General features: G+C 62.1%; 322 protein-coding genes, 9 tRNA genes, 5 pseudogenes and 1 riboswitch. Of the genes and pseudogenes, 150 read left to right on the top strand and 186 right to left on the bottom strand.

Annotated features, from left to right (window positions below; all coding sequences use genetic code 11):
- Window positions 1–132: 132 nt before the first annotated feature.
- On the bottom strand, window positions 133–459 hold the full coding sequence (locus tag LHU53_RS01700; protein ID WP_227330335.1) for a DUF3579 domain-containing protein: 327 nt from the start codon (window positions 457–459) through the stop codon (window positions 133–135).
- 236 nt (window positions 460–695) lie between these two features.
- Between LHU53_RS01700 and LHU53_RS01695 the strand changes: the two genes are divergently transcribed.
- The 3 genes from LHU53_RS01695 to LHU53_RS01685 are packed head-to-tail and all read left to right on the top strand — an operon-like array spanning window position 696 to window position 3,096.
- Window positions 696–1,916, top strand: coding sequence for an aspartate aminotransferase family protein (locus LHU53_RS01695; RefSeq protein WP_227330334.1), 1,221 nt, complete (start codon window positions 696–698; stop codon window positions 1,914–1,916).
- Window positions 1,913–2,887: an ornithine carbamoyltransferase gene (argF, locus tag LHU53_RS01690; protein WP_227330333.1), complete on the top strand. Its 975-nt coding sequence runs from the start codon at window positions 1,913–1,915 to the stop codon at window positions 2,885–2,887. The genes LHU53_RS01695 and argF overlap by 4 nt, the downstream gene beginning before the upstream one ends.
- A 17-nt stretch (window positions 2,888–2,904) precedes the next feature.
- Complete coding sequence (locus tag LHU53_RS01685) at window positions 2,905–3,096, top strand: hypothetical protein (protein ID WP_227330332.1); 192 nt, start codon at window positions 2,905–2,907, stop codon at window positions 3,094–3,096.
- 33 nt (window positions 3,097–3,129) lie between these two features.
- Here LHU53_RS01685 and LHU53_RS01680 read toward each other — a convergent pair whose 3' ends face one another.
- From LHU53_RS01680 to LHU53_RS01665, 4 genes are all read right to left on the bottom strand, one after another.
- On the bottom strand, window positions 3,130–3,369 hold the full coding sequence (locus tag LHU53_RS01680; protein ID WP_227330331.1) for a hypothetical protein: 240 nt from the start codon (window positions 3,367–3,369) through the stop codon (window positions 3,130–3,132).
- 1 nt (window position 3,370) lies between these two features.
- Window positions 3,371–5,260 (bottom strand): ferrous iron transporter B, encoded by a 1,890-nt coding sequence (locus LHU53_RS01675; RefSeq protein WP_227330330.1) that lies wholly within the window; start codon window positions 5,258–5,260, stop codon window positions 3,371–3,373.
- 15 nt (window positions 5,261–5,275) lie between these two features.
- Window positions 5,276–5,572: a FeoA domain-containing protein gene (locus tag LHU53_RS01670; RefSeq protein WP_227330329.1), complete on the bottom strand. Its 297-nt coding sequence runs from the start codon at window positions 5,570–5,572 to the stop codon at window positions 5,276–5,278.
- A 166-nt stretch (window positions 5,573–5,738) separates the two neighbouring features.
- Window positions 5,739–6,959 carry an FAD-dependent monooxygenase gene (locus LHU53_RS01665; RefSeq protein WP_227330328.1) on the bottom strand — a complete coding sequence of 407 codons (1,221 nt, stop codon included), beginning with the start codon at window positions 6,957–6,959 and terminating at the stop codon, window positions 5,739–5,741.
- Window positions 6,960–7,068: 109 nt separating this feature from the next.
- Between LHU53_RS01665 and LHU53_RS01660 the strand changes: the two genes are divergently transcribed.
- Window positions 7,069–7,521: a BLUF domain-containing protein gene (locus LHU53_RS01660; RefSeq protein WP_227330327.1), complete on the top strand. Its 453-nt coding sequence runs from the start codon at window positions 7,069–7,071 to the stop codon at window positions 7,519–7,521.
- A 130-nt stretch (window positions 7,522–7,651) separates the two neighbouring features.
- Here the strand turns inward: LHU53_RS01660 and LHU53_RS01655 are convergent, their stop codons facing one another.
- Window positions 7,652–8,290: a DVUA0089 family protein gene (locus tag LHU53_RS01655; protein ID WP_227330326.1), complete on the bottom strand. Its 639-nt coding sequence runs from the start codon at window positions 8,288–8,290 to the stop codon at window positions 7,652–7,654.
- Between the two features lie 231 nt (window positions 8,291–8,521).
- Window positions 8,522–12,571 carry an ATP-dependent RNA helicase HrpA gene (gene hrpA, locus LHU53_RS01650; protein WP_227330325.1) on the bottom strand — a complete coding sequence of 1,350 codons (4,050 nt, stop codon included), beginning with the start codon at window positions 12,569–12,571 and terminating at the stop codon, window positions 8,522–8,524.
- A gap of 303 nt (window positions 12,572–12,874) precedes the next feature.
- Between hrpA and LHU53_RS01645 the strand changes: the two genes are divergently transcribed.
- Entirely contained in the window at window positions 12,875–14,821 is a 1,947-nt protein-coding gene (locus LHU53_RS01645) for an ATP-binding protein (protein ID WP_227330324.1), read from the top strand.
- A 47-nt stretch (window positions 14,822–14,868) separates the two neighbouring features.
- Here LHU53_RS01645 and LHU53_RS01640 read toward each other — a convergent pair whose 3' ends face one another.
- Window positions 14,869–15,552: a dienelactone hydrolase family protein gene (locus LHU53_RS01640; protein ID WP_227330350.1), complete on the bottom strand. Its 684-nt coding sequence runs from the start codon at window positions 15,550–15,552 to the stop codon at window positions 14,869–14,871.
- A gap of 235 nt (window positions 15,553–15,787) precedes the next feature.
- Between LHU53_RS01640 and argA the strand changes: the two genes are divergently transcribed.
- Both argA and LHU53_RS01630 read left to right on the top strand, forming a co-directional pair.
- Window positions 15,788–17,137, top strand: coding sequence for an amino-acid N-acetyltransferase (gene argA / locus LHU53_RS01635; protein WP_227330323.1), 1,350 nt, complete (start codon window positions 15,788–15,790; stop codon window positions 17,135–17,137).
- Between the two features lie 100 nt (window positions 17,138–17,237).
- On the top strand, window positions 17,238–17,942 hold the full coding sequence (locus tag LHU53_RS01630) for a mobilization protein (RefSeq protein ID WP_227330322.1): 705 nt from the start codon (window positions 17,238–17,240) through the stop codon (window positions 17,940–17,942).
- A gap of 509 nt (window positions 17,943–18,451) precedes the next feature.
- On the opposite strand, the gene LHU53_RS01625 is transcribed toward LHU53_RS01630, so the two are convergent.
- Window positions 18,452–18,709 carry a hypothetical protein gene (locus LHU53_RS01625; RefSeq protein ID WP_227330349.1) on the bottom strand — a complete coding sequence of 86 codons (258 nt, stop codon included), beginning with the start codon at window positions 18,707–18,709 and terminating at the stop codon, window positions 18,452–18,454.
- Between the two features lie 85 nt (window positions 18,710–18,794).
- Here LHU53_RS01625 and LHU53_RS01620 point away from each other — a divergent pair, with 85 nt between their 5' ends.
- Together LHU53_RS01620 and mnmC are read left to right on the top strand one after the other, a co-directional pair.
- Window positions 18,795–19,067 carry an oxidative damage protection protein gene (locus tag LHU53_RS01620; RefSeq protein WP_227330321.1) on the top strand — a complete coding sequence of 91 codons (273 nt, stop codon included), beginning with the start codon at window positions 18,795–18,797 and terminating at the stop codon, window positions 19,065–19,067.
- On the top strand, window positions 19,064–20,911 hold the full coding sequence (mnmC, locus tag LHU53_RS01615) for an FAD-dependent 5-carboxymethylaminomethyl-2-thiouridine(34) oxidoreductase MnmC (protein WP_227330320.1): 1,848 nt from the start codon (window positions 19,064–19,066) through the stop codon (window positions 20,909–20,911). The genes LHU53_RS01620 and mnmC overlap by 4 nt, the downstream gene beginning before the upstream one ends.
- Before the next feature lie 34 nt (window positions 20,912–20,945).
- Here mnmC and LHU53_RS01610 read toward each other — a convergent pair whose 3' ends face one another.
- From LHU53_RS01610 to LHU53_RS01595, 4 genes are read right to left on the bottom strand one after another with little or no spacing between them, the layout of a single operon-like run.
- A complete protein-coding gene (locus LHU53_RS01610) occupies window positions 20,946–21,914 on the bottom strand; it encodes an ABC transporter permease (protein WP_227330319.1) in 969 nt (322 codons plus the stop codon).
- Window positions 21,907–23,034 (bottom strand): ABC transporter permease, encoded by a 1,128-nt coding sequence (locus LHU53_RS01605; RefSeq protein WP_227330318.1) that lies wholly within the window; start codon window positions 23,032–23,034, stop codon window positions 21,907–21,909. The genes LHU53_RS01610 and LHU53_RS01605 overlap by 8 nt, the downstream gene beginning before the upstream one ends.
- Complete coding sequence (locus LHU53_RS01600) at window positions 23,031–24,563, bottom strand: ABC transporter ATP-binding protein (protein ID WP_227330317.1); 1,533 nt, start codon at window positions 24,561–24,563, stop codon at window positions 23,031–23,033. The genes LHU53_RS01605 and LHU53_RS01600 overlap by 4 nt, the downstream gene beginning before the upstream one ends.
- A gap of 30 nt (window positions 24,564–24,593) precedes the next feature.
- Window positions 24,594–25,574 carry a BMP family protein gene (locus LHU53_RS01595; protein ID WP_370632195.1) on the bottom strand — a complete coding sequence of 327 codons (981 nt, stop codon included), beginning with the start codon at window positions 25,572–25,574 and terminating at the stop codon, window positions 24,594–24,596.
- A 137-nt stretch (window positions 25,575–25,711) separates the two neighbouring features.
- Here LHU53_RS01595 and LHU53_RS01590 point away from each other — a divergent pair, with 137 nt between their 5' ends.
- Window positions 25,712–26,644 carry a ribokinase gene (locus LHU53_RS01590; protein WP_227330315.1) on the top strand — a complete coding sequence of 311 codons (933 nt, stop codon included), beginning with the start codon at window positions 25,712–25,714 and terminating at the stop codon, window positions 26,642–26,644.
- Between the two features lie 63 nt (window positions 26,645–26,707).
- Entirely contained in the window at window positions 26,708–27,712 is a 1,005-nt protein-coding gene (locus LHU53_RS01585; protein WP_227330314.1) for a nucleoside hydrolase, read from the top strand.
- 18 nt (window positions 27,713–27,730) lie between these two features.
- Here the strand turns inward: LHU53_RS01585 and rpiA are convergent, their stop codons facing one another.
- A complete protein-coding gene (rpiA, locus tag LHU53_RS01580; RefSeq protein WP_227330313.1) occupies window positions 27,731–28,435 on the bottom strand; it encodes a ribose-5-phosphate isomerase RpiA in 705 nt (234 codons plus the stop codon).
- Between the two features lie 155 nt (window positions 28,436–28,590).
- On the opposite strand from rpiA, the gene LHU53_RS01575 reads away from it, so the two are divergent.
- Window positions 28,591–29,685, top strand: a complete 1,095-nt coding sequence (locus LHU53_RS01575) for a quinone-dependent dihydroorotate dehydrogenase (protein ID WP_227330312.1) — start codon at window positions 28,591–28,593, stop codon at window positions 29,683–29,685.
- A gap of 175 nt (window positions 29,686–29,860) precedes the next feature.
- Here LHU53_RS01575 and LHU53_RS01570 read toward each other — a convergent pair.
- A tRNA-Val gene (locus LHU53_RS01570) sits at window positions 29,861–29,935 on the bottom strand.
- A gap of 136 nt (window positions 29,936–30,071) precedes the next feature.
- Between LHU53_RS01570 and LHU53_RS01565 the strand changes: the two genes are divergently transcribed.
- The 3 genes from LHU53_RS01565 to LHU53_RS01555 all read left to right on the top strand — a co-directional run bounded on the left by LHU53_RS01565 (window position 30,072) and on the right by LHU53_RS01555 (window position 30,831).
- Window positions 30,072–30,147: transfer RNA gene (locus tag LHU53_RS01565), tRNA-Asn, on the top strand.
- A 125-nt stretch (window positions 30,148–30,272) separates the two neighbouring features.
- Entirely contained in the window at window positions 30,273–30,488 is a 216-nt protein-coding gene (locus LHU53_RS01560) for an NF038104 family lipoprotein (protein WP_227330311.1), read from the top strand.
- On the top strand, window positions 30,478–30,831 hold the full coding sequence (locus tag LHU53_RS01555) for a VanZ family protein (protein WP_227330310.1): 354 nt from the start codon (window positions 30,478–30,480) through the stop codon (window positions 30,829–30,831). Before LHU53_RS01560 ends, LHU53_RS01555 begins: the two co-directional genes overlap by 11 nt.
- Window positions 30,832–31,252: 421 nt before the next feature.
- Here the strand turns inward: LHU53_RS01555 and LHU53_RS01550 are convergent, their stop codons facing one another.
- The 6 genes from LHU53_RS01550 to LHU53_RS01525 all read right to left on the bottom strand — a co-directional run bounded on the left by LHU53_RS01550 (window position 31,253) and on the right by LHU53_RS01525 (window position 38,448).
- Complete coding sequence (locus LHU53_RS01550) at window positions 31,253–32,203, bottom strand: nitronate monooxygenase family protein (RefSeq protein ID WP_227330309.1); 951 nt, start codon at window positions 32,201–32,203, stop codon at window positions 31,253–31,255.
- Between the two features lie 84 nt (window positions 32,204–32,287).
- Window positions 32,288–34,078 (bottom strand): acyl-CoA dehydrogenase, encoded by a 1,791-nt coding sequence (locus LHU53_RS01545; protein ID WP_227330308.1) that lies wholly within the window; start codon window positions 34,076–34,078, stop codon window positions 32,288–32,290.
- A 97-nt stretch (window positions 34,079–34,175) separates the two neighbouring features.
- Window positions 34,176–35,111 carry an electron transfer flavoprotein subunit alpha/FixB family protein gene (locus LHU53_RS01540; RefSeq protein WP_227330307.1) on the bottom strand — a complete coding sequence of 312 codons (936 nt, stop codon included), beginning with the start codon at window positions 35,109–35,111 and terminating at the stop codon, window positions 34,176–34,178.
- Window positions 35,112–35,287: 176 nt separating this feature from the next.
- Window positions 35,288–36,037 carry an electron transfer flavoprotein subunit beta/FixA family protein gene (locus LHU53_RS01535; RefSeq protein WP_227330306.1) on the bottom strand — a complete coding sequence of 250 codons (750 nt, stop codon included), beginning with the start codon at window positions 36,035–36,037 and terminating at the stop codon, window positions 35,288–35,290.
- Window positions 36,038–36,212: 175 nt separating this feature from the next.
- A complete protein-coding gene (locus LHU53_RS01530; RefSeq protein WP_227330305.1) occupies window positions 36,213–37,502 on the bottom strand; it encodes a mechanosensitive ion channel family protein in 1,290 nt (429 codons plus the stop codon).
- Complete coding sequence (locus LHU53_RS01525) at window positions 37,495–38,448, bottom strand: histone deacetylase family protein (protein WP_227330304.1); 954 nt, start codon at window positions 38,446–38,448, stop codon at window positions 37,495–37,497. The genes LHU53_RS01530 and LHU53_RS01525 overlap by 8 nt, the downstream gene beginning before the upstream one ends.
- 42 nt (window positions 38,449–38,490) lie before the next feature.
- Between LHU53_RS01525 and LHU53_RS01520 the strand changes: the two genes are divergently transcribed.
- The 4 genes from LHU53_RS01520 to mltB all read left to right on the top strand — a co-directional run bounded on the left by LHU53_RS01520 (window position 38,491) and on the right by mltB (window position 43,671).
- Entirely contained in the window at window positions 38,491–39,411 is a 921-nt protein-coding gene (locus LHU53_RS01520) for a MoxR family ATPase (protein ID WP_227330303.1), read from the top strand.
- 86 nt (window positions 39,412–39,497) lie between these two features.
- Window positions 39,498–40,457: a DUF58 domain-containing protein gene (locus tag LHU53_RS01515; RefSeq protein ID WP_227330302.1), complete on the top strand. Its 960-nt coding sequence runs from the start codon at window positions 39,498–39,500 to the stop codon at window positions 40,455–40,457.
- Entirely contained in the window at window positions 40,454–42,487 is a 2,034-nt protein-coding gene (locus tag LHU53_RS01510; protein ID WP_227330301.1) for a DUF3488 and transglutaminase-like domain-containing protein, read from the top strand. Before LHU53_RS01515 ends, LHU53_RS01510 begins: the two co-directional genes overlap by 4 nt.
- A 17-nt stretch (window positions 42,488–42,504) precedes the next feature.
- Window positions 42,505–43,671: a lytic murein transglycosylase B gene (gene mltB / locus LHU53_RS01505; RefSeq protein WP_227330300.1), complete on the top strand. Its 1,167-nt coding sequence runs from the start codon at window positions 42,505–42,507 to the stop codon at window positions 43,669–43,671.
- 67 nt (window positions 43,672–43,738) lie between these two features.
- Here the strand turns inward: mltB and LHU53_RS01500 are convergent, their stop codons facing one another.
- The 10 genes from LHU53_RS01500 to LHU53_RS01455 all read right to left on the bottom strand — a co-directional run bounded on the left by LHU53_RS01500 (window position 43,739) and on the right by LHU53_RS01455 (window position 59,459).
- Window positions 43,739–44,992: an MgtC/SapB family protein gene (locus LHU53_RS01500; RefSeq protein WP_227330299.1), complete on the bottom strand. Its 1,254-nt coding sequence runs from the start codon at window positions 44,990–44,992 to the stop codon at window positions 43,739–43,741.
- A gap of 28 nt (window positions 44,993–45,020) precedes the next feature.
- Window positions 45,021–45,890 carry an HDOD domain-containing protein gene (locus LHU53_RS01495; protein WP_227330298.1) on the bottom strand — a complete coding sequence of 290 codons (870 nt, stop codon included), beginning with the start codon at window positions 45,888–45,890 and terminating at the stop codon, window positions 45,021–45,023.
- Window positions 45,891–45,948: 58 nt separating this feature from the next.
- Window positions 45,949–49,182: an EAL domain-containing protein gene (locus LHU53_RS01490; protein ID WP_227330297.1), complete on the bottom strand. Its 3,234-nt coding sequence runs from the start codon at window positions 49,180–49,182 to the stop codon at window positions 45,949–45,951.
- Between the two features lie 28 nt (window positions 49,183–49,210).
- The gene (locus LHU53_RS01485) at window positions 49,211–50,170 is read right to left on the bottom strand and encodes an alpha-E domain-containing protein (RefSeq protein WP_227330296.1); all 960 of its coding nucleotides are present in this window, start codon (window positions 50,168–50,170) and stop codon (window positions 49,211–49,213) included.
- A 36-nt stretch (window positions 50,171–50,206) separates the two neighbouring features.
- Window positions 50,207–51,751 (bottom strand): circularly permuted type 2 ATP-grasp protein, encoded by a 1,545-nt coding sequence (locus LHU53_RS01480; protein WP_227330295.1) that lies wholly within the window; start codon window positions 51,749–51,751, stop codon window positions 50,207–50,209.
- 131 nt (window positions 51,752–51,882) lie between these two features.
- Complete coding sequence (locus LHU53_RS01475; protein WP_227330294.1) at window positions 51,883–54,360, bottom strand: DNA internalization-related competence protein ComEC/Rec2; 2,478 nt, start codon at window positions 54,358–54,360, stop codon at window positions 51,883–51,885.
- A gap of 103 nt (window positions 54,361–54,463) precedes the next feature.
- Entirely contained in the window at window positions 54,464–55,591 is a 1,128-nt protein-coding gene (locus LHU53_RS01470; protein WP_227330348.1) for a patatin-like phospholipase family protein, read from the bottom strand.
- Between the two features lie 77 nt (window positions 55,592–55,668).
- A complete protein-coding gene (locus LHU53_RS01465) occupies window positions 55,669–56,490 on the bottom strand; it encodes an HDOD domain-containing protein (protein WP_227330293.1) in 822 nt (273 codons plus the stop codon).
- A 5-nt stretch (window positions 56,491–56,495) separates the two neighbouring features.
- Window positions 56,496–58,952, bottom strand: coding sequence for a Tex family protein (locus tag LHU53_RS01460; protein ID WP_227330292.1), 2,457 nt, complete (start codon window positions 58,950–58,952; stop codon window positions 56,496–56,498).
- A gap of 90 nt (window positions 58,953–59,042) precedes the next feature.
- Window positions 59,043–59,459, bottom strand: coding sequence for a bacteriohemerythrin (locus LHU53_RS01455; protein ID WP_227330291.1), 417 nt, complete (start codon window positions 59,457–59,459; stop codon window positions 59,043–59,045).
- A 318-nt stretch (window positions 59,460–59,777) separates the two neighbouring features.
- On the opposite strand from LHU53_RS01455, the gene LHU53_RS01450 reads away from it, so the two are divergent.
- The 3 genes from LHU53_RS01450 to LHU53_RS01440 all read left to right on the top strand — a co-directional run bounded on the left by LHU53_RS01450 (window position 59,778) and on the right by LHU53_RS01440 (window position 66,275).
- Complete coding sequence (locus LHU53_RS01450) at window positions 59,778–61,901, top strand: HDOD domain-containing protein (RefSeq protein WP_227330290.1); 2,124 nt, start codon at window positions 59,778–59,780, stop codon at window positions 61,899–61,901.
- Window positions 61,898–64,093, top strand: coding sequence for an EAL domain-containing protein (locus tag LHU53_RS01445; RefSeq protein ID WP_227330289.1), 2,196 nt, complete (start codon window positions 61,898–61,900; stop codon window positions 64,091–64,093). The genes LHU53_RS01450 and LHU53_RS01445 overlap by 4 nt, the downstream gene beginning before the upstream one ends.
- Window positions 64,094–64,268: 175 nt before the next feature.
- Window positions 64,269–66,275, top strand: coding sequence for an HDOD domain-containing protein (locus tag LHU53_RS01440; RefSeq protein ID WP_227330288.1), 2,007 nt, complete (start codon window positions 64,269–64,271; stop codon window positions 66,273–66,275).
- A 5-nt stretch (window positions 66,276–66,280) separates the two neighbouring features.
- Here the strand turns inward: LHU53_RS01440 and LHU53_RS01435 are convergent, their stop codons facing one another.
- Genes LHU53_RS01435 through LHU53_RS01415 form a run of 5 tightly spaced genes read right to left on the bottom strand, consistent with a single transcriptional unit; the run spans window position 66,281 to window position 69,906 of the window.
- Complete coding sequence (locus LHU53_RS01435; protein WP_370632194.1) at window positions 66,281–66,784, bottom strand: GNAT family N-acetyltransferase; 504 nt, start codon at window positions 66,782–66,784, stop codon at window positions 66,281–66,283.
- Window positions 66,781–67,719 carry a glutathione S-transferase family protein gene (locus tag LHU53_RS01430; protein ID WP_227330287.1) on the bottom strand — a complete coding sequence of 313 codons (939 nt, stop codon included), beginning with the start codon at window positions 67,717–67,719 and terminating at the stop codon, window positions 66,781–66,783. The genes LHU53_RS01435 and LHU53_RS01430 overlap by 4 nt, the downstream gene beginning before the upstream one ends.
- Window positions 67,713–68,729, bottom strand: a complete 1,017-nt coding sequence (locus LHU53_RS01425) for an NADP-dependent oxidoreductase (RefSeq protein WP_227330286.1) — start codon at window positions 68,727–68,729, stop codon at window positions 67,713–67,715. Before LHU53_RS01425 ends, LHU53_RS01430 begins: the two co-directional genes overlap by 7 nt.
- A gap of 14 nt (window positions 68,730–68,743) precedes the next feature.
- Entirely contained in the window at window positions 68,744–69,193 is a 450-nt protein-coding gene (locus LHU53_RS01420; RefSeq protein ID WP_227330285.1) for a PaaI family thioesterase, read from the bottom strand.
- Window positions 69,190–69,906 carry an SDR family NAD(P)-dependent oxidoreductase gene (locus tag LHU53_RS01415; RefSeq protein WP_227330284.1) on the bottom strand — a complete coding sequence of 239 codons (717 nt, stop codon included), beginning with the start codon at window positions 69,904–69,906 and terminating at the stop codon, window positions 69,190–69,192. The genes LHU53_RS01420 and LHU53_RS01415 overlap by 4 nt, the downstream gene beginning before the upstream one ends.
- 225 nt (window positions 69,907–70,131) lie before the next feature.
- Between LHU53_RS01415 and LHU53_RS01410 the strand changes: the two genes are divergently transcribed.
- The 3 genes from LHU53_RS01410 to LHU53_RS01400 are packed head-to-tail and all read left to right on the top strand — an operon-like array spanning window position 70,132 to window position 71,630.
- Window positions 70,132–70,950: a beta/gamma crystallin-related protein gene (locus LHU53_RS01410; protein WP_227330283.1), complete on the top strand. Its 819-nt coding sequence runs from the start codon at window positions 70,132–70,134 to the stop codon at window positions 70,948–70,950.
- 40 nt (window positions 70,951–70,990) lie between these two features.
- Entirely contained in the window at window positions 70,991–71,476 is a 486-nt protein-coding gene (locus LHU53_RS01405; protein WP_227330282.1) for an RcnB family protein, read from the top strand.
- A gap of 4 nt (window positions 71,477–71,480) precedes the next feature.
- Window positions 71,481–71,630, top strand: a complete 150-nt coding sequence (locus LHU53_RS01400) for a DUF3096 domain-containing protein (protein WP_227330281.1) — start codon at window positions 71,481–71,483, stop codon at window positions 71,628–71,630.
- Window positions 71,631–71,640: 10 nt separating this feature from the next.
- On the opposite strand, the gene LHU53_RS01395 is transcribed toward LHU53_RS01400, so the two are convergent.
- The 14 genes from LHU53_RS01395 to LHU53_RS01330 form a co-directional block, all read right to left on the bottom strand.
- Complete coding sequence (locus LHU53_RS01395) at window positions 71,641–72,309, bottom strand: DUF1345 domain-containing protein (protein ID WP_227330280.1); 669 nt, start codon at window positions 72,307–72,309, stop codon at window positions 71,641–71,643.
- The gene (locus LHU53_RS01390) at window positions 72,310–73,002 is read right to left on the bottom strand and encodes a DUF1345 domain-containing protein (protein WP_227330279.1); all 693 of its coding nucleotides are present in this window, start codon (window positions 73,000–73,002) and stop codon (window positions 72,310–72,312) included. It abuts the gene before it with no gap.
- On the bottom strand, window positions 72,999–73,310 hold the full coding sequence (locus tag LHU53_RS01385) for a Dabb family protein (protein WP_227330278.1): 312 nt from the start codon (window positions 73,308–73,310) through the stop codon (window positions 72,999–73,001). Before LHU53_RS01385 ends, LHU53_RS01390 begins: the two co-directional genes overlap by 4 nt.
- A 192-nt stretch (window positions 73,311–73,502) precedes the next feature.
- Entirely contained in the window at window positions 73,503–73,769 is a 267-nt protein-coding gene (locus tag LHU53_RS01380; RefSeq protein WP_227330277.1) for a BrnA antitoxin family protein, read from the bottom strand.
- Window positions 73,753–74,052, bottom strand: a complete 300-nt coding sequence (locus tag LHU53_RS01375; protein ID WP_227330276.1) for a BrnT family toxin — start codon at window positions 74,050–74,052, stop codon at window positions 73,753–73,755. The genes LHU53_RS01380 and LHU53_RS01375 overlap by 17 nt, the downstream gene beginning before the upstream one ends.
- 202 nt (window positions 74,053–74,254) lie before the next feature.
- Window positions 74,255–75,430 carry an acetyl-CoA C-acyltransferase gene (locus LHU53_RS01370; protein ID WP_227330275.1) on the bottom strand — a complete coding sequence of 392 codons (1,176 nt, stop codon included), beginning with the start codon at window positions 75,428–75,430 and terminating at the stop codon, window positions 74,255–74,257.
- 45 nt (window positions 75,431–75,475) lie between these two features.
- Entirely contained in the window at window positions 75,476–77,572 is a 2,097-nt protein-coding gene (locus LHU53_RS01365; protein WP_227330274.1) for a 3-hydroxyacyl-CoA dehydrogenase NAD-binding domain-containing protein, read from the bottom strand.
- Window positions 77,573–77,678: 106 nt separating this feature from the next.
- Window positions 77,679–78,170: a heme-degrading domain-containing protein gene (locus LHU53_RS01360; protein ID WP_227330273.1), complete on the bottom strand. Its 492-nt coding sequence runs from the start codon at window positions 78,168–78,170 to the stop codon at window positions 77,679–77,681.
- A gap of 90 nt (window positions 78,171–78,260) precedes the next feature.
- Entirely contained in the window at window positions 78,261–78,968 is a 708-nt protein-coding gene (locus LHU53_RS01355; protein WP_227330272.1) for an ABC transporter ATP-binding protein, read from the bottom strand.
- A gap of 6 nt (window positions 78,969–78,974) precedes the next feature.
- Window positions 78,975–79,793 (bottom strand): ABC transporter ATP-binding protein, encoded by an 819-nt coding sequence (locus tag LHU53_RS01350; protein ID WP_227330271.1) that lies wholly within the window; start codon window positions 79,791–79,793, stop codon window positions 78,975–78,977.
- Window positions 79,790–81,055: a branched-chain amino acid ABC transporter permease gene (locus LHU53_RS01345; RefSeq protein WP_227330270.1), complete on the bottom strand. Its 1,266-nt coding sequence runs from the start codon at window positions 81,053–81,055 to the stop codon at window positions 79,790–79,792. The genes LHU53_RS01350 and LHU53_RS01345 overlap by 4 nt, the downstream gene beginning before the upstream one ends.
- Entirely contained in the window at window positions 81,052–81,924 is an 873-nt protein-coding gene (locus tag LHU53_RS01340; protein WP_227330269.1) for a branched-chain amino acid ABC transporter permease, read from the bottom strand. The genes LHU53_RS01345 and LHU53_RS01340 overlap by 4 nt, the downstream gene beginning before the upstream one ends.
- A gap of 56 nt (window positions 81,925–81,980) precedes the next feature.
- A complete protein-coding gene (locus LHU53_RS01335) occupies window positions 81,981–83,624 on the bottom strand; it encodes a 3-(methylthio)propionyl-CoA ligase (protein ID WP_227330268.1) in 1,644 nt (547 codons plus the stop codon).
- Between the two features lie 111 nt (window positions 83,625–83,735).
- The gene (locus LHU53_RS01330) at window positions 83,736–86,243 is read right to left on the bottom strand and encodes a diguanylate cyclase domain-containing protein (protein WP_227330267.1); all 2,508 of its coding nucleotides are present in this window, start codon (window positions 86,241–86,243) and stop codon (window positions 83,736–83,738) included.
- A 100-nt stretch (window positions 86,244–86,343) separates the two neighbouring features.
- Between LHU53_RS01330 and LHU53_RS01325 the strand changes: the two genes are divergently transcribed.
- The 5 genes from LHU53_RS01325 (at window position 86,344) to LHU53_RS01305 (ending at window position 89,997) form a co-directional block, all read left to right on the top strand.
- Window positions 86,344–87,888 carry a YdiU family protein gene (locus LHU53_RS01325; protein ID WP_227330266.1) on the top strand — a complete coding sequence of 515 codons (1,545 nt, stop codon included), beginning with the start codon at window positions 86,344–86,346 and terminating at the stop codon, window positions 87,886–87,888.
- 19 nt (window positions 87,889–87,907) lie between these two features.
- Window positions 87,908–88,315, top strand: coding sequence for a peptide-methionine (R)-S-oxide reductase MsrB (gene msrB, locus LHU53_RS01320; RefSeq protein WP_227330265.1), 408 nt, complete (start codon window positions 87,908–87,910; stop codon window positions 88,313–88,315).
- Entirely contained in the window at window positions 88,312–88,860 is a 549-nt protein-coding gene (locus LHU53_RS01315; protein ID WP_227330264.1) for a septation protein A, read from the top strand. Before msrB ends, LHU53_RS01315 begins: the two co-directional genes overlap by 4 nt.
- Before the next feature lie 9 nt (window positions 88,861–88,869).
- Entirely contained in the window at window positions 88,870–89,157 is a 288-nt protein-coding gene (locus LHU53_RS01310) for a BolA family transcriptional regulator (protein WP_227330263.1), read from the top strand.
- A 105-nt stretch (window positions 89,158–89,262) separates the two neighbouring features.
- Window positions 89,263–89,997, top strand: a complete 735-nt coding sequence (locus LHU53_RS01305; protein WP_370632196.1) for a peptidylprolyl isomerase — start codon at window positions 89,263–89,265, stop codon at window positions 89,995–89,997.
- A 48-nt stretch (window positions 89,998–90,045) separates the two neighbouring features.
- On the opposite strand, the gene LHU53_RS01300 is transcribed toward LHU53_RS01305, so the two are convergent.
- Entirely contained in the window at window positions 90,046–90,393 is a 348-nt protein-coding gene (locus LHU53_RS01300) for a heparan-alpha-glucosaminide N-acetyltransferase domain-containing protein (protein WP_227330261.1), read from the bottom strand.
- 78 nt (window positions 90,394–90,471) lie between these two features.
- Window positions 90,472–91,020, bottom strand: coding sequence for a DUF2062 domain-containing protein (locus tag LHU53_RS01295; protein WP_227330260.1), 549 nt, complete (start codon window positions 91,018–91,020; stop codon window positions 90,472–90,474).
- 352 nt (window positions 91,021–91,372) lie between these two features.
- On the opposite strand from LHU53_RS01295, the gene LHU53_RS01290 reads away from it, so the two are divergent.
- Window positions 91,373–93,412: a U32 family peptidase gene (locus tag LHU53_RS01290; protein WP_227330259.1), complete on the top strand. Its 2,040-nt coding sequence runs from the start codon at window positions 91,373–91,375 to the stop codon at window positions 93,410–93,412.
- Window positions 93,413–93,417: 5 nt separating this feature from the next.
- On the opposite strand, the gene LHU53_RS01285 is transcribed toward LHU53_RS01290, so the two are convergent.
- Window positions 93,418–94,302, bottom strand: a complete 885-nt coding sequence (locus LHU53_RS01285) for a LysR family transcriptional regulator (RefSeq protein WP_227330258.1) — start codon at window positions 94,300–94,302, stop codon at window positions 93,418–93,420.
- A gap of 123 nt (window positions 94,303–94,425) precedes the next feature.
- On the opposite strand from LHU53_RS01285, the gene LHU53_RS01280 reads away from it, so the two are divergent.
- Window positions 94,426–94,851: a TerB family tellurite resistance protein gene (locus LHU53_RS01280; RefSeq protein WP_227330257.1), complete on the top strand. Its 426-nt coding sequence runs from the start codon at window positions 94,426–94,428 to the stop codon at window positions 94,849–94,851.
- 19 nt (window positions 94,852–94,870) lie between these two features.
- Here LHU53_RS01280 and LHU53_RS01275 read toward each other — a convergent pair whose 3' ends face one another.
- The 7 genes from LHU53_RS01275 to purL form a co-directional block, all read right to left on the bottom strand.
- Entirely contained in the window at window positions 94,871–95,950 is a 1,080-nt protein-coding gene (locus LHU53_RS01275) for a calcium/sodium antiporter (protein ID WP_227330256.1), read from the bottom strand.
- Between the two features lie 33 nt (window positions 95,951–95,983).
- The gene (locus LHU53_RS01270) at window positions 95,984–96,355 is read right to left on the bottom strand and encodes a hypothetical protein (protein WP_227330255.1); all 372 of its coding nucleotides are present in this window, start codon (window positions 96,353–96,355) and stop codon (window positions 95,984–95,986) included.
- A 153-nt stretch (window positions 96,356–96,508) separates the two neighbouring features.
- Window positions 96,509–97,351, bottom strand: a complete 843-nt coding sequence (locus tag LHU53_RS01265; RefSeq protein WP_227330254.1) for a metallophosphoesterase — start codon at window positions 97,349–97,351, stop codon at window positions 96,509–96,511.
- Complete coding sequence (locus LHU53_RS01260) at window positions 97,348–98,358, bottom strand: diacylglycerol kinase family protein (RefSeq protein ID WP_227330253.1); 1,011 nt, start codon at window positions 98,356–98,358, stop codon at window positions 97,348–97,350. Before LHU53_RS01260 ends, LHU53_RS01265 begins: the two co-directional genes overlap by 4 nt.
- Before the next feature lie 80 nt (window positions 98,359–98,438).
- Complete coding sequence (locus tag LHU53_RS01255) at window positions 98,439–101,531, bottom strand: bifunctional diguanylate cyclase/phosphodiesterase (RefSeq protein WP_227330252.1); 3,093 nt, start codon at window positions 101,529–101,531, stop codon at window positions 98,439–98,441.
- Between the two features lie 308 nt (window positions 101,532–101,839).
- A complete protein-coding gene (locus LHU53_RS01250; RefSeq protein ID WP_227330251.1) occupies window positions 101,840–102,175 on the bottom strand; it encodes a hypothetical protein in 336 nt (111 codons plus the stop codon).
- Between the two features lie 54 nt (window positions 102,176–102,229).
- Window positions 102,230–106,399 (bottom strand): phosphoribosylformylglycinamidine synthase, encoded by a 4,170-nt coding sequence (gene purL / locus LHU53_RS01245; protein ID WP_227330250.1) that lies wholly within the window; start codon window positions 106,397–106,399, stop codon window positions 102,230–102,232.
- 182 nt (window positions 106,400–106,581) lie between these two features.
- Here purL and map point away from each other — a divergent pair, with 182 nt between their 5' ends.
- Window positions 106,582–107,391 carry a type I methionyl aminopeptidase gene (gene map / locus LHU53_RS01240; protein ID WP_227330249.1) on the top strand — a complete coding sequence of 270 codons (810 nt, stop codon included), beginning with the start codon at window positions 106,582–106,584 and terminating at the stop codon, window positions 107,389–107,391.
- 31 nt (window positions 107,392–107,422) lie between these two features.
- Window positions 107,423–110,023: a [protein-PII] uridylyltransferase gene (locus tag LHU53_RS01235; protein WP_227330248.1), complete on the top strand. Its 2,601-nt coding sequence runs from the start codon at window positions 107,423–107,425 to the stop codon at window positions 110,021–110,023.
- 9 nt (window positions 110,024–110,032) lie between these two features.
- Here the strand turns inward: LHU53_RS01235 and LHU53_RS01230 are convergent, their stop codons facing one another.
- The 10 genes from LHU53_RS01230 to hemN all read right to left on the bottom strand — a co-directional run bounded on the left by LHU53_RS01230 (window position 110,033) and on the right by hemN (window position 122,795).
- Window positions 110,033–110,635 (bottom strand): peptide deformylase, encoded by a 603-nt coding sequence (locus tag LHU53_RS01230; RefSeq protein WP_227330247.1) that lies wholly within the window; start codon window positions 110,633–110,635, stop codon window positions 110,033–110,035.
- A gap of 19 nt (window positions 110,636–110,654) precedes the next feature.
- The gene (locus LHU53_RS01225; protein WP_227330246.1) at window positions 110,655–111,071 is read right to left on the bottom strand and encodes a type II toxin-antitoxin system VapC family toxin; all 417 of its coding nucleotides are present in this window, start codon (window positions 111,069–111,071) and stop codon (window positions 110,655–110,657) included.
- Window positions 111,071–111,325, bottom strand: coding sequence for a type II toxin-antitoxin system Phd/YefM family antitoxin (locus LHU53_RS01220; RefSeq protein ID WP_227330245.1), 255 nt, complete (start codon window positions 111,323–111,325; stop codon window positions 111,071–111,073). Before LHU53_RS01220 ends, LHU53_RS01225 begins: the two co-directional genes overlap by 1 nt.
- A gap of 150 nt (window positions 111,326–111,475) precedes the next feature.
- Window positions 111,476–112,087, bottom strand: coding sequence for a BRCT domain-containing protein (locus LHU53_RS01215; RefSeq protein ID WP_227330244.1), 612 nt, complete (start codon window positions 112,085–112,087; stop codon window positions 111,476–111,478).
- Window positions 112,080–114,518, bottom strand: a complete 2,439-nt coding sequence (ligA, locus tag LHU53_RS01210; protein ID WP_227330243.1) for an NAD-dependent DNA ligase LigA — start codon at window positions 114,516–114,518, stop codon at window positions 112,080–112,082. Before ligA ends, LHU53_RS01215 begins: the two co-directional genes overlap by 8 nt.
- A gap of 12 nt (window positions 114,519–114,530) precedes the next feature.
- The gene (locus tag LHU53_RS01205) at window positions 114,531–115,568 is read right to left on the bottom strand and encodes a cell division protein ZipA C-terminal FtsZ-binding domain-containing protein (protein WP_227330242.1); all 1,038 of its coding nucleotides are present in this window, start codon (window positions 115,566–115,568) and stop codon (window positions 114,531–114,533) included.
- Complete coding sequence (gene smc, locus LHU53_RS01200; protein ID WP_227330241.1) at window positions 115,568–119,089, bottom strand: chromosome segregation protein SMC; 3,522 nt, start codon at window positions 119,087–119,089, stop codon at window positions 115,568–115,570. Before smc ends, LHU53_RS01205 begins: the two co-directional genes overlap by 1 nt.
- Before the next feature lie 219 nt (window positions 119,090–119,308).
- Window positions 119,309–120,337 carry a tRNA dihydrouridine(20/20a) synthase DusA gene (dusA, locus tag LHU53_RS01195; RefSeq protein WP_370632193.1) on the bottom strand — a complete coding sequence of 343 codons (1,029 nt, stop codon included), beginning with the start codon at window positions 120,335–120,337 and terminating at the stop codon, window positions 119,309–119,311.
- A 373-nt stretch (window positions 120,338–120,710) separates the two neighbouring features.
- Entirely contained in the window at window positions 120,711–121,388 is a 678-nt protein-coding gene (locus tag LHU53_RS01190) for a sulfite exporter TauE/SafE family protein (RefSeq protein WP_227330239.1), read from the bottom strand.
- A 9-nt stretch (window positions 121,389–121,397) separates the two neighbouring features.
- Window positions 121,398–122,795 carry an oxygen-independent coproporphyrinogen III oxidase gene (gene hemN / locus LHU53_RS01185; protein WP_227330238.1) on the bottom strand — a complete coding sequence of 466 codons (1,398 nt, stop codon included), beginning with the start codon at window positions 122,793–122,795 and terminating at the stop codon, window positions 121,398–121,400.
- Between the two features lie 139 nt (window positions 122,796–122,934).
- Here hemN and fnr point away from each other — a divergent pair.
- Window positions 122,935–123,648, top strand: a pseudogene (gene fnr, locus LHU53_RS01180) (fumarate/nitrate reduction transcriptional regulator Fnr); the annotation flags it as partial.
- Window positions 123,649–123,652: 4 nt separating this feature from the next.
- Here the strand turns inward: fnr and LHU53_RS01175 are convergent.
- The 7 genes from LHU53_RS01175 to LHU53_RS01145 form a co-directional block, all read right to left on the bottom strand.
- Window positions 123,653–123,931: a nitrogen fixation protein FixH gene (locus LHU53_RS01175; RefSeq protein WP_227330236.1), complete on the bottom strand. Its 279-nt coding sequence runs from the start codon at window positions 123,929–123,931 to the stop codon at window positions 123,653–123,655.
- Between the two features lie 108 nt (window positions 123,932–124,039).
- Complete coding sequence (ccoP, locus tag LHU53_RS01170) at window positions 124,040–124,942, bottom strand: cytochrome-c oxidase, cbb3-type subunit III (protein ID WP_227330235.1); 903 nt, start codon at window positions 124,940–124,942, stop codon at window positions 124,040–124,042.
- Window positions 124,943–124,967: 25 nt separating this feature from the next.
- On the bottom strand, window positions 124,968–125,111 hold the full coding sequence (locus tag LHU53_RS01165; protein WP_227330234.1) for a cbb3-type cytochrome c oxidase subunit 3: 144 nt from the start codon (window positions 125,109–125,111) through the stop codon (window positions 124,968–124,970).
- A gap of 14 nt (window positions 125,112–125,125) precedes the next feature.
- On the bottom strand, window positions 125,126–125,752 hold the full coding sequence (gene ccoO, locus LHU53_RS01160) for a cytochrome-c oxidase, cbb3-type subunit II (RefSeq protein WP_227330233.1): 627 nt from the start codon (window positions 125,750–125,752) through the stop codon (window positions 125,126–125,128).
- A gap of 11 nt (window positions 125,753–125,763) precedes the next feature.
- A complete protein-coding gene (gene ccoN / locus LHU53_RS01155; protein WP_227330232.1) occupies window positions 125,764–127,200 on the bottom strand; it encodes a cytochrome-c oxidase, cbb3-type subunit I in 1,437 nt (478 codons plus the stop codon).
- Window positions 127,201–127,289: 89 nt separating this feature from the next.
- Window positions 127,290–127,424, bottom strand: a complete 135-nt coding sequence (gene ccoS / locus LHU53_RS01150) for a cbb3-type cytochrome oxidase assembly protein CcoS (protein ID WP_227330231.1) — start codon at window positions 127,422–127,424, stop codon at window positions 127,290–127,292.
- Complete coding sequence (locus LHU53_RS01145; protein ID WP_227330230.1) at window positions 127,424–129,796, bottom strand: cation-translocating P-type ATPase; 2,373 nt, start codon at window positions 129,794–129,796, stop codon at window positions 127,424–127,426. Before LHU53_RS01145 ends, ccoS begins: the two co-directional genes overlap by 1 nt.
- Window positions 129,797–129,873: 77 nt before the next feature.
- On the opposite strand from LHU53_RS01145, the gene LHU53_RS01140 reads away from it, so the two are divergent.
- Window positions 129,874–130,317 (top strand): universal stress protein, encoded by a 444-nt coding sequence (locus LHU53_RS01140; RefSeq protein ID WP_227330229.1) that lies wholly within the window; start codon window positions 129,874–129,876, stop codon window positions 130,315–130,317.
- Between the two features lie 46 nt (window positions 130,318–130,363).
- Here LHU53_RS01140 and LHU53_RS01135 read toward each other — a convergent pair whose 3' ends face one another.
- The 7 genes from LHU53_RS01135 to LHU53_RS01105 all read right to left on the bottom strand — a co-directional run bounded on the left by LHU53_RS01135 (window position 130,364) and on the right by LHU53_RS01105 (window position 140,541).
- Complete coding sequence (locus tag LHU53_RS01135) at window positions 130,364–131,422, bottom strand: HD domain-containing phosphohydrolase (protein ID WP_227330228.1); 1,059 nt, start codon at window positions 131,420–131,422, stop codon at window positions 130,364–130,366.
- Window positions 131,423–131,491: 69 nt separating this feature from the next.
- A complete protein-coding gene (locus tag LHU53_RS01130; RefSeq protein ID WP_227330227.1) occupies window positions 131,492–134,686 on the bottom strand; it encodes a PAS domain-containing protein in 3,195 nt (1,064 codons plus the stop codon).
- Between the two features lie 15 nt (window positions 134,687–134,701).
- Window positions 134,702–136,231 (bottom strand): malonyl-CoA synthase, encoded by a 1,530-nt coding sequence (locus LHU53_RS01125; RefSeq protein WP_227330226.1) that lies wholly within the window; start codon window positions 136,229–136,231, stop codon window positions 134,702–134,704.
- A gap of 35 nt (window positions 136,232–136,266) precedes the next feature.
- A complete protein-coding gene (locus LHU53_RS01120; RefSeq protein WP_227330225.1) occupies window positions 136,267–137,085 on the bottom strand; it encodes an enoyl-CoA hydratase/isomerase family protein in 819 nt (272 codons plus the stop codon).
- Window positions 137,086–137,172: 87 nt separating this feature from the next.
- Window positions 137,173–137,985, bottom strand: a complete 813-nt coding sequence (lgt, locus tag LHU53_RS01115; protein WP_227330224.1) for a prolipoprotein diacylglyceryl transferase — start codon at window positions 137,983–137,985, stop codon at window positions 137,173–137,175.
- 300 nt (window positions 137,986–138,285) lie between these two features.
- Complete coding sequence (gene ilvD / locus LHU53_RS01110) at window positions 138,286–140,145, bottom strand: dihydroxy-acid dehydratase (RefSeq protein ID WP_227330223.1); 1,860 nt, start codon at window positions 140,143–140,145, stop codon at window positions 138,286–138,288.
- Window positions 140,146–140,295: 150 nt separating this feature from the next.
- On the bottom strand, window positions 140,296–140,541 hold the full coding sequence (locus LHU53_RS01105; protein WP_227330222.1) for a TIGR04438 family Trp-rich protein: 246 nt from the start codon (window positions 140,539–140,541) through the stop codon (window positions 140,296–140,298).
- Between the two features lie 131 nt (window positions 140,542–140,672).
- Between LHU53_RS01105 and LHU53_RS01100 the strand changes: the two genes are divergently transcribed.
- From LHU53_RS01100 to LHU53_RS01080, 5 genes are all read left to right on the top strand, one after another.
- Window positions 140,673–141,008: a c-type cytochrome gene (locus LHU53_RS01100; RefSeq protein ID WP_227330221.1), complete on the top strand. Its 336-nt coding sequence runs from the start codon at window positions 140,673–140,675 to the stop codon at window positions 141,006–141,008.
- Window positions 141,005–141,934, top strand: a complete 930-nt coding sequence (locus LHU53_RS01095) for a toll/interleukin-1 receptor domain-containing protein (RefSeq protein ID WP_227330220.1) — start codon at window positions 141,005–141,007, stop codon at window positions 141,932–141,934. The genes LHU53_RS01100 and LHU53_RS01095 overlap by 4 nt, the downstream gene beginning before the upstream one ends.
- A gap of 120 nt (window positions 141,935–142,054) precedes the next feature.
- Window positions 142,055–142,432: a hypothetical protein gene (locus tag LHU53_RS01090; protein ID WP_227330219.1), complete on the top strand. Its 378-nt coding sequence runs from the start codon at window positions 142,055–142,057 to the stop codon at window positions 142,430–142,432.
- Between the two features lie 33 nt (window positions 142,433–142,465).
- On the top strand, window positions 142,466–142,645 hold the full coding sequence (locus tag LHU53_RS01085; RefSeq protein WP_227330218.1) for a hypothetical protein: 180 nt from the start codon (window positions 142,466–142,468) through the stop codon (window positions 142,643–142,645).
- Window positions 142,646–142,694: 49 nt separating this feature from the next.
- Entirely contained in the window at window positions 142,695–143,951 is a 1,257-nt protein-coding gene (locus tag LHU53_RS01080) for a phosphatidylserine/phosphatidylglycerophosphate/cardiolipin synthase family protein (RefSeq protein ID WP_227330346.1), read from the top strand.
- A gap of 52 nt (window positions 143,952–144,003) precedes the next feature.
- Here LHU53_RS01080 and LHU53_RS01075 read toward each other — a convergent pair whose 3' ends face one another.
- The gene (locus LHU53_RS01075) at window positions 144,004–145,200 is read right to left on the bottom strand and encodes a PHB depolymerase family esterase (protein ID WP_227330217.1); all 1,197 of its coding nucleotides are present in this window, start codon (window positions 145,198–145,200) and stop codon (window positions 144,004–144,006) included.
- A gap of 29 nt (window positions 145,201–145,229) precedes the next feature.
- On the bottom strand, window positions 145,230–145,655 hold the full coding sequence (locus LHU53_RS01070) for a CopG family transcriptional regulator (protein WP_227330216.1): 426 nt from the start codon (window positions 145,653–145,655) through the stop codon (window positions 145,230–145,232).
- A 232-nt stretch (window positions 145,656–145,887) separates the two neighbouring features.
- On the opposite strand from LHU53_RS01070, the gene LHU53_RS01065 reads away from it, so the two are divergent.
- Together LHU53_RS01065 and LHU53_RS01060 are read left to right on the top strand one after the other, a co-directional pair.
- Entirely contained in the window at window positions 145,888–146,223 is a 336-nt protein-coding gene (locus LHU53_RS01065) for a hypothetical protein (RefSeq protein ID WP_227330215.1), read from the top strand.
- A gap of 87 nt (window positions 146,224–146,310) precedes the next feature.
- Window positions 146,311–148,647, top strand: a complete 2,337-nt coding sequence (locus LHU53_RS01060; RefSeq protein ID WP_227330214.1) for a catalase — start codon at window positions 146,311–146,313, stop codon at window positions 148,645–148,647.
- Between the two features lie 34 nt (window positions 148,648–148,681).
- Here LHU53_RS01060 and LHU53_RS01055 read toward each other — a convergent pair whose 3' ends face one another.
- Complete coding sequence (locus LHU53_RS01055) at window positions 148,682–148,840, bottom strand: hypothetical protein (RefSeq protein WP_227330213.1); 159 nt, start codon at window positions 148,838–148,840, stop codon at window positions 148,682–148,684.
- 243 nt (window positions 148,841–149,083) lie between these two features.
- Window positions 149,084–149,521, bottom strand: a complete 438-nt coding sequence (locus LHU53_RS01050) for a universal stress protein (RefSeq protein ID WP_227330212.1) — start codon at window positions 149,519–149,521, stop codon at window positions 149,084–149,086.
- 154 nt (window positions 149,522–149,675) lie between these two features.
- On the opposite strand from LHU53_RS01050, the gene LHU53_RS01045 reads away from it, so the two are divergent.
- From LHU53_RS01045 to LHU53_RS01020, 6 genes are all read left to right on the top strand, one after another.
- Window positions 149,676–150,449 (top strand): ABC transporter ATP-binding protein, encoded by a 774-nt coding sequence (locus LHU53_RS01045; protein WP_227330211.1) that lies wholly within the window; start codon window positions 149,676–149,678, stop codon window positions 150,447–150,449.
- A complete protein-coding gene (locus LHU53_RS01040; protein ID WP_227330210.1) occupies window positions 150,449–151,153 on the top strand; it encodes an ABC transporter ATP-binding protein in 705 nt (234 codons plus the stop codon). The genes LHU53_RS01045 and LHU53_RS01040 overlap by 1 nt, the downstream gene beginning before the upstream one ends.
- A 69-nt stretch (window positions 151,154–151,222) precedes the next feature.
- Window positions 151,223–152,416, top strand: coding sequence for an ABC transporter substrate-binding protein (locus LHU53_RS01035; protein WP_227330209.1), 1,194 nt, complete (start codon window positions 151,223–151,225; stop codon window positions 152,414–152,416).
- A gap of 78 nt (window positions 152,417–152,494) precedes the next feature.
- Window positions 152,495–153,379, top strand: coding sequence for a branched-chain amino acid ABC transporter permease (locus LHU53_RS01030; RefSeq protein ID WP_227330208.1), 885 nt, complete (start codon window positions 152,495–152,497; stop codon window positions 153,377–153,379).
- Window positions 153,380–153,419: 40 nt separating this feature from the next.
- The gene (locus LHU53_RS01025; RefSeq protein ID WP_227330345.1) at window positions 153,420–154,373 is read left to right on the top strand and encodes a branched-chain amino acid ABC transporter permease; all 954 of its coding nucleotides are present in this window, start codon (window positions 153,420–153,422) and stop codon (window positions 154,371–154,373) included.
- Window positions 154,374–154,460: 87 nt separating this feature from the next.
- Window positions 154,461–154,850, top strand: coding sequence for a universal stress protein (locus LHU53_RS01020; RefSeq protein WP_227330207.1), 390 nt, complete (start codon window positions 154,461–154,463; stop codon window positions 154,848–154,850).
- A 399-nt stretch (window positions 154,851–155,249) separates the two neighbouring features.
- Here the strand turns inward: LHU53_RS01020 and LHU53_RS01015 are convergent.
- Window positions 155,250–155,402: pseudogene (locus tag LHU53_RS01015) on the bottom strand (AraC family transcriptional regulator); the annotation flags it as partial.
- 241 nt (window positions 155,403–155,643) lie between these two features.
- On the opposite strand from LHU53_RS01015, the gene LHU53_RS19785 reads away from it, so the two are divergent.
- The 25 genes from LHU53_RS19785 (at window position 155,644) to LHU53_RS00880 (ending at window position 195,312) form a co-directional block, all read left to right on the top strand.
- Complete coding sequence (locus LHU53_RS19785; RefSeq protein ID WP_304621919.1) at window positions 155,644–158,559, top strand: S8 family serine peptidase; 2,916 nt, start codon at window positions 155,644–155,646, stop codon at window positions 158,557–158,559.
- Window positions 158,560–159,161: 602 nt separating this feature from the next.
- Complete coding sequence (locus LHU53_RS00995; RefSeq protein WP_227330206.1) at window positions 159,162–159,512, top strand: hypothetical protein; 351 nt, start codon at window positions 159,162–159,164, stop codon at window positions 159,510–159,512.
- A complete protein-coding gene (locus LHU53_RS00990; protein ID WP_227330205.1) occupies window positions 159,512–160,111 on the top strand; it encodes a DUF4255 domain-containing protein in 600 nt (199 codons plus the stop codon). Before LHU53_RS00995 ends, LHU53_RS00990 begins: the two co-directional genes overlap by 1 nt.
- Window positions 160,108–160,899, top strand: a complete 792-nt coding sequence (locus LHU53_RS00985) for a hypothetical protein (RefSeq protein WP_227330204.1) — start codon at window positions 160,108–160,110, stop codon at window positions 160,897–160,899. The genes LHU53_RS00990 and LHU53_RS00985 overlap by 4 nt, the downstream gene beginning before the upstream one ends.
- A gap of 52 nt (window positions 160,900–160,951) precedes the next feature.
- Window positions 160,952–162,754, top strand: coding sequence for a phage tail sheath subtilisin-like domain-containing protein (locus LHU53_RS19850; RefSeq protein ID WP_227330203.1), 1,803 nt, complete (start codon window positions 160,952–160,954; stop codon window positions 162,752–162,754).
- 33 nt (window positions 162,755–162,787) lie between these two features.
- Window positions 162,788–163,228 (top strand): phage tail protein, encoded by a 441-nt coding sequence (locus tag LHU53_RS00975; protein ID WP_227330202.1) that lies wholly within the window; start codon window positions 162,788–162,790, stop codon window positions 163,226–163,228.
- Window positions 163,229–163,258: 30 nt separating this feature from the next.
- Window positions 163,259–165,208: a phage tail sheath C-terminal domain-containing protein gene (locus LHU53_RS00970; protein ID WP_227330201.1), complete on the top strand. Its 1,950-nt coding sequence runs from the start codon at window positions 163,259–163,261 to the stop codon at window positions 165,206–165,208.
- Window positions 165,209–165,229: 21 nt separating this feature from the next.
- Window positions 165,230–165,769: a phage tail protein gene (locus LHU53_RS00965; protein WP_227330200.1), complete on the top strand. Its 540-nt coding sequence runs from the start codon at window positions 165,230–165,232 to the stop codon at window positions 165,767–165,769.
- 1 nt (window position 165,770) lies between these two features.
- Window positions 165,771–166,793: a hypothetical protein gene (locus LHU53_RS00960; protein WP_227330199.1), complete on the top strand. Its 1,023-nt coding sequence runs from the start codon at window positions 165,771–165,773 to the stop codon at window positions 166,791–166,793.
- A 10-nt stretch (window positions 166,794–166,803) separates the two neighbouring features.
- The gene (locus LHU53_RS00955; RefSeq protein ID WP_227330198.1) at window positions 166,804–166,971 is read left to right on the top strand and encodes a hypothetical protein; all 168 of its coding nucleotides are present in this window, start codon (window positions 166,804–166,806) and stop codon (window positions 166,969–166,971) included.
- Window positions 166,972–166,980: 9 nt separating this feature from the next.
- Window positions 166,981–168,069, top strand: a complete 1,089-nt coding sequence (locus tag LHU53_RS00950) for a phage late control D family protein (protein ID WP_227330197.1) — start codon at window positions 166,981–166,983, stop codon at window positions 168,067–168,069.
- Between the two features lie 17 nt (window positions 168,070–168,086).
- A complete protein-coding gene (locus LHU53_RS00945) occupies window positions 168,087–168,779 on the top strand; it encodes a phage baseplate assembly protein V (RefSeq protein ID WP_227330196.1) in 693 nt (230 codons plus the stop codon).
- 7 nt (window positions 168,780–168,786) lie between these two features.
- Complete coding sequence (locus LHU53_RS00940) at window positions 168,787–170,487, top strand: hypothetical protein (protein WP_227330195.1); 1,701 nt, start codon at window positions 168,787–168,789, stop codon at window positions 170,485–170,487.
- Between the two features lie 3 nt (window positions 170,488–170,490).
- Window positions 170,491–170,925 carry a GPW/gp25 family protein gene (locus tag LHU53_RS00935; protein ID WP_227330194.1) on the top strand — a complete coding sequence of 145 codons (435 nt, stop codon included), beginning with the start codon at window positions 170,491–170,493 and terminating at the stop codon, window positions 170,923–170,925.
- Window positions 170,915–173,215 (top strand): baseplate J/gp47 family protein, encoded by a 2,301-nt coding sequence (locus tag LHU53_RS00930; RefSeq protein WP_227330193.1) that lies wholly within the window; start codon window positions 170,915–170,917, stop codon window positions 173,213–173,215. The genes LHU53_RS00935 and LHU53_RS00930 overlap by 11 nt, the downstream gene beginning before the upstream one ends.
- A 9-nt stretch (window positions 173,216–173,224) precedes the next feature.
- Entirely contained in the window at window positions 173,225–176,005 is a 2,781-nt protein-coding gene (locus LHU53_RS00925; protein ID WP_227330192.1) for a phage tail protein, read from the top strand.
- Between the two features lie 25 nt (window positions 176,006–176,030).
- A complete protein-coding gene (locus tag LHU53_RS00920; RefSeq protein WP_227330191.1) occupies window positions 176,031–176,375 on the top strand; it encodes a hypothetical protein in 345 nt (114 codons plus the stop codon).
- Between the two features lie 10 nt (window positions 176,376–176,385).
- Window positions 176,386–176,547: a hypothetical protein gene (locus tag LHU53_RS00915; protein WP_227330190.1), complete on the top strand. Its 162-nt coding sequence runs from the start codon at window positions 176,386–176,388 to the stop codon at window positions 176,545–176,547.
- A 2-nt stretch (window positions 176,548–176,549) separates the two neighbouring features.
- The gene (locus LHU53_RS00910) at window positions 176,550–177,563 is read left to right on the top strand and encodes a hypothetical protein (RefSeq protein WP_227330189.1); all 1,014 of its coding nucleotides are present in this window, start codon (window positions 176,550–176,552) and stop codon (window positions 177,561–177,563) included.
- A gap of 894 nt (window positions 177,564–178,457) precedes the next feature.
- Entirely contained in the window at window positions 178,458–180,434 is a 1,977-nt protein-coding gene (locus tag LHU53_RS00905) for a hypothetical protein (RefSeq protein ID WP_227330188.1), read from the top strand.
- Window positions 180,431–185,179 carry a hypothetical protein gene (locus LHU53_RS00900; RefSeq protein ID WP_227330187.1) on the top strand — a complete coding sequence of 1,583 codons (4,749 nt, stop codon included), beginning with the start codon at window positions 180,431–180,433 and terminating at the stop codon, window positions 185,177–185,179. Before LHU53_RS00905 ends, LHU53_RS00900 begins: the two co-directional genes overlap by 4 nt.
- A gap of 6 nt (window positions 185,180–185,185) precedes the next feature.
- Window positions 185,186–186,841, top strand: a complete 1,656-nt coding sequence (locus LHU53_RS00895) for a hypothetical protein (RefSeq protein ID WP_227330186.1) — start codon at window positions 185,186–185,188, stop codon at window positions 186,839–186,841.
- Complete coding sequence (locus LHU53_RS00890) at window positions 186,834–188,861, top strand: ATP-binding protein (RefSeq protein ID WP_227330185.1); 2,028 nt, start codon at window positions 186,834–186,836, stop codon at window positions 188,859–188,861. The genes LHU53_RS00895 and LHU53_RS00890 overlap by 8 nt, the downstream gene beginning before the upstream one ends.
- A gap of 756 nt (window positions 188,862–189,617) precedes the next feature.
- Window positions 189,618–193,706: a hypothetical protein gene (locus LHU53_RS00885; protein ID WP_227330184.1), complete on the top strand. Its 4,089-nt coding sequence runs from the start codon at window positions 189,618–189,620 to the stop codon at window positions 193,704–193,706.
- A 178-nt stretch (window positions 193,707–193,884) separates the two neighbouring features.
- The gene (locus tag LHU53_RS00880) at window positions 193,885–195,312 is read left to right on the top strand and encodes a sigma-54-dependent Fis family transcriptional regulator (protein ID WP_227330183.1); all 1,428 of its coding nucleotides are present in this window, start codon (window positions 193,885–193,887) and stop codon (window positions 195,310–195,312) included.
- 17 nt (window positions 195,313–195,329) lie between these two features.
- Here the strand turns inward: LHU53_RS00880 and LHU53_RS00875 are convergent, their stop codons facing one another.
- The 8 genes from LHU53_RS00875 to cysS form a co-directional block, all read right to left on the bottom strand.
- Window positions 195,330–196,067 carry a hypothetical protein gene (locus tag LHU53_RS00875; protein ID WP_227330182.1) on the bottom strand — a complete coding sequence of 246 codons (738 nt, stop codon included), beginning with the start codon at window positions 196,065–196,067 and terminating at the stop codon, window positions 195,330–195,332.
- Window positions 196,068–196,369: 302 nt separating this feature from the next.
- On the bottom strand, window positions 196,370–196,840 hold the full coding sequence (locus LHU53_RS00870; RefSeq protein WP_227330181.1) for a peptidylprolyl isomerase: 471 nt from the start codon (window positions 196,838–196,840) through the stop codon (window positions 196,370–196,372).
- Between the two features lie 66 nt (window positions 196,841–196,906).
- A tRNA-Ser gene (locus tag LHU53_RS00865) sits at window positions 196,907–196,999 on the bottom strand.
- A 42-nt stretch (window positions 197,000–197,041) separates the two neighbouring features.
- Window positions 197,042–198,310 (bottom strand): aspartate kinase, encoded by a 1,269-nt coding sequence (locus LHU53_RS00860; RefSeq protein WP_227330180.1) that lies wholly within the window; start codon window positions 198,308–198,310, stop codon window positions 197,042–197,044.
- Window positions 198,311–198,336: 26 nt separating this feature from the next.
- A complete protein-coding gene (gene tilS, locus LHU53_RS00855; RefSeq protein WP_227330179.1) occupies window positions 198,337–199,287 on the bottom strand; it encodes a tRNA lysidine(34) synthetase TilS in 951 nt (316 codons plus the stop codon).
- A 50-nt stretch (window positions 199,288–199,337) separates the two neighbouring features.
- Window positions 199,338–200,312: an acetyl-CoA carboxylase carboxyltransferase subunit alpha gene (locus LHU53_RS00850; protein ID WP_227330178.1), complete on the bottom strand. Its 975-nt coding sequence runs from the start codon at window positions 200,310–200,312 to the stop codon at window positions 199,338–199,340.
- Between the two features lie 224 nt (window positions 200,313–200,536).
- Window positions 200,537–201,187 carry a DNA-3-methyladenine glycosylase gene (locus LHU53_RS00845; RefSeq protein ID WP_227330177.1) on the bottom strand — a complete coding sequence of 217 codons (651 nt, stop codon included), beginning with the start codon at window positions 201,185–201,187 and terminating at the stop codon, window positions 200,537–200,539.
- A gap of 6 nt (window positions 201,188–201,193) precedes the next feature.
- Complete coding sequence (gene cysS / locus LHU53_RS00840; RefSeq protein WP_227330176.1) at window positions 201,194–202,588, bottom strand: cysteine--tRNA ligase; 1,395 nt, start codon at window positions 202,586–202,588, stop codon at window positions 201,194–201,196.
- A 206-nt stretch (window positions 202,589–202,794) separates the two neighbouring features.
- On the opposite strand from cysS, the gene LHU53_RS00835 reads away from it, so the two are divergent.
- The 4 genes from LHU53_RS00835 to LHU53_RS00820 all read left to right on the top strand — a co-directional run bounded on the left by LHU53_RS00835 (window position 202,795) and on the right by LHU53_RS00820 (window position 205,770).
- Window positions 202,795–203,625, top strand: coding sequence for a M48 family metallopeptidase (locus LHU53_RS00835; protein WP_227330175.1), 831 nt, complete (start codon window positions 202,795–202,797; stop codon window positions 203,623–203,625).
- 99 nt (window positions 203,626–203,724) lie between these two features.
- On the top strand, window positions 203,725–204,324 hold the full coding sequence (locus tag LHU53_RS00830) for a peptidylprolyl isomerase (RefSeq protein WP_227330174.1): 600 nt from the start codon (window positions 203,725–203,727) through the stop codon (window positions 204,322–204,324).
- Window positions 204,325–204,327: 3 nt separating this feature from the next.
- On the top strand, window positions 204,328–204,834 hold the full coding sequence (locus LHU53_RS00825) for a peptidylprolyl isomerase (protein ID WP_227330173.1): 507 nt from the start codon (window positions 204,328–204,330) through the stop codon (window positions 204,832–204,834).
- Window positions 204,835–204,978: 144 nt separating this feature from the next.
- Window positions 204,979–205,770, top strand: coding sequence for a UDP-2,3-diacylglucosamine diphosphatase (locus tag LHU53_RS00820; RefSeq protein WP_227330172.1), 792 nt, complete (start codon window positions 204,979–204,981; stop codon window positions 205,768–205,770).
- 58 nt (window positions 205,771–205,828) lie between these two features.
- Here LHU53_RS00820 and LHU53_RS00815 read toward each other — a convergent pair whose 3' ends face one another.
- Window positions 205,829–208,579 (bottom strand): DUF349 domain-containing protein, encoded by a 2,751-nt coding sequence (locus tag LHU53_RS00815; protein WP_227330343.1) that lies wholly within the window; start codon window positions 208,577–208,579, stop codon window positions 205,829–205,831.
- A gap of 116 nt (window positions 208,580–208,695) precedes the next feature.
- Window positions 208,696–212,496 carry a DUF748 domain-containing protein gene (locus tag LHU53_RS00810; protein ID WP_227330171.1) on the bottom strand — a complete coding sequence of 1,267 codons (3,801 nt, stop codon included), beginning with the start codon at window positions 212,494–212,496 and terminating at the stop codon, window positions 208,696–208,698.
- Between the two features lie 302 nt (window positions 212,497–212,798).
- Here LHU53_RS00810 and LHU53_RS00805 point away from each other — a divergent pair, with 302 nt between their 5' ends.
- From LHU53_RS00805 to LHU53_RS00730, 15 genes are all read left to right on the top strand, one after another.
- On the top strand, window positions 212,799–213,641 hold the full coding sequence (locus LHU53_RS00805; RefSeq protein WP_227330170.1) for a lytic transglycosylase domain-containing protein: 843 nt from the start codon (window positions 212,799–212,801) through the stop codon (window positions 213,639–213,641).
- Window positions 213,642–213,657: 16 nt separating this feature from the next.
- Window positions 213,658–213,793: riboswitch (ZMP/ZTP riboswitch) on the top strand.
- A gap of 48 nt (window positions 213,794–213,841) precedes the next feature.
- Window positions 213,842–215,086, top strand: a complete 1,245-nt coding sequence (gene glyA / locus LHU53_RS00800; RefSeq protein ID WP_227330169.1) for a serine hydroxymethyltransferase — start codon at window positions 213,842–213,844, stop codon at window positions 215,084–215,086.
- Window positions 215,087–215,151: 65 nt separating this feature from the next.
- Window positions 215,152–215,601, top strand: a complete 450-nt coding sequence (gene nrdR, locus LHU53_RS00795) for a transcriptional regulator NrdR (protein ID WP_227330168.1) — start codon at window positions 215,152–215,154, stop codon at window positions 215,599–215,601.
- A 317-nt stretch (window positions 215,602–215,918) separates the two neighbouring features.
- Complete coding sequence (locus LHU53_RS00785; protein ID WP_227330167.1) at window positions 215,919–216,482, top strand: GspH/FimT family pseudopilin; 564 nt, start codon at window positions 215,919–215,921, stop codon at window positions 216,480–216,482.
- A gap of 93 nt (window positions 216,483–216,575) precedes the next feature.
- A complete protein-coding gene (locus LHU53_RS00780) occupies window positions 216,576–217,022 on the top strand; it encodes a type IV pilin protein (protein ID WP_227330166.1) in 447 nt (148 codons plus the stop codon).
- Window positions 217,022–217,480 (top strand): GspH/FimT family pseudopilin, encoded by a 459-nt coding sequence (locus LHU53_RS00775; RefSeq protein ID WP_227330165.1) that lies wholly within the window; start codon window positions 217,022–217,024, stop codon window positions 217,478–217,480. Before LHU53_RS00780 ends, LHU53_RS00775 begins: the two co-directional genes overlap by 1 nt.
- Window positions 217,474–218,193 carry a PilW family protein gene (locus LHU53_RS00770; RefSeq protein ID WP_227330164.1) on the top strand — a complete coding sequence of 240 codons (720 nt, stop codon included), beginning with the start codon at window positions 217,474–217,476 and terminating at the stop codon, window positions 218,191–218,193. The genes LHU53_RS00775 and LHU53_RS00770 overlap by 7 nt, the downstream gene beginning before the upstream one ends.
- A gap of 19 nt (window positions 218,194–218,212) precedes the next feature.
- Complete coding sequence (locus LHU53_RS00765) at window positions 218,213–219,592, top strand: PilX N-terminal domain-containing pilus assembly protein (protein ID WP_227330163.1); 1,380 nt, start codon at window positions 218,213–218,215, stop codon at window positions 219,590–219,592.
- 7 nt (window positions 219,593–219,599) lie between these two features.
- Window positions 219,600–221,651, top strand: coding sequence for an InlB B-repeat-containing protein (locus LHU53_RS00760; protein ID WP_227330162.1), 2,052 nt, complete (start codon window positions 219,600–219,602; stop codon window positions 221,649–221,651).
- A 20-nt stretch (window positions 221,652–221,671) separates the two neighbouring features.
- Window positions 221,672–222,124, top strand: coding sequence for a helix-turn-helix transcriptional regulator (locus tag LHU53_RS00755; protein ID WP_227330161.1), 453 nt, complete (start codon window positions 221,672–221,674; stop codon window positions 222,122–222,124).
- Window positions 222,121–222,495 (top strand): helix-turn-helix domain-containing protein, encoded by a 375-nt coding sequence (locus LHU53_RS00750; RefSeq protein ID WP_227330160.1) that lies wholly within the window; start codon window positions 222,121–222,123, stop codon window positions 222,493–222,495. The genes LHU53_RS00755 and LHU53_RS00750 overlap by 4 nt, the downstream gene beginning before the upstream one ends.
- A 177-nt stretch (window positions 222,496–222,672) precedes the next feature.
- The gene (locus tag LHU53_RS00745) at window positions 222,673–224,379 is read left to right on the top strand and encodes a sensor histidine kinase (RefSeq protein ID WP_227330159.1); all 1,707 of its coding nucleotides are present in this window, start codon (window positions 222,673–222,675) and stop codon (window positions 224,377–224,379) included.
- Window positions 224,373–225,089 carry a two-component system response regulator BtsR gene (gene btsR / locus LHU53_RS00740; protein WP_227330158.1) on the top strand — a complete coding sequence of 239 codons (717 nt, stop codon included), beginning with the start codon at window positions 224,373–224,375 and terminating at the stop codon, window positions 225,087–225,089. The genes LHU53_RS00745 and btsR overlap by 7 nt, the downstream gene beginning before the upstream one ends.
- A gap of 201 nt (window positions 225,090–225,290) precedes the next feature.
- Window positions 225,291–227,351, top strand: coding sequence for a carbon starvation CstA family protein (locus LHU53_RS00735; RefSeq protein WP_227330157.1), 2,061 nt, complete (start codon window positions 225,291–225,293; stop codon window positions 227,349–227,351).
- Window positions 227,344–227,556: a YbdD/YjiX family protein gene (locus tag LHU53_RS00730; protein WP_227330156.1), complete on the top strand. Its 213-nt coding sequence runs from the start codon at window positions 227,344–227,346 to the stop codon at window positions 227,554–227,556. Before LHU53_RS00735 ends, LHU53_RS00730 begins: the two co-directional genes overlap by 8 nt.
- Window positions 227,557–227,788: 232 nt before the next feature.
- Here LHU53_RS00730 and LHU53_RS00725 read toward each other — a convergent pair whose 3' ends face one another.
- On the bottom strand, window positions 227,789–228,493 hold the full coding sequence (locus tag LHU53_RS00725) for a response regulator (RefSeq protein WP_227330155.1): 705 nt from the start codon (window positions 228,491–228,493) through the stop codon (window positions 227,789–227,791).
- Window positions 228,494–228,666: 173 nt separating this feature from the next.
- Between LHU53_RS00725 and LHU53_RS00720 the strand changes: the two genes are divergently transcribed.
- The 8 genes from LHU53_RS00720 to LHU53_RS00685 all read left to right on the top strand — a co-directional run bounded on the left by LHU53_RS00720 (window position 228,667) and on the right by LHU53_RS00685 (window position 237,608).
- Window positions 228,667–229,851 carry a NapC/NirT family cytochrome c gene (locus LHU53_RS00720; protein ID WP_227330154.1) on the top strand — a complete coding sequence of 395 codons (1,185 nt, stop codon included), beginning with the start codon at window positions 228,667–228,669 and terminating at the stop codon, window positions 229,849–229,851.
- Window positions 229,844–230,503: a molecular chaperone gene (locus LHU53_RS00715; RefSeq protein ID WP_227330153.1), complete on the top strand. Its 660-nt coding sequence runs from the start codon at window positions 229,844–229,846 to the stop codon at window positions 230,501–230,503. The genes LHU53_RS00720 and LHU53_RS00715 overlap by 8 nt, the downstream gene beginning before the upstream one ends.
- 184 nt (window positions 230,504–230,687) lie before the next feature.
- A complete protein-coding gene (torA, locus tag LHU53_RS00710) occupies window positions 230,688–233,165 on the top strand; it encodes a trimethylamine-N-oxide reductase TorA (protein WP_227330152.1) in 2,478 nt (825 codons plus the stop codon).
- Window positions 233,166–233,226: 61 nt separating this feature from the next.
- On the top strand, window positions 233,227–235,602 hold the full coding sequence (locus tag LHU53_RS00705; protein WP_227330151.1) for a PAS domain-containing hybrid sensor histidine kinase/response regulator: 2,376 nt from the start codon (window positions 233,227–233,229) through the stop codon (window positions 235,600–235,602).
- 16 nt (window positions 235,603–235,618) lie between these two features.
- Complete coding sequence (gene mobB / locus LHU53_RS00700) at window positions 235,619–236,140, top strand: molybdopterin-guanine dinucleotide biosynthesis protein B (protein ID WP_227330150.1); 522 nt, start codon at window positions 235,619–235,621, stop codon at window positions 236,138–236,140.
- Window positions 236,067–236,549, top strand: a complete 483-nt coding sequence (locus LHU53_RS00695; protein ID WP_227330351.1) for a hypothetical protein — start codon at window positions 236,067–236,069, stop codon at window positions 236,547–236,549. Before mobB ends, LHU53_RS00695 begins: the two co-directional genes overlap by 74 nt.
- A gap of 40 nt (window positions 236,550–236,589) precedes the next feature.
- Complete coding sequence (locus LHU53_RS00690) at window positions 236,590–237,180, top strand: DUF488 family protein (RefSeq protein ID WP_255631618.1); 591 nt, start codon at window positions 236,590–236,592, stop codon at window positions 237,178–237,180.
- Window positions 237,177–237,608, top strand: coding sequence for a DUF488 domain-containing protein (locus LHU53_RS00685; RefSeq protein ID WP_227330149.1), 432 nt, complete (start codon window positions 237,177–237,179; stop codon window positions 237,606–237,608). Before LHU53_RS00690 ends, LHU53_RS00685 begins: the two co-directional genes overlap by 4 nt.
- Window positions 237,609–238,177: 569 nt before the next feature.
- Here the strand turns inward: LHU53_RS00685 and sstT are convergent.
- The 8 genes and pseudogenes from sstT to LHU53_RS00640 all read right to left on the bottom strand — a co-directional run bounded on the left by sstT (window position 238,178) and on the right by LHU53_RS00640 (window position 246,110).
- Window positions 238,178–239,431 (bottom strand): serine/threonine transporter SstT, encoded by a 1,254-nt coding sequence (gene sstT, locus LHU53_RS00675; RefSeq protein WP_227330148.1) that lies wholly within the window; start codon window positions 239,429–239,431, stop codon window positions 238,178–238,180.
- 80 nt (window positions 239,432–239,511) lie between these two features.
- Window positions 239,512–239,868, bottom strand: a pseudogene (locus LHU53_RS00670) (L-serine ammonia-lyase, iron-sulfur-dependent, subunit beta); the annotation flags it as partial.
- A gap of 155 nt (window positions 239,869–240,023) precedes the next feature.
- A complete protein-coding gene (gene rbsD, locus LHU53_RS00665; protein WP_227330147.1) occupies window positions 240,024–240,422 on the bottom strand; it encodes a D-ribose pyranase in 399 nt (132 codons plus the stop codon).
- On the bottom strand, window positions 240,419–241,363 hold the full coding sequence (gene rbsK / locus LHU53_RS00660; protein WP_227330146.1) for a ribokinase: 945 nt from the start codon (window positions 241,361–241,363) through the stop codon (window positions 240,419–240,421). The genes rbsD and rbsK overlap by 4 nt, the downstream gene beginning before the upstream one ends.
- A gap of 29 nt (window positions 241,364–241,392) precedes the next feature.
- Window positions 241,393–242,406 carry a LacI family DNA-binding transcriptional regulator gene (locus LHU53_RS00655; protein ID WP_227330145.1) on the bottom strand — a complete coding sequence of 338 codons (1,014 nt, stop codon included), beginning with the start codon at window positions 242,404–242,406 and terminating at the stop codon, window positions 241,393–241,395.
- A gap of 19 nt (window positions 242,407–242,425) precedes the next feature.
- Window positions 242,426–243,400, bottom strand: a complete 975-nt coding sequence (locus LHU53_RS00650) for an ABC transporter permease (protein WP_227330144.1) — start codon at window positions 243,398–243,400, stop codon at window positions 242,426–242,428.
- Window positions 243,401–243,442: 42 nt separating this feature from the next.
- Window positions 243,443–245,014, bottom strand: a complete 1,572-nt coding sequence (locus LHU53_RS00645; RefSeq protein ID WP_227330143.1) for a sugar ABC transporter ATP-binding protein — start codon at window positions 245,012–245,014, stop codon at window positions 243,443–243,445.
- 142 nt (window positions 245,015–245,156) lie between these two features.
- A complete protein-coding gene (locus LHU53_RS00640; RefSeq protein WP_227330142.1) occupies window positions 245,157–246,110 on the bottom strand; it encodes a sugar ABC transporter substrate-binding protein in 954 nt (317 codons plus the stop codon).
- Window positions 246,111–246,756: 646 nt separating this feature from the next.
- Here LHU53_RS00640 and LHU53_RS00635 point away from each other — a divergent pair.
- Genes LHU53_RS00635 through kdpE form a run of 7 tightly spaced genes read left to right on the top strand, consistent with a single transcriptional unit; the run spans window position 246,757 to window position 254,927 of the window.
- Window positions 246,757–246,849: a potassium-transporting ATPase subunit F gene (locus tag LHU53_RS00635; RefSeq protein WP_227330141.1), complete on the top strand. Its 93-nt coding sequence runs from the start codon at window positions 246,757–246,759 to the stop codon at window positions 246,847–246,849.
- Window positions 246,846–248,621, top strand: coding sequence for a potassium-transporting ATPase subunit KdpA (gene kdpA / locus LHU53_RS00630; RefSeq protein ID WP_227330140.1), 1,776 nt, complete (start codon window positions 246,846–246,848; stop codon window positions 248,619–248,621). Before LHU53_RS00635 ends, kdpA begins: the two co-directional genes overlap by 4 nt.
- Window positions 248,622–248,623: 2 nt before the next feature.
- Entirely contained in the window at window positions 248,624–250,702 is a 2,079-nt protein-coding gene (gene kdpB, locus LHU53_RS00625) for a potassium-transporting ATPase subunit KdpB (protein ID WP_227330139.1), read from the top strand.
- Window positions 250,703–250,723: 21 nt separating this feature from the next.
- The gene (kdpC, locus tag LHU53_RS00620; RefSeq protein ID WP_227330138.1) at window positions 250,724–251,344 is read left to right on the top strand and encodes a potassium-transporting ATPase subunit KdpC; all 621 of its coding nucleotides are present in this window, start codon (window positions 250,724–250,726) and stop codon (window positions 251,342–251,344) included.
- A gap of 17 nt (window positions 251,345–251,361) precedes the next feature.
- Entirely contained in the window at window positions 251,362–251,514 is a 153-nt protein-coding gene (locus tag LHU53_RS00615; protein WP_227330137.1) for a hypothetical protein, read from the top strand.
- A gap of 15 nt (window positions 251,515–251,529) precedes the next feature.
- Window positions 251,530–254,238 (top strand): DUF4118 domain-containing protein, encoded by a 2,709-nt coding sequence (locus tag LHU53_RS00610; protein WP_227330136.1) that lies wholly within the window; start codon window positions 251,530–251,532, stop codon window positions 254,236–254,238.
- Window positions 254,235–254,927 (top strand): two-component system response regulator KdpE, encoded by a 693-nt coding sequence (gene kdpE / locus LHU53_RS00605; RefSeq protein ID WP_227330135.1) that lies wholly within the window; start codon window positions 254,235–254,237, stop codon window positions 254,925–254,927. Before LHU53_RS00610 ends, kdpE begins: the two co-directional genes overlap by 4 nt.
- A gap of 337 nt (window positions 254,928–255,264) precedes the next feature.
- Here kdpE and LHU53_RS00600 read toward each other — a convergent pair whose 3' ends face one another.
- Both LHU53_RS00600 and LHU53_RS00595 read right to left on the bottom strand, forming a co-directional pair.
- A complete protein-coding gene (locus LHU53_RS00600; protein ID WP_227330134.1) occupies window positions 255,265–255,951 on the bottom strand; it encodes a glutathione S-transferase in 687 nt (228 codons plus the stop codon).
- Entirely contained in the window at window positions 255,951–256,955 is a 1,005-nt protein-coding gene (locus LHU53_RS00595) for a rhodanese-related sulfurtransferase (protein WP_227330133.1), read from the bottom strand. The genes LHU53_RS00600 and LHU53_RS00595 overlap by 1 nt, the downstream gene beginning before the upstream one ends.
- Window positions 256,956–257,298: 343 nt before the next feature.
- On the opposite strand from LHU53_RS00595, the gene LHU53_RS00590 reads away from it, so the two are divergent.
- Window positions 257,299–260,052 carry a DEAD/DEAH box helicase gene (locus LHU53_RS00590; protein ID WP_227330132.1) on the top strand — a complete coding sequence of 918 codons (2,754 nt, stop codon included), beginning with the start codon at window positions 257,299–257,301 and terminating at the stop codon, window positions 260,050–260,052.
- A gap of 49 nt (window positions 260,053–260,101) precedes the next feature.
- Window positions 260,102–260,890, top strand: coding sequence for a 5'-3' exonuclease H3TH domain-containing protein (locus tag LHU53_RS00585; protein ID WP_227330131.1), 789 nt, complete (start codon window positions 260,102–260,104; stop codon window positions 260,888–260,890).
- Between the two features lie 180 nt (window positions 260,891–261,070).
- Here the strand turns inward: LHU53_RS00585 and LHU53_RS00580 are convergent, their stop codons facing one another.
- The 4 genes from LHU53_RS00580 to LHU53_RS00565 form a co-directional block, all read right to left on the bottom strand.
- The gene (locus LHU53_RS00580; RefSeq protein ID WP_227330130.1) at window positions 261,071–264,154 is read right to left on the bottom strand and encodes a DEAD/DEAH box helicase; all 3,084 of its coding nucleotides are present in this window, start codon (window positions 264,152–264,154) and stop codon (window positions 261,071–261,073) included.
- A 364-nt stretch (window positions 264,155–264,518) separates the two neighbouring features.
- Window positions 264,519–265,067 carry a YqiA/YcfP family alpha/beta fold hydrolase gene (locus tag LHU53_RS00575; protein ID WP_227330129.1) on the bottom strand — a complete coding sequence of 183 codons (549 nt, stop codon included), beginning with the start codon at window positions 265,065–265,067 and terminating at the stop codon, window positions 264,519–264,521.
- A 52-nt stretch (window positions 265,068–265,119) separates the two neighbouring features.
- On the bottom strand, window positions 265,120–265,887 hold the full coding sequence (locus LHU53_RS00570) for a hypothetical protein (protein ID WP_227330128.1): 768 nt from the start codon (window positions 265,885–265,887) through the stop codon (window positions 265,120–265,122).
- A 13-nt stretch (window positions 265,888–265,900) separates the two neighbouring features.
- A complete protein-coding gene (locus tag LHU53_RS00565; protein WP_227330127.1) occupies window positions 265,901–266,131 on the bottom strand; it encodes a hypothetical protein in 231 nt (76 codons plus the stop codon).
- Window positions 266,132–266,344: 213 nt separating this feature from the next.
- Between LHU53_RS00565 and LHU53_RS00560 the strand changes: the two genes are divergently transcribed.
- Together LHU53_RS00560 and LHU53_RS00555 are read left to right on the top strand one after the other, a co-directional pair.
- Window positions 266,345–266,920 (top strand): flavin reductase family protein, encoded by a 576-nt coding sequence (locus tag LHU53_RS00560; RefSeq protein WP_227330126.1) that lies wholly within the window; start codon window positions 266,345–266,347, stop codon window positions 266,918–266,920.
- A 9-nt stretch (window positions 266,921–266,929) separates the two neighbouring features.
- Complete coding sequence (locus tag LHU53_RS00555) at window positions 266,930–267,601, top strand: SOS response-associated peptidase (RefSeq protein ID WP_227330125.1); 672 nt, start codon at window positions 266,930–266,932, stop codon at window positions 267,599–267,601.
- On the opposite strand, the gene LHU53_RS00550 is transcribed toward LHU53_RS00555, so the two are convergent.
- The 13 genes from LHU53_RS00550 to LHU53_RS00490 all read right to left on the bottom strand — a co-directional run bounded on the left by LHU53_RS00550 (window position 267,580) and on the right by LHU53_RS00490 (window position 278,149).
- Window positions 267,580–267,825, bottom strand: a complete 246-nt coding sequence (locus tag LHU53_RS00550; RefSeq protein ID WP_227330124.1) for a hypothetical protein — start codon at window positions 267,823–267,825, stop codon at window positions 267,580–267,582. The two genes, LHU53_RS00555 and LHU53_RS00550, sit on opposite strands and share 22 nt — an antisense overlap.
- Before the next feature lie 240 nt (window positions 267,826–268,065).
- Window positions 268,066–268,142 (bottom strand) — tRNA-Pro (locus LHU53_RS00545).
- A 34-nt stretch (window positions 268,143–268,176) separates the two neighbouring features.
- On the bottom strand, window positions 268,177–268,626 hold the full coding sequence (locus LHU53_RS00540) for a MerR family transcriptional regulator (protein WP_227330123.1): 450 nt from the start codon (window positions 268,624–268,626) through the stop codon (window positions 268,177–268,179).
- A gap of 94 nt (window positions 268,627–268,720) precedes the next feature.
- On the bottom strand, window positions 268,721–269,062 hold the full coding sequence (locus LHU53_RS00535) for an integration host factor subunit alpha (RefSeq protein ID WP_227330122.1): 342 nt from the start codon (window positions 269,060–269,062) through the stop codon (window positions 268,721–268,723).
- A gap of 37 nt (window positions 269,063–269,099) precedes the next feature.
- Window positions 269,100–271,532 carry a phenylalanine--tRNA ligase subunit beta gene (gene pheT, locus LHU53_RS00530; protein ID WP_227330121.1) on the bottom strand — a complete coding sequence of 811 codons (2,433 nt, stop codon included), beginning with the start codon at window positions 271,530–271,532 and terminating at the stop codon, window positions 269,100–269,102.
- 40 nt (window positions 271,533–271,572) lie between these two features.
- A complete protein-coding gene (pheS, locus tag LHU53_RS00525; RefSeq protein WP_227330120.1) occupies window positions 271,573–272,649 on the bottom strand; it encodes a phenylalanine--tRNA ligase subunit alpha in 1,077 nt (358 codons plus the stop codon).
- A 131-nt stretch (window positions 272,650–272,780) separates the two neighbouring features.
- Window positions 272,781–273,140 (bottom strand): 50S ribosomal protein L20, encoded by a 360-nt coding sequence (rplT, locus tag LHU53_RS00520; protein WP_227330119.1) that lies wholly within the window; start codon window positions 273,138–273,140, stop codon window positions 272,781–272,783.
- Window positions 273,141–273,165: 25 nt separating this feature from the next.
- Window positions 273,166–273,369: a 50S ribosomal protein L35 gene (gene rpmI, locus LHU53_RS00515; protein WP_182727227.1), complete on the bottom strand. Its 204-nt coding sequence runs from the start codon at window positions 273,367–273,369 to the stop codon at window positions 273,166–273,168.
- A 217-nt stretch (window positions 273,370–273,586) separates the two neighbouring features.
- Window positions 273,587–274,180: a translation initiation factor IF-3 gene (gene infC, locus LHU53_RS00510; protein WP_227330341.1), complete on the bottom strand. Its 594-nt coding sequence runs from the start codon at window positions 274,178–274,180 to the stop codon at window positions 273,587–273,589.
- Between the two features lie 85 nt (window positions 274,181–274,265).
- Window positions 274,266–276,179, bottom strand: coding sequence for a threonine--tRNA ligase (gene thrS / locus LHU53_RS00505; protein ID WP_227330118.1), 1,914 nt, complete (start codon window positions 276,177–276,179; stop codon window positions 274,266–274,268).
- Window positions 276,180–276,319: 140 nt separating this feature from the next.
- Window positions 276,320–276,580, bottom strand: a complete 261-nt coding sequence (locus LHU53_RS00500) for a hypothetical protein (protein WP_227330117.1) — start codon at window positions 276,578–276,580, stop codon at window positions 276,320–276,322.
- A gap of 9 nt (window positions 276,581–276,589) precedes the next feature.
- On the bottom strand, window positions 276,590–276,844 hold the full coding sequence (locus tag LHU53_RS00495; protein ID WP_227330116.1) for a hypothetical protein: 255 nt from the start codon (window positions 276,842–276,844) through the stop codon (window positions 276,590–276,592).
- A gap of 162 nt (window positions 276,845–277,006) precedes the next feature.
- Entirely contained in the window at window positions 277,007–278,149 is a 1,143-nt protein-coding gene (locus LHU53_RS00490) for a cupin domain-containing protein (RefSeq protein ID WP_227330115.1), read from the bottom strand.
- A gap of 31 nt (window positions 278,150–278,180) precedes the next feature.
- Here LHU53_RS00490 and LHU53_RS00485 point away from each other — a divergent pair, with 31 nt between their 5' ends.
- Window positions 278,181–278,711, top strand: a complete 531-nt coding sequence (locus LHU53_RS00485; protein WP_227330114.1) for a peptidylprolyl isomerase — start codon at window positions 278,181–278,183, stop codon at window positions 278,709–278,711.
- A 32-nt stretch (window positions 278,712–278,743) separates the two neighbouring features.
- Here the strand turns inward: LHU53_RS00485 and dut are convergent, their stop codons facing one another.
- Window positions 278,744–279,193, bottom strand: coding sequence for a dUTP diphosphatase (gene dut / locus LHU53_RS00480; RefSeq protein WP_227330113.1), 450 nt, complete (start codon window positions 279,191–279,193; stop codon window positions 278,744–278,746).
- Between the two features lie 2 nt (window positions 279,194–279,195).
- A complete protein-coding gene (gene coaBC / locus LHU53_RS00475) occupies window positions 279,196–280,416 on the bottom strand; it encodes a bifunctional phosphopantothenoylcysteine decarboxylase/phosphopantothenate--cysteine ligase CoaBC (RefSeq protein ID WP_227330112.1) in 1,221 nt (406 codons plus the stop codon).
- A 112-nt stretch (window positions 280,417–280,528) separates the two neighbouring features.
- Here coaBC and LHU53_RS00470 point away from each other — a divergent pair, with 112 nt between their 5' ends.
- The 9 genes from LHU53_RS00470 to mdoH all read left to right on the top strand — a co-directional run bounded on the left by LHU53_RS00470 (window position 280,529) and on the right by mdoH (window position 292,451).
- Entirely contained in the window at window positions 280,529–282,196 is a 1,668-nt protein-coding gene (locus LHU53_RS00470) for a CTP synthase (RefSeq protein WP_227330111.1), read from the top strand.
- On the top strand, window positions 282,196–283,053 hold the full coding sequence (kdsA, locus tag LHU53_RS00465; protein WP_227330110.1) for a 3-deoxy-8-phosphooctulonate synthase: 858 nt from the start codon (window positions 282,196–282,198) through the stop codon (window positions 283,051–283,053). The genes LHU53_RS00470 and kdsA overlap by 1 nt, the downstream gene beginning before the upstream one ends.
- Window positions 283,054–283,111: 58 nt before the next feature.
- Complete coding sequence (gene eno / locus LHU53_RS00460; protein WP_227330109.1) at window positions 283,112–284,398, top strand: phosphopyruvate hydratase; 1,287 nt, start codon at window positions 283,112–283,114, stop codon at window positions 284,396–284,398.
- 8 nt (window positions 284,399–284,406) lie between these two features.
- The gene (locus LHU53_RS00455; RefSeq protein WP_227330108.1) at window positions 284,407–284,682 is read left to right on the top strand and encodes a septum formation initiator family protein; all 276 of its coding nucleotides are present in this window, start codon (window positions 284,407–284,409) and stop codon (window positions 284,680–284,682) included.
- A 553-nt stretch (window positions 284,683–285,235) separates the two neighbouring features.
- Window positions 285,236–286,657, top strand: a complete 1,422-nt coding sequence (locus LHU53_RS00450) for a sensor histidine kinase KdpD (RefSeq protein ID WP_227330107.1) — start codon at window positions 285,236–285,238, stop codon at window positions 286,655–286,657.
- 40 nt (window positions 286,658–286,697) lie between these two features.
- Complete coding sequence (locus LHU53_RS00445; RefSeq protein WP_227330106.1) at window positions 286,698–287,297, top strand: hypothetical protein; 600 nt, start codon at window positions 286,698–286,700, stop codon at window positions 287,295–287,297.
- A complete protein-coding gene (locus tag LHU53_RS00440; protein ID WP_078364101.1) occupies window positions 287,294–288,679 on the top strand; it encodes a sigma 54-interacting transcriptional regulator in 1,386 nt (461 codons plus the stop codon). The genes LHU53_RS00445 and LHU53_RS00440 overlap by 4 nt, the downstream gene beginning before the upstream one ends.
- A gap of 308 nt (window positions 288,680–288,987) precedes the next feature.
- A complete protein-coding gene (locus tag LHU53_RS00435; RefSeq protein WP_227330105.1) occupies window positions 288,988–290,472 on the top strand; it encodes a glucan biosynthesis protein G in 1,485 nt (494 codons plus the stop codon).
- Window positions 290,448–292,451: a glucans biosynthesis glucosyltransferase MdoH gene (gene mdoH, locus LHU53_RS00430; protein ID WP_227330104.1), complete on the top strand. Its 2,004-nt coding sequence runs from the start codon at window positions 290,448–290,450 to the stop codon at window positions 292,449–292,451. Before LHU53_RS00435 ends, mdoH begins: the two co-directional genes overlap by 25 nt.
- A gap of 28 nt (window positions 292,452–292,479) precedes the next feature.
- On the opposite strand, the gene LHU53_RS00425 is transcribed toward mdoH, so the two are convergent.
- The 5 genes from LHU53_RS00425 to LHU53_RS00405 form a co-directional block, all read right to left on the bottom strand.
- Entirely contained in the window at window positions 292,480–293,229 is a 750-nt protein-coding gene (locus LHU53_RS00425) for a DUF2894 domain-containing protein (protein WP_227330103.1), read from the bottom strand.
- Window positions 293,226–293,861 (bottom strand): OmpA family protein, encoded by a 636-nt coding sequence (locus tag LHU53_RS00420; RefSeq protein WP_370632190.1) that lies wholly within the window; start codon window positions 293,859–293,861, stop codon window positions 293,226–293,228. The genes LHU53_RS00425 and LHU53_RS00420 overlap by 4 nt, the downstream gene beginning before the upstream one ends.
- Window positions 293,861–296,020: a DUF802 domain-containing protein gene (locus tag LHU53_RS00415; RefSeq protein WP_227330102.1), complete on the bottom strand. Its 2,160-nt coding sequence runs from the start codon at window positions 296,018–296,020 to the stop codon at window positions 293,861–293,863. Before LHU53_RS00415 ends, LHU53_RS00420 begins: the two co-directional genes overlap by 1 nt.
- Window positions 296,017–296,715, bottom strand: coding sequence for a DUF3348 family protein (locus LHU53_RS00410; RefSeq protein WP_227330101.1), 699 nt, complete (start codon window positions 296,713–296,715; stop codon window positions 296,017–296,019). Before LHU53_RS00410 ends, LHU53_RS00415 begins: the two co-directional genes overlap by 4 nt.
- Before the next feature lie 288 nt (window positions 296,716–297,003).
- The gene (locus tag LHU53_RS00405) at window positions 297,004–297,870 is read right to left on the bottom strand and encodes a plasmid replication/partition related protein (protein ID WP_227330100.1); all 867 of its coding nucleotides are present in this window, start codon (window positions 297,868–297,870) and stop codon (window positions 297,004–297,006) included.
- 91 nt (window positions 297,871–297,961) lie between these two features.
- On the opposite strand from LHU53_RS00405, the gene LHU53_RS00400 reads away from it, so the two are divergent.
- Window positions 297,962–298,297, top strand: a complete 336-nt coding sequence (locus LHU53_RS00400) for a hypothetical protein (RefSeq protein ID WP_227330099.1) — start codon at window positions 297,962–297,964, stop codon at window positions 298,295–298,297.
- 83 nt (window positions 298,298–298,380) lie between these two features.
- Here LHU53_RS00400 and LHU53_RS00395 read toward each other — a convergent pair whose 3' ends face one another.
- The 9 genes from LHU53_RS00395 to LHU53_RS00355 form a co-directional block, all read right to left on the bottom strand.
- Entirely contained in the window at window positions 298,381–299,265 is an 885-nt protein-coding gene (locus LHU53_RS00395; protein WP_227330098.1) for a universal stress protein, read from the bottom strand.
- Between the two features lie 65 nt (window positions 299,266–299,330).
- Window positions 299,331–299,726: a monovalent cation/H(+) antiporter subunit G gene (mnhG, locus tag LHU53_RS00390; protein WP_227330097.1), complete on the bottom strand. Its 396-nt coding sequence runs from the start codon at window positions 299,724–299,726 to the stop codon at window positions 299,331–299,333.
- A complete protein-coding gene (locus LHU53_RS00385) occupies window positions 299,723–300,007 on the bottom strand; it encodes a K+/H+ antiporter subunit F (RefSeq protein ID WP_227330096.1) in 285 nt (94 codons plus the stop codon). The genes mnhG and LHU53_RS00385 overlap by 4 nt, the downstream gene beginning before the upstream one ends.
- Window positions 300,004–300,522 (bottom strand): Na+/H+ antiporter subunit E, encoded by a 519-nt coding sequence (locus LHU53_RS00380; protein ID WP_227330095.1) that lies wholly within the window; start codon window positions 300,520–300,522, stop codon window positions 300,004–300,006. The genes LHU53_RS00385 and LHU53_RS00380 overlap by 4 nt, the downstream gene beginning before the upstream one ends.
- Window positions 300,519–302,144: a monovalent cation/H+ antiporter subunit D gene (locus LHU53_RS00375; RefSeq protein ID WP_227330094.1), complete on the bottom strand. Its 1,626-nt coding sequence runs from the start codon at window positions 302,142–302,144 to the stop codon at window positions 300,519–300,521. The genes LHU53_RS00380 and LHU53_RS00375 overlap by 4 nt, the downstream gene beginning before the upstream one ends.
- Window positions 302,141–302,482: a Na+/H+ antiporter subunit C gene (locus tag LHU53_RS00370; RefSeq protein ID WP_227330093.1), complete on the bottom strand. Its 342-nt coding sequence runs from the start codon at window positions 302,480–302,482 to the stop codon at window positions 302,141–302,143. Before LHU53_RS00370 ends, LHU53_RS00375 begins: the two co-directional genes overlap by 4 nt.
- The gene (locus LHU53_RS00365; RefSeq protein ID WP_227330092.1) at window positions 302,482–305,388 is read right to left on the bottom strand and encodes a monovalent cation/H+ antiporter subunit A; all 2,907 of its coding nucleotides are present in this window, start codon (window positions 305,386–305,388) and stop codon (window positions 302,482–302,484) included. Before LHU53_RS00365 ends, LHU53_RS00370 begins: the two co-directional genes overlap by 1 nt.
- A 116-nt stretch (window positions 305,389–305,504) precedes the next feature.
- Entirely contained in the window at window positions 305,505–305,906 is a 402-nt protein-coding gene (locus tag LHU53_RS00360; RefSeq protein ID WP_227330091.1) for a GreA/GreB family elongation factor, read from the bottom strand.
- A gap of 322 nt (window positions 305,907–306,228) precedes the next feature.
- Window positions 306,229–309,291, bottom strand: a complete 3,063-nt coding sequence (locus tag LHU53_RS00355) for an EAL domain-containing protein (RefSeq protein WP_227330090.1) — start codon at window positions 309,289–309,291, stop codon at window positions 306,229–306,231.
- 221 nt (window positions 309,292–309,512) lie between these two features.
- On the opposite strand from LHU53_RS00355, the gene LHU53_RS00350 reads away from it, so the two are divergent.
- Window positions 309,513–310,331: a sulfite exporter TauE/SafE family protein gene (locus tag LHU53_RS00350; RefSeq protein ID WP_227330089.1), complete on the top strand. Its 819-nt coding sequence runs from the start codon at window positions 309,513–309,515 to the stop codon at window positions 310,329–310,331.
- 27 nt (window positions 310,332–310,358) lie between these two features.
- Here the strand turns inward: LHU53_RS00350 and LHU53_RS00345 are convergent, their stop codons facing one another.
- Entirely contained in the window at window positions 310,359–311,348 is a 990-nt protein-coding gene (locus LHU53_RS00345; protein ID WP_227330088.1) for an asparaginase, read from the bottom strand.
- A 102-nt stretch (window positions 311,349–311,450) separates the two neighbouring features.
- On the opposite strand from LHU53_RS00345, the gene lexA reads away from it, so the two are divergent.
- The 3 genes from lexA (at window position 311,451) to LHU53_RS00330 (ending at window position 313,642) form a co-directional block, all read left to right on the top strand.
- A complete protein-coding gene (gene lexA, locus LHU53_RS00340) occupies window positions 311,451–312,125 on the top strand; it encodes a transcriptional repressor LexA (RefSeq protein ID WP_227330087.1) in 675 nt (224 codons plus the stop codon).
- Window positions 312,126–312,188: 63 nt separating this feature from the next.
- Window positions 312,189–312,533 (top strand): hypothetical protein, encoded by a 345-nt coding sequence (locus LHU53_RS00335; protein ID WP_227330086.1) that lies wholly within the window; start codon window positions 312,189–312,191, stop codon window positions 312,531–312,533.
- A gap of 101 nt (window positions 312,534–312,634) precedes the next feature.
- Complete coding sequence (locus LHU53_RS00330; RefSeq protein WP_227330085.1) at window positions 312,635–313,642, top strand: D-2-hydroxyacid dehydrogenase family protein; 1,008 nt, start codon at window positions 312,635–312,637, stop codon at window positions 313,640–313,642.
- Window positions 313,643–313,699: 57 nt separating this feature from the next.
- Here LHU53_RS00330 and LHU53_RS00325 read toward each other — a convergent pair whose 3' ends face one another.
- The 14 genes from LHU53_RS00325 to LHU53_RS00260 form a co-directional block, all read right to left on the bottom strand.
- On the bottom strand, window positions 313,700–314,947 hold the full coding sequence (locus LHU53_RS00325; RefSeq protein WP_227330084.1) for an HD-GYP domain-containing protein: 1,248 nt from the start codon (window positions 314,945–314,947) through the stop codon (window positions 313,700–313,702).
- A gap of 42 nt (window positions 314,948–314,989) precedes the next feature.
- Window positions 314,990–315,265: a hypothetical protein gene (locus LHU53_RS00320; protein WP_227330083.1), complete on the bottom strand. Its 276-nt coding sequence runs from the start codon at window positions 315,263–315,265 to the stop codon at window positions 314,990–314,992.
- Window positions 315,262–315,903, bottom strand: a complete 642-nt coding sequence (locus LHU53_RS00315; protein WP_227330082.1) for a DUF6806 family protein — start codon at window positions 315,901–315,903, stop codon at window positions 315,262–315,264. The genes LHU53_RS00320 and LHU53_RS00315 overlap by 4 nt, the downstream gene beginning before the upstream one ends.
- A 16-nt stretch (window positions 315,904–315,919) precedes the next feature.
- A tRNA-Leu gene (locus tag LHU53_RS00310) sits at window positions 315,920–316,012 on the bottom strand.
- Between the two features lie 75 nt (window positions 316,013–316,087).
- Window positions 316,088–316,161 (bottom strand) — tRNA-Cys (locus LHU53_RS00305).
- A gap of 44 nt (window positions 316,162–316,205) precedes the next feature.
- Window positions 316,206–316,281: transfer RNA gene (locus LHU53_RS00300), tRNA-Gly, on the bottom strand.
- A 38-nt stretch (window positions 316,282–316,319) separates the two neighbouring features.
- A tRNA-Gly gene (locus LHU53_RS00295) sits at window positions 316,320–316,395 on the bottom strand.
- 63 nt (window positions 316,396–316,458) lie between these two features.
- Entirely contained in the window at window positions 316,459–318,900 is a 2,442-nt protein-coding gene (gene lon, locus LHU53_RS00290) for an endopeptidase La (RefSeq protein ID WP_227330081.1), read from the bottom strand.
- A gap of 122 nt (window positions 318,901–319,022) precedes the next feature.
- A complete protein-coding gene (clpX, locus tag LHU53_RS00285) occupies window positions 319,023–320,285 on the bottom strand; it encodes an ATP-dependent Clp protease ATP-binding subunit ClpX (protein WP_227330080.1) in 1,263 nt (420 codons plus the stop codon).
- A 5-nt stretch (window positions 320,286–320,290) separates the two neighbouring features.
- Window positions 320,291–320,890, bottom strand: a complete 600-nt coding sequence (gene clpP / locus LHU53_RS00280) for an ATP-dependent Clp endopeptidase proteolytic subunit ClpP (RefSeq protein WP_304621918.1) — start codon at window positions 320,888–320,890, stop codon at window positions 320,291–320,293.
- A gap of 138 nt (window positions 320,891–321,028) precedes the next feature.
- Window positions 321,029–322,345, bottom strand: coding sequence for a trigger factor (gene tig, locus LHU53_RS00275; RefSeq protein ID WP_227330079.1), 1,317 nt, complete (start codon window positions 322,343–322,345; stop codon window positions 321,029–321,031).
- A gap of 22 nt (window positions 322,346–322,367) precedes the next feature.
- Window positions 322,368–322,454: transfer RNA gene (locus tag LHU53_RS00270), tRNA-Leu, on the bottom strand.
- A 120-nt stretch (window positions 322,455–322,574) separates the two neighbouring features.
- A complete protein-coding gene (locus LHU53_RS00265) occupies window positions 322,575–325,748 on the bottom strand; it encodes an efflux RND transporter permease subunit (RefSeq protein WP_227330078.1) in 3,174 nt (1,057 codons plus the stop codon).
- Window positions 325,749–325,755: 7 nt separating this feature from the next.
- A complete protein-coding gene (locus LHU53_RS00260) occupies window positions 325,756–326,946 on the bottom strand; it encodes an efflux RND transporter periplasmic adaptor subunit (protein ID WP_227330077.1) in 1,191 nt (396 codons plus the stop codon).
- A 107-nt stretch (window positions 326,947–327,053) separates the two neighbouring features.
- On the opposite strand from LHU53_RS00260, the gene hpnC reads away from it, so the two are divergent.
- The 5 genes from hpnC to hemH all read left to right on the top strand — a co-directional run bounded on the left by hpnC (window position 327,054) and on the right by hemH (window position 333,941).
- A complete protein-coding gene (gene hpnC, locus LHU53_RS00255; RefSeq protein ID WP_227330076.1) occupies window positions 327,054–327,932 on the top strand; it encodes a squalene synthase HpnC in 879 nt (292 codons plus the stop codon).
- Between the two features lie 149 nt (window positions 327,933–328,081).
- Entirely contained in the window at window positions 328,082–328,921 is an 840-nt protein-coding gene (hpnD, locus tag LHU53_RS00250; RefSeq protein WP_227330075.1) for a presqualene diphosphate synthase HpnD, read from the top strand.
- A gap of 23 nt (window positions 328,922–328,944) precedes the next feature.
- Window positions 328,945–330,276 carry a hydroxysqualene dehydroxylase HpnE gene (gene hpnE, locus LHU53_RS00245; protein WP_227330074.1) on the top strand — a complete coding sequence of 444 codons (1,332 nt, stop codon included), beginning with the start codon at window positions 328,945–328,947 and terminating at the stop codon, window positions 330,274–330,276.
- A gap of 92 nt (window positions 330,277–330,368) precedes the next feature.
- On the top strand, window positions 330,369–332,774 hold the full coding sequence (locus LHU53_RS00240; protein WP_227330073.1) for a penicillin acylase family protein: 2,406 nt from the start codon (window positions 330,369–330,371) through the stop codon (window positions 332,772–332,774).
- A 60-nt stretch (window positions 332,775–332,834) separates the two neighbouring features.
- On the top strand, window positions 332,835–333,941 hold the full coding sequence (hemH, locus tag LHU53_RS00235) for a ferrochelatase (protein ID WP_227330072.1): 1,107 nt from the start codon (window positions 332,835–332,837) through the stop codon (window positions 333,939–333,941).
- A 104-nt stretch (window positions 333,942–334,045) separates the two neighbouring features.
- Here hemH and LHU53_RS00230 read toward each other — a convergent pair whose 3' ends face one another.
- The 22 genes and pseudogenes from LHU53_RS00230 to LHU53_RS00125 all read right to left on the bottom strand — a co-directional run bounded on the left by LHU53_RS00230 (window position 334,046) and on the right by LHU53_RS00125 (window position 359,687).
- Window positions 334,046–334,429 carry a bacteriohemerythrin gene (locus LHU53_RS00230; RefSeq protein WP_227330071.1) on the bottom strand — a complete coding sequence of 128 codons (384 nt, stop codon included), beginning with the start codon at window positions 334,427–334,429 and terminating at the stop codon, window positions 334,046–334,048.
- A gap of 51 nt (window positions 334,430–334,480) precedes the next feature.
- The gene (locus LHU53_RS00225) at window positions 334,481–335,548 is read right to left on the bottom strand and encodes a chemotaxis response regulator protein-glutamate methylesterase (protein WP_227330070.1); all 1,068 of its coding nucleotides are present in this window, start codon (window positions 335,546–335,548) and stop codon (window positions 334,481–334,483) included.
- Window positions 335,545–336,078, bottom strand: a complete 534-nt coding sequence (locus LHU53_RS00220) for a chemotaxis protein CheD (RefSeq protein ID WP_227330069.1) — start codon at window positions 336,076–336,078, stop codon at window positions 335,545–335,547. The genes LHU53_RS00225 and LHU53_RS00220 overlap by 4 nt, the downstream gene beginning before the upstream one ends.
- A 1-nt stretch (window position 336,079) precedes the next feature.
- Entirely contained in the window at window positions 336,080–336,889 is an 810-nt protein-coding gene (locus tag LHU53_RS00215) for a protein-glutamate O-methyltransferase CheR (RefSeq protein WP_227330068.1), read from the bottom strand.
- Window positions 336,890–336,980: 91 nt separating this feature from the next.
- On the bottom strand, window positions 336,981–337,532 hold the full coding sequence (locus tag LHU53_RS00210) for a chemotaxis protein CheW (protein WP_227330067.1): 552 nt from the start codon (window positions 337,530–337,532) through the stop codon (window positions 336,981–336,983).
- Between the two features lie 12 nt (window positions 337,533–337,544).
- Window positions 337,545–339,200, bottom strand: coding sequence for a methyl-accepting chemotaxis protein (locus LHU53_RS00205; protein WP_227330066.1), 1,656 nt, complete (start codon window positions 339,198–339,200; stop codon window positions 337,545–337,547).
- Between the two features lie 45 nt (window positions 339,201–339,245).
- Window positions 339,246–339,809, bottom strand: a complete 564-nt coding sequence (locus tag LHU53_RS00200) for a chemotaxis protein CheW (RefSeq protein WP_227330065.1) — start codon at window positions 339,807–339,809, stop codon at window positions 339,246–339,248.
- A 12-nt stretch (window positions 339,810–339,821) separates the two neighbouring features.
- Window positions 339,822–340,838 (bottom strand): annotated as a pseudogene (locus LHU53_RS19845) (methyl-accepting chemotaxis protein); the annotation flags it as partial.
- A gap of 303 nt (window positions 340,839–341,141) precedes the next feature.
- A pseudogene (locus LHU53_RS19840) lies at window positions 341,142–342,395 on the bottom strand (MCP four helix bundle domain-containing protein); the annotation flags it as partial.
- A gap of 58 nt (window positions 342,396–342,453) precedes the next feature.
- Entirely contained in the window at window positions 342,454–344,643 is a 2,190-nt protein-coding gene (locus tag LHU53_RS00190) for a chemotaxis protein CheW (protein WP_370632189.1), read from the bottom strand.
- A gap of 1 nt (window position 344,644) precedes the next feature.
- On the bottom strand, window positions 344,645–344,956 hold the full coding sequence (locus LHU53_RS00185; RefSeq protein WP_227330063.1) for a lipid asymmetry maintenance protein MlaB: 312 nt from the start codon (window positions 344,954–344,956) through the stop codon (window positions 344,645–344,647).
- A complete protein-coding gene (locus LHU53_RS00180) occupies window positions 344,953–345,321 on the bottom strand; it encodes a response regulator (protein ID WP_227330062.1) in 369 nt (122 codons plus the stop codon). The genes LHU53_RS00185 and LHU53_RS00180 overlap by 4 nt, the downstream gene beginning before the upstream one ends.
- A 10-nt stretch (window positions 345,322–345,331) precedes the next feature.
- Entirely contained in the window at window positions 345,332–346,483 is a 1,152-nt protein-coding gene (locus LHU53_RS00175; RefSeq protein ID WP_227330061.1) for a methyl-accepting chemotaxis protein, read from the bottom strand.
- The gene (locus LHU53_RS00170; protein WP_227330060.1) at window positions 346,480–346,866 is read right to left on the bottom strand and encodes a response regulator transcription factor; all 387 of its coding nucleotides are present in this window, start codon (window positions 346,864–346,866) and stop codon (window positions 346,480–346,482) included. Before LHU53_RS00170 ends, LHU53_RS00175 begins: the two co-directional genes overlap by 4 nt.
- A 135-nt stretch (window positions 346,867–347,001) precedes the next feature.
- Window positions 347,002–349,026 (bottom strand): PAS domain S-box protein, encoded by a 2,025-nt coding sequence (locus tag LHU53_RS00165; RefSeq protein WP_227330059.1) that lies wholly within the window; start codon window positions 349,024–349,026, stop codon window positions 347,002–347,004.
- 52 nt (window positions 349,027–349,078) lie between these two features.
- Window positions 349,079–351,202 carry a bifunctional diguanylate cyclase/phosphodiesterase gene (locus LHU53_RS00160; protein WP_227330058.1) on the bottom strand — a complete coding sequence of 708 codons (2,124 nt, stop codon included), beginning with the start codon at window positions 351,200–351,202 and terminating at the stop codon, window positions 349,079–349,081.
- Between the two features lie 102 nt (window positions 351,203–351,304).
- A complete protein-coding gene (locus LHU53_RS00155; protein WP_227330057.1) occupies window positions 351,305–351,952 on the bottom strand; it encodes a response regulator transcription factor in 648 nt (215 codons plus the stop codon).
- Complete coding sequence (locus LHU53_RS00150; RefSeq protein ID WP_227330056.1) at window positions 351,949–353,034, bottom strand: response regulator; 1,086 nt, start codon at window positions 353,032–353,034, stop codon at window positions 351,949–351,951. Before LHU53_RS00150 ends, LHU53_RS00155 begins: the two co-directional genes overlap by 4 nt.
- 25 nt (window positions 353,035–353,059) lie before the next feature.
- On the bottom strand, window positions 353,060–354,637 hold the full coding sequence (gene pap / locus LHU53_RS00145) for a polyphosphate:AMP phosphotransferase (protein ID WP_227330055.1): 1,578 nt from the start codon (window positions 354,635–354,637) through the stop codon (window positions 353,060–353,062).
- An 89-nt stretch (window positions 354,638–354,726) separates the two neighbouring features.
- A complete protein-coding gene (locus tag LHU53_RS19640) occupies window positions 354,727–357,447 on the bottom strand; it encodes a GAF domain-containing protein (protein ID WP_304621917.1) in 2,721 nt (906 codons plus the stop codon).
- Window positions 357,444–358,796 (bottom strand): HD domain-containing phosphohydrolase, encoded by a 1,353-nt coding sequence (locus tag LHU53_RS00130; RefSeq protein WP_227330054.1) that lies wholly within the window; start codon window positions 358,794–358,796, stop codon window positions 357,444–357,446. Before LHU53_RS00130 ends, LHU53_RS19640 begins: the two co-directional genes overlap by 4 nt.
- 39 nt (window positions 358,797–358,835) lie before the next feature.
- Window positions 358,836–359,687 carry an HDOD domain-containing protein gene (locus tag LHU53_RS00125; RefSeq protein WP_227330053.1) on the bottom strand — a complete coding sequence of 284 codons (852 nt, stop codon included), beginning with the start codon at window positions 359,685–359,687 and terminating at the stop codon, window positions 358,836–358,838.
- Between the two features lie 272 nt (window positions 359,688–359,959).
- Between LHU53_RS00125 and LHU53_RS00120 the strand changes: the two genes are divergently transcribed.
- Window positions 359,960–361,525 carry a methyl-accepting chemotaxis protein gene (locus LHU53_RS00120; RefSeq protein WP_227330052.1) on the top strand — a complete coding sequence of 522 codons (1,566 nt, stop codon included), beginning with the start codon at window positions 359,960–359,962 and terminating at the stop codon, window positions 361,523–361,525.
- Between the two features lie 30 nt (window positions 361,526–361,555).
- On the opposite strand, the gene LHU53_RS00115 is transcribed toward LHU53_RS00120, so the two are convergent.
- Genes LHU53_RS00115 through LHU53_RS00105 form a run of 3 tightly spaced genes read right to left on the bottom strand, consistent with a single transcriptional unit; the run spans window position 361,556 to window position 364,549 of the window.
- A complete protein-coding gene (locus LHU53_RS00115; RefSeq protein WP_227330051.1) occupies window positions 361,556–363,052 on the bottom strand; it encodes a tripartite tricarboxylate transporter permease in 1,497 nt (498 codons plus the stop codon).
- On the bottom strand, window positions 363,052–363,570 hold the full coding sequence (locus LHU53_RS00110) for a tripartite tricarboxylate transporter TctB family protein (RefSeq protein ID WP_227330050.1): 519 nt from the start codon (window positions 363,568–363,570) through the stop codon (window positions 363,052–363,054). Before LHU53_RS00110 ends, LHU53_RS00115 begins: the two co-directional genes overlap by 1 nt.
- Before the next feature lie 19 nt (window positions 363,571–363,589).
- A complete protein-coding gene (locus LHU53_RS00105) occupies window positions 363,590–364,549 on the bottom strand; it encodes a tripartite tricarboxylate transporter substrate binding protein (RefSeq protein ID WP_227330049.1) in 960 nt (319 codons plus the stop codon).
- Between the two features lie 178 nt (window positions 364,550–364,727).
- Here LHU53_RS00105 and LHU53_RS00100 point away from each other — a divergent pair, with 178 nt between their 5' ends.
- From LHU53_RS00100 to LHU53_RS00080, 5 genes are all read left to right on the top strand, one after another.
- Complete coding sequence (locus tag LHU53_RS00100; protein ID WP_227330048.1) at window positions 364,728–365,951, top strand: class I SAM-dependent methyltransferase; 1,224 nt, start codon at window positions 364,728–364,730, stop codon at window positions 365,949–365,951.
- 27 nt (window positions 365,952–365,978) lie between these two features.
- Window positions 365,979–366,659 (top strand): response regulator transcription factor, encoded by a 681-nt coding sequence (locus LHU53_RS00095; RefSeq protein ID WP_227330047.1) that lies wholly within the window; start codon window positions 365,979–365,981, stop codon window positions 366,657–366,659.
- Window positions 366,660–366,709: 50 nt separating this feature from the next.
- Window positions 366,710–368,104 (top strand): sensor histidine kinase, encoded by a 1,395-nt coding sequence (locus tag LHU53_RS00090; RefSeq protein WP_227330337.1) that lies wholly within the window; start codon window positions 366,710–366,712, stop codon window positions 368,102–368,104.
- A gap of 114 nt (window positions 368,105–368,218) precedes the next feature.
- Complete coding sequence (locus LHU53_RS00085; protein ID WP_255631688.1) at window positions 368,219–368,770, top strand: glutathione peroxidase; 552 nt, start codon at window positions 368,219–368,221, stop codon at window positions 368,768–368,770.
- A 6-nt stretch (window positions 368,771–368,776) separates the two neighbouring features.
- On the top strand, window positions 368,777–369,193 hold the full coding sequence (locus tag LHU53_RS00080; protein WP_227330045.1) for a S4 domain-containing protein: 417 nt from the start codon (window positions 368,777–368,779) through the stop codon (window positions 369,191–369,193).
- Window positions 369,194–369,348: 155 nt separating this feature from the next.
- Here LHU53_RS00080 and acs read toward each other — a convergent pair whose 3' ends face one another.
- Window positions 369,349–371,343 (bottom strand): acetate--CoA ligase, encoded by a 1,995-nt coding sequence (gene acs / locus LHU53_RS00075; protein WP_227330044.1) that lies wholly within the window; start codon window positions 371,341–371,343, stop codon window positions 369,349–369,351.
- Window positions 371,344–371,473: 130 nt separating this feature from the next.
- On the opposite strand from acs, the gene LHU53_RS00070 reads away from it, so the two are divergent.
- A complete protein-coding gene (locus LHU53_RS00070; protein WP_227330043.1) occupies window positions 371,474–372,076 on the top strand; it encodes a TIGR00645 family protein in 603 nt (200 codons plus the stop codon).
- 21 nt (window positions 372,077–372,097) lie between these two features.
- Here LHU53_RS00070 and nhaA read toward each other — a convergent pair whose 3' ends face one another.
- Window positions 372,098–373,288 carry a Na+/H+ antiporter NhaA gene (gene nhaA / locus LHU53_RS00065; RefSeq protein WP_227330042.1) on the bottom strand — a complete coding sequence of 397 codons (1,191 nt, stop codon included), beginning with the start codon at window positions 373,286–373,288 and terminating at the stop codon, window positions 372,098–372,100.
- 101 nt (window positions 373,289–373,389) lie between these two features.
- Between nhaA and LHU53_RS00060 the strand changes: the two genes are divergently transcribed.
- A complete protein-coding gene (locus LHU53_RS00060) occupies window positions 373,390–374,943 on the top strand; it encodes a fumarate hydratase (protein WP_227330041.1) in 1,554 nt (517 codons plus the stop codon).
- A gap of 45 nt (window positions 374,944–374,988) precedes the next feature.
- Window positions 374,989–375,792: a glutamate racemase gene (gene murI, locus LHU53_RS00055; protein WP_227330040.1), complete on the top strand. Its 804-nt coding sequence runs from the start codon at window positions 374,989–374,991 to the stop codon at window positions 375,790–375,792.
- A 26-nt stretch (window positions 375,793–375,818) separates the two neighbouring features.
- On the opposite strand, the gene LHU53_RS00050 is transcribed toward murI, so the two are convergent.
- Window positions 375,819–377,042, bottom strand: coding sequence for an HD-GYP domain-containing protein (locus tag LHU53_RS00050; RefSeq protein ID WP_227330039.1), 1,224 nt, complete (start codon window positions 377,040–377,042; stop codon window positions 375,819–375,821).
- 50 nt (window positions 377,043–377,092) lie between these two features.
- Between LHU53_RS00050 and dapC the strand changes: the two genes are divergently transcribed.
- The 9 genes from dapC to rfbC all read left to right on the top strand — a co-directional run bounded on the left by dapC (window position 377,093) and on the right by rfbC (window position 387,208).
- Window positions 377,093–378,313 carry a succinyldiaminopimelate transaminase gene (gene dapC, locus LHU53_RS00045; protein ID WP_227330038.1) on the top strand — a complete coding sequence of 407 codons (1,221 nt, stop codon included), beginning with the start codon at window positions 377,093–377,095 and terminating at the stop codon, window positions 378,311–378,313.
- A gap of 60 nt (window positions 378,314–378,373) precedes the next feature.
- The gene (gene dapD / locus LHU53_RS00040) at window positions 378,374–379,198 is read left to right on the top strand and encodes a 2,3,4,5-tetrahydropyridine-2,6-dicarboxylate N-succinyltransferase (protein WP_227330037.1); all 825 of its coding nucleotides are present in this window, start codon (window positions 378,374–378,376) and stop codon (window positions 379,196–379,198) included.
- A gap of 233 nt (window positions 379,199–379,431) precedes the next feature.
- Window positions 379,432–380,619, top strand: a complete 1,188-nt coding sequence (locus tag LHU53_RS00035; RefSeq protein WP_227330036.1) for a PilT/PilU family type 4a pilus ATPase — start codon at window positions 379,432–379,434, stop codon at window positions 380,617–380,619.
- A gap of 57 nt (window positions 380,620–380,676) precedes the next feature.
- Window positions 380,677–381,624 (top strand): 50S ribosomal protein L3 N(5)-glutamine methyltransferase, encoded by a 948-nt coding sequence (prmB, locus tag LHU53_RS00030; RefSeq protein WP_227330035.1) that lies wholly within the window; start codon window positions 380,677–380,679, stop codon window positions 381,622–381,624.
- 94 nt (window positions 381,625–381,718) lie between these two features.
- On the top strand, window positions 381,719–383,680 hold the full coding sequence (locus LHU53_RS00025) for an ABC-F family ATP-binding cassette domain-containing protein (protein ID WP_227330034.1): 1,962 nt from the start codon (window positions 381,719–381,721) through the stop codon (window positions 383,678–383,680).
- A gap of 30 nt (window positions 383,681–383,710) precedes the next feature.
- Window positions 383,711–384,766 (top strand): dTDP-glucose 4,6-dehydratase, encoded by a 1,056-nt coding sequence (rfbB, locus tag LHU53_RS00020; protein WP_227330033.1) that lies wholly within the window; start codon window positions 383,711–383,713, stop codon window positions 384,764–384,766.
- A 16-nt stretch (window positions 384,767–384,782) separates the two neighbouring features.
- Entirely contained in the window at window positions 384,783–385,685 is a 903-nt protein-coding gene (gene rfbD, locus LHU53_RS00015) for a dTDP-4-dehydrorhamnose reductase (RefSeq protein ID WP_227330032.1), read from the top strand.
- A 31-nt stretch (window positions 385,686–385,716) separates the two neighbouring features.
- Entirely contained in the window at window positions 385,717–386,586 is an 870-nt protein-coding gene (rfbA, locus tag LHU53_RS00010; protein WP_227330336.1) for a glucose-1-phosphate thymidylyltransferase RfbA, read from the top strand.
- 70 nt (window positions 386,587–386,656) lie between these two features.
- Entirely contained in the window at window positions 386,657–387,208 is a 552-nt protein-coding gene (rfbC, locus tag LHU53_RS00005) for a dTDP-4-dehydrorhamnose 3,5-epimerase (RefSeq protein ID WP_227330031.1), read from the top strand.
- The last annotated feature ends 172 nt before the right edge of the window (window positions 387,209–387,380 follow it).

Raw genomic sequence — 387,380 nt, 5'->3', positions numbered from 1 at the left:
CAACACGGAACGACCGCATTTATCGCTGAAAATGCAAACGCCCGATGTGGTGCATCGGGCGTCTATCGCCGGTTAACCCCGGCACTTTTCAACCGTTCTGAGTGTCAACGCAATTCAGGACGGGTCATGGACTCAGGCCAATGACTTGGCGGGCGGCTTGGACGGCGGCAAACCCTGAAAGGTTTGCAATTCGTTGTCCTTGGCGAAATTCATGCAAAAGTCCCAGGCCATGACGTCATGTTGGTGCAGCGCTTCGTCCACGATCACACAGCGCACGCCGTTCACACTGGTGGGAACACACCACGGTGAATAGGTGAAGTGGCGGCCCGGCAAGGCCATGCCCGGGCGAAACTGGCTCATCACCCCGGCCAGCCGTTCAGCCCAGTCACTGGGTCGAAAGGCGCGGCCCGCATGGGTCACGCCCAGGATGTAGACTTTTTTTGACGTGTGTGAAACCATCTGGTAGCGGCCAATCTAGGGGTGATAACGAGATGTTGCGAGGCTGAAAGATTGTAGTGCCTATCTTATGTCTTATACAAGACTTGACGCTGGCTAAGTAACAGCCATGTTACGCGTCAAACACCATTCAGTCGCTGACTGCCAACGGCCGAAACCAAGCATTTGATCGGTCTAAAATCATGCTTCAACGGCCCAACCTGCGTTGGGCCGCTTTGTTTTTTCACGGAGATGACCGCATGAACGCATCCGAACCCGGCCTTCAAGCCGCCTCGCCCCACGTGATGAACACCTACGGGCGATTGCCTATTGCACTGTCACATGGCCAGGGCTGCAGAGTCTGGGATGTCAACGGCAAGGTCTACCTGGATGCGCTGGGTGGTATTGCGGTCAACACCCTGGGCCACAACCACCCCAAGCTGGTACCCGCGCTGCAGGACCAGATCAGCAAGATCATCCACAGCTGCAATTACTACCATGTGCCCAACCAGGAGGCGCTGGCCAAAAAACTGGTGGAACTCTCGGGCATGAGCAATGTGTTTTTCTGCTCGACCGGCTTGGAGGCCAACGAAGCCGCGCTGAAGCTGGCGCGCAAGTTTGGCCATGACAAGGGCATTGAACGGCCGGAAATCGTGGTGTACGAAAAAGCCTTCCACGGCCGCTCCATCGCCACCCTGAGCGCCACCGGCAACCCCAAGGTCCAAGCCGGATTTGGCCCACTGGTAGAAGGTTTTATCCGCGTGCCGATCAACAACATCGAGGCCCTCAAGGCCGCCACCGAAGGCAATCCCAATGTGGTGGCAGTGTTTTTTGAAGCCATCCAGGGTGAAGGTGGCATCAACCCGATGCACCTGGATTACCTGCGTGATTTGCGCAAGCTCTGTGATGAACGTGACTGGCTGATGATGATCGATGAGGTGCAATGTGGCATGGGCCGCACTGGCAAATGGTTTGCCCACCAGTGGGCCGGCATCGTGCCCGACGTGATGCCACTGGCCAAGGGCCTGGGTTCCGGCGTGCCGGTGGGTGCGGTGGTGGCTGGCCCGAAAGCCGCCCAGATTTTCCAGCCCGGCAACCACGGCACCACCTTTGGTGGCAACCCGCTGGCCATGCGGGCCGGGGTCGAGACCATCCGCATCATGGAAGAAGACGGCCTGCTGGCCCATGCCGCGGCGGTCGGCGCCCATTTAAAAGCCGGTCTGGAGACCGCGCTGGCGGCCGAACTGGCAGCTGGCACGGTGAAAGAGATTCGTGGCCAAGGCCTGATGCTGGGCATTGACCTGGCCAAACCCTGCGGTGTCCTCACCCAGCGCGCCGCCGATGCGGGTTTGCTGATCAGCGTGACCGCCGACAGTGTGGTGCGTCTGGTGCCGCCACTGATCCTGAGCCAAGCCGAGGCCGACGAGATCGTTGCCCGGTTGTGCCCCCTGATTTCTGCTTTGTTGAAGGAAACGCCATGAACCCAGTCGAATTCGGTATCCCCAGCACCATCCCCAAAGGCGCGCCACCGGTGCGTCACTACTTGCAGTTCTCCGACCTGCGGGCCGACGAATACGCCTACCTGCTCGAGCGTGCGGCCTTCATCAAGGCCAAGTTCAAGACCTTCACCCGGCACCAGCCGCTGGTGGACCGCACGCTGGCGATGATTTTCGAAAAAGCCTCGACCCGCACCCGCGTCAGTTTTGAGGCCGGCATGTACCAGCTCGGTGGCAGCGTGGTGCACCTGACCACCGGCGACAGCCAACTGGGCCGCGCCGAGCCGATTGAAGACAGCGCGCGTGTCATCAGTCGTATGGCCGACCTGGTGATGATCCGCACCTTTGAACAGGCCAAGCTGGAGCGTTTCGCCGAGTATTCCCGCGTGCCGGTCATCAACGGTCTGACCAACGAGTTTCACCCGTGCCAGATTCTGGCCGACATCTTCACTTTCATCGAACACCGTGGCCCGATCCAGGGCAAAACGGTGGCCTGGGTCGGTGACGGCAACAACATGGCCAACACCTGGTTGCAGGCCGCCACACTGCTGGGCTTCAAAGTGAATGTGAGCACACCCAGCGGATATGAGGTGAATGAAAAAATAGCCTCTGGCCCTGATGGCATAAGGGCTGGCAGCTATGAAAATTTCAGCAATCCACTGGACGCCTGCCGCGGCGCCGACCTGGTCACCACCGACGTCTGGACCAGCATGGGTTATGAGGCCGAGAACGAGGTACGCAAGCAGGCCTTTGCCACCTGGCGGGTCAGCAGCGAGATGATGGCCGTGGCCAAACCCGAGGCTTTGTTCATGCACTGCCTGCCCGCGCACCGGGGCGAAGAGGTGGATGCCGAGGTGATCGACGGGCCCCAAAGTGTGGTCTGGGACGAGGCCGAAAACCGCATGCATGTGCAAAAAGCGCTGATGGAATACCTGCTGCTCGGTCGCCAGGCCTGACGGCCCAAGGACAGCCTGTGCCCGACAACAAAGACAAGACCTTCTGGGTAACCGTCCTCAAACTGGCGCTGGGCGCCCTGGCGGTGATTGTCTTCTTTGGCGTCGGGCTGTATTACACCGCCAAGTACAACACCTATGCCCCGCCGGATGTGCCACCTGCGCCGGACTGGGGCATTTCCAAGGATTCACCGATCCCGAGCAAACGCTAACTGGCCCGTGGTGCTGGCCGGACACCCGCCCAATCAGGGTTGGCGGTCAAAGGTGACGGGGTGTTCTTCACCAGCAGCTGGGCGCACACTGCCAGGCGCAGCAGCACCAGGGCATTTGGCACAGCTGCTGCAGGAGGTGCTGCAGCCGGGTGAGCTGCCCAAGGCGCGGTGATAGCGCCCCAAACGCTCCCGTGCGGCGGCAGGCAACAGGTACCAGACGCTGTACAGCGCCGCCAAGCCCACCAGCACAGCCACGATCCAGTCTTGTGCCATCTCAGCCACCTGTCCACGCCAGCGTCAGCCGGTAGGTGACCCAGCTCGCGCCATAGGCCAGCGCAAACAGATAAGCCGTCATCAGCAGCGGATAACGCCACGAATTGGTTTCACGGCGCACCGCCACCAACGTCGACACACACTGCGGCGCAAAAACAAACCACACCAGCAGTGACAAGGCAGTGGCCAGTGACCAGCTTTGGGCAATCAAAGGGACCAGCTGATGGGCCACGTCGTCACCACCGCCCGACAGCGCGTAGACCGTGCCCAGCGCCCCCACCGCCACCTCGCGTGCGGCCATACCGGGAACCAGCGCCACGGCAATCTGCCAGTTGAAACCAATCGGCGCCACCACCGCCTCTAGCCAATGCCCCAACAAGCCAGCGTAGCTGTGGTTGATGGCGGCGTCGGTGGCACCCGCAGGCGGTGCTGGATAAGTGGCCAGAAACCACAACAGGATGGTGAGCGCCAGGATGATGCCGCCTACTCGCTTGATGAAAATCGACGCCCGCTCGTACAGCCCATGCGCCAGGCTGCGTATATTGGGCATGCGGTAAGACGGCAACTCCATCACCAGCGGCGTGGGCCGGGCCCGGGTGCGCCACAGCATGGCCACCGCGGCCACTGCCATGGCTGACAAAATGCCGCCGACATACAGCGCAAACATCACCAGCCCTTGCAGGTTAAACACGCCCCACACCGTCTGGCTGGGGATGAACGCACCAATCAGCAAGGCATACACCGGCAGCCGGGCCGAACAGGTCATCAGCGGCGCGATCATGATCGTCACCAGCCGGTCGCGCCAATGGGTGATGGTGCGGGTGGCCATGATGCCGGGCACGGCGCAGGCAAAGCTCGACAGCAGCGGGATGAACGAGCGCCCTGACAGGCCCACCGTACCCATCACCCGGTCCAGCAAAAAGGCGGCACGCGGCAGGTAGCCGGAGTCTTCCAGCACCAGAATGAAGAAAAACAGAATCAGAATCTGCGGCAAAAACACCAGCACGCCGCCCGCGCCCGCCAGCACACCGTCCACCAGCAAGCTGCTCAGCGGCCCGGGTGACAAATGCGACTGCACCTGGGCACCGAGCGCCCCCATGGCCGACTCAATCAGCTCCATCGGCCACACCGCCCAGCTGAACACCGCCTGGAACATCAAAAACAGCGTGGCCGCCAATACCAACATGCCCCACAGCGGATGCAACACCACGGCGTCAATCGCGTCGTCCCGGTGCAGGCTCTCGGCAGGCTCCTGCACCGCGAGTTTGACCACCCGGCGCACCTCTTGTTGGGTGGCCATCACCTCGTCCACCTGCGGGGCGTGCCAGGTGGTGGTGGTTTTGAGGCGTTTTCTGGACTTGCTCACGTCCACCTTGGCCAGGTAAGTGAGCAGTTCCTGGGCGCCATCGTGGCGGATGCCCACGGTTTCGATCACCGGCATGCCGAGTTCGTGCGCCAGGATCGCCCGGTCCACCGTGATGCCGCTGTGGCGCGCGGCATCGCACATGTTCAGCGCCAGCGCCAGCGGCAGGTTCAGCGCACGCGCTTCCAGCACCAGGCGCAAGTTGAGGCGCAAATTTGTGGCGTCCACCACACACACCACCAGGTCAGGCAGCGGCTCGTTGGGGCGGTGCCCGGTGACGATGTCGCAGGTGATCTGCTCGTCCGCGCTCAGGGCGTTCAGGCTGTACGCACCGGGCAAGTCCAGCACCACCACCTGGCGCCCGGACGCGGTTTCCAGCGTGCCCTCTTTGCGCTCCACCGTCACACCGGCGTAGTTGGCCACTTTCTGGCGGCTGCCGGTCAGCAGGTTGAACAGCGCGGTCTTGCCACAATTGGGGTTGCCCAGCAGCGCAACACGCAGGGGTTTGTCGTTGAGGTGATCAGACATGCGAAGCAGTCGAACTCAGAGCGGTTGCACCTGCACCAGCGCCGCCTCATGGCTGCGCAGGGCGAAGGTGGTGTGGCCTACCCGCACCGCCAGCGGATCGTGGCCGGGATAGCCTCGGGCAATCACACGGACCTGCTCACCGGGCAAAAAACCAATTTCCAGCAGGCGCAAGGCAATGCCGCGCTCTTCATCATCCAAGGGGGTGCTCATGCCGATGACCACCGCCCGAACCTGGCGCGCGAGTTGGTGCAAGCCAATGGGCTGGCCAATAGGCTGGCCAACGGCAGGAGGCGTCTGGGAGGGTGCGGTCATGGCGGCGACAAATGAGAACGGTTTTGATTTTAGTTGGGTTCTGCTGCCCACAGGCACCGCAGCACCCTGAACGCCAGTCTTCTGGGCGCTGTTGACACGGTGCGGCTCGCCAAGTAGTCAACACATCGCCATCAGCGTTGGTACCGGGAAGATGGGCCTCTGTCTTTTAGGTTGCTATTTTCGGGCCACCGTAAAGCCAGGGCTGATCCAGCAGACGCTTGCCGAGCAAGCGCATGGCCATGTCACGCCCCAGCCGCAGCGGGCCGGTCAGGTGGTAAATCTCACCATTGCGGATAGCGCGCTCTTGCACCCTGGCGTTGCGCTGCCAGCGCTGCTCGGCGTAGTCCTTGATCAGGGCAGGCACCCGTGCCAATGCCGCATCATCCGGCCTTGTGGCGGCCAACGCGCCGCCCGCTGCCAGCAGCCGTGCCAGCGTGGCGGCGTCCTCAATGGCCATGGCCGCACCTTGCGCCAGGTAGGGCACCATGGGGTGCGCCGCGTCGCCCAGCAAGGCCACCCGACCCAAATAATGTTCGTGTGCGCCGTGCATCGGCGGGCGAATGCTCAGCGGCCACAGGCGCCAGCGGTCAATGGCGTGGATCAGGTCATGCAGCGGCGCGCAGCTGCCCTGCATGACACGCTGCAAATCCGCCGCGTTGGCGCTGTGGTCCCAGCTGGACATATCGCCCTGCACCTGCCCGTGCACGATGGCCACCACATTCATCCACGCGCCGCCCCGTACCGGGTACTGCACCACATGCATCTTCGGGCCAAACCAGGCGGTGACCTGTTTGGTTTGCAGCGATTTGGGCAGCGTGCTTTGATCCACCATGGCGCGGTACGCCAGATGCCCGGTGGGCAGCGGTTTGCCATCGTGCATCAGTTGCTGGCGCAGATGGCTCCAGGCACCGTCAGCGGCCACCAGCACATCGGCTGGCACCGACTGCGTGTCTGCCAGTTGGGCCGTGACTTTGTCATCGGTCTGCGCTGCCCCCATCACCGCGTTGTTGAGGTTCAACGCCACGTCACCACGCTGGCGCAGCACCTTGACCAGCAAACCATGTAAATCCGCGCGATGAATGGTGGCGTAAGGCGCCCCGTAGGTCCGCACCATCTCGGCACCCAAAGGCAACTCGCCCAGTATGGCAGCCGTTACGGTGCTGCGAAATTGCAAGCGACTCGGAAACGCCACCAAGTGCTGGAGATCGTCTTTGAGGTCCCAGCCATACAACACGCGCATGGCATTGGGGCCCAGTTGAATACCAGCGCCCACCTCAGAAAACTCGGCCGCACGCTCGTACAGGCGCACCTTGCCACCGGCGCGAGCACATGCCAGCGCTGCCGACAAACCACCAATTCCACCCCCCGCAATGACAACATCAGCCATGGGAAACTTTCAACGACTTCAAATATAGGGCGCGATTGTCCGCACAAGAGTCTGCTGCAAACTGACAAGCCCGCAATAAATTTTGACTTGGCTGGCTTACACTGCGGCCATGGATGAAACAAGACAACGCATGACGCTGGTCCGGCTTCTCTATGTGAGCCGGGCTGTAGGACCGCAAACCACCGCGGTGACGGATTCGATCCTGTCTGTGGCTCAGGGCGCCAACCGCCAACGCGGCATCACCGGTGTTTTATGCCAAGGCCAGGGACTGTACCTGCAAGTGCTGGAAGGTGAGCGCAGCGTGATCAACCGTCTGTACAACCGCATCACCCAGGACCGGCGCCACCAGGATGTGGAACTGCTGGTGCTGGAGGAAATCAGTCAGCGTCGCTACGCCGATTGGTCCATGGCACATGTGATCCTGTCCGAAGACGATCCGATGATCCAGCTCAGGCACCCCGAGTTTGACCCGTACTCAGCCGCAGGACAGACGGTGATGAAGATGGTGGGCGAACTGTTTGCCACCGGCAACCGCATCCGCAACACCTCAGCCAAGCGTTAAGCGACTGGCACAGTTGTCTTGGCGCAATGCGCCTTCGAGCTTGTGCCTCAGATCAGCACGTGTAAGCGGACGAATGTGCCATCTGCCAAAAAGCAAACCCCGACAAAGCGGGGTTGAAAAACAGAGCAGCTTAGTTCTGTCGACGTCGGCGCAGCGCCACCATTGCAAAGAGTCCCAAGCCAACCAGCGCAAGTGACTCTGGCTCCGCAACGGCGCTGACGACCTGAACAGCCGAATCGACGTTCAAGATATCAAAGGCCCAATGGGCATCTCGAACGCTATCGTCGCCATCAATAAATCCATGACGGAAATCTTGATTGGCCACGCCGTCATAGTAAAACCCGTCTGCCAAGTTGTAACTGGTACTGAAGTTGTCGTATTGCTGAATTGACGCTGTGTAGGTGCCCGCAGCAAGCGGCGTGGTGTAGAAAACGTCCCAACAAAACCCGGTCACTGAGTCAGCAGCTACCAATTCACATTTAGCGTCATCTTGCTCACGCAACAGTTTGCCAGTGGCGTCAAACAAGCTCAAGATGGGGTCAAAACCTCCGCTGGCAATCACCGTGCCCGCTGCGTTGGTCCCGCCAGCATAGGACCAACTTCTCAGCGATACAGACGTCGGCACGCTCACGGTAAAGCTAAACAACTGCACATCATTGTCGTGCTCAAAGTTCCCTGAAAAAGAGAAATTGGCCGCACTGGCTGCCGTCGCTGCGAGGCCAAGCGTCAGTGCCGCCGCGATGGTTTTAAGTTGTTGCGTGAAAAACATAAGCACTCTTTAAATTGACAAGGTTTACGAAAATATAAAGCACTATTGATGCCAAGTATCCAAGCAGTTGAGTTGTAAGCGTTTTTTTACATTTAGCCTACATGACCGTCTTTGACTGTTAAGTTATCCGACACCTACTAACGGACGGCATCGAACGTACCGACGCACCGACTCCTACCAGCTTGACACTCAAAACGCATCCGTGATTTTCAAGGCCAAACACCTGCAGCATCATCCTAACTGTCCCCAAGCCTTCTCCAGCCGTTTGACACTGACCGGCTGCGGTGTGCGCAGCTCCTGGGCGAAGAAGCTCACGCGCAGTTCTTCCAGCAACCAGCGGAATTCCTGCAGGCGATCATCGACCACGCCTTTGCGCTCGGCCACCAGGCGCCAGTAGCGCTGCTCCAGCGGTTGCAACTCTTTCAGGCGGGCGCTGTCACGGGCCGGGTCGGCGCGGTACTTTTCCAGCCGGGCGGTAATGGCTTTCAGATAACGGGCAAAGTGCTGCAGGCTACCCCAGGGCGTGACACTCAAGAACTTCTTGGGCATCAATTTTGATAGCTGCTGGGCCGCATCCGTCGAGGCCTCGGGTGCATTTTTGCTGTCCTTGATCTTGCGCGCTGCCACGGCGTATTCAGCCAGGATGCTGGCGCTCAGGCGGGCGACTTCGGTGCAGATCAGGGTCAGGCGCCCTCGCCCCTCGTCCACGCGTTTTTTGAAGGCAAATTCGTCGGTGGGCAACGGGTCGAGCAAAAAGGCGCGGTCCAGCGCGACCTGGATGATCTGTTCACGCAGTTCTTCCAGCGTGCCGCCAGTGCCGCTACCGTCGGCGTTTTTGCCAACCTGCATGTAGGTGACCGCCATTTTTTGCAGGTCGGGCACGTTCTTCTCCAAGTACTTGAGCGCGTCTTTGATCTGTAGCGCAAACAAGCGGCGCAGGCCGGCGCGGTGTTTGGCGGTAGCCACCTCGGGTTCGTCAAACACCTCAATGGTGACCGCATCACCGCCGTCCAACAGCGCCGGGTAACCAATCAGGGTCTGGCCACCCTTTTGGATTTCCAACAGCTCAGGCAGCTCACCAAAGGTCCAGGCCGTGTGTTTGACACCGGCTGGTGTGGCTTTGGCGGTCGACTCATTCAATACTTTTTTTATAGCTTCTTGCCCGTGATTCATAAGGGCTTTAGGCTGATTTGGCTTGGAGACTTCTGGCGAAGCCGTTTTGGCCATCTTGAGCCCAGCCAAGGCCTGGAAGGCGCCACGGGCTTGCGCACCCAGTTCGGCTTTGAGCGCACCCAGGTTACGACCTTGCCCCAGTTGGCGGCCATGTTCGTCCACCACGCGGAAGTTCATGAAAAAGTGCGGCGGCAACATGTCGACCTTGATGTCGGCGCGCACCACGTCCACCGTGGTGGCCAGGCGCACCAGCTTGAGCACCGCCTCGATCAGCGAGCCGTGGCCAAACAAGGCGGGTTCGTTGAGCTGCGCCGCCATCTTGCTGGCCGACTCGGGCAGCGGCACCAGGCGCGAACGAGGGCGCTGGCGCAGGGTTTTGATCAGTGCCTGGATCTTGTCCTTGAGCATGCCGGGCACCAGCCATTCGCAGCGTTCTTCGTTGACCTGGTTCAACACAAAAATCGGCACGGTCACCGTCAGCCCATCTTTGGGGTCACCCGGCTCATGCAAGTAAGTGGCTGCGCAATCCACACCGCCCAGACGCACGGTTTTCGGGAAGGCCTGGGTGGTGATGCCCGCGGCCTCGTGGCGCATCAGCTCCTCGCGGGTCAGCAGCAGGAGCTTGGGGTTGATCTTCACCGCGTCGCGGTACCAGGCCTCAAAGGTGAAGCCACTGCACACTTCGGCAGGTAACTGCTGGTCGTAAAAAGCGTAGATCAGCTCGTCGTCCACCAGCACGTCCTGGCGGCGCGCCTTGTGTTCCAGGTCTTCCACCTGTTTGATCAGCTTCTGGTTGGCCGCCAGGAACGGCAGCTTGGTCTCCCACTGGCCACCGACCAGCGCCTCGCGGATAAAAATCTCACGCGCACCGGGCAAATCGACACGGCTGTAGTTCACCCGCCTGCCGCTGTAAATGACGATGCCGTAGAGCGTGGCGCGTTCCAGCGCATTGACCTCGGCCACCTTCTTTTCCCAATGCGGGTCCAGCAGCTGTTTCTTGAGCAAATGCGCGCCGACCTGCTCCAGCCACTGTGGTTCTATCGCGGCAATGCCGCGGCCAAACAGGCGCGTGGTTTCCACCAACTCAGCCGCCACAATCCAGCGGCCCGGTTTTTTGACCAGATGGGCACCCGGATGCGGGTAAAACTTGATGGAGCGGGCACCCAGGTATTCACCACTGGCGCCGTCGGTCTCCAGCTTGCAGCCGATGTTGCCCAGCAAGCCTGACAGCATCGACAAATGCAACTGCTCGTAGCTGGCAGGCGCGGTGTTGATGCGCCATTTGTGCTCGGCCACCACGGTGTGCAGCTGGCTGTAGATGTCGCGCCACTCACGCACCCGGCGCATGCTGACAAAGTTCTGCCGCAGCAGTTGTTCGTATTGGCGGTTGCTGAGTTTGTGGGCTGGTGCGCCCTCACCCCGGCTCTCTCCCACAGGGCGAGGGAGTGAACTTCCGCCCCGGGCCTTGGAAAGCGCCAAAGCAGTGGCCGTTTCGCTCCCTCTCCCACCGGGGGAGGGCTGAGGTGAGGGTTGGCCCCCGCGCGCGGTCTCCAGCCACTTCCACAGCTTCAGGTAACCGGAGAACTCGCTCTTCTCGTCGTCAAATTTAGCGTGCGCCTGGTCGGCCTGCTGCTGCGCCTCCATCGGGCGGTCGCGCACATCTTGCACGCTCAATGCTGAGGCAATCACCAGCACCTCGTCGAGCGCCTGGCGACTGCGGGCCTCCAGAATCATGCGGCCCACACGCGGGTCCAGCGGCAGCTTTGCCAGCTCCTGACCCATGGGTGTGAGTTCATTGGCGTCGTCCACCGCGCCGAGTTCGTTGAGCAACTGGTAACCGTCGGCAATCGCGCGGCCAGACGGCTTTTCGATGAACGGGAAGTCTTCCACGATGCCCAGGTGCAAGGACTTCATGCGCAAAATCACCCCGGCCAGGGACGAACGCAAGATTTCGGGGTCGGTGAACTTGGGTCGACCAATGAAATCTTTCTCGTCATACAGCCGGATGCAGATGCCGTTGGCCACGCGCCCGCAGCGGCCGGCACGCTGGTTGGCCGAACTCTGGCTGATCGGCTCCACCAGCAACTGCTCGACCTTGCTTCTGAAACTGTAGCGCTTCATGCGTGCGGTGCCTGCGTCAATCACGTAACGGATACCCGGCACGGTGAGCGAGGTCTCAGCCACATTGGTGGCCAGCACAATGCGCCGCCCGGTGTGGCTGTCAAAAATGCGGTCCTGCTCGGCCTGGCTCAGCCGGGCAAACAGCGGCAGCACCGCGGCCCCGCGAAAGAGTGGCTGGTGGCTCAAGTGACCACGCAGGTGGTCGGCTGCCTCGCGGATCTCGCGCTCACCGGGTAAAAACACCAGGATGTCGCCACTGTTGTGCACATCGCGCCAGAGCTCGTCCACCGCGTCGGCAATCGCGTGGTTCAGGTCATAGTCACGCGCTTCCTCAAACGGGCGGTAACGCTGCTCCACCGGGAACATGCGCCCGGAGACCATGATGATCGGCGCAGGTCCTTGCCTAGACGCGAAGTGGTCCGCAAACCGCTGCGCGTCAATCGTGGCCGAGGTCACCACCACCTTCAGATCCGGGCGGCGCGGCAGGATCTGCTTTAAATAACCTAGCAAAAAGTCGATGTTCAGACTGCGCTCGTGGGCTTCGTCGATGATGATCGTGTCGTAGGCTTTGAGTAACGGGTCGGTCTGAGTCTCGGCCAACAAAATGCCGTCGGTCATCAACTTGACCGAGGCATCGCGCCCCAGCCGGTCCTGAAAACGCACTTTAAAACCCACCACCTCACCGGGCGGGGTATTGAGCTCTTCGGCAATGCGTTTGGCCACGCTGCTGGCCGCAATCCGGCGCGGCTGTGTGTGACCAATCAGCTTGCCACGCGGCGCTGGGCGGCCATCGGCCAGGGTTTTGGGGTAATTGCACAAGCCACGCCCCATCGCCAGGGCGATCTTGGGCAGCTGGGTGGTTTTGCCCGAGCCGGTTTCACCACAAACGATGATGACCTGGTGCGCGGCCATCGCGGCCATGATTTCTTCGCGACGGGCGCTGACGGGCAGGGATTCGGGGAAGTCGATGTTCAGAGGTACAGACATTGGGCGGCAATTATCGAGGCAGCGCCGGGGCGTGGCCGGGAAGCGGCTTGGTTTTCAAGCCAATTCGGCCTCTAGCCCCTTTTGGGTTATTATTTTCGAGCTATTTATTTTATAGCTTCCGACAGGTACAACAGCGTGTGCTGTGTTCTGCTGCGGCTGTGTGTCCGCCGTCCTTGGCACGCGACACGGTGGCCGCACTTTCCTTTGAGGTGACAACCAATCTGACATCTCTGGGGTGAAGCAGGCATCGCTTCTGATGCCGAATTTGGCTGCCCCATCTGAATTAGACTGTGTTACGTGACCGTGAACCACCCGCCTTTCGACATTCTCAACTCGTTGCAAACGGGTGTCGTCATCCATGCGCCAGACTCGCGCATCCTGTTCAGCAATCCCCGTGCTTGTGAATTGCTCGGTTTGTCTCAGACGCAACTGGATCGCCAATCAGCGATGGACCCGGGTTGGCATTTTGTCGATAACGCGGGGCAACCCATGCCGGTGTGCGACTACCCGGTCAACCGGGTCATCGCAATGGGCCAAGCTATCAAGTCCCAGGTGCTTGGCATCGCCAGCGGCCAACGGCCAACTGTCTGGGTGTTGGTCAGCGCAGTTCCCGAGTGCGACGCCAGCGGAAAACTCAAGCAGGTGGTGGTTGATTTTTATGACATCACCGCCCAGCGTCAGTCTGAACTGGAAGCCCAGCGCAGCCAGCAGTTGCTGCATGAATCCATTGAAGCCATTGATGAGGCCTTTGTCATTTTTGGCCCGGATGAGCGCCTGGTGTATTGCAATGAAAAATACCGGGCGCATTACCCCCAGTTCAGCCAATTTATTGTGCCGGGCGTCAGTTTCGAAGAGGTGATTCGTCACGGCGCAGCGGTAGGCTTTTACCAGGAGTCGGTGGGCCGGGTGGAGGCCTGGGTGGCCGAGCGTCTGGCGGCGTTCAGATCGGGTAGCCAGACTCGGGTGCAAGAAACGACCACCGGACGGGTGGTGCGCGCCATTGACCGCAAGTTGGCAGATGGCCACACGGTGGGCTATCGCATCGACATCACCGAACTGGTACGCGCCACGGAAAAGGCAGAAGCCGCCAACCTGACCAAGAGTCGGTTTCTGGCCACAATGTCACACGAGATACGCACGCCGATGAATGGCATTCTTGGCCTGACGCAACTGCTGATGACGCCCGATCTGCCTGGAAGCGTTCGTCAGGACTACATCCGAACGGTGATGAATTCAGGTCAGTCCTTGTTGAAATTGCTGGACGATATTCTGGATTTGTCAAAAATTGAGGCGGATAGTTGTCAGCTCGAAAGCATCGTGGTGGACCCCGCGCAGTTGCTGCAGGAAACGCGGACGCTGTTTTCGGGCGCGGCTGCCAACAAAGGCCTGCAGCTCAGTGCACGGTGGGGCGGTGAACCTGGCCAGCGTTACCAAACCGACGCTTACCGCCTGCGCCAGATGATTGGCAACCTGGTGGTGAACGCCCTCAAGTTCACCGCCAATGGCCAGATCGACATGGAAGCCACAGAGCTTGAACGCCATGACAACACTGCCCTGCTGGAATTCGCCGTGACGGATACCGGCATGGGCATCGCCCAAGACAAACTGCATTTGTTATTCAAGCCGTTTTCACAGACCGACAGTTCCACCACCCGCGAATTTGGTGGCTCCGGGCTCGGTTTGTCCATCGTCAGCCGACTGGCCAAATTGCTGGGCGGTGAGGTGGGGGTGCAAAGTGAAGTCGGTCGGGGGTCGCGATTCTGGTTCAGGGTCAAGGCGCAAGTCCTGCCAACGGGTGCAGACAGTCGCAGTGGCGAGCGCTTGATGCACGATGCGGACCCAACGCCTTCGCCCTTGGGCGAGGTGGCCTTGGCGGGCCGCATCCTGGTGGCAGAAGACAACGCCGTCAACCGCATGGTGATCGAAGGCCTGCTCGCACAACTGGGCTTGGCAGTGACGTTTGCCCACGATGGGCAACAGGCTGTGGACATTCTTTGTGGCGGTGCTGAACACGATGCCGTTTTGATGGATTTGCACATGCCGGTGCTGGACGGCTATGGCGCCACGCAGCAAATTCGGCAATGGGAGCTGGCCACATCGCGTCGGCGCATCCCGATCATTGCCCTGACCGCCGATGCCTTTGCGCAAGACAAGGCGCATTGCATGGCGACGGGTATGGACGACTTTCTGTCCAAACCCGTGGCCAAAGCCACACTGGAAAAAACCCTGGTTCGGTGGCTCGGCGGGTAACGCCAGCGCACGCTGGCGCCTCGCCTTAACCCGTTACAGCGCGCCGATTAACCAAGGTGTCGGCCAAAGAATCGCAGGGTACGGTCCCAGGCTTGCTGAGCCCAGAACGGATCGTATTGCGTCGCAGGCAGTCGGCCTGGACCGACCGCAGTTTCATTGGCAAATGCGTGTTGTGCCAGATAACGGTGAAACTCGACATGGGTGCCTGCAGCGTTGAGCTTGTCTTCGAGCGCGTCGACGGTGCTGATCTGGAAAAACTGGTCTTGCGTGGCCCAATGTCCCTGCAACGGTGCGTGGATCTTGCTGGCGTCGATGTACTCCAGCGGAGGACAGCCATACCAGACCACCCCGGCATCGATCTCGGGCGACTGCGTCAGAGCCAGCAGGGTCAGTGCACCGCCCATGCAAAAACCCGTCACACCGACCTTGGGTGCTCGGGTTTTCAGAAATTGCACGGCACCCCGAATATCCTGCGAAGCCGCATCACCGAAATTGAGGCCTTCCATCAGGTGATGCGCCTCTTCGGCCTCCAGGGTCAACTGTCCACGGTATAGATCCGGCACCAAGGCTTGGTACCCCGCCGCCGCCAGACGATCAGCCACACCACGTATCTGCGCGTTCAGCCCCCACCACTCCTGAATCACCACCACCGCCGGCGCGAGCGCTGATTGCGCAGGCTCGACCAGGTAGCCATTGAGGGTTTGCCCATCCGGACGCTGAAAACTCACCATGTTGCCCATGTCATTTGTCCTTTTAAGTTGATGTCATTGTCAATAATTATGAATCCGCCAATTTGCGTGGCGCATCAGGCATCGGTGGGTAGCGACGAAGCGCTCAGCTTATGGCAGCTCTGTACGGCGCCTTCCAAACCGACCCACGGCATGCCAAAGCAGAACCTTCATCGACGTGCTGCAAAATAGCATGCTGTTGCCACCCACTGACTACCGCCTTTCGCGTCCCTACCCCATGAGTCTTCCGTTCAACTTCACCTTCGTCCCCTGGTTCAGGTCGGTGGCGCCGTATATCCACAAATTCCGCAACCAGACTTTTGTATTGGGCGTGTCCGGCGAAGCCATCGCGGCTGGCAAACTGCCCAACTTGGCGCAAGACCTGGCATTGATCCAAAGCATGGGGGTGAAGATCGTGCTGGTGCACGGCTTTCGCCCGCAGGTGAACGAGCAACTCAAAGCCAAGAACCACACACCCAAATATTTCAAGGGCATCCGCATCACCGACGAAGTGGCCCTGGATTGCGCCCAAGAGGCTGCTGGCCAGTTGCGTTACGAAATTGAAGCGGCGTTCAGCCAAGGCTTACCCAACACGCCCATGGCGGGCGCGACGGTGCGTGTCATTTCCGGCAACTTTTTGACGGCGCGGCCGGTGGGCATTGTGGATGGGGTGGACTTCCAGCACTCGGGCGTGGTGCGCAAGATCGACACCGCAGGCATCACCCGCTCGCTCGACATGGGTGCGCTGGTGCTGATGTCGCCGTTTGGCTTCTCCCCCACCGGCGAGGCATTCAATCTGACCATGGAAGAAGTCGCCACCTCGGTGGCCACCGCGTTGCAGGCCGACAAGCTGATTTTTGTCACCGAAGTGCCCGGCATTGCCACCGACGTGCGCCAGCCGGTGAGCGAAGACAACCCGGTTCACACCGAACTGCCCTTGGATGCCGCAGAAAAATTGCTGCGCGATCTGCCAGAGGCCAACCGGCCCAGCGACACCGCGTTTTACCTGCAGCACTGTGTCAAGGCCTGCAAGGGCGGCGTGGAACGCAGTCACATCATTCCCTACGCGGTGGACGGTTCCATCCTTTTAGAGGTGTATGTGCACGACGGCATCGGCACCATGGTGGTGGATGAAAAGCTGGAGAGCCTGCGTGAGGCCACGGTGGACGATGTCGGCGGCATTCTGCAGCTGATCGAGCCGTTCGAGAAAGACGGCACCCTGGTCAAACGCAGCCGCACCGAAATCGAGCGTGATGTGGGCCTGTACACGGTGATCGAACACGACGGCGTGATCTTTGCCTGCGCCGCGCTGTACGCCTACCCCGAAGCGCGCACCGCCGAAATGGCCGCACTCACCGTGTCACCCGATGTGCAGGGCCAGGGCGATGGTGACCGGGTGCTCAAACGCATCGAACAACGCGCCAAGCTGGCCGGGCTGGACAGCATTTTTGTGCTCACCACCCGCACCATGCACTGGTTCATCAAACGTGGTTTTGTCCAGGTCGACCCCGACTGGCTGCCTGAAGCGCGCAAACGCAAGTACAACTGGGATCGCAAGAGCCAGGTGCTGGTCAAAAAAGTAACCTGAGGCCCTGGCTGTGCGCACGGCGTGTGCATGAGTCTTGCTTGTGCCCCCCGGTGGCTTTCAGATGGAAAGCCCTCTCTTTTCAACACAACAGAAAGTTTTCATGAGTTCTCTCAATTTCATTGGCGGCGAAAAAGGTGGCGTGGGCAAATCGGTGGTGTCGCGCCTGCTGGCGCAGTATTTCATCGACAAAGAGCGGCCCTTTGTCGGTTTTGACACCGACCGCTCGCACACCTCGTTCACCCGCTTTTATACCGACTACGCCAGCCCGGTGGTGGTGGACAGCTACGAAGGTCTGGATGCGATTGCCAGCGCGTTTGAGACTTCTGACCCCACCGCCCCGCCGCCGCGCGTGATCGTTGACCTGGCCGCGCAAACCGCAGCGCCGCTGGCACGCTGGATCAAGGACTCGGATGTGTTTGCGGTGCTGGCCGACATGGGCATCGCCGTCAACTTCTGGCACGTGGCCGATCCAGGCAAGGATTCAGTCGAACTGCTGGGCCGCTTGCTCAACACCTTTGAAGACGGCCCCAATTACTTCGTGGTGAAAAACCATGGGCGCGGCGTCGATTTTTCCCAACTCGACGCCTCACCCGCGCTGGAAAAAGCCGTGGCACTGGGTGCCAAGGTCATCAACCTGCCCTCGCTGCACGAAGCCAGCATGCGCAAAATTGATCGGCAAAACGCCAGTTTCTGGGCCGCCATCCATAGCCGACCTGACGACGATTGCCTGGGTCTGCTGGAGCGCCAGCGCGTCAAAACCTGGCTGAAAAAAACCTACGAAGGCTTTGACAGTTTGCCTTTGTGAACGTGGTTCCCGGGCGCGGATGTGGGAGGTCACGGACACCTAAATCCGCGTGGTGGCGCTGGAGAAGCCATCGGATGCCGAGCGCGTCATGGTTTTTTGCTCAAAAAAAGCGAGTACCAGCAGATCATCCACCAGGCAGCGCCGAGGCACCCTGGACCGTGATCAAGTCAGACTGCAAGAAGCGTGCGCGCCTGAACGCCATGCCTTACGTGTTGCACAAATGACCGTACGACAAAAAAGGAAGTGGCCCACATCGGCACGCCAGACACCTTGCAGGTGGGGGGCGCCCATGTCGTCTACGAACGCGGTGAACACCCGAGCAACTTTGTGCTGTAAGACGGGTGGGCCAGTGAGCCACCCCAACACAGCCAACTCACCGCAGCACCACCGCCGCTGTTCTGGAAGGTCATCGGATGGTGGGCGACAGCGGAAGGCTTTCAATCATGCCGCAGAAGTCATGACCACTAATGATCACCTCGGGTGAATCACAGCCAGCACGCTGAACGCCATCAATCGATGGCAGGCTTCTTGTTGGCCTCTTCCAGAGCCAGGTCAAGCGCCTTGCAGGACGGAGAACACACCGCTTGCGATTTGCCCAAAATTTTCTTGGAGATCATCTGGGAGCGGGCGCGGTGCTTGCCACATAAAAAGCAAGACATGGTGGCTGCGCCGAACGAAGTCGCCGCCGTGAAGGGTGAACCCGACACTTTGGATTTGTAACGCAGGCCATCGGCCACGATTTTGGTTTTGGTATCTGCTTTTGCCATAGGGTTGGATTTTACTTCAGTGAGCGCTTCATGCCAAAACCTTGCTAAAGTTACCGCTTTTGGCAGCACACACAGAAGGTTAATCATGGCGCGTACGGTGAAATGCATCAAATTGGGCATCGAGGCTGAAGGACTTGACTTTGCACCCTACCCCGGAGAATTGGGCAAACGGCTCTGGGAAAACGTCAGCAAACAAGCGTGGGCGGAGTGGCTCAAGCATCAAACCATGCTGGTCAACGAAAACCGCCTCAATCTGGCCGACGCCCGGGCCCGCCAGTACTTGGCGCGGCAGATGGAAAACCACTTCTTTGGTGACGGCGCTGATGCCGCACAAGGGTACGTACCACCCAAAGCGTGACAGTTCCCCCCGCACAGCCGCCAGAGCCCGGCGCTGTGCGCTCCGTGTCCCCGGCGCGTGCCTGGCAGGGCTTGCCGCGTTGGCAAGTGTTGGACACCAGCTTCAACGCTGGAGAAAATTTTCTTAAGACTTGGCAGGTCTGGCTGGGCGATGTGCAGCGGCCCCGCCTGTTGCATTACGTGGCGCTTTGTCCGCGGGCGCCACAAGGCAACGACCTGCTGTGCGCAGACCATCACCCCAACCTTCATCGGCCGCTGGCGCAGGCATTGGGTGACCACTGGTTTGGCCTGCTGCCCGGGTTTCACCGCTTTTTGCTCGCTGACGGGCAAGTCATCCTGACCTTATGTGTGGGTGATGCGTTGCAGTCACTGCGACAGCACCAGTTTCAAGCGGATGACATCATCTTGTCTCCCGCAGATTTGACTGTGCCGGGGGCTTTTGATGTGCAGAACACTTGGGCCGTCAAAGCGCTGACCCGCCTTTGCCGACGTGGCACCACACTGCGTGGCCCTTGGCCTGCCGGCGCTGACCGGCCAGCGCTATCGGGTACCTTGCGCGCATGCGGCCTCATGACGCGTGACGACAACGCCCACATGGCGGCGGCGACAACAGCTGATCTGCTTCACGCGCGTTTTGATCCGCCCTGGACTTTAAAAACGTCACGCCAGACGGGTACCACAGCCTTGCCCATTCAGCGCTGCGCCGTGATTGGCGCCGGTCTGGCCGGTGCCAGCGTGGCGGCTTCTCTGGCGCGACGTGGCTGGCAGGTGCAGGTGCTGGACAGGGCCGCAGCCCCCGCCGCCGGGGCGTCCGGCCTGCCGGTGGGGCTGGTGGTGCCGCATACCTCCAGCGACGACTGCACGCTGTCGCGCCTGTCGCGTGCTGGCGTGCGTTTGATGCTGCAGCAAGCGCAACCGTTTTTGCAGCCTGGTGTGCACTGGTCGGCCCCGGGTGTGCTGGAACGCCAGGTGGGCGGCACGCCGCAACTGCCTGCGCCTTGGCCGCCCGAAGGCAAGGATTGGTCGGTGCCAGCCAGCAACGTCCTGACTGACGCGGACACGTTGGCCGTCGGCCCGGCACTGTGGCACCCACGCGCCGCCTGGATCAAGCCAGCCGAACTGGTGCAAGCGTGGCTGCGTCAGCCTGGTGTGACATTTCAAGGCGATGCCGAGGTCAGCCATTTACAACGCCAGGGTGAGGTATGGCATCTGCACAGCAGCAACGGTCAGCTGCTGTGCCGCGCCGAACGCCTCGTGTTCGCCAACGCCTGTGCGGCGCGCCCGCTGCTGGATGCGCTGGCCAGGCACGACGAGGCATTGGCCCTACAGCTTCAGAAGTTGCCCGCCACCCGGGGCATGCGTGGTCTGCTGAGCTGGGCACTGCATGACGATTCCACGGCGGCCGCCGCCTTTCCGACCTGCCCGGTGAATGGTTCGGGCAGCTTGGTGCCACACATTCCCACGGCTCAGGGCCCCGCCTGGTTCATGGGCTCCAGCTATCAGCCAGCCCACCATTTTGAGCGCGCCGACAGCGACAACCATGACCGCAATTTTGAGCACTTGCAGCAACTGTTGCCCGAACTGGCCGGCGATTTGGCAACGCGCTTTGCATCTTATGCACTCAACACCTGGAAAGGCACGCGGTGCGTCACGGCAGACCGTTTGCCGCTGGTGGGCGCGCTCGATGAAGCTGACTTCCCCAGCTTGTGGATTTGCGCCGGGCTGGGGTCCAGAGGCTTGAGTTTTTCGGTGCTGTGCGCCGAGCTGCTGGCGGCACGCATGGGGGCCGAGCCGCTGCCGGTAGAAGCCAGTCTGGCCAAGGCATTGCATGCGCTGCGCGGCTGACGACCTGCGCAACAAGTTCCACAGACCCGGCAACTCAGCGCTCTTTGCTGTAAGGAATACCCAACGATTTTGGGGCCACAGACTTGCCGATAAAGCCCGCCAACAACACCACCGTCAGCACATACGGCAGCGCCTGAATCGCCTGCACCGGCACCTCGCCCACACCGGGCAAGTGCACACCTTGCAAACGGATGGCGGCGGCGTCCAGAAAACCGAACAGCAGGCACGCCCAGAGTGCTTTCACCGGGTGCCATCTGCCAAAAATGAGAGCAGCCAGCGCCATGAATCCCCGGCCAGCGGTCATATTCTGTGAAAAACTCGCACTTTGCGCCAGCACCAGATAACTGCCCGCCAAACCGCACAAGATACCGTTGAGGGTGAGTGCTGTGTAGCGCAGCCGCATGACGGACACCCCCGCTGCATCCACCATCTGCGGGTTCTCACCCACGGCGCGCAGGCGCAAGCCAAAACGGGTTCTGAACAAGGTCCACCACACCAGCGGCACCAGCCCCAGCGCCAGGTACACCAGCGCGTTGTGGCCCAGGATACCGTCGCCCAGCACGGTGCCCAACACCGGCAGACCGCGCGTGGTCTCGGCCAGACCCGGCATCAGCGCTGAAATGCGCACGGCATCACTCACCGGCGGTGTTTGCCCACCTTGATGAAACCAGGCGGCGCCCAGGACCGCCGTGAGGCCAACCGCAATGATGTTGATCGCCACGCCAGACACCACCTGGTCGCCCTTGTGGCTGACACACGCCAGGCCGTGCACCCACGACATACTCACCGCCACACCAACGGCCGCCAACAGCGCCAGCCAGGTCGAATCCCAAGTGGCGCCCGCTGCACCCGCCGCAAAAGCGGCCAGCAGCATCTTGCCCTCCAGCCCGATGTCCACCACGCCGGACCGCTCGGACAACAGCCCGGCCAAGGCGCAAAAGATCAACGGTGTAGAGACCCGCAGCGTGGAAGCCAGCATCGAGCCCAGCAGCGCCTCATCCATGGGTGGCTCCCGCTTTGCCTTGGCTGGCCACCGGCTTGCTGAACCAGCCCAGCACCCGCGCCAACTGTGGCGCAATCACATAAGTCATGGCCCCGGAAAACAGCACGATGAAGCCCTGCAGCATCACCACCATGTCGCGGCTGAAGCCCTGCACCTCAAACGCCACCTCGGCGCCGCCCTGAAACAAGGCGCCAAACAGCAGGCTGGCCAGCACAATGCCCAGCGGGTGGTTGCGCCCCATCAGCGCCACGGCAATGCCGGTGAATCCAGCGCCGCTGACAAACTCCAGCATCAGCTTGCCGCTGACCCCGGCAACCTCGTTCATGCCCACCAGCCCGGCCAGCGCGCCCGAGATGGCCATCGCGATCAGCACCTGATGAGGTGCCCTGATGCCAGCGTATTCAGCGGCGCTGGGGCTGGAGCCCACCGCACGCAGCCGGTAGCCCGCGCGAGTGCGCCACAGAAAGACATACACCGCTACCGCTGCCATCAGGGCAATCAGCACACTCAAATTGAGCGGCGAGGACGGCCACCCGATACCGATGGCCCCCAGCGCCTCATGCACGCCCGGCAGTTTGGCCGACTCGGCAAACATCTCACTTTCCACCGACATCGAACCCTTGGGCCGCAGGTGGTTGACCAGCACATACACCAGCACCGTGCTGGCAATGAAGTTGAACATGATGGTGGTGATCACCACATGGCTGCCGCGGAACGCCTGCAAGTAGCCCGGCACCGCTGCCCAGACCATCCCGAACAAAACGCCAGACAGCATCATGAGCGGCAACATCAGCCAGGCGGGCAAAAACGCTGACCACCACAACGCCACCAGCCCGGTGCCCAAACCACCCATCACCGCCTGCCCTTCGCCGCCGATGTTGAATAACCCGCCATGAAAGGCCACGGCCACCGCCAAGCCGGTGAACACAAAGGTGGTGGCGTAATACAGCGTGTAACTGATGCCACGCGCCGTGCCGAACGCACCGTGCACCAGCACCTGAATCACCTCCCACGGGTCCTGCCCCACCAGCGCCACCACACCACCGGCGGCCAGCAAGGCCACCAGCAGGCTGACTGCGGGCAGCAACACCAAATCCGCCCAGCGCGGCAGGGTGTTCATGCGTTGCCCCCGGTCATCAGCAGGCCCAAAGCCGCCTCGGTGCACTGGGCAATCGGCAATTCACCGGCAATGCGACCCTGGTTCATGACCAGCACCCGGTCGGACAGGGCCAGAATTTCATCGAGTTCACTCGACACCAACAGCACAGCACAACCCGCCTGGCGCAAGGCGCGCAGCTGGGTGTAAATGAATTCGATGGCGCCAATGTCCACGCCGCGCGTCGGTTGGCCCACCAGCAGCACCTTGGGCGCCCGGCCCAGTTCACGCGCCAGCACCAGTTTTTGCTGGTTACCGCCTGAGAACTTGCTGCTGGGCAGCTCGGTGTCGCGCGGGCGCACGTCAAATCGCTCCATCATGTCGGTGGTGGCCTGGCGCATGTGGGTGTGGTTCATCCAGCCGCTGCGGGAATACTCGGGCAGGTCGTCGTACCCCAGCACGGCCGATTCCCAGGCGGCAAAGGCCATCACCAAGGCACGGGCGTGGCGGTCTTCGGGTACATGGGCCAAGCCCAGGGCGCGGGCCTGGCTTGGGTCGAGCCAGTTGGGGGGCGTGAAGTCACGCCCCTCCAGCTGGAGTTGCCCTTGGTTGGGCGTGAGCAAACCGGTCAGCACATCCATCAGTTCACTCTGGCCGTTGCCGGAAACCCCCGCCACACCCACGATCTCACCCGCGCGCAGGCTCAAACTCACGTCTTTCAGGCGCTGCACACCCAGGCTGTCGGTGACGGACAAATGCTCTGCCTTCAGCAGCACGGTGCCAGTCTGGCCCGCGGCCTCGGTCAAGCGGCCCATGTGAACCTTGCGCCCGACCATGGCCTGTGCCAGACCCTCAATCGACGCCTCGGCAATCGGCACCTCGGCCACCACCTGGCCGGCGCGCATCACCGTGACCACGTCGCACAGCGCCATCACTTCCTTGAGTTTGTGGGTGATCAGGATCAGCGTGGTGCCCTGCTCGCGCAGGCGCTTGAGCACACCAAACAGCTGGGTGGTTTCCTGCGGCGTGAGCACGGCGGTGGGCTCGTCCAGGATCAAAATCTTCGCCCCGCGATACAGGGTTTTGAGAATTTCCAGCCGCTGGCGGTCACCCACCGGCAAATCCGCCACCAGGCTGTCCAGCGGGATTTGCAGCCCGGTGGACTGCATGAGCGCGTTGAGTTTGCTGCGCACCTGCGCGTCGGCACGCTGCAGCAGCCAATGCGGCTCGGCGCCCAGCATCACGTTTTCTAGCGCGGTCAAGGTGTCGACCAGCATGAAGTGCTGGTGCACCATGCCAATGCCCAGCGCAATCGCATCGTCGGCGTTACGAATGGTGGCGCTCTGGCCAAACACCTCGATCTGGCCGCTGTCGGCCGTGTAAAAGCCGTACAGGATGGACATCAGCGTGCTTTTGCCTGCGCCGTTTTCACCGACGATGCCGTGCACCGTGCCGCTGGCCACGCTCAAAGCAACATCGGCATTGGCAGCCACCGCACCAAAGTGCTTGTGGATGCCGGTCATGCGCACCGCGGGCGCGGCAGGCTCAGCCATGGGCTGGGGTCAGTCGTCGGAATCAGTGGATCAGTATTTGCAAGCGTTGTCGGCCATGTAGTCGGCCACCTTGATCTTGCCGCTGATGATGTCGGCCTTGGCGGCTTCCACCCTTTTCTTCATGTCAGGCGTGACCAGTTTGGCGTTGTGCTGGTCCAGTGAATAACCCACGCCACCTTCGTTGAGGCCCAGCACGGTCAGACCGGGTTTGAACGATTTGGCTACGTTGAACACCGCCACATCCACGCCCTTGACCATCGAGGTCAGCATGGTGCCGGGTTGCAGGTGGTTTTGGTTGCTGTCCACACCAATGGCCAGTTTGCCGCTGTCTTTGGCGGCCTGGTACACCCCCATGCCGGTACCGCCCGCTGCCGCAAACACCACGTCGGCGCCTTTGGCGAACTGGGCTTTGGCCAGTTCGCCACCACGCGCCGGGTCAGCCCAGGCCGCGCCGGTGGTGCCGGTCATGTTGGCAAACACCTCGGCCTTGGGGTTGATGTATTTGGCGCCCTGCTCGTAGCCGCACTGGAACTTGCGGATCAGCGGGATGTCCATGCCGCCAACAAACCCCACCTTGCCGGTCTTGCTGGCAATCGCTGCCATGGCACCCACCAAAAAGCTGCCTTCATGCTCCTTGAACACCACCGATTGCACGTTGGGCAGGTCGACCACCATGTCGATGATGGCGAATTGCAGCTTGGGAAACTCCTTGGCGAGTTTTTCAATGGCCGAGGCCTGGCTGAAACCCACGCCAATGATCGGCGTGGCGCCGCGCTCGGCCATGCGGCGCAGGGCTTGTTCGCGCTGGGATTCGTTGGAGATTTCAAACTCTAGGTACTTCTTGCCAGACTCCTTCTTCCACATCTCCATGCCGTTGTAGGCGGCCTCGTTGAACGACTTGTCAAACTTGCCCCCCATGTCGTACACCACCGAAGGTTCGGCCAGCGCGGCCGTCGCAGTCAAGGCAGCGGCTGCCAGAACACCCAGACAAAAAGCAGATTTCATACGCATGACCAAATCACTTTCAAAAAGATGAAAACGTCCCCGGTTTAACCAGGGTGTAAGCGTCGCAGCGATGACTATGCCACGATTTTTGGCACAACCCAGCGCGCGACATAATGAGACGACCCTCCCCACTGCATTACCCCATGATTCTGGTTGCCGGCTCTGCCAATCTGGACTTTGTTGTCCGCGCTGCACACATCCCTGCAGCTGGTGAAACGGTGCTCGGACATGCCTTCAACACCTACCCCGGCGGCAAGGGCGCGAACCAGGCCGTCGCCTGCGCCCGTACGGGGGGTGCGATCACACACATGCTGCTGGCGGTGGGACAGGACGACCATGCGCAGCCCCTGCTGGACTCGCTGAATGCCGCCAACGTCACACTGAACACGGTGCTGACCCCAGACGTGGCAACCGGATGCGCTTTTATTTGCGTGGCAGATAACGCTGAAAACGCCATCACAGTCGCCCCCGGCGCCAACCTGACGCTGGCACCCGAGCACTTGCCAGACCTGAACGGTTTCAGCCACCTGCTGATGCAGTTGGAAACCCCCATGCACACGGTCACCGCCTATGCGCTGGCGGCACGGGCGCAAGGTGTCAAAGTGGCGCTCAATGCCGCACCTGCCCAGGCCTTGCCGCCAGAATTTCTGGCCGCGGTGGACATGCTGATCGTCAACGAAGGTGAACTTGCCGCCGTGGTGCCCCACCCCGGCAGCCTGATGGGCAATCTGGCGCAGATCGCCGTGCCCTGCGTGGTGGTCACGCTGGGGCCGCGTGGCTGCGCCGCACGTCTGGACAAGCACTTTTTCACCCTACCCGCATTTGCGGTCGAGGCTGTGGACACCACCGGCGCGGGCGACACCTTTTGCGGTGTGCTGGTGGCGGCACTGGATCAAGGCGCCGACATCACCCAGGCCATGCAGCGCGCCAGCGCCGCCGCCGCGCTGGCCTGCACGCAGCCTGGGGCGCAGTCCAGCATTCCCACAGCGCAGGCACTGAGCAAGTTTCTGGCAACTCAGCCCGGACCCTCTGATGACAACATCACGGCCCTGCGAGCCTATTGCGGGCTGGATTAGAAAAATCCCCATCATGGGAACTCTGTCGGCCAGCAGCACCATCCACGCCACCGTCACACACCGATGTCCATACCTCCCAAAAAAGTCATTTTTGACACCGACCCCGGCGTGGACGATGCCATGGCGTTGTATTACGCGCTGGCCCACCCGGGCATCGAGGTGGTGGGCATCACCACCACCTTTGGCAACGTCGATGTGGCGCAAGCTGCCACCAATGCGCTGTACCTGTGCGCGCTGGCGGGCCGCCAGATTCCCGTCACGGTGGGCGTGTCGCAACCACTGGTCAAGAGGGCCGAGCCGCCGCCGGACTTCATCCACGGAGCCGACGGCCTGGGCAACCTGCCGCATCGCCTGGCCACCGCAGGCACACTGGATCCGCGCTCGTCGGCCCAGTTCATCGTCGACATGGCGCGGCAGTTTCCCGGCGACATCACGCTGGTGGCAGTCGGCCCGCTGGGCAACTTGGCCACCGCGCTGCAACTGGCGCCCGACTTGCCCACGCTGGTGCGCGAGGTGGTGTTGATGGGCGGCACGGTGCTCGAATCCGGCAACGTGTCCCCGGTGGCCGAGGCCAACATCTGGAATGACCCGCACGCCGCTGATGCGGTCTTCACTGCTGGCTGGCCGCTGACCATGGTGGGGCTGGACGTGACGCACCAAGTCATCCTGCCGCTGAGCCTGTTCCGACAGATTGCCCAACATCAGCAGCACATCGCCACCGACACACTGCGCCACGCGGTCGCTTTTTACAGCGGCTTCTACAGCGCGCACGACCCCGCCGTGGGCCAGATCACCGGCTGCTACGGGCATGATGTCCTGGCCTTTGTGGTGCTGACCGACCCCGCGTTGTTCACCCTGCAAAGCGGTCGTGTGCGGGTGGCGGTGGACGGCCTGGCGCAAGGCCAGACCATGATGCAGCGCAAGGCGGTGAGTTACCCGCAGCACGGCTGGCATGACGATATTCCGCACACCCAGGTGTGCCTGCGCGTTCAGGCGCAGGCGTGCCAGGCCGTGATTGAAGCCGTTCTCATGCAAGATTGGCTGCAAAACCCGCTGCTGAACTGCTAAAAATGCGGGCTTGCCAGCTTAGAAAGTGAGGGTTTTCACCCCACTGGCCGTACCCAGCAGGCACACCTGGGCTTTCTGGAAAGCAAACACCCCCACCGTGACCACGCCGGGCCACTGGTTCACTTGCGCCTCAAATCCCAGCGGGTCGGCAATGTGCAGCCCCCTCACATCCAGAATGTACTGACCGTTGTCGGTGACCAGCGGCACACCATCCTTCTGGCGCAGCACCACCGTGGCGCCCATGGCCTCAAATTGGCGGGTGATGCGATTGACCGCCATCGGAATCACCTCCACCGGCAGCGGGTAGGTGCCCAGCGTTTGCACCAGCTTGGATTCATCGGCAATACAGACAAACTGGTGCGACTGCGCAGCCACAATTTTCTCGCGCGTGAGCGCCGCGCCACCGCCCTTGATCATGTAACCCTGGTGGTCAATCTCGTCGGCCCCGTCGATGTACACCGACAACTCGGCCACGTCGTTGCAGTCAAACACCGTGATGCCCAGCGCCTGCAGCCGCTCGGTGCTGGCCACTGAACTGGATACCGCACCTTTGATCTGGTCCTTCATGGCCGCCAGCGCGTCGATGAACTTGTTGACCGTGGAGCCCGTGCCGACGCCCACAATGTCCCCCGCCACCACATAGCGCAGCGCCGCCTGGCCCACCAGGGTTTTCAGGTCATCTTGCGACAAAACGGTTGGGGTGAGGTTTGGAGCATGCGTCATCGGGGAAAATCCTTGAAGTTAATCGGTTCGTCTCAGGACTGGCTCCAAAGTGTGCCCGCACAGCGTGACGACGCTGGCAATACCCACATACGGCCAGTCGGAACAACAACGCTGGGGCGGTTTCGTAGCCGTCCAACAACTTCAGGAATTATCCAATGGCTCTTTTACCCTATGCCCTGACGCGCCCGCTTTTATTTGGCATGGACCCCGAAACCGCGCACGAGCTGACCATCGCGTCACTGGCACGCACCCAGGGTTCGGCGCTGCGCTGGGCCTACAGCAACGCGCGCGTGGACGACCCCGTCGAACTGGCGGGCCTGACCTTCCCCAACCGCGTGGGCTTGGCCGCCGGGCTGGACAAAAACGCCCGCTGCATCGACGGACTGGGCGCCATGGGCTTCGGGTTTGTCGAAGTCGGCACCGTCACGCCCCTGGCCCAGCCCGGCAACCCCAAGCCGCGCCTGTTCCGCCTGCCGCAAGCCAACGCGCTGATCAACCGCCTGGGCTTCAACAACGACGGGCTGCAAACCTTCATCACCAATGTCAAGCATTCCAGCCTGTACCAACGTCGACTGGCCGGTCGCGCTGGCATTCACCCGATGCTGCTGGGACTGAACATTGGCAAAAACGCTGCCACCCCGATCGAGCGCGCCACAGACGACTACCTAACCTGCCTGGACGGCGTGTATCCCTACGCCGACTACGTCACGGTCAACATCTCCAGCCCCAACACCAAAAACCTGCGCAGTCTGCAAAGTGACGAGGCATTGGACGCGTTGCTAGGCGCAATCTCCGAGCGGCGCGAGTTGCTGGCACAAAAACATGGCAAACGCAGACCCATTTTCCTGAAAATCGCGCCGGATCTGGACGCGGATCAAGTCACCGTCATCGCCCAGACACTCCAACGCTACGGCACCGACAGCACAGGCCAGGTGAACAACGCCTGGGGCGTCATCGCCACCAACACCACCCTGAGCCGCGACGCCGTCAAGGGGATGGCGCATGCTGAAGAGGCTGGCGGCCTGTCGGGCGCACCCGTGCTGGCCATGAGCAACCAGATGGTGACCCAACTGCGCGCTGCCTTGGGCAAAAGCTTCCCCATCATCGGCGCGGGCGGCATCATGAGCGCCGTGGATGCGGTGAGCAAGATCAAGGCTGGTGCCGATGTGGTGCAGATCTACACCGGGCTGATCTACGGCGGACCAGAATTGGTCAAAAACGCTGCTTTATTGATCAAAAAAACCTTCTAGCGACGGCCCCTGTGAGATCAGGCAGCTGCAGCGAGTTCACCCGGGCATTCATGACAATGCGGTCTGTGTGGCAACTGCGGATGCTTGTGGCTTGCAATGCGTCAGCGCATAAGTCAAACGTTCAATGCAAATAAAAAAAGACTTGGCATCTCTGCCAAGTCCTTTGTTTTATTCATGGTGGGCGGTGGAGGCTTCGAACCTCCGACCCCAGCAGTGTGAATGCTGTGCTCTACCCCTGAGCTAACCGCCCTTGTCGTTGTGACAAGCCCTAAATTATGCCACAGCTTTTTCGGAAATTCGGCGTGCATGCCTCACATAAATTCATGACTTTTTATGACGCTCACAGCCAGAAAAACGAAAAACCCAGGCTATAATTTTGAGCTTGTTCCTCGATAGCTCAGTTGGTAGAGCGCCGGACTGTTAATCCGTAGGTCCCTGGTTCGAGCCCAGGTCGAGGAGCCAAAAATTTGAACGAAATCAAGCCCTTGTGAGAAATCACTGGGGCTTTTTTGTTGCCCGAAATTTCTTTTCGTAGCAGCATGACCTCGGCATTGGGTTGGCCGTGTTGCTTCCCAATATGGATTCGCATGAAAACACGCCTCATCCGTCCTTCTTTACCGTCGCTGAAGACCACATTGAGATGGGTCGCTGTGACCAGTTTGATCCTTGCGCTACAGGCTTGCGCCGTGGTGGCTGTGGCCGATGCAGCCGTGACAGTCGTTGCCACCGGGGTCAAAGTCACTGCGAAAGCCGTCGGTGCCGTCGCTGATGCCGTGATACCGGATTCAGACGATGACGAGTAGTCTGCTCTGGAAGGCGTCGTTCTGGACGCTGGTGCTGGCCACCCTATGGCTATCGTTGGTGCCAGTAGACCAAATTCCTTCAGCTTTCAGTTTTTGGGACAAGGCGCAACACGCTCTGGGTTTTGCTGGACTGGGTTTCCTGGGCCTGATGGCTTATCCCCATCGTCTGCCGAGGGTGATGTTTGGTTTGTTGCTTCTGGGTGCCGGTATTGAGGTCGCACAGTGGCTCACTGGCTGGCGGCAAGGTGACTGGCAGGACTGGATCGCAGACTGCGTGGGGTTGTTGCTGGGGTTCCCGGCGTGGCGTTTGGGCCGCTCACTCTTGGTCAGGATATCGACATGATTCAACAGGGTTGACATCCATCGGCAAAGCGTTCACGCAGGCAATCACGGCAGCGTTGAATGGACAACCCAATAAGAAAGGGCCGGGCTCATGAAGAACCCTGACCCTTTCAGATGCTTCCTCACGTATGGGAAGCGGCATGACGGCAAACCGTCAATCAGGTGTGAGCGTCAGTGGGGTCGTTTGTCATCTACGGGACTCCTTCACCGAGGTGAAAACTCGGGTTAGAAAAATTTTGCTCCCGATTGTTCCTGCAGTCAATGGCTCCATGTCATCCATGTGAGCGTCATGGTTACCTACATGGAGGTCGCACCATGGTGCTCTGACTGGCGGTAAGTTGGATCGCAGACGGGTTGTGCTGATCAGCGCTGGCCTCTTTGGGCATCTGGTGGCGATGTTTGACGCCCTCTTGACCTGCACCTCAAAGTAGCCGCTGCCGCGCCGCGGCATACTCCCGCTTGAGCTGCGAGATGAACTCAGCCGCACTCTGCACCCGAGTCACGGCGCCAATGCCTTGACCACAGCCCCAGATATCTTTCCAGGCTTTGGCGTTGTCGCCACCAAAGTTCATGGCGCTGGGGTCACTGTGCGGCAATTGCGCCGGGTCCAAGCCGGCGGCGCGTATGCTGGGCGCCAGGTAGTTACCATGGACGCCAGTGAACAGGTTGCTGTAGACGATGTCGTCCGAGTTGCCGTCCACGATCGCCTGCTTGTATGCCTCAGCCGCCCGCGCCTCAACGGTTGCGATAAAGGCCGAGCCGATGTAGGCAAAGTCTGCCCCCATGGCTTGGGCGGCGAGCACCGCGCCACCCGTGGCGATCGAGCCGCTGAGCGCCAACGGGCCGTCAAACCACTGACGGATTTCCTGCACCAAGGCAAACGGACTCTTCACCCCGGCGTGCCCACCTGCGCCCGCGGCCACGGCAATCAGACCGTCGGCGCCCTTCTCAATCGCTTTACGGGCATGCTTGTTGTTGATGACATCGTGCAGCACCACACCGCCGTAACTGTGCGCGGCAGCGTTGATGTCTTCACGCGCACCCAGGCTGGTGATGATGATCGGCACCTTGTATTTCACGCACAGCGCCATGTCGTGGGCCAGCCGGTCGTTGCTTTTGTGCACGATCTGGTTGATGGCAAAGGGGGCCGCAGGCTGCTCCGGGTGCGTGCGGTTGTAGCTGGCCAGTGCCTCGGTGATCTCGATGAGCCAGTCTTCCAGTTGCGCTGCAGGGCGCGCATTGAGCGCCGGCATGGCCCCCACCACCCCGCTGGTGCATTGGGCAATCACCAGCTTGGGGTTGCTGATGATGAACAGCGGCGAGGCAATCACCGGGAAAGGCAAAGCGTTCAAGGGTGCCGGCAGACGCGTCATCGAATCAATTGCCTCCAACACGCGCAGAGGGTTGGTAGCGGTCTGGCGTGCACTGCACGGGCCTGCAACAGTTGCTGCTTAACCTCAAAACGCGTCCAGCGCCAAAGCTGTCACGCAGGCGGCACCGTCCACAATGCTGTCGCGCATGCCGGGGGCTTTGGTCAGGATGTGGTCGGCATAAAACCGTGCGGTGATGATTTTGGCTTGCATGAAGGCCATATCTTCCCCGCGCGCCAGGGCATCCTGCGCCACCAGCAGCGCGCGGCCCATTTGCCAGCCCGCCATCAGGTTACCCGCCAGCATCAGGTAGGGCACGCTACCGGCAAACACGTCGTTGGGATGCGCCTTGGTGTTGCCAGCGACAAAGTCCACCACGTCGTTGAACGCCAGGCGAGCCGCAGCCAGGCGCCTGGCCATGACCAACGCGTCCGGGGTGCCACTGGCTTTCAACGCCGCCTCAGTGGTCTCGATCTGCACCGCCAGCGCTTTGGCGGTCTGGCCACCGTCACGCGCGGTTTTGCGACCCACCAAATCATTGGCCTGGATGGCGGTGGTGCCTTCGTAGATGGTCAAAATTTTCGCGTCGCGGTAATACTGGGCGCAGCCGGTTTCTTCAATGAAACCCATGCCACCGTGCACCTGCACACCCAGCGAGGTGACTTCCTGGCTCATCTCGGTGCTGTAGCCTTTGACCAGCGGCACCATGAATTCGTAAAAGGTTTCGTTTTGCGCACGGGTTGAGGCATCCGGGTGGTGGTGCGCAGCGTCATATGCCGCCGCGGCCACACTCGACAAGGCCCGGCACCCTTCGGTGTAGGCCCGCATGGTCATCAGCATGCGTTTGACATCAGGGTGATGGATGATGGGCCCAGCCGCGGGCAGGGAGCCATCCACCGGGCGGCTTTGGATGCGGTCTTTGGCAAACGCCGCGGCCTTTTGGTACGCCATTTGGGCAATCGCCACGCCCTGCACGCCCACACCGTAACGCGCAGCGTTCATCATGATGAACATGTATTCCAGACCACGGTTTTCCTGCCCCACCAGGTAACCGACGGCGCCGCCTTCGTCACCAAACTGCAAGACACAGGTGGGGCTGGCCTTGATGCCCATCTTGTGTTCGATGGACACACAGTGCACGTCGTTGCGCGCGCCGACGCTGCCGTCTGCATTCACCAAAAATTTGGGCACCACAAACAAGCTGATGCCTTTGACCCCGGCAGGTGCGCCGTTGACCCGCGCCAGCACCAGGTGCACGATGTTTTCCGCCAGGTCGTGTTCGCCCCAGGTGATGAAAATTTTGGTACCGGCAATTTTGTAGCTGCCATCGGGCTGGGGCTCGGCGCGGGTACGCACCGCCGCCAGGTCGCTGCCGGCTTGTGGCTCGGTCAGGTTCATGGTGCCGGTCCACTGGCCGTTGACGAGTTTTTCCAGGTAGACGGCGTTGAGTTCGGGTGAGCCGGCGGTCAGCAACGCTTCGATGGCCCCATCGGTCAGCAGCGGCAACAGGGCAAAACTCATGTTGGCCGAGTTCTGCATTTCACCCACCGCCGAGCCGATGGTTTTGGGCAGGCCCTGGCCACCAAAAGCCACCGGGTGCTGCAGGCCTTGCCAACCGGCCTCGGTGTACTGCTTGAACGCCTCCCTGAAACCCGGCGTGGCGGTCACCGCGCCGTCTTTCCAGCTGGTGGGGTTCTGGTCGCCGGTCCAGTTCAGCGGGCTGAGCACGCCTTCACAAAACTTGGCCGCCTCCTCCAGCACCGCCTGGGCGGTCTCGAATCCGGCGTCTTCCATGCCGGGCAGCTGTTCAATCTGGTCAATACCGGCCAGGTACTTGATGTTGAACAACATGTCTTTCAGGGGGGCGGCGTAGCTCATGGTCTGTTTCCTCTTGCTTTTGATGGTCCACCACGCCAGCACATCCGTACCGGCGAAAAAAAGGGCATCACCCGGATGCCCTGCAGAAATGTCAGCCTTACAGCGCGGCCACTAACTCCGGCACGGCGGTGAACAAGTCAGCCTCCAGCCCGTAGTCAGCCACGCTGAAGATCGGTGCCTCGGGGTCCTTGTTGATGGCCACGATCACCTTGGAGTCTTTCATGCCCGCCAAGTGCTGGATGGCACCGCTGATGCCTGCGGCAATGTAGAGCTGCGGCGCCACGATCTTGCCGGTCTGCCCGACCTGCCAGTCGTTCGGGGCATAACCGGCGTCCACCGCCGCGCGGCTGGCACCGACGGCGGCACCGAGCTTGTCGGCCAGCGGAATCATGACCTCGTTGAACTTTTCCTGCGAACCCAAAGCGCGGCCACCGCTGACGATGATTTTGGCGGCCGTGAGTTCGGGGCGGTCGTTTTTGGCAATCTCGCTGCCCACATAAGTGCTGCCAGCTGACACCGCCACCGGCGCTGCCGTCTGAATGGCTGCCGGTGCTTGTGCGGATGGGGCCGCCGCATCAAACGCCGTGCTGCGCACAGTGATGACCTTGATGGCATCTAGGCTTTGCACGGTGGCAATCGCGTTACCGGCGTAGATGGGGCGTTCAAAGGTATCGGGGCTGATGACTTTGGTCATGTCGGAAATCTGGCCGACATCGAGTTTGGCGGCCACCCGTGGGGCGATGTTTTTGCCAGAAGCGGTAGCGGCAAACAGGATGTGACTGTAGGCGCTGGCCAGGGCCACCACTTGCGCGGTGACGTTTTCAGCCACGGCGTGGGCCAGGGTGTCGGCGTCGACATGGATGACTTTGGCGACACCTGCCACTTGGGCTGCAGCGGTGCCCACCGCAGCGGCGTTGAAACCGGTCACCAGCACATGCACCTCGCCACCGAGTTGGCTGGCAGCGGTGATGGTGTTCAAGGTGGCGGGCTTGAGATGGGTGTTGTCGTGTTCGGCGATAACGAGAGTGGACATGAAGGTGCTCCTGAGAATGGGGTGGGTGGCCCTGTGTTGTCACTGCTCCCCCCGGTTGTCATGGCGGACCTGATCCGCCATCCATGGATCCCGAATCAAGTCCGGGATGACAAGCTTGGAAACTGATGACAGTCTGGGGAAATGATGTCAGCTTGGGCCAATGGCGGCCAAGTGGCTTAAATCACCTTGGCTTCGTTTTTGAGTTTGGCCACCAGCGTGGCGACATCGGGCACCTTGATGCCGGCGCTGCGTTTGGGCGGCTCGGTGACTTTCAGGGTTTGGATGCGCGGGCTCACATTGACGCCCAAGTCCTCGGCCTTGATGACTTCGAGCGTCTTTTTCTTGGCTTTCATGATGTTGGGCAACGTGACGTAGCGTGGCTCATTGAGGCGCAGGTCAGCGGTCATGACCGCTGGCAGCGTGACTGAGAGGGTTTCCAGGCCGCCGTCAATTTCACGGGCGATGGTGGCTTTGCCGTCGGCGACCTCAATTTTGCTGGCACATGTGACCTGTGGCAAATCCGCCAGGGCGGCGAGCATCTGGCCGGTCTGGTTGCAGTCGTCGTCAATGGCCTGTTTGCCCAGGATGATGAGGCCGGGCTGTTCTTTGTCCACCAGCGCCTTGAGCAGCTTGGCCACCGCCAGCGGCTGCAGCTCTTCGGCAGTTTCGACCAGGATGGCACGGTCAGCGCCGATGGCCATGGCGGTGCGCAGGGTTTCCTGGCACTGGGTCACGCCGCAGGACACCGCGATGATCTCGGTGGCGATGCCTTTTTCTTTCAGGCGCACCGCTTCTTCCACGGCGATCTCGTCAAACGGGTTCATGCTCATTTTGACGTTGGCAATGTCTACACCGGTGTTGTCCGACTTGACCCGGACCTTCACGTTGTAGTCCACCACGCGTTTGACTGCGACCAGGACTTTCATAAAAACGTCTCTCCAAAGTAGTAATTAAAAGCTCACAAACCACCAAATGCACCTCAAACCAATTGACGTGCACGTCAACTTCAGCATTCTATGCGGACCCACCCACCGGTTGATTCTCAAGGCCTGCAATTCGGACATCCGGCATTAATAGAACGACCGTGCTTTTTTATTATAGTCAGGGAGGCGCGCTTGGCAAGGCCGGGGCCACACGCGCATGGATAACACGCTGCGGGAACGGAATCTCGATGTGGTGTTCGCGCAGCAGGCGCAAGATCTCCACATTGATCTCGGAGCGCAGGTTGTCGCCGCCATTCTCGGGGTCGCCAATCCAGTAGCCCAACCTGAACTCCAGCCCGTCGGCGCCAAATGCCATCAGCGCGACGGCCGGGCCGGGCTCTTTGAGCACCCGCGCACGCGACGCCGCTGCCTGCAGCAACAACTGCGTCACCAGAGCCACATCGCTGTCGTACCCCACCGACACCGTCGTCGAATGCCAGACTTTCGGGTCAGCCAGTGAGAGGTTTTCCACCCGGCTGGTGATCAGCATCTCGTTGGGGACGATGGATTCGCGGCCACTGAGCGAACGGATCACGGTGTAGCGCGCGTTGATCTCGGTGATGACGCCGCTGAAGTTGTCCACCTGCACCGTGTCCCCGATCCGCATGCTGCGCTCGGCCAGGATGACAAAGCCTGACACGTAATTGGCGGCCAGTTTCTGCAAACCCAACCCGATACCCACACCGACCGCACCGCCCAGCACCGACAGGGCGGAAAGGTCAATACCCACCGCCGACATGGCCACCAGCAACCCGACAAAGATCAGCAGCGCCCGCGCGGCGTTGCTGAAGGCCTTGCGCAAGCTCAATTCGCCGCCCCGGGCGTGGCGCAGCAGCTTGGCCTCGACGGCGGAGGAGATCCACAGCGTGATGATCAGCACCAGACCTGCGGTGAGCGAGCCTTCGATCATCTTGCGCACCGACAACTCGCTGGCCCCCACTTTCCAACGGATCTGGTCAAGCTCATCCATCAAGATGGGCAGCAGGCCGCTGACCCACAACACCATCGCCAGCCACGCCAACCAGGAGATGGTGCGCTCCAGGAAGCGGACAAAGGGTGTCGTCTGAAATGTCGCCTGCAGCACCTTGACACCGGTGCGAATCACCAGCAGCGACAGCAGTACCGGAATGGCGATCCTGAACGCGGCCAACGGCAACACGCTGGCCAGCAACATGCGCGCCGCATAGGCCAGCACCAGCCAAAGTGCCGGGAACAACACACCGTCCACAATCCGCCGGCCAAAGGTGATGGTGTTGGCGTCCCGGCCAACAAACGCCCTGCCTGTCAAGGTGGCCAGCAGCCAGGCCAGCAGCGCGCAAGCGGCCAACACCGCCAATTCAATCAAGGTGCTGGTTTGTGCCAGCGCCGCCAGCCAAGTGTCAAATTCGTCCGGTTGGACCTCAGACATCCGCCATGACCCGAATGTGCGCCTCCACGCTGCGTGACAAGGAACTCATCACATAGCCGCCTTCCAGGCAACTGATCACACGGCCCTGCGCATGGCGACGCGCCACGTCCATGATGCGCCCGGTCATCCAGGCGTAGTCACTCTCCACCAGCCCGAGCTGGCCCATGTCGTCCTCGCGGTGGGCATCAAAACCGGCGCTGATCAGAATCAGCTCGGGCTCGAACGCATCGAGGCGCGGCATCCAGGCGGCTTCAATCATCTCGCGGATGTCCATGCCCTTGGTGTAGGCGGGCACCGGCAGGTTGACCAGGTTGGGCGCATCCGAGTGCTCCCAGTCCAGCGGGTAAAACGGGTGCTGGTAAAAACTCACCATCAAAATGCGCTCGTCGCCCTTGACGATGTCTTCGGTGCCGTTGCCGTGGTGCACGTCAAAGTCAACGATGGCCACACGCTGCAGGTTGTGTCGCTCCAGCGCGTATTTGGCGGCAATGGCCACATTGTTGAAGAAACAAAACCCCCCCGCCTTGTCGCGGCAGGCATGGTGGCCCGGCGGGCGCACCGCGCAGAAAGCGGTTTTCATCTCGCCCGCCATCACCGCGTCCACCGCGTCGGTGGCGGCACCGGCCGCATGCAGCGCCGCCGTCCAGGTGTGGATGTTGATGCTGGTGTCGGGGTCGATCTGAAGGTGCTCGGCGCCGCCGGCAGCAATTTCTTCCTTCAGTTCGGCGTTCAGACCGCGAATGGCTGCGACGTACATGCGGCCGTGCGCCAGTTCGATGTCGGAGGTGGAGGCCGGTGTGGCCTCGCGGCGGTCCAGCGCCACGTCCAGGCCGGAGATCAGCAAGCGGTCATCAATGGCATCCAGCCGCTCCGGGCATTCCGGGTGGCCGGGGCCCATTTCATGTTTGCGAAAGCTGGGGTGTGTAAAGTAGCCGGTCATTGTCATGATGCATGGTCTCCTGGGATCATTTTTTGGTAAGAATACCTGATGGATACACAAGCAAAACTTACAGCCCTGGTCGATCAGCTTAACACGGTGATTGTGGGCAAGATTGAGCAAACGCAAGATTGTGTGGCTTGTCTTTTGGCAGGTGGGCACCTGCTGATCGAGGACGTGCCCGGGGTCGGCAAAACCACGCTGGCCCATGCGCTGGCCCGCACCTTTGGGCTGGCTTTCTCACGCGTGCAATTCACGGCCGACCTGATGCCCAGCGATTTATTGGGGGTGTCGGTATTTGAGCGCGGCAAGGATGCGTTTGTGTTCCACCCCGGCCCGCTGTTTGCCCAGGTGCTGCTGGCTGACGAGATCAACCGCGCCAGCCCCAAAACCCAAAGCGCGCTGCTCGAAGCCATGGAAGAAAAACAGGTCACGGTCGAGGGTGAAACGCGCCCCCTGCCCTCGCCTTTTTTCGTGATCGCCACGCAAAACCCGATGGACCAGGCCGGCACCTACGCCCTGCCCGAGTCGCAGCTGGACCGCTTTTTGATGCGCATCTCGCTCGGTTACCCGGACCGCGCGGCCGAGCGCCAGTTGCTGCAAGGCGCCGACCGGCGCGACTTGGTGGAGACCCTGCCCAGCCTCTTGACCGCACAGGAACTGCTGACGCTGCAGCGCCAGGTGCTCGCCGTGCACGCGGCCGCCCCTTTGCTGGACTACGTGCAAGACCTGCTGGCCGCCACCCGATCGGGCCAGTGGTTCGTGCAGGGCCTTAGCCCGCGCGCCGGTATTGCCGTGCTGCGTGCTGCCAAGGCACGAGCCCTGTTGAACGGGCGCAACTATGTGGCACCGGATGACGTGCGTGCCATCTTGCCGCAAGCCATTGCCCACCGGCTGATTCCCACCGGCGACGCCGGACGCGGTGCCGTTGAACAGGTGCGCGCTTTGCTGGACGCGGTACCGCTGCCGTGATGACGCCCGCCCCAAGCGCATCTGAGGCCACTTCATCTGCGGGGCGCACCCGCTGGCCTGGCAGAGCCGGTTCCACGGGTGGCTGGGTGTGGAACCCCCTTGCGCTGCTGCGGGCGCGCTTTGCCCGTTGGTGGCAGGCCCGCATGCCGCTGGCCGACAGCGTGACGCTGACCCAGCGCAACGTCTACATCCTGCCCACCCGCGCCGGGCTGATGCTGGGGGCCACCTTGCTGGTGTTGCTGGTGGCATCCATCAATTACCAGCTCAACCTGGGCTACCTGCTGACGTTTTTGCTGGCCGGTTGCGCCGGGGTGGCGATGCACGTGAGCCATGGCAACCTGCGCGGCGTGACCTTGTCTTTGGCTGCACCTGACCCGGTCTACGCGGGGTCTCAGGCGCAATTGGGCATCCAGGTTCTGAACACGGCCAAGCGCCAGCGGTATGCGCTGGCGCTGGCCGTGGCCGACTCGGGGCAGTGGGTGCCCACCGATGTGGCGCCACAAGGCAGTGCCACCGTTTTTCTGGCCTGGCAGGCCACTGAGCGCGGGCTGCACCCGTTGCCCACACTGAGCGCGCAGACTTTTTTCCCGCTGGGCACGTTTCGGGTCTGGACACTGTGGCGGCCTGCGGCACAGTTGCTGGTGTATCCGCGGCCAGAAGTCAAGCCGCCGCCGTTGCCTGACGGCAGTTTTGGCGACGACCACGGCCCGACCCGCACAGCGCCACGCCACCACGGCGAGCCTGACAGTTTTCGACCCTATCGGCGGGGTGATTCGCTGAAAAACATCCTGTGGAAAAAAGCCGCCAAAACCGGTGAGCTGGTCAGCCGTGACAGTGTGGCGGCGCAGCAGCACGATTTGTGGCTGGACCGCTCCCTCACCGCTTTGAATCACCCGGAGCAGCAGCTCAGCCGCTTGTGTGCTTGGGTGTTGCGGGCGGACCAGCTGGGTTTGCGCTACGGCTTGCGGTTGGGCGGGCAGAACCTGGCGCCTGACCACGGCCCGGTTCATTTGCAGCGCTGTTTGCGTGCGCTGGCTTTGGCATGAAACTCCCCACCGCCCTGACCCACCTGCCGCGCGACACCCGTGACACGTTATTCATGCTGGCCGTGATCGGCTGGGTGGTGGTGCCGATGCTGGGCGAGTTGCCGCTGTGGTGCAGCGCGCTCACGGGCTTGGTGTTGCTGTGGCGTGGTGTGCTGGCTTGGCGCGGCCAGTCCTTGCCGGGCAAATGGTGGCGGCTCGGTTTGCTGGCGGTGGCGGTTGCGGCCACGCTGATCTCGTTCAAAACCCTGCTCGGGCGGGATGCGGGCGTGACCTTGGTGGTGGTGTTGCTGGCGCTGAAAACCCTGGAGCTGCGCGCCCAGCGCGACGCGTTTGTGGTGTTTTTTCTCAGTTTCTTTTTGATGCTGACGAATTTTTTCTACTCGCAGTCGCTGTTGACCGCTGCCGCCATGCTGGTGGCGCTGCTGGGCCTGCTGACCGCGCTGGTCAACGCCCACATGCCGGTGGGCCGCCCGCCGCTGTGGCACGCGGCGCGGATTGCCGGGGGCATGACGCTGCTGGGCGCACCGATCATGGTGGTGCTGTTTATGCTGTTCCCACGCATGGCGCCACTGTGGGGGATGCCGAGTGACGCGATGGCTGGGCGCAGCGGGCTGTCGGCCGAGATGACGGTGGGCAACATCGCCAGCCTGGCGCTGGACGACAGCATTGCCATGCGCATCGCGTTTGAAGGCGAGCCGCCCGCACAAAGTGAGCTGTACTTTCGCGGCCCGGTGTTGTCCCGATTTGACGGCACGCGTTGGCGCCCTAATGACAACGTGGGCGTGTTGCGCCCTTCGGACGCACAGTTGCAGGTGCAAGGCCCGGCGGTGCGTTACCAGGTCACGCTGGAGCCGAACCAGCGCCCCTGGCTGCTGACGTTGGATGCCACGCCCGACGCCCCCGAGCTGCCGCAGGGCCGCGCCCGCATGACCTCTGAGCTGCAGTGGCTGCAAAACCGCAACGCGACCGAACTGCTGCGCTACCAGGCGGTCAGTTACCCGCAGTTCAGCCACGGTCCGCTCACATTTGACTCCCGCCTGACGCCTTATCTGGCGCTGCCCGAAGGCTTCAACCCGCGCACCCGCGCACTGGCGCAGGAGTTGCTGGCATCGTTGCCGCCAGGCGGCCCATGGGGTGAAGCCCTGGTGCAAGCCACGCTGGAGCGGCTGCGCACCGGCGGCTACGTTTACACGCTGGAGCCCGGCCTGTATGGCCGCGACAGCGCTGATGAGTTCTGGTTTGACCGCAAAGCCGGGTTTTGTGAACACATTGCCGCCAGTTTTGTGATCCTGATGCGCGCTGCCAACATCCCGGCGCGGGTGGTCACCGGTTACCAGGGCGGCCAGCGCAACAGCGTCGATGGCTTCTGGACAGTGCGCCAGAGTGATGCCCATGCCTGGACCGAGGTCTGGCTGACCGGCAAAGGCTGGGTGCGGGTGGACCCGACCTCGGCGGTGGCGCCCTCACGCACCGGCAGCTTCACCCGGCTGGCAGCGCCGCGCGGCGCGATTGCTGAAGCCATTCTGGGCACAGTCAACCCGCGTTTTGCGCTCAACCTGCGCGCCACCTGGGAAGCCGTCAACAACCGCTGGAACCAGTGGGTGTTGAACTACACCCAGGCCAGCCAGCTCAAGCTGCTCAAAGACATCGGTTTTGAGTCCCCCAGCTGGGAAGACCTGATCTACCTGCTGTGCGCCATCGTCGTCGCGGTGAGCCTGACGGGCGCGAGCTGGAGCGCCTGGGAGCGGCATCGGCAAGACCCGTGGTTGCGGCTGCTGGCACGCGCCCGCAGCCACCTGCAACGCGCAGGGTTCACGCCACCCGAACACGCCACACCGCGCCAACTGGCTGCGCAACTGCTCCAGCCAATCACAGGCAACGCACCCATCCAGCCCGACGCACAAGCTTTTGCCAACTGGCTGCTGCGTCTGGAAGCCGTGCGTTACGCCGCCCAACCCGAGCGCGGCGCCTTGCGGCGCCAGCTGACTACACTGCGTCGCGAACTCCGGCAACTGCGCTGGGGCGCCTGACACCTTTTGACTAGACCATGCCTTTTGCCACACACCCTTTCCGATTGCGACGCTCTTTGGCCCTGCTTTTGATCGCTTTGAGCGCTTTACCCATCAAGGCTGAGGCGACAAATCACTTAAAGAGCAAAAAAGCTGCCAATGTCATCGCCAGTGCCCCGCTCCCCGGCCCGAGCTACGGGCAGCGGCTGGACGCCATGCAGTTTGCAGATGACATCGCCGCAGCCCGCAGCCTGGACCCAGCCTGGGTGCGCCAGACGCTGGCGCTGGCCAACTACATTCCCGCCATTGCCAAAGCCGTGACACCGCCGCCGGTGGGCGTGCCGAAAAACTGGCAGCTTTACCGCAGCCGCTTTGTGGAACCCATCCGCATCCGGGCTGGGGTGGCGTTTTGGCAGGCGCATGAAGCCACCCTGCTGCGCGCGCAGGCCGCGACCGGTGTGCCGGCCGAAATCATTGCCGGGGTCATCGGCGTAGAAACCATCTACGGCCAGCACATGGGCAACCACCGCGTGCTGGACGCGCTGGCCACGCTGGCGTTTGATTTCCCCACCAGCCACCCGCGTGCGGCGGCCCGCACCACTTACTTCCAAGGCGAACTGGCGCAGTTTTTGAGCATGATGTCGCGCGCGGGCACCGACCCGACCGCCTGGCGCGGCAGCTACGCCGGTGCCATGGGGCTGCCGCAGTTCATGCCCAGCAGCTGGCACACCTATGCGGTGGACTTTGATGGCGACGGCGAGGTCAACCTGTTCACCAGCCCGGGTGACGCCATTGGCTCGGTCGCCAACTATCTGAAGTCTTTTGGCTGGCAGCCCGGCGTGCCTACGCATTACCCGGTGCGGTTTGATGCGACCCGGCTGGACATGCCCACCCTGATGGCGCCCGACATCTTGCCGACCTTCAGCGTGGACAGTTTCCAGGCCAACGGCGCGGTGCTGGAAGGTGCGGCGCTGCAACATGCGGGCAAGTTGGCGCTGATCGAGCTGCAAAACGGCGATGCGCCGGCCAGCTATGTGGCCGGCACCGAGAACTTTTACGCCATCACCCGCTACAACTGGAGCAGCTACTACGCTTTGGCGGTGATCGAACTGGGCCAGGCGGTGCGCCAAGCGGCGGACCTCCTCACCCGCCCAGAGCCTGAACCGCAGACGCCGCCCATCACCGAGCCAGCCCTGCGGCCCTGATCGCTCTTGAATGCCGTAGCTACTCGCCCCGACAGCGCCATGGCTAAAAACCGATTTCCTTTTTAGCTTAGAGCAGCAGCCACAAACCGGCGGCGCCCAGGGCGAGCAAGCCCAGCGATACCGGCAGCATCAGCCGACGCAACTCGGACGAGCCCAGGCCCAACACCATGGCGCTTTTGGCTACGGTGTTGGCCAGTACCGCCATCACCACCGCGCGGGCGCCCAGTGGCAGGCTGGCCGGGTCGACCTTGACCAGATCCGCCATGGCCAGGGTGATGGCGTCCACATCGGTCAGGCCGGCCACGGCCGAGGCCACGTACACCCCTGCGTCGCCAAAATACAGCTGCGCCGCGCGCGCCAGCAGCACCACCACACCAAACAGCAGGCCAAACTTGATGGCTTCGCTGAGCTCGAACGGGTTGCTGCCCGACTTGACCTCGCCGCGCACCTGACGCTGGCTGATGCGCCACAGCCACGCCACCGCCAGCAGGCTGGCCACGCTCAGCACACCCAGCACCCCAAACAGCTGCTGCCCCAGCTCCCAGCTGATCAGCGCGGTCATGATGGCCACGCGCACCAGCATCACCGTCCAGGCCAGCAAGATGCCCAGCGCCAGCGCCGGTGCCTCGGCGCCGTCCTGCTGGCTGCGCCGGGCAAAGCCCAGGGTCACCGCCGTGCTGGACGCCAGGCCGCCCAAAAGGCCCACCAGGCCAATGCCGTGCTCGGGGCCCACCACCTTGATCACCAGATAGCTGGCAAAGTTCAGCGCCGAGATCAGCACCACCATCAGCCAGATCTTGTAAGGGTTGAGCGCATCCAGCGGCGCCGGGCCATACGAGTCGTTGGGCACCAGCGGCAAGATGATCAGCGTGACGATGGCAAACTTGAGCGTGGCCTCCACATCCGCCGTATTGATCTGGGTGGCAAGGCGGTGCAGCCATTCTTTCAGCGCCAGCAGCAGCGCCATGACCACCGCAATCGCGCTGGCCAGCTGCAACTGCCCGTGGGCGCACAGCAGACCCAGCAAAAATGCCAGCAGTGCCGACACCTCGGTGGTGATGCCGGTGTCGCCACGGATCGCCGCCACCACGTAGGCACTGACCAGCAGCACCCCCACCAGGACAAAAATGACCAAAGCCCACACGCTCAGGCCCAGCGATTTGTCCAGATAACCGGCCAGCGCTCCGGCCAGAGAAATCAGCGCAAAGGTGCGCACACCGGCGCCACCGTCACCGCCTTTGCTGCGCTCGCGCTCCAGGCCCAGCAAGGCGCCCAGGCTGATGGCAACCGCAAAACTGATGGCCAGTTGGGTGTCGCTCATGGCTCACCTGGCATCCGGGTCAACAGGCTCAGGCCACCACCACCGCTTCAAAGTCCAGGTAAAGCTCGTCCACCCAGACGTCGACCTCGTTGACGTCAATCTGCAAGAACGCCATCGACTGCGGGCCAAACTGCGACCACTCGCGCTGGTCTTTCAGCCCCTCGTGCTGGGCCACCAGATGGTCGGCAATGATGGCAATGGCAACCAGCTGACGCACCTCTTCGGGCACGCTGGCGTCGTGCAACACGGCCGTGTCATGGTGTAGCCGCACCGCATGCACCACCGTGGCAGGCAGACGCCAGGTTTTCGCCACGATGGCGCCCACCACCGCGTGGTCGGTGCGGTGGACGGCGTTTTCGGTCTGCACAAAGGTCCGGTCGCGGCGCGCCATGGCCTCGATCAGCGTGCTTTTGTAGCCGCGCAAACCTTGCAGCATCACCGGAATGCCGACATGGAAAAACAGCCCGCACGTCTTGGCCATGTCAACGTCCACGCCGTACATCTGCCGGGCGATGTGCGCCATGGCCAGGCTGCGGCGGGTCGATGACTCCCAGAAATGCTCGATCAGCGTCGGGTCGATGCGAATCGCGTTGCGCAGCAAAAAACCGGTCAGGATGGTGGCGGTGGGTTTGACACCCAGCATGGCAATGGCCTGGCCTACCGAATTGACCGGCTCGCGCCGCGCATACAGCGAACTGTTGGCGATTTTGATCAGCGCAGCCGCCATGGCCACATCACCGCCAGCAATGTCGGCCACCCGGTGCGGGTTGGGGTCCGCCTGGGACAGTTCGTTTTGCAACTGCACCAGCAGGTGCGGGCAAGGGGGAATCACGATATCTTTGACCGGTCCCGCATCACGTGCGGCTTCCAGTTCACGGCTCAAATCTCGGGTGGTCATGGGCAAGGCTCCTAGCCCCTATTATTGCCATGAAAGCGCCCTGAAGCGCTCGATCCGATCAAACAGTGGCGCGCCTTTCGTCCACCATGCGCAGTCCACGAAACAACTGCTGCGCCAGCGCCTGCGCGCTCAAGGGTCTTGAAAAATAATAGCCCTGCAGCTCGTCACAGCCCAACACCTTGAGTTGTTCGGCCTGCGCTGACGTCTCCACGCCTTCGGCCACCAGCCGCAGGCCAAGCGCATGGCCCAGCGCCACAATCGAGCGCACGATGGCCAGGTCCGCCGGGTCGTCCAGCATCGACTGCACAAACGACTTGTCGATTTTCAGTTCGTCAATCGGAAAGCGTTTCAGGTAGGCCAGGCTGGAGTAGCCGGTGCCAAAGTCGTCAATCGACAACTGCAGCCCGAGCGCCTTGATGGCCATGAGCTTGTCGCTGGCCGCCGCCGGGTCGGCCATCAGGTGCGATTCGGTGATTTCCATCACCAGCCGGGTGGCATCACAGCCGTGGCGCTCAAGACACTCGCGCACCATCGACACCAGGTCCGGGTCCGCCAGCTGCGCGGCCGACAGGTTGATCGACATGTCCAGTTCGGCCAGGCCCAACACCTGCCATTGCGCCGTTTGCCGACAGGCTTCGTTGATCACCCAACGGCCGATCGGCTGGATCAGGCCACATTCTTCAGCGACCGGGATAAACGTGGACGGCGAGATGGGGCCCAACTCGGGGCTGTGCCAGCGCAGCAAGGCCTCGACACCCACCACCTGTTGGGTGATGGCGTCCACCTGGGGCTGGTAATGCAGGGTGAATTCCCCCCGGTCCAGCGCCAGGCGCAGTTGCTGCTCCAGCGTCTGGCGCTCGCGGATCGCCATGTCGATGGAGACGTCGAACACGCGGGCGGTGTCGCGGCCCGAGGTTTTGGCCTCGTACATGGCGGCGTCGGCCCGGCGCATCAGCTCCACCAGGTCATGGCCGTCGGTGGGGTAGATGGCAATGCCGACGCTGCACGACACATTGAGCTCGTGCCCCTGTACCCGGTGCGGCTGGCGGATCAGCGGGATCAGGCGCTGCTCGGCCTGCCAGCGTGCCTGGGCGCCGTCCTGCAGGTTGCGCAGGATCACCACAAATTCATCACCACCCAGGCGGCTGACCAAATCACCGGCGCGCACCGCCTGCTTGAGCCGCTGCGCCACCGACTGCAGCAAGCCGTCGCCTACGTGGTGGCCCAGCGTGTCGTTGATGGTCTTGAAACGGTCCAGGTCAATGAACAGCACCGCCACACATTCGCCGCTGCTGCGCGCCTGCTTCAGGGCGGCGTCCAGCGTTTCCACACACAGGGCGCGGTTGGGCAGCTCGGTCAGCACATCGTGGTGCGCCAGGAACTTGACCCGCGCTTCGGTGCGTTTGCGGTCCGTGATGTCGATGGCGATGCAGATGAAATGCGAGATTTCTTCCTGGTGGCTGGATTCGCGCACCGCCGAGATCATCAGCCAGGCCGGGTAGGTGTCGCCGCTGCGCTTGCGCAGCAGCACTTCGCCCTGCCACTCGTTGCGTTTGTGGATGGTACGGGTCATGTCTGACAGGACGGCAGCATCCAGCGCGTCGGCCAGATCTTCGGGCGTGTCGTGCGGCTGGTGCCCCAGCAGGCGGCCCAGATGCTCGCCCACCACCTCGTAAAAATCGTACGAGGTGGCCCGGCAGTAGGCCCGGTTGACGCTGAGCACCCGCTGCTGGCTGTCCATGATGATGATGCCTTCGCTGGAGGCCTCAAACACCTTGGCCCACAGCTCCATGCGCTGCTCCATGATCTTGAGCACGTTGATGGGCGTGAAGGTGGTCAGCACCGCATCCTGCCCCTGAAAACTCAGGCGCCGCGCCGACAGCACCGCCCACGACGACTCGGTACCGCCGAGCCAGCGCACCTCGAACTCATCAATCTGGTCCCGGTCAGAGAGTTGCTGGAAAAATCGTGCGCGCACACCCGGCTCCAGCCCCTTGTGCCAGGGGTCGGTGATGCAGCCGGCCAACCAGGGCTGCGCGCCCTCATTGGCGTGCAACACCTGGTGCTCGGGGATCGAGGTGACCATCATCGCCACCGGAATCGACTCCAGCAGCTCGGCCTGGGCCCGCGCCGCACGTGCACTGGCGGCCAACTCTTCGCGCGCGCTGCGGTCCTGATCCAGTTGCGCCAGCATGCTGTTGAAGGTCTGCACCAGGTGGCCGATTTCGTCCTGGCTGGCCCACTGCGCGCGCAGGTTGTAGTTGCCGCTCTGGCGCACAGCGTTGGCCACACTGGCCAACTGCTGCAAAGGCCGCGAGATCAGCCGCGCCACGGTGTAGACCACGCTCAGAATGGCCACCAGCAGCGCCAGCGCGGTGCCCAGATGCAGCCACATCTTCTGAAACAAGGTGCTGACGCGCGCCTGCAACAAGCCTTCCAGCGCCTGCGCCGACGCCCCCCAGGCCGCGTTGAGCGCGTCCAGCGCTGCGCCATAGGTGGCGGCAATGGCCTGGCGGTCTTGCGGCTGCACCCCCTGCTCGGACGCCTTTTGCACCTGACCCAGCAGTCGGCCCAGTTGATCATCCAGCGCACGCTGGTGTGTTTGTAATGCCGCCTTGAGCGCGGGGCTGCCCGCGGCATAGGCCTGGCTGTAGTCAGAGGTGATGCCCTGGCGGATGGCATCCAGGCGCCCGGCCAGAATCAGCAGCGTGGTGCCCTGCAGGGAGGAGGCCAGCCCGGCTTTGGCGCCGGGTTGATCAACCGCCTGAGCGGTTTCAAACAGCACCTCCACCAGTTCCGGGAAACGCAGCACCACCAGCGACATGTTGTAGTAACTGTCCAGATCCGGGTCCAGGATCAGATTCGACTGGTTACCCACGGTGGTGATCAGGCTGCGGGCCTGGGCGATGGTGGGCTTCAGCGCGTCCGGCAGCGGCTGCCCGGCAGGGGCCGTGGCGCCCAGGCTGTCGACAAACGCCTGGCTGTCCACCTGCGACTGCAGCACCTCATCCTGCGCGCGCTGGGACGCCAGCCGATGCCGCGCAGCGGTGGTGTCGACCTGGGCCAGACCGGGTGTGCCAACCTGCGGCATCAACACGTCGCGCACCGCGTTGGTGTAGGCCACGCCCACCAGCTCCTTGCGGGCGAAGTCAATGGCCAGGTACTTTTCGTTGATCAGAATGCCGGAGACAAAGATCACCGCCGTCAGATCCAGCAGGTAAATCAGGGTCAGCTTGCGGCTGACGCTCAGGCGCCCCAACCACGCAGCAATCGGCCCCAGCAGCGGACTCATGTGCGACAACATCGCCAGCCCCACCCCCCTAAACCGGGGTGGGGATCAGGAAGTCGCGGCTGATGTGGACGCCCAGGTCGTTGACCCTGTCGAGAAACTGTGTCAGGTAAGCGTGCAGGCCGGTGGCCAGAATTTCGTCAATGCGGCCGTACTGCAATTCGCTGCGCAGCTTGCCGGCCCGGCGTTGGGTTTCTGACGATTGGTCGTTGGCCACCATCTGCAGGTTAGCCACCACCTCGTTCAGGCACGAATGCAGGCTGCGCGGCATGTCCTGGCGCAGGATCAGCAACTCGGCCACACGCTCGGGTTTGATCACGTCGCGGTAGACCTTGCGGTACACCTCAAAACCGCTGACGCTGCGCAAAATGGCGCTCCAGTGGTAGAAGTCGTACTCTTGGTCTTTGCCGTTGGCGGTGCCGTAAAAGTCACTTTCCACCGCGTGGAACTTCACATCCACCAGCCGTGCCGTGTTGTCGGCACGCTCCAGAAAGGTGCCCAGGCGCATGAAATACAGCGCCTCGTCCATCAGCATGGTGCCCACGGTGACGCCGCGTGACAAATGCGAGCGGAACTTGACCCAGTCAAAAAATTGCGCCGGGTCTTCTTCAAACTCGCCAGCCTTGACCTTGCGTTTGACTTCCAGCCAGGTCTGGTTCAGCGTTTCCCACACCTCGGTGGTGAGCGCGCCACGCACGGCGCGGGCGTTCTCACGTGCAGCGGTCAGGCAGGACAGGATGCTGGACGGGTTGGTCTCGTCCTTGACCATGAAGTCCATCACCTTGCGGGCGTTGATCTCGCCGTGTTTTTCCTTGTAGGTGAACATCAGCTCGCTGATGGAGAGCAGGCCTTGCCAGCCCGCCAGCGCCACGGCCTCGGATTGCGGCAGCAGCGAGGTTTGGTAATTCACATCGAGCAGGCGTGCGGTGTTTTCGGCGCGCTCGGTATAACGGTTCATCCAGAACAGGTGGTCGGCGGTTCGTGACAGCATAAATATCTTTCTTGGGAAGCGTTGGCGGCCAGGTCGCTAGGCGGCAGCAGCGTCGGTGCTGGACGAGCTTTGCGATTGCGTCTGCGTCGTCAGCGCCTGGGCGGCGTGGGCGGCGGCTGAGCGGTCGTCTTCCAGAATCCAGGTGTCCTTGGTGCCACCACCCTGGGAGGAGTTCACCACCAACGAGCCGTCTTTGAGGGCCACGCGGGTCAGGCCGCCGGGCACCATTTCCACCGTTTTACCGCTCAGCACATAGGGCCGCAGGTCGATATGGCGCGGGGCGATGCCGCTTTCCACAAAGGTCGGGCAGCTCGACAGGCTCAACGTGGGCTGGGCGATGTAGCCACTGGGGTTGGCCGCCACGGCCTTTTTGAAGTCTTCCACCTCGGCCTTGGTGGCGGCCGGGCCCACCAGCATGCCGTAGCCACCGGCGCCGTGCACCTCTTTGACCACCAGGTCTTTCATGTTGGCAATCACATAGGCAAAGTCGTCCTTGTTGCGGCACATGTAGGTGGGCACGTTGTTCAGGATGGGTTTTTCGCCCAGGTAGAACTCAATCATTTTGGGCACATAGGGGTAGATCGACTTGTCGTCGGCCACACCCGTGCCGACCCCGTTGCAGATGCTCACATGGCCAGCCTTGTACACATCCAGCAGACCAGCGCAACCCAGTGTTGACTTGGGGCGGAACACAGTCGGGTCCAAAAAGTCATCATCCACACGGCGGTAAATCACGTCCACCCGCTGCGGGCCGCGGGTGGTGCGCATGTAGCAGAAGTTGTCTTTGCAAAACAAGTCCTGACCTTCCACCAGCTCGACCCCCATCTGCTGCGCCAAAAAGGCGTGCTCAAAATAGGCGCTGTTGTACATACCAGGGGTGAGCACCACCACGGTGGGTTCTGCGGTGGTGGCCGGGCTGCTTTCACGCAGGGTCTCCAGCAGCAAATCGGGGTAATGGGCGATGGGCGCCACCCGGTGTTTGTTGAACAGGTCGGGAAAGAGCCGCATCATCATCTTGCGGTCTTCCAGCATGTAGCTCACGCCGCTGGGCACGCGCAGGTTGTCTTCCAGCACGTAGTACTCGCCTTTGCCTTGCGCATCCGGGGCGCGCACCATGTCGATGCCCGAAATCTGTGAATACACCTGGTTGGGCACATCCACCCCCATCATCTGCGGGCGGAACTGGGCGTTTTGCTCAATCTGCTCACGCGGGATGTGACCGGCTTTCAGAATCTCTTGATCGTGGTAGATGTCATGCAGAAAGCGGTTCAGTGCGTTGACCCGCTGCGTCAGCCCGGCTTCCAGCATGCGCCACTCGTTGGCGGGCACGATGCGCGGGATCAAATCAAACGGAATGAGCCGCTCGGTACCGGCACCATCCTCGTCTTTGTCGCCATACACCGCAAAGGTGATGCCGACGCGGCGGAAGATCATCTCGGCTTCAGCGCGACGCTTGGCCATCATGTCGCCCGGTTGCCGGGCCAGCCATTCGTCGTAAATTTTGTAGTGATCGCGGATTTGCGCGCCATGGGTGAAGAACTCATAGGGCAACTGCGTGTACATCTCGTCAAATTTCTGCATGAATATCTTCTCCTGTTCAAAGGATAGCAAGCTTTGGGCCAGCTGCCGGACGCTGGCGCGCTATTCTTCGCTGCATTCTTTCCCTTTTTCCTGACGGCCAGCTCACGCTCAGAAGGGGCCAAACGCCCGTGTCATGGCGGATCATCCAGTGCAGCCAGGTCACGCCGCCAATAACGCTGATCCAGCGCCCGCTGGCAGCGCACCGCCTCGGCTTGCCAGGATTGCCACGTCACGGCACCACATTGGGGCGTCGCGACCACTTGCGCACCATACGCCGCGTATCGCACCAAAACAGGGCCCGCCGGATGCCCAAAACGGTTTCTATAGCCTGCCTGCACCAACGCAAGGCGTGGCTGCACCGCGCTCAAAAACAGATCGCTGCTGGACGACTTGCTGCCATGGTGCGGCACCAGCAACACGTCGGCACGCAAGCTGGGCGCTGGCAGCCGCTGCACCAGTTGGGCCTCTTGCGCCTGCTCGATGTCGCCCGTCAGCAGCGCGGTCTGGGGCCCGTTGGAAATGCGCAACACACAGCTCATGGCGTTGGTTTTGGTGCCCTGCCCGTAGTCAGCCGCCTGCGGGTGCAGCACCTCGAAGTCCACCCCGTCCCACTGCCACCGCTGGCCCGCCACGCAGCGCTCGGCCGGGCGCAGTGCCTGCAAAGTCGCGTCGTTGTCAAACGAGCTGAGCAACTGCGCTTGGGGCTGCGTCATCAAAACGGCCAGCGCGCCGCCGGTGTGGTCGCTGTCGCTGTGGCTCAGCAGCAAGCTGTTCAGCTGGACGCCCAGGGCGCGTAACAGCGGCACCAGCACACGCTGCCCGGCATCACTGTCGCTGCCAAATCGCGGACCGGCGTCAAACAGCAGCGCATGGTGGCGGGTGCGCACCAGCACCGCGCTGCCTTGCCCGACGTCGGCCGCCAGCAGTTCAAACTGGTTGGCCGGTGGGCGCGGTGCCTGCCACAGCAGCACCGGCAGCAACAGCGGCAAGCCCGCCAGCCGCAGGCTCCAGGGCCAACGCAGCGCCAGCAGCAGCCCGCCCAGCACCCCCGCCACCCCGGCCCAGAGCGGTGCCTGCGCCATCGACAGCACCGCCCAAGGCCAGCCCGCCAGCACGTGCAGCAGCGCGCTCATGCCCTGCACGGCCCAGGCCGCCACGCCCCACACACCGGGCACCAGAACACCGAGCATGGCCAGCGGCGTCACCAGCAGCGTCACCCAAGGAATCGCCAGCGCATTGGCCAGCAGCCCCACCAGCGACACCTGGCCAAACAGCAGCAGCACCAGCGGCGAAAGGGCCAGCGTGATCACCCATTGCTCGCGCAACAAGGACACCACCCGCCCCCGCGCCCCTTTGTCCCTGTGGCTGGCAGCGCCTGAATCCGACGCAAACAAGATCCCCACCGCGACAAAACTCAGCCAGAAGCCGGCCTGCAGCAGCGCCCACGGGTCCACCGCCACCACCACCGCGCAGGCCAGCAGCCACACCTGCGGCCACGGCCAGCGCCAGCCCGCCAGACGCAGCGCCCCCACCGTGGCCAGCATCAGCACCGTGCGCTGCGCTGGCACACCCCACCCGCTGAACAAGGCGTAGGCACCGGCGAGCAGCACCCCGCCCACCAGGGCGGCGCTGGGCGCTGGCAGCGCCAGGCACAGGCGGCCAGAGCGTTGCCAAAGCCAGCCCACCACAGCGGCCGCCAACCAGGCAAACATGCTGATGTGCAGACCCGAGATGCTCATCAAATGGGCCACGCCGGTGGCGCGGAACACGTCCCAGTCGGCGCGCTCGATGGCGCGCTGGTCGCCGGTGACCAACGCTGCGATCACGCCGGCGGCTTGCGGCGCGGGCACGCTGGCAAAAATACGCTCACGCACCCGCTGGCGCAACGCATCCACCGGATGCTGCCAGGTCATCCCCAGGCGCTGGGGCGGCAGGTCGTTGCGCCCGGTGCGCACATACCCGGTGGCCTGCACGCCCTGCTCCCACTGCCACAGCTCGTAGTCAAACCCATGCGGGTTCACGCCACCGTGCGGCGCTTTCAGGCGCACCGTCATCTGCCAGCGCTCCCCGGCCTGCACCGGCTCGGGCAAACGGTTCAGTTCGTCGGCTGATTCGTCACTGGTCTCGCGGCTGCCAAATGGACCCGCATACCAGGCCAGCTCCAACCGGCGTGGCAGGGTCACGTTCTGGCCGTCCAGCGCCGCCTCAGCCAGATCGAACCGAAAGCGTGTGCCACCCTCGAACGATTGCGGCAAGCCTGACACCACGCCCGTGACCCGGATGTCACGCCCCTCCAGCGCCGGGCTCAACGCACCGCTGGCAAAACTGCTGGCGCGCCAACCGGTGGCGCCAAATGCCAGCAGCGCAGCGATCAACACACCGCCGCCCCAGGCCAGCGGGCTGCCGGGTGACGGCCTGTGTGCCTTGCCAACAACCGCCATCAGCCCATACGCGCCCACGGCGGCCAGCACCAGCAACAGATAAACCCTGCCGGACCATAACGCGGCCAGTTGCAACTGCAACGCGCTGCCAGCCAACACACCCAGCAGCGTGGGCGTCAACGCCGGGTGTCGCAGCGCAGGCGTGGTGGGTGAGTGAACGTCAGGCACGGGCATCGCCTCATGCTACCTGTCAGGGCAGCGAAGCCACCCCGAAGCATCTAATTCAGCACGGGTTCAGACACTTGTTGCGCAGCAGAGACAACCACGGTGGTCACAACGGCTGCACCAGACCGGGGTCAGGCCGCGCCAGCCAGGCGGCCCATTCGTCCGCAAGCTGCGCGCTGGCCGACACCGCCGCGGTCCAGGCTTTGATGCGCCCGGCCAGGTCAGCGCCGTAGTGGGTGAAATCGGTGCGATCGGGCAGCTTGCCGTTGGGCAGGGTTGAAACCCAGTCCGGGTTGGGCGCCAGCACGATCAGCTTGTCCAGAAACGGCGTGGCGCGGTGGCGCCAGCGCAAATGTTTGTCCAGCCAGCCCGGCACCACACTTTGCTGAAAATGCGGGTACAGCACCAGCGTGCCTTGCGGTTTGGCGGCTTGTCGGTCGGTGGTGGAGGTCGCGGCCGGGGCGCCAGCCCAATTCAGATGCAGGTGGTAGTCGGTCACGCCACCGTCCCAGTAGGCCCCACGGGGCGCCCCGGCGATGTCATGCACCGCCTGCAACACAAACGGGATCGAACAACTGGCCTGCATGGCGGGCAAAAAATTAGCCGCGCTCAAGGCCACCTGGCGGGTCGGGTAGTCGGCATCGTCAAACGGCAAGCGCGCCGGTGTGCCGGTCAACGCGCTGGAAAACACCACCCGCTCCAGCCACCAGCCCAAGGCCCGGCGGGCGGCCAGGTTGCTCAGGAAGGCCGCGCCGTAACCGGCAGCCGTACGCCAGGCGTGCTCACGTGCCAGCAGCGCGCGCCCGCGCGAGGTCAGCACATGCAGGCGGTAACGCGGGTGCTGCAGCACCTCATCCACCCGCCCGCCGTAAAAGGCCTGCAGGTTGTGCCCGAACAAGGCGCTGACACGCGCGGGTGCCGGGCGTTTTTCGCCGGGCAGCAGCGCGAAGTTCTGATGGATGTAGTCATGTTCCAGTCGCTTGAAGGCAGCCACCGGGTCGTTCAGGCAGGCCGTGGCCATGCGCCAGGCACCAATCGACGCACCCACCAGATGCACCGGCTGATCTGACTGGGCCAACCAGTGGCCAAAGATGAACTGGTCCAGCGGCCCCAGAATCAGCCCCTTGGGGCCACCCGCTGCAGCGGGAATGGCGGCCACATCACGGCTGTGCAAACCGTGCCGGGCCAGGTGCGCCAGCGCGGTGCGACCGGCGTAAATCTGCAGCGCTTTCATCGGGCGCAACACGCCGGGCGCCGGGGCCAGGTCTTGCAAAGTGGGTTCAGGGTCGTCATGGCTAGGGCCAACGCGGGTCAAATCAGCGATCGGCCCGGCTCCTGCAGTGACCAGTCGATCGGGTCCTGCTGCAACACCAGATCAATATCGAGGCCCATCACCTCGGCCACCAGCGACGGAAAACTCACCGTCATGGCGTTTTCTGGCAGACCGGCGTGGCGCACCCGGGCGCGCCACACGGCCAGATGCACCACCCCGGCCATCGGCTCGAACGCCGCTTTGTCAAACGGCGCGTGGGCAAACAACAGGGCATCATGGATCAGCGGCGGCAAATGCCACTGGCGTGTGAGCCAGGCACTGACCTCGGTGAAGCAAAAGCCAAACTCGCGTCGCTCCACCCGAGAGCGCTTGAGCTCCAGCGGCTTGGCCCGCGCATCCAGCGCAATGGCCTGCGTCATGGCGGCGCGCATGGCCAGTTCACCCACCGCGTGAATCAGCCCGCAGGTGAACGCCGCCTGCTGGTTTTGCCGCAGCAGTCCGGCCAATGAGCGCGCCACCTTGGCGCAATCGAGGCTGTAGGTCCAGAACTGGGTGATGTCAAAGTCGGGCCCGCCCTGAAACGCCCCCACCGACGCGGCGGACGCGACCATGGCCTGCACCTGGCCCAGGCGCAGCACCGCCAGCGCCTCGCTGATGCCGTGCACCTGCCCGGCGAGTTTGAAATAGCTGGCATTGGCCGCCTGCAACAGCCGCATCGCCAGCGCCGGGTCGGTGCTGACCAGCTGGTCAATGCGGCGCAAATCGGGTTCGGGCCGCGACAGCTCCACCAGCAGCAGCGCCACCGCCTTGGGGCGGCTGGGCATGACAAAACGCGACGACAGCAGGGCGGCGGGCTCCATGGCGCCTAGTTTCCGAGACCCTTGAGTTTGGCAAACGCGGATGACATGGCGGTGGACTGTGGCGCCTGCGTGCCACCTGATGACGCACCGTGCGAGCGCGGGCGCTGCTGTGCCGTGGCGCCCTGGAAGCGGTTGTCACCAGCCACGCCGCTGCGCGCCGGTGCGGCGCCCAGCTTCATGGTGAGGGCAATGCGTTTGCGTGCCACGTCCACCTCGACCACCTGCACCTTGACGATGTCGCCGGTTTTGACCACCTCGCGCGCATCGTTGACAAACTTGTTGGCCAGCTGGCTGACATGCACCAGCCCATCTTGGTGCACGCCCAGGTCAACAAACGCACCAAAAGCGGCCACGTTGCTCACCGTGCCTTCCAGCACCATGCCCTCTTTGAGGTCACGGATGTCTTCCACACCGTCGTTGAACCGCGCCACCTTGAAGTCCGGGCGCGGGTCGCGGCCCGGCTTTTCCAGCTCGACCAGGATGTCTTTCACCGTGATCACGCCAAACTGGGCATTGGCAAACAATTCCGGGCGCAGGGTTTTGAGCATCTCGGCGCGGCCCATCAGCTCACTCACCGGCTTGCCGGTTTTGGCGATGATCTGCTCCACCACCGGGTAGGTTTCCGGGTGCACGCCGGTCATGTCCAGCGGGTTGGCGCCGCCGCGAATGCGCAGAAAACCGGCGCATTGCTCAAAGGTCTTGGCACCCAGGCCGGTGACTTTGAGCAAATCCTGGCGGCTGGCAAAGGCACCGTTGGCTTCGCGCCAGCGCACCACAGCTTTGGCCACGTTGGCACTCAGGCCCGAGACCCGGCTCAACAGCGGCACACTGGCCATGTTCAGGTCAACACCGACCGCGTTCACGCAATCTTCCACCACCGCGTCCAGCGTTTTGGCCAGTTCGCTCTGGTTCACATCGTGCTGGTACTGGCCCACACCGATGCTTTTGGGGTCGATCTTGACCAGCTCGGCCAGCGGGTCTTGCAAGCGGCGGGCAATGCTGGCGGCGCCGCGCAAGCTCACATCGACATCGGGCATTTCTTGCGAGGCAAATTCGCTGGCTGAATAGACGGAGGCGCCCGCTTCGGAGACCACGACTTTTTCAATCGCTGCTGGCGCTTGATTCGTCTCGGCGACAGCCTGTTTCGCCATCAGCTTGATCAGATCGGCGGCGAGTTTGTCGGTTTCGCGGCTGGCGGTGCCGTTGCCAATGGCGATCAGGTTCACGCCATGTTTGTCACACAATTTGGCCAGGGTGTGCAGGGAACCGTCCCAATCCTTGCGCGGCTCGTGCGGAAACACCGTGGCCGTGTCGACCAGCTTGCCGGTGGCGTCCACCACCGCCACTTTGACGCCCGTGCGGATGCCCGGGTCCAGCCCCAGCACCACGCGCGGGCCTGCCGGGGCCGCCAGCAACAAGTCGCGCAGGTTGTCGGCAAACACCTTGATCGCCACCGCCTCAGACGCCTCGCGCAGTTTGGCAAACAGGTCACGCTCGGTGGAGAGGCTGAGTTTCACCCGCCAGGTCCAGGCGACACATCTGCGGATCAGATCGTCTGCCGCGCGGCCCTGATGGCGCCAGCCCAGCTTTTGGGCGATGCGGCCTTCGGCCAGCGACACCACTGGTGATGCTTTTGATTTTGTAGCTGCTGGCGCTTTCTCCAGCGCGACGGCAGGCTGCTGGGAGGCAGACGCCGCGGCAGCGGCCACCGGTTGCTCGGGCAGCACCAGCTTGGCCTCCAGAATCTCCAGGCTGCGCCCGCGAAACACCGCCAGCGCGCGGTGTGAGGGTACCCGGGCGATCGGTTCGTCATAGTCAAAGTAGTCGCGGAACTTGGCCACCTCGGGCTGGTTCTCGTCCTTGCCGGCCATCAGCGTGCTTTTGAACAGGCCGTTGGTCCACAGCCACTCGCGCAAGTCTTGCACCAGCGCGGCGTCTTCGGCCCAGCGCTCCGAGAGGATGTCGCGCACACCGTCCAGCACCGCTTGAACAGTGGTGAAGTCGTCACCGGCTTCGGTTTTGTCGGGCAGCACAAAGGCTTGCGCCTGCAGCGCCGGGTCCAGCGCGGGGTTGGCCAGCAGCTGGTCGGCCAGCGGCTCGATGCCGGCTTCGCGCGCGATCATGCCTTTGGTACGGCGCTTGGGCTTGTAGGGCAGGTACAGGTCTTCCAGTTCCTGCTTGGTCGCTGCGGCCTGCAGCGCGGCCAGCAAGGCGGGTGTGAGCTTGCCTTGCTCGTCGATACTCTTCACGATGGCGGCGCGGCGATCTCGCAACTCGCGCAAATAGGCTAGTCGGACATCGAGCTCGCGCAGCTGGATGTCGTCCAGGCCGCCGGTGGCCTCTTTTCTGTAGCGGGCCACAAAGGGCACGGTGGCTCCCCCGTCCAGCAGGGCCACAGCCGCGGCCACCTGATGTTCCTGAACCCGGATTTCTTGCGCGATCTGCGCGATGATGTTGTGCATAAAACTCAGCGGTCAGCCCGTCCAACAACGGGCGCCAGACAGACAAAAAAACGTGAGTGTGCCACATGCCACCCGCTCAAGCCGCGGTGTTCAGCGTGGGACAAAACGCGGTGAGTGCTTGGTCAGCCAGGGCTTCATCAGCATGTCTTCCTTGATGACATGGTTGAGCAGCCAGTCGCGCAAAAAGGCGGTGAAATGGTTGATGGCAGCCTGTGACCAGCTGTCTCCCAAGCCCGCGCGCACCTCCTGCAGTTTGACCTGCAGCGCGTCGTGCGACACATGCAGCTGATCAGACTGGGGGTATCCAATGGCCCGGGCCAGCTGCTCTTCACGCTGGAAATGCAGCTGACCGTAGTGGGCCAGCTCGTCCAGCAGCACCGGCAGACGCGCCAATTGGTTGGCCTTCAGGCTGGCCTCGGCTTTGTTGATGATCTCCAGCAAATACTGGTGATCGGTATCAATCATGTCGTTGCACACGCTGAACTGGTCACGCCACTGGATCGGCATACATCCTCCGTCTTTCTCATCTTGTGGATTTTGAGGTGGCGCCCGTAGTTTATGTGCAACACTCAAATGTCTGGGCGCAACGTTGAACGACAGCGGATCAGTCACTTTTGTCACCGAGATATCACCTGATCATGTTTTGATAGCAAATCATGTGGACTTGATCTGCGTTAAGGCTTATCGTCACGGCACGCTGGGTGGCTCGACCCGAGGTCGAAAACTGGTGGCTCCCATGCGCTTTGCTGCTATATTGAAGTGATCGTTGTTGAACCTTATAAACAATGCGGCTGCCCGGACGAGCCCTCATAACCAGAGTTATTTGTGACCTCCTCACATTCTGAAGACATTCGCAATCGCCTGCTGGTGGCGCGGCTGCCGACCATGCCGCAGATTCTGATCAAGCTGATCGATTTATGCCAGTCCGATGATGCCGGGATGCCTGAACTGGCCCAACTCATCGCCAATGACGCGGGCATGAGCAGCCGGGTTTTGCGCGTGGCCAACAGCGCCGCTTACCACCGCGGTGGGCGTCAGGTGGGCCTGGCGCAGGCGTTGTCGGTGCTGGGTGCGGACCTGGTGAAATCGCTGCTGATCAGCGAATCGGTGTTCCAGACGTTCAATGGCTTTCCCCACACCGGTGGCTCTGATTTGCGCGCTTTCTGGAAACACTCCCTCACAGCCGCCGTGCTGGCGCGCGATCTGGCCAAGGCCACGCAGTACCCGCAGGTGGAAGAAGCCTACCTGACCGGGCTGCTGCACGATGTGGGTCGGCTCGCCCTGCTGGCTGCCGCGCCCGATGACTACAGTCCCATTTTTCAGATCATGGACTGCGAGCGGTTATGTGACACCGAACAAGCCAGCCTGCACATTTCACACGCCGAGGCGGGTGCCTGGCTGATCGAGCGCTGGGAGATGGACTCCTTTCTGGCGGATGCGGTGTTGTACCACCACGAAGTGCCCGCCCGTGTCTTGACCGCGCACCCGCTCATTCGCATCATCCACCTGGCCCATTTGCTCAGCGATCACCGGCCGGGTGTGCCCTTACCCGAGGACATGGGCGCCATCTGCCAACTCAGCGACGCCGAGGTGCTGGAGATTTACCAGAACTGCGAAGCACAGGTCATGCTGGCGGCCGACCATCTGGGCATTGACCTGTCCGGCCTGCCCGAGTTGCTGGCCCCGGTGGCCGTGCCCACTGCGGCCGTGCCGGTCAACCCCGTCCAGCAACGCCTGACCGAAGAAATCCGCAACCGCGCCCTGACGGCTGAACTGGGTCAGGTCTTCGCCCGTCAGAAAGGCGATAGCCAGCTCCTGGAGAGCGTGCGGCAAAACGCCCGCATCCTGTTTGAACTGGATGACACGGCGATTTTCCTGGTGACCAACCACGGCCGTGCCCTGGTGGGCGCCTCGGTGGGGGAGCAGCGTCAACGTCTGGCCGATTTTCCGGTCAGCCTGGCCGGCGGTGGCCTGGCTGAGGCGGTGCTGAAGAAAAACCTGGCTTTCCTGGAGCGTGGCCGCAGCACCCTGAACTTGGCTGAAGAACAGCTGCTGCGCGCCTTCAACGCCCCGTGCCTGCTGTGTTTGCCGCTGGTGTCGGGCACGCGCTGTCTGGGCGTCCTGATGGCCGGGGTGGCGTCGTGGCGCGTCACCGAACTGCGGCGGCAGGACAAGTTCCTGCTTGCCTTTGGCGCCCAGGCCGCCACCGCCATGGAAGCGGCTACCAAGGATCGCAGCGAACAAGACAAGCGCATTGCCGCCCTGCAGGCGGAGCACATAAAAAACTCGCGCAAGATCGTGCACGAGGCCAGCAACCCGCTGTCGATCATCAAAAATTACCTGGGTGTGCTCGACGACAAACTGTCGCGCCAGGAACCGGTGAACAGCGAGCTGAGCATCCTGAACGAAGAAATCGACCGTGTGGGCAGCATCATCAAGGAGTTTGCCCGCGTCACGCCATCCGCGCCAGACACGGCGATTGACATCAACAAAGTGGTGGCCGACATCGTCCGGCTGTTTCGTGACAGCAGGTTTTTGCCACCCTCGGTGCAGATCCTGGCGGTCGTGCCCGACGAGCCCAGCGAGATCATTGGCACCACCGGCGTGGTCAAGCAGATTTTTGTCAACCTGATCAAAAACTCGGTCGAGGCGCTGCCACAGGGCGGGCGCATCGAGGTCATCAACAACGGCACCACCCAGCGCGGTGGCGCGGCGTACTTCTCGCTGCTGATCAAGGACAACGGGCCCGGTCTGCCTGAGCAGGTGCTGAACAAGCTGTTCCAGCCGGTCCAGAGCAGCAAGGCGGGTGACAACCGTGGGCTGGGGCTGAGCATTGTGCATGGCCTGGTACAGAAGTTGCAGGGCTCGATCTCCTGCAAGAGTTCCGCGCTGGGGACCAGTTTTGAGATCCTGTTACCGGCGCGGCACGCCAAAGCCCTGATCCAATGAGCCATATTAGCCCGATGCAATGGGATTTTGCGCTGGCCTCACAAGGTCTGCCATCCGCCCAGCCCCCGGCACAGCCCCCCCGGCTGCTGTTGGTCGATGATGAACCCCGCCTGCTGCAAAGCCTGTGTGAGCTGCTCAAGAACCGTGGTTTCATCCTGGTCACGGCGCAAAACGGCCACGAAGCCATCACCCGCCTGAACAGTGAACCTTTCGATCTGGTGATCCTGGACCTGCGCATGCCCGACATCTCGGGCCAAGAGGTCATGGACTACATGAATGTCCACAAGATCGACACCAACGTGATCGTCACCAGCGGTGACAGTGGCATCGAAGCCGCCATCAGCGTTCTCAGACGGGGCGCCTACGACTACCTGCGCAAGCCCTACCCGCGGGAAGAACTCCTCAAAGCCGTTCAGAACGCCTTGCAACAGCGCCGGCTGGCAGCAGAAAACAAGCAGATTGCGGCCAGGCTGGAGAGTTCGGAGCGCATTTACCGCCATCTGGTCGACAGCTCGCCCGACATCATCTTCACACTGGACCACCGGGGCATGCTGACTTTCGTCAACCACCGGGTGCAGCCGCTGCTGGGGTTCAACGCCGAAGACCTGATTGGCCAACACTATGCCGATCTGGTTCACGCTCGTGACATGGAGCGTGCCCAATATGTGTTCAGCGATGGTCAGCAGCAGCAGCGCTGGTCGCGCAACATTGAATTGCGCCTCAAATCCCGCCATCTTGACGATGAAGGCCGCGTCTTCAGTGTGGAACTGATGAGCATCTCTTTCGCCACACAGGTGAAGCCCGCCGACGGCGAGCCACAACGCCCGGACCGGCTGGGCATTTACGGTGTGGCGCGTGACATCACCGACCGCAAACGCGCCGATGAACTGATTGCCTACCAGGCTTATTACGACGTGTTGACCGACCTGCCCAACCGCGTCCTGTTCAAGGACCGGCTCAGTCTGGCGCTGCTGCAGGCCAAACGCAAAAAAGCCGGGCTGGCGGTGATGTATGTCGACCTGGACCGTTTCAAGGTCATCAACGATTCTCTGGGGCACCACCTGGGCGACGAACTGCTGCAGCAAGTCAGTGTGCGTCTCAAAGGCTGTCTGCGCCACAGCGACACGCTGTCGCGTTTTGGCAGCGACGAATTCAATGTGGTCCTGCCCGAGCTTGACACCGTACAAGACCCGACCCGGGTAGCGCAGGCTTTTCTGGATGCCTTGCGGGTGCCTTTTGAGCTGGGCGGGCAGGTGATTCACATCACCGCCAGCATCGGCGTGGCGGTCTACCCCAAAGATGGCGAAAGTGTGGACGACCTGATCCGCAACGCCGACCTGGCCATGCACGCCAAGAAGTCGCAAGGGCGCAACGGCTACAAGTTTTTTGAACTCACCATGCTCAACCAGAGTTTTGAGCAGATTTCGGTGGAAAGCGGCCTGCGCCTGGCACTGTCTGCCGGTGAGCTGGAGATGTATTACCAGCCGCAGGTGGATGTCAAGTCCGGCAAGATCATGGGCGCCGAGGCACTGATGCGCTGGAACCACCCGCAGCGCGGCTTTTTGGGGGCCGGTGCCTTCTTGCCGTTTGCCGAGGAAAGTGGCTTGATCATTGCCATCAGCGACTGGATGCTGGAAGCCGTCTGCCGCGACCTGCTGGCCTGGAACACCCTGAGCGACGATCGCCCTTACCTGTCCATCAACCTGTCGCCGCATTACCTCGACCAGGGTGACTTCTACGACAAACTCAAGGCCACCCTGGAGCGTTTTCAAATCTCGCCCTCCCAGCTGGAGGTCGAAATCACCGAGAACATCTGTATCCGCAATCCGCAGGCGGCCATTGACCAGCTTCACATGCTGTGCCAACTGGGTGTGCGGGTGGCGATTGACGACTTTGGCACCGGTTACTCGTCACTGTCCTACCTGCACCGCTTCCCGATCCATGTGCTCAAAATCGACCGGTCCTTTGTGATGACCATCGAGGACGACACCCAGCAGTTCCCGGTGGTGCTGGCGATCATTTCCATTGCCAAGGGCCTGGGCCTGAAGCTGGTGGCCGAGGGGGTGGAGACCGAAGTGCAAAAGCGTTACCTGGAACAAGCCGGCTGCCAGACTTTCCAGGGCTACTACTACCATCGGCCCATGCCACAACGCGCGTTGATGGGTTTGCTGCTGAGCCAGAGCATCCACTGAATGTGCGGGTCAGCCCGCCACACTTGCCAAAAGTGTTAACAATCGCTTACTATTTTTGCGGGGCGTGCAACTCAAGGTGAGCCGGGCCAAGCCGAAAATGACCCAACAGGCCACACGGGCGCACAAGCGACATCGCTGCTCCGCACCTGTCCATAGTGCTTTCTGAGGGGCCCTTGTGAACCTATCGTCTGAAGACATCCGCCAACGCCTGCTGGTCGCCCGGCTCCCCAGCCCCCCCCAGACGCTGATGCGACTGATGTTGCTGTGCCAGTCGGACGATGTGGGCATGGGCGAGTTGGCTGAACTGATCGCCAGTGACCCCGGCCTGGCCGCCAAGGTGTTGTCGGTGGCCCACAGCGCCGCCTATCACCGCGCCAATGCCAACGCCCTCACGCTGCTGCAAGCGACCAGCACGCTGGGGATGGCGCTGATCAAGGTGCTGGTGATCAGCGAGTCGGTGTTCCAGACGGTCAACGCCTTCCGGCAGGCCGATGCGGTCGATCTGCGCTATTTCTGGAAACACAGTCTCACGGTGGCGGTGCTCGCCCGCGCCCTGGCCAACCGGCAGGGTCATGTGAATGCCGAAGAAATTTACCTGAGTGGTCTGTTGCATGACGTTGGCCGGCTGGCCTTGCTGGCCGCCGTGCCCGAGCGTTACACCGAGCTGTTTGGCCTGCCGGACGACGCCAGCCTGTGCACCCGGGAGCAAAACGCCTTGGGCATGTCGCACACCGATGCGGGCGCCTGGCTGCTGGAACACTGGCACCTGAGCGACGACATGGTGCAAAGTGTGCTGGACCACCACAACGGGGACGATGCCGGCCTGCAGCGTGCGCAGCCACTGGCGCAAACCGTGCATCTGGCGCACCGGCTGGCTGATCTGGCGCTGGAACTGCCGCAGGACACGCCGCCCTGGGCCGCCAGCCAGGGTTTGAGCCTCGAAGACATCACCGCCCTGCTGCAGAAAACCGAGTTGCAGGTGACGCAAATCGCGCGTGACCTGGGCGTTGACATCACCAGGACCGAGGCGCCGCAAGCCGCCAGTCGGGTGGCAGCCCCGCCGCAGCGCCTGGACACCGTTCAGGCCGAACTCGCCCGCGACGTGCTGGACCGCAGCGTACTCAATGAAATGGCCATGACGCTGATCAACCTGACCAGCACCAACGCCGCGCTGACCTCCTTGCGCCAGCACGCCAGCGCCTTGCTGCAACTGGAAGATGCCATGGTCATGCTGGCACGCAACAACCAGCAGACGCTGGTGCCGGTGTCCATGAACGAGCAACACCTGGCCGCCACCCCGCTGTCGTTTGATGTGTCGTTCGACCCCGCCATGGCGCAATGTGTGGGCCAGCGCAAAGTGGTGTTTGCCAGACGCGGCGGTCAGACCGTCAGCCCCTTGCTGGATGTGATGGAAGCCAACGAAGTGGTGCTGATGCCCCTCTTGACCGCGCAACACTGTCTGGGCGTGCTGGCAGCCGCGGTGCCGCCACAGATGAGCCAACACCTCAAAACCCAGCAGGCCACGCTGCAGTCATTTGGCGTGTACGCGGGCCTGGCGCTGTCACGCCGGCGGCTGGCCGACAAAAACCACGCCGCCCAAACCCTCTCGGCCAAGGAGGCACAGCAGCTGGAGCTCAAACGGGTGGCGCAGGCGGTCGATGTGCTGGTGGACGCCCTCGCCAAAGCCGACCAGGGCAGCCCCATGGCACCGGTGGACCTCAGCCTGGCGGTGCGCGACGCCTTGCAGCTGCTGCAACACCGTCAGCTCATTCCCGGCAACATCGAAGTCAGCTCCGAATTGCCCAACCGCGCCTGCTGGGTGCAAGGCTCGGCGGACAAAATCAAACAGCTCCTGCTGATCCTCGTCAAAAACGCCTGCGAAGCCATGCCCGACGGCGGGCAAATCGTGGTCAATGGCGGCGTGCTGGTGCAGCGTGAAGGCAGTGTCTTCACAGCCCTCACCGTGACCGACACCGGCGCCAGCCTGAAAGAAGCCATTCAGGCCCAGTTGTATGAACCGATTCACCGCACCGCCCGGGGCGACGGCGACAAGCCCGCGTTTGGCTTGGGCATGGTGAACCATTTGGTGGAAAAAATGGGCGGGCACCTCAGGTTCAGTGCCAGCGCCACCGGCACCCGCTTCGACATCCTGCTGCCCTGCGCCAGAAACCCGTCCGTTTGACGCCTTCAAGCGGGGCGCAGCATCTCCAGGTGAGCAATGCCGTCTTCCAGGTAGTGCGTGCCGGTATCCACAAAGCCATGTTTGGCGTAAAAGTCGGCCAGTTGCATCTGGGCACCGATGCGGATGGCCTGCGGGCCCCAGACCTGGCTGATGGCTGAGATGGCCTGCTCGATCAACACATGCCCCAGCCCGTGGCCACGGGCGCTCTGGCGCGTCAGCACCCGCCCGAAACTAGCTTCAGGAAACTTGACACCGGCCTCAAAACAGCGCGCATAGGCCTGCAACTGGCCATGCTGTACGCCCAGCAAATGCATGGCTTTGGGGTCGGCGCCGTCCATGTCTTGAAAAAGGCAGGCCTGCTCCACCACAAACACCTCGCTGCGCAGGCGCAGCGCCTCATACAACTCGCCCACACGCAAATCTTCGAACGCCATCAGCCGCCACACCGGCGCTGATGATGCCTCATGCGTTGCACGGCCTGTACCAATGGACCACAGTTTGAACGTCATGACGATCCCTCCTGCCTGAGCGCATAACCGATGCGCGGGAAATGGACCCGTACCCCGCCTGCACGCGGGTCTGTGCGGCCCAAGGTGTAATGGCTTTGGGTGGCCTCCAGCAACACACCCACGGTGGGTTCGCTGCCAAAACTCTCGGCAGCCACACTGACCTGACTGCCCAGCGGTATGCCGTGGTGGTCCTGAAAGTCCGGGTCATTCTGGCGGCCAGCAGCGTTGGCAGCAGCACTGACCGCGATGGCGTCTGCCGCGCTCAGGTGTTGTTTTTGGCCGTGACCGAAGGCCTCGATGCGGTCCATCCAGCGCAGCACCGTGGGCACCGCGTGCAGGATCGAGGCCAAACCCGGCACCTGCGTGCGGGTGAACCACAGCGGGTGGTAGGCCGCAAAATCTGCCACGCAGGGCACCGGGCCCAGCAAAAAGGGGTGTGCCTCCAGCATCGACGCCAGCCGTTGCAGGTAGGCGTGGTAAGCCACCGCGGCATCCGGCGGCCGGGGCCGGGCCAGCCCGCTGGCCATGGCGGCACGGTCGGCGGCAAAATCCTTCACCACCTGGGCGGGCAGCCCGTCAAACAGCTCGGCCATGCCGGCCTTTTGCAGGTTGTAACCCATGGCGGCCCAAAACAGGGTGCTGTCAGCCCACTGCGCCACGATGTCGGCCAGCGCGGAGTTCACCTGGGCCGGGTACAGGCTGGGCGTGGGCGCGTGCTGCTCCAGCACCTCGCAGATCAGGGTGGTGTCACAGTAGATGTCAGCGCCGATCTGCAGCACCGGGGTCTTGCGGTAACCACCGGTGAGCGCCAGCAGATCGGGCTTGGGCAGGATGGTCGGGACCACCACCGACTGCCAGGCCAGCCGCTTGAAACCCAGCACCGCGCGGATTTTTTCCGAGAACGGCGACATCGGGTAATGGTGCAGGATCAGCATAGTTTGACCAGCTGTTTGCCAAAGTTCTTGCCTTTGAGCAAGCCCAGAAACGCCTCGGGCGCCGCCGCCAACCCGTGGACGATGGATTCGCGCGGGCGCAGTTTGCCAGTCACCACCAGCATGCCCAGTTCCCTCAGGGCCTCCGGCCACACCTCCAGGTGTTCGCTCACGATAAACCCCTGCACTTTCAGGCGGCTCAACAAAATCAACGCCGGGTGACTCATCACCATGGGCGCACCGTCGTAGCCGGCAATCATGCCGCACATGGCGATGCGACCAAACGCGTTCATGCGGGTCATCACCGCGTCCAGCACCATCCCGCCCACATTTTCGAAATAGCCGTCCACACCATCAGGACACGCCGCCTTCAGCGCTTGGGACAAGGATGCCGCATCGGCATGTTGCTTGTAGTCAATGCAGGCGTCAAACCCCAGGTCGTTCACCACATAGGCACACTTGTCCGGGCCACCGGCAATGCCCACCACCCGGCAGCCGCGGGCCTTGGCCAGCGCGCCAAAGGCACTGCCCACCGCGCCCGCGGCGGCACTCACCACCAGGGTGTCGCCCGCTTTGGGCGCAATGATCTTCACCAGGCCGTACCAGGCGGTCACGCCCGGCATGCCCACTGCACCCAGGTAGTCACTCATGGGGATGCGGGTGGTGTCCACCTGGCGCAGCGCACCCGGCTCGGTGGCGTCCACCACGCTGTATTCCTGCCAGCCGCCCATACCCACCACAGTGTCGCCTGCGGCAAAAGCCGGGTGGCGCGACTCGACCACCACCCCCACCGTGCCGCCCAGCATCACCTCACCCAGCGGCTGCGGTGCGGAGTAACTTTTGGTCTCGTTCATGCGGCCGCGCATGTAGGGGTCCAGACTCAGGTAGTGGTGCTGCACCAGCACCTGGCCGCTTAGCAGCGCTGGCGTGGGATGGCACACCAGCGTGAAGTTGCTGGCCACGGCCTCACACACCGGTCGGTTGTCGAGCAATATCTGGTGGTTCAGTGGCATGGTTCGGGGTCCTTTCAGGTGGGTTCTCGGTTCAATCCATGCACGCTTTTGGCACCCACCGGCAGGCGCTGGATGTATTTGAAGGTGCCGGTAGCGTGCGCGCAGGCTTTGCCATGGTCGTCGAACACGGTAGCCTCGGTGAAGGCCAGCGTGGCGGTGTGGTGCTTGAGCGTGCCGCGCGCCACCAGCGGCCCGTGTGACGGGCGCATGAAACTGGTTTTCATCTCCACCGTGACCACACCGGTACGCCCGGGCGAGGCACGTGCGGCCATCGCCATGGTCACGTCCAGCAGCGTCATCACCACACCGCCGTGGGTCACGTTGTAAGAGTTCAGGTGCTCGGGTCGGGCGGTGAAACAGATCTCGGACTGGCCATCGGCAAACTGGGTGAGCACAAAACCCAGGTGGCTGACAAACGGAATCTCGACGCCAAAGTCGGTGCCGGGCACGCTCAGCGCCATCATGCAACCGCCTCCAGGCAGGCGCTGACGCCGCCATCCACCACCAGACATTGGCCGGAGATGTATTTACCCGCGTCGCTGGCCAGCAGCAGCACCGCGCCCTTGAGGTCGTCATGACCGACGGACAGCCCCGGGCAGAGGGCGTTGACGTTGATGCCGTGGGGCGCCCACTCACGGGCCAGCGCACGGGTGAGGCTGATCAGCGCGCCCTTGGCGGTGTAGTTGGCCAGGCTGCCCGGCTCAGAGACCGTGCCGCCCAAGTCGGCGCCCGCGGCCACGTTGATGATGCGCCCGCCGCGCCCGATCATGCTGTGCCGGGCCACCAGCTGGCACAACACAAAGGTGCCACGCAGGTTGCGGTTCATCACCTCGTCCCAGGCGGCCACGGCGTCCCCTGGCGCCGCGTCGCCCCAATTGGCACTGATGTTGTTGACCAGAATATCCACATCCCCCATGCGCTGCAGGGTTTCAGCAACCAGCTTGTGCAGGTCAGCCTCGACCGCGCAGTCGGCTGCCACCCAGCGGGCATCCAGACCGGCGGCTTGCAGGTCGGCGCAGGCCGCTTCCAGCGCATCGGCGTGGCGGGCGCACAGCATCAGGCGCGCACCGGCTTCGCCCAGCGCGTGCGCCATGTGCAGGCCCGACCCGTGCGAGCCGCCGGTGATCAGGGCGGTTTTGCCGGTCAAATCGAACAGTTGGTGGATGGTGCGGGGCATGTCGGGGCCTTTCTCTGGACCTATTTTGCAGGAAATAGCGCTGTGTCCTGGCGCAATTTTTCGCCGCCATGCTGGCAACAGGCACGCACCCACCCAGTGTTCGCGAACGCACAGACCCCCGCCAGATCCGTCGCCATACTGAGACGGGCTGATCGCTCGGCCACATCGGCAGAGCGGCAGCGCTGGTAGCCAACCAACCAGCGCCCCACATCACAGGAGACCTTCATGCACATCGCACTCAGACAGTTTTTCGCCGTCGCAGGGGTGGCTCTGGCCGCCCAGGCGAGCGCCCAGGTCACCTTTTATGAGCAGAACAACTTTCGCGGCGAATCTTTCAGCACCCAACGGCAAGTGGGCGACTTTTCCCGCTATGGCTTCAACGACCGCGCGTCCTCGGCCGAAGTGACCTCCGGGCGCTGGGAGGTGTGTGAAGACAGCCGCTTCAATGGTCGCTGCGTGGTGCTGCGCCAGGGGCGTTATGCGTCGCTGGCCGACATGGGCCTGAACAACCGGGTGTCGTCGGTACGCATGGTGCGCAATGACGCCCGCATCGACGATGACCGTTATGCCCCGATGCCTGTTACCGAGGCCCCTGATTTCCGCCGCCGCAACAACGAACGCCTGTACGAGGCAAGGGTAACTTCGGTGCGCGCGGTGGTGGGCCCGCCTGAGCAACGCTGCTGGATCGAGCAGGAACAAGTCCCGCAAGAGCAACAAAGCAACGCCAATGTGCCAGGTGCCGTGGTAGGCGCCCTGCTGGGCGGTGTGCTGGGGCATCAGGTGGGCGGTGGCAGCGGCAAAGACCTGGCCACCATCGGTGGCGTGGTGGCCGGCGCGGCGATTGGCAACCAGGTCGGGCGCAACAACACCCCACTGCCCGCACAAACGCGCGATGTGCAGCGCTGCCGTGACGTCCCCAGCCAGGCCGCACCCCAGTTTTGGGATGTGAGCTACACCTTCCGTGGCATGGACCACCAGGCACAGATGACTGCGCCCCCGGGCCGCAGCATCACCGTCAATCAGCGTGGCGAGCCCCGCGAATAACGTCCGCGCCACCCCCTTTTTCAACTTTCAGGAGAACACCTTGCGTCAAAAAACATTTTTAAGCATTGCGCTGGCTCTGGCTTTAGCCACCGCTGGCAGCGCCTTTGCCCAAGGCAACAGCCGCCACGACCGCGGCAACAACAACTGCCGCGACGGCAACTGCGCCGGGCCGGACCAGCGCCATCGCCCCAGCCCGAACGCCCGCCAGCCCAACCGGCCAGACTATCAGCAGCGCAACGACGACCGCAACCCGCCGCAGCGTTACAGCCAGCCGCGTTATGACCCGCAACCCCGCATGAACAACGACATGCGCCGCGACCATCGCGGCGCCGGGCCAGAGCGCTCGTATTACCGGGGTGACCGCCTGCCGCTGCAATACCGCAGCAGGCAATATGTGGTGAACGACTGGCGCGGTCACCACCTGAATGCACCCCCGCGTGGTTACCACTGGGTGCAAAGCGGCGGCGACTACCTGCTGGTGGCCATCACCACCGGCATCATCCTGCAACTGCTGCTGAGCAACTGACGCCATGAACCTGCACTTGAGCCTGACGCCGCTGATTTCCCTGTTGGCTGGCATTCTGATCCTGGCCGTGCCCCGGCTGCTGAACTACATCGTGGCGATCTACCTGATCGTCATCGGCTTGGTGGGTTTGTTTGGCACCGGAGCGCTGCGCTAGCCAGCCACCCTCACAACAACCCGGAGGCGATGTTGATCGTCAGCGCCAGCAGCGTGGTGTTGAAGAAAAAGGCCAGCACGCAGTGCAGCAGGCCGGTGCGGCGCATCTGGCGGTTGGTGAAGCTGACATCGGCCGTCTGCGCCGAGGTGCCGATCACCGCGGCAAAGTACAAAAAATCGGCGTAATCCGGGTTGGGCGTGCCCGGAAACAGCAGGCCGCCGGGGTCACCCCGGCTCTCCAACACGTAAAAATCATGCGCGTAGTGCAGCGCAAACGTCACCTGCGTGAAGGCCCACGAGCTCACCAGAGTGAACCCCGCCAGCGCCATGCGGGTTAAACGCTCGCTCCCACTCAGGCTTTTGACCTGAGACAGCTCCAGCACGATGGCGGCCACGCACATCAACGCCGAGGTCACCACCAGCATCAGCACTAGAAATTTGCCGTCGTCCTGCGTCACCGCGCGGGTGCGCATGCGCTCGTGCGACGACCAGAACATCATCTTGGCTGCCAGCAGCAAGTACACCACGGCACCCACATTCCAGCCAATGATGGCGCGCGTCACCCAGGGGTGCACCAGCGTTGGCGGAATCAAAACCGCCGTCAGCAGGCCGGCGAGCAAGCTGCTCCACAGCCTGGGGCGCGACAACGCCACCCGCAACACATAGGCCGAATGGTCCACTTACTGCTGCCCGGCAGCCACATTGACCAACAGCACCAGCAGCGTCAAGGTGAACAACACCGCCAGCACCTGTTGCGCCAAGCCCGCCCAGCGCAGGGCCGGGCTGACCAGGGTGGCGCTGGCACTGCGACCCAGCACACCCAGGCCCACCGACACATCCAGAAAATCCTGGTAATCGGGCTTGCGGCCATTGGCAAAGGTCAGCACCGCGGGCTGGGCGTGCACCTGCGCATAAAAGTAGGCCTGGGCGTAATGCAGCGCAAACACGGCGTGGGCAAAGACCCAGGCCGTCAGCCAGGTCAACCCGGCCAGCACCAGATGCGCCAGACGCTCCGGCCCCGCCAGAGAGCGCGCTTGCGCCAGCTCGGCCACCACACACCCCAGGCACATCAAAATCAAGGCCAGCGCCAGCCCCAGCACCTGCTGCCGCCCGTCTTGCTGCAGCACCGCCAGCACCCGCACGCTGGAGCGCGGTTTGCCAAAAATCTGCCAGGCCGAGAACAGCAAAAACACCCCTGCCCCCACGTTCCAACCAATGATCAGCTTGGGCAGCCACGGCTGCCCGACTTGCCCCGGCACGATCCAGCCCACCACCAGCCCCAAGAGCACACTGCCCCAAAAGACCGGGCGCGACAACACCACCCGCAACACATAAGGCACATGGGTTGCGGTCGTTTCAGAGGGCTGCGTCATGGTGCGGGCCAGGTGTAGTCCATGCACTGGCGCTCCAGCCGGAGGGCGCCGATGAACGGCTTGATGGCCACATGGTCCGGGTGCTTTTGGTAGGCATCGAGTGCCTCGGCGTCTTCAAAAACGGCATTGAGCACCAGGTCATAGGTGCACTCATGCCCCGGCTGGGCGGTGGCGACCTCAAAGCGATGGATACCGGCGGTGAGCGCCGCGCAGGATTCGAGCAGCGCTTTGGCTTTGGCCACGTTGGTGGCCTTGTCCGCGCCTTCGGCGTGGTCCTTGAGTTTCCACATGACGATGTGTGTGAGCATTTGGGCTCTCCGATAAATAGTGATCTGATTGGCAAAGGCCGGCGGCCTGCGGCTGACAAGCTGATGACTCAGCCCAGGGTTTGGCGAACGGCGGGCAGCATTGCTTGATTCATAACGGGCGCGCCCCATTTGGAGATGAAGTCTTGCGGGGTCATGGGGCGGGTGAGGTGGCGGTTTGGAGGCGGTATGTGCTTACAGCGTGTGCAATTTTTCCTGCAGCCACACCTTGATGAGCGACTGGTAAGGCACGTCACGCGAGTTGGCGGCAGTTTTGATGTCGTCCAGCAGATGCTGCGGCAGGCGCAGCGAAATGGTTTTGGTGGTGGGCTTGAGGTTGCGCAGGCTCACTTTTTTGGCCGCCGTCCAATCCACAAAGTCGCTAGAGTTGTGCGTTTCCCAAAAAGCGCGTTCTTGCGCCTCGTTGTCAAACTTCGGCAGGGGTTTAGGCTGGCTGGTCATAAATCGCCCTTTCTTTGCGGTGCATGTCTCTGGCGGAAATCACCCGGATCAAACTCTGGTTTTGGCGCAGCATCAGGGTGATGTGAAGCAAACGCCCGGTATCGGTTTTGCCCAAGGCGTGCAGACGGGGTTCAAGCTGGCTGTGGACTGCGTCCACCAACATCAACAACGGTGCGTTGAAGAAAACCTGCTCGGCCTCGCTCGTCGAAACGCCGTGTTTGTCGTTCTTGCGGGCGTTGCCCTCGTCCCAGTCAAAGCCCTGAATCCTATCAAAGTCGATCATGGGTGCATATTATCAACATATACAAATTGACCGGTGTCAATGTGCTGTAGTCATCAGCGACATCGTGTGCTGGGGACAGAGCAAAAGTGCACTTTGGGTCACTTTGGGTCTGTCCCGCAAGGTGGACATCCAACATCCGGCAAAGTGTTGGGGACAGAGCAAAAGTGCACTGCGTGTCACTTTAGGTCTGTCCCGCAAGGACTCAGATGATCTCAAACACCCCGCACGCCCCCATGCCGCCGCCGATGCACATCGTCACCGCCACCCGCTTGGCACCGCGGCGTTTGCCTTCCAGCAAGGCGTGGCCGGTGAGGCGCTGGCCGCTCATGCCGTAGGGGTGGCCGACGGCGATGGCGCCGCCGTTGACATTCAGGCGCGCGTTGTCGATGCCAAGCCGGTCGCGGCAATAGATCACCTGCACGGCAAAGGCTTCGTTAAGCTCCCACAGGTCGATGTCGTCCACCGTCAGGCCCAGTTTGGCCAAGACTTTGGGAATGGCAAACACCGGGCCGATGCCCATCTCGTCGGGCTCGCAACCGGCCACGGCAAAACCCAGGAAGCGGCCCAGCGGCTGCAGGCCACGGCGCTGTGCCACCGTTTCGTTCATCACCACCACCGCGCCCGCGCCGTCGGAGAACTGGCTGGCATTGCCTGCGCTGACCCAGCCGCCGGGCAGCGCCGAGCGCAAATCCTTGATGCCCTCATAGGTGGTGCCGGGGCGGATGCCTTCGTCCTGGCTGACCGTGACTTCGCGGGTGATCAGGCCCAGCGCCTTGTCGGCCACGCCCATGGTGACGGTGATCGGGGCGATTTCTGCAGTGAACAGGCCCGCCTGCAATGCGGCGGCGGCTTTTTGCTGGCTGGCCGCGCCGTACGCGTCCATGGCTTCTCTAGAGATGCCGTAGCGTTTGGCAACGGTTTCAGCGGTTTGCAACATGGTCCAGTACAGCTCGGGCTTGTTCGCCGTCAACCACGGATCGGCCATCATGTGCATGTTCATCTCTTGTTGCACACAAGAGATGCTTTCCAACCCGCCCGCCACATAAATGTCGCCCTCACCGGCCACGATGCGTTGCGCCGCCAGCGCAATGGTTTGCAGGCCCGACGAGCAAAAGCGGTTGATGGTGAGGCCCGGCACACTCACCGGGCAACCGGCACGCAGCGCGATCTGGCGGGCGATGTTGTTGCCGGTGGCGCCCTCGGGGAAGGCACAGCCCATCATCACGTCTTCCACTTCGGCCGGGTCCAGCCCAGCCCTTTGGATGGCGTGCTGCACCGCGTGGCCGCCGAGCGTGGCACCATGGGTCATGTTGAAAGCGCCCTTCCAGCTTTTGGCAAGCGGCGTGCGGGCGGTGGAGACGATCACGGCAGAGGTCATGGTGTGTTCCTGTAGGGATAGCTTGCAGATGTCGAACCGACGGCGTCAAAGGGTGCTGCCCGCTGCCACCAGCCGCTGCAGCAGCGGCGCGGGTTGCCAGAAGCTGGCATCGTCCAGCTGGTTATGCGCAAACCGCTGCATGGCCGCCACCACGTTGAACAGACCGACCTCGTTGGCGTAATGCATCGGGCCGCCGCGGTGCACCGGAAAGCCGTAACCATAGATGTAGACGATGTCGATGTCGCTGGACTTGTTGGCGATGCCGTCCTCCAGGATGCGGGCGCCTTCGTTGACCAGCGCATACACCAGCCGCTGCACGATCTCGTCGTCAGAAATTTTGCGCGGGGTGATGCCCAGACTGGCGCGGTGCTCTTCAATCATCTGCACCACCTGGGCGCTGGGCACCGCGTCGCGTTTGCCGGGCAGGTAGTCGTACCAACCCGCGCCGGTTTTCTGGCCGAAGCGGCCTTGTTCGCACAGCAGGTCGGCTGTGCGGCTGTATTTGACCTGCGGTGCCTCCACGTAACGACGCTTGCGGATGGCCCAGCCGATGTCGTTGCCCGCCAGGTCGCTCATGCGAAACGGCCCCATGGCCATGCCGAATTTCTCCATCGCCCGGTCCACCTGCGCTGGCGTGCAGCCTTCGTCCAGCAGAAAACCGGCCTGGCGGATGTAGGGGTCCACCATGCGGTTACCGATGAAGCCGTCGCACACGCCCGACACCACCGCCGTCTTTTTGATCTTTTTGGCCAAGGCCAGCACGGTGGCGAGCACGTCTTTGGCGGTCTTGTCACCGCGCACCACTTCCAGCAGCTTCATGACATTGGCCGGGCTGAAGAAGTGCAGGCCCACCACGTCTTGCGGCCGCTGGGTGATGGCGGCGATGTGGTTCAAGTCCAGCGTGGAGGTGTTGCTGGCCAGGATGGCGCCGGGCTTCATCACGCGGTCCAGCTCGCGGAACACGGCTTCTTTCACGCCCATGTCTTCAAACACGGCTTCGATCACCAAGTCGGCATCTTTCAGGTCGTCGTAACTCAGGGTGGTGCTGAGCAGCGCCAAACGTTGCTCAAGTTTGTCGGGCTTGAGCTTGCCTTTTTTGACCTGTGATTCGTAGTTCTTGCGGATCGTGGCCAGCCCGCGCGCCAGCGCCTCGGGTTGGGCTTCCAGGATCGTGACCGGCACACCGGCGTTCAAAAAGTTCATCGCAATGCCGCCACCCATGGTGCCCGAGCCGATGACTGCGACGCTGTGGATCGCTCGAAGCCCCGTATCTGCGGGAACATCCGGCACTTTGGACGCTGCGCGCTCGGCCAGGAACAGGTGTTTGAGCGCGCGGTGCTCGGGCGTCCACATCAGGTTCAGGAAGGTGTCGCGCTCAAAAGCCATGCCGTCCACAAACGTCTTTTGCGTGGCCGCCTGCACTGCGTCAATGCACTTGAGCGGTGCCGGAAAGTGTTTGGCCATGCCCTTGACCATGTTGCGGGCAAACTGAAAATAACCGTCGCCTTGCGGGTGCTTGCAGGGCAGATGGCGCACCAGCGGCAGCGGGCGCACGTTGGCAACCTCCAGGGCAAAGGCCAGCGCTTCTGCCAGCAGGGTGTCGGGCGACATGGCCAGTTTGTCAAACAGCTTCTGGCCCGGCAGTGCCAACAGATGTTCACTCTTGACCGGCTCGCCGCTCACGATCATGTTCAGCGCGGGTTCCACGCCCAGCGCGCGTGGCAGGCGCTGGGTGCCCCCGGCGCCGGGCAGCAGACCCAGCTTGACCTCGGGCAGCGCCACCTGGCAGCCGAGTGCGGCGATGCGGTAATGGCAGCCCAGCGCCAGCTCCAGCCCGCCGCCCATACACACGCTGTGCACGGCGGCAATCACGGGCTTCGGCGAAGCTTCGAGCGCCAGAATCACGCTCAACAGGTTGGGCTCCTGAAAGGCTTTGGGGGAACCGAATTCGGTGATGTCGGCCCCGCCGGAAAATGCCTTGCCCGCGCCAGTGATCACGATGGCGGTGACCGCCTCATCAGCCAAGGCACGCGCCAGGCCATCGGTCAGCGCCACCCGAGTGGCCAGGCCCAGGCCGTTGACGGGCGGGTTGTTCAAGGTGATCAAAGCCACCGGGCCTTGCACGGTGTAGTCAGCGGACATGGGCTTTCCTTTTTAAATAGAACGATCGTGCTTTTATTGTAGGAAGACTGGATGACGCCGGCACTGCGGGCGAACCCTTGGTTTGATCCGTGCGTGACAGGTCACGTCATTTCAGCGTGATGTCCTGCACCGGCACCCCCGTCAACGCCGCCAGTGCCTGCACCACCAGCTGGTGATCTTCCCGCTGCGGCAGGCCCGACACGGTGACAACGCCGATGCAGCCCACACCTTCCACGGCAATCGGAAAACTGCCGCCATGGCTGGCGTAGTCACGCGGGGGCAGGCCCATTTTTTTCTCCAGGGAGCTGTCTTCTTTTTGCATGGCCAGACCGATGGCGTACGAGCTGCGGTGGAGCAGTTCGACGGTGTTGCGTTTGCGGCGCGCCCAGTCGGCGTTGGCTGGGGCGGTGCCGGGCATGGCGTGGAAAAAGACAGTTTCACGGGCCAGCCGAACCTCGATCACCACCGCCGCACCACGCGCCGTGGCGCTGCTGCGCAACAGGCAGCCCAGTGTCCAGGCCGTCTCCTCGTCAAAGCCCTTGAAACGCAGCCTGGCCTCCTGCAGCGCAATGGTGGCAAGGTCTTGGTGGATGTCCATGTTGGTTCCTCAAAATAAAGTGAATCAGCCCACGGCAGATCGTGGGCATCCAAAAGGGTTGGGGGATAACGGAACCTGCACAGCGCCGTTTTACACCGCCAGCCACGCCCGCTGCACCGCGGCATCCGCCAGCAGCGCCGCGGGCGTGCCGTCAAACACCACCCTGCCCTGGCCCATGACCACGCAGCTGTCAGCGACGTCCAGCGCGATGGTGAGCTTTTGCTCGATCAGCAGGACCGCCACGCCGCGCGCCTTGAGCGTGGTCAGCAACGTACCCACCTGCGCCACCAGCTGCGGCGCCAGGCCTTCGGTGGGCTCGTCGATGATGATCAGCTCGGGGTTGCCCATCAGCGTGCGACTTAGCGCCAGCATTTGCTGTTCACCGCCGGATAACACGCCAGCCTTGACGTTCAGGCGCTGCTGCAGTTGCGGGAACAGCGCCAGCAGGTCGGCCTGCTGCCAGCGACCCGCCTGGGGGCCGGGTTTTTGACCCAGCAGCAGGTTTTGCGCCACCGTCAAATCTGGAAACACATCTCGGCTCTCCGGCACGTAACCCAGCCCGGCGCGGGCAATCTCAAAGGTGCTCTGGCCAATCAGCTCACGCCCGCGCCAGGTGATGCTGCCCTGCGCCGCAACCAGCCCGAAAATGGCTTTGGCCAGCGTGGAGCGGCCCGAGCCGTTGCGCCCCAGCAGCGCCACCACCTCGCCCGGCAACACCCGCAGCGACACACCTTGCAGCACCTGGCTTTGGCCGTCACCCGCGCCATAACCCGCGGTCAAGTTGTGAATGGTCAGCATGCTGCGTCAGGCCCAGGCGTGCTGGTGGACGGGGGATGCAGGCAACACCGCACCCAGGTAGGCTTGCTGGACCCGCGGGTCGGCGCGCACCGCGTCCACACGGTCAAACGCCAGCAGCTCCCCCTGCACCATCACCGCGATCTTGTCTGCCAGACCAAAAACAACCGACATATCGTGCTCCACAATCAATAGCGTTTTGCCTTGCGTGAGCTCGTCGATCAACGCCATGAAGTGACTGGTTTCCGACTGGCTCATGCCGGCGGTGGGTTCATCCAGCAGCAGCACGGCCGGGTCACAGGCCAGCGCCATGCCCAGCTCCAGCGCGCGTTGCTGGGCGTAGCTCAGGTGTTGGGCGGGTGTGTCACTCACGTTGTCCAGCTGCAGGCGCTGCATCAGCGCCTGCGTGCGGGCGTTGGCTTCACGCTGGCTGGCCAAAAACTTCCAGAAGGCATACCCCAGGCCCAGCTGCCACAGCATGGCGCAGCGCAGGTTGTCAAACACACTCAGGGTGGGAAACAGTTGGCTGATCTGAAAGCTGCGCGACAGGCCCAGGCGGTTGATTTGAAACGGCTTTTGGCCATCAATGCGCTGGCCGCCCAGCCAGACCTGGCCGCTGCTGGGTGCCAGGCGGCCACTGATCAGGTCAAACAGCGTGGATTTGCCCGCGCCATTGGGGCCGATGATGGCCACACGTTCGCCGGGCCACACGCTCAGGCTCAGGTTGCGGATGATGTCGGTCTGCTCGAAACGCTTGTGCAAGGCTTTGATTTCCAGTTGGGGTGCGCCCAAAACCAAACCGGCCGGGGTGTCAAAAGCCCGTGTCATGGCCGCTCTTTCTGCGCCAGCCAACGCCTGCTCACCCACCACAAACCCGCGCCCAGCCCACCCAGCAGGCCTGAGCCGAGCCAACTCGTCGGGCTGTGGGCATCCAGCGTCAGCCCCAGCAGCGACAACGTAGGCGGCAGCTCGTCGGCCAGCTGCAGGCGAAAAGTCATCTCAGCCCACACCCATAAAGGGCTGATCGCGAGCAGCGCAGAAGTCAGCAGCGCCAGCCGCTGCGGCCATTGCCGCCACCAGGCAATCTGCCTGACCCTTTGCCACAACGCGACCAATAGCGCCGCCAAGCCACCCGGCGCCAGCATCACCATCGCCAGAAAAATCACCCCCAGGTACAGCAGCCAGGCCGGGGTGAGCCCGGGCAACAAGCTCAGCGCCAGCACCATCAGCACCGCGCCCAATATCGGGCCAAAGAAAAAAGTGCTGCCACCGATGAAGGTAAACAGCAAGTACAACCCGGAGCGATGGGCGCTGAAAACTTCCGCGCTCACCAGTTCGAAATGCAAGGCCGACAGCCCACCGCCCACGCCAGCAAAAAAAGCCGCCATCACAAACACCAGGTAGCGCACTTGCTGCGGGTTGTAGCCAACCATAGCCACCCGCTGCGGGTTGTCGCGCACAGCGTTGAGCAAACGCCCCAGCGGCGTGCGGGTCAGGACGTACATCAGCGCGGTGCAAACCAGGGTGTACAGCGCGATCAGGTAATACAGCTGGATGGGCGGCCCAAACGTCACACCGAACGGGGCGCTGCCTGTCACCCGGTTGCCAGAGACACCGCCCTCGCCGCCAAAAAGGTCCGGCAGCACCAGCGCCGCCGCCCAGACCAGTTCACCGATACCGAAGGTGATCATGGCAAACGGCGTGCCCGCGCGCCGGGTGGTGACCCAGCCCAGCAGCAGCGCCAGCGCCGCACTGCCCAAACCACCCAACAGCGGGATCAAGCTCACCGGCAGCGCCCAGCCGCCCGTCACGCGGTTCAGGGTGTGAATGGCCAGAAACGCCCCGGCGCCCGAGTACACCGCATGGCCAAAACTCACCATGCCGCCTTGCCCCAGCAGCAGGTTGTAGCTCAGGCAGACGATGATGGCGATGCCCATCTGGCTCAGCAGCGACTGGCTCAGGCTGCTGGTCAGCCACAGCGGCGCCAGCGCCAGCACCAGGGCATAGCCGCCCCACAGGGCCAGGCGGCCACCGATGTGAGCAGCCGCATCCGGGGGCCGCTGGGCGGACGTCACGCGGACCAAGCTCACCAGGCGCTGGTGCGCGCGGCGCCACCAGCCAGACCATGGGGCCGAAAAATCAGCATCAGCACCATCACCGCGTAGGGCAACACTGGCGCGGCACGCACATCCAGCGCCACGGCCAGGGTCTGCAGCAGGCCGATCAGCAGGGACGCTGCAAACGCGCCCTTGAGCGAACCCAGCCCGCCCACCACCACCACCACAAACACCACGCCACCCAAGGCTTGCGCCATGCCGGGCTCGGTGACAAAGGCATTGCCGCCCAGCACACCCGCCAACCCGGCTAGCGCACACCCCGCGCCAAACACGCTGGTGAACACCCGCGGCACGTTGTGGCCCAGCGCCTGCGCCATGTCCGGGTGGGTGAGCGCCGCCCGAATCACCAGCCCGGCGCGGGTGCGTACCAGCAGCGCCAGCGCGCCCAACACCCCCAGCGTGACGGCCATGATGAACGCGCGGTATAGCGGAAACTGGGTGTCGAACACGGTCAGCAGCGGCCCATCCAGTTCCGCTGGCACGCGGTAATCGACCGAACTGCGGCCCCACACCAGTTGCACGATTTCGACCACGATGTAGCTCAGTCCAAAGGTGATCAGCAGCTCGGACATGTGGCCAAAACGGCGCACCCGGCGCAGGCCCAAGCGCTCAAACGCCGCGCCCAGCAGCCCCACACCCAGCGGCGCCAGCAGCAGCGCGGGCCAAAAGCCCAGCCAGGCACTCACGCTGTAGGCCAGGTACGCCCCCAGCATGTAAAAGGAGGCGTGGGCAAAGTTGAGCACGCCCATCATGCCCCAGATCAGCGTCAGCCCCGCGCTCAGCAAAAACAGCAACAAGCCGTAGCTCAGACCATTCAACAGGGACAGGGTGATAAATGCCATTCAGGACAACAAAGAGGTGCCAGAGGGGGTCGAGGTGGCACGGCCAAGCTGGATTTTCAACGCAAATCCGGCAGCAGGTAGTCTTTCAGCACCTCACGCAGCTTGCTTTTTTGCATCTTGCCGGTGGCGCCCATCGGGATGGCTTCCATGAAGATAACGTCATCCGGAACCTGCCATTTGGCGCACTTGCCCTCGTAAAAAGCCAACAACGCCTCGCGTGTCACCTCGGTGCCGGGCTTTTTGACCACGGCGACGACCGGGCGCTCGTCCCACTTGGGGTGTTTCATGCCGATACACGCCGCCATGGCAATGGCCGGGTGGGCCACGGCGATGTTCTCAAGGTCAATGGAGCTGATCCACTCGCCGCCGGACTTGATCAGGTCCTTGCTGCGGTCGGTGATCTGCATGTAGCCGTCCGCGTCAATGCTGGCCACGTCGCCGGTGGGAAACCAGCCGTCCACCAGCGGTGTCACGGTCTGGGTGTCGCCCTCGCCCCGGTAGTACTCGCGGATGACCCACGGGCCTTTGACCAGCAGGTCACCGCAGGTGTGGCCGTCCCAAGGCAACTCCTCGCCCTCGCCGTTGACGATCTTCATGTCGATACCGTACAGCGCGCGGCCCTGCTTCAGGCGCACCTTCATCTTGTCGTCTTCAGACAACTTGAGGTGTTTGTTTTTCAGGGTACACAAGGTGCCCAGCGGGCTCATTTCGGTCATACCCCAGGCGTGCAACACCTCCACGCCATAGAGGTCATTGAACGCGGTGATCATGGCTGGTGGGCAGGCCGAGCCGCCGATCACCGTGCGTTTCAGGCTGGAAAACGTGAGCTTGTTGGCCTGCATGTGACCCAGCAGCATCTGCCAGACGGTGGGCACACCGGCAGCGTAGGTGACTTGCTCCAACTCGATCAGGTCATACACCGATTTGCCGTCCATGCCCGGCCCCGGGAACACCAGCTTGGCGCCAGTGAGCGCGGCGGAATACGGAATGCCCCAGGCGTTGACGTGGAACATCGGCACCACCGGCAGGATGCTGTCGCGCGCCGACAGGCACATCACATCCGGCAGCGCCGCCGCGTAGGCGTGCAGCACGGTGGAGCGGTGGCTGTACAGGGCAGCCTTGGGGTTGCCGGTGGTGCCGCTGGTGTAGCACATGCTGGATGCGGTGTTTTCGTCCAGCTCGGGCCAGGTGTAGGTGACCGGCTGCACCGCCAGCAGAGTTTCGTAACTTTGCAGGTTCGGGATGCCGCTGTCCGCAGGCAATTTGTCAGCATCACACAGCGCCACCCAGTGCTTGACGCTGGCGCATTGGCTGTGGATGGCTTTGACAATCGGCAGGAAAGTCATGTCAAAACACACCACCTGGTCCTGCGCGTGGTGGATCACCCAGGCGATTTGCTCGGGGTGCATGCGCGGGTTGATGGTGTGCAACACACGGCCCGAACCACTGACGCCAAAGTACATCTCCAGATGCCGGTAGCCGTTCCAGGCAATCGACGCCACCCGCTCGCCGGGCTGGATCTTGAGCGCATCGAGCACGTTGGCCAGCTGGCGCGACCGCTGGGCGGCCTCTTTGTAGGTGTAGCGGTGGATGTCGCCCTCCACCCGCCTGGAGACGATCTCGCCTTCGCCATGGTGGCGCGCGGCAAAGTCGATCAATGACGATATGGTCAGCGCCTGGTTTTGCATCAGTCCGAGCATGTCTCTACTCCTCTTTATGGTTGACTTAACCGCCCATCGTACTGCCAAACCCAGACCTGTCCCAGGCGCAACAGCTACTGACAAACCCGTACCGTCGGCACCTGATGAGCGTCAGGCTGGCGGGATCAAGCTGGCGTGAAACGCCCGGTCGCCTTGCAAGATGTGCCGGGCCACCAGCTCGTTGACCACAAAATCGATCAACGCGCCCTCCGTCACCGCACTGACCGCGTCAGCCTGGGTACTGGCAAACAGCGCCTGTGCGCGCTGCACCAGCGTGCGATGCTCCTGGGCGTGTTCTGCCAGATGGGCATAGCCGCAATCCGCCAGGATCGCCTCTTCGTGCGCAAAGTGGGTTTGCGCGTGGGCCAGCAGACTGGCAAAGGCCGCCGCAAAGGCCTGCGGCTGCTGGCTGCGCCGGGCCACGGTGTCCAGCAGGGCATTGGCCTCATCAAACAGCGCCTGGTGCTCCTGGTCAATGACCAGGTTACCGCTGGCAAAAGCCGCCTTCCAGCGCAGATGCACATACGAGCTGCGATGCGCTGCGGTGTCGTCCAGTTTGGGCGCTGTGGCCGGCACGCTGAGGACCACGGCGTTGCGCCCACCCTTTTTGGCACGGTACATGGCCTCGTCGCCCAGACGCAGCAGGTCTTTTTCAGAGTCCGCGTGATCGGGGTACAGCGCCACGCCAATGCTTGACGAGATGCTGAGCGCCACGCCCTGATCGGTCAAAAATTCCTGCGCCAGCGCCTGGCAGATTTTGTCGGCCACCAGGGTGGCGTCATCCACCACCTGCAGTTCGGGCAGCAGCACCACGAACTCGTCGCCACCGAGCCGCCCGGCCGTGTCAGAGGCGCGTATGCAACTTTGAATGCGCCGCGCCACCGCCTGCAGCAGCCAGTCGCCCACCTCGTGACCCAACTCGTCATTGATGGGCTTGAAGCGGTCCAGGTCAATGAACAGCAGCGCCAGCCGGGTTTGGGCGCGGCGCGCACGGGCCAACTGCTGCGACAGGTGTTCAGCCACCAGGCGACGGTTGGGCAGCTGGGTCAGCGGGTCATAAAACGCCAGTTGGCGCACCTGGTGATCCATCAGCACCCGCTCGGTGATGTTCTCAAGCGACACCACGGCCCCGCGCAGCGCCTGGCCCTGCAGCGGCGTCACACTCATGCTCAACCAGGGCTGCCCGGGTCGCAGCGGGGATTGGTATTCACGGTAAAAGCGCTGCAAGCGCCCGTCCAGCACCGCCTGCACCCCATCGGGTACCGTCATCACGTCGGCGTCCGATTCGGCTCGGGTGCCCAAATCCTGCCAACCAGCCAGGTAGTTGGTCCCCACATCGGCACCAACGATGTTGCGCACTGGCACGGCGCCGGATGCCGACGCACCAGGTGGCATCTGGCGCGGTGCCGCGCGGTGCCAGATGTCATTGGCGGCCACGATCACGCCATGCTCGTCGAGCACGGCGATCTCCGCGGTGACCGAATTGAGCACCGCCTGTTTGAGCAACTCGTTGTCGCGCAGCACATTTTTCTGTTGCAACAAGACATCAAACAAGCGGTTGAAACCGCCCACCAATTGACCCACCTCATCTTGCCGCACCACCGGCAAGGCCTGGGGTGGCTGGTTATGGCGGACAAAGCCATCCAGCAGCCGCACCGCCGTGGTCATCGGCGCCAGCTGCCAACGCAGCAGCCACCAAATCAGCAGCATGCTCAGCAGGCCCAGCAACACCACGGCCATGCGGGAGCGATTTTTCAGGGCGTCGATCAGCGCAAAGGTCTCCGAGGGCAGCAACGTGACCGAGGCATACCAACCCGCCATCGGAATCTGCTGCACGCTGACCAGCACCTCCACACCATGCGGGTTGACCACCCGCGCCGTGCCCTCAAAACCTTGCACAAAACGGTCAATCCACGGGCTGATGCCAGCGGCAGGTAGCACCTCCAAAAGGCGTGGGGTGTCAGAAGTCGCAAAGATCAGCCGCTGGCTGGCGTCAATCAGGAAAAAATGGCCGCTTTTGCCATACCGGTGCGCCGCCAGCTGGCTCAGAAAATTGGGTTGATCCAGCCTGATCACGCCAGCCAACGCGCCCACCACCGCACCCTGCGGGCTGCGCAGCGGCACCGCCATGAGCAGCGACGCGGTGTTGAGCTCAGGGTGGGGCTGGATGCGCCGCACCAGCGGCGTGCCGTCTTGCAGTACCTGGGCGATTTCGGGCGGCGTCTGGCTGGTAGCGCCCGTGCTCGGCGTCAACGCTGACAGGCTGGTCAGCAAGCCCCGGGGGGTCCAGACCTGCATACCGTTGTTGAACAGCCCGGTCAAAAATTGACGCTGCAACAAAAAGGCTTGCAGTGCAGCCGGGTCGGCCAACTGCTGCTCCGACACCTCGGACGCGATGGTGGTCAGCGCATCGAGGCGGGCTTGCAAGCCGTGGTTGATCTCGGCGGTGAGCAGGTTCAAAGCCGAGCGCTGCTGCTCGCCGGTGTAGAGCAACAACTCGTCACGCAGCAGCCCCTTGACATAAAAGCCCAGCGACAAAAAGCTCGCCACAAACACCAACAACGTCAACAGCGAGACGCGGGTTTTGAGAGACTGCGGTTGAAAACGCTCAAGAAGCATGAGTTAACCCACAGTAACGGACCACGTTTTGGGAGGTCGGGCAACCCGGTGGATGCCCCTGCCAACAGTGAGTTTGAAGGCGGAACGACACAATTCACATATGAATGTCGCTCAGGAATGTTACCAAATCGTCGATGCCGGCTTGACCTGGCGCAATCGCTTTCACGCCCTGGGGCCGCGCTTTTACACCCCGCTGGCGCCGCAACCCCTGCCAGCGCCCTACTGGGTGGCGCACAGCCAGGCCAGCGCAGCGCTGATTGGCTTGAACGCCCATTGGGCTGAATCGGATGCGTTGCTGCAGGTGCTCTCCGGCAACCAGCCGATGTCTGGCACACAGCCGCTGGCCAGCGTCTACAGCGGGCACCAATTTGGCCACTGGGCCGGGCAGCTGGGTGATGGCCGGGCGATTTTGCTGGGCGAGACCCAAGGCTGGGAGATTCAGCTCAAGGGCTCGGGCCTGACACCGTATTCGCGCATGGGCGACGGTCGGGCCGTGTTGCGCAGCAGCATCCGCGAGTTTTTATGCTCCGAAGCCATGGCCGCACTGGGCATCCCGACCACCCGGGCGCTGTGCATCACCGGATCAGACGCGCCGGTGATGCGCGAAACCGTGGAAACCGCCGCGGTTGTGACGCGGCTGGCGCCGAGTTTCATCCGGTTTGGCCATTTCGAGCACTTTGCCAGCCGCAGCCAGACCACCGAGCTGCAGACGCTGGCCGACTTTGTCATCGACCATTTTTACCCGGCATGCCGCCGCCAGCCCGCGCTGGGCGATAACGTGTATGCCAGCTGGTTGCAGGCGGTGGTGGAACGTACCGCGGTGATGGTGGCGCACTGGCAGGCGGTGGGTTTTTGCCATGGGGTGATGAACACCGACAACATGAGCATTTTGGGTCTGACCATCGACTACGGCCCGTTCGCTTTCCTGGATGCGTTTGACCCCGGCTTTATTTGCAACCACACCGACCGCAGCGGCCGCTACGCGTTCGATGCGCAACCCCAGATCGCCCACTGGAACCTGTACGCGCTGGCCCACGCGCTGCTGCCTTTGATCCAGCAACCCACCCTGGCCGAGCAGGCATTGGCCGCTTTTGAGCCCACTTACAAGCGCACCTACCAACGCCTGATGTTGGCCAAACTGGGCTTGGGCAGCGTGTTGCCACCCGAGTCCGGGATTAAGGCGCACGCGGACAGCCACCCCACCGAAAGCGACGACGGCGTTGTCCAGTCCATGTCCGCACTGATCCGCGACACGCTGGCGCTGCTGGCGCAAGACCGGGTGGACTACACCATCTTCTGGCGCCGCCTGAGCCACGCCCGCGCCAGCGGTCACTATGAGCCGGTGCGTGACCTGTTCATCAGCCGCCCCGCTTTTGACGGCTGGTTGCGACGCTATCAAGCGCTGGTAGACCCATCGGACAACGGGATACAAGCCCATGGGATGCGTCAAGTCAACCCCAAATACGTGCTGCGCAACTACCTGGCCGAACAAGCCATCGAGGCCGCGCGGCAAAAAGACTTCAGCGGCGTGGCCAACTTGCTGACCGTCTTGCAGCAGCCTTGTGACGACCACCCGGCGTTTGAAGCACTGGCCGGTTTTCCGCCGGACTGGGCGAGCAAAATCGAGATCAGTTGCAGTTCATGAACCCCTCAGAGGCCCAACAATGACCTTCCCCATCCAGAAATCCGATGCCGAGTGGCACGCGCTGCTCAAAGACAAGGGCGCTGAACCCGGTGCCTTTCAGGTCACGCGAGAGGCCGCCACCGAGCGGCCTTTCACTGGCAAATACGCCCGCCACTGGGCCGATGGCAGCTACCACTGCATCTGCTGCGACAACAAGCTGTTTGACGCCGACACCAAGTTCGACGCGCACTGCGGCTGGCCCAGCTTCTCGCTGGCGGTGCCCGGCGCCATCCAGGAAATCACCGACACCAGCCACGGCATGACCCGGCTGGAAACGGTGTGCGCCCAGTGCGGCGCCCACCTGGGCCATGTGTTTGACGACGGCCCCGCGCCCACCGGCCTGCGCTACTGCATGAACTCCGCCTCGTTAAACTTCACGGCTACATGAAAATACTGATCGACTTCTTCCCCATCCTGCTGTTTTTCGGCGCGTTCAAGCTCTACGACATCTATGTGGGCACCGGCGTGCTGATGGCCGCTACCGTGCTGCAGATGGCGCTGATCTACGGCATCGACCGCAAGCTGACCGCCATGCACAAGATCACGCTCGCGCTGATTTTGGTGTTTGGCACGCTGACTCTGGTGTTGCACGACGAACGTTTCATCAAATGGAAACCCACCGTGCTGTACGGTGCCCTGGCGATTGGCCTGGGTTTGGCGGTGTGGGCCTACAAAAAGAACTTTCTCAAGGCCTTGCTGGGCAGCCAGCTCAGCTTGCCCGAGCCGGTGTGGATGCGCCTGAACGCGCTGTGGGTGGGCTACAGCGCCTTCATGGCCATTGTCAACGGCTATGTGGCGGCGTATTTCAGCACCGAGGCCTGGGTCGATTTCAAGATCTGGGGCTATGTGTTCCCGGTGGTTTTTCTGGTCGGCCAGGGGTTTTACATCTCGCGTTATCTGACCGAAGAAGAACCCAAACACCCCTCACCCTGAGCCTCCCCCATGAACAACCCTCTTGAACCTACCGCTGCAGCGTTGCAGCAGCGCCTGCAAACCGTGTTGCAACCCACTGCGCTCGAAGTGATTGACGAAAGCAGCCAGCACAACGGCCATGCCGGCGCCAACGGCACCGGTTTTGGCACCCACTTCAGGGTGCGCATCACCTCGGCGCTGTTTGTTGGCAAGCCGCCTGTGGCGCGGCACCGGCTTGTGTATGATGCGCTGCAAGATTTCTTGGACCAAGGCCTGCACGCGCTGGCCATCGAAGCCAAAGTGCCCCCGGCGGCCTGAAGCGGTCCGAAAACCCAACCCCTCTCACTATTTTTTGAAACTCAGGAAATTTGCATGAAAAACAAACTCGTCACAAGTTTTGCGCTCGCGGCCCTGGTGGCGGCCATGTCCCCGCTGGCCCAGGCCCAAAACCTGGCCATCGTCAACGGCAAGGCCGTGCCCCTGGCACGTGTGCAGGCGCTCAGCCAGCAAGTGGCCCGCTCTGGCCGCGAAGTGACGCCCGAGATTGAACAGCAAATCAAGGACGAAGTCATCGCCCGTGAAATCTTCATCCAGGAAGCCCAGAAACAGGCACTCGACACCACCGAAGACTACAAGGTGCAGATGGAACTGGCGCGCCAGACCATTTTGATCCGTGACCTGTTCACCAACTTCCAGAAAACCAACGCCGTCACCGACGCCGAGATCAAAGCCGAGTACGACAAGTTTGCCGCAGCCAATGGCGGCAAGGAATACAAGGCGCGCCACATCCTGGTCGAGAAAGAAGCCGAAGCCAAGGCCATCATCGCCCAGCTAAAAAAAGGCGGCAAGTTTGAAGACATCGCCAAAAAGGCCAGCAAAGACCCGGGCTCCGGCGCCAATGGCGGCGACCTGGACTGGGCACCTGCCAGCAACTATGTGGCCGAGTTTGCCCAGGCACTCACCGGCCTGACCAAGGGCAAAATGACCGACACCCCGGTCAAGTCCCAGTTTGGTTACCACGTGATCCGCTTGGACGACGTGCGTGAAGCGCAGTTGCCCAAGCTGGAAGACGTGAAACCGCAAATCGCCCAGCAGTTGCAGCAGCAAAAGCTGGCCACGTACCAGAGCGAACTGCGCGCCAAGGCCAAGGTCGAGTAAACCTGCCCCACCCGGTGACCCCACAGCGCGGCTTCAGGGCCGCGTTTTTTATGGGCGAGCGAACCAGGCCACCCCCGCCAGCAGCCCCAGCAGCACCGGCTGGTGCAGCATGTAGTAACTCAAGCTCCAGCGGCCCAGCCACGCCATCGACCGCAGGGGCGCGGGCAGCGACAGCGCCAGCCAGTGCGCGCGCTCGCGCAACACGCATGTCCACGCCGCCACACCCCACCACATCACACCAAGCCAGGGGAACAGCGGCACGTAATCTTCGGTGACGGGCTTTTGCGTGATCCAGCCCAGCCAGTTCAGGCCCGGTGCATTGAACAGGTGCACCACATCAGCCCCCGCCCAGGCCAGCAGTGCATACGATGCGGCGAACTTAGATGCGATCGCCACCCCACCCTGTCAGCGCACCGCCCAGCGCATGCGCAGCCGGGCCAACGCGTGTTGGGCCCTGTTCATGGCGGGCAGGCGTCAGAACAATTTCTGATTGACCCTGCGACGCCTTTTGGCCAGTGTGCGCCAGCGCCAGATCAGCGAAATCAGGCCATAGGTCAGCAGCCCCGTCACCACGGCGGTGATGGACAGCCCCACCAGCAAGGGTTTGCCCAGGTTGGTGATGCGCTGCCAAAAACCGGTGTTCTTGTCATCCACAGGGGTTTGTGGGTTGGCCAGGTCCATCATGCTTGGGCGCTCGTTGCTGCCCGTGACACGAACACCCAGACGGTAGGCACCGTAATAAATCGGGCCAAAGGTGACCGGGTTGCTGACCAGCGTGCTGGCCACCGCCGTCGGAATATTGGCCCGCATCACGATGGCAGCGGCCACCGAGAGCGGGATTTGGGCAATCGGAATGAGCAACCCGAAAAACACCCCCAGCGCCACGCCCATGGCCACCCCGCGACGCGACCAGTGCCACAGTTTGGGCTGCTGCAGCCAGGGTTGCAGCCAACGCAGCCAGGGGTTGTTGGCAATCTGTTCACGGTCAGGGATACGGCCACGCAGGCGCGTCAGAAATGTCATTCACAGGCTCCAGGTAGTCAGGCGCCACGTCGGCAGTCTTGACCGCGGGGTTGGGGCGGGCAAACACGTCGGTGTCAGTAGTCGCACGCTGCAGCGCCGAGTCGCCAACCAATGGGTTCCCAAGGGACGCTCGTTCGGGTGCTGGCGAAGCATCTGACATGACGGTGAAACTTCGCAAAAAAATCATCTTATCGATGACCGGAAGTTTCGGCTGTTGCCTGTTGTCTGTTTCCGCAGTACCGATGTTGAATTGAACGGCAGGCCTGACGACGCAGCGCACGAGACTTTGCCGAACCAGGGTCTTGGGCCACCCGGCCGGTAGCCAGCGGCACAGGCTGGGATAATCACCACCATGTCCTTGCTCCCCCACCAACTCGAACTGTTAGCCCCGGCGCGCGACGCCGCCATTGGCATCGAAGCCGTCAACCACGGGGCCGACGCGGTCTACATCGGCGGGCCCGGCTTTGGCGCCCGCTCCAGCGCGGACAACACGGTGACCGACATCGCCCGGCTGGTCACGCACGCGCACCGCTTCAAAAGCCGCATCTTTGTCACCCTCAACACCATCTTGCGCGACGACGAGCTGGAACCCGCCCGCAAGCTGGCCTGGCAGTTGTATGACGCGGGCGTGGATGCGCTGATCGTGCAGGACATGGGCTTGCTGGAGATCGACCTGCCGCCGATCCAGCTGCACGCTAGCACCCAGTGCGACATCCGCACGCCGGAGAAAGCGCGTTTTTTGCAGGACGTGGGCTTCTCACAAATTGTGCTGGCGCGCGAACTTACGCTGGAGCAGATTACTGCCATCCGCGCTGCCACCTCGCCCGACCGATGTGCCATCGAGTTTTTTGTGCACGGCGCCTTGTGCGTGGCCTACAGCGGCCAGTGTTACATCAGTGCCGCCCACACCGGGCGCAGCGCCAACCGCGGCGAATGCAACCAAGCTTGCCGCCTGCCCTATCAGGTGCTCGACGACAAGGGCCGCTTTGTGGCCCATGACAAACACGTCCTCTCCATGAAAGACAACAACCAGAGCGACAACATGACCGCGCTTGTCGATGCCGGGGTGCGCAGCTTCAAGATCGAAGGCCGCTACAAAGACATGGCGTATGTGAAAAACATCACAGCGCATTACCGCACGCTGATCGACGAGGTGATTGAGGCGCGCCAGCACACCGACAACCCCTTGGCGCGCGCCAGCAGCGGTACCACCACCTTCACCTTCACGCCAGACCCAAACCAAAACTTCAACCGCGAGTTCACCGACTATTTTGTCAACGGCCGCCAGGAGACGATTGGCGCGTTTGACTCGCCGAAAAATCCCGGCCAACCCATCGGCCATGTGCTGCAAACCGGTCCGAACTGGGTTGAACTGGAGCTGACCAGCCGCTACACCGAGCTACACAACGGCGACGGCCTGTGTTACTACGATCTGCAAAAAGAGCTGGTGGGTCTGGCCATCAACCGCGCCGAGCTCATCAGCGCCAAAAAGGCCCGCTGGCGCGTGTTCCCCAAAGACGCGCTGGCCACCCTGAAAGACCTGCGCGCCGGGGTGGAAGTCAACCGCAACCGCGATGTGCAGTGGCTGCGCCAGCTGGAGAAAAAGTCCAGCGAGCGGCGCATCGGCGTCTGGGCGAACTTGCAGGTGCTGGCCGAGGCGGTGCAGCTCACCTTGACCGACGAAGACGGCGTTAGTGCCACCGTGCAACAGCCCTTCCCTGCGGCCCATCGCCAGGAGACGCACGATGCGGCGGCGGCGTCAGAGCAAGCCCGCAGCCAGATCAGCCGTCTGGGCACCACCCACTTCAGCGCCCTCAGCACCGAGGTGACCTGGGTCAAAGGCCGCTTTGATGCCGTTGTTTTGCCAAGCTCCTTGCTCAATACCCTGCGCCGCGAGGCGGTGGAGCAGCTGGAGACCGAGCGCGCCATCCATGTCACCCGGCTGCCGCGCGCCGCGCCGGTCGAGCCACCTGCGCCCTACCCGCAAGACACCTTGAGCTACCTGGCCAACGTGTTCAACCAGAAGGCGTATGACTTTTACGCCAAACACGGCGTCAAGATCATCGCCCCGGCGTATGAAGCCGTGCAAGAACTCGGCGAAGTCAGCCTGATGATCACCAAACACTGCGTGCGGTTTTCGCTCAGCCTGTGCCCCAAACAGGCCAAGGGCGTGACCGGTGTGCAGGGTTTTGTCAAAGCTGAACCTCTGCAACTGGTCAACGGCAAAGAAAAACTCACCCTGCGTTTTGACTGCAAACCTTGCGAGATGCACGTCATGGGCAAGATCAAACCCGGTGTGGCGAAACAATCACGCCAGGAACTGGCCGCAGGGCAAAACGGCGCCCCGCTGATTTTTCACAAAACCCGCCCGCCCCTGCCTTTCGGGCACTGAACGGTTTACAACGGCGGTTGCAGCAAGCGTTGCACCAACGGGTGCTGGACTTTCTTTTCAGTGCCGATCGCAAAAAATTGCTCACGCACACCGTCGCAGGCGCCCAGGCGCTGCACCGCGTAATGCGCCAGCAAATCGTCATGCACCCACTCGGCCGCGGGAAACACCCCCATGCCACTGGCGCCAAAGGTTTTGAGCAGCGCGCTGTCTTCGAACTCGCCCACGATGCGCGGCCGCAGGCCGTGCTGTTCAAACCAGTGGTCCAGCCGGGCGCGCACGGCGGTGTGCCCGGTGGGCAACAGCAGGGGAACTGCTGCCAGGCTGTGCGGAAAATCTGCGCTGGCGGCCTGCACCAGCGCCACAGTGCCGTACCACGCCATGGCGGATGACCCCATGTCGTGGTTGTAGAGCTTGATGTTGGGGTGGCTCGGTGCTGGCCGGTCTGACAGCACCAGGTCCAGCCGGTGCAGCGCCAGATCACCCAGCAGTTCGTCAAACTCGCCCTCGTGGCACAGCAGGCGCAAATGCGGCTCTGACAGCACCGGCTGCAGCAGGCGGCGCACCACCAGTTTGGGCAAGCCATCTGAAATTCCCACCGCCAGGCGCACCGTGGGCGTACTCACGGCGTCGCGCACACGGGCTGGCAAACCTTCGCCCAGCAGAAAAATCTGGTCGGCCTGCTGCAGCGCGGCCTGCCCCGCATCCGTCAACACCAGGCCGCGCCCGGCCGGTTTGAGCAAGGCGTAGCCCAGCGAGCGCTCCAGCTCGCGCACCTGCGCGCTCACGGTTTGCACCGCCATGTCGAGCTTTTCAGCGGCTCGTGAGATCCCGCCTTCTTTGGCAACCACCCAAAAGTAGTACAGATGTTTGTAGTTGAAGGGGGTACTCATGGTCAGTATTTTCAGGAATTTAAATGAGAAATTATCTGCTTTTTTAGATCCAATCAGATGTCAACAATGGCTTTGGTTCTTCAAAAACGGACACCCAAACCCAACAGGAAATGGAACAGGAACATGCGTAAATATGCTCCCAACAGCCCGCAGGCTGCAGCCCGCATCATCGGCTTGACGCTGCTGGCGGATGGCGATGTGGGTCAGGTGGAACTGGCCTTGCTGGATGAACTCGCCGTCCACCAGCAACTGGGATTGAGCCGCGACGAGCTCCATGCAGTGATCGACACGTTTTGCGAAGACCTGCTGTCGAGCCAACAACTCAACTGGGCGGATGCCTGCCCGGTGGATGCGTGCACCCTGACCGAATTGATGGCCGACATCGACGACCCGGCGCTTCGCCGCAAGGTGCTGGGCTTGTGCGTGCAACTGGCCGAGTCAGATGACGACGTCGCCCAGGGTGAATCGGTCGTCTTGACCGCGGCTGTGGAGCATTGGAATCTGCATTACCAGATGCTGACCACGTCCTTGGCCCCCAAATCGCATTGAGCCCCTGGGGCCAGCAGCGCTAATCAGGCTTGGTGGCTTTGGGCAGCCCCAGCACCACCAGGGCAACCACGGTCAGCGGCAGCACAAAGCTCAGCAGGGCTGTGGAGAACGCCCCCAGGGCGCCATGTTGCTGGGCCGCCAGGACGAGATAGGTCACATAAACCGCGTAATAACCCAAAAACACAACCCCCTCCCAGCGGGCTATCACCCGACCGGTCATGAAGACCCGAACACAGGCCAGCGCCACGGCCACCATCACCCACAGGTCGAAACTCAAGGCCGCCGCCGGCACTACCAGGCCAGTCTGGCCTGAGACCAAACTGGCCAACCCCATGCAGCCCAGCGCATTGAAGATGTTGCTGCCCACCACATTGCCCACCGCAATGTCACGCTCGCCCTTGATGGCCGCCACGATGGAGGTCGCCACCTCCGGCATGGAGGTTCCTGCCGCCACAATGGTCAACGCAATCACCAGGTCGCTCACGCCCAGGGATTTGGCAAGGGTCACGGCGGCCTGTACCAGCCAATCCGAGCCCAGCACCAACAGCGCCAAACCCGCCGCAATCAGCAGCAACTGCACCCAGACCTGGTCCAGCCAGCCAGCGGGCGATTTGGCAGCGAACTCCTGGGTGTATTCGTCTTGGGCCGCCTGGCTTTCGCGCCGCGACTGAACCACCAGAAAACTGGTGTACGCCGCAAGCGAGATCAGCAGCAGCACGCCATCGTTCCAGCTCAGCCGGCCATCCAGTGAGAGCAGCAGCAGCAGCAAACTCGCGCCGAGCATGATCGGCACCTCCTGGCGAATCAACTGGATGTTGACCACCAGCGGCACGATCAAGGCCGACAGGCCCAGAATGAACAGCACATTGAAAATGTTGCTGCCCACCACGTTACCCAGCGCCAGGTCGGTCTTGCCGTCCAGCACGGCCCCCACCGACACCGCCACCTCAGGCGCACTGGTGCCAAAGGCCACCACCGTGAGCCCCACCACCAGGGGCGAGATGCCCAGCGACAGCGCCAGGCGCGAGGCACCGCGCACCAACACATCGGCACCCACGATCAAGGCGGCCAGACCGGCGATAAAGAGCAAATAAGTCATGTTTCAGGGTTCCAGACGCAAAAAACCGTTGGATCAGGCTGCCGCTCTGCGGGTCATGGAGATCAACGCGGTCACCGCAAGACCGCCGCCCAGCAAGATCACCAGGCCCATGCCCCAGGACACCCACGCCAGGGGGGTGAGCCAGTTCGCAGCCGACGGCAATACCGAAAGCGCGGAGTCAACCACCGGCAACACAGCCGCGGTGATGGCCTTGAACGCCACCATCCAATCCGGGGGCAACCAAATCGTGATCCACTCGGGCAGCGCCTCCATGTGCGGCGGCTGGTCGGCCAGCGCACCCACTTGGGTCAGTGACCACAACACCAACGCATGCAACACCCAAACGGTGACTGACCAGATGGCAAGCAAGGTCAAAGCCAGAAACCATGTCAATGCAAAAAACATGTGTCGTCCTATTCAAGAAGCTGGTGAAGGCGCGATGGTGCGGGCACGGCCATATCGAAAAAAGCAGGAAATCTGGTGGAGATGCTCCCGCTTTTACGATGTCAAATGATATTTCATTCAGCTAAAGCCAAGGCCATGAGGGGCCAAGCCAGATCAACTGTGGCTGTTTGTCGGCCTTCGGTGGCTGGCTGCTGGCGCCCCGCAGCGCGCTGGCTGGATGTCAGACACGTCTGTGCGTACAAAAGCACTGACCGTGCTGCAAAAGCACCAGCGCTCCATGCGGCAGCGCGCCTGACCCGAACCGGCCTCCCAGCGCAGCAGGTTCACCGAGTTGGGTGCCCCCGTGCGCACCCGTGATGAGACCGCCGTGCCCGCCTGAACCGCCCACACGGGTCGCGCCAGACAGGGAATGGCGGTCACATAAGGCAGATGAATGTGCCCGCCCAGGACCAGATCGGCACCCGCCGCAGACCAGCGCTGCAATGCCGCAGCATGGCCGCGCAGCAGGTTCGGCACATCCTCGGGGCGCGTAACCGCCACCGGCTGGTGCACCACCACCACGCGCAACTGCGCCGCACTGGCCCCTGCCAGCGTGTGAGCCACATGCTCAATTTGAGCCGCGGACACCTCACCGTTCTTGTGCCGGGCAGCGCGTGTGGTGTTGACACACACCACCAGCAGGTCGGGCGACGCATGCACCGGCTCCAGGTTGGCGCCAAAGGCCGCGATGTAGTGGGCGTAAGGGTGGCGCCAGCGCGCCCACAGGTCAAACAGCGGCAGGTCGTGGTTGCCCGGAATCACCAGCGCCGGGGCGCCCAAACGCCCCATGAACGCTTGCGCCGCCTCAAACTGCGCTGGCCGCGCGCGTTGCGTGACATCGCCCGACAGCACCACCAGGTCAGGCTGCTGCTGCCGGGTCAACGCCACCAGCGCCTCGACCACCGGTGCTTGCTCGGTGCCGAAATGCGTGTCGGACAGGTGCAACACAACGCTCATGGGGTGGGTCCATCCGCCGCGTCCACGGTGTCTTGCGCAGGCGGCTTGAGCAGGTACAGCGGCTGGGCGAGCACCCGAAAGTCGAGTGGCGCGCGCATGTGGGTCACTTCGCCGTCGAAGGCAACCTTCACCGCCCGGCGACCAGGCGCCAGCGTGGGCCGCACCAGCATGTGGCTGAAGTTGAAATGCTCCACGCTCTGCGCCTCGCCCAGCGTGCCCATCGCACCGTGCAACATCAGCCGGATCATGGTCAACGTGCTGATCGGCCGCAGCATGACGGCGGTGATACATCCGTCATCGGGACCCGCCAGCCCTGCACCAGCGGGGTCGCCGTGCGCCAACGCCTGCGGCGGCATCCCCAGCTGGGCCAACTGCAGCCGGTTGTTGCCAACGAAGAGTGTCAACGCGCGCACATCACGCACCGATGCGCCTTGCTCAATGCGCAGGCGCAGTTTGCGCTGGGCGCGCAGCAGCGTGACGATGGCAGCCCAAAAGGCCACCCACCGGCTGCGCCCGAAGCGTGCCTTGTACGCCTCGCGGTCTTCCAACAGCTCGGGGTACAAGCCCAGGCTGGCATTGACCAGGAACACGCGCTCATTGACGGCAGCCACCTGGACCGGCCTCGGCACCGCGCCCAGCACCTGGCGCACGGCCTCGGCCGGATCGGCGGCAATGCCATGGGTGCGGGCGAAATAGTTGAAAGTGCCCTGGGGCACCACGCCCATCACACAGCCCAGCTTGTGCGCGGCCTGCGCCACCGTGTTGAGGGTGCCATCGCCACCCACCGCCACGATCGCGGTGTGCGAGGCCAGCGCCCGGGTTGCCGCCTCTCGCGCGATACGGGGCAAATCTTCAGGGGGGCTCACCAGCACTTGCCCGCTTCGACCGGCGGCCTGCAACGCAGCCTCGATCACCTCACGCTTGGCTTGGGCTTCGTGGCTGCCCGCTGCCGCATTGATGACAAACTGGAGCGGGGACGCCGGGTCAAATTCGGGGCAGGCGGTCATGGCAATGGCGTCAAAACGTGGGTTGTGGCCGAGGGACGGCGGTGCGCGGGCACGCCAACACGGGCCGCGTTGACGCCAGTTCAGGCATCTGGAACGCCCACCGCTGCCTGCGTGTGCATCAGCAACGCCTCCAATTCGGCAGCGGGCATCGGTTGACCGAACAGATTGCCCTGAAACTGGGTGCAGCCCTTGGCCAGCAGCACCTGCCGCTGCGCCGGGGTTTCCACACCTTCGGCAATCACACCCAGCGCCAGGCTGTCCGCCACCGCCAGGATGGTGCTGACAATGGCTTGATCGCTGGCGTCGGTGCAGATGTCGTCGACAAAGGACTGGTCGATCTTCAGCTTGTGCAGCGGCAGTTTCTTCAAGTATTGCAGGGACGAGTACCCGGTGCCGAAATCGTCCAGTTCAAAACGGATACCCACGCCGCGCAAGGTGCTCATGGTAACCACCGTGTCGCTCAGGTCGGTCAGCAGCAGGCTCTCCGTCAGCCCCAGAATGAGCTGGTGCGCCGGCGCGCCATGCCGCTTGACCGCTGACATCACCTGGTCGGCAAAACCTTTCTGGCGGAACTGCTTGGCGCTGATGTTAAGGGAGAGTGACAACTCGCGCATGTTCGCTTGCGCCTGCCAAGCGGCCAACTGGGCACATCCGGCATCCAGCACCCACTGCCCCAGCGGCAGGATGAGCCCACTTTCTTCGGCCAGCGCGATGAACTCTGCCGGTGGCACCCGGCCTCGCTGCGGGTGGTGCCAACGCAGCAGGGCCTCGGCACCCAGCGCATGGCCGTGCTGATCCACCTGCACCTGGTAAAACAATTCCAACTGGCGCTGGTCGATGGCGCTGCGCAGATCGTTGAGCAAAGCCACGCGGACGCTGATGACCTCTTGCATGTGCTGGTCAAAAAAGCGCTGCGTGTTGCGCCCGGCGGATTTGGCCTGGTACATGGCGATGTCGGCCTGTTTGAGCAAATCTTCCACACCCGCGCCCGCCTGCGTCCGGCCAAACAAGGTGATCCCGATGCTGGAGCTGCTGTGGCAGGACCGGGTGCCGAGCTGGTAGGGGGCACTCAGCATCTGCAGCATTTTGTTGGCGGTGGCTTCCACCTGGGCAGCCAAGTCGATCTCCGGGCCGCTCAAGCCTTCCAGCAACACCACAAACTCGTCGCCGCCCAACCGGGCCACGGTGTCGCTTTCGCGCACACAAGCTTGCAGGCGCAGCGCCACCTGTTGCAGCAACAGATCGCCCACATCGTGGCCCAGGGTGTCGTTGAGCGACTTGAACGAGTCCAGATCGAGAAACAGCACCGCGCCACTTTGCCCGTTGCGCTGGCTGGCGCTCAGGGCGTGGCCCAGCCGGTCGAGCAACAGGCGGCGATTGGGCAACTGCGTGAGGGTGTCATAAAACGCCAGGTTCTTGATCTCGTCTTCCGCCAGCTTGCTCAGGGTGATGTCGGTGGACGCGCCCACGTAATGGGTCACCTCGCCATGGGCATTGCGCACGGCGGTGATGGTGAGGTGCACCGGGTAGATGTCACCGTTTTTGCGCCGGTTCCACACCTCGCCATCCCAGCTGCCCTGGGTGGTGACGGTGTGCCACATGGCGGCGTAGAACGCCGCGTCGTGGCGGCCAGAGGCCAGCAGGCGCGGGGTCTGGCCAATGGCCTCCTCGGCTGTGTAACCGGTCATGCTGGTGAACGAGCGGTTGATGTCCAGAATGACGCAGCGGCTGTCGGTGACGGCGATGGCCTCTTGCGACTGGAACGCAATCGCGGCAATACGCAGTTGCTGCTCGGCACGTTGGCGCTCAGTGATGTCGCGCGACACACCAAGCACCCCGATCAGCTCGCCGGCCTCGTCCCGCACCGGGGTCTTGATGGTCTCGAAAAAACGCGTCTGGCCGTCGGCCGCGAGCAACCATTCCTCAAACCGCACGGCAGCGTTGGCGGCTATGGCCTGCCGGTCCTGGTCGTGAAAAACCTGCGCCTTGGCCGCGCCCATCAGCTCAAAGTCGCTCTTGCCCAGCAGACTCGCCTCGGTGAAGTTGTACATCTTCATGAATTCGGGGTTGGCCTTCAGAAACACGCCGTGCTGGTCTTTCAGCCACACCAGGTCGGGGATGTTGCCAATCAGCGACCCGAGCAAGCCACGCTCGCGCATCAGTTGCACCTGACTGGTCTGCAAAGCCTGGCGGGTTGCCAGCAACTGGTCCCGATCACGCAGCAGGGCCGCCTGGCGCACCATGGCCAGCAAAATCACCAGCACCGAGCCCGCCTGCGCCCAGGCGCGCACGATGCCGGGCAAACCGACGCGTGTCTCAGAGAACATCAGCGCCATGGCCGCCAGCACCACCGCCACAATCGGCAGCAAGCGCAGCACCCCGGCACAAAAGCGGTCAAACTCCAGGCTTTCGGCGCGCGACATGTTCCAGCGGCTCAGGCCAACCCCGGTCAGCAGGGTAGACACCGAAAACGCGACATTGGACCAGGTACCGTCCATGGCAATGCCATCGAGCGCTTTGTAGTTCCAATACATCCAGCTCATGGCCGTGCCAGTGAGCCCCAGCAAAAACAGGGTGCCGCCCAAGCGCAGACGCAAACGTAGCGTCAGCACGGTGATCACCGCAGTGCAGACCGCAGCAAACAGCGTGGCCGGATAAGCCACCAGCACCAGCAACGGCAGCAAACCGGTGTCGCCCCGCTTGGGCAGGTAGAGCACCAGAATCAGCGACAACATGGCGACCGTGAGCAACAACGCGTCGAGCGCGGCAGACCCCGAGTCGGAATCGCTGCTGCGGTGGCGCACCTCCAGCAGCAGTCCCACCGTGACCAGCGGTCCGAGCATCAGGTAAAACAGGTCTGATGGGGCCGGAACAGCGCTGAAGCCCAGCAGCGACTGAATGCCCCACAGGACCTCACCGGTGGCGTAGGCCATCAGCCCCAGCATGCCCCAAAACAGGCGCTGGGCATCCGCCGCCGAGCTGCGCCGGTAACGCAGCCACACCATCGCTGCGGCCGCGGTAGCGGACACCGTCCAGTGCAGGTGGTCAAACAGCCGGTCCCAAGACGGATCGGTGGCCAGACCGATGCCCACCCCGCCCAATGCAATGCCCAGTGCGCCCAAGGCCAGCACCAGGGTGATGGTCTTGGAGTTGGCAGGGTCCTGAAGGCGCACGCGTTTGGAGGTGTGAGTGAATGGGATGAAACGACCTAAGCGATTAAACCCCATCAGCCGCCGTCGCCCCCAAAATTTATCGACAACCCGAGTGAGGCACGGGCCCATTCAGGACCGGCGGCGGTGGCATCAACTCGAAGGGTTCATCGGCACCACCATTGGTCTTCGCGCAAAATTTCGCCAGGATGAATGGCGTCAAGACCATTTTTGGGGGCAGCAATGGACACGAAATTCTCCCGCAACTCAGTGGCAATCGACATGTTGACGTTGTGGGCGCCGATGAAGATGTCAGGGGCACGATTCGCCTTTCAAGAATCTTTTGGAGGCAAGGCGCGAGACCAGATGAGCAAGCCGTAAATGGTCACACCCACGCCAATGGCGGGGAGCCGATACAACCAGCGCGCCCGGCGCGAAAGATGATCGCCCATTGATTGAAACTCAGCCATTGAAACATCCAGACCAGCCGCCAGGAAATAAGACACTGCCAGGCAAACGAGACCGGCAGCGATGATGGCAACACCATAACGCCCATCCAATAGCCTGAAATCACCCCACAGCCAGTCCCAAGCAAACAGAACACCACCACAAAGCAGGGCCAGCGCCCACCACGATGCCGACGTGAAGTAGCCGACCACAGCGATCACGCCACACGGCACCACGTAGGAGAGTCTCCCGATCGGGTCCACACTGAAAACCGGTTACCTCACCCACTTGCGCGCATTGCGCCAAAGCTGCATCCACGGGCTGAAACCGGACACATCCTGATCCGTCCAGCTCATCTGCACGTTGCGAAACACGCGCTCGGGGTGCGGCATCATGGCGGTGAAACGGCCGTCTGCGGTGGTCACTGCGGTCAGGCCGCCGGGGCTGCCGTTCGGGTTGAACGGGTAGGCCTCGGTGGCGGCGCCGCTGTTGTCGACATAACGCATCGCGGCGATGGCCTTGTCGGCATTGCCACGGTACTTGAAGTTGGCAAAACCTTCGCCGTGCGCCACCGCAATCGGCAGGCGTGCACCGGCCAGGCCCTGGAAGAACAGCGATGGCGATTCCAACACTTCCACCAAGCTCAGGCGGGCTTCAAAACGTTCACTCTGGTTGGTGGTGAAACGCGGCCAGTCCTGCGCGCCGGGGATGATGTCGGCCAGCTCGGCAAACATCTGGCAGCCGTTACACACGCCCAGGCCGAAGGTGTCTTCGCGGCCAAAGAAGGCTTTGAACTGGTCCGCCAGCACGGGGTTGAAGGTGATGGAGCGCGCCCAGCCAATGCCCGCGCCCAGCGTGTCGCCGTAACTGAAGCCGCCACAGGCCACCACGCCCTTGAAGTCAGCCAGGTTGGCACGGCCCGTTTGCAGGTCGGTCATGTGCACGTCAAAGGCTTCAAACCCGGCCTCGGTAAAGGCGTAGGCCATTTCCACATGCGAGTTGACGCCCTGCTCGCGCAGCACGGCAACCTTGGGGCGGGCCAGCACAATGGCTGGAGACACTGGCGCTTTCGCAGCAGCATGCCCTTTTTCTATAAGGTCTCGTGCCTGATTGGGCAGATAAACATGCAGCCCTGGGTCGGCCGCCACGCCAGCGGCCGCGTGTTCGGCATCGGCACAGGCGGGGTTGTCACGCGCTTGGCAAATCTTCCAGCTGGTGGCGTCCCACACCTGGTGCAGGTCGGACAAGGACGCGCTGAAAATGGTTTTGGCATCGCGCCAGACCTGCAACTCACCGACACCGGCCTGAATTTCCGAGGACGCCGGGCGGGTTTTGCCGACGATGTGGCTGTGCAGGCTCAGGCCGTGCTCGCGCAGGGTTTGCATCACGGCGCTGCGCTCGGCGGTGCGCACCTGGATCAGCGCGCCCAGTTCTTCGCTGAACAGGGCTTTGAGGGTGAGTTCATCCCGTCGGCCATTGATTTGACCGGCCCAGTTTTTGGCGTCGCCCACGTCCATGCGGCTGTCAGAAATGCCGTCGCCCTCGGTCACCAGCATGTCCACGTTCAGCGCCACGCCCACATGCCCGGCAAACGCCATCTCGCAGGCCGCGGCAAACAGGCCGCCGTCGCTGCGGTCGTGGTAGGCCAGGATCTGGCCCTGGGCACGCAGGGCATTCACGGCGTTGACCAGGTTGATCAGGTCTTGCGGCTGGTCCAGGTCGGGCACCGCGTCGCCCATCTGGCCCAGCGTTTGCGCCAGAATGCTGCCGCCTATGCGGTTCTGACCCCGGCCCAGGTCGATCAGGATCAGCGAGGTGTCATCGGTTGCATTCAATTGCGGCGTCAGCGTGCCGCGCACATCGGCCAGCGTGGCGAAGGCAGTGATGATCAGCGAGACGGGCGAGGTGACCTTTTTGGCGTCGCCAGCGTCGTCCTTCCACTGCGTGCGCATGGAGAGAGAATCCTTGCCCACCGGGATGCTGATGCCTAAAGCGGGGCACAGTTCCAGCCCGACAGCCTTGACCGTTTCATACAAGGCGGCGTCTTCGCCCGGTTCGCCACAGGCGGCCATCCAGTTGGCGGAGAGCTTGACGCGGTCCAGCTCAATGGGTGCAGCCAGCAGGTTGGTGATGGCTTCCGCCACCGCCATGCGGCCGGATGCGGGCGCGTTCACCGTGGCCAGCGGGGTGCGTTCACCCATGGCCATGGCTTCACCGGCAAAACCTTTGAAATCCGCCAGCGTCACCGCCACATCCGCCACCGGCACTTGCCAGGGGCCAACCATCTGGTCGCGGTGCGTCAGGCCGCCCACGGTGCGGTCGCCGATCGTCACCAGAAAACGCTTGGACGCCACGGTGGGGTGCGCCAGGACGTTGATGGCCGCTTGCTGCAGGGCCACATCGGTCAGGTTGAGGGGCGCAAAAGTGCGCGCCACGGTGGTCACATCGCGGTGCATTTTGGGCGGTTTGCCCAGCAGCACGTTCATCGGCATGTGGACGGGAGGATTTGCCCCCACGTTCGGCACTGGCGTGTCCTCTCTGCCCCCCGAGGGGGCTGCGCTTGCTTGGGGCGGCCCGGCGCGGCGCGCGCCATCCAGCCCAGCAGCGTGATCGGGCAAAGGCAAGTCCACATCCCCCACCACCAACTGGCGTTCTTCGGTGGCGACACCCACCACCGCAAACGGGCAGCGTTCGCGCTCGCACAGCGCCTGGAACATCGCCAGCGAATCGGCGGCAATCGCTAAAACGTAGCGCTCCTGGCTCTCGTTGGACCAGATTTCCTTGGGCGCCAGGCCGCTCTCTTCCAGCGGCACCGAGCGCAAATCGAACAGCGCGCCGCGCTGCGCATCGTTGGTCAGCTCGGGGAAGGCGTTGCTCAAACCTCCCGCGCCCACGTCGTGAATGGCCAGGATCGGGTTGGCCGGGCCTTGCAGCCAACATTGGTTGATGACCTCTTGCGCTCGGCGCTGGATCTCGGGGTTACCGCGCTGCACCGAGTCAAAGTCCAGATGCGCAGCATTGGCGCCGGTGGTCATGGAGCTGGCGGCGCTGCCGCCCATGCCGATGCGCATGCCCGGGCCGCCCAGCTGGATCAGCAGGCTGCCTGCGGGAAATTCGATCTTGTGCGTCTGGCTGGCATCAATCACACCCAGGCCACCGGCGATCATGATCGGTTTGTGGTAGCCGCGCTGCTCGGTGGCGCTGCTGCCGTCGGCCAGGGTGTAGTTCAAGCTTTGCTCGTATTCCCGGAAGTAGCCCAGCAAATTCGGCCGACCAAACTCGTTGTTGAACGCCGCACCACCCAGCGGGCCTTCGATCATGATTTGCAACGGGCTGGCAATGTGTGCCGGTTTACCGTAGCCAAGCGAGGCGTCCCACTGGAGCTTGGAAACGGTGAAGCCGGTCAACCCCGCTTTCGGTTTGGAGCCACGCCCAGTGGCGCCTTCGTCACGGATTTCACCACCCGCACCGGTGGCTGCGCCGGGGAATGGCGAGATGGCGGTGGGGTGGTTGTGCGTTTCCACCTTCATCAGGATGTGCTGGGTGGCGGCTTCCTTCTGGTAGCTGGCAGCGTTGATGCCGCCGGCACCGCTGGCCGCCTTGGCGCTGAAGCGCTCCACCTGCGCACCGGCCATGACCGAGGCGTTGTCCGAGTACGCGACCAGCATGTGCTGCGGATTCGTCTGGTGGGTGTGGCGGATCATTCCAAACAGGCTCTTGTCTTGCGCCACGCCGTCAATCGTGAACTGGGCGTTGAAAATCTTGTGGCGGCAGTGCTCGCTGTTGGCCTGGGCGAACATCATCAGCTCCACGTCGGTGGGGTTGCGCTGCAGCTGGGTGAAGGCGGTGACCAAATAATCAATCTCGTCCGCGGCCAGCGCCAGGCCAAACTCGGTGTTGGCGGCCAGCAGTGCGGCCTTGCCGCCACCCAGCACATCCACATGCGCCATCGGCGCCGGGTGCAGCTCGGTGAACAGGTTCAGGGCCAGGGCAGGATCGAACATCACGCTCTCGGTCATGCGGTCGTGCAGCAGGTCAGCGATCTGGCCCAGTTGCTGCTGGCTCAGGGTGGGCTTGGAGAGCAAACCACTTTTCAGGGTGATGCGGTAGTGCACCACCCGCTCCACCCGGCGCACGGCCAGGCCGCAGCTGTGGGCAATGTCGGTGGCCTTGGAGGCCCAGGGCGACACCGTGCCAAAGCGCGGCGTAACCACGATAAGCGCACCATCCTGCGGGCCGGTGTACGGGTCGCCATAGGTCAGCAGCGCCGCCAACTGGTCTTGCAGCGCCGGTGTGGGCGCCTGGTCAGACGCCACCAGGTGCACAAAGCGGGCAGAAAGGCCACTGACCTTGTCGTGCACCGCTTGCAGGGCTGGCAAAAGCTGTTGGACTCGGAACGCGCTGAGAGCGCTGCCGCCCTCGAATTGGGTGAGATGCAGGGTCACGGTGGGGGCCTGTTGAAGAACTGTCGGTTTGAAAAAGGTTCGCGGCGCAAGCGCTGACTGGGCCTGGCCGTGAAGCCCACCATTTTATCAGCGCCCCCCAAACCAGCGACCGGGTCACAGACGCCCGCGCGACCAACCCCCTGCCTGCGTACGTTGAGGCCCCAATGGGATAATCCCGTCCCATGACTATCACCATCAAAGATGCCGCAGGCATTGCCGGGATGCGCGTGGCGGGCCGCCTGGCCGCTGAATTGCTCGATTACCTGGCCCCTTTCGTCAAACCCGGCGTGACCACCAACGAGCTCGACCGCCTGGCCGACGCCTACACCACCCAGGTGCAAGGCGCCATCTCGGCCCCGCTGAACTACGCGCCCGGCGGCCACAACCCCTACCCCAAAGCCATCTGCACCTCGATCAACCATCAGGTGTGCCACGGCATTCCCAACGACAAGCCGCTCAAAAAAGGCGACATCGTCAATGTGGATGTCACCGTCATCAAGGACGGCTGGCATGGCGACTCCAGCCGTATGTACATGGTGGGCGAGGTGTCGGTGGCGGCGCGGCGGCTGTGCAACCTGACCTATGACGCCATGTGGAAGGGCATCATGAAAGTGCGCGACGGCGCTTACCTGGGCGACATCGGCCACGCCATCCAGACCTTTGCCGAAGGCCAGGGCCTGAGCGTGGTGCGCGAGTTTTGCGGCCACGGCATTGGCGCCAAGTTCCATGAAGACCCGCAGGTGCTGCACTACGGCCGCCCCGGCACGCTGGACCAGCTCAAGGCCGGCATGACCATCACGATTGAGCCGATGCTCAACATTGGTCGGCGCGACATCAAGGAACTGGGCGACGGCTGGACCATCGTCACCAAAGACCGATCGCTCTCGGCACAGTGGGAACACACCGTGCTGGTCACCCCCACCGGCTACGAGGTGCTCACGCTGTCTGCCAACAGCCCGCCGATTCCGGCGTTTGTCACCCCGTCTGCCTGAGCAGTTTTTCATCACACCACAGGCCTGCCACATGACCCTCAGCCATTCCCTGCGCAGCCAATACCGCAACGACAAGGCCGCCCTGCTGGCCAACCTGGCCAGCAGCGGCGCTTCAACCCGTGGCGTGAATGCCGCACTGCTGAGCCTGGCCCAATTGGCCGACAAGGCGCTGGTCCAGCTGTGGCAAAACGCCGGTTTCACCGACGACTTTGCGCTGCTGGCGGTGGGCGGTTTTGGCCGCTGTGAATTGTTTCCCCACTCTGATGTGGACGTGCTGCTGCTGCTGCCCAACGACCAGTCGCCCGATCTTGACGCCGACCTGAAAGCGCGCATTGAAGGTTTTATCGGCAGCTGCTGGGACGCCGGGCTGGAAATTGGCTCCAGCGTACGCTCGGTGGACGACTGCATAGCCGAGGCTGCCAAAGACGTGACCGTGCAAACCGCCCTGCTCGAAGCGCGCCTGATCACCGGCAGCAAGCCGCTGTTTGACTGCTTTCAGAAGGCATTTTTTAGCGCCATGGACGCGCATGCCTTTTTTGTGGCGAAAACCCTGGAGATGGAGCAGCGCCACACCAAATTTGAGGACACGCCCTATTCGCTGGAGCCCAACTGCAAGGAATCACCCGGTGGCCTGCGCGACCTGCAGACCATTTTGTGGGTGGCCAAGGCGGCTGGTTTTGGCAGCAGCTGGAGCGCGCTGGCCAAGGCCGGCCTGGCGACACCGTTTGAGGTGAAACAACTCAAGCGCAACGAGGCCCTGCTGCGCCTGATCCGCGCCCGGCTGCACTTGCTGTCAGAGCGGCGCGAAGACCGGCTGGTGTTTGACCTGCAAAACAGTGTGGCCCTGTCCTTTGGCTACCAGCCGCCAGACACCCGCACGGACCAGCGCGGGTTTGTCCGCCCCAGCGAAAAGCTGATGCGCCACTACTACTGGGCCGCCAAGGCGGTGACGCAGCTAAACCAGATTTTGTTGCTCAACATCGAAGAGCGCCTGAGCCCGCTCAGCCACACCACCCGCCCGCTGCGCCCGCTGAACGAAGATTTTCTGGACAAGGCCGGCATGATCGAGGTGGTCAGTGACGACCTGTACCGCCGCAAGCCACACGCTATTCTGCAGACCTTTCTGGTCTACCAGACCTATTACGGACTGAAAGGGTTGTCAGCACGCACGCTACGCGCGCTCTACAACGCCCGGGACCTGATGGACAGCGGTTTCAGGCACGACCCAGTGAACCGCGCCACCTTCCGCCAGATCATGATGTTCCAGGGTGGGCTCACCCACGCCATGCGGCTGATGAACCAGACGTCGGTGCTGGGGCGCTACTTGTGGGCGTTTCGCCGCATCGTCGGGCAGATGCAGCACGACCTGTTCCATGTGTACACGGTGGACCAGCACATCCTGATGGTGCTGCGCAATGTGCGGCGCTTTTTCATAGCTGAACACGCCCACGAGTACCCGTTTTGCTCGCAACTGGCCAGCGGCTGGGACAAGCCCTGGATTTTGCATGTGGCGGCCCTGTTTCACGACATTGCCAAAGGCCGTGGCGGTGACCACTCGGTCCTGGGCGCGATGGAGGTGCGGCGCTTTTGCAGCCTGCACGACATTGCCAAAGAAGATGCCGATCTGATCGAATTTTTGGTGCGTGAGCACCTCACCATGAGCCGCATCGCGCAAAAGTCCGACCTGGGCGACCACGATGTGATTGCCAGCTTTGCCAAACATGTGGGCAGCGAGCGGGCGCTGACCGCGCTTTACCTGTTCACTGTGGCCGACATCCGTGGCACCAGCCCCAAGGTCTGGAATGCCTGGAAAGGCAAGCTGCTCGAAGACCTGTACCGCGCCACCTCGCGCGCGCTGGGTGGCCACGCGCCCGACGTGCATGCCGAAGTGCAAGAGCGCCAGCGCGACGCGCTGATCGAGCTGGCCCTGCTGTCGCAGCCGTTTGAGTCGCACAAAGCGCTGTGGGCCACGCTGGATGTGGGCTACTTCATGCGCCACGATGCGGTGGAAATTGCCTGGCACGCCCGCATGCTGTCGCGCCACCTGGGCCGCCAGCAGCCGATTGTGCGGGCCCGCCCCTCGCCGGTGGGTGAAGGTCTGCAGGTTCTGGTGTACACGCCCGACCAGGCCGACCTGTTTGCCCGCATCTGCGGTTTTTTTGACCGGCGCAGCTTCTCGATTCTGGATGCGCGCATCCACACCACCCAAAACGGCTACGCCCTGGACACCTTTCAGGTGGTGGCCACCTACGAGCCAGACCACTACCGCGAGCTGGTCAACATGATCGAGTCAGAACTGGCGCATGTGATTGCCACCGCAGCACCGCTGCCCGCGCCTGCCCGCGGCAGGGTGTCCCGCCGGGTGAAGAGCTTCCCGATCACGCCACGTGTGAGCCTGCGACCCGACGAAAAAGCGCAGCGCTGGCTACTCAACATCTCCGCCAGCGACCGCGCCGGGCTGCTCTACAGCGTGGCCCTGGTGCTGGCGCGCCACAAAGTCGACCTGAACCTGGCCAAGATCAACACCTTGGGCGAGCGGGTGGAAGACACCTTTTTGATCCAGGGCGCGGCGCTGCAGCACAACCGGGATCAAATTGAGATCGAGACCGAGCTGCTTAACGCACTGGCCTGACGCCGTGCATCAGTCGTCGGCTGCATCCAGCCCTGGAAACAGCACCGAGTTGAAGCCAAACTGGCTGAAATCCGCCACCCGCATCGGGTACAGCTTGCCGATCAGGTGGTCACATTCATGCTGCACCACCCGGGCGTGAAAACCGTCCACCACCCGGTCAATCGGGTCACCGTATTGATCGAACCCGGTGTAACGAATGCGCGCAAACCGCGGCACCTTGCCACGCAGGCCGGGCACCGACAGGCAGCCTTCCCAGTCTTCCACCATCTGCGGCGTGGCCACGGACAGCGTGACCGCGCCAGCACCCACATCGTCGTTTGGCACACCCGACATCATGGGTGGCAACGGTGTGATGGTGGGGTTGATCAACACGGTGCGGGGCACCACCGGCGCCAGCGGGTAACGCGGGTTGGATTGGCCCGAACCAAAGATCACCACCTGCCAATCCACCCCGATCTGCGGCGCCGCCAGCCCGGCGCCGTCAGCCGCGTGCATGGTGTCGAGCAAATCGGTGATCAGCAGATGGAGGTCGTCGGTGTCGAACTGGGTCACGGGCTGCGCCACACGCAGCAGGCGCGGGTCGCCCATTTTGAGGATGGTTCGAACGGTCATGGTGTTCCCCCTGAAAAATTCACGTTGATGCAGCGACGATGTCCACACCCGCAGCACGGGCAGCCTGTTTGAGTTGTTCGTCACGTGTGGCGATGGGCAGGCCATGGCGCATAGCCAATTCCAGATAAGCGGCGTCATAACTGCTCAAGCCATAACGCATAGCCAGCTCGAACAGTTGCCGCTGGCCTGGCGCCGGGCCGGTGTCTACCTCGATCGGCAGTTGCGCCAGCACATCCAGAATCTGGCGCGCTTGCGTGATGGGTAGCTTGCCTTTTGTGCAGGCGGTTTTCAGCACGTTGGCCAACTCCATCTGCCACAGGGGTGGCACCAGCGCCTTGTCGTCCTGCAGCTTGAAGGCAATAGCATCGGTATTGGCACTGGCCTGGTCACCCAGGTACCAGCCGGTGACCACCGAGTTGTCCAGCACGAAAGGCATCAGTCGCGCCCACCCTGAATCGCTTGCGCCAGCGAACTGCCCAACGTACTGTTGGCCCCCAGTTGACGCAGGGTCAACATGGCGCTGGCCACCCGCTGAGCTTGCTTGGGTTGCGCTTGTGCAGGTGAACGGATCGATACCAGCCTGGCCACAGGCAAACCGTGCCGGGTGATGGTGATGTCTTCACCCTGCTCTGCGGCGGCAATCATTTCAGAGAAGCGGTTTTTGGCTTCAAACACAGCAACAGCTTTCATGGTCTGACTCCGGGAAAATTATGGCTAGCCAGATTTTGACACAGGCTTGGGTTTCCTATTGGCAGGCTGACTTGAGCTACTTGCGCACGTCCAATCTAGGCGAAAAAACCAGGCTGTCAAACTAAGACAAACCTTCCAGCCATCAGAGGGCTACAGCGCCCGAACCCATTGCGCCTCAGTCACGATAGCCAGCGGTACACCATCTTGCTTGAGCTTCATCGCTGACTCGATCTTGGTACCAAATGATGAGTACTTCCAATCCCGACTAGACAGTTCGCCTACAACGAGAAAATCAAGTTTCTTGCTGACAGAACAAATGCGTCCACCACGCTGTGCCACGGTTTGCTCACAAGCGGTCCGTGTGCCAAACAAGAACTGACCAGTAAAACAGAAAGCCAGACTCGGAATTTGAACAACTGCACTTTGATCAATAGGCAAATCAGTTGCACCCGAGGCAATGGCGCCGTCGTCAGAAAACGCACCTCCCACAAGTTCAGCGAGGCTCTTTTGTAAATAATCCCGTTCCTCTGCTGTGATCACGCCGTCGGAAAGAACCTCTCTGACACGTTTGTAGATCACCTCTCCCGGCCATGTTGTGGCCAGTGCTTGGTTCTCTGACAACCAAAGGGACAGAAATTGAATTTCCTTGTTGTTCAACTCGCCGTCCGCAATCAGACCAGACGCGATACCAATCAACGACTCACTTCCGCGTTTTAGAAGCCTGGCGTCTGTTGCCATGGCAACCGCATATTGCTCAATCATTGAAAACTCCTGCGGAAGAAAGGCGCTTGAGGTACTCAGCTTCATCAATTACTTCAATACCGAATTTTTGTGCATCAGCGAGTTTGCTGCCAGCACCTGGTCCGGCAACCACCAAATCCGTTTTTCTCGATACAGAACCTGCCGTCTTTGCCCCAGCCAGTTCAGCCAGCTCTTTTGCGCGATCGCGAGAAACTTTATCCAAAGTTCCGGTAATAACGATTGTCTTTCCAGCAAGCAATGATGAATGTCCGTCAACTACCTCGGAATCATCGGACCAACTTATCCCCAGCCTGTCAGTCTGCGCCAAAGCTTTCTGCCAGTTCTCAGAGGATAAAACCTCGAAAATTCGAGATTCAACTGATCCACTTTGTAGGGTATTTCTCTTACCGGCTTCCAACAGTGCGTGCGGTGTCGGGAAGGCTTCAACAACCAACTTCTGGGATTTTGTACCGACTTTCTTGATAGCCAATGTACTCAACAGCTTCAAAAAAGACAACGAAACTACACGCTCCGTTTGCATTGGTGGCAATGGGCTGAGTTCTCGCAGAAGATCACTGAGAACCTCTTTGTTATGTTCTTGGCTAAAAAAACTCAGGAGAGATTTGGCTGTGACCTCACCGAGGTTATCGATCAACAAAAGTACCTCGGCGGTCGCCTGCGCTAACTCCGTCAAAGATCCAAAAAACCGTGCCAAATCCTTCGCGGTCGCTTCACCCACATGTCGAATGCCCAAGCCGAAAATGACTCGCCTAAGCGGTCTGGTACGAGACTCTTCTACGGAAGCCACTAACTTGGCTGCCAAATCTTCCTGGACCCGCACCAACTTGGTCTTTGTGTCACCATCTTTATATGTAAAAGGCTCTTCGCGAATAACAAAACCAACGAGCGGTTTGTCCTTCAACTGGTAAAAGTCAGCCACTGTGGTCAGCCAGCCAAACTGCGCAAACCTTTCAATGTATTCATCACCAAAACCATCCAAATCCATCGCCTGACGACTGGCAAAGTGCGCAAGCGCTTGAGTTCTTTGGGCGCTGCAAAACAGCCCGCCAGTGCAGCGGTAGTCGGCTTCACCCTCCTCGCGCACCGCTGCGCTGCCACACACCGGGCAGGTTTTGGGCATGGTGAACATCGCGCCTCGTTCAGACGCCGCAATAGTTGGTGAGCCGCAGCTGGCATCGTCAGACGGCAACACCACGCTCACCACCTCGGGAATCACATCGCCGGCACGGCGCACGATCACCGTGTCGCCCACGCGCACGTCCTTGCGGCGGGCTTCGTCCTCGTTGTGCAGCGTGGCGTTGGTCACGGTGACACCGCCCACAAACACCGGTGCCAATTTGGCCACCGGGGTCAGCTTGCCGGTGCGGCCCACCTGCACGTCGATGGCCAGCACGGTGGTCAGCATCTCTTGCGCCGGGAACTTGTGCGCCACCGCCCAGCGCGGCTCGCGGGTGACAAACCCCAGTTGGCGTTGCAGCGCCAGGCTGTCCACCTTGTAGACCACGCCGTCAATGTCAAAACCCAAGCTGTCGCGCTGGGTGCCAATGGCGTTGTAATAAGCGACCAATTCAGAAGCACCCTGCCCTTGCTTGACAAGTTCTGAGACCGGAAAACCCCATGATTTGAGGTTTTGCAACATCTCAAAGTGGGTGGCAAATGTCGGTCCGCCAGACTCGGCGGGCGTGACTTCACCCAGGCCATAGGCAAAAAAGCTCAGCGGCCGCTGGGCGGCAATGGCCGGGTCCAGCTGGCGCACCGCACCGGCGGCGGCGTTGCGCGGGTTGACAAAGGTTTTCTCGCCTTTGACGCCTGCCGCAATTTTTTGACGTTGGCGCTCGTTCAAGGTTTCAAAGTCGTCGCGGCGCATGTAGACCTCGCCGCGCACTTCCAGCACGGCGGGTGCCGCGTCGGGCAGCCGCAGCGGAATCTGGCCAATGGTGCGGATGTTTTGCGTGACTTCCTCGCCGGTTTCACCGTCCCCACGCGTAGCGGCCTGCACCAGCACACCGTGCTCGTAACGCAGGCTCATGGCCAGGCCGTCAAACTTGGGCTCGGCCACGTAGGGCACTGGCGGGTCGGTGTCGGTCAGACCCAGTTCGCGGCGGATGCGGGCGTCAAAATTTTCCGCACCGGCGGGGGTGGTGTCGGTTTCGGTGCGGATGCTGAGCATGGGCATCGCGTGGCGCACCGGGGCAAACTTGTCCAGCGGTCGCCCGCCCACACGCTGCGTGGGTGAATCGGGCGTAATCAGCTCAGGGTGCGCGGCTTCCAGCGCTTGCAGTTCCTTGAACAGGCGGTCGTATTCGGCATCCGGCAGGCTGGGCGCATCGAGCACGTGGTACAGATGGGCGTGGTGGTGCAGTGCTTGGCGCAGCTCGGCCACGCGCTTGGCATGATCCAGCGGCGGTGCAAACAGGTCGGGGGTGTGCATGGTGTGGCGGCTTCAGGAAAACAGCCGCCGTGCCAGCACCGAGCCCGCAGACAGCTCGCGCTGGTCCAGCGTGTTGTACAGGTGCTCCAGGTCGGCGGCAATCACGTCCATGGCTTCGGACGGCAGCAGCACGCCTGCGTCATCGGTGACGATGCCGTCCATCTCCCTCGCCAGCGTCAGGGCCGCCTCACACATGCGGGCAAACGGGCGCTCGGTGCGGTCCACCTGCGGCACATCCAGTGACAAATGGAGTTCGCGCAGGGCCGACTGTGATACATCTTCGGCCAGCGCCGCCTGGGCGTCAAAACTCAGGCTGATCAGCGGCACGTTGCCGCTGGCACCCGGCAAGACCATGCGTCCGGCCATCGAACCCGGCACAAAACCCAGCCGCGCCGCCATTTGCTGCACGTAGCTGGGGCTCCAGGCGGAGCGGCGGGCGCGCAGCACAAAGGCGATCTGCGCGTCGTGGTCGCTGGCAAACTGGTCCAGCTCGCGGGCGCGTGACACTTCACGGCGCATGTCGGGAAAGTCGGGCGTGCCGTTGATCACGTCGCAAAACCCCTGCGCTTTCATGACAAATTCTGAAAATTCGATGTCATTGAGTGCCCCCGCGCGGTTGGCCAGTTGCAGCCCGGCTTGCAGCTGGCTGTAGCGTTGGCCTGCCTGTGGCGCTTCCCAGCGCTGGGTGGCGGCGTTCAAGCCCTCCACGGCAAACGGTTTGCTGCCCACCCGGCGGGTGGGTGGCAGCGCGGCCAGTACCGCGTCACCCGAGACCGGCGCGTCCAGCGCGATCGGGGCGATGACGTCAATCAAGGCATCCAGCCCCGGCTTTTTCTCTGGCGCGGGAATGACAAAACCGGGGTCATCCAGACCACCACGCAAGGCTTCGTCATCCAGCGTGGGCTCGCGGTCAAACGGCTCCACGGCGCTGTCGGGCAGCGCTTGCGGCTGGCGCGGCTTGTTTTTGCGCGCCAGCCACAGGTAATAGGCCAGCATGACCAGCAGCAGCAGAGCGCCAGCCGCGGCCAGACCGAGTTGTAACGGGCTCATCACATTTCCCCTTGGTCGGACAGGTTCAGGGCCATGTCCATGTCGACCGCCACGATGCGCGAAACGCCCTGCTCTTGCATGGTGACGCCGATGAGTTGTTGCGCCATTTCCATGGCGATCTTGTTGTGGCTGATGAACAGAAACTGCGTCTCGCGGCTCATGCTTTTCACCAGCTTGGCATAACGCTCGGTGTTGGCGTCGTCCAGCGGCGCATCCACCTCGTCGAGCAGGCAAAACGGCGCCGGGTTGAGCTGGAAGATGGCAAACACCAGCGCAATCGCGGTCAGCGCCTTTTCGCCGCCTGACAGCAGCGCAATGCTTTGGTTTTTTTTGCCCGGCGGCTGGGCGATGACCTGCACGCCGGAGTCCAGAATTTCATCGCCTGTGATCACCAGGCGCGCGTTGCCGCCGCCAAACAGTTCGGGAAACATCTTGCCAAAGTGCGCGTTGACGGTGTTGAAGGTGCCCGAGAGCAGCTCGCGGGTTTCACCGTCGATCTTCTTGATGGCGTCTTCCAGCGTGCGCATGGCTTCATTCAGGTCCGCGCTCTGGGCGTCCAGAAACTGCTTGCGTTCGCGTGCGGCCGTCAGTTCGTCCAGCGCGGCCAGGTTGACGGCGCCCAGGGCGGTGATCTCGCGGTTGAGCCGGTCAATCTCGGCTTGCAGGCCGGTCAGCTTGACCGAGCCGTCCGTGATGGAGGCCGCCACCCGCTCCAGGTCTGCCTGCGCGTCGGCCAGCAGCTGGGTGTATTGCTCGGAGCCCAGGCGGGCGGCCTGCTCCTTGAGCTGGAATTCGGTGATGCGGGCGCGCAAGGGGTCCAGCGCGCGCTCAAGCTGCAGGCGGCGCTCGTCGCTGGCGCGCAATTTGGCGGTCAGGTCGTCGTACTGGCTGCGCTGGGCGCCCAGGTGCTTTTCGCAATCCAACTTGACCGCCAGCGCCTGTTGCAAGCCGCCTTGCGCTGCGGCGTCGTTCAGGCGCAGCAATTCATCCTGGGCTCTCTGGGCTTCAGCCCTCACGGAATCTGACTGTTGCGCTGCCGTTTCTATCGCGCGCGACAACTCGGCGCGGCGGGCGCCCAGGCTGCGCAACGCAAAGCTGGCTTCCTGCATCTGGCGCTCCAGGCCGCGTTGCTGCTCGCGGCAGGCAGCCAATTGGCGCTCGGCGTTGATCACGCGGTCGTCCAGCTCGGCGTGGCGGTTTTGCGTGTCGGCCAGTTGCAGATCCAACTCTTCAAAGCGGGCCTCGGCCATCACACGGCGCTCTTGCAGGTCTTCCAGCTGGGCGTCCACTTCAGCCAGATCGTCAGTGATCTGGGCGCTGCGCTGGCGCGACTGCTCTGCCGCCTGCGTCAGGCGCAGCGTCTCCACCTGCAGGGCATGAAAGCTGGCTTGGGCCTCAGTGGCTTCGCGGCGCAGCGACACCAAACGCTGCGACAGATCGGCATAAGCCGCCTCAGCGCGCACCAGCGCCGCGCGCGATTCGTCGGCAATCAGCACCTGGGCGCGCCGCTGTTTGTCGAGGTTTTCAATCTCTTGCGCGCGCGCCAGCAGGCCCGCCTGCTCGGAGTCAGGCGCGTAAAAGCTGACGCTGTGGCGGCCCACCACATGGCCGGCTTTGACAAACAGCAGTTCACCCGGTTGTAACTGGCTGCGGCTAGCCAGCGCGTCTTCCAGGCTGGCCGCGCTGTAACAGCCTTGCAACCAGTCGTCCAGCACCGCTTGCTGGCCTGCGTCGTGCAGGCGCAGCAAGTCGGCCAGGCGCGGCAGCGTGGCATGGCTGCTGGCGGCAGCGGCTTCGGGCGGGTGGTAAAACGCCAACTTGGCGGGCGGCACATCTTGCGCAAAGGCGCGCACCATCTCCAGGCGGCTGACTTCGAGCGAGCCCAGGCGCTCGCGCAGGGCGGCTTCCAGCGCGTTTTCCCAACCTTGCTCAATGTGCAGGCGGGTCCACAGCCCCTGCAAATGGTCCAGGCCGTGTTTTTGCAGCCAGGGTTGCAACTTGCCGTCGGCCTTGAGCCGTTCCTGGAGGGCTTTCAGCGCGTCCAGACGGGCCGACAAATCGGCCAGCCGAGCGGATTCGGCGTTGACTTGCTGCTGCTGGGTGCGGCGCTTGTCGTCCAGTTCGGGCACAGCGTCCTGCAGTTCGACCAGGCGCGCCTGGGCCAGCTCAGCCGCTTCTTGCGCTTGCTCCAGTTGAGCTTGCTGGCTGGCCAGGCGTGATTCGTCGGGCACAGCCAGGGTCTGGCGGTCTTGCTGCAGGCGGGCGCGGCGGGTCTCCTGCTGGCGCGCCTGTTCCTCAATGCTGCGCTGCTCGGCGGCCAGCACGCCAATCTGCTGCTGCACCTGCGCGACGCTGGCGCGCTGCTCGTTGGCGGCACGCTGCGCCTGCCGCAAGGCCTCTTCCAGCTCGGGGAGTTGCTGCGCCTGGTCTTCCACCTGGGCGGCCAACAGCTCGTTTTTTTCTTCGCCCAGCAGTTCCAGCTCGGACAAATTCTCCAGCTCGGTGTGCGCATCCTGGCTGCTGGTGGCCCACTGGGTGGCCTGCTCTTGCAGGGTGCGCAGGCGCTGCTCGACCCGCTGGCGGCCTTCCACCACGTAGCGGATTTCGGCTTCCAGGCGGCCGACTTCGGTGCTGGCTTCGTACAACTTGCCTTGCGCCTGATTGACTTGGTCGCCCGCCGCGTAGTGCGCCTGGCGCACGGTTTCCAGCTCGGCCTCGACATGGCGCAGGTCGGCCAGGCGGGACTCCAGCGCGTTCACCGCTTCGAGCGACTCCAGTTTGATGCGGGTCTGGTCAGCCTCGGATTCGGTGCGCTTCAAAAACCAGAGCTGGTGCTGCTTGAGGGTGGCCGCGCTTGACAGGGTGTTGTACTTTTGCGCGACTTCGGCCTGCTTTTCCAGCTTGTCCAGGTTGGCGTTGAGCTCGCGCAGGATGTCTTCGACACGGGTCAGGTTCTCGCGCGTGTCACTTAGGCGGTTTTCGGTTTCGCGGCGGCGTTCCTTGTATTTGCTGACACCAGCGGCCTCTTCGAGGAACAGGCGCAGTTCTTCGGGGCGGCTCTCGATGATGCGGCTGATGGTGCCCTGGCCGATGATGGCGTAGGCCCGTGGGCCCAGTCCGGTGCCCAGAAACACGTCCTGCACGTCACGGCGGCGCACCGCCTGGTTGTTGATGTAGTAGCTGCTGGTGCCGTCGCGGGTGAGCACCCGTTTGACGGCGATCTCGGCAAACTGGCTCCACTGGCCGCCGGCGCGGTGGTCGTCATTGTCAAACACCAGCTCCACGCTGGCGCGGCTGGCGGGCTTGCGGGTGGTGGTGCCGTTGAAAATCACGTCCTGCATGGACTCGCCACGCAATTCGGACGCTTTGGACTCCCCCAACACCCAGCGCACCGCGTCCATGATGTTGGACTTGCCGCAACCATTGGGCCCCACCACGCCCACCAGTTGCCCGGGCAACAAAAAGTTGGTGGGCTCGGCAAAGGACTTGAAGCCGGACAGCTTGATGGAGTTGAGACGCACGGGTGGGGTTGTTTTGGGCTGAAATCTGGGGGCGAGAGTCAGAAAAGCAGCGTGGAACAGGCTGCTTTCCTGAGGTGCGTCATGATAACTTGCCCATCTGGCTTGCAACGTTGTGCCACACCTACCGGCCTGTGCGGATGTTCAGGCGCCTGTTGACGGTCACATCCATCAGGGTCCGACCTCATCGATCAAGGGTTGCAAGCCCATTGACCTGTTGACTCAGGTGCGATGCGCCAGTGCCATCACCTGATCCGGCGGCAAGGTTTTAAGGCTGTGATCGCTCCAGACACGCCGCCAGTGGCGTGCACCGGGCAAACCATGACGCAAACCCAGCATGTGCCGGGCAATCGTGGGCCAAGGTGTGCCGTGCTGCGCCTGTTCACGCTGCATATAGCCAACCATCTGCTGCTCGACCCCTTCCCGGGTGAGCGGCGCGGGTGCTGCCTGCGCGGGTGAATCCATGGGCGCCACAGGTGGTAGCTGGTCAGCATAAAACGCGGCGTCCCATTCGCTCAGCCACCACGGGTTGTGGTACGCCTCACGGCCGAGCATGACCCCGTCGAGCTGCGTCAAGTGCGCCTGCACCTGCTCGGTGGTGGTGACGCCGCCATTGAGCACAATCACCTGATGCGGAAAATCACGCTTGAGGCGGTAAGCCCACTCGTAACGCAGCGGCGGAATCTCGCGGTTGTCCTTGGGGCTCAGGCCTTTGAGCCAGGCGTTGCGGGCGTGCACGATGAAGGTCTGGCAACCCGCCTGGCTGACCGTGCCGACAAAATCACGTACAAAGTCGTAGCTTTCCACCTGGTCAATGCCAATGCGGTGTTTCACCGTGACCGGCACGTCCACCACGTCGACCATCGCCTTGACACCGTCGGCCACCAGTTGCGGCTCAGCCATCAGGCAGGCGCCGAACGCACCACGCTGCACCCGCTCACTCGGGCAACCGCAGTTGAGGTTGATCTCCGAGTAGCCCCACTGGGCACCCAGCCGGGCACAGTGCGCCAGGTCAGCCGGTTCGCTGCCACCGAGCTGCAGGGCGACGGGTTGCTCTTGCGCGTTGAAACGCAGATGGCGCGCCACGTCGCCATGAATCAACGCACCGGTGGTCACCATCTCGGTGTACAGCAAGGCATGGCGGGTCAGCACGCGGTGGAAATACCGACAGTGGCGGTCAGTCCAATCGAGCATAGGGGCAACGCACACCCGGTGCATTGAACCTTGTTGATTTAATTCACTTCTTGACACAAAAACTCACTTGATTTGACAACACGTGCGGTGTGTTGCACACACACTGCGCACGAAAACCCTGCATTCTCGCAGTTGGCCATTGAGAAGTTAAATGCCCATATCTGTCAGGGACTCACGCTACAACCCGCCCAGAAAGCGGGGGCGCGACCTCCCTGGCTGTCAGCCAGTGGTCGGGTTCTCCGACAAGGATCGACCTCAACCACCGTCCAAAGACACCTTGAAAATCATTGTTTTTGAGAATTTGGTAGATTGGCGTCGGGCTTGACAGCAGCCCCCGCGTTTTCCTCCCTGAACGCGGCTCTCGCGAGAATTTTGCCCGGCCACTGCTGCCGGGTTTTTTTCTGCCAGATGCGGACGTGAATTCTGTCGATCAAAGCGGCGCGCACCAAGGTGCCTGGTCATGTGCATAGGCCATCCACAAGGCCCAAGCTGCACTGCCAGCCAACGCCAGACCCGCCAGGCGGACGCCCCAATCGCCACGGCTGTTGGCGCCAAAACGCAGCCACAGCCAGGGCCCGAGCATCATCGAGACACTTGTACCCAAAGCAAAAAGCGCCATCACCAGGGCACCATCAACGGCGCGCCCAGACAGACCAGCCACCAGCAATGCCGAGTAAAGCAGGCCACACGGCAGAAAAGTCCACAATGCGCCCAACACCAACGTGCCCTGCATGCCGCGACTGACCACCAGACCGCGCGCTTTGGACCAGATTCTTTTACCCGTTTGCTCAAGCCAGATCGGCTGTTGCGCGTTGACCATCAGCACCAGACCAACCACTAAGACAGCCACATGGAACATGGTCCAGACCGGTCGCAGCGCCGCGCTTTGCACCGTCATCCAGCCCAGACCCTGCATGGACGCCGCTGCAAGCGCCCCCATGGCGGAATAACCGAGGATTCGGCCCACCTGGAAAAGCCACATCGCGGACGTGCGGCGGTCGCCCGCCGCCTGACCGATACCGGCGCAGGCCGCACCACACATGGCGATGCAGTGCGGGCCACCAACCAGCCCCATGAGCAAGGCGGTGGTGGCGAGTGTGGTTTGCATCCCCGCAGGTTAGAGGATTTTCGAAAACTTGGTGCGTGTACGGTCAGTTTGCAGGTAACGGTCAAACACCATGGCCACGGCGCGCACGAAGAACCAGCCCTTGGTGGTGACCTGGATACCGGAGTCCTCCATCACGACCAGCCCCTGCTCGGCCTGGGCCGCCATGGTTTCCAGCTCCTTGGCGAAGTACTCCTTGAAATTCACCAGATAAGCCAGCTCGATCGACTCGTAGGACAAGCGCCCCTGGCACATCAGCGCCATGATGACAGCACGACGCACCAAATCATCACGTGACAGGGCCAAGCCGCGAACAATCGGGAACTGCCCTTGGTCCAGAAAGTCGTAATACTCCTCGAGTGTCTTGGCATTCTGGCTGTAGGTGGCACCCACACGACCGATCGACGATACGCCCAGGCCAATCATGTCGCAATCAGGCTGCGTGCTGTAGCCCTGGAAATTGCGGTGCAATCTGCCCTGGCGCTTGGCGATGGCCAACGAATCGGTGGGCAGGGCAAAATGATCCATGCCGATGTAAACATAGCCCGCTGCCATGAAAGCCGCCATGGAGCGCGCCAGCATCGACACCTTGGCCGCCGCCGTGGGAATCTCGACCGAAGAAATACGACGCTGCGGCTTGAAACGCTCAGGCAGGTGCGCGTAGGCATACAGCGCAATACGCTCGGGCTTGAGTTCAACAATTTGCGCCAACGTCCGGTCAAACGACTCGGGGGTCTGTTCCGGCAGCCCGTAAATCAAATCCGCGTTGACAGATTCGAAGCCGCGTTGGCGGGCAGCGGCCACCAGTTCAAACACCTGTTCAGCGGGCTGGATGCGGTGTACAGCTTTCTGGACGGCCGGATCAAAATCCTGAATCCCAAAACTCAGGCGGTTAAACCCTAGCTCGGCCAACACGTCCAACCGCTGGGCATCGATGGTGCGCGGATCAATTTCAATGGAATACTCGCCACCAGGCACCAACTTGAAATTGCGACGCAATAGGCCCATCAAGTCGCGCAATTCGTCATCGGACAAAAAGGTGGGCGAACCGCCGCCCAGGTGCAACTGCGACACCGGTTGCCCCACACCCATGTGGCGGGTGTGCAGATCAACCTCGCGGCTCAGATAGCGCAAATACGCTGCGGCGCGATCATGGTGTTTGGTGATGATTTTGTTACAGGCGCAGTAGTAACACAGCGACTCACAAAAGGGAATGTGGACGTACAGGGACAGTGGCAACGCCAGCGCTGAGGCGCCCGAACGGCGCTGCTCCAGCGCCAACGCGTAGTCCTGCGCGGTAAAGGCCTCCACAAACCGGTCGGCGGTCGGGTAAGAGGTGTACCTTGGCCCAGAAACGTCGTATTGACGTATCAAAGCTTCGGAGATGGGTTCAGCTGCGCACTCGATCATAAGAATTCCTTTTTCAGACGCTGTAAATGTGCCGCGAGGCCTCTTTTTCAAGCTTGATATTGATCAACCAAGCGGAAAAAGTGCAGCGGGTCTAATTTGACATTTATCAGCCTTTCGCAAAGAACGATGTCAAAATCACACCATGAATCATGAGACTATCAAAATTGCTTGCGCCAATTGCAACATGCGTGAGCTCTGTATGCCCATTGGCCTCAGTCAGGACGAACTCAATCGCATTGATGAAATGATCGGCTCCCGGCGCAAGGTCAAGCGAGGCGAAACCCTTTTCCACAACGGTGAGAAGTTCTCCAATTTATACGCCATTCGCACCGGTTTTTTCAAGACCTGCATCACGTCAGAGGACGGCCGTGATCAGGTGACGGGTTTTCAGATGGCCGGTGAAATCATTGGCCTGGACGGCATCGTCAATGACCACCATACCTGTGACGCGGTGGCACTTGAAGATGCAGAAATCTGCGCCATGCCCTTCGCGGAAATTGAAACGCTGTCGCGCGAGGTGAATGCCCTTCAACACCACGTTCACAAAATCATGAGCCGGGAAATCGTGCGGGAACACGGCGTGATGTTGCTACTGGGGAGCATGCGGGCCGAAGAACGCCTGGCCGCATTTTTGTTGAATCTCGCGCAACGCCTGCACTCCCGCGGCTTCTCCAAGTCCGAGCTGATTCTGCGAATGACGCGAGAAGAAATCGGTAGTTACCTGGGCTTGAAGCTGGAAACCATCAGCCGCACATTCTCAAGATTTGTCGAAGACGGCATCGTTGCCGTCAAGCAGCGCCATGTGCACATTTTGAACACGCAGGCGCTGCAGGATATCGTCAACCCGAAATAGCCTACTACTTAGGCGCGTCAGGCGCAGTTTTAGGCGCCGGAATGACACCGGTTGCCGCGTGGTTGCGCGCCATCATGGCAGGGGCATCACCGCCTTCAATCTTGGCACTTTTGATATTTTCAATCTCAATATCCTGACCCGTGATGATCTGGTTAGGACTATTCGCAATGAAATAGAAAGTGACAATGCAAGCCAGCACCACACTGACCGGACCGCTGATCACCAGCCAAACGTGACCATAAGACCACCAAGGCTTGTTTTCCGACACAGAAGGACTATTCACAGACTACCTTTCATTTGTCAATCATGCCCAGTGGGGCAACGGATTCAACGAAAAGGGGAAACTGACAAGTTTCCCCTTCAACCACTGACTAGACCGCTCGAACTGAGCTTAACTCTTGTTGGAAAGACCCCAGATGTAGGCGGTCAACACTTTGAGTTGCGCTTCGGTCAACAGCTTCGCTTGCGGTGGCATCACATTTTGCATGCCGTTATTGACCATGTCCACAATGGCCTTTTCACCAAAACCATGCAGCCAGATGTTGTCTGTCAGGTTGGCAGAACCTACGGCTTGCATGCCCTTGCCATCTGCACCATGACAAGCTGCGCAAACGGCAAACTTTTCTTTGCCCAGAGCAGCTTTGGCAGCGTCATGCGGACTGCCCGACAAGCTCAAAACATACTGGGCAACGTTCTTGACATCTTCTTCCGTGCCGACGGCAGCCGCCATGGGAGGCATGTTGCCAATGCGTCCACCAGTGATGGTCTCGGTAATTTTCTCAGGGGTACCGCCGTGCAGCCAGTCGTTATCGGTCAAATTGGGAAAGCCCTTGTTGCCCTGGGCATCGGAAGCATGGCACTGAGCACAGTTGTTGCTGTACAAACGCTCGCCAATCGCCATGGCAGCCGGGTCTTTGGCAATGTCTTCTGTGGTCATGCTGGCAAAGCGGGCATACACAGGCGCCGTCGCCTCATCACCTGCTTTGACCTCAGCTGCGTGCAAGCCGCGCGATGTCCACCCTAGCAAGCCAGGGTAACTACCCAACCCTGGATACAACGCGAGGTAACCAAATCCGAAGATGACCGTGATCACAAACAGATAACTCCACCAGCGCGGCAGCGGATTGTTCATCTCACGCAAATCGCCATCCCACACGTGACCAGTGGTGTTGTCACTGGCTGTCATGGCCTTCGCCTTGCCAGACAGGACCAGCAAGATCAGGCAGGCAATGATGCTGACGATCACCAGACCGGCGACATACATGTCCCAAAAGCCGCTTACAAAGTCGCTCATTTTTATTCCTTCTCAGTTTTTAGGGTCAATCCTGATCGAAAGGCAGCTTGGCCGCCTGATCAAAGCCGGAAGAGTTTTTCTTGGCGAAAGCCCAGATCACGATCCCGATGAAGGCAACGAAACCGAGGACGGTCGCCAGAGTTCTAGCGGTATTGATATCGAATTCCATCAGTGTGACTCGACTTATTTGACCAAATGACCCAGACCTTGAAGGTAAGCAACCAAGGCTTCCATCTCGGTTTTACCGTTGACGGCATCTTCAGCGCCAGCGATGTCAGCGTCCGTGTACGGGACACCAACTGCACGAAGGCCCTTCATGTGGGCACCCAAGGTGGCGCCATTGACATTACGCTCGGCAAGCCATGGGTAGGCGGGCATGATGGACTCAGGCACCACGTCACGAGGGTTCATCAAATGGGTGATTTGCCACTGATCGCTGTACTTGCCGCCGATGCGATGCAAATCCGGACCGGTCCGCTTGCTGCCCCACTGGAACGGGTGGTCATAAACAAACTCACCTGCCAAAGAGTAATGACCGTAACGCAAGGTTTCAGCACGGAACGGACGAATCATCTGCGTGTGGCAGTTGTAACAACCTTCACGCTGATAAATGTCGCGACCAGCCAGTTCCAGGGCCGGATAGGGCTTGAGCCCAGCAACCGGTTGCGTGGTCGACTTCTGAAAGAACAGGGGCACGATTTCAACCAGACCACCGAACAACAAAACAATGAGAATCAAGACGATCATCAAACCATTGTTGGTTTCGATCGTGCCGTGTGAAAAGCCACCGCTTGAATTAGATGTTGACATGTTTAACTACCTCAGGCGTGCGCCACGTTGGTGGGGATCGTGACGGTTGCCGCACGACCACTGGTTGCCGTCTTCACGGTGTTCCACAGCATGATGACCATGCCAATCAGATACAGCAAACCACCGATCAAACGCAACACGTAGAACGGGAAGCTGGCTTTGACGGACTCCACAAAGGTGTAGGTCAAGGTGCCGTCAGCGTTGATGGAACGCCACATCAGGCCTTGCATCACACCAGAAATCCACAGCGCAGCGATGTACAGAACGATACCGATCGTGGCTGTGTAGAAGTGGATTTCAATGGCTTTGATGCTGTACATCTCTTTTTGGCCAAACAATTTGGGAATCAGGTAGTACATCGACCCCATGGTGACCATACCGACCCAGCCAAGCGCGCCGGAATGCACGTGACCAATCGTCCAGTCAGTGAAGTGCGACAAGGCGTTCACCGTCTTGATCGACATCATCGGACCTTCGAACGTAGACATGCCATAGAAAGACAGAGACACGATCAGGAAACGCAGAATGGGGTCGTCACGCAGTTTGTGCCAGGCACCAGACAGGGTCATGATGCCGTTGATCATGCCGCCCCAGCTCGGCGCCAGAAGGATCAAAGAGAACACCATGCCGACAGATTGCGTCCAGTCAGGCAAAGCGGTGTAGTGCAAGTGGTGCGGACCCGCCCACATATAAGTGAAGATCAGCGCCCAGAAGTGAACGATGGAGAGACGATAAGAGTAAACCGGACGACCTGCCTGCTTGGGGATGAAGTAGTACATCATGCCCAGGAAACCCGCGGTCAGGAAGAAACCCACGGCATTATGTCCGTACCACCACTGCACCATGGCGTCCTGCACACCGGCGTAGGCCGAGTAAGACTTCATCGCGCCAACCGGAATGGCAGCGCTGTTAACGAGGTGAAGAAGCGCAACCGCCAGAATGAAGGCACCAAAGAACCAGTTGGCCACGTAGATGTGTTTGACCTTGCGGGTACCCACGGTGCCGAAGAATACGATCGCGTAAGACACCCAGATCACCGTGATCAGAATGTCGATGGGCCATTCCAGTTCGGCATATTCTTTACCGCTAGTGAAACCCAAAGGCAATGAGATCGCAGCCGACAAAATGACAATCTGCCAACCCCAGAACGTAAATGCAGCAAGCTTCTCGCCGAAAAGTCGCACCTGGCAGGTTCTTTGAACCACATAGTAGGACGTGGCAAACAAACCGCAGCCACCAAACGCAAAAATCACCGCATTGGTGTGCAACGGACGCAAGCGACCGAAGGACAGATACTCGATACCCAGGTTCAGCTCCGGCCATGCCAGTTGTGCTGCGATGATCACGCCCACCAGCATGCCAACCACACCCCAGACCACGGTCATGATGGCAAACTGTCGTACAACCTTGTCGTTGTACGTCGTCGCCTGCGAATTTACAAATGCCATGTTCACCTCTTCTATGTTTGAGACGCCGAGTGTCTTGGCTGACCTGCGCCCCCGATTTGACACACATCAATTATGGCTGAAATTCCCCTTCAGTCTTTAAGTATTCTCTCGCCTTCTTTGTCCACATCTTCGAATTGGCCTCTATAGATGGCCCACCAAATACCACCAATAATGAAGAAGACCAGGACCACCGACAGGGGTACCAGCAAATACAGGATGTCCATCAAATCTCCTTGTTTGGCGGCTGTACGCGCGACAACCGGAGGGCATTCGCAACGACCAAGAGCGAACTGCTGGCCATCCCGATGCCCGCCAGCCACGCGGGCAACATGCCGGCCACCGCCAGTGGCACACAAACCGCGTTGTAGGCGGCGGCCCACCACAGATTCTGCCTGACGACCCTCAGTGTGCGTTTGGACAGACCGATCGCCAACGCCACATCGTCCAGACGGCTACCTGAGACCAGAAAGTCGGCCTGCGCCTGCGCCAGTGGAACCGCCTGGCCAAAGGCAAAGGAGGCATGCGCGCCCGCCAGAATGGGTCCGTCGTTGAGCCCATCACCCACGACTGCCACCTTGTGCCCATCCAGCTGCGCCTGTCGCAGGAAGTCGAGCTTGTCCTGCGGCGAACACTGTCCTTTGAACGCGTCGATACCCACCGCATCAGCCACCCGCCCTGCGGCGTCGCTGGCGTCGCCCGACAGCAAATGAACGGACAGCCCACGCGCTTTCAGGGTGGCCACGGTGGGTGCAGCGTCGGTTCGAACATCTTCCTGTAGCTCAAACGTGGCCAGCCACTGATGCTCGTCACTGACATAAACCTGCAACACATCGGACCCGGTAGGCACCACACCGCAGTGCTCTGCAGAGCCCAGTCGCAACGCCATGGCCTGGTCGGCACGGTCAATTGGCGCCAGTCGCGCCGTCAAGCCACGACCTGACAACTCGGCCACATCATCGGCGCGCCAAAGCCCGGTCAAACCACGCTGCTGCGCCGCCACAAACAAGGCCTTGGAGGCCGGGTGCAACGAATGCCGGGCCAATTCAGCAGCCATGGCCAAGGCCTGCGACGGATCAACACCCTCGCGCGTCCGGGCCTGACCCAGCACCATGGCGTCACGGGTGAGCGTGCCGGTCTTGTCAAACATGACGGTATCGACCGCTGCCAGCGCTTCAAACGCGTCCAGTCGACGCACCAGAATGCCGCGTTGCGCCAGCGCCCCGGCCGCCGACAGCATCGCGGCCGGGGTTGCCAATGACAAGGCACAAGGACAGGTCACCACCAGCACCGACACGGCCACCATCAGGGCACGCTCGGGGTCGGTGTCCCACCAATACAGGCACGACAAGGCGGCCGCCACCAGCACACCGATCAGAAACGGCTTGGCGATGGTGTCAGCCAGTTTGGCCAAATGCGGCTTGCTGGTGGAGGCACTCTCCATCAGACTGACGATCTGCGCAAACCGCGTTTCACTGCCAACCCGCTCCACGCGCATCAACACCACCGCGGCCAGGTTGTGACTGCCGGAGATCACCGCATCGCCCTCGGCACGCGAGACAGGGCGCGACTCGCCGGTCAACAGCGACTCATCCACCGAGGTCTGCCCCCGCACCACCACACCGTCCGCAGGAAACGCTTCGCCCGCGCGCACCTGGATGACATCGTCCACCTGCAGCCGTCGGACCGGCACCCGCTCAAACAAGCCATCGGCCTTTTGCCGGGCCACACTGTCGGGCAACCGGTTCATCAGCGCTTCCAGGGCGCCCGCAGTTCGGTCGCGCAAGCGCAACTCCATCCAGCGCCCGGCCAGCAGGAAGAAGACAAACATGGTCAGGGAGTCAAAAAAAACCTCGTGGCCAAAAATGCCCTCGGGGTCAAAGGTGCCTGCCGTGCTGACCACAAAGGTGATCAGCATGCCCAGTGCCACCGGCAGGTCCATGCTGATGCGGCGATGCACGATGTCGCGCCAGGCGTTGCTAAAGAAAGGACTGCATGAGAACAGGATGACGGGCAGTGTCAGCACCCAGGACGCCCAGCGCAACAGGTGCTCCATCTCCATCGACAAATCGCCTGGCTCGGCAACATAGGCCGGGTAGGCGTACATCATGACCTGCATCATGCACAGGCCCGCCACCATCAAGCGCCACAGTGCTTTGCGCGACTCGACCCGGCGCCGCTCCCTGGCAAAGACATCGTTGGCGGGCAACGCGCGGTAGCCCGACTCGCGCACCGCCTGCATCCAGCGCGATGGCAACACCGTCTGGGAGTGCCAAACCACCTTGGCCCGCTGGCTGCCGGCGCTGACATCGGCCGATACCACGCCGGGAACGCGCTTGAGCGCATCTTCCACCGTCAAGGCGCAGGCAGCACAGTGCATGCCTTCGATCATGAGGTTCGACTCCCAGTAACCGGCATGTGTGGCATCGGGTCGACTGAAGGCCGACCACTCCTGCTCGTCGTCCAGAATCTGCAGCGCCTGAGCCGAATCGGACGCCGGGTCGGTCACGACACCTGGGCCGCCGAACGCCCCTGCACCCGTCGCCAAGTGTTGGGGCGCCAGCGCAAGCGGGCGTTCGGAATCAACGGGAAAACTCATCAAAGTACCTAGGCAATAACAAAACCGGCTGATAGTATAGGTAAGCGCTTATTTCTTACCTATGAGAGGAGATCACCATGTACCAAAAGATTCTTGTCGCCACGGATGGTTCCAGTCTGTCCAAAAAAGCGGTCAGCAGTGCCATCTCTTTAGCCGCACTGGCAGGTGCGAGTCTGGTGGTCATCAAAGTGATACCGCGCTACCCCCAAAGCTACTTTGAAGGCGGCTTGGCCTTGCAGGCGGCCGAGGTGGGCCGGATCGAACAGCAATGGGCCGAAGAAGGCCAGGCGGTGGTGGACGAGGTGAAAAAAGCTGCCGAGGCGCAAGGCGTCAAAACCCGGGCACTCATCGTGAAATCAGACGTGGTTTCCGATGCCATCATTGCCGCTGCCAAAAAGAACAAGTGCGAGCTGATCGTGATGGCGTCTCATGGCCGCAAGGGCGTGAAGCGGCTGCTGCTGGGAAGCGAGACCCAGCAAGTGTTGACGCACTCCCACATTCCCGTTTTGGTCTTGCGCTAAGCGGGTCAGCAGGCCTTGTCAATCAAGGACGAATGGCAATGCATTTTCAGACAACCGTTGTTACATCGTCATCTCTGAAACGCTGCTGAATCGTCCTCACCTGGTCCCAACGCGAGAAAAACGTGGCCACACAATGCGGGTCAAAGTGGGTGCCAGCGCTGGCTTGGATGTGTTCACTGGCCCGCTCGATCGACCAGGCTTTCTTGTAGGGCCGCTCTGAGGTCAGGGCGTCAAACACGTCGGCCACCGCCACGATGCGGCTGAAGATCGGGATCGCCTCCCCTTTCAGCCCGCCCGGATAGCCGGATCCGTCAAATTTCTCATGGTGCCCCAGCGCAATGGCCGCACCGGATTGCAGCACCCTGGACGAACTGCCTTTCAGAATGTCATAACCAAACTTCGCATGGTGTTTCATGACCTCGAACTCTTCAGGCGTCAGCCGCCCGGGTTTGAGCAGGATGTTGTCGGCGATGCCGACCTTGCCGATGTCATGCATCGGGGCCGCTTCCAGCAACAACTCGCAATCTTCCCGGGGCAGGCCCATGCCTTGCGCGATCAGCTCCGAATAATGGGCCATGCGCAGAATGTGCGATCCGGTCTCCGGGTCACGGTATTCGGCCGCCTTGGACAGCCGTATCACCGTCTCGCGCTCACGCTCCTTGATCTGAAAGGTAGCCTTGCGCACCTCTTCGGCCAACCAGGTGGCCCGATCCGCCAGCACCTTGCGGCTGGCCCCGAGCTGCAGCATGTTGTTGACGCGCGCCATGAACTCGATCTTGTCGACCGGCTTGGTCAGGAAATCGGTGGCCCCGGCATCGAGTGCGCGGTAACGCACCTGCTTCTGGTCGTTGGCGGTGATCATCAGCACCGGGATGTCTTCTCGCCCCGGCGTTTGGCGGAACTCGGCGATGAACTCCATGCCGTTGAGCTCTGGCATCATGTAGTCGACGATGATCAGGTCAAAGTTGTCACGCTTGGCACACGCCAACCCGTCAACAGCGCTTGAAAACTTGACCGTTTCACAATTGCCCATGCGCTTGAGCAGCGCGTCAAACAGAATCAGGTTGATTTCTGCGTCGTCAACAATCAATACCTTGTAGGTCATGGTGATGCATCTTATTAAGCAGGCTCTGTCCGGTTCCAAAAGCCGAGAGCACTCCAACGGCGGCTCGCTTCACTTTAACACCGTCACCTGATGGTGACGCAGCGCCGCCAGCAACGGGTCAACCCCGCTTGGCAGTTGTGCCAGCTTGCACGCCACGGCCTCGCGGGCAGCTGCCTCGGCATGGACGCCGATCGTCATGGCCAGTTGCTCAATCTCACCCACCAGAGCGATCAGGGGCTGCGCACCAAACATGCCAAAAATGCCGCGCAGCGCGTGCGTCACACGCGCCAGGGCGGCCCAGTCGGCCTGCACCAGCGCCCGGTTCATCCGCGTCAGATCGTTCGGCCATTGCGGCACAAAGGTGTCGGTGATGATCGCAACCACCTCCTGGTCCACCCGCTTCAAGGCGAGTGCGTAGTCAAACAGTGTCTCCGGCAAGCCGGTTTTTCCCGCCTGCGGCACCTGAGTTGACTTGTTAACGGCATCAGCAACCGCCTGTCCCGATGCAAAGCGGGCCAGCACCCGATGCAGCTCCGGCATCGACACCGGCTTGGCGAGGTAATCGTCCATACCGGCATGCAAACAGCGTTCACGGTCACCCGGCATCACATTGGCGGTCATGGCCACAATCGGGGTGCGGCTGCCCCGCTCTGTGGCCCGGAAGCACCGGGTGGCCTGCAGCCCGTCAAACACCGGCATCATCATGTCCATCAGCACCAGGTCAAAGCGCTGCCGCGCCAGGGTGTCCAGGGCCATCTGGCCATTGTCCGCGAGCGTGATGCGGTGCCCCTCGCGTTGGAGCAAAGCCACCGCCAGCCGCTGATTGATGTCGTTATCTTCCACCAACAGGATATCCAGGCCCAAAGCGGCGTCCCGTGTCCGGGCCGAACTGAGGGGCGGCGCCATGGCCGCCATGGCCGACATGTCTGGCAGGCCCCGGTGGGCGACCGGGTGATGGCCGATCGCCACCGGCAGATCAAAATCAAACTGGCTGCCCCGGCCCAACTGGCTGTTGACCGACATGTGCCCACCCATGGCCACCACCAACCGTGACGAGATCGACAAACCCAGACCCGTGCCACCAAAACGCCGGGTGATGCTGCTGTCTTCCTGCGCAAAAGCCTCAAAAATGCTCTGTAATTTGGACGCGTCGATGCCCACGCCGGTGTCCCGGACCGAAAACAATAACCGGACCTGGCGGTGTGACTCTGGCCGGGCACGCACCTGCAAGGCCACTTCGCCCCGATCCGTGAACTTGATCGCGTTGCCGATCAGGTTCATCAGGATCTGCTGCAAGCGCCCGGGGTCGCCCACCACGCTGGCAGGCGTGGCCGGGTCCAGATCGCACAACAGCTGCAGGCCTTTGGTCTGCGCGGGCACCACCAGCACCTTGAGCGTCTCGCCAATCAGGCGACCGAGGTCGAAATCAATCTGTTCGATCTGCAGCTTGCCAGCCTCGATTTTTGAGAAGTCCAGAATGTCGTTGATGACCCGCAACAGCGCGTAAGAGGACAGTTTGACGATGTCCAGTTGCTCGCGCTGCTCGGTCGTCAGATGGGAGTCCAACACCAGTTCGGTCATGCCAATCACCCCGTTCAGGGGGGTGCGGATTTCATGGCTCATGTTGGCCAGAAAATCCGACTTGGCGCGGCTGGCCACTTCGGCGGCCTCTTTGGCGCGATGCAGTTCCTCAGAGGCCCATTTGGCTTGGGAAATGTCCGCCAGATAACCATTCCACAACACGCCGCCATCCGGCGCGGTCCTGGGCATGGATTCACCATGCACCCAGATCAACGCACCGGTGTGCTGGTGGCGCATTCTGAAATCAAGCGCGATGCGTTCGCGGCTGCGCGCCGAATCATGCAATGACCGGACAACACTTGCCTGATCGTCCGGATGAATCAACTTCAGAAACGATCGGGCATCGTCCAGCGCGGCCTGGCAGGACAACCCGCACAGCACTTCCATCACCGAGCTGCAAAACACAAAACCCTGGCGGCCATCCGCCCACAGCCGGTATTGCAAGACCACCACCGGAATGCCCTCGGTGACTTCGCGCAGGCGATCACTGGCTTCCCGGATCGCCGTCACATCCTGCCAGATGCCGGTGAACACGGTTGACCCATCGGGCACGGGGTCGGGCAGGATTTCGGAACTGATCCAGCGCGTGCCCCGGTCCGGCAAACACACCGGGTAGTCGGATCGCCAGCCCTCGCGGCGCTCACCAGCCGCCAGCACCTCCGCATACACGCGCTCGCGATCCGGCTGTGGAATTTGCTCGAACGCCAGACGCCCATCGGCCATCAACGCCTCACGGTCCAGCCCGCGAATGTCCTGTAGCCGATCACTGAGGAAGGTGTAACGAATGTTGCCCGCCCTCACCTGGCACTGAAACACGACACCCGGCACGGCGTTGGTGATGCGGCGCAAACGCTCTTCACCAGCCGCCAGCGCCGCCTGCATGGCCTTGCGCTCGGTGATGTCGGTGCGAATGGCAATGAATTGCCGAGGCGCGCCATCGTCGTCCAGCATCGGGACAATCGTCGCCTGCAACCAGTGCGTGCTGCCGTCCTTGGCCCGGTTACATAACTCGCCATGCCAGACCTGGCCTGCCAGAATGGTTTGCCAGAGATGGCGGAAATAGGCTTTCGGCTGCACGCCGGAATGGATCAACCGGTGGTTCTGCCCCAGCAACTCCTCTCGCGCGTACCCACTGATTTCGCAAAATTGGTCGTTGGCGTAGGTGATGTCACCGGCCAGATCGGTGATGCTGACGATGGCGTGCTGGTCCAGCGCAAACTTCTGGTTGGCCAGGTCGCCCAGTGCCGACTGCAAGTCACGCTGGCTGGCTTCGCGCTGCGTCACCAGGTCTGACATCAGTTGCGACAGCGACTCCAGATCGTTGTCGCGCAGCGCGGGCATGTCCGGGTCCATCTGGCGCATCAGGCCATCGGCGGTGTCGCGCAGCGACGCCATGGCGCGCGTGCGGCTGTCAAGCTCGTGGCTCAGGCGATCATTCACGTGCGACAACTCGACCGAACTGAGCTGTAAACGGCGCGTTTTCAGCTCAAGATCGCGCTCGTATTGCGCATAAGACGCCTCAACATCCGACAAAAAACCTGGCAGCCCCCGCAAAAACCGGGCAGTCGGCGCCGACAGGCCCGCCGCCGCGGACAACTGCGCCAACTCGTCCAGCACCGCAGGCATCTGCGTTTCATCAACACCCAACAAGCGGCGGGCTTGGCGACTGAGCGATGTGTGCATGGTGTGACTGGGCGGTCAGTGTGGGGCGCCAAATTGCTCACGCAGCAGATTTTTTTGCACCTTGCCCATGGCGTTGCGCGGCAATTCCGGCACCACCACGCAGTGTCTGGGCACTTTGTAATTGGCCACGGCGGCTTTGAGCCGGGCCAGAATGTGCGTGCCCTCCAGCTGCGCGTCGGCACGCGGCACCACCACCGCCAGACCCACTTCACCCAAATCGGCATGTGGCACACCCACCACGGCGCTCTCCAGCACACCGGGCAGATCGTTGATGAAGCGCTCCAGCTCGGCCGGGTAGACGTTGTAACCACCGCTGATGATCAGGTCCTTGCTGCGACCGACGATGGTCACATAACCGTCAGCGTCCTGCTGGCCCACGTCGCCGGTCTTGAAATAACCATCCGCGGTGAACTCCTGCGCGGTTTTCTCGGGCAAACGCCAGTAGCCCGCAAACACATTCGGACCTCGGACCTCAATGTCGCCAATCTCGCCAGTCGGCACCGGCTGGCCCTGTTCGCCCACGATGCGCAAATCCACGCCCGGCAGCGGCGCGCCAACCGTGCCGCCGCGGCGCTCGCCCGAATAGGGATTGGAGGTGAGCATGACCGTCTCGCTCATGCCGTAGCGCTCCAGAAGGGTGTGGCCGGTGCGGCTTTGCCAGGCTTGGAAGGTGTCCAGCAGCAGTGGCGCCGAACCGGAGATGAACAGGCGCATGTGGCTGGTGGCTTCATGCGTGAGGCCCGGCTCGGCCAGCAGGCGCACATACAGCGTGGGCACACCCATGAACACCGTGGCCCTGGGCAGGGCCTGGATGACAAATTTGGTGTCAAACTTGCCGCACCAGATCATTTTGCTGCCATTGATCAGCGCACCATGGATCGCCACAAACAACCCGTGCAAATGAAAAATCGGCAGCGCGTGGATCAGCACGTCGCCGCCCTGCGCCGGGCTGCGCCAGCCCCAGTAGCTTTTGAGCACCTGCGCATTGCTGAGCATGTTGCCGTGGCTGAGCATGGCGCCCTTGGAGCGGCCGGTGGTGCCGCTGGTGTAGATGATCACTGCCAAATCGGCCGCCTGCTTGGGTACAGGCGTGTGCTGGTCTGAGGCATGCGCGGCGCGGTTGAGCAGGCTGCCAGTGCGGTCATCGTTGAGCGTGAACACCCACGGCGTGCCCGCCTGGAACGCCAGTTGGCTGACCCAGCCGAAGTGATGCGCGCTGCAGACCACCACGGCGGGTTCGGCGTCGGCGATGAAATAGGCCATCTCGGCGCTCTGGTAGGCCGTGTTGAGCGGCACATAGATCAGACCTGCGCGCAAGGTGGCCAGGTAGAGCATGAGGGCTTCGACCGATTTGTCCACCTGCACGGCGATGCGGGAACCTTCGGGCAAGTCCAATGATTTCAAAAAGTTGGCCAGCATGGCACTGCCGCGCTCCAGGTCGCGCCAGGTGTAGAACAGGCCGGTGTCGGTTTCAATCGCCGTGCTGCCCTGGTCAGCCGGGAAAGCGTCGCGCAGGGCTTGGTAGAGGTTGGCGTTGGTCGGCATGGTGGGCGTGGGAAAGCGCTATGTCTGGGTCATGGTTAAAACACTGGCGGCCGCTTTTCCAGAAACGCGGTGATGCCTTCGCGCTGCTCGGCACTGTTGGCGTAGGCGTAAGCGTCTGCCATCAGCCGCTGCAAGGGATCGTTCGCCATCTCAAGATCAGCCGGTAGCAGCCCGCTTTCCGTCATGGCCAAAGGTTGGTTCAGTGCCCGAAGTGTCTGTTTGTTCAGCCTTGCCGCCTGCGGTGCCAGCGTGGTGATGCGCTGCACGGTGGCCTGCGCCAGCGTGGGCAAATCCACATCCGCCACGACACGGCTCAAAAAGCCGCGCTGCAGCATCTCGGGCGCGCTGAACACGGCGGCCTCCAGCAGCATCTGGCGTGCCGTGACCAGGCCCACCTCGCGCCCGACCAGCGCCGCCTCGCGCGGGGCCATCGGAAAACCCAGCCGGGCAATCGGCGCGCCAAACTGGGCCGACTCCCCCGCCAGGCGAATGTCGCAACAGCTGGCAATCTCCACCCCCGCGCCCATGCAGTTGCCCGAGATGTGCGCCACGATGGGCACGTCGCAGGCCAGCATCGCGCTCAAGCCGCCCCAAACGTCTTCCTCATGAAAGGCGCGCAGGCTGGCCTCCTCGAACCGGAAGCTGGTGTACTCAGAAATGTCACCACCCGCGCAAAAGTGCGCGCCGTGGCCCGAGATCAGCACACAACGCAGGTCTGGGTTGGCCTGGATGCGCTCGAAAATGCGGCGCAACTCGCGCCACATGCCGCGCGACATGGCGTTGAACCGCTTGGGGTAGGTGAGTGTGACGTGCGCCACAGCGTGCGCCTGGTGGAATTCAATACGTGCGGGCATGGTGAACATCCAAAAAAAGCGACGCGAAATGCTCTCAATCTTTCAGCTGCCAGCCTTTTTCCTGCCAAGGCCAGCGCAAGATCCTTCTCAAACTTTTGGCGAATTGGCGCGCGCCCACAGCCACAAGCCCATCCCGCCAAAAATCATCGGCAGGCACAGCCACTGGCCCATGCTCATGCCCAGACTCAACACACCCAGGTGCGCATCCGGCTCGCGGAAAAATTCAGCGATAAATCGAAACACGCCGTAGCCCAGCAAGAACATCGCCGACACCTGCCCACGTTGGCGCGGCTTGCGCGCATACAGCCACAGCAGCACAAACAGCAACAGCCCCTCCAGCAAAAACTGGTAGATCTGCGACGGATGCCGCGGCAAATCGCCACCGCCGCGAAAGATCATGCCCCACGGCAAATCCGGGCTGGCCACACGGCCCCACAACTCGCCGTTGATGAAGTTGCCAATGCGCCCCGCGGCCAGCCCGGTGGGCACACACGGTGCCACAAAGTCTGCGACTTGCAGCCAATGGCGCTGACGGCTGCGGGCAAACCAGAGCATCGACACAATCACGCCCAGCATGCCACCATGAAAACTCATCCCGCCCTGCCACACCGCAAACACCTCCAGCGGGTGCGCCGCGTAATAGCCGGGTTTGTAAAACAGGCAGTAGCCGATGCGACCGCCCAGCACCACGCCCATCACGCCCAGAAACAGAATGTCTTCCACATCCCGTTTGCTCCAGGCAGAGCTGCCTTTGAGCGAGGCATACGGCTCGTGGCGCAAGCGTAAGTTACCCAGCCACATGAACAGCCCAAAGGCGGCCAGATACGTGAGGCCATACCAATGCACCGCCACCGGCCCGAGTTGCAGGGCGACAGGATCAATTTGGGGGTGAATCAACATAAGGTACTCATTGGGAACATGGATCCCGGGTCGTAGCCCGGGATGACAGCCACGCACTTACACACTAATTGGCATGAGTTTCAAGCAACGCCCGATCCGATGCCATGCACCCAACAGCGACTAGCGGCGTGCGTTGGGTGTCTGACGCAGCGTGGACCTGGGGTTTTGCCACATAAAGGAGGAGGTTTGGGGCTGGCCCCAAACCGGAGGACAGTCGCGGAGTCGGACACCCAATACGCGTCGCGGGTTAAAACTGAAGACGCAACGGAGGACAAAGTCGCCACAAACCGTTCATACACATCAATCATCCAGCAACGACACGTCCCGCACCGCGCCTTTGTCCGCCGACATCACCAGCTTGGCATACGCCTTGAGCGCAGAGGACACCTTGCGCGGGCGCGGCTTGGCGGGCTTCCAGCCGATGGCGTCCTGCTCGGCGCGGCGTTTGGCCAGTTCGTCGTCTGACACCAGCACGTTGATGCTGCGATTCGGGATGTCGATACGGATACGGTCACCGTTCTTCACCAGCCCAATCGCTCCACCGGCAGCCGCTTCTGGCGAGGCGTGGCCAATCGACAAGCCCGAGGTGCCGCCCGAAAAACGCCCATCCGTCAACAAGGCACAGGCCTTGCCCAGGCCTTTGGACTTGATGTAGCTGGTGGGATAAAGCATTTCCTGCATGCCAGGCCCACCCTTGGGACCTTCGTAACGCACGATCACCACATCACCGGCCTTCACCTGATCGGCCAGGATGTGCTCCACCGCCTCGTCTTGGGACTCGACCACATGGGCCGGGCCTTCAAACACCAGCAGTGCGTCATCCACACCCGCGGTTTTGACCACACATCCCTTGAGCGCGATGTTGCCCACCAACACCGCCAGGCCACCTTCTTGCGAGTAAGCATGTTCACCGGCACGGATGCAACCTTGGGCGCGGTCCAGGTCCAGGCTGGACCAGCGTGCGTTCTGGCTGAAGGCCACCTGTGTAGGCACACCCCCAGGGGCGGCCATGTAAAAGGTTTTGACCGCCTCTGACGGGTTGCGGGCAATGTCCCACTGGTCCAGCGCGTCCTTCATGGTTTTGGCGTGCACCGTGGGGGTGTCGGTGTGCAATTTGCCCGCACGGTCAAGTTCGCCCAAGATGGCCATGATGCCACCGGCACGGTGCACGTCTTCGATGTGGTATTTGTCGGTGTTGGGTGCCACCTTGCACAGCTGCGGCACCACACGCGACAGCCGGTCGATGTCGGCCATGGTGAAGTCGATGCCGGCTTCCTGGGCAATCGCCAGGATGTGCAGGATGGTGTTGGTGGAGCCGCCCATGGCAATGTCCAGCGTCATGGCGTTCTCAAACGCTTTGAAACCCATGGAGCGCGGCAGCACGGTGCTGTCGTCCTGCTCGTAATAACGCTGGCACAGTTCAACCACCAAGTGACCGGCGCGCTTGAACAGCTGTTCACGGTCGGCATGGGTCGCCACCACCGTGCCATTGCCAGGCAACGAGAGGCCCAGCGCTTCGGTCAGGCAGTTCATCGAGTTGGCGGTGAACATGCCCGAACAGGAGCCGCAGGTGGGGCAGGCAGAACGCTCGATCTCCGCCACATCGGCGTCCGACACCTTGTCATCAGCCGCCATCACCATGGCGTCGATCAGGTCGAGCTTTTTGAAGGTCACGGCGTGGGTGGTTGGGTCGGTTTTCTGGACCTTGCCGGCCTCCATCGGGCCGCCCGAGACAAACACCACCGGGATGTTGAGCCGCATCGCCGCCATCAGCATGCCGGGGGTGATCTTGTCGCAGTTGGAGATACACACCATGGCATCGGCGCAGTGCGCGTTGACCATGTACTCGACCGAGTCGGCAATGATGTCGCGGCTCGGCAGCGAATACAACATGCCGTCATGGCCCATGGCAATGCCGTCATCCACCGCAATGGTGTTGAACTCTTTGGCCACGCCACCGGCGGCTTCGATCTCGCGCGCCACCAGTTGGCCCAGGTCTTTGAGGTGCACGTGACCGGGCACAAACTGCGTGAAGGAGTTGACCACGGCGATGATCGGTTTGCTGAAATCGCCATCCTTCATGCCGGTGGCGCGCCAGAGGGAGCGGGCACCGGCCATGTTGCGACCAGCGGTGGAAGTTTTGGAACGGTATGCGGGCATGGTGGATCTCGGCCAAAAATGGGTGTCAGGGGGGTCAAACGAGTGGCGGATTATGGCCCACAGGCCGAGCGCGACGCCCTGGTGTGGCCTATCCCCATGGGCCGTCGCGGTGTCTGGCGACGCCAAAATTCGATCGCTGGAGGGGTGCGATCAGCGGCGACGCTTCTGGAAATTGGCGTCCAGCGCCTCTTTGGTGCGGGCGCGGCGCTCGTCACGGCGCTTGTCGTCTTGCTCCATGGCTTTGCGCTTGGTGTAGCCGGTGGCGTCGGCCCAGGTCCACCAGACAACCGCCAGCGCAAAGGGCGCCAGTACCAGCCACCAGGACCACTGCGCCACCGGGCCCCATTCGATGTATTTCAACACCATCAAGATCAATCCCAAACCAAGCAGGTACATAACGCCGCATCCTTGTGTGTGCCAGATGAAGATTACGAGCGTACCCGCAATTGGCTGCGTTGTCGCGCCAAACACCGCTCCTAGAATCCGGGTTTTGCACACCGACACCGCTTTGGCGCCAGAATGACCCGATGAAACGCCCTCTGATCGCTCTGGTCACTGCCGCCCTGCTGGCCGCACCCGTGCTGGCAGATCAGGCGCTGGCAGAAAAGAAAAAGTGCACCGCCTGCCACACCGTCGCCAAAAAATTCATCGGCCCGTCGTACCAGGATGTGGCCGCCCGGTATGCCGGGCAGAACGCCAATAGCAAGCTGGCCGGCAAAATCATCCACGGCAGCAGTGGCGTTTGGGGCGTGATCACCATGCCCGCCAACCCCAAGATCAGCCGCACCGAGGCCGACACCCTGGCGCGCTGGATCTTGTCGCTCAACACCCCAGGGCACAGCCCTCACCCGCGCCAGCCATGAGCGCCATCTTCCTGTCTTACCGCCGCGACGACAGCGCGGGCTTTGCCGGCCGGTTGGCCGACACCCTGGAGGCGACGTTTGGCAGCGGCAGTGTGTTTCGCGATGTGGACGACATCCGCCCCGGTGAAGATTTTGTCCATGCCATCGAATCGCACTTGCGCAGCGTGGACGCTGTGCTGGTGATGATCGGCCCCACCTGGCTGGCAGCCGGACCAGACCAACGGCGGCGGCTGGACGCAGAAGACGACTTTGTGCGACTCGAAATCCAGGCGGCGCTGGCCTCAGGCAAACCGCTGATTCCGTTGCTGGTGGGTGGTGCCGCCATGCCCCTGGAGGCCGAGCTGCCGCCTGCGCTGGCGGCGCTGGCGCGGCGCCAAGCGGTGGTGTTGTCCGACAGCAACTGGCGCGGCGATGTCCATCGGCTGGTGGACAGCCTGCAACCCAGCTTGACCTTGGCACCTGCCAAACCGCGTGTGAACCGCTGGATGCTGGCGGGGGCTGCCGCCGCGGTCTTGCTCGGTGGCTACGCCGCATGGCACGTCACGCTGAATGCACCTCAGCCGCCGTTGCCCGTGGTGGTGAGCCCGCCCGCGGACATCACCGGCCGCTGGACAGCGCGGGTCAGATACGACTGGGGTGACCAGCATGACGAAGTGTTCGAATTCAAACAACTCGGCAACACCCTGCACGGCACCGCCAGCTACCTGACTGGCCGCTTGACGATTGAGCACGTCAGTCTGGAGGGGGACTGGCTGCGCTTCTCCACCCGCAGCCAGGAAATGATCGGCGACAGCCCCTGGAAGGAAACCCTGCACCGCTACATCGGCAAAGTCAGCCCCGATCAGATTGAATTCACGCTGGAGACCACCGGGGGTTATTCCGTTCATCCGCCGATTGAGTTTGTGGCGCGCCCCGTGCGCCCATGAGCGTGCGCAAGCGTACTGACCCCGGGTACTTCCCTGGCCATGATGGACCCCGGTGCCTGCCTGCTCGCTCGCAAGGATGAGCTGCAGGCCCTTGCCGCCTGAACCCAACCGGAGACCCCCATGAACGAAACCAACTTACCCAACAGCGCGCCCAATGTCACCTGGCCCACCCCGGATGACCCGATGCGCGATCCCGACACGTCGATGTTTGCGCACAGCGAACCCGCCACACCGGCAGCGGTTGATGTGATGATCAACGCGGTACAAGGTGCCCACAACACCCTCGACCGCCTGGCAGACCGCGCCACACCCGCGATGGCGCAACTCGACGAGAGCATTTCTGCAGCCAAAGACACGCTGCATGTGAAGACCGACCAGTTGCGCGAGCTGCGCGACGACTGGGTCGACAGCGCGCGCACCACGGTACGCAACCACCCGCTGGCGGCGGTCACAGCCGCGGCGACGCTGGGTTTGTTGATCGCCCGCATCACCCGTTGATGTCCGTGCAACACCCGGCACCGAAAGCGCGCCATGGCTAATCCCTGGTTGAAGAAGAACCCGTTCATGAGCCTGTGGCTGAGCGCGGCGAACCGCGCCGCAGGCACCTTGCGCGGTCAAGCCACGGCGCAGGCCAAGCGGCAAGTGAAGGCGGCCATCACCGAGGCCACATCACCGCCTGCGCCCAAGGCCAAACCCACTCGCAAGCGCTGACCTGCCGGTCAAGGGCGACCCGATGCGTCACACGTCCCGATGGGTGCTGATGGCCAGTGGCATCGCCGCCCTGTGCTTGGTGGTCGGCCTGCTGGTGGCCAATTTTGTTGGCGGCGAAACCAAGATCGAGCGCCGTATTGAGCGCCTTTACACGCTGGATGACCCGCGTTTCATGCACGAACTCGGCGTGCTGCTTGGCCCGCCTTTCCTGCCCGGCTCCAAGGTCCGCGCGCTGCTCAACGGCGATGAGATCTTTCCGCCCATGCTCTCGGCCATCCGTGCTGCCCAGGCCTCGATCACCTTCGAGACCTACATCTACTGGTCGGGCGACATTGGCCACACGTTTGCCCAAGCCTTGGCCGAGCGTGCGCGCCAGGGCGTGAAGGTGCATGTGCTGCTGGACTGGGTGGGCAGCGCCAAGATGGACGACAGCCTGGTGGCGGTGTTGACCCAAGCGGGCGTGCAGGTCAGGCGCTTTCATCCACCGCATTGGTCACACCTGGGTCGGCTGAACAACCGCACCCACCGCAAGCTGCTGATCGTCGATGGCCGCGTCGGGTTCACCGGCGGCGTCGGTGTGGCATCACCCTGGACGGGCCGCGCGCAAGACCCGGCGCACTGGCGGGACACACACTTTGAAGTCCAGGGCCCCGTGGTGGCACAGATGCAGTCGGTCTTCATCGACAACTGGATCAAGGTCACGGGCGACGTGCTGCATGGCCCGCCCTACTTTCCGGTGTTGGCGCCCGCGGGTCCGGGTGCCGCGCAGATGTTCAGCAGCTCCCCCAGCGGGGGCAGCGAGAGCATGCAACTGATGTATCTGCTGGCCTTAACGGCGGCATCGCGGTCGATTGACCTGTCTGCGGCCTACTTTGTGCCTGACGAATTGACACTGAAAGCGATGGTGGAGGCGATGCAGCGCGGCGTGAAGCTGCGCATCGTCGTGCCGGGCGAACACATCGACAGCGACACCGTGCGCCGGGCGTCACGCGCCACCTGGGGGCCACTGCTGGCGGCTGGCGCCGTGATTGCAGAATACCGGCCCACCATGTACCACTGCAAAGTGATGATCGTCGACGGCCTGCTGGTCTCGGTGGGGTCGACCAATTTCGACAACCGCTCCTTCCGGCTCAACGACGAAGCCACACTGAACGTGGTCGACCAAGCCTTTGCGAGCGTGCAGACCGCCACCTTCGAGGCCGACCTGGCCAACGCGCGTCAGGTGACCCACGCCCATTGGCTTGCGCGCCCCTTGCACGAGCGACTGAAAGAACGACTGGCCACCCTGCTGGACACGCAGTTGTGAGGCGGTCATTCAGCACCCGCTGCGCCGTGCCACAGACCTGTGCGTGCCGCGCTCAGGCCGATCCGGCGCGGGGCAGCGCCATGAAAAACCGCACCATTTCCGCAGACGCATCCGGCCCGCTGCTGTCGGTGTAAGACCCACTCGCGTGGCCGCCCGACCAAGCGTGTCCGGCACCATGCACGGTCCAGCTTTCGATCAGCACCTTGCCCCCGGTGTCGGTGTGCACGGTGCGGCTGAAGTGTCGGCCACCCGGCGCTATGCCAGTCTGCGTGCTGACGCGCAAGCCAGCATCCGCCGCCTGGGCGCCGTGGGCGTCGCTGGCCTGCTGCACGATGTGGGTACCGTTGGTCTGCTGCACGGTATGGTCGCGGTCGCCATGGAACACGATGACTGGCACCGCCTGAACGGCTTTGCTGGCTTGCTTGCCGGCGGCACCGGGCAGGGTGTTGAGTTCCGGCATCCCGCTGCGCCCGCCTTTCATCGCGGCCAGGGCCGACGGAATGTCGTGCGCACTGCCATACGGCAAGCCGGAATGGGAGCCAACGCCAGCAAACACCTCCGGGTAGGTCTCACCCAGCACCACCGCCATCGCCGCACCGGCGGACAGCCCGGCCACAAAGACGCGGCGCGGGTCAGCGTTGTGCCTGCGCACCACCTCGGCGGTGATACCTGCAATCAGCGAGGGCTCGCCTGCGCCACGCCGCTGGTCCTGTGGCTTGAACCAGTTCCAGCACTTGGATGGATTGGCATGGGCTGGCTGCTCGGGGTACACAACCAGAAAGCCGTGCGCGTCCGCCAGGCGGTTCATCTGCGTGCCCGCCGCAAAGTCGTCTGCCGACTGGGTGCAGCCATGCAGCATCACGATCACCGCGCGCGGTGCCTCTGACTTGCCTGCCGACACATAGACCTTGTAGTCCCGGCTACCGGCGCCGTTGCTGAACGTGTGCGTCTCGACACGGCCTGGTAGGGGTTGCGCATCCGAGGTGGACGGTTCAGGTGCCCAGGCCACGTGGGTGTCGTCGCCAGTCGGGATGACGCGTGCTGCGACATCGATGACGGCACCGCTGTCAGCCTTGTGCGCTGCCTCGCCAGGTTGTCCGGTGGCCAAGGCGCGCCGGATGGTCTCGGTCACATCACGCATCGGGCCTGCCGTCGTGTCCAGCCCGGCGGAGGCAAGCGCCCGTTGGATCGTCGCGTTGATGGCGTTGGCATCGAAGGACGGCGCCCGGGCGTTGAAGGGGAATGTCATGGTGTTCTTTCTGTGGATGAAGCAAGGGATCAATGGATGCGGCCGGCCAGCGCCTGGCGCACCGCAGGGCTGGCCTGGAACGCGCCGAGCACGGTGACGGATTCGATGGCGGCCAGCGCCAGTTCAGGTGGCACGTCGTTGGCAATGCGGGCCAGCCCCACCACCTGGAGCTGAAGCCGTTGGCCGGCAGCCACCACGGTCTCCAGGTCGGCGCGGCTGTAGTGCTGCAGGCCCACGGTGAGCGTTCGGCGGGCCACGGTCTGCTTGACTGTGTCGGCATGCAATGCCAGCTGGTTGCGCAGGGCCGTTCGGATCAGGTCCGAGCGGTTGGAATAAAAACCTTCCTGGACCAGAAGGTCGACGTGGCCCAGATCAACGACGCCCACATTGACCGTCATCTTCTCTGTTTCACCCGTGCGTTGCCTGTGTTCGATGATCGCATTGTTGCTCTTCATATCTTCCTTATGGATTCTGTTTGGAATCCAATTAGAGCATATTTAGATGTTTCGGGCCGCAACAGGGCGGCAAGACCCCGTTGCCAGGAGGGTGCGCCAGGACCGTTGCGACGGCGTTCGGTGCCGTACAGACGCCCGCTTTGCCAGCACAGACCATGGCCCCTCTTGTGAACCTCTTCAGACGCAAACCCATGCGCTGAAGCCCATCCGCCGCGAAACAGAGGACATCACCATGACACCCACCCCCCTTCCCAAACCCCTTCACCCGGGCAACAACGCGCCTGACCCTGTCGAGCCGGGTGTGCCGCCCGTCGTGCCCCAGCAGGCGCCTTCGCCGCGCAACACCAAAGCGCCGCTGTCCGCCCCCGGCTTGCCACTGCCGCACGAACGCGACGAATCACCCGACGCCCCGCCCGCCACACCGGACCCCAAGATGGTGCAGGCCCAACGCGACATCGAGTCCGGCCAAGTTGATACCGACATGCATGCCACCCCTGGCCAAAACGCCGCACTGCGCGAGCGCATGGTTCCCGGCCCCGGCGGCAAGCCACCACCGTCGGGCGGCTGATGGCTGGCAGCAGCCCGACACGGTTGCGCCCAGCTTCTTCTACCCTCTTCTTACCCCCTCTTCTCCTTCCGTATTGCGAGGTCCCCCATGAAAACACCCAACAAAGCCAAGCCCACCGACAGCCCGCCGCACAACACCCCTACGCTGGCTGAGCAAGGAGCCGCCGCCCAGGCCATGGCGGCGGCCATGCTCTACAACCCCGGCAAAGCGCAGGATGTTGGCCGCGATAACGCTGTGGCGCCACCGCGCGGCGCCAGTGTGCCCAGCCCCTCACCTGCCGCATTGGCCAGCACGCTGAGCGAGTCCAACCTATCCCCCAAGACAGCTGCGCTGGACCGTGCGCGCACCCACGCCGCCGGTCAGGTGCTGACCACCAACCAGGGCGTTGCGGTGGCGGACAACCAGAATTCGCTCAAAGCCGGGCTGCGCGGCCCCACGCTGCTGGAAGATTTCATCCTGCGCGAGAAACTCACCCACTTTGACCATGAGCGCATCCCTGAGCGCATCGTGCACGCCCGTGGCTCGGCAGCGCATGGCTACTTTGAGGCCTACGAGCCGATGACGGCCTTCACCCGCGCCGCACCATTCCAGGCCGCTGGCAAGATCACACCGGTGTTCACGCGCTTCTCGACCGTGGCGGGTGAACGCGGTTCAACCGACACCGCGCGCGACATCCGGGGTTTTGCCGTCAAGTTCTACACCGACGAGGGCAACTGGGACTTGGTGGGCAACAACATCCCGGTGTTCTTCATCCAGGATGCGATGAAGTTCCCAGATCTGGTGCACGCGGTCAAGCCTGAGCCGCACAACGCCATGCCGCAGGCAGCCTCGGGCCACGACACGTTCTGGGACTTTGCCTCGCTCAGCCCCGAGACCACCCACACGCTGATGTGGGTGATGTCGGACCGCGGCATCCCGCGCAGCCTGCGCATGATGCAAGGCTTTGGGGTGCACACCTTCCGGCTGGTCAATGCAGCAGGTGAGTCACACTTCGTCAAGTTCCATTGGAAGCCCAAGCTCGGCACCCATTCGCTGGTGTGGGATGAAGCGGTCAAGATTTCTGGCGCTGATTCAGACTTCCACCGCCGCGATCTGTGGGAAGCCATTGAGGCGGGTGAGTACCCAGAGTGGGAACTGGGCTTGCAAATCTTCACGGAGGCGCAGGCTTCAGCCTTCAGCTTTGATGTGCTCGACGCCACCAAGCTGATCCCCGAGGAGCTGGTACCGGTAACACCGGTGGGCCGCATGGTGCTCAACCGCAACCCGGACAACTTCTTTGCCGAGACCGAGCAGGTGGCCTTTTGCACCGCCCACGTCATTCCCGGCATCGATTTCAGCAACGACCCGCTGCTGGCCGGGCGCATCCACTCGTACATTGACACACAGATCACGCGCCTGGGTGGCGCCAACTTCCACGAGATTCCGATCAACGCGCCACTGGCACCGGTGGCCAACAACCAGCGTGACGGGCTGCACCGCCAGGCCATCCCACGTGGCCGTGTCGCCTACGAGCCCAACTCACTGGGTGGGGGTTGCCCGTTCCAGGCGGGGGCGGCCGGTTTTGTGTCGTTCCCGCAACCGGTGGACGAGGGCCAGGGCGACAAACTGCGCGGCAAGCCGGAGAAGTTTGCCGACCATTACACCCAGGCGACCTTGTTCTACGAGAGCCAGACCGCCGTCGAGAAGGCGCATATTGCGGGCGGTTTCCGTTTTGAGCTGAGCAAGCTCACGGTGCCTGCGATCCGTGAGCGCATGGTGTCGTCGCTGGTCAACGTGTCAGCAGAACTCGCGGCGACCGTCGCTGCCGGGCTGGGTATGGCGGTACCGGACGCGATGCCGAAGGCGATGGCCGATCCCGCAGCGCCTGAGGTGACCACGTCGCCCGCGCTGTCGCTCACCGCGCTGCCGGGCGACGGTGGCATCCGCTCGCGCAGCGTGGCCATGCTGGTAGCCGATGGCGTGGAGGGGCAGTCCATCGCCGTCGTGCAAGCGGCGTTGCTGGTGGCAGGCGCCTCGGTGCATCTGATCGCACCACGCTTGGGGCCGGTGAACGTCAGCAGCGGCGGGCCGATCGAGGCCACGGGCACGCTGGAAAATTCGCCGCCGGTGCTGTTTGACGGGGTCGTGCTGCCAGACGGTGCTGACGCGATCAAGGCGCTGGCCGGCTATGTGGAGGTGATGGACTTCATCTCCAACCAGTATCGGCATGGCAAGACAATTCTGGCGCTGGGGGCTGCCGGTGCGCTGATCGAGAAATCGGGTGTGGCCACCACGCTGGCCAGCGGTGACGCTGATCCGGGTGTCGTTCTGGGAACTCAAACCAAGGCGGCCACCGCGGCGGCGAGCTTCATCACCGCGTTGGGCAGGCATCGGCATCCGGAACGTGAAGCGGGCACGCTAACTGAGCGGCCATCCGGCGCCTGATTCACGCCCAGCCATCACCTGACCAGCGCCAACGTCACATGGGCATCGGCGTGGGCAACGGTGCGGGGGGTGGCTGGGGATGCGGCACCTGGGATGGCAGCGGCGCAGGCGATGGCGGCGTCGGCATGGGCGGCATCCATTCTGGCGAGGGCGACGGCGAGGGCAATTCAGTGGGGATGTGGGTTGGGTTCATGGGCCCATTTTTCAGGCTGCCAGGCAAGCGGTCTGTGCTTTGGCGCACCGCCGAGAGGCCACGCCGCGGGGAGGCGAAAAATTTGTCCCCAATAGGCGGGCCCAACCCTGTGGACAAGACCCTGAACAAGTCTGGAAACCCGCGCCAGCTATGGCTTGGCGGCGTGTGCTTAACTTTTAGGCACCGGGCCCGACACAACTTGCCTGGCGGTTCGCGCCATCATGGACCAGCCGCCTGCACGCCTCAATGCGTGATCACCACCAGCACGCTGCAGGACGCGTGCTCGATCAAGTTCTTGGAGACGGCGCCTCGCCACCAGCGAGCCGCCCAACCCTCCAAATGCTTATGACCGACCACGATCAGGTTGGCGTCGATGGCGCGGGCACAGCGCACAATTTCAGTCACCGCATCCCCAACCACCAGTTCGCCGCGAGCGCTCAGCCCGCCATCAACCAGCCTGCGCACCCCGGCATCCAGAATCGTCTGGTAGCGCTGTTTCTCGCCGTCGTGCAGCGACTCGCTGTACACACCACCTTCCGGCCCAAGGGTGGTCAGGGGCAGCGGCATCACCGCAATCAGGGTCAACTCTGAGCCGCTCCATTGCGCGATGTCGTGACACGCCAGCAAAGCCTGTTGACCGGTGTCGGAGCCGTCGTAAGCGAGCAAGATACGTTTGTACATGACACACCTCCTGGAGTGATGACGCGGATGTTTCAGCGTTGTGGTTGTCTTAAGTAGTTACCCGGTAGCCCGGCGTATCGCTACTCGGTACTATTCTGTCTCGAGTTGCAGGCTTGCACAGCCAACAATTACAACTATTCAGCCGGAGCACAATTTGTCAGCGACCTTCATTCTCGAAACACATGGCCTGACCAAAGAGTTCAAAGGTTTTGTGGCCGTCAACCAAGTCGATCTGAAAGTTCAACGCGGCCACATCCACGCACTGATTGGCCCCAACGGCGCGGGCAAGACGACGTTCTTCAACCTATTGACCAAGTTTTTGCAGCCCACCAAAGGCCGCATCCTGTTCAACGACACCGACATCACGTCCGAGAAACCGGCGCAGACGGCGCGGCGCGGCATTGTCCGTTCGTTCCAGATCTCGGCGGTGTTTCCCCACATGACCGTGCTGGAGAACGTGCGCGCCGCACTGCAACGCAATCTGGGCACCTCGTTCCACTTCTGGAAAGCCGAAGCCACCCTGCTGCCCCTGCATGCGCGTGCCCACCAACTGCTGGCCGAAGTCGATTTGCAGGACTTTGCCGATGAAATGACGGTCAACCTGCCTTACGGTCGCAAACGCGCGCTGGAGCTGGCCACCACGCTGGCGCTGGAGCCCGAGCTGATGCTGCTAGACGAGCCCACCCAGGGCATGGGCCACGAAGACGTGGACCGGGTCACGCAGCTGATCAAGAAGGTATCAAGCGGGCGCACCATCCTGATGGTGGAGCACAACATGAACGTGGTATCCAAGATTGCCGACCGCATCACGGTGCTGCAACGCGGCGCCATCATTGCCGACGGCCCGTATGCCGAGGTGTCCAAAAATCCTCTGGTCATCGAAGCCTACATGGGCACGGTCAACACCGAACTGCAGGGCGCGCACTGATGACCCAAGAAATGCTTCGCATCGAGAACCTGCATGCCTGGTACGGCGAGTCGCACATCCTGCATGGTGTCAACCTGAACGTGAACGAAGGTGAGGTGGTGACACTCCTGGGGCGCAACGGCGCCGGGCGCACCACCACCCTGCGTGCCATCGTGGGCCTGACCGGCAGCCGCAAGGGCAGCATCAAGATCCATGGCACCGAGACCATCCACCTGCCACCGCACAAGGTGGCCCACCTGGGAGTGGGTTATTGCCCGGAAGAGCGTGGCATTTTTGCCAGCCTGACGGCAGAAGAAAACCTGATGCTGCCGCCCACGCTGGCACCGGGCGGCATGAGCGTGGACGAGATTTACACCATGTTCCCCAACCTGCAAGAGCGCGCCGCCAGCCCCGGCACCCGCCTGTCCGGCGGTGAGCAGCAAATGCTGGCGGTGGCGCGCATTTTGCGCACCGGCGCACGCCTGCTGCTGCTCGATGAAATCTCGGAAGGCCTGGCGCCGGTGATTGTGCAAAAGCTGGCCGAGATGATTCGGACACTCAAGGCCAAGGGCTACACCATCGTGCTGGTGGAGCAGAACTTCCGCTTTGCCGCACCGCTGGCCGACCGCTTTTTTGTGATGGAGCATGGCGCCATCGTCAAGCAATTTGACCAACACGAGTTGACCCAAAACATGGGCATGCTGCAGGACTACCTGGGCGTGTGACGCCGCTCTTTTTTTGACAGACCTCTTCGATCCCCCGCGCCTTTTTATAACTAACCCTCAGGAGACAACATGAAATTCAAGACACTTGTAACCGCCATGGCCATGGGCTTTGCTGGCGCCGCTTCGGCCCAAAACACCGGCCCGGTCAAGATCGGTTTCATCACCGACATGTCCAGCGTCTATGCCGATCTGGACGGCCCAGCCGGCGGCGAAGTCATCAAATGGGCCGCGCAAGACTTTGGTGGCAAGGTCCTGGGCCGCCCGATTGAGGTGCTGACTGCCGACCACCAAAACAAGGCCGACATTGCCAGCGCCAAGGCCCGTGAGTGGATTGATAAGGACGGCCTGTCGATGCTGATTGGCGGCACCAACTCCGGCACCTCGCTGGCGATGGCCAAGCTGGCGGAAGAAAAAAAGCGCCCGTTCTTCTCGATCGGCGCGGGATCGGCCCGCCTGACCAATGAAGCCTGCTCGCCCTACACCGTGCATTACGCCTACGACACCGTGGCGCTGGCCAAGGTGGGCGCCGCTGCGCTGGTGAAGGCCGGTGGCAAAAACTGGTTCTTTCTGACCGCCGACTATGCCTTTGGCCACTCGCTGGAAGCCGACGCATCCACCATCGTCAAGGCCAACGGTGGCACGGTCACCGGTGCGGTACGCCACCCGCTCAATGCTTCCGATTTTTCATCCTTCCTGCTGCAGGCGCAGTCCTCCAAAGCCCAGGTGTTGGCGCTGGCTAACGCAGGGGGTGACTTCAGCAACGCGATGAAGTCGGCCAAAGAGTTTGGTATTTTGAGCAGCATGAAGCCGATCGGGCTGCTGGTGTTCATCACCGACGTGCACAGCCTGGGTCTGGCCAATGCCGAAGGGCTGCAGGTGGCTGACAGCTGGTACTGGAACCAGGACGACGCCTCCCGCAAATTTGCCAAGCGTTTCTTTGACAAATACAAACGCATGCCCACCAGCGTGCAAGCTGCCGACTATTCAGCCGCCAGCAATTACCTCAAAGCCGTGCAAACCGCCGGCACCACCGATGCTGACAAGGTGATGGCCACCCTCAAGGGCATGAAGATCGACGACTTTTACAACAATGGCCAGATCCGCGCCGACGGCCGCATGATCCACGACATGTACCTGTACCAGGTCAAGTCCACCAAAGAATCCACCACACCCTGGGACTACTACAAGATGGTGGCCAAGGTGCCCGGTGACCAGGCATTCACCTCGGTGGCCGACTCCAAATGTGCGCTGCTCAAAAAGTAAGTTGACTTCCCCGGCGGTCAGCGGCGCATGCGGCTGACCGCCCTGTGATTCCTTCAGGACTTCAACCCACAGGCCTCCATGGACATCTTTGGCATTCCCCTTCAAGCCTTTCTGGGCCAGCTGCTGCTGGGCCTGGTCAATGGTGCGTTTTATGCCTTGCTCAGCCTGGGGCTGGCGGTGATCTTTGGCTTGCTGGGGATTGTCAATTTTGCGCACGGTGCGCTGTACATGCTGGGCGCCTTTGCGGCCTGGATCATGCTCGACAAGTTCGGCATCAACTACTGGTGGGCGCTGCTGCTGGCGCCAGTCACCGTGGGGGCACTCGGTGTCGTGATCGAACGGCTATTTCTCAAACACCTCTACAAGATTGACCCCATTTACGGCCTGCTGCTCACCTTTGGCCTGGCGCTGATTGCCGAGGGCATTTTCCGCGAGCTGTATGGCGTCTCTGGCCAGAACTACAACGTGCCTGAGCTGTTGACGGGCGCCACCAACCTGGGTTTCATGGTATTGCCCAACTACCGGGCCTGGGTGGTGGGGGTGTCGCTGGCGGTGTGCCTGGGCACCTGGTACCTGATCGAGCGAACCCGGCTGGGTGCATATTTGCGCGCCGGGACTGAAAACGCCGCGCTGGTGCAGGCCTTTGGCATCAATGTGCCGCTGATGGTGATGCTGACCTACGGCGCGGGTGCCGCGCTGGCGGCGCTGGCCGGTGTGCTGGCCGCGCCCATCATCCAGGTCAACCCGCTGATGGGCTCCAACCTGATCATTGTGGTGTTTGCCGTGGTGGTGATCGGCGGCATGGGCTCCATCATGGGCTCGATCCTGACCGGCCTGGGCCTGGGGGTGATTGAGGGCCTGACACGGGTGTTTTACCCGGAAGCGTCGAGCATTGTGGTCTTCATCATCATGGTGATCGTGCTGATGATTCGCCCGGCCGGCCTGTTTGGCAAGGAAGTCTGAGATGAGCGCCGTCCTGAAACCACTCACCCCCGATCAACCCATGCCCAAAACTGCCAAACTCCTGCAGGTGACCTACCTGGTGATCCTGATCCTGTTGCTGGTGGCGCCGATGCTGGGTCTGTACCCGGTGTTTGTGATGAAGCTGCTGTGTTTTGCGCTGTTTGCCTGCGCCTTCAACCTGCTGCTGGGCTTCACCGGCCTGCTGTCTTTTGGCCACGCCGCCTTTTTTGGCTCGGCCGCCTATGTCACCGGCTATCTGATCAAGTCGCACAACCTCACGCCAGAGCTGGGTATTGCCGGCGGTGTGATCGGGGCGGCGCTGATCGGCCTGGTGGTGGGGCTGGTGGCGATTCGCCGGCAAGGCATTTACTTCGCCATGATCACACTGGCGATGGCGCAGATGATTTACTTCATCTGCCTGCAAGCGCCGTTCACCGGCGGTGAAGACGGCCTGCAGGGCGTGCCGCGTGGCGCACTCTTTGGCATGCTGTCGCTGCAGTCGGACACGGCCATGTACTACCTGGTGGTGGCGGTGTTTGTGGCGGGTTTTCTGGCGGTGTCGCGCATCGTGCATTCGCCGTTTGGCCAGGTGCTGAAGATGATCCGTGAAAACGAGCCGCGCGCCATTTCGCTGGGCTACCAGGTCGACCGTTACAAATTGCTGGCGTTTGTGCTCTCAAGCGCGTTGGCCGGGCTGGCGGGCTCGCTCAAGACCTTGATCATGGGGTTTGCCACCTTGTCTGATGTGCACTGGACGATGTCGGGCGAGGTGATTTTGATGACGCTGCTGGGCGGCGTGGGCACTTTCTTTGGCCCGGTGCTGGGCGCCGGCATTGTGATTGCGCTGCAGGACACGCTGGCCGACAAGGTGGGCTCCTGGGTCAATGTGATCATTGGCGTGATTTTTGTGCTGTGTGTGCTGGCGTTTCGCAAGGGCATCGTGGGCGAACTACAGAGCTTTCGGGAACGACGCCGTCGTCGCGGTGCCCAGTAGCCAACGGAGGTGATGCCCGCAACGGCGCCAGCCGTTGGGCTGCAGGGTTGGCAGTTTCAAATTGCAATGCATTTATGGAGAGTGATCATGACCATCATCGTCGCCTACGTGCCTCGTCCTGAAGGACAGGCCGCCCTGGCCAAAGGGATTGAGATGGCGAAAGAACGCAACGAGCGCCTGGTGGTGGTCAATGCCGGACGGGGCGGCAACAAGGAAGACCCCGCCGTGACCGATGCGCTGGATGCCGAACGAATTGCCGCCTTGATGGCGAGCGCCGGTGTCGATGCTGAGTTCAAGCAGTTTGTCCGGGGCCAAAGTGCGGTGGCAGAGATTGAAGCGTTGGTCGATAGGCTGCAGGCTTCGTTGCTGGTGATTGGGCTGAGAAAGCGCACGCCCGTGGGCAAACTGGTCATGGGCAGTGTGGCGCAGGACATCTTGCTGTCGGTGTCCTGCCCGGTGTTGGCCGTCAAGGCCTGAGACAAGTTTCATTTACCTGTACGCGGTTGCGCGCCATCGGCGGTTGAATTTGTCGGTGGCTGTTGGTTTTGGTTGAGGTCTGTGACGAGACCCACGGTCATGGGGGGATGGGTGTTTTCAAGGGCAGTGTCGTCCATAGGCCGGTTGCGGGTGTTCACGACGGGCAGCTTTATGGTGATCCAGCTCGAACCCAGTCCGCAGCCGTTCGTGGTTAACTTCAACGTGCCCATAGCGGTCAGCCACCGTTCAAGGAAGCAGACATTCAAACTCGCATGGGAATCAGTAAGCTGACACTCACAGTCACAGGGCCATTTCCACCGACTTTGCGACTCTTTTGCAGCGTTTGCCGACAGCTACGAATGCCAGCTTTCGGGTGGACCAATTTCATGAGAATATCCTTCACGTCACAACACTGCGCCGCAATCCATTGATGTCGCGTTGGGGTGTCACACCGAAAAGATGAGCGTATTCGCGGCTGAACTGCGAAGGACTCTCGTAACCGGTTTGGAACGCCGCATTGGCTGGGTCGAGGTGCTCATTGCGCATCAAACGTGCCTGCACAAAAGGTGATTAGGGCCACTGAAAAAAATCGTTGGCCTTGACGAATATCACAGGCTCGTCGCAAGTTTAGACCTAGGATGAGTCCCATGAAATCCCTTCGCGCCGCATCCTTCTGGGTTGCAGCATTGCTCTTGCCAGGAGGTGCGACTTTACTGAAGCCGATGGCAATCAGAACTTTAAAACGGAACAAGACAGAGCGCGCATCTGCGCATTTGCCCCCGAAAAGTCAGCTATGAAACGCCACAACGGCAGCTGGTTAGGCCGAACTGCATCCTGTATTTTTTCCTTGGCGCTACTTGTCGGCCTTGTGGAAACGGCGAATGCAGATAGCGAATATGACGCGCAGGCTGGATTGGCGCTGATCAATGCCCAACGCGCCTACGACCAGGGCCTGACGGGGGCCGGTGTTTTGGTTGGCGTAGCGGACACCGGTATCGCACTCAATCATCCTGAATTTGCAGGGCGTGATTTTGTTCTGAAAACCATCTATAACAGTTCTGCTGTGGAAGACGGTTGGGAATTTTGGATTAATCCTGACAAATTTCCGGTGGACGATTCAAGTGGCCATGGATCACATGTTTCCGGAACCATTGCTGCGCGCCGGGACGGAATCGGCATGCATGGCGTCGCCTACGATGCAAGACTCGTGGTGGCGGGTATTGGAGATGCACAAGGACGAATCGACCGCACCGACGAAGGGCTTCGCTATTTGGTGCAATCTGGTGCCAAAGTCATCAACAACAGTTGGGGTTCGTCGGCAGTAATAACGGACTTTACGCGGGAAGCAGTTATCAACGAGCCGCTGCTTGGTGTTGTACGCGAAGCGGTTGCAGCTGGCACCCTGATGGTCTGGGCCACCGCAAATTCTTCAAAGAACCAGCCTAGTTTGCAAGCTGGTCTTCCCTATCTCTTTCCGGAGCTCGCAGCGACTTGGGTGGCGGTGAACGCACTGACACTCAACGGTGAGAAAACCAATTACGGCAACGATTGCGGTGTCGCGGCAGGATGGTGCATTTCTGCTCCCGGCGGCGATAACGCTCTAGAAGGGGTGTTCTCGGTCAATGTGCCCGATTCATTTCATGATCAGGCCCTCGCTGTTTTGCATCAGTATTACCCCGAGGACTATCCGGCAGCAGAAGGAAATTACGTGCGCATGTCCGGCACATCAATGGCCGCGCCGCATGTCTCTGGCGCACTCGCTGTGCTGATCCAGGCCTTCCCCTATTTGACTGCTGAACAGATCAAGACGGTCATGTTCACGACGGCCACGGATATCGGCGCACCGGGGGTGGATGACGTTTTTGGATGGGGTTTGCTGAACCTCGGCAAAGCGGTCGACGGCCCCGGCCAACTGACCTCTATGTGGCAAGTGGATACCCAAGGCATGTCGTCCGCCTGGCGCAATGACATCTCAGGCACGGGTGGTCTGACGAAGATGGGGAGCGGGACGCTGACGCTTGCCGGGGCCAACACCTATGTGGGCCCCACGATCATTAGTGATGGGCGTTTGCTGGTCAATGGTTCCATCATCTCGGATAGCACGGTCATGAGCGACGGCACCCTGGGGGGGACCGGACAGGTTGGCCGCGTCCTTGTCAAAAATGGTGGCACGCTGGCGCCCGGAAACTCTCCCGGAACCCTGTTTGCCAGTGGTTCCGTGGTTCAGGAGGCGGGGAGCAATCTCGCTATCGAAATTGACGGCACGGGCCATGCCAATGGTGCTGGCAACTACGATCGGCTGGTTCTCACAGGTGCGCAGGCACAGTACACAGCCGACGGAACGGCAAGTATCCTCCTGCGCGGTATTGCGGGCGACGCGACCAATACTTACAGCCCGCCCTTGGGCCAGGGATTTCAGATGGTCACCGCGCCTGGAGGCATCCTTGGCAGCTACGACGCTATCGGCCAGCCGAGCGATGGGCTGCTGCCCGGCACTCGGCTGGACATGGTCTATGGCAGCCAAGCCTTGAGTCTCTACAGCACGCCGGCCGCGTATAGCGATCTGTGTCAGGCAGGTGTAGCGAACAATCGCAACCGGCAACAGCTTGGTGCCGCACTGGACGCACTCCGGCCCGTCGCGGGCGTGCGCGAAGGCAAGCAAGAGATCAAGTTGCTCTTCGACGGCCTGGCACCGCAAACCGCAAGCAGTCTACCGGCTGCACTGGATCAACTCGGCGGTGTGGGCTACGCCCAGTTGATCGGGATGAATCTCGAGAACAGCAAATTCATCGCCGACCAAACGATGCTTGCCGTCGCCGGCCGGCGGCGTGCTGGCGAGCGGCGCGGCATCAAACAAGACATCAGCGAAGGGACCGGGGAGCCTGGAGAAGAACTCTGGGGGCGGGCATTAGGCCGCGTATCGACATGGCGAGGAGACGGTACTGGCTACACCATGGATGATTCATTGGGCGGCTTGATCGGTGGAAAGCAGAAGCGAATCGATGCTGAGACGCTGGCTGGTTTCTCGGTTGCCTACGCAGAAAGTACCCCCAGCATTCACCAAAACATGGGGAGCGGGTCGCAACAGAACTTTCAACTGATGGGTTATGCCAGTCGCTCGTTCGAAGATGGCTCGTTCGTGCAAGGCGCGGTCGGCGGGGGAGCAGGAAGGATCGCGGCAACGCGTCCGGTCGCCATCCTCAATACCCAGTTCAGCGCGAACATTGACACGGCCAATCTGGCAGCCTCCGTAATGACCGGCTGGGCCAGCGGGGAGAATGACGATGTGCTCTACGAAGGCTATCTGGGAGCAAGCCACCTATCGTCGCGCAGTTTGGCATTCACGGACGGCAACCAGCATATGGCCAGCCTCATCCATGCGAAAACGACGACCAATAAATCTTTCGTAGTGACGCTTGGTGGTGCCATCAGCGTACCGATCAAGACCCATGAGTTCGAATGGCATCTCTCGGCGCAGGCCGCTTGGACTCGGGAATTGGTTGATGCCCGTGCGACGCTTAATGCCAGTTTACTTGGCAAGCCCTACGAAGTAAGCAGTGGCGCGATCGGGCGCGATCGCGTAACACTGGGGCTCGGCCTCTTGGGATATTTAGAGAAGCAAACCAGCATCGTGCTTGATGTCACCTATCAGTCAGCGAATAACTGGACATCCACGGCAGCTACGGCCTCGATTCAGTTCGCGTTCTAGTGAAGTGAGGCGTCCTGCGGATTAGCTCGAGTTACACGCGTAGGCTGTCCAACGACGGCCATGTGGCGTGCACTTCGGCTACCTGGCCGACAGCAATCAGCCAAGCAGGAGCCGGTGGCCTTGGAAATTTGCATTTTTTCCCTCAATACCCGTATAGGCTGCAAGCAGTCCACCAGGGTTGCCTGACCGAAATCATCCAACCGAGCAACTGGCTCCATTGTCTGTACCTGGTCGATGGCGGGTACAGCGACCCTCAAACTCGATGCCACATTGCTGACGGTCAGGCTCAAGGTCGACTGACTGGTCTGGAGTAAGCATTTCGGGGAAACCTATGTCAGCTCCCGCTGCCTTGCAGTCCCACGTTCTGCCCCATTTCTAGCCAAAGGCACCAGCCGACCATCGCCCGGACAACGCAGCGCCATGCGTGGACTAATTTGTCCATGCTGGCCCCACCCCGCTGACTTCCAGCCTTACCCCCCTTCACCGCCTGACAGCCGGACAAATTTATCCGTGCCCGATCTGTAGCCAAAACCACAAAACCCATACATAACAAGGACTTAAAAACAGTTCCGGACCTGGCACCCAACTTGCAAAAGAGTCGCATGCACTACCTTGGCGCCGACCCTGCCGAACACCGTGATGTGTTGACCATCGCGCAGCAGCTTGCGCGATACCTGCGGGATCACCCGGATGGCTGTGACACGGCCGAGGGCATTGCCCGCTGGTGGATGGACCCCCTTGAGGCGGCAGTACCGGAGGTGATGATGGAAGCCGCCTTGGCCTGGATGACCGCATGCCAGTTGATGGAAGCGCTACACGCCGCCGACGGGCGGATTCGCTACCGGCTCGCCAGCGACGCCGCCGACATCAACGCCAAACTGGCGGCCATGGTGCGCGACCCCCACTCGGTCTTGCCTTGCGACACCGCGCAACAGCCCAGGCAGGTGCACTGATGGCCAGCATCTCTGCCATCCACGCCCTGACCAGCGGTCTGGCCCAACTGCTGTCACGCAGCTACCAGTTGCAGCCGATTGCGGGCTTGAGCTGCAAGTTCGAACCGGCTGGTATTTCCGACTTCAAGAAGCTCGATGGGCAAGACGCCAAGGTCACGATCCTGCTGTACCGCATCACCCACAACGAGCATTTGCGCAACCGGCCGCCCGCCACGCTGCCATCCGGGCGCCCGGCGCCGCTCACCCTCAACGCCCACTTGCTGATCACCGTGTGGGCCGATGCGGCGCTCAAGGAACAAAGCCTGCTCGCCTGGACGCTGCGCGAACTGCACCTGCACCCGGTGCTGGACCGCAGTGTGTTCACCGACATCGGTGGCTTTGGTGCGGGCGACATCGTGTCATTGGCGCCCGAAGATCTGACGCTCGATGACCTGAGCAAACTCTGGCAAGTGCTGGTGCCACCAATGCGCCCGTCGCTGGGGTATGTGGCACGCAACGTGATGCTGGATCTGGACCCGGTGCCAGACTTTGCGCCGGTTGCCGCCGTGCGGTTGATCCTGGACGACGACGTCGCCACCGTGAGCCAGGGTGCGCCATGAACGAGTGCATCGACCGCCGTGTCTTTGGCGCCATCGAATTCGTCAATGATTTGACCGACGCCCGCGTGCTGGAGCCGCTGCAGGTCACAGCGCCCGCTGGCCTGACCTTGCTCAGAAACCGCAGCGGCCTGTATGTGATACGCGCCATCGACGGTGAAGACGACTACACGCGCCAATTCGATGACCCGCCCGCCCAACCAGCGCGTCAACCGTTCACGCTGAGTGTGCAAGACCCGCAGGCCCGCTTCCTGCCGCAAAGCTTCACCTTGCTGCTGCCGCGCTGGCTGGAAGCGCCCGGGGCGCCGGTGGACGATGCCGACAACGCCTTGCGCCCGGTGCGAATTCGCTTGATCCCTGGCGCCGCCCTTCCCCTGCGCGCCACCTGGGCCGTGCTGCGCCTGCAGGTGGTGGTGGCAGGCAGTCAACCACCGGTGGGTTTGGCCAATGTGCTGGTAGAGGCAAGCCCCGGCGCGGTCGGGCTGGGTGTGCGCCGCACCTTGACCGACCGCCATGGCGAGGCTTTGGTGATCATTGCCGACGCACCACCGATCCTGCCCGACAGCGGCCCGGTCGGGCTGACGCGCGATTTCAAACTGGCCATCAGCCTGGTGCTCGATGCCAGCGTGGTGCGCACCAGCGCCGACAAGATTCATCCGCTGGCCGACCCGACCCTCATCTTGCAACGCCAGACCGCTGGCGCAGCAGGCGTGACGGTTGTATCTGCCAGCGGCCAACTGCTGCGCGCCGGGCAAAGCCGACGTGCTGTGGAGCAGGTCACATGGCCCTGAACCCATTTCAGGCGAGCCATATTTTCCAGGGTCCAAGCCAAGGAGGTGAAACGTGCCCGAATACCTAGCACCTGGCGTTTACGTCGAGGAAGTGAGTTTCAGATCCAAGTCCATCGAAGGGGTTGGCACCAGCACCTGTGCTTTTGCCGGCCCCACCCGAAAAGGACCGAGCGGGGTGGCGCCCGAACTGCTCACCAGCTTCGCCGATTTCGAGCGCACCTACGGCGGCCTGGACGACCTGGCCTTTGATGGCGACACCGACGCGGCCCACAACCGCAACTACATCGCCCACGCCGCTCAAGCCTTCTTCAACAACGGCGGCGCGCGGCTGTACGTGGTGCGCGCCCTCAGCGCCGACGCCAAGCGTGCCTCCGCCAAGGGCACACCGGTGGTGCCAGCCTCCGGCGGCGGTGCGGAAAAGGCCTGGTTTGAGGCGCGCTTTGTCGGCACCCACTTCAACCAGGCCACAGTCACGGTGCAACAGGTCAGCACGCCCACCAGCATCAAGGCGCTGGGCGGTCTGCCCGACGGCAGCGCGGTGCGGGTGCACAAAAAGGACAAGGACGCCACCCTGATGGGTGTGTGGACCAAGGCCGCAGGCAGCTGGACGCAGCTTGACCCGCCCACCCCGCTGGTCATCACCGATCTGGGCAAAGACCTGGACGCAGCCCTCTACAACGCGGTATTGCTGAGCTTCAACGTCAGCGTCGATGCCGGTCCGAACGACAGCACCGGCTTCACCGGCCTCACGCTGGGCAGTACCAGCCCAACGTGGATCGGCAGCGTGATGGCCGACAAGCCCGCCACCCGCGCCGCGCAGCTGGTGCAACCCGTGGCACTGCAATTGGGTGCCACGGCGCCCACGGTGGTGGAAATGCTGGCGGCCTTTGGCGGCGGCAAGCTCGACAGTGAGGGTGCCGAGCCTCACAAGACCTACACACTCAGCGGCGGCACCGACGGCGCTGCACCCGGTGCGGACGAGTACGCCGAGGCGCTCGGCATTCTGGTGGGTCTGGAAGACGTGTCCATCGTGGCGGCACCGGGTTATTCGGCCTTCTACACCGACGCCGACCCCGACACCTACCAGGCCATCCAGGACGCGCTGCTCACCCACGTGGCCGACCCGCGCCGCTACCGCATGGCCGTGCTGGATGCGCCTCCGGCCGTCACGCCCGGCGTGATGCGAGAGTTGCGTGGCCTGGTCGATTCCAACCGCGCCGCGCTGTATTACCCGTGGGTCATCGCGGCCAACCCGCTGGCCGGGCCCAGCAGCACGCAGCCCGCTGAGATCGCGCTGCCACCCTCGGGCCACGTCTGCGGCATCTACGCCCGCAACGACATCGAGCGTGGCGTGCACAAAGCACCCGCCAACGAGGTGGTGCGCGGTGCGCTGCGTTTCGAGCCCTCGGTCAACACCGGCCAGCAGGAGTTGCTCAACCCGATCGGCGTGAACTGCCTGCGCCTGCTGCAAGGCCGCGGCTTGCGCGTCTGGGGCGCGCGCACCATCTCCAGCGACCCGGAGTGGAAGTACCTCAACGTGCGGCGCTACTTCAACTACATCGGCGCCTCCATCGACCGCGGCACGCAATGGGCGGTGTTTGAGCCCAACGGCGAGATGTTGTGGGCCAACGTCAAAGGCACCATCGGCGACTTCCTCTACAACGAGTGGCGCAACGGCGCGCTCCTGGGCAGCAAGCCCGAGGAAGCCTTCTTCGTGCGCTGCGACCGCAGCACCATGACGCAGAACGACCTGGACAACGGCCGCCTCATCTGCCTGATTGGCGTGGCGGTGGTCAAACCCGCCGAATTCGTGATCTTCCGCATCGGCCAAAAGACCGCCGACGCCAAGAGCTGAACCCTGTAGCCCCACGCAGCAAGGAGCCTTCAAATGATTCAACGCGACACCCCTTATGGTGCGTTCAACTTCCAGGTGGACCTGGGCACGGGCGTGGTGGCCGGGTTCTCCGACGTGTCGGGCCTGGTGACCGAGATGACCGTGGCCGAGTACCGCAACGGCACCGACGCCGAAAACCATGTGCGCAAAATCCCCGGCATACACAAGGTGGGCGACGTCACCTTCAAACGCGGCCTGATCGGCAGCAAAGACCTGTTCGACTGGATCAAGCAGACCCGCACCGACGGCTACAAAGCCAAGCGCACCGTCGTCATCCACCTGCAGGACGAAGCCCGCAGCGGCCCGGTGGCCACCTGGCGACTGCAAAACGCCATGCCGCTCAAATACACCGGCCCCACGCTCGCTGGCAAGGGTGGCGGCGACGTGGCGATGGAAGAACTGGTGTTGTCCTGCGAGGGCTACCAGGTCGAGTGACCCTGGCCCAAGCGCCCCCACCGAGCCGCTATGTCCATCACCCGCCTTCGCCCAGGCCTGAGCTTTGAGCTTGCCGCGCCTGCTACCAGCCACCCGCTGCGCAGCGATATCGCCTGCTTTGTGGGCACGGTGGCGCGGCGGCGTGCGGGGTTGGTGACCGGACCGCAACTGCTACCGGTGGTGCTGCAGCGGTGGCTGGTGTCGCATCAGGTGAGCAGCGTGGGTGGTTTGCCGCTGGCCCGGTTGCGTGTGGCACTCGACACACCCGACCGCTTTTCGCAAAGCCTGCTGGCCCAGAGTGGCGGGATGGATGAGCGCTCAGCCCTGACCAACTTCCTGGAAAAGCACACCGCCAGTAGCGATCAGCAGCCGCTGTTCGCCAGCCTGCTGCAGGCCTGTCGTGAGCTGAGTCCTTTGCCAGAGGCGCTGGTCGAAGACCTGCGGCAACGCGAATTCCATCCCGGCGGGCTTTTGCTTGGCAATGAACTGGCCGCCTGGACGCGGGTGCAGCGCCTGCTGAACCTGCCGGTGCGGCTGGACAGTTTCGAAGCCTTCAGCAGCCTGTTTGCCTGGGACCAGCGCGGCGTGCGTGACCGCACCGTGCGCCCGGCCGACCCAGTGGTGGCCACACCGCTGGGTGTGGCCTTGCGGGCTTTTTTTGGTGAAGGCGGTCGCCGCGCCTGGGTGGTGCGCACCGGCGACCCCAGTGCCCTGTTTGAATCCGCCGTCAGCCGCTTTGCCGCCTGCTTCCCGGAAGCTGATCAGGGCAACGAGTACGACACCGACCGCTGCCCGCAACTGCCGGGCATCCGCCGCCAGGTGAAACTGGGCATGCCGGTCGGTCTGCTGGGCAGTGCCCCGCCACCCGCCCTGTCAGCCACCGACTGGGTAGGGCTGGAGCACGTTTACGGACTTGCGGAGGTGAGTTTCGCCCTGATGCCCGATCTGGTGGACGCCTGCGCGCAGCCGCTGAGTGGCGACGTGCCACCGGCTGAAGTGACCAGCAGCGAAGAGCGGTTTGTCGACTGCGTGGCTGAAGTTGCCCCCGCCTCCCAGCCAACCGGGCGCCGCCTGGCGCCACCGCGCCTGAACAGCCGGGGGCTGGAAGTCTGGCGCCAGTTGCAACTGCGCGCACTGCATCTGCTGGACAACCCCGGGCGCGCCCACGCCCGGCGCGATGTGCAACTGCTCGCCTCGCTGCCCCTGCTGGGCGATGGCCGCGAGCTGCCAGCGCCCTCACAGTGGGTGCCCTGGATGGCACGCACACCGGGATGGCTGCGCAGCACCAGCGTGGCCGACGACACGCTGCTGAGCGATCGCCTACAGCTGGCCTACCCGTGGCTGATCACCGCCGACAGCGCCGACGCCCAAGGCGGCGTGGAAGCGCCCGAAGGCAGCCTGGCCGGTGTGCTGGCGCGCAACGCCCTGGAGCGCGGCGCCTACCGCTCAGCCGCCACCCGGCCGCTCTTGCGCTACCAAGACAGCGCCCCCGCCCTGCCCTGGACCCAGGTGCAGCAAGAGGCCACCTGGACGCCGCTGGGCGCGCTCACCCTGGCTGAGCGTGTGTGCCTGCTGGGACCGAGTCCGCTCGGGGCCCAATTGCTCTCGGATGTGAGCTGCTCGGCCGACCCGCGCACCCGTCAGGCCGCCGTGCGTCGCCTCATCAATGTGGTGATCCAGTCCGCCCGGCGCGCCGGTGACGACTTTGCCTTTGAGCCCAACGGCGAGCGCCTGTGGGCCCGCGTGCGTGAGCGGCTGAACGACCTGATGCGCAGCCTGCTCAACGCGGGGGCGCTGTCCACCGATGGCACGCCGTACAGCGTGCGCTGCGGCCGCGACACCATGCAGCAGCGCGACATCGATGACGGCCGACTCATCGTGCAGATTGCGCTGCAACCCGCCCAGCCGGTGCAGCGCATCGTGGTGGTGCTGAACCTGCGCGACGCTGGCACCGCGCCAGTGTTTGCCAACGCCGCCTGAGCCCCCGAACGGATGCCCACCATGGCCGATCTCACCCGCCCCGGCAACGACGGCTTTGAAGCACCGCTGTTTGGCAACCGCTTTGTGGTGGCGTTCACCCGCGAGCCGATTGCCGCGCGCGGTGGTGGCAACGACGACCGCAGCAGCGAAGCACTGTGCCAGGGCGCTTTTTCAGAGGTCTCGGGCCTGGAAGCTGCCATGGCGCCCAAAACCATCCAGGAAGGTGGTGCCAACTATGGTGCCCACCAGCGCGCCGGCCAGGTGAGTTTTGCCACCGTGGTCCTCAAGCGCGGTTTGACCCAGGCCAGCGACCTGTGGCACTGGTGGGGCCTGTTTGCCGGTGCGCGCACCGACGCCACGCGCGCCAACGGCGCCTTCGCCCACCGCCTGACCGTGCGCATCACCCTGCTGGACCTGCAGAGTAACCCGGTGCTGAAGTGGCGGCTGGAGCGCGCCATGCCGGTCAAGTTCAAGGCAGCCGATTTCAACGCCCGCAGCGCGGACGTGGGCATTGAAGAAATCCACCTGGTTCACGAGGGCCTCTTCATTGAGGCGGCCTGACATGCGCATTCCCGACGAACACAAGGCCAAGCTGTTCAAGGTCAACCAGGCCTGCCCGGGGCAGGAGCCCGGTGCTACCAGCGCGGACGCAGTGCTGGTGCAGTTCAACCCGACATCCCTGTCTTATTCGGTGCAGAACACGCTGGAGAAAAAGGGGCGCGATGCCAACGCCAAACAGTTCGTGGCCCAGACCACCGCCAAGCTGGAGTTCGACTTGGTGTTTGACAGCACGCACGACGGCGGCGATGTGCGCAGCGAGACAGACCGCATCAAGCAGTTCCTCAACCCGGGCGACAAAGCCACCAACAAGGATCAGGCCCCGGCCTTGGTGGGTTTCCGCTGGGGCACTTTCCTGTTCAAGGGCATCGTTGAAGCGTTCCGGGAAAACCTGGACTTTTTCTCCGCCGAAGGTGTGCCGCTGCGCTCCACGCTGAAGATCGGCCTGTCCTCGCAAGACCCGAAAGACGTGTTCGCAAGCTTGCCACCTGGCCACCCCGATGCCGCGGCGGCTGCGGGTGGCAGCGTGAGCCTGGCCAGCCTGGGCAGCCGCGGCACCAGTGGCATGGCGGCGCAAGGCGGCAACGCCAACGCGGGCCGCGCCTTGGCCGCCAGCAACGGTTTTGAGAGCATGCGCAACCCCGGTGTGGGTGTGGCCGCGGTGGTGGGTGGCGGTATCCAGCTCAAAGCTGCGGTGAGTTTTTCGGCAGGCGCCTCGGTGGGCGTGGGCGTGGGCGTGGGCGTGGGCGTGGGCGTGGGCGTGGGCGTGGGCGTGGGCGTTGGCCTGGGCGCAGGCGTCGGCGCGGGCAGCAAGGGTGCCAGCAGTTTGCAGGCTTTTTCCGGACTGGGTACCAGCAAGGCCAGTGCGGGTGTCCCGGCACTTAACACCAGCGCGCTTCTGCCCGCCGCGCCGCCACCGGCCCTGGCAGTAGGCAGTGGTTTTGCACTGGGCGGTCAGGCCATCAGCCCCAGTTCATCGGGCATGCGGGCCGACATGGGCCCCAGTGCCCGCATCAAATTCGACTGAGGAACACAGCATGGCCGTTGTCATTGAAGAACTGGATGTGCAAACGCTGCCTGCACCCGAAACGCCCGCTGCGCCCGCCAACGAGGCAGCTGGGGCCAACGTGGCGCTGATGGAGGCCGCCTTGCAGACCGTACTGCAGCGCGAAGCCTGGCGGCTGGAGCGACTCGCCGCCGACTGAGCACACACCATGGGCGAAAGCAACCTGTCCCAACTGGCCCTGTACTCGGCGCGGCCCACGCTGCGCATCGACGGGCAGGACAACGCCATGGCAGGCAGCCTGCTGCAGTCGCTGGTGATGCGCGAGCAGGAAGGCGCCTTGTCCAGCCTGGAGGTCAGTTTTGTCAACTTCACGGCCCGCGAAAGTGGCCAGGTTGGCCCGGCCTTTGAAGATGAGCAGGTGCTCAAACTGGGCAGCCAACTGAAGGTGTACGCCGGTGAAGCCGCCGCGCCCACCGAGATTTTTTCCGGGCTGGTCAGCGCGCTGGCATTCGCCTTCGATTCCGAGGGCCCGCCCCGCCTGATTCTGCAGGCCGAAGACAGCGCCCAGCAAGCCCGCATGACGCGCCGGATCGCGGTTTATGAGAACCAGTCCGTGGCCGACATCGCGCGCGACGTGGCCAGCCGCATGGGCCTCACAGCTACCGTCACCGGCCTCACCGAGGTGGCCGATCTGGAAGTGCAGTTCGACGAAAGCGACCTCGCTTTTTTGCGCCGCCTGCTGGCGCGCCATGGCGCCGACATGCAGGTGGTGGGCCGCGAGCTGCAGGTGGCGCCGCGCCAGGACGTGCAGCGCAGCCAGATCACCCTGCGCCTGCACAGCCAGTTGCACAAGCTGCAGGTGGTGGCCGACCTCGCACACCAGGTAACTGAGGTCAAGGTCACTGGCTTTGACCCCAGCCAGGGCAGCGCCGTGTTGGGCAGCAGCCGTGGCGCAGCGCTGGGCCCGGGCAGCGGCCGCACCGGGCAGGCGCTGCTGCAGCAAACCTGGGGTGATCGGGTGCAACAGACCGCACACCGGCTGGCGCTGAGCCAATCCGAGGCCGACGCGCTGGCCCAGGCCGAAATGGCGCAACGCGCCCGGCGTTTCGTGCGGGTACAGGGTCAGTGCGAGGGCAACCCGGCCCTGCGCGTGGGCACCCACCTGACGCTAGCCGGTGTGTCGCCGCGTTTTGACAACACCTACTACGTCACCGCCTGCACGCACCGTTACGACATGCAGCGCGGGTTTGAGACTGAATTCAGCGCCGAGTGCGCCTACTTCGGTAACCCGGCCTGAGGTCGCGAAAGAACGCCATGCCACGCGACACCCTGCCCCTCTCCAGCTTTGGCGTGCCGCTGCACGCGCTGGCCCTGCCCTACCTCGGCCGGGTCACTGACGTGGACGATCCTGAACAGCTGGCGCGGGTGAAAGTGGAACTCTACGCACTCGATACCGATGCCGATGTGGCCCTTTGGGCCCGCGTGGCCAGCCCGTTTGCCGGCGCCAACCGGGGTGGTTTTTTCATCCCGCAGGAAGGCGACGAGGTGCTGGTGGTGTTTGTAGGCGGCGACGCGCGGCATCCAGTGGTGGTGGGTGGCCTCTGGAACGGTGCCTCGACACCGCCCGAAACCTTGAACGGCCGGGTGGACCGCTGGAGCCTCACCGGCAAGGCCGGCACCCGCATCGCCATCGTCGAGGAAAGTGACGCTACCTGCAAGATCGAATGTTCCACCCCGGGCGGTGTGACGCTGACCCTGACCGACGCGAGCGGCGGCAACGTCACCATCGAATGTGCCGGCAACACCATAACCCTGGCGCCGGCGGGCATCACGGTGGAGTCGCCCGCCAAGGTGAAAGTGCAGGCGGCCAGCGTGGAGGTGACTGCGGCGACGGTCAAGGTGGACGCCGCCATGTCCAATTTCTCGGGCGTGGTCAAGTGCGACACGCTGATCACCAACGCGGTGGTGTCGACCTCGTACACCCCCGGCGCAGGCAACATCTGGTGAGTCCGACATGAGCGCAGCAACCATCACCCCACCGCCCAAAAGCCCGCCGCGCCCGCTGGCCCTGCGTGCACCGTCGGCACAGGCGCCCGGGCAGGCCCATCCGGTGCTGCTCAGCGGCCTGCGGGCCGACCCGCGTGCGGCTCCAGCGGCGCCGGTGATCGTGGCGCGGCGCGACCAAGACTTTGTCGAAGGCCTGCTGGCTGATTTGGGTGATGCCAGCGCCCACGCCGCGCTGCTGGCCAGCACACCTACCCGCCACCAGGGTGTACCGCGCCTGTTCCAGCCGGTGCAGCGCGTGTTCAACCTGGTGGTGATGGAGGTTTTTTGCGACCTACCCGGCCAGCCGCGTCTGGACCCCAGGAAGATCGAGAGCAGCGGCTTCGTGTTGCGCCGTGTCGTGGGCAGCCAGAAGTTGGCCTGGCTCAAAGCCGGCACGCAAGTGTTCGGCTGGGAGGCGGTGGACGAGAGCCTGGACCCGGCGCAAGACCGACGCGGCCTGGCGGTGAACCTGGGCCACCCGGTGCTCAACGCGCTGGCGCCGAGTCAGCGTGCCGTGCGCACCGCTGGCAGCGCCCGACTGGCTGGCGCCAAAGTGGCGGTGAGCGAAGACGTGCAACCGCTGTTCAAGACACCGCCCGAGGTGGCTGATGGCGTGGCCCGCACGCTGCTGTTCGGCACCCTGCGGGTGAGTTCGGGTGAACTCACTGAGCACGCCGCCACGCCGCCGGTGTTTGGCAGCACCCCGCAAGAGCGCCAGCAACTGGCCGACGATCTGGTGGTGTATTTGCGCCAGGGCGGTGCCCGCACGCTGCCGGTGCCCACGGCCCGCAGCTTCAGCACCGAGCAATGGACTGCGGCTGCGCAGGAAAAACCATCGAGCTTGTCCCCTGCCGAATTCCGGGCGCTGGACGCTCAGCTGGGCGCGCTGCTGCTGCAGCTGGGCAACGAGTTCAACGCCTTCGGCAGCGGTACCGGCCCGGCTGCCATGCAAGCCGCGCTGCGCCAGTTGCAGGTGGAAAGTGATGTGCGCAACAGCCAAGGGCAAGTCACCCGCACCGACCGCAGCAGCGCTTACGACTTTCTGCTGCGCGCCAAGGCAGTGCTGCTGGACGCGGTACCCGGTGCCGCCCTCACCCTGCCCGACCGCTGGGGCGCAGTCAGCGACACGCTGGCGCAGGCGATTTTTGAGGCGTCGCTGCTGTGCCTGCAGCAACAGTTTGCGCAGCTGCTGCCCGCCCGAGGGCGCTTTGAGGCCGATGGCTCGGGCGTCGAGGCCCGCTACGTGGTGCGCGCTTTCATCCGCCTGAAACCTGATCACCCGGGCTGCCCCGGCCGCTTGGTGTGGTCTGACTACAGCGAGCCGTTCACCATCGCGCCGTGGTTCGAGTCCTCGGGCGCGCCGGTGCCGGTGATCCCGCTGCCCGACCTGATGGACCGCGCCCAGCTGGCCCGCGTGCGGCCCACCGTGGCGTTTGCGCTGCCGCCCAAGCTTGCCGCCCTGCTGCGCACCGACGCCAAAGACCTGCGCGACGGCAAGGGCAGCGGCGGCAACGGTCTGGGCCTGGGCTGGATCTGCAGCTTCTCGCTGCCCATCATCACGCTGTGCGCCTTCATCGTGCTGAACATCTTTTTGCAGTTGTTCAACCTGATCTTCTGGTGGCTACCGATGCTGAAGATCTGCATTCCCATCCCCAAGGCCAAGGAGTAGCACATGACCCCGTTGGCACCCCCCCGCATCCACCTGAGCGAGCCGCTGGGTTGGCCGCTGCTGCCGGTGCCCGACGCCAACGGCCAGCTGCACTACCCGGGCCTGGCGCAAAGTGTGCGCGAGCAGATCCAGGTGCTGCTGGCCACCCGCCCGGGTGAGCAGCTGATGGCCCCCGGCTTTGGTGCCGGGCTGGAAAACCTGCTGACCGAGCCCAACACGGTCGCCACGCGCAGCCGCATCAAGGAGCTGGTGGAAGATGCCTTGAAACGCTGGGAAGACCGCATCGTGGTGGACGGCATCGCCGTGGACCCGGTGAGCGACGCCGCCACCGGCGTGGCCGACGGTGTGCGGGTGGAGATTGCCTACCGGCTGGTACGTACCGGCGCCCCGGCCCGCGTGGGCCTGACGCTGGTGATGGAGGCACGTCGTGCCCATTAAACCGCCCGCCCTCGACGACCGCAGCTACGACGACCTGGTCGCCGAACTGCTGTCGCGCATCCCGGCCCACACGCCTGAGTGGACGCACCCACGCCCCGGCGACCCCGGCCGCACACTGATCGACCTGTTTGCGTGGCTGGGCGACACCATCCTGTACCGCGCCAACCTGATCCCCGAGCGCCAGCGTCTGGCCTACCTGCGCCTGCTGGGCATGCCACTCAAACCCGCCCGCGCGGCGCGCGGCATGGTGGCGCTGCAGGTCAAGGCCGACAAACAGGTGGTGGCGCTGCCGGTGCCTGCCGGTGCGGCCATCGACAAACCCGTTCCCTTTGCCACGCTGAACTTCTGCACCGCCTACCCGCTGACCGGCAGCGCTTATGTGCGGCGCAAACTCAGCGCGGCCGAGCAGGCCGATTTCAACGCCCTGCTGCCTGACTTGCAGGCCGTCTACCAGGGGGTCGAGGGCACCCCTACCGGTTATGTGACCACATCGGTGTTTGCACCGGGCCAGAACCTGGCACAAGGCGTCGACATTCTGGAGGCCACGGTAGATGGCGCGCTTTGGATCGCGCTGCTGGCGCCCAGCGCCCAGCAGCGCGCAGAGGCCCTGCAGTCGCTGGGCGCCGAAGTGCGGGGTAGCTCACGCGCCCTCAATGTCGGCGTGGTGCCGGCCCTGGACATGGCCGAAGACATGGAGGCAGTCAGCACCCGCGCGCCGCTGCCCCTGCTGTGGGAGATCAGCACCGGCAGCGACGCCAGCACGCCGGACGTGCCCGACATGCTGGCGCTCGACGTGCTGGAAGACGGCACCCGCGGCCTGCGCCAGGCCGGTGTGCTCCGGCTGGCCTTGCCTAACCTGGCCAGCATCGGCGCACCCGCCAACGACCCGCGCCAGAACCTGATGGCCGGCGTGGGCAACGCCCCGCCGCGGCTGGAGAATGAAGAAGAAGCCGAGCGCCTGGTCAGCTGGTTACGCCTGCGCCTGCCACCCGGCCAGGCCAGCACCACCAGCCTGCGCCTGACCTGGGCAGGCATCAACGCGGTGCAGGTGGAACAGCGCCAGGCCTTGCCGGCGCGTGCCATCGGCGTGTCAGACGGCGGCTCGGACCAGCAGTATGACCTGGGCATCAGCGCCCAAGGCAGCGCCGACGCCGCCACCCTGCAGGTCATCGTGCATGACGCCATCAGCGGCAGCGCGGTCTGGCCCGCGGTGGACGACCTGGGCCGCTGCGGCCCGCTGGACCGCGCGGTGCAGGTGGACATCGAAGCCGGTACGGTGCGCTTTGGCAACGGGGTGCAGGGGCGTGTGCCCAGCACCGGCAGCCGCATCGTGGTGGATGGCCTGCGCGTGGGCGGCGGCTCTGGCGGCAATCTGCAGCCCGGCTTGCTCACCCAACTCGACCGCGTGACCGACATGCGCACCGGCGCCCTGGCCAAACCCAGCCCGGCCATCACCGTGTGGCAACCGCTGGCGCTGCAGGGCGGCGCCGACGCTGAAACGCTGGACGCCGCTGAACGCCGCATCCCGGCCTACTTCCAGCACCGCGACCGTGCCGTCACGGCCGACGATTACCGCACCCTGGCCCGTGAAGCGCCGGGCGCCGCCGTCGGCCGGGTGGCGGTGTTGCCGCGTTTCAAACCACACGAGCGCAACAGCGCGGTACCCGGCGCGGTGTCGGTGATGGTGCTTCCCGCACGCAGCAGCGTCGACCATGCCGCCCCCTGCCCGCGCGCTGACCGCCCGTTGCTGGAAGCGGTCCACGGCTTCCTGAACGAGCGCCGCCCTCTCGCTACCGAGCTGTATGTGATGGGTTGCGAGTACCGGCAAATCGGTCTGACCGTGGCAGTGCAAGTGGCCGACGGTTTTGCGCGGGAACAGGTGCTGAGCGCTGTGCGACAGGCGCTGCGCACCTACCTGTGGCCGCTGCCCATCGGCCCGGCGGGTGTCGATGGCCCCTGGCCGGACACGGCCACCAGCGACGGCGGCTACCCGCTGGGGCGCGCGCTGACCGACCGCGAACTCGAGGTGGTGGTGGCGCGCACCCCCGGTGTGGCCGGTGTCTCGCCGGTGCGCCTGTTTGAAGCCAAAGACGGTGTCTACACCGAGTTGCCCGGTATCGGCAAGGCCGTGACCACGCTGACGCTGGAGCCTTGGCAGTTGCCAGAACTCAGCGCCGTGGTGGTGACCGAGGGGGTGGACGCCCCGGCCTCGGTCACCTCGCCGTTTGACGACCCGGTGGCCACCCGCCAAACCGCGCTGGCCCTGCCGGTGGTGCCCACCCTCTGCTGAGCACACGCCATGGACATCAACGGCCTGCGCTCCTTTGGTCTGTCGCACAACACCGGCGGCCTGCAGCCTTGGCGGGTGCCACAAGACGGTGACGCACGCGCGGTGAGCGTGGAGCCGACGCTGAACCACCACATCACCGGCACCCGCTTGGCCAGCTGCGCACCCGGCGGCACGTTGACTGAAGCCGCCCAGAGCGTGGCGGATGTGGTATTGCAGCCCGCCATGGCAGTGGACGCGCTGGGCAACCATGTGCGCTGGGACGGCACGCAAATCGTCTCCACCTCCCACCTGGCGGCGCAGCATGACCTGGCCCCACGCGCCTTCGCCCTGCCGCCCGAGGCCCAGCCGGTGAGCGACATGGCGGTGGGTGACGACGATATGCTTTACCTCGCGGCCAACGGCGCCCTGTGGCTGGTGGACCTGCGCGGCCGCTTCGGGCCGACCCAGCTGGATGCCCCCGCCGGTTTTCAGCCGCAGCGCCTGGCCTCGGCACCCGGTGGCGGTGTGTGGGCGCTGGATGTGGCGCAAGGCCGCCTGGCACGTGTGTCTGGCCTGCCCACCGCCCAGGCTCCGATCTGGGTCGGGCGCGACAGCGACGCACGCTTTGAAGCCCACCACCCCAACCCCAACCCACCGCGCTGGCAACTGCTGGTCGGCCAGGCGCCTGCTGAAGAAAAAGTGGTCGCGTTGGCCACCCACCGCCACGGCCAACTGATGGTGATGAGTCTGCAGCGCGGCACGGGCGGCGCGCGGGTGCGCCTGTTGCTCGACGATGGCCGCCTTTCGCTGCCACTAACCCTGGACGGCCCCAAGTTTCCCCACACGCTGGGTTTTGTAGCGGGCGAACGCCTCGCCGTGGCCACCCGGGGCACGCTGGCTGGCGCCGATGGCCGCTTGCGCGACCCGGGCGTGTTCACTTACGCCCTGCCCCGGGCCTTGCTGGCGCGGTTAGCCGCTGCCAGCGACCCCAGCCAGACCGCGCTGCCGGACGACTTGCCCGCCGCGCTGCCCGCTCTGGGCGACTACCACCCGCTCGCAGGCTGGACCGGCGGCCCGTTCCTGGCCACGCGCCCGGGCGACCGCCTGCACTATCCGCGCAGCAGCCCGCAGGGGGCGCAACCGGCGCGGGTGGCGCGCATCTCCAGTGCCTCCCGCGCGCGTTACGGCCTGGTGGTGAACGCAGCCGACGGCCGCACGCCCCAAGCCCGGGTGCTGGCTTCGCTGGGCCTGGTGGACACGCGCGATCCGGCCACCGTCTGGCACCGGCTGTATGCCGAGGCCATCGTGCCACCCGGCTGCGCGATGATCGTCTGGCTGGCCACCAGCGAAGCCGGTGTACCGGCCTTTGCCCCCGCCGAGCCGGGCCAGCGCGCGCGCTGGTACCCGCACCTGTTTGGCGAGCGCAGCGCCCTGCCACCCAATGTGCAGGCCGCCCTTCCCGACGACCTGCCACGCGCGGCCTGGGTGAAAGAGCCCACCGAAATACCGCAAGGTCAAGGCGTGTTGGGCTGCCCGCCGGTGCCGGGCCAGAGCGGCCTGTTCACCGTGTTGATCCAGCGGGCGAACACCGCCGTTCGCGCGCTGCAGGGCTCGCGCCTGTGGGTGGCAGTCGAATTGTTTGGCGACGGCCGCGCCAGCCCGGAGCTGGTGGCGCTGCGGGCCTACGCGGGCCGTGTGTCGTACCGCGACCGCTACCTGCCCGCGCTGTACCACGAACAAGCCTTTGGTGAGGATGCTGAGCGCGAGGGCCCCGCCACCGGCGCCGATTTCCTGGACCGGTTCCTGCACCTGTTTGAAGGCCTGTTCACCGACATCGAAGCCCGCGTGGCCGCCGCCGCGCTGCTGACCGACGCCCAGGCCTGCCCGCCCGAGGCCCTGCCCTGGCTGGCCAGCTGGGTTGGCCAGTCGCTGCAGCCGGGCCTGCCGACAGCGCGGGCCCGCTGGATGCTGGCCAACGCCGCGCCCTTGGCCCGGCGCCACGGCACGCTGGCGGGTCTCAAACTGGCGCTGGACATCGCCACCGACGGCGGCGTGACGCAGGGCCGCATCGTGGTGGTGGAGGACTTCCGGCTGCGCCGCACCCTCTCGACCATCCTCGGCGCCGACCTGCAGGACCGGCACGACCCGCTCACCAGCGACATCACCCAATCGGGCAACTCGGTGGTAGGCGACACGCTGTTCCTGGGCGACGCGCGCACGCTGCAAGACGACCAGTTGCAGACCTTTCTGGCCCTGTTTCGCCGCCTGGGCACCGACCGTGACAGCGACCGCGCCCTGCTGCAAAGCCAAACCGCCGCCGCAGGGCGGGCCCTGTTCGACGATCTGGCCCACCGCGTGACCGTGCTGGTGCACGAGACGGTGGATGCCGACGAGTTCGGCCTGGTGCAGCGGCTGAGCCAGCTGGGGGCGCCCGCGCACGTGCTAGTGCGCGTGACCCGTGCCGCCTACCCGTTCATGGTCGGCGTGGCCTCGCTGATCGGCGCCGACACGTATCTGCGCGCCGCGCCGCCGCAGCGGCCCGTGCGTGTCGGCCCTGGTGATGAGACCTCGGCGCTGGGCGGTGTGGACACCTTGCGCGGCGAGGCCTCGCTGGACGCCCATGCCGGTGCCTTCGAGGGAGTACTCTCCAGCGCCACAGCGTCGGCGACGCCGCCCGTGGCGCGCGCAAGACTGCAGGGCAGCGCCCCTGGTGGAACCACTACTCCTTTTCAACTCGACGGCAGCGAGTCATCTGCCGATGCTGGCCACGTGATCACCGCTTTCTCGTGGACCCATTTACCCCCCGCCTGACCCTCACCCAACAGGAGCAATCACCATGGCCAAATTCATTCCCGGCACCGACACCCAGGTCAAGTCCGACGAGCCCCTGCTCGACGTGGTGGCCTCTGAGCGCGCCCCGCTCAAGCCCGGCAAACACGTGTTCCAGCTGGTCGTCACCGACGATTCGGGCAACGACTCCGACACCGCCAGCGTCACCATCATCATTCAAGACACCGAACGCCCCACCGCCGTGGTCGACCTGATGAACCCCGACGGCTCGCGCAATTCCGAGCCCGCAGTCACCGTACCGTTCGGCAAGCCCTTCCTGCTCACCGGGGACCGCTCCAGCGACATCGGCGGCGCGGTGAAGGTCTGGAACTGGACGCTGCTGCAAGGCTGAGCGCCGCGCCATGGAAACGCTCAAGCTCGGCGCCCGGCTCAGCACCCCTGAGCCCGTGGTCGCGCTCGATCCCCGGCTCAAACCAGGCACCTACCAAGTGCAGCTGGTGGTGCAGGGGCGCACCGGCAAGAGCGCCGTGGCCAGTCTGTTGATCAAGGTCGTGAAGGAGTGAGCATGGGTGCTGCCGACAAAACCCGCGTGGAGGAACAGACCGACCGCCTGGTGGCCGACAGCCTGGCCACCCAAGGTGTGCCCGAGCGCGTGAACTACGCCACCGGCGTGCTGCTGGGGGCCGAAGACTTTGCCGATGAGCAGCACTACCTGCGTGGCCGCATGGGCCGGGCTTTTGCCGCGCTTTACGGCCACGGCACGGTCGCGGGCTTGCGTGTGAGTTGCCCGGCAGGGGACAACCCCGAGCTCGAAGTGTTTGTGGCACCCGGGCTGGCGATGGACCGGCTGGGTCGGCTGATCGAGGTGCGCCGCACGCAGTGCATTCACATTGCCCGCTGGCTGGCGCGTCAGCAGGACCCGGGCACATCGGCTGCCGAGCGCCGTGCCGTCATCGACGCCGTGCGTGAAGATACGCCGGGCCAACAGCGCCTGGTGTTTGATGTGTTTGCGCGTTTTGCCGTCTGCCCGCACGGCAAAACCCCCGCCTTCGCCGCCGGCCCGTTCAACGCCACCGACTACGTGGTGCCCTCGCGCCTGGCCGACGCCTTTGAGCTGACCTTGCAGTTGGCCCACACGGTGAACGCCACGCTTGGCCAACCCGACGGTGAGCTGGCCGTGCCGCAGCCGCGTTCGCCCAAACTGGAGGCCATGCTGGCTGCCCTGCAGGGCATCGACGACCCGGTGCAGCTGGAAGCAGCGCGGCGGCTGTGGTGCATGGAAAGTGCGCTCGACGCCTGGCCCGAGGCATCACCCCTGAACCCCGAGCGCCTGCCCAAGCTGGCCGAACACGCCAGCGACGCCGAATGGGACCGGGTGCTGCTGGCGCGTGTGTCGGTGCCGGTGCTGCAGGCTGACGGCAACACATTTCCCACCCTGGACCTGGCTGGCATTGAGACCATCGCCAGCGCTGCCGCACCAGCAGCGGGTGATTTGCGTGAGCCCAGGTGGCGCGACCTGGCGGACAACGGCTTGCGGCCGATTGTGTTCAACCCTTATGCGTGGCGGGGGGCGGTGTGAACGCTGTTGTCGTTTGGCTTGGGGTGCGTCGTGGCGGTGGGTATGCCGTGACTGGCTCATTCTGGGGCGGCCGACTGCGCTATCTTCATGGCAGTGTTCGGTGGTCGCGGCAGGTGGTTGGTCGGGGCTGGCTCGGTCTGGTGCCGCGGCAGGTGGCTGGTTGGGGCTGGCTCATGCTGGGGCGGTCGACGCTGCACGCCGACTCCCTTGCAGTGCTCAGGTTCGGGGCGCGTCGTGGAACTCGCTGCGTTCGCTGGCGCTCTCTGCGCTCAGACAACCACGACGAGTCAGTTGTGAAGGCGTGCTGCGCACGCAGCCCCGAACCCTGCGCGCTTCAGCGCCCCAGAAATCGCCAGCCCCAACCAACCACCTGCCGCTCAACGAGCGGTGTTGGTGTTCACGCAAGGGGAAACAGCCAATGCGACAGTCAAAGTCAAAGTCACGGTCACAGCCTAACCGACCTGGCAACCAAGCCACGACGAAGCTTGAAAGAAGGCTGTCATTGCGGGCCCCGACCCGCAATCCATGGATCCCGGATCGAGTCCGGGATGACAGCCTGTGCTTTCACGTTACGCCTCAGCCAAGGGCTGGGCGGGCAGGTTGCGGAGCGATTCAGCAGCGGCGAGGAGCGCAGGGCATGGGGCGGCGCGCACAGCGCGCCTCCATCACTGACTCGCCGCGTCTGTCTGAGCGCAGAGAGCGCCAGCGAACGCAGCGAGTTACGCGGCACGCCCCATGCCCGAGCACCACAGCGAAGTCGGCAACGCCGACCGCTGCTGTTGAGCGCAGCGACCTGCCCGCCCAGCCCTTGGCCACCCGCGCACCAGGCAAACCACGTAAACCACGTAAACCACACAGACCACACAGACCCGCGTCGCACCCAAGGAGAAAGACATGGCCAACAGTGAAGTCACGGTTCAAAGCGCCCTGGACGACGCCCGGCTGCAGGCGCAACTGGCCGCCGGTGCGTTCATCGTCGACAGCGGTCGGCGCCGCCCCTTCTATTTCGACGGCCGCTTTCTCACCGCCGACGACCTGACCGCGGACCAGAACTACATCCGCGCGCGCCAGTCAGACCTGGCCCAGGCGATGGGTGCCGGTGTCATTCGCGGGCTGATGGTGGGACTGGGCACACAAGCCGCCTCGAACAGCCCCACGCTGGTGATCGAGCCCGGTATCGGCATCACGCCCGCGGGCGACCTGGTCAACGTCGACACGCGGCAAACCATTCCCATCAGCGCCTTGCCGCAGACCGCACAGCTGGATGTGCAGCTCGGCATAAAAGTGCTGCCCGGTGCCAGCGCCGTCAACCGCAGTGGCCTGTTTGTGCTGGCGCTGCGCCCCATCGAGTTCAGCGCCACCCCCACCACCGCGTATCCCACCACGCTGGATGGCCAGCGCACGGTGCGTGATGGCGACATTTTTGAGGCCACCGCCATCACCCTGATCCCCTACCCCGACCGCGCTGGCGTGGAAAACGCCAACGCCAAACGCGCCCGGGTCGCGCGGGAGGTGTTTTTTGAGCGCCAACAAACCGGTGTGCAGCAAGAAGCCCTGCCGCTGGCCATGTTGTGCCTTGAAGGCGGCGTGCTGCGCTGGCTGGACGTTTACATGGTTCGGCGCGAAGTGGGTGCCGAATCCACGTTGGCCGCGGGCCTGTCGCAACGCACGCGCGCGCTGCTCGAAGCCTGGCTGCAACAACACCAGGACCACTTGGACGACATCGACACCGCCACCGTGCAGGCCGGTTTTGCGGCGGTGCGCCAATTTGAGGCGCTGCCACCTGTGGGCCCCATGCCCGCGTCCACCCTGCGTTTTGAACAGGAGCTGGGTCAACTTACGCTGCTGCAAAGTTACTTCCCGCCGCAGGTGGATTGTGAATTTGCCTTCATCCCCAGCGACGAGTTGGCCGCGCTGGTGCAGGAATCTCTGGCGCTGCCGCCGATCGACCTGCGGGCGTCCGACGCCGATCTGGACCACTTGTCCATCCTGATCGTGGCACCAGTCACCCGCCAGCTACTTGAAGCCCACAAGCGCACGCTGCAAAGTGTGGTCACCCCGGTCCGTTCGGCTTCAGCCGGGCTGGTGGCCAAGCGTTCACCGTTGGAGTCGCTGATCCGCTTGGCGCAGCCGCCGCTGCTGGTGCGCCCCACGCTGCCCGGTGTGCTGGCACCCGACGCGCTGGCCCAGGCTTGGCAGAGCGCCATCGACGCCACGCGCGCCCAGCTCGGCGGCGCGGCGCAAGGGCGTGGCATGTTCTGGTACCTGCGCAAGCGCCAGCTGCCCTACACGGCCGAAATTTCCAGCGCCACCCTGCGGCTGGCAGGTGATGCCGCCGCCATCGACCAAGAGGTGGACGTGCGCCTGCGCGCCGACGGTCTACTGACCCGCTTCAATGCCATCACCGCCAACATGCCCACGCTGGCGCGCGCCGAAACGGCCAACCTGCTGGCCTCGCCCCGGCTGGCGGTCTCAAGCACGCTGGCCGACAAGCGCCTGGCCACCTCCGACCTGTTGCGCCGCAGTGCCCTGAGCGCCTTGAGTCAACGCGCCGACGCGCGCCAGGACGAAGGCCTGCGCCATGACGATGTGCTGACGATTGCCCGCCAATTTGGCGACCCGCGCCTGGGCGAAGGGTTTGACGCACTGGTGCAGGCGGCCGACGAGACCACCCGCCAAGACCTGCAGGGCGCCAAGGTGGTGCAAGCGGTGGCCGACAGCGGTGTGGCGCCGCAGCTGGACGTGGCGATCCGCGCGCTGCCTTTGGCCGAGCACAGCCGATTTGCGGCACAGCTGCGCGATGCGGCGGTGTCGGCCGATCCGACGAAGAACCTGACCACACTGGCTGGCCTGCGCGGAGCCGTAACATGAACATCCTGCGCGGCATCCCCCACCCGGTGGGCGGCGAACATGTGCTGGCCACGCTGCCCGCCCTCGGGCCGTATCCCGCCAGCGCGGCGGGCGAGCCGCCGCTTCGCAAACACCTCCACCTGTTCCCGCAGCGCGCGCTGACCCACACCGCGCTGATCGCCGAACAACACGGCCGCATTGCCAACACCCAGCGCCTGGGCCAGGCCGTGGCGCCGGGCATCGTCGACGGGTTGACGCTTGCCATTGAAGGCCAGACGCTGGTGCTGATGCCCGGCCACGCCATCGCCCCCGACGGGCAGGACGTGGCACTGGCCTACCCGTTACACATCGCGTTTGATGCGATTTGCATGGCCTCGCCGCGGGTTGATCAGGCGCTACAAGACCGGCTGGCCGATGCCTCGGCATGGACGCGCCTCTCCGGTCTACAGCGCCAGGCCACGCTGCGCCAAGTGCTGGACGAGCTGGATGGCGCAGGTTTTCTGCCACACGCGATGGTGCTGGTAGCGGTGCCGCGCAGCATCGCGCTGGACCGGGGAGGCGAACTCAATTCCCCCTGCCCCAACGCTACCGACACCCTGGCCAGCTCGGGGGCTGCTTGGGAAGACGGCTTGCAGCTGATGTGGTCCCCCTGGCCAGCAGACCGTCCGCTGCCATTGTGGCGCAGCGATGGCCGCACGGTGGATGCGCGCTTTCGCAACCGGCTGGCCTACGCGGTGTTCAATGCCGAGCGCGAGCGGCTCTCGGTCGGCACGCCCCGGTCCATGCGCGAATGGCGCGAGCGCGCCGGTTGGTCCCAGGACCAGCTCGATGACGCAGCAGCGCAGGCCGCGCTGGTGGCCAGCCGAGGCGCGCCCTGGCCCTGGGAGCGCTTGGGTGTGCCGCTGGCCCTGGTCGCGTTTGACGCCGATTTCAAGCCGGTGTTTGCCGACAGCGCCTCGGTGGCCCGCCAGGGCGGCGGGCGGCGCAACCGCAGCGCGCTGGTGCCCTGGTCGGGGGACGATGTGTTGTGGCAGGCCCGCGTGTCCCAACTGCTGGAACACCTGGCCGAACTGCCCGCGGCGCAACGCAACGCGACAGCGCTGCAGCAGCAATTTGACTGGCTGCCGCCCGCCGGGGTGCTGCCGCGCGACGTGGCCGATTTCGCCACCGGACGCCAAAGCTTGTTCCCGCCGCAGTTCGACGTGCAAGCGCAGCCGGTGCCGCTGGACATGGTGGACGCGCTGATCGCCGAATCTTCCGCCCTGCTGCCCTACAACCTCTCGCTGCGCGACCAAGTGCAGCTGCTGGTGCCGGTGCCCGCACGGTATTACGACCCTGACCTGCTCAAGCTCGACCTGGCTGTGCACCCGCTGTTTGACCTGGAGATCAATCGCCTGAGCGGCAAACGGCTGCAGTTGCTGACCCGTCGTGACGGCCTGCGCCGCCGCCACGACCTGCTGACCCAGGCGGTGGTTGGCAACCTGCCCGCCTACCCGCAAGATGATCTCAACGCCCTGCCCGACGAAACCGGCGCGCTGGATGCTTTGGCGTTTTGCCGCGTGCACCTCTCCACCGCCGCGGCCGGGGCGGGTGAGCTGCATGACTTCAGCGAAGCGCATCTGCCGCTGGACTTCCAGGCCAGCGACAGCCTGATCGTGTTCGTGCGCATCGACAGCGCGCCACTGGGCATCGGTCTGCGGCCGCTGATCAGCGCGACCCTGAACGTGCCCGAGGTGGTGACACGCCCGTTCATCTGGGGCACGGCACCGGCCGAGGCCAACGGTGACCGCGTGGGTGACCTGCCTGCCAGTGGTGAATGGGTCCAGCTGACCGTGCCGATGTCGCGCGCCGGGCTGGGCCGGCGGCGCATCGACGGTCTGGCGTTTGCCATCTTTGGCGGCGAGGGCCCAAGCCAAGTCACCTGGGGCCATGCGGGCAAGGCGTCCAACGGGCTGGAGACTGTCTGGGTTGGGGATGCCCTGCCACCCGGCGCTCGGGTTGGCGGCACATGGACCTGGCAAACCCAGGGTGACGCCAGCGTCGCCGACGACGACGCCAGCTACGGGCTGCCCATCGAGCCTGTTCCCGCCAATGCCCAAGCCGAAGCTAGAGCGCACACCCGCCATGTGAGTGAACTCGACCAGCTGCTGAAGAACTGGGCCAATTTCCAGTCCGGCGCGCTGAGTGTGGAACTGGGTGAGCCCAAGACCGGGCGCACGCCCGAGTCGCTGCCGCGCACGGTGGACGGCGGCCTGGACGAGCTCATCACCCGGCTCGATGGCCGCATCCGCACCGCGGGCGACCACATCGACATGGGTTTTTTACGCGCCCGCACCGACATCTTCCGACTGCGCCAGAGTGTGCTGGGCGTGGAAGACGCCGGGCGTTTCCTCACCTCGCCAGCGGCGGCAGAACTGGTCAAACGCAACGACAACCCCGCCGCCACCGAGAAGGAGTTCAGTGACTATTTCAACCGCTTGAGCGCGGCTGCGGTCCAGCCGCCTGATTTCAAAGGGCTGGTGGCCCAGCCCCGGGGGACAGTGCCTGCGGCTCAACCCCGGGGCAGCACGCTGCTGGCCAGCACCCGGCTCACCGGCACCTCGGCACCGGCCAGCGCGTTTGTGGGTAACACGGGTCTCTTCAGCACTGCGGTGGCCACACCCCGAATCACCACCACGCCCGGCGCCTTCACCACTTTGGGCAATATCGACCGGGTGGCGCTGGACACCGGGGCTACCACCAGCGGCTTCCAGGTGACGGCAACCGGGAGCATCACCGACAAGATCGGCACGCTGGGCGCGCTGGAAATCGCCCCCACCGTGGTCAGCGTCAAAGCCACCGCAGGTCTGGGCCTGACCCGTGGCAGCCAGCTGAGCGTGGAAGCCCCACCGGCCGTGAAAGACGTGGTGGGCGCCAGCCTGATCGGCGCCACCTACAACACCGTCACCGTGGCCGAGCGGTTCACACTGCCGGCCTCGGTGGTCTCCAGCAACGCGGCGGCCAAGGCCAAGAACGACTTTGTCGTGGCCGGTCTCAACGGCCTGGCCGCCACCGGCCTGGTGGTGGACGACATCAAGGTCTATGGCTACGGCCCCGCCGACCTGACGCAACCCTCGGTGGCCATCACCGCCCGGGAGATGCTGACCGGCGACTTTATCGACCGCGACGCGCTCGACGAAGGCGATGACAAACACGAAGCCGTCTACTTCCGCCGTGGCATCGACGCCATCGACAACACCATCCGCTTCCTGCGCGGTGTGGAGTTGCGCGCCGAGGACTACCGCCGACTGCAGTCCGACGCCAAATCGGCACGCACACGCATCCAGGCTGCGGCAACCCGCATCCAAATGGCACTGGATGCGCTGGCGGTGCGGCTGGCCGAGGTGCGGCACGACCTGTCGGTGGCACGGTCATTGCGCACTGAGGAGCAGACCCGCATCGATGCGCTGGTGGCCAAACGCAAAACCATCCTGGCCGAGCAGGTGCCCTACCTGGTGTTTCGCCGCCCGCGCGTGACGCTGACGCTGCAGGACGTGCCGCTGCTCGCCGCCCAGCCCGCCGACGTGGCCGACCCGGTGCCGCGCTGCCGCAGCGAGGCCCATACGCCGCCGCCCGAGTTAGAGGCTATGGTCGACACCTTGCGTGATGTGCCGGTGCGTTGGCTGCGCACGCTGTCACAGGTGTTTGTCAAGCTGGACCGGGTAGTGGACCTGGAGCGCGTGGTCACCCAGGCCCAGTTGCGCATCGCCACCACCGGCAGCGACAGCCTGTCCACCCGCCACCTGAGCCTGATCGAGGGCGAAACCTCCCAGACCGGGCAGCTGCTGAAACAGACCTTCGAGCGACAGAGCCTGCGGGTGAAACAGTCCAAGCAGGACGCCACGCTGCAGCTCAGCCAGTTCAGCGCCAGCAGCTGGCGCCAGGCCATCGAACCCGCCCAGCACATCGTCAATATCCGCGACCTGTTTGCAGCTGGTACCTTGCCACGCGCCGTCACCCTGGCCGCCGCGGGCTTGCTGGATGACGTGGGCGGGGTCGCCAGCTGCCTGCACGCGGCGCTGTGTTCGGTGCCACCGGTCACCCGGCTGCGCTGGGCCGAGTTGTTTTCGCAGCTCGACCCAGCGGTGTCGCTGCGCCAGCTCACCGTGCTGCCCGGTTTTGGTGATGAAAGCCTGGGTGTCGATCACATCGTCTGGCGGCAGATGCAATGCATGGTGGACTGGCTGTTTGCCCAGGTGGTGGACGAGACCTCGGCCCATGCTGCCATCAACGACCTGGTGCGCGTGTGCCTGCTGCTGGCAGCCCACGCACCGGTCAAACGCATCCTCAGCGCGCGCATCCAGCGCCCGGTGCCAGCGGTGGTGAACACGCGCCTGGACATCGCCATCGACCCGGCCACCACGCGCATCGGCATGCAGGTGCTGGTGCATGCGCCAGCCACACACACACTGGTGGCGCGGGCGGTGATTGAAGACCTGGGCGCGGGCACCGCCACGGCGCGCATCGTCGAAGCGCCCGCGGGCGTGACCTTCACGCTCGACAGCAGCATGCGCGTCCAGGTGCAAAGCGGCACGCCGCTTTCCACGCCCCAGCGACAGCAGACCGAGGCCGACCAGGCACGCACCAGCGCCGTGCCCGCCAGCGCCATCCCCAAGGCAAGTGGCGACACTGGGCGCGCAGAGGCCAGCGTGGCAGCCGAGCGGCTCCTGGCCAAACAGGTCGATCAGCTGCGCACCAACAGCGCCAGGCTCAACACGGTGCGTTAGGCCATGATGAGCAGCGCCACGCGCATCGACCAGGCCCGGCGCCTGGGGCCGCGGGGGCGTATCGTGCAACACGCCATCCTTCGCACCGGCGCTGCGGATGAGGCGACCGCATTGCGTTTGGCACTCGAAGACGCCCTGGCCACCGCCGACTTCGGCGACTGCGGGCGCCTGGTGCTGGTGCGCCGCCTGCAGCTGCACCATCTGCCGCGCCATGCGGGCCCGGTGCTGGTGGCCCGGGCGCTGGAGGCTGCCTGGCGCACGCTGGCCGCCCATGCCTTGCCACACCACCACCCGCAGGCCGCTCAGGCCCAGGCGGTGTTTTTCGCTTCGCGCTTTGAAGCCCGGCTGGCCTGGCTGCACCAGGTGGCGCAAGACCGGCCCACCGAGGCCTGGTTCTGGCCAGCCGCACTGCCCGAGCTGGCACCCGGCCTGCCGCTGCGCGGTCAGGTGAGTGATGTGGTGAGGTGGTTGTTGCAAGAGGCGCCCGAACCGGCCCGGCAAGCGCTGCTGTGCTGGCGCGACCAGGAACTTGTCGCCTTGGCGCAGGCGATGCAGCCTGCCACGCTGGACGCCTGGCAAACGTTGCTGGTGGCAGAACCTGCTGGCAAGCTGCTGCCCGCCACCAAGCAGGCCCCCCACGTCCGCGCTGCGCCTCCCGCGGCTGCGGCCCTCTTGGCCACGGCGCTGCAGCTAGGCCAGGTGGCGCCCGATTCACCCTCGGCCGCCGCCTGGTTGGCCGCGTTGTGGCTGGCACCAGCGCTGGGACGCCCACCCACATCGGCCGACGTGCAACAGGTGCTGGCCATCCAGGTCAGCCCGACCACGGCATCAGTGGGCCCGGCTGGTACCACCCACGGCACCAGCTTCTACGGTACCGTGGCCCGCCCGCAACTGCCTGGGACGGAGCGCGCGCCGCCAGCCACCGGCGCCGCAGCGGCTGCGCTAGCTGCCTTACCAGGCGCACTTGATGTCAGCTCGTCCGACACACCTGCCCGGGGCACCGCGCCGCCCTCGGCAACCCCGCCGACTGACCACCTCCCTGACCAACGAGCATCAGTTCCGCCCACGCAACCGCCACATCCCGTGACCGCCCGCGCCCGCCCCACCGGCGCCATCTCTGCCCTGCCCTGGCTCGCCGCTGCCCAGCCCAGCGCCCACGCCGGGCTGCTGTTGCTGCTGAACCTGCTGCGCGTCTTGCGCTTTGACACCTGGCTGCAAGCGCAGCCGGTCGAGCTGCGGCAACCCTTTGTCCAGACCTTGCTGACCGATGCGCTGGACCAATCTGGCGCCCCGGCGCATGACCCGCAACGTGACTGCCTCATCCGCACACCCGCCGACAACATCACCCTGCCAACCGGGCGCGTGGATGGGGTCCGGTGGTCGCTGCCAGCGGCCTTGCGGCTGTGGCGCTTGCGTTTGCGCCGTGCCTTGCGCCAGCACGCCGGACTGGACCTGGCCGATGTGGTGCGGCGCACCGGCTGGGTCAGCGCCACCGCCACCCACCTCGACGTGCTGTATCCGCTGGACGAGGTGGAACTGCGCTTGCGCCGCCTGGGGCTGGACAGCGACCCCGGCTGGGTGCCCTGGTTTGGCCGCATCGTGGCATTCCACTTTGTGTCACGCGAACGGCTGCCGGCCGATGACGGAGGCGCGCATGGATGAACGCACCCGCCCGTCGCTGCACCAGCGCGTGCTGGGTGCGCTGGCCACCCTGTTGCCCGACGAGTTGCGCAGCCACCCCGACGCCCGGGCCCTGCTCGACGCCGACACCTTGCCCGCGGTGGATGAGGCGCGGCTATTGCCACTGACCCGGGCGCTGTCGCTCAGCCAGGCTGAGCAACTGGCGGTGACCCTGGCGGTGTGGGTGGAGTTCGACGCGCCCCTGGCCAGCGCGCTGGCGCTGCTGCAGGGCAACGCCGAGCGCAGTGGCGCCCAGCGGCCCACGCTGGGCCTGATCGCCAGCCTGGCCGCCCGGCTGCCAACGCCAGATCAGCTGCCGCTATCACCCGCGCTCGCCATGAGCCAGATCCTGCAAGGCCCGGCCATGGCCAGCGGGCTGCTGCAGCTGGTCGCCGAGGGCGGTCAAGCCTCTGACCTGGCGCACAGCCGCCTGTTGCAGCTGCCGCAGGCCTTGCTGGCGCTGTTGGCCAACCCCAATCCCCCCGTGCACCCCACCCGCCTGGGCCGCTTGGTGTTGCGCCCCATCACCCCACCCGCCTGGCCCATGCCGCAGGCTTGGCAACATGCCGCCAACACGCTGGCTGCCACGTTAAAAGCGGCGACGAGTCCGTGTGTGGTGGTGCTGCGCGGTGCCGATGCCCACGAACTGGCGGCCTGGGCCGCCGCGCTGGCGCCCCTGTGCGGCCAGCGAGCTTACGCGGTGCAGTCGACCGACGCGGATGCCGCCCTGTCCGCCGAAGCACTCGCCCAGTGGGCCGCTTGGGAAGGCGTGGTACCGGCGTTGATCGCCATGCAGGGCTGGCCGGTGTGGCATGCCGAGCTGGCCCCCGGCAGCGCGCTGCACCTGCCGCCCCTGGCGCATTGGCACGGCCCGCTGATCGTGCTGGGTGGCGTGGACACCGCGCTGCAGACCGACCTGCCGCTGCACGAGCTGGACCTGCCCATGCCCGATGCCAGAGACCGGCTGGCGCTGTGGCGCGCCATCGTGGCCACAACCACCAACCCGACCACGCCCACACCCAACCAACCGTGCGCCGATTTACGCGCCGTCAAGCGATCACGTTGCGGCCTGTCGGTGCTGGCGCAGGCAGCTACGCTGGCCGGGACCGACGTGGCGGCGCCTGCGGCCATCGAGCAGGCGGTGCGCGCCAGCGCCCGCAGCCTGTCGGCCTGGGCCCAGGTGTCGGACGATCACATCCCTGCCGACGCTTGGGTCGGCCCGCCCAGCGTGCACCGCGAATTGGGCCTGCTGCTCACCCGCTGCCTGGCCCGCGGCGATGCCAGCGCACCGCTGGGGCCGCTGCTGCGCGGGCGCCTGAGCCATGGCGTCAAGGCCTTGTTCATCGGCGCCTCGGGCACCGGCAAAACGCTGGCTGCCCAATGGCTGGCCGACCGCCTGGCCCGCCCGCTGGTGCGCGTGGACCTGGCCGCCGTGGTCAGCAAATACATCGGCGAAACCGAAAAAAACCTGTCACAGCTGCTCAGCCGGGCCGAGCACCTGGATGCGGTGCTGCTGTTCGATGAAGCCGACTCGCTGTTCGGCGCCCGCACCGACGTGAAACAGGCCAACGACCGCTACGCCAACATGCAGACCAACTACCTGCTGCAGCGGCTGGAAACCTTCCACGGCGTGGCCGTGCTCACCTCCAACAGCAAGGCGCGTTTTGACGACGCCTTTTTGCGCAGACTCGACACCGTCATTGAGTTCCCCCTGCCCGACGTGGCCGAGCGCCGCGCGCTGTGGTCGCTGCACCTGGGTGAATCGCCGCAGCTGGACCCCGCGGTGTTGAACACCGTGGCCGCGCTGGCCGACCTGCCCGGCGGGCACATCCGCAACGCCGTGCTCACCGCCGCCCTGCTGGCCCGGCAGCGCCGGTACGAGGCGCTGGGCGACGCTGACGACACCCCGCCACAGACCAGCGACCTGCAGGCGGACGACTTGCGCGAAGCCCTGGCGTTGGAATACCACAAGCTGGGCCAGCGCCCACCCGACAGCCTCTGAAAGCCCGCCGTGTTCCAGGCGCCTGGTCCTAGTCCCCACACGACGCGTCGGCGTGCACCAACGGCGGCGCCAGGGGTTGATGTCAACCTACCGCCCGGCCAGCAGGGGCCGACCGGCAACGAACGCGGCGCCGCGTCCCAGACCGCGCGCCGGCAAGGCGCCGAGTCTGCGCCACGGGCTGGGGAACCCGGATCCGCCCGGCACCCACAGACCAGCCTCACACCGCGCGCCAGCGCCCTGCCCAACTACCTGCAGACGGGTGCGCGACCGCCAACCGGTCCTGATCCCCCGACCCAGACCTCGGCCAGCTCGGCAATGACCTCCCACACAGCCGCCGAGCCCACATCAGCGCAGGCGGCCAGCTTCCAACAGCCGCCCCCAGGCCCCAGCGCCATCCCCGTACCTGCGCCGACCACCGGCACCACCACTGCGACCGGACCAGCAACACCGACCCAGCCTGCACCGGTCCCGAAACCGCTCAACACCCAGCCAAGCGTTGGCGAGGCACAGGTCGGCGTGCCACCGGGCCAGCGCACGCAGCCCGGCGAGATGGCTAAGAGCGACCTCCCCACGGCCCAAACTGTCTCTTTCCCAATCAAAGGGCAGGCAGCGGAAAAAGGCACGACAGAAAAAGCCACGGCGGCAAAACCCCTGGCCACGGCTGCTGACCGCGCTACAGCGCAGAACCCAGCTGTTCGCACAGTAGCACCTGGCCAACCTACAGCGACCACCACGGAGAGTCAAGTGCAAGCGGCAGTGAAAACCCCCTCAGCACCAGCCACAGCCCGCAGTGGTGGTAGCGGCGGCTGTGGCGGGCGCGCCAGCGCAAGCGTCGCCTTTGCACCGGCCCCGGCGGGTGGCGTCAGCGCCGCAGGTGATTCAGGCGGCGCCAGCGACAGCGCCAACACTGCCGCCGAGGCCAGCAGCACCGCCGCACCGGGCACCGAGGGCGGCAGCACCTTTGATGACGTGCAGGAAAAAACCGACGACAAGATGGCCGCAGCCAACCCCGAGGGTGCGGCCGAAGAGGCACAAGCGGACCACGCACCGGCTGAAGCCAGCAGTGAAGACACAGGTGCCAAGGCCAACAGCCACAACGTTGAAGGCACTCAAACCGCCGTGGACGGCGCAGCCAGAGAACCGTCCGCCGACGCCGCTGCCGATACGGATGCAGCACCGGTGGCTGCGACGGATACCGCTACCACGGGCACTGCCGCAACCGCAGCCGAGACGTCTCCCACAACACCAGACAACAGCGCGGGCAAGGACCCCGAAGCCACCCAGCGCGCACAAGCGGCCACCGAGGCACGGGCAGAAAGTCAGGACAGCCAGCGGATGGCGCAAACCACCAGTGACGACCAGGCGCAAGACCAGGCCGACCAGCAGGCCAATGCCCCTGCAGGCGCTTTTGCCCCGGGCGGTGCCGAGTTGTCACCCGGCGAAGCCGGTGCCGGTCTGTCCGATCTGGGTGAAAGCGTGGGTGGTGGCGGCGAAGGCGCTGGCCCCGCTGGCGGCGGTGGCGGCAGCGCGGCGCCCGCCGTCGAAGAAGCCGCCCCGCCCGACCTGGCCACACAAGACCCGGCCGCTGGCCTGGGCGCCGCTGCCTCGCTGGGCCCGGTGCAGGCGGGCGCGGCCCTGGGGGGCGTGGGCAACGCCATCCATAGCAGCGCCAGCGAAGAAGCAGCTGTCTTGCAGGCGCAAATGCCAGCCACCGTTGTGGGCGAAGAAGGCGCCCCCGCCACCGCCGTACAGACCCTGCGGCCAGAAGGCCAAACGGTCCGGCCCACCGCCGTGAAGCCCGGTGCGTCTCTGGTGACGCCGCCACCGGCTGCCACCCCAGCCGCTGGCCCGGCACCTGTCGCCAGTGTGGCCGAACCCCAGGTGAGCGCCACCGAGGACGGCAAGGTGTCCAGCGAAGATGGCGCCCGGGTGCAAAGCGCGGTGGCGAGCTTGCCAACCCACGATCCGGGCCTGAATGTGCCCACCGGGGCGCCACCGCAGGTGCAGCTCAGCGGCGCGGCTGACCCGGCCCATGCGAATCAGCAAAAAGCCGAACTCGACAAAACGGTGGCCGCACAGCGCCTGCAGGGTGCGTTGGACGCCGCAGCGCCAGCGGGCGAAAACGCCATCCGGGCCAACCGACCGCGCGAAGTGATCCAGGGGCCTGACATCGCCCGGGGCGGCGCCGCGAGTGGCAAGAGCGGCATGGCCAGCGCAGCCGCCGACGAGGGTCTGGCCATCATCGCCAACGAAAAGAAAGGCCCCGAAGTGCGCGCGGCTCTGGCCCGGGCCCAGGCCGAGATGGCTGGCAAAAAAGGTGAACACCAGCAGAAGGTGAGCGCCGAGAAAAGCAAAAACGACGAGCAGATGGCGACCCTCCAGGCCGACAACGCCGCCGAGCAAGCTGCCGAGAAAGCGGGCGCCCGAAGCGACGTCGCCAAGGCCCGTAGCGACTGGAGCGCCGAACAGCGCAAGGAATTGACGGCCACCAACGCCCGGGCCGGTCAGGAAGTGGCCAAGGGCCACACCCAGGTCAGCCAGGAACAGCACCAGGCCGACCAAAAAGCCACCCAGCACATCAGCGACGGTGAGCGCGAAGCCAGTGAAGCCAAAGCCAACGCCGAACGCGACGCCGCCGCCAAAAAAGCCGAGGCCAAGAAGGAATCAGGCGGCGTGTTCGGCTGGCTCTCCAGCCAGGTCTCGTCGTTCTTCAACGCCATCAAACGCGGCATCACCGCCATCTTCGATGCCGCCAAAAAGCTGGTGCGTGCCGCCATCGACAAGGCCAAGAAGCTCGCGGTGGCGGTGATCGAGGCCGCGCGCCAAGCCATCGTGTCGATCATCCAGGCCGTGGGTGCGGCCCTGATCGCGCTGGGTGACGTGCTGCTGGCCGCCTTCCCCAACCTCAAGAAGCGCTTCCGCAGCTTCATCGAGGCCAAGGTGAAGGCCGCCGAAAACGCGGTCAACCGGCTGGCCGACGCCTTGAAGAAAGGAGTGACCCAGCTGCTGGACGCGCTGGGCAAGGCCTTTGAGTTCCTGCTGGATACCTACAAGAAAGCCATGTTCATGGTGCTGGACGCGGCCAAAGCCGTGGTCGACGGCGCCATCAAGGCCGCCAAGGCCGTGGCCGATCTGGTGGGCACCTTCCTTGTGCTGATCAAGGACATCGCCGCCAACCCCGGCGGCTGGATCAGCAAGCTGGGCGCTGCCGTGATGGACGGCGTGAAGAACCACCTGTGGAAGTCGTTCCAGACCGCCGTGAACGGCTGGTTCAACGACAAGCTCGAAGAGGTGCTGGGCGTCGGACTGACGATCTGGAACGTGCTGAAAAAAGGCGGCATCGCTATCAAGGACGTCGGCAAGATGGCTTTTGAGGCGCTCAAGGCTGCCATCCCCACCGCGCTGATCCAGCTGCTGATCGAAAAGGTGGTGGCCATGATCGTGCCCGCCGCCGGTGCGGTGATGGCCATCATCGAAGGCCTGCAAGCCGCCTGGGGCACGGTGCAGCGCCTCATCGCCGCGCTGGGCAAGTTCGTCTCTTTCCTCAAGGCCGTCAAGTCGGGTGGCGCGGGGCCGAGTTTTGCGGAGCTGCTGGCGTCGGCGGCCGTGGTGGTGATCGATTTTGTGGCCAACTGGCTGCTGAAAAAATTGCGCGGCCCGGCCAGCAAGGTCGGCGCCAGGGTCAAAGCCATTGCCCAAAAGATCATGGCCAAGATGAAGGCGGCCATGAAAAAGGTCGGTGGCGCGTTGAAGAAAGTGGCGCAGAAGGTTGGCGGTTGGGTCAAGAAGGGCACGAAAAAGTTCGGCGATTGGTGGGCCAGGCGCAAGGCGAAGAAGGACGCCCGGCGCGCGGGCAAGAAAAATGACCCCAACCAAGCCAGGAAGGACAAGCAAGACGCCAGGCAGCGCAAGCGTGAAAGAGCCGAGCGCGAGACGCGCGCCGCCCTCTCGGCCATGCTGGCCAAGGGTGTTTCCGGACTGTGGCTGCGGGCCCAGGTCCTGAAACTGTGGGTGCAGTACGGTTGGAAGTCACTGCGCGTCAAGAGCAAGGGCCAGGGTGCCTTCGTCGTAGAGGGCCGCATCAACCCCACCCTGACCGTGGGCGAGGGCGTGGTGGAAGCACAGGTGCGCGACGGTGGCAGCCAGGTCAAACCCGCGCCCAAGGACGACATTGACTGGGAAGATTCAGACCTTGCCCAACGAAAATTCCCGATCGGCCAAGAGGCGTTCGGCAAGGCGCTGCAACCAGCGCAGACAACGCACTTTGGCCGACAATCCGCGCAGGGCGCCAACCCTTGGGAACAGGCCACCAACCCGTTCGTCGTTGGCCCGTTGTTGCAAGACATCGCCAGCACCCACCAAAAACAAGCGGTGGTGGGTGCTTTGCCGCTGTCAGGGGACGCCGACAGCCGGCGCCGACAGCAAAACGCCAGGGCCAGGGAATCGACCACCGAGCGCATCAACCTCAAGCCCCAGCGCAGCCACCGAGACGTGTTCGAAGGCGGCATGTTCAAGCGCACGCCTGACTTTGAGGCCGAAGTGAAGGATCGCGTGAAGCCCGCAGGTGGCGGGCGCTCCAAGGTCGAGACGACCGCCGTGCACATCGTTGAACAAACGGTGGACGTGACCCTGACCCGCAGCGCATCAAGCCGCAAGCGCGGACAAATTCCGCACACGATCAAGATGGTGGCGCAGCGGCACCCTGGCGCGCAGATCACCTACCACATCGTCGCGCCGGTGGACTGCCCACCCGACACCAAGGAACTGATCCTCAAGGATCTGCAAGGGCAAGGACTGGGCGGACGCTTGAAGATCGTCTGGCACGCGGTCAAGCCACCGGGCTGAATGCGCCAGCCTGACGCCCGACATCGCATCGCATTGGTGTGATACCAAAAGGCCACGCCGCAACCAGGGAGAAAAACTTGCCTTGACGCAGCGCAAGGTTTGGTTTTTAAATGCCCGGCAGTCGGCCGATCAATTTGGAATCAGTCGGTACAAAACCGAACCTCGAAGGAGGAGTGCTTTGAAAACCATCGATCAAAGTCGTGGCCCCCCGGAAAAACCAGCGTTGCCAAGTTCGGTCGTGGTGTGCGCCCACGACACCTTGGCCGACCTGCGCTGCGAATTGGCAACCACGCTGGCAGCCAGCCAGCTGCCCGACCTGAGTGTGCGCACCGCAGGCTTTGAGGCGGCGCCCGATGCGTCCAGCCTGCTGATCCAGCTGGTTCGCGCCGCGGACATCCCCCAAGCGCTGACCCAGCTGGCCGTGTTGCGCTCGGCATGTCCCGCCTGCGCGGCCTTGGTTGCCTCGGTGGACCTGGACAGCGACCAGATCAACCAGTTGCTGCGCGCGGGCGCCTGTGATTTCTTGCTGGTTCCTGCGGCACCGGCCGAGATCTCGATCCGCCTGCACCGGGCGCTGGGGTCTGTCCACGCAGACACGCCCCCCGACCCGCGCCCGGTTCACCCCGCGCTGCGGGGCCTCATCGGCACCAGCCCGGTCTTTGTGCGGCAGGTGGCGCGTGTGCCCCTGTTGGCGCGCTATGACGCCAGCGTGCTGATCCTGGGGGAAACCGGCACCGGCAAAGAAGTGTGCGCGCAAGCCATCCACTATCTCTCAGCCCGCGCCGGCGGGCCCTGGGTGTCGGTGAACTGCGGCGCCATTCCCACCGAGCTGGTCGAGGCCGAACTGTTTGGCCATGTGAAAGGCGCCTACACCGATGCCCACAACTCGCGCAAAGGCCTGGTGCATGAAGCCGAAGGCGGCACCTTGTTCCTCGACGAAATTGACTCGCTGCCCTATGGCGCCCAGGCCAAACTGCTGCGTTTTTTGCAGGACAAGGAGTACCGGCCGGTCGGCGCCAATCAGCTCATTCGTGCCGACGTGCGCGTCATTGCTGCGACCAACCGCAACCCGGTGCAGATGGCGGCACGCGGCGAGTTCCGCCATGATCTGCTGTTCAGGCTGAATGTGCTGACGCTGCAGATGCCGCTGCTGCGCGACCGTCTGTCAGATGTCCCCAGCCTGGCGATGTACTTTTTGACCCGTGCCGCCCAGCAGTGGCACAAGCTCGCCCCCACCCTGTCGCCCTCGGCCGTGCGCAAGTTGATGGCCTATGACTGGCCCGGCAACGTGCGCGAGTTGAAGAACGTGATGGAGCGCGCCGTGCTGATGTCAGCCGCCGGACCGCTGACGGCGCAGGACATCGACCTGGGCGGCGCCCTGTCAGCGGTGGATGTGCCCGGGGGTGAAGAACCGTTTCACGTGGCCAAGGCACGCCTGATCGAAAATTTTGAACGCAGCTACATCGAGCACCTGCTGGTTTCCCACGACGGCAACATCACCCATGCGGCACGTGACGCCCAGAAAAACCGTCGCGCATTTTTTGAGCTGATGCGCAAGTACAACATTTCATCCGACGCCTACCGCGGGGGCCGATTGGCAGAGTGAGCTGGTGCCAACCGGCACTACCTGGTTGGTGCGCACGCCACGTACCCATCACGTTGTGACGGTGACGTGCACCAGGTGGCAAACCGGGTGATGTAAGCATCGGGACGAAAAACCCTGGCGATCTGCAGGTACTCGGCCGCTTGTTCCCGTGTTGCTACCACCGACATGCTCGCAAAATAGTTGTTTCGCATGTAAATGCCCGCCCCCTGAATCCCGGCCCTGCTTGCTCTGGCGATTTCGTCCCGTGCGGCGGCGAGTGTTTTGTCGCTGCCAAACACCACCGCCCATCCACCGGACACCGCCACACTCTGTTGCACCTGGTCAACGAGGGGCGCATTGGCGGCAATGGTGGAGCGTGCGGCATCGGTGGCGCCATCGGACGTGGCGGCCACATCGCGACCCGCCTGTTCAACACGCTGGATGCGCTCCTTGAGGTCGCCGGACGGCACCACGGCATTGGCTGCGGCCAGGGTGTCGTTGGCCTGCTTCAATTGCGCTTGAAGGCTCTCAATCGTCGCGAACGCCGCTTTCAGCGCGTCGTCCGTCTCCACCAGTCGGGCCTTCCACTTGAAGCCGACGATGCTGCCCTCCTCGAACCCGGCGCTGGTCAGCACGCTGTTGAGTTGGGTCGGAAAGAACAAAAGCAAGACAGCAAGAAGAAAGAGTGAGCCGTCTCGAAGCAAGGCAAACACATCCTTGCCAATGGCGATGGCTTGCTCCAAGGCGCTTCGTCCCGCAGTGGCATCGGCTGGCATGGGGGCCTCCAATCACATGGGTGCTGGTACACGACACCTGACAACAATCACCGAGTGGCGATGTGGCGATGCCCCACGTGGCCGAAACCCTTGGCATCTCTGGTCACCCAGTTACCGCTCGTCGCAGAATTTTGACAACAACGAGCCCACAACTCAATAGCCTGCAGCAAAAAGAAAAGCCGCAAGCCATGGCTGATTCAGGCCTGTCACAACTTGGGCGTCGCCGTGGCTGGCCACGGGCCTAGGGCGGACGAGACTGGGTGGGCTCGCTGTGATGCACGCAGCCCAACGAACAGGTCAGTTCAGTGCTGATGCCCGTGTTCGCCGTGCACGTGCTTGTGCGTGATTTCCTCAGCCGTGGCTGCGCGAACCGCAGTCACCTTGCACGAAAAGCGTATGGCTTGGCCAGCGAGGGCGTGGTTGCCATCAAGATGCACCACGGGGCCTTTGATTTTGACCACGTTGAAGATCTGTGGCTGCCCGTCGTCGCCGCGGCCCTGCAACTGGCCGCCCACTTTGACGCCCGGAGGAAATTCACTCTTGGGAATGGTGCGCACCAGTTGCTCGTCACGATCACCAAAGGCATCCACCGGCTGCAGTTCCAGCACAGCCGAGAAGCCGACGGACTGCCCATCCAGCACAGATTCGACCTTGGGGAAAATGTTGTCATAGCCCCCATGCAGATAGGCTAGGCTACCCGCATCCAGGGGCTTGCCTTGCAGGTCGGTGACTTTGTAGGTCAGCGTAACGGCGGTGTCTTTGTTGATGTGCATGAGGTTCGGCTTGGGTTGGGCTGAAATGAAAAACGCCCCGAATGCGGGGCGTTTTTACTAGCTACTTGGCGGAAACGGAGGGATTCGAACCCTCGATGAGGCTCTACACCCCATACTCCCTTAGCAGGGGAGCACCTTCGGCCACTCGGTCACGTTTCCTGAAATTCAGAGCCGCGATTATGTCACGACTTCGGGCTGTTTTCAGGCTGCAGCCTGATCCAGACCAAAAGCTTTGTGCAGCGCTTTCACGGCGAGTTCCATGTACTTCTCATCGATCACCACCGAGGTCTTGATTTCGCTGGTGGAAATCATCTGGATGTTGATGCCTTCTTCGCTGAGCACGCGGAACATGGTGCTGGCCACACCCACGTGGCTGCGCATGCCAATGCCCACGATGGACACCTTGCAGATCTTGGTGTCACCCACCACCTCTTGCGCGCCCAGCTTAGGCACCACCACGTTTTTCAGCAGGTCCATGGTCTTGGCGAAATCACCATGGTTCACGGTGAAGCTGAAGTCGGTCTTGCCGTCCTTGCTGAGGTTCTGGATGATCATGTCCACCTCGACATTGGCGTCGGCCACGGCGCCCAGGATCTGGTACGCAATGCCGGGCTTGTCGGGCACACCGAGCACGGAAATTTTGGTCTCATCACGGGTGAACGCAATGCCGGAAACAATGGCTTGTTCCATGTTTTCATCTTCCTCAAAAGTAATCAGCGTGCCAGACTTGGCTTCTTCAACAATATCGATATCCCAGGGGGTGAAACTGGACAACACGCGCAGCTTGACCTTGTATTTGCCGGCAAATTCGACCGAGCGGATCTGCAGCACCTTGGAGCCCATGGAGGCCATCTCCAGCATTTCCTCAAAGCTGACGGTGTGCAGGCGGCGCGCCTCGGGCACCACACGCGGGTCGGTGGTGTAGACGCCGTCGACATCGGTGTAGATCAGGCATTCGTCGGCTTTCATGGCGGCTGCCACGGCAACAGCCGAGGTATCGGAGCCGCCACGGCCCAGGGTGGTGATGTTGCCCTGCTCGTCCAGCCCCTGGAAACCGGTCACGATCACAACCTTGCCTGCTTCCAGATCGGCACGCACTTTCTGGTCGTCAATGGATTCGATGCGCGCTTTGGTGTAAGCGTTGTTGGTGCGAATGGGCACCTGCCAGCCAGCGTAGCTGACCGACTCCAGACCCTGCGCCTGCAGTGCAATCGCCAGCAGCGCACTCGACGCCTGCTCACCGGTGGCGGCCAGCATGTCGAGCTCACGGCTGTAGGCATCGGTGGGTTTGGCAGGTGCCAGCTCTTTGGCCAGAGCCAGCAGGCGATTGGTCTCGCCGCTCATGGCGCTGGGGACCACCACCATCTGGTGACCGGCGCGCGCCCATTTGGCAACGCGTTTGGCGACATTGCTGATGCGCTCGGTGGAGCCCATCGACGTGCCGCCGTATTTGTGAACAATCAAGGACATGTTGGGGGATTGAGAGGGCTGAAAAGCTAAAGATTGTACCAATGCAGCTCGCCGCCCCGGCGCTCACACACGCCCTGCCCCACCTTCAGGCGCAGCGCGTGACCGCGTGTCTGGCAGGCGCCAATCTGGCGCATCAGCTCGGTCAACTGCGCGGTGCTGGGCGTGGCCTGATGGCAGCTCAGCAGCCAGTGACGCAGCACATTGGCCAGCCGCGGTGTGCTCAGCGCCTGCAGCAATTTGATGCGTGGTGCCACGCCCACCTGGGCCAGGTCTTGCGCGGCCACCTCCAGCAACAGCGCCTGGGCCTGTGCAGCGTGCGTGCTGCTGCGGGCAAAGGTATCGCGGAACTGGGGGAAGCAGGTCTCCAGCACAGGCAACAGTTGGGCACGGATGCGGTTGCGGGTGTAACGCGGGTCGATGTTGGTCGGGTCCGTCACAAAACCAGCGTTCTGGTCCGCCAGCCAGCGCCGGATGTCTGCACCAGACACACGCAACAAGGGCCGGTGGTAGCTGATGCCACCGCGCGTCCAGCGTTCGGGCATGGCGCTCAGGCCGGGCAAGCCGGCGCCACGACTCAGGGCCAGCAGCAGGGTCTCGACCTGGTCATCGGCGTGATGTGCCAGGGCCATGGATTGAATCGCGTCAGGTCCATGTTTGATCGTGGTTAGCGCTTGAAAAGCGGCATAACGAGCGCGGCGGGCGGCGTCTTCGGGGCTTTGTCCGAGGGCGTGCCGGGCATCGGTTTTCTGGACCGTGAGCGGCACATCCAGCGCAGCGCACACGCTGCGGCAGTGCGCCTCAAAGTCGTCTGCCGCCGCCTGCAACCCGTGGTGCACGTGGATAGCCTTCACCTGACCTGGCCACTTGGTTGCACACGCGATCAGAAGCGCGGTGGAATCGGCGCCGCCACTGTAGGCCACTGCCAAGGGCAAACGCGGCTCGAAAGCCGCCATGGCTTGCTCAAAAGAAAGGGTCATGGGCAAAGGTCACCGCGGGCCGGGTTGACGGCACCGCCAAACCACCCGGGCTACTTGCCCGGTTTGATGTCGGTGAACTTGCCGTAGCTCTGCAGCCGCTCGTAACGGCGGTCCAGCAGTTCAGCGGGTTTGAGGTCGCTGATCTGACGCCAGGCATCGGTCAGGGCGCGTTTGAGGAAGGTCGCCATTTGCTTGTGGTCGCGGTGCGCGCCACCGACGGGCTCGTTGACGATCTTGTCCACCACGCCCAGCGCTTTCAAGCGGTGCGCGGTGATGCCCAACGCGTCCGCGGCCTCCTGCGCCTTTTCGGACGTTTTCCAGAGGATGGACGCACAGCCTTCGGGGCTGATCACCGAGTAGATGGAGTACTGCAGCATCAGCACCTGGTCGCCCACCGAGATCGCCAGCGCGCCGCCCGAGCCGCCTTCACCAATGATGGTGACGATGATCGGCACCTCCAGTTGCGCCATCTCGAAGATGTTGCGACCAATGGCTTCAGACTGACCGCGCTCTTCGGCATCAATGCCGGGGTAAGCACCGGGCGTATCGACAAAGGTGAACACCGGAAGCTTGAATTTTTCAGCGGTTTTCATCAGCCGCAGCGCCTTGCGATAGCCCTCGGGCTTGCTCATGCCGAAGTTGCGCAAGCCGCGCTCTTTGGTGTCGCGGCCTTTTTGCTGACCAATCACCATGCACGGCATGCCGTTGAAGCGCGCCAGCCCGCCGATGATGCTCAGGTCGTCGGCAAAATGCCGGTCACCGTGCAGTTCAACAAAGTGGGTGAAGATCTCGTTAACGTAATCGAGCGTGTAGGGGCGCTCGGCGTGGCGGGCAATCTTGGTGATCTGCCAGGGCGTGAGGTCGCTGTAGAGGTCTTTGGTGAGTTGCTGGCTCTTTTTGGCCAGCTGGTTGATTTCAGCCGAAATATCCACCGCCGACTCGGTCTGCACGTAGCGCAGCTCTTCGATCTTGTTTTCCAGCTCGGCAATCGGGGTTTCGAAATCGAGGAAAGTTTTTTTAGCCATGGGGGCTCCGTTTAATCAGTTGGGGACAGAGCAACGCGCACTGTGTGTCACGCTGGGTCTGTCCCGCAAGGTCAACATCCAACATCCGACAATTTGTCAGGGACAGAGTAACGTGCACGGCTTGTCACGCTTGATCTGTCCCACAAGGCAAACATCCAACATCCGACAATTTGTTGGGGTCAGAGCAAAATTGCTGCGCAATTCTTGATCTGACCCGCAAGGTCTCAATATTCCACTGGCACTGGGTCCAAAGAGCGCCAAATATACCAAGTCGCCACGGTGCGGTACGGCGCCCAGGCCAGCGCCACCTCCCGCGCGTCACTGCGGCTGACCACATCACCCGAAAAATAACACTTGCTGATGCCGTTGATCAGGCCCACATCGTCCAGCGGCAACACGTTCGGGCGCATCAGGTGAAAGATCAGAAACATCTCGGCCGTCCAGCGGCCAATGCCACGGATGGCGATCAGCTCGGCAATGATGGCTTCGTCGTCCATGCCGGTCCAGGCATCCACATGCACCGCACCGTTGTCAAAATGCAGCGCCAGGTCAACGATGTATTCGACCTTGCGGGCGCTCAACCCGGCAGCGCGCATGTCGTCGATCTTGAGCTTGAGCACCTGCGCTGGCGTGATCTGCTCTGGCAGTTGGGCAAAACGGTCCCACACGGTTTGTGCCGCCTTGACCGAAATTTGCTGCCCGACCACACTGCGCGCCAAGGTGGCAAACGCATCACCGCGGCTTTGCAGACAGGTCTTGCCAAACTGCGGGATCAGCCGCTTCATGACACGGTCTTTTTTCATCAGGTGTTTGCAGGCGTCGGCCCAGTACACCGGCGCGAGAGCTTCGCCCGCGATGGATTCAGTAACTTTCATGGTCTTTTACTTGACCGCTTCCCAGCTCGTGCCCGCTGCCGAGTCTTTCAACACAATGCCTTGGGCCAACAGATCCTGGCGGATACGGTCGGCTTCAGCAAAGTTTTTCGCGGCTTTGGCGGCTGCGCGTTGGGCGATCAAGACTTGAATGGCGCCCTCGTCCAGCCCGGCACCAGCTTGCAAAAACACTTTCGGATCGCCCTGCAGCAGGCCCAGCCCCGCGGCCAAGGCTTTGAGCAAGCCCGCCAACTCGTGTGAACGGGTGCGGTTCACCTCGGATGCCAGATCAAACAACACCGCCACCGCCTCGGGTGTGCCAAAGTCGTCGTCCATCGCAGCTTTGAAACGCGCTGCGTAAGGCTGCGCCCAGTCGATGGCCGTTGCTGCCGGATTGCCCGCCAAATCCAGCGCGGTGTAGAGGCGCTTGAGGCCGCTGCGGGCATCGTCCAGATGCACGTCGCTGTAGTTCAGGGCGGTACGGTAATGGGTCCGCAGCAAGAAGAATCGCACGGTCTCGGCATCAAACTTGGCCAGCACGTCGCGGATGGTGAAAAAGTTGCCCAGGCTCTTGGACATCTTCTCGTTGTCCACCCGCACAAAGCCGTTGTGCACCCAGAATTTGGCCAGAGGTTGGCCACTGGCGCCTTCACTCTGGGCGATTTCGTTCTCATGGTGCGGAAACTGCAGATCAGCGCCACCGCCGTGGATGTCGAAGGTCTCGCCCAGGTTCTGGCAGCTCATCGCCGAGCACTCGATGTGCCAGCCCGGGCGGCCTTTGCCGTAGCCGTAACCCAGTGCGTCGGCGTCCCACTTGGCGTCGTCCGGCTCGGTCGGTTTGGCGGCTTTCCACAGCACAAAATCCAGCGGATCGTCCTTGCCATCCTGCACCGCCACACGCTCACCGGCACGCAATTCATCCACCGACTTGCCCGACAATTTGCCGTAGCCAGGGAATTTGCGCACCGCGTAATTGACGTCACCATTGGCGGCTTGATAGGCCAGGCCCTTGTCTTCCAGCTGTTTGATCAGGTCCAGCATCTGCGGCACGTAGTCGGTGGCGCGCGGCTCCAGCGTCGGGGGTTCGATGCCCAGCAGGGCGATATCGTGGTGCATGGCCGCAATCATCTCGTCGGTCAGCGCGCGGATGCTGATACCGCGCTGCAGCGCACGTTGGATGATTTTGTCGTCAATATCGGTGATATTGCGCACATATGTGACCCGGTAACCGCTGACCTTCAACCAGCGCTGCACCACATCAAACGCCATCATCATGCGGGCGTGGCCAATGTGGCACAGGTCGTAAATGGTCATCCCGCACACGTACATGCGCACGTGGCCGGGCTCCAGGGGTGAAAAAACTTCCAGCTCTCGCGAGAGGGTATTGAAAATGCGCAAACTCATGGGGTCCAAAGATTCAAATCGGGTCAGGGAAGAAGACAAGCCGAAGCGGCTGGCGGATGGGGCGCACTGGTGGTCTTTGCCCAGACCAGGCAGGCAGGCCGGGCGCTTGAAAAGCACACCCTCCGCTACAATGGAAGGCAGTATAAAGCCCTGGCGGCACCTGCCGGTTTGACGGCCGACCCATCATTCCCAAAAACCCAGTGTCCATGAAACAGGCTCCCAACGCAATTTCCCGGTCGTTTCGTCTGCTGATTCTGGCCAGCGCTTGCCTGGCTCTGCCAGCGTTGGCTGACGACTATGCCGACGTGGCCCAACTGGTGCGCGCCAGCCAATTTTCGCAAGCCATGACCCGGGTTGACAGCTACCTGGCCACCAAGCCGGGCGACCCGCAAATGCGCTTTCTCAAAGCGGTCATCCTGCGCCATCAGGGCAAAACTGCACAGGCCATGACCACGCTGACTGAATTGACGCAGGACTACCCCGAGTTGCCCGAGCCCTACAACAACTTGGCGGTGCTGTACGCCAGCCAAGGACAGTACGACCAGGCGCGCCAAGCGCTTGAGATGGCCATCCGCACCAACCGCAGCTACGCCACCGCCCACGAAAACCTGGGTGACGTGTACGCCAGACTGGCCAGCCAGGCCTACAGCGAAGCGTTAAAACTTGACGGCGGCAACACCACTCTAGCGCCCAAGCTGGCATTGATTGACAAGATATTCCCGCGTGCCCCCGGCAACAGCCCGGCGGCGGCCCACCCAGCCGCCAACGGTGTTGAAGCCCAATGGGTGCCACTGGACCCCGAAGCCAACAAGGCGGTCGAGGTCGCCGTGCTGGCTTGGGCCAAGGCCTGGTCGGACAAAAACAACGTCAGCCTCACGCTCACCGATCTGAGCATTCGCGTTCAGGATGACCAGGCCGTGGCCAGTTTCCGTCAAGTCGACACCGCAGGCAACCCATCAAAGTCCAGCCCCCAAACCTTGCACCTGAAGAAATCAGGTCAGCAATGGCTGGTCACCGGGGAAGCCGCTGGCCTTTGAAGGCACACACATTCTGGTCTGGCTGCCGCTCAGTGCGTTCACGCGGCGCTGACTGGGCCGGGCTGACCCAGAAACCATTTTTTTTGAAGAGGTGATGGCATGAAATTCTTGAATAAAAGTACCTGGGCCGTGGTGGCCCTGGCCTCGGCAGCCATGTGGTCCGTCACGGCCAACGCGCAGACGCAGGCCAGCCCCCAAGTCAAGTTCGCCACCTCTGCCGGTGACTTTGTGGTGGAGTTGTACCCCGACAAGGCGCCCAAGACGGTGGACAACTTTTTGCAGTACGTGCGTGACAAACATTACGACGGCACCCTCTTTCACCGCGTCATCCCCAACTTCATGATCCAGGGCGGTGGCTTTGACGCCAGCTATGTGCAAAAACCGACCCGCGCCCCGGTCGCCCATGAGGGCCGCCAGGCGCTTGAGAAAGGTGGCCCGCGCAATGTCACCGGCACTTTGGCCATGGCGCGCACCAACGACCCGCAGTCGGCCACGGCACAGTTTTTCATCAACGTCAAAGACAATGCCTTTTTGGACCCCAGCGCTCAGTCTTACGGCTACACGGTGTTTGGCCGGGTGGTCTCGGGCATGGCGGTGGTTGAAAAAATCAAATCCACGCCGACCAGCTCGGGCGGCCCTTTCCCCACGGACGTTCCCAAAACGCCCGTTCTTATCAACTCTGCAACCCTGGTGAAATAAATCATGAGCAACCCAAAAGTCGAACTCCACATTACCAACTACGGCGTCATCACCCTTGAACTCGATCAGGACAAAGCGCCCAAAACAGTCGCCAACTTTTTGAGCTACGTTGCCAAAGGCCACTACAACAACACCATTTTTCACCGCGTCATTCCCGGCTTCATGGTGCAATGCGGTGGCATGGAACCCGGCATGTTGGAGAAAAAAGGCGACGCACCCATCAACAACGAGGCCAACAACGGCCTGAAAAATGTCGCCTACAGCGTGGCGATGGCCCGCACCGGCGACCCGCACTCCGCTACCGCGCAGTTCTTCATCAACGTGGCTGACAACGGCTTTTTGAACCACACCGCACCCAGCCAGCAGGGCTGGGGTTACGCCGTGTTTGGCAAGGTCGTGGCGGGCACCGAGGTGGTGGACAAGATCAAGGCCGTCAAAACCAGCCGCAAGGGTTACCACGATGATGTACCCGTCGTGGACGTGGTGATTGAAAAAGCCGTGGCGCTGTAAAACGGCCAAAAAGTCATGGATGGCGGGCCCAACCCGCCATGACAACCCGGGTGACTACCCGGCGCTGCGGTCACACCGGACACCATGGCAGTCACCCCGGACTGGATTCGGGGTCGGTATCGCCATCTGACTGAGAGGTTCATCTTGCCCACGGCAACACACACACTGGATGCCGCACCGCACTGGCAGGTGATTGACGTCATCTCTGACTTGCACCTGCAATCCAGCGAGCAGGCCACCTTTCTAGCCTGGCGACACCACCTGACCAACACCCCGGCAGACGCCCTGATCATTCTCGGGGACCTGTTTGAAGTCTGGGTGGGTGACGATGTGGCCGATGTACCGTCGGGCCAAACGCCGGGATTCGAGGCCGAATGTCAACAACTCCTGGCCGCAGCCGCACAGCGCATACCGGTATTTTTTATGCACGGCAACCGCGATTTTTTGCTGGGAAAGACATTTGCCACGGCCTGCGGTATGACCCTGCTGGATGACCCCACCGTTCTGGTCTTTGACGACCAGCGCTGGCTGCTGTCACACGGTGACGCGTTGTGCCTGGGCGATACCGACTACCAGCAGTTTCGTGCCCAGGTGCGCACACCCGCCTGGCGCGACGCCTTCCTGGCCAAACCGCTGGCCGAACGCCAAACCATCGCCCGCCAACTGCGCGTACAAAGTGAATCCCACAAACGCCGTGGTGCAACATATGCCGATGTGGACACGGCGGCTGCGCTGCAATGGCTGGCAGCAGCGCAAGCCAGCACCTTGATTCACGGCCACACACACCAACCGGCAGATCACGTATTGAACCCCGGCGAGGCCGCACCGAAGCGCCGTCTGGTGCTCAGTGACTGGGATACATCGGCTGTTCCACCCCGGCTGGAAATCCTGCGGCTGCGCCGTGGCGCGGCGCCAGCGCGCATCCCACCCGAATAACCCGCCAGCCGACAGGCCGAAGCCTGCAACAAGCGACCCCGTCACCGCTGTGAACGCCTCAGGGCTTCAGCAAGACCTTCAGCACGTTTTGCAAGCGCCGAGCGGCCGCAGGCTCAAACGCGCCGCCCAGCACGGTCGCGGCGTCCTGGCCCCAGGTTTGCACCGGTGCCGGATCGTTGCGTTTGGTGAGCAATTGCAGTTGCAGCAAACGCCGGTCGCTGATGTGCTCAGCGGGTGTCGGCACCTCAGCGGCCATTTCCAGACGCAGCAGCGCGGTGCTGGCGTCACCGGCCGGGGCTTGGGTGATGGCTTTGGACCAGCCGGCGCGCACAGCGGGCGCGACACGGCTGCCCAACTCCTGCACGCTGGGCACCAACGCCGCATCGCGTTTTTCCCACGCAGTGAGCAGGTGCGTCAGCGCTTCGCCATGGGCTTGGGCTGCCAGCTTGCGCAACGCCATCTGGGCTTGCTCCAGCGCGTCACGTTGGGCGCGGAAGGCGGCATCGCCCAGACGCGGTGCATCAAAACGTTCACCCATCGGGGCGCGGTCCGGGCGAGCGTCACGGAAGCCGCCACGGTCATCCCCACGACCACCCGGGCGAGCATCACGTCCGCCGTCACGGCCACCCGGACGACCTGCATCCTTGCGGTCACCGAATTTGCCGCCACGGGCAGGCATCGCCGGGGCGTCTTTTTTCATGCCAGGGCGGTCATCACCGCGCATGGCCACCACCGGTTTGCGTGCCACGGGTTTGGCGGCCTCAGGCGCAGCGCCCTCGCCTGTCGGCTCGGCGGGTGCGTCCATCGTCGTGTCTCCGCCAGCGGCGGCTTCAGCCGTTGCCTGGCCCTGATCCGCCTGGGCCAGCGCTTCTTTTTCGTCTGAAGTCTGGGCACTGGCGGCGACTGCGGCTTGAGCCTGGGCCTGGCCGCGCAGGGCCGCGTCGAGTGCGGCCATGGCGCTCTTGATGGCCTGGGCGTCGCCCGAGGCGTTGGCTGCCTGCAGCGCCTTGGAAGCGTCCAGCACGATGCGGTCGCGCTCGCTCAGGGCGCTCTGGGCCTTTTCGCGCTCAGCGGTCTTGCGGTTGAAGGCGTCGTCGATCGGTTTGCGGAACGCATCCCACAGCTTTTGCTCATGGCGGCGGTCCATCGGCACGCGGTGCGCTTCGGCCTGCCAGCGCTGCTGCAACGCTTTGACGGCGTCGATGCGCAGCACCTCTTGGCCGCCAAGTTCCTTGGCCTCGTCAATCATGGCATGGCGGGCGGCCAGGCTGAGCTTTTGCAGCGCTTCCAGCGGCGCGGCGGCTTCGTCGATGGCGGCTTTCCAGAGCGTGTTCAGTTCGGCATACATCTTCTCGCCCACGTGGCCGGACTCGCGCCAGCGGTCGCCAAACTGGTGCAGCACGCGGTTGAAGCCTTTCCAGTCGTCGTCCAGCGCGGTGCGGTTGGCACCAGCCCAAGCTTTGACTTCTTCGATCAGTGCCAGACGTTGGGCGCGGTGTTCGGCGGTCTCGGCTTTGAGCTTTTCAAGCCACGTTTCCACCACCTTGTGGGCTTCGTTGCAGGCGTCATCAAACCGCTTCCACAAGCCGTGATTGGGCACGCCACCCTGGTCGGTGGCCTTCCACTGGTCACGCAAGGTACGCAGGGTGTCCTGCATCTTGCGCCCACCAATGGCTTGGCCTTCTGGGCGCTTGAGCAGGCCTTCGGCCTTGGCCACCATCTCTTCGCGCAACTGGTCAGCGCGCCAACGTTGCCAGCCTTCGAGCTCACCGGCGGCAGCCAGTGCGCTTTTGGCCTGGTTTTCCAGCTTGTCGTCAATCAGGCGGCCAAATTCTTTCAGCGCGTTGCGCAGGGCATTGGCGGCACCAGCGCTGGCTTTGCCGTGACCTTGGGTGACTTCTTGCTCTAACTTTGCGAGTGCTTCCGCCACGGCAGTGGTGGCGTGGGCCTTGATTTCAGGGTCAACGGGTGCCTTGGCAGCCTTGACCACCGGCTCCAGGGGGATGCCGCGCGCCAGGCGCAACTCGTCAGCCCAGACCGGCACGCTGGGCAGCGGCGCGGCGGTGTCTTCAGCAGCCAGCACGGTGGAGGTCAACGCCGCCTGGAACGCGTCCCAGACCAGGCCCAGCTGGGCCTGCGAGGCTTGCAGCAACGGCGGGAACTTGGCATCCACGCTCGGCCAATTGGCGTCCCCGGACAGCGCGCTGGCCTCGGCCTGCCAGTTGCTGACATCGGCACTCAGCGCATCATGCGCGGCTTGGGCATCGCGCCAGGGTTTGGTGGAGAGCACTTCGATGCGCTGGGCCACCAGCACGGCAGCTTCGCGCTGCACCTGGACGCGGTGCTGCAGGTCTTCGATGGCGCGCACACGCTCCACCAGTTGGGCTTTCAGAGCGGCCAGCGGCTCTTTGCTCAAGGGCGCACCGGCTTTGGCGGCATCGCGCTGCCAGGCCAGAGCGTCGGCCAGGTTGAGCTTGGGAACAGCCAGCAGAGCCTGGGCTTTGTCGGCCCACTCCAGCGCGATGGTGGCTTGGGTTTTGCTGCGTTTGATTTCGTCGAGCTTCTCGCGCAACAGCTTGGCGGCGCCCTTGTCCTTGCCACTCAGTTCCTTGAACACCTGCTGCAACTGCTCGGGCGTGGGGCCGCTGGCCAGCCACTCGCGGATGCAGGCCATGCGCTCGCCCGAGGTCTGCGCCGAAAACGCGCCACGTGTCAGCGCGTCCAGCGGATGCGCCTCATGGGTTTTGGCGGGCGCCACAGGGGCGTCAGAAGGGGTGTCTGCAGGGTTGTTTTTGGAGAAGGGAAACATCGACATCGCGCACACAAAAATAAGAGGATGCCTGCCAGAGTGCGGCAGGGGCAAAGCTCTATTTTCGCCGGGTTTTGCCGCCCCAGCCAAAACATTTGCAGAGTTTGGTGCGCGCCCTACTCGGTGGTCAGATTCAGTTCGGCGCGGGGTTGCCACTTGGACTCCGGGGCCACGGCCTTGGCGGCGCCCAGAAACAGCCGGTCAGAGGGCAGCTTCAGGCTGGCCAGGTAGTCGCGCACCACCACCCCGCGTTTCACCGCCAGCGCCTGCATGGCGGCCTCGGACGCATCCAGATGCGCCAGCAGCAAGGCCTCCATCTCGGGCACCGGCATGTCTTTGGTCAGGCCGATCAGGTTGCGCGGCTTGGGAAAATCACCGCGTTTGTAGACCGCTTTGAGCAGCGCCGGGTATTCGTCGGCAGACGCTTTGACTGGCGCGGTGGCCTCTTTGCCGTCAGCGGCGGGCTGGTTGCGGCGTTTTTCAGCCTGCACCAGCGCCTGCAACTGCTGGCGCTTGAAGTCTTCGCGCTCGACCTCCAGGCTGGCGGTGCCCACCACGGTCATCTTGAGTGCGGGGCGGTCGGTGAGCGCCTTGGCCACTTTGTCCAAGCCCGCCTTGGCCTGATCACTCAGCACCGCCGAGCCCGCCTCAAAACTGACCATGCTGAGCGTGTCACCGCCACCGCCCAAGGCGCTGGCCAGCAGACTGAAGGGCGAAGTGATGGCCTTGACAATCAGGTTGCCAATGACCTTGAAGACGATCGGCAGCAGGCGAAACTGCGGGTCGTTGAGCGAGCCGCTGATGGGCAGGTCAATGTCGATCACGCCATTGCGGTCTGCCAGCAAGGCCACCGCCAGCTTGACCGGCAGGCTGGTAGTGGCGTTGGGGTCTTTGTCGCCAAACCTGAGCTGGTTGAGCACCAATTTGTTGTTGGCGGTGAGCTGGCCGTCGGGTTGCACCTTGTAGGCCACATCCACGCTGAGCTTGCCACGTTCAATGCCGTATCCCGCGTAACGCGCCGAGTAGGTGGACAGCGGCGCCAGTTCCAGGTCGCGCACCTTGCCCTGGATGTCCAGCGCAATGGGTTGCACCAGCGGGTTGATCTTGCCCAGCACCTCCAGCGTGGCGCTGCCCTCGGCACGGCCACGCAGTTCCAGATCAGCCAGCTGAATCTCTCCCGCCGTCGTTTGCGACGAAAACGCACTGAGTTTGCCGACCAGCTCGGTCAGATCGGCCGAGTAATTGGGCTTGATGAAGCGGTCGGTAAAGTTCACCCGGCCACCGAGCAGGCTGACGGGGCCGAATCGGACCACCGGCGCCAGCGCCGTGTTGACCGGGGCAGGCGCGGCGGCCGGCACACCGGGCGCACTGGCCGCAGCCACTGCAGGTGGGGCCGGCATCGATTCCCCGGTCATAGCTCCTGACGCCTGACTGGCAGGGGCAACAGCCGGTTTCAGCACATCCTGCAGGTTCAGCCGACCCGCCTCACTGAGGATCAGCCGGGCATAAAAATCACTCAGTATTGTGCCTTGCACCTCCAGTTGGGTGGCGGCGCCCGGTGCCAAGGCCAGGTTGATGCCGCTCAGGCTCAGGCTTTTCCAGTTCAGCAGTTCTTCAGCGGCCACAAAGGGCTCGGCCTGTGCCAGGGTGCGGGTCTGCAGGTCTTCCAGCCGGGCGTCGCCCTTGAGTTGCAGCGCCAGACCCGCGGTTTGCTGGGTCATGCTGACGCGACCCTTGAAGCTGGTGTCGGCGCGCAGCAGGGCAATGTTCAGGGTGTCGCTCAGATACGGCGCCAGCGCGTGGATGGGCAGGCGCTCGGCGTTGAGGTCGCCTTTGAGCGCCAGCGGGTGCAAGGCGCCGCTGCCACGCCAGGCCAGTTTGCCGGGCTCGGTGTTGCCGTGGCGCAGGCGGGCCGACAGATTGAAGCCAAAACTCTGCGGGCCGGTGTTGGCGTAGTTTTTCAGCTGCAGATGGGCCGCCGTTACCGCCAGCCTCACCGGGGTGGGGGTGCTCTGATCGACGAAAGCCACATTGCCCTCGCTCAGTTGCAACTCGCCCAGCTTGACCTGCCACGGCGCTGGGTCCGCCGCCGTGGCCCTCTTGGCCCGCGCTTGGCCCGCTGCGGCGGGCGCAGCCTGCTTGGCCGACGGCGCTTGGAGCCAGTCTTGCGCCATCCAGCGCCCATTGGCCGCGCGGGTGATGGCCAGCTTGGGCTGCGTGACCTTGATCACCCCCAGGCTGGCCGACTGGCGGCCCACATCCACCACCGCCTCCTGCAACTGCACCTGGAAAACGCTGGCCAGCGGTGCTTTTTTGCCGCCTATCAAGACCAGCTTGTCCAGGCTCAGGTTGTTCACCTTCAGTTCTGTAACGGAGGTTTGCGCACCCTGGGCCGCCGCCCAGCGCAAACCCAGGTCCGCTGTAACGGCACCGTCCAACCGGGGCACCAGCACATCGGCCAGGTAGGGTTGCGCTGCACTCAGCGGCCAGGCGGCCAGCTGGGCACTGACGTCAGTGGCCTGATCGGTGGCGCTGCCTTTGAATTGCAGTGCCGCCCCAGCCAACAAAGCACTGCCATCAAACGGCATGGGCTGGCTGAACGGCCAGGCCAACGCGGTTGCGTGCATGTTCAGGGCAGTCAGCTTGAGTTGGGCGGGCTGCGCAGGCACCTGGTCCAACCAGGCCACCTCACCACCTTCCAGCGCAAGGGTGTCCACACTGACCTGCCACGCAGGCGCGCTGGCGGCATCAGCAGGGTGTGGTTCATTGTCAGAACCAGCCTTTTGGGCATCCGAGCTGGTGGCTGTGTTTTGGGCGGCGCTGGATGCGGCCGGTTGCGCCAGCGCCAGCAGGTTGAGCACACCCGCGTGGTCGCGCTGCACGTTCAGGCGCGGCTGGGTCAGTGTCACTTGGCCCAGCTGCACCCGGCGTGACAGCGGTTGCACGTCCTTGAGCTGCACACTCAGCCGGTCAAACGCCAGCAGTTCCGTGCTGGCCGGGTCCTTGGCGGCACCCTGCGCGACACTGATCTGCACCCGGCTGGCACCCACCACGCCACTGAGGGACACCACGGGCGTGTCGGTCTGCTCAAAGGCCAGTTTGAGGTCCGCATCCAGCACCGCCGCGCCCAGCCGCGCCGGCAAGCTGGCGGGCAGATAGGCCAGATACGGGGCGAGGTCGAGGTCTTTGAACGACAGTTGAACATCGGTATCGCGCGTCTGGGCAAACGGCAAGGCCTGGGCGCTGGAATCGAACCGGGTGCCGTTGAGGTCAAACGCCAGCTTGGGGCTCACCAGCACATCCCGTTTGGAGTCCAGATTGCTCAAAAACGGCAGGTTCAGTTGCAGCTGGCTCAAGGTGTGCACCTGGTTCCTGGGCGCGTCGGTCAACGCCACCAAACCGTCTGACAACATCAGGTTGTACAGCGCAAAACGCAGTGGGGATGACGCTGGCTCAGCCGGGTCTTGGGGGGGTGGCGTCAACCTGGCCAGCATGTCATCCACGTCGTAGCGCCCTTGGCCGAGATGGGTGAGGTGCACGTGTGGCGACGCCACCACCAACGCATCCACCACCGGTACCAGCCGCAACAACGACTGGAGCGCCATATCTATATAGAGATGACCCAGCGTCACCTGGGGGGATGTGATGCCCGCACCGTTGGCGCGGGCGATGGCCACATCGCGCACGCTCAGCTCCAGCGACCAGGGCTTGAAGTCCACCTCACCCACCGTCACCTGCCGCCCCAGCAAGTCGCCCAGCCGCGATTCGGCCTGAGATTTGAGAAGCGGCGGTACCGCCAGCCACGTCACCGCCCATAACAGCAGCAATCCGCCCAGCACCCAGAGCGAGCGGCGCAGCCAAGGTTGGTCAAGAGGCGATGGGCTCGACACGGCAGGGCTGCGCTGATCTGTTTTCATGGCACGGATTTTGAAGGCGGAAACACGTCAAAAGGTGTAGCAAATAACACGGGATATCACTTTTTTATGCATAACAAATAAATTTGATATGGTTGACTTGACATATATAACCCACCTAGAATCCGCCGAAACCGCGATACCGCGGGAATACCCTAAGCTGCCGACCCCGGCAACATCAAGTCTCTGCACCCAACCAGGAAAGAAGTCAACCGCAGGATATTGATAGCGTAACAACCCAGGCGAGTGTTCAGTTCAGCGGCATGCAGTGCCACGCGACGAACCCCGCGCAAGAAGGAGAAGCTATGTCAGCATCTAAAAATTTGTTCATTGGCCTGCGCCGCGTCACCACGACGGTCGCCAAAGGCTTTTTCGATATCACCCACAACAGCATTGCCCTGATCGGCCTGGCTGTTCTCTTTGTCTCCATCGCCCTGTTTGCCCGCCCCGAATTGCGCGCGCTTGGCGAAACCCACTTGTTCAGTTGGCTGCAGGAACGCCGCGTTGACGTGACGGCGGTGGTCAGCGACCCCGTCGCCAGCGACCGTGCCACCGCAGCCAACCCGAAGGACCTGCCCAAACAACAGGCCTCGGTAGCCTTGTGGCTGAGCAAAAAATATCGCGTGGCTCCCGAGCCGATCAGCGCCATCGTGTCGGAGGCTTATGAAATCGGCAAACGTGTCAGCCTGGACCCCACGCTGATCCTGGCGGTCATGGCCATTGAGTCCGGCTTCAACCCGTTTGCGCAAAGCCATGTCGGCGCGCAGGGTCTGATGCAGGTGATGACCCGTGTGCACAGCGACAAGTACAAAAGCTTTGGTGGTGAGTTTGCCGCCTTTGACCCGCTGGCCAACTTGCGCGTGGGTGTCAAGGTGCTGCAGGATTGCATCCGCACCGCCGGCTCGGTGGAAGGTGGCTTGAAGTACTACGTGGGTGCGGCCAACATTGAAAGCGACGGCGGCTATACCGCCAAGGTCATGGCGGAATACACCCGCCTGCAACAGGTGGCCCAGGGTCGCCCGGTGCCAGCCCGGGTGCCGCCCACCCCGGCACCGCTAGAGGCCAGCGCCACCGAAGCGACGCCGCCAGCCGCGCCCGCCAGCCCTGACGCCGTTGAAGCAGCCCCCGCCATCGTCGCCTTGAAGTAAGCCCTTGGGCTAAAATCCGGCGGCACGCAACTGGCGATAGGCGCTCCACCTTCACAGGTTTTTTTGGGGCACCGAAGTGGGAACACCACGGGGGAGCGTGCCGCAGGCGCCCATTCGGGCCTTGTGATCAGCCGTTCGCCTGGGCAGCCCTGGTGTCATCACTCGGATGACGCTCAGGCCCTTAGTCTTATAGGACTGCCATGTTCAACCGCAATATTCTCATCGAGCAAACCGATCCCGAGCTGTTTGCCGCCATCCAATCCGAAAACCAGCGCCAGCAAGACCACATCGAGCTGATCGCCAGTGAAAACTACGCCTCACCCGCGGTGATGGCCGCGCAAGGCACCCAACTGACCAACAAGTACGCTGAAGGCTATCCTGGCAAGCGCTACTACGGCGGTTGCGAGTTTGTGGACATTGCCGAGCAGCTGGCCATTGACCGCGTCAAGCAGATTTTTGGCGCCGAAGCGGCCAACGTGCAGCCGCATTGCGGCGCCTCGGCCAATGAAGCTGTGTTTTTGGCCTTCCTGAAACCCGGCGACACCATCATGGGCATGAGCCTGGCCGAAGGTGGCCACCTGACCCACGGCATGGCACTGAACATGAGCGGCAAATGGTTCAACGTGGTGAGCTACGGCCTGGACGCCAACGAGGCCATCGACTACGACGCCATGGAGCGCAAGGCCCATGAATCCAAGCCCAAGCTGATCATTGCCGGCGCCAGCGCCTACAGCCTGCGCATCGACTTTGAGCGCTTTGCCAAGGTGGCCAAAGACGTGGGCGCCATCTTCATGGTGGATATGGCCCACTATGCGGGTCTGATCGCCGCCGGTGTGTACCCCAACCCGGTGCCACATGCTGACATCGTCACCAGCACCACGCACAAGAGCCTGCGCGGTCCGCGCGGCGGCATTATCCTGATGAAGGCGCAACACGAAAAAGCCATCAACAGCGCGATCTTCCCCGGCCTGCAGGGTGGCCCGCTGATGCACGTGATTGCCGCCAAGGCGGTGGCGTTCAAGGAAGCACTGCAACCCGACTTCAAGCTGTACCAGCAACAGGTGCTGGCCAACGCCCGCGTAGTGGCCGAAACCCTGACCGAGCGCGGCCTGCGCATCGTCAGTGGCCGCACCGAAAGCCATGTGATGCTGGTCGACCTGCGCGCAAAGGGCATCACTGGCAAGGAAGCGGAAGCCGTGCTGGGCAGCGCCCACATGACCATCAACAAAAATGCCATCCCCAACGACCCCGAGAAACCGATGGTCACCAGCGGTGTGCGCATCGGCACCCCGGCCATGACCACACGTGGTTTCAAGGAAGAAGAAGCGCGCATCACCGCCAACCTGATCGCCGACGTGCTGGACAACCCGCGCGACCCGGCCAACATTGAGGCGGTGCGCGCCAAGGTCAACGCCCTCACCGCTCGCTTCCCTGTGTATAGCTGATTGCGGGACAGTCCAGGATTTACACGCAGTGAAATCTGCTCTGTCCCCAACATTTTGAGAAACCCATGAAATGCCCCTTCTGCAGCCACCCCGACACCCAGGTGGTGGAAACGCGGGTGGCGGAAGACGGGGGCTTCATCCGCCGCCGACGCCGCTGTGCGTCTTGCGACAAACGCTTCACCACCTACGAGCGCCCGGAGGTCAGCTTTCCGGCGGTGGTCAAAAAAGACGGGCGGCGCATCGAATTTGAGCGTGCCAAGCTCATCGGCTCGATGAAACTGGCGCTGCGCAAACGCCCGGTCAGCACCGAACAGGTGGATGGCGCGGTCGAACGCATCGAGGAAAAACTGCTCAACCTGGGCCAGCGCGAGGTGCTGTCCACCCGCATTGGCGAACTGGTGATGGCCGAGCTGAAAAAACTCGACAAGGTCGCCTACGTGCGTTTTGCCAGCGTGTACCGCAGTTTTGAAGACATTGACGACTTCAAGACGCTGGTGGATGAGGTGGGGCGGTAGGCCTGCAGTTGGGCTGAATCGACATGTCCATCATCAATGCAAATAGCGCAATTTTGCCAGCGTGTACCGCAGTTTTGAAGACATTGACGACTTCAAGACGCTGGTGGATGAGGTGGGGCGGTAGGCCTGCAGTTGGGCTGAATCGACATGTCCATCATCAATGCAAATAGCGCAAATCAAAACCAGCGGTTTGATTTATCTTGGCTGAACATGTTGTAAAACTGCTTCATTGACCGGCTTTATCCCCCAAACGGGGGATACCAAAAGATTTTCATCTTGCCTACCATGAACTGCATCCACTCCATAGAGGGCGCGCGATGCAGGGACGCAACACACTCTCACGTCAGTGTCACCCGGCCAGTCAACACGGCTTAACGCTGGTAGAACTGCTGGTCGTCATCGGCCTTATCGCCACCCTGGCCGGCTTGGCCGCCCCCTCATTCACAGACTTTTTGCAACGCCAGCGGCTGCAGGGCTACGCCTCTGAAATGACCACCAACATCCAATACGCCCGCAGCGAAGCCGTGGCCCGCAACCGCAACACACGCCTTAGCTTTGACACCGATGCGGGCGGCACCTGCTACCTGCTGCACACCGGCGCTGCGGCAGACTGCACCTGCAGCAGCAACGGCGGTGCCCAGTGCAGCAACCCCGACGCCGTGGTTCTAAAAAGCGTCGGCCTGGCCGCAGCCAGCGGCGTGACGGTGAGCGCCAACGTCACCACCATGCTGTTTGACCCAGTGCGCGGCACCGCCTCCCCCGCTGGCTCGATCAACTTCACCGACAGCCGCGCCAACACCATTCGGCACATCGTCAACATCATGGGCCGCACCCGGACCTGCTCGCCGGACGGTGCGGTCAGCGGCTACAAACCCTGCTGACGTCAGACGCCCGCCGACAAGCGGGATAACCCGGCAGATTGGCGGCGACACAATCGCTTGTCACCCCACACCCACTGCCACAAAATCAACACCATGAAACACATCCAATTTCCCCAGCCAGGCCACCCGTTTGCGCGCAAACACCGCGGTTTCACGTTGATTGAACTGATGGTTGTGGTGGCCATTGCTGGCATCTTGGCCGCCGTGGCTTACCCGAGCTACCAGTCGCAGGTTCGCAAGAGTCGGCGCTCTGATGCGGTTCAAGCCTTGTCGGCCCTGCAGCAGGCGCAAGAACGGTGGCGTTCAAACAATTCGACGTACGCCTCAAGCTTGACAAGCTTGGGTATCACATCGGCTACGACGGCAGGAGCCTATTACACGTTGGGCATTTCGGGTACCCCTACCAGCACAGCCTATACGGCGACGGCTTCAGCGATCTCTGGAAAAAGCCAAGCCGGTGACACGGGTTGTACGGTATTGACTGTCACTGTGACGAATGGAAGCGCCGTCAACACCCCAACAGGCTGTTGGAGCAAATGATGCGCCAAGTGAAAGGCTTCACCATCGTCGAACTGATAATCGGCATTGCCATTCTGGGCATTCTGGTGGCGCTGGCTGCACCCTCTTTCACAGAATCTATCGCACGCAGGCGGCTTGATGGCATTGCCAATGAGCTAAGCACCGACCTGCAGTTCACCCGGGCAGAAGCCATCAGCAAAAACACCGCTTTGACACTGGTGGCCAGCGCGACAGGCTACACCGTGGGCAGCGTGAAAACCGTCACCATCGATTCCAGTTGCAGCTTGTCCTCTGGTGAAACGTTACCGCTGTCCGTCACTTTTGAGCCCACCCGCGGCATGTCAACAGCAGCTAACCTCGTCTTTATCGGCGTTGCCTGCAGCCCCCAAACGACGTCCACACTGCGCGTCAATATCAGCACCATGGGCGTCATCAATATTTGCAGTCCAAATGGTTTTGGAGGCTATCCGTCATGCTGAACCACGCTCATCAGCGGTACAACGCGCCATCCAGACGTGCTGGCGCTCGGCGCCATTCCCGTGGTTTCTCGATCGTTGAATTACTGGTCGGCGTGGCGATTGGCTTGTTCATTTTGACGGGGGCCAGCCTGCTCTACGTCAACAACCTGGGCAACTCCCGCCTGCTGTTGATCCAGGCTCGCATGGACCAGGACTTGCGTTCTGCCATGGACCTGATCACCCGCGACCTGCGCCGGGGTGCATATTGGGTCAACTCGCTTTCTGGCACCAACACGACCGGCGCAACGACTACAGCCAATCCGTATGCCAACGTTAGTCTGGCTGGCACGGCTTCTGCTCCTGTGGTGACCTACCGCTATGCCAACAGCACGGATGATTCTTCAGGCACTGTGAATAACCGAACCTTTGAGTTCAAACTCGATACTGACCACGCCATAAAGATGAAACTGGGTGCAAGCGGTACACCGCAGTCACTGACCGACACCAATATTCAAAACATCACAGGCCTGACGATTGCAGAAGACACCACCACCATTGATATCCGTGCGTCTTGCGCTACGACTTGCACGGGCAGCAGTTGTCCGACGGTTGCAGTACGCACTTTTAATATCACGCTGACTGGCACGTCGGTAGCGGACCCAAGCATGACACGCACGTTGCGCTCACAGGTAAGAGTTCGCAACGATGCTATGTCAGGCGTTTGCCCAACTTAACTCCTCTAGCGGTATGTCCATGTCATACATTTCAAATCGGCATGGCCGAAATCAGACCCGCCACCACCAACGTGGCGCAGCTACCCTGATTGTCACCATGGTTTTTTTGTTCAGCATATCTATCGTGATGTTGTACCTGAATAGAAACGTTTTGTTTGAGCAAAAAACATCAGCCAGTCAAATGCGGTCAACCAAAGCGCTGGAGATGGCTGAAGCAGGTATTGAATGGGCAACTGGCATGCTTAATGCGCCGTATGACATCAATACTGCATGCACCTTGTTAACCACCACCAACATTTCATTCCGAAAAAAATACGTTCAGACTCAATGGTCCTCTGGCACAGGTACCGCCACCGATGTCAACCCGGCTTTGACAACGTTTCCAGGATGCAAAATCAACGAGGCAACCTCTGCGTTTACCTGCAATTGCCCTGATGTGCCAAACAGCACAACCAATTTAGGTACTGACGTCGCGCCTAGCTTCACCATTGTTTTCAAACCAGCACCACCTGACTCAATAACAGGACTGGTTGATTTGGAGGCGGTTCAAGTCACCTCTGTTGGATGTGCTGCGCAGGCTGGTACTTGCACGCCAGCCTCTGCTGTCAATTCAGACGCAAGCGCGGTGGTGTCGGTTATTTTGAAACTTAGACCGTTGTTACGCGCAGCCCCAGCAGCACCGCTGACTTGTGGAACATCTTGTGCTGTGGGTGGCTCCTACAACATTGCAAATCTTGATGCCGTAACGGGTGGAACTCTGGTCAACGCGGGCACCACGATCACACAAGGCAATGGAACGTCCTACACCACAATTCCAGGCCAACCCGTTCAAAATTCGCTAATCGGTGGGGACAGTACCTTAGCTGCGCTTTCCAACTCAGACCCAACTTGCAGCAATTCGGCCATGTTCAACGCTTATTTTGGTTCCACCATTTCACAGTATGCAAACTCACCCACGACCAAGATTATCCCGAATTGCAACAGTGCAAATACCTGTGGTGGTTTGGTAGATACGGCTTACGCGTCGGGCTGGCGGGCATTTTATTTCCCGGATGGATTTGCCCGTAACAACAGCAGCGGCTCGTTTGGATCCGCAACTGACCCAGTCACCATTGTTTCCGCGGAAGGATTTGACATTAACGGAAATATTGACATTTATGGCATGATTTTCTCCAACAGCTCCAATGTGAACGATGTCGGAACCGGGACGGCAGATATTCATGGTGCGATGGTGACCTGTGCTGGATACAACAACAACGGGAATGGCAGTTTGATTTATGACCCCACCGTATTGAACGGTGTACGGCGGGCAACAGGAACATTCGTACGAGTGCCAGGCAGCTGGACAGATCGTTGCACGCTGAGCACAGCAGCGGAACCCGTTCTAACCTGCAACTGAGGTGAATATGAAAACTCTTGCACATCGTTCATCTGGCTTCGCCATCATTGAAGCGCTGGTCGCACTGGTCGTGGTGGGGTTCGGTATGTTGGCCTTGGCAGGGATGCAGGGCGCCCTGACACGCAACGTCGATGTGGCGCAACAGCGCACCGAAGCAGTGAGGTTGGCACAGGAAAAAATGGAACAACTTCGTTACATCAAAGGGATAGCTGTGCCAGCTTCGGCAGCCAGCACACCCGTCGCTGGGTACTGGGATACGCTTGCAAACGGTTCAGATGAAATTACGACCAATGCAGTATTCACCCGTGCCTGGACTTTTGGGGGAGCCGTTGCAGATGCCATGCGATCCGTCACAGTGACCGTGACTTGGACTGACCGTGCAAACGAAGCACAGTCGGTCACACTGAACTCGGTTATCTCCAAAACCGATCCGGCTGATTCAGGTTTTCTGGGCTTTCCATTACCTCAAAACATCAATCTCAAACGACCTCTGAATCGAAATTTAAGTATCCCCATTCCGGCGATTGATATTGGTAGTGGTAAAAGTGCAATAAAGTTCGGAGAGAATGGTGAGTACGTTGTCTTTGACAATGTCAATGGTGATGTTGTTCAAATTTGCGAACCCGGATTAACTGATAATCCGACTGATGCACAGGTAAAAACAGCCTTGACATCTGATCAAAGTAATTGCACTAGCGTGACCGGCTACATTGTGACTGGATATATCAAAAGAGGAAATAACGTTTCAGATTCTATCTGGAACGGTTTGAATATCCATCACTTAGGCATAACCCGAAATGCCGCGGGAACCAATGACATTACTTGCCAGTTTGGTAATGCGGTTGATCAAAATACGGACGCAAGCATTGCCAATTACAAATCTTATCTTTGCGTGATTCCTCTGATCGAGCCCAGTCCAGCGATTACAGTCAAAGGTCCCTACAACTGGTCGGGCAAAATTTTGATTTCTGGCCCGAGCAACTGGAACGCCAGCGGCAACCCCTACTTCGTTTGCCGTTATCAATATGCAGCAACGGTCGTTCTCACCGATGTCAACCAGCGTAATGTGCAGCCTTACGTTGAAGTCAACAAATCGTTGGACCAACAGAATTACCTAGTGGGTGGTACCAACAACAGCACAAGTACAACCCAACCAACTTGCCCAACTGACATGACTCTGGCGAATGTGTCGCTAGGTGTTCTTCACCAGGACTGCCGCTCTGCATCCAACGGTGCACACGCAACCGATTGTCCACTTGCGACAAGTTCAACAGCTTATCAAGTTACGTATGTTATCGATGGTTCCACGACTGGCACGGTTCCAGTTGACAACAATTCCTACGCGGCCAACGCCCAAGTCACTGTTGCGACCAAAGGCAACTTGGCCAAAGGCGCACTGAATTTTGTTGGCTGGAATACGTCTGCAGACTGTTCAGGGACTTCGCGTGCAGCAGGATCAACCTTTGCCATCACTGCAAATACCAGTCTGTATGCATGCTGGTCGAACGTTGCCATCACCTATTCAGTGACATACAACGTCAATGGCGGTTCGGGAACACCACCAGTTGACGCCGCTTCATACGCAGCTGGTAACACCGTGACCGTCCAGGCTGCAAGTTTGACCAAAGCTAACGCTACCTTTGCCGGGTGGACCACATCCACTGCCGGTACGGGCACCACCTATAGCGCTGGGAACACGTTCACCATTAATGGAAATACCACGTTGTACGCAAAATGGAATGCAACCACGATCACTTTGGCAACTCCTTCTCCGTCTTGGACAGCCTCGACGCTAATCTGGACAGGCATTTCCAACGCAACAGGATATAAGGTCAGCGCTTGCCAGAGTCCAACGACAAATGACACCCTGACTCCCTGCACGCCATCCAGCCCGACTGGCGCCCAAACCGCTGCGAGTGTTACTGCGGGAAATGGTAACAAGGTAACCTACTGCTACAGCGTGGTGGCAGTAGGATCACTGCCTTACACAGACAGTTCTTCCAGCGGCGTATTTTGCTCTTATCGCAATGGTGGGACTCGTACCACCAGCGCACCTTAGCCACATAGGGAAATGCCGGTTTGCGACTAGCTGAGCAACTGGCTGAAAAAGCCTTCAAGGAAAAGCGCCGCATCGAGTGGAAAGAGGTTTCCGAGGCAACGGGTTTGCATCGAACAACCCTGTTTCGGATGCTCAATACCCCGGCGTACAACGCCACAACGGAAAACCTCGACCACTTGTGTAGATTTTTCAATTGCGGTGTGGGGGATACGCACCACATCTCACAAAAGCGCGGCAATGGTCAGCTTCGACGTGAAATATGGGTCGATGCGCAAGATCAGGTGACGCGTTACAACCTTGCGTACATCAATCATGCGTTGCACGGTGCCGATAACGGACGCGTGGTCGGTTATGACAACCACCATGGGTATCACCACGACTTCGGTGTTGTGGCTGCGGTTGAATTCACGAGTTTTGACGACATTGAAGATCAGTTCCAGATCGATTGGACTGCCCTCAGGGGTAAAGCATGAAAACTGTCACCGTCAAATCAGCTAACGAACAAGATTTCTTTCGCAGAGGGAAGGCGTTGGCACGTTTGGCTAGCGCGGGTCAACCGATTCCGGAGGAACGCACTGTCAGCTTTGAAGATCCATCCGATCTCTTGCGCCTGCTGACGGCCAGTCGACTGGACGTATTCCGCAGTGTTCAGAGTGAACCAGGCTCAATCACCGTCATTGCTGCGCGCTTGCATCGCGATCGCAGCGCTGTCAAACGTGATGTAGACCAGTTAGCACAAGCCGGTCTCGTCACGATAGAGACCAAGGTTCTGCCGCGTCACGGTCACATGAAAGAGGTTCGAGCATCTGCAGATTTTTTCCGCCTTGAAGCAGTGCTGACTTGAACAAGCTGGGCGAGCATGGTCAGCTGATCAACACTCAAAACAATCGGCCCCCTCAAAAGCGAAGCGCAACACCCCTGCGATGAAACCCGGTAAGGTGTGCATGACAATATTGGATTGCAAAAAAATACAGCTCCAGTATGACCATTAACCCCGACTTTGCGCCTCGGCGTTGACCGCATGTTCACCGGCATCAACCACATGGCACTCGTCGGCGACCTGATGCAACAGATGTGCGTCTACCTGGTCGTCGCCTATCTGTTGAGCAAAACCCCGCTTTTTGCCCCGCTGATGCAAGTCACCGTCCGCCTGCCGGACCGGCTGGTGTGTTACGTGGTGTTCTCGGGCTTTTGCATCATGGGCACCTACCTTGGCTTCCAGATTGACGACGCGATTGCCAACACCCGGGCGATTGGTGCGGTGCTGGGTGGTTTGCTGGGCGGGCCGCTGGTGGGTTTGGCCGTTGGCTTGACCGGGGGGATGCACCGTTATTCGCTGGGCGGTTTTTCGGCGTCGGCCTGCGCGGTCTCAACCGTGGTTGAGGGCTTGATCGGTGGTTTCCTGCACCTCTATCTGATGCGCCGCAACCAGGCCGACCGCCTGCTCAACCCAACCATTGCCTTTGGCACCACCTTTGTGGCCGAGCTGTTCCAGATGGGCATCATTCTGCTGATGGCCAGGCCCTCGGACCACGCGACGCGGCTGGTGTCGCAGATCACCTTGCCGATGGTGCTGACCAATTCCTTTGGCGCGGCGCTGTTCATGCGGCTGATTCTGGACCGCCGCGAAACCATGGAGAAGTACTCGATTGCCTTTTCGGCGATGGCCTTGCGCATTGCCGAGCGTTCCGTGGGGGTGCTGATGCAGGGCTTCAACGAGAAGAACTGCGCGCGCATGGCCGCCATCATCCGCGAGGAAACCGGTGTCGGCGCGGTGGCGATCACCGATTGCGACAAGGTGCTGGGGTTTGTCGGCACGGGCGCCGACCACCATCTGCCGGGCACGCCGATCTCGTCCACGCACACCTTGCGCGCCATCAACCACAACCAGGTGGTCTACGCCGACGGCGCGGTGACGCCGTATTCCTGCTCGGTCACCAAGGACTGCAAGCTCGGCTCCTGCCTGGTGATTCCTCTGCGTGGTGAAGAAAACCGGGTGATCGGCACTATTAAGCTGTATGAGCCCAAGAGCAAATTTTTCTCCAGGCTGAACCGCACCCTGGGCGAAGGCATTGCCAGGCTGCTGTCCAACCAGGTGCTGGCCGGGCGCATCGAGGAGCAAAAGAGTTTGCTCGCGCAGTCTGAAATCAAGCTGCTGCAGGCGCAGATCAACCCGCACTTTTTGTTCAACGCGCTCAACACCCTGGCCGCGGTGATCCGGCGTGACCCCGAGTCGGCGCGCCAACTGGTGCAATACCTGTCGACGTTTTTCCGCAAGAGCCTCAAACGCGGCGGCAATGACGCCAGCCTCAAAGACGAGCTGGAACACGTGGACGCGTATTTACACATCGAGCTGGCGCGATTTGCCGACCGGCTCAACGTCAGGTTTGACGTGCCGCCGGAGCTGCTGGACGTGCGGCTTCCGGCTTTTTCATTGCAGCCGATTGTTGAAAACGCCATTAAATACGGCATTTCCCAAATGCTGGAGCCCAGCACCATTGTGGTCAGCGCCCAGCGCCTGGGCGATTTGTTGTCGGTGGTGGTGGAAGACAGCGCCGGCCTGTACCAGCCCAAGCCAGGCAGTGACGGCCTGGGCATGAGTCTGGTGGACCGGCGCATCAAGTTGCGTTATGGTGCTGAATTTGGGCTGGAGGTCACCTGTCAGCCCGATTGCTGGACCCGCGTGGCCATACGTTTACCCATCGAAGAAGACCGCACCGCATGTTGACCGCCTTGATCATTGACGACGAAGCCCCCTCTCGGGAAGAGCTGCGGGCCCTGCTGGGCGCACATGCCGACATCGAGGTGCTGGGTGAATGCGCCAACGCGCTGGAAGGCATTGCGCAGATTCACCGGCTGCGCCCGGATGTGGTGTTTCTGGACATCCAGATGCCGCGGGTCAGCGGCCTGGAAATGGTCGGCATGATCGAACCAGCGGCCCTGCCGCACATTGTGTTTGTGACCGCCTATGACGAACACGCACTCAAAGCGTTTGAAGAACACGCAGCCGACTATCTGCTCAAACCGATCGACCCGCAACGCCTGGCCAAAACCCTCCAGTGGCTGCGTGCCGGGGCTCGGCCCTCAATGCCTGCGCACGCGCCGCTTGCGCCGGTGTTGCGGCACATTCCCTGTGTCAGCCTGAGCCGGATTTCCTTGCTGGGGCTCGACGAAGTTGAGTATGTCTACACCGATCTCTCCGGGGTGCATGTGGTGTCTGACAAGCGCCAGGGCATCACCGAACTCACGCTCAAAATCCTGCAGGAGCGCACACCCCTGATGCGCTGCCACCGGCAGTATCTGGTCAACATCGACCAGATCGCCGAGATCGAGATGCTGGACAACGGCAGTGCGGAAATCGTCACCCGCAGCGCCCGACGGGTGCCTGTGAGCCGACGCTATTTGCGTGAACTGAAAGACCGCTTGCTGGTGGGCTGACGCATTCGATGGCCGCTCGGCACCGCCAGTGTGCCGCTCAATCCCCATGGAAACCACTGGCCAGATAGGTTCCAAAACCCAGCTTGAAATCGCTACATTTCGCCTCCACTGCGGGCTGGGGTGACAACGTTTGCTCCTTTTCGCTGCGGTATGCCCCATGGTTTGCAAGGGCCTGGGCGTTTAACTACTACAGGAGAAAACATGAACCTTGTTTACAAGCACGCGCTTTGGGCGCTGATAACCGTGATCGGGGTGTTCTCCCTGGGCACGGTCGCCCTGTCCCGGGGCGAGACGTTGAACGCGTTATGGATCATCATCGCCGCAGTGTCCATTTACCTGGTGGCGTACCGCTACTACAGCCTCTACATTGCAGACAAGGTCATGCAGATCGACCCGACCCGGGCCACCCCGGCGGTGCGCCGTAACGACGGGCTGGACTATGTACCGACCAACAAATATGTGCTGTTTGGTCACCATTTTGCGGCCATTGCAGGTGCCGGCCCCCTGGTGGGCCCGGTGCTGGCAGCGCAAATGGGCTACCTGCCCGGTACGCTGTGGATCATCGTTGGCGTGGTGCTGGCCGGTGCCGTGCAGGACTTCATGGTGCTGTTTGTCTCGACCCGGCGCGACGGGCGCTCACTGGGCGACCTGGTCAAGTCCGAGTTGGGCCTGGTGCCCGGCATGATTGCCCTGGTGGGCACCTTTGTCATCATGGTCATCATTCTGGCCGTGCTGGCGCTGATCGTGGTCAAGGCGCTGGCCGCCAGCCCCTGGGGCACCTTTACCGTGGCTGCCACCATTGTGATCGCCATGTTCATGGGGGTCTACAGCCGCTATCTGCGCCCCGGTCGCGTCGGTGAGGTGTCGGTGATCGGCCTGGTGTTGTTGATTGCCTCTATCGTGGCGGGTGGACAGGTGGCTGAGCACGCGGTGCTGGGCCCGATGTTCACCTTTGATGCCAAACAGCTGACCTGGATGCTGATCATCTATGGCTTCATTGCCTCGGTGTTGCCAGTCTGGCTGCTGTTGGCCCCGCGTGACTATTTGTCAACTTTCCTGAAAATCGGCACCATCGTCGGCCTGGCCTTGGCCATGGTGTTTGTGGCGCCCGATTTGCGCATGCCTGCAGTCACCCAGTTTGTGGATGGTACCGGCCCGGCCTGGTCTGGCAGCCTGTTCCCCTTCATCTTCATCACCATCGCGTGTGGTGCAGTCTCTGGCTTTCATGCCCTGATCTCGTCGGGCACGACGCCCAAGCTGCTGGACAACGAAAAGAATGCCCGCATGATTGGTTACGGCGGCATGTTGATGGAGTCTTTTGTGGCGATCATGGCCATGGTCACCGCCTCAGTGATCGACCCGGGTGTCTATTTCGCGATGAACAGCCCGGCGGCGGTGATTGGCAGCGACGTGCAGAGTGCGGCCCTGGTGATTTCGCAGTGGGGTTTCATGATCACCCCGGATGTCTTGTTACAAACCGCCAAGGACGTGGGTGAAACCACCATCCTGTCACGTGCTGGCGGTGCGCCGACACTGGCGGTGGGCATGGCGCAGATCTTTTCCCAGGTTCTGGGTGGGCCCGGCATGATGGCGTTCTGGTACCACTTTGCTATTTTGTTTGAGGCCTTGTTCATTTTGACGGCTTGTGACGCAGGTACCCGTGCCGGTCGCTTCATGCTGCAGGACTTGCTGGGCAGCTTTGTGCCGGCTATGAAAAAAACCGATTCCTGGGTTGCCAGCCTGATCGCCACCTTTTTGTGTGTGGCCGCCTGGGGTTACATCTTGTACCAGGGCGTGGTTGACCCTCTGGGGGGCATCAACAGCCTGTGGCCGCTATTTGGCATCTCCAACCAGATGCTGGCCGGTGTCGCACTGATGTTGTGCACGGTGGTGTTGTTCAAGATGAAGCGCCAACAGTTCGCCTGGGTGACGATTCTTCCCGCCAGTTGGCTGATCATCTGCACCTTGACCGCGGGCTGGCAAAAAGTGTTTGATGCCAATCCGAAGATCGGCTTTCTGGCGCTGGCCAACAAGTTCCAGGCCGCCATTGACCAAGGCGTGGTGCTGGCACCAGCCAAGAGCATGGAGCAAATGCATCAAATTGTGTTCAACAACCAGCTTGACGCCGCATTGGCCGTGTTCTTCATCTTTGTGGTGGTCAGCATGATGTACTACACCGTGGTGGCCTGTTTGAAAGCTCTCAAGCAGGACAAAGTCACCAGTTGTGAAACACCCTATCAGGCCATGCCTGCCCATGGCTAGGCTGTTCTCCTTCAATGACCTGTCCACGGTAGGCAAATACCTGGGACAGGCCGCCCGCCAGATGGTGGGGGTGCCCGATTACGCCACCTATGTGCGGCACCGGCGCATCACCCATCCTGGTCTGCCGATCATGACTGAATTGGAGTTCTTTCGGAATCGGCAGGATGCGCGTTATGGCGCCGGGCGTTCAGGCGGATGTTGCTGAGCTCAAAGGACACCGACTAGCTGCCGGGAAACTGCAAGCGTCATCTGCTTCCCATCTATTCGAACACCACTTGTGCCTAAGGAGCTGGGTTGCAGTGAGCAGGAACACGACTTCGTAAGGGTCTATTGGCGCCTGTCAACTGAAAAAGGATTAAATTTTGGGTAGCTGATTTCAACAGGCTGAAAGCGGGCTACAGTTTCTCGTGCTACACGCCACATACCGGCCGTTCAAATCAACCTTCCCCAGCCAAGACGTAGCCAACGCCCTGAACTGTCACAATGATTCGTGGATCAGCAGGCGTGGCTTCCAACTTGCGACGCAGCCGCCCCACCAGGACGTCAATGGTCCGGTCGTTGGCCGCCCGATCACGACCACTGACGTGGTCCATCAGGCTGTCACGGGTCATCACCCGTCCAGCGTTCTGGCACAAGGCTGCCAGTAATTCAAATTCAAACATGGTCAGCCGGACATCATCCCCGGTCGGGGACATCAGAGTTCTGCGAGGGATGTTCAGCGTCCAACCGGAGAATCGCTTCACTGCTTCATCTTTCCGAACCACATGTGCCAGCTGGGTGCGACGCAGCAAGTTCTTGGTCCGGGCAAATAATTCACGCATATTAAAAGGCTTGACCACGTAATCGTCGGCGCCCATTTCCAACGCCACGATCCGATCCACATCCTCGGCCTTGCCGGTCACCATGATCACCCCCACCTCTGACTGGCGGCGGACTTCCCGCAACAGGGAAAACCCGTCCTCATCGGGCAGGCTGATGTCGAGAAGGATCAGATCAACATCGCCTTTAGCAAACAGCTCGCGCATGGTCTCGCCGTCGGGTGCCGTGCTGACCCGGTAGCCCTCTTTGCTGATGTAGGCCGACAAAGTGGTGCTGGCGACCGGGTCATCTTCAACGATCAGGATGTGGCTGTTGGCGAGCATGGTTTAGAGGTCCGGGTAGGAGGACCGGTCATCATAGTCGCTTGTTCACACGCCATTTACATCTTCGGGCAAGGCGTTCAAATCGGCGGCGAACGGCATTCACACCGTGGCCATACCGTTGGCAACAGGTGGCGAGACCTTTGCCACTCCAACGTTGGAAACAGGTGACATTGATGATCAAGACAATCTGGCAGTGGCTCAAATCGATCCGGCCCCGTTACGGCCTGGCGTTGCTGCTGGTCGGCAGCGGCCTGACCGGCATTCTGGCTTGGGGTGGTTTTCATACCGCGCTGGATTTGACCAACACCGAGGCGTTCTGTATCTCCTGCCACCAGATGCGCGACACGGTCTACAAGGAATACACCACATCGGTGCACTACAAGAACGCCTCTGGCGTACGCGCTAGTTGCCCGGACTGCCATGTTCCCCAACCCTTGATCCCGAAGCTGGTGGCCAAACTCGCCGCCAGTACCGAGCTCTATCACGCCTTGGTCGGAACGATCGACACACCCGAGAAATTCGAGGCCCATCGCCTGACCATGGCCCGCCGGGTCTGGGATGACATGACAGCCAACAACTCCCGCGAGTGTCGAAACTGCCACACCGACGACGCCATGGACTTCCACAAGATGAAGAAGCCCGAAGAAGCCAAGCGGATGCAACAAGGCATGGCCACCGGGGAAACCTGCATCGCCTGCCACAAGGGCATCGCCCACAAGATGCCGGACCTGAGCCAGGGTTACCGCTCGATGCTCAAGGACATCACCACCACCGCTGCCGCCAACAGCAAGCTCAGCCAGGGTGACAAGGTGTATTCCTTCCGCACCGGTGCATTATTTCTGGACGTCGCCAATCTGGCGCCCGATGCCACGGGCGACGGCAAACTGCTGGCCGCCTCCGAAGCGACCGTGGTGGACAAACAAGGCGACTGGGTGTTGATCAAGCTCGACGGCTGGCAACAGCAGGGTGCCGAACGGGTGATCTACGCCCTCAAGGGCCAGCGCATCCTGAACGCCGCCCTCGGCGAGGGCTTGATGGCCAAAGTGCTCAGTGAAGCGCCGGTCGAAGACCCCGACACCGGTTTGGTGTGGTCCAAGGTCTCGCTGCAGGCCTGGGTCGCCCGGACCGACCTCAGCCGCGATCAAGCCGCATTGTGGGCATATGGCTCGGAGATGTATCGCAGCAGCTGCGGCACCTGTCACAGCCTGCCGCCCACCGACCACGCCCTGGCCAACCAGGTCATTGGCGGCCTCAATGCCATGAAGCGTTTTATCTCCCTGGACGATGAGGAATACCGCTTTCTCCAGAAATACCTGCAGTTCCACGCCAAGGACACTGGAGGTGCTCACCATGACTGAAACCTCACTGAGCCAGGTCGCAGCTGATCGGGCGGCCTTGTACCGCTGGTTTGCCCGAGCCTTTTATGCCCCACCGACGCCCGCCGAGGTGATTGACCTGCAGCAGGGCGGCGGCCAGTGCTTACTGACCTCCCTGGCGTTGACCCCGGAGGCTGCAGTGGGTGTCCAGGCCATGCAAGACGTGCTGCGTGGTGGGACTTCCTCCCAGGTAGCTGCGGCGTTGGGCGCGGCACATGCCCGGTTGTTTGACGGTGTTGGGGGCCGACATGGCGCCCCACCCTACCGGTCCCTGTACAGCGGTGAGCGGGGTGTGCTATGCCAGCAGGCAACGCTGTCCATGGAGCGAGTCCTGCGCCAGCACCGCCTGCGGGTCCAGGACACGATTTGTGAGCCGGCCGATCACCTGTCCATTCAACTGGAGGTGATGGCGCAACTGGCTTTGCGGCTGGCCGAAGTCGTCGACCCGACGAATGCCCCGCTGGCGCCTCTGAGCGCCGAACAAGCCGACTTTCTGCAGCAGCAACTCCTGAGCTGGGTGCCCGAATTCAGCCGCCGTGTGACAGAGCAGGATGACCTCGGATTCCATGCCGGGTTGGCCTGTGTGCTGCTGGTGGTGCTCCAGCAGGATCTGGCTTACCTCAAAGGTATGTGACAACAGGCCATGAGGCGGCTGTTGTTACACCGTGTTCACATCCGGTTTGCGCCTGGATCACTTCAAGCGCCATCGTTGTTCACACGGGTTGCCTAGACTGATTACAGCAGGACGCCGCCCCTGTTGTGGTTTGAGATGACCTCTGGCGGTTCGCAGGAAATCATTCGCACAGAAGGAATTCAAAATGTCAGACTCAACCCTTACCCCCGTCTCGTCTCAGCTGTCGCGCCGCCATTTTCTGGAGGCCACCAGTGCCGCCGGTGCCATGGGCATGGTGGGCACCTCGCTGTTGTCATTTGGTGCCGCCGCCGCGGTGCCGCCGTCGGGCAGCGTCCTGACCGGCTCACATTGGGGCGCGTTTCGTGCCAAGGTCGAAGGTGGTCGCGTGGTCGGTTTCACCCCGTGGGAAAAAGATCCGTTTCCCAGCCCGCAGCTCAAAGGCGTGATTGACTCCATCTATTCGGCCAGCCGGATCAAATACCCGATGGTGCGGCGCTCCTACCTTGAAAAAGGCCCTGGCACAGACAACGCCAATCGCGGCAACGGCGACTTTGTGCGCGTCAGCTGGGATCAGGCCCTCGACCTGGTGGTCAAAGAGCTGACCCGGGTTGAAAAGACCTACGGCCCGGCTGCCACCTTTGCCGGCTCCTACGGCTGGAAGAGCCCTGGCAAGCTGCACAACTGCCGGACCTTGTTGAGCCGGATGATGAACCTCAAGGGCGGCTTCGTGAACCACACGGGGGACTACTCGACCAGTGCCGCGCAGGTCATCATGCCGCATGTGGTGGGTTCCCTTGAAGTCTACGAACAACAAACGGTGTGGCCGGTGGTGGTCGAAAAGTCCGAACTGGTGGTGTTCTGGGGCGCCAACCCAATGCTGACCAACCAGATCGCCTGGACGATTGCCGACCACGATGGTTATGCCGGCCTGAAGGCACTGAAAGATTCGGGCAAGAAGGTCATCTGTATTGACCCGGAAAAAACCGAAACCTGCAGCTACCTCAAGGCCGAATGGCTGGCTCCCAAGCCGCAGACCGATGTGGCCATGATGCTGGGCATTGCCCACACCCTGGTGGCAGAAAAGTTGCACGACACCAAGTTCCTGTCGACCTACACCACCGGTTTCGACAAGTTCCTGCCCTACCTGATGGGCGAAACCGACAAGACACCGAAGACCGCCGAATGGGCTTCGGCCATTTGTGGCATCCCGGCAGCCACCCTCAAGGAACTGGCCCGGCGCTTTGCCAAGAACCGCACCATGCTGGCCAGCGGCTGGTCCATCCAACGTCAACACCATGGTGAACAAGCCCACTGGATGCTGGTGACACTGGCCTCGATGCTGGGTCAGATCGGCCTGCCTGGTGGTGGTTTTGGCCTGAGTTACCACTACGCCAACGGTGGCGCCCCCAGCGCCGACAGCCCGGTCATGCCCGGCATCACCGACGGTGGCAAGGCGGTGGCCGGGGCGGCCTGGTTGTCGACCGCAGGCGCGGCCTCGATTCCGGTGGCGCGGGTCGTCGACATGTTGCTTAATCCGGGCAAACCGTTTGACTTCAATGGCAAACGCGCCAACTACCCCGACGTCAAGATGGCCTACTGGGTGGGTGGCAACCCCTTTGGTCACCATCAGGACCGTAACCGCATGGTCAAGGCCTTCCAGAAGCTCGACACCTTCATCGTCCAGGATTTCCAGTGGACCGCCAGCGCCCGCCACGCCGACATCGTCCTGCCGGTCACCACCGCCTATGAACGCAACGACATCGAACATGTGGGTGACTACTCGATGCGTGCCATCATGGCGATGAAAAAAGTGATTGAACCGATGTTCGAGGCCCGCAACGATTACGACATTTTTGCCGCCATCGCCAAACGTTTGGGTAAGGAAAAGGAGTTCACCGAGGGCAAGTCCGAAATGGAATGGATCCGCTCGTTCTACGACGCGGCCCTGTCACAAGCCAAGACCAAGAAAATCGACATGCCGGCCTTTGACACCTTCTGGAACGGTGCCGGAGTCGTCGAGTTTCCGATTTCCGCGGCTGCCAAAGCCTTTGTGCGCCACGGCAAGTTCCGCGAAGATCCGTTGCTCAATCCGCTAGGAACCCCCAGCGGAAAGATCGAAATCTACTCAAAGAACATCGAGAAGATGGCCTACGACGATTGCCCCGCGCACCCGACTTGGATGGAACCGGTCGAACGCCTCGGTGGACCCAAAACCAAGTACCCGCTGCACATTGCCTCCAGCCACTCCAAAGGCCGACTGCACTCCCAACTGTGCGGCACCGTGATGCGGGATACTTACGCGATTGCCGGGCGGGAGCCGTGTTTCATCAACACGGCGGATGCCAAGGCCCGTGGTATCAAGACCGGGGATGTGGTCCGGGTGTTTAATGACCGCGGCCAGATCCTGGCTGGAGCCAATGTCACCGAAGCCATCCGACCTGGGGTAATCCGGGTCAGTGAAGGCGGCTGGTACGACCCGGTGGAGCCCGGCAAGCCCGGTAGTCTGGACCGTTACGGCGACGTCAATGTGTTGACAGTCGATATGGGCTCCTCCAAACTGGCGCAAGGCAATTGCGGTCACACCGCGGTGGGCAATGTCGAGAAATACACCGGTGCGGCACCGAAGCCCGGCGTGTTTGTTGCCCCCAAGGCCGCGGCCTGAGCGAGGTGTTCTGGCCTTGGGCTGCGGATTTTCGCCCCAAGGCGTTTGGTTCAGGAGTGACATGCAAGAGTTGAGTGACTTGATTGCCCAACGCGAAGACTGGCTGGTGGATCGAACGATCCACTATGCCAAGCTCTACGGCTACACGCCGTACACATCGACGCTAGCTGAGGCTTGGCGGGCGTCCGTTTGTGGCATGTCGGCACCCCTGATCCAGGCCTTGGCCGCGTACGACGAGCCGCCGCAACTGGTGGCCGGTGACGATGCCGAAGACGCCATCACCGCTTACGGCATCGCCGCCGCACGACGGCATCGCTCGCGCGGCATCACCTTGGGTCTATTCCTGGGGTTGATGAAGTATTACCGCCAGTCTTACCTGGATCTGCTGGAGCTGGGTGCCTGGCCCACCGCGCAGACGGCACGTTACCGGGAGTTTGTCTACCGCTTCTTTGACCGGGTGGAGATTGGCTTTTGCAGCGAATGGGCGGCCCAGAACGAAAGTGAGCTGGTGCTGGAGGCGCGCGAGATCAACCGGGCGCTGACCCACGAAAAAAACAAGTACCTGACCATTTTCGAGAGTCTCAAAGACCCGGTGGTGCTGCTCGACATGGCCGGGCACATCGACAACACCAATCAGGCCGCCGCCGAACTGTTTGGTGGCTCGGAGGTTCCTGGCGCTGGCTACTACAGCCACAACCAATTGCCGTTGCTCGATGCGGTGCTGCCAGCGCTTGCCAAGGGCGACGGTGAACATGTGTTGGACACGGCGCGCGGGCCCCGCTGTTTTGATGTCAAAACCCAGACCATGCTGGATGTCAGCGAGAAGTTCGCTGGCACGGTGCTGATCTTCAACAACATCACCGATTACAAACAGGCGTTGGAGCAGGCCGAGCAGGCCAACCGCACCAAGTCGGCGTTTCTGGCCTCGATGAGCCACGAAATCCGCACCCCGATCAACGGCATCGTCGGCATGACCTCGCTGTTGCGCGATACCCCGTTGAACGCGCGGCAAAGCGGGTATGTCAACACCATCGCCACTTCCGGCGAGATCCTGTCCTCACTGATTGCCGACATTCTGGATTACTCAAAGATCGAAGCCGGGGTGCTGGAGGTGGAGAACATCGACTTCAGCGTGGAAGCGCTGCTGGCCGACGTCATGACGTTGATGGTGCCCTCGGCCTCGCAAAAAGGCTTGGCCCTGACGGCCGAGTTGGACCTGGCCCCTGCCGTCCAGGTACGGGGCGACTTCAACAAACTGCGCCAGATCCTGCTGAACCTGGTCAACAACGCGGTCAAGTTCACCGAACATGGCAGCATCGGCGTGCAGGCGCTGTGCCAGGGCCCATGGCTGCGTTTTGTGGTGAGCGACAGCGGCATTGGCATTTCGGTAAGTGGCCAGCGCCATTTGTTTAGCGCCTTTGTGCAGGCCGACACCTCGGTGGCCCGGCGTTATGGCGGCACCGGCCTGGGGCTGGCCATCTGCCACAAACTCGTTACCGCCTTGGGCGGCGAGATAGGCCTGGACAGCCAGGTGGGCCAAGGCAGCAGGTTCTGGTTTCAGGTGCCACTTGTACTGGCACGGTTGAGTGCCGAGGCTGCGTTTGAGGACCGCGATGCATCATCGCCTGGCTTGGACTTGCTGGTGGCGGAGGACGATGAGATCAACCGCTTGGTGGCTTGTGGCTTGCTGGAAAAGGTCGGCCACCGGGTCAGCGCCGTGACATCCGGTCATGCGGTACTGGCATTACTGGCCGACCGACGCTTCGACCTCATTCTGCTAGATCTGAATATGCCCGGCCTTGGCGGCCTGGAGACCATCCGGCGCATCCGCTCCAACCCGGACCCCTTGATTTCACACCTGCCGGTGGTGGTGGTGTCGGCCCTGGTTACCCAGGATGCGATTCAGGACTGCCTGGCTGCGGGCGCCAACGCCTTTCTGGGCAAACCTTATCGTCCGGACCGTCTGGAGGCGACGATTCGCGCCGTGCTACGCACCGAGACTAGTCCAGTCAGCCCCGCAGATCAAGCCCGCGAAGGCGCCAACCCGAACAACCCTGCCCAGCCAGCACTGGACACTTCGCTGCTGGCTGAACATGCGGCGCAACTGGGCGTCTCCATGACGGAGCAGATCGTCCGTTTGTTTGTGGATACGGTGCCAACCAGTCTGGCGCAAGCCCAGCGAGACAACCAGGCTGGCGATTTGCAGCGGGTAGAGCGCGCCGCCCATCGCATCAAAAGCTCGGCCGCCACGCTGGGCTTGAGCGCCCTGGCCGAGGTGGCGGCTGCGCTGGAGACCGCCGCCGCCGAGGGTGCACAGACCACCGTGGCGCGGCTGCTACGTGAATTTGAGCAGCGTCTGCCCGAGGAGATAGGTCACCTGCAGTCTCTGTGGTCTGAACTGCAGCGCCAAGCCGTGCGACCTTGCCCCACCCCCTGAAGAAAGAATAAGACACATGAAGATCTTTGGTATTGCCGGACATTCCGGTATGGGAAAAACCACCTTGCTGGAACGGCTGGTGCCGGAGATTGCCGGGCGTGGCCTGGTGGTGTCGCTGATCAAACACAGCCACAAAAACATCGACATCGACCACCCCGGCAAAGACTCGTACCGTTTACGCGAGGCGGGCTGCCAGGAAGTGTTATTGCTTGGCAATGAGCGCTGGGCCTTGATGCATGAACTGCGTGGCGCACCCGAGCCGCCGCTCGATGACTTGCTCGACCGCCTGCAACACTGTGACCTGGTGCTGATCGAAGGTTTCAAGGGCGGTGACTTTCCGAAGCTGGAGGTCTGGCGCCAGAGCCAGGGCCAGCCGATGTTGTGGCCGCAGTGGCCCGGGATCGTGGCCATTGCAAGTGAAACCCCGGTTCCGAATGACACGTTGGTGCAGTTAGATTTGGCGGATGTCAGCAACATCGCTACTTTTGTATTGGAAAACGCTGTCTGTCGCGGGGTCGATAACAAAACTCAAAGATGAAAATCACTTTTGCGTTGATGTCAAAAAAATTGTTTCAAGAGTAGACGAACATGACGCGCAAGCTGAAGCAGCGCGTACACGTTGTGAGCATTTGCAGTGGAGCATTTGGGCTGCCGGCCTGGCGGGGATCACCCAGATAGGTTTGAGGATTGCTGCCTGTCGTGGCCGCCGGTTCCTTCAAGGACGACGATGTGTGCGCGGTCGCTTCACCTTGAGTGGAAATCCTTATCCAATGTCGGTAACAGATACTGAAATTGAAGAAGCGTATTTGCTCCGGGGCGACGAAAAGTACCCTATCGGAGATGCTGCGCTTTGTGTCAGCTTGGTCGAGGTCTACCATGGGTTTGCTTTCAGGGTGATTGCATCCCATATTACTCAACAAAGATGCGCTCAAATTCATGGTAACTGAGATATACACCGTCGGGCATTCGACCCAAACAATCGAAAAGTTGACTGAATTACTTAAAAAGCAGGGTGTAACGGCAATTGCTGACGTACGGTCTGCACCGTACAGTCGGTTCAATCCTCAATTCAATCGGGAAGAACTCCGTGGTTCGTTGAAGGCGAATGGAATTCGATATGTATTTCTTGGCAAGGAACTTGGTGCAAGAAGCGACGATGAGAGTTGCTACATTAATGACAAGGTCAGTTATAAGTTGCTCGCAAAGACGCCGATTTTTCAATCGGGCATTGACCGAATTATTGAAGGCTCGGACACACACAGAATAGCCCTCATGTGCTCTGAGAAAGATCCGCTGGATTGCCATCGGACCATCCTCGTTTCCAGAGAACTGTCAAATCGTGGCGAAAAAGTCATACATATTTTGCAGGATGGTTCAACCGAATTGCACTGTGATGCGGTCAGAAGATTGATTGCAAAAATGGGACTTAGCGAGGCTGACATGTTTCGATCTGAGGAACTCACCGTCAACGATGCCTACGATATGCAAGGCGATCGCATTGCGTATGATAGAAAAGTAAGTCGCGGAAAGCCGGTGAAAAGCGCTGAAGTCGCATACAACGAAGAGGACGACGAGTGAAAATTTACACGATTGGATTCACAAAAACTTCAGCGGAGGGCTTTTTCACACGTTTGACTGAATCGGGGGCAAAGAAGCTAGTTGATGTACGTCTGAACAATATTTCTCAGCTTGCTGGCTTTGCAAAAAGAGACGATTTGAGATATTTTACTAAACAGATATGCGGTCTTGGCTACGAACATGCTTCAAAACTGGCACCGACTAAAGATATTTTGGATGAGTACAAAAAGAATGGTGGCGCATGGAACGTATACGAGAATAAGTTTCTTGATCTAATGACCAAGCGTCGCATTGAGGACATTGATCCCCATCAACTTGATGGCAGTTGCTTACTTTGCAGCGAAGACAAACCTCACCACTGCCATCGGCGTGTTGTTGCGGAATATCTTCGTAACAAATGGACTAATGTTGAAATAGTTCATTTATGAAGTAAATTCAAGCGATTGAATTTACTACCAAAGTGCGAGCGCTTCCGTATGACTGGTTGAATTTCGAGTTCAAAGTCGCTTCATAACCGACGTCTAATTTCGAGTCTTTATTGATTCCCATGGGCGAGTTTGAATGACTGCTTCCTCGAACGGTGGCTGACCGCTGTGGGCACGTTGCTCGCACCGACGACCGGCAGCTGTATGGTTGCCCGATTTGATCCAGGCTCCCAACGTCAAGTTTCGGGTGAACACTTGGAGACCGTGGCAGATATGTGACGACCAGAAGCGGGTATTTGGGGTGGCTGCTCCATAACAGTCTTTCGCCGAACTGCAATCTCCGTTTCAGTCATTCCGCCCAAAATTCAGGTGCGTAGTCCGGCGATCGTGACGCTTGCCTACGGCACCGGATTGCGTGCCAATGAAGTGATCTTATCGAAGTCACCGACATCGACAGTCAACGCATGAAGGTGCGCGTGGAACAAGGCAAGGACCGCTGCGCCATGAGCTCGACGGTCTTGCGCTGACGCCCGCCCGGACGTCGCCCGATCAATCGCTCACCGCACGGCAACTCAACCGTGCGATTGACTTGTGCTCGCCAGTTGCAGCGGTTCGCCCGTTTCAGCTGCACAGCCGGCAGCGGTGAGCAGCACATCGGTGGAGGAGTTCAGGGCGGTCTCGGTCGAGTCCTGTATCACGCTGATGACAAAGCCGATCGCCACCACCTGCATGGCCACATCGTTCGAAATGCCGAACAGCGACGTGGCCATCGGGATCAGCAGCAGCGAGCCGCCCGCCACCCCTGACACGCCGGCGGCGGCGAACGAGGACACGACGCACAGCAGCAGCGCGGTCGGTACATCGACATGAATGCCCAGTGTGTGTGTGGTGGCCAGGGCCATCGCCGAGATCGTGATGGCCGCGCCAGCCATGTTGATCGTGGCGCCCAGCGGAATGGTGATCGAATAGGTGTCCTCGTGCAGGCCCATGCGCTTGCACAGTGCGAGGTTGATCGGGATATTGGCTGCCGAGCTGCGGGTAAAGAAGGCGGTCACGCCGCTCTCACGCAGGCAGGTGAACACCAGCGGGTAAGGATTGCTGCGAATCTTCCAGAACACGATCATCGGGTTGATCACCAGCGCAACAAAAAGCATGCAACCGACGAGGACCAGCAGCAGATGGGCGTAGCCCAGCAAGGCGCCAAAACCCGATTCACCCAGCGTGCCAGCGACCAGACCAAAGATACCCAGCGGCGCCAAACGGATGACCGTCTGCACGATGCCGGTCACCGCGTCGGCCAGGTCGTTGAGCATCGTCCGCGTGGCAGCACTGGCGTGGCGCAGCGCCATGCCCATGGCGACCGCCCACGCCAGGATACCGATGAAGTTGCCTTCCAGCAGGGCTTTGACCGGACTGGTAAATATGCTCAGCAACAGGTTCTTGAGCACGACCACGATGCCACTCGGTGGTGAGCCAGCGGCCGGCGGCGCGCTCAGGACCAGCGTGGTTGGAAAGCTGAAGCTGGCGATGACGGCCACCGCGGCAGCGGCCAACGTGCCAACAACATACAACATCAAGATCGGGCGAATATGGGTCGGCTGACCATGTTCGTGACTGGAGATGGCGGCCATCACCAGGATGAACACCAGGACTGGCGCGACCGCCTTCAGGCTGGAGATGAAGAGGTCGCCCAGTATCGCGACGGATGGGGTCGCACCGGGCGCGATCAGGGCCAGGGCGACGCCCAGGACCAGGCCGATCGTGATCTGGGCAATGAGGCTCAGGCGCATCAGTCGCTGCAGAGCCGTAGGGTTCGTGTTTTTCATGAGTTAATCTCTTTGTGGGTAATTTTGTTGGTATGAAGGGGTGCCCGGGCGGGGCTGCACGGGGCGCGAGGGTGGCGTTCTCAAAACTCGGGGAGGCTGGCGGCGAGACCGCCGCGGGAGGTTTCCTTGTATTTGTCCAGCACGTCACGGCCAGTGTCGTTCACCGTAGGGATCACCTGGCCGAGTGAGATGGCGTGCGCACCATCACCACGCAGCGTGAGTTGTGCGGCGTTGGTCGCCTTGACTGAAGCCATCGCGCAGGCCGATCCGACCTCAACCTGGCGGCCGACTTCGGCGCCGGAAATTGACGCATTTTTCTTGCACAACGCGCCAACTGAGGCGGCGGCGAGCAGAAAGCTGTCCACGTCGCGTGAGCCGCTGCGGGGCATGAAATTCATGTAGTACTGAAGCACGGCCGAGATGATAGCGGCCGCGCCGATGCGATCTTGACCCGCGCGCACGCCAGCAGCGTGCGCACGCATGGGAAGCGCCGCCACCAGCGAGGAACTGGCTGCGTGCCTTGGCATCTCGCCCACCGAGACGCGCATGATCGGCCCGGCAGGCTACGGCCCAGGTATACGCATTCAAGGCATTAGAACGTCACACCAGACACCAAAATGATGTTCGCGTAAGGTGTGCACTCACCCGTTCGCACCATGGCGCGTGCGGTACCACATACCTTTTTGAACTCCTCATGGCTGACCGTTTTGGGCGTCAAACTCAACTGGTTCGTGTACCAAGCTGGCGCACAGCCGACATCCAATGCCTCTGTCGCAATCACGGTGCTTTGAACCTGCAGTTCAGACAACACGGCCCGCAGCACGTCTTCCAGCCCAGGCGTACCCGGGCACACGGCCAGGTCAATACGCTGGGGCGCGTTGGGCCCCACCGGAATCGGAAGACCGGCGTCACCAAGAACCAACATGTCGCCATGACCCATGGTGGCGATCACATGCGAGAGCTCTGCATGGAGTAAAAGATGGCGTTTCATAGCGTTATCCAGGACGGAACAGATGTGTTTTGCAGGGTTTGTGCGAGCGTGGGTATCGACGGCTGGGCACCCATGGTCTGAATGCACAGTGTCGACGCACGGATACCCATGTCAACACTGGCGCTCAAACTCTGACCGCGGGCCAAACCCACAGTGACGACACCCAAAAATGTATCGCCTGCCGCCGTGGTGTCGACAACGTTGACCTGAGGCGCTGGATGGTAGGTGCTGCCACCCGCGTCTGTGGCCACGGCCCCCAGAGCACCCAGCGTGACAACCACTTGTGCCACACCTTTGGCCATCAACTGCCGCCCCACCGCCGCTGCGACCTGCGGTTCGGTGTCTGGCGACAAACCGGTCAGGAACCGCGCCTCGGTTTCATTCACGACCATGACATCCACCAGCGGCCACAGTTCTTCAGGCAAAGGCTTTGCAGGCGACGGGTTCAGAACCACCTTGCATCCCAGGCGGCGCGCCACGGTGGCAGCCTGCACCACCTGCGGCATCGGCACTTCAAACTGCATGACCAGAAACTGCGCATCGCTCAGTTCCTGAACAAGTTGTGATTCGTCAAGACTGAGCTTGCCGTTGGCACCGGCAATCACCACGATGCGGTTGAGTCCGCCTTCTTCCACCATCACCAGGGCAACACCGGTCGATTCATCCGGATCAACCGTCACGCCGCGGATCAAAATCCCGTCTTGTTTGAGCGCCTCACAAAGGACCTCACCATGATGGTCTGGGCCAACCCGGCCCATCATGGTGACCCTGGCGCCCTGGCGGGCACAACTGACGGCCTGATTGGCGCCCTTGCCACCCGGCACATACCGGATGGAGTCGCCTTGAACGGTCTCGCCTTCAGCGGGCGCTCGCGGCACCCGGATCACCAGGTCCATGTTCAGACTGCCGAGGCAAACAATTTTGGGAGTTATTTGTGTCATGGCGGGGGGCATTGCTTTTACCTGTTGGGTCAATTTTGGGGATTGAGTCTTGCCGTTGAATTTCTGACCATCAATTCAGGCTGAAGGATCACCTGTCGTGCTTCCACCCGGCCCCCTTGAATACGTTCCAACACCATGTCAACAGCGGCAACACCAATACGGTGCTTGGGCTGCGCAATGGTGGTTAAGGGCGGGCTGGCAAACCCTGCCAGTTCAATGTCATCAAACCCGATCAGCGAGATGTCCTGGGGCACCCGGACCCCTGCTTGATGGGCGGCACTCAGCGCACCAATGCACATCAGGTCGTTGCAGACAAAAACGGCTGTGGGAACCTGGGGTGAACGCAGGATGGTCTGCATGGTCGTGAATCCACCTCGACTTGTGAAGTCGCTTTGCCACAGCAAGTGGGACGCTTCGTCGGTCAGGCCGCTCTTGGCCAACGCCGCACGCCAGCCCTCTACCCGCTGGGCGCTTGAGTTGAGGTTGGCGGGGCCAGCCAGGCAGGCTATCTGGTGGTGACCCAGTTCAATGAGGTGTTCGGTTGCCATCAGGGCACCCTGCCAATGCGCTGTTTCCACCAGGTCGCAATTGACTTCCTTGATCTCGCGGTCAAGCAGCACCGTGGGGATGGGCAAGCCTTCCAGTAACCGCAGCAAATCCTCATCGTCACCGGTCGAGATGATGATCGCGCCATCAATGCGCTTCTCGGAAATGACCTGCAGGTAGGCGGCTTGCCGGTGCGGGTCATCGTCGGTGTTGCACAAAATGAGCGCGTAGCCCGCACCAAAACAATGGTCCTCCACGCTGCGGACGATTTCTGCGAAGTACGGGTTGGAACAATTGGGAATCAACATCCCAATGGTTTTGGTTGAGTTGCTTTTGAGGCTGCGCGCCACAGCACTGGGCACATAGTTCAACTCCCGGATGGCCAATTCCACTGCATGGCGTACCTTGTCGCTCACAAATCGCGTGCTGTTCACCACGTGCGAGACCGTGGTGGTGGACACATTGGCCTTCAAAGCCACGTCTTTTATCGAAGCCATTTGCTAAAAAATAGGTATCTTAGACTGCAGCGCCGCGTTTTTGGCGCAGCGTGTCAATGATGACCGCAATCACAATGACACACCCGGTGATGATGCGTTTGCTGGGGTCACTCACGCCGATCTGTGCCAAACCAGCCTCAAGCACAGCGATGATCAAGACACCAAACAAGGTGTTGATCACCGAGCCACGCCCGCCCATCAGGCTGGTGCCGCCAATCACCACGGCCGCAATCACCTGCAATTCGATACCGGTGCCCGAGTTGGGATCTGCCGCTTCCAGCCGGGCGGATTGCATTAAACCAGCCAGACCAGCCAGTAAACCAGTACACGCAAACACAGCGATACGAATCGGGCTGGTGTTGATGCCTGCCAGGCGCATCGCTTCTTCGTTGGTGCCTATGCCCACCACATAGCGCCCAAAAACAGTTTTCGTCAGCACAATTTGAGCGACGAAAACCAGCGCTACCGCGATAAAGAAAGCGGTAGAAATGCCCGCCAGCCACGGCGTTGCCAGACCGGCCATCGCGTCGCCCACATACTGCGTTCTTGAGTCCGTCAAGACATAAGCACCACCGCGCACCGCCTCCAACATGCCCAGGGACACGATGAAGGACGGGAGTCGCCAGGCCACCGAGACCCAGCCGGTGAAAGCGCCGCAGGCCAAGCCGACCGCAAGCCCCAGAAGTGCAGCAGGTACGCTACCCCAGTGCCACTGCAAAATCGCGTTTGCCGCTGCGGCTGCCGACAACGCCAGCACCGAACCGACGGACAGGTCGATTCCGGCAATGATGAGGACAAACGTCATGCCGACCGACATCACCAGCAACGCTGGAATTTCGTTGGCGATCGCCAGGAATGTGGCAACGCTGAAGAAATATTCACTCAGGCTGCCGAAGAAAATAACCATACCCAGCAAAACGGCAGCAAGTCCCAGGTAGGTTGCCAATTGCCCGCGTGCAGAGCCTGTGGCTCCTTGCTTTAGTGAGATAGTCATGGTGGCGATCAATAAAAAAATGACAGAAAAGAGCCCGCGAACTCAAGCAGCCAAAGGCTCTGTTGAATGGTGGGCATCGTTGAATGCCGCTGCCAACAGTGACTTTTCAGTCCACTGTCCACGGTCAAAAATGGTGACCAACTGCCCGTTGCTCATGACGCCGATCCGGTCAGCCATTTGCATCAGCTCGCGCAGGTCGCTGGACACCATCAGCAAGGCTTTGCCTGACTGCGCCATCTGCTCCAGTTCAGAATAGATTTCTGCTCTTGCCCCGACATCGACGCCACGTGTGGGTTCATCGAGCAAGAGGATGTCGCAGTTCCTGTGCAACCAGCGCGACACAATGACTTTCTGCTGATTCCCACCACTGAGCGTGCCCACGTTTTGTTCCATGGAGTTGCACCGCAGGGACAGGCGTTGTATCAATTCTTTGACGATCTTGGTCTCGCGCGCCCGTTGCAACCAACCCGCTTTGGAGACAGCGCCAACGTCACTCAAGGTCGTGTTGATGCGGATGGGCTGGGTAAGCAGCAAGCCCTGGGACTTTCTGTCTTCCGTGACGAGGCCAATGCCTGCTGCAATGGCTGCCAACGGCGAGGCCCATTTTTTGACCTTGGTTCGAATCGGTTGCCCAGGTGAATTCTCAAAAACAGTGATCTCACCGCGTTCGTTCTCATCGGCACCAAACAGCAACCGAACGACTTCGGTGCGCCCGCTACCCACGAGTCCCGCCAGACCGAACACCTCTCCGGCGTAGAGATCAAGGCTGATGTGCTTGACCAAGCGGCCCCTGCCGATGTCTTTGGCACTGAGCAACAGGTGACCGCGTGGCCGACGCGGTCGCTCCAGATCTTGTGAAACAGAATGTCCCACCATCAACTGGATGATGTCATCTTCCGTGACACTGTCGACGGGACAAACCTTGACCAAATGACCGTCGCGCAGAACCGCCAACGTATCGGCAATGGCCTTCAGCTCCTCCAGCCGATGCGACACATAAATGATCGCCACCCCTTGCGATTTGAGCCGGGCAATCTGCTCAAACAGGTGGCTGGTTTCGCTCGGTGTGAGCATCGCGGTTGGCTCATCCAGTATCAACACCCGGGTGTCGTCCTGCAGGTTGCGGGCAATTTCAACCATTTGCTGCTGACCAATTCCCAACTGGGACACGAGGGATTCTGGATTGATGGCCTGCATACCTACTTTGGCAAGTTTTTGCGAGGCCAAAGCATTGAGCTGGTCGCGGTCAATCCAGTTGGCTTGCCACTTTCCACGGTTCGGGATTTCCACCAACAGTAAATTTTCGGCGACGGTCAAGGTTGGTATCAGGCTGAGTTCCTGCATGACCATCCGCACGCCAAAGCTCTCGGCGTTTCGCCGGGAGCTCGGTAAAAACACCTTCCCGGCTAGGTTCATCGTCCCTTGGCTGGGTGACTCAAGTCCACAGATGATTTTCGCCAGCGTGCTTTTGCCCGCGCCATTTTCACCCGTCAAGGCAAGCACTTCCCCAGGACGCAAATTCAGGTTGACGCCCTGCAAAACCGGGGTGATGTAGGTTTTACCTACGGCTTCGACCGTCAGTACTGGCGCAGCAGAGTCAAAGGAAGACGGCATGGCATGGGTCCATTCAGGTGTCAAAGTGCTGGATAGCCGACGTGGAATTCCTGTCAACTATCGGCCAAGTGCGTGCCAGGCGGGGGCCTGTTTGCTTCCAAATCGACAACCCCCGCCGCACTCCCAGGAATCAGAAACCGATTTACTTGCTGTCTTTGGTCACCAACACCACGTCGGTCTGGATGGCAGCTGGCATTTCAGATTGCTTTTTCTTCTCTTTCAGCGCTTTCAAAGCGATTTCAATACCAAACACGGCCTGCTTCGCGCCAAATTGGTCGGCGGTGGCGAGCATGCGACCATCTTTCAGCATCGGCTTCACCGCATCAATGTTGTCGTATCCCACCACCATCACCTTACCGGTTTTACCTGCGGCCTTGACCGCAGCTACGGCACCGATGGCCATGTTGTCGTTGCCGGCCAACAAGGCTTTGAGATCGGGGTGTTCACGCAGCATGCCGGAGGCAACGGTATTGCCTTTGTTGATTTCCCAATCACCAGACTGCACGCCAACAACCGACACACTGGCGGCCTTCATGGCATCGTTGAAGCCCAAGGTGCGTTGCTGGGCGTTGAAGGTGGTTGACACGCCTTCCAGGATGCCTACCTTGTCGCCCGCCTTGAGTTGCTTAGCCAGGTAGTCACCCACCAGCTTGGCGCCAGTGCGGTTGTCTGGACCTGCAAATGGAATCTGGATACCTTTTTCCTTCTGGACAGCCGGGTCGAGTTGGTTATCGATATTGACCACCAGGATGCCTTTATCGATCGCCGTCTTCAACACAGGCACCAGGGCTTTGGAGTCCGCCGGTGCGATCACGATGGCGTTGGCTTTTTGCGCAATCATTTGCTCAACCATCCGGATCTGGGCAGCCGTGTCAGTCTCATTCTTGATGCCGTTGGAGACCAAGGTGTACTCGGATGCGTTCGCCTTGTTGTGCGCCTGTGCACCGGCCTCCATGGTTTGAAAGAACTCATTGGCCAACGACTTCATGACCAGGGCGACTTTGGGTTTGTCTTGGGCAAAGCCTGGTGTGGCAAACAAGCCACCCAGCAAACCAAGAGCGATAGTGGCTTGAACAGCGCGACGGGTGAATTTCATGAGAGGAACTCCTTAAATTTTTGACTGCCAACAGGTCTTTGACCCAATGAAGGCGAAAAAGAATATTCAGCATGCATCTTGGACACCTTCGAGGCGAATTCTATACTCGCAAACGATTGCGCAAACGATTGCTTTATTAGGATAAACCCTGATGCGTCAGTTCAAATGACTGCTTTTTCAAGCGGTGGCTAACCGCTATGGGCACGTTGTCGTCAACCAAGAACGGCTGCGGACTGGGTCCGAACCGGACCACCATAAGGCTGCCCCTCGTGAACACCCGCAACCAGCCTTGGAGAGTCACAGGCCTGGATCTTGGCCAGTTTTCCGGGCGGCCGACTGTTCAAAGCTTTTGCGGCCACGCGCGTTCGAGAACTGAATTTTTCGACACACCGCAACCGTTCGCTTGACCGGGAGCGACCCGTGCAGTTCTCGGGGATGTGAAGTTTGGCTATCTTGATACGTTCTTGATACGAGCCGCGCAAGTCTTTCCCCCGTCTTGAGACCCCGCTTCCTAGCATGGTGGCATGTCTAGAACGGAGGTTTCCATGGACTTTTTCTACCTGGCCCTGTCCGCCGCGTGCGGCGGTGCCATCTGGGGGCTGGCGCTTCTCTGCCGGCGTTTGCAACCCATAAGCGGGGGCCGCTCATGAACAGCTGGACCTTGCTGGCCGCCCTTCTCGCGGGCGGCCTTCTGATCTACCTGGGGGCCGTTCTGCTGCGGCCGGAGGACTTCTCATGAACACCATGGCATGGCTGCAACTCGCGGTCTTCCTCGCCCTGCTGCTCGCCCTATCCTGGCCGCTGGCGCGCGCCATCGATGCCGTGATGGCCGGGCGCTTCGCACTGGGACAGCGTGTCGAGACGCCCCTGTGGCGCCTGGCCGGTGTGCGGCCCGAGCGCGAATCCGGCTGGCTGCGCTACGCGCTGGGCCTGCTGGTGTTCAACGCCCTGGGCATGCTCGCGGTGTACGCGCTGCAGCGCCTCCAGGATGTGTTGCCACTGAACCCGCAAGCTTTCGGCGCGGTCACGTCCGACTCGGCCTTCAACACCGCCATCAGCTTCATGAGCAACACCAACTGGCAGGGCTATGGCGGCGAGACCACCATGAGTTACCTGACGCAGATGCTGGGCCTGACGGTGCAAAACTTCCTCTCGGCCGCCACCGGCATCGTGGTGGTGATCGCCCTGGTGCGCGGCTTCTCGCGCCACTCGGCCCGGGCCATCGGCAACGTGTGGGTGGACCTCACCCGCGTCACGCTGTGGGTGTTGCTGCCGTTGTCGCTGGCCCTGGCGCTGTTCTTCGCTGGCCAGGGTGTGGTGCAGAACCTCTCGCCCTCCACCGAGGTGAAGACCCTGGAGACCGTGAGCTGGGCAACCAGCACGGCTGCGGCCGAAGGCCAGGCAACGCAGACCGAGACGCACAGCAGCGCCACGCAGACCCTGGCTATGGGGCCGGTGGCCTCGCAGCTCGCCATCAAGATGCTGGGCACCAATGGCGGCGGCTTCTTCAACGCCAACTCGGCGCACCCGTTCGAGAACCCCACACCACTGTCCAACTTCGTGCAGATGCTCAGCATCTTCCTGATCCCGGCTGCGCTGTGTTTCGTGTTCGGCCGCATGGTGAGTGACCAGCGACAGGGCTGGACCGTGCTGAGCGCGATGACGCTGATGTTCGTGGCCTTCGTGTTCGCCGCCACCAGCTTCGAGCAGCAGGGCAACCCGGTGCTGGCCGCGCTCGGCGCCGACCAGACCACCAGCGCCCTGCAGGCCGGCGGCAACATGGAAGGCAAAGAGGTGCGCTTCGGCATCAACGCGTCCAGCCTGTTCGCGGTGGTCACCACCTCGGCCAGCTGTGGGGCTGTGAACGCCATGCACGACAGCTTCACGCCGCTGGGTGGCATGGTGCCAATGGTGCTGATGCAACTGGGCGAGGTGGTCTTCGGCGGCGTCGGTGCGGGCCTCTACGGCATGCTGGTGTTCGCCATCATGGCGGTGTTCATTGCCGGCCTGATGATCGGGCGCACACCGGCCTACCTGGGCAAGAAGATTGAGGCGCACGAGATGAAGCTGGTGGCCATCGCCATCCTGGTCACGCCCCTGCTGGTTCTCGTGGGCACGGCCGTGGCGGTGATGGCCGAGGCCGGCCGCGCTGGCATCCTGAACCCGGGCGCACATGGCTTCAGCGAAGTGTTATACGGACTGTCCTCGGCCGCCAACAACAACGGCAGCGCCTACGCCGGCCTGTCGGCCAACACGCCGTTCTACAACGTGCTGCTCGGTCTGGCGATGGTGTTCGGCCGCTTTGGCGTGATCGTGCCGGTGCTGGCCATGGCCGGCTCGCTGGCCGCCAAGCAGCGCGCCAGCGCCACCGACGGCACCCTGCCCACCCACGGCCCGCTGTTCGTGGCCCTGCTGGTCGGCACCGTGTTGCTGGTCGGTCTGTTGAACTATGTGCCTGCGCTGGCGCTGGGCCCGGTGGCCGAGCACCTGACGCTGTCGGTCGGGAGATGAATATGAGTCGCCAAAACCTTCCCCTGTTTGATCCGGCGCTGATGCGTCCGGCCCTGATCGACGCTTTTCGCAAGCTCGACCCCCGCGTGCAGCGCCGCAACCCGGTGATGTTCGTGGTCTACGTCGGCAGCGCCTTCACCACCGCGCTGGCCATCGCCCAGCCCGAGGGCTTCACCATCGCGGTGGCGCTGTGGCTGTGGTTCACGGTGCTGTTCGCCAACTTCGCCGAAGCCATGGCCGAGGGCCGGAGCAAGGCGCAGGCCGCCAGCCTGCGCGGCCTCAAGAAACAGACCTGGGCCAAGAAGCTTGAAGCCAGCTACGAGCGCGGCACGCCGCGCACCGCCATGCAGTGGCATCCGCTGGAGGCCGACAACCTGCGCAAGACCGACCTGGTGCTGATCGAGGCCGGCGACACCGTGCCCGCCGACGGCGAGGTGATCGACGGCGTGGCCTCGGTGGACGAGAGCGCCATCACCGGTGAATCGGCACCGGTGATCCGCGAGTCGGGCGGCGACTTCTCGGCCGTGACCGGCGGCACGCGCGTGCTGTCGGACTGGGTGATCGTGCGCGTCACGGTGAACCCGGGCGAAACCTTCGTGGACCGCATGATCGCGATGGTCGAAAACGCCAAACGCCAGAAGACACCCAACGAGATCGCGCTGACCATCCTGCTGGTGGCGCTGACCATCGTGTTCCTCGGCGTCGTGGTCACGCTGCTGCCGTTCTCGTCGTTTGGGGTGTTGGCCAGCGGCGCCGGCCAGCCGGTGAGCTTGGTGGTGCTGGTGGCCCTGCTGGTCTGCCTGATCCCGACCACGATTGCCGGCCTGCTCAGCGCCATCGGCGTGGCCGGCATGAGCCGGCTGATGCAGGCCAACGTCATCGCCACCTCGGGCCGCGCCGTGGAGGCCGCCGGTGACGTGGACGTGTTGCTGCTCGACAAGACCGGCACCATCACCTTGGGCAACCGCCAGGCCAGCGCTTTCCTGCCGGCCCCTGGTGTGAAGGAGGCCGACCTGGCTGACGCCGCGCAGCTCGCCTCGCTGGCCGACGAAACACCGGAAGGGCGCAGCATCGTCGTGCTGGCCAAACAGAAGTTTCAACTGCGCGAGCGTGACGTGGCGGCGCTGGGCGCCACGTTCGTCCACTTCACCGCGCAGACCCGCATGAGCGGTGTCGACTTGCAGGGCCCGGACGGCGAGGGTCGCGCGGTGCGCAAGGGCGCGGCCGATTCGATCCGCCGCCATGTCGAATCGCTGGGCGGCAGTTTCCCGGCGGCTCTGCAGACTGCGGTGGACGACGTGGCGCGTCGCGGCAGCACGCCGCTGGTGGTGGCCGACGGCATCAAGGTGCTGGGCGTGGTCGAACTGAAAGACATCGTCAAGGGCGGCATCAAGGAACGGTTTGCCGAGCTGCGCCGCATGGGCATCAAGACCGTGATGGTGACGGGTGACAACCGCCTGACCGCCGCGGCTATTGCCGCCGAGGCGGGGGTGGACGATTTCCTGGCCGAGGCCACGCCAGAAGCCAAGCTCAAGCTGATCCGTGAGCACCAGGCGCAGGGCCGGCTGGTGGCCATGACGGGCGACGGCACCAACGACGCGCCCGCCCTGGCCCAGGCCGACGTGGCGGTGGCCATGAACACCGGCACCCAGGCCGCCAAGGAGGCGGGCAACATGGTCGATCTGGACAGCAACCCGACCAAGCTGATCGAGATCGTCGAGACCGGCAAGCAAATGCTGATGACGCGCGGCGCGCTCACCACCTTCAGCATCGCCAACGACGTGGCCAAGTACTTCGCCATCGTGCCAGCGGCTTTTGTCGCCACCTACCCGCAGCTGTCGGCACTCAACGTGATGCATCTCGCCAGCCCCAACTCGGCCATCCTGTCCGCCGTGATCTTCAACGCGCTGATCATCGTGTTCCTGATCCCGCTGGCACTCAGGGGCGTGAGCTACCGCGCCGTCAGCGCCGCCGTGCTGCTGCGCCGCAACCTGGCCATTTACGGGCTCGGTGGCGTGATCGTGCCCTTCATCGGCATCAAGGCGATCGACATGTTGATCGCTGCGGCAGGCCTCGCCTGAACACTATTTCGAGGAAAGAACATGAATCACTCACTTCAAACCAACCCCAGCGAACCCGACGACAAGAGCCCGGTACTGCGCCCGGCCCTGGTGCTGTTCGTCGTGCTGAGCCTGCTCACCGGCCTGCTGTACCCGCTGCTGGTCACCGGCGTGGCGCAGGCGGTCTTTGCGCACCAAGCCAACGGCAGCCTGGTCCAGCGCGACGGGAAGACCGTGGGGTCCGAACTCATCGGTCAGCCGTTCTCGCAGCCCGGCCACTTCTGGAGCCGCCCCTCGGCGACCGGGCCGATGGCCTACAACGCCGCCGCCTCGAGCGGCTCCAACTTTGGTCCCAGCCACCCGGCGCTGGCTGAAGCCGTGCAGGCGCGCATCGCGGCGTTGCGCGCGGACGACCCGGGCAACACCGCGCCTGTGCCTGTGGACCTGATCACTGCCTCCGCCAGTGGCCTGGACCCGCACATCAGCCTGGCTGCAGCGCGCTACCAGGTGACGCGGGTGGCACGTGTGCGCAGCCTGGCGCCCGAGCAGGTGAACACCCTGGTGGACCAGCACACCGAAGGCGCATGGCTCGGCTTCATGGGTGAGGCACGCGTGAACGTACTGGCGCTGAACCTGGCGCTCGACGCGCAGGCCAGGCCGTGAGCGACGGTGGGACTGGTATGTCCGAGGTGTGGGCGATGCTTTTGGCGCTGTTGACCATCGTGCTACCGCTGCTTTTGGCCTGGTGGCTGGTGGTGCGCGGGGCGCAGCGCCCGCAGCGCAGCAAACACCGGCCCGGTGACAATGACAACACCCGGCGCTCATTGCGCTGATGTGACCGACCCGCCATGACCGATCCAACCCGCCCCGACCCCGACGCCCTGCTTGCCCGGGTGCAGCAGGAGGAAGCGCGTGCGCGACGCGGTTGCCTCAAGATCTTCTTTGGCGCCTCGGCCGGTGTGGGCAAGACCTACGCCATGCTTGCCGCCGCCCGCACAGCCCACGCGCAAGGCACGCCGGTGATCATCGGCGTGGTCGAAACGCACAGCCGACCCGACACCGAAGCGCTGGCGCGCGATCTGCCGCGTTTGCCCCTCAAGGTCGTGCCTTACCGGGGCCACCAGCTGCACGAGTTCGATATCGACGCCGCGCTCGCCTTCGGGGCGCAGCATGAAGCGGCGCTGGTGCTGCTCGACGAGCTGGCCCACAGCAACGTGGCCGGCTCGCGCCACCCCAAGCGCTGGCAAGACGCCGAAGAGCTGCTGGCCGCCGGCATCGACGTGTGGTCGACGATGAACGTGCAGCACCTGGAGAGCCTGAACGACATCGTCAGCGGCATCACCGGCATCCGCGTCTGGGAGACCGTGCCCGACCGCCTGTTCGATGAAGCCGATGAGGTGGTGGTGGTTGATCTGCCGCCCGACGAACTGCTGGAGCGCCTGAAGGCCGGCAAGGTCTACCTGCCGCGCGAGGGCGACAACCGTGCCGAGCGCGCGGCCGCCAACTTTTTCCGCAAGGGCAACCTGCTTGCGCTGCGCGAGCTGGCGTTGCGCCGCACCGCCGACCGGGTGGACGACGAAATGCGCGCCTACCGCCAGGGCAGTGCCGACAAACCGGTGTGGCCCAACCGGGAGGCCCTGCTGGCCGCCGTGGGGCCGGGCGTCCACGGCGAAAAGGTGGTGCGCAGCACCGCGCGCATGGCGGCACAGCTCGACGTTCCCTGGCACGCGGTGCATGTGGAGACGCCGGGGAGTCCTCTGGGTGAGGCCGCGCAGCACACGCTGCGTCTGGCCGAATCTCTGGGAGCGACCACCGCCACCCTCTCCGCCCCTGACGCCGCCACAGCCTTGGTGCGATATGCGCGCGAACACAACCTGGTGCGGCTGGTGCTCGGGCGCCGCTCGCGCCGCTGGCCCTGGCCGCGCAGCGTGGCCGACCGCATAGCCGCGCAAGCCGACGACCTCGACCTGTTACAGGTGGGACAACCCGCCACAGCCGAAGCGCGGCCAGCTGCGGCGCTAGCCGAGCGCACGGATGGGCAATGGCGTGGCTACCTTTGGGCGAGCGCCATCTCCGTGGCCACAGCCCTGCTGGCGACGCCGCTGATCGACGTGCTGGAACTCAGCAACATCGTCATGCTTTTCCTGCTGTCCGTGGTGGGCGTGAGCCTGGCCTTCGGGCGGGGGCCAGCGGTGCTGGCCGCCTTCCTGGGCGTGGCTCTGTTCGATTTCTTTTTCGTGCCACCCCGCTTCAACTTCGCTGTGAGCGATGTGCAATACCTAGTCACCTTCGCCGTGATGTTGGCAGTGGCGCTGGTGGTGGGGCAGCTCACCGCAGGCCTGAAACAGCAGGCCGAAGCGGCCACACAGCGCGAACACCGCGTGCGCAGTCTGTACGACATGTCGCGCGATCTGTCCGCCGCGTTGTTGAACTCGCAGGTGGCCGAAATCGGAGCACGCTTTCTCACCGGCGAATTCGGCGCCCGATCGGCCCTGCTCGTGGCCGACGAACAGGGCCGTTTGCAGACGGTGGATGGCGCAACTGCGCCAGTGGACACCGCCGTGGCCCAGTGGGCCTTCGACCGGGGCGAAGAAGCCGGACGTGGCACCGACTCCCTGCCCGCCAGCGCCTGTTTGGTACTCCCGCTGAAAGCGCCGATGCGCGTGCGCGGCGTTCTCGTGATTGAGCCACCAGGGAAGAGACTCTGGGGGCTGGAGCAGCGCCGCCTGCTGCAGACCTGCGCCTCGCTGCTGGCGATTTCGCTGGAACGCATTCACTACATCGAAGTGGCGCAGAGCAGCACGGTGCAGATCGAATCCGAACGCCTGCGCAACTCGCTGCTCTCGGCTATCTCGCACGACCTGCGCACGCCGTTGACATCAATGGTGGGCTTGGCCGATGCGCTGGCGCTCACTCCCCCCGGCTTGAGCGAGGCGCAGGGCGAGGTGGCCAGCGCCATGCGGCAGTCTGCCCAGCGCATGAGCGCGCTGGTGAACAACCTTCTGGACATGGCTCGCCTGCAGGCTGGCGCCGTGCAGCTCAACCGCGCCTGGCAACCGCTGGAAGAGGTGGTGGGCAGTGCGCTGGCGGCCTGCGACAGCCTGCTCGCCGGGCGAGATATTCGCGTGGACCTGCCAGACGGACTCCCGCTGCTGCACCTGGACGCTGTGCTGATCGAGCGCGTGCTGGTGAACCTGCTGGAGAACGCGAGCAAGTACACCCCCGCCGGCAGCACCATCCACATAGTTGCGCGTTCGCGCAGCGACGCCGTGATGCTCACGCTGGACGACCACGGCCCCGGCCTGCCCCGGGGGCGCGAAGAGCGTGTCTTCGAGAAGTTCGAACGTGGCCAGCGCGAGAGCGCCCTGCCAGGCGTTGGTTTGGGGCTGGCAATCTGCCGCGCCATCATGGCGGCCCACGGTGGCACGATTGAAGGCCACAATCGTGAGTCTGATGGTGTTGTGCTAGGCGCGCGCTTCGTCATCACCCTGCCGTGCGGCACGCCGCCGTCAGACCTGGGAACCACCACCGCCACTGAGGAACCACCCGTGCCATGACCCCACCCGGCAGCCAGATTCTGATCGTCGAAGACGAGGCTCATATCCGTCGCTTCGTGCGACTCACGCTGGAGGCCGAAGGCCACACGGTGTACGAGGCCGAGAACTACCAGCGTGGCCTCATCGAGGCCGGCACGCGCCGCCCTGACCTGGTGGTGCTCGACCTGGGCCTGCCCGACGGCGACGGCGTGGACCTCATCCGCGAACTGCGGCAGTGGTCGGCCATGCCGGTGATCGTGCTCTCGGCCCGCAGCGCCGAGGCGAGCAAGATCGCCGCGCTCGACGCCGGTGCCGATGACTACTTGGTGAAGCCCTTCGGCTCGGGCGAACTGACTGCGCGCGTGCGTGCACAACTGCGCCGCCACCAGCAGCAAACGCCTGCTGGCGAGCCGCTGATCGCGTTTGGTGACATCCGCATCGACCTCGTGCGCCGCGTGGTGGAGCGGGCGGGCCAGGAGCTTCGCCTCACCCCCATCGAATACAAGCTGCTGACGCACCTGGCCTCACAGCCTGACCGCGTGATCACCCACGCCCAACTCCTCAAGGCCGTGTGGGGTCCTGGGCACCTGGAGGACATGCACTACGTGCGCGTACACATGGCCAACCTGCGCAAGAAGATCGAGGCCCAGCCGTCGATGCCCAAGCATCTGATAACCGAAACAGGGGTCGGCTACCGCTTCAAATGTTGAATGGAGGTTAGATTTGTAGTTTTGATGCTTTACGCCCTCGACGTCGGTTCTACAAATGAAACCAAGCGTTGGACCTACGACAATGAGGCTCTTTGAATGACAGCTCGCTGGCAAAGGGCCGGGACTTGCCTTAGCAGTCGGCCCAAAGCTGCCCTCCACGCATTTGAGTTGCTCATCCTAAAGCGGACGTCCAATCAGTTGTATGGGGAGCGCTGACTGGGGTGCACCTATACGACGGCCCGTCTTGCGCAGGTGGGCTCAGTCTCATCGGTCAGCAGGTGCTTCTTCACTGTGTTACGCGCCAGGCCTGCACGCCTGGTGATCGAACAAATATCGGTTACACGGTTGGAAATCGCCACGGCGATTGGCCTTCAAACCAAGTCGGCACCTTGTCCATCACTTGCAAATACGCCTTGGACGTTTCAAACGCAGTCAGCCAGGCGCCAAGCGCGGACCACGGCTGGCTGGCAAACCAGGAGATATCGGTGTGCGCAAACTGGCGCACAAAAGGCGCTATGGCGGCATCGGCCAGACCGAAGTGTGCGCCGTGCAGAAAACGCTGTGTCGCTAGCACATCGTTGAGCATTTGCAAAAACACGGCGCCCTCGGCGCGATCGCCTAGGCCATCAGGCAGAGCGTAGCGGTTGGGGTATTTGTAGCGGTCGAGATTCGCTTTGAAACTGCTGTCGCACTGGGCAATAAGGGCGAGCGTGGCGCTGAGATCCTGTACGGATGAGGGTAGCCACTGCCACGGATCACTTTGGCGTAGGGCATACAGCATGATGTCCAGGCTTTGCTCCAGGACGGCACCGTTTGGCAACACCAGAACAGGCACCGTGCCTTTGGGCGAAGCCAACAGCAGCGCGGCAGGCTTGCGGGCGAGCACCACCTCGCGCAGCTCACATACCAGACCGCTGGCCGCCAGTGCCATGCGGGCACGCATGGCGTAGGGGCAACGCCGAAACGAATACAGAACGGGCAGTGGCAGCAGCGGGTGTGCCGCAGTTGGCCCCGATGCTGCCATCAGCCAGCGGCTTTGGTCGGGGAACAGGCGCTGGCGACGTCGGATGGGACGGGTTTGCTGAGCACGGGTGGCGTGGTTTCGCCAATGTGGGCGTTGCCGCGTGCTTTGGCCAGAACCCATTGGCGCTGGCGTTCCCGGGCCCGGCTTTTTTGGACATCGCTTGTGCTGGCATGGCAGCGCGGGCAGCTCACACCCAGCTCAAACAAGGGCGATTCCTGGGCGCCGTCCTCCAGTGGCATGCGGCAACCCCGGCACAGCTTGTGGGTGCCCGGTGTCAGGCCGTGGTCTACCGACACGCGCTCATCAAAGACAAAGCAAGTACCTTCCCATAGGCTTTCATCTGGCGGCACAGTCTCCAGGTATTTGAGGATGCCGCCTTCGAGGTGGTAGACCTCGTCATAGCCCTGGGAGCGCAGGTACGCGGTGGACTTTTCGCAGCGAATACCCCCGGTGCAAAACATGGCCACTTTCGGCTTTTTGCCATCGGCTGTGGGGCGCAGTTGCGCCGCCTGTTCGGTCCAGGCGGGCAAGGCCGAAAACGTGCGGATGTGAGGGTCTATCGCACCACGAAAGCTGCCAATGGCCACCTCGTAGTCATTGCGCGTGTCGACCACCACCACATCGGGATCGGCAATCAGCGCATTCCAGTCCTCTGGCTTGACGTAAGTGCCAACAATGTGGGTGGGGTCGGTGCCAGGCACGCCCATGGTGACGATCTCCTGCTTCAAACGCACTTTCATGCGGTGAAACGGCGCTGTCTCAGCGAACGATTCCTTGTGTTGCAGGTCGGCCAAGAGTGGGTCGCTGCGCAAATAGGCCAGCACCGCGTGCACATCATCGGGCGCACCAGCAATGGTGCTGTTGATGCCCTCACGTGCCAAAAGAATGGTGCCCTTCACCTTGTGCTGCTCGCAAAACGCCAACAGGGGAGCCTTGCGGGATGCGTAGTCCGAGAGTGTGACGAATTTGTAGAAAGCGGCGGTCAGGTAAGTGGTAGTCGGCATGGGTGCACTTTAAAAGATGGCAATTAACGCATGGGGATTCGTCGTTTGTGATGTCACAAGCTCATGCCCTAGGTGTCCTTACGCGCATGAAACTCCGAGTACCTGAATGCTTTGTAGGAGGCACAGTGTGTTCTTGAACAGACCCGTTCCCCAACAATGGATGGCCGGGATTGAATCACAGTTACATGCCGCTGGCGACAACCGTCTAAAGCTGGCAATCTGAGTCGCGCGATTGAGCGGCAGGCCTGTGGCAGGTAGATCGGCAAACACAAGAAAACGCGAGTCGGCCTCAACCCTTTCGCATTTGTCCTCAGGCGACGTTGTCACGCGGCACAATTCCCGCATGCCCCCCTCTCGCCACAGCCCACAGAACCTGCCTCCCCGCGCTGACGCACCTGATCACACCGTCGCCATGTGGGTGCACGCGCTGCGGAGCAAGGCAGATGCAGCCACTTTAAAGACACTCCCTACCCTGGCCGATGCAGACGCGAGTCGCGTCATGGCCATCCTGCGAATGGACCCGCCGGCTGCGGCTGAACCCTCGCCTGTGATGGCATCCGATGGCAACAGCGTCATCGGCCACTTCCGTCCCCGCATTAGCTTGCAAACGCTGGACCGTGGCGATGGGCTGCTCGGCCTCAAGCCCCAAGGCAAACTCGGCCCGCGTGGGGACAGTGTGACCCTGGCCCAGTTCGACTGGACCTATCAGACGCAAGCCGGCGATCACTGGCAAACGCCGGCGCCCACCTCCATCCTCAACAACCGTGCGCCTGCCGCGGTAGAACTGTTCGACACCGGCGGCCCGGTGGTGCGCATGCAGCGCGATCTGGCCGCCGAAGCCGATGCCATGGACCTCGTGTGGGAGATGGGCTTTGTCCCCTTGGCAGAAAACGCCTTTCAATGGCGCAGTCGTGCTCACAGACCCGTGCTGGGCGCAGTATGGACACTACCGCAAGAGGAGTTCTTTGGCGACTTCTGGGCCGACCAGATACCGCAACTACAGACCAAAGGCTGGTCGGTGGTGGTGCAGCCCGGCTTTGCGCACGAAAGCGTGCCGGTGCAACGCTGGAAGCTGGTGGTGAGCCCCGAGACCGGTGACATACGGGGCAGGGAACTTGACAGCCGTCTGATCAAGCCCGCGCGTGGTGTCGACAAGCTGCAACTCCCTGAACGTGAAGGGGCCTGGCTGCTGAGTCTGGGCATCGAGATCGACGGCCAGACGCTGGACCTGGTCCCCATGCTGGCCGACCTGCTGCGCCGCGACGCCCGCTGGCTCAACGCAACGCAATTCGCGGCCATTGACGACCTGGCGATCGTGTCCTTGCGCGCGCCGGGTGGCAAGCGCATCGATGCCCCGGCCGCACCACTCAAAGCCATCATCGGCGCCATGGTCGATCTCCTGACCGACCCGACACGCAACCAACACCAGAGCTCGCTGCACTTGGGTGCCTGGGAAGCACGTCGGCTCGACGCCTTGCGTGCCAGCCTGCTTGACACCCACCGCGTGGGTCCTCACAACACCTGGCAACTGGAGGGTGAGGCAGGCTTGACCAAGCTTGCCAAACGCTTGAAGGCGATCGGTACACCTCAACCCGTGACGGCACCGCAAGGCCTGCAAGTGCAACTACGCCCCTACCAGGTCGAGGGACTGGCCTGGTTGCAATACTTGCGTACCCATAACCTGGGGGGCATCCTGGCCGACGATATGGGCTTGGGCAAAACCGCCCAGGCCTTGGCCCATGTGCTGACAGAAAAGCACGCGGGGCGACTTGATCTACCGGTGCTGGTGGTGCTTCCCACCTCGTTGATCTTCAACTGGCAGGCCGAGTGCCGGCGCATGGCACCCGATCTGCGTCTGCTCACCCTTCAAGGGTCGCAGCGTGAGGATTTGTTTGCGCACATGTCAGATCACGATCTGGTGCTGACCACCTACTCACTGCTGTGGCGCGACGTGGATGCGCTAGCTGCGCAGTGCTTTCACCTGGTGATTTTGGACGAGGCGCAGATGGTGAAGAACGCCGGTAGTCGCAGCGCCCGCGCCCTGCGCCGATTGCAAACCCGGCACAGCCTGTGCCTGACCGGCACGCCCATGGAAAACCATCTTGGCGAGTTGTGGGCGCAATTTGACTGGCTCATGCCTGGCTTTTTGGGCGACTCGCGCCAATTTGCAGCCAACTGGCGCAAACCGATTGAAGAGAACGGCGAAACCCTGCGCGCCGCCTTGCTCGCGCAACGCGTGCGCCCCTTCATCCTGCGCCGACGCAAGCAGGACGTGGCCAGCGAACTGCCACCTCGCACGGAAATCATCAAGTGGGTGCAATTGCAAGGCCAACAGCGTGAGCTGTACGAGAGCGTGCGCGTAGCGGCCGACAAACAAGTGCGCAGGGTGCTGCAACGCCAGGATTTCAACGCTGCACAGATCAGTATTCTGGACGCGCTGCTCAAGCTGCGCCAGGTCTGTTGTGACCCGCATCTGGTCAAAGGCAACAAGGCAGGCCCCAGCATGGAGCGCGCCAAGCTGGAACTGCTGGTAGACATGCTGCCCGCGCTGGTGGATGAAGGCCGTCGTGTGCTGGTGTTCTCACAGTTCACTGAGCTACTGGACTTGGTTGCAGAACAACTGCAGGTGCTGTCGTTGCCGTTTCTCAGACTGACCGGCAAAACACCCTCAAAGGAACGTGGCAGCGTGGTGCAGCGGTTTCAGGCACAAGAAGCACCCGTGCTGTTGCTCAGCCTGAAGGCGGGTGGCATCGGATTGAACCTGACTGCTGCCGATACCGTGATCCATATGGATCCCTGGTGGAACCCCGCCGTGGAGGAACAAGCGACCGCTCGCGCCCACCGCATCGGCCAGGACCAGCCGGTGTTCGTGTACAAGCTGGTGGTGCAAGGCAGCATCGAGGAACGCATGCTTGAACTTCAGGCCCGCAAACAGGCACTGGCCAACAGCGTGCTGGGACACGATGCGGCGGATGCGCTCAAATTTGACGAAGCCGATCTGCAGGCCTTGTTATCACCGCTGGGGTTCTTGGTGGCCACTTCGCAAACGCCAGAAGAAGCAGCGCGGCGCTGGGGGCGCAGCGGGCGTCGGGCTTGATACCTACACTTCACACCATGAGAATGTTTTCAAAAAGCTTGCACACAAGATGCCGCTTCTGATCATTGATGCGTTGAACATCATCCGGCGCATCCACGAGGCGGTTCCCGGTGAGGACAGTGAGGTCAAGGTGGCGGACACCATCACCTCCAGCCTGGCTTCATTCAAGCGCGCCCTCAAGACGCACCGACCCAGCCATGCTGTGGCGGTGTTTGACCATGGCGGTCGGACCTGGAAGCATGAACTCTATGCACCCTATCAAGCCAACAGGAAACCCATGCCGCCTCTGCTGCGAGAGGGCTTGCAGACCATCAAACAGGAACTCCAACACTTGGGTTTGCACTGGATTGCCATTGAGGGTATCGAAGCCGATGATGCCATTGCCACCTTGGTGGAGAAATGGTGTCTGGCCAGCCCGGACCAGGTCACTATTTTGTCGACCGACAAGGACTTCTTGCAGCTGCTCAGTGACCAAGTCTGTATCTATGATCACTTCAAGGGCATTTGGCGTGACCAGGCTTATGTGATTGAGAAATTTGGTGTCAAGCCATCCCAGATGGGCGATCTGCTGGCCTTGATGGGTGATGCTGTGGACGGTGTGCCGGGTGTGAGCAAGGTCGGTGCCAAGACCGCCGCAGAACTGCTTCGCATCAATGGCCATCTGGAACGGGTGATCTCAAATGCCGACAAAGTCACAGGCCAAGTTGGCGCCAATCTGCGCAAAGGTGTTGAGATGGCAAGGCTGTCCAGGAAGTTGGTATCGTTCAAGACCGATGTGCCGCTCGGACTGACCTGGAAGATGTTGTCACAGCATTCGGGCGTGTCCCACGGCGACTAGTTGCCCAAAATGAAAGACAAATTGGAAGAGCGTTCCCAATGTTCGGTCATGCTGTCAATTGGGTGCCCGTTACAGGCTGATGGCGGTCCTTGGTTGGTACGCAGGCGGTTCAAGCAATCGACCCAAACCGGAATTCCGATCACTCTGTTTCATTGCTGGATAGCTGACATGCACACAGCACTAATTAGCCTTCTTTGCTTGTACAGCCTTCTTTGTCGGTGATGGTTTTTTAAACGGCACGTCAAAAATCGTAACTCGAACACCGAGCTGACGGGCGTAGCCAATCAATCCGTCAAGCATATGAATCAATTGCGCAGTCTCTGCAGTTCGTTTAGTCGGATCAGTAACAGCATCACGCAGTTGCTTAATATCGCAGCAGCCTGTGGTTGCCAATACGACATGCAAATTGGCATTGGCACTCATGATGATGTCATTACGTAACTTCTCCCACAGTTTTTTGCCCTCACCAATGCCGGATGGTGAGCGGTACAAACGCGATATTTCAGTTTTGTTCCAATACGTTTTTCGAGTCCAACTATTTGCCCCATCAGGTATCTCTTTTGCCCGGGTTAGGTAGACGAGATTTTTCATCGCCTGTGCGACGACGTCATGAAAGGCAGACGCAGAAACTCCTTTCCCGGATCCGGCCTTTGCATGTACGAGGGCAATAGCCTTCTGACCAAAGCTCGCGTAGATGAAGTCAGCGCACTCTGAACCAAGGTCGTCGCAAATCACAAGCTCAGGGTCAAAGTCAAGCTTAAGCTCCTTGTCTGCAATCCGCTTAAAAAGGGATCCCTCGATGAACTCCTTGGCTTTAGAACCGTTCATTTTTGCTGCTTCTAGTTCACTCTCTGTGCCCTTTTCGTTAGAGCAAGCAGCGATTTTTGGCCGCACAATCTGATCAAACAATGATTTCTCAGCGTGGCTGTAGTCGACAGCGTAAAAGCTCCTCCCTTGATACACATAGGATCCGCCTGTAAGTCCAATAAGGATCAAGTCCTGGTTTTGGTTCAGGAAATCTGCAAGACTTTTGCGAGTGCTATCGTTACCGTCAGTCTCCAGTATGTGAACATCTGCAGCGCCACGGGACTTGAACCAGAAACGTCCCTTCGATTGCTGATACTGAATTGATAGATGTACCGCAAGTTGGTTCTGCGGTGACGAGTCATGTAGGAACTTAAACAAGCAGTCAAATAAGTCGGGATCGCCGTTGGCAGAGGGGCTAACCACTACGGAAGATTCGACGATTTCAAGACTGCTTCCAGTGGTATCAACAACATCAACTCCCGAATGGGAGATGTCGATAGATAGAGATACAGCAATAGGCGCACTCGGGGCAGCGCATGGCTGCATGTAACGTTGAAGTACAGGATGATTTCCGCTGGCGGCCACAAGAGCTTTACCGATCAATTGGGCCCACGTCTGGAAGTGTGTGACCGAATACCGACGCCGCATGCGCTCCGAGAGCTCTTCACGAATACGGCCCCGCTGCAATCCAATATACCGTCGAGCCCCTGGTTTCGCGCCGCGAGCCGAACGGCAGATCTGCACTCTGTCGGTTAGTGAGGCGGGAATAGAATTCAAATCGTGACCTCGATGCTCCGACGCCCTAAGAACCGTATCGAATGGAACCGCGCTACTTGTAGCTACGTTAGTCACGCGATAAGTTTTGTCCAGGAGACTAGAGAGATCCGCCGCACCAATCCCGACAGTTCGTTCCTCTAACAGCGCCTCAGGAAATGTTCCGGTCGTATCCGAAATCAGCAGATAGTCTCCTGCGACAACTGCACAGTGAGCCTCGAGGGTGACCTCATAGAGGGAGGTTTTTTCAAGAAGATTCGAGTTCTCGACGGAGGCGTAAACCCACAGAGCGTGCTTATCCGACCTCTGGCACGGGGCATTAGCCTCCCCCAAAATGACTGCGTCACAAAGGTTCAGACTGTCAGTACAGTCTTCGATGTAGTCGCTCAAGGAAAAACCTGGTTGCACCTTCCTGATGAGGACGCTCGGCGCGATGGCCACTTGTGGATCAGTTGAGAGGATATCTGTCTGAAACCGCTTACGAAAGCGGCCATCGAAGTACTCAATCGGAGGCTGCATACTTAACAGCCCCTCCACTATGCGTCTATAGTGATTCACGTCCATGACCTTCGTGTCTTGCTCGAATTCACGGTAAGCCTCCCACCGCTGAAATAGCTCAAACTCGGGCGGTGCCATCATGACTGCGGGCGCTTTAGCCACATCAGACTTGTGAGAGCGTAAGACACGCCCGATCTGTTGGACCAGCTTTCGGTCACTGCGTACGTCGCACATGAAAACGAGACAACAGAATCGATGGTCGTCTAAGCCTTCTGTCAGCTTGTTTTGATGGACCCACACTTTTGCCGGATTAGTGCTCGACGGGACATCTTTGACCAAGGCAGGATCAGTAGACCGCTCGAACTGTTCATGGATGCCAATCGCGGCAATTCCCTTGGCATTCAATACTGAAACTGCAACCCTGATATCTTCGGCGCCCGCACAGCAGACTATTGCGCGAGGGAAAGTGCTCGCAAATTGGTTCGAAGAACACCAATGATTCCAGAGCGAAGCGAATTCTTGGCTCAGCGATGGGATGTCCGTTGAAGCTTTCAACGGCTCAAATCCCAGACCTCGAATAATTCGACGACGCTCTGCTAACTTGTGCGTGAAGTTAAAGACGTTTTGGTTACTCTGAATGCGGAAGAGCTTGAGGTCGTTGCGGTAAGGAGTCGCAGTAAGTAGGACCATCGGCTTAACTAACCCTTTGACGGCTCTTCCCCATTCGATAGCAGGCTCGTAGTGGCACTCATCGACGACGACAGCTTCAAGGGAAGCGGCAAGGTCATCGTAGAGCAGTGGAGATGAGCGATGAAGGTTAGTCAGCGTCGCAAACGTGCAGACAATCACCTTGTAACTCGGATCTGCGATCACTTTAGCTGCGTCTGACGGCAACATCATCGCGACTTTGCCTGCGGGTTTTTCTTTATATCCGACGCAATTCCAGAAATCTTCCTTAAGCGCGCCTACCATTTGGTCACGGAGGTTCGACCATGGCGTCAAAACCAGGGTCCGACCTCCAACAGATAGAAGAGAAAGGGAGGCAATGACTCCGGTCTTTCCAGTCCCAGTAGGCATGCGGACCAGGAATGGGCCTACGTCATTGTTTAGGCGCTGAATCAAAAACTCTAGCGCTTCCTTCTGATGTGGCCACAGTGTTAAGTCGTTTGGCATATTTGCGAACATTCAGTCTCCCTCTGTCTTGTATGCGAAAGCCTAACAGAGGCATTGACCTGTTCGATGGATGCATGTGGAAATGAAATTTTGCAAATTGCGACGTCTCCCGATTTTCAGTAGCACTTGGATGTGCAGTCCGGGGGGCGTCGGCGCGGCAATCCGGCAGATACTTCGTGATGCCGTAGAGCTGACGCTCACCAAGATCTGCAACTGGCCCAAACCTGGCTCTCAAATTTCCCCATCAGCCATCACCATGCCATCAGCCAGAGCCAACAACATCCGCGCACCATCCTTGGATTTTCAATCCTGTCACCCGCAATAGGACCGTGATCCCTGATTTGGGGTCAGCACACTGTCATCTTCTCGACAGAGGCTATTTCATCCCCGAGACAACTTTCGCCAAAAACAGCCCAAACAATGGTTCAATCTTCGGCAGCGCATCGTTCAAGCGGTGGTCCCCAGCCATCACATGCAGATCACACTGGTGCAGTTGGGCAAAACGGATGCTGTTTTGCACCGGCACCACCTCGTCGGACCATCCGTGAATCACCAGGGTGTTGGAGGTGCCAGGCGCCATGTCCTGCCGGGCATAACCGGGCAAGTAGAACGCTGGTGCCAACAGAAACAAGCCAGTGATCGCCATCTGTTGGCTGGCCACGGTGGACACATAACCACCCATGCTGGAGCCCACCAAGACCAATTGACGATGCGCCGGCAATGCCGTCGCCAACAGTTGAGCAACCCGCCGTTCAGCTTCACCGGCGGCATTCTGGTCATGAACGATGCCCACAGGATGTTCGCGGTAATCCACCGACATCACCTGCGCGCCCTGGTTTTCGGCCACCTTCATCAAGGCGCGAATCTTGGAGCCCATGGGACCAGACTCCTTGCCGTGCGAGAAAACCACCAACATATCTTTCATGTCTTGTGTCCTTGGCGTTGTTGGTATTTTCGTGTCAATGGCGCTATGGCTTTCACTCCCCGGCCCCCAATACGTCCTGACAAGGCGCCATCTGATCACCCTTCAAGGGCGTCGCCTTCGCCAAGGCCATCCAGACCGGAAACGGCAATTGGCTCACTGCCCTCTTGGGAGCCATGCGCAGCACCTCGAAGTGGTTGTTCTGGAACACCATCACCCCGCATTCCAGCGGAATTTCATTGGCTTTGGCAATCGGGTAGCCGCTGCGGTCACAGCCCAACACATACCAGCACTGGCCACCCACATCCAGGTAGGCCGCTCGTTTGTCGATGCGTTTGATGTCTCCCAGCAAGTCAGCCCGGCTGACCTTGATCTCATGCACGATGGGCTCCAGGCAGTCCTGTCTCGAGCTGTTGCGAATCGAGAAGACATCGGGTTGGCACATCTTCCAGCGGGAGGTGTCCTCGCCCTCCCCTGCGACCCTGGCACGCAGATTCAGTCCCGTCCAGACCAGGCGGCCATCGCGCAACATGGTTTGGGCCACCTTGTCCACCAGGCTCTCATGGGCCGAGCGAGCCTGGCGGTTGCCTTGGGTGGCGCTGGCCAAGTGGGCGATACCGGCACCCGTGAGGCGCACCAGATCGTGGCCATGGCCGTTGGTCGTGCGCTCCAGCAATCCCGCTGCCAATAAGTCAATCTCCACCACGTCCTGGTACGGCCAACCCGCCGACCGATACACCGCCCTGAGTCTTTGGGCATGGATGCGTTTGAGGTTGGGCGCCTCCATTGATGGAATCTGCACAGGTAGAGCTGGCATTTGCATGGTGCCCTCCCCCTCAAGCCCGCGCCACAGGCATAACGGCGTCCACCATGACGTGTCCACTGGCACGCAGGAAGTAAGTCGCTTGGGGATGGGTGATCAGCACTTGGCTCAGGTCAATGCGCTGGGCACCGAGGTCGTCTGCCGGTGATGGAAAGCCAGCCGTGACCCGGTTGTTGAGAAGCAACACCTGCAGCGGTACCTTGGCAATGGGGATCGGCTGCAGGGCTGAAATATTACTGTGCATTTAAACAGTATATTTCAATCCCTGCGGTAACAGTAGCGCCCGACAGGTGCTTTGCCTAAAAATTAAGCACAGCCCGCCAGCCCAGTACTGGTAAGGGTTTGCCGACTTGTTCAGTCTCTTGTCCACAGGGTTGGGCCCACTTATTGGGGACAAGGGCTGCGCTACGATGTCTGCCGCCTCTCTGTCACCTTGATACATTGAAGCCAAACAACCATGCCACCCAAACACTTTTCTGCCGTCCCCTTGGACAAGTCCTATCGTCTGCTTAACCATGGCCCCACGGTGTTGGTGTCCGCCAGCCACGGGGGCATCTCCAATGTGATGGCCGCAGCCTGGGCCTGTGTGCTCGATTACGGTCAGACACCCAAAGTCACGGTGGTGCTGGACAAATCCACCTTCACCCGCGAATTGCTGGTGGCCAGCGGCGAGTTCGCCCTACAACTGCCACCCAAGGCCCTGGCGGCGTTGACGGTTGGTGTCGGGACTGACAGTGCCCGCGAGGTGCCAGACAAACTGTCCAAGCACGGTGTTGAGTTGTTCACGGCACCGGGCAGCACGGTTCCGCTGGTGGCTGGCTGTGTCGGTTGGCTGATCTGCAAATGGGTTCCGGAACCCCACAACGAGCAGACCTATGACTTGTTCATCGGTGAAGTGGTTGCCGCCTGGGCGGATGATCGTGTTTTTCGTGACGGGCACTGGCAGTTTGAATCAGCACCGGATGATTTGCGTACCCTTCACCATGTCGCTGGGGGCCAGTTTTTTGCCATTGGTGAGTCGGTACAAGGGTAGGAGATCGCGGTGTGTAGCCACTATCAAGCCGTCAAAGAGCGTGAACGGTATATCCGCCACTTCGGCGTCGAGCCACCTGCTGATCCGGGCAATCTGGATGTCTGGCCGAGTTATGCCACGTCCTTTATTCGCAGACCCAAAGAAGCTGATGTCGGTGATGAAGCGGTGCCGGAACGCGAAGCCCTGTCAGGTGTATTCGGTCTGATACCCCACTGGGCGACCGACACCAAGATTGGCCGCCAGACCTTCAATGCCCGCAGCGAGACGATGGCGGTCAAGCCCAGTTTCCGAGACGCCTGGAAGCATGCCCAGCACTGCATCATCCCGGTCGAAGCGATCTTTGAGCCTGATTGGCGCAGTGGCAAAGCCATCGCCACCCGGGTGTCCAGTGTCAATGGTGACCCTTTGGGCATTGCCGGGCTGTGGTCAGCCTGGAAGTCACCCAAAGGGCTGCTGCACAGCTTCACCATGCTGACAATCAATGCCGATGGCCATGCACTGATGTGCCAGTTTCACAAGCCTGTCGATGAGAAGCGCATGGTGGTGATCTTGCCGCCAGACAGTTACGACCACTGGTTACGTGCCAAACCGCAAGACAGCCTGGATTTCATGCGCCCTTACCCTTCGGATCGACTGATGGCGGGGACTGAGTTGCCAGTTCAACAGACGCTCCTTGACTGAGCCCGACGATCCTGATCGGTCATCCGCAAAGAGTTGAACATCAGCTCGATGGTGCCGCGCAGCTTCACCTCACCAACCACCACCAGCCCATCGCGCACTAACTTGCGCAACAGCGCCCTGCACAGCGCAATCAACGATGCCACGCCGGTCTTGGGTACCTGACTAGGTCGTGTCAAAGCCACGCAACTGCACTGAAAACTCATGCGAGCGTGGGTCACGGTCATCGCAGTGCCGCTACCCCAGGAGTTATAAGGCTGCGGGTCATCTTCAGACAGCCAGAGATTGAAGCGTTGGCCTCAGCCACCGTTGTCACAATGAGAGCGATCCCAAGTTTGCAGCGCAACGACTGGGTCGAGGTTGTTGACCAGGGCATCAGCAATGGCAACCGTGCACACAATGGGGCTCATAGAACGCGAAAAAGAAAAAGGACTTAGCTCATTTCTAAGCTAAGTCCTTGATTTTATTGGTCGGTGTGAAAGGATTCGAACCTTCGACCCCTTGCACCCCATGCAAGTGCGCTACCAGGCTGCGCCACACACCGAAGCCATAAATTATAACGTCTGCCCAGGCGCTTCTTACCAATTATCGGCCAGAAGCTCACGAATTTCACCGAGTTCGCGACGCACCTGTTGCCAGGCATCCGCCGTTGACGCCAACTCAGGAGCAAGCGACGAATCTTCGAAGTCTCCAAATTGCGAGTTGCTGACCTCGATGACTTCGACCCCTTCCAGCAGCACTTCGCCATGGCGGGATTTGTCGCGCTCGTGCTGCAACAGTTCCTGCATTTTGTTGCGCGCACCGCTGATGGTGAAGCCTTGGTCGTACAGCAAATCGCGGATGCGGCGGATCATCAGCACCTCATGGTGCTGGTAGTAGCGGCGGTTGCCACGGCGCTTCATCGGGCGCAGTTGCGTGAATTCTTGCTCCCAATACCGAAGTACGTGCGGCTTGACGCCACACAAATCGCCCACCTCACCGATGGTGAAGTAGCGTTTGGCGGGGATGATGGGGAGAGAATTCTCCATTGAAATCAATGAAATAACTGCAAAAGCTTGCAGATTACTCTAAGTCACTGGTGCCTGTAAAGCAGGCTGTGCATCCACACGGCAGATGGCTGCCTCAGGGCAGCATTCGCGGCGATGAAAACCCCTGCTCCTGGATTTGTTCCTTGAGCTTTTGGCTGGCATGGAAGGTCACCACGCGGCGCGCCTCGATCGGAATCGCCTCGCCAGTGCGCGGGTTGCGCCCGGGTCGGGGGGCCTTGGTGCGGATCTGGAAGTTGCCAAAACCGGTGATTTTGACGTCATCCCCATCCACCAGACTTTGAGAGACCAGATCAAAGAAGGCGTCAATCATGTCCTTGGACTCGCGCTTGTTCAGGCCAATTTGCTCGAAAAGCAATTCGGCAAGCTGGGCTTTGGTCAACGCGGGGGTCTCTAACGATTCGACGGTGATGTCCATGAGGGCTCTTTTATGTAAGGGGCTATTTTGCATCCGCTCAGGTGCGTTGGCGGGCACCAATTTTCTCGGCCAGCGTGGCCACCACGGCCGCCACGGCTGACTCGATCTGCGCCTCGGTCAGAGCCGACTCATCCCGCGTATTGAGCGTCAGGCGCACCGCCATGCTTTTCTCTGCTGCGGGTGCCGCACCCGTTGCCGGTACTTTGGGACGATAGATGTCAAACAGCAGGGCATCGCGCAGCACGCCATCCACCGGGGCAGCCCAGATGGCGGCCATCAAGGCATCGTGTGTGACACGTTCGTCGACCAGCACCGCAATGTCGCGTTCCACCGCCTGGAACTTGGGCACCGTCTTGAAGCGCGGCACCTCACGGGCCAGCACCGCGTCCAGGTCCACCTCGAACAAAATCGGCGCCTGGTTCAGCTCATAGGACTGGCGCCATTTGGGATGCAATTCACCCACAAAACCCACATCCACACCCTGCACCACCACCTTGGCGCAACGCCCCGGGTGCATGGCCGGATGGGTGGCCGCCACAAAAGTCGCCTGGACTGGGGCCAGCAGGGCCTCCAGATCACCCTTGACATCAAAGAAATCAACCGCGCGCTCTTTCACGCCCCACTCAGGCTCATCACAGGCACCCACGGCCAAGCCCGCCAACCGCATCGGCTGGTTGAAGCCTTGGACCGTTGTGTCGGAACTGGCGACCGCATCGTCACGCAGGAACACCCGGCCCAGCTCAAACACGCGCACGCGTTGCGCCTTGCGATCCTGGTTGAACTTCAAAACCTGTAGCAATGAGCCCAACAAGGACGAGCGCATCACACTCATCTGGCTGGCAATCGGGTTCAACAGCTTGATGGGCGCCGGGTTGCCCGCCAGCTCATGTTCCCAGCGCTCGTCCACAAAACTGAAGTTGATGGTTTCCTGGTAACCCAGGGCCGCCACGGCGCGGCGCACGGCAAACTCGCCGCGCCGAGCTTCCGGACGAATCTTGGCGGTGATGGGGGCTTGCGGCGGTGTAGCGGGCAGGTTGTCGTAACCCACCACCCGCGCCACTTCTTCGATCAGGTCTTCTTCAATCTGGATGTCAAAACGGTACGACGGTGCGGTGACCGACAACACCCCATCGCCCTCCACCACCGGCAAGCCCAGTCCGGTGAGCGCCTGGGCGCACTGCGCCTGGGTGAGCGGCATGCCCAGCACCTTGGCCGCACGCGCCACACGCAGGGTGACCACGGCGGGCTGGGGCATCGCCACGCGCTGGTCATCGATGGGGCCGCAGCTGGTTTGCGGCGTGCCGCAGATGTCCACAATCAGCTGGGTGATGCGCTCAAGATGCGCCACCGTCAGTTCAGGGTCGACCCCGCGCTCAAACCGGTGACCGGCATCGGTGGCAAAGTTGAACCGGCGTGAACGTCCGGCAATCGCCTTGGGCCACCAGAAAGCGGCCTCGACATAGACGTTTTGCGTATCGTCTGACACCGCAGTGGCGTCACCGCCCATGATGCCGGCCAGCGACTCGACCTGCGCTGCATCGGCAATCACACCCACCTGGGCGTCCACCGTGACGGTGTTGCCGTTGAGCAGCTTGAGCGACTCACCAGCTTGACCCCAACGCACCTCCAGGCCGCCATGAATCTTGTCGAGGTCAAAAATATGGGACGGGCGGCCGAATTCAAACATCACATAGTTGGAGATGTCCACCAACGCCGTCACACTGCGCTGGCCACAACGCGCCAGACGGTCCACCATCCAGGCGGGTGTGGCGGCTTTGGGGTTGACGCCACGAACAATACGCCCGGAAAAGCGGCCGCACAGGTCCGGCGCGCTGACCTTGACCGGCAACACGTCGGCGTGGGTGACGGGTGCTGCGGCAAACACCGGCTTTTGCAGCGGCGCACCGGTCAACGCAGACAGTTCACGCGCCACGCCGTACACACTCAGGCAGTGCGCCAGATTGGGCGTGAGCTTGAGGGTGAACAGCGTGTCGTCCAGGTTCAGGTGCTGGCGAATGTCCTGCCCAACCGGCGCATCCGAGGCCAGTTCCAGCAAGCCGCCATGGTCTTCGGACAATTTGAGCTCGCGCGCCGAGCACAGCATGCCAAAACTCTCGACACCGCGCAGCTTGCCGACCTTGATCAAAAACGGCTTTCCGTCCTCACCCGGCGGCAATTCGGCCCCAACCATGGCGCAGGGCACCTTGATACCCACACGGGCATTGGGCGCACCACACACGATGGTCAGCAGATCAGGTCCGCCCACATCCACCTGGCACACGCGCAGTCGATCGGCATTGGGGTGCTGGATGGCGTCCTTGATCTCACCCACCACAATGCCATGAAACGGCGGCGCCACAGGCTGGCGTTCTTCCACCTCCAAACCCGCCATGGTCAAGGTGTCAGCGAGTTGGCTGGTGCTCAAGGGTGGGTTGCAAAATTCGCGCAACCAGGATTCAGGGAATTGCATAAATAGTCTTTAGCGAGCAAGCGACGGGAGTGAAATTTGATTAGCGGAACTGCGACAAAAAGCGGATGTCGCCGTCAAAAAACAGGCGCAAATCGTTCACGCCATAACGCAGCATGGTCAACCGGTCCGGCCCCATGCCAAAGGCAAAGCCGATGTAGCGCTCCGGGTCCAGGCCCATGTTGCGAATCACATTGGGGTGCACCTGGCCGCTGCCCGCCACTTCCAGCCAGCGACCGGCCAACGGGCCACTGGGAAACTGGATGTCGATCTCGGCGCTGGGTTCGGTGAACGGGAAAAAGCTCGGCCGAAAACGCAACACCAAGTCTTTGTTTTCAAAAAAAGTGCGGCAAAAATCGGTGAAGACAAACTTCAGATCCTTGAAACTGATGGCCTCGCCCACCCACAAGCCTTCACACTGGTGAAACATGGGTGAATGGGTGGCATCGCTGTCCACACGATAGGTGCGCCCGGGCGCAATGACGCGGATTTCAGGCATGGCGCCCGAGAAAAAGTCGCCTGCTGTGACGCTGCCTTCTGCCGCCAGACGGTGTTTTTTGACATGCTGCACCGCGTGGCGAATCTGCATCGGGCTGGTGTGCGTCCGCAGCAGATTGGGCGCGGCCTCAGAACCACCTTCAACATAAAAGGTGTCGTGCATGGAACGCGCAGGGTGGTCTTCGGGCGTGTTGAGTGCGGTGAAATTGAACCAGTCGGACTCGATCTCGGGGCCCTGCGCCACTTCGAAACCCATCGAGCCAAAAATGGCCTCAATACGCTCCAGCGTCAGCGACACCGGGTGTAAACCGCCCTGCCCGCGCTGGCGGCCAGGCAACGTGACATCCAGCGCTTCGGCCTGCAACTGCGCCTGCAACTCGGCATCGGCCAGGGCTTGACGGCGGGCATTCAAAGCCGCTTCAATGGCTTGCTTGGCCAGGTTGATGGCCGCGCCACGGGTCTTTTTTTCCTCCACGGGCAGTGCAGCCATGCCCTTCATCATGTCGGTGATGCGCCCCGACTTGCCCAGGTACTGGGCCTTGGCGTTCTCAAGGTCGGCAGGCGTATTCACAGCCGCAAACGCCGCAACGGCACTGTCAACAACGGTAGTCAAGTCGTTCATAAAAAATGGGGATGAAGTCAGTAAGTGGCCAGGCGACACAGAGTCAAGGAAAAAGGGCTAGTGCTTTTGCAAGCGCTAGCCCTCATCAATGGTAGCGATTCGCTATACTAAAAATAGCGAACAGTCAGCACTCAAGCTGCCAGCTTGGCCTTGACTTGGGCCACGATACCAGCAAACGCTGCCATGTCATGCACGGCGATATCGCTCAGCACCTTGCGGTCGATCTCGATACAGGCTTTCTTCAGACCGTTGGCGAACTGGCTGTAGGTCATGCCACACTGACGGGCAGCGGCATTGATACGGGCAATCCACAACTGACGGAAGACACGTTTTTTGGTACGACGGTCACGGTAGGCATATTGCCCAGCTTTCATGACCGCTTCTTTGGCGACCCGAAAAACATTACCACGACGACCGCGGAAGCCTTTTGCAAGGGCCAGAACTTTTTTGTGGCGGGCGTGAGCCGTTACACCACGTTTGACGCGAGGCATGTGATTACTCCTTGTTCGTCGTTAATTAAAGACCACGGCCGGGCAACATCTGTGCCATGCGACCCATATCGGTCTCATGAACAGCGGTTGCACCACGCAAATGGCGTTTATTTTTGGTGGTCTTCTTGGTCAGAATGTGACGTTTGAAGGCTTGACCGCGCTTGACGGTGCCACCTGGACGGACGCGGAAGCGTTTCTTCGCCGCGCTCTTGGTCTTCATTTTGGGCATTTTCATGCTCCTTTTTACATTGTGCTCGTGAGGCGTCTGCACTGGGTGTGCAGCCTTGTTGGCCCCGAGCCACTTTTAAAGAGTTGGCATCAATCCAACTCAATTTTGGCAATGAGCTCTCACCCACCACCTTCAAAACAAGAACCAGCAGTCATTTTCAGACCACCGAATCCGGTTTTAAATCCTGCCTGATGCCCACTGAGGGCACCCGATTCTTTCAAGCTGCGACGGCAGCACTATCAGCTGCGACCGGCTTGGCAACCTGCTTCTTGCGACCCGGCGCAATCATCATAATCATCTGGCGACCTTCAAGTTTGGGGAACTGCTCCACCAAAATCAAGTCACCCAACTCATCACGAATCCGGTTCAACAAAGCCATGCCCAGCTCTTGGTGGGTGATTTCACGACCCCGAAAACGCAGCGTGATCTTGCACTTGTCACCTTCGGCCAAAAAGCGCTTGATATTGCGCATCTTGATGTTGTAGTCACCATCATCGGTACCAGGGCGAAACTTGATCTCTTTGATTTCGATCACGGTCTGCTTGGCTTTGGCCTCAGCAGCCTTCTTCTGTTCCTGGTACTTGAACTTACCGTAATCCATCAGACGGCAGACCGGCGGCGTGGCCGTGGCCGCAATCTCCACCAAATCCACATCCAGATCGCCGGCCATGCGCAACGCCTCCATCAGGCTGACGACACCAAGCGGCTCGTTGTCCACACCAGAAAGGCGAACTTCTGGCACCATGATTTCCCGATTTAATCGGTGTTTGCGTTCTTCGCGCTGACGGCGATCACGAAATTCGGTAGCGATGGCTTAATCCTTCACAATAACTGCTACTACAACAGTAGCGATAACCGCACAACACACGCCGGTGAACTGGCTTTTTTCCAGCAACTTAAGTGTTAGATTTGCGAGCAACATCTGCTGACAATTTCTGCGAGAAATCATCCAGAGACATCACTCCAAGGTCTTGACCACCTCGGGCGCGCACCGCGACGGCACCAGACGCCATCTCTTTGTCGCCAATTACGACCAGATACGGCACTTTTTGCATCGAATGCTCGCGTATTTTATACGTGATTTTCTCGTTGCGAAGGTCTGACTGCACCCTAAACCCTTGATTTTGCAGCGTTTTAACCACGTTTTGGGCGTATTCTGCCTGTGCATCGGTGATGTTGAGCACCATCACCTGGGTCGGCGCCAGCCAAGTTGGCAGGGCACCAGCGGTTTCTTCGATCAGGATACCGATGAAGCGCTCCAGGCTGCCCACAATGGCGCGGTGCAGCATCACCGGGCGATGGCGGGCACCGTCTTCCCCGACGTATTCCGCATCCAGCCGCTCGGTCATGAAGAAGTCAACCTGAATCGTGCCGCATTGCCATTGGCGGCCAATGGCGTCTTTCAAGGTGTATTCGATCTTGGGGCCGTAGAACGCGCCCTCACCCGGCGAGATTTCAAACTCACAACCTGAGCGGCGCAGACTCTCGATCAGCGCGTGCTCGGCTTTGTCCCACGACTCGTCCGAGCCAATGCGCGCATCCGGCCGGGTGGCCACCTTGTAAATGATTTTGCTGAAGCCAAAGTCTTTGTACACCTTTTGCAGCAGCGTGGTGTAGGCCACGCACTCATCCAGGATCATGTCTTCGGTGCAGAAAATGTGGCCGTCGTCTTGTGTGAAGCCACGCACCCGCATGATGCCGTGCAGGCCGCCGGTGGGTTCGTTGCGGTGGCACTGACCAAATTCGCCGTAGCGCAGCGGCAGGTCGCGGTAGCTCTTGATGCCCTGCTTGAAAATCAGGATGTGGCCCGGGCAGTTCATGGGTTTGAGGGCGTAGTCGCGTTTTTCCGACTCAGTGGTGAACATGTTGTCGCGGTACTTGTCCCAATGCCCTGTTTTTTCCCACAAGCCCTTGTCAAGGAGCTGTGGCCCCTTGACCTCCTGGTAACCGTTGTCACGATAGACCTGGCGCATGTACTGCTCCACCGCCTGCCACACAGCCCAACCCTTGGGATGCCAGAAAACGGTGCCTGGCGAATGCTCGTCAATGTGGAACAAGTCCAGTTCGCGGCCCAGTTTGCGGTGGTCGCGCTTTTCGGCTTCTTCCAGCATCTTCAGGTGCTGCGCCAAGTCGTCCTTAGTGGCCCAGGCGGTGCCGTAGATGCGCTGCAACATCTCGTTTTTATGGTCGCCGCGCCAGTAAGCACCAGCCACTTTCATGAGTTTGAAGTGTTTGAGCTTGCCAGTGCTGGGCACGTGCGGGCCACGACACAAGTCTTCAAAAGCGCCTTCGCGGTACAGGCTGACATCTTCGTTGGATGGGATGCTGGCGATGATTTCTGCCTTGTAGTGTTCGCCCAGACCCTTGAAGTACGCCACGGCTTCGTCGCGCGGCAACACGCGGCGGGTCACGGGTTCGTCCTTGTTGGCCAGTTCAGTCATGCGTTTTTCGATGACGACCAGGTCGTCGAGCGTGAATGGGCGCTCGAACGCAAAGTCGTAAAAGAAGCCATGTTCAATCACCGGGCCGATGGTGACTTGCGCGCTGGGGAACAACTCTTTGACGGCATAGGCCAGTAAGTGAGCGGTGGAGTGACGAATGACCTCCAGCCCCTCGGCGTCTTTGGCGGTGAGGATGGCCAACTTGGCATCCGAATCCATCACGAAGCTGGTATCCACCGTTTTGCCATTGACTTTGCCAGCCAGCGCAGCCTTGGCCAGGCCAGCACCAATGGAGGCAGCAACTTCAGCCACGGTCACCGCGGCAGGGTAATCACGTTGTGAGCCGTCAGGAAGCGTAATTTGGACCATGATGAGTAAAGCTTGAGGTGGGTTGAGTCAAAAAAAAACGCGGAATTGTCCGCGTTTTACAGTTTATGAAAAGCACATTGTGCTCAAGGCACGCGGGCTACGGCCTTACTTCTCATATTGATGCCGTGCCGTTCGCGGTGTCATAACCAGGTGCCTTTCTCGCTCTTATCCAGATATTGATGACGGTATTTTAACTGCAGCGCCGAGCCCGAACCTTGGCGCGCCAAAACGACCAAGATCGCTATCGCAACGCCGCGATTGGCGGTGTTCCCCTGCAACACCGATTGCCATTTTTTGCTGCATTGGGCGACCCGAGAGTTTGCGGCGATGTCCTGCTTCCAGCAATGTGCCCCGGCCGGGCGCACAAATAAAAAAACCACCCGAAGGTGGTTTTCTGCCAAGCGACTGGCTTACTTGGAAGCAGCAGCTGCAGCGGAGGCGGCAACATCAGCTGCAACTGCTGCGGCGTCAGCAGCACCAGTTGCAGCGGAGGCAGCAGCATCAGCCGACACGGCAGCTGCATCAGCAGATGAAGCGGCAGCAGCAGCGGCATCAGCTGCCGGGGCAGCCACGGGAGCAGGTGCAGGAGCTTCTTCGGTCTTGCTGCAAGCCGACAAGGCAGCAGCGGCAGCGATCACAGCAATCAGGGCGAGGGATTTGTTCATTTACAGGTACCTAAATTTTGAAGAAAGACAATTTTCCGGAAATTGTTGATGCAGTTTTTTTGCACCATCCAAGCACACCCCGCTGATGCGAAATTTGCTTAGCTTTTGATTATAGTCACTTAAGCGCTGGTTTGTCCCATTGACGCCATCGGCCCACTGTGCTTAAGGGCATAACGCCTGCATCCAACCCGCAAGCACCCAGGAGGCCACCTGCTCCTTGGCCTGAAAGCTGAGCATTTTGGCTGCGCTGGCGTCGAGCTGCCGTTGGTTGGCCAGGAGGCGCATCAACGTGGCATCGCGACCGGCGGCACTGAAACTCACGCCATTGATGAAGATGTGATGTTCGTCAAACATCATGCGGGTGCGGCAGTCCAGTCGCAGGTCGCAACCCGCCAACGCGACGTTGTCCAAGTCCATCGCTTCAAACCAGACGTTGGGTTTGGGTTCGGTCATGTATTCACCCAGGCCGCGAGCCAGGGCGTGCTGGTCTTGTAGCGCCTCTTGAACGGCTTTTTCGGCAAACGCGAGCATCGTCGCAGGGATCTCCGCGGGTTGCGCTACCGCGGGCTGATCCGCGTCCCGGTACAGTACCTCACCGAGTGCGTCTTCTGCGTCTTCGGCCAGGCGATGCAGCAGTTCGCTCGCCAGTTCAGCTTTTTTCGGAATGCGAAAACCAATCGAATAGGTCATGCATTCACCCAGCGCGATGCCGTCGTGCGCGTAACCTGGCGGCAGGTAGAGCAAATCCCCAGGTTCAACAACAAACTCCTCTTCCGGCACAAAGTTGGTCAGAATCTTCAGAGGCACACCGTCTTGAAGCACCGGCTTTTTTTGCCTACCGATGCGCCAGCGTCTTCGTCCCTGGGCCTGCAGCAAAAACACATCGTAGCTGTCAATGTGTGGACCAACACCCCCCCCATCGGTGGCGTAGCTGATCATCACATCATCCAGCCTGGCGTCGGGCACAAACCTGAACTGGTTCATCAACGCATGGACGGGTTCGTTTTGCAGGTCAACGCCTTGCACCAGAAGCGTCCAACCGGGTTGTTTCAGTGGTGGCAAGGTCTTGCGCGCCAACGGACCCTGCGCCAGGCGCCAGCCGGGGCTGCTGCCAGGCTCCTGCACCACCAGACGCGACTGCACGTCTTCGTCAGCAGCCAACTCAAACAGCTCGGCACGTTGCAGCAGCGGCTTGAAACCTGGTATCGCCTGGCGCACCAGCAGCGGCTTTTTTTGCCAATAACGTTTCATGAAGACTTGAGGGCTGATGCCGCCGAGCAGCGTCAGCGCTTGGGTGATGTCCATGGGTGGCTCCTGTGATGCGACAATTCTAGGTATGAAAATTACTGAACAATGCGTGGCCGCCCTGAGCTGGACACTGTCTGACACTCTGGGCGAAGAACTGGACGTACTGCACGATCCCGTGGAGTTTTTGATTGGTGGCGATGACCTGTTTCAGGTCATTGAAGACGCACTGCAGGGCTGCAGCGCTGGCAACACGGTCAACCTGCAGATCGAACCCGAACAGGGATTTGGCGAGTACAACGAGCAACTGGTGTTTCTGGAGCCGCGATCGATATTTCCAGCTGAACTCGAGGAAGGCATGACCTTTGACGGCACCGCCCTGCCCGCGGGCTGCAACCCCGACACGCCGCAGGACGCTCTCTACACGGTGACCGAAATTTACCCCGAGCATGTGGTGCTCGACGGCAACCACCCGCTGGCGGGCATTGCCCTGCGCCTGAGCCTGACCGTGCGCGCGGTTCGCGAAGCCACCGAGGAAGAAATCGGCAGCGGCACCGCTGGCACCGGTTTTTTCCGGATCACACCGATGCTGCAGGCGCCCGGCAGCGACAGCCTGCATTGAATGGCACGGGTGCCCTCAGGCGCCCGTAACACTCAAGCCTTGCCGGTGGAGCCGTAACCGCCCTCGCCACGCTCGCTGGCGGGGAACTCCTTCACCACGTTGAAACGCGCCTGTTTCACCGGCACCACCACCAGCTGGGCGATGCGCTCCATCGGCGCAATGGTGAACGCTGTGTCACTCCGGTTCCAGGCACTGACCATCAGCTGGCCCTGGTAGTCGCTGTCAATCAGTCCCACCAGGTTGCCCAGCACAATGCCATGTTTGTGGCCCAGACCCGAGCGCGGCAGGATCAATGCCGCGTAGCCCGGATCCTTGAGGTAAATCGCCATGCCCGTGGGCACCAGTTGCCAGGCATTGGGCTCTAAGGTCAATGGCGCGTCCAGACAAGCGCGCAAATCCAGCCCGGCACTGCCCGGTGTGGCATAGGTTGGCAGCTGGTCGGCCAGCCGCGGGTCGATGATCTTGATATCAATATCTAGCATTTTTAGCCTGCAGCTCTTGTTTTATGTGCGATGTCCGCTATTAATTTACGAGCCAACGCCAGCTTGGAGTCACGCGACAACTCGCGCACACCCTGCTCATCCACCAGCAGCAAGGTGTTGTCGTCCTGACCAAAGGTGGCCGGGCCGATGTTGCCCACCAGCAGGGGCACACCTTTGCGCAGGCGTTTGGCCTGGGCATTGGCCAGCAGGTCCTGGCTTTCTGCCGCGAAGCCGACGCAAAACAGCTCGCCGCGTTGCGCTCGAGGTGACTGCGCCAGCGTCGCCAGAATGTCGGCGTTTTCCACAAAGCTCAACGCGGGCGGCTTGCCTGAGCCGTCTTTTTTGATTTTGTGCTCAGCCTCTTGCGCCGGGCGCCAGTCGGCCACAGCGGCAGTCGCTACAAAAATATCAGCTACTGGCGCTTTATCCATCACGGCTTCGAGCATATTGGATGCTGAACGCACATCCACACGCAGAACACCACGCGGCGTTGGCAGGCTGACCGGACCGGCCACCAGCGTGACTTTAGCACCCGCTTCGCGTGCGGCACGGGCAATGGCAAACCCCATCTTGCCACTCGACAGATTGGTGATGCCACGCACCGGATCCAGCGCCTCGTAGGTCGGCCCGGCCGTCACCAGCACATGCTGACCTTTGAGCAACTTGGGCTGAAAAAAAGCAATCAGCTCATCCAGCAGGTCCTGGGGTTCCAGCATGCGACCGTCACCCGTTTCACCACAAGCCTGCTCACCGGTTCCCACACCGAGCACCACCGCGCCATCTGCCGCCACCTGCGCCAGGTTACGCCGGGTGGCCGGGTGTGACCACATTTCGCGGTTCATGGCAGGCGCCAGCAGCAGCGGCACCGTGTGGGCAGGCCGTGCCAGGCACATCAAACTCAACAACTCATCAGCTTGCCCGTGCGCAAGTTTGGCGATGAAATCAGCGCTGCAGGGCGCGATCAGGCAGGCATCGGCTTCGCGGCTCAAGTTGATGTGCGCCATGTTGTTGGCTTCGCGCGCATCCCACTGGGAGGTGGCCACGGTGCGCTGGCTCAGCGCCTGCATCGTCACCGGGGTGATGAACTGCTCGGCAGCGGCTGTCATCACCACCTGCACCGACGCGCCCGCCTTGATCAGCAACCGGCACAGCTCGGCAGATTTGTAACAGGCAATGCCACCGGTGAGGCCCAGAACAAGATGTTTTCCAGCAAGGTCTTTCATGCGCCGCAATGTAACAGAGGTGTACCCGGGTACAGGGGGTAGACATGTCAGCCAGTGGCAAGCTTCTATAATCCATTTTTACCAGCTCCATGAGCGTGCAGCTCCCCTCGACATGACCAAATTTGTCTTCGTCACCGGCGGCGTGGTGTCTTCCCTGGGCAAGGGAATCGCTTCTGCCTCACTCGCCGCGATCCTTGAATCACGTGGCCTCAAAGTCACTCTGATCAAATTGGATCCTTATCTGAATGTCGACCCCGGCACGATGTCGCCCTTCCAGCATGGTGAAGTGTTTGTGACCAATGACGGCGCAGAAACCGACCTCGACCTGGGCCACTACGAGCGTTTTATTGAAACGCGCATGAAAAAGGCCAACAACTTCACCACCGGCCAGATCTACAAAAGCGTGCTTGAGAAAGAACGCCGTGGTGACTACCTGGGCAAAACCGTGCAGGTGATCCCACATGTGACCAACGAAATCCAGGACTTCATCAAACGCGGCGCCGACTTTGGCACACCGGATGCCGTGGATGTGGCGATTGTGGAAATCGGCGGCACCGTGGGTGACATCGAGTCGCTGCCGTTCCTGGAAGCAGTGCGCCAGCTCAGCCTGCGCCTGGGGCCGAATCAGGCCGCCTTTGTGCACCTGACCTATGTGCCGTGGATCGCCGCCGCCGGTGAACTCAAAACCAAACCGACCCAACACACGGTGCAAAAACTGCGCGAGATCGGCATCCAGCCCGACGCCCTGTTGTGCCGCGCTGACCGCAACATCCCCGATGACGAGCGCGAAAAGATCTCGCTGTTCACCAATGTGGCGCAATGGGGCGTGATCTCCATGCCCGATGTCGACACCATCTACAAGGTGCCGCGGGTGCTGCATGAGCAAGGGCTGGACGGCCTGATTTGTGACAAGTTGCGCTTGAACACACCGCCCGCCAACCTCAAGCGCTGGGACGATCTGGTGTTTGAGACCGAGCATCCTAAGGGCGAAGTCACCATCGCCATGGTGGGTAAATATGTGGAGCTGAGCGACAGTTACAAGTCACTCAACGAGGCATTGCGCCACGCCGGCATGAAAAGTCATGTGCACGTCAACATCAGCTACATCGACTCGGAAACCCTCTCGCCTGACAACGTGGCGCAGCTGGCCAAATTTGACGCCATTTTGGTGCCGGGTGGTTTTGGTGTGCGAGGTGTCGAAGGCAAGATCTGTGCGGCGCGTTTTGCCCGCGAAAACAAGATTCCTTACCTGGGCATCTGCTTAGGGATGCAAGTGGCCACCATCGAGTTTGCCCGCCATGTGGCCGGCTTGAAAGATGCCAACAGCACCGAGTTTGTGCCCGATTGCCCCCATCCGGTGATCGCCCTGATCACCGAATGGAAAGACGCCGACGGCAGCATCAAGACACGCACCGAAGACTCGGACCTGGGCGGCACCATGCGCCTGGGCGCACAAAGCTCGGACGTGGTCAAGGGCACGCTGGCGCACAAGATTTACGGCAATGTGGTCACCGAACGGCATCGCCACCGCTTTGAAGCCAATGTGAATTACCTGGATGCGCTGCGCCAAGCCGGGCTGGTGATCTCGGCGCTGACCCAGCGGGAGCACTTGACTGAAATTGTCGAACTGCCGCAAGCGGTGCACCCGTGGTTCATGGGGGTGCAGTTCCACCCCGAGTTCAAGTCCACCCCCTGGGCCGGGCACCCGCTGTTCAACGCGTTCGTGCGCGCAGCGCTGGACCACCAAGTCAAAACCACTCCTGAGAAAGCGCTGGCCTGATGAAACTCTGTGGTTTTGAGATTGGCCTGGATCGGCCGTTTTTCCTGATTGCCGGGCCCTGTGTGATCGAGTCCGAGCAATTGCAAATGGACACGGCGGGCACGCTGAAAGAGATCACGACCAGCCTGGGCATCCCGTTCATTTTCAAAAGCAGTTTTGACAAGGCCAACCGCTCCAGCGGCGCCACCTTCCGTGGCCCCGGCATTGACAAGGGCCTGGAGATTCTGGCCAAGGTCAAGCGTGAACTCGGTGTGCCAGTGCTCACCGACATCCATTCTGAAGACCAGATCGCCCAGGTGTGCTCGGTGGTGGATGTGTTACAGACCCCGGCCTTTTTGTGCCGCCAGACCGATTTCATCCGCGCCGTGGCCCAGAGTGGCAAACCGGTGAACATCAAGAAGGGCCAGTTCCTGGCCCCCGGTGACATGAAAAACGTCATCGACAAAGCCCGCGCTGCGGCGCGTGAAGCGGGTCTGGTGGAAGACAACTTCATGGCCTGTGAACGCGGTGCCAGCTTTGGTTACAACAACCTGGTGAGCGACATGCGTTCGCTGGCCATCATGCGCGAGACCGGTGCGCCGGTGGTGTTTGACGCCACCCACTCGGTGCAACTGCCCGGCGGCCAAGGCACCAGCAGTGGCGGTCAGCGCGAGATGGTGCCGGTGCTGGCCCGTGCGGCCGTCGCGGTCGGTGTGGCCGGCCTGTTCATGGAAACCCACCCGAACCCGGCGCAGGCCATGAGCGACGGCCCCAATGCGGTGCCGCTCAAACACATGAAAGCCCTGTTGGAAACCCTGCTGGACCTGGACCGGGTCACCAAAAAGCACGGTTTTCTTGAAAATGACTTTTCGGCGTGATCCAATCACGCCCATCCACCATCTCTTTTCTCGTGTGTTTAACTACTGAAAGAAGCCAATGAGTGCAATCGTAGATATCGTCGGTCGTGAAATTCTGGACTCCCGTGGCAACCCCACCGTCGAATGCGACGTGCTGCTGGAAAGCGGCACCATGGGTCGCGCCGCCGTTCCCAGCGGTGCGTCTACCGGCAGCCGCGAAGCGATCGAGCTGCGCGACGGCGACAAAACCCGCTATCTGGGCAAAGGCGTGTTGAAAGCTGTCGAGCACATCAACACCGAAATTTCCGAAGCCGTGTTGGGCCTGGATGCGTCGGAACAAGCTTTCCTGGACAAGACCCTGATTGACCTGGACGGCACCGACAACAAGTCCCGCCTGGGCGCCAACGCGATGCTGGCCGTCTCGATGGCGGTGGCACGTGCTGCTGCTGAAGAATCCGGCCTGCCGCTGTACCGCTACTTTGGCGGCATGGGTGGCATGCAAATGCCGGTGCCGATGATGAACGTCATCAACGGTGGCGAACACGCCAACAACAACCTGGACTTGCAAGAGTTCATGATCATCCCGGTGGGTGCCCCCTCTTTCCGCGAAGCCCTGCGTTACGGCGCAGAAGTGTTTCACGCGCTGAAGAAGATCCTGCATGACAAGGGCATCAGCACCGCCGTGGGCGACGAAGGTGGTTTTGCGCCCAAGGTGGAAGGTGGCCATGAAGCCGCGATCCAGCTGATTCTTGAAGCCATCGACAAGGCCGGTTTTGTGGCCGGTGAACACATCGCCCTGGGCCTGGATTGCGCTGCCAGCGAGTTCTACAAAGATGGCAAATACCACCTCGAAGGTGAAGGCCTGGTCTTGAGCGCTGAGGAATGGACCGACATGCTGGCCACTTGGGTCGACAAATACCCGATCATCAGCATCGAAGACGGCATGGCCGAGGGCGACTGGGACGGCTGGAAAGTCTTGACCGACCGTCTGGGCAAAAACGTGCAGATCGTGGGTGACGACTTGTTTGTGACCAACACCAAGATCTTCAAGGAAGGCATCGACAAAGGCATTGCCAACTCGATCCTGATCAAGATCAACCAGATCGGCACTTTGACCGAAACCTTCGCCGCGATTGAGATGGCCAAACGCGCCGGTTACACCGCCGTGATCAGCCACCGCTCGGGCGAAACCGAAGACTCGACCATTGCTGACATCGCCGTGGGCATGAACGCGGGCCAGATCAAGACCGGTTCGCTGAGCCGCTCGGACCGCATGGCCAAATACAACCAACTGCTGCGCATCGAAGAAGACCTGGGTGAAGTCGCCAGCTACCCGGGCCGTGCCGCGTTTTACAACCTGCGCTAACACCACCTGTGGGTAGCCGCCTCGTCCCGTCCCTGCTGATTGCCCTGCTGGTGGTTTTGCATGGGCAACTGTGGCTTGGACGAGGTAGCCTGCCCAACGTGGCCAAGTTGCGTACCGAACTGTCTGAACAGAATCAACGCAACAGCCAGGCCATGCTGGCCAACCACCAACTCGAAGCCGAAGTGCGTGACCTGAAAGAAGGCCTGGAAATGGTCGAAGAGCAGGCGCGCATGGAGCTGGGCATGGTCAAGACGAACGAAATATACGTTCAGATTTCACGCTAAGCCGCCTTGGTGGCGGACCAGCGCTTTGACATGGCACCCAGCAGGTTTTCCTCGCACCTGGACAGCTTGAGGTGAGCGCATCGCTCTACAATGGGGGCGTCTGTCGTGTTCGCTGGGCTGTATATTCCTTGAACCAATGCTCATTGAGCCAGGGCTTGGAACATTGTGTTGTTGGCGTGATCATCTCGCGTTAGATGAACCCAAGACGACGCTGACCTCGCCCACCTGAACCCCGGTTCAGGATGCCGGTCTGGTGCCACGGCAGACACCTTTCTTTATCCATCCAGAACGGGTCGAGATTTTTTGCAACACCAGCCCACCGTTGCTGGGAAATGCAAGGCTTGTTCAGCCATGTTGAGCCTGACCTCACTGCCCGCAGATCAGGCGCGGTCCAAAAAGAGTTGAATGCTATACCTATAGTAGCAAATCAGTTGAAAACTCTCACCATCTCCCAGATAAGCTTCATTGACACCTGCGTCTGTCCGATGAACACGCACCACAGCGGTCAGCGGCGCGTCTCGTACCGTGCCCAGCCCGACTAGCCCGTCCCCCCATGCTGCAGAAATTTTCGTTCCGGCAACTCCTGGTGATCGCGTTTTTGCTGATTGCCGCTTTGCTGGGGGCCGCCTCACTGCGCGCCCTGTTCACGCTGGAAGAGCTCACGCTGCAAAGCCGCGATGGTGCGGCGCGTTCGCTGGAGCTGGGCCAGCTGGCCCAGTCGCTCAGTGAGCTGAGTGTGTCGATGGAGCGCACCTCGCGCCAATCGGTGGTGCTGGATGACCGCGTGCTGCGTGCCCGTGTGGCAGAGCAGGCGCGCGAAGCCAGCACGCTGTTGGCCAGCCTGAGCACCGCGGGCCTGTCGCACCAGCGCGCGCAGCAATGGCGCGCCCATGTGCAAACGGTCAACGATCTGTTGACCGGCCCGCCCGAGACCGCGCTGGAACGGGAGCGCGAGTTGGCGCATAGCTTTCGAGAACTGGCCAGCGTTAATGCGGCTGTGGCGGTGCAGGTGCAAAAGATCATCCAGCAGCGCAACCAGGCGCTGGAGGCCAAGCTGGAAGACAGCCGCAGCCGTCTGGCGCAGCAGGTCACCTGGGCGATTGTGCTGGCGGTGGCCATGGCGCTGGCGTTTGGCGTCTGGTTCACGGTGCCGCTCAAGCGACTGGAAAACGCCATTGTGGACCTGGGTGAGAACCGGCTCGATGACGCCATCACCATCCGTGGGCCGGTTGACCTGGCCATGGTGGGCCAGCGGCTGAACTGGCTGCGCCTGCGCCTGGTGGAGCTCGATGCCGACAAATCACGCTTTTTGCGCCATATTTCGCACGAACTCAAAACCCCGCTGGCCTCGCTGCGCGAAGGGGTCTCGCTGCTGGAGGACAGTGTGGCCGGTGAACTCAACCGCGAACAGCGCGAAATTGCCCAGATCCTGCGCCATAACACCAATGTGTTGCAGGGCCAGATTGAAGACCTGTTGCGCTTCAACACCGCGGCGTTTGACGCGCGTCAGTTGAAACGCCAGACCATTGACCTGCTGCAGCTGATGGAAGCCCAGGCGGACGCCCAGCGCCTGCCCTACCGCGCCCGCGAGCTGACCGTCACGGTGCTTGGCCAGCCCACGCTGGTGCAGCTGGACCCCGACAAGATCGGCACGGTGCTGGGCAACCTGTTGTCCAATGCCATCCGCTACTCTCCGCCCAAAGGGGTGATCCGCCTGGAACTGAGCACGCTGCCGCGTCTGGTGCGCATCGACATCCACGACCAGGGTGTGGGGGTGGCGCAGGCGGACCGCGAGCGGATTTTTGAGCCGTTTTACCGTGGCGAACGCCAACCCACCGACGTGGTGCGCGGCAGTGGTATTGGCCTGTCCATCGTGTATGAGTACATTGCCGCCCACGGCGGGCGCATCGAGCTGCTGCCCGCCCCCGTGGGTGCCCATTTCAGAATCGAGTTACCCCATGTTTTTAAACCCTGATTGTTGTGCGCGGCCCCCTCGTCGCCTGCGCCGAGCCGGATTGTTGACCTCTGTCGCGCTGGTCATGTTGACGGCGGGTTGCGCCAGTTCCGTCGGCCAGGGCGGCAGTGCGACGGTGAACCCAGCCGCCGCGCCAGCGCTGCCCGCCAGCTCGGTGCTCTGCCAGCCGACACCGCCGGTGGCACACACCGCACCGCAGGCGTCTGAGCCCGTCCTGAGCCTGCTGGTGTATGCCGAGCGGGTGCGGCGCATGCAGCCCGCAGAATGGAGCCAGGAAGTGACCCGGCTCGGTGATGCCGCCAGCCCCACCGACCAGGTGCAGCTGGCCCTGGTGCTGAGCCAGTTTCGCCAGTTGCCAGAGTTCCAGCGTGCCCAGGACTTGCTGGGCCGGGTGCTGGCCAACCCCAGCGAACAAGCGCTGCACCCGCTGGTGGGGCAACTGGCCTATCGCCTGGGGGAGCAACGCCGCCTGGAAGACTTGCTGGACAAACAAAACCAGCAGACGCGTGAGCTGCAGCGCAGGCTCGACCAGACCACCGACCGGCTGGAAGCCCTCAAGGCGATTGAGCGCAGCCTGACCAGCCGCCCACCCCAAACCCCGGCCTCCAACAGCCGTGGCAGCCACACACCCGCCCCATGAGCCCGCCGCTGAACACACCGCCCGCACCCGGGCCGCATCTGCTGGTGGTGGATGACGACGCCGACATGCTGCGCCTGCTCACCATCCGACTCACAGCCGCCGGGTACCGGGTCAGCGCGGTGCGCTCTGCCGAGGACGCTTTGACCCAGTTGTCTATCGAGCGGCCCCAGCTGGTGCTCAGCGATGTGCGGCTGCCGGGGCGCGACGGCCTGGCGCTGTTTGACGACATCCGCACCCAACACCCCTCGCTGCCAGTGATTCTGCTGACCGCCCACGGCACCATTCCCGATGCGGTGCAGGCCACCGAGCGCGGTGTGTTCTCGTACCTGACCAAGCCGTTTGACGGCAAAGCGCTGCTCGACAAGATTGCGCAGGCGCTGTCGCTGAGCGCGCTGTCCCAGTCCAGCCGACCCGGCAGCCCGCCCGCCTGGCAAGACCAGATCATCAGCCGATCCAGCCGCATGGCCGAGGTGCTGGCCGAGGCGCACATGGTGGCGCAGTCGGACGCCAGCGTGTTACTGCGGGGTGAAAGTGGCACCGGCAAGGAGCTGCTGGCCCGGGCCATCCACCAGGCCGGTACACGCGCCAAAAAACCCTTTATTGCGGTGAACTGCGGTGCCATCCCAGAAGCCCTGCTCGAGTCGGAATTGTTTGGCCATGTCCGGGGCGCTTTCACCGGCGCGGTGTCCAACCACATCGGCCTGTTTCAGACGGCCGACGGTGGCACCCTGCTGCTTGACGAGATCGGCGACATGCCCTCAGCGTTGCAGGTCAAGCTGCTGCGGGTGCTGCAAGAGCGCACGGTGCGCCCGCTGGGCGCCAGCCAGTCCACGCCGGTGGATGTGCGCATCATCTCGGCCACCCACCGCGACCTGGACCAGGCCATGGCTGAGGGCCAGTTCCGCGCCGACCTGTATTACCGGCTCAATGTGGTGACCCTGACCTTGCCACCGCTGTCAGAGCGGCGCGAAGACATCGCGCTGCTGGCCAACCATTTCCTGGTCAAACTGGCCAGCAAATACAACAAACGCCTGAGCGGTTTTGCGCCCGAGGCATTGATTGCCCTGACCACCGCCGCCTGGCCGGGCAATGTGCGCCAGCTTTACAACGTGGTGGAGCAGGTCTGCGCCCTCTCGACTACCCCGCTGGTGCCACTGACCCTGGTGCAACGTGCCCTGCGTTCACCCAGTGTGGAGGTGCTCAGTTTTGCCGAGGCCAAACAACGTTTTGAGCGCGATTACCTGGTGGGTCTGCTCAAGCTGACCGACGGTAATGTGGCCGATGCCGCCCAGCTGGCCGACCGCAACCGCACCGAGTTTTACCGCCTGATGCAAAAACACGGCTTGACGCCCGGCCTGTTCAAGGCCGACCACGGCGCTTAATGCTTGTCGCCCGCCTGCGACAGGCGTCGCTATCAGGCGACAAAATAAACCGTTGATTTCAAAAGAGTTTTTCTTTTCCACCGGTATCTTGTCGCTGTTTGGCGACAAAAATGCGGGTTTCAGCCGAGTTTTTTGCTGTTTTCCCGGCCAGTTATTCCAGATGGCACCCAAGTCATTGATTTATATAAACTTTTATAGACTGGCATAGGGTTTGCACTAGGGGTGGCATGCCATCCTTTTTTCACCCTTCTTTTCAGCGTCGCGCATCTGCCGTTTCGACCCAGTTTGTGGCCCTTCTGGTTGCCGGTATGCTGACTCTGGCCGCTGATCAGGCCCAAGCCTGGGGTTTAGACGATGTGGCGGCACTGGCCCGTGCGCAGGCGCAAGCGCCCTTCAAACCGGCCAACCAGGCCATGCCCACCGAGCTGGCCAATCTGGACTACGACGGTTACCGCGACATCCGCTTCAGCCCAGACCGCAACTTGTGGCGTGCCGACAAGCTGCCGTATGAGGCCAATTTTTTCCATGTTGGCCGACTCAGCGACATCGTTCGCCTCAACGAAATCACCGCGCAGGGTGTCAAGCCAATTCCGTACAACCCGGCCGACTTCAACTACGGGCAAAACAAGCTGTCGCCCCAAACCTGGGGTGACCTCGGTTTTGGTGGCCTGCGCACCTTCAGCCACCTGAACACGGCCGATCACAAGGACGAGCTGGTCGTTTTTTCAGGCGCCAGCTACTTCCGGGCGCTGGGTGCCGGGCAACGTTATGGCCTGTCGGCACGCGGGCTGGCGGTGGACACCTCGGGCGCCAACCCAGAAGAGTTTCCACGGTTTACCGAGTTCTGGCTCGAAAAACCGGGTGTTGGTGCCAAACAACTCACCATTTACGCGCTGATGGACTCAGCCCGCATGACTGGCGCCTACCGTTTTGACATCACTCCGGGTGAGCAAACCATCACCGAAGTGCATGCCCGTGTCTTCATGCGCGCCACCGACCAACCGGTGGCCACCCTGGGCCTGGCGCCACTGACCAGCATGTTTTTCTTTGGTGAGAACCAGCCCCGCAAAGAAGACTTCCGCCCCGAAGTGCACGACTCCGACGGCTTGATGATTGCCACCGGCGAAGGTGAATGGTTGTGGCGGCCATTGCAGAACCCGGGCGCGGCGATCACCACCTCGTTCAGCATGGCCAGTCTGAAAGGTTTTGGCCTGATGCAGCGTGACCGCGCCTTCCACAGTTATGAGGACACCGAAGCGCGTTATGAACTGCGGCCCAGCGCCTGGGTCACACCACTGGGCGACTGGGGCCCGGGCCGGGTGGAGCTGCTGCAGTTTGGCATTCCCGACGAAACCCACGACAACGTGGCCGCCTACTGGGTACCCGCCAACATGCCCCAGCCGGGCCAGTCGATAGATTTTGCCTACACGATCCACTGGCAGGGCCAGAACCAGCAGCTGCCGCCCAATGGCTGGGTGACGCAGTCACGCCGTGGCACGGGCTACCTTCGGCCGGGCGCTGAGGTGCAGGACCAGCACCAGTTTGTGCTGGATTTTGCCGGCCCGGCCCTGGACGCCTTGCCCGAAGGCGCACCCGTGCAGGCCATGGCCAGCAGCAACGCCAATGGCCGGGTGATTGAAACCCTGGCCTACAAAAACCCGGTCACCGGCGCCTGGCGCATGACCCTGCGTGTGCAGCGGCTCAACCCGGCCCAGCCGGTTGAACTGCGCGCCTTTCTGCAACACAACCAACAAACACTGAGCGAAACATGGACCAACCTGATCACACCGTGAGCGCAGCCAACCCACGCAGCCTCTTGCGCGAAGTGCGGCACCCCAACGCCGTCACCGCGCCACCGATCCATCGCGGCTCGATGGTGCCGCGCCCGTGGCGTGGTTTCTGGAACAGCCTGGCCAGTGTGGCGCTGCAGTCCGTGCTGAAGCTGACAGGCGGTGCGGCGGCCCAAACTGAGCCAGCCACGTCGAAGGCGACAGGGCTGCAGCCCTGGCAACACGCTGCCCAACGCCGGCGCATGGTGTTTGTGCTGCTGACCGTGATCAGCACGGTGCTGGCCACCACCCTGTTCACCGACATGCAGCCCGACTACGACAACGCCTTCTGGCAATACGGGCAGGCCACGCTGTTTGGCCTGTTGTCGGCCTGGGTGGTGACCGGTTTCATGACCGCGATGATGGGTTTTTACGTGATGCTGCGGGGTGACCGCCACAGCCTGTCGGCCAAACAGGTGCAGCATCACGCGCTGGACGCGACTGCCCGCACCGCCATCATCATGCCGATTTGTAATGAGGATGTGTCCACCGTGTTTGCTGGCTTGCGCGCCACCTGTGAGTCGGTCGCTTTGACAGCGCATGTCAAAACCTTTGACGTGTTTGTGCTGTCCGACAGCAACGACCCGCTCATCCAGAAAGCCGAACGTGCCGCCTGGGAAGAACTGCGCAGCCAGCTGGCCAGCCAGCCCGACCGGCCCCACGTCGAGGTTTATTACCGCCTGCGCAAACGCCGCAGCGACCGCAAGGCCGGCAACGTGGCCGACTTCTGCCGCCGCTGGGGCAAAGACTACCGCTACATGGTGGTGCTGGATGCCGACAGCGTGATGAGTGGCGACTGCCTGGTCTCCATGGTCAAGCTGATGGAAGCCCACCCCACGGCAGGCATCATCCAGACCGCCACCCAGGCCATCGGCCACGTCACCCTGCACGCCCGGGCACAACAATTTGCCTCACGCGTGACCGGGCGCCTGTTCACACTGGGCATGCAGTACTGGCAAATGGGCGAGTCACATTACTGGGGCCACAACGCCATCATCCGCATCGCGCCGTTCATGGAACATTGCGCGCTGGCGCGTATTTCTGGCACCGGCGGCATGTCGGGCAGCATCATGTCGCACGACTTTGTCGAGGCCGCGCTGATGCGCCGCGCCGGTTACAACGTCTGGCTGGTGGGCGACCTGGTGGGCAGCTACGAGCAACAACCACCAGATCTGCTGGCCGAATTACAACGCGACCGCCGCTGGTGCCAGGGCAACCTGCAAAACTCGCGGTTGATCGCCGAACCCGGCATTCACCCGGTGCACCGCTCGATGTTTGCCACCGGCGCCATGGCGTATTTGTCGGCGCCCTTGTGGCTGAGTTTCATGACCCTGGGCACCGCGTTGTGGTTGTCGGGCTCCCCCATGGTGGCCGACTGGCTGCAACTGCCCGGTGAACTGATGGCACTGTGGGCCTGGACGCTGTGTATGCTGTTTTTGCCACGGGTGCTGGGCATCACCGCGGTGCTGCTCAAGGGCCAGCAAAACAGTTTTGGCGGCACCGGTAGCCTGCTGCGCAGTGCCGTGCTGGAAACCGTGATTGCCCTGCTGCAAGCCCCGGTGCGTATGCTGGCGCATTCGCTGTTTGTGGCGGTGGCCGTCACCGGCCTCAAGCTCGAATGGAAATCGCCCCCACGCGAAGCGGCCGCCGTGCCATGGCGCCATGCGCTGGCGCAACTCGCCCCGATGAGCCTGATGGTGGTGGCGCTTGCTGTGGGTGTGGCCATGATCGACCCACGCGCCCTGGTCTGGCTGCTGCCGGTGGGCCTGCCCCTGCTGCTGGCCATCCCGATGGCGGTGGTCACCAGCCGTGTGGGCCTGGGCACCGCGATGCGTGCCCACAACTACCTGCTGATTCCCGAAGAAACCAAGTCCCCGGCTGTGCTGCGCCGCGCCTGGCTTCACGCCAGTCGGCTGGCGGCGCCGCGTTTGAGTCTGGCCTGATCCCTCGCTGCCCCGTGGCGCTGGGTGATCAGGCTTGACCCCGGCGCGCAGGGCGGCTTGTTTTCTTGGTGCCCGAAGTGGCTTCGGTCGTTTTTTTGGCAGTGGCCTGCTTCGGTCTACCTCCTTGGTCCAGGCCAAGCAGCGTATCCACGTACGAGGTCAAGCGGTTGAGGTAGTCGGGGGAAATATCGCGCATCAAGGCCAGCGAACGCAGCACCAGGCTGTGGGAGTTGATCGGCCCCGCGTTTTTGGGTGCCTGGACCAGGGCTTGTGTCACACGCTTGTTGGCACTGAGTTTGGCCCAGGTCGCTCTGAAATACGGAGCCGCTGTCAACTCCGGGCCCAGCCCAACGCGGCCGATCTCGCCCAGACGGTCAGCGCCACCGGGCGACTGGGGTGGGGACAACTGACCGGCCAATGCCCCCAAAGGCGTGCTGTGGACCTTGTTTCTGAGCCTGGCGATGCCGGAGGTCACCGCGGCAAAGTCCCCCAGCTCGTAGCGCCGCTCCAGCTCAGCCAGCGCCTGCGGGTGCTGCACCGCCACCCGATCCAACGCCTCGCGGGTCTGTGTTTGGGCCCGCTCAAAGTTGTCTCTCAGCCTCACCAACGCCTGAGCCAGTTTGACGTCAAGCAAGCGTTTGACCGGACCCTGCTGGGCGTTTGCGCGCCGGGCCAGCGCTTCCAGGTAAAAGAACCCGACCGGGTCGAATTTGGCCGCACCACGCTGGCGCAAGGCGTCGATGTCCGGCGTCAGCCCGCCCGGGTCAGCGTCCTTCATGGCGTCGGTGTTGACGTGCTGTTCCGGGGCACGGGCGCCATTTCCACGCGCCGGTTTTGCGCCCGCGCGGCCTCATCCACATTGGGCGTCATCGGCTGCTCAGCGCCAAAGGCCGCAGCGAACACCAAACCCGAGGGCATGCCTTCGTCGATCAGGGCCCGGGTCACCGTCAGCGCGCGCTGGGCCGATAACTCCCAGTTGTCGGCAAACTGGGCGTTGCCGTCGCGGATGGAGCGGTCGTCGGTGAAGCCACTGACCATCAGCAGTTCGTTGCGCGACGCCAAATAGGCCCGCAGCGGCGTCACCAGGCTTTTCAGCAGTTGTCGGCCCTCGGGTTGCAACTGGTCAGAGTTCAGCGAGAACAGCACCCGGCCACTGATGCCGATGCGCCCGTTGTTCAAAGTGATGCGGCCCGTCGCCAGAGGGATCGCCAAAGCCTTCTCCAGGGTCATGCGGCGTTGTTCTTCGATCTGGCGCTTTTTGACCTCGGCTTCCAGGTTGGTGGCCAGCTCCAGCTGCACGCCGAGCACCGCCACCAAAATCAGCACAAACGCCCCCAGCAGGCCCGACATCAGGTCACCAAACACGGCCCAGACCGGCGCCGTGTGTTCCATCCCGTCACTGTCCTGCATCAGCGCACCTCTGAGGCCGAACGCCCTGGCAGTCGACGCAGTTCGTCAAAGATTTCCTTCTGGGACAGGGTGCTCAGGTCGATGATTTCGCGCGCCTGCGCCACGTAATAGGCGAGCTGCTCGTCACTGCGCACCATCGACTTGTCCAGCGCCGCTTCGATGCGTTGCAGGCTGCCAATCAGCTGTTCATTGCCAGCCGTGAAGGTCTGGACCGCAAAGCCGAAGGTTTCGCCCAGGCTCGCGACGTCAAGAGCGCTGCCGGTCACCTGCGCGGCGATGTCAGAGAGTTTGCCGGTCTCGGCATCCATCCGCTCAGCAAATTGGTTGCCGGTCTGATTGAGCGCCTGGGCTGACGAGGCCACCAAGCTGTCGATCACGGCGCGTTGCGCCACCGAGGCCTGTTGGATGCCATCCAGCAAGGTGTTCAGCGTGGCCAAAATGCGACTGCGCTCCGCCAGCAGGTCGTTGTCACGGGCGATGCCATCAGATATTTCCTGGCGCAGCTGACCGATGACGTCGGCTGCGGCGCGTGGCGCCTCGGACGCGGTGTCGATCAGCCGCCTGATCGGGTCTTCCAGCGCCGTGCCCAGCGTCACCAAATGGCTGGCCACCGCCGTTTGCAAGTCACCCAGACGCTCCACCGCCGCCTGACCGCGCCGGGCCTCGTCATCGCGCAGCTGGCCAAGTTCCTGGCGCAGCAGGCTGGCCAGTTGCGCCATCTGTCCCTGGTGTTGCTGGACCCAGTCAGCCTCTGAGGCCAGGCAGGTCTGGATCAGCTGCTCTGACTGACCCATCAGCCGGGTGATTTCACTGAGCGTGCTGTTGGCGCTGGCATGTGCCCGCTGGGCCATGTCTTGGGCCGTGCTGGCCAGGGTGGCACAAATCTGCTGCTGCTGGGCCTGCGTTTGCGCACCGGCTTGTTGCCATGCCTGCCGCAAATCGGCCGTCATGGTCGTCAACGCGTCTTGCCAGGCCTGTTGACGCTGCGCATCCGCGATGGCCTGTTGGCTCAGCTGCTGGGCTTGCCCATTGGCAACCGAGGTCAGCAGTGCCCCAGCATCCGCGTGAAATTGCGCATTGAACGCGGTCAACGTGGCACCCAGGGACGTGACCACACCGGCACTGGTGCGTTCGTGGCTGGCCAGCGCCGCCTGCCAGGTTTGGTCGACGGTGGCCGCGGTGGCGCCAAATTGGGCGCACAGCCCGTCAACCTGGGCTTGCGCGGCATCGATCACGCGCTGGTGCAGCATGCGCGATTCTTGCGCCATGGCGGCCATGGCGGACGTGATCACCGGTTGGATGCTTTGGCCAGCCGTCTGGGCGCTTTGTGTCAGGCTGTCCTTGAGCGATTGGTCCACCGAGGCGGCCAGATCGCTGTAGAGGCTTTTGACCTCGCCATGAAAGCTGCTCTGGTTGCTGAGCAAACGCTCATTGAGCTGCTGGCTGGTGCGCTCCATCTGGCCGATCATGGCCTGCAGTTGGGTCACCACCACAGGCAGGGCCTGGGCTTGCGTGGCGAGCGCCTGATACGCTTCCTGGCGCTGATGGGTGTGTGAAAACTGGCGCAAGCGGGTGGCAATTTGCGTGTCGAGCCGTTGCGACGCCTGCAGCCTGTCGCGCCGACTCAGGGCCGACATCAAGCCCAGCATGGCCGATGCCGCGACACCCGCGACTGAGGTGCCAAACGCCAACCCTAAACCTTTGATGGGTGCTGCCAGCGCGTTGCGGATGGTTTGCAAATCTGCCGTGCCTTCGAGCGAGAAAGCCGCCCCATTGAGGGTGACCACCATGCCGAGAAAAGTGCCCAGCATGCCCAGCATCACCAGCAGACCCACCAGATAGGGGGTGAGCGCCGGGCCTGGCAAGCCGATGCGCTCGCCCTCCACGCGCAGCCGAACCGGGTTCTGCAGCGATGCCGGCACCTGGTCCAGCCACGCATGCAAGTCGGTCAGCGGCTCAGGAACGGCTGCCAGCGCCGCGGTCAGGCGCGCGCTATCCTGGCGGAACTGGCGCAATTCCAGCGCACCCAACCCGTACACCAAGCCGATGAGGACGGTCATCACCATGGCCAGAACAGGGCCGCCCATGAAGCCGACGCCCACCCAGGCGATGGCCAGCAGACCCACCGCGAAGGCGAGCGAGAAAAGATGTCTATTCATGACGGTTGGGGCATTTCAAGGTTGTAGGCTTCAATGAGCCCAAGTGTGGGTTCCAGCCGGGCGTCCAGCTCTGCCAGCAGCACGGCTTGCATCTCCTGGCCAAAGCGCGTCAGCCAGGCTGGGGACGTCTCGGGAGAGAGCGAATTCACGGTGTCGGGTGTGTCAGCAGGCGCTGGCGGATGCGCTTGGCGCAGACGTTCAAAGCGCTTGGCCAGCAGCGCAGGCAGCGTGGAGAGCAATTGCCGCTCACGTTCACACAGCGACTTGTCGAAAACGGCGTCCAGCGCGGCCAGCTTCGCCAGTGTTGGCGAGGTTCTGGCCAGCACCTCCCGCACCTGCAGACGAAATGGGCGAAGGCTCGCCTCCATGTCGCGTTGATGCGCCGAATAGGCTCGACGGTACGGTTCATACGACGCGGTGGCCGGCACCGGCCAGTCCACCGTCGCCAAGCCATCCCGCAGACGCGTGAACTGCTCAGTCAGGTTCGTTTTTTCTGAGGCGCCAGAGCGCGACGGCGGCGTGGCGCCCGCGGCAAGCACCGCATGCAAGGTGATCGCGTCATCCAGGTTCAGCCACTGCGCCAGGTCTTCTGCAAATGCCGTGCCCGGCTCGCAGGCCTCCACCAGCGCCAGGTCCGACAGAACGCGAATGAGGTTCGAGCTGTGAAAGTTCTTGCGTGTCAACGCGCGCGGCATAAAAAAGTCAATCAAAAAAATAGCGAGTGAGCGACCCGATGGACACCCGCTGATCGGCTTGCACACTGGTTTCTGGGGAGGTCTGATCCCTCTGCCAAGGCTTGTGGGAGCGCGTGCCCAAAGGGCCGCATCCCGGCTGTCAGGTCACCACTGACCGTCTGATAGAAGACACATCGCAGCGGGTTGGGGGCTATTGAAGCCATCCACGGAGATCCACCGCCACATCACACAGACACATGGGATGGCGCTGATTTTACCTGCCACGGCCTGGGCGGGTGCCGGTGTGGCTCAGCCCAGGCGGCTGGCTTTCTCCAGCAGACCCAGCACCTGTTTGCGCAAAGCATCGTTTTCTTTTTCCAGCTGGGCAATGCGGCGTTTCAGGGCGCTGACCTCATCACCTGCCGTTGGAGGCTCCGGTACCTGCGCGAGCGCCTCCTGATCGCTGGTGTCTTCAGGCATCACGCGTGGTTTGCGCTTGGCCTCGCGCACCCGTTTGGCGGCCTGCTTGAGTTCATCGGCGCCACCCACGGCCGCTGCCACCTGCTCGGGTGCGGACAAACTCGCCACCGCAGCGGCCGCGTTGAGGGAAATCGCCCCGGATCTCAGCGCCGCCACCACTTCAGGCGCCGCCTGCTTCTGGATCTTTTCAATCAACACCACCTGGTTGCTGCTCAGGCGCGCCGCCCTGGCGATGTCGTCGCGGCTGGCCAGTGGCACCGTGGACAGCGGCGGCTGATCGGGCGCAACATCGTCCCAAGGCGGCGTCTCCCCCGGCACGCTGGCGTCATCGGCGGTGGCCTGCGCGCTCGCGGGGGTGGAGGTGCGGCCACGGCGGGCGGCCAGGATGTCGCGTTTGCGCAGCGCCAGGATGCCACGCTGGAAGTCCGACACACTGCGCCGGCCCAGGTGCTGGTCAATCATCCACAGGTGGACATCTTCCAGGCTTTTGAACAGCGTGCTTTGTGTGGTTTGAAACGGCAGGCCATGCGCCTGGCAGATCGCATAGCGGTTGTGCCCATCCACCAGCACCTCACCCCACAACACCAGGGCGTCCCGGCATCCTTCGGTCAAAATGCTGCGTTCCAGGGCGGCGTATTCCTCCGGGGTCAACGGATCAATGTAGGCTTTCAGTTCTTCGTTGACGATGATGTTCATAAATAAGGCGTCGGGACTGGCGTTTAAACAAAAGGGGCGCGCATTGTAGGCAGCGACAATAACGCCAGACAAATGATGGATGGATGCTGAATTGAAAACGAAATTGCGCTGGTCTGTGCGCCTGGGAGCGCACGAATGGGCCAAACACACTTATGAGCGGTCGGCAGACGACCCCCTGCGTTTGTTGGGCCGTGCCCGCAAGGGGCAGCAAAGCGGTGCGCTTGCCAAGCTGGGCGATGCGTTTGTCCTGGTGGTGGGCGACCATGTAACACCCCTGGGCCAGGCTGACAACAAGGAATTGGCCGCCGCTGCAGCGCATGCCAAGCCGGATGAAGGGACGTTTGCCTGTGCGCCTGCGCCTGTCGCGGCGAAGGTCGCCCCGACCGTGGTGATCATCAAACGCCGCCGAATCCCTGCGCCGCATTGACCCGGGGACGCTCGGGCGCCAAGGAGGCGCTTTGCGTCGCGGGCCCGGGCTCGGGCTCGGGCTCGGGCCATTTTCGAGGCCGTTCACACAGAAAGCAGCAGGTCACCCTGCAGTTCGGCCAGGACGTGTTTGGTGACACTGCCCAGCAGGATCTCTTCCAGCAGGCTGTCCCCGTGCTTGCCCATCACGGTCAAATCGCAGTCGAACTCTTGTTCCTGCTCGATGATGCGCAAGGCCGGATCGCCGTGCAGCACCAACAGGCTGGTGTCAGCATGGCTCAGTCCGGCTTGGTCGCGCAAGGCCTGGAGCTTTTGGATCGCCTCCTGCCTGGCCACGATCCGGTAACGTTGGATCGTGTCATCGTCCACACTGGCATAGCGCAAGTGCCCCTCGAAGGGCACTTCAAAGGTGTGCATCAACACGATGGTGGCCTGGGGCGCGACGCTGCGTGCGTGCTGGATCGTCCGCAGCGACGAGGGTGAGAAATCGACCGCGACCAACAGCCGCTTGTAAGCCTCGTGGGGCGGTTGCTTCACCACCAGCACGGGGCACTTGGTCATGCCCAGCACGCGCCAGGCCGTGGTTCCCAGCGCGTGGTGGCGAATGACACTTTCGCCCTTGGCACCGCACACCAGCAAACCCGCTGGCAATCCATCGGCTTTTCGGGCCAGTTCGGTGAGCAAGCTACCGGTTGCGACCTGGGTGTCAGGCGCCACGCCAAAGCGCCGCTGGAGTGTGGCCGCCAGGTCCTGGAGCTTGCTCCGGGCCGCTTCCAGCACCCGGTGCTCCAGGTCGCCCGGCGTGGCGCCCATCAGCTGGCGCAGCCGCTCCAGCGGCGCCAGGTTGGCCACGTGCAACAGGTCAAGCGACGCCGCCGTGTCTTGGCTGACCAGGGCCGCGCGTTCCACCGCGTGGCGGGCCGGTGCCGACAGGTCGGTGGCCGCCAGGATGTGTTTGAGTTGATGCATGGTGTCTTCCTCCTTCCCGATTGATGACATGGATCGGTCGACGCTGGCAGCGTCAACCGGCACGGTTATTCAGCATCGACGCCCGGTATCGCCCTGCCTGAGCCCGGTTCCAGCCGATCCGCCGGCCGGGTCGACGTTTTGCTGCGTTCACGCAGGTCCCGGTACACGGCGGCGCGCATGATCAGCATGGCCACCACCGGCGCCGTCATCAACACAAAGAGACTGATCAACACCTCGTGGATCACCAGACGGGACTGCGCCACCGAGAAATACAGCATCGACGCCAGCAGGATGCAGCCCGCGCCCAGGGTGACGGTGATCGCCGGGCCATGGATGCGCTGGTAAAAACTTTGCAGCCGCGCCAGGCCGAGCGCACCGATCACCGTGACCAGCCCACCCAGCACCAGCAACAAGGCCACCGGGACAGCCGCCCACCACGGCAAGGCTTCGGCGCCGCTCATTCGATCACCTCGCCACGCATCAGGAACTTGGCCAGCGCGATCGTCGAGACAAAACCCAGCAAGGCGATGATCAGCGCCGCTTCAAAATAGATCTGGCTGCCCTGGCGGATGCCCAGCACCAGCGCCAGCAGCATCGCGCACATCCACAGCGTGTCCAGCGCCAGCACGCGGTCTTGCGCGGCCGGGCCGATCATCAGGCGCAGCGTGCACAGCAGCATCGCCAGCACCACGCAGGCCAGCGCAAAAAAACTGGCCGCCGACAGCAGGGTCGCGGTCGTCATAAGGGGTCTCCTGGGGTTGCGGGTGTCTCAAACACGTCCATGATGGGGCGCTCGTAACGCGTCTTGATGGTGTCCACCCACCAGGCTTCGTCGTGCAGGTCGAACACGTGAAGCAGCAGTTCATGTTGGTCGGGCAACAGATCGGCCCAGACCGTGCCCGGCGTCGAGTTGATCAGGCACGACAACAGCGCCAGCCCATGCGGGCTGCGCAGATCAAGCGGCACGCGGATGAACTGGTCATTCACGTCGACTGAGCGGCGCAGCAAAATGATCTGGGCGACATTGAAGCAAGAGCGCAGGATCTCGATGGCCGAGAACCCCAACAGCCGCAGCAGCGCCAGCGGGCGACGCAGGCGGGCATAACCGTGCGGCTGCAAGGGCCTGCAGAGCAGCGGCGCCACGATGCCCAGCACAGCGCCCAGCAACCAGTGGGCTGGCTCGACGCTCTGGTTCAGCAGCAGCCAGGTCAGCAGCAGGCAGACCGACAGCAGCGGCGAAGGCAACCAGCGTTTCATGGTGGCACCGCCAGGCCAGGGTGCCGCTGGACCGGGGGTTCGCCCAGCACCCGCAGGCTGTAGTCATGGCTGCGCACCAGCCCGTCGGTGGTACGGCCCAAAAAGTCAAACACCGTGCCGGCCTGCACCGTCAACAACACACACAACACCACCAGCGCACCGATGGGTACCGCTTCCGAGGCCTGCAGCCGCGGCGGCGTGACCACGCCCGAGGCCCAGAAGGTGCGTACCCCCAGGCGCATCAGTGCAATCGTCGCCGCCAGGCCGCCCAGCACCATCAGCGCGATCAGCAGCCAGGTGCTGGCGGGCACCTGCGCCGGTGCGGCCGCGAGCATGGCGTGAAACAGGCTGAACTTGGCAACAAAACCCGCCAGCGGCGGCAGGCCGGTGATGACCAATGCGCAGGCGCCAAAGCTCAAGCCCAGGAAAGCCAGGGTGCCCGGAATGCCGACGCCGACCGGGTCCTCCGGTTTGTCCTCGATGACGAAGGCTTCCACCGTGAGCGCCAGCAAGGCGGCGCCCGGTGGCCGGATGCGTTCGGTGAGTTCAATCAACAGCATGAAGGCCGCCATCGCCAGCGTCGAGCCCAACAGGTAATACAAGCCCGAGGCCAGCACCGCGCTGCCCGAGTGGCCAATCACCACTAGCAGCGTGCCTGAGGAAACAATCGCACCGTAGCCCGCCATGCGCCCGCCGCTCTGGCTGGCCAGCATGCCGATCGCGCCAAACAGCAGGGTGGCCGTGCCGCCCACGGTCAGCGCCACAAAACCGAAGCCCCCCAGCACGCCCGCCTGGTCGCCGAACACCACCAACCAGACGCGCAGCACCGCATACACGCCCACCTTGGTCATCAGCACCAGCATCGCCCCGACCGGCGCTGAGGCCGACGCGTAGGTGGTGGGCAGCCAGAAACCCAGCGGCCACATCCCGCCTTTGGTCAGGAAGGCCAGCGCCAGCACCGTGGCGCCGATTTGCAGCAGCCAGGTATCTTGCGCGCCAAGCGTTGCCACGCGCGCGCCCAAATCCGCCATGTTGAGCGTGCCTGTGGCGGCGTAAATCAGCGACACCCCGATCAGGAACAGCAGCGAGGCCACCAGGTTGACCGCAACGTACTGCATGCCGGCCTGGATGCGGCGCAGGTTGTAGCCGTGCAACACCAGACCATAGGACGCGGCCAGCATGACCTCGAAGAACACGAACAGGTTGAACAGGTCGTTGGTCAGAAACGCGCCATTGAGCCCCATCAACAGGAACTGGAACATCGAATGGAAGCTCACCCCCACGCGGTCCCAGCGCCGCGCTGAGTACACCAGCACGGCCAGCGCGATGGTTGACGTCAGCACCAGCATCAGCGCGGTCAGCCGGTCCACCATCAGCGCGATGCCAAAGGGTGCCGACCAGTTGGCCGCCAGATACACGCCGATGCCAGCGGGCCAATAACCACCGTCGGCCATCAGCAACAGCGCCACCGCCACCAGCCACAACAACACGCCGCTGCTCAGGCCCAGGGCAAATTTCAGCCGGTGGCGGGTCTGGTTGATCGGGATCAACAGCGCCCCCACGATCAGCGGCAGCAGCACCGGCACGACGATGAGGTGTTGCATCCAGGGCAGCGCGGTCATCGGCGCGGCTCCTCGCCATCCACGTGGTCGCTGCCGGACAGCCCGCGCGCGCCGATCATCATCACCAGGTACAGCGCGGTGGTGGCAAAGCCGATCACGATCGCGGTCAGCACCAGGGCTTGCGGCAGCGGGTCAGCCAACTGGGCCGGATCAATGTTGGGCGTGGGGGTGATCGGCGGCTGGCCCACCCACAGCCGCCCCATCGCGAAGATGAACAGGTTCACAGCGTAGGACATCAGCAGCAGCCCGGTGAGGAGCTGGAAAGTGCGCGGCCGCAAGATCAGCCAGATGCCCGCGCCAAACACCACCCCCACGGCGATCGCCAGCACGAGTTCCATCAGAGAGCCCTCCCCGTGACGCTGGCGGGCGCGTCCGGCGCCTCCGCGCCCGGCTGGCGGTGCGCCCGCAGCGACTGGTGGGCCAGCGCCACCAGCATCAGTATGGTGGTGCCGACCACCACGATGAACACGCCCAGATCAAAGACGAAGGCGCTTGGCAGATGCAGCTCACCCACCAGCGGCCAGTTGACATGCGCGGTGTGCGTCGTCAAAAACGGGTGGCCGAACCCCCACGCGACCAGACCGGTGCCACAGGCCAGCAGCAAGCCAAAGCCCAGCCAGCGGTGCGGGCGAAGTTGCAGGTGGTTCTCCACCCAGGTCGTGCCCGCCAGCATGTACTGCACCAGGATCGCCACCGCAAAGATCAACCCGGCAACAAAACCGCCGCCCGGCAGGTTGTGGCCACGCATGAAGAAATACACCGCGACCACGCCCATGAAAGGCAGCAACAAGCGCAGGTAAATGCCCGGCACCAGCAGGTAGCCGCTGTTGGCCTGCTCAGCCGGACTCTGGCGGCAGGCCGGGTCGCCCACAAAGCGTTGTTGCGGCGGGATGGTGGCACTCTCGGGCGCCGGGCGGAAGCGGCGCAGCAGCGCATAGACGGTGAGCGCCACCACCGCCAGCACGGTGATCTCCCCCAAGGTGTCAAAGCTGCGGAAATCCACCAGCAACACATTGACCACATTGCTGCCCCCGCCACCGCTGAGCGCGTTGAGCAGGAAAAAGTCGGCCATCGTGTCCGAGGCCGGGTGCACCAGCACCGCATAGGTCAGCGCCGCCAGCGCGACCCCGCCCCCCACGGCCAGCGCCAGATCACGCGAACGGCGCGCCCACACGCGCCAGAGCGGCTGGCCCGGACCCGCCATCGCCTCAAGCCGCGGTGGCAGCCAGCGCAGGCCGAGCAGGATCAGCACGGTGCTCACGGTCTCCACCATCAGCTGGGTCAGGGCCAGATCAGGGGCCGACAGCCACAGAAAGGTCGCCGCGGTGACGATGCCGGTGCCGCCAATCAGCGCCAGCGCCGCCAGCCGGTGGTACTTGGCCATCCACGCCCCGGCCAGCGCACACCCCGCGCCAATCACCCACATGGCGGCAAACAGGAGGTCAAAGTCCTGCTGCGGGAGGACGGTCCACGCGGGTGGCGGGCCGGCCAGCAGCAGCGGGACCACCAGCAGGCCGAGCATCATCAACATCAGTTGCGACTGCAGCCGTTGGGTGCCGACGCAGCGCAGCAGCCACTCGGCGCCACGCGTCATTTGCAGCATCATGGTCTCAAAAGCCTGCGCACCGCTGAAACGGTGGATCAGCGGCGCCTGCACGAGTTGCTGCAGGTTGAAGTGGCGACGCAGCACCACGTAGAGCACCAGGCCGCCGCCCAGGGCGGCCACACTCATCAGCAAGGCCAGATTGAAGCCGTGCCACACCGCCAGGTCGTACGCGGGCGTGGCCGCGCCCAGGGTGGCGACCACGGCCAGGTGCAACAGCGGCTCGATGCTCAAACCCGGGGCGATGCCCACCACCAGGCAGGTCAGCACCAGCAGCTCCACCGGCAAACGCATCAAGTGCGGCGGCTCGTGGGGGTCACGCGGCAGGTTCTGCGCTGGCGCGCCGAAAAACACCGAAATGAACCGCAGCGAGTACGCCACGCTGAACATGCCCATCGCCACCGCCGCGATCGACATCCACCAGTGGCGGTCGCCACCGACATGAATCGTCTCGGCGAAAAACATTTCTTTGGACAAAAAACCGTTGAGCAGCGGTACCCCCGCCATCGCCGCGCTGGCCACAATGGCCAGCGTGGCGGTGATCGGCAATTTGTGGCGCAGGCCGCGCAGCACCCGCAGGTCGCGGGTGCCCGACTCGTGGTCGATGATGCCAGCGGTCATGAACAACGACGCCTTGAAGACGGCGTGGTTAAGGATGTGGAAGATCGCCGCGACGATGGCCATCGGTGTGCCAATGCCGATCAGCACGGTGATCAAGCCCAGATGGCTGATGGTCGAATAGGCCAGCAAGCCCTTGAGGTCGTGCTGGAAGATGGCAATGAACGCGCCGAGCAACATCGTGCAGACCCCGGCGCCGCCAACGATCCAGGTCCACTCGGGCGTGCCCGCCAGCGTCGGCCACAGGCGCACCAGCAGAAACACCCCCGCCTTCACCATGGTGGCCGAATGCAGGTAGGACGACACCGGCGTGGGCGCCGCCATCGCGTGCGGCAGCCAGAAGTGGAAAGGAAATTGCGCGCTTTTGGTCAACGCACCGAGTGCGATCAGCACCAGTGCGGTCAGGTACAGGTCGTGGCCGCGAACGGCATCGCCCGCAGCCAGCACCACGTCAAGGTCGTAACTGCCAACGATGTGGCCCAACACCAGCACCCCGGCCAGCAGACACAGGCCGCCGGTGGCGGTGACGGTGAAGGCCATGCGCGCGCCACGGCGGGCGTCGGCGCGGTGGTGCCAGTAGCCGATCAGCAGGAAAGACGTGACGCTGGTCAACTCCCAGAACACAACCAGTTGCACCAGGTTGCCCGACAGCACCACCCCCAGCATCGAGCCCATGAAGGCAAGCAAAAAGGAAAAGAAGCGCGGCACCGGGTCGTCGGGCGACATGTAGTAGCGGGCGTACAGCACCACCAGCAGGCCGATCGCCAAGACCAGCATGGTGAACACCCATGCCAGACCGTCGACCCGCAGCACAAAATCGAGCCCTTGGGCCGGCAGCCAGGCGTACTCTTCGCGCAGCACCTCACCGCTGGCGATCTGTGGCAACAGCAAGCCCCCAATCACCAGTCCACACACCGTCACCCCAATGGCGAGCCAGGATTCCCGGTTGCGCGCGTCCTGCGGCATCAGCGCAGCCAACAGGCTGCCGATGAAGGGGACGAGGACGAGGGAGGAAAGCAGCATGAATCGTGATCAGTGGGCAGGTCAAGTGACTGGGTCGGGCAGAGTGTCGTCCGGCACGGCCCTGGATGGCGCAACCGCACAATGGTAACGATAGCACAGCGACCGATACACCCAGCTCAGGTGATGTAGTCGCCAGAGGCTTCCGGCTGAAACAAAACGGCCGTCAGCTTGGCGGACCGCACCTCACCCTGGGGCATCTGCCACACCACCGTGTCGCCAACGCGCCGGCCCAGCAACGCTGACCCGACGGGCGACAGAATCGAGATCAGCCCCTGGCCGGCGTCAGCGTTTGCCGGGTAACACAGGGTGATCCTTTGGCGCAGCGCCGAGCCGTCATGGACGATTTCGACCTGCGAGTTCATGGTGACAATGTCGGAGGCGATGTCCCGCGAGACAACCAGGTCGGCCGAGTTCAAATCCTCGGCCAGGTCTTCTGGCAGTTGGCCTCGGTTCATTTTTGAGAGGCGGGTGAAGTCGAGCTCGGTCAGCAGGCGCTGGCCAGAATGGGTCGTGAACATGAAATATCTCCATCAAGCGCGGCCAAAACCTGCTGATGCAGAGTCACGGCCACAATCGCGCTGAGCGGGTGCCCGGCGATAGATGGTTGCGCAAAAAAAGGAAAAGGTTTATCGCCGGGCGGGGGAATGTGCGACCGGCTGGTATGGCCAAATCTTGTGCACGTGCGCGCACCCACGATCACACCGGCTGTCGAACAAGCCGGTGGTGGTGGGGAGTCTGAGCGTGAACATCAGATGGGCCATAACTTCTGTTGCATCGCCGGATGATAGCAACATCGACCTGCCGACCCCGACATGACCGTCGCAGCGGGCCTGATGCCCCTCACGCCGCAGGTGAATCCATGGCCCGCACAAACGCCTCGAATTCCTGCAGGGGTAGCGGTCGACTGAACAGATAGCCCTGATAGCCAAGGCATCCCACACTGGCGAGGAAGTCGCGCTGTTCCTCCGATTCCACCCCCTCGGCGATCACCGACAAGCCCATGCTGTCGGCCAGGGCCACCACCATTTTGGCAATGGCCGCATCGTTGGCGTCGGTCGCGATGTTCCTGACAAAGCCCTGGTCAATTTTGAGCTGGTCCAGTGGCAAGCGCTTGAGGTAGGCCAGTGAGGAATACCCGGTCCCAAAGTCGTCCAGCGAGAAACTCACGCCTTTGTCTTTGAGCCGGCCCATCTTCAGGGTGACCTGTTCCACATCGTCGACCAGCATGCTCTCGGTCAGCTCCAGCTTCAGCCGGGCCGGGTTGGCGTCGGTGCGCGCCAGCACCTGCAGCACCTGCTCAACAAAATCCGGCGTGTGAAACTGTTTGGCGCTGACATTGACTGCCAGCGTGAGGGCGGCAAAGGCCGGCTGCGCCGCCCACCGGGTCAGTTGCAGACAGGCCGTTTCCATCACCCAAGAGCCCAGCGGCAAGATCAGGCCGTTGTCCTCAGCCAGGGGGATGAACTCCGCCGGCGACACCATGCCGCGTTGAGGGTGCCGCCAGCGCACCAGCACTTCGGCGCCGGTCAGCTTGTTCTGGGCGATCTGCGCCTGGTAATGCAGCACAAATTGGTGTTGTGACACCGCCTCGCGCAAATCCGCCTCCAGCTTGACGTGGGCGGTGACGGCGGTGCGCATCTCGGCGGTGAAAAAGCTGTAGGCATTGCGTCCTTGTTTCTTGGTCCAATGGGTGGCGGTGTCGGCGGCGCGCAGCAGGTCTTCCACCGACACGCCATCCTCCGGGTAGCGCGCAATCCCCAGGGATATGGTGGTCGAGATGGCGTGGCCTTCGAGGCGTACCGGCTCGGTCACCGCATCCAGCAGCCGTTGGATGACGCCCTGCACCACCGGGGCATCGGCATGGGTGATCAGAAACAGAAACTCGTCACTGCCCGAGCGGCACAGCGAGTCTGTGGCGGTCAGCACCGATTTGAGCCGTTCGCTCAGATGAACCAAAAACAAGTCGCCCGCGTGGTGCCCAAAACTGTCGTTGATCTGCCCGAAGTGGTCCAGGTCAAGGCAAATCACCGCCAGGGCCTGTCCATGGTCCTGCGATCGCTGGACTTCCAGCCGGGCATGGTCGATGAATTGCGCGCGGTTGGCCAGCCCGGTCAGCGCATCAAAATAAGACAGCTTCTGAATTCGCGATTCCGCCTCCTGGCGTTTGGTCAGGTCGCGGACAAAGACCGACAACAGGCCACCCTGATCGGCTTTGAAACTGGTACTGACCTCCACCGGCTTCATGTCTCCCGACTTGGTGCGATGGGCGGTCTCGAAGATATCTGCACCTTTGGCCATGATGGCTTCCATGCGCTGGGTGACGTCTTGGACTGACGCATGGGCATCCAGGTCCGCAATGTGCATGTGCAGCAGTTCCTGGCGGCTGTAACCAGAGAAGGCGACATAGGCATCGTTGACCTCCAGCAAACGACCTTCCCGGCTCACCAGCCAGAAGCCGTCCTGGGAGGTCTGAATCACCGTGCGGTATTTGGCCTCGCTCTCCCGTAAGGTGGCCAGGGTCAATTTTTGCTGGCCAACCAGGTCCATCCGGTCAAGTGCGTAGCCAATGTCCATGGCCATCTCACTGAGCAGGTTGAACATCTGGGTGTCAAACACCGCCTTATCAGGATGGTAAAGGCTGAGCAGCAGGTGGATCCGCCCAGCGCGAAACACCGGGAACGCGGCGTTGCTCGACCACCCAAAGCGTCGCACCGCGGCTTGCCACGGCGTCGTGATGGGGTCGGTGAAGTAATCGTTCACCACCGACGCTTGCCCGCTGCGCCAGGCCGAGCCACACAGGCCGTTGCCGTAGGGGCTGGCCGCATCGGCCGAAATCTGGATGCCTTGCAGAAAGTCGACGCCACTGCCAAACGCACTCACCACCTCAAAAGCCTGACTCTGCGGGTTGACCCGGCCAACCCAGGCCAGGCCAAACTGGCCATGTTCCACGGCGATCTGGCACACGCGGTTGAGCAGTTCGGTTTCGTCATGAACCGAAACGATGGTCTGGTTGGTTCGCGACAGGGCAGCGTAAATGTGGTTGAGGCGGCCCATCTCCACGTTGTGCGCGCTCATCGCCTGGGCCATGGTGTTGAAGCCCCGACCCAGTTGGGAGACTTCGTCATGGCCGCTGACTTCCACCCGGGCCGACAAATCACCATGCTGCAGGGCCAGCGCGGTCGCTTCAAGCTTGGCCAGACGGCGCGTGACCAGGCGTTGCATCAGACTGCCCAGCAGCAACAACAAAACCAGGTAGCCCAGCAGACGCGCCCCGGTCATTTGCAGCCAACGGGTCATGGCGTGTGATTGCAATTCACGCATCGGCACCTTCACGCTCAAGATGCCTCTCAACTCGCCCACCTGGTAGCCATACGCTTGTGAATAGGTGTCCCGGATCGATGGCGGTGCGTCGCCCTGCGCGCCGTGACACTTGAGGCAATAGGCCTCCGTCCACATCGGCGCGGTGAAGTGGTAATAGCTGTTGCCCGCGCTGTCCTTGATGTCTGACACCCGGTCAGGCGCCTCGGGGTTGGCCCGGAACCAGTTGATGGCCACCAGCTCATCGGCGTCGGCCTGGTTGCTCGGGCTGCGCGGGCGGTCTGACACATTGTTGAAGCGCAGCCCGGTTTTGAGCCAGTTGGGAAAGTCGTCTGAAATACGCGCCAACGCATGGGCCGGCAGAAAACCCAAGGTGCGCTCGTTCACTTCCAGGCCACTGGCCAGAAACTGCTGGTGGTACACCCGGCGCGTGGACATCAGCAAGGCCTGCACAATGCGTGCGTCGTTGTCGAGTTGCTGACGAATATCGGCCTGGATGGCGCGATACCCGTAAATCAGGTCTACCGCCATGATCATGGCGATCACCGCGCCAGAACCCAACCAGATTTTTGCCTGTAACTTCATGAGTGACTGGGATTGTGAAGCCAATGTGGCCGCCAGATTGTCGCCGCACTCACTACCATCGCCATACGCAGCACCGCCAGGCACGCCATCGCCAGCGACATCCGTTGGTACGGACGGTGCATTGTGTGATCCAATTTGCCTAGAAAAAAAGAACCCACAAGTTGGCCCCTGCTCAAGATGCCGGTCTGTTGACACGGCACACACCTTTCCTCGCTGAATTTATGCAATTTGAACTCTCCTTGATTCTTGCCTTGTGCGCGCTGGGGCTTTCGTCAGGTTTTTTGGCAGGGCTGCTGGGCATTGGCGGCGGCATGATCATGGTGCCCTTCATCTCAGCCATTCTCTCGAGCCGGGGTGTTGCGCCCGAACTGTCCATCAAGATGGCGATCGCCACCTCCATGGCAACCATTGTGTTCACCTCGGTCTCCAGCGTGCGTGCGCATCACCAACGCGGCGCCATCCGCTGGGAACTGGTCAGAGGCTTGGCCCCCGGTATCGTGCTGGGCGCTGCCATCGCCAGCGTCGGGGTTTTTTCTTTTTTGAAAGGCTCGGCCCTGGCGCTTTTCTTCGCGCTGTTTGTCAGCTTTTCGGCGACCCAGATGTTTCTGGACAAAAAGCCCGCACCCAGTCGTGCCGTGCCCGGCACGACTGGCTTGTTAGGGGCAGGATCGGTGATTGGCTTCCTGTCAGGCCTGGTGGGCGCGGGCGGTGGCTTTGTCAGCGTGCCCTTCATGACGTGGTGCAATGTGGCCATCCACAACGCTGTGGCGACATCGGCGGCCTTGGGTTTTCCGATCGCGCTGGCCAATGCGGTCGGTTACGTTCTGGGTGGCGCGGGTTTGTCCGAACGGCCGCCCTATTCCCTGGGCTATATCTGGTTGCCGGGCTTGCTGGTCATTGCCAGCTGCAGCGTTTTGACCGCGCCACTGGGTGCAGCAGCCGCCCACACCTTACCCGTCAAGCGGCTCAAACGGGTGTTTGCCAGCATTTTGTATCTGTTGGCAGCCTACATGCTGTACCGAGGGCTGATCACCTGGTGATGCCAGGTGCCAGACCCAGCCAGCCGCCTACGGCATCAGTTCCAGCATCAGCGCCACCCTGGCCTTCACGGGCGACAGGCCCTGCGAATCCACAAACGCGCTGTGGCGGGTCGGCAGCACCCTGCCGTTGGCACAACGTGTTGACCGCACCACCTTCACCCCGGCTTGTTGCGCCCGGCGCAACGCCGCCTCCAGGTCATGGTGCAAGGTACCGTTACCCGTCCCCGCCACCACCAGGCCGCGCAGCGGTGGAACCCCTGGCCAGGGCCTCAGCAAAGCGTCAACCACAGCCGCACTGCCACCGGCATAGTTCAAAACAATGTCAACGCGCGGCCAGGCGTCAGGTTGGGCGATGGTCATCCCATCTCTTCGCCATGTTTCACTGACAACGACAGGCCAATTTTTCAATAATCTGAGACGGCCTTCCTCAACAAAAGCCAAGGGGCCCGCATCGCCCGAGCTGAAGGCATCGAGTTGGTAGGTGTGGGCTTTTTGTACCTCCAGGGCGCCATGCACCACCCCGGCGCACACGGCCAGCACGCCACGTGCGCCAGAAGTCAGGGCCACCGCGACGGCGTCCATCAGGTTTTGCGGGCCGTCCGGATTCAGCGCCGAGGCAGGCCGCATGGCACACGTCAGGACCACAGGTTTGGCCTGGATCAGCGCCGACGGCAACACGGCATGCAGAAAAAAAGCGGTTTCTTCCAACGTGTCGGTGCCGTGGGTGATGACAACACCAATCACATCGGGTTGCGCCAGGTGATGTGCCACGCGCTGTGCCAATACCAGCCAGAGGTCAAAAGACATGTCTTTGCTGTCCACCTGCGCCACCTGTTCGCTGCCAAGCTGGCGCCCACACAACACCGTTTGCAGACCCGGCACAGCGTCCAGCAAGGCACCAACACTGAGCTGCGCCGCGGTGTAGCCAATGTTGTCCGCCGGGCTGGCGGCTGTGCCCGCGATGGTGCCACCAGTGCCCAGTACCCATACTTTGTTTGAACTTGGATCAAGTGCCACTTGCATGCTTTCAAAAACTGGTTAAAAATACAGTTACTGGACATCAAAACAGTAGTTTTATGACCAGCCGTGTTCGCCTCAAGCCACAAAAATGGAGTCGCCATGCTCAACCGCCCCAAACTGACCGACCGCCAGCAGCAGATCCTTGATCTTATCCAGAGCGCTATCGCGCGCACCGGGGCGCCGCCCACCCGGGCCGAAATCGCCACCGAACTGGGCTTCAAATCTGCCAATGCGGCCGAAGAGCACTTGCAAGCGCTGGCCCGCAAGGGTGCCATTGAGCTGGTCAGCGGCACCTCCCGGGGCATTCGGCTGCGTGGTGATGCGCTGCGCTCCATCAACGAGTCGCGCAACGCGCAGTTGGCATCGCCCTTGGCGGCCCTGGCCCAGCTGGCGCTGCCGCTGGTCGGCCGGGTGGCCGCTGGCTCACCCATCCTGGCGCAAGAGCATGTGGACCGCACCTACTACGTGGAAAGCAGCTTGTTTCAACGCAAACCCGACTACCTGCTGAAAGTGCGCGGCATGTCCATGCGTGACGCCGGCATCATGGACGGTGATTTGCTGGCGGTGCAAACCACGCGAGACGCCAAAAACGGCCAGATCGTGGTGGCCCGGCTGGGTGATGAAGTCACCGTCAAGCGCTTCATGCGCAACCACAACACCATCGAATTGCACCCGGAAAACCCGGACTACCAAACCATTCTGATCGAGCCGGGTGAGCCTTTCGAAATCGAAGGCCTGGCAGTTGGCCTGATCCGCAACACCATGCTGATGTAAACCGCTTCCCGCAGCCTTGCACCAGCCTCCGTCTTTGCCAGTCCGTCCGTGAAAGCCCACACCATGAACAACATGCAACGCACCTCGTCCCTCATCGTCTCGTTCGAGGCGTTGTGGCAGTGGCTGATGGTCAAACCAAGGCACCCCTCGCCCACCTACAAGCTCGTCAACACGCAGCGTATTGGCTCGCCAGCCAGGGCCAAGCCGTCAACCAGTCCGGCCAACCAGAATCACAAGCCGACGGGCATGGGCCAGAAACCTGCGTTCAGCCGATCAGTGCGGGTGTTGCAAGTGATGGACGCTGGCCAGAGCCCGGCGCAATCCGGACGCTTGCGAATCTCGGGCCGCATGGCGGATGTGTGCGCTGAGCTGGACCGACTGGCCGCCTGTGAGGTGCTGCAGCACTAACGACCCGTACGTCGGCACGCCGACCAGGATGGCCGCGTTTGTTACCGCCATTCCCAGCCCGGCGCTGATCAGATGGCGCTTGCCAAGGCACAATCGGCAGCATGAATATCGTGATCCTTGATGATTATCAGGATGCTGTGCGCAAATTGGCGTGTGCATCCAAGCTGGAGGCCTACCAAGCCAAGGTGTACACCAACACGGTCAAGGGTTTGGGCCAACTGACGGTTCGGCTCAAAGACGCTGACGTGATTGTGCTCAACCGTGAGCGCACCCATCTGCCCCGCGCCGTGATTGAAAAGCTGCCCAGACTGAAGCTGGTCGCACAAGCGGGCAGGATCGGCGCCCATCTGGATGTCAATGCCTGCACCGAACGTGGCATTGCCGTGGCAGACGGCACCGGCTCACCGGTCGCACCGGCAGAGCTGGCTTGGGCGCTGATCATGGCAGCCATGCGGCGTCTGCCGCAATACATTGGCAACCTCAAGCACGGTGTTTGGCAACAGTCAGGCCTGAAATCCGGTGCCATGCCTGTCAATTTTGGCTTGGGCACCACCCTGAGGGGCCGCACACTCGGCATTTGGGGCTATGGCCGGATTGGTCAACTGGTAGCGGGTTATGGGCGGGCCTTTGGCATGCGGGTGCTGATCTGGAGCCGGGCACCCTCGCGCGAGCGGGCTGCGCTGGACGGTTTTGAAGTAGCCAGTTCGCGAGAGGAATTGTTTGAACAGTCCGATGTGCTGTCGCTACACCTGCGGCTAAACGACGAAACAGCAGGCATCATCAGCGCGGAGGACCTGGCCACCATGAAACCCACCGCGCTGCTGGTCAACATTTCACGCGCCGAGCTGATCCAGCCTGACGCTCTGCTAGGTGCACTCAACCGCGGCCGCCCAGGCATGGCTGCAGTGGATGTTTACGAATCTGAACCCATATTGCAGGGCCACGCCCTGCTACGTCTGGAGAACTGCATATGCACGCCGCACATTGGTTACGTTGAACTCGACAGTTACGAAATGTACTTTGGCGCTGCATTTGACAACGTGGTGAACTTCATCAAGGGGCGCCCGACCAATATCGTGAACCCAGGCGCCCTGCAGGTCAGGCGCTGACATTGACCACGGCCCCGTTTGGGGCCATGTGCACACGGGTGCCAAAGAAGTGCGGGTTCACTTGCCGTAATTGGGCACCCCAGACCACAACTCATTCAGGTCCGGAAAGTTCCACTTCGCCGGGTCTTCACGACCGACAATCTTCTCCAGCGTGGAAGGCTGCGACAAATCCACCAGTCCGGGGACGATGCGCATGTTGGACTTGGTGGAGAAAAACACCTTGATGATGGGCATCGTGAGTGACTTGGGCGACTGCTCGGTCACGACGCCGATGCGACCTGAGCGCAGCCGCACCAGGGAGCCCACCGGGTAAATGCCCATGCTTTTGACAAAGCCCTGAAACACCTTCGGATCAAAATGGCCGTGCCATTCGGCCATGCGACGCAAGGACTCGGCGGGGTCCCAGCCAGACTTGTAGGGCCGGTTGGAAGTGATGGCGTCGTACACATCGCACACGGCGCCCATTTTGGAATAAAGACTGATCGCGTCACCCGCGAGCTTCTCGGGATAGCCGCTGCCGTCCACCTTTTCGTGGTGATGCAGCACCACATCCAGCGAGACGGCATCCACACCGCTGCTGGCCATGAGCATCTTGTAGCCTTCGGTGGGATGGGTGCGCATGATGTCAAACTCGGCATCGGTCAATTTGCCTGGTTTGTTAAGCACCTCCGTCGGCATGGCAACCTTGCCCATGTCGTGCAGCAAGCCGGCCAAGCCACAGGCGCGGGTCTGGGCCTCGTCCAGGCCAAGCTGTTTGGCCAGGGCCACCATCATGGCGCACACCGCTACCGAGTGCAGGTAGGTGTAGTCGTCCGCCGTTTTGAGCCGTGCCAAGCTGATGATGGCGCCGGGGTTGCGCGAGACCGAGTCCGAGATGTCTTCGACCAACTGCCGAGCGCCGCCAACGTCCACCGCTTTGCCCATCCGCACTTCTTCAAACATCGACACCACCGCCGCCTTGGCTTGCAGACAGATGCGGGCTGCGCGCTCCAGCTCCTGGTCGGCGGGTATGACGCCTGTCCCCGGCGGTGTCCTTGACTGCTCAGAGACGCTCGGTAGGGATCCGATTGTCGGATGGGTCTCTTCAACCACTTCGGCGACCACCGACACGCCTACAGGAACGTCCAAGCCTTTGCTGCAGTCAATCATCACCTCCTTGATGCTGCTGGCCAGAATCAAGTCCATGTCTTTGGGGTCTTTGAGAACGAAGCCGGTGCGCCAGAAAGGGTGGTCCATCCAGGAACCGCAAAACTCCTTGAGGTGCATCCCCAACTGGAGCTGGTCGACATGAATACGTTTGAGCATGTTTGTTATGGGGTCAGCGCCAACGAAGCGTCGGAACGAAAGTCATTCTGCGCGACTGACGACACCCAACTGTTTCACATCGCCCGCCACATCTGGCAGCAAGACATTGAGCCGTCGCGCCTTGTTGATGGGTGAACTGGCATCACGCGGGACACCCCCCATCACCAGCGCCGAGACGAGCGGCAAAACAGTTTTGGCATTTAAGAAAGAAATCAGCCACTGCCAAGTCAGATCCATGCGAAACAAGGGATCAATGACTTGAACGACGCGAGACGTAAATACCGCATGACGCCAGTCGACATCCGGATTTCGGGTCAATGCAAATGACGTGGTTTACGGCCCCCACCATGGCCCATGCCACTGGAGCCGCCGCCAGAACCACGCGGTGGCTTGCCCAGTTGCAACGAATTGACCAGGTCATCAAAACGTTGACTGAACAAACTGTCAATCGCGGCCACGACCCCGCCAAGCTCGGCGCCATCAAAGTGCCGCTCCATCAGGTTAACCACATCCTGAACCAGCAAATCGCGCTGCACCTGCATGATGGACGCCGGATCAGGACCGACAAACAACATGACAAAGTCATCGCGCGACTCGACATCTCCGGCGGCGTCTTCATCGTCTTCATCGTCGAACTCGGTGTCGTAAAACGTCACCTCGATGGCCGCCCCGGATTGCGCCACGTCGTTGAGATTCATGCACATTTCGTCCAGTGCCTGGCGGAAATCATCATCACCCTCCACCGTCCAGCACATCTGCAGAAGATGTTCCTGTGCGTCAAACTTGATACCCGGCTCGTCTTCATAAAAACTGCCCGCCGCTGCGGCCAACGATTTGGCACCGGCATACTTCCAAAGCGGCTTCAGAGTGTCTTGCAGATGTTCCAGCGTGACATCAGAGCGCAAGGCCACCTGACCATGGACATGGATTTCAAAGGGGGCGTTGTAACGTGCCATAGCGTGAGAGTTTAAATGGTGCCCGAGACCGGAATCGAACCGGTACGCCCGTTATTCACGAAGCGGCGGATTTTAAGTCCGATGTGTCTACCTATTTCACCACTCGGGCACAGCTGTATTGTGAAACAAAAAAGCCTCGCACGATCCACATGCAAGGCTTTGAGGGCATATCTGAGCACGTATCTGGAGGCGCGACCCAGAGTCGAACTGGGCTAGACGGATTTGCAATCCGTTGCATAACCGATTTGCTATCGCGCCAAAAACCATCACAAAAAAGGGAAGCATGGCTTCCCTTTTTAATATGGAGCGGGAAAAGAGTCTCGAACTCTCGACCTCAACCTTGGCAAGGTTGCGCTCTACCAACTGAGCTATTCCCGCGTGGATGCAAACCGAAATTCGCATCTTTAAAAAACCGATGGAGCGGGAAAAGAGTCTCGAACTCTCGACCTCAACCTTGGCAAGGTTGCGCTCTACCAACTGAGCTATTCCCGCGTCGTAAGCCCATGAGTATAGTACTAAAACAGGCCGATTTCGCTTTTTCTGTCAAAAACTTTATCAATGTTTGACGGCACCGGACAACTGCGCAGGAACAACCACCGACTCGGCCGGCGCAACAGAGACCGGTTCATCCTCAGGCAACGGCGTTGGCATGCGTTCCAGAGCAATTTCAAGCACTTTGTCGATCCAGCGCACCGGCACAATTTCAAGGCCATTCTTGACGTTTTCCGGGATGTCCTGCAAGTCCTTGGCATTTTCTTCCGGAATGATCACCGTCTTAACATTGCCACGCAAGGCCGCCAACAGTTTCTCTTTCAGGCCACCAATGGCGGTCACCTCACCGCGCAGGGTAATTTCACCGGTCATGGCCACGTCACAACGCACAGGAATACCCGTCATGGCGGACACAAACGCCGTGGTCATGGCGGCACCGGCACTCGGGCCGTCTTTGGGGGTGGCGCCATCAGGTACGTGGATATGGATGTCCTTCTTCTCAAAAAATTCATCCTTGATGCCCAGCCGGTGCGAGCGACTGCGCACCACCGTGCGCGCTGCCTCCACAGACTCTTTCATCACATCACCCAAAGAGCCGGTCCGGGTGATCACACCCTTGCCCGGCATCATGGCCGCCTCGATGGTCAGCAAGTCGCCACCCACTTCGGTCCAAGCCAAGCCGACCACTTGTCCAACCTGATTTTTTTTCTCAGCGCGGCCATAGTCATACTTGCGAACACCCAAGAAATCGTTCAGGTTTCCACCCGTGACCGTGACAAGGCCAGTCATCTTCTTGAGTTGCAGGCCTTTGACCACCTTGCGGCAAATTTTGGAGATTTCACGCTCCAGAGAACGCACCCCGGCTTCACGTGTGTAGTAACGCACGATGTCGCGGACCGCCTCTTCCGTTATAAGCAGCTCGGACTCTTTCACGCCATTGTTCGTCAGCTGTTTTGGCAACAGATACTTGAGGGCAATGTTGGTCTTTTCGTCTTCGGTGTAGCCCGCCAGACGGATCACCTCCATACGGTCCAACAAGGCTGGCGGAATGTTCATGGAATTGGACGTGGCCACAAACATCACATCACTCAAATCGAAGTCCACCTCGACGTAGTGGTCGCCAAACTTGTGGTTTTGCTCAGGGTCCAGTACCTCCAGCAGGGCACTGGAAGGGTCACCCCGGAAGTCCGTTCCCAGCTTGTCTATTTCATCAAGCAAAAACAAAGGGTTGCGCGTGCCCACCTTGGACAGGCTTTGCAACACTTTGCCCGGCATGGCACCGATATAGGTGCGTCGATGACCCCGAATTTCTGCCTCGTCGCGCATGCCACCCAAGGCCATGCGCACGTATTTGCGACCCGTTGCCTTGGCGATCGACTGGCCCAACGACGTCTTGCCGACACCGGGTGGCCCAACCAGGCACAGAATCGGCGCCTTGACCTTGTCCACACGCTGCTGCACCGCAAGATATTCCAGAATGCGGTCTTTGACTTTGTCCAGCCCGTAGTGGTCTTCGTTCAGGACGGCTTCGGCATTGGCGAGATTGTGCTTGATCTTGGTTTTGATCGCCCAGGGCAGGCCGATCAACACATCGATGTAATTGCGAACCACCGTGGCTTCAGCCGACATCGGCGACATCAGCTTGAGCTTCTTCAACTCGGCCTCGACCTTTTTCAAGGCCTCCTTGGGCATTTTGGCGGCTTTGATCTTTTTTTCGATCTCTTCGATATCCGCACCGTCTTCGCCCTCACCCAACTCCTTTTGAATGGCTTTCACTTGCTCATTCAAATAGAAGTCGCGCTGGTTTTTTTCCATTTGGCGCTTGACCCGGCCACGGATCTTCTTGTCAACATTCAGGATGTCAACTTCTCGCTCGATCTGCCCATACAGGTTTTCCAGGCGCTCCTTGATGCTGGAGAGCTCCAGCACCGCCTGTTTGCTGTCAAGCTTCAATGGCAGATGGGCGGCGATGGTATCGGTCATGCGCCCCGGATCATCAATGCTGGAAATGGAGGTCAGGATTTCCGGTGGAATCTTCTTGTTGAGTTTGACGTATTGGTCAAACTGCTGCATCACCGCACGACGCAAGGCTTCAATCTCGCTGGCCTTGCTTTTTGACTTGGTCTCCGGCTCGGTGACCACTTCCACGGGTGTGATGCTGGCGACAAAGTAAGACTCACCATCTTCCACCTTGGTCACCAATGCGCGTTGCTGCCCCTCCACCAGCACTTTGACCGTGCCATCAGGCAGCTTCAACATCTGCAAAATGGTGGAAATGCAGCCGACATCAAACATGTCAGTGACCAGCGGATCGTCCTTGGCGGCAGCTTTTTGCGCCACCAGCATGATGCGCCGGTCGGTGGCCATGGCGGCTTCCAGCGCCTTGATGCTCTTGGGCCTGCCGACAAACAGGGGGATAACCATGTGCGGAAACACCACCACATCGCGCAGGGGCAGCAGTGGCAGGTCAAGGGGATCAGCAGGTAATGGTGAGTGGCCAGACATAAAACATCCTTTGGTTACCTGACGGATATGGGGAACCGTGGCCGCATTTCAAGCGGCCAGTTCATTATCAGCAAACCGTGCCAATACGGTAGGGACAAAAAATCCCTGGAAGACCGACCAAATCAAGCCTTCTTCGCGACGTCGCGGTAGACCAGCAAGGGCGCCTTGTTGTCGTCGATGGTGGATTCGTCCAGCACCACTTTTTCTACGTTGGAGGTGTTGGGCAGGTCAAACATGGTGTCGATCAGCGCCAGTTCCAGAATCGAGCGCAGCCCACGGGCGCCGGTCTTGCGCGCCAAAGCCTTCTTGGCAATGGCCTTCAGGGCGGAGGGCCGAATCTCCAGATCCACCCCTTCCATGGCCAGCAACTTGCTGTACTGCTTGACCAGGGCATTCTTCGGCTCGGTCAGAATTTGCACCAGCGTTTCTTCGCTGAGTTCACCCAGCGTCGCCACCACTGGCATCCGACCCACCAGCTCAGGAATCAGACCAAACTTGATCAGATCTTCCGGCTCGACTTCCTTGAACACCTCGGTCAGGTTGCGGTTTTGCTTGCTTTTGACAGCGGCGCCGAAACCCATGCCTGACGATTCGGTGCGGTTGTCGATCACTTTTTCCAACCCAGCAAACGCGCCGCCACAGATGAACAAAATGTTGGTGGTGTCCACCTGCACAAAGTCCTGGTTGGGATGCTTGCGTCCACCCTGCGGCGGCACACTCGCCATGGTGCCTTCAATCAGCTTGAGCAAAGCCTGCTGCACACCTTCGCCCGACACGTCACGCGTGATGGACGGGTTGTCGGACTTGCGCGAGATCTTGTCAATTTCGTCAATGTAAACAATGCCGCGCTGCGCCCGCTCCACCTCATAGTTGCAGCTCTGCAGCAGCTTGAGGACGATGTTTTCCACGTCTTCGCCCACGTAACCCGCTTCGGTCAAGGTGGTGGCATCGGCCATGACAAACGGCACATCCAGCATGCGCGCCAGGGTCTGCGCCAGCAGCGTCTTGCCGGAACCCGTGGGACCAATCAGCAAGATATTGCTTTTGGACAACTCCACATCGTCCTTGCTGGACTTTTCCTGGTGCTTGAGACGTTTGTAGTGGTTGTAAACCGCTACCGCCAGAATGCGCTTGGCGGGTTCTTGACCAATGACATAGTTATCCAGATTGGCTTTGATCTCGGCTGGCGTCGGCAACGCGTCTTGACCCACCGCCTCGGTGGAGGGCGGCAATTCATCGCGGATGATTTCATTGCACAGGTCAATACACTCATCACAAACGAAGACCGACGGACCCGCAATCAGTTTTTTGACTTCGTGCTGGCTTTTGCCGCAAAACGAGCAATACAGCGTCTTTTCGCCAGAGGAGCCTTTTTTCTCGGCCATGTGAACTACGCCCTTTTTGAGATAACCTGGTCAATCAGACCATATTCCTTGGATTCGTCGGCGGACATGTAATAGTCGCGCTCGGTGTCGCGCTCAACGCGTTCCAGCGGTTGCCCGGTGCGCTCTGCCAGGATCTTGTTGAGCTGCTCACGGGTTTTCAGGATTTCACGCGCCTGGATTTCAATTTCTGTGGCCTGACCCTGGCTGCCGCCCGAGGGCTGGTGAATCATGATCTTGGAGTTGGGCAGCGAAAAGCGCTTGCCTTTTTCACCCGCGGCCAGCAAAAACGCGCCCATGCTAGCGGCGAAACCTGTGCAAAGCGTGGAGACCTGCGGCTTGATGAAGTTCATGGTGTCAAAAATCGCCATGCCGGCGCTCACCGATCCACCGGGCGAGTTGATGTAGAACGAAATGTCCTTGTCCGGGTTTTCACTTTCCAGAAACAACAATTGCGCCACCACCAGATTGGCCACATGGTCATTGACCGGGCCCACCAGAAAAATCACACGCTCCTTGAGCAAACGTGAATAAATGTCGTACGAACGCTCGCCACGACCCGACTGCTCAATCACCATGGGCACCATGCCCAGATTCTGTATGTTCATTGCGCTCCCGCGAAGGTTGGGTTGATTCTGAAAAAACTGGTGCTACTGTAGCCAAAAACTCAAGCCACCAATGAAATGGGGCTTGTTTGTCTGACCACAAGCCAGACCCCAAGCCCCAATTTGAAGGTTACCAGCGGTTTACGCCTGGTTTTGCGCCATCAACTCGTCAAAACCCACTGCTTTTTCAGTGACTTTGGCCTTGGAGAGCACAAAGTCGGTCACGTTGTTTTCAAGGACGATGGCTTCCACTTCGGCCAGGCGCTTGTTGTCGCTGAAATACCATTTAGCCACTTCAGCGGGCTTTTCGTAGCTGGCAGCCAGCTCATCCACGTGCGCCTTGATCTGCTCCATCTTGGCCTGCAGGCTGTTGGCACGCACCAGCTCAGCCACCACCAGACCCAAACGCACACGGCGCTCGGCTTGTGGGCGGAACACATCGTCAGGAATGGCCACCTTGTCTGCATCCTTGATACCGCGTTGTTTCAAGTCAGCGCGCGCACCTTCCAGTAAACGACCGATTTCAGCCTGCACACTGGCGTTAGGCAGGTCCAGCTCAGCCTTGGCCACCAGCGCATCCATCACGGCGGTCTTGTTGCGCGCCAGTAGGCGGAACTTGACTTCGCGCTCCAGATTCTTCTTGATGTCAGCGCGCAGGCCCTCGACGGTGCCGTCTTCAATGCCCAGGGATTTGGCGAGAGCGCCGTCCACTTCAGGCAGGTGCGCAGCTTCCATCTTCTTGACCGTGACCAGGAAGTCAGCGGTTTTGCCAGCGACATCCTTGCCGTGGTAGTCCGCCGGGAAAGCCAGCGGGAAGGTTTTGCTTTCGCCGGTTTTCAGACCGAGCGTGGCTTCTTCAAATTCCTTGAGCATCTGGCCGTCACCCAGGATGAACTGGAAGTCTTGCGCCTTGCCGCCGTCAAACGGTTCACCGTCAATTTTTCCTTCAAAATCAACCGTCACGCGGTCACCCGTGGCGGCTTGGGCGTCGTGCGGGCGTTGCGAGAAAGTGCGGCGCTGCTTGCGCAAAATGTCCAGGGTTTTGTCGATGGCCGCATCAGTGACTTCGGTGGTGATTTTTTCGACTTCAGCCGTTTCCAGATCACCGATCTTGACGTCCGGATAGACCTCAAACACCGCTTCAAACGTCAGTTCGCCCTCAGGCGCACCTTCTTTTTCGTTGATCTTGGGCTGACCGGCCACCCGCAACTGCGCTTCGCTGGCAGCGTTGAAAAACGCCTCACCGACCTTGTCGTTCATCACTTCATACTGAACCGAGTAGCCGTAACGCTGCGCCACCACATTCATGGGCACCTTGCCGGGACGGAAACCGTCCATCTTGACGGTGCGTGCCATCTTCTTCAGGCGCGCGGTCACTTCCGACTGAATGGCGGCAAGGGGCAGGCTCAACGTCATCTTGCGTTCGAGCTTCTCGAGAGTTTCTACAGCTACGGCCATCTTTTATCTCCAAAAATATGAGTGGTGCGCGGGGCGGGACTCGAACCCGCACACTGTTGCCAGCGTCAGGACCTAAACCTGGTGCGTCTACCAATTTCGCCACCCGCGCAAATTAAAGGGGGCTGGTAAAAACCGCCCCCAGAAATTGGTCAGCCACAGATTTTAACCTGAGGCACGGCGCCCATCCGTCTGCGGCCCCCGCATAAATCCGCAGAAACTGCGCCCGGGGCTATTTGCTGTGCGGTGTGACGCGAAACCAGGCCGCATACATGGCGGGCAAGGCCAGCAGGGTCAGCACCGTAGCCACGATCAAGCCGCCCATGATGGCCACCGCCATCGGCCCCCAGAACACCGAGCGCGACAGCGGAATCATGGCCAGCACGGCAGCGGCGGCGGTCAGCACAATCGGGCGCAGCCGCCGCACGGCAGACTCCACAATGGCTTCCCAAGCGGGCACGCCGCGGCTGCGATCCTGTTCAATCTGGTCGATCAAAATGACCGAGTTGCGCTGGATCATGCCCATCAGCGCAATCACCCCCAGCAGCGCCACAAAGCCAAACGGCCGGTTCAGCAACAACAAGGCCGCCGCCACACCCGCAATGCCCAGGGGTCCGGTCAAAAACACCAGCAGTGCCCGGCTGAAGCTGTGCAGCTGCAGCATCAGCAGCGTGAAGGTGATGAACAGCATGACCGGAACGCCTGCCGCGATGGCCGACGAGCCCTTGGCGCTTTCGGCCACGGCACCCGCCACGTCAATACGGTAGCCGCCGTGCCCGGCCTGTGCCCATTTAGCCTCCAGCGCTTTGAGTTCTGGCAGCAGCTCATTGGTGACCGTGGCACCTTGCATGCCGTCGACGATGTCGCTTTGCACCGTGATGGCGTAGTCACGCCCTTCGCGCCACAACAGGCCCGGCTCCCAGGTGAACACCGGCTTGGCGATTTGCGTGAGCGGCACGGCCTGGCCGGAAGCGGTGGGCAAATAGGCGTTGGCGATGTCGCTGATGGCGTGGCGCTCGCTCAAGGGCTGGCGCAGCACGATGTCGATCAGCTTGTCACCCTCACGGAATTGCCCCACGGTGGTGCCGTTGAGCAGCGTCTTGGCCGCCTGGGCAATCGATTGGCTGGTGACACCCAGCGCCCGCGCCTTGGTCTGGTCCACCTCCAGCCGCATGACTTTCACTGACTCGTTCCAGTTGTCATTGACGCCACGGGTATGGCTGCTTTGCCGCATCACGGCCTTCACCTCGTCAGCCATCAGGCGCAGCACCTGCGGGTCCAGCCCGATCACCCGGAACTGCACCGGGTAGGGCACCGGCGGGCCATTGGCCAGCAGCTTGACGCGGCCACGCACCTCGGGGAACTCCTGCGCCAGGATGGCTGGCAAGCGCTTGCGCAACACCTCGCGGGTGGCCAGATCCTGCGGCAACACAATCAGTTGCGACACATTGGTTTGCGGGAACACCTGGTCCAGCGGCAAATAAAAACGCGGCACGCCCGAGCCCACCCATTGCGCCACGCTTTGCACACCCGGCTCTTGCAACACGCGGGCTTCCACCCGTTTGGCCACTTCTTCGGTGTTGGCAAAGGCGGTGCCTTCGGGCGACCACAGGTCCACCGTGATCTCAGGGCGCACCGAGTCAGGGAAGAACTGCTGCTGCACCCGGCTCATGCCAAACAGACCCGCGCCAAACAGCGCCAGCGTCACACAGATGGTGAGCCAGCGATGCCGCACACAGGTATTCACCGCGCCGCGAAACCAGTTGTAGAACGGCGTGTCGTACATGTCATGCACTTCGCCGTGCGCCAGCGGCGTATCACCTTCGGTGTGGGCCACCACATGCGGCGGGGTCTTGAGCAGGCGCACCCCCAAGTAGGGCACAAAGTACACCGACACGATCCAGCTCAAGCACAGCGCAATCACCGTCACCGCAAAAATGGCAAAGGTGTATTCACCCACCGTGCTTTTGGCAATGCCAATCGGCAAAAAACCCGCAGCGGTGATCAGCGTACCGGTGAGCATCGGCATGGCGGTCACTTCGTAGGCAAAGGTGGCGGCGCGCACCTTGTCGAAGCCTTCCTCCATCTTGCGCACCATCATCTCCACTGCAATGATGGCGTCGTCCACCAGCAGGCCCAGCGCAATGATCAGCGAACCGAGCGAGATCTTGTGCAGCCCAATGCCCCAGTAATGCATGGCCAGAAAGGTCATCGCCAGCACCAGCGGAATGGTGATGCCCACCACCAGCCCGGGGCGCATGTCCAGCGTCCAACGGCGCAAAAACGGGTGATGACCGGGTCGCTTGTGCAAGCCCAGGCTCAGGAAACTCACTGCCAGCACAATCGCCACCGCCTCGATCAGCACCTTCACAAATTCGTTGACCGAGGTGGCTACGGACGTCGGCTGGTCCTGAATCTGCCCCAATGTCACACCGGCGGGCAGGGTTTGCTCAATGCGGTCGGTGGCCACTTTCAGGGCCTTGCCCAGCGCAATGATGTCGCCGCCCTTGGCCATGGAGACGCCCAGCGCCAGCACCTCCTGCCCCTGAAAACGCACTTTCACCGTGGGCGGATCAACATACCCGCGCGTGATCTGGGCAATATCGCCCAGCCGGATCTGCCGACTGGCGCCCTTGATGGGCATGGCGGCCAGGTCGTCGATGGCCGTGAACTGGCCCGCCACCCGCACCTGCACCACGTCCAGCGGGGTTTGCACGCTACCGGCGGGCTCGATGGCGTTTTGCTGGCTCAGCTGCGCCAGCACCGCGTTCATGTCCAGACCCAGCTGCGCCAGGCGCTTTTGCGAGATCTCGACAAACACCTTTTCGTCCTGCGCGCCAAACAGCTCGACCTTGGCCACATCGGGCACCCGCAGCAGCTGCTGGCGCACCTCATCGGCAAAGGTTTTCTGCTCGGCATAACTGAAGCCCGGCGCCTGCAGCGCATAGATCACGCCAAACACGTCACCAAAATCGTCGTTGAAAAACGGCCCCTGCACCCCTTGCGGCAAGCTGCCGCGCATATCACCAATGCGTTTGCGCGTCTGGTACCAGACGTTGGCCACGTCGGGCCCGCGCGCATAGTCCTTGATCTGAAAGATGATTTGCGACTCACCCGGCTTGGAATAGCTGCGGATGGTGTCGGCGTACGGCACCTCCTGCAGCGTGCGCTCCAGCTTGTCGGTGACCTGCTCGGCCACCTGCTGGGCGCTGGCACCGGGCCAATAGGCGCGCACCACCATGGCGCGGAAGGTGAACGGCGGGTCTTCGTCCTGACCCAGCTGGAAGTAGCTGAATGCCCCCAGCACCATCAACACAACCATCAGAAACCGCGTCAGCGGCGCATGTTCCAGCGCCCAGCGCGACAGGTTGAACCCTTTCTCAGGGTGCAGATGTAGATCAGTCATACCGACCTCACTGCGCCGCGGGCGCCACACCTGGGGCTGGCGCTGCGCCTGCCGGTGCCGCACCACTGATCGCTGTCTGGGCCTGACTGGTCAGGGCTGGCGCCGCATTGGGTTTGTAAACCGTGACCTTCTGGCCCGGGGTCAACACATGCACCCCGGCGGCCACCACCAACATGCCCGGCGTCAGGCCGCTGGCAATCACCACCTCATTGCCATCGGCGGTGGCCACCTGCACCGGCTGCAGCTTGACCGTCATGGTGGCGCGGTCCAGCACCCAGACCACCGTGGTTTGTCCCTCACGGCGCAGCGCGGTGGTCGGGAGTTTGATGACTGGTGCACCGGTCTGCTGCAGGCCCGCAGGAACCACCGACACGGTGCTGCCAAGCGCCCAAACACTGCCAGCAGGCAAAGCCGCCTTGACGGCAAAGGTGCGCGTCACCGGGTCGGCACTGGCCGCCACCTCGCGCACGGTGGCGTTCTCGACCTCAGGGCCCGCCCAGGCGCGCACGGCCACCTGCGAGCCCACCTTGATCGCAGCGACTTTGTCTTCCGGCACGGCAAACACCACGTCCCGCGCACCGTCCTGCGCCAGTTGCACCACGGGCGTGCCAGCGGCCACCACCTGGCCCACCTCGGCCAGCACGGCGGTCACAACACCGGGGCGGTCCGCCACCAGATTGGCATAACCGGCCTGGTTGGCCTGGGCCGCGCCCTGCGACTGCGCCACGTCCAGCTGCGCCTGGGCGGCTTTCAGGCTGGTTTCGCGCCGCTCCAGCTCAGCGCCGCTGATGAAGTTCTGCTCTTTCAGGGCCTGGTAACGCTTGAAGTCTGCGGCTGCCAAATCGCGGTTGGTGCGGGCGGCGGCGATCTGGGCGGCGGCGGCGTCAGCGGCCAGCTTCAGGTCTTGTGGGTCCAGCCGCGCCAGCACCTGCCCGGCCTTGACAGACTGGCCCGGCTCCACCGCGCGCTCGGTCAGCTTGCCACCCACCCTGAACCCCAAGCGCGAATCGACGCGGGCCCGCACCTCGGCGGCATATTCCCGCGAGGCCGTCACTGGCTGCACCCCCACTGTGACAATCTTGACCGCACGAATCGGCTCCTCGGGCGGCGCCGCTTTGGAGCACGCCAGCAGCATGGAGGCTGACGCTATAGTCAGGCTCCAGCCCAGCGACCGGGTGAAAAATGGCAAGGGATGCATGACGACACTTTCAGAGACAGATAGATTACTGACCAATTGGTTATTAATTTTAAAGACTTCGCTTTGGCTGTCAGTTTGAATCGCCACCTCCAGCCAGCCCCCACACCATGACCCACCCCACCCCGCTCACCGACCAAGCCGCCGCACCGGGGGCACCACCCGTCACGCATTACGAAAATTTTCCGGTGGCGTCCATTTTGTGCCCGGCGCATTTGCGCCCGGCCATCATGGCCATCTACCACTTTGCCCGCACCGCCGATGATCTGGCCGACGAAGGCACGGCTGACACGGCCACCCGCCTGGCCGATCTGCAAGCCTACCGAGCCGATCTGCTGGCGGCTGCCAGCGGCCAGAGCGGCAGTGGCCGCTGGGCCAGCGTGTTTGGCCCCCTGCAGCATAGCCTGCAAGCGCACCAACTGCCTGTGTGTTGGCTCACCGACCTGCTGGACGCCTTTGCGCAGGATGTGCGCTACACCGCCGAACAGCGCCGTTACACCAACGACGCCGAACTGCTGGACTATTGCCGACGCTCCGCCAACCCGATCGGGCGCTTGCTGCTGCACTTGCACGGTGTCCAGGACCAAACGTCTCTGGCCGAGAGCGACCTGATCTGCAGCGCGCTGCAACTGATCAACTTCTGGCAGGACGTGAGCGTGGACGCGGCACGCGGGCGCTGGTACATCACACAGGAAGCGATGGCGCGCTTTGGCGTGACCGACGCAGATTTTTCTCCCGCCAGCCGTTCTGAACGTGCTGTGCAGTTGATGTCAGCCAACACAAGCTGTGCCAGGGCCATGATGCTCAAAGGGTCTGCCCTGCCCGCCAAAGTGCCTGGCCGTGCGGGCTGGGAACTGCGGTTGGTGGTGCAAGGCGGCCTGCGCATCCTGGACAAGATCGAGGCCATGGGACACGTCACTTGGCAAAAGCGCCCCAAACTCACGGCCTGGGATGTGCCGGTGATGCTGTGGCGGGCGTTGTGGATGTAGGCGTTTGCTGACAATGGCAAAGCTGCAAGCCCTCACCCTGACCCTCTCCCAGAGGGAGAGGGAAAAAGCCCGCTGCACCCTGCACCGGGTTGCCCCCGTCACGGTGCCTCAACGCCCCGTTTAAACTCGGCCACCACTCGCCGCACCCCATGACCCCCCAAGACTACGTCCAGCAAAAAGCCGCTGCCTCCGGCAGCAGTTTTTACTACGCCTTTTTGTTCCTGCCGCCGCCCAAACGCGCCGCCATCACCGCGTTTTATGCGTTTTGCCGCGAGGTGGACGACGTGGTGGATGACGCCACCGACATCGGCGTGGCCGCCACCAAACTGGCCTGGTGGCAACAAGAGGTGACCAAAGCCTACGCCGGCCAGCCCAGCCACCCGGTGATGCAGGCGCTGATGCCGATTGCCAAAGACTTCGCCATCGAGCAGCGCCATTTGCAGGCCGTCATCGAAGGCTGCCAGATGGACCTGAACCAGACCCGCTACCTGGACTACGTCGCCCTGTCGCGCTACTGCCACTTGGTGGCCGGTGTGGTGGGCGAAGTGGCGGCGCAGATTTTTGGCCAGACGCAGGCGCAAACCACCGCCTACGCGCACACCCTGGGCCAGGCGCTGCAGCTCACCAACATCATCCGCGACGTGGGTGAAGACGCCATGCGCGGGCGCATTTACCTGCCCATGAACGAGTTGAAACAATTTGGCGTGACCGCGCAAGAGATCCTGAACCGCAGCTACTCCGACCGGTTCACCGCGCTGATGCAGTTCCAGGCGCAGCGCGCGCAGGGGCTGTATGACCAGGCTTTCGAGTTGCTGAGCGCGGATGACCGGCGCAGCCAAAAGCCCGGCCTGATGATGGCCAGCATCTACCGCGCGCTGCTCGGCGAGATCGAGCGCGAGCAGTTCAAGGTGCTGCACCAGCGCATCAGCCTCACCCCCCTGCGCAAGTTCTGGCTGGCCTGGCGGGTGCAAGCGCTGGGGCGGCTGTAGCGCGCGTGGCGGTGGGGCCTGGTATGAACATCGCCATCGTCGGGGGGGGCTGGGCCGGTTTTGCGGCAGCAGTGACGGCCCGCCAAAACGGTCACAGCGTGACGGTTTTCGAAGCATCCGAGACTTTAGGCGGAAGGGCCAGAGCCATCCAGAGCAGCTTGCCCGATGGCACGCCCGTGACGCTGGACAACGGCCAGCACATCCTGATTGGCGCCTACCGCGACAGCCTGCGCTTGATGCGCACGGTGGGTGTTGACCCGCAGCAGACGCTGCTGGACCTGCCGATGCGGCTGACGTTTCCCGATGGCCGCGGCATCCGTTTCCCCAACTGGCCGACACCGCTGGATGCGCTGGGCGGCATGTTGGGTGCCCGCGGCTGGTCGCTGGCGGACAAGGTTTCGCTGCTGCGCGCGGCATGGCGCTGGCGCTGGCAAGGCTTTGCCTGTGACGCCACCCACAGCGTGGCTGACCTGTGCCAGGCCGTCACGCCGCGCATCCGGGCCGAGCTGATCGAGCCGCTGTGTGTGTCGGCCTTGAACACACCGGCCGACCAAGCCAGCGCGACGGTGTTCCTGCGGGTGCTGCGCGACGCGCTGTTTGGCACCGCCGGCGGCTCGCACCTGTTGCTGCCCACCACCGACCTGGGTGCGCTGTTTCCAGATGCCGCGGCGAACTGGGTCCGCCAGCATGGCGGGCGGGTGATCTGCAAGGCACGCGTCGACCATTTGGCGCCCGCGACGCCGCACAGCGATCGCCCCGGCCACACGCCCTGGCGGCTGGCTGGCCCGAGCCTGGGTGACCTGGCAGGTGCGCCCTTTGACGCCGTCATCTGGGCCACGTCTGCCTCCCACGCGGCCCAAGCCGTGATGCACGTCGCGCAAGCAGCGCCTGACCGCCTGGCGAATGACCTGCGCCGCTGGGCACACACCGCACAGGCGCTGCGCTTTGAGGCCATCACCACGGTGTACGCCTGGTCGGCCAGCGCCCGGCTGGCGCTGCCCATGCTGGCATTACGAAACTCCGCCGAGCACCCGGCGCAGTTTGTGTTTGACCGGGCCGCCCTGGGTGGCCCGGCCGGCCTGTTGGCGTTTGTGGTGAGCGCGTCCACCGGCGACCGGGCCACGCTGCAGGCGCAGGTGCTGGCACAAGCCCAAGCGCAGTTGGGCTTGACGCTGCAGCCGGTGCAAACCGTGGTGGAAAAACGCGCCACCTTTGCCTGCACGCCCGCCCTGGAGCGCCCCGCGCAGCACATCGCACCAGGATTGCTGGCGTGTGGCGACTATGTGGCCGGCCCCTACCCGGCCACGCTGGAAGGTGCGGTGCTCAGCGGCATCGACGCCGCGCGGCGGCTGTGAGCCAAGCGACGAAATGCGCCGGGCACGGCTCACCGCCGCCAAAGCGCCCTTTATGATGCGGCGATGAACCGGACTTTTTTTACCATCACCCCATGAAACCGGCCCTCAAGATCACTGCCGGGCTGTTGCTGGCCGTGCTGCTGCTGACCGTGGGTGGCGGTTTTTGGTACGTGGCCACCAAAAAGCCCCAACGCTCGGGCGAGGTCAACCTGACCCGGCTCAGCGCCCCGGTCAGCGTGCGGTACGACGAGCGTGGCGTGCCGCACATCCAAGCGGCCAACGAAGCCGACCTGTACCGGGCGCTGGGTTATGTGCATGCGCAAGACCGGCTGTTTCAGATGGAGATGGTGCGCCGCCTGGCGCAAGGTGAACTGGCCGAGGTGCTGGGCCCCAAGCTGGTCAACGTGGACAAGTTGTTTCGCACCCTGCGCCTGCGTGAACACGCCGCCAAAGTGGCTGCCGCGCTGGACACCAACAGCCCGGCGGTCAAGGCCCAGCTGGCGTATCTGGACGGCATCAACCAGTTTCAGGCCAACCACCCGGCGCCGATGGAGTTTGACCTGATCGGCATCCCGAAACGCCCTTTTACCCTGCAGGACACGGTGGCCGTCTCGGGCTACCTGGCCTACAGCTTTGCCGCCGCCTTCAAGACCGAGCCGGTGCTGACCTATGTGCGCGACGAGCTCGGCGACGACTACCTGGCCATTTTTGACCTGGAATGGCACCCGCTGGGCGTGTTGAACCAACCAACCGCTGCCGCGACGCCACCCGACTGGCAAGCGCTGGCCCGGCTGGCCGAAGTGAGCCGCGAGGTGCAAGACCTGGCTGGCGTGCCGCTGTTTGAGGGCAGCAACGCCTGGGCCGTGTCGGGCCAACGCAGCTCCAGAGGCAAGCCGCTGCTGGCCGGTGACCCGCACATCGGGTTTGCCGTGCCCTCGGTCTGGTACGAGGCGCACCTGAGCGCCCCCGGGTTTGAGTTGTACGGGCATTTTCAGGCGCTCAACTCGTCCGCCCTGCTGGGGCACAACAACCGGTTTGGCTGGAGTCTGACCATGTTCCAGAACGATGACCTGGACCTGATCAGCTTGCGCACCAACCCCAACAACCGCAACCAGGTGGCGCATTTGGGCGAGTGGGTGGACCTGCAAACCACGCAGGAAGTCATTCAGGTCAAAGGCGCCAAACCCGTCACGCTGAACTTGCAACGCGCGCCACAAGGCCCGGTGATCACCAGCGCCTTCCAGGACAGCCTGGGCACCAAGCCGATGGCCATGTGGTGGGCGTTTCTGGAAACCGATAACCCGGTGCTGGAGGCGTTTTACGCGCTCAACCGGGCCGACACGCTGCCCAAGGCGCGGGCAGCGGCCAGCCAGATCCACGCGCCCGGCTTGAACATCGTCTGGGCCAATGCCAGCGGCGACATCGGCTACTGGGCCGCCGCCAAGTTGCCAATCCGCCCGACCGGGGTGCAATCCATGTTCATCCTCGACGGGGAGGAAGAAGAATCCGACAAGCTGGGCTTTTACCGCTTCAGCGACAACCCGCAGGAAGAAAACCCGCGACGGGGATACATCGTCTCAGCCAACCAGCAACCCCTGTCTGGCAGCGGCATGCCGGTGGCAGGTTATTACAACCTGTATGACCGGGCCCAGGCACTGGAAGACCGCCTGGGGGATGACAGCATCCAGTGGAACGCGCTCAACAGCCAGTCATTGCAACTCAGCACCCAGACCGCCTACTACTGGCGGGTTCTGAAACCACTGTTGCCGGTGCTCAGCGAGGTGGTGCGCGACCCGCTGGAGCGCTCGGTGTTTGACAGCCTGACCCTGTGGGACGGGCAATACACCCCGCTCAACATCCCGCCCACCGTGTTCACCCAGTTTCTCTACGAGCTGACCCACGCCGCACTGGCCGATGAGTTGGGCGAGATGCAGTTCAAAAACCTGCTCGGCACCCGCGCACTCGACCTGGCCCTGCCCCGTCTCGCTGCGGACGAAGAATCCCCCTGGTGGGACAACCTCAAGACAAAAAAAGTCGAGTCACGCCAAGACACGGTGGGTGTGGCCTGGCACGCGACCGTGGCGCACCTGAAAGCCACGCTGGGCACAAGCCCCAACGACTGGGGCTGGGGCCGCGCCCACACCCTGACACACAAACATCCGCTGGCGTCGCAAAAACCCCTGGACTGGTTCTTCAACGTCGGGCCGTTTGAGATGCCCGGCGGGCGCGAGGTGCCCAATAACCAGTCCACCTCGATTGGCCCGGCGCCGTGGGCGGTGGCGTATGGCCCGTCCACCCGGCGCATCATCGACTTTGCCGAGCCCGGCCAGGCGCGCGGCATCAACCCGGTCGGGCAAAGCGGCGTGTTGTTTGACAGGCATTACAAGGACCAGGCCGCCGCTTACGCCGTGGGTGGCTACATGCAGCAATACCTCCTTGAGCCCGACGTGGCCGCCAACACCCGCAGCACCCTCACCCTGCAGCCTGCCAGGCGTTGATCCGCCGTATTAAATACGCCACAGGCGCCAGGAACCGCCGCCGTGGGCGAAAATGCGGGGATGTCTCTTTTCTCCGCCCCGTACGCCGCAGAGCCTCCTTTTTCCCACGGTCAGGCGCCCCGTACCGCCGTTTTGTATTGCAACCTCGGCACACCCGACTCCCCCAGCGCCACGGATGTCAGGCGCTTTCTGGCTGAGTTTCTGGGTGACCCGCGGGTGGTGGAAATCCCCCGGCTGATCTGGATGGTGTTGTTACACGGCGTGGTGCTGCGGGTGCGCCCGGCCGAGTCGGGCGCCAAATACGCCAGCATCTGGACCAGCGAAGGCTCGCCGCTGAAGGTCTGGACCGACAAACAAGCCAAAGGCCTGCAAGCCTGGCTGAGCCAACGCCAGCACCATGTGCTGGTGCGTTATGCCATGCGGTATGGCAGCACCTCCATTCCGAGCCAGCTCGACGCCCTCAAGGCCGAGGGCGCCACCCGCGTGTTGATCGTGCCGGCCTACCCGCAGTATTCGGCCACCACCACCGCCAGCCTGTGGGACGCGGTCTACCAATGGGCCGGCCAGGTGCGCAACGTGCCGGAGCTGCGCTTCATCAACCACTACCACGATGACGCCCGCTACATCGCCGCGCTGGGCGGGGTTGTCCAGCGTTACTGGCAGGACCATGGCCGCCCCGACGTGCTGGTGATGAGTTTTCACGGTGTGCCTGAGCGCACGCTGCACCTGGGCGACCCTTACCACTGCGAATGCTTCAAAACCGCCCGTCTGCTGGCGGACCAGCTGGGCTTGAGCGCCGACCAGTTCAAGGTCACCTTCCAGTCCCGCCTGGGCCGCGCCAAATGGCTGGAGCCCTACACCGAGCCGACCCTGATCGAGATGGGCAAGGCCGGCGTGAAACGGGTCGATGTGGTGTGCCCGGCCTTCACCAGCGATTGCCTGGAAACGCTGGAAGAGATCAACCAGGAAGCGCGTGAAGCCTTTTTACACGCTGGCGGCCAAGTCTTTCATTACATCCCTTGCCTGAACGACGACCCGCAATGGATCGACGCCCTGGGCGAGATCAGCCAACGGCACCTGTCGGGCTGGCCCACGTTGGCCGCACCCGATGCGCCCGCCCTGGCGGCCTCCAGGGCAGCGGCGCTGGCCTTGGGCGCCAAAGTTTGACCGGGTAACGTCAGGCGGTCATCGCTGGCCCCGACCCGATACCCCTGGCGCCTGAGGTCCGGGCGCCCGGATCACGCCCGCAAGGGCAGCCACGGCCCTGACGTTTACGCCGCGGGTAGCAAATAAGCCTCAAAGCGGGCATCTTCCTGCGGAATGTGGAACATGGCCCAGTCGGTCATCAGCCCCTGCAGCGCGGCCTTGTCCACCCTGCCCCGGCCAATCGCCTGGCTCAGGCCGTTGAGCCGCCCCAGCAGGCGGTTGTGCGACTCGATGTGTGACGCCAGGCCCGGGTACTGGCGCTCGCGCATCAGCGCTTCTTCGTCCTCAAAGTGAATCCGGGTGTGCCGGTACAGCTCCACGGCCAGCGACCGGATGGTGGCGACGTCGTCGGTCGCCAGTATTTTGTTGGCCAGCTCAAACAATTGGCGGTGCTGGACGTTCAGGTTGTGGTCACCCAGTTGGTAGCTGTCTTTCCATTCGATGTGCATGCGTTTTCTCCGATTCCTGATGTCATTCCGAACGGCGGCTGGCTGCTTTTGTCAGCGCACCATCACGCCTGAGAGTTGTTGCATGATCTCTTTGCCAATGCCCGTGAGCGGCACGGTTTTCTCCACACCGCCACGCTTGACCGCCTCTTTGGGCATGCCGTAGACGACGCAACTGGCCTCGTCCTGGCCCACGGTGCGTGCCCCGGCCTTGCGCATTTCCAGCAAACCTGCGGCGCCGTCGTCCCCCATGCCGGTCATGATCACACCCAGCGCGTTGGCCCCGGCGCATTTGGCCACCGAGCGGAACAACACATCCACCGACGGGCGGTGCCGGTTGACCAGCGGGCCGTCCATCACCTCGACGTAATACTGCGCGCCGGTGCGGCGCAACAACATGTGTTTGCCACCCGGGGCAATCAGTGCGCGGCTGTTGATGACGCGGTCGTTGTTTTGCGCTTCTTTCACCTCGATCTGGCACAGGCTGTTGAGTCGCTGGGCAAACGCTGCGGTGAATTTCTCGGGCATGTGCTGCACGATCACGATGCCGGGTGTCACCCGCGGCAGGCCGGTCAGCACCACCTCCAGGGCCTGCGTGCCGCCGGTGCTGGTGCCAATGGCCACCACCCGTTCGGTGGTCTGGATCATGGCGCTGTGTTTGTCGGCGGCGGGCATGATCACGTCGGCCGTGTGTTTGGCCGACACATGCAAAGCCCTCACGTTGGCCTTGGCGGCGGCCTTGACGGCGGTCACCATGTCTTCGGACGCGTCTTCCAGAAACTGTTTCAGCCCCATCTTGGGCTTGGCGATGATGGCGACCGCACCGGCTGCCAGCGCCGCCATCGAGGTTTGCGCCCCGGCCTCGACCAGGGTGGAGCAGATCACCACCGGCGTGGGTTTTTCGGCCATCACCATCTTCAAAAAGGTGATGCCGTCCATGCGCGGCATCTCGATGTCGAGCACGATCACATCGGGCCACTGCACCTTCATGCGCGCAATCGCCAGAATCGGGTCGGCCACCGCGGCCATCACCTCGATCTCGGGGTCGGCAGACAACTGGCTGGTCACCACCTGGCGCACCACCGCAGAATCGTCCACCACCAGCACTTTGATTCGACTCATGACGCGCCCCCTTCAGCCGATTGCTCGGCAGACACCTCCAGCTGCGATGGCCTGACCTGGCGCGACCATACATCCCCGTTGCTGACATTGAAAATAATCTGCCGGTGCCCCAAGCCAAACAGGCTTTCGCTGACCACTTCAATGCCCTCGTTCTGCAGCAGTTGGCGCGCCGCCTCGCCGTTGCGCCGGCCCACCGCGATACCACTGGCGCGCGCCTGGCCGGGGAACATGTTGCCGCCGCCAAAAATCTTGGCCTGACACTGCTTCGGGTTGACGCCAGAGGCTTGCAAGTCCTTCATCATCCACTGCAAGGCCTCGTCGCCATACCGGCCATCCAGCACATGCCCGGCGACCGGCACGGTACGGGTGGGTAGCAAAAAATGGGACATGCCACCGATGTGCAAGCGCGGGTGCCACAAGGTGATGGACACACACGAGCCCAGAATGGTGCGAATCTGGAAAGCCGAATCGCCCACAAACAGCTCGCCGGGCTGCAGAAAGATGTCCATCAGGTCTTTCAGGCGGGTCACGTCAAGCCTCTTTGCGGTAGACCGCCGGGGCCACCATCTTCACAGCCTGGGTGATGTCGTTGAGGCTCTCGGAATGCCCGACACAAAAATAGCCGCCTGGCTTGAGGGTGGCAATGACCCGCGCCACCACCTCGCGCTTGGTGTCGTTGTTGAAATAAATCATCACGTTGCGCAAAAAAACAATGTCAAACTGTCCCAGCTCAGGCAATGCGGCGTTCAGATTCACCTGACGGAAGCTGACATGGCTGCGCAAACTGCGCTCCACCAGCAACTGCCCGTCGTAGGGCCCGACGCCCTTGCGGCAAAAGCGTTTCAGGTACTCGGTCGGAATATGGCGACCACGCTCCATCGAATACAAGGCCTTGCGTGCGCCGTCGATCACCCGGGTGCTGATGTCGGTACCCAAAATCTCCCACGGCGTGGTCTGCATGCAGTCTGCCAGCACCATCGCCATGCTGTAGGCCTCTTCCCCGCTGGAACTGGCCGCGCTCCACACCCGAAACGGCTGGGGGCGGCTGCGCTCTTTCAAAGCCTGGCTACGCAAAAACTCAAAATGCTTGGGTTCGCGAAAAAAATAGGTCTCGTTGGTGGTGAGCAGGTCCACTGCCATCTGCACCTCGGCCGGGTGCAGGCCAGATTTGAGCAGCTTGAAATACTCACCAAAACTCTGCAGGCCATGAAACGCGAGCCGCTTGCCGAGCCGCCCGGTAACCAGCGCCTTCTTGGCGTCGGCCATGGTGATGCCCGCCGCGTCAAAGATAAAACGTTGAAACTGAGCAAACTCGTTGTCGGTGATGGCTATCGCCTGCACGCTGGCTCCCGGTACATTTATCAATTCGCCATATCCCGCCCCTGTTGGTCAAGGGCTGGAAGCGACTATTTTTTATCCATTCAGACGCTGATCAACCCAACTCTGCGGTACCCGCCACCTGCCCCATCTGGCTGATTTCTTCGGTGGAAAGCACGCGGTTGACGTTGAGCAGGATGACAAACTTGCCGTTGACCTTGGCAATACCCTCAATGAAGTCGGAGCGGATCTTGGCGCCAAAACTCGGCGCAGGCTCAATCTCGGTGGTCGGGATCTCCAGCACCGCTTGCACCGAATCCACCACCACGCCCATGTTCTGGTGTTCACCCTCCACGGCGGTCGGCACCTCGACAATCACGATGCAGGTGCTTTTGATCACCGGTGTGGAGGGCTTGCCAAAGCGGTTGGACAAGTCCATCACCGGCACCACCGCCCCGCGCAGGTTGATCACGCCGCGAATACACGCGGGCATCATCGGCACCTCGGTCAGGTTGGCGTACCAGATGATCTCCTTGATGCACAGAATGCTGATGGAGAACATCTCGCCACCCAGCATGAAGGTGAGGTACTGCTTTTCCTCGACCGCAGCCTGGGTGGCCACCTGGTTGCCCAAGCCCTTTTTGTCAGCGTTGACCAGTGCGTTCATGGTCGGCTCCTGTCAGAACTTGGTGAACTGGGATTCATCCAGGTCATCAGAGCTGGCACTGGCGTGGCTTGGGGCAGCGCGGTTGGCCGCCGACTTGGGCGCGGCCTTGGTACTGGCGCTGCTTTTGCGCACCTGATGCGGCATCCTGCGAGACGACGACTCGTCGAGCTTGAAGAAACTCATGGTCTGTTGCAGTTGCTCGGCCTGGCTGCTCATCTCCTCGGAGGTCGCGGCCAGCTCTTCGGAGCTGGATGCGTTTTGCTGCGTGGTGGTGTTGAGCTGGCTCACTGCCGAGTTGATTTGGCCCACACCACTGCTTTGTTCGGTGGAGGCGGCCGTGATCTCTTGCACCAGGTCCGAGGTTTTGCGGATGTTGGGCACGATTTCAGCCAGCAGGCGGCCCGCTTTTTCAGCGAGCTCCACGCTGCTACCGGCCACTTCGCCAATCTCTTGTGCCGCAATCTGGCTGCGTTCAGCAAGTTTGCGCACTTCGGCGGCGACCACGGCAAAGCCCTTGCCGTGTTCACCAGCCCGGGCCGCTTCAATGGCAGCGTTCAGGGCCAGCAGGTTGGTTTGCGCGGCAATGTCGTCGATGATGCCGATCTTTTTGGCGATCTGTTTCATGGCGTCGACCGTGGCGTTAACGGCTTCACCGCCATCGGAGGCGTCCTTGGCGGCCTTGCTGGCCATGCCGTCGGTGATCTTGGCGTTTTCGGTGTTTTGCGCAATGCTGGCGGTCATTTGCTCGATGCTGGCACTGGTTTCTTCAACCCCTGAGGCTTGTTCGCTGGCAGCTTGCGACAGACTTTGCGCGGTAGCGCTGACCTCTTCGGAGGCACTGGCTAAGGCTTGGGCGCCCGAGTTCACATCGGACACCACTTGTGACAGCTTGCCAAGCATGGTCTTCATGGCAAACAGCAAGCTGGAGTTGTCCTTGGGCTTGGTCAGAATCTCCATGGTCAGATCCCCTTCAGCAAGCTGGACCACCATCTCACGGGCATAGCTGGGATCACCACCAAGCTGTGCCAAAACACTGCGAATGACCAATACCGCCAACAAGGCCCCCAAAGCCACGGCCGCAAGCAACACACTAAAGATCCACATGCGCGCAGATGCGTAAAGCGCATCACCTTCCAGGCTGGCTTGTTGGCCACCCTCCTCATTCAAAGCAACCAACTTTTGCAGTGCATCACTGGCTTCGTCATACAACTTTTTTGAGTCCCCACGAAGCAGCGCCTTGGCTTCTTCGGGTTTCTCGCTTCGAGAGAAGTCAAGCAAATTCTTGTGCATCTCCAAATAGCGATTCCATTTGTCACTGAACCCATCGTAGAGTTTCTTTTCCTCGGCATCGGAAATCAGCTTCTCGTAGTCAGCTTTGTTTTTGTCAAAAACGCTTGTCAACTGCGCCATGGTCTGCTCATAAGCCGCCATTTCTTGGGCCGTCTGCGAAAAAACATGCTGTACCTCGGCGATACGAAAGTCGGAGGTGTTGGTATTCATCTCCGAAACGGTGCGAATGCTAGGCATCCAGTTTTCACTCATATCAGTAGAGGCTTTATTAACCTCAGCCAACTGATAAACCGAGAACCCCCCCATAAACGCCGTTAACAACAAAACAGCAATAAATGAAAATATTAGTCGTGTCGATAGCTTTAAATCTGCGAACATTTCGAATTTTCCGATGTGTAATTTTTAGTAACGATAGATGGAGGATTAACTTGCCTGATTGGAGAATTGATCAGTTGAGACCACCTGCCCCATCTGACCAATCTCTTCGGTGGAAAGCACGCGGTTGACGTTGAGCAGGATGACAAACTTGCCGTTGACTTTGGCAATGCCCTCAATGAAGTCGGAGCGGATCTTGGCGCCAAAACTCGGCGCAGGCTCAATCTCGGTGGTCGGAATCTCCAGCACCGCTTGCACCGAATCCACTACCACGCCCATGTTCTGGTGCTCGCCCTCCACGGTGGTGGGCACCTCGATGATGACGATGCAGGTGCTCTTGACCACCGGTGTGGAGGGCTTGCCGAAGCGGTTGGACAGGTCCATCACCGGCACCACCGCCCCGCGCAGGTTGATCACGCCGCGAATACACGCGGGCATCATCGGCACCTCGGTCAGGTTGGCGTACCAGATGATCTCCTTGATGCTCAGGATGCTGATGGAAAACATCTCGCCACCCAACATGAAGGTCAGGTACTGCTTTTCCTCCACCGCCGCCTGGGTGGCCACCTGGTGACCCAACCCTTTTTTGTCAGCTTTGACCAGTGCGTTCATGGTCGGCTCCCGTCAGAACTTGGTGAACTGGGATTCATCCAGATCGTCAGGGCTGGCTGTGGCATGGCTGTGGGCTGGCCGGGCGGCAGCTGCGGGTCTGGCAGGCCGGGAACTGGCACTGCTCTTGCGCACCTGGTGCTGCACACCCCGGCTCATGGCTGAGCTGTCGAGCTTGAAGAAACTCATGGTCTGCTGCAGTTGCTCGGCCTGACTGCTCATCTCCTCGCTGGTGGCCGCCAGCTCTTCGGAGCTGGAGGCGTTCTGTTGCGTGGTGGTATTGAGCTGGCTGACCGCCGAGTTGATCTGGCCCACACCGCTGCTTTGCTCGGTGGAGGCAGCGGTGATCTCTTGCACCAGGTCGCTGGTCTTGCGGATGTTGGGCACGATCTCGGCCAACAGCTTGCCGGCTTTTTCAGCCAGCGCCACGCTGCTGCCGGCCACCTCGCCAATTTCCTGGGCGGCAATCTGGCTGCGTTCGGCCAGTTTGCGCACTTCGGCGGCGACCACGGCAAAACCCTTGCCATGTTCACCGGCCCGGGCGGCTTCAATCGCGGCATTCAGGGCCAGCAGGTTGGTCTGCGCGGCGATGTCGTCAATGATGCCGATTTTCTGGGCAATCTGCTTCATGGCCGTGACCGTGGCTTCCACCGCCTCGCCACCATCCGCCGCGTCCTTGGCGGCCTTGCTGGCCATGCCGTCGGTGATCTTGGCGTTTTCGGTGTTCTGGGCGATGCTGGAGGTCATCTGCTCGATGCTGGCACTGGTTTCTTCCACGCCGGCTGCTTGTTCGCTGGCCGCTTGGCTCAGGCTCTGGGCGGTGGCACTCACTTCTTCCGAGGCGCTAGCCAGGGCTTGGGCACCGCTGTTGACATCGGTCACCACTTCGACCAGCTTCTTCTGCATGTTGGTCATGGCCGATTTCAGCTCGTCCCAAGTCCCGGCGTAGTTTTTCTTCATCGACACGGTCAGGTCGCCGCCTTCCAGGGCGCCCAAAACTTCTCGCAGCTCTTGCACCGGGGTGTTGACCGCCACCATCACGGCATTGAGGCCTTCCACCACTTTGCGGAAGTCGCCCTGGTGTTTGGTGGCATCGGCCCGCACGGCCAGGTCACCATCCACCGTGGCTTTGGCCAGCAACATGCCGTCGGCCACCAGCGCGTTCACGGCCTTGATCACGTCAATCAACGCCTTGGCCAGCATGTCGCCTTCACTGCGCACAGTCACTTGCGCGGTCAGGTCACCCTTGGAGATGGCTTGGGCCGCGGCGGCTTGGGCGTTGGTGGCGTCGATCAGAGCGTTCAGGTTGTTTTTGATGATGTTGTAGTCGCCGCTGTAGGCGGCAGTGATCTTGGGTGGCATGTCGCCCTTGGAGATGCGCTCGACATAGTCGGCGGTCACGTTCAGGGGGTTGACGATGTTGGTGACGGTCTCGTTGACGCCCAGTACCAGCTTGTTCCAGCCGCCGACAAACTTGGTGGCATCGGCCCGCTTTTCCAGCTCGCCGTTGGCTGCGCCTTGAATGATGATGTCGGTCTGCGCCAGCAGTTCGCTCATCATCTTGACCATGGCATTGAGGTTGTTCTTGATCAGGTTGAAGTCACCGTTGTAGTTGTCGGTGATCACGGGCGGAATCACGCCCTTGGAGATGTCATCCACATACTTGGCCGTCACATTCAGCGGGCCGATCACGGCGTCCAGCGTGTGGTTGACACCAGCCACAATCTTCTGGAAATCGCCCTGATGTTTGCCGGCATCGGCGCGGGTGGCGAGTTTGCCTTCCACCGCCGCCTTGGAGAGCATGTTGGCATCGGCGATCATGGCTTGCACGGCGGTTTGCATGGCCCCCACGGACTGGGCCAGGGCACCGATCTCGTCTTTGCTGTTGATGTCGAGCTTGAAGTCAAAATTGCCAGCCGCCATCTTTTCAGCACCTTCCATCAGCTTGCGGGTCGGGCCGGTGATGGAGCGGGTGATGATCCAGCCAATCAACGCCGCCAGCACCAGGGCGACCACACTCAGCGTAATCAACAGGGTTTGCGATGAACTGGCAGCCACCTCGGCATCTTTTCCAGCCTTGATCATCATGCTTTCCTGGAACTCGATCAGCTTACGGACGGCACCGGTATAAGCCACGTAGTTCTTGCCCATGTCACCGTAGACCAGCGTTTTGGCCGACTCGTTGTCGTTGCGGGCGATCATGCCCAAAAGCAACTCCAGCGTGCCCACGTAATCGGCACGCGCTGATTTCATGTCAGCGATCAGGCGTTTGCCCTCATCGGAGCGCACGGTGGCCTCCAGCTTTTCAATGTTCTCACTGATCACCTTGCGCTGTTCGGTGATCTCGTCCGTCAGGCGTTTGCGGTCTGCCGGGTCGGTTTGCAGCAGCAGGTTGCGGCTGATGATGCCCACCTGGTTCATGGCCCGAATCACATCGGTGGCCTGAACCGATTTGGGGTAGCGGTCATTCACGATCTGGTCCAGGCTGGCGTTGAGGTCCGTCAAACGCGTGATGCCCAGGACCGCAATGACCACCAACAGCAGCAGCGTGATGCCAAAGCCGATGGCCAGCCGCACACCAATTTTCATATTCGCAAACATGACGAACCCCTTAAAAAAACCAAACATTTCAAACCGTTGACTGAACTCAACCCACCACCGTGCGCTCAGGTGGCGCCTGGCCACTCTTGCTCATGGCCTGGCGTACCAAGGCCGGCACATCCAGAATCAGGGCCACATCGCCGCTGCCCAGGATGGTGGAGCCGCTGATGCATTTGCTTTGCGCAAACATCTGCCCCAGCGGTTTGATGACCGTCTGGAACTCACCCAGCAAGGTGTCCACCACCAGCCCGGCTTTTTGCCCAGCGTGTTTGAGCACCACAATGTTTTCACCCTTGGCCGGTTTGCCCGGCACCGAGAACAACTCACGAATCCGGATGAACGGCAGCACTTCGCCGCGCAGGTTGGTGTAGTCGTGACCGGGCTCGGCGCTGTAGGCCACACATTCCTCGATCATGTCCAGGGGAATGGCGTAAACCGATTTATCCACCCCCACCAGAAAGCCGTCGATGATGGCCAGGGTGAGCGGCAGGCGCACGGTGACGATGGTGCCCACGCCCTCCTCGCTGTTGATGCCCACGGTGCCGCGCAGGGCGGTGATGTTGCGTTTGACCACATCCAGACCGACGCCGCGACCCGACAGGTTGGTGACCTTCTCGGCGGTGGAGAAACCCGGCTCGAAGATCAGCCCGTAGACCTCGGCGTCGGTCAGATGATGGCTCGCATCGACCAGGCCACGTTCAATGGCTTTGGCCAAAATTTTGTCGCGCTTCAAACCACCACCGTCGTCTTCGACGCTGATGACGATGGCGCCTGAGTCGTGGTAAGCGTTGAGCTTCAAAGTGCCTTGGGCGGGTTTGCCCCGGGCGGCACGCACCTCGGCGCTCTCGATGCCGTGGTCCATGCTGTTGCGCACCAGGTGCATCAGCGGGTCGCCAATTTTTTCGACCACGGTTTTGTCCAGCTCGGTGTCTTCGCCGTCGATCACCAGGGTGATGTCTTTGCCCAGGTCACGCGACACGTCGTGCACCACGCGCTGGAAGCGGTTGAAGGTGGCGCCGATGCGCACCATGCGCAACTGCAGCGCGCTGTCGCGCACTTCTTCCACCAGCGTGGCGAGTTTGGAGGTGGCCTCGGTCAGCTCGATCACGCGCGAGCGGTGCGCGATCATGTTGACGCTGGCACCGGCGATGATCAACTCCCCCACCAGGTTGATGAGCTGGTCGAGCTTGTCGGCATCCACGCGGATGGACTTGCTCTCGGTGGCACCGGCTTCCTTGACCTGTTTCTGTTTGGTGAGTGCGGCCTCCACCACCTCGGGCTGGACCGAGCCCTGCTCCACCAGAATGGTGCCAATCGGTGTGTTGGGTGCGTCCACCTGGGTGTTGAGCGCCATGTCCAACTCGTGCGGGGTGAGCGTGCCGCAGCGCACCAGCATGTCGCCCAGGCGGGCGGCGTCGCCCTGCTGCAGATTGAGCAGGCTCACGTATTCGGAGATCAGGCTGTGTGGCGGCAAGATCACCACCCGGCAATCATCCTGCACAAATTCGAAGACTTGCTCGATCTTGGCTTTGTCCACCTGGGTCTGAAACGCCAGTTCAAAGCCCAGGTAACACAGTTCGGGGTCCATGTGCTCAGCGTCCGGCAGGCCATCCGTCACGGTCTCAATCGCCACCACCCGGCCCATGGTGCCCAGGTAACGGATGAAGGACAGCGGGTCCATGCCATTGCGCAGCACGTCCGGGCCGAAGCGCAGCGAGATGTGCCAGTGGTCGGCGTTGGCCGTGTCGCCGTGGATGCGCTGCACCTGCTCGGTATCGGCAGTAGGCATCTGGCGCGACGGGTCTGGCGCGTTCTGGGCCTGTGCTGCGGCTTTGGCCGCGTCCAGGAAAGCGCGCAACTGGGTGACCAGTGGCTCACCCGCTGCCAGCAGCTCGGGCGTGCCCGCCAGTTCGCCTGCGGCCACGCCGTCAATCAGTGAACCGATATGGTCGCTGCAACCGAGCAGCAACACCACCAGTTTGTCCGACAGCGCGATCTGGTCGGCGCGCACCTTGTCCAGCACGCTTTCCACCACATGGGTGAAGGCCACCACATGGTCCAGGCTGAACAGGCCACTCGACCCCTTGATGGTGTGGGCCGCGCGAAAGATGGCGTTGACCATCTCGGTTTTGTCGTCGGCGCCTTCCAGGGCCAGCAGCGCGGTTTCCATGTCGCCCAGCAACTCGCGGCTCTCGACCAGGAACATCTCCAGTGCGTCGTCCATGTCCAGGCTCATGTCAGCTCCTTGCGCCGGTGGCTGGGGTCCGCGAATCCATCACCAGATGGTCACCAAAATAAGCGGCCACATTGAGCAGCTCAAACACATCGATCACCGCCGCACTGTGCCCCACCAGACGCACATCGCGGCCCTGGGCCAGCGCGGTTTTTTTGGCCAGCATCAGCAGTTGCACGCCGGCGGTGTCGAGGTCGGTCACGCCCGAGAGGTCGATCTCGGTGACCGGCGGCTGCGCCAGGCAAGCGGGCTTGAGTTCCATGGCGCGAAAGATGGTCAGCTCGCCATCAATCTTCAAGACGTTGGCGGCGCTCATGGCAGACACAGCCTTTGCACAGCGTCCACCAGGCGTTCCGGCTGGAACGGCTTGACCACCCAGGCGCGAGCCCCGGCCGACTGGCCTTCACGCTTTTTGGACTCTTCCGACTCGGTGGTGAGCATGATCACCGGGGTGAACTTGTAGGCCGGCATCTGCTTGACCGATTTCAGGAAGGTGATGCCGTCCATCACCGGCATGTTCACGTCGCTGATGATCAGGTGCACCTTCTGGCCGGTGAGTTTGGCTAACGCGTCGCGGCCATCCACCCCTTCCAGCACGTCGTAGCCCGCGCCCTTGAGCGCAATGCCGACCACCCGTCGCATCGAGGCGGAGTCGTCAACAATCATGATGGTCTTGGCCATGGTTCGTCCTCTAGAAAAAACTGATCTCGTTATCACTGCTGCTCTGAACCACTTTGCCGCCTGCGTGGATGACGTGTTGGTCCGCCATCACATAGGTTTTTTTCATTTCGGCAAGCATCTCCTGCGGGTCATGCGCTTCAAGTAGGCGCGTCTGGGCGTACACCTGCTGTGTGGTTTGCAGCACAGCGGGCAAACGTTCAATGTTTTTGATCACTTGCGTCAGGATCTGGCTGACACGGTCCTGAAACTGCATCTGCACCAGCGCCTGGTTCACCTCGGACTGGATGCTCAGGCTCTCGCCATGCAGCACGTCGCGGGAGCGCTGGAAAGATTCGGTGATGCCTTTGAAATCAGACACCACCCGGTTGATGGTGGCGTGGGCGGTTTCCAGTGAGGTGTCTTCTGCCTGCACCGAGTCATGCACCACACTGCAGGTCTCCACAATCGCCGCACTGATGACCTTGACTTTCTCGGCAATCTTGCGCCCGGTGTCACCCGACTGGTTGGACAACATGCGGAACTCTTTGGCCACCACGGCAAAACCGCGACCCAGGTCCCCCGCGCGGGCGGCTTCAATGGCCGCGTTCAGGGCCAGCAAGTTGGTCTGCTGCGCAATCCGGGCCACATCCGAGGCCATGTCCTGCAACTCCACCACAAAGCGGTCCAAGCCCTGCACCTTGACCAGCATCTGCGCCATGTTTTTCATGGCGGTTTCCTGCACCGCGATCAAGGCGGTCAGGTCCTGCTCGCTTTTGGCAAACACCGCCATCAGGCTGCTGCTGCTGTCGACCGCGTCGGTTTCCTGCGCGGCGGTGCGCAAAGCCACATCCAGCTTGTCCACAATGCCGCCAAAACGCTCTGACAAGGCGTTGACCGCCACTTCCATCTGCTCGCGGGACGATTCGATATGACCGTTCCAGACCGGCACCACCTCGGCGCTGTAGGCGGATTGGCTCGCCAGATAATCATCCACGGCACGTTGCAGCGCCGCTTCCCTCTTCGCCAGCAGCCAGCTCATCCCCGCACCACCGGCCAGCATCAACAACGCCAGGATGAGCGAGAGCAGGCTGGCCTGGCCCTGCCACAGCAGCAGCAAGGCCGCCACCAGGCCCAGGGCGGCTGGGTCATAACGGTGCAGATCAGCGGGAACGGCCGATCTCATGGCGCCACCTCGGTCGATGCTTCGGCCAGACCGGTGATGAAGGGCAGCAGCTCCGTCACAAAATTGGCCTTGCCCACCAGTCCCAGGGCACCCAGTGACTGGGCCGCCAGGCGGTAAGACTCGTTGTCGTGCATGGAAAGAAACAGCACCTGTGGCGCGTGGGCCCAGCCTTGCATGTCGCGCGCCACGTCCAGCCCGGTCAGACCGGGCATGACGATATCCAGCAGCATCAGGTCGGGCTGACATTGCTGCGCCAGAGCCAGCGCCTCGCGGCCATTGTGGGCCTCGGCCACCACCAGGGTGTTGGGCACCAGACGGAGTGTTTTTTTGACCGACGCCATGAAGGTCAGGTTGTCGTCCACCAGCATGATCCGCAGGGTCATGAGCGGCTCCTGCACAGCGTCGCTGCGGGCCGGGCCGACGCGGGGGCCGGGTGGGTCAAGGGACAGTGGACTGTTTGACTGAACATGTGCCGTACTTTAGGGACAGCCGGTCTGGCACGGTATCAGGCCAACACCCTAGTCAGGCAGGTGAAACACCTGAAGATGGAACACCACCGAGAAGTCGGCCCCCGGCCCGGCGCCCACGTTGAGCTGGCCCCCGAGCTGACGCGCCAGGTCTGACACCAGTTGCAGACCCAGAGACTGGGCGCGCCGGGCCTCGAAGTCTGGCGGCAAACCCACCCCGGTGTCGCGCACCGCCAGTTTCCACCAACCGTCCCGGGCGGTGGGCTGCAGGCTGACCACCACCTCACCCGAACGGCGGTCAGGAAAACCGTGCTTCAGGCAGTTGGACAACAGTTCGTTGACCAGCAGCCCGCACGGTGCTGCCTGGTCCATGCCGACGTTGATCGCCGCCATCTCCAGCACCAGCCGCACATCGCCGCCCAGCCCGGACTGGGTGCGAAACGTCTGGGTGGCCAGCTGCTTGAGGTAGGCGCCCAGCTCCACCGAGGCAAAGGTGCCCGAGCGGTACAGGCTCTCGTGCAGCAGCGCCATGGCGTAAATGCGGCCCTGCATGTCTTTCAGCACGGTATGGGTGTCGGGCTGGACACTGCGGGCCACTTCCAGGCGCAGCAGGCTGGTGATGACCTGCAGGTTGTTTTTGACCCGGTGATGCACCTCATTGAGCAAGGCCACCTTCTCCCGCAGCGAGGCCTGCAGCGCCATGTCGGCCTGCTTGCGCTGGGTGATGTCTTCTTTGACCGCCACGTAATGGCTGATCTTGCCACCCGCGTCCAGCACCGGCGCAATGACCGCGTGTTCGATGAACAGATCACCGTCTTTGCGCCGGTTGTGCAGCTCACCCTGCCAGACGCCGCCCTGGCTGACGGTGTCCCATAGCTCGGTGTAGGTTTCAGGCGGCGTCAGGCCGGATTTGAGGATGCGCGGGTTGTGCCCCTTGGCCTCTTCCAGCGTGTAACCGGTATTGCGGGTGAACGATGGGTTGGCGTACAGGATGTTGCCCTGCAGATCGGTGATCACAATGGACACCGGCGCCTGCTCCACCGACCTTGAGAGCTGGCGCAAGCGCTCGTCGGCGGCTTTGCGTTCGGTGATGTCGGTGATGAAGCCGTGCCACAGCACCGAGCCATCGTCCAGCCGCTCGGGCACGGAATTGCCGTACAGCCAGCGCACGCTGGCGTCGTCAAACACCATGCGGTATTCATGCTGCCAGGGCGTCAGATCACGCGCCGAGGCCTGGATGGAGGCTTGAAACTGCGCCGCGTCGTCCGGGTGCGTCTGCGCCAGAACAGCGCTGGCGTCTTGCCGCACGTCTTCCGGGTTGACCCGCAGCACCTGCAGAATGGCGTCACTGGCGTAAGGCAGGCAAGCGCTGCCGTCGGGGCGCAACAAAAACTGGTAGACCAAGCCCGGAATCCGGTTGGCCAGCTTTTCCAGGCGCTGCGCCGCCTCTTCCCGCACAGCTTGCGCCCGCTGGCGCTCGGTGACATCCAGAAACAGCCACACCGACTCGCTCGTGCTGGCGTCCAGGATGGCACCACTGAGCTCGACCCAGACGGCACTGCCATCCCGGCGCTTGAGCTCGGTGCGGGCACGAAATACTTTGCCCTCTGCCATGACCGGGTAGGCTTGTTCACCCAGTGCCTGAAAACTGGCCTCGCTGGGGTAGGCCACGCGGGTGGCCAAGCCCACCAGCTCGCCATGGCCATACCCCAACATGGCCTCCAACGCGCGGTTCACCCACACATGTTTGCGGTCGGACACGCGCGCAATCCCCACCATCTCGTTGTGGAGCATGGCCTGGTGCTCGGCCAGCGCACGCTGCGAGGTTTGGTATGCCTGCGCCAGCGCCGTCTGCGCGTCTGACAACGCGCGCGCCTGCGCCTTGAGTTGGCGGCGCAATATCACATGCCAGACACCCAGCAGCAGCGCCACCAGCGCCAGCAGCAGCCAGGCCACACCCATGCTCTGGGGGTTGAGCAGGTCAACACCCCATGGCACGTTTGCCTGGGCCATCGCTGGGCTGGCCGTGACGGCGGCCAGCGTGAACACTTGCAGTCCCCGTTTCAAAATACACATGAATGGTTTGCTGATACCCAAAAGCAAGAAGGGCGGTGGGCCAAGGCCTTGGTCACTTGGATGATGTCTCGGCTAGCGCCCGGTGGGGCACCGGCCTTCCAAACAGGTAACCCTGGAAAGCATCACACCCCATGCTGACCAGCACATCGTGCTGTCCCTGGGTTTCCACCCCTTCCGCAATCACCTGCATGCCCAGATTGTGGCCCAGCGCCACAATGGCCTGTGAAATCACGGCGTCGTCCGGGTCGGTCAGCAGGTCACGAACAAAGGTCTGGTCAATCTTGAGCTGGTCCATCGGCAAGCGTTTGAGGTAGGTCAGCGACGAGTAGCCGGTGCCAAAGTCGTCCAGCGAAAAACTCACCCCCAGGGCCTTGAGCTGACTCATCTTGACGATGGCTTCCTGCACATCACCAATGAGCATGCTCTCGGTCAGCTCCAGCTTGAGTTTGTGCGGATCAATCTGGCTCTGGCGAATGGCCTGCGCCACCGTTGGCACAAAATCGTCGCGCGAGAACTGCAACGCGCTGACATTCACGGCCATGGTCCAGTGGGCGGTTTCAGGCGCACCGGACCAGACCATCAGCTGGCGGCAGGCAGCGTCCAGCACCCATTGGCCCAGCTGCAGAATCAGGCCGGATTCCTCAGCCACCGCGATGAACTGGGCCGGCATCATCAGGCCGCGTTGCGGGTGCTGCCAGCGCACCAGCGCCTCGGCGCCCTGCGTCTGGCCCCGGGCGTCCACCTGCACCTGGTAGTGCAGCACAAATTCCTGCGCGATCAGGGCCCGCTGGATGTCCTTGACCAGCTCGGTGCGCGCCAGCGCCAGCGCCTGCAGGGCCGGGTCATAAAACCGCACGGTGTTGCGCCCCGCCCCCTTGGCCTGGTACATGGCCACGTCGGTCATCTTGAGCAGCTCATCCAACTCGCCCGCGTCTTTGTCAAACACCACAATGCCTACGCTGGCCGAGCTGGTGTGCGCTCGCCCGCGCAAGAGGTAGGGCTGGCACAAAGCCTGCCGAATCTTGTGGGCCACCGTCTCGGCATGCGCCGCCGCGCTCTGATTGGCCTGACCCAGCGCGTCAAGCATCACCATGAACTCGTCGCCACCCAGGTGCGCCACGGTGTCGTTGTCACGCACGCAGGTCTTCAGGCGCGCCGCCACCTCGCGCAGCAGGTCGTCGCCATACCCGGGCCCGAAGGCTTCGTTGGTGTGCCGGAAATGGTCCATGTCCAGAAAAATCAACGCCCCGTGCTGATCTGTGCGCGCTGCGGCACTGATTGCCTTCTTGAGCTGCTCCAGCAAAAAACGGCGGTTGGGCAGGCCGGTGAGTTCGTCGTAAAAAGACAGGCTTTTGATGGTTTCTTCGGCCCGCAGACGCTCACTCAGGTCCGACAGGATGACGATGTAGCTGGCCTGCTCGGACACCATGATGCGCGACACCGTCAATATCAGCGGGAAAACCGTGCCGTCCTGTCGCAAACCATGCACCTCACGCTTGTGCGACATCACCCAATCGAGCTCAGGTGAGTCGTTCAGCCGCATGTAACCATGGTGCCGCGCGCGAAACGCCTCGGGCATCAACATCGACACATTGCGGCCCAGCACCTGGTCGGCGGTGTAGCCAAAAATGCTGCAGGCACCTTGGTTGTACGACTCCACCACACCCCGGGCGCTCACCGTCAGCACGCCGCTGCTCAGGTTGTCCAGGATGACCCGGTTGCGCTCGGCCAGCTCCTTTTCACGCACATCCACCCGGTGTTTGTACAGCGCCATTTGCAGCACCGTGTGCAGCTCGCGCTCGGAAAAGGGTTTGAGGATGTAGCCATAGGGCTCGGCCAGCATGGCGCGGTCCAGGATGTCGTCGGCCGCGTAGGCGGTCAAAAAGACCACCGGCAGCGCCTGGTGTTCACGGATGGCGTGGGCTGCGGCAATGCCGTCCATGCCCGGGCCCAGCCCAATGTCCACCAGCACCAGGTCCGGGCGCAGCCGCCCGGTGAGAAACACCGCCTCTTCGCCCGAACAGGCTTCGCCCACCACCAGATAACCCTGGGCCTGGAGCTGCAGACGGATGTCGCGCCGGACAATCGCCTCGTCTTCCACCACCAGGATACGCGAGGGGTTTTTGGTCTTGGGCGGCCTCGCACCGGCGGCGAAGGTGTCTGGAGTTTTAAGCATGGCTCAGGATACGTCGCGCAGGCCCGCCACAACATCCGGGAAACACCTGACCGCGCACCAGAAAACACCTGAAACCCGGCGCCGCCGCTGCCGATGCTGGCCTCAAAGGGTCACCAGACCCAGTTTGAGCGCATGGCGAACCAGCCCGGTCACCTCATGCACATCGAGCTGGCGCATCAGGGTGGTGCGGTGGGTTTCCACGGTTTTGACCGACAAATCGAGCCGGCGGGCGATGTCTTTGGTGCTCAGGCCTTCCGCAATCAACTGCAGCACCTCGCGCTGGCGCGGTGACAGGTGCTCAGACGGCTGGTCGTCCTCGCGCAGGCGGTGCACATAGTCATCCAGCACGCCTTTGGACACCGCCGGGCTCAGATACGTCTCACCCCGCAGCACGGCGGTCATGGCGAGCTCCAGCTCCATCGGTGCCGAGTCTTTCAGCAGGTAAGCCACCGCGCCATGGCGCAGGGCGCGGCGCACATATTCTTCGTTCTGGTGCATCGACAAAATCATCACCCGGATACCGGGCATGGCCTTGATGAGGCGCGCCGTGGCTTCCAGGCCGTTCAAGCCCGGCATGGCGATGTCCATCAGCACCAGATGCGGCTGCAGTTGCTCAGCCAGCGCCAACAGCGCCAGGCCGTCGCCTGCCTCGCCCACCACGTGGATGTCGGGCATCGACTCCAGCAGCTTGCGCAGGCCCGCGCGCACCAGCGTGTGATCGTCGGCCAGCAAAACCCGCGTGCCGCTCATACGTTCTCCCCTTGGGTGCGCCACGGGCAGCGCAGCGTCACCGTGCTGCCTTGGCCCGGCTGGGCGCTGATGTCCAGCGTGCCGCCGAGCAAGGTGGCGCGCTCCTGCATGCCCAGCACACCCAGGCTGGCACCGGCGGCGGCACGCTCACGCATGGCGGCGGTATCAAACCCCCGGCCATCGTCGGCCACGGTGAGCACCATGTCATCGGCGTCGCGGCGCAGGTTGATCTTCACCTTGCTGGCCTGGGCGTGGCGGGTGATGTTGGTCAAGGCTTCCTGCACGATGCGAAAACACGCGGTTTCAATCTCCGGGGCCAAGCGCTCCAGCGTGCGTTCGTGGTGGAACTGCACCTCAAACCCGCTGCGGCTGGCGCTTTGCTCGGCCATCCATTTCAGTGCCGGGGCCAGCCCCAGGTCGTCCAGCATGGAGGGCCGCAGCGCGGTGGCGAGTGAGCGCACCTGCTGCAGCGCGTCTTCGACGATGCGGATGTTTTCCTGGTACAGGTCAGCGGGCGCCTGGTCCTTGAAGCGCTCGCCGAGTTGCAGGTTGATCTTGATGGCAGTAAGCGACTGGCCCAGCTCGTCATGCAGTTCAATGGCGACGCGGCGGCGCTCCTGCTCCTGGGCTTCCAGCACCCGGCGCGACAGGGCTTGCAGCTGGCGGGTGGTGGTGAGCAATTTCGCCTCGGCCTGGTGTTTGTACAGGGCCATCGCCAGCACGGTGCTGAGTTCGCGCTCGGAAAACGGCTTGAGCACGTAGCCAAAGGGCTCGGTGAGTTTGGCGCGCGCCAGGATGTCGTCGGCTGCATAAGCGGTCAAAAAAACCACCGGGATGCCGAAGGTCTCGCGGATGGTCTGGGCGGCGGTGATGCCGTCAATCTCGCCCGCCAACTGGATGTCCATCAACACCAGATCAGGGCGCCACATGCCGGCCAGGCCAACCGCCTCCTCCCCCATCGAGGTCGGCCCCAGCACCTGGTAACCCATGGCTTGCACTTGTTGGGCAATGTCCCGTGCCACGATCACCTCGTCTTCAACAATCAGGATTTTGAGAGCTTGGGTGGCTGGCGGAGCATTCATGGTGAGGCACACATCAAGTTATGCGTTAGGACGGCTTCTGCACCGACGCAGAGCGCCCTATTTTCTCTTGTTTGGCGGGCTTTTTATCGGCTTTGTCGGCGCCCGTCGTGGCAGAGGGTGCTTTTCCCTGCAAGGCCGCTTCCAGCCGATGGCACAGGGTGCGCAAAATCTTGACGCGGGCGAAGTTTTTGTCATTGGCTTCCACCAGCGTCCAGGGCGACTCGCCGGTGCTGGTGCGCTCCACCATGTCACAGATGGCTTGCTGGTACTCCACCCATTTTTCGCGGTTGCGCCAGTCCTCCTGGGTGATCTTGAAGCGCTTGAAGGCCACCTGCTCGCGCGCCTTGAAGCGCTTGAGCTGCTCTTCCTGGCTGATCTGCAGCCAGAACTTCACCACAATGACACCGCCGTCAATCATCTCGTGCTCAAAGTCGTTGATCTCGCCGTACGCACGCAGCCAGTCGGCCTCCGAGCAGAAGCCTTCCACACGCTCCACTAGCACCCGGCCATACCAAGTACGGTCAAAAATGGCCACCTGCCCATGGCGCGGCAGGTGGCGCCAAAAGCGCCAAAGGTGCGGCTGGGCCTTTTCTTCGTCGGTGGGCGCGGCCACCGGCGTCACCTGGTACTGGCGCGCATCCATGGCCGCGGCAATGCGGCGAATGGCACCGCCCTTGCCCGCCGCATCCACCCCTTCAAAGGCGCACACCAGCGCGCGGTGTTTGAAGCGCGGGTCGCGCAGCAGCTCAGACAGCCGGCCCTGCCAGCGCGCCAACTGGTCTTTGTAGGGCTTGTCGGCCAGCGCCAGGGACAGGTCCATCTCCGACAGCACATTGCGCCCGTCCAGATCCACCCGCACCATCGGTGCCACGGGGGGCCGCGGCGGCGCGGTTTGTGCCAGCTTTTGGCTGATCGCCGTCAGCAGCACCTTGCCCACGGTCAACGAGAGGTAGCGGTCGTCGGTGCCTTCCACCACCACCCAGGGGGCGGCGGCGGTGTTGGTCAGGCGCAACAAATGCCCCGCCACCTCCTGCAACTGGTCGTAGGTTTTCAGGCGCTCCCAGTTCCATGGGGTGACCCGCCAGGCCGTTCGCGGGTCGGCAGAGAGCGCTTTCAGGCGCTGCTTCTGGCCGTCTTTGCTCAAATGGAACCAGAACTTGAGCACCAGCGCGCCTTCGGCCACCAGCATCTGCTCAAAGCGGTTGATCTGCTCGGCGCGGGCGTCAAGCTCTTTGACCGAGATCTCGCCCTGGATGCGCTCGCGGATCGGGTCGGAGTACCACGAGCCGGCAAAAATGCCCACGCGCCCCTTGGGCGGCAGGCTGCGCCAGTAGCGCCACATGGGTGGGCGCTCGCGCTCTTCGTCACTGGGCTCGGAAAACGCCAGCGTCGAGATAAAACGCGGGTCCATCCACTCATAAAGCACATTGATGGTTTCACCCTTGCCCGCGCCGTCTTGCCCGCTGATCAGCACCACCACCGGGGTTTTGCGCTGTTCGAACAGGCTGACCTGCGCATCCAGCAAGGCGGCGCGCAGACCGGGCACGGCGTCACGGTAGGCTTGCTTGGTCAACCGGTGGCCAATTTCCGCAGATCTGAACATCTAGAACTTTCAACAAAGGTGAAACAACGCGATTGACAGCGCCCCGGGCACGCTGAGCCGACAGGTGGTGCCGCGCCGGGGGCTTGCTGTCATGGGCCAGGCCATCCACTGGCGGGTCGGGGGTCGGCGCCGGGTCCGCGGCTGCCGGGCGGCAGCACGCCGCGCCCGCCGTCGATGGGCAAGGTGACCCGAAAGGTGCTGCCCTGCCCCGGTGCCGACTGCACGCTCAACATGCCGTGGTGCTGTTTGACGATCCCCATCGCAATCGACAAGCCCAGCCCGGTGCCCTTGCCGACCGGTTTGGTGGTGAAAAACGGCTCAAAGATGCGGGCCTGGGTGGCGGCGCTCATGCCTTCGCCACTGTCTTGCACCTCCAGCCACACCTGCGCGCCATCGACACCGCTGCGCACGGTGATGTGCCCACGCTGCCCAATGGCGTGCGCGGCGTTGACCAGCAAATTCATCATCACCTGATTGATTTGCGAGGCCACGCAAAACACCGGCGGCAAGTCAGCGTACTCGCGCTTGACATCCGCCTTGTACTTGATCTCGCTCCAGACCATGTTGATGGTGCTCTCCAGCCCCGGGAGCAGGTCTGACCACTGAAACTCCGTCTCGCCCACCCGTGAGAAATTTTTCAGGTCCATGACGATCTTGCTGACCCGCTCCACGCCGTCGCGCGACTCGGCCATCAGCGTCGGCAAATCGGACAGCATGAAGTCGAAATCAGCGTCGGCCTTGCGCCGCCTGACCTCATGCAGCGCTTGTTCACGCGCCACATCATCCATCGCATCCAGGCAGGTTTCAAGCTTGGCGTAAGACCGGGTCACGCCCAGCAGCTTGTCCACGTAGTCGGCCAAGGTGCCCAGGTTGGACTTGACAAACCCGATCGGGTTGTTGATCTCATGCGCCACGCCGGCCGCCAACTGGCCAATGGAGGCCATCTTTTCCGACTGCAACAACTGCAGTTGGGTGGCGGCCAGATCGCGGTTGAGGTCGCTGAGCTCTTGCACCCGCTGCTGCAGCGCGCGCTCGGCGCGCTGGCGGCTGACGATGCGCCACAGGGCGTTGCCCAGCAACAGCAGGGTTTCCACATCCCGCTGGTCATAGTCCGCCGCCTTGTTGCCCACGCCCATCAGCATGCTGGGCCGCCCGCCGTCCATCACCGGTACCGACACCAGCCGCTGCAACGGCACCTGACCCGGCAGCGGAGCCTGAGCATTCACCTGATCGTTGAAGATGACCGGCTGCTGCTGGCGCAGGCAGTCGGCCCAGAGACCCGCTTGGCTGGTCGGGAAACAGGCGTCACCCTCGGTGCCATCGCCAGCCAGATCCCCCGCCGTCCAGGAGACAAGCTCCAGGGTGGCCTGGTCAGGGCTCACAAAATGCAGAAAGCCGAGCTTGCTTTGGGTGATGGCCTGGGCGGCATGCAGACCCTCGCTCAAGAGCTGCTTTTCGGTCTGCATGCCTGCCATCTGGCTGAGCCGCAGCATGGCATGGGTGCGCTCATTGACGAGGTAGCGGTCGGTGACATCCAGAACCAAGCCACCCAGATGAGGCTTGCCCGCATCGTCCTGGATGGCAAACAACGTGGCTTCCCTGTGGCGACCGTTGAACGCCTGGTCATAACTTTTGCTGCCGCCCTGGGCCAGCACCTCGCGGTCCATCGCGGCCAGTTCATCGGCCAGTTCGGGCGGAAAAATATCGTGGGCGGTTTTTCCGATCAAGGTCTGCGCTGGCACACCCAGCAGCTCGCCCAGTTGACGGTTGACCTGCGTCAGGCGCAGCTCACTGTCCTTCACAAAGGCCACGCCTGGCAAATGGTCCATGAAGCTCTGCGTCAGCGCCTGGGTGCTGCGCACCTGGGCCTGCAGGAGCCGGCGCTCGCTGACGTCGTGGATGGCCGACATCAGGTAGGCCTTGCCGTCAAACGTGACCGGGCGGCTGAACACCTCGACATCGCGCAACTCGCCATTGGCCAGGCGGTGCCTGAACTCAAAAAAAGATCGCCTGGCGGCAGCGGCCTGCGCCATGTCCAGGCGAACCTGCTCGGGTGCCAAGGTGTTGACATCCATGATCGTCATCGCCGTGAAGCTGGCCTTGTCCCACCCATAAAAATCAAGCGCCAGGATGTTGGCGTCCACGATGTGGCCGTTGACGGGGTCCAGGATCAACATCGGCATGCAACTGTTGGCAAACAGCGCGCTGTAGCGCACCTCGCTCTCTTGCAGCGCAAACGCCACCTGGCGGCGCTGGGCGTCGTTCTCAAACACCCCCAGCGCGTGGCTGATGTTGGACGCCAGCTGCGCCAGCAAATCGCGTATCACCGCGTCAAACCCGTTGACCTGGTCGGCATACAGGCACAACACCCCCGCCGGCTTGCCCATCAGCCGCAGCGGCAAGGCCGCCGCCGCGCGCCAACCATGGGCCTGGGCGTGCTTGTGCAGCGCCACCCTGTCGGGGTCATTGGCCAGATCCTGCGTCCAGACCACACGGTCTTCCCGCATCGCCAGCTGCACCGGATCACAAGCCAGCGTGGCCGCATCTCTGCCCATGCTGAGCCGCAGGGTCTGCAGGTAGTCCAGGCCGTCGCCCGCATGGGCTTGGGGCCAGACCTGCGATTCGCCTGCACCGCACAGGCCGATCCAGGCCGCCTTCATGCCACCCAGCGCCACGATCTGGTGACAAATGTCGTCAAACAAGGACTTTTTTTGATCGCATCGGATGATGGTCTGGCTGCAGGCGAGCATGGCCGCATACAGCTTGAGCAGCCGCTCGTGCTGCGCGTGGGCGTGGGCGTGCGCCGTCATGGCGCAGCGGGCTCGACGTCAACCATCAAGCGCAGCCCCATGGACTTCTCGAAATCCATGATCTTGCCAATCACCGCCTCGTCCAGCACATGGCCGGCGGTGAGCATCAGCAGCCCGCTGGGGGTGATCAGGTCGCGCGCCAGCACCATGCCCGGCAGCAGGTCGCGGACGCGGCGAACCGTGTCCGCAGGCCGTTGCACCGCCGCAGCCGCTGGCCCGGCCTCACCCATCAAGGCCGCCAGGGCGCCCACCACCTCGGGGTCATACCGCTTGCCACTGCCGTCAACGATGGCCGCCAGCGCCTTGGATGGCGCCAGCTTTCGCTGCGCCAGCGTGCCAATCTGCAGGGCGTCGTAATCACTGGCCACCAGCAAGATCCGGGCACCCAGCGGGATCTTTTTGCCAGCCAGGCCTTCCGGGTAACCGGCGCCGTCAAAGCGCTCGAGCTGGGCGACAATGATTTCTGCCGCACCCTTGAGCTCAGGCAGCGGCAACAGCAGCTGCGCGGCACGCGCCGGGTGTTTGCGAAAGACCTGCAGTTGGGCCGTGTTGAGCATCACCAAGGGCGTGTTGAGCAGTTCGTCGTCAAAACCCACCTTGCCGATCGCGTGCAGCAGGCCGGCCACAAACACCTCTTGCGACGGCTTGTTGTCCAGCCCGAGTTTTTGCGCCAGGCGCCGCGCCACATCGGCCACCCGGCGCGAGTGGCCAGCCAGATGGCTGGCCCGCAGCTCGATCAGGCTGGTGAAAATTTTGATGGAGGTGATGAAGTTGTTCTTGAGCTGCTCGTTGGCCCCCAGCAATGCGGCGTTGGTCTGGTTCAGCTCGGCGGTGCGTTCGGCCACCTTGACCTCCAGGCTGAAGTTCAGCACCTTGAGCTCGTCGTTTTGCGCCTTGATCAAGGCCTGCAGCCGACGCTGCTCTTGCACCATGTCACGCTGCTGCAAGGCGCCGCGCACGATCAACAGGATGTCGTTGTCGTCCCAGGGCTTGGCGATGTAGCGGTAGATTTCGCCGCGGTTGATCGCGCCCATGATGGAGGTGATGTCGGCGTAGCCGGTCAGCAGCAGGCGCATGCAGTCAGGCCAGCGCTGGCGCACCTGCTCCAGAAACGTGACGCCGTCCATCTCAGGCATGCGCATGTCGGAAATCACCAGGTCAATCGGCTCGGCAGCCAGCACCGCCAACCCGGCCTGGCCGCCTTCGGCCACGCGCACCTGAAACCCCTTGGCCCGGAACAGTCGGCGCAATGCCGACAGGATACTGGGCTCGTCATCCACGCACAAAATTGTTGGGGCGGGCGCAGGGTTGGCCGCGTCGGTGGAACCAGTGCCTGGCAACTCGGTCATGTCAGTGTCGTGATGTGGGTTTGAAGGCGATGGCGGCGCTCACAGTTTCGAAAACACGGTGGCTTCCTCCACCAGGAAGGTGATGTCGCCCAAGTCGTCCATGATGTCTTGCAGTTTACCGCCCAGGCGGGCGGCCACGCTGGGCGCCAGCACTTGCCGATGCAAACTGCCGCCCAGGTCGAAACCCATGTGTTTGCAGACCTGATTGGCGGCAAACACGCAGGCCATCATGTCGGTGTCACACAACTCGGGCTGATGCAGGTGGGCAATGGTCTGGACCAGATCGTCGGCAAAGCGCCATTTGTGGGCCAGCATGGCGCCGATGGTGGCGTGGTCCACCCCCACCACGTCCCGCAAGGCGACATGCAGGCTGACGTCCTGCCACACACTCTGCTCCATCGCGCGGCGAAATTCCACTGGCATAAACTGCGCCACCACCACCTTGCCAAAGTCGTGCAACAGGCCGGCAATAAAACAGTCCTGCGGGTCGGCGCCGGGCAAACGGTGGGCCAGTTGCCGTGCCATGCCGGCACAGGCCAAGGAGTGAAACAGGTAGCGCTGGCCATCAAAGCCCGCCATCGGGCTGTCTGGCAGCATGCCAACGGCAGCGATGCTGAGCGCCAAGTTCTTGATGGCGTTGAAGCCCAGAAAAACCACCGCCTGGTCCATCGAGGTGATCTGCCCGGACAGGCCGTAATAGGCCGAATTGACCACCCGCAACACCTTGACCGTGACCACCGGGTCTTTGTCAATGACACGCACCAGGTCCTTGGGCGAACAGGCCGCATCCCGCGTCAAGGTCAGGATCTTGTGCACACTTTTGGGGAACGCCGGCATGCTGTCGACAGCCGCCAGCAGGCGCGTGGCCAGGTCAGGACTCAGGGCTGGCATGGTCTGACAGGCCGCGTTTGAACGGGTGAACCAAACCAGATTGACAACCGTCCGTGCATGCTTCACCTCGTGATTTGCGGCCATTTTACGGGCTGTTATCTGGGCAGGATGGGGCATTTACCCCTGCCGGAGCGCGCACGGATGGTCGCCGACTCGCCTGCTTTATCAATTGTCATTTAGTTTGTCCAATGTCAAAGCAACGTCGGCGCAGGCTCCTTGGCTGGCATTCAATCAAGGGTATATTTGCCCATCAAGGGCAGTTAGGAGACCTCGTGCAAGCCTCAAAATACAAAATATGGATCCAGTTGCTGACCACCATCGGCGTTGCCCTTCTGGTGGTGTGGACCGGTGTCATCATTTGGCAGGGCCACGTGACACGCCAGGCGGCTCTGGAGCAGGCCACCGACTTCTCTGAGAGCATGCACGACGCCACCATGGCCGGCCTGACCGGCATGATGGTGACCGGCACCATCGGTCAGCGTGACATCCTGCTCGACCAGATCAAGCAACTGGGCGCCATTCGGGACGTGCGGGTGTTGCGCGGTGAGGCCGTCATCAAACTTTACGGTGTCGGCACCGAAAAAGACGATGTCAAGCCCGATGCCCTGGAACAGCAGGTTCTGGCCACCGGCCAGGCCGTGATCGAGGTGCAAACCGACGCCACCGGTGAATACTTGCGTGCGGTGCGCCCGGCGCTGGCCGCCAAAAGTTACCTGGGCAAGGACTGCACCACCTGCCACGCCTCGCCTGAGGGCACGGTGCTGGGCGTGGTCAGCATGAAGGTGTCGCTGGACAAGGTCAACGCCAGCCTGGCTGACCAGCGCCTCAAATCCATTTTGGCCGCGCTGATCACCTGCATTCCGGTGCTGATGCTGATTTACCCCTTCATCCGCAAAGTGGTGACGCAGCCGCTTGAATACTGCGTGCGGATCGCGCGGGGCATTGCCCAGGGTGACCTGACGCAGCAGATTGACGTGACGTCCAAGAACGAAATGGGCCAGCTGGAACAGGCCCTGAAGGACATGAACGCCAGTCTGGTGCAAATTGTGCAGCAGGTGCGTGTGGGCACCGACACCATTTACAGCGCCTCCAGTGACATCGCCAGCGGCAATCTGGACCTGTCCAACCGCACCGAGCTGCAGGCCAATTCGCTGGAAAACACCGCTGCCTCCATGACCGACCTGACCAGCGCTGTCAACCAGAATGCCAGCCACGCACGCCGCGCCAATGAGCTGGCCCAGTCGGCCTCCGAGGTCGCCATCAAGGGTGGCAGCGTGGTGTCTGGCGTGATCGACACCATGGCCTCCATCAACAGCTCCAGCAAACGCATTGTGGACATCATCTCGGTGATCGACGGCATCGCCTTCCAGACCAACATCCTGGCGCTAAACGCCGCCGTGGAAGCGGCCCGTGCGGGTGAGCAGGGTCGCGGTTTCGCCGTGGTGGCCGCCGAGGTGCGCAGCCTGGCCAAACGCTCGGCCGACGCCGCGCAGGAAATCAAGGCGCTGATTGGCGACTCGGTGAGCAAGGTGGAAGCGGGCAGCACCCTGGTGCAGCAGGCCGGCATCACCATGAACGACATTGTGGACAGCATCCGCCACGTGACCGACATCATGGGCGAGATTGCCGACGCCAGCGCCAGCCAGTCCGGCGGTATCGAGCTGGTCAGCCGGTCAATCGACCAGATGAACCAGGTGACCCAGCAAAACGCCGCCTTGGTGGAAGAAGCCGCCGCGGCGGCCCAGTCGTTGCAAGACCAAGCCGAAAATTTGGAGCGCGTGGTGGGCGCGTTCAAGCTGAACGACAACCATGCACACACCCTGATCGGACGGTCGTAGGCAAGCCCTCATGGCATTGTCAAAACAGGTCTAACGCAGCCGCTCTGAGTGCCACTTGAGCACGCGCGGCACGGTCAGGATCAACACCACCAGACCCATAATCGCCAGAGACATGGGGCGCTGGAAGAAAATCAGCGCGCTACATTCACCGATGGAGATGGCGTTGCGCATTTGCGCTTCAGCCAACGGGCCCAGAATCATGCCCACCAGCACGGGCGCAGTCGGGAAGTTGAAGCGCCGCATGACCAGGCCCAAAACGCCTATGCCGTAGAGCAAGAACAAGTCAAACGCACTCTGGCGCATGCCATAGGCACCCACCGTCGCAAAAATCATGATGCCCGCATACAACTGCGGCTTGGGCACCTTGAGCAGCTTCACCCACAGCCCCACCAGCGGCAGGTTCAGCACCAGCAGCATCACGTTGCCAATATAAAGCGACGCAATCAAGGCCCACACCAGTGATGCCGAGCTGCTGAACAGTTGTGGCCCGGGTTGAATGCCATAGTTTTGAAACGCGCCCAGCAAAATCGCGGTGGTGTTGGAGGTGGGAATGCCCAGCGTGAGCAGCGGAATCATCGCCGCCGTCACCGTGGCGTTGTTGGCCGCTTCCGGCCCGGCCACACCTTCAATCGCACCGCGGGTGCCAAACTCGGCCTTGTGTTCACCTTTGGCCAGCTTTTTCTCGGCGGCGTAGCTCAAAAAAGTCGGGATCTCGGTACCACCTGCTGGAATGCAGCCAAACGGTGCGCCAATGGCGGTGCCGCGCAGCCAGGCGGGCAGTGAGCGCTTCCAGTCGCTGAGCGACATGGTCACCCGGCTCAAGCGGTTCTCGGACTCGACCGCCCGGCCTTCAAACAGCACGGCGTGCATGGCCTCGGCCACGGCAAACAGGCCCACCGCCACCAGCACAATCTCGACGCCATCAAGCAACTCGGGAACCCCTGCGGTGTAGCGCACCTGCCCGGTGATCTGGTCCATGCCCACCAGCCCGAGCGCCAGACCGGCAAACAAGGCGGTGAGCCCGCGCACCGTGCTTTGCCCCAGCACCGCGCTCACGGTGGTGAAGGCCAGCACCATCAGCATGAAGTATTCCGGTGGACCCAGGGTCACGGCAAACTCGGCCACCACCGGCGCAAACAGCGTGACCAGCACGGTGGCAATCGACCCCGCCACAAACGAGCCGATGGCAGCCGTGGCCAGTGCCGCGCCGGCGCGGCCGCTCTTGGCCATCCGGTTGCCCTCCATGGCAGTCACCATCGTGGCGGTTTCGCCGGGTGTGTTGAGCAGGATGGAGGTGGTGGAGCCTCCATACATGGCACCGTAGTAGATGCCGGCAAAGAAAATCATCGAGGCGGTGGCCTCGACCTGCGTGGTGATCGGCAGCAGCATCGCCACTGCCGTGGCCGGGCCAATGCCCGGCAACACACCCACCGCTGTGCCCAACGCACACCCCACAAAGGCCCACAGCAGGTTGACCGGGGTGCCTGCGGTGGCAAACCCCTGCAACAACAAATCCCAGACTTCCATCACAACCACCCGCTTTGCGTCAGGCCAGGCAGGTTGATGCCCAGAAACTTGGTAAAAGCCCAGTACACCGGTGCGGCAATCAACAGCCCGACCAGCGCATCGCGGGCCACCGACGCCAGGCCGGTTGCGGTTTTGCCTTCTGCCAGGCGCATGCCACGCGCCGCCAGCACAAAACACAAGGCACAGCTGAAAATGAAACCAATCACCGTGATCAGTGCCGCGTTCAGCAGCAAGGCGGCCGACAGCCAGGCAAAACCCTGCCAATAAGGGTGTTCACCCGAGTGATCGTCCATGTTCTGAAAGCCCCCTCGGCTGGCCTTGACCACCAGTGCCGCGCCACAGGCCAGCAGGGCCAGCGACACCACCCAGGGCAGAAAGTTGGGACCAATGCCGGCATAGCCTGAGGCGGACGGAATGGTGTACGCCCCGGCGGCCAAGCCCAGCGCCGCCAGCACCACCCCGATGCCCACCCAAAGTTGCAGCCGGGGTGAGTGTGTTGCCGGACCGTGTTGACGCATGGTGTGTGCCCTGACTCGATCAAATCATGCCGGACTTGACCATGGTGGCGCGCAGCGAGGCGAAGTCATCATCGACAAACTTCTCGAACGCGTCACCAGCCAGCACCGCCGGAGTCCAGGCGTTTTTCTCGAGGGCTTCGGCCCAGGCTTTGGACTGGGTGGCTTTGATGACCATGTCGGTGAGCGTCTTGCGTTGCGCCGCCGTGATGCCGGGCGCGCCATACACACCGCGCCAGTTGCCGATCTCGACGTTGATGCCCTGCTCTTTGAGCGTCGGCACATTGATGCCCTTGAGCCGCGCTGCCGATGTGACGCCCACCGCTTTCATCTTGCCGGTCTCAATATACTGGGCAAACTCGCTGTAGCCACTGCCACCGATGGTGACGTTGCCGCCCAGAATGGCAGCGGTGGCCTCACCGCCGCCCCGGAAAGCCACATAGTTGATCTTGGCCGGGTCCACACCCACGTCGCGGGCGATCATGGCCGCCGCAATGTGCTCGGTGGCACCACGCGAACCGCCACCCCACTTGACACTGCCAGGGTCTTTCTTGAGCTGGGCAATCACCTCGGCCATATTTTTGAAGGGTGAGTTGCCCGGCAGCACAAACACGTTGTACTCGCTGGTCAGGCGGGCAATCGGGGTGGCCGCAGTGATCGACACCGGGGGTTTGCCGGTGATGATGCCGCCCAGCATGACGGCGCCCATCACCATCAGGGCGTTCGGGTCGCCCTTGCTGGCATTGACAAACTGGGCCAGACCCAGCGCACCCGCGGCACCGCCTTTGTTCTCGAACGTCACGGCGTCAGCAACCTGAGCGTCCTGCAAGGCTTTGCCCAGAGCGCGACCGGTGGAATCCCAGCCGCCACCGGGGTTGGCCGGAATCATCATCTTGATATTGACGGCGGCCAGCGCTGAGAGCGGCACGCTGCCACTGGCTGCCAGCACGGCGAGCGATTTCAAAAAGGTATCACGACGCATCACAATCTCCTGGGTGGGTTAACGACCCCTGTATGTTGCGGCGGCAGGCTGTCAAACGGCTGTCCGCACGCACTAGGGAAAATACCAAGCCCGTGCGCAGCTCTCCCGCTCACGCCAGTGCGGTCCCAATACAGGCCATCTGTTACAACCGGGGCCTTCACTTCTGCGTCCACGCCCCATGCCTTCAAAGCCCAAAAGCGCCCTGCCCGCCAACCCCATTGCCTTGCCAGAAATTCACTGGCTGGAGGCCGATCAGCCGCGCAACGCCCGCTGGCGTTCCGAGCGCGGCCTGCCACCCCCAACCAAAGTGGTGCTGGCAGACGACACCTTGAGCGCTGACAGTGCGTACAGAATGGTGTGCGAAGGCACTTCATTGCTCTGGCGCGGTGACTTTCAAAACGCCCGCCAGTTACTGCAAGCGCTGGGGCGCCGTGCCGATCAGGTGCCCAAACGCAAGCGCAAACAAGCCGCCACCCCCATCCCGCTGCTGGATGCCTTCAACCAGCACCGGCTGGCGCAGTCGCAACGCGCCCGCCTGCTGGGGCGGTTATTGATCGAGTTCGATGCCGACTACCATGTGCCGCTGCGCCGCGCGCCTGACGCCAAAGCCGCCTGCACAGAAGCTTGGGGGCCACCTGACTTGCAGGCAGGCCCCATGGTGGCATCGCTGCGGGAGCTGCTGGGCGTGACCAGTGCGCACGAGTGGCGGCGTGTGGGCATCGAGATCCCGGCGCTGGGCGACGCACCGCACAACCGCATCCACCCGCACTACGGCGTGTTTTCACCCGTGCGCGGCGAATACATCCAGCTGGTGGCCACCGCCCATTTGCCCAAGCCACCCAAAGGCCGAGACCAGCTGCTGGCATTTGATATTGGTACCGGCACGGGTGTGCTGGCCGCCGTGCTGGCGCGCCGGGGTGTCGCTCACATCGTCGCCACTGATTTGGACGCCAGGGCGCTGGCCTGTGCGCGAGACAACATGGCCCAGCTTGGGCTGCAAACACAGGTGGAGGTGACGCAGGCTGATTTGTTCCCACCTGGGAAAGCGTCACTGATCGTCTGCAACCCGCCCTGGTTGCCAGCGCGGCCCGGCTCACCGATTGAGCGCGCGGTGTACGACGAAGGTTCTCGCATGCTCCAAGGATTCTTGGCTGGGTTATTGGATCATCTGGAACCCAAGGGCGAAGGCTGGCTGATTTTGTCCAACCTGGCCGAACACCTTGGCCTGCGCAGCCGCGACGAATTGCTGGCCCTGTTTGAAGCCAACCGCCTGCGCGTCGTCAGCCGTGTCGATGCCAAGCCCGTGCACCCCAAAGCCAGCGATGCCACCGACGCGCTGCACCACGCCCGAAGCCAGGAAGTCACCTCGCTGTGGCGGCTGGCGGCCAACACCGCGCCATGAGCACCTGAGCCAGGCAGAGGATCGCGCATGAAGCTGCTGCTGGTTGAGGACGACGCTGCCCTGCACACCGCGCTGCATCGCAGTCTCACGCGCCTGGGCTGGAACGTTCAGGTGTGTGACGATGGCCGTGCAGCGCTGGGCCGCTGGCGTGCGCTCAAACCCGACGTGGTGCTGCTCGACCTGAGCCTGCCCGGCCGCGACGGCCTGCACATCCTGGCGCAGGCGCGCGACGAAGGCCTGGTCACGCCGGTGCTGATCCTTACCGCCCGTGGCACCGTGGGCGACCGCATTGCCGGACTCAACGCCGGTGCCGACGACTACCTGCCCAAACCTTTTGATCTGGACGAACTCGAAGCCCGCCTGCGTGCGCTGCACCGGCGTCAGTCGGAGAGTTATGACAAATCAGCCTCCAACCCACACGACGGAAAGACCATCAGCTACGACAAGGAGAGTGGTGCCATCCTGCATGCGGGCCAGGTGCTGGAGCTGGCACCGCGTGAACTGGCGTTCTTGCGCGCCTTGATGGCACGCCCCGGGCAGGCAGTCTCCAAAGAGCGCTTGTTTGAGGCCGTCTTTCCCGGCCTGCAAGACGTGCAGTTTGAAGCCATCGAAGTGGTGGCCTACCGCGTGCGCAAAAAGCTGCAAGGCACCGGCACCACCCTGACCACCCTGCGCGGTCTGGGCTACCTGCTCAAACTGCCATCGTGAGCCTGGTCAGCACCCTGTCCACCCACAAGCTGTCGCTGCGCAGCTACCTGATGCTGGGTATCTTGTTGCCAGTGGTGCTGTTCATCATGATCGACACCGTGGTGATTTACCGCCAGGCACTGGCGGCAGTGAACACCGCCTATGACCGCACGCTGCTGGCTTCAGCCAAATCCATTGGTGAACACATCAGCGCCACGGGCGAGGCTGATGCGGCCAAGCTCAGCGCCTCCGTGCCTTACGCTGCATTGGAAGTGTTTGAGGCAGACAACCGCAGCCGCATGATCTACCGCATCTCCAGCACCAACGGTGTATTGATTGACGGATTTCAGGACCTGCCCGCTTGGCGCGGCCAGTTGCCGCAGCTTGGCCCCTATGCAGCGCTGGTGGATTTTTACGACGACACCTACCGGGGTGATGCTGTGCGCGTGGCCGTGTTGTTGCAGCCGGTGGCCATGCAGCGTGCCCGCGCCATGGCGGTGGTGCAAGTGGCTGAAACCCTGGAGTTGCGCCGAACGCTGGCACGCCAGATCCTCATCGACACCCTGCTGCGGCAGTTGGCGCTGTTGTCGGTGATCGCGTTGGTGGTGTTTGTGGTGGTGCAGCGCGCCACCCGGCCAGTGCGGCATTTGAGCCAACTGCTTCGCCAGCGCGAAGCTGACGATCTCACCCCCTTGCACCTGGCCGATGCGCCCACGGAACTGCAACCGCTGATGGAGGCCACCAACACCACCATGAGCCGCCTGAAAGACCTGCTGGACAACCAGAAACGTTTTGTACGCGACACTGCCCACCAGTTGCGAACACCGCTGGCGGTGCTCAAGGTCCAGGTGCAATCTGCCTTGCGCGGCGATGTGGAGCCCCAACAGGCGCTACAGGAAATCAGCCAGACTGTCCAACGGGCCACCGTGCTGGCCAACCAGATGCTGTCGCTGGCGAAAGTGGCGCAACTGGCCCAGGAAAACCCCAGCAACACCATTGATTGGGCTGTGGTGCTGCGTGAAGTGGCACTGGACCTGTCACCGCTGATCGCCGACCGTGAGCTGGACTTTGACATCGACACCGTGCCAAGCCCCATTCAGACCCACGACTGGATGCTGCGCGAACTCTCCCGCAACCTGCTGCACAACGCCATCCGCTATAGCCCGCAGGGTGGCCCGTTGCACGTCACGCTGGTGAGCGACGCCCGTGTTGCCGCCCTGGTCATCAGCGACAGCGGGCCCGGGATTTCACCCGATCTGCAAAAGCGCCTGTTTCAGCCGTTTTCTGCAGGCCAAGCCACCGGCGGATCGGGTCTGGGGCTGGCCATCTGCCTGGAAATCACCCGCACACTGGGCGGCCAGATTGAACTTGCCAACCGCGAGGCACAGGGACACATCATCGGACTCGACGCCACTGTGCGCCTGCCACTGGTGCCCGTCACGGCAATCAAAATGTCAAACCGGTAAACTGCACCGTCAGGAAAAATACCTAGGAGTTTGACGATGCCACGATTGACACGGATGCCCCGCTCACCAGACGCAGCTCATGGTTGGATTAAGGCTACTTTGGCGGGTGTGCTGATGCTTGGAGTGAGTTTCAACACATTCGCCCAAACAACCAAGTCAAGTGCCCCTTCAGCCAACGCGACGGCCACAGCCTGCCCGTCCATCCTGAAACACAGCTTCAACCGCTTGCAGGACGAAAAACCACAGAACCTGTGCCAATTTGCCGGCAAGGTGATTCTGGTGGTCAACACCGCCAGCCGCTGCGGATTCACCGGCCAGTACGAGGGGCTGGAGGCGCTTTACGCCAAGTACCAGTCCAAAGGCCTGGTGGTGCTGGGGTTTCCGTCCAACGACTTTGGTCAACAGGAGCCCGGCACCGACAAGGAGATCGCCGACTTCTGCTTCAACACCTATGCGGTCAAGTTCCCGATGTTCTCCAAAACCGTGGTGTCCGGCCCCGGTCGCAACGCGTTTTACAAACAGCTGGTGGACGCCACCGGCACCAGCCCGAAGTGGAACTTCTACAAATACCTGATCGACCGTAACGGCAAGGTGGTGGACAGCTACGGCAGCATGACCAGCCCGACCAGCAGCAGCTTGGTGGCCGACATCGAAAAACTGCTCTGACGTACCGTGGACAAATTGCGCATCGACAAGTGGTTGTGGGCGGCACGCTTCTACAAGACCCGCAGCCTGGCGAGTGACGAGATCGACAAGGGCCGGGTGCAGGTCAACGGCGCGGTGGTCAAACCGGCGCGCGAGGTCAAGGCCGGTGACACGGTGCAATTGCGCATCGGATCCACCCTGCGCACCGTGCTTGTGCAAGCCGTCTGCGACAAACGCGGCCCGGCGCCGACCGCCGCTCTGCTGTTCCAGGAAACCGCCGAGTCGGTCCAACTGCGCCAGCAAGCGGCCGAACAACGCCGCCTGGCCCCGGAACCGGCGCTGTCACTGCACCAAGGCCGCCCCACCAAACGCGACCGGCGTGATGCCGACAAATTGCGCAGCGACCCCTGGGGCAACCGCTGGAGCGCCAGCCTGGACGGCTGAAGAACAATCACCCGACACCTTGGCTCGGCAGCGCCGAGTGCGCAACAAAAAGCCCGCATCAGCGGGCTCTTGGATTCCGGCGCCAAGACCAGTAACCATCAAAACCAGCAGCCAACCCTTGCTTGAAGGGTCAGCCGCATCACTTTGGATACCAATCAGTAAGCTTGACCCAACTGGCTCAGAATGGCCGGGTTTTCCAGCGTCGAGGTGTCTTGGGTGATGTTTTCACCCTTGGCCAGCGAACGCAGCAGGCGGCGCATGATCTTGCCGGAGCGGGTCTTGGGCAGGTTTTCACCAAAACGGATGTCTTTGGGCTTGGCGATCGGGCCAATTTCCTTGGCCACCCAGTCGCGCAGCTGCTTGGCAATCGCCTTGGCTTCGTCACCAGACGGCACGCCACGCTTCAACACCACAAAGGCGCAGATGGCTTCACCGGTCAGGTCGTCTGGGCGGCCCACCACAGCGGCTTCGGCCACCAGATCGGTCTTGGCGACGAGTGCCGATTCGATTTCCATGGTACCCATGCGGTGACCGGACACGTTGAGCACGTCGTCAATACGACCGGTGATGCGGAAGTAACCGCGGTCTGCGCTGCGCACGGCGCCGTCGCCCGCCAGGTAGTAGGTGCCGCCCATTTCCGGCGGGAAGTAGCTGGCCTTGAAACGCTCGGGGTCGCCCCAGATGGTGCGGATCATGGAAGGCCAGGGGCGTTTGACGACCAGCATACCGCCCGAGCCGTTGGGCACGTCATGACCGGCTTCGTCGACGATGGCGGCCATGATGCCGGGCAGTGGCAGCGTGCAACTACCGGGCACCAACGGGGTGGCGCCAGGCAGCGGCGTGATCATGTGGCCACCGGTTTCGGTCTGCCAGAAGGTGTCAACGATCGGGCAACGCTCTTTGCCGACATTTTTGTAGTACCACATCCAGGCTTCGGGGTTGATGGGCTCACCCACCGAACCGAGGATGCGCAGGCTCGACAGGTCCGAGCGATCCGGATGGACCTTTTCGTCCGACTCGGCCGACTTGATCAGCGAACGGATGGCGGTGGGTGCGGTGTAGAAAATGCTGCACTTGTGGCGCTCAATCATCTGCCAGAAGCGCCCGGCGTTCGGGTAGGTGGGCACCCCTTCAAAAATGATCTGGGTGGCGCCAGCGGCCAGCGGGCCGTAAGCCACATAGGCGTGGCCGGTGATCCAGCCGATGTCGGCGGTACACCAGAACACGTCATCCGAGCGCAAATCGAAGGTCCAGTCCATGGTCAGCTTGGCCCACAGCACAAAACCGCCGGTGGCGTGCTGCACACCCTTGGGCTTGCCGGTGGAGCCGGAGGTGAACAAGATGAACAGGGGGTGCTCGGCACCCACCATCACCGGCTCGCACTCGGTGCTTTGACCCGCCAGCGCCTCAGTGAAGGTGATGTCACGGCCAGCGACCATGTTGCAGGGGGTGGCGGTGCGCTCGAACACCAGCACGGTTTTGATGGATTCACAACCACCCAGTCCCAGGCCTTCGTCCACGATGGCTTTGAGCGGCAGCTCTTTGCCACCACGCATCTGGAAGTTGGCGGTGACCACGGCCACCGCGCCGGCGTCGATGATGCGCTCTTGCAGCGCCTTGGCCGAGAAGCCGCCAAACACCACGCTGTGGGTCGCACCGATGCGGGCGCAGGCCTGCATGGCCACCACGCCTTCGAGCGTCATGGGCATGTAGATCAAGACGCGGTCGCCCTTGTTGATGCCGCGGGCCTTGAGCGCATTGGCAAACTGGCTGACCTTGGCCAGCAGTTCCTTGTAAGTGGTTTTGGTGACTTCACCGCCGTCGGCTTCAAAAATGACGGCGGTCTTGTTTTCATTAGGCGTGCCCATGTGCTTGTCAAGGCAGTTGGCACTGGCATTGAGTTCACCGTCTTCAAACCACTTGTAGAACGGTGCATTGGACTCGTCCAGGGTTTTGGTGAAGGGCTTGTTCCAGACCACGTTTTCACGCGCCAGGCGAGCCCAGAAACCTTCAAAGTCAGCAGCAGCTTCAGCGCAGAGGGCGTTGTAGCCGTCCATGCCGGAAATGCGAGCAGCCTTCACGGTGGCTTCGCTGGGCTCAAAAACGCGGTTTTCAACCAACACGGATTCAATGGCGGACGGTGTGCTCACAGATCAATCTCCTCTTTGTTAAATGACGTTCACCCACTAATATCAAGGTTGGCACTTACAAGCCACTGACTATCCGGCGCGTTTGAGCCGCACGATAAACTCCCTCACCGTCCCAACTTTCAGTCACTTCATGTCAACTGCCAAATCCGAAAAAAGAGCCGTCCTGCGGCCGATCCCGCGCCTGATTTTTGCCAGCCGCTGGCTGCAGTTGCCGCTGTATCTGGGCTTGATTCTGGCGCAGTGTGTGTACGTTTACCACTTCTGGGTTGAAGTGGTGCATCTGTTGGAGGCGGTGTTTGGCAGCCAGACCGCGCTGGCCGCGCTGGTGGAGAGCATTGGGTACCGCAGTGAAGCACCGGTCACGCACCTCAACGAGACCGTCATCATGCTGGTGCTGCTGGCGCTGATTGACGTGGTGATGATCTCCAACCTGCTGATCATGGTGATTGTGGGCGGCTACGAAACTTTTGTGAGCCGCATGGACCTGGATAACCACCCAGACCAGCCTGAGTGGCTGGACCACGTCAACGCGTCTGTGCTCAAGGTGAAGCTGGCCACCGCCATCATCGGCATCAGCTCCATCCACCTGCTCAAAACTTTCATCAACGCCGCCAATTACAGCGAGAAGGTGCTGATCGCCCAGACGGTGATCCACATCGCGTTTTTGCTCTCGGCGATGGCCATTGCCTACACCGACCGGTTGATGCACCCCCCGGCGTCCGACAAACATTGACGGGTGAAGGGCGTTGTCCGGTTAATCCGGCTGCGCCCGGCTGGATTGGCTCAGCAGCAACAGCACCGCCAGCACCGCGCTGATCAGCGAGCCCATCAATACCCCAATCTTGACTTGCACGCCCAACGCGGGATCAGCGCCCGCAAATGCCAGCGATCCAATGAACAGGCTCATGGTGAAGCCCACACCGCACAGCACGCACACGCCCAAAAACTGCAGCCAGGTGCTTTGATAGGGCAACTGGGCGCCACCAAAGCGTATCAACAGCCATGATGCGCCAAACACCCCCACCGTTTTGCCCACCACCAAACCGGCAGCAATCCCCAAGGGCACCGTTTGGGTCAGCGTGGACAACGTGATGCCGCTCAGCGACACCCCGGCATTGGCAAACGCGAACACGGGCAAGATGCCGTAAGCCACCCAGGGGTGCAGCGCATGCTCGGCCCGGCCCAGCGGCGAGCCGCCCTTGCCATCCGAGATGGGCACCGCCAGCGCAGTGATCACCCCGGCCAGCGTGGCGTGAATGCCAGACTTCAGTACACACACCCAGATGATCAGACCAACGATCACATAGGGGCCCACCGACGTGACCCGACTGCGGTTGAGTACCAACAGCACCAGCGCGCCCCCGCCTGCCGCCAGCAACATGGCCAGGGACAGGTCGGCGGTATAGAAAAAGGCAATCACCAGGATCGCCCCCAAATCGTCAATGATCGCCACGGCGGTGAGAAAAATCTTCAGCGAGGTGGGTACCCGGCTGCCCAGCAGCACCAAAATACCCAGCGCAAAGGCAATGTCGGTGGCCATCGGAATGCCCCAGCCTTGAAGGGCCACCGGGTTACCAGCATTGATCGCGGCATAAATCAGCGCTGGCACCACCATGCCGCCCAGCGCGGCACCCGCGGGCAGCAAGGCCTGGGCTCTTGAGGCCAGTTCGCCCTGCAGCAATTCCCGCTTGATCTCCAGGCCCACCAAGAAGAAAAACACCGCCATCCACAGATCATTCACCCAGACCAAGGTGGGTTTGGAGAGCACCAGCCAATCACCGCCGATGCGCACCTCGCCGGGGGTGTTCAAAAGTGCGTCATACAGCGGCTGCAGCGGCGAGTTGCTCAGAATCAGCGCCAGCACAGCGGCCACAGCCAGCAAGACACCGCCGATGGTTTGCGAATTGACGAACTGGTTGACGCTGCGAACAATGAGTTTGAGCATGGTGATCGGCCAAGCCGAGTCAGCCTGGTGTTGGGGGTCCTTGGTTAAACTGCGATGCTACCGACAGACCCCAAATACGCTCACTCTTTAAGGTAAAACCCATGCGTACCGCCATCCGCCAAGCCGACCTGATCGAATCCATTGCCGCCGCGCTGCAGTACATCAGCTACTACCACCCGGCCGACTACATTGCCCACCTGGCCCGCGCGTACGAGCGTGAACAAAGCCCGGCCGCCAAAGACGCCATCGCGCAGATTCTGACCAACAGCAAGATGAGCGCGACCGGCCACCGGCCCATCTGCCAGGACACGGGTATCGTCAACGTGTTCCTCAAGGTGGGTATGGACGTGACCTGGGAAGGTTTCACCGGCAGCCTGGACGACGCCATCAACGAAGGGGTGCGCCGTGGTTACAACCACCCCGACAACACCTTGCGCGCCAGCGTGGTGGCCGACCCCGAGTTTTTGCGCAAGAACACCAAAGACAACACCCCGGCGGTGATCAACACCGAGATCGTTCCCGGCAACACGGTCGAAGTGACCGTGGCCGCCAAAGGCGGCGGCAGCGAGAACAAAAGCAAGATGTATATGTTGAACCCCGGCGACAGCGTGGTCGACTGGGTGCTCAAAACCGTGCCCACCATGGGCGCAGGCTGGTGCCCACCGGGCATGCTGGGCATCGGCATCGGCGGCACTGCCGAAAAAGCCGTGTTGATGGCCAAAGAAAGCCTGATGGACGACCTGGACATGTACGAGCTGCAGGCCAAAGCGGCCAGCGGCGCGGAACTCTCCAGCGTCGAAAAGCTGCGGCTTGAGTTGTTCGAGAAGGTTAACGCCTTGGGCATCGGCGCCCAGGGTCTGGGCGGCCTGACCACGGTGCTCGACGTCAAGATCAAGATGTACCCAACCCACGCCGCCAGCAAACCGATTGCCATGATCCCCAACTGCGCCGCCACCCGCCACGCGCATTTTGTGATGGATGGCAGCGGCCCGGTCTACCTGACCCCGCCCTCGCTGGACACCTGGCCCGATGTGGCGTGGACACCCGATTACGTCAAGAGCAAGAAGGTCAATCTCAACACCTTGACCAAGGAAGAAGTCGCCAGCTGGAAACCCGGCGACACCTTGCTGCTCAACGGCAAGATGCTCACTGGCCGCGACGCCGCCCACAAACGCATCCAGCAGATGCTGGCCAAGGGCGAGCAACTGCCGGTCGACTTCACCAACCGGGTGATTTATTACGTGGGCCCGGTCGACCCGGTGGGTGACGAAGCCGTGGGCCCCGCTGGCCCCACCACCGCCACCCGGATGGACGGTTTCACCGAAATGATGCTGGCCGAAACCGGCCTGATCGCGATGGTGGGCAAGGCCGAACGTGGCCCGGTGGCGATTGAGGCGATCAAAAAACACCAAAGCGCTTACCTGATGGCGGTGGGCGGTGCGGCCTACCTGGTCAGCAAGGCCATCAAAACCGCCAAGGTGGTGGGATTTGCCGACCTGGGCATGGAAGCGATTTATGAGTTCGATGTGGTGGACATGCCGGTCACCGTGGCGGTGGACGCCGGCGGCACCAGCGCCCACATCACCGGCCCGGCCGAGTGGAAAGAACGCATCGCCAGTGGTGAGTTCAAGGGCATCGCGGTCACCACGGCGTGAGTCAACAGCGGTTTGACTGAGTTAGATCCTTCTGGCGACCCCACATTGCCAAGCCGCCCCATCGGCGTCTTTGACAGCGGCGTGGGCGGCTTGAGTGTGCTGCGGGCGCTGCGGGCTGAGCTGCCGCACGAAGACTTTGTTTACCTGGCGGACAGCGGTTTTGCGCCCTATGGCGAACGGGACGAGGCGTTTGTGGTGGCGCGCGCACGCGCCATCACGCACCACCTGCTGCACGGTGAAGACCAGCCCATCAAAGCGCTGGTGATGGCCTGCAACACCGCCACCGCTGCCGCCATCCACCTGTTGCGCCGGGACCACCCTGGCCTGCCCATCATTGGTGTGGAACCCGCCCTGAAACCGGCGGTGGCCGCCAGCCAGACCCATCACATCGGCGTGATGGCGACGCGTGGCACGCTGGCCAGCCAGAAATTCAAAGCCCTGCTGGCCTCGCTGGACGGCCAGGCGCAGTTTTTTTGCCAGCCCTGTGATGGGCTGGCCGATGCCATCGAGCACAACGACACGCCCAACATCAGCGCACTCTGCGCCCGCTACCTGCAGGCTGGCGGCCCGTTTGGCGTCCATCCAGGCGAGATGGACACGCTGGTGCTGGGCTGCACCCATTACCCCTTTGCCCGCGCCCAGTGGCAAGCCCTGTTGCCCGCAGGCGTGTTGATCATTGACAACGGTGCACCGGTCGCCCGGCAAGCTCGGCGGGTGCTGACACACCACGCCAGTGAGGATCACATCGGTCAAATCACGCTACGCAGCACCGGCGACCCGGATTTGTTGGCGCAAGCAGCGTCACGCTGGCTGGGCTTGACGGTGTCGGCACAGTCGCGACACCTCTGACCCCACCGTTGGGGGTGAGCGCGTCGCTATTTGGGCATCAATCGCAGCAAGGTCTCCATGTTCAGGGTGACGCGCACCGCTGTCGCCACCAGGGTCGATTGCACCGCATACCCCTCGCGCGAGGTGTCGCGCAAACTGGGCTCGGCCACGGGTTGGTCAAGCCGGTTGAGCACGCTGGCCACCCAGGGCGCAGCCGCCTTGGCCCCCCGTCGCATCACCACGGCCGTTTCACCGTTGGCCAGCTTCACAAAGGTACCGGGTGGGCAAAGTCCAAACACCCGCATCAAGGCGGCCCCCACCACATCATGTTGGGTGCCGCCATCGGGCATGACCACCGCACGTACCGAGTCGCGGGCAGTGCGGCCGCTGCGCGACTTGCGCGGGCTCATGGCGGCGGTGTAGCGATCAACGGTCTGCAAAATTTTGACCATGCGCTTTTCCACCGGCCAGTCCGACAGGCTGTCGCTGGTGCTGGCGCCCAGCGGGGTGTGGTGCAGCGCCACCATGGTCAGCCAGTCCCGATCGGTCACGCCCGCTTGTTCCAGCATCTGCTTGCCCTGGACCGCATGGGCGTCGATCACACGGCGCTGGCTGGGGCTGGGTTCGAACTTTTGCAACGCCAGTTCGTTCTGAACCGAGGTCATGGCCACATTCATGCTCAAGGCAGCGCACACTAGGCTTTGCCGCTGCTGCGCAGACAACGCAAACACCTCGCTCAACGCATGTGCCACCACGGCACATAACAACGCATGCAGCACGCTATAGCCACCAAAATGCGTCACCGCCCGGTTAAACAGCACCAGTTGGGAGCCAGCGCTGTCTTGCGTCAACAGCCGGTCAACCGACGCGGCCAAGGCCTGCAGACGATCGGGAAAATCCGGCGTGCTGGCCACGCTGGCCAGCAACCCACCCAACTTCGACTCCACATCGCCCCAGTCCAGAAGCAGGCTGCCGTCTGGTTTCATGGCGGGTACGCTTGGCCGCTGAACATTGAAAAACCGGGAGAAGTCCTTGATGGGTGCATCGGCACGGTTCAGCGCGGTGAAACTCGTCATCACCGCACGCACACCTTCGTCGGTTCGGTCAAGCTCCACGAAAACATGCTGGCGGCTCTTGATGCCTTCGAGTTGCTGGCTGGTGTCGATTTTCTGGCCTTTGGCCAGCAACAAACTGCCACTGCGGTCGCGCAGGGTGAAGCGCAGTGACATCCCCACAAACAACTCACTGACCGGCAATTCAATCAAGTCCATATGGCTTTGATTATGTGCTGGGCTGATCCCATCCGGGATAATCGCCCGCCATGAACCCCATGCTCCCCCTGCTGCAACCCTACCCGTTTGAGCGCCTGCGCCTGCTGTTGGCAGGTGTCACGCCCGACCCCGCCTACAAACCCATCAGCCTGGGCATTGGCGAGCCCAAACACGCCACCCCCCCTTTCATCCAGCAAGCGCTGTGTGACGCGATCAACCGCTCACCCAGCGGCCTGGCGGCTTACCCGGCGACGGCGGGGGAACCGGCCCTGCGCCAGGCGTTTGCGGCCTGGATGGGCAAACGCTACGGTTTAAGCGTCAACCCGTTGACCCAGACCCTGCCCGTTAACGGCTCGCGCGAGGCGCTGTTTGCGCTCACGCAAACCATCATCGATCCGGCTGACAGCGCGGTCACCGGAGTCAAGCCCATCGTGGTCTGCCCGAACCCGTTCTACCAAATCTACGAAGGCGCCGCGCTGCTGGCCGGGGCCGAGCCGTATTACGTGGCCAGTGACCCGGCGCGCAACTTTGCCCCGGACTGGGACAGCGTGCCCGACGCCGTGTGGGCGCGCACGCAGCAACTGTTTGTCTGCTCACCTGGCAACCCGACCGGTGCCGTGATGCCCTTGGGCGAGTGGCAAAAGTTGTTTGACCTGAGTGACCGCTTTGGTTTTGTGATTGCCAGCGACGAGTGTTACAGCGAGATTTACTTCCGCGACGAGCCACCGCTGGGCGGCCTGCAAGCCGCTGCCCAATTGGGTCGCCATGACTTCAAAAATCTGATCTCCCTCACCAGCCTGTCCAAGCGCAGCAACGTGCCGGGCCTGCGCAGCGGTTTTGTCGCGGGTGATGCGGCCCTCATCAGCGCCTTTTTGCTCTACCGCACCTACCACGGCTGCGCCATGAGTCCGGTGGTGCAAAGCGCCAGCCTCGCCGCCTGGGGTGACGAGGCCCATGTCATCGAGAACCGGGCCTTGTACCGGGCCAAGTTTGCTGCAGTGACGCCGCTGCTGGCCGAGGTGATGCAGGTTGCGCTGCCCGACGCCGGGTTTTACCTGTGGGCCGATGTGGCGGGGGATGAGCTGGCGTTCACCCGCGAGCTGTACGCTACTTACAATGTGACGGTGCTGCCCGGATCGTTTTTGGCGCGCGAGGCGCAAGGCAGCAACCCGGGCGCGGGCCGTATCCGCATGGCCCTGGTGGCCGATACAGCAGAATGTGTGGAAGCCGCCCACCGCATCCGCCAATTTGTGCTCGGCCGCGGCCGTTAGCAAGCGGCCTCACCCCGGCATCGCAACCTTTTTCAATCACTAGCCTAAGAGACCAGCCCCATGACCCAACAACTTCAAGCCATTCTGGACGCCGCCTGGGACGACCGCGCCAACCTGTCTGCCGCCTCGGCCCCCAAGGAAGTCACCGACGCGGTCGAACACGTCATCCACCAGCTCAACAACGGCCAGCTGCGCGTGGCCACCCGTGACGGCGTGGGCCAGTGGACCACCCACCAGTGGATCAAAAAGGCCGTGTTGCTGAGCTTTCGGCTGCGCGACAACGAGCTGATGCAAGCCGGTGACCTGGGCTTTTACGACAAGGTGCCAACCAAGTTCTCTGACATGGACGAAGCCGGGTTCAAAGCCACCGGCGTGCGCATCGTGCCCCCGGCTGTGGCACGGCGTGGCAGCTACCTGGGCAAGGGCGTGATCCTGATGCCGTCGTTTGTGAACATCGGCGCCTATGTCGATGAAGGCACCATGGTCGACACCTGGGCCGCCGTGGGCTCCTGCGCGCAAATCGGCAAAAACGTGCACCTGAGCGGTGGTGTTGGCATTGGCGGTGTGCTGGAGCCGATGCAGGCCAACCCCACCATCATTGAAGACAACTGCTTCATCGGCGCCCGCTCCGAGGTGGTGGAAGGCGTCATCGTCGAAGAAAACTCGGTGCTGTCCATGGGCGTCTACATCGGCCAGAGCACACCCATTTACGACCGCGCCACCGGCGAGGTGACCTATGGCCGCGTGCCAGCGGGTTCGGTAGTCATCTCCGGCACCCTGCCCAAGGACGGCGGCAAATACAACCTGTACGCTGCCATCATCGTCAAACACGTGGACGCGCAAACCCGCGCCAAAACCAGTTTGAATGATTTACTGAGAGATTGAGTGACAGACCAAGAGTTACACGCAGTGAACTTTGCTCTGTCACCAACTGATCATCGAATGTCCAGATTGAGCGACAGACCAAGCGTTACACACGCAGTGAACTTATGCTCTGTCCCCAACTGATCACGGGATGTCCGGATTGAGCGACAGACCAAGCGTTACACACGCAGTGAACTTTGCTCTGTCCCCAACTGATCGCAGGATGTGCGCAACTTGTCCAGAAAGGCACTGACATGGCCAGCATAGAAACCAGCGCCGAAGGCACCATGCGCCGCATCCTGCGGCTGATGGCGGACAAACGCGCCTCTGACATCTACCTGTCTGCCCAGTCGCCGGCGCTGATCCGCATCAACGGCGTGTGTGTCCCGATCAGCAGCCAGATTTTGCCGCCCGACGCCCCGCTGAACCTGCTCATCGAGATCCTGCCGCCGGAGCAGATCGAGGAGTTGAAGAAAAAAAACGAACTCAACGTGGGCTGGTCCATGACCGGCGTGGGGCGCTTCCGTGTCAGCGCCATGCGCCAACGCGGCACGTTTGCGGTGGTGATCCGCTTCATCGTCAACGAGGTGCCGCCGCTGTCGTCGCTGTCGTTGCCGCCGCTGCTGGCCGATTTGATGTTGCAAAAGCGCGGGCTGATCCTGATGGTGGGCGCCACCGGCTCGGGCAAAAGCACCACGCTGGCGGCCATGATCGACCACCGCAACGCCAATGCCTCGGGCCACATCCTGACCATTGAAGACCCGGTGGAGTTTTTGTTCAAGAACAAACGCTCGGTGGTGAACCAGCGCGAGGTTGGCACCGACACCGAGTCCCTGCAAGTGGCCTTGAAAAACGCCCTGCGTCAGGCCCCCGACGTGATCATGATCGGCGAAATCCGCGACCGCGAGACCATGTCAGCGGCCATGGCCTACGCCCAGACCGGCCACCTGTGCCTGGCCACCATGCACGCCAACAACAGCTACCAGGCGCTGAACCGGATCCTGAGCTTTTTCCCGGTGGAAGTGCGCCAGACCATGCTGGGCGATTTGGCCGCGTCCATGCGCGCCATCGTCTCGCAGCGCCTGCTGCGCACCCTGGCGGACACCCGCACGCCCGCCGTCGAGATCATGCTCAACACCCGCCTGGTGGGTGAGATGATCGAAAAGGGCAACTTCTCGGGCATCGTCGAGGCCATGGAAAAATCGCTGGCCGAAGGCAGCCAGACCTTTGAGCAGGACATTGCCCGGCTGATCGTGGCAGGCGTGGTGGAGCGCAAGGAAGGCCTGGCCAACGCCGATTCACCCACCAACCTGATGTGGCGCCTGCAAAACGACTTCACCAGCCAGACCAGCGCAGATGCTTTGGCCAAGGCCCGCGCGGGCCAGCCAGACGCTGACGACAAAGCCACCTTCACCGAAATCACGCTGGACATGAGCCACTAGCGCCACCGACGTCAAACCATTGAAAACCATCTACCGCCGTGTGCTGGAGGACCTGTCATGAAAACCTCGCCCCCCGCGCCACTGACCCTGCTGACCTGCGTCACCCAGGCTGCCGACCAACTCACGCAGGCCGGTGTGGCCTTTGGGCACGGCACCACGAATGCTTTTGACGAGGCGGCCTGGCTGGTGCTGTGGCGCCTGGGCCTGCCGCTGGACACCTCGCTCGACCCTGAAGAGGCCTCAGCCAACCGGCTTGTCACCGCGCAAGAGCAAGGGCAGATCGCCGCGTTGATCGAAGCGCGCATCAGCACCCGCAAACCCGCCGCCTACCTGACCCAAGAGGCATGGCTGCAAGGCGTGGCGTTTTATGTGGACGAACGCGCCATCGTGCCGCGCTCGCTGATTGCCGAGGTGCTGATGGAAGGCCATCTGGACTACTGGTTGGGTGAAGAAACCCACCGGGTGCTGGACCTGTGCACCGGCAACGGCAGTCTGGCGGTGATTGCCGCCATGGTCTACCCGGACGTGAAGGTGCAAGCCAGCGACATCAGCGCCGACGCGCTGGAGGTGGCCCGCATCAACATCGACCGCCACGGCCTGCAGGACCGCATCTCGCTGCGCCAGGGCGACGGCATCCCCACCACCGGCAGCCATTACGACCTGATTTTGTGCAACCCGCCGTATGTCAACGCCCACAGCATGGCCGCCCTGCCCCCCGAATTCCAGGCCGAGCCCGCGCTGGCGCTGGACGGCAACATGGCCGGTGGCACAGACGGCATGGACTTCATCCGCCAACTGCTGCGTGACGCGCCCGCCCAGATGACGCCCGAGGCCATTCTGGTGCTGGAAATCGGCCATGAACGGACCCACTTTGAGGCCGCCTTCCCGCACCTGGAAGTGATCTGGCTGGAAACCAGCGCCGGAGAAGACCAGGTGCTGCTGGTCACCCGCGCCGCGCTGCTGCAGCAAGTGGCGACCGCGACGTTGCCATCCACCCCGCCATGATGCCTGGCCTGTCATTGCGGGCTTGACCCGCAATCCATGCCCCCTGGCCCCAACACAAGCCACCCTTGACCCCCCAACCTGCAAAGTTTTTCTCTTGATCACCCTTAAAAACGTCACCCTGCGCCGCAGCGCCAAAGTCCTGCTGGAAGGCGCTTCCGTCACCATCAACCCTGGCGAAAAGGTGGGCCTGGTCGGACGCAACGGCGCCGGCAAATCCAGCCTGTTCGCCCTGTTCAACGGCAGCCTGCACGAAGATGTGGGCGAGTACTACATTCCCGCGCAGTGGCGCATGGGCCAGGTGGCGCAGGACATGCCCGAGACCGAGCAATCCGCCACCGACTTTGTGGTGGATGGCGACACCACCCTGCTGGCCGCCCAACAAGAAGTGACCGCCGCAGAAGCCACCGAGGACTATGACCGCATGGCCCACGCCTACATGGCCTTGCAAGACGCGGGCGCCCATGACGCACCGGCACGCGCGCAGGCGCTGATCCTGGGCCTGGGTTTCAAGACCACCGAACTCACCAATCCGGTCAACAGCTTCTCAGGCGGCTGGCGCATGCGCCTGCAATTGGCCCGTGCGCTGATGTGCCCGAGCGACCTGCTGCTGCTGGACGAACCGACCAACCACTTGGACTTGGATGCATTGGTCTGGCTCGAAGCTTGGTTGCAGCGTTACCAGGGCACGATGATTGTCATCAGCCATGACCGCGAGTTTCTGGACGCGGTGACCAACGTCACCCTGCACATCGACGCGGGCAAACTGGTGCGTTACGGCGGCAACTACAGCAAGTTTGAGGACATGCGCGCCGAGAAGATGGAGTTACAACAGGCAGCGTTTGCCAAACAGCAAGACAAGATCGCCCACCTCAAAAAGTTCATCGACCGCTTCAAGGCCAAGGCCAGCAAGGCCAAACAGGCGCAAAGCCGGGTCAAGGCGCTGGACCGCATGGAGAAAATTGCGCCGCTGCTGGCCGAGGCTGACTTCACCTTCGAGTTCAAGGAACCGGCGAATCTGCCCAACCCGATGTTGTCGATGACCGGCGTGAGTTTTGGTTACCCCGCGCCGGACGACGCACCTGAGGGCACGCCCCCTACCGTGATTGTCCACAACGTCAGTAAATCGGTGCTGGCAGGCCAGCGCATCGGTATTTTGGGTGCCAACGGACAAGGTAAATCCACGCTGGTAAAAACCATCGCGCGTGATCTTCAGGCCATTGGTGGTGAGATCACCGAAGGCAAGGGCCTGAACATCGGCTACTTTGCCCAGCAGGAGTTGGATGTGTTGCGCCCCACCGACACGCCGCTCGAGCACATGATCCGCCTGGTCAAAGACATGACGGCCGCTGGCAAGATCGCGGGCCAGCAAACGCGTGAGCAGGATTTGCGCAGTTTCCTGGGCACCTTCAACTTCAGCGGGGACATGGTCAAACAAGCCGTGGGCAGCATGAGTGGTGGCGAAAAAGCCCGGCTGGTGTTGTGCATGATGGTCTGGCAGCGCCCGAATCTGCTGCTGATGGACGAGCCTACCAATCACCTGGATCTGGCCACCCGCGAGGCGCTGGCGATGGCGCTCAACGAGTTTGAGGGCACGTTGATGCTGGTGAGCCACGACCGGGCGCTGCTGCGCTCAGTCTGTGACGAGTTCTGGATGGTGTCACGCGGCGGTGTGGAACCATTTGACGGTGACCTGGACGACTACCAGAAATACCTGCTCGACGAGGCCAAACGCCAGCGTGAAGCGATCAAGGAAGCCAGCAGCGCCGCCGCCAAGGCTGAACGCAAGGCACAGGCGGAAGCTGCGGCGGCGGCGATCAAGGCCAAGTCCAAACCCGCGCCCACCGGCTCCCTCAAACGCAAGTTGCAGGACATTGAAGCGCGCATGGGCGTGCTCAACACCGAGGGCGCCGCGCTGGAAGGCCACTTGAGCCAGTCGCCCCCGCCATCCGACTTTGCCAACCTGGGCAAGCGCCTGAAAGCGGTCAACGAAGAGTTGCAGGGCCTGGAAGAACAGTGGCTGGAGGTATCGCAGCAAATAGAATCAGCCACAGCCTGAGTCCGGGCTCGCTTTCACGGGGAAAACAACATGATTTTGGTCACTGGCGGCGCCGGCTTCATCGGCGCCAACTTCGTCCTCGACTGGCTGGCCGTCCATGACGAGCCCGTCATCACCCTCGACAAACTCACCTACGCCGGCAATGTCGAAAACCTGCAAACCCTGCAGGGTGACACCCGCCACACCCTGGTGCAAGGCGACATCGGTGACCGCGATCTGGTTGCCAAGCTGCTGGCCCAGCACCAACCCCGCGCCGTCATCAACTTCGCGGCCGAGAGCCATGTGGACCGCAGCATCCACGGCCCCGGTGACTTCATCCAGACCAACATCGTTGGCACGTTCAACCTGCTCGAAGCTGTGCGCGGCTACTGGTCGGGGTTGCCTGCCGAGCAAAAGGAAGCCTTCCGCTTCCTGCACGTCAGCACCGACGAGGTTTATGGCTCCTTGACCAAAGATGATCCCGCCTTCACCGAGTCCAGCCACATCGAGCCCAACAGCCCGTATTCCGCCAGCAAAGCCGCCAGCGACCACCTGGTGCGTGCCTGGCACCACACCTACGGTCTGCCGGTGCTCACCACCAACTGCTCCAACAACTACGGCCCGTATCACTTCCCCGAGAAACTCATCCCGCTGCTGATCGTTAACTCCCTGGCTGGCAAGCCCCTGCCGGTGTACGGTGACGGCCAACAGATCCGTGACTGGCTCTACGTCAAAGACCATTGCAGCGCGATCCGCCGTGTCTTGGAAGCGGGCCGTCTGGGTGAGGTCTACAACGTGGGTGGCTGGAACGAAAAAGCCAACATTGACATCGTCCACACCGTCTGCGCCCTGCTCGACGAATTGCGCCCGCGTGCCGATGGCCAACCCTACAAGAACCAGATCACCTATGTCACCGACCGCCCCGGCCACGACCGCCGTTACGCCATCGATGCGCGCAAGCTGGAAAGTGAACTGGGCTGGAAACCCGCCGAGACCTTTGAGACCGGTATCCGCAAAACCGTGCAGTGGTACCTGGATAACCCGGACTGGGTGAGCCATGTCCAAAGCGGCGCCTACCGCGACTGGGTCCAGAAGCAATACGCCTGAACCAGGAGCCATTGACATGACAAGAATCTTGCTCCTGGGCAAAGGTGGCCAGGTTGGCTGGGAGCTGCAACGCAGCCTGAGCCCCCTGGGTGAACTCATCGCGCTGGACCACGACAGCACCAACTTTTGCGGTGATTTCAGCAACCTGGCTGGCCTGGCAGAAACGGTGCGCGCCGTGCGCCCTGACGTGATCGTCAACGCCGCCGCCCACACCGCCGTGGACAAGGCCGAGAGTGAACCCGAGTTGGCCCGCACCCTCAATGCCCTGGCCCCCGAAGTGCTGGCCATGGAGGCAGCCAAGCTCGGCGCCTGGCTGGTGCACTACAGCACCGACTATGTGTTTGACGGCAGTGGTGACAAACCCTGGGTGGAAACCGACACGCCTGGCCCCTTGAGCGTGTACGGCGCCACCAAGTGGGAGGGTGAACAACTCATTGCTGCGGCCAACCCGCGCCACCTGATCTTTCGCACCAGTTGGGTCTATGCCGCACGCGGTGGCAACTTTGCCAAAACCATGCTGCGCCTGGCGCAAGAGCGTGACCGCCTCACCGTCATCAACGACCAGATCGGTGCCCCCACCGGCGCGGATCTGCTGGCCGATGTCACCGCCCATGCCATCCGCCAAGTCACCCGCCAGCCAGACGGGGACAACGATGCTGGGCTGTACCACCTGGTCGCCAGTGGACAAACCAGCTGGTTTGACTACGCCAAACATGTGTTAGCCCAAGCCCAGCTTGTGCAACCCACTCTCCAGATCAAAGCACAGCAGGTCGACCCGGTGCCCACCAGTGCCTTTCCGACCCCGGCCACGCGCCCGCACAACTCACGCCTGGACACCACCAAGCTGCAAGCCACCTTCGGTTTGACCCTGCCAGCCTGGCAGGCCGGGGTGAACCGCATGCTGGTTGAAATTCTATAAATCGCAGGGACGCACCATGACCAACACAACAATACAACGCAAAGGCATCATCCTCGCCGGCGGCTCCGGCACCCGGCTCTACCCGGTGACACAGGCTGTCTCCAAACAGCTGATGCCGGTGTATGACAAACCGATGATTTATTACCCGCTGAGCACCTTGATGCTCGCCGGTATCCGTGAGGTGCTGATCATCTCCACCCCGCATGACACCCCACGTTTTGCCGAACTGCTGGGGGATGGCGGCCAATGGGGCATGACCATCAGCTATGCGGTGCAACCCAGCCCTGACGGTCTGGCGCAGGCCTTCATCATCGGGCGCGAGTTTGTGGGCAACAGTCCGAGTGCGCTGGTGCTGGGTGACAACATCTTCTACGGCCACGACCTGGTCAAACAACTGGCCCATGCCCATGCCAACCCGGTGGGGGCCAGCGTCTTTGCCTACCGCGTGAGTGACCCCGAGCGCTACGGCGTGGTGGCCTTTGATGACAAGATGCGCGCGATCAGCATCGAAGAAAAGCCCAAGGCCCCCAAGAGCCACTACGCGGTGACGGGCTTGTACTTCTACGACAACCAGGTGTGTGACATTGCCGCCAGCATCCAGCCGTCTCACCGGGGCGAGCTGGAAATCACCGATGTGAACAAACGCTACCTGGAGCAAAACCAGCTCAACGTCGAGATCATGGGCCGCGGTTACGCCTGGCTCGACACCGGTACGCACGACAGCCTGTTAGAGGCCGCCAGCTTCATCGCCACCCTGCAAAAGCGCCAAGGTTTGCAAGTGGCCTGCCCGGAAGAGATTGCCTTTGCCCAGAAGTGGATCGATGCAGCGCAGATCCACAAGCTGGCGACACCGCTGGCCAAGAATGGGTATGGGCAGTATTTGCTCAGTCTCATCCATTGATCAAATTTAGACCTATTCATCAAACTTCATAGCTATTAGCCCCGGTAAATCAAGGGCTGGCGCCATATTTATGCCTTATACCGTCATCCCCACCCAATTGCCCGATGTGCTGATCCTGGAGCCAAAAGTCTTTGGCGACGCCAGAGGTTTTTTCTTTGAGAGTTTCAACGCCCGTGACTTTGCCCAGTGCACCGGGCTCGATATGCAATTTGTGCAGGACAACCACAGCAAATCCGCCCAAGGGGTGCTGCGGGGTCTGCACTACCAGATCCAGCACCCGCAGGGCAAGCTGGTGCGGGTGACGCAGGGTGAGGTGTTTGATGTGGCGGTGGATTTGCGCCAGAGTTCACCCACCTTTGGCCAATGGGCCGGGGTGGTGTTGTCTGCCGAGAACAAGCGTCAGCTGTGGGTGCCACCGGGCTTTGCGCATGGTTTTCTGGTGACCAGCGAGAGCGCGGAGTTTCTGTACAAAACCACTGACTACTGGTACCCCGAATTCGAGCGCAGCCTGTTGTGGAATGACCCAACCGTGGGCATTACCTGGCCCATCCAGAGTGAACCCTTGCTGGCCGCCAAGGACAAGGCGGCTGCAACGCTGGATACCGCTGAAGTCTTTTCATAAAACCCGCAAACCTGCTGTAAAACGATCTTTCTGCACAGTTTGGACTGACCCGTCCTGAATTGCGTTGACACTCAGAACGGTTGAAAAGTGCCGGGGTTAACCGGCGATAGACGCCCGATGCACCACATCGGGCGTTTGCATTTTCAGCGATAAATGCGGTCGTTCCGTGTTG

Source organism: Rhodoferax sp. U2-2l, from assembly GCF_020594515.1.
GTDB lineage: Bacteria > Pseudomonadota > Gammaproteobacteria > Burkholderiales > Burkholderiaceae_C > Rhodoferax.
This window is presented reverse-complemented; position numbering and strand designations above follow the sequence as displayed.

Excerpts from the sequence above, each read along its gene's own strand:
- LHU53_RS01700 (WP_227330335.1), bottom strand. The coding sequence starts at position 459 with ATGGTTTCACACACGTCAAAAAAAGTCTACATCCTGGGCGTGACCCAT.
- LHU53_RS01695 (WP_227330334.1), top strand. The coding sequence starts at position 696 with ATGAACGCATCCGAACCCGGCCTTCAAGCCGCCTCGCCCCACGTGATG.
- argF (WP_227330333.1), top strand. The coding sequence starts at position 1,913 with ATGAACCCAGTCGAATTCGGTATCCCCAGCACCATCCCCAAAGGCGCG.
- LHU53_RS01680 (WP_227330331.1), bottom strand. The coding sequence starts at position 3,369 with ATGGCACAAGACTGGATCGTGGCTGTGCTGGTGGGCTTGGCGGCGCTG.
- LHU53_RS01675 (WP_227330330.1), bottom strand. The coding sequence starts at position 5,260 with ATGTCTGATCACCTCAACGACAAACCCCTGCGTGTTGCGCTGCTGGGC.
- LHU53_RS01670 (WP_227330329.1), bottom strand. The coding sequence starts at position 5,572 with ATGACCGCACCCTCCCAGACGCCTCCTGCCGTTGGCCAGCCTATTGGC.
- LHU53_RS01665 (WP_227330328.1), bottom strand. The coding sequence starts at position 6,959 with ATGGCTGATGTTGTCATTGCGGGGGGTGGAATTGGTGGTTTGTCGGCA.
- LHU53_RS01660 (WP_227330327.1), top strand. The coding sequence starts at position 7,069 with ATGGATGAAACAAGACAACGCATGACGCTGGTCCGGCTTCTCTATGTG.
- LHU53_RS01655 (WP_227330326.1), bottom strand. The coding sequence starts at position 8,290 with ATGTTTTTCACGCAACAACTTAAAACCATCGCGGCGGCACTGACGCTT.
- hrpA (WP_227330325.1), bottom strand. The coding sequence starts at position 12,571 with ATGTCTGTACCTCTGAACATCGACTTCCCCGAATCCCTGCCCGTCAGC.
- LHU53_RS01640 (WP_227330350.1), bottom strand. The coding sequence starts at position 15,552 with ATGGTGAGTTTTCAGCGTCCGGATGGGCAAACCCTCAATGGCTACCTG.
- argA (WP_227330323.1), top strand. The coding sequence starts at position 15,788 with ATGAGTCTTCCGTTCAACTTCACCTTCGTCCCCTGGTTCAGGTCGGTG.
- LHU53_RS01630 (WP_227330322.1), top strand. The coding sequence starts at position 17,238 with ATGAGTTCTCTCAATTTCATTGGCGGCGAAAAAGGTGGCGTGGGCAAA.
- LHU53_RS01625 (WP_227330349.1), bottom strand. The coding sequence starts at position 18,709 with ATGGCAAAAGCAGATACCAAAACCAAAATCGTGGCCGATGGCCTGCGT.
- LHU53_RS01620 (WP_227330321.1), top strand. The coding sequence starts at position 18,795 with ATGGCGCGTACGGTGAAATGCATCAAATTGGGCATCGAGGCTGAAGGA.
- LHU53_RS01610 (WP_227330319.1), bottom strand. The coding sequence starts at position 21,914 with ATGGATGAGGCGCTGCTGGGCTCGATGCTGGCTTCCACGCTGCGGGTC.
- LHU53_RS01605 (WP_227330318.1), bottom strand. The coding sequence starts at position 23,034 with ATGAACACCCTGCCGCGCTGGGCGGATTTGGTGTTGCTGCCCGCAGTC.
- LHU53_RS01600 (WP_227330317.1), bottom strand. The coding sequence starts at position 24,563 with ATGGCTGAGCCTGCCGCGCCCGCGGTGCGCATGACCGGCATCCACAAG.
- LHU53_RS01595 (WP_370632195.1), bottom strand. The coding sequence starts at position 25,574 with ATGCGTATGAAATCTGCTTTTTGTCTGGGTGTTCTGGCAGCCGCTGCC.
- LHU53_RS01590 (WP_227330315.1), top strand. The coding sequence starts at position 25,712 with ATGATTCTGGTTGCCGGCTCTGCCAATCTGGACTTTGTTGTCCGCGCT.
- LHU53_RS01585 (WP_227330314.1), top strand. The coding sequence starts at position 26,708 with ATGTCCATACCTCCCAAAAAAGTCATTTTTGACACCGACCCCGGCGTG.
- rpiA (WP_227330313.1), bottom strand. The coding sequence starts at position 28,435 with ATGACGCATGCTCCAAACCTCACCCCAACCGTTTTGTCGCAAGATGAC.
- LHU53_RS01575 (WP_227330312.1), top strand. The coding sequence starts at position 28,591 with ATGGCTCTTTTACCCTATGCCCTGACGCGCCCGCTTTTATTTGGCATG.
- LHU53_RS01560 (WP_227330311.1), top strand. The coding sequence starts at position 30,273 with ATGAAAACACGCCTCATCCGTCCTTCTTTACCGTCGCTGAAGACCACA.
- LHU53_RS01555 (WP_227330310.1), top strand. The coding sequence starts at position 30,478 with ATGACGAGTAGTCTGCTCTGGAAGGCGTCGTTCTGGACGCTGGTGCTG.
- LHU53_RS01550 (WP_227330309.1), bottom strand. The coding sequence starts at position 32,203 with ATGACGCGTCTGCCGGCACCCTTGAACGCTTTGCCTTTCCCGGTGATT.
- LHU53_RS01545 (WP_227330308.1), bottom strand. The coding sequence starts at position 34,078 with ATGAGCTACGCCGCCCCCCTGAAAGACATGTTGTTCAACATCAAGTAC.
- LHU53_RS01540 (WP_227330307.1), bottom strand. The coding sequence starts at position 35,111 with ATGTCCACTCTCGTTATCGCCGAACACGACAACACCCATCTCAAGCCC.
- LHU53_RS01535 (WP_227330306.1), bottom strand. The coding sequence starts at position 36,037 with ATGAAAGTCCTGGTCGCAGTCAAACGCGTGGTGGACTACAACGTGAAG.
- LHU53_RS01530 (WP_227330305.1), bottom strand. The coding sequence starts at position 37,502 with ATGTCTGAGGTCCAACCGGACGAATTTGACACTTGGCTGGCGGCGCTG.
- LHU53_RS01525 (WP_227330304.1), bottom strand. The coding sequence starts at position 38,448 with ATGACAATGACCGGCTACTTTACACACCCCAGCTTTCGCAAACATGAA.
- LHU53_RS01520 (WP_227330303.1), top strand. The coding sequence starts at position 38,491 with ATGGATACACAAGCAAAACTTACAGCCCTGGTCGATCAGCTTAACACG.
- LHU53_RS01510 (WP_227330301.1), top strand. The coding sequence starts at position 40,454 with ATGAAACTCCCCACCGCCCTGACCCACCTGCCGCGCGACACCCGTGAC.
- mltB (WP_227330300.1), top strand. The coding sequence starts at position 42,505 with ATGCCTTTTGCCACACACCCTTTCCGATTGCGACGCTCTTTGGCCCTG.
- LHU53_RS01500 (WP_227330299.1), bottom strand. The coding sequence starts at position 44,992 with ATGAGCGACACCCAACTGGCCATCAGTTTTGCGGTTGCCATCAGCCTG.
- LHU53_RS01495 (WP_227330298.1), bottom strand. The coding sequence starts at position 45,890 with ATGACCACCCGAGATTTGAGCCGTGAACTGGAAGCCGCACGTGATGCG.
- LHU53_RS01490 (WP_227330297.1), bottom strand. The coding sequence starts at position 49,182 with ATGAGTCCGCTGCTGGGGCCGATTGCTGCGTGGTTGGGGCGCCTGAGC.
- LHU53_RS01485 (WP_227330296.1), bottom strand. The coding sequence starts at position 50,170 with ATGCTGTCACGAACCGCCGACCACCTGTTCTGGATGAACCGTTATACC.
- LHU53_RS01480 (WP_227330295.1), bottom strand. The coding sequence starts at position 51,751 with ATGCAGAAATTTGACGAGATGTACACGCAGTTGCCCTATGAGTTCTTC.
- LHU53_RS01470 (WP_227330348.1), bottom strand. The coding sequence starts at position 55,591 with ATGAAAGCGCTGCAGATTTACGCCGGTCGCACCGCGCTGGCGCACCTG.
- LHU53_RS01465 (WP_227330293.1), bottom strand. The coding sequence starts at position 56,490 with ATGGAGCCCGCCGCCCTGCTGTCGTCGCGTTTTGTCATGCCCAGCCGC.
- LHU53_RS01460 (WP_227330292.1), bottom strand. The coding sequence starts at position 58,952 with ATGCACAACATCATCGCGCAGATCGCGCAAGAAATCCGGGTTCAGGAA.
- LHU53_RS01455 (WP_227330291.1), bottom strand. The coding sequence starts at position 59,459 with ATGCCGATCCAGTGGCGTGACCAGTTCAGCGTGTGCAACGACATGATT.
- LHU53_RS01445 (WP_227330289.1), top strand. The coding sequence starts at position 61,898 with ATGAGCCATATTAGCCCGATGCAATGGGATTTTGCGCTGGCCTCACAA.
- LHU53_RS01435 (WP_370632194.1), bottom strand. The coding sequence starts at position 66,784 with ATGACGTTCAAACTGTGGTCCATTGGTACAGGCCGTGCAACGCATGAG.
- LHU53_RS01430 (WP_227330287.1), bottom strand. The coding sequence starts at position 67,719 with ATGCTGATCCTGCACCATTACCCGATGTCGCCGTTCTCGGAAAAAATC.
- LHU53_RS01425 (WP_227330286.1), bottom strand. The coding sequence starts at position 68,729 with ATGCCACTGAACCACCAGATATTGCTCGACAACCGACCGGTGTGTGAG.
- LHU53_RS01420 (WP_227330285.1), bottom strand. The coding sequence starts at position 69,193 with ATGATGGCGCTGAGCGTGCCCGGCACCGACTTTGGCGTCGAGATTCCG.
- LHU53_RS01415 (WP_227330284.1), bottom strand. The coding sequence starts at position 69,906 with ATGCCCCGCACCATCCACCAACTGTTCGATTTGACCGGCAAAACCGCC.
- LHU53_RS01410 (WP_227330283.1), top strand. The coding sequence starts at position 70,132 with ATGCACATCGCACTCAGACAGTTTTTCGCCGTCGCAGGGGTGGCTCTG.
- LHU53_RS01400 (WP_227330281.1), top strand. The coding sequence starts at position 71,481 with ATGAACCTGCACTTGAGCCTGACGCCGCTGATTTCCCTGTTGGCTGGC.
- LHU53_RS01390 (WP_227330279.1), bottom strand. The coding sequence starts at position 73,002 with ATGACGCAGCCCTCTGAAACGACCGCAACCCATGTGCCTTATGTGTTG.
- LHU53_RS01385 (WP_227330278.1), bottom strand. The coding sequence starts at position 73,310 with ATGCTCACACACATCGTCATGTGGAAACTCAAGGACCACGCCGAAGGC.
- LHU53_RS01380 (WP_227330277.1), bottom strand. The coding sequence starts at position 73,769 with ATGACCAGCCAGCCTAAACCCCTGCCGAAGTTTGACAACGAGGCGCAA.
- LHU53_RS01375 (WP_227330276.1), bottom strand. The coding sequence starts at position 74,052 with ATGATCGACTTTGATAGGATTCAGGGCTTTGACTGGGACGAGGGCAAC.
- LHU53_RS01370 (WP_227330275.1), bottom strand. The coding sequence starts at position 75,430 with ATGACCTCTGCCGTGATCGTCTCCACCGCCCGCACGCCGCTTGCCAAA.
- LHU53_RS01365 (WP_227330274.1), bottom strand. The coding sequence starts at position 77,572 with ATGTCCGCTGACTACACCGTGCAAGGCCCGGTGGCTTTGATCACCTTG.
- LHU53_RS01360 (WP_227330273.1), bottom strand. The coding sequence starts at position 78,170 with ATGGACATCCACCAAGACCTTGCCACCATTGCGCTGCAGGAGGCCAGG.
- LHU53_RS01355 (WP_227330272.1), bottom strand. The coding sequence starts at position 78,968 with ATGCTGACCATTCACAACTTGACCGCGGGTTATGGCGCGGGTGACGGC.
- LHU53_RS01350 (WP_227330271.1), bottom strand. The coding sequence starts at position 79,793 with ATGACACGGGCTTTTGACACCCCGGCCGGTTTGGTTTTGGGCGCACCC.
- LHU53_RS01340 (WP_227330269.1), bottom strand. The coding sequence starts at position 81,924 with ATGGCATTTATCACCCTGTCCCTGTTGAATGGTCTGAGCTACGGCTTG.
- LHU53_RS01335 (WP_227330268.1), bottom strand. The coding sequence starts at position 83,624 with ATGCTCGGACTGATGCAAAACCAGGCGCTGACCATATCGTCATTGATC.
- LHU53_RS01330 (WP_227330267.1), bottom strand. The coding sequence starts at position 86,243 with ATGCTTCTTGAGCGTTTTCAACCGCAGTCTCTCAAAACCCGCGTCTCG.
- LHU53_RS01325 (WP_227330266.1), top strand. The coding sequence starts at position 86,344 with ATGAATGTCGCTCAGGAATGTTACCAAATCGTCGATGCCGGCTTGACC.
- msrB (WP_227330265.1), top strand. The coding sequence starts at position 87,908 with ATGACCTTCCCCATCCAGAAATCCGATGCCGAGTGGCACGCGCTGCTC.
- LHU53_RS01315 (WP_227330264.1), top strand. The coding sequence starts at position 88,312 with ATGAAAATACTGATCGACTTCTTCCCCATCCTGCTGTTTTTCGGCGCG.
- LHU53_RS01310 (WP_227330263.1), top strand. The coding sequence starts at position 88,870 with ATGAACAACCCTCTTGAACCTACCGCTGCAGCGTTGCAGCAGCGCCTG.
- LHU53_RS01305 (WP_370632196.1), top strand. The coding sequence starts at position 89,263 with ATGTCCCCGCTGGCCCAGGCCCAAAACCTGGCCATCGTCAACGGCAAG.
- LHU53_RS01295 (WP_227330260.1), bottom strand. The coding sequence starts at position 91,020 with ATGACATTTCTGACGCGCCTGCGTGGCCGTATCCCTGACCGTGAACAG.
- LHU53_RS01290 (WP_227330259.1), top strand. The coding sequence starts at position 91,373 with ATGTCCTTGCTCCCCCACCAACTCGAACTGTTAGCCCCGGCGCGCGAC.
- LHU53_RS01285 (WP_227330258.1), bottom strand. The coding sequence starts at position 94,302 with ATGAGTACCCCCTTCAACTACAAACATCTGTACTACTTTTGGGTGGTT.
- LHU53_RS01280 (WP_227330257.1), top strand. The coding sequence starts at position 94,426 with ATGCGTAAATATGCTCCCAACAGCCCGCAGGCTGCAGCCCGCATCATC.
- LHU53_RS01275 (WP_227330256.1), bottom strand. The coding sequence starts at position 95,950 with ATGACTTATTTGCTCTTTATCGCCGGTCTGGCCGCCTTGATCGTGGGT.
- LHU53_RS01270 (WP_227330255.1), bottom strand. The coding sequence starts at position 96,355 with ATGTTTTTTGCATTGACATGGTTTCTGGCTTTGACCTTGCTTGCCATC.
- LHU53_RS01265 (WP_227330254.1), bottom strand. The coding sequence starts at position 97,351 with ATGAGCGTTGTGTTGCACCTGTCCGACACGCATTTCGGCACCGAGCAA.
- LHU53_RS01260 (WP_227330253.1), bottom strand. The coding sequence starts at position 98,358 with ATGACCGCCTGCCCCGAATTTGACCCGGCGTCCCCGCTCCAGTTTGTC.
- map (WP_227330249.1), top strand. The coding sequence starts at position 106,582 with ATGACTATCACCATCAAAGATGCCGCAGGCATTGCCGGGATGCGCGTG.
- LHU53_RS01235 (WP_227330248.1), top strand. The coding sequence starts at position 107,423 with ATGACCCTCAGCCATTCCCTGCGCAGCCAATACCGCAACGACAAGGCC.
- LHU53_RS01230 (WP_227330247.1), bottom strand. The coding sequence starts at position 110,635 with ATGACCGTTCGAACCATCCTCAAAATGGGCGACCCGCGCCTGCTGCGT.
- LHU53_RS01225 (WP_227330246.1), bottom strand. The coding sequence starts at position 111,071 with ATGCCTTTCGTGCTGGACAACTCGGTGGTCACCGGCTGGTACCTGGGT.
- LHU53_RS01220 (WP_227330245.1), bottom strand. The coding sequence starts at position 111,325 with ATGAAAGCTGTTGCTGTGTTTGAAGCCAAAAACCGCTTCTCTGAAATG.
- LHU53_RS01215 (WP_227330244.1), bottom strand. The coding sequence starts at position 112,087 with ATGATTGAGCAATATGCGGTTGCCATGGCAACAGACGCCAGGCTTCTA.
- ligA (WP_227330243.1), bottom strand. The coding sequence starts at position 114,518 with ATGCACACCCCCGACCTGTTTGCACCGCCGCTGGATCATGCCAAGCGC.
- LHU53_RS01205 (WP_227330242.1), bottom strand. The coding sequence starts at position 115,568 with ATGAGCCCGTTACAACTCGGTCTGGCCGCGGCTGGCGCTCTGCTGCTG.
- LHU53_RS01190 (WP_227330239.1), bottom strand. The coding sequence starts at position 121,388 with ATGCAAACCACACTCGCCACCACCGCCTTGCTCATGGGGCTGGTTGGT.
- hemN (WP_227330238.1), bottom strand. The coding sequence starts at position 122,795 with ATGATCGAGTGCGCAGCTGAACCCATCTCCGAAGCTTTGATACGTCAA.
- ccoP (WP_227330235.1), bottom strand. The coding sequence starts at position 124,942 with ATGAGCGACTTTGTAAGCGGCTTTTGGGACATGTATGTCGCCGGTCTG.
- LHU53_RS01165 (WP_227330234.1), bottom strand. The coding sequence starts at position 125,111 with ATGGAATTCGATATCAATACCGCTAGAACTCTGGCGACCGTCCTCGGT.
- ccoO (WP_227330233.1), bottom strand. The coding sequence starts at position 125,752 with ATGTCAACATCTAATTCAAGCGGTGGCTTTTCACACGGCACGATCGAA.
- ccoN (WP_227330232.1), bottom strand. The coding sequence starts at position 127,200 with ATGGCATTTGTAAATTCGCAGGCGACGACGTACAACGACAAGGTTGTA.
- ccoS (WP_227330231.1), bottom strand. The coding sequence starts at position 127,424 with ATGGACATCCTGTATTTGCTGGTACCCCTGTCGGTGGTCCTGGTCTTC.
- LHU53_RS01145 (WP_227330230.1), bottom strand. The coding sequence starts at position 129,796 with ATGAGTTTTCCCGTTGATTCCGAACGCCCGCTTGCGCTGGCGCCCCAA.
- LHU53_RS01140 (WP_227330229.1), top strand. The coding sequence starts at position 129,874 with ATGTACCAAAAGATTCTTGTCGCCACGGATGGTTCCAGTCTGTCCAAA.
- LHU53_RS01135 (WP_227330228.1), bottom strand. The coding sequence starts at position 131,422 with ATGACCTACAAGGTATTGATTGTTGACGACGCAGAAATCAACCTGATT.
- LHU53_RS01130 (WP_227330227.1), bottom strand. The coding sequence starts at position 134,686 with ATGCACACATCGCTCAGTCGCCAAGCCCGCCGCTTGTTGGGTGTTGAT.
- LHU53_RS01125 (WP_227330226.1), bottom strand. The coding sequence starts at position 136,231 with ATGCCGACCAACGCCAACCTCTACCAAGCCCTGCGCGACGCTTTCCCG.
- LHU53_RS01120 (WP_227330225.1), bottom strand. The coding sequence starts at position 137,085 with ATGCCCGCACGTATTGAATTCCACCAGGCGCACGCTGTGGCGCACGTC.
- lgt (WP_227330224.1), bottom strand. The coding sequence starts at position 137,985 with ATGTTGATTCACCCCCAAATTGATCCTGTCGCCCTGCAACTCGGGCCG.
- ilvD (WP_227330223.1), bottom strand. The coding sequence starts at position 140,145 with ATGCCCGCATACCGTTCCAAAACTTCCACCGCTGGTCGCAACATGGCC.
- LHU53_RS01105 (WP_227330222.1), bottom strand. The coding sequence starts at position 140,541 with ATGTACCTGCTTGGTTTGGGATTGATCTTGATGGTGTTGAAATACATC.
- LHU53_RS01100 (WP_227330221.1), top strand. The coding sequence starts at position 140,673 with ATGAAACGCCCTCTGATCGCTCTGGTCACTGCCGCCCTGCTGGCCGCA.
- LHU53_RS01095 (WP_227330220.1), top strand. The coding sequence starts at position 141,005 with ATGAGCGCCATCTTCCTGTCTTACCGCCGCGACGACAGCGCGGGCTTT.
- LHU53_RS01090 (WP_227330219.1), top strand. The coding sequence starts at position 142,055 with ATGAACGAAACCAACTTACCCAACAGCGCGCCCAATGTCACCTGGCCC.
- LHU53_RS01085 (WP_227330218.1), top strand. The coding sequence starts at position 142,466 with ATGGCTAATCCCTGGTTGAAGAAGAACCCGTTCATGAGCCTGTGGCTG.
- LHU53_RS01080 (WP_227330346.1), top strand. The coding sequence starts at position 142,695 with ATGGCCAGTGGCATCGCCGCCCTGTGCTTGGTGGTCGGCCTGCTGGTG.
- LHU53_RS01075 (WP_227330217.1), bottom strand. The coding sequence starts at position 145,200 with ATGACATTCCCCTTCAACGCCCGGGCGCCGTCCTTCGATGCCAACGCC.
- LHU53_RS01070 (WP_227330216.1), bottom strand. The coding sequence starts at position 145,655 with ATGAAGAGCAACAATGCGATCATCGAACACAGGCAACGCACGGGTGAA.
- LHU53_RS01065 (WP_227330215.1), top strand. The coding sequence starts at position 145,888 with ATGACACCCACCCCCCTTCCCAAACCCCTTCACCCGGGCAACAACGCG.
- LHU53_RS01060 (WP_227330214.1), top strand. The coding sequence starts at position 146,311 with ATGAAAACACCCAACAAAGCCAAGCCCACCGACAGCCCGCCGCACAAC.
- LHU53_RS01055 (WP_227330213.1), bottom strand. The coding sequence starts at position 148,840 with ATGAACCCAACCCACATCCCCACTGAATTGCCCTCGCCGTCGCCCTCG.
- LHU53_RS01050 (WP_227330212.1), bottom strand. The coding sequence starts at position 149,521 with ATGTACAAACGTATCTTGCTCGCTTACGACGGCTCCGACACCGGTCAA.
- LHU53_RS01040 (WP_227330210.1), top strand. The coding sequence starts at position 150,449 with ATGACCCAAGAAATGCTTCGCATCGAGAACCTGCATGCCTGGTACGGC.
- LHU53_RS01035 (WP_227330209.1), top strand. The coding sequence starts at position 151,223 with ATGAAATTCAAGACACTTGTAACCGCCATGGCCATGGGCTTTGCTGGC.
- LHU53_RS01030 (WP_227330208.1), top strand. The coding sequence starts at position 152,495 with ATGGACATCTTTGGCATTCCCCTTCAAGCCTTTCTGGGCCAGCTGCTG.
- LHU53_RS01025 (WP_227330345.1), top strand. The coding sequence starts at position 153,420 with ATGCCCAAAACTGCCAAACTCCTGCAGGTGACCTACCTGGTGATCCTG.
- LHU53_RS01020 (WP_227330207.1), top strand. The coding sequence starts at position 154,461 with ATGACCATCATCGTCGCCTACGTGCCTCGTCCTGAAGGACAGGCCGCC.
- LHU53_RS19785 (WP_304621919.1), top strand. The coding sequence starts at position 155,644 with ATGAAACGCCACAACGGCAGCTGGTTAGGCCGAACTGCATCCTGTATT.
- LHU53_RS00995 (WP_227330206.1), top strand. The coding sequence starts at position 159,162 with ATGCACTACCTTGGCGCCGACCCTGCCGAACACCGTGATGTGTTGACC.
- LHU53_RS00990 (WP_227330205.1), top strand. The coding sequence starts at position 159,512 with ATGGCCAGCATCTCTGCCATCCACGCCCTGACCAGCGGTCTGGCCCAA.
- LHU53_RS00985 (WP_227330204.1), top strand. The coding sequence starts at position 160,108 with ATGAACGAGTGCATCGACCGCCGTGTCTTTGGCGCCATCGAATTCGTC.
- LHU53_RS00975 (WP_227330202.1), top strand. The coding sequence starts at position 162,788 with ATGATTCAACGCGACACCCCTTATGGTGCGTTCAACTTCCAGGTGGAC.
- LHU53_RS00970 (WP_227330201.1), top strand. The coding sequence starts at position 163,259 with ATGTCCATCACCCGCCTTCGCCCAGGCCTGAGCTTTGAGCTTGCCGCG.
- LHU53_RS00965 (WP_227330200.1), top strand. The coding sequence starts at position 165,230 with ATGGCCGATCTCACCCGCCCCGGCAACGACGGCTTTGAAGCACCGCTG.
- LHU53_RS00960 (WP_227330199.1), top strand. The coding sequence starts at position 165,771 with ATGCGCATTCCCGACGAACACAAGGCCAAGCTGTTCAAGGTCAACCAG.
- LHU53_RS00955 (WP_227330198.1), top strand. The coding sequence starts at position 166,804 with ATGGCCGTTGTCATTGAAGAACTGGATGTGCAAACGCTGCCTGCACCC.
- LHU53_RS00950 (WP_227330197.1), top strand. The coding sequence starts at position 166,981 with ATGGGCGAAAGCAACCTGTCCCAACTGGCCCTGTACTCGGCGCGGCCC.
- LHU53_RS00945 (WP_227330196.1), top strand. The coding sequence starts at position 168,087 with ATGCCACGCGACACCCTGCCCCTCTCCAGCTTTGGCGTGCCGCTGCAC.
- LHU53_RS00940 (WP_227330195.1), top strand. The coding sequence starts at position 168,787 with ATGAGCGCAGCAACCATCACCCCACCGCCCAAAAGCCCGCCGCGCCCG.
- LHU53_RS00935 (WP_227330194.1), top strand. The coding sequence starts at position 170,491 with ATGACCCCGTTGGCACCCCCCCGCATCCACCTGAGCGAGCCGCTGGGT.
- LHU53_RS00925 (WP_227330192.1), top strand. The coding sequence starts at position 173,225 with ATGGACATCAACGGCCTGCGCTCCTTTGGTCTGTCGCACAACACCGGC.
- LHU53_RS00920 (WP_227330191.1), top strand. The coding sequence starts at position 176,031 with ATGGCCAAATTCATTCCCGGCACCGACACCCAGGTCAAGTCCGACGAG.
- LHU53_RS00915 (WP_227330190.1), top strand. The coding sequence starts at position 176,386 with ATGGAAACGCTCAAGCTCGGCGCCCGGCTCAGCACCCCTGAGCCCGTG.
- LHU53_RS00910 (WP_227330189.1), top strand. The coding sequence starts at position 176,550 with ATGGGTGCTGCCGACAAAACCCGCGTGGAGGAACAGACCGACCGCCTG.
- LHU53_RS00905 (WP_227330188.1), top strand. The coding sequence starts at position 178,458 with ATGGCCAACAGTGAAGTCACGGTTCAAAGCGCCCTGGACGACGCCCGG.
- LHU53_RS00900 (WP_227330187.1), top strand. The coding sequence starts at position 180,431 with ATGAACATCCTGCGCGGCATCCCCCACCCGGTGGGCGGCGAACATGTG.
- LHU53_RS00895 (WP_227330186.1), top strand. The coding sequence starts at position 185,186 with ATGAGCAGCGCCACGCGCATCGACCAGGCCCGGCGCCTGGGGCCGCGG.
- LHU53_RS00890 (WP_227330185.1), top strand. The coding sequence starts at position 186,834 with ATGGATGAACGCACCCGCCCGTCGCTGCACCAGCGCGTGCTGGGTGCG.
- LHU53_RS00875 (WP_227330182.1), bottom strand. The coding sequence starts at position 196,067 with ATGCCAGCCGATGCCACTGCGGGACGAAGCGCCTTGGAGCAAGCCATC.
- LHU53_RS00870 (WP_227330181.1), bottom strand. The coding sequence starts at position 196,840 with ATGCACATCAACAAAGACACCGCCGTTACGCTGACCTACAAAGTCACC.
- LHU53_RS00860 (WP_227330180.1), bottom strand. The coding sequence starts at position 198,310 with ATGTCCTTGATTGTTCACAAATACGGCGGCACGTCGATGGGCTCCACC.
- tilS (WP_227330179.1), bottom strand. The coding sequence starts at position 199,287 with ATGACCCTTTCTTTTGAGCAAGCCATGGCGGCTTTCGAGCCGCGTTTG.
- LHU53_RS00850 (WP_227330178.1), bottom strand. The coding sequence starts at position 200,312 with ATGGCTAAAAAAACTTTCCTCGATTTCGAAACCCCGATTGCCGAGCTG.
- LHU53_RS00845 (WP_227330177.1), bottom strand. The coding sequence starts at position 201,187 with ATGAAAGTTACTGAATCCATCGCGGGCGAAGCTCTCGCGCCGGTGTAC.
- cysS (WP_227330176.1), bottom strand. The coding sequence starts at position 202,588 with ATGAGTTTGCGCATTTTCAATACCCTCTCGCGAGAGCTGGAAGTTTTT.
- LHU53_RS00835 (WP_227330175.1), top strand. The coding sequence starts at position 202,795 with ATGAAACAGGCTCCCAACGCAATTTCCCGGTCGTTTCGTCTGCTGATT.
- LHU53_RS00830 (WP_227330174.1), top strand. The coding sequence starts at position 203,725 with ATGAAATTCTTGAATAAAAGTACCTGGGCCGTGGTGGCCCTGGCCTCG.
- LHU53_RS00825 (WP_227330173.1), top strand. The coding sequence starts at position 204,328 with ATGAGCAACCCAAAAGTCGAACTCCACATTACCAACTACGGCGTCATC.
- LHU53_RS00815 (WP_227330343.1), bottom strand. The coding sequence starts at position 208,579 with ATGTTTCCCTTCTCCAAAAACAACCCTGCAGACACCCCTTCTGACGCC.
- LHU53_RS00810 (WP_227330171.1), bottom strand. The coding sequence starts at position 212,496 with ATGAAAACAGATCAGCGCAGCCCTGCCGTGTCGAGCCCATCGCCTCTT.
- LHU53_RS00805 (WP_227330170.1), top strand. The coding sequence starts at position 212,799 with ATGTCAGCATCTAAAAATTTGTTCATTGGCCTGCGCCGCGTCACCACG.
- glyA (WP_227330169.1), top strand. The coding sequence starts at position 213,842 with ATGTTCAACCGCAATATTCTCATCGAGCAAACCGATCCCGAGCTGTTT.
- nrdR (WP_227330168.1), top strand. The coding sequence starts at position 215,152 with ATGAAATGCCCCTTCTGCAGCCACCCCGACACCCAGGTGGTGGAAACG.
- LHU53_RS00785 (WP_227330167.1), top strand. The coding sequence starts at position 215,919 with ATGCAGGGACGCAACACACTCTCACGTCAGTGTCACCCGGCCAGTCAA.
- LHU53_RS00780 (WP_227330166.1), top strand. The coding sequence starts at position 216,576 with ATGAAACACATCCAATTTCCCCAGCCAGGCCACCCGTTTGCGCGCAAA.
- LHU53_RS00775 (WP_227330165.1), top strand. The coding sequence starts at position 217,022 with ATGCGCCAAGTGAAAGGCTTCACCATCGTCGAACTGATAATCGGCATT.
- LHU53_RS00770 (WP_227330164.1), top strand. The coding sequence starts at position 217,474 with ATGCTGAACCACGCTCATCAGCGGTACAACGCGCCATCCAGACGTGCT.
- LHU53_RS00765 (WP_227330163.1), top strand. The coding sequence starts at position 218,213 with ATGTCATACATTTCAAATCGGCATGGCCGAAATCAGACCCGCCACCAC.
- LHU53_RS00760 (WP_227330162.1), top strand. The coding sequence starts at position 219,600 with ATGAAAACTCTTGCACATCGTTCATCTGGCTTCGCCATCATTGAAGCG.
- LHU53_RS00750 (WP_227330160.1), top strand. The coding sequence starts at position 222,121 with ATGAAAACTGTCACCGTCAAATCAGCTAACGAACAAGATTTCTTTCGC.
- LHU53_RS00745 (WP_227330159.1), top strand. The coding sequence starts at position 222,673 with ATGTTCACCGGCATCAACCACATGGCACTCGTCGGCGACCTGATGCAA.
- btsR (WP_227330158.1), top strand. The coding sequence starts at position 224,373 with ATGTTGACCGCCTTGATCATTGACGACGAAGCCCCCTCTCGGGAAGAG.
- LHU53_RS00735 (WP_227330157.1), top strand. The coding sequence starts at position 225,291 with ATGAACCTTGTTTACAAGCACGCGCTTTGGGCGCTGATAACCGTGATC.
- LHU53_RS00730 (WP_227330156.1), top strand. The coding sequence starts at position 227,344 with ATGGCTAGGCTGTTCTCCTTCAATGACCTGTCCACGGTAGGCAAATAC.
- LHU53_RS00725 (WP_227330155.1), bottom strand. The coding sequence starts at position 228,493 with ATGCTCGCCAACAGCCACATCCTGATCGTTGAAGATGACCCGGTCGCC.
- LHU53_RS00720 (WP_227330154.1), top strand. The coding sequence starts at position 228,667 with ATGATCAAGACAATCTGGCAGTGGCTCAAATCGATCCGGCCCCGTTAC.
- LHU53_RS00715 (WP_227330153.1), top strand. The coding sequence starts at position 229,844 with ATGACTGAAACCTCACTGAGCCAGGTCGCAGCTGATCGGGCGGCCTTG.
- torA (WP_227330152.1), top strand. The coding sequence starts at position 230,688 with ATGTCAGACTCAACCCTTACCCCCGTCTCGTCTCAGCTGTCGCGCCGC.
- LHU53_RS00705 (WP_227330151.1), top strand. The coding sequence starts at position 233,227 with ATGCAAGAGTTGAGTGACTTGATTGCCCAACGCGAAGACTGGCTGGTG.
- mobB (WP_227330150.1), top strand. The coding sequence starts at position 235,619 with ATGAAGATCTTTGGTATTGCCGGACATTCCGGTATGGGAAAAACCACC.
- LHU53_RS00695 (WP_227330351.1), top strand. The coding sequence starts at position 236,067 with ATGTCAGCAACATCGCTACTTTTGTATTGGAAAACGCTGTCTGTCGCG.
- sstT (WP_227330148.1), bottom strand. The coding sequence starts at position 239,431 with ATGAAAAACACGAACCCTACGGCTCTGCAGCGACTGATGCGCCTGAGC.
- rbsD (WP_227330147.1), bottom strand. The coding sequence starts at position 240,422 with ATGAAACGCCATCTTTTACTCCATGCAGAGCTCTCGCATGTGATCGCC.
- rbsK (WP_227330146.1), bottom strand. The coding sequence starts at position 241,363 with ATGACACAAATAACTCCCAAAATTGTTTGCCTCGGCAGTCTGAACATG.
- LHU53_RS00655 (WP_227330145.1), bottom strand. The coding sequence starts at position 242,406 with ATGGCTTCGATAAAAGACGTGGCTTTGAAGGCCAATGTGTCCACCACC.
- LHU53_RS00650 (WP_227330144.1), bottom strand. The coding sequence starts at position 243,400 with ATGACTATCTCACTAAAGCAAGGAGCCACAGGCTCTGCACGCGGGCAA.
- LHU53_RS00645 (WP_227330143.1), bottom strand. The coding sequence starts at position 245,014 with ATGCCGTCTTCCTTTGACTCTGCTGCGCCAGTACTGACGGTCGAAGCC.
- LHU53_RS00640 (WP_227330142.1), bottom strand. The coding sequence starts at position 246,110 with ATGAAATTCACCCGTCGCGCTGTTCAAGCCACTATCGCTCTTGGTTTG.
- LHU53_RS00635 (WP_227330141.1), top strand. The coding sequence starts at position 246,757 with ATGAACAGCTGGACCTTGCTGGCCGCCCTTCTCGCGGGCGGCCTTCTG.
- kdpA (WP_227330140.1), top strand. The coding sequence starts at position 246,846 with ATGAACACCATGGCATGGCTGCAACTCGCGGTCTTCCTCGCCCTGCTG.
- kdpB (WP_227330139.1), top strand. The coding sequence starts at position 248,624 with ATGAGTCGCCAAAACCTTCCCCTGTTTGATCCGGCGCTGATGCGTCCG.
- kdpC (WP_227330138.1), top strand. The coding sequence starts at position 250,724 with ATGAATCACTCACTTCAAACCAACCCCAGCGAACCCGACGACAAGAGC.
- LHU53_RS00615 (WP_227330137.1), top strand. The coding sequence starts at position 251,362 with ATGTCCGAGGTGTGGGCGATGCTTTTGGCGCTGTTGACCATCGTGCTA.
- LHU53_RS00610 (WP_227330136.1), top strand. The coding sequence starts at position 251,530 with ATGACCGATCCAACCCGCCCCGACCCCGACGCCCTGCTTGCCCGGGTG.
- kdpE (WP_227330135.1), top strand. The coding sequence starts at position 254,235 with ATGACCCCACCCGGCAGCCAGATTCTGATCGTCGAAGACGAGGCTCAT.
- LHU53_RS00600 (WP_227330134.1), bottom strand. The coding sequence starts at position 255,951 with ATGGCAGCATCGGGGCCAACTGCGGCACACCCGCTGCTGCCACTGCCC.
- LHU53_RS00595 (WP_227330133.1), bottom strand. The coding sequence starts at position 256,955 with ATGCCGACTACCACTTACCTGACCGCCGCTTTCTACAAATTCGTCACA.
- LHU53_RS00590 (WP_227330132.1), top strand. The coding sequence starts at position 257,299 with ATGCCCCCCTCTCGCCACAGCCCACAGAACCTGCCTCCCCGCGCTGAC.
- LHU53_RS00585 (WP_227330131.1), top strand. The coding sequence starts at position 260,102 with ATGCCGCTTCTGATCATTGATGCGTTGAACATCATCCGGCGCATCCAC.
- LHU53_RS00580 (WP_227330130.1), bottom strand. The coding sequence starts at position 264,154 with ATGTTCGCAAATATGCCAAACGACTTAACACTGTGGCCACATCAGAAG.
- LHU53_RS00575 (WP_227330129.1), bottom strand. The coding sequence starts at position 265,067 with ATGAAAGATATGTTGGTGGTTTTCTCGCACGGCAAGGAGTCTGGTCCC.
- LHU53_RS00570 (WP_227330128.1), bottom strand. The coding sequence starts at position 265,887 with ATGCAAATGCCAGCTCTACCTGTGCAGATTCCATCAATGGAGGCGCCC.
- LHU53_RS00565 (WP_227330127.1), bottom strand. The coding sequence starts at position 266,131 with ATGCACAGTAATATTTCAGCCCTGCAGCCGATCCCCATTGCCAAGGTA.
- LHU53_RS00560 (WP_227330126.1), top strand. The coding sequence starts at position 266,345 with ATGCCACCCAAACACTTTTCTGCCGTCCCCTTGGACAAGTCCTATCGT.
- LHU53_RS00550 (WP_227330124.1), bottom strand. The coding sequence starts at position 267,825 with ATGACCGTGACCCACGCTCGCATGAGTTTTCAGTGCAGTTGCGTGGCT.
- LHU53_RS00540 (WP_227330123.1), bottom strand. The coding sequence starts at position 268,626 with ATGGAGAATTCTCTCCCCATCATCCCCGCCAAACGCTACTTCACCATC.
- LHU53_RS00535 (WP_227330122.1), bottom strand. The coding sequence starts at position 269,062 with ATGGACATCACCGTCGAATCGTTAGAGACCCCCGCGTTGACCAAAGCC.
- pheT (WP_227330121.1), bottom strand. The coding sequence starts at position 271,532 with ATGCAATTCCCTGAATCCTGGTTGCGCGAATTTTGCAACCCACCCTTG.
- pheS (WP_227330120.1), bottom strand. The coding sequence starts at position 272,649 with ATGAACGACTTGACTACCGTTGTTGACAGTGCCGTTGCGGCGTTTGCG.
- rplT (WP_227330119.1), bottom strand. The coding sequence starts at position 273,140 with ATGCCTCGCGTCAAACGTGGTGTAACGGCTCACGCCCGCCACAAAAAA.
- rpmI (WP_182727227.1), bottom strand. The coding sequence starts at position 273,369 with ATGCCCAAAATGAAGACCAAGAGCGCGGCGAAGAAACGCTTCCGCGTC.
- thrS (WP_227330118.1), bottom strand. The coding sequence starts at position 276,179 with ATGGTCCAAATTACGCTTCCTGACGGCTCACAACGTGATTACCCTGCC.
- LHU53_RS00495 (WP_227330116.1), bottom strand. The coding sequence starts at position 276,844 with ATGAACAAATCCCTCGCCCTGATTGCTGTGATCGCTGCCGCTGCTGCC.
- LHU53_RS00490 (WP_227330115.1), bottom strand. The coding sequence starts at position 278,149 with ATGGACATCACCCAAGCGCTGACGCTGCTCGGCGGCATCAGCCCTCAA.
- LHU53_RS00485 (WP_227330114.1), top strand. The coding sequence starts at position 278,181 with ATGAAAATTACTGAACAATGCGTGGCCGCCCTGAGCTGGACACTGTCT.
- dut (WP_227330113.1), bottom strand. The coding sequence starts at position 279,193 with ATGCTAGATATTGATATCAAGATCATCGACCCGCGGCTGGCCGACCAG.
- coaBC (WP_227330112.1), bottom strand. The coding sequence starts at position 280,416 with ATGAAAGACCTTGCTGGAAAACATCTTGTTCTGGGCCTCACCGGTGGC.
- LHU53_RS00470 (WP_227330111.1), top strand. The coding sequence starts at position 280,529 with ATGACCAAATTTGTCTTCGTCACCGGCGGCGTGGTGTCTTCCCTGGGC.
- kdsA (WP_227330110.1), top strand. The coding sequence starts at position 282,196 with ATGAAACTCTGTGGTTTTGAGATTGGCCTGGATCGGCCGTTTTTCCTG.
- eno (WP_227330109.1), top strand. The coding sequence starts at position 283,112 with ATGAGTGCAATCGTAGATATCGTCGGTCGTGAAATTCTGGACTCCCGT.
- LHU53_RS00450 (WP_227330107.1), top strand. The coding sequence starts at position 285,236 with ATGCTGCAGAAATTTTCGTTCCGGCAACTCCTGGTGATCGCGTTTTTG.
- LHU53_RS00440 (WP_078364101.1), top strand. The coding sequence starts at position 287,294 with ATGAGCCCGCCGCTGAACACACCGCCCGCACCCGGGCCGCATCTGCTG.
- LHU53_RS00435 (WP_227330105.1), top strand. The coding sequence starts at position 288,988 with ATGCTGACTCTGGCCGCTGATCAGGCCCAAGCCTGGGGTTTAGACGAT.
- mdoH (WP_227330104.1), top strand. The coding sequence starts at position 290,448 with ATGGACCAACCTGATCACACCGTGAGCGCAGCCAACCCACGCAGCCTC.
- LHU53_RS00425 (WP_227330103.1), bottom strand. The coding sequence starts at position 293,229 with ATGAAGGACGCTGACCCGGGCGGGCTGACGCCGGACATCGACGCCTTG.
- LHU53_RS00420 (WP_370632190.1), bottom strand. The coding sequence starts at position 293,861 with ATGCAGGACAGTGACGGGATGGAACACACGGCGCCGGTCTGGGCCGTG.
- LHU53_RS00415 (WP_227330102.1), bottom strand. The coding sequence starts at position 296,020 with ATGAATAGACATCTTTTCTCGCTCGCCTTCGCGGTGGGTCTGCTGGCC.
- LHU53_RS00410 (WP_227330101.1), bottom strand. The coding sequence starts at position 296,715 with ATGCCGCGCGCGTTGACACGCAAGAACTTTCACAGCTCGAACCTCATT.
- LHU53_RS00405 (WP_227330100.1), bottom strand. The coding sequence starts at position 297,870 with ATGAACATCATCGTCAACGAAGAACTGAAAGCCTACATTGATCCGTTG.
- LHU53_RS00395 (WP_227330098.1), bottom strand. The coding sequence starts at position 299,265 with ATGCATCAACTCAAACACATCCTGGCGGCCACCGACCTGTCGGCACCG.
- mnhG (WP_227330097.1), bottom strand. The coding sequence starts at position 299,726 with ATGAGCGGCGCCGAAGCCTTGCCGTGGTGGGCGGCTGTCCCGGTGGCC.
- LHU53_RS00385 (WP_227330096.1), bottom strand. The coding sequence starts at position 300,007 with ATGACGACCGCGACCCTGCTGTCGGCGGCCAGTTTTTTTGCGCTGGCC.
- LHU53_RS00380 (WP_227330095.1), bottom strand. The coding sequence starts at position 300,522 with ATGAAACGCTGGTTGCCTTCGCCGCTGCTGTCGGTCTGCCTGCTGCTG.
- LHU53_RS00375 (WP_227330094.1), bottom strand. The coding sequence starts at position 302,144 with ATGACCGCGCTGCCCTGGATGCAACACCTCATCGTCGTGCCGGTGCTG.
- LHU53_RS00370 (WP_227330093.1), bottom strand. The coding sequence starts at position 302,482 with ATGGAACTCGTGCTGGCGATCGCCGTGGGGGTGGTGTTTGGCGCGGGC.
- LHU53_RS00365 (WP_227330092.1), bottom strand. The coding sequence starts at position 305,388 with ATGCTGCTTTCCTCCCTCGTCCTCGTCCCCTTCATCGGCAGCCTGTTG.
- LHU53_RS00360 (WP_227330091.1), bottom strand. The coding sequence starts at position 305,906 with ATGTTCACGACCCATTCTGGCCAGCGCCTGCTGACCGAGCTCGACTTC.
- LHU53_RS00355 (WP_227330090.1), bottom strand. The coding sequence starts at position 309,291 with ATGAAGTTACAGGCAAAAATCTGGTTGGGTTCTGGCGCGGTGATCGCC.
- LHU53_RS00350 (WP_227330089.1), top strand. The coding sequence starts at position 309,513 with ATGCAATTTGAACTCTCCTTGATTCTTGCCTTGTGCGCGCTGGGGCTT.
- lexA (WP_227330087.1), top strand. The coding sequence starts at position 311,451 with ATGCTCAACCGCCCCAAACTGACCGACCGCCAGCAGCAGATCCTTGAT.
- LHU53_RS00335 (WP_227330086.1), top strand. The coding sequence starts at position 312,189 with ATGAACAACATGCAACGCACCTCGTCCCTCATCGTCTCGTTCGAGGCG.
- LHU53_RS00330 (WP_227330085.1), top strand. The coding sequence starts at position 312,635 with ATGAATATCGTGATCCTTGATGATTATCAGGATGCTGTGCGCAAATTG.
- LHU53_RS00325 (WP_227330084.1), bottom strand. The coding sequence starts at position 314,947 with ATGCTCAAACGTATTCATGTCGACCAGCTCCAGTTGGGGATGCACCTC.
- LHU53_RS00315 (WP_227330082.1), bottom strand. The coding sequence starts at position 315,903 with ATGGCACGTTACAACGCCCCCTTTGAAATCCATGTCCATGGTCAGGTG.
- lon (WP_227330081.1), bottom strand. The coding sequence starts at position 318,900 with ATGTCTGGCCACTCACCATTACCTGCTGATCCCCTTGACCTGCCACTG.
- clpX (WP_227330080.1), bottom strand. The coding sequence starts at position 320,285 with ATGGCCGAGAAAAAAGGCTCCTCTGGCGAAAAGACGCTGTATTGCTCG.
- clpP (WP_304621918.1), bottom strand. The coding sequence starts at position 320,890 with ATGAACATACAGAATCTGGGCATGGTGCCCATGGTGATTGAGCAGTCG.
- tig (WP_227330079.1), bottom strand. The coding sequence starts at position 322,345 with ATGGCCGTAGCTGTAGAAACTCTCGAGAAGCTCGAACGCAAGATGACG.
- LHU53_RS00265 (WP_227330078.1), bottom strand. The coding sequence starts at position 325,748 with ATGACTGATCTACATCTGCACCCTGAGAAAGGGTTCAACCTGTCGCGC.
- LHU53_RS00260 (WP_227330077.1), bottom strand. The coding sequence starts at position 326,946 with ATGCATCCCTTGCCATTTTTCACCCGGTCGCTGGGCTGGAGCCTGACT.
- hpnC (WP_227330076.1), top strand. The coding sequence starts at position 327,054 with ATGACCCACCCCACCCCGCTCACCGACCAAGCCGCCGCACCGGGGGCA.
- hpnD (WP_227330075.1), top strand. The coding sequence starts at position 328,082 with ATGACCCCCCAAGACTACGTCCAGCAAAAAGCCGCTGCCTCCGGCAGC.
- hpnE (WP_227330074.1), top strand. The coding sequence starts at position 328,945 with ATGAACATCGCCATCGTCGGGGGGGGCTGGGCCGGTTTTGCGGCAGCA.
- LHU53_RS00240 (WP_227330073.1), top strand. The coding sequence starts at position 330,369 with ATGAAACCGGCCCTCAAGATCACTGCCGGGCTGTTGCTGGCCGTGCTG.
- hemH (WP_227330072.1), top strand. The coding sequence starts at position 332,835 with ATGTCTCTTTTCTCCGCCCCGTACGCCGCAGAGCCTCCTTTTTCCCAC.
- LHU53_RS00230 (WP_227330071.1), bottom strand. The coding sequence starts at position 334,429 with ATGCACATCGAATGGAAAGACAGCTACCAACTGGGTGACCACAACCTG.
- LHU53_RS00225 (WP_227330070.1), bottom strand. The coding sequence starts at position 335,548 with ATGAGTCGAATCAAAGTGCTGGTGGTGGACGATTCTGCGGTGGTGCGC.
- LHU53_RS00210 (WP_227330067.1), bottom strand. The coding sequence starts at position 337,532 with ATGAACGCACTGGTCAACGCTGACAAAAAGGGCTTGGGCAACCAGGTG.
- LHU53_RS00205 (WP_227330066.1), bottom strand. The coding sequence starts at position 339,200 with ATGTTCGCAGATTTAAAGCTATCGACACGACTAATATTTTCATTTATT.
- LHU53_RS00200 (WP_227330065.1), bottom strand. The coding sequence starts at position 339,809 with ATGAACGCACTGGTCAAAGCTGACAAAAAAGGGTTGGGTCACCAGGTG.
- LHU53_RS00190 (WP_370632189.1), bottom strand. The coding sequence starts at position 344,643 with ATGAGCCTGGACATGGACGACGCACTGGAGATGTTCCTGGTCGAGAGC.
- LHU53_RS00185 (WP_227330063.1), bottom strand. The coding sequence starts at position 344,956 with ATGAGCGCCGCCAACGTCTTGAAGATTGATGGCGAGCTGACCATCTTT.
- LHU53_RS00180 (WP_227330062.1), bottom strand. The coding sequence starts at position 345,321 with ATGGCCAAGACCATCATGATTGTTGACGACTCCGCCTCGATGCGACGG.
- LHU53_RS00175 (WP_227330061.1), bottom strand. The coding sequence starts at position 346,483 with ATGAGATCGGCCGTTCCCGCTGATCTGCACCGTTATGACCCAGCCGCC.
- LHU53_RS00170 (WP_227330060.1), bottom strand. The coding sequence starts at position 346,866 with ATGACCCTGCGGATCATGCTGGTGGACGACAACCTGACCTTCATGGCG.
- LHU53_RS00165 (WP_227330059.1), bottom strand. The coding sequence starts at position 349,026 with ATGTGTATTTTGAAACGGGGACTGCAAGTGTTCACGCTGGCCGCCGTC.
- LHU53_RS00160 (WP_227330058.1), bottom strand. The coding sequence starts at position 351,202 with ATGCTTAAAACTCCAGACACCTTCGCCGCCGGTGCGAGGCCGCCCAAG.
- LHU53_RS00155 (WP_227330057.1), bottom strand. The coding sequence starts at position 351,952 with ATGAGCGGCACGCGGGTTTTGCTGGCCGACGATCACACGCTGGTGCGC.
- LHU53_RS00150 (WP_227330056.1), bottom strand. The coding sequence starts at position 353,034 with ATGAATGCTCCGCCAGCCACCCAAGCTCTCAAAATCCTGATTGTTGAA.
- pap (WP_227330055.1), bottom strand. The coding sequence starts at position 354,637 with ATGTTCAGATCTGCGGAAATTGGCCACCGGTTGACCAAGCAAGCCTAC.
- LHU53_RS19640 (WP_304621917.1), bottom strand. The coding sequence starts at position 357,447 with ATGACGGCGCACGCCCACGCCCACGCGCAGCACGAGCGGCTGCTCAAG.
- LHU53_RS00130 (WP_227330054.1), bottom strand. The coding sequence starts at position 358,796 with ATGACCGAGTTGCCAGGCACTGGTTCCACCGACGCGGCCAACCCTGCG.
- LHU53_RS00125 (WP_227330053.1), bottom strand. The coding sequence starts at position 359,687 with ATGCCAGCCCTGAGTCCTGACCTGGCCACGCGCCTGCTGGCGGCTGTC.
- LHU53_RS00115 (WP_227330051.1), bottom strand. The coding sequence starts at position 363,052 with ATGGAAGTCTGGGATTTGTTGTTGCAGGGGTTTGCCACCGCAGGCACC.
- LHU53_RS00110 (WP_227330050.1), bottom strand. The coding sequence starts at position 363,570 with ATGCGTCAACACGGTCCGGCAACACACTCACCCCGGCTGCAACTTTGG.
- LHU53_RS00105 (WP_227330049.1), bottom strand. The coding sequence starts at position 364,549 with ATGCGTCGTGATACCTTTTTGAAATCGCTCGCCGTGCTGGCAGCCAGT.
- LHU53_RS00100 (WP_227330048.1), top strand. The coding sequence starts at position 364,728 with ATGCCTTCAAAGCCCAAAAGCGCCCTGCCCGCCAACCCCATTGCCTTG.
- LHU53_RS00095 (WP_227330047.1), top strand. The coding sequence starts at position 365,979 with ATGAAGCTGCTGCTGGTTGAGGACGACGCTGCCCTGCACACCGCGCTG.
- LHU53_RS00090 (WP_227330337.1), top strand. The coding sequence starts at position 366,710 with ATGCTGGGTATCTTGTTGCCAGTGGTGCTGTTCATCATGATCGACACC.
- LHU53_RS00085 (WP_255631688.1), top strand. The coding sequence starts at position 368,219 with ATGCTTGGAGTGAGTTTCAACACATTCGCCCAAACAACCAAGTCAAGT.
- LHU53_RS00070 (WP_227330043.1), top strand. The coding sequence starts at position 371,474 with ATGTCAACTGCCAAATCCGAAAAAAGAGCCGTCCTGCGGCCGATCCCG.
- nhaA (WP_227330042.1), bottom strand. The coding sequence starts at position 373,288 with ATGCTCAAACTCATTGTTCGCAGCGTCAACCAGTTCGTCAATTCGCAA.
- LHU53_RS00060 (WP_227330041.1), top strand. The coding sequence starts at position 373,390 with ATGCGTACCGCCATCCGCCAAGCCGACCTGATCGAATCCATTGCCGCC.
- LHU53_RS00050 (WP_227330039.1), bottom strand. The coding sequence starts at position 377,042 with ATGGACTTGATTGAATTGCCGGTCAGTGAGTTGTTTGTGGGGATGTCA.
- dapC (WP_227330038.1), top strand. The coding sequence starts at position 377,093 with ATGAACCCCATGCTCCCCCTGCTGCAACCCTACCCGTTTGAGCGCCTG.
- dapD (WP_227330037.1), top strand. The coding sequence starts at position 378,374 with ATGACCCAACAACTTCAAGCCATTCTGGACGCCGCCTGGGACGACCGC.
- LHU53_RS00035 (WP_227330036.1), top strand. The coding sequence starts at position 379,432 with ATGGCCAGCATAGAAACCAGCGCCGAAGGCACCATGCGCCGCATCCTG.
- prmB (WP_227330035.1), top strand. The coding sequence starts at position 380,677 with ATGAAAACCTCGCCCCCCGCGCCACTGACCCTGCTGACCTGCGTCACC.
- rfbB (WP_227330033.1), top strand. The coding sequence starts at position 383,711 with ATGATTTTGGTCACTGGCGGCGCCGGCTTCATCGGCGCCAACTTCGTC.
- rfbD (WP_227330032.1), top strand. The coding sequence starts at position 384,783 with ATGACAAGAATCTTGCTCCTGGGCAAAGGTGGCCAGGTTGGCTGGGAG.
- rfbC (WP_227330031.1), top strand. The coding sequence starts at position 386,657 with ATGCCTTATACCGTCATCCCCACCCAATTGCCCGATGTGCTGATCCTG.